The 455,859-nt window shown below is 62.1% G+C and carries 424 protein-coding genes, 2 tRNA genes and 2 riboswitches (2 of these 428 running past the window's edge); of the genes, 211 read left to right on the top strand and 215 right to left on the bottom strand.

Translation table 11 applies throughout. The features are described from left to right. Positions 1-85: the beginning of a sugar ABC transporter permease gene (locus WNZ15_RS07655; RefSeq protein WP_342892369.1), read on the bottom strand. The gene continues 836 nt to the left of window position 1, outside the view; the window shows 85 of its 921 coding nt (coding positions 1-85); its start codon is at positions 83-85; its stop codon lies beyond the left edge, outside the window. Then, a complete protein-coding gene (locus WNZ15_RS07650; RefSeq protein WP_342892368.1) occupies positions 85-1,257 on the bottom strand; it encodes an ABC transporter ATP-binding protein in 1,173 nt (390 codons plus the stop codon). Before WNZ15_RS07650 ends, WNZ15_RS07655 begins: the two co-directional genes overlap by 1 nt. A 189-nt stretch (positions 1,258-1,446) precedes the next feature. Here WNZ15_RS07650 and WNZ15_RS07645 point away from each other — a divergent pair, with 189 nt between their 5' ends. Continuing rightward, the gene (locus WNZ15_RS07645; RefSeq protein WP_342892367.1) at positions 1,447-2,343 is read left to right on the top strand and encodes a LysR family transcriptional regulator; all 897 of its coding nucleotides are present in this window, start codon (positions 1,447-1,449) and stop codon (positions 2,341-2,343) included. 65 nt (positions 2,344-2,408) lie between these two features. Here WNZ15_RS07645 and WNZ15_RS07640 read toward each other — a convergent pair whose 3' ends face one another. The 4 genes from WNZ15_RS07640 to WNZ15_RS07625 form a co-directional block, all read right to left on the bottom strand. Then, a complete protein-coding gene (locus WNZ15_RS07640) occupies positions 2,409-3,602 on the bottom strand; it encodes an MFS transporter (protein ID WP_342892366.1) in 1,194 nt (397 codons plus the stop codon). Then, a complete protein-coding gene (locus tag WNZ15_RS07635; RefSeq protein WP_342892365.1) occupies positions 3,602-4,420 on the bottom strand; it encodes a class I SAM-dependent methyltransferase in 819 nt (272 codons plus the stop codon). Before WNZ15_RS07635 ends, WNZ15_RS07640 begins: the two co-directional genes overlap by 1 nt. A gap of 19 nt (positions 4,421-4,439) precedes the next feature. Beyond that, positions 4,440-5,279 carry a hypothetical protein gene (locus WNZ15_RS07630; protein WP_342892364.1) on the bottom strand — a complete coding sequence of 280 codons (840 nt, stop codon included), beginning with the start codon at positions 5,277-5,279 and terminating at the stop codon, positions 4,440-4,442. A 362-nt stretch (positions 5,280-5,641) separates the two neighbouring features. Beyond that, positions 5,642-5,727: transfer RNA gene (locus tag WNZ15_RS07625), tRNA-Leu, on the bottom strand. 247 nt (positions 5,728-5,974) lie between these two features. Between WNZ15_RS07625 and map the strand changes: the two genes are divergently transcribed. From map to WNZ15_RS07605, 4 genes are all read left to right on the top strand, one after another. Further along, positions 5,975-6,805, top strand: coding sequence for a type I methionyl aminopeptidase (gene map, locus WNZ15_RS07620; RefSeq protein WP_342892363.1), 831 nt, complete (start codon positions 5,975-5,977; stop codon positions 6,803-6,805). A gap of 10 nt (positions 6,806-6,815) precedes the next feature. After that, complete coding sequence (gene radC / locus WNZ15_RS07615; protein ID WP_342892362.1) at positions 6,816-7,532, top strand: DNA repair protein RadC; 717 nt, start codon at positions 6,816-6,818, stop codon at positions 7,530-7,532. Between the two features lie 184 nt (positions 7,533-7,716). Continuing rightward, positions 7,717-8,406, top strand: coding sequence for a hypothetical protein (locus tag WNZ15_RS07610; RefSeq protein WP_342892361.1), 690 nt, complete (start codon positions 7,717-7,719; stop codon positions 8,404-8,406). Positions 8,407-8,412: 6 nt separating this feature from the next. Beyond that, positions 8,413-9,651, top strand: coding sequence for an AarF/UbiB family protein (locus tag WNZ15_RS07605; protein WP_342892360.1), 1,239 nt, complete (start codon positions 8,413-8,415; stop codon positions 9,649-9,651). Positions 9,652-9,716: 65 nt separating this feature from the next. On the opposite strand, the gene WNZ15_RS07600 is transcribed toward WNZ15_RS07605, so the two are convergent. After that, positions 9,717-10,580, bottom strand: coding sequence for an NAD(P)H-binding protein (locus WNZ15_RS07600; RefSeq protein ID WP_342892359.1), 864 nt, complete (start codon positions 10,578-10,580; stop codon positions 9,717-9,719). Positions 10,581-10,702: 122 nt separating this feature from the next. Here WNZ15_RS07600 and WNZ15_RS07595 point away from each other — a divergent pair, with 122 nt between their 5' ends. Together WNZ15_RS07595 and WNZ15_RS07590 are read left to right on the top strand one after the other, a co-directional pair. Then, positions 10,703-11,596: a LysR family transcriptional regulator gene (locus WNZ15_RS07595; protein ID WP_342892358.1), complete on the top strand. Its 894-nt coding sequence runs from the start codon at positions 10,703-10,705 to the stop codon at positions 11,594-11,596. Between the two features lie 387 nt (positions 11,597-11,983). After that, positions 11,984-14,263 carry a bifunctional diguanylate cyclase/phosphodiesterase gene (locus WNZ15_RS07590; RefSeq protein ID WP_342892357.1) on the top strand — a complete coding sequence of 760 codons (2,280 nt, stop codon included), beginning with the start codon at positions 11,984-11,986 and terminating at the stop codon, positions 14,261-14,263. A 70-nt stretch (positions 14,264-14,333) separates the two neighbouring features. On the opposite strand, the gene meaB (WNZ15_RS07585) is transcribed toward WNZ15_RS07590, so the two are convergent. After that, positions 14,334-15,290: a methylmalonyl Co-A mutase-associated GTPase MeaB gene (gene meaB, locus WNZ15_RS07585; protein ID WP_342892356.1), complete on the bottom strand. Its 957-nt coding sequence runs from the start codon at positions 15,288-15,290 to the stop codon at positions 14,334-14,336. A gap of 35 nt (positions 15,291-15,325) precedes the next feature. Beyond that, entirely contained in the window at positions 15,326-17,998 is a 2,673-nt protein-coding gene (ppdK, locus tag WNZ15_RS07580; RefSeq protein WP_342892355.1) for a pyruvate, phosphate dikinase, read from the bottom strand. 50 nt (positions 17,999-18,048) lie between these two features. On the opposite strand from ppdK, the gene WNZ15_RS07575 reads away from it, so the two are divergent. The 3 genes from WNZ15_RS07575 (at position 18,049) to WNZ15_RS07565 (ending at position 21,049) form a co-directional block, all read left to right on the top strand. Continuing rightward, positions 18,049-18,264: a hypothetical protein gene (locus tag WNZ15_RS07575; protein ID WP_342892354.1), complete on the top strand. Its 216-nt coding sequence runs from the start codon at positions 18,049-18,051 to the stop codon at positions 18,262-18,264. A gap of 103 nt (positions 18,265-18,367) precedes the next feature. Continuing rightward, positions 18,368-20,155: a tetratricopeptide repeat protein gene (locus WNZ15_RS07570; protein ID WP_342892353.1), complete on the top strand. Its 1,788-nt coding sequence runs from the start codon at positions 18,368-18,370 to the stop codon at positions 20,153-20,155. Between the two features lie 12 nt (positions 20,156-20,167). Beyond that, positions 20,168-21,049, top strand: coding sequence for a 4-(cytidine 5'-diphospho)-2-C-methyl-D-erythritol kinase (locus tag WNZ15_RS07565; RefSeq protein ID WP_342892352.1), 882 nt, complete (start codon positions 20,168-20,170; stop codon positions 21,047-21,049). 98 nt (positions 21,050-21,147) lie between these two features. On the opposite strand, the gene WNZ15_RS07560 is transcribed toward WNZ15_RS07565, so the two are convergent. Continuing rightward, positions 21,148-22,083: a polyprenyl synthetase family protein gene (locus tag WNZ15_RS07560; protein ID WP_342892616.1), complete on the bottom strand. Its 936-nt coding sequence runs from the start codon at positions 22,081-22,083 to the stop codon at positions 21,148-21,150. Positions 22,084-22,338: 255 nt separating this feature from the next. Between WNZ15_RS07560 and WNZ15_RS07555 the strand changes: the two genes are divergently transcribed. Next, the gene (locus tag WNZ15_RS07555) at positions 22,339-22,575 is read left to right on the top strand and encodes a DUF2007 domain-containing protein (RefSeq protein WP_342892351.1); all 237 of its coding nucleotides are present in this window, start codon (positions 22,339-22,341) and stop codon (positions 22,573-22,575) included. Between the two features lies 1 nt (position 22,576). After that, the gene (locus tag WNZ15_RS07550; protein ID WP_342892350.1) at positions 22,577-23,377 is read left to right on the top strand and encodes a methyltransferase; all 801 of its coding nucleotides are present in this window, start codon (positions 22,577-22,579) and stop codon (positions 23,375-23,377) included. A 17-nt stretch (positions 23,378-23,394) separates the two neighbouring features. Here the strand turns inward: WNZ15_RS07550 and WNZ15_RS07545 are convergent, their stop codons facing one another. After that, on the bottom strand, positions 23,395-23,667 hold the full coding sequence (locus tag WNZ15_RS07545; protein WP_342892349.1) for a Usg family protein: 273 nt from the start codon (positions 23,665-23,667) through the stop codon (positions 23,395-23,397). 149 nt (positions 23,668-23,816) lie between these two features. After that, complete coding sequence (locus WNZ15_RS07540; RefSeq protein ID WP_342892348.1) at positions 23,817-24,164, bottom strand: c-type cytochrome; 348 nt, start codon at positions 24,162-24,164, stop codon at positions 23,817-23,819. 206 nt (positions 24,165-24,370) lie between these two features. Between WNZ15_RS07540 and WNZ15_RS07535 the strand changes: the two genes are divergently transcribed. Both WNZ15_RS07535 and WNZ15_RS07530 read left to right on the top strand, forming a co-directional pair. Continuing rightward, on the top strand, positions 24,371-25,309 hold the full coding sequence (locus WNZ15_RS07535) for a MoxR family ATPase (RefSeq protein WP_342892347.1): 939 nt from the start codon (positions 24,371-24,373) through the stop codon (positions 25,307-25,309). A gap of 282 nt (positions 25,310-25,591) precedes the next feature. Next, complete coding sequence (locus WNZ15_RS07530; RefSeq protein WP_342892346.1) at positions 25,592-26,797, top strand: VWA domain-containing protein; 1,206 nt, start codon at positions 25,592-25,594, stop codon at positions 26,795-26,797. Positions 26,798-26,812: 15 nt separating this feature from the next. On the opposite strand, the gene WNZ15_RS07525 is transcribed toward WNZ15_RS07530, so the two are convergent. The 3 genes from WNZ15_RS07525 to WNZ15_RS07515 all read right to left on the bottom strand — a co-directional run bounded on the left by WNZ15_RS07525 (position 26,813) and on the right by WNZ15_RS07515 (position 28,553). Next, on the bottom strand, positions 26,813-27,118 hold the full coding sequence (locus tag WNZ15_RS07525) for a PepSY domain-containing protein (RefSeq protein ID WP_342892345.1): 306 nt from the start codon (positions 27,116-27,118) through the stop codon (positions 26,813-26,815). Continuing rightward, entirely contained in the window at positions 27,115-27,750 is a 636-nt protein-coding gene (locus WNZ15_RS07520) for a ferric reductase-like transmembrane domain-containing protein (RefSeq protein WP_342892344.1), read from the bottom strand. The genes WNZ15_RS07525 and WNZ15_RS07520 overlap by 4 nt, the downstream gene beginning before the upstream one ends. A 281-nt stretch (positions 27,751-28,031) precedes the next feature. Continuing rightward, positions 28,032-28,553 carry a L,D-transpeptidase gene (locus WNZ15_RS07515; protein WP_342892343.1) on the bottom strand — a complete coding sequence of 174 codons (522 nt, stop codon included), beginning with the start codon at positions 28,551-28,553 and terminating at the stop codon, positions 28,032-28,034. A 282-nt stretch (positions 28,554-28,835) separates the two neighbouring features. On the opposite strand from WNZ15_RS07515, the gene WNZ15_RS07510 reads away from it, so the two are divergent. Next, positions 28,836-29,450 (top strand): YceI family protein, encoded by a 615-nt coding sequence (locus tag WNZ15_RS07510; RefSeq protein ID WP_342892342.1) that lies wholly within the window; start codon positions 28,836-28,838, stop codon positions 29,448-29,450. Positions 29,451-29,554: 104 nt separating this feature from the next. On the opposite strand, the gene WNZ15_RS07505 is transcribed toward WNZ15_RS07510, so the two are convergent. Further along, the gene (locus WNZ15_RS07505; RefSeq protein ID WP_342892341.1) at positions 29,555-30,658 is read right to left on the bottom strand and encodes a branched-chain amino acid ABC transporter substrate-binding protein; all 1,104 of its coding nucleotides are present in this window, start codon (positions 30,656-30,658) and stop codon (positions 29,555-29,557) included. A gap of 245 nt (positions 30,659-30,903) precedes the next feature. Here WNZ15_RS07505 and WNZ15_RS07500 point away from each other — a divergent pair, with 245 nt between their 5' ends. Next, the gene (locus tag WNZ15_RS07500; protein ID WP_342892340.1) at positions 30,904-31,431 is read left to right on the top strand and encodes a flavin reductase; all 528 of its coding nucleotides are present in this window, start codon (positions 30,904-30,906) and stop codon (positions 31,429-31,431) included. A gap of 55 nt (positions 31,432-31,486) precedes the next feature. Then, positions 31,487-32,491, top strand: a complete 1,005-nt coding sequence (locus WNZ15_RS07495) for a P1 family peptidase (protein WP_342892615.1) — start codon at positions 31,487-31,489, stop codon at positions 32,489-32,491. Between the two features lie 31 nt (positions 32,492-32,522). Here WNZ15_RS07495 and WNZ15_RS07490 read toward each other — a convergent pair whose 3' ends face one another. After that, positions 32,523-33,104 (bottom strand): NAD(P)H-dependent oxidoreductase, encoded by a 582-nt coding sequence (locus WNZ15_RS07490; RefSeq protein WP_342892339.1) that lies wholly within the window; start codon positions 33,102-33,104, stop codon positions 32,523-32,525. A gap of 117 nt (positions 33,105-33,221) precedes the next feature. Between WNZ15_RS07490 and WNZ15_RS07485 the strand changes: the two genes are divergently transcribed. Continuing rightward, positions 33,222-33,839 (top strand): TetR/AcrR family transcriptional regulator, encoded by a 618-nt coding sequence (locus WNZ15_RS07485; protein WP_342892338.1) that lies wholly within the window; start codon positions 33,222-33,224, stop codon positions 33,837-33,839. Positions 33,840-33,857: 18 nt separating this feature from the next. Here WNZ15_RS07485 and WNZ15_RS07480 read toward each other — a convergent pair whose 3' ends face one another. Continuing rightward, positions 33,858-34,331, bottom strand: coding sequence for a YcgN family cysteine cluster protein (locus tag WNZ15_RS07480; RefSeq protein WP_342892337.1), 474 nt, complete (start codon positions 34,329-34,331; stop codon positions 33,858-33,860). A gap of 224 nt (positions 34,332-34,555) precedes the next feature. Between WNZ15_RS07480 and WNZ15_RS07475 the strand changes: the two genes are divergently transcribed. The 3 genes from WNZ15_RS07475 to WNZ15_RS07465 are packed head-to-tail and all read left to right on the top strand — an operon-like array spanning position 34,556 to position 37,988. Further along, positions 34,556-36,751: a PBP1A family penicillin-binding protein gene (locus WNZ15_RS07475; RefSeq protein ID WP_342892614.1), complete on the top strand. Its 2,196-nt coding sequence runs from the start codon at positions 34,556-34,558 to the stop codon at positions 36,749-36,751. After that, positions 36,748-37,428, top strand: coding sequence for a DUF1214 domain-containing protein (locus tag WNZ15_RS07470; protein ID WP_342892336.1), 681 nt, complete (start codon positions 36,748-36,750; stop codon positions 37,426-37,428). The genes WNZ15_RS07475 and WNZ15_RS07470 overlap by 4 nt, the downstream gene beginning before the upstream one ends. Next, positions 37,425-37,988, top strand: a complete 564-nt coding sequence (locus WNZ15_RS07465) for a hypothetical protein (RefSeq protein WP_342892335.1) — start codon at positions 37,425-37,427, stop codon at positions 37,986-37,988. The genes WNZ15_RS07470 and WNZ15_RS07465 overlap by 4 nt, the downstream gene beginning before the upstream one ends. A 56-nt stretch (positions 37,989-38,044) precedes the next feature. On the opposite strand, the gene WNZ15_RS07460 is transcribed toward WNZ15_RS07465, so the two are convergent. The 3 genes from WNZ15_RS07460 to WNZ15_RS07450 form a co-directional block, all read right to left on the bottom strand. Next, positions 38,045-39,715: a sulfotransferase gene (locus WNZ15_RS07460; protein WP_342892334.1), complete on the bottom strand. Its 1,671-nt coding sequence runs from the start codon at positions 39,713-39,715 to the stop codon at positions 38,045-38,047. A 406-nt stretch (positions 39,716-40,121) separates the two neighbouring features. After that, positions 40,122-41,039 carry a hypothetical protein gene (locus WNZ15_RS07455; protein WP_342892333.1) on the bottom strand — a complete coding sequence of 306 codons (918 nt, stop codon included), beginning with the start codon at positions 41,037-41,039 and terminating at the stop codon, positions 40,122-40,124. Between the two features lie 69 nt (positions 41,040-41,108). Beyond that, the gene (locus tag WNZ15_RS07450) at positions 41,109-41,408 is read right to left on the bottom strand and encodes a hypothetical protein (protein WP_342892332.1); all 300 of its coding nucleotides are present in this window, start codon (positions 41,406-41,408) and stop codon (positions 41,109-41,111) included. Positions 41,409-41,571: 163 nt separating this feature from the next. Here WNZ15_RS07450 and WNZ15_RS07445 point away from each other — a divergent pair, with 163 nt between their 5' ends. Then, the gene (locus WNZ15_RS07445; protein WP_342892331.1) at positions 41,572-42,648 is read left to right on the top strand and encodes a DUF2336 domain-containing protein; all 1,077 of its coding nucleotides are present in this window, start codon (positions 41,572-41,574) and stop codon (positions 42,646-42,648) included. A gap of 21 nt (positions 42,649-42,669) precedes the next feature. Here the strand turns inward: WNZ15_RS07445 and WNZ15_RS07440 are convergent, their stop codons facing one another. The 3 genes from WNZ15_RS07440 to WNZ15_RS07430 all read right to left on the bottom strand — a co-directional run bounded on the left by WNZ15_RS07440 (position 42,670) and on the right by WNZ15_RS07430 (position 45,425). Next, positions 42,670-43,047 carry a DUF1491 family protein gene (locus WNZ15_RS07440; protein WP_342892330.1) on the bottom strand — a complete coding sequence of 126 codons (378 nt, stop codon included), beginning with the start codon at positions 43,045-43,047 and terminating at the stop codon, positions 42,670-42,672. A 90-nt stretch (positions 43,048-43,137) separates the two neighbouring features. Then, a complete protein-coding gene (locus WNZ15_RS07435) occupies positions 43,138-43,836 on the bottom strand; it encodes a peptidoglycan-binding domain-containing protein (RefSeq protein WP_342892329.1) in 699 nt (232 codons plus the stop codon). A gap of 74 nt (positions 43,837-43,910) precedes the next feature. After that, a complete protein-coding gene (locus WNZ15_RS07430; RefSeq protein WP_342892328.1) occupies positions 43,911-45,425 on the bottom strand; it encodes a hypothetical protein in 1,515 nt (504 codons plus the stop codon). 485 nt (positions 45,426-45,910) lie between these two features. Between WNZ15_RS07430 and WNZ15_RS07425 the strand changes: the two genes are divergently transcribed. Both WNZ15_RS07425 and WNZ15_RS07420 read left to right on the top strand, forming a co-directional pair. Continuing rightward, entirely contained in the window at positions 45,911-46,357 is a 447-nt protein-coding gene (locus WNZ15_RS07425) for a DUF5330 domain-containing protein (protein WP_342892327.1), read from the top strand. A 303-nt stretch (positions 46,358-46,660) separates the two neighbouring features. Continuing rightward, positions 46,661-47,098 carry a SufE family protein gene (locus WNZ15_RS07420; protein ID WP_342892326.1) on the top strand — a complete coding sequence of 146 codons (438 nt, stop codon included), beginning with the start codon at positions 46,661-46,663 and terminating at the stop codon, positions 47,096-47,098. 92 nt (positions 47,099-47,190) lie between these two features. Here WNZ15_RS07420 and WNZ15_RS07415 read toward each other — a convergent pair whose 3' ends face one another. The 8 genes from WNZ15_RS07415 to WNZ15_RS07380 all read right to left on the bottom strand — a co-directional run bounded on the left by WNZ15_RS07415 (position 47,191) and on the right by WNZ15_RS07380 (position 53,858). After that, positions 47,191-47,607: a MucR family transcriptional regulator gene (locus WNZ15_RS07415; protein WP_342892325.1), complete on the bottom strand. Its 417-nt coding sequence runs from the start codon at positions 47,605-47,607 to the stop codon at positions 47,191-47,193. Between the two features lie 308 nt (positions 47,608-47,915). Continuing rightward, a complete protein-coding gene (mnhG, locus tag WNZ15_RS07410) occupies positions 47,916-48,260 on the bottom strand; it encodes a monovalent cation/H(+) antiporter subunit G (RefSeq protein WP_342892324.1) in 345 nt (114 codons plus the stop codon). After that, on the bottom strand, positions 48,257-48,613 hold the full coding sequence (locus WNZ15_RS07405) for a cation:proton antiporter (protein WP_342892323.1): 357 nt from the start codon (positions 48,611-48,613) through the stop codon (positions 48,257-48,259). Before WNZ15_RS07405 ends, mnhG begins: the two co-directional genes overlap by 4 nt. Beyond that, the gene (locus tag WNZ15_RS07400; RefSeq protein ID WP_342892322.1) at positions 48,610-49,086 is read right to left on the bottom strand and encodes a Na+/H+ antiporter subunit E; all 477 of its coding nucleotides are present in this window, start codon (positions 49,084-49,086) and stop codon (positions 48,610-48,612) included. Before WNZ15_RS07400 ends, WNZ15_RS07405 begins: the two co-directional genes overlap by 4 nt. Continuing rightward, positions 49,083-50,672, bottom strand: a complete 1,590-nt coding sequence (locus WNZ15_RS07395) for a Na+/H+ antiporter subunit D (RefSeq protein ID WP_342892321.1) — start codon at positions 50,670-50,672, stop codon at positions 49,083-49,085. The genes WNZ15_RS07400 and WNZ15_RS07395 overlap by 4 nt, the downstream gene beginning before the upstream one ends. 5 nt (positions 50,673-50,677) lie before the next feature. After that, on the bottom strand, positions 50,678-51,055 hold the full coding sequence (locus WNZ15_RS07390; RefSeq protein ID WP_342892320.1) for a Na+/H+ antiporter subunit C: 378 nt from the start codon (positions 51,053-51,055) through the stop codon (positions 50,678-50,680). Beyond that, entirely contained in the window at positions 51,055-51,474 is a 420-nt protein-coding gene (locus WNZ15_RS07385; protein WP_342892319.1) for a Na(+)/H(+) antiporter subunit B, read from the bottom strand. Before WNZ15_RS07385 ends, WNZ15_RS07390 begins: the two co-directional genes overlap by 1 nt. Then, on the bottom strand, positions 51,474-53,858 hold the full coding sequence (locus WNZ15_RS07380) for a putative monovalent cation/H+ antiporter subunit A (protein WP_342892318.1): 2,385 nt from the start codon (positions 53,856-53,858) through the stop codon (positions 51,474-51,476). The genes WNZ15_RS07385 and WNZ15_RS07380 overlap by 1 nt, the downstream gene beginning before the upstream one ends. Positions 53,859-54,294: 436 nt before the next feature. On the opposite strand from WNZ15_RS07380, the gene WNZ15_RS07375 reads away from it, so the two are divergent. From WNZ15_RS07375 to WNZ15_RS07365, 3 genes are all read left to right on the top strand, one after another. Continuing rightward, positions 54,295-55,272, top strand: coding sequence for a diguanylate cyclase (locus WNZ15_RS07375; protein ID WP_342892317.1), 978 nt, complete (start codon positions 54,295-54,297; stop codon positions 55,270-55,272). Between the two features lie 85 nt (positions 55,273-55,357). Then, positions 55,358-55,816, top strand: a complete 459-nt coding sequence (msrB, locus tag WNZ15_RS07370) for a peptide-methionine (R)-S-oxide reductase MsrB (RefSeq protein WP_342892316.1) — start codon at positions 55,358-55,360, stop codon at positions 55,814-55,816. A 158-nt stretch (positions 55,817-55,974) separates the two neighbouring features. Beyond that, the gene (locus WNZ15_RS07365; protein ID WP_342892315.1) at positions 55,975-56,715 is read left to right on the top strand and encodes a transporter substrate-binding domain-containing protein; all 741 of its coding nucleotides are present in this window, start codon (positions 55,975-55,977) and stop codon (positions 56,713-56,715) included. 21 nt (positions 56,716-56,736) lie between these two features. Here WNZ15_RS07365 and WNZ15_RS07360 read toward each other — a convergent pair whose 3' ends face one another. Further along, positions 56,737-57,123, bottom strand: coding sequence for an MAPEG family protein (locus WNZ15_RS07360; protein WP_342892314.1), 387 nt, complete (start codon positions 57,121-57,123; stop codon positions 56,737-56,739). Positions 57,124-57,221: 98 nt separating this feature from the next. Here WNZ15_RS07360 and WNZ15_RS07355 point away from each other — a divergent pair, with 98 nt between their 5' ends. Then, positions 57,222-58,013, top strand: coding sequence for a helix-turn-helix transcriptional regulator (locus WNZ15_RS07355; RefSeq protein WP_342892313.1), 792 nt, complete (start codon positions 57,222-57,224; stop codon positions 58,011-58,013). Here the strand turns inward: WNZ15_RS07355 and WNZ15_RS07350 are convergent. Next, positions 57,997-58,425: a helix-turn-helix domain-containing protein gene (locus WNZ15_RS07350; protein WP_342892312.1), complete on the bottom strand. Its 429-nt coding sequence runs from the start codon at positions 58,423-58,425 to the stop codon at positions 57,997-57,999. The genes WNZ15_RS07355 and WNZ15_RS07350 overlap by 17 nt on opposite strands. Before the next feature lie 150 nt (positions 58,426-58,575). On the opposite strand from WNZ15_RS07350, the gene WNZ15_RS07345 reads away from it, so the two are divergent. Continuing rightward, entirely contained in the window at positions 58,576-59,445 is an 870-nt protein-coding gene (locus WNZ15_RS07345) for an SDR family oxidoreductase (RefSeq protein ID WP_342892311.1), read from the top strand. Positions 59,446-59,627: 182 nt separating this feature from the next. Continuing rightward, on the top strand, positions 59,628-60,866 hold the full coding sequence (locus WNZ15_RS07340) for an MFS transporter (RefSeq protein WP_342892310.1): 1,239 nt from the start codon (positions 59,628-59,630) through the stop codon (positions 60,864-60,866). Here the strand turns inward: WNZ15_RS07340 and WNZ15_RS07335 are convergent. From WNZ15_RS07335 to WNZ15_RS07320, 4 genes are all read right to left on the bottom strand, one after another. Further along, positions 60,826-61,839, bottom strand: a complete 1,014-nt coding sequence (locus WNZ15_RS07335; RefSeq protein WP_342892309.1) for an iron ABC transporter permease — start codon at positions 61,837-61,839, stop codon at positions 60,826-60,828. The two genes, WNZ15_RS07340 and WNZ15_RS07335, sit on opposite strands and share 41 nt — an antisense overlap. A 76-nt stretch (positions 61,840-61,915) precedes the next feature. Next, positions 61,916-62,848, bottom strand: coding sequence for an ABC transporter substrate-binding protein (locus tag WNZ15_RS07330; protein WP_342892308.1), 933 nt, complete (start codon positions 62,846-62,848; stop codon positions 61,916-61,918). A 16-nt stretch (positions 62,849-62,864) separates the two neighbouring features. After that, entirely contained in the window at positions 62,865-63,638 is a 774-nt protein-coding gene (locus WNZ15_RS07325) for an ABC transporter ATP-binding protein (RefSeq protein WP_342892307.1), read from the bottom strand. Then, positions 63,635-64,039: a DUF1636 domain-containing protein gene (locus tag WNZ15_RS07320; RefSeq protein ID WP_342892306.1), complete on the bottom strand. Its 405-nt coding sequence runs from the start codon at positions 64,037-64,039 to the stop codon at positions 63,635-63,637. The genes WNZ15_RS07325 and WNZ15_RS07320 overlap by 4 nt, the downstream gene beginning before the upstream one ends. A 360-nt stretch (positions 64,040-64,399) precedes the next feature. Next, positions 64,400-64,614, bottom strand: a riboswitch (cobalamin riboswitch). Between the two features lie 126 nt (positions 64,615-64,740). On the opposite strand from WNZ15_RS07320, the gene WNZ15_RS07315 reads away from it, so the two are divergent. Together WNZ15_RS07315 and WNZ15_RS07310 are read left to right on the top strand one after the other, a co-directional pair. Then, positions 64,741-66,828 (top strand): S9 family peptidase, encoded by a 2,088-nt coding sequence (locus WNZ15_RS07315; protein ID WP_342892305.1) that lies wholly within the window; start codon positions 64,741-64,743, stop codon positions 66,826-66,828. Between the two features lie 122 nt (positions 66,829-66,950). Next, a complete protein-coding gene (locus tag WNZ15_RS07310; protein WP_342892304.1) occupies positions 66,951-68,543 on the top strand; it encodes an ABC transporter substrate-binding protein in 1,593 nt (530 codons plus the stop codon). Between the two features lie 35 nt (positions 68,544-68,578). Here the strand turns inward: WNZ15_RS07310 and WNZ15_RS07305 are convergent, their stop codons facing one another. Beyond that, the gene (locus WNZ15_RS07305) at positions 68,579-69,469 is read right to left on the bottom strand and encodes a LysR substrate-binding domain-containing protein (RefSeq protein WP_342892303.1); all 891 of its coding nucleotides are present in this window, start codon (positions 69,467-69,469) and stop codon (positions 68,579-68,581) included. A gap of 212 nt (positions 69,470-69,681) precedes the next feature. On the opposite strand from WNZ15_RS07305, the gene WNZ15_RS07300 reads away from it, so the two are divergent. Both WNZ15_RS07300 and WNZ15_RS07295 read left to right on the top strand, forming a co-directional pair. Then, positions 69,682-70,674: a phytanoyl-CoA dioxygenase family protein gene (locus WNZ15_RS07300; protein ID WP_342892302.1), complete on the top strand. Its 993-nt coding sequence runs from the start codon at positions 69,682-69,684 to the stop codon at positions 70,672-70,674. A gap of 142 nt (positions 70,675-70,816) precedes the next feature. Continuing rightward, on the top strand, positions 70,817-71,200 hold the full coding sequence (locus tag WNZ15_RS07295) for a hypothetical protein (RefSeq protein ID WP_342892301.1): 384 nt from the start codon (positions 70,817-70,819) through the stop codon (positions 71,198-71,200). 43 nt (positions 71,201-71,243) lie between these two features. Here the strand turns inward: WNZ15_RS07295 and WNZ15_RS07290 are convergent, their stop codons facing one another. Next, positions 71,244-72,161, bottom strand: coding sequence for a LysR family transcriptional regulator (locus WNZ15_RS07290; RefSeq protein WP_342892300.1), 918 nt, complete (start codon positions 72,159-72,161; stop codon positions 71,244-71,246). A 100-nt stretch (positions 72,162-72,261) separates the two neighbouring features. Between WNZ15_RS07290 and WNZ15_RS07285 the strand changes: the two genes are divergently transcribed. From WNZ15_RS07285 to WNZ15_RS07275, 3 genes are read left to right on the top strand one after another with little or no spacing between them, the layout of a single operon-like run. Further along, positions 72,262-72,564: a putative quinol monooxygenase gene (locus WNZ15_RS07285; protein ID WP_342892299.1), complete on the top strand. Its 303-nt coding sequence runs from the start codon at positions 72,262-72,264 to the stop codon at positions 72,562-72,564. A gap of 2 nt (positions 72,565-72,566) precedes the next feature. Further along, entirely contained in the window at positions 72,567-72,785 is a 219-nt protein-coding gene (locus WNZ15_RS07280) for a DUF2798 domain-containing protein (RefSeq protein ID WP_342892298.1), read from the top strand. Between the two features lie 17 nt (positions 72,786-72,802). After that, positions 72,803-73,177, top strand: coding sequence for a RidA family protein (locus tag WNZ15_RS07275; protein ID WP_342892297.1), 375 nt, complete (start codon positions 72,803-72,805; stop codon positions 73,175-73,177). Between the two features lie 92 nt (positions 73,178-73,269). Here WNZ15_RS07275 and WNZ15_RS07270 read toward each other — a convergent pair whose 3' ends face one another. From WNZ15_RS07270 to WNZ15_RS07235, 8 genes are all read right to left on the bottom strand, one after another. Then, on the bottom strand, positions 73,270-73,761 hold the full coding sequence (locus WNZ15_RS07270; protein ID WP_342892296.1) for a GNAT family N-acetyltransferase: 492 nt from the start codon (positions 73,759-73,761) through the stop codon (positions 73,270-73,272). Between the two features lie 28 nt (positions 73,762-73,789). Further along, entirely contained in the window at positions 73,790-74,722 is a 933-nt protein-coding gene (locus WNZ15_RS07265; RefSeq protein ID WP_342892295.1) for a cytochrome c, read from the bottom strand. Positions 74,723-74,766: 44 nt separating this feature from the next. Continuing rightward, positions 74,767-75,228: a cytochrome c gene (locus tag WNZ15_RS07260; protein ID WP_342892294.1), complete on the bottom strand. Its 462-nt coding sequence runs from the start codon at positions 75,226-75,228 to the stop codon at positions 74,767-74,769. Positions 75,229-75,437: 209 nt separating this feature from the next. Next, positions 75,438-76,040 (bottom strand): superoxide dismutase, encoded by a 603-nt coding sequence (locus WNZ15_RS07255; RefSeq protein WP_342892293.1) that lies wholly within the window; start codon positions 76,038-76,040, stop codon positions 75,438-75,440. Between the two features lie 224 nt (positions 76,041-76,264). Further along, complete coding sequence (ugpC, locus tag WNZ15_RS07250) at positions 76,265-77,374, bottom strand: sn-glycerol-3-phosphate ABC transporter ATP-binding protein UgpC (RefSeq protein WP_342892292.1); 1,110 nt, start codon at positions 77,372-77,374, stop codon at positions 76,265-76,267. 4 nt (positions 77,375-77,378) lie between these two features. Next, on the bottom strand, positions 77,379-78,251 hold the full coding sequence (locus tag WNZ15_RS07245) for a carbohydrate ABC transporter permease (RefSeq protein WP_342892613.1): 873 nt from the start codon (positions 78,249-78,251) through the stop codon (positions 77,379-77,381). Next, a complete protein-coding gene (locus WNZ15_RS07240; protein WP_342892291.1) occupies positions 78,251-79,156 on the bottom strand; it encodes a sugar ABC transporter permease in 906 nt (301 codons plus the stop codon). Before WNZ15_RS07240 ends, WNZ15_RS07245 begins: the two co-directional genes overlap by 1 nt. A 56-nt stretch (positions 79,157-79,212) precedes the next feature. Next, on the bottom strand, positions 79,213-80,460 hold the full coding sequence (locus WNZ15_RS07235) for an ABC transporter substrate-binding protein (protein WP_342892290.1): 1,248 nt from the start codon (positions 80,458-80,460) through the stop codon (positions 79,213-79,215). Between the two features lie 285 nt (positions 80,461-80,745). Here WNZ15_RS07235 and WNZ15_RS07230 point away from each other — a divergent pair, with 285 nt between their 5' ends. Next, the gene (locus WNZ15_RS07230) at positions 80,746-81,765 is read left to right on the top strand and encodes a LacI family DNA-binding transcriptional regulator (protein WP_342892289.1); all 1,020 of its coding nucleotides are present in this window, start codon (positions 80,746-80,748) and stop codon (positions 81,763-81,765) included. Positions 81,766-81,974: 209 nt separating this feature from the next. On the opposite strand, the gene WNZ15_RS07225 is transcribed toward WNZ15_RS07230, so the two are convergent. Then, complete coding sequence (locus WNZ15_RS07225; protein WP_342892288.1) at positions 81,975-82,910, bottom strand: phytanoyl-CoA dioxygenase family protein; 936 nt, start codon at positions 82,908-82,910, stop codon at positions 81,975-81,977. A gap of 142 nt (positions 82,911-83,052) precedes the next feature. On the opposite strand from WNZ15_RS07225, the gene WNZ15_RS07220 reads away from it, so the two are divergent. Together WNZ15_RS07220 and WNZ15_RS07215 are read left to right on the top strand one after the other, a co-directional pair. Continuing rightward, complete coding sequence (locus tag WNZ15_RS07220; protein WP_342892287.1) at positions 83,053-83,916, top strand: AraC family transcriptional regulator; 864 nt, start codon at positions 83,053-83,055, stop codon at positions 83,914-83,916. Between the two features lie 296 nt (positions 83,917-84,212). Further along, positions 84,213-85,385, top strand: coding sequence for a YbfB/YjiJ family MFS transporter (locus WNZ15_RS07215; RefSeq protein WP_342892286.1), 1,173 nt, complete (start codon positions 84,213-84,215; stop codon positions 85,383-85,385). Positions 85,386-85,426: 41 nt separating this feature from the next. Here WNZ15_RS07215 and WNZ15_RS07210 read toward each other — a convergent pair whose 3' ends face one another. Further along, positions 85,427-86,284 (bottom strand): branched-chain amino acid aminotransferase, encoded by an 858-nt coding sequence (locus WNZ15_RS07210; protein ID WP_342892285.1) that lies wholly within the window; start codon positions 86,282-86,284, stop codon positions 85,427-85,429. A 307-nt stretch (positions 86,285-86,591) separates the two neighbouring features. Between WNZ15_RS07210 and WNZ15_RS07205 the strand changes: the two genes are divergently transcribed. From WNZ15_RS07205 to WNZ15_RS07185, 5 genes are all read left to right on the top strand, one after another. Further along, a complete protein-coding gene (locus WNZ15_RS07205; RefSeq protein ID WP_342892284.1) occupies positions 86,592-87,026 on the top strand; it encodes a VOC family protein in 435 nt (144 codons plus the stop codon). Positions 87,027-87,199: 173 nt separating this feature from the next. Then, positions 87,200-87,862, top strand: a complete 663-nt coding sequence (locus WNZ15_RS07200) for a haloacid dehalogenase type II (protein WP_342892283.1) — start codon at positions 87,200-87,202, stop codon at positions 87,860-87,862. A gap of 308 nt (positions 87,863-88,170) precedes the next feature. After that, the gene (locus WNZ15_RS07195) at positions 88,171-88,749 is read left to right on the top strand and encodes a DUF2975 domain-containing protein (protein ID WP_342892282.1); all 579 of its coding nucleotides are present in this window, start codon (positions 88,171-88,173) and stop codon (positions 88,747-88,749) included. Positions 88,750-88,792: 43 nt separating this feature from the next. Beyond that, complete coding sequence (locus WNZ15_RS07190; protein ID WP_342892281.1) at positions 88,793-89,014, top strand: helix-turn-helix transcriptional regulator; 222 nt, start codon at positions 88,793-88,795, stop codon at positions 89,012-89,014. Positions 89,015-89,137: 123 nt separating this feature from the next. Next, positions 89,138-89,443 (top strand): hypothetical protein, encoded by a 306-nt coding sequence (locus WNZ15_RS07185; protein WP_342892280.1) that lies wholly within the window; start codon positions 89,138-89,140, stop codon positions 89,441-89,443. A 34-nt stretch (positions 89,444-89,477) separates the two neighbouring features. On the opposite strand, the gene WNZ15_RS07180 is transcribed toward WNZ15_RS07185, so the two are convergent. The 3 genes from WNZ15_RS07180 to WNZ15_RS07170 are packed head-to-tail and all read right to left on the bottom strand — an operon-like array spanning position 89,478 to position 94,094. After that, positions 89,478-89,897, bottom strand: a complete 420-nt coding sequence (locus WNZ15_RS07180; RefSeq protein WP_342892279.1) for a GFA family protein — start codon at positions 89,895-89,897, stop codon at positions 89,478-89,480. A 22-nt stretch (positions 89,898-89,919) separates the two neighbouring features. Next, positions 89,920-92,085 carry a methylmalonyl-CoA mutase gene (gene scpA, locus WNZ15_RS07175; protein ID WP_342892278.1) on the bottom strand — a complete coding sequence of 722 codons (2,166 nt, stop codon included), beginning with the start codon at positions 92,083-92,085 and terminating at the stop codon, positions 89,920-89,922. Then, a complete protein-coding gene (locus WNZ15_RS07170; RefSeq protein ID WP_342892277.1) occupies positions 92,082-94,094 on the bottom strand; it encodes a methylmalonyl-CoA mutase family protein in 2,013 nt (670 codons plus the stop codon). Before WNZ15_RS07170 ends, scpA begins: the two co-directional genes overlap by 4 nt. 497 nt (positions 94,095-94,591) lie before the next feature. On the opposite strand from WNZ15_RS07170, the gene WNZ15_RS07165 reads away from it, so the two are divergent. Then, positions 94,592-95,293, top strand: a complete 702-nt coding sequence (locus WNZ15_RS07165) for a helix-turn-helix transcriptional regulator (RefSeq protein WP_342892276.1) — start codon at positions 94,592-94,594, stop codon at positions 95,291-95,293. 358 nt (positions 95,294-95,651) lie between these two features. On the opposite strand, the gene WNZ15_RS07160 is transcribed toward WNZ15_RS07165, so the two are convergent. Together WNZ15_RS07160 and WNZ15_RS07155 are read right to left on the bottom strand one after the other, a co-directional pair. Next, positions 95,652-96,059, bottom strand: coding sequence for a DUF4332 domain-containing protein (locus WNZ15_RS07160; RefSeq protein ID WP_342892275.1), 408 nt, complete (start codon positions 96,057-96,059; stop codon positions 95,652-95,654). Between the two features lie 44 nt (positions 96,060-96,103). Further along, a complete protein-coding gene (locus WNZ15_RS07155; RefSeq protein ID WP_342892274.1) occupies positions 96,104-96,496 on the bottom strand; it encodes a DUF2267 domain-containing protein in 393 nt (130 codons plus the stop codon). A gap of 194 nt (positions 96,497-96,690) precedes the next feature. Here WNZ15_RS07155 and WNZ15_RS07150 point away from each other — a divergent pair, with 194 nt between their 5' ends. The 6 genes from WNZ15_RS07150 to WNZ15_RS07125 all read left to right on the top strand — a co-directional run bounded on the left by WNZ15_RS07150 (position 96,691) and on the right by WNZ15_RS07125 (position 104,175). Beyond that, positions 96,691-98,268 carry a helicase HerA-like domain-containing protein gene (locus WNZ15_RS07150; RefSeq protein ID WP_342892273.1) on the top strand — a complete coding sequence of 526 codons (1,578 nt, stop codon included), beginning with the start codon at positions 96,691-96,693 and terminating at the stop codon, positions 98,266-98,268. 9 nt (positions 98,269-98,277) lie between these two features. Beyond that, a complete protein-coding gene (locus tag WNZ15_RS07145; RefSeq protein WP_342892272.1) occupies positions 98,278-99,219 on the top strand; it encodes a cation transporter in 942 nt (313 codons plus the stop codon). Between the two features lie 84 nt (positions 99,220-99,303). After that, positions 99,304-101,250, top strand: a complete 1,947-nt coding sequence (locus tag WNZ15_RS07140) for a mechanosensitive ion channel family protein (protein ID WP_342892271.1) — start codon at positions 99,304-99,306, stop codon at positions 101,248-101,250. Positions 101,251-101,414: 164 nt separating this feature from the next. After that, positions 101,415-102,803, top strand: a complete 1,389-nt coding sequence (locus WNZ15_RS07135) for a dipeptidase (protein ID WP_342892270.1) — start codon at positions 101,415-101,417, stop codon at positions 102,801-102,803. Between the two features lie 46 nt (positions 102,804-102,849). Next, positions 102,850-103,434, top strand: a complete 585-nt coding sequence (locus tag WNZ15_RS07130) for a TIGR00730 family Rossman fold protein (RefSeq protein ID WP_342892269.1) — start codon at positions 102,850-102,852, stop codon at positions 103,432-103,434. A gap of 150 nt (positions 103,435-103,584) precedes the next feature. Continuing rightward, positions 103,585-104,175, top strand: a complete 591-nt coding sequence (locus tag WNZ15_RS07125; protein ID WP_342892268.1) for a DUF1131 family protein — start codon at positions 103,585-103,587, stop codon at positions 104,173-104,175. An 89-nt stretch (positions 104,176-104,264) separates the two neighbouring features. Here WNZ15_RS07125 and WNZ15_RS07120 read toward each other — a convergent pair whose 3' ends face one another. Continuing rightward, a complete protein-coding gene (locus tag WNZ15_RS07120; RefSeq protein WP_342892267.1) occupies positions 104,265-105,320 on the bottom strand; it encodes a phytanoyl-CoA dioxygenase family protein in 1,056 nt (351 codons plus the stop codon). Positions 105,321-105,444: 124 nt separating this feature from the next. Between WNZ15_RS07120 and meaB (WNZ15_RS07115) the strand changes: the two genes are divergently transcribed. Both meaB (WNZ15_RS07115) and WNZ15_RS07110 read left to right on the top strand, forming a co-directional pair. Further along, positions 105,445-106,443, top strand: a complete 999-nt coding sequence (gene meaB, locus WNZ15_RS07115) for a methylmalonyl Co-A mutase-associated GTPase MeaB (RefSeq protein ID WP_342892266.1) — start codon at positions 105,445-105,447, stop codon at positions 106,441-106,443. Further along, the gene (locus tag WNZ15_RS07110) at positions 106,440-107,051 is read left to right on the top strand and encodes a pyroglutamyl-peptidase I (RefSeq protein ID WP_342892265.1); all 612 of its coding nucleotides are present in this window, start codon (positions 106,440-106,442) and stop codon (positions 107,049-107,051) included. The genes meaB (WNZ15_RS07115) and WNZ15_RS07110 overlap by 4 nt, the downstream gene beginning before the upstream one ends. A 6-nt stretch (positions 107,052-107,057) precedes the next feature. On the opposite strand, the gene WNZ15_RS07105 is transcribed toward WNZ15_RS07110, so the two are convergent. After that, positions 107,058-107,639, bottom strand: a complete 582-nt coding sequence (locus tag WNZ15_RS07105) for a TetR/AcrR family transcriptional regulator (protein ID WP_342892264.1) — start codon at positions 107,637-107,639, stop codon at positions 107,058-107,060. Positions 107,640-107,847: 208 nt separating this feature from the next. Here WNZ15_RS07105 and WNZ15_RS07100 point away from each other — a divergent pair, with 208 nt between their 5' ends. The 3 genes from WNZ15_RS07100 to WNZ15_RS07090 all read left to right on the top strand — a co-directional run bounded on the left by WNZ15_RS07100 (position 107,848) and on the right by WNZ15_RS07090 (position 111,259). Continuing rightward, a complete protein-coding gene (locus WNZ15_RS07100; protein WP_342892263.1) occupies positions 107,848-108,321 on the top strand; it encodes a YHS domain-containing (seleno)protein in 474 nt (157 codons plus the stop codon). 171 nt (positions 108,322-108,492) lie between these two features. Further along, on the top strand, positions 108,493-109,875 hold the full coding sequence (locus WNZ15_RS07095; RefSeq protein ID WP_342892262.1) for a TIGR03808 family TAT-translocated repetitive protein: 1,383 nt from the start codon (positions 108,493-108,495) through the stop codon (positions 109,873-109,875). A gap of 145 nt (positions 109,876-110,020) precedes the next feature. Then, on the top strand, positions 110,021-111,259 hold the full coding sequence (locus WNZ15_RS07090) for a hypothetical protein (protein ID WP_342892261.1): 1,239 nt from the start codon (positions 110,021-110,023) through the stop codon (positions 111,257-111,259). A gap of 112 nt (positions 111,260-111,371) precedes the next feature. On the opposite strand, the gene WNZ15_RS07085 is transcribed toward WNZ15_RS07090, so the two are convergent. The 4 genes from WNZ15_RS07085 to WNZ15_RS07070 form a co-directional block, all read right to left on the bottom strand. Continuing rightward, positions 111,372-112,172 carry an arginine deiminase family protein gene (locus WNZ15_RS07085; RefSeq protein ID WP_342892260.1) on the bottom strand — a complete coding sequence of 267 codons (801 nt, stop codon included), beginning with the start codon at positions 112,170-112,172 and terminating at the stop codon, positions 111,372-111,374. Positions 112,173-112,489: 317 nt separating this feature from the next. Beyond that, positions 112,490-113,518, bottom strand: coding sequence for an asparaginase (locus WNZ15_RS07080; RefSeq protein WP_342892259.1), 1,029 nt, complete (start codon positions 113,516-113,518; stop codon positions 112,490-112,492). A gap of 8 nt (positions 113,519-113,526) precedes the next feature. After that, positions 113,527-114,732: an aminotransferase gene (locus WNZ15_RS07075; RefSeq protein ID WP_342892258.1), complete on the bottom strand. Its 1,206-nt coding sequence runs from the start codon at positions 114,730-114,732 to the stop codon at positions 113,527-113,529. Positions 114,733-115,067: 335 nt separating this feature from the next. After that, positions 115,068-117,200 (bottom strand): hypothetical protein, encoded by a 2,133-nt coding sequence (locus WNZ15_RS07070; protein WP_342892257.1) that lies wholly within the window; start codon positions 117,198-117,200, stop codon positions 115,068-115,070. Between the two features lie 424 nt (positions 117,201-117,624). On the opposite strand from WNZ15_RS07070, the gene WNZ15_RS07065 reads away from it, so the two are divergent. From WNZ15_RS07065 to WNZ15_RS07055, 3 genes are all read left to right on the top strand, one after another. After that, positions 117,625-119,208 carry a SulP family inorganic anion transporter gene (locus WNZ15_RS07065; protein WP_342892256.1) on the top strand — a complete coding sequence of 528 codons (1,584 nt, stop codon included), beginning with the start codon at positions 117,625-117,627 and terminating at the stop codon, positions 119,206-119,208. 170 nt (positions 119,209-119,378) lie between these two features. Beyond that, positions 119,379-121,193 carry an adenylate/guanylate cyclase domain-containing protein gene (locus WNZ15_RS07060; protein ID WP_342892255.1) on the top strand — a complete coding sequence of 605 codons (1,815 nt, stop codon included), beginning with the start codon at positions 119,379-119,381 and terminating at the stop codon, positions 121,191-121,193. 214 nt (positions 121,194-121,407) lie between these two features. Then, positions 121,408-121,785, top strand: coding sequence for a hypothetical protein (locus WNZ15_RS07055; RefSeq protein ID WP_342892254.1), 378 nt, complete (start codon positions 121,408-121,410; stop codon positions 121,783-121,785). A gap of 106 nt (positions 121,786-121,891) precedes the next feature. On the opposite strand, the gene WNZ15_RS07050 is transcribed toward WNZ15_RS07055, so the two are convergent. The 3 genes from WNZ15_RS07050 to WNZ15_RS07040 all read right to left on the bottom strand — a co-directional run bounded on the left by WNZ15_RS07050 (position 121,892) and on the right by WNZ15_RS07040 (position 125,952). Next, positions 121,892-123,277, bottom strand: coding sequence for a homospermidine synthase (locus WNZ15_RS07050; RefSeq protein ID WP_342892612.1), 1,386 nt, complete (start codon positions 123,275-123,277; stop codon positions 121,892-121,894). Between the two features lie 982 nt (positions 123,278-124,259). Next, positions 124,260-124,811 (bottom strand): N-acetyltransferase, encoded by a 552-nt coding sequence (locus WNZ15_RS07045; protein WP_342892253.1) that lies wholly within the window; start codon positions 124,809-124,811, stop codon positions 124,260-124,262. A gap of 10 nt (positions 124,812-124,821) precedes the next feature. After that, positions 124,822-125,952, bottom strand: a complete 1,131-nt coding sequence (locus WNZ15_RS07040) for a type III PLP-dependent enzyme (protein WP_342892252.1) — start codon at positions 125,950-125,952, stop codon at positions 124,822-124,824. A 687-nt stretch (positions 125,953-126,639) separates the two neighbouring features. Here WNZ15_RS07040 and WNZ15_RS07035 point away from each other — a divergent pair. The 3 genes from WNZ15_RS07035 (at position 126,640) to WNZ15_RS07025 (ending at position 128,091) form a co-directional block, all read left to right on the top strand. Further along, complete coding sequence (locus WNZ15_RS07035; RefSeq protein WP_342892611.1) at positions 126,640-127,011, top strand: VOC family protein; 372 nt, start codon at positions 126,640-126,642, stop codon at positions 127,009-127,011. Between the two features lie 145 nt (positions 127,012-127,156). Continuing rightward, positions 127,157-127,711: a thioredoxin family protein gene (locus WNZ15_RS07030; RefSeq protein ID WP_342892251.1), complete on the top strand. Its 555-nt coding sequence runs from the start codon at positions 127,157-127,159 to the stop codon at positions 127,709-127,711. Next, positions 127,711-128,091: a VOC family protein gene (locus WNZ15_RS07025; protein WP_342892250.1), complete on the top strand. Its 381-nt coding sequence runs from the start codon at positions 127,711-127,713 to the stop codon at positions 128,089-128,091. The genes WNZ15_RS07030 and WNZ15_RS07025 overlap by 1 nt, the downstream gene beginning before the upstream one ends. 396 nt (positions 128,092-128,487) lie before the next feature. Here WNZ15_RS07025 and WNZ15_RS07020 read toward each other — a convergent pair whose 3' ends face one another. Both WNZ15_RS07020 and WNZ15_RS07015 read right to left on the bottom strand, forming a co-directional pair. Further along, on the bottom strand, positions 128,488-130,140 hold the full coding sequence (locus tag WNZ15_RS07020) for a pyridoxamine 5'-phosphate oxidase family protein (protein ID WP_342892249.1): 1,653 nt from the start codon (positions 130,138-130,140) through the stop codon (positions 128,488-128,490). Between the two features lie 81 nt (positions 130,141-130,221). After that, positions 130,222-130,842: a glutathione S-transferase gene (locus tag WNZ15_RS07015; RefSeq protein ID WP_342892248.1), complete on the bottom strand. Its 621-nt coding sequence runs from the start codon at positions 130,840-130,842 to the stop codon at positions 130,222-130,224. Positions 130,843-131,012: 170 nt separating this feature from the next. Between WNZ15_RS07015 and WNZ15_RS07010 the strand changes: the two genes are divergently transcribed. Then, entirely contained in the window at positions 131,013-131,909 is an 897-nt protein-coding gene (locus WNZ15_RS07010) for a LysR substrate-binding domain-containing protein (RefSeq protein WP_342892247.1), read from the top strand. Here WNZ15_RS07010 and WNZ15_RS07005 read toward each other — a convergent pair. The 7 genes from WNZ15_RS07005 to WNZ15_RS06975 form a co-directional block, all read right to left on the bottom strand. After that, on the bottom strand, positions 131,887-133,491 hold the full coding sequence (locus WNZ15_RS07005; protein WP_342892246.1) for an ATP-binding protein: 1,605 nt from the start codon (positions 133,489-133,491) through the stop codon (positions 131,887-131,889). The genes WNZ15_RS07010 and WNZ15_RS07005 overlap by 23 nt on opposite strands. Before the next feature lie 8 nt (positions 133,492-133,499). Continuing rightward, positions 133,500-134,213, bottom strand: coding sequence for a response regulator transcription factor (locus tag WNZ15_RS07000; RefSeq protein ID WP_342892245.1), 714 nt, complete (start codon positions 134,211-134,213; stop codon positions 133,500-133,502). A 66-nt stretch (positions 134,214-134,279) separates the two neighbouring features. Continuing rightward, positions 134,280-136,529, bottom strand: a complete 2,250-nt coding sequence (locus WNZ15_RS06995) for a VIT and VWA domain-containing protein (protein ID WP_342892244.1) — start codon at positions 136,527-136,529, stop codon at positions 134,280-134,282. An 8-nt stretch (positions 136,530-136,537) separates the two neighbouring features. Next, positions 136,538-138,055 (bottom strand): exosortase T, encoded by a 1,518-nt coding sequence (gene xrtT / locus WNZ15_RS06990; protein WP_342892243.1) that lies wholly within the window; start codon positions 138,053-138,055, stop codon positions 136,538-136,540. Between the two features lie 67 nt (positions 138,056-138,122). Continuing rightward, positions 138,123-138,932 carry an ABC transporter ATP-binding protein gene (locus WNZ15_RS06985; protein ID WP_342892242.1) on the bottom strand — a complete coding sequence of 270 codons (810 nt, stop codon included), beginning with the start codon at positions 138,930-138,932 and terminating at the stop codon, positions 138,123-138,125. After that, positions 138,925-139,944: an iron ABC transporter permease gene (locus WNZ15_RS06980; protein ID WP_342892241.1), complete on the bottom strand. Its 1,020-nt coding sequence runs from the start codon at positions 139,942-139,944 to the stop codon at positions 138,925-138,927. Before WNZ15_RS06980 ends, WNZ15_RS06985 begins: the two co-directional genes overlap by 8 nt. Then, positions 139,941-140,933: an iron ABC transporter permease gene (locus tag WNZ15_RS06975; RefSeq protein WP_342892240.1), complete on the bottom strand. Its 993-nt coding sequence runs from the start codon at positions 140,931-140,933 to the stop codon at positions 139,941-139,943. Before WNZ15_RS06975 ends, WNZ15_RS06980 begins: the two co-directional genes overlap by 4 nt. Positions 140,934-141,027: 94 nt before the next feature. On the opposite strand from WNZ15_RS06975, the gene WNZ15_RS06970 reads away from it, so the two are divergent. Then, entirely contained in the window at positions 141,028-141,936 is a 909-nt protein-coding gene (locus WNZ15_RS06970) for an iron-siderophore ABC transporter substrate-binding protein (protein ID WP_342892239.1), read from the top strand. Between the two features lie 609 nt (positions 141,937-142,545). On the opposite strand, the gene WNZ15_RS06965 is transcribed toward WNZ15_RS06970, so the two are convergent. After that, positions 142,546-143,634 (bottom strand): calcium-binding protein, encoded by a 1,089-nt coding sequence (locus WNZ15_RS06965; RefSeq protein ID WP_342892238.1) that lies wholly within the window; start codon positions 143,632-143,634, stop codon positions 142,546-142,548. A 243-nt stretch (positions 143,635-143,877) separates the two neighbouring features. Here WNZ15_RS06965 and WNZ15_RS06960 point away from each other — a divergent pair, with 243 nt between their 5' ends. Together WNZ15_RS06960 and WNZ15_RS06955 are read left to right on the top strand one after the other, a co-directional pair. Then, complete coding sequence (locus tag WNZ15_RS06960; protein ID WP_342892237.1) at positions 143,878-144,606, top strand: response regulator; 729 nt, start codon at positions 143,878-143,880, stop codon at positions 144,604-144,606. After that, positions 144,603-146,036, top strand: coding sequence for an ATP-binding protein (locus WNZ15_RS06955; RefSeq protein WP_342892236.1), 1,434 nt, complete (start codon positions 144,603-144,605; stop codon positions 146,034-146,036). The genes WNZ15_RS06960 and WNZ15_RS06955 overlap by 4 nt, the downstream gene beginning before the upstream one ends. 27 nt (positions 146,037-146,063) lie before the next feature. Here the strand turns inward: WNZ15_RS06955 and WNZ15_RS06950 are convergent, their stop codons facing one another. The 5 genes from WNZ15_RS06950 to WNZ15_RS06930 all read right to left on the bottom strand — a co-directional run bounded on the left by WNZ15_RS06950 (position 146,064) and on the right by WNZ15_RS06930 (position 149,308). Then, entirely contained in the window at positions 146,064-147,206 is a 1,143-nt protein-coding gene (locus WNZ15_RS06950; protein WP_342892235.1) for an NAD(P)/FAD-dependent oxidoreductase, read from the bottom strand. Between the two features lie 62 nt (positions 147,207-147,268). Continuing rightward, entirely contained in the window at positions 147,269-147,691 is a 423-nt protein-coding gene (locus WNZ15_RS06945; RefSeq protein WP_342892234.1) for a cupin domain-containing protein, read from the bottom strand. Positions 147,692-147,721: 30 nt separating this feature from the next. Further along, positions 147,722-148,624, bottom strand: coding sequence for an EamA family transporter (locus tag WNZ15_RS06940; RefSeq protein ID WP_342892233.1), 903 nt, complete (start codon positions 148,622-148,624; stop codon positions 147,722-147,724). 10 nt (positions 148,625-148,634) lie between these two features. Further along, entirely contained in the window at positions 148,635-148,979 is a 345-nt protein-coding gene (locus WNZ15_RS06935; protein WP_342892232.1) for an antibiotic biosynthesis monooxygenase, read from the bottom strand. Then, positions 148,976-149,308 carry an NIPSNAP family protein gene (locus WNZ15_RS06930; RefSeq protein ID WP_342892231.1) on the bottom strand — a complete coding sequence of 111 codons (333 nt, stop codon included), beginning with the start codon at positions 149,306-149,308 and terminating at the stop codon, positions 148,976-148,978. Before WNZ15_RS06930 ends, WNZ15_RS06935 begins: the two co-directional genes overlap by 4 nt. Before the next feature lie 122 nt (positions 149,309-149,430). On the opposite strand from WNZ15_RS06930, the gene WNZ15_RS06925 reads away from it, so the two are divergent. Continuing rightward, entirely contained in the window at positions 149,431-150,126 is a 696-nt protein-coding gene (locus WNZ15_RS06925; RefSeq protein WP_342892230.1) for a winged helix-turn-helix domain-containing protein, read from the top strand. A gap of 106 nt (positions 150,127-150,232) precedes the next feature. On the opposite strand, the gene WNZ15_RS06920 is transcribed toward WNZ15_RS06925, so the two are convergent. From WNZ15_RS06920 to WNZ15_RS06880, 9 genes are all read right to left on the bottom strand, one after another. Further along, positions 150,233-151,663, bottom strand: a complete 1,431-nt coding sequence (locus WNZ15_RS06920; protein ID WP_342892229.1) for a calcium-binding protein — start codon at positions 151,661-151,663, stop codon at positions 150,233-150,235. A gap of 873 nt (positions 151,664-152,536) precedes the next feature. Next, positions 152,537-156,265 carry a methionine synthase gene (metH, locus tag WNZ15_RS06915; RefSeq protein WP_342892228.1) on the bottom strand — a complete coding sequence of 1,243 codons (3,729 nt, stop codon included), beginning with the start codon at positions 156,263-156,265 and terminating at the stop codon, positions 152,537-152,539. Positions 156,266-156,653: 388 nt separating this feature from the next. Then, entirely contained in the window at positions 156,654-157,565 is a 912-nt protein-coding gene (gene metF / locus WNZ15_RS06910; protein WP_342892227.1) for a methylenetetrahydrofolate reductase [NAD(P)H], read from the bottom strand. Between the two features lies 1 nt (position 157,566). Then, the gene (locus WNZ15_RS06905; protein ID WP_342892226.1) at positions 157,567-158,577 is read right to left on the bottom strand and encodes a metalloregulator ArsR/SmtB family transcription factor; all 1,011 of its coding nucleotides are present in this window, start codon (positions 158,575-158,577) and stop codon (positions 157,567-157,569) included. Between the two features lie 255 nt (positions 158,578-158,832). Next, positions 158,833-159,702 (bottom strand): hypothetical protein, encoded by an 870-nt coding sequence (locus WNZ15_RS06900; RefSeq protein ID WP_342892225.1) that lies wholly within the window; start codon positions 159,700-159,702, stop codon positions 158,833-158,835. Between the two features lie 8 nt (positions 159,703-159,710). After that, positions 159,711-160,760: a hypothetical protein gene (locus WNZ15_RS06895; protein WP_342892224.1), complete on the bottom strand. Its 1,050-nt coding sequence runs from the start codon at positions 160,758-160,760 to the stop codon at positions 159,711-159,713. A 107-nt stretch (positions 160,761-160,867) separates the two neighbouring features. Continuing rightward, positions 160,868-161,434: a hypothetical protein gene (locus WNZ15_RS06890; RefSeq protein WP_342892223.1), complete on the bottom strand. Its 567-nt coding sequence runs from the start codon at positions 161,432-161,434 to the stop codon at positions 160,868-160,870. A gap of 97 nt (positions 161,435-161,531) precedes the next feature. Then, complete coding sequence (locus WNZ15_RS06885; RefSeq protein ID WP_342892222.1) at positions 161,532-163,952, bottom strand: mechanosensitive ion channel family protein; 2,421 nt, start codon at positions 163,950-163,952, stop codon at positions 161,532-161,534. A 150-nt stretch (positions 163,953-164,102) separates the two neighbouring features. Beyond that, positions 164,103-165,188, bottom strand: coding sequence for a DUF2336 domain-containing protein (locus WNZ15_RS06880; RefSeq protein WP_342892221.1), 1,086 nt, complete (start codon positions 165,186-165,188; stop codon positions 164,103-164,105). Positions 165,189-165,632: 444 nt separating this feature from the next. Here WNZ15_RS06880 and WNZ15_RS06875 point away from each other — a divergent pair, with 444 nt between their 5' ends. Further along, a complete protein-coding gene (locus WNZ15_RS06875; RefSeq protein ID WP_342892220.1) occupies positions 165,633-165,947 on the top strand; it encodes a hypothetical protein in 315 nt (104 codons plus the stop codon). A gap of 3 nt (positions 165,948-165,950) precedes the next feature. Here the strand turns inward: WNZ15_RS06875 and WNZ15_RS06870 are convergent, their stop codons facing one another. Continuing rightward, positions 165,951-169,469, bottom strand: coding sequence for an indolepyruvate ferredoxin oxidoreductase family protein (locus WNZ15_RS06870; RefSeq protein WP_342892219.1), 3,519 nt, complete (start codon positions 169,467-169,469; stop codon positions 165,951-165,953). 144 nt (positions 169,470-169,613) lie between these two features. Between WNZ15_RS06870 and WNZ15_RS06865 the strand changes: the two genes are divergently transcribed. The 4 genes from WNZ15_RS06865 to WNZ15_RS06850 all read left to right on the top strand — a co-directional run bounded on the left by WNZ15_RS06865 (position 169,614) and on the right by WNZ15_RS06850 (position 172,261). Continuing rightward, complete coding sequence (locus WNZ15_RS06865; protein WP_342892218.1) at positions 169,614-170,093, top strand: Lrp/AsnC family transcriptional regulator; 480 nt, start codon at positions 169,614-169,616, stop codon at positions 170,091-170,093. A 154-nt stretch (positions 170,094-170,247) separates the two neighbouring features. Beyond that, positions 170,248-171,006: a hypothetical protein gene (locus WNZ15_RS06860; RefSeq protein ID WP_342892217.1), complete on the top strand. Its 759-nt coding sequence runs from the start codon at positions 170,248-170,250 to the stop codon at positions 171,004-171,006. A 181-nt stretch (positions 171,007-171,187) separates the two neighbouring features. Then, complete coding sequence (locus tag WNZ15_RS06855) at positions 171,188-171,496, top strand: PepSY domain-containing protein (RefSeq protein ID WP_342892216.1); 309 nt, start codon at positions 171,188-171,190, stop codon at positions 171,494-171,496. A 201-nt stretch (positions 171,497-171,697) separates the two neighbouring features. Next, entirely contained in the window at positions 171,698-172,261 is a 564-nt protein-coding gene (locus tag WNZ15_RS06850) for a helix-turn-helix transcriptional regulator (RefSeq protein ID WP_342892215.1), read from the top strand. 62 nt (positions 172,262-172,323) lie between these two features. Here WNZ15_RS06850 and WNZ15_RS06845 read toward each other — a convergent pair whose 3' ends face one another. Beyond that, a complete protein-coding gene (locus WNZ15_RS06845) occupies positions 172,324-173,595 on the bottom strand; it encodes an FAD-binding oxidoreductase (RefSeq protein WP_342892214.1) in 1,272 nt (423 codons plus the stop codon). A gap of 105 nt (positions 173,596-173,700) precedes the next feature. Here WNZ15_RS06845 and WNZ15_RS06840 point away from each other — a divergent pair, with 105 nt between their 5' ends. From WNZ15_RS06840 to rpe, 3 genes are all read left to right on the top strand, one after another. Then, a complete protein-coding gene (locus WNZ15_RS06840) occupies positions 173,701-174,675 on the top strand; it encodes a sodium:proton symporter (protein ID WP_342892213.1) in 975 nt (324 codons plus the stop codon). A gap of 58 nt (positions 174,676-174,733) precedes the next feature. Beyond that, a complete protein-coding gene (locus tag WNZ15_RS06835) occupies positions 174,734-175,504 on the top strand; it encodes a DUF2259 domain-containing protein (protein WP_342892212.1) in 771 nt (256 codons plus the stop codon). Between the two features lie 122 nt (positions 175,505-175,626). Further along, a complete protein-coding gene (gene rpe / locus WNZ15_RS06830; protein ID WP_342892211.1) occupies positions 175,627-176,298 on the top strand; it encodes a ribulose-phosphate 3-epimerase in 672 nt (223 codons plus the stop codon). 81 nt (positions 176,299-176,379) lie between these two features. On the opposite strand, the gene WNZ15_RS06825 is transcribed toward rpe, so the two are convergent. Beyond that, on the bottom strand, positions 176,380-177,117 hold the full coding sequence (locus WNZ15_RS06825) for a GntR family transcriptional regulator (protein WP_342892210.1): 738 nt from the start codon (positions 177,115-177,117) through the stop codon (positions 176,380-176,382). A gap of 130 nt (positions 177,118-177,247) precedes the next feature. On the opposite strand from WNZ15_RS06825, the gene dctP reads away from it, so the two are divergent. The 5 genes from dctP to WNZ15_RS06800 all read left to right on the top strand — a co-directional run bounded on the left by dctP (position 177,248) and on the right by WNZ15_RS06800 (position 182,946). Then, entirely contained in the window at positions 177,248-178,252 is a 1,005-nt protein-coding gene (gene dctP, locus WNZ15_RS06820) for a TRAP transporter substrate-binding protein DctP (RefSeq protein WP_342892209.1), read from the top strand. 71 nt (positions 178,253-178,323) lie between these two features. Further along, a complete protein-coding gene (locus WNZ15_RS06815) occupies positions 178,324-178,887 on the top strand; it encodes a TRAP transporter small permease subunit (RefSeq protein ID WP_342892208.1) in 564 nt (187 codons plus the stop codon). After that, entirely contained in the window at positions 178,884-180,179 is a 1,296-nt protein-coding gene (locus WNZ15_RS06810; protein WP_342892207.1) for a TRAP transporter large permease, read from the top strand. The genes WNZ15_RS06815 and WNZ15_RS06810 overlap by 4 nt, the downstream gene beginning before the upstream one ends. A gap of 26 nt (positions 180,180-180,205) precedes the next feature. Further along, a complete protein-coding gene (locus tag WNZ15_RS06805) occupies positions 180,206-181,147 on the top strand; it encodes a dihydrodipicolinate synthase family protein (RefSeq protein ID WP_342892206.1) in 942 nt (313 codons plus the stop codon). A 209-nt stretch (positions 181,148-181,356) separates the two neighbouring features. Further along, positions 181,357-182,946: an APC family permease gene (locus tag WNZ15_RS06800; RefSeq protein ID WP_342892205.1), complete on the top strand. Its 1,590-nt coding sequence runs from the start codon at positions 181,357-181,359 to the stop codon at positions 182,944-182,946. Positions 182,947-183,104: 158 nt separating this feature from the next. Here WNZ15_RS06800 and WNZ15_RS06795 read toward each other — a convergent pair whose 3' ends face one another. Further along, a complete protein-coding gene (locus WNZ15_RS06795) occupies positions 183,105-183,356 on the bottom strand; it encodes a hypothetical protein (protein WP_342892204.1) in 252 nt (83 codons plus the stop codon). Here WNZ15_RS06795 and WNZ15_RS06790 point away from each other — a divergent pair. Then, on the top strand, positions 183,355-183,525 hold the full coding sequence (locus WNZ15_RS06790; protein WP_342892203.1) for a hypothetical protein: 171 nt from the start codon (positions 183,355-183,357) through the stop codon (positions 183,523-183,525). The genes WNZ15_RS06795 and WNZ15_RS06790 overlap by 2 nt on opposite strands. Before the next feature lie 21 nt (positions 183,526-183,546). Here WNZ15_RS06790 and WNZ15_RS06785 read toward each other — a convergent pair whose 3' ends face one another. Continuing rightward, entirely contained in the window at positions 183,547-184,029 is a 483-nt protein-coding gene (locus tag WNZ15_RS06785; protein ID WP_342892202.1) for an NUDIX domain-containing protein, read from the bottom strand. A gap of 158 nt (positions 184,030-184,187) precedes the next feature. Between WNZ15_RS06785 and purB the strand changes: the two genes are divergently transcribed. From purB to WNZ15_RS06765, 4 genes are all read left to right on the top strand, one after another. Beyond that, positions 184,188-185,516 (top strand): adenylosuccinate lyase, encoded by a 1,329-nt coding sequence (gene purB / locus WNZ15_RS06780; RefSeq protein ID WP_342892201.1) that lies wholly within the window; start codon positions 184,188-184,190, stop codon positions 185,514-185,516. A 141-nt stretch (positions 185,517-185,657) separates the two neighbouring features. After that, a complete protein-coding gene (locus WNZ15_RS06775) occupies positions 185,658-186,407 on the top strand; it encodes a metallophosphoesterase family protein (RefSeq protein WP_342892200.1) in 750 nt (249 codons plus the stop codon). An 81-nt stretch (positions 186,408-186,488) separates the two neighbouring features. Further along, positions 186,489-186,986, top strand: coding sequence for a BA14K family protein (locus WNZ15_RS06770; protein ID WP_342892199.1), 498 nt, complete (start codon positions 186,489-186,491; stop codon positions 186,984-186,986). Between the two features lie 235 nt (positions 186,987-187,221). Then, positions 187,222-187,776: an alpha/beta hydrolase gene (locus WNZ15_RS06765; RefSeq protein ID WP_342892198.1), complete on the top strand. Its 555-nt coding sequence runs from the start codon at positions 187,222-187,224 to the stop codon at positions 187,774-187,776. 25 nt (positions 187,777-187,801) lie between these two features. Here WNZ15_RS06765 and WNZ15_RS06760 read toward each other — a convergent pair whose 3' ends face one another. Beyond that, a complete protein-coding gene (locus WNZ15_RS06760; RefSeq protein WP_342892197.1) occupies positions 187,802-188,593 on the bottom strand; it encodes an aldolase/citrate lyase family protein in 792 nt (263 codons plus the stop codon). 179 nt (positions 188,594-188,772) lie between these two features. Next, a complete protein-coding gene (locus WNZ15_RS06755; protein WP_342892196.1) occupies positions 188,773-189,096 on the bottom strand; it encodes a DUF1476 domain-containing protein in 324 nt (107 codons plus the stop codon). A gap of 322 nt (positions 189,097-189,418) precedes the next feature. On the opposite strand from WNZ15_RS06755, the gene purC reads away from it, so the two are divergent. The 7 genes from purC to purQ all read left to right on the top strand — a co-directional run bounded on the left by purC (position 189,419) and on the right by purQ (position 192,941). After that, positions 189,419-190,183 carry a phosphoribosylaminoimidazolesuccinocarboxamide synthase gene (gene purC, locus WNZ15_RS06750; protein WP_342892195.1) on the top strand — a complete coding sequence of 255 codons (765 nt, stop codon included), beginning with the start codon at positions 189,419-189,421 and terminating at the stop codon, positions 190,181-190,183. A 384-nt stretch (positions 190,184-190,567) separates the two neighbouring features. Next, on the top strand, positions 190,568-190,927 hold the full coding sequence (locus tag WNZ15_RS06745) for a hypothetical protein (protein WP_342892194.1): 360 nt from the start codon (positions 190,568-190,570) through the stop codon (positions 190,925-190,927). Further along, complete coding sequence (locus WNZ15_RS06740; RefSeq protein ID WP_342892193.1) at positions 190,924-191,250, top strand: helix-turn-helix transcriptional regulator; 327 nt, start codon at positions 190,924-190,926, stop codon at positions 191,248-191,250. Before WNZ15_RS06745 ends, WNZ15_RS06740 begins: the two co-directional genes overlap by 4 nt. Then, entirely contained in the window at positions 191,250-191,543 is a 294-nt protein-coding gene (locus WNZ15_RS06735; protein WP_342892192.1) for a hypothetical protein, read from the top strand. Before WNZ15_RS06740 ends, WNZ15_RS06735 begins: the two co-directional genes overlap by 1 nt. A gap of 353 nt (positions 191,544-191,896) precedes the next feature. Then, positions 191,897-192,136 carry a phosphoribosylformylglycinamidine synthase subunit PurS gene (gene purS / locus WNZ15_RS06730; RefSeq protein WP_342892191.1) on the top strand — a complete coding sequence of 80 codons (240 nt, stop codon included), beginning with the start codon at positions 191,897-191,899 and terminating at the stop codon, positions 192,134-192,136. Between the two features lie 16 nt (positions 192,137-192,152). Further along, a complete protein-coding gene (locus tag WNZ15_RS06725; protein WP_342892190.1) occupies positions 192,153-192,260 on the top strand; it encodes a phosphoribosylformylglycinamidine synthase-associated small membrane protein in 108 nt (35 codons plus the stop codon). Between the two features lie 15 nt (positions 192,261-192,275). Then, a complete protein-coding gene (gene purQ, locus WNZ15_RS06720; RefSeq protein ID WP_342892189.1) occupies positions 192,276-192,941 on the top strand; it encodes a phosphoribosylformylglycinamidine synthase subunit PurQ in 666 nt (221 codons plus the stop codon). Positions 192,942-192,960: 19 nt separating this feature from the next. On the opposite strand, the gene WNZ15_RS06715 is transcribed toward purQ, so the two are convergent. The 5 genes from WNZ15_RS06715 to WNZ15_RS06695 form a co-directional block, all read right to left on the bottom strand. Beyond that, positions 192,961-195,024, bottom strand: a complete 2,064-nt coding sequence (locus WNZ15_RS06715) for a hypothetical protein (protein WP_342892188.1) — start codon at positions 195,022-195,024, stop codon at positions 192,961-192,963. Positions 195,025-195,140: 116 nt separating this feature from the next. Next, positions 195,141-196,307: a phosphatase PAP2 family protein gene (locus WNZ15_RS06710; protein ID WP_342892187.1), complete on the bottom strand. Its 1,167-nt coding sequence runs from the start codon at positions 196,305-196,307 to the stop codon at positions 195,141-195,143. 28 nt (positions 196,308-196,335) lie between these two features. Then, positions 196,336-198,018 (bottom strand): winged helix-turn-helix domain-containing protein, encoded by a 1,683-nt coding sequence (locus WNZ15_RS06705; protein WP_342892186.1) that lies wholly within the window; start codon positions 198,016-198,018, stop codon positions 196,336-196,338. A 179-nt stretch (positions 198,019-198,197) separates the two neighbouring features. Continuing rightward, the gene (locus tag WNZ15_RS06700; RefSeq protein ID WP_342892185.1) at positions 198,198-198,731 is read right to left on the bottom strand and encodes a hypothetical protein; all 534 of its coding nucleotides are present in this window, start codon (positions 198,729-198,731) and stop codon (positions 198,198-198,200) included. 372 nt (positions 198,732-199,103) lie between these two features. Then, positions 199,104-199,493: a mannan-binding lectin gene (locus tag WNZ15_RS06695; RefSeq protein ID WP_342892184.1), complete on the bottom strand. Its 390-nt coding sequence runs from the start codon at positions 199,491-199,493 to the stop codon at positions 199,104-199,106. A 365-nt stretch (positions 199,494-199,858) separates the two neighbouring features. On the opposite strand from WNZ15_RS06695, the gene WNZ15_RS06690 reads away from it, so the two are divergent. Together WNZ15_RS06690 and WNZ15_RS06685 are read left to right on the top strand one after the other, a co-directional pair. Then, complete coding sequence (locus WNZ15_RS06690) at positions 199,859-201,235, top strand: hypothetical protein (RefSeq protein ID WP_342892183.1); 1,377 nt, start codon at positions 199,859-199,861, stop codon at positions 201,233-201,235. 199 nt (positions 201,236-201,434) lie between these two features. Beyond that, a complete protein-coding gene (locus WNZ15_RS06685; protein ID WP_342892182.1) occupies positions 201,435-201,689 on the top strand; it encodes a DUF2164 domain-containing protein in 255 nt (84 codons plus the stop codon). Positions 201,690-201,769: 80 nt separating this feature from the next. On the opposite strand, the gene WNZ15_RS06680 is transcribed toward WNZ15_RS06685, so the two are convergent. After that, positions 201,770-202,573: an AraC family transcriptional regulator gene (locus WNZ15_RS06680; protein ID WP_342892181.1), complete on the bottom strand. Its 804-nt coding sequence runs from the start codon at positions 202,571-202,573 to the stop codon at positions 201,770-201,772. A 111-nt stretch (positions 202,574-202,684) separates the two neighbouring features. On the opposite strand from WNZ15_RS06680, the gene WNZ15_RS06675 reads away from it, so the two are divergent. Continuing rightward, positions 202,685-203,221, top strand: a complete 537-nt coding sequence (locus WNZ15_RS06675) for a peroxiredoxin-like family protein (RefSeq protein WP_342892180.1) — start codon at positions 202,685-202,687, stop codon at positions 203,219-203,221. A gap of 259 nt (positions 203,222-203,480) precedes the next feature. On the opposite strand, the gene WNZ15_RS06670 is transcribed toward WNZ15_RS06675, so the two are convergent. Beyond that, positions 203,481-203,720, bottom strand: a complete 240-nt coding sequence (locus tag WNZ15_RS06670) for a DUF1127 domain-containing protein (protein WP_342892179.1) — start codon at positions 203,718-203,720, stop codon at positions 203,481-203,483. A gap of 103 nt (positions 203,721-203,823) precedes the next feature. On the opposite strand from WNZ15_RS06670, the gene WNZ15_RS06665 reads away from it, so the two are divergent. The 5 genes from WNZ15_RS06665 to grxD all read left to right on the top strand — a co-directional run bounded on the left by WNZ15_RS06665 (position 203,824) and on the right by grxD (position 209,525). Beyond that, positions 203,824-205,329, top strand: a complete 1,506-nt coding sequence (locus tag WNZ15_RS06665) for a PLP-dependent aminotransferase family protein (RefSeq protein ID WP_342892178.1) — start codon at positions 203,824-203,826, stop codon at positions 205,327-205,329. A gap of 133 nt (positions 205,330-205,462) precedes the next feature. Continuing rightward, on the top strand, positions 205,463-206,428 hold the full coding sequence (locus WNZ15_RS06660) for a calcium/sodium antiporter (protein WP_342892177.1): 966 nt from the start codon (positions 205,463-205,465) through the stop codon (positions 206,426-206,428). A gap of 129 nt (positions 206,429-206,557) precedes the next feature. Further along, positions 206,558-208,756 (top strand): phosphoribosylformylglycinamidine synthase subunit PurL, encoded by a 2,199-nt coding sequence (purL, locus tag WNZ15_RS06655; RefSeq protein WP_342892176.1) that lies wholly within the window; start codon positions 206,558-206,560, stop codon positions 208,754-208,756. Positions 208,757-208,800: 44 nt separating this feature from the next. Continuing rightward, positions 208,801-209,034 carry a BolA family transcriptional regulator gene (locus WNZ15_RS06650; protein WP_068419787.1) on the top strand — a complete coding sequence of 78 codons (234 nt, stop codon included), beginning with the start codon at positions 208,801-208,803 and terminating at the stop codon, positions 209,032-209,034. Between the two features lie 155 nt (positions 209,035-209,189). Then, a complete protein-coding gene (gene grxD, locus WNZ15_RS06645) occupies positions 209,190-209,525 on the top strand; it encodes a Grx4 family monothiol glutaredoxin (RefSeq protein WP_342892175.1) in 336 nt (111 codons plus the stop codon). 120 nt (positions 209,526-209,645) lie between these two features. Here the strand turns inward: grxD and WNZ15_RS06640 are convergent, their stop codons facing one another. Continuing rightward, positions 209,646-209,864 carry a hypothetical protein gene (locus WNZ15_RS06640; protein WP_342892174.1) on the bottom strand — a complete coding sequence of 73 codons (219 nt, stop codon included), beginning with the start codon at positions 209,862-209,864 and terminating at the stop codon, positions 209,646-209,648. 60 nt (positions 209,865-209,924) lie between these two features. Here WNZ15_RS06640 and WNZ15_RS06635 point away from each other — a divergent pair, with 60 nt between their 5' ends. Beyond that, positions 209,925-210,206 (top strand): antitermination protein, encoded by a 282-nt coding sequence (locus tag WNZ15_RS06635; RefSeq protein ID WP_342892173.1) that lies wholly within the window; start codon positions 209,925-209,927, stop codon positions 210,204-210,206. A gap of 293 nt (positions 210,207-210,499) precedes the next feature. On the opposite strand, the gene WNZ15_RS06630 is transcribed toward WNZ15_RS06635, so the two are convergent. After that, positions 210,500-211,924, bottom strand: a complete 1,425-nt coding sequence (locus WNZ15_RS06630; protein WP_342892172.1) for an aldehyde dehydrogenase family protein — start codon at positions 211,922-211,924, stop codon at positions 210,500-210,502. Beyond that, on the bottom strand, positions 211,924-212,916 hold the full coding sequence (locus tag WNZ15_RS06625) for an NAD(P)-dependent oxidoreductase (RefSeq protein WP_342892171.1): 993 nt from the start codon (positions 212,914-212,916) through the stop codon (positions 211,924-211,926). Before WNZ15_RS06625 ends, WNZ15_RS06630 begins: the two co-directional genes overlap by 1 nt. A 116-nt stretch (positions 212,917-213,032) precedes the next feature. On the opposite strand from WNZ15_RS06625, the gene WNZ15_RS06620 reads away from it, so the two are divergent. After that, complete coding sequence (locus tag WNZ15_RS06620) at positions 213,033-213,911, top strand: LysR substrate-binding domain-containing protein (protein ID WP_342892170.1); 879 nt, start codon at positions 213,033-213,035, stop codon at positions 213,909-213,911. A gap of 73 nt (positions 213,912-213,984) precedes the next feature. On the opposite strand, the gene ttcA is transcribed toward WNZ15_RS06620, so the two are convergent. Further along, positions 213,985-214,944: a tRNA 2-thiocytidine(32) synthetase TtcA gene (ttcA, locus tag WNZ15_RS06615; RefSeq protein WP_342892169.1), complete on the bottom strand. Its 960-nt coding sequence runs from the start codon at positions 214,942-214,944 to the stop codon at positions 213,985-213,987. A gap of 179 nt (positions 214,945-215,123) precedes the next feature. Between ttcA and WNZ15_RS06610 the strand changes: the two genes are divergently transcribed. The 6 genes from WNZ15_RS06610 (at position 215,124) to WNZ15_RS06585 (ending at position 223,036) form a co-directional block, all read left to right on the top strand. After that, positions 215,124-216,023: a LysR family transcriptional regulator gene (locus WNZ15_RS06610; RefSeq protein ID WP_342892168.1), complete on the top strand. Its 900-nt coding sequence runs from the start codon at positions 215,124-215,126 to the stop codon at positions 216,021-216,023. A gap of 104 nt (positions 216,024-216,127) precedes the next feature. After that, the gene (locus WNZ15_RS06605) at positions 216,128-217,771 is read left to right on the top strand and encodes a sulfatase-like hydrolase/transferase (protein ID WP_342892167.1); all 1,644 of its coding nucleotides are present in this window, start codon (positions 216,128-216,130) and stop codon (positions 217,769-217,771) included. 5 nt (positions 217,772-217,776) lie between these two features. Then, positions 217,777-219,066, top strand: coding sequence for an alkyl/aryl-sulfatase (locus WNZ15_RS06600; protein WP_342892166.1), 1,290 nt, complete (start codon positions 217,777-217,779; stop codon positions 219,064-219,066). Beyond that, positions 219,059-221,143: a TRAP transporter fused permease subunit gene (locus tag WNZ15_RS06595; RefSeq protein WP_342892165.1), complete on the top strand. Its 2,085-nt coding sequence runs from the start codon at positions 219,059-219,061 to the stop codon at positions 221,141-221,143. Before WNZ15_RS06600 ends, WNZ15_RS06595 begins: the two co-directional genes overlap by 8 nt. A 26-nt stretch (positions 221,144-221,169) precedes the next feature. Next, positions 221,170-222,147, top strand: a complete 978-nt coding sequence (locus WNZ15_RS06590) for a TAXI family TRAP transporter solute-binding subunit (RefSeq protein ID WP_342892164.1) — start codon at positions 221,170-221,172, stop codon at positions 222,145-222,147. A gap of 124 nt (positions 222,148-222,271) precedes the next feature. After that, positions 222,272-223,036, top strand: coding sequence for an SDR family oxidoreductase (locus WNZ15_RS06585; RefSeq protein WP_342892163.1), 765 nt, complete (start codon positions 222,272-222,274; stop codon positions 223,034-223,036). A 100-nt stretch (positions 223,037-223,136) separates the two neighbouring features. Here the strand turns inward: WNZ15_RS06585 and WNZ15_RS06580 are convergent, their stop codons facing one another. The 4 genes from WNZ15_RS06580 to WNZ15_RS06565 form a co-directional block, all read right to left on the bottom strand. Next, positions 223,137-224,417 (bottom strand): TRAP transporter large permease, encoded by a 1,281-nt coding sequence (locus WNZ15_RS06580; RefSeq protein WP_342892162.1) that lies wholly within the window; start codon positions 224,415-224,417, stop codon positions 223,137-223,139. Continuing rightward, positions 224,417-224,950, bottom strand: coding sequence for a TRAP transporter small permease (locus WNZ15_RS06575; protein WP_342892161.1), 534 nt, complete (start codon positions 224,948-224,950; stop codon positions 224,417-224,419). Before WNZ15_RS06575 ends, WNZ15_RS06580 begins: the two co-directional genes overlap by 1 nt. 274 nt (positions 224,951-225,224) lie before the next feature. Next, on the bottom strand, positions 225,225-226,223 hold the full coding sequence (locus WNZ15_RS06570) for a TRAP transporter substrate-binding protein (RefSeq protein ID WP_342892160.1): 999 nt from the start codon (positions 226,221-226,223) through the stop codon (positions 225,225-225,227). A 213-nt stretch (positions 226,224-226,436) separates the two neighbouring features. Next, the gene (locus WNZ15_RS06565; RefSeq protein ID WP_342892159.1) at positions 226,437-227,183 is read right to left on the bottom strand and encodes a glucose 1-dehydrogenase; all 747 of its coding nucleotides are present in this window, start codon (positions 227,181-227,183) and stop codon (positions 226,437-226,439) included. Positions 227,184-227,689: 506 nt separating this feature from the next. Between WNZ15_RS06565 and WNZ15_RS06560 the strand changes: the two genes are divergently transcribed. Both WNZ15_RS06560 and WNZ15_RS06555 read left to right on the top strand, forming a co-directional pair. Beyond that, complete coding sequence (locus WNZ15_RS06560) at positions 227,690-228,406, top strand: ribonuclease activity regulator RraA (RefSeq protein WP_342892158.1); 717 nt, start codon at positions 227,690-227,692, stop codon at positions 228,404-228,406. After that, on the top strand, positions 228,382-229,104 hold the full coding sequence (locus WNZ15_RS06555) for a FadR/GntR family transcriptional regulator (protein WP_342892157.1): 723 nt from the start codon (positions 228,382-228,384) through the stop codon (positions 229,102-229,104). Before WNZ15_RS06560 ends, WNZ15_RS06555 begins: the two co-directional genes overlap by 25 nt. Positions 229,105-229,251: 147 nt before the next feature. On the opposite strand, the gene WNZ15_RS06550 is transcribed toward WNZ15_RS06555, so the two are convergent. Beyond that, a complete protein-coding gene (locus WNZ15_RS06550) occupies positions 229,252-230,166 on the bottom strand; it encodes an MliC family protein (protein ID WP_342892156.1) in 915 nt (304 codons plus the stop codon). Positions 230,167-230,487: 321 nt separating this feature from the next. Then, on the bottom strand, positions 230,488-231,105 hold the full coding sequence (rpsD, locus tag WNZ15_RS06545) for a 30S ribosomal protein S4 (protein WP_342892155.1): 618 nt from the start codon (positions 231,103-231,105) through the stop codon (positions 230,488-230,490). Positions 231,106-231,688: 583 nt separating this feature from the next. On the opposite strand from rpsD, the gene WNZ15_RS06540 reads away from it, so the two are divergent. Further along, entirely contained in the window at positions 231,689-233,401 is a 1,713-nt protein-coding gene (locus WNZ15_RS06540) for an EAL domain-containing protein (RefSeq protein WP_342892154.1), read from the top strand. 214 nt (positions 233,402-233,615) lie between these two features. Here the strand turns inward: WNZ15_RS06540 and murI are convergent, their stop codons facing one another. Next, on the bottom strand, positions 233,616-234,413 hold the full coding sequence (gene murI / locus WNZ15_RS06535; RefSeq protein WP_342892153.1) for a glutamate racemase: 798 nt from the start codon (positions 234,411-234,413) through the stop codon (positions 233,616-233,618). 91 nt (positions 234,414-234,504) lie between these two features. After that, positions 234,505-235,317: an RNA methyltransferase gene (locus WNZ15_RS06530; protein WP_342892152.1), complete on the bottom strand. Its 813-nt coding sequence runs from the start codon at positions 235,315-235,317 to the stop codon at positions 234,505-234,507. Positions 235,318-235,637: 320 nt separating this feature from the next. Here WNZ15_RS06530 and WNZ15_RS06525 point away from each other — a divergent pair, with 320 nt between their 5' ends. From WNZ15_RS06525 to WNZ15_RS06515, 3 genes are all read left to right on the top strand, one after another. After that, positions 235,638-237,857, top strand: coding sequence for an NADP-dependent isocitrate dehydrogenase (locus WNZ15_RS06525; RefSeq protein WP_342892151.1), 2,220 nt, complete (start codon positions 235,638-235,640; stop codon positions 237,855-237,857). A gap of 407 nt (positions 237,858-238,264) precedes the next feature. Further along, positions 238,265-241,219, top strand: coding sequence for an AAA family ATPase (locus WNZ15_RS06520; protein ID WP_342892150.1), 2,955 nt, complete (start codon positions 238,265-238,267; stop codon positions 241,217-241,219). Between the two features lie 151 nt (positions 241,220-241,370). After that, a complete protein-coding gene (locus WNZ15_RS06515) occupies positions 241,371-242,606 on the top strand; it encodes a hypothetical protein (protein ID WP_342892149.1) in 1,236 nt (411 codons plus the stop codon). Here WNZ15_RS06515 and WNZ15_RS06510 read toward each other — a convergent pair. Further along, positions 242,586-244,148, bottom strand: coding sequence for an MFS transporter (locus WNZ15_RS06510; RefSeq protein ID WP_342892148.1), 1,563 nt, complete (start codon positions 244,146-244,148; stop codon positions 242,586-242,588). The two genes, WNZ15_RS06515 and WNZ15_RS06510, sit on opposite strands and share 21 nt — an antisense overlap. A gap of 134 nt (positions 244,149-244,282) precedes the next feature. Between WNZ15_RS06510 and WNZ15_RS06505 the strand changes: the two genes are divergently transcribed. The 5 genes from WNZ15_RS06505 to WNZ15_RS06485 all read left to right on the top strand — a co-directional run bounded on the left by WNZ15_RS06505 (position 244,283) and on the right by WNZ15_RS06485 (position 248,388). After that, the gene (locus tag WNZ15_RS06505) at positions 244,283-244,753 is read left to right on the top strand and encodes an Rrf2 family transcriptional regulator (RefSeq protein WP_342892147.1); all 471 of its coding nucleotides are present in this window, start codon (positions 244,283-244,285) and stop codon (positions 244,751-244,753) included. A gap of 184 nt (positions 244,754-244,937) precedes the next feature. Next, positions 244,938-246,155: an NADP-dependent isocitrate dehydrogenase gene (locus tag WNZ15_RS06500; RefSeq protein WP_342892146.1), complete on the top strand. Its 1,218-nt coding sequence runs from the start codon at positions 244,938-244,940 to the stop codon at positions 246,153-246,155. 186 nt (positions 246,156-246,341) lie between these two features. Further along, the gene (locus WNZ15_RS06495; protein ID WP_342892145.1) at positions 246,342-246,950 is read left to right on the top strand and encodes an ABC transporter ATP-binding protein; all 609 of its coding nucleotides are present in this window, start codon (positions 246,342-246,344) and stop codon (positions 246,948-246,950) included. Further along, a complete protein-coding gene (locus WNZ15_RS06490) occupies positions 246,947-247,753 on the top strand; it encodes an ABC transporter permease (protein ID WP_342892144.1) in 807 nt (268 codons plus the stop codon). The genes WNZ15_RS06495 and WNZ15_RS06490 overlap by 4 nt, the downstream gene beginning before the upstream one ends. After that, positions 247,750-248,388, top strand: coding sequence for a glutathione S-transferase family protein (locus tag WNZ15_RS06485; protein ID WP_342892143.1), 639 nt, complete (start codon positions 247,750-247,752; stop codon positions 248,386-248,388). Before WNZ15_RS06490 ends, WNZ15_RS06485 begins: the two co-directional genes overlap by 4 nt. A 13-nt stretch (positions 248,389-248,401) precedes the next feature. Here the strand turns inward: WNZ15_RS06485 and WNZ15_RS06480 are convergent, their stop codons facing one another. Then, positions 248,402-249,376, bottom strand: coding sequence for an AraC family transcriptional regulator ligand-binding domain-containing protein (locus WNZ15_RS06480; protein WP_342892142.1), 975 nt, complete (start codon positions 249,374-249,376; stop codon positions 248,402-248,404). A 117-nt stretch (positions 249,377-249,493) separates the two neighbouring features. Between WNZ15_RS06480 and WNZ15_RS06475 the strand changes: the two genes are divergently transcribed. Continuing rightward, the gene (locus WNZ15_RS06475; RefSeq protein WP_342892141.1) at positions 249,494-250,072 is read left to right on the top strand and encodes a regulator; all 579 of its coding nucleotides are present in this window, start codon (positions 249,494-249,496) and stop codon (positions 250,070-250,072) included. A 91-nt stretch (positions 250,073-250,163) separates the two neighbouring features. Here WNZ15_RS06475 and WNZ15_RS06470 read toward each other — a convergent pair whose 3' ends face one another. Further along, positions 250,164-250,859, bottom strand: a complete 696-nt coding sequence (locus tag WNZ15_RS06470; RefSeq protein WP_342892140.1) for an aspartate/glutamate racemase family protein — start codon at positions 250,857-250,859, stop codon at positions 250,164-250,166. Between the two features lie 134 nt (positions 250,860-250,993). Here WNZ15_RS06470 and WNZ15_RS06465 point away from each other — a divergent pair, with 134 nt between their 5' ends. Then, positions 250,994-251,389, top strand: coding sequence for a hypothetical protein (locus WNZ15_RS06465; RefSeq protein ID WP_342892139.1), 396 nt, complete (start codon positions 250,994-250,996; stop codon positions 251,387-251,389). Between the two features lie 29 nt (positions 251,390-251,418). On the opposite strand, the gene WNZ15_RS06460 is transcribed toward WNZ15_RS06465, so the two are convergent. The 3 genes from WNZ15_RS06460 to recA form a co-directional block, all read right to left on the bottom strand. Beyond that, positions 251,419-252,726: a cyclic nucleotide-gated ion channel gene (locus WNZ15_RS06460; protein WP_342892138.1), complete on the bottom strand. Its 1,308-nt coding sequence runs from the start codon at positions 252,724-252,726 to the stop codon at positions 251,419-251,421. A 164-nt stretch (positions 252,727-252,890) separates the two neighbouring features. Beyond that, positions 252,891-255,548 carry an alanine--tRNA ligase gene (gene alaS, locus WNZ15_RS06455; RefSeq protein ID WP_342892137.1) on the bottom strand — a complete coding sequence of 886 codons (2,658 nt, stop codon included), beginning with the start codon at positions 255,546-255,548 and terminating at the stop codon, positions 252,891-252,893. Between the two features lie 268 nt (positions 255,549-255,816). After that, the gene (recA, locus tag WNZ15_RS06450; protein WP_342892136.1) at positions 255,817-256,887 is read right to left on the bottom strand and encodes a recombinase RecA; all 1,071 of its coding nucleotides are present in this window, start codon (positions 256,885-256,887) and stop codon (positions 255,817-255,819) included. Between the two features lie 384 nt (positions 256,888-257,271). Between recA and WNZ15_RS06445 the strand changes: the two genes are divergently transcribed. From WNZ15_RS06445 to WNZ15_RS06420, 6 genes are all read left to right on the top strand, one after another. Then, positions 257,272-258,207 carry a PfkB family carbohydrate kinase gene (locus WNZ15_RS06445; RefSeq protein ID WP_342892135.1) on the top strand — a complete coding sequence of 312 codons (936 nt, stop codon included), beginning with the start codon at positions 257,272-257,274 and terminating at the stop codon, positions 258,205-258,207. A 133-nt stretch (positions 258,208-258,340) separates the two neighbouring features. Beyond that, positions 258,341-259,273 (top strand): pseudouridine-5'-phosphate glycosidase, encoded by a 933-nt coding sequence (locus tag WNZ15_RS06440; RefSeq protein ID WP_342892134.1) that lies wholly within the window; start codon positions 258,341-258,343, stop codon positions 259,271-259,273. Positions 259,274-259,535: 262 nt separating this feature from the next. Beyond that, complete coding sequence (locus WNZ15_RS06435) at positions 259,536-260,741, top strand: cell surface protein (RefSeq protein ID WP_342892133.1); 1,206 nt, start codon at positions 259,536-259,538, stop codon at positions 260,739-260,741. A gap of 80 nt (positions 260,742-260,821) precedes the next feature. After that, a complete protein-coding gene (locus tag WNZ15_RS06430) occupies positions 260,822-261,748 on the top strand; it encodes a DUF6384 family protein (protein WP_342892132.1) in 927 nt (308 codons plus the stop codon). Positions 261,749-261,788: 40 nt separating this feature from the next. Further along, the gene (locus WNZ15_RS06425; protein WP_342892131.1) at positions 261,789-263,228 is read left to right on the top strand and encodes a hypothetical protein; all 1,440 of its coding nucleotides are present in this window, start codon (positions 261,789-261,791) and stop codon (positions 263,226-263,228) included. A 183-nt stretch (positions 263,229-263,411) separates the two neighbouring features. After that, entirely contained in the window at positions 263,412-263,906 is a 495-nt protein-coding gene (locus WNZ15_RS06420) for a hypothetical protein (protein WP_342892130.1), read from the top strand. Positions 263,907-263,985: 79 nt separating this feature from the next. Here WNZ15_RS06420 and WNZ15_RS06415 read toward each other — a convergent pair whose 3' ends face one another. The 7 genes from WNZ15_RS06415 to WNZ15_RS06385 form a co-directional block, all read right to left on the bottom strand. Next, complete coding sequence (locus tag WNZ15_RS06415) at positions 263,986-264,648, bottom strand: hypothetical protein (RefSeq protein ID WP_342892129.1); 663 nt, start codon at positions 264,646-264,648, stop codon at positions 263,986-263,988. Continuing rightward, positions 264,645-266,387: an ABC transporter ATP-binding protein gene (locus tag WNZ15_RS06410; protein WP_342892128.1), complete on the bottom strand. Its 1,743-nt coding sequence runs from the start codon at positions 266,385-266,387 to the stop codon at positions 264,645-264,647. The genes WNZ15_RS06415 and WNZ15_RS06410 overlap by 4 nt, the downstream gene beginning before the upstream one ends. 208 nt (positions 266,388-266,595) lie before the next feature. Further along, positions 266,596-267,687, bottom strand: a complete 1,092-nt coding sequence (gene peaD, locus WNZ15_RS06405; RefSeq protein ID WP_342892127.1) for a quinohemoprotein amine dehydrogenase subunit beta — start codon at positions 267,685-267,687, stop codon at positions 266,596-266,598. A gap of 33 nt (positions 267,688-267,720) precedes the next feature. Next, entirely contained in the window at positions 267,721-268,053 is a 333-nt protein-coding gene (gene qhpC, locus WNZ15_RS06400; protein WP_342892126.1) for a quinohemoprotein amine dehydrogenase subunit gamma, read from the bottom strand. Continuing rightward, positions 268,050-269,486, bottom strand: a complete 1,437-nt coding sequence (gene peaB, locus WNZ15_RS06395; RefSeq protein WP_342892125.1) for a quinohemoprotein amine dehydrogenase maturation protein — start codon at positions 269,484-269,486, stop codon at positions 268,050-268,052. The genes qhpC and peaB overlap by 4 nt, the downstream gene beginning before the upstream one ends. A gap of 14 nt (positions 269,487-269,500) precedes the next feature. Beyond that, complete coding sequence (gene peaA, locus WNZ15_RS06390; RefSeq protein WP_342892124.1) at positions 269,501-271,066, bottom strand: quinohemoprotein amine dehydrogenase subunit alpha; 1,566 nt, start codon at positions 271,064-271,066, stop codon at positions 269,501-269,503. Then, a complete protein-coding gene (locus WNZ15_RS06385; RefSeq protein ID WP_342892123.1) occupies positions 271,063-272,442 on the bottom strand; it encodes an FAD-dependent monooxygenase in 1,380 nt (459 codons plus the stop codon). The genes peaA and WNZ15_RS06385 overlap by 4 nt, the downstream gene beginning before the upstream one ends. Before the next feature lie 267 nt (positions 272,443-272,709). On the opposite strand from WNZ15_RS06385, the gene WNZ15_RS06380 reads away from it, so the two are divergent. Beyond that, the gene (locus WNZ15_RS06380; protein ID WP_342892122.1) at positions 272,710-273,741 is read left to right on the top strand and encodes an AraC family transcriptional regulator ligand-binding domain-containing protein; all 1,032 of its coding nucleotides are present in this window, start codon (positions 272,710-272,712) and stop codon (positions 273,739-273,741) included. Positions 273,742-273,748: 7 nt separating this feature from the next. Here the strand turns inward: WNZ15_RS06380 and WNZ15_RS06375 are convergent, their stop codons facing one another. The 4 genes from WNZ15_RS06375 to WNZ15_RS06360 all read right to left on the bottom strand — a co-directional run bounded on the left by WNZ15_RS06375 (position 273,749) and on the right by WNZ15_RS06360 (position 277,470). Next, positions 273,749-274,768 (bottom strand): glutathione S-transferase C-terminal domain-containing protein, encoded by a 1,020-nt coding sequence (locus tag WNZ15_RS06375; protein WP_342892121.1) that lies wholly within the window; start codon positions 274,766-274,768, stop codon positions 273,749-273,751. A gap of 215 nt (positions 274,769-274,983) precedes the next feature. Next, complete coding sequence (locus WNZ15_RS06370) at positions 274,984-275,760, bottom strand: SDR family oxidoreductase (RefSeq protein WP_342892120.1); 777 nt, start codon at positions 275,758-275,760, stop codon at positions 274,984-274,986. Then, the gene (denD, locus tag WNZ15_RS06365; protein WP_342892119.1) at positions 275,757-276,737 is read right to left on the bottom strand and encodes a D-erythronate dehydrogenase; all 981 of its coding nucleotides are present in this window, start codon (positions 276,735-276,737) and stop codon (positions 275,757-275,759) included. Before denD ends, WNZ15_RS06370 begins: the two co-directional genes overlap by 4 nt. A 238-nt stretch (positions 276,738-276,975) precedes the next feature. After that, positions 276,976-277,470 carry a lactoylglutathione lyase family protein gene (locus WNZ15_RS06360; RefSeq protein WP_342892118.1) on the bottom strand — a complete coding sequence of 165 codons (495 nt, stop codon included), beginning with the start codon at positions 277,468-277,470 and terminating at the stop codon, positions 276,976-276,978. Between the two features lie 99 nt (positions 277,471-277,569). Between WNZ15_RS06360 and WNZ15_RS06355 the strand changes: the two genes are divergently transcribed. Further along, positions 277,570-278,466, top strand: coding sequence for a LysR family transcriptional regulator (locus tag WNZ15_RS06355; protein WP_342892117.1), 897 nt, complete (start codon positions 277,570-277,572; stop codon positions 278,464-278,466). A 137-nt stretch (positions 278,467-278,603) separates the two neighbouring features. On the opposite strand, the gene WNZ15_RS06350 is transcribed toward WNZ15_RS06355, so the two are convergent. From WNZ15_RS06350 to WNZ15_RS06340, 3 genes are all read right to left on the bottom strand, one after another. Then, positions 278,604-279,170 carry a hypothetical protein gene (locus WNZ15_RS06350; RefSeq protein ID WP_342892116.1) on the bottom strand — a complete coding sequence of 189 codons (567 nt, stop codon included), beginning with the start codon at positions 279,168-279,170 and terminating at the stop codon, positions 278,604-278,606. A 275-nt stretch (positions 279,171-279,445) separates the two neighbouring features. Continuing rightward, positions 279,446-279,802, bottom strand: coding sequence for a cupin domain-containing protein (locus tag WNZ15_RS06345; RefSeq protein WP_342892115.1), 357 nt, complete (start codon positions 279,800-279,802; stop codon positions 279,446-279,448). 165 nt (positions 279,803-279,967) lie between these two features. Continuing rightward, positions 279,968-280,699, bottom strand: coding sequence for a serine protease (locus WNZ15_RS06340; protein WP_342892114.1), 732 nt, complete (start codon positions 280,697-280,699; stop codon positions 279,968-279,970). 488 nt (positions 280,700-281,187) lie between these two features. On the opposite strand from WNZ15_RS06340, the gene WNZ15_RS06335 reads away from it, so the two are divergent. The 4 genes from WNZ15_RS06335 to WNZ15_RS06320 are packed head-to-tail and all read left to right on the top strand — an operon-like array spanning position 281,188 to position 283,935. Beyond that, on the top strand, positions 281,188-281,799 hold the full coding sequence (locus WNZ15_RS06335; protein WP_342892113.1) for a CDP-alcohol phosphatidyltransferase family protein: 612 nt from the start codon (positions 281,188-281,190) through the stop codon (positions 281,797-281,799). Continuing rightward, the gene (locus WNZ15_RS06330) at positions 281,796-282,722 is read left to right on the top strand and encodes a phosphatidate cytidylyltransferase (RefSeq protein ID WP_342892112.1); all 927 of its coding nucleotides are present in this window, start codon (positions 281,796-281,798) and stop codon (positions 282,720-282,722) included. The genes WNZ15_RS06335 and WNZ15_RS06330 overlap by 4 nt, the downstream gene beginning before the upstream one ends. 54 nt (positions 282,723-282,776) lie before the next feature. Next, complete coding sequence (locus WNZ15_RS06325; RefSeq protein ID WP_342892111.1) at positions 282,777-283,406, top strand: lysophospholipid acyltransferase family protein; 630 nt, start codon at positions 282,777-282,779, stop codon at positions 283,404-283,406. Then, positions 283,390-283,935: a hypothetical protein gene (locus tag WNZ15_RS06320; RefSeq protein WP_342892110.1), complete on the top strand. Its 546-nt coding sequence runs from the start codon at positions 283,390-283,392 to the stop codon at positions 283,933-283,935. Before WNZ15_RS06325 ends, WNZ15_RS06320 begins: the two co-directional genes overlap by 17 nt. A 54-nt stretch (positions 283,936-283,989) precedes the next feature. Here the strand turns inward: WNZ15_RS06320 and WNZ15_RS06315 are convergent, their stop codons facing one another. From WNZ15_RS06315 to flgB, 7 genes are all read right to left on the bottom strand, one after another. After that, positions 283,990-286,563, bottom strand: coding sequence for a response regulator (locus WNZ15_RS06315; RefSeq protein ID WP_342892109.1), 2,574 nt, complete (start codon positions 286,561-286,563; stop codon positions 283,990-283,992). Positions 286,564-286,712: 149 nt separating this feature from the next. Continuing rightward, entirely contained in the window at positions 286,713-287,795 is a 1,083-nt protein-coding gene (flhB, locus tag WNZ15_RS06310; protein WP_342892108.1) for a flagellar biosynthesis protein FlhB, read from the bottom strand. A gap of 9 nt (positions 287,796-287,804) precedes the next feature. Then, positions 287,805-288,578: a flagellar biosynthetic protein FliR gene (gene fliR / locus WNZ15_RS06305; RefSeq protein WP_342892107.1), complete on the bottom strand. Its 774-nt coding sequence runs from the start codon at positions 288,576-288,578 to the stop codon at positions 287,805-287,807. Positions 288,579-288,586: 8 nt separating this feature from the next. Continuing rightward, positions 288,587-288,853: a flagellar biosynthesis protein FliQ gene (gene fliQ / locus WNZ15_RS06300; protein WP_342892106.1), complete on the bottom strand. Its 267-nt coding sequence runs from the start codon at positions 288,851-288,853 to the stop codon at positions 288,587-288,589. A 38-nt stretch (positions 288,854-288,891) separates the two neighbouring features. After that, positions 288,892-289,206 (bottom strand): flagellar hook-basal body complex protein FliE, encoded by a 315-nt coding sequence (locus tag WNZ15_RS06295; RefSeq protein ID WP_342892105.1) that lies wholly within the window; start codon positions 289,204-289,206, stop codon positions 288,892-288,894. Between the two features lie 130 nt (positions 289,207-289,336). Continuing rightward, on the bottom strand, positions 289,337-289,747 hold the full coding sequence (gene flgC / locus WNZ15_RS06290) for a flagellar basal body rod protein FlgC (RefSeq protein ID WP_342892104.1): 411 nt from the start codon (positions 289,745-289,747) through the stop codon (positions 289,337-289,339). A 32-nt stretch (positions 289,748-289,779) separates the two neighbouring features. Next, positions 289,780-290,184, bottom strand: coding sequence for a flagellar basal body rod protein FlgB (flgB, locus tag WNZ15_RS06285; protein WP_342892103.1), 405 nt, complete (start codon positions 290,182-290,184; stop codon positions 289,780-289,782). A gap of 419 nt (positions 290,185-290,603) precedes the next feature. Between flgB and WNZ15_RS06280 the strand changes: the two genes are divergently transcribed. The 3 genes from WNZ15_RS06280 (at position 290,604) to WNZ15_RS06270 (ending at position 294,338) form a co-directional block, all read left to right on the top strand. Next, positions 290,604-292,418, top strand: coding sequence for a flagellar biosynthetic protein FliO (locus tag WNZ15_RS06280; protein ID WP_342892102.1), 1,815 nt, complete (start codon positions 290,604-290,606; stop codon positions 292,416-292,418). Then, the gene (gene fliP / locus WNZ15_RS06275) at positions 292,418-293,185 is read left to right on the top strand and encodes a flagellar type III secretion system pore protein FliP (RefSeq protein ID WP_342892101.1); all 768 of its coding nucleotides are present in this window, start codon (positions 292,418-292,420) and stop codon (positions 293,183-293,185) included. The genes WNZ15_RS06280 and fliP overlap by 1 nt, the downstream gene beginning before the upstream one ends. Before the next feature lie 97 nt (positions 293,186-293,282). Beyond that, positions 293,283-294,338: a DUF2336 domain-containing protein gene (locus WNZ15_RS06270; protein WP_342892100.1), complete on the top strand. Its 1,056-nt coding sequence runs from the start codon at positions 293,283-293,285 to the stop codon at positions 294,336-294,338. A gap of 71 nt (positions 294,339-294,409) precedes the next feature. Here the strand turns inward: WNZ15_RS06270 and WNZ15_RS06265 are convergent, their stop codons facing one another. From WNZ15_RS06265 to WNZ15_RS06245, 5 genes are all read right to left on the bottom strand, one after another. Next, positions 294,410-298,756, bottom strand: a complete 4,347-nt coding sequence (locus WNZ15_RS06265) for a hypothetical protein (RefSeq protein ID WP_342892099.1) — start codon at positions 298,754-298,756, stop codon at positions 294,410-294,412. Positions 298,757-298,924: 168 nt separating this feature from the next. Next, positions 298,925-299,653, bottom strand: coding sequence for a hypothetical protein (locus WNZ15_RS06260; protein WP_342892098.1), 729 nt, complete (start codon positions 299,651-299,653; stop codon positions 298,925-298,927). Further along, on the bottom strand, positions 299,650-300,186 hold the full coding sequence (locus WNZ15_RS06255) for a DUF6468 domain-containing protein (protein ID WP_342892097.1): 537 nt from the start codon (positions 300,184-300,186) through the stop codon (positions 299,650-299,652). The genes WNZ15_RS06260 and WNZ15_RS06255 overlap by 4 nt, the downstream gene beginning before the upstream one ends. Next, positions 300,183-301,418, bottom strand: a complete 1,236-nt coding sequence (fliM, locus tag WNZ15_RS06250; protein ID WP_342892096.1) for a flagellar motor switch protein FliM — start codon at positions 301,416-301,418, stop codon at positions 300,183-300,185. Before fliM ends, WNZ15_RS06255 begins: the two co-directional genes overlap by 4 nt. A gap of 8 nt (positions 301,419-301,426) precedes the next feature. After that, positions 301,427-301,939, bottom strand: coding sequence for a flagellar basal body-associated FliL family protein (locus tag WNZ15_RS06245; RefSeq protein WP_342892095.1), 513 nt, complete (start codon positions 301,937-301,939; stop codon positions 301,427-301,429). Positions 301,940-302,222: 283 nt separating this feature from the next. On the opposite strand from WNZ15_RS06245, the gene flgF reads away from it, so the two are divergent. From flgF to WNZ15_RS06210, 7 genes are all read left to right on the top strand, one after another. Further along, positions 302,223-302,963, top strand: a complete 741-nt coding sequence (gene flgF / locus WNZ15_RS06240) for a flagellar basal-body rod protein FlgF (RefSeq protein WP_342892094.1) — start codon at positions 302,223-302,225, stop codon at positions 302,961-302,963. A 21-nt stretch (positions 302,964-302,984) separates the two neighbouring features. Further along, positions 302,985-303,767: a flagellar basal-body rod protein FlgG gene (gene flgG / locus WNZ15_RS06235; protein ID WP_342892093.1), complete on the top strand. Its 783-nt coding sequence runs from the start codon at positions 302,985-302,987 to the stop codon at positions 303,765-303,767. Positions 303,768-303,785: 18 nt separating this feature from the next. After that, the gene (gene flgA / locus WNZ15_RS06230) at positions 303,786-304,769 is read left to right on the top strand and encodes a flagellar basal body P-ring formation chaperone FlgA (RefSeq protein WP_342892092.1); all 984 of its coding nucleotides are present in this window, start codon (positions 303,786-303,788) and stop codon (positions 304,767-304,769) included. Beyond that, positions 304,769-305,518, top strand: coding sequence for a flagellar basal body L-ring protein FlgH (gene flgH, locus WNZ15_RS06225; RefSeq protein ID WP_342892091.1), 750 nt, complete (start codon positions 304,769-304,771; stop codon positions 305,516-305,518). The genes flgA and flgH overlap by 1 nt, the downstream gene beginning before the upstream one ends. A 197-nt stretch (positions 305,519-305,715) precedes the next feature. Continuing rightward, positions 305,716-306,477, top strand: coding sequence for an NAD(P)H-dependent oxidoreductase (locus tag WNZ15_RS06220; protein ID WP_342892090.1), 762 nt, complete (start codon positions 305,716-305,718; stop codon positions 306,475-306,477). 173 nt (positions 306,478-306,650) lie between these two features. Continuing rightward, a complete protein-coding gene (locus WNZ15_RS06215) occupies positions 306,651-307,457 on the top strand; it encodes a lytic murein transglycosylase (protein ID WP_342892089.1) in 807 nt (268 codons plus the stop codon). Positions 307,458-307,632: 175 nt separating this feature from the next. After that, positions 307,633-309,615, top strand: a complete 1,983-nt coding sequence (locus WNZ15_RS06210) for a bifunctional 2',3'-cyclic-nucleotide 2'-phosphodiesterase/3'-nucleotidase (protein ID WP_342892088.1) — start codon at positions 307,633-307,635, stop codon at positions 309,613-309,615. Positions 309,616-310,029: 414 nt separating this feature from the next. On the opposite strand, the gene dksA is transcribed toward WNZ15_RS06210, so the two are convergent. Together dksA and WNZ15_RS06200 are read right to left on the bottom strand one after the other, a co-directional pair. Next, positions 310,030-310,446 carry an RNA polymerase-binding protein DksA gene (gene dksA / locus WNZ15_RS06205; protein WP_342892087.1) on the bottom strand — a complete coding sequence of 139 codons (417 nt, stop codon included), beginning with the start codon at positions 310,444-310,446 and terminating at the stop codon, positions 310,030-310,032. A gap of 165 nt (positions 310,447-310,611) precedes the next feature. Then, positions 310,612-311,034: a flagellar assembly protein FliX gene (locus WNZ15_RS06200; protein ID WP_342892086.1), complete on the bottom strand. Its 423-nt coding sequence runs from the start codon at positions 311,032-311,034 to the stop codon at positions 310,612-310,614. A gap of 313 nt (positions 311,035-311,347) precedes the next feature. Between WNZ15_RS06200 and WNZ15_RS06195 the strand changes: the two genes are divergently transcribed. From WNZ15_RS06195 to flaF, 9 genes are all read left to right on the top strand, one after another. After that, positions 311,348-312,490, top strand: coding sequence for a flagellar basal body P-ring protein FlgI (locus WNZ15_RS06195; RefSeq protein ID WP_342892085.1), 1,143 nt, complete (start codon positions 311,348-311,350; stop codon positions 312,488-312,490). After that, positions 312,490-312,813: a rod-binding protein gene (locus tag WNZ15_RS06190; RefSeq protein ID WP_342892084.1), complete on the top strand. Its 324-nt coding sequence runs from the start codon at positions 312,490-312,492 to the stop codon at positions 312,811-312,813. Before WNZ15_RS06195 ends, WNZ15_RS06190 begins: the two co-directional genes overlap by 1 nt. Next, positions 312,810-313,304 (top strand): flagellar protein FlgN, encoded by a 495-nt coding sequence (locus WNZ15_RS06185; RefSeq protein ID WP_342892083.1) that lies wholly within the window; start codon positions 312,810-312,812, stop codon positions 313,302-313,304. The genes WNZ15_RS06190 and WNZ15_RS06185 overlap by 4 nt, the downstream gene beginning before the upstream one ends. A gap of 292 nt (positions 313,305-313,596) precedes the next feature. Next, complete coding sequence (locus tag WNZ15_RS06180) at positions 313,597-313,992, top strand: flagellar protein FlaG (protein WP_342892082.1); 396 nt, start codon at positions 313,597-313,599, stop codon at positions 313,990-313,992. A gap of 716 nt (positions 313,993-314,708) precedes the next feature. Then, a complete protein-coding gene (locus WNZ15_RS06175; RefSeq protein ID WP_342892081.1) occupies positions 314,709-316,211 on the top strand; it encodes a flagellin in 1,503 nt (500 codons plus the stop codon). Between the two features lie 554 nt (positions 316,212-316,765). Continuing rightward, positions 316,766-318,268, top strand: coding sequence for a flagellin (locus tag WNZ15_RS06170; RefSeq protein ID WP_342892080.1), 1,503 nt, complete (start codon positions 316,766-316,768; stop codon positions 318,266-318,268). Between the two features lie 286 nt (positions 318,269-318,554). Then, entirely contained in the window at positions 318,555-320,048 is a 1,494-nt protein-coding gene (locus tag WNZ15_RS06165; RefSeq protein ID WP_342892079.1) for a flagellin, read from the top strand. Between the two features lie 91 nt (positions 320,049-320,139). Further along, the gene (gene flbT / locus WNZ15_RS06160; protein WP_342892078.1) at positions 320,140-320,634 is read left to right on the top strand and encodes a flagellar biosynthesis repressor FlbT; all 495 of its coding nucleotides are present in this window, start codon (positions 320,140-320,142) and stop codon (positions 320,632-320,634) included. Continuing rightward, entirely contained in the window at positions 320,516-320,890 is a 375-nt protein-coding gene (gene flaF / locus WNZ15_RS06155; protein WP_342892077.1) for a flagellar biosynthesis regulator FlaF, read from the top strand. Before flbT ends, flaF begins: the two co-directional genes overlap by 119 nt. Positions 320,891-320,992: 102 nt before the next feature. Here the strand turns inward: flaF and WNZ15_RS06150 are convergent, their stop codons facing one another. From WNZ15_RS06150 to WNZ15_RS06140, 3 genes are all read right to left on the bottom strand, one after another. Continuing rightward, entirely contained in the window at positions 320,993-322,528 is a 1,536-nt protein-coding gene (locus WNZ15_RS06150; RefSeq protein ID WP_342892076.1) for a flagellar protein, read from the bottom strand. A gap of 14 nt (positions 322,529-322,542) precedes the next feature. After that, complete coding sequence (gene flgK / locus WNZ15_RS06145) at positions 322,543-324,396, bottom strand: flagellar hook-associated protein FlgK (RefSeq protein WP_342892075.1); 1,854 nt, start codon at positions 324,394-324,396, stop codon at positions 322,543-322,545. Positions 324,397-324,466: 70 nt separating this feature from the next. Further along, complete coding sequence (locus tag WNZ15_RS06140) at positions 324,467-325,849, bottom strand: flagellar hook-basal body complex protein (protein WP_342892074.1); 1,383 nt, start codon at positions 325,847-325,849, stop codon at positions 324,467-324,469. A gap of 312 nt (positions 325,850-326,161) precedes the next feature. Between WNZ15_RS06140 and WNZ15_RS06135 the strand changes: the two genes are divergently transcribed. The 8 genes from WNZ15_RS06135 (at position 326,162) to WNZ15_RS06100 (ending at position 334,581) form a co-directional block, all read left to right on the top strand. Further along, complete coding sequence (locus tag WNZ15_RS06135) at positions 326,162-327,007, top strand: MoxR family ATPase (protein ID WP_342892073.1); 846 nt, start codon at positions 326,162-326,164, stop codon at positions 327,005-327,007. Positions 327,008-327,129: 122 nt separating this feature from the next. Continuing rightward, positions 327,130-327,672, top strand: a complete 543-nt coding sequence (locus WNZ15_RS06130) for a hypothetical protein (protein WP_342892610.1) — start codon at positions 327,130-327,132, stop codon at positions 327,670-327,672. 63 nt (positions 327,673-327,735) lie between these two features. Further along, the gene (locus tag WNZ15_RS06125; protein ID WP_342892072.1) at positions 327,736-328,260 is read left to right on the top strand and encodes a histidine phosphatase family protein; all 525 of its coding nucleotides are present in this window, start codon (positions 327,736-327,738) and stop codon (positions 328,258-328,260) included. 80 nt (positions 328,261-328,340) lie between these two features. Next, complete coding sequence (locus WNZ15_RS06120) at positions 328,341-329,855, top strand: YcjX family protein (RefSeq protein ID WP_342892071.1); 1,515 nt, start codon at positions 328,341-328,343, stop codon at positions 329,853-329,855. Then, on the top strand, positions 329,852-330,892 hold the full coding sequence (locus WNZ15_RS06115; protein WP_342892070.1) for a TIGR01620 family protein: 1,041 nt from the start codon (positions 329,852-329,854) through the stop codon (positions 330,890-330,892). Before WNZ15_RS06120 ends, WNZ15_RS06115 begins: the two co-directional genes overlap by 4 nt. 207 nt (positions 330,893-331,099) lie before the next feature. Further along, positions 331,100-332,161 (top strand): polyphosphate kinase 2, encoded by a 1,062-nt coding sequence (ppk2, locus tag WNZ15_RS06110; RefSeq protein ID WP_342892609.1) that lies wholly within the window; start codon positions 331,100-331,102, stop codon positions 332,159-332,161. Positions 332,162-332,281: 120 nt separating this feature from the next. Then, positions 332,282-333,457: a VWA domain-containing protein gene (locus WNZ15_RS06105; RefSeq protein WP_342892069.1), complete on the top strand. Its 1,176-nt coding sequence runs from the start codon at positions 332,282-332,284 to the stop codon at positions 333,455-333,457. After that, a complete protein-coding gene (locus WNZ15_RS06100) occupies positions 333,454-334,581 on the top strand; it encodes a hypothetical protein (RefSeq protein ID WP_342892068.1) in 1,128 nt (375 codons plus the stop codon). The genes WNZ15_RS06105 and WNZ15_RS06100 overlap by 4 nt, the downstream gene beginning before the upstream one ends. 7 nt (positions 334,582-334,588) lie before the next feature. On the opposite strand, the gene WNZ15_RS06095 is transcribed toward WNZ15_RS06100, so the two are convergent. After that, positions 334,589-335,017 (bottom strand): universal stress protein, encoded by a 429-nt coding sequence (locus tag WNZ15_RS06095; protein WP_342892067.1) that lies wholly within the window; start codon positions 335,015-335,017, stop codon positions 334,589-334,591. Between the two features lie 67 nt (positions 335,018-335,084). Beyond that, positions 335,085-335,873 (bottom strand): helix-turn-helix transcriptional regulator, encoded by a 789-nt coding sequence (locus WNZ15_RS06090; protein WP_342892066.1) that lies wholly within the window; start codon positions 335,871-335,873, stop codon positions 335,085-335,087. Positions 335,874-336,108: 235 nt separating this feature from the next. On the opposite strand from WNZ15_RS06090, the gene WNZ15_RS06085 reads away from it, so the two are divergent. Beyond that, a complete protein-coding gene (locus tag WNZ15_RS06085; protein ID WP_342892065.1) occupies positions 336,109-337,335 on the top strand; it encodes an MFS transporter in 1,227 nt (408 codons plus the stop codon). A gap of 24 nt (positions 337,336-337,359) precedes the next feature. On the opposite strand, the gene WNZ15_RS06080 is transcribed toward WNZ15_RS06085, so the two are convergent. From WNZ15_RS06080 to WNZ15_RS06070, 3 genes are all read right to left on the bottom strand, one after another. Beyond that, positions 337,360-337,680, bottom strand: coding sequence for a 2Fe-2S iron-sulfur cluster-binding protein (locus tag WNZ15_RS06080; RefSeq protein ID WP_342892064.1), 321 nt, complete (start codon positions 337,678-337,680; stop codon positions 337,360-337,362). A gap of 118 nt (positions 337,681-337,798) precedes the next feature. Then, positions 337,799-338,161: an Hpt domain-containing protein gene (locus WNZ15_RS06075; RefSeq protein ID WP_342892063.1), complete on the bottom strand. Its 363-nt coding sequence runs from the start codon at positions 338,159-338,161 to the stop codon at positions 337,799-337,801. A gap of 251 nt (positions 338,162-338,412) precedes the next feature. Beyond that, complete coding sequence (locus tag WNZ15_RS06070) at positions 338,413-338,727, bottom strand: hypothetical protein (protein WP_342892062.1); 315 nt, start codon at positions 338,725-338,727, stop codon at positions 338,413-338,415. Between the two features lie 280 nt (positions 338,728-339,007). Between WNZ15_RS06070 and WNZ15_RS06065 the strand changes: the two genes are divergently transcribed. Next, positions 339,008-344,383, top strand: a complete 5,376-nt coding sequence (locus WNZ15_RS06065; RefSeq protein WP_342892061.1) for an antitoxin — start codon at positions 339,008-339,010, stop codon at positions 344,381-344,383. A 439-nt stretch (positions 344,384-344,822) separates the two neighbouring features. Here WNZ15_RS06065 and WNZ15_RS06060 read toward each other — a convergent pair whose 3' ends face one another. Genes WNZ15_RS06060 through WNZ15_RS06045 form a run of 4 tightly spaced genes read right to left on the bottom strand, consistent with a single transcriptional unit; the run spans position 344,823 to position 349,427 of the window. Continuing rightward, positions 344,823-345,428, bottom strand: a complete 606-nt coding sequence (locus tag WNZ15_RS06060) for an ABC-type transport auxiliary lipoprotein family protein (protein WP_342892060.1) — start codon at positions 345,426-345,428, stop codon at positions 344,823-344,825. Between the two features lie 28 nt (positions 345,429-345,456). Beyond that, on the bottom strand, positions 345,457-347,451 hold the full coding sequence (locus WNZ15_RS06055; protein WP_342892059.1) for an MlaD family protein: 1,995 nt from the start codon (positions 347,449-347,451) through the stop codon (positions 345,457-345,459). A 10-nt stretch (positions 347,452-347,461) separates the two neighbouring features. After that, positions 347,462-348,271: an ABC transporter ATP-binding protein gene (locus tag WNZ15_RS06050; RefSeq protein ID WP_342892058.1), complete on the bottom strand. Its 810-nt coding sequence runs from the start codon at positions 348,269-348,271 to the stop codon at positions 347,462-347,464. Between the two features lie 7 nt (positions 348,272-348,278). After that, a complete protein-coding gene (locus tag WNZ15_RS06045) occupies positions 348,279-349,427 on the bottom strand; it encodes an ABC transporter permease (RefSeq protein WP_342892057.1) in 1,149 nt (382 codons plus the stop codon). 125 nt (positions 349,428-349,552) lie between these two features. Here WNZ15_RS06045 and dgcN point away from each other — a divergent pair, with 125 nt between their 5' ends. Next, complete coding sequence (dgcN, locus tag WNZ15_RS06040; RefSeq protein WP_342892056.1) at positions 349,553-350,566, top strand: N-acetyltransferase DgcN; 1,014 nt, start codon at positions 349,553-349,555, stop codon at positions 350,564-350,566. Then, complete coding sequence (dgcA, locus tag WNZ15_RS06035) at positions 350,563-351,546, top strand: N-acetyl-D-Glu racemase DgcA (RefSeq protein WP_342892055.1); 984 nt, start codon at positions 350,563-350,565, stop codon at positions 351,544-351,546. Before dgcN ends, dgcA begins: the two co-directional genes overlap by 4 nt. Before the next feature lie 342 nt (positions 351,547-351,888). Here the strand turns inward: dgcA and WNZ15_RS06030 are convergent, their stop codons facing one another. Then, complete coding sequence (locus WNZ15_RS06030; protein WP_342892054.1) at positions 351,889-352,428, bottom strand: RICIN domain-containing protein; 540 nt, start codon at positions 352,426-352,428, stop codon at positions 351,889-351,891. A gap of 22 nt (positions 352,429-352,450) precedes the next feature. Beyond that, on the bottom strand, positions 352,451-353,176 hold the full coding sequence (locus WNZ15_RS06025; RefSeq protein WP_342892053.1) for a DUF1499 domain-containing protein: 726 nt from the start codon (positions 353,174-353,176) through the stop codon (positions 352,451-352,453). 78 nt (positions 353,177-353,254) lie between these two features. Between WNZ15_RS06025 and WNZ15_RS06020 the strand changes: the two genes are divergently transcribed. Continuing rightward, entirely contained in the window at positions 353,255-353,881 is a 627-nt protein-coding gene (locus WNZ15_RS06020) for a TetR/AcrR family transcriptional regulator (RefSeq protein ID WP_342892052.1), read from the top strand. A gap of 211 nt (positions 353,882-354,092) precedes the next feature. Here WNZ15_RS06020 and WNZ15_RS06015 read toward each other — a convergent pair whose 3' ends face one another. Continuing rightward, positions 354,093-355,253: an MFS transporter gene (locus WNZ15_RS06015; RefSeq protein ID WP_342892051.1), complete on the bottom strand. Its 1,161-nt coding sequence runs from the start codon at positions 355,251-355,253 to the stop codon at positions 354,093-354,095. 120 nt (positions 355,254-355,373) lie between these two features. On the opposite strand from WNZ15_RS06015, the gene WNZ15_RS06010 reads away from it, so the two are divergent. Continuing rightward, complete coding sequence (locus WNZ15_RS06010; RefSeq protein ID WP_342892050.1) at positions 355,374-356,579, top strand: protein phosphatase CheZ; 1,206 nt, start codon at positions 355,374-355,376, stop codon at positions 356,577-356,579. 333 nt (positions 356,580-356,912) lie between these two features. Here WNZ15_RS06010 and WNZ15_RS06005 read toward each other — a convergent pair whose 3' ends face one another. The 3 genes from WNZ15_RS06005 to WNZ15_RS05995 all read right to left on the bottom strand — a co-directional run bounded on the left by WNZ15_RS06005 (position 356,913) and on the right by WNZ15_RS05995 (position 359,901). Further along, the gene (locus WNZ15_RS06005) at positions 356,913-357,908 is read right to left on the bottom strand and encodes a threonine/serine dehydratase (protein ID WP_342892049.1); all 996 of its coding nucleotides are present in this window, start codon (positions 357,906-357,908) and stop codon (positions 356,913-356,915) included. A gap of 143 nt (positions 357,909-358,051) precedes the next feature. Next, positions 358,052-359,101, bottom strand: a complete 1,050-nt coding sequence (locus WNZ15_RS06000; RefSeq protein WP_342892048.1) for a glycosyltransferase family 1 protein — start codon at positions 359,099-359,101, stop codon at positions 358,052-358,054. Beyond that, positions 359,098-359,901 (bottom strand): UDP-2,3-diacylglucosamine diphosphatase, encoded by an 804-nt coding sequence (locus WNZ15_RS05995; protein ID WP_342892047.1) that lies wholly within the window; start codon positions 359,899-359,901, stop codon positions 359,098-359,100. The genes WNZ15_RS06000 and WNZ15_RS05995 overlap by 4 nt, the downstream gene beginning before the upstream one ends. A gap of 329 nt (positions 359,902-360,230) precedes the next feature. Here WNZ15_RS05995 and WNZ15_RS05990 point away from each other — a divergent pair, with 329 nt between their 5' ends. Continuing rightward, on the top strand, positions 360,231-361,010 hold the full coding sequence (locus WNZ15_RS05990) for an SDR family oxidoreductase (RefSeq protein ID WP_342892046.1): 780 nt from the start codon (positions 360,231-360,233) through the stop codon (positions 361,008-361,010). An 80-nt stretch (positions 361,011-361,090) separates the two neighbouring features. Here WNZ15_RS05990 and WNZ15_RS05985 read toward each other — a convergent pair whose 3' ends face one another. From WNZ15_RS05985 to WNZ15_RS05970, 4 genes are all read right to left on the bottom strand, one after another. Continuing rightward, entirely contained in the window at positions 361,091-362,296 is a 1,206-nt protein-coding gene (locus WNZ15_RS05985) for an outer membrane protein transport protein (protein WP_342892045.1), read from the bottom strand. 593 nt (positions 362,297-362,889) lie between these two features. Next, on the bottom strand, positions 362,890-364,017 hold the full coding sequence (locus WNZ15_RS05980) for a TRAP transporter substrate-binding protein (RefSeq protein ID WP_342892044.1): 1,128 nt from the start codon (positions 364,015-364,017) through the stop codon (positions 362,890-362,892). 1 nt (position 364,018) lies between these two features. Then, positions 364,019-364,825: a bifunctional hydroxymethylpyrimidine kinase/phosphomethylpyrimidine kinase gene (gene thiD / locus WNZ15_RS05975; protein WP_342892043.1), complete on the bottom strand. Its 807-nt coding sequence runs from the start codon at positions 364,823-364,825 to the stop codon at positions 364,019-364,021. A gap of 32 nt (positions 364,826-364,857) precedes the next feature. Continuing rightward, positions 364,858-365,631 carry a hydroxyethylthiazole kinase gene (locus WNZ15_RS05970; RefSeq protein ID WP_342892042.1) on the bottom strand — a complete coding sequence of 258 codons (774 nt, stop codon included), beginning with the start codon at positions 365,629-365,631 and terminating at the stop codon, positions 364,858-364,860. Between the two features lie 128 nt (positions 365,632-365,759). Beyond that, positions 365,760-365,870, bottom strand: a riboswitch (TPP riboswitch). A 147-nt stretch (positions 365,871-366,017) separates the two neighbouring features. Between WNZ15_RS05970 and WNZ15_RS05965 the strand changes: the two genes are divergently transcribed. Both WNZ15_RS05965 and WNZ15_RS05960 read left to right on the top strand, forming a co-directional pair. Next, entirely contained in the window at positions 366,018-366,254 is a 237-nt protein-coding gene (locus WNZ15_RS05965; protein WP_342892608.1) for an Lrp/AsnC ligand binding domain-containing protein, read from the top strand. Positions 366,255-366,326: 72 nt separating this feature from the next. Then, positions 366,327-366,725 carry a hypothetical protein gene (locus WNZ15_RS05960; protein WP_342892041.1) on the top strand — a complete coding sequence of 133 codons (399 nt, stop codon included), beginning with the start codon at positions 366,327-366,329 and terminating at the stop codon, positions 366,723-366,725. A gap of 76 nt (positions 366,726-366,801) precedes the next feature. Here WNZ15_RS05960 and WNZ15_RS05955 read toward each other — a convergent pair whose 3' ends face one another. Continuing rightward, positions 366,802-367,803 carry a DMT family transporter gene (locus WNZ15_RS05955; RefSeq protein ID WP_342892040.1) on the bottom strand — a complete coding sequence of 334 codons (1,002 nt, stop codon included), beginning with the start codon at positions 367,801-367,803 and terminating at the stop codon, positions 366,802-366,804. A gap of 363 nt (positions 367,804-368,166) precedes the next feature. Here WNZ15_RS05955 and WNZ15_RS05950 point away from each other — a divergent pair, with 363 nt between their 5' ends. After that, positions 368,167-369,180 (top strand): putative transporter, encoded by a 1,014-nt coding sequence (locus WNZ15_RS05950; RefSeq protein ID WP_342892039.1) that lies wholly within the window; start codon positions 368,167-368,169, stop codon positions 369,178-369,180. 80 nt (positions 369,181-369,260) lie between these two features. On the opposite strand, the gene WNZ15_RS05945 is transcribed toward WNZ15_RS05950, so the two are convergent. From WNZ15_RS05945 to WNZ15_RS05925, 5 genes are all read right to left on the bottom strand, one after another. Continuing rightward, positions 369,261-371,558: a xanthine dehydrogenase family protein molybdopterin-binding subunit gene (locus WNZ15_RS05945; RefSeq protein WP_342892038.1), complete on the bottom strand. Its 2,298-nt coding sequence runs from the start codon at positions 371,556-371,558 to the stop codon at positions 369,261-369,263. Between the two features lie 153 nt (positions 371,559-371,711). Continuing rightward, positions 371,712-372,773 carry a succinylglutamate desuccinylase/aspartoacylase family protein gene (locus WNZ15_RS05940; protein WP_342892037.1) on the bottom strand — a complete coding sequence of 354 codons (1,062 nt, stop codon included), beginning with the start codon at positions 372,771-372,773 and terminating at the stop codon, positions 371,712-371,714. Then, positions 372,770-373,675: a 30S ribosomal protein S6--L-glutamate ligase gene (gene rimK / locus WNZ15_RS05935; protein WP_342892036.1), complete on the bottom strand. Its 906-nt coding sequence runs from the start codon at positions 373,673-373,675 to the stop codon at positions 372,770-372,772. The genes WNZ15_RS05940 and rimK overlap by 4 nt, the downstream gene beginning before the upstream one ends. Continuing rightward, positions 373,672-374,220 (bottom strand): RimK/LysX family protein, encoded by a 549-nt coding sequence (locus tag WNZ15_RS05930; RefSeq protein ID WP_342892035.1) that lies wholly within the window; start codon positions 374,218-374,220, stop codon positions 373,672-373,674. The genes rimK and WNZ15_RS05930 overlap by 4 nt, the downstream gene beginning before the upstream one ends. A gap of 178 nt (positions 374,221-374,398) precedes the next feature. Beyond that, positions 374,399-374,980, bottom strand: a complete 582-nt coding sequence (locus WNZ15_RS05925) for a VOC family protein (RefSeq protein ID WP_342892034.1) — start codon at positions 374,978-374,980, stop codon at positions 374,399-374,401. 185 nt (positions 374,981-375,165) lie between these two features. Between WNZ15_RS05925 and WNZ15_RS05920 the strand changes: the two genes are divergently transcribed. After that, on the top strand, positions 375,166-376,146 hold the full coding sequence (locus WNZ15_RS05920; RefSeq protein WP_342892033.1) for a DMT family transporter: 981 nt from the start codon (positions 375,166-375,168) through the stop codon (positions 376,144-376,146). 122 nt (positions 376,147-376,268) lie between these two features. On the opposite strand, the gene WNZ15_RS05915 is transcribed toward WNZ15_RS05920, so the two are convergent. From WNZ15_RS05915 to ade, 3 genes are all read right to left on the bottom strand, one after another. Further along, complete coding sequence (locus WNZ15_RS05915) at positions 376,269-377,939, bottom strand: long-chain fatty acid--CoA ligase (protein ID WP_342892032.1); 1,671 nt, start codon at positions 377,937-377,939, stop codon at positions 376,269-376,271. A gap of 305 nt (positions 377,940-378,244) precedes the next feature. Continuing rightward, positions 378,245-379,402, bottom strand: coding sequence for an AAA family ATPase (locus WNZ15_RS05910; RefSeq protein WP_342892031.1), 1,158 nt, complete (start codon positions 379,400-379,402; stop codon positions 378,245-378,247). A 15-nt stretch (positions 379,403-379,417) separates the two neighbouring features. Next, entirely contained in the window at positions 379,418-381,139 is a 1,722-nt protein-coding gene (gene ade, locus WNZ15_RS05905; RefSeq protein WP_342892030.1) for an adenine deaminase, read from the bottom strand. Between the two features lie 385 nt (positions 381,140-381,524). On the opposite strand from ade, the gene WNZ15_RS05900 reads away from it, so the two are divergent. From WNZ15_RS05900 to eda, 8 genes are all read left to right on the top strand, one after another. Then, a complete protein-coding gene (locus WNZ15_RS05900; protein ID WP_342892029.1) occupies positions 381,525-382,847 on the top strand; it encodes an ROK family transcriptional regulator in 1,323 nt (440 codons plus the stop codon). A gap of 24 nt (positions 382,848-382,871) precedes the next feature. Continuing rightward, a complete protein-coding gene (locus tag WNZ15_RS05895) occupies positions 382,872-383,888 on the top strand; it encodes a sugar ABC transporter substrate-binding protein (protein ID WP_342892028.1) in 1,017 nt (338 codons plus the stop codon). A 79-nt stretch (positions 383,889-383,967) separates the two neighbouring features. Beyond that, entirely contained in the window at positions 383,968-385,050 is a 1,083-nt protein-coding gene (locus WNZ15_RS05890) for an ABC transporter permease (RefSeq protein WP_342892027.1), read from the top strand. Further along, positions 385,050-385,823 carry an ATP-binding cassette domain-containing protein gene (locus WNZ15_RS05885; RefSeq protein WP_342892026.1) on the top strand — a complete coding sequence of 258 codons (774 nt, stop codon included), beginning with the start codon at positions 385,050-385,052 and terminating at the stop codon, positions 385,821-385,823. The genes WNZ15_RS05890 and WNZ15_RS05885 overlap by 1 nt, the downstream gene beginning before the upstream one ends. A 105-nt stretch (positions 385,824-385,928) precedes the next feature. Then, entirely contained in the window at positions 385,929-386,876 is a 948-nt protein-coding gene (locus tag WNZ15_RS05880; RefSeq protein ID WP_342892025.1) for a carbohydrate kinase, read from the top strand. A 114-nt stretch (positions 386,877-386,990) separates the two neighbouring features. Beyond that, the gene (zwf, locus tag WNZ15_RS05875; protein ID WP_342892024.1) at positions 386,991-388,466 is read left to right on the top strand and encodes a glucose-6-phosphate dehydrogenase; all 1,476 of its coding nucleotides are present in this window, start codon (positions 386,991-386,993) and stop codon (positions 388,464-388,466) included. A gap of 136 nt (positions 388,467-388,602) precedes the next feature. Then, positions 388,603-390,444 (top strand): phosphogluconate dehydratase, encoded by a 1,842-nt coding sequence (gene edd, locus WNZ15_RS05870; protein WP_342892023.1) that lies wholly within the window; start codon positions 388,603-388,605, stop codon positions 390,442-390,444. Between the two features lie 275 nt (positions 390,445-390,719). Next, on the top strand, positions 390,720-391,358 hold the full coding sequence (gene eda / locus WNZ15_RS05865) for a bifunctional 4-hydroxy-2-oxoglutarate aldolase/2-dehydro-3-deoxy-phosphogluconate aldolase (RefSeq protein ID WP_342892022.1): 639 nt from the start codon (positions 390,720-390,722) through the stop codon (positions 391,356-391,358). 71 nt (positions 391,359-391,429) lie between these two features. Here eda and WNZ15_RS05860 read toward each other — a convergent pair whose 3' ends face one another. Continuing rightward, positions 391,430-391,987: a PilZ domain-containing protein gene (locus WNZ15_RS05860; protein ID WP_342892021.1), complete on the bottom strand. Its 558-nt coding sequence runs from the start codon at positions 391,985-391,987 to the stop codon at positions 391,430-391,432. A 216-nt stretch (positions 391,988-392,203) separates the two neighbouring features. Between WNZ15_RS05860 and WNZ15_RS05855 the strand changes: the two genes are divergently transcribed. The 5 genes from WNZ15_RS05855 to WNZ15_RS05835 all read left to right on the top strand — a co-directional run bounded on the left by WNZ15_RS05855 (position 392,204) and on the right by WNZ15_RS05835 (position 395,936). Then, positions 392,204-392,992: a delta-class carbonic anhydrase gene (locus WNZ15_RS05855; protein ID WP_342892020.1), complete on the top strand. Its 789-nt coding sequence runs from the start codon at positions 392,204-392,206 to the stop codon at positions 392,990-392,992. Between the two features lie 125 nt (positions 392,993-393,117). Beyond that, positions 393,118-394,740 (top strand): glucose-6-phosphate isomerase, encoded by a 1,623-nt coding sequence (gene pgi, locus WNZ15_RS05850; RefSeq protein WP_342892019.1) that lies wholly within the window; start codon positions 393,118-393,120, stop codon positions 394,738-394,740. A gap of 234 nt (positions 394,741-394,974) precedes the next feature. Next, positions 394,975-395,244 (top strand): glycine zipper domain-containing protein, encoded by a 270-nt coding sequence (locus WNZ15_RS05845; RefSeq protein WP_023000610.1) that lies wholly within the window; start codon positions 394,975-394,977, stop codon positions 395,242-395,244. 49 nt (positions 395,245-395,293) lie between these two features. Next, on the top strand, positions 395,294-395,563 hold the full coding sequence (locus WNZ15_RS05840) for a glycine zipper domain-containing protein (protein WP_342892018.1): 270 nt from the start codon (positions 395,294-395,296) through the stop codon (positions 395,561-395,563). A 100-nt stretch (positions 395,564-395,663) separates the two neighbouring features. Next, entirely contained in the window at positions 395,664-395,936 is a 273-nt protein-coding gene (locus WNZ15_RS05835; protein ID WP_342892017.1) for a hypothetical protein, read from the top strand. A gap of 126 nt (positions 395,937-396,062) precedes the next feature. Here the strand turns inward: WNZ15_RS05835 and ald are convergent, their stop codons facing one another. Then, positions 396,063-397,202 carry an alanine dehydrogenase gene (gene ald, locus WNZ15_RS05830; protein WP_342892016.1) on the bottom strand — a complete coding sequence of 380 codons (1,140 nt, stop codon included), beginning with the start codon at positions 397,200-397,202 and terminating at the stop codon, positions 396,063-396,065. A gap of 184 nt (positions 397,203-397,386) precedes the next feature. Here ald and WNZ15_RS05825 point away from each other — a divergent pair, with 184 nt between their 5' ends. Both WNZ15_RS05825 and WNZ15_RS05820 read left to right on the top strand, forming a co-directional pair. Then, positions 397,387-397,857, top strand: a complete 471-nt coding sequence (locus WNZ15_RS05825; protein WP_342892015.1) for an Lrp/AsnC family transcriptional regulator — start codon at positions 397,387-397,389, stop codon at positions 397,855-397,857. Positions 397,858-397,941: 84 nt separating this feature from the next. After that, on the top strand, positions 397,942-398,832 hold the full coding sequence (locus tag WNZ15_RS05820) for an SMP-30/gluconolactonase/LRE family protein (RefSeq protein WP_342892014.1): 891 nt from the start codon (positions 397,942-397,944) through the stop codon (positions 398,830-398,832). 46 nt (positions 398,833-398,878) lie between these two features. Here the strand turns inward: WNZ15_RS05820 and WNZ15_RS05815 are convergent, their stop codons facing one another. The 3 genes from WNZ15_RS05815 to WNZ15_RS05805 all read right to left on the bottom strand — a co-directional run bounded on the left by WNZ15_RS05815 (position 398,879) and on the right by WNZ15_RS05805 (position 400,662). Continuing rightward, positions 398,879-399,103, bottom strand: a complete 225-nt coding sequence (locus WNZ15_RS05815) for a hypothetical protein (RefSeq protein WP_342892013.1) — start codon at positions 399,101-399,103, stop codon at positions 398,879-398,881. Between the two features lie 52 nt (positions 399,104-399,155). Then, positions 399,156-399,746: a hypothetical protein gene (locus WNZ15_RS05810; protein ID WP_342892012.1), complete on the bottom strand. Its 591-nt coding sequence runs from the start codon at positions 399,744-399,746 to the stop codon at positions 399,156-399,158. Positions 399,747-399,837: 91 nt separating this feature from the next. Beyond that, positions 399,838-400,662 (bottom strand): rhodanese-related sulfurtransferase, encoded by an 825-nt coding sequence (locus tag WNZ15_RS05805; protein ID WP_342892011.1) that lies wholly within the window; start codon positions 400,660-400,662, stop codon positions 399,838-399,840. A 280-nt stretch (positions 400,663-400,942) separates the two neighbouring features. Here WNZ15_RS05805 and WNZ15_RS05800 point away from each other — a divergent pair, with 280 nt between their 5' ends. Continuing rightward, the gene (locus WNZ15_RS05800; RefSeq protein WP_342892010.1) at positions 400,943-401,623 is read left to right on the top strand and encodes a GntR family transcriptional regulator; all 681 of its coding nucleotides are present in this window, start codon (positions 400,943-400,945) and stop codon (positions 401,621-401,623) included. Between the two features lie 155 nt (positions 401,624-401,778). Here the strand turns inward: WNZ15_RS05800 and WNZ15_RS05795 are convergent, their stop codons facing one another. From WNZ15_RS05795 to WNZ15_RS05765, 7 genes are all read right to left on the bottom strand, one after another. Beyond that, entirely contained in the window at positions 401,779-402,660 is an 882-nt protein-coding gene (locus WNZ15_RS05795; protein WP_342892009.1) for a dioxygenase, read from the bottom strand. Between the two features lie 9 nt (positions 402,661-402,669). Next, positions 402,670-403,977, bottom strand: coding sequence for a TRAP transporter large permease (locus WNZ15_RS05790; protein WP_342892008.1), 1,308 nt, complete (start codon positions 403,975-403,977; stop codon positions 402,670-402,672). Then, positions 403,974-404,585 carry a TRAP transporter small permease gene (locus WNZ15_RS05785; RefSeq protein WP_342892007.1) on the bottom strand — a complete coding sequence of 204 codons (612 nt, stop codon included), beginning with the start codon at positions 404,583-404,585 and terminating at the stop codon, positions 403,974-403,976. Before WNZ15_RS05785 ends, WNZ15_RS05790 begins: the two co-directional genes overlap by 4 nt. Before the next feature lie 81 nt (positions 404,586-404,666). Continuing rightward, positions 404,667-405,752, bottom strand: a complete 1,086-nt coding sequence (locus WNZ15_RS05780) for a C4-dicarboxylate TRAP transporter substrate-binding protein (RefSeq protein ID WP_342892006.1) — start codon at positions 405,750-405,752, stop codon at positions 404,667-404,669. A gap of 31 nt (positions 405,753-405,783) precedes the next feature. After that, positions 405,784-406,218, bottom strand: a complete 435-nt coding sequence (locus WNZ15_RS05775; protein ID WP_342892005.1) for an OsmC family protein — start codon at positions 406,216-406,218, stop codon at positions 405,784-405,786. 30 nt (positions 406,219-406,248) lie between these two features. Then, on the bottom strand, positions 406,249-406,929 hold the full coding sequence (locus WNZ15_RS05770) for a malonic semialdehyde reductase (protein ID WP_342892004.1): 681 nt from the start codon (positions 406,927-406,929) through the stop codon (positions 406,249-406,251). Continuing rightward, entirely contained in the window at positions 406,926-407,807 is an 882-nt protein-coding gene (locus tag WNZ15_RS05765; RefSeq protein WP_342892003.1) for a fumarylacetoacetate hydrolase family protein, read from the bottom strand. Before WNZ15_RS05765 ends, WNZ15_RS05770 begins: the two co-directional genes overlap by 4 nt. A gap of 586 nt (positions 407,808-408,393) precedes the next feature. On the opposite strand from WNZ15_RS05765, the gene WNZ15_RS05760 reads away from it, so the two are divergent. The 4 genes from WNZ15_RS05760 to WNZ15_RS05745 all read left to right on the top strand — a co-directional run bounded on the left by WNZ15_RS05760 (position 408,394) and on the right by WNZ15_RS05745 (position 411,159). Further along, positions 408,394-408,780, top strand: coding sequence for a YciI family protein (locus tag WNZ15_RS05760; RefSeq protein ID WP_342892002.1), 387 nt, complete (start codon positions 408,394-408,396; stop codon positions 408,778-408,780). Between the two features lie 112 nt (positions 408,781-408,892). Further along, complete coding sequence (locus WNZ15_RS05755) at positions 408,893-410,170, top strand: malonyl-CoA decarboxylase (protein WP_342892001.1); 1,278 nt, start codon at positions 408,893-408,895, stop codon at positions 410,168-410,170. A gap of 267 nt (positions 410,171-410,437) precedes the next feature. Continuing rightward, positions 410,438-410,899: a hypothetical protein gene (locus WNZ15_RS05750; protein WP_342892000.1), complete on the top strand. Its 462-nt coding sequence runs from the start codon at positions 410,438-410,440 to the stop codon at positions 410,897-410,899. Further along, complete coding sequence (locus WNZ15_RS05745) at positions 410,896-411,159, top strand: hypothetical protein (RefSeq protein WP_342891999.1); 264 nt, start codon at positions 410,896-410,898, stop codon at positions 411,157-411,159. Before WNZ15_RS05750 ends, WNZ15_RS05745 begins: the two co-directional genes overlap by 4 nt. A gap of 353 nt (positions 411,160-411,512) precedes the next feature. Here the strand turns inward: WNZ15_RS05745 and WNZ15_RS05740 are convergent, their stop codons facing one another. Then, positions 411,513-412,292 carry a hypothetical protein gene (locus WNZ15_RS05740; RefSeq protein ID WP_342891998.1) on the bottom strand — a complete coding sequence of 260 codons (780 nt, stop codon included), beginning with the start codon at positions 412,290-412,292 and terminating at the stop codon, positions 411,513-411,515. Between the two features lie 365 nt (positions 412,293-412,657). Here WNZ15_RS05740 and WNZ15_RS05735 point away from each other — a divergent pair, with 365 nt between their 5' ends. Next, positions 412,658-413,008: a hypothetical protein gene (locus tag WNZ15_RS05735; RefSeq protein ID WP_342891997.1), complete on the top strand. Its 351-nt coding sequence runs from the start codon at positions 412,658-412,660 to the stop codon at positions 413,006-413,008. A 946-nt stretch (positions 413,009-413,954) separates the two neighbouring features. Here WNZ15_RS05735 and WNZ15_RS05730 read toward each other — a convergent pair. The 7 genes from WNZ15_RS05730 to WNZ15_RS05700 all read right to left on the bottom strand — a co-directional run bounded on the left by WNZ15_RS05730 (position 413,955) and on the right by WNZ15_RS05700 (position 422,570). After that, positions 413,955-414,089, bottom strand: coding sequence for a hypothetical protein (locus tag WNZ15_RS05730; protein WP_342891996.1), 135 nt, complete (start codon positions 414,087-414,089; stop codon positions 413,955-413,957). Between the two features lie 121 nt (positions 414,090-414,210). Beyond that, entirely contained in the window at positions 414,211-415,359 is a 1,149-nt protein-coding gene (locus WNZ15_RS05725) for a hypothetical protein (protein ID WP_342891995.1), read from the bottom strand. 957 nt (positions 415,360-416,316) lie between these two features. Beyond that, a tRNA-Lys gene (locus tag WNZ15_RS05720) sits at positions 416,317-416,392 on the bottom strand. A 140-nt stretch (positions 416,393-416,532) separates the two neighbouring features. Beyond that, positions 416,533-419,742, bottom strand: coding sequence for a 4Fe-4S double cluster binding domain-containing protein (locus WNZ15_RS05715; protein ID WP_342891994.1), 3,210 nt, complete (start codon positions 419,740-419,742; stop codon positions 416,533-416,535). 4 nt (positions 419,743-419,746) lie between these two features. After that, positions 419,747-421,051 (bottom strand): TRAP transporter large permease, encoded by a 1,305-nt coding sequence (locus WNZ15_RS05710; protein WP_342891993.1) that lies wholly within the window; start codon positions 421,049-421,051, stop codon positions 419,747-419,749. Then, positions 421,051-421,572 (bottom strand): TRAP transporter small permease subunit, encoded by a 522-nt coding sequence (locus tag WNZ15_RS05705; RefSeq protein ID WP_342891992.1) that lies wholly within the window; start codon positions 421,570-421,572, stop codon positions 421,051-421,053. The genes WNZ15_RS05710 and WNZ15_RS05705 overlap by 1 nt, the downstream gene beginning before the upstream one ends. A gap of 5 nt (positions 421,573-421,577) precedes the next feature. Continuing rightward, positions 421,578-422,570, bottom strand: a complete 993-nt coding sequence (locus tag WNZ15_RS05700; RefSeq protein WP_342891991.1) for a TRAP transporter substrate-binding protein — start codon at positions 422,568-422,570, stop codon at positions 421,578-421,580. A gap of 214 nt (positions 422,571-422,784) precedes the next feature. On the opposite strand from WNZ15_RS05700, the gene WNZ15_RS05695 reads away from it, so the two are divergent. The 4 genes from WNZ15_RS05695 to WNZ15_RS05680 all read left to right on the top strand — a co-directional run bounded on the left by WNZ15_RS05695 (position 422,785) and on the right by WNZ15_RS05680 (position 427,507). Next, positions 422,785-423,501: a GntR family transcriptional regulator gene (locus WNZ15_RS05695; RefSeq protein WP_342891990.1), complete on the top strand. Its 717-nt coding sequence runs from the start codon at positions 422,785-422,787 to the stop codon at positions 423,499-423,501. A 523-nt stretch (positions 423,502-424,024) separates the two neighbouring features. Then, the gene (locus tag WNZ15_RS05690) at positions 424,025-425,800 is read left to right on the top strand and encodes an acetolactate synthase 3 large subunit (RefSeq protein ID WP_342891989.1); all 1,776 of its coding nucleotides are present in this window, start codon (positions 424,025-424,027) and stop codon (positions 425,798-425,800) included. Positions 425,801-425,829: 29 nt separating this feature from the next. Continuing rightward, complete coding sequence (gene ilvN / locus WNZ15_RS05685; protein WP_342891988.1) at positions 425,830-426,405, top strand: acetolactate synthase small subunit; 576 nt, start codon at positions 425,830-425,832, stop codon at positions 426,403-426,405. Positions 426,406-426,676: 271 nt separating this feature from the next. Beyond that, positions 426,677-427,507 carry an arylamine N-acetyltransferase gene (locus WNZ15_RS05680; RefSeq protein WP_342891987.1) on the top strand — a complete coding sequence of 277 codons (831 nt, stop codon included), beginning with the start codon at positions 426,677-426,679 and terminating at the stop codon, positions 427,505-427,507. Between the two features lie 173 nt (positions 427,508-427,680). On the opposite strand, the gene WNZ15_RS05675 is transcribed toward WNZ15_RS05680, so the two are convergent. Further along, on the bottom strand, positions 427,681-428,163 hold the full coding sequence (locus WNZ15_RS05675) for an SRPBCC family protein (protein WP_342891986.1): 483 nt from the start codon (positions 428,161-428,163) through the stop codon (positions 427,681-427,683). 28 nt (positions 428,164-428,191) lie between these two features. After that, entirely contained in the window at positions 428,192-428,611 is a 420-nt protein-coding gene (locus WNZ15_RS05670) for an SRPBCC domain-containing protein (protein ID WP_342891985.1), read from the bottom strand. Between the two features lie 45 nt (positions 428,612-428,656). Between WNZ15_RS05670 and WNZ15_RS05665 the strand changes: the two genes are divergently transcribed. Both WNZ15_RS05665 and serA read left to right on the top strand, forming a co-directional pair. Then, positions 428,657-428,989, top strand: coding sequence for a helix-turn-helix transcriptional regulator (locus tag WNZ15_RS05665; RefSeq protein ID WP_342891984.1), 333 nt, complete (start codon positions 428,657-428,659; stop codon positions 428,987-428,989). Between the two features lie 169 nt (positions 428,990-429,158). Continuing rightward, positions 429,159-430,403: a phosphoglycerate dehydrogenase gene (serA, locus tag WNZ15_RS05660; RefSeq protein WP_342891983.1), complete on the top strand. Its 1,245-nt coding sequence runs from the start codon at positions 429,159-429,161 to the stop codon at positions 430,401-430,403. A 176-nt stretch (positions 430,404-430,579) separates the two neighbouring features. Here the strand turns inward: serA and WNZ15_RS05655 are convergent, their stop codons facing one another. The 4 genes from WNZ15_RS05655 to WNZ15_RS05640 all read right to left on the bottom strand — a co-directional run bounded on the left by WNZ15_RS05655 (position 430,580) and on the right by WNZ15_RS05640 (position 434,879). Further along, positions 430,580-431,206, bottom strand: a complete 627-nt coding sequence (locus WNZ15_RS05655) for a DUF1826 domain-containing protein (protein WP_342891982.1) — start codon at positions 431,204-431,206, stop codon at positions 430,580-430,582. Further along, complete coding sequence (locus WNZ15_RS05650; protein WP_342891981.1) at positions 431,203-432,417, bottom strand: GTP-binding protein; 1,215 nt, start codon at positions 432,415-432,417, stop codon at positions 431,203-431,205. Before WNZ15_RS05650 ends, WNZ15_RS05655 begins: the two co-directional genes overlap by 4 nt. A gap of 215 nt (positions 432,418-432,632) precedes the next feature. Further along, entirely contained in the window at positions 432,633-433,892 is a 1,260-nt protein-coding gene (locus WNZ15_RS05645) for a GGDEF domain-containing protein (RefSeq protein ID WP_342891980.1), read from the bottom strand. Between the two features lie 483 nt (positions 433,893-434,375). After that, complete coding sequence (locus WNZ15_RS05640) at positions 434,376-434,879, bottom strand: isochorismatase family protein (protein WP_342891979.1); 504 nt, start codon at positions 434,877-434,879, stop codon at positions 434,376-434,378. 91 nt (positions 434,880-434,970) lie between these two features. On the opposite strand from WNZ15_RS05640, the gene WNZ15_RS05635 reads away from it, so the two are divergent. Both WNZ15_RS05635 and WNZ15_RS05630 read left to right on the top strand, forming a co-directional pair. Then, on the top strand, positions 434,971-435,906 hold the full coding sequence (locus WNZ15_RS05635) for a helix-turn-helix domain-containing protein (RefSeq protein ID WP_342891978.1): 936 nt from the start codon (positions 434,971-434,973) through the stop codon (positions 435,904-435,906). A gap of 129 nt (positions 435,907-436,035) precedes the next feature. Continuing rightward, a complete protein-coding gene (locus WNZ15_RS05630) occupies positions 436,036-436,785 on the top strand; it encodes a pyridoxine 5'-phosphate synthase (protein WP_342891977.1) in 750 nt (249 codons plus the stop codon). Between the two features lie 35 nt (positions 436,786-436,820). Here WNZ15_RS05630 and WNZ15_RS05625 read toward each other — a convergent pair whose 3' ends face one another. The 3 genes from WNZ15_RS05625 to WNZ15_RS05615 form a co-directional block, all read right to left on the bottom strand. Further along, the gene (locus WNZ15_RS05625; protein ID WP_342891976.1) at positions 436,821-437,618 is read right to left on the bottom strand and encodes a siderophore-interacting protein; all 798 of its coding nucleotides are present in this window, start codon (positions 437,616-437,618) and stop codon (positions 436,821-436,823) included. A gap of 243 nt (positions 437,619-437,861) precedes the next feature. Continuing rightward, a complete protein-coding gene (locus tag WNZ15_RS05620) occupies positions 437,862-438,356 on the bottom strand; it encodes a YHS domain-containing (seleno)protein (protein ID WP_342891975.1) in 495 nt (164 codons plus the stop codon). A 156-nt stretch (positions 438,357-438,512) separates the two neighbouring features. Beyond that, entirely contained in the window at positions 438,513-439,118 is a 606-nt protein-coding gene (locus tag WNZ15_RS05615) for a TetR/AcrR family transcriptional regulator (protein ID WP_342891974.1), read from the bottom strand. A 154-nt stretch (positions 439,119-439,272) separates the two neighbouring features. On the opposite strand from WNZ15_RS05615, the gene gatC reads away from it, so the two are divergent. The 7 genes from gatC (at position 439,273) to mdoH (ending at position 446,906) form a co-directional block, all read left to right on the top strand. Further along, positions 439,273-439,560, top strand: coding sequence for an Asp-tRNA(Asn)/Glu-tRNA(Gln) amidotransferase subunit GatC (gene gatC / locus WNZ15_RS05610; protein ID WP_342891973.1), 288 nt, complete (start codon positions 439,273-439,275; stop codon positions 439,558-439,560). Positions 439,561-439,575: 15 nt separating this feature from the next. Then, a complete protein-coding gene (locus WNZ15_RS05605) occupies positions 439,576-440,052 on the top strand; it encodes a GNAT family N-acetyltransferase (protein ID WP_342891972.1) in 477 nt (158 codons plus the stop codon). A 12-nt stretch (positions 440,053-440,064) separates the two neighbouring features. Continuing rightward, entirely contained in the window at positions 440,065-441,549 is a 1,485-nt protein-coding gene (gene gatA, locus WNZ15_RS05600) for an Asp-tRNA(Asn)/Glu-tRNA(Gln) amidotransferase subunit GatA (protein WP_342891971.1), read from the top strand. Between the two features lie 291 nt (positions 441,550-441,840). Continuing rightward, positions 441,841-442,935: an NAD(P)/FAD-dependent oxidoreductase gene (locus tag WNZ15_RS05595; protein ID WP_342891970.1), complete on the top strand. Its 1,095-nt coding sequence runs from the start codon at positions 441,841-441,843 to the stop codon at positions 442,933-442,935. A 236-nt stretch (positions 442,936-443,171) separates the two neighbouring features. Beyond that, positions 443,172-444,743 carry a glucan biosynthesis protein gene (locus WNZ15_RS05590; RefSeq protein WP_342891969.1) on the top strand — a complete coding sequence of 524 codons (1,572 nt, stop codon included), beginning with the start codon at positions 443,172-443,174 and terminating at the stop codon, positions 444,741-444,743. Further along, on the top strand, positions 444,740-445,129 hold the full coding sequence (locus tag WNZ15_RS05585) for a hypothetical protein (protein ID WP_342891968.1): 390 nt from the start codon (positions 444,740-444,742) through the stop codon (positions 445,127-445,129). The genes WNZ15_RS05590 and WNZ15_RS05585 overlap by 4 nt, the downstream gene beginning before the upstream one ends. 1 nt (position 445,130) lies before the next feature. Continuing rightward, the gene (mdoH, locus tag WNZ15_RS05580; protein WP_342891967.1) at positions 445,131-446,906 is read left to right on the top strand and encodes a glucans biosynthesis glucosyltransferase MdoH; all 1,776 of its coding nucleotides are present in this window, start codon (positions 445,131-445,133) and stop codon (positions 446,904-446,906) included. A 43-nt stretch (positions 446,907-446,949) separates the two neighbouring features. Here mdoH and WNZ15_RS05575 read toward each other — a convergent pair whose 3' ends face one another. The 5 genes from WNZ15_RS05575 to WNZ15_RS05555 form a co-directional block, all read right to left on the bottom strand. Then, on the bottom strand, positions 446,950-447,300 hold the full coding sequence (locus WNZ15_RS05575; protein WP_342891966.1) for a ribbon-helix-helix domain-containing protein: 351 nt from the start codon (positions 447,298-447,300) through the stop codon (positions 446,950-446,952). A gap of 153 nt (positions 447,301-447,453) precedes the next feature. Beyond that, on the bottom strand, positions 447,454-448,044 hold the full coding sequence (locus tag WNZ15_RS05570) for a DJ-1/PfpI family protein (protein WP_342891965.1): 591 nt from the start codon (positions 448,042-448,044) through the stop codon (positions 447,454-447,456). 180 nt (positions 448,045-448,224) lie between these two features. Beyond that, entirely contained in the window at positions 448,225-448,851 is a 627-nt protein-coding gene (locus tag WNZ15_RS05565) for a DUF998 domain-containing protein (RefSeq protein WP_342891964.1), read from the bottom strand. 31 nt (positions 448,852-448,882) lie between these two features. Further along, positions 448,883-449,650, bottom strand: a complete 768-nt coding sequence (locus tag WNZ15_RS05560; protein WP_342891963.1) for a class II aldolase/adducin family protein — start codon at positions 449,648-449,650, stop codon at positions 448,883-448,885. Next, positions 449,647-450,777 carry a TauD/TfdA family dioxygenase gene (locus tag WNZ15_RS05555; protein ID WP_342891962.1) on the bottom strand — a complete coding sequence of 377 codons (1,131 nt, stop codon included), beginning with the start codon at positions 450,775-450,777 and terminating at the stop codon, positions 449,647-449,649. The genes WNZ15_RS05560 and WNZ15_RS05555 overlap by 4 nt, the downstream gene beginning before the upstream one ends. A 168-nt stretch (positions 450,778-450,945) precedes the next feature. Here WNZ15_RS05555 and WNZ15_RS05550 point away from each other — a divergent pair, with 168 nt between their 5' ends. Further along, positions 450,946-451,878 carry a LysR substrate-binding domain-containing protein gene (locus tag WNZ15_RS05550; protein ID WP_342891961.1) on the top strand — a complete coding sequence of 311 codons (933 nt, stop codon included), beginning with the start codon at positions 450,946-450,948 and terminating at the stop codon, positions 451,876-451,878. A 109-nt stretch (positions 451,879-451,987) separates the two neighbouring features. On the opposite strand, the gene WNZ15_RS05545 is transcribed toward WNZ15_RS05550, so the two are convergent. Both WNZ15_RS05545 and WNZ15_RS05540 read right to left on the bottom strand, forming a co-directional pair. Further along, positions 451,988-452,437, bottom strand: coding sequence for a L,D-transpeptidase (locus WNZ15_RS05545; RefSeq protein WP_342891960.1), 450 nt, complete (start codon positions 452,435-452,437; stop codon positions 451,988-451,990). A 133-nt stretch (positions 452,438-452,570) separates the two neighbouring features. Next, on the bottom strand, positions 452,571-454,571 hold the full coding sequence (locus WNZ15_RS05540) for an EAL domain-containing protein (protein WP_342891959.1): 2,001 nt from the start codon (positions 454,569-454,571) through the stop codon (positions 452,571-452,573). A 376-nt stretch (positions 454,572-454,947) separates the two neighbouring features. Between WNZ15_RS05540 and WNZ15_RS05535 the strand changes: the two genes are divergently transcribed. Next, entirely contained in the window at positions 454,948-455,598 is a 651-nt protein-coding gene (locus WNZ15_RS05535) for a TetR/AcrR family transcriptional regulator (RefSeq protein ID WP_342891958.1), read from the top strand. 109 nt (positions 455,599-455,707) lie between these two features. After that, positions 455,708-455,859, top strand: the start of a protein-coding gene (gene ilvC, locus WNZ15_RS05530; protein WP_342891957.1) for a ketol-acid reductoisomerase. The gene runs 868 nt beyond the window's last position; the window shows 152 of its 1,020 coding nt (coding positions 1-152); it begins with the start codon at positions 455,708-455,710; its stop codon lies beyond the right edge, outside the window.

Here is a 455,859-nt window from a genome sequence, read left to right as displayed (position 1 = left end):
CCATCAGGATGGGCATCAGGAGAATGACCACCATCAGGAACAATGCCGGACCGACAAACCACCAATGCGCACCGCCGCTCCGCATCAGGCGACCTCGGCCACGGTGCGGCCGGCCACGCCGGAAAGACCGAGGCGATTGCCGTTCGGGCCGAACACCATGGCCTGGTCCTCGAGACGCCGGACATGCAGGGTCCGGCCAAGGGACGCGGTCCGCCCCTCCCGGGGCGTTGTCCGCACCACGATCCTGTGGGCACCGTCCTGCACCGCCAGATGCAGATAGACATCGGCGCCCAGATTCTCCTTGTGAACCACCCGGCCGCTCAGGGACTGCGGCGCGCCACTGTCGCACAGGGCCAGGTGCTCCGGCCTGAGGCCGATCGTCACCGGTCCGCTCGTCACCGGCCCTGCATCCCCGCCATCCGTGACGCGGGTCAGGACCATGTCGCCGAACCGTGCATGGCCGGCAGAATCCAGTGTTCCGGGCAACAGGTTGATCTTCGGCGCGCCGACAAATTCGGCCACCCGGATATCGACGGGATTGTTGTAGATTTCCTCCGGCGCGCCGAGCTGAAGGATCTGCCCGTCCATCATCACGGCCATGCGGTCCGACATGGTCAGCGCTTCCGCCTGATCGTGGGTGACATAGACGAATGTGCTCTTCAGGGACCGGTGCAATTCGGCAAGTTCGGCACGCATGTGAATGCGCAAGGCCGCATCCAGGTTCGACAGCGGCTCATCCATCAGGAAGGCAATGGGCTCACGCACCATGGCGCGGCCGAGCGCGGCCCGCTGGCGCTGCCCGCCGGAAAGCTGCCCCGGCTTGCGGTCCAGCAGGTGCTCTATCTTCAGTATCTGCGCGGTGTCCTCGACCCGCGCAAGGATGGACCGGTACGCCTCCCGGGCCAGCAACGGCCCGACAAGCGGCAGCCTGCCCGCAAAGGACAGGTCTCGCAATTTCAGCGGTGTCATCATGTTCTGCGCGACGCTCAGGTGTGGATAAAGCGCATAGGACTGGAACACCATGGCCAGGTTCCGGCTGGCGGGCCGGATGTCGTTGACGATCCTGCCGTCGATCTCGACGGTCCCGGAGGTCGGTGTTTCAAGTCCGGCCAGGATCCGCAGCAGCGTTGACTTGCCGCAGCCCGACGGACCGACCAGCGTCAGGAATTCTCCATCGGAGATGCTCAGATCGATGCCGTCCAGCACACGTGTGCTGCCGAAGCTCTTTTCGATTGCCTTCAAGGCGATGGCCGTCATGTCTTGCCCCCGTTTCTGAAGGCGACATTAGTCAGGCTGATTGAAACGTCTGTGACGTAATATAAGCGTCGCTAATGCGAACTAAGGTTTGGCAGCGCAATCCATACGGAAGTGTCATGAACCGACGGCACGGCGCAGCAGGCTTCCTCTTGCTTTTCTGCCCCCAAAGACGTTCGTGAGGACGATTTCATGAGTTCCCCCCCAAAGCCAAGCCCTTACCAGATCAAGGCTTTCACCTTCGCCGCCCGGGAAGGCAGCATTTCCGGCGGCGCCCTTGCACTCGGCGTCACGCAGTCCTCCGTCACCCAGCACATCGCCCGGCTTGAAACACTGATGGGCACGCAGCTCTTTGTCCGCCGCAGGAGCGGACTGGAACTGACACGGGCCGGCAAGGAACTCTTCGCCGTCTCCGACCGGCTGGCGACCATGGAACAGCTCGTTACCGAAAAGATCAGCGACTACAGCGCTCTGACGGACGGCCACATCCGCCTGATCGCCAATGCGCCGCGCCCGGCCATGCCGATCATCGTCCAATACGGCAGGCTCTTTCCCAGCGTTCAGATCGATTTCACACTCTACAACTGGACCACGGCAATGACGCTGCTGGCCGAACGCCAGGTCGACATCGCCATCATCACCGAGCCGGAAGAAAGCCCGGCGCTGTTCACCCGTGAGCTCAGGCGGAGCCCCTACAAGGTCCATATGCGCAAGGATCACCCGCTGGCAGGCCGCCGCTCCCTGTCGCTGGCCGAACTGCAATCGCAAACGCTGGTCCTGCCCGAAGACGGCTCCCTGACCCAGAAGATCGCCCACGCCAAGATCCGCGAACACGGGCTGGACTTTCCAAGGATCCTGCGCACCACCACCTTCCCGATGGTCAAGGAAGCCATCCTGCACAATCTGGGCGTCGGCCTGCTTCTGGAAAAGAGCCTCTACCCCTCCGACAAGCTCGCCGCCGTCCGCGTCGATGAAATGCCCGAGCACTACCGCGACTGTATCGCGATCCCGTCGGAAAAACGCGACCTCAGGCTGATCCGGAGTTTTCTGGATGTGGCGGTGGAGGTCAGGGCGAGCGGGGAGATCTGAGGCGACACCGCGCGCTTGTTCGCCGGCTCCTGACGGGTCCCGGTTCGCGCGTCGGATGCCGCGATTTAGTCTTGAAAATTCCTCAGGCTCAGCACGACCAGCGGAACGTAGAGCGCGACGAGAAACAACGGTAGATAAACCTCGTCCGTCGCTCCGATCAGGCTTCCGACAGCCGGCAGGCCAACGACTGTCGTCAGACCCCACGTTAGTGCCAGCAAACCGCTTCCGGTCAGAAGATCCGCACCTGTGTGCTCATCGCCCAGTTTTTTCAAGGACATGGTATATGTCCCGAAGGCCGCTCCCCCCCAGAAAAAGGCGATGATCGTCAACAGAAAAAAGTCGCTGGTCAGATAGAAGACAAAGGCCAGCGCAATCGTCGCCACGGATGCAAGACAAATGACCCTGTCGTTCGAGCTCTTGTCGGCCAGGACGCCTATCATGGGCTGAAAAACGGCGCCGCCGATGATGATCGACCCGAGGACGAGGCCAATTTTTTCCACGCCGATACCCTGGGCTTCTCCGTAAAGAGGCATCAGGGCCATCGACGCATTGTCAAGCAAGGCAATACTGGCGAAACAGAGCACCAGATACGGCGCTCTCAATGCGAAGCCGATCATGCCCTGCCCGCTGCCCGCCCGGTTTGTACCGGTTGTGAATTCAAGCGCTCTTATTGTGGTGAAATAATAAAACAGCGGCCCTGCGGCAGCCAACAGGAACAGAAGGCTTGCGGACTGGATCATCAGATCGCTGCCTGCCGAAATCGAAAGCAGGATCGGCCCGACGCCGTATCCGGCAATCAGAGCGGTCGTGTAGACACCGAGCAACCGGCCCCTCAGATCCGGTGGCGCGAGCTTGTTGATCCACGCTTCGCCGATCACGAACAGACCATTGATGAAAATGCCCAGGCACACACACAGGGGCATCAACAGGTAGAACAGGTTTTCATTGTTTGCGAAATCGAGCCACAGATACATGGAGGTGAGTAAAACGGCGGACGCGAAGATCGAAAGCAGGGCCACCGCGTAGGGTCCGTGACGCATCGCGAATTTTGGCGTGACGATGCTGCCGATGATCAGTCCGACCGGGATCATCGCGGCGTTGATGCCGATAATTGACGAGGGAAACCCGCGTGCGCTCAAGAGGATCGTCAGGTAGGGATAGACAATTCCAAGCGTAACAGTGAAGACGCTCACCGCGACAATGACAGCCAGCGCCGGGCCGAACGAGGCCCGGACAGGCGTTTCCAGATGCTCATCCATCAGCTGGTTTGCTTGACGGCAGTAAGAATGAAACTCATGGGCGGTCGTATCTCGAAGTTTTCGACTTCCCTGTATCCGATGGAATTGTCGACATCGTATTCATTGAAACGCTGGATGCTGAAGCCCGCTTTCAGTATCGCCGTGAAGATATCCGAGAGTTTGTGATGATACCAAAGCACGGATTTCTTGCCGAATATTTCGTTGGAGTAATAGTCCAGCCCGGATTGATAATCGACCGGTTCATCCATGAAGTAGGAATAGTGCATTTCGAGTCTCTCGTCACCATCCCGCTTTCGGTCCCGGTCGGGCTTGAACATCTCCAGGCACGGGTGGGTTTCCCACAGCGTCAGACAGCCACCAACTGAAAGCGTCCTGAAGGCGATGTCAAAATAGGTGTCCAGATCGGGCATCCAGCAAAGCGCGCCTGCCGTGGCAAACAGGTGATCGACCGAGTTCGCGTGCTCCGCACCGATCTTGTAGATGTCCGTCTCCACGAACTGCGTGGAAACGCCGACCTCACGTGCATAGTGAGACCCCTGTTCGACAAATTCCTTCGAAAAGTCGAAGCCGACCGCATTCTTGAATCCGAGTTGATGTGCGGAAATCGTTTCCCGGCCGTTGTTGCAGTTGAACTGGCCGACGGTGAGCGCGCCAACCGGTCTCCGCAGCAACTCCTGTTTCAGCACCGTGTCGATGAAGTAACCGGGCGTCTGGAGATTGCCGATGACTGTGTCGCGATTGATGGAAAAATGTCGTTTCGCCACTTCATTCCAGGCGTCCATGTTCTGCGTGATGACCGGATTTATCTCTTGCAACATTTCAAGATCCCTTGCGGCTCTAGGTAAACACCGAAAACACGTTTGACTTTGCCTCGCCCGAGGGCTGGCTCAGGTAGAAGTCGGCGCACATGAACTCCTCGAGAAGGAACCTTTCCTTTTCGGAGGCGGTTTCCGCTCTTTTCGACAAGATCTGCGTCACACTTGTTTTTTCGTTTTGATTCTTGAATTTGCGCTGGCGAAATTTCCGTTGATCCAGGTAGACGGAATTGTAGTTGTATCTTCGCAGAGCGTCACCGATCGGCTCGAAATCGAAAATCTGCAGAACGAACGACGCGATCCAGGGCTTTTCCAGCTTGTAGTGCTCGGCCAGCTTTCCAAGAGTAATTTCCGTAATATATCCGATGCAACCGGTGGAAACGATTATATCCACATCATCCGGCAGCTTTCCGGATTGGACAGTTTCTTCCATCTCAAGATTTACGGCCAAGCCGCTCTCGATAAAACCTGAACTTATACTGTACTCTATTGCGTTCGCGCTCGTGTCGATCCCATGGAATTCAACGTCTTTCCTGCACGGCAGGTTACGGAACCACCCGTCATCCAGACGTCCCTTATCCATGCCTTTCTGATTGTATTTGTTATACAGAACCTCGAGGTCCAGATTGAATTTGATGAGCGCAGAAAGAATTCCATAAGAACAACCAATATCCAGTATTTTAATCACATCCTTTCCGGTGCACTGCTTCTTTTCTTCAATTAGAAAATTCAAGATAGTTTTTGAGTTTTCCGGGATTTGATAGTCGAGAGATCTCATTTCTTTTAAATATTCAACCGGACTAGTCATGTTGTAGGCGTGGTCGAATTTGGTTTTTATCGCATTCTCTGCGCTATATCCCACAATCTGTCTCCAATGCAGGAGTAAAATCTAAAGATGCATATCATAAAAACACAACTATAAGGTTTGTGCAACGGTATGATGACGGCAAGCGCACCGGCACGTCCCGGGGTGCCGCTCAAGGCTCATTGCAGGCCGCGTGCCGCCAGGGCTGCACGTGCACGCTACCCGGCATCGCGGATGGATGCCTTGTCATCGGTAAGCAGAATTTGCGATTGAGGTCAGCGCCCGCGGTCGGGGCCAGTAGTCCTGTCCCGTGTTCCGGAAAGCAGCTCATCTCGGGAATGATTTGGTGCGGGTGAAAGGTTCAACCTGGAACCAAACCCGCGCTCAAGCAGCCCGAAGGGCGATAGCGCCAACAAAAGTGGTGCGGGCGACGGGACTCGAACCCGTACAGCCTAGGGCCGAGGGATTTTAAGTCCCTTGTGTCTACCAGTTCCACCACGCCCGCAGATCCTTTTCACCTAGCGGGCCTTCCGGAAAAGCGCAAGCCGCAAGCCCCGGTTCGGGCCAAAGTCGACCCGGGTTTCCACGGACGCTTCAGTTTGCTGCATCGGGTGCTGGAAATTGGCGTCCGCAGGCGGTATGTGATCAGATAACCGAAAACAAGGAACGCTCGGAACCGTCTGGCATCGCACACCATCGTCTGGCATCAGCCGACCGGAGCCGGTTCCACCAGGACAAGACACGGACACCCCATGGTCAGCTATATCGACGCCGCCGTAGCCCCCCTGAAGAACACGGGACAGGTGCGCCTTTACGGACCCGAGGATTTCGAGGGCATGCAGCGCGCCGGGCAATTGACGGCCGCCTGCCTCGACGACCTGGTCGACATCGTCAAGCCGGGCGTCACCACCCAGGAAATCGACGACTTCGTCTACCAGTACGGCCGCGATCACGATGCGCTGCCGGCCACCCTGAATTACCGCGGCTACACCAAATCCTGCTGCACCTCGATCAACCATGTGGTCTGCCACGGCATTCCGAACGACAAGCCCCTGCGCGAGGGCGACACGGTCAATATCGACGTCACCTATATTCTGGACGGCTGGCACGGCGATTCAAGCCGCATGTATCCGGTGGGCCAGTTGAAACGGGCCGCCGAACGCCTGATCGACGTGACGTATGAATCGCTCATGCGCGGCATAGAGGCGGCCAGACCGGGCAACACGACGGGCGATATCGGCGCGGCCATCCAGACCTATGTCGAGGCGCAGCGCTGTTCGGTCGTGCGGGATTTCTGCGGCCATGGCCTCGGCTTGCTGTTTCACGACACGCCGAACATCCTGCATTACGGCCGCCCGGGCGAAGGCGTCGAACTGAAGCCGGGCATGATCTTCACCATCGAACCGATGGTCAATCTGGGCCGCCCCCATGTGAAGGTCCTCAGTGACGGCTGGACGGCGGTGACACGCGACCGGTCCCTGTCGGCCCAATTCGAGCATTCCATCGGCATCACGACGGAAGGCTGCCAGATCTTCACGACCTCGCCCGGGGGCATCCACAAGCCGGGACGTCCCGCCGACTGATCAGGAGCGCATGAGCCAAGGCATTCCCGAAGACGCGGACACGGCTGCGGACAAGGACCCCGGCCACAAGGGACACCGCCAGAGACTGCGGGACCGGTTCCGTAAAACAGGCGAGCAGGATCTCGCCGACTACGAACTTCTGGAATTCCTGTTATTCTCCGCCCTGCCCCGCCAGGACACCAAACCGATCGCGAAGGCGCTCCTCAAGCGCTTCGGGTCCTTCCCGGCCGCCCTCGCCGCACCGCGGGAACGCCTGAAGGAAATTGCGGGTCTTTCCGACATCAGCATCGATGCGTTCCAGGCCGTCCACGCCGCCGTCGTCCGGTATCACCGCTCGGGCTTCAACGACAGGAAGGTCCTGGAGTCCTGGTCCGGTGTCGTCGATTACCTTCAGGCGGCCATGGGCCAGAGCGAGATCGAACAGTTCCGGGTCCTGTTTCTGGACAAGAAGAACGCCCTGATCGCCGATGAGGTCCAGCAGACCGGGACCGTCGACCACACGCCGGTCTATCCGCGCGAAGTCATCCGGCGCGCGCTGGAACTGTCCGCCACCGCGATCATCCTGGTGCACAATCACCCGTCCGGCGACCCGAGCCCGTCGGGGGCCGATATCAAGATGACCCGCAAGATCGTCGAAATCGCCGAGCCTCTTGGCATAACCGTTCACGACCACATCATCATCGGCCTGAAATCCAATGTCAGCTTTCGCGGTCTCAAGCTGATCTGAAACATCTCCACCGTCCGCATCACAAGACAGTTCCGCAATTCAGGAGAAGTCTGCAAGTTCCGGAAAACATTACGCTTTGGTGAGCCGGAGCGAGCGGTATCAGGCAAACGTTCCGCGCGAACTCTCGAGATGATGGAAGATTGCAATGCCAGAATAAGTGGTGCCTCGCAGCCAGGATTATCTCATGACGATCCGGTCCGACCAGTATATCGAACTGGCCCCGGATCTGCTCGGACCGAAGATGAAGGTGTTTTCGGAAAAAATCGCGATGATCGGCGCTCCGTTGAACCCGCCTCTGGGCAATGCCGAGGACGGCAAGACTGTCAAGAGCAGACTGGTCGCATTTGCAAATGTGAGCGCCGCTCCGATACTGCTCGATGGCGACAGTGCGCTGGCCGGCTACTACGACCTTTACGCGACCTTGTCGCCCACGCGGGATTCGCCGGGCGAGATGACCTTCCATTTCGAAACGGACACCAGCGGGTATTTCAAGAGCATCGCGGAATTCTGGCCCATGTTCGAACTGCGCCCGCTGGGCGGCGGCCGGTCGATCTTCATCGACACGGGCAAGGACAAGGTTCCCGGCTTCCCGATGAATGTCGGCCAATCCGGAGGCCGCTGGTCCTTCGAGGCACCGGTGAAGGACCCCGTCCGCGGTTTTCGCACCAGGCAGCTCTATTATGAAAACGTTGTCATGATCACCGCGGAACGCGACGGCCAGGTCACGGCCGAACGCAAGATGGAATTCGCCCCGCCCGTCCTGGCGGCTTGCGCCAAGGCACAGGCGCAATTCCTGTCCGCCGGCACCATCGGCGCCTTCGGAAGAAACAATTTCCTGGAAACCCAGCGCGGAGCGAATTTCATCGACGAGTAACCGCGCGTGAACGCCCGCGCAACGTTCCGGATCTTTTCAGTGATCGGCCATGCCGGCCTCGGGTTCGCCCATGGGCTGGTGATCGCGCGGCGACGCAAACGGCAGGACAGCCCATTCGACGGGTCCCTGCCCGTCGCCATGGCAATAGACAGGCTCGCCCGCAAGCTGGGCGGCCTGTTTCCGAAGCTCGCGCAGATCGTCAGCACCCGCCACGACCTGTTGAGCCCGGACGCCATCACCCTGTTGTCCCGGTCCTGCGACCGGCTCGACATGCAACCGGCACACAGCAGGATACGGAAAACCACCGGGCGCCATGGCGCGAGAACCATTTCGATCATCGGCTCCGGTGCGATTGCCGAAGTCTTTCTGACCGCCCCTGACAAGGGTGAAAGCGTCGTGATCAAGGTGCGGCGCCCCGCCATCGACGTTCTTCTGGCGTCCGATATTGCCGTCATGAACGCGTTTGTGGGCCTGGCCGGGCGCACCGGCCTGTTCAGGTCGCTCAATCTGACTGCGAACGCCGCGCTGTTCTCGGACCTCCTGAGCCTTCAACTGGATTTCGCCGCTGAAAGCCGAAACCTGAAGCAATTGCGATCAAATCTGGCGGGACATGCCACCGTCCCGCGCGTTTACGCGACAGGCGGCGCAGAACGCCTCTACATGCAATACCTGCCACGCGGAAACGACCTGACCGACGTGACGCCGGAGCACGGCAAGCGCCTTGCCATTGACGTCATGCTCCTGATGTATCGCATGGTGTTCATCGACGGCTTGATCCATTGCGACCTGCATGGCGGCAACATCTATCTCGGTGAAGGCGGTGACATCGTGATCGTCGACGCAGGCTTCTGCGCTCACATCGACCCTGAAGTCCGCTCGGATTTCCAGGAGTTTTTCCTGGCGATCGGATTGAAAAGGGCCGCGATCCTGGCAGAACTCATCATCCGCTATTCGACCGGGCCCCGCGCGCCGGATCTGCAACGCAGAATGACCCGGCAATGCACCGATCTTGTCGACAGGCATTCCGGGCTGAAGGCGGGCGAGTTCCGCCTGATTTCCTTTATCAAGGACCTTTACAAGATCTACGATTGCCACGGGCTCACCATGACGAGCGATTTTTTCGCGATCATCTATGCGCTTCTCGTGGTGGAGGGACTGGTGATCAGGCTGGATCCCGAACTCGACTTCCAGGCCCAGGCCTTCGACTTCATGATCGCGTGCCGCGACCAGATATTCGCCAGCTAGCCTGTCCGTTCCAGTCAGGAAATCATGGGCCTCCATTTGCCGTCGGATGCCCTTCCCGGGCGCTTTCAGCCGGAATTTGCCGCCAGGAAATCCGACATCCTTTCGGGCGCGCGTCCGAGAACCCGGGCCAGCGTGGGATCAACGCCGGCAAACTCCCCCGCCCGCGCGGCGCGGTAATACCCCAGCAGAAGCGCAATCAGCCCGTCATGCGCCCCGGCACGGCGCGCGCCCGTCTCGAAGTCTTTCTCGCTGATCACAACGCGGGAAATCTCCTTGCCAGCAAAATCGCTCATCAGCCGTGCCAGGTCCTCCAGATCGAGGGCCTCGCCACCGGTCAAGGGCGGTGTCGGACCGTCGATGACCTCGTTTCCGGCAAGCAGGGCGGCATCCAGCGCGGCAAGGTCGTCATGCGTTGTCCAGGCGACCTTGCCGTCCTGCGGTGCAGCCAGTGTTCCAGCCTCGAAGCCTCGGGCATGCATCTGTCGTGCACTTTGCGCGTAAAAACCGTGGCGCAGCGCTGTCCACGCAAGGTCTGAGTCTGCCAGCATGCGCTCGGTCGCCGCATGATCGCGAGCCGGCGGGAAGTGCGATGCCGCGGAACTGGAGATCTGGCTGGTGTAGAAAACCCGGTCAACGCCAAGCTCACGGGCCACGTTGATCGCCGTCGCATGCTGGGCGAGCGGATCGCCTCCCGCAGCGGCCGCATTCGAAGAGACCAGCAAAAGACGCCCCGCCCCCTCCCATGCATGCCGCAGGCTCCGGGCGTCGTCATAATCTCCCTGGCGCACGCGAATGCCCCGCGCTGCGAAATCGGCAACTTTCGCGGGGTCGCGAACACTCACACCGATGCGGTCCGCGGGCACATGGTGCAGCAGGTTTTCGACAATCTTGTAGCCGAGACGGCCGGAGGCACCTGTTACGATGAGCATGGATTTGTCTCCTGAAAAATGTTGACCGGCCGGGCTCCTGCAACCCTGTCCCGGCATTCAGGCGACAATGACTGTTCTTCCATTTTTTGATAATGCTTCAAAAATAGAATAGGTTGTTCTCAATGAAGAACAATCCCTCTCCCGATCAACTTTCAATTTTCCTGATGGTGCTGCGTGAAGGCGGCTTTCGCGCGGCGGCCAGGCGACTGGGCGTCGCCCCCTCGAAAGTCAGTACGACCGTCTCCCGGATCGAGGCCCAGATGGGTGTGCCGCTCATTCTGCGCACGACGCGCAGCATCAGGGCCACGAACCAGGGGAGTGCCCTCGCCGACCGGATCGCACCGCTTCTGTCAGAAATAGAGGCTGCCTGTGTGGAAACGGCGCAGACCTCGGAGCGTGTGCGGGGCAAGCTGAAGCTCAACGTGCCTGGCGCGGTCATGCCGGACATACTGCCGCCGATCCTCGGGGCGTATCGGAGCGCCTACCCGGAGGTCGAGGTCGAGATCGTGGTGGACAACGACTTTGTCGACATCATCGCGGCGGGCTGTGACGCGGGCATCCGCTATGGGTCCCGGCTGGAAAAGGACATGATTTCCATTCCGATCGGGCCCCGTGTCCAGAAGATCGCATTGGCTGCATCGCCCGCCTATCTGCAAGAGCGAGGGCATCCGCGAAAGCCTGCGGATCTGACGCGCCACGACGCGATCAGATACCGGTTGTCCGAAGGGCCCTGCCTGCCGTGGATCTTGAACGACGGGGGCAAGCGCGTCACCGTTGAGCCGGTCACCCGGCTGACGATCAGTGTGAATGCCCTGAACACCGGACTTTCCTGCGCCCGCGCCGGGCTGGGGATCATCGGCACCTTTCACAATTGGCTTGAGGACGATTTCCAAACCGGAAAACTCGTGCCGATCTTGCAGGATTGCTGGCCGACGCAGGAAGGGCCACGGCTCTATTATCCCAGCCGCTTCGCGTCAGCGCCTCTCCGGGCCTTCATCGCCATATGCAGCAGATAAATAGCCGTGTATCGCGCGCGGGAGCAGGTCAGGCACAAAGCGCATGTCAGTCAGGTCTGGGTCTGGACCTGAGTCCGAGCTCAAAGCCGCAGTTCGCCGCACGTTCCGGCACCGGCAGCGGCGGGTGGAAAGCGGGCCCGCCTGGAGGCTCGGGACCCTTTGACCTGACAGCCCGGCTTCCGCGACCATAGAAGGTCTTTGCGCGAGCTGCGGCGTGTCTTTCGTCCCTGCACATCATGGCTTCGCCTCCATGAAGGTCAGACCTGCAGGTCCCCGCCGGCGAGCCGTAAGATTCCTTCTGTCGGTTTACCCTTATTTTACTATGAGTTTGGGGCATTCCCTTAACCCGGAACGGCAATACTTCGCCCGAAGCAAACGGGCATTTGAATGTACAAGTCGACCGGAAATTCAGGCAGCCGTATAGCAAATGCGATCATTGTCCCGATGGTCGCCGTTGTTGTCATATCGCTGTCCGGAATATTTGCGCTGCTGCACTGGTCTGCCCGTGTCTCGGATGAAACCGCCGAACAGTCCCAGTACCAGCTCATTGCCGGCGCATTGCGGCTCACGCAGAATTACCTCGCCAAGCAGCAGAACGGCGTCGTCATCTGGGACGAGGCCTATCACCGGATCAATCAGCCCGAGCCCTCTCAGGGCTGGATCTACGACAACGTCATGCACTGGCTTTACAAGACCGACGGTTTCAACCGGTCGGTCCTGATCGACCGCGAGTTCAAGCTCGGATCGGTCTACGCCCAGAACCATTCAACCAAATGGCTGAACGCGAAACTGCTTGCCGATCTGAAGCCCGCCATCGCCAAGGTCCGGGCACGCTACATCGCGTCCTTCAAGCGCACACCGTCGGGCCTTTTCAGCTATACGCCGGAATTGATCAGTACGCGCCGGTCCATCGCCGAGACCGGCGTTGTTGCCCTGGAGGGCGAACCTTACCTCTTCAGCGCGGCGGCGATCATTCCGCAGATCCAGTCGGTAACACCCCGGCGCGTCCCGCCCGCCGTGCTTGTCAGCATGATGCCCTTACGCGGCGAGAAGCTGCAGGAAATTTCCGAGATGTCGCGTCTGGACGGATTTGTCCTGATGCAGCAGCAGAGCAGCGAGGCCGATCTGGGCCGCTATCCGCTGAAGTCGCCCCTGGGGGAGACCATCGGCGTCATCGCCTGGCAGACGTCGCAGCCCGGCACCCAGATGATGCGCCGGATCGATCCCTTGCTGATCCTGGCCGCGCTGATGATTGCAGCCGTGGTGGTTCTGGTCACCGTCTTCACGCGCCAGATGACCCGCAGGCTCGCCCGCAGCGAGGCCAAGGCGGTCCATACGGCACGGCATGATGCCTTGTCCGGATTGCCGAACAGAAGCCGCTTTCATGCCATGCTGAGTGACACCCTGACCGAGAACGCGGACGGCGAAACCAACACGGCCGTTGTCTATATCGACCTCGACCACTTCAAGGACATCAATGACACGCTCGGCCATTCCGCGGGTGACAAGGTCATCGTCGCGGTCGCCCAGCGCCTCAGGCGCGTCATTCCGGAAAGCGGCATCGTCGCGCGCATCAGCGGCGATGAATTCGCGATGGTCATCAGGAACTGCGAAGATGACGTCTGGCTCGATTTCATTCTGGATCAGGTCCAGGACGAGATCAGCCGCCCGATCATGATCGGACGCCGGGAGCTGTTCGCCAGCCTCTCCATGGGCGCAGCGATTGCGCCCCGCGACGGCAACGACCCGGATGAACTTCTGCGCAAGGCCGACATCGCCCTATATGACGCCAAGGCCAACGGACGCGGCCGGCGCTCCTTCTTCGAACAGAGCATGGAGCTTCAGGTCCAGTCCCGGGACAAGATGTCCCGCGAACTGCGCCTGGCGCTCAAGAACGACGAACTGGACCTGGCCTTTCAACCCCAGACCGACACCAGCGCGAAACGGATTGTCAGCGTGGAGGCCCTTGCCCGCTGGACCATGGACGACGGTACGGTCGTGCCCCCGTCCCAGTTCATTCCGGTGGCCGAGGAAACCGGCCTGATCAACGAACTCGGCATCTGGGTCCTGAACAAGGCCTGCGCCAAGGCGCATGAATGGCCGGGCATCACCATGTCGGTCAATGTCTCGCCCAATCAGTTCAAGCACCCGAGATTCGTCGAAAAGGTCATGGCCATTCTGGCCGCCAACAACCTGCCGCCCCAGCGTCTGGAGATCGAAGTGACGGAAACCGTCTTCGCCGGACGCAATGACTCGGTGCTGAAGGCTCTCCGCAGACTGAAGAATCTTGGTGTGAAAGTCGCTCTTGACGATTTTGGCTCCGGCTATTCGAGCCTCAGCTATCTGCGCCGGTTCCCGTTCGACACCCTGAAAATCGATCGGGATTTTGTCTCCGACATGAACGGCAACGCCGAAGCCGAAGCCATTCTGGTGTCGATCATTCAGCTCGGCAAGGCACTGGGCATGACCATCGTCGCCGAAGGCATCGAGACCATAGAACAGATCCGCTTCCTGCAGGCGCACGATTGCCACAGGATGCAGGGCTACTTCATCTCAAGGCCCCTGGACGCTTGTGCGCTCAGCCAGTTCCTGGAAGATTTCCAGGGTAAATACAGCGCCGGTTTCGGCATGGATCTGAGCTATCGGGGTCGGACGGCCGAAGCCTGAACGCCCTCCCCCTGCATGGCCTCCGGTCGCCGCTTGCGCTCGCTGGTAATCCTTGTCGCGACGGCCGTGCTCAGGGCTGCAGCAGGCCGGTCATTTTACCTGAAAACGATGCGAAGCTCGAAAAGGGAGCGGTCCGCGCCTCTTCCAGCCACGCCGCCGCCTGGTCTCCGCAGGCAAGCCGAAGGCCGGCAAGGCCGTATTGCGCGCGCACCATGTCCTTGAACCAGGCCGCATGCTGGGCCCGGCGCCTCGTCTCCAGCAGGCCGCCCTGCGCCAGGTGGTCCTGATGACCGCCGAGAAAAGCGACTAGCTCCGGCAGCCCCGCTCCGGTCTGGGCCGACACTTCGCAGACGGGCACCTGCCAGGTATCCGCCGCGGTGCGGCCGAGGGACAGGGCTCCCGCAACGTCGGACGCCGCGCGGCGTGCCAGCGTTCCCATGTCCGCCTTGGTGACCGCAACGATATCCGGCAGTTCCATGATGCCGGCTTTCATGAATTGAAGACTGTCACCCGAACCGGGCTGAATACACAGCACCACCGTATCCACGGCCTGTTTCAGGTCCCCTTCCGACTGGCCGATCCCGACTGTCTCGACAATCACCCGGTCGCAGACGGCCCTGAGGACAGCGATCGCGGCGACAGCCTGGTCAGACAATCCGCCAAGCCGGTCGCGCGCAGCCATGGAACGGACGAACACTTTCTCGTCCGAGGGATCGGTCTGCAACCGTGTGCGGTCGCCCAGGAGCGCGCCCCCCGTCAGTGCCGAGGACGGATCGACGGCCAGAACACCGACCCGGTGCCCCTGCGCCCGGAACGCCCGGATCAGGGCATCCGTCAGGCTTGACTTGCCCACCCCCGGAGGCCCGGTCAGTCCGAACACTAGCGCGCACGGTTCGCACGTTACCTTGTCCAGGAACGCGGCGGTCGCGGGAGCGCCGCTCTCTGCCTCCAGCCGCGAGAGCACCCGCGCGAGCGTCCGCTTGCCACCCGAGCGCAATTCTTCCAGTGACGGAAACGAGACGCTCACCTGCGCGCCTCCTCTCTCCGGCCCTGGCCCGCCATTCAGGTGCCCGACGCGCGCTTGAGGGCCGCCTGGGCTGCGGCCAGGCGCGCGATCGGCACGCGGAAAGGCGAGCACGAGACGTAGTCGAGACCGATCCCCTCGCAGAAGGCGATCGAGGACGGATCGCCGCCATGTTCGCCGCAGATACCGAGCTTGATGTCCGGCCGGGTGGACCGGCCCCGTTCGACACCGATCCGGATCAGTTCGCCGACGCCTTCCTGGTCCAGGGACACGAACGGATCCTGCTCAAGCAGACCGCGGCTCTGGTAGGTCCCGAGGAACGAGGCGGCATCGTCACGCGAGATGCCGAAAGTCGTCTGGGTCAGGTCATTGGTGCCGAAAGAGAAAAACTCTGCAGACCGGGCAATTTCGGCCGCCTTCAGCGCCGCTCTCGGCAACTCCACCATGGTTCCGATCTGGTAGTTCAGCTCCGTGCCGGTTTCGTCCGACACCGCCTTCGCCATAGTTTCGATGCTCTGGCGGACGAGGTCCAGTTCCCCCTTGAGGCCGACCAGGGGCACCATGATTTCCAGCAAGACGGGCGCGCCCGATTTCCGGGCCGCCTCGACAGCGGCCTCGAAAATCGCCCTGGCTTGCATTTCCGCGATTTCCGGATAGGAAACCAGAAGCCGGCAGCCGCGATGGCCCAGCATCGGATTGAATTCCTCGAGCGCATGGGCCCGGTCGCGCAGCAGGTCCGGATCGGCGCCCATCGCCGCGGCCACCTCGGCAAGTTCCTCAGCCGATTTCGGCAGGAATTCATGCAGGGGCGGATCCAGCAGGCGGATGGTTACCGGCAGACCGTGCATGATCTCGAAGAGGTCAGTGAAATCCTGGCGCTGCATCGGCAACAGCTTGGCGAGCGCCGCCCGCCGTCCGTCTTCCGTCTCGGCCAGGATCATCTCGCGCACGGCCACGATCCGCTCGCCCTCGAAGAACATGTGCTCAGTCCGGCAAAGGCCGATGCCCTCGGCGCCGAACTCCCGCGCGACCCTGGCGTCCTGCGGGGTTTCCGCATTGGTGCGCACGCGCATGCGGCGCACCGTGTCCGCCCAGCCCATGAGGGTTCCGAAGTCGCCGGAGAGCGTCGGTTGAAGCATGCTGATCTCGCCCAGAAGAACCTGCCCGGACGCACCGTCGATGGTGATCGTCTCGCCTTCCTTCAACTGGCGGCCGGCCACGTTGATGACGCCATTGCGATAGTCGATCCGCAACGTGCCCGCCCCGGCCACACAGGGCTTGCCCATGCCTCGTGCGACCACTGCCGCATGGCTGGTCATGCCTCCGCGGCTGGTCAGGATGCCTTCCGCCGCATGCATGCCATGAATGTCTTCCGGGCTGGTTTCGACCCGCACGAGGATCACCTTGCGGCCTTCCGCCCTGGCTTTTTCGGCCTCGTCGGACGAGAACACGATGGCACCCGACGCCGCGCCCGGCGATGCGGGCAAGCCGGTGGTGATGATGTCCCGATGGGCCTTCGGGTCGATTGTCGGGTGCAGGAGCTGGTCAAGCGACGCCGGCTCGACGCGGGCAACGGCTTCGTGTTCCGTGAGCAGGCCTTCGCCGACCATGTCCACGGCAATCTTGAGCGCGGCCTTCGCGGTCCGCTTTCCCGACCGGGTCTGCAGCATCCACAGCTTGCCCTTTTCGATCGTGAATTCGAGATCCTGCATGTCCTTGTAGTGCGCTTCCAGCCGGTCGCAATAGGACTGGAATTCGGCGAAGGCCTCCGGCATCAACGCTTCCAGCGACGGGTTGTTCGACCCGGCTTCCTGTCGCGCCTTTTCGGTGATGTCCTGCGGTGTGCGGATGCCGGCAACCACGTCCTCGCCCTGGGCATTGACCAGGAATTCGCCGAAAAGCGCCTTTTCCCCGGTCGAGGGATTGCGCGTGAAGGCCACACCGGTCGCGGAGCTGTTGCCCATGTTGCCGAACACCATGGCCTGGACATTGACCGCCGTGCCCCAGGACGACGGCAGATCGTGCAGGCGGCGGTAGGTCACCGCCCGCGGCACCATCCAGGAACTGAATACGGCCCCGATGGCGCCCCAGAGTTGCTCGTGCGCGTCTTGCGGAAACGGTTTGCCGAGTTCCTCTACCACCAGCGCCTTGAACTTGCCGATGATGCCGAGCCACGCATCCGCGTCGATTTCGGTATCAAGGCTCAGTTCGTTGCGGTCCTTGTAGTCCTCGAGAATTTCCTCGAATTCGTGATGATCCAGACCCAGCACGACGTCGGAATACATCTGGATGAAGCGCCGGTAGCTGTCATAGGCAAAACGGCGGTCGCCCGCCTCCCGGGCGATCGCCTCCACCGTCTGGTCGTTCAGTCCCAGGTTGAGAACCGTGTCCATCATGCCCGGCATGGAAACCCGGGCGCCGGATCGAACCGACACCAGCAGGGGCCGCTCGGCACCGCCGAAGCTGCGGTTCGTCGCTTCGCCGATCTTCTCCATGGCGGCAACAACCTGCTCCGAAAGCGTGTCCGGATAGGACCTGCCGTCGTCGTAATACCGGGTACAGACTTCCGTGGTGATCGTGAAGCCGGGCGGGACAGGCAGACCGAGACTGCTCATTTCAGCAAGGTTCGCACCTTTTCCGCCAAGAAGGTTGCGCATGTCCGCGCCTCCTTCGGCCGCACCGTTGCCGAAACTGTAGACCCACTTGGTCATCTGTCATTCTCCTCACCTGGGGCACCTTGCGCATGTGAGAAAGCGGCAAGGTGCACGCCCTGACCGCCGCCGGTGCACCGGCGGCGGCATGTGCTTTTGCACTTGATCCGAACGGCACGGGCTCCGAAACGCCGGTCCCGCCCGTTTTGCACCGCACATACCTGCTACGGCAGGTGCCCGCCATCAAGCCCTTTTTGGCAGAAAGCCAATTCGCCGCGCCGCTTGCTTCCGTTTTTCCAACGTTCTGCAAAATCAAATGGATTTAAACTCTCAGAAAGTTATCCCGGCTGCCTTGCCGCTCAGCCTTAAAGACGCCATTCTCAGGAGCAATAAGCAATAAATACCCGTCAAGCGACCAAAGTGCGAGGAATGATGACACAAGAGACCGGCGCCGTTGCGAAACCGGACCGCGGGCCCTTCAGGCTGATGCTCCTCGCGCTCGCCGGTGTTCTGGCGCTCGCGCCCGCTGTCGCCTCCGCGGAGACCACATCCGATTCGGTGACCTTCGGCACCCCCTCCGGTTTGCCCTTCACCCTGTCCGGAAGCTACCTGTCCGGGCGTCTGGCCGGGTTTCAGAAGGATTACGGCCAGGCGGCGGCCTTCTACGAGGAGTCCCTGTTGGCGGACCCGGCCAACACCATGCTTCTGGAACGCACATTTCTGCTGAAACTGGCCAACGGCAATGTCGATGAGGCCGTTCGCTTTGCCGAAGATCTTGAAAAGGCCGGTCTCCAGAATTTTCTCGCCCAGCTCGTGCTTGGCGCGGACAAAATGGGCCAGGGCAAATACGGCGAAGCGGAGAAGATCCTTTCCGAGAGCCGCAACGGTCCGCTGGCGCAACTGTCCATCGGCCTTTCCCGCGCCTGGGCCCTTTATGGCGATGGCCAGATCGACGAGGCGCTGAAGGTCATCGACGCTCTCAGCGGTCCGGACTGGTTCGAAGTCTTCACGGCAACCCACAAGACCCATATCCTGTTCGCCGCCGGACGCAATGCGGAGGCTCTAGAAGCCGCCGAAAGCGCCTATGCGATCGATCAGGGCGCCATTCGTGTCACGGATGCCTATGCCCGGGTTCTGGCCGCCAACGCCCGCCAGAAAGACGCCCTCGAGGTCCTCGACCGCTACGACAGCCAGTTTCGCGGTCATCCCAAGCTCGATCAGACCCGCGCGGTGATTGCCGCCGGCACGGTGGTCCCGCCCCTGGTGACGGAACCGGCCGAAGGCACGTCCGAAATTCTCTACGGTCTGGGCGCCGTGATCGGCCGGGACGGCGGCGAGGAACTGTCGACCTCCTATCTGCAGCTCGCGCTGTTCCTGGATCCCAGGGCCGAATTCGCGGCCATCGCACTCGGCAGCGTCTTTGAGCGCATGGAACAGCCCGACCGGGCCATCGAGGCCCTGATGATGGTGCCCGATGACAGTGTCCTCAAGCGCGAGGCCGAAATCCAGGTCGGCATGAACTACAACCAGCTCGACAAGCTTGCCGAAGCCCGCGACCATCTCGAGGCGCTCATCAGGGACGATCCGTCCGATCTCGAGGCGGTCATCGCGCTTGGCAACATCTTGCGGGCCCATGAGATTTACGAGGACGCGGAAGCCGTCTACAGCCAGGGCATCGACACCATTGCGGAACTTGAAAACCGGCACTGGCTGCTGCTCTATTTCCGCGGCATAGCGCGCGAGCGGCTGGGCAAGTGGGAACTGGCGGAAGCCGATTTCCGCAAGGCGCTTGAACTCAACGAGCAACAGCCGCTTGTGCTGAACTATCTCGGCTACTCCCTGGTCGACCAGGGCCTGAAGCTCGACGAGGCGCTGGAGATGATCAAGACCGCGGTGGAACTGCGGCCGACCGACGGCTACATCGTCGACAGTCTCGGCTGGGTCTATTTCCGGCTCGGTCGCTACCCGGAAGCCGTCAAGGAACTTGAACGGGCCATAGAACTGCGTCCCTCGGACCCGGTCATCAACGATCACCTCGGCGATGCCTACTGGATGGTCGACCGCCGCAACGAAGCCCGCTTCCAGTGGAACCACGCCCGCGATCTCGAACCGGACGAAAAGGACCTTCCGAAGATTCTGGACAAGATCGCGAATGGCCTTGAAGACAGTCCGGCAACCGATGCGGCCAAGGCCGATTCCGGCAACAACGGCGGCTGACGGAACACCGCCATGTCCGTTGCTTCAGCCGCCAGACCCCGGGTGGAACTCGCCCGGGCCAAGGTCAACCTGACCCTTCATGTGACGGGAAGACGCTCCGACGGTTACCACCTTCTGGATTCGCTGGTGGTTTTTCCGCAGATCGGCGACCGGATCAGCCTGCAGGAAGCAAGCGGTCTGGACTTGCGGATCGAAGGACCGTTCGCCCGCGATCTTCACACGCCGGCCGGCGACAACCTGGTGCTGAAGGCGATCACAAGTTTCTCGGCCAGCGCCCGCATTCCCCTGCCCGGCCTGCTCGTCACCCTGACCAAGCGTCTCCCGGTCGCCTCCGGTGTCGGCGGCGGCTCCAGCGATGCGGCGACCACCCTGAGGCTGCTTGAGGATTTCACCGGAACCTATCTGTCCGAGGAAGAGCTTCATGCTCTTGCCCTGTCTCTCGGCGCCGATGTCCCGGTCTGTCTCGTTCCCGAGCCGCAGGTGATGCGCGGCATCGGAGAATTGATTTCGTCCGGTCCGGAGCTTCCCGCCTGCGGCATCGTGCTGGTCAATCCGAAGGTGAGCGTATCGACCTCCGACGTCTTCAAGGCCCTGACCAGCTGTGACAATGCCCCCATGCCGCTGCTGCCGGAGGGGTTCGACACACTCGGACAACTTGCCGCCTACCTGGAAAGCTACCGCAACGATCTCCAGGCTCCCGCCGTCGGCCTCGAGCCGCAAATCGGCGCCGTGCTGTCCGCACTTCAAGAGGATCGCCGGGTGGAATTCGCCCGCATGTCGGGCTCCGGCGCCACCTGTTTCGGACTGTGCGAACTTGCCCATGCCATGGAGATCGAGCGGAGCCTGCGCGAAGCGCATCCCCAGTGGTGGATCGCTTCGGGCCCGCTCGCCTGACAAGCCGGCCGGCACCTGTTCCCCTCCAGCAACCGGGCACGGATTATCCGCGTAGCTCTAAAGGCTATTCTGTATTCTTTATCAGAAACTTACAGAATTCAGCTCACACGTGAGATGCAGAACGCCACCGCGTCGGCAAGCGCATCATTGTGCGGCCCTGACGGCAGGGTTTCCAATGCGCAAAGCGCGTTGTTGCCGTATGTCTTTGCCCGTTCGACCGTCTCGGAAAGCGCATCGTATTTCCTGAGCAGTTCAATGGCCTGCTCCAGGTCGCCGTCCTCGACATTCTCGCCTTCCAGGCACCGTTTCCAGAAGGACCGGTCCGCATCCGAGCCGCGCGCGACCGCGAGCACCACCGGCAGCGTGATCTTGCCTTCCCGGAAATCGTCGCCGATGTCCTTGCCCAGATCAGCGGAGGAACCGCCATAGTCAAGCGCGTCGTCGACAAGCTGGAATGCGTAGCCGAGTTCCATGCCGTAACCGCGGGCTGCCTGCTTCATTTTCTCCGGCTGTCCGGCGATTACCGGACCGACTTCCGCGGCTGCCGCGAACAGCGCGGCGGTCTTGGCCTCGATGACGCGCAGATAATCCGATTCCGTGGTGGTGATGTTCTTGGCGGCGCCGAGCTGCAGCACCTCGCCTTCCGCGATCACCGCGGAGGCCGACGCCAGGATGCGCAGCGCCTCCAGAGAGCCGACATCGACCATCATCTTGAAGGCCTGGCCAAGCAGATAGTCGCCGACGAGAACACTGGCCTGATTGCCCCAGAGCTTGCGGGCCGCCAGCTTGCCGCGGCGCATGTCGCTTTCGTCGACGACGTCGTCATGCAGCAGCGTGGCCGTGTGCATGAATTCGACGCTGGCCGCCAGCGTGACATGACCCTTGCCGTCATAGCCGAACATGTCGGAACAGGCGAGCGTCAGCATCGGCCGCAGCCGCTTGCCGCCCGAGGAAATCAGATGTTTGGCGATTTCCGGGATCAGATCGACATTGGAACCGGCTTTCGACAGAATCAGCTCGTTGACATCTCCCATGCCTGCGGACACAAGTTCCACGAGCGACTGTATGCTCGGACGGCGCGGTTGACTGTCGGAATAGGTTGCAACAACGGCCACTTATGGCACTCCCTGAATATTTGTGCGGACAATATGGTGGGAACGGCTCCGGGGCAAGCCGCCAATCCGTTGACAAACCGTTGAATAGCCGCGATCTGCTGGGTTTGTTGCAATCTTGGTGCGGATGGATCGACGATGCGTCTGCGCGGCCACGCTGCTAACGCGGGGAAACCAATGGAAGAACTTGTCAGAACTAACGATCCCGTCCTGATCTCGTTTCTGGAATCGATCCTGGAAGAGGCCGGTATCAAGCATTTTGTCGCAGACGGCAACATGAGCATACTGGAAGGTTCGCTGGCCATGATCCCCCGGCGCGTCCTGGTCGACAGCGACCAGGTCCGGCAGGCGCGCATGCTGCTTCGAGACGCGGGCCTGGAGCATGAGCTCCGGCCGGAAAACGGACAGACCTGAGATGTCCGCGCAGCAGGACATGACCGGAGACGATACGACCCGCGACGCGTTTCTGGGCGGCAGGATCTATGTGCACCAGCCCCGGACCGGCCGGCACCGGGCCGGTCTCGACGCGGTCTTTCTGGCCGCCGCGTTGCCGGAGACGACCCGGGGACATGTGGTCGACCTGGGCGCCGGGGTCGGGACGGCCGGGTTCTGCGCCGCCATGCGGCTCAAGGACATACGTGTCACTCTTGTTGACATGGACACCACCGTGCTGGATCTGGCCCGGCACGGCCTTCAGGATCCGGTGAACGCGGCTTTCGCCGACAGGATCTCGCTGCTGGAAGCAGACATCACTGCCAAGGGCAGCCTGCGCCACACTGCCGGGCTGACACCGTCCATGGCAGACCATGTCATCATGAACCCGCCCTATTACGAGGTGGACCGGTTCCGCGCCTCTCCCAAGTCGGCACGGGCGGGCGCGCACATGCTCGACGACCGGGGGCTGGAGCCCTGGGCGAAAACCGCCACCGACATTGTCCGGGAGAGCGGCAGCCTCACCGTCATCTTTCGCGCCGACGGATTGCAGGAGCTGTTGAACGTGCTCCAGGGCCGCTTCGGCGCGATCGATCTCATTCCCCTTCATCCGCGCCCGAACATGGCGGCCACACGGATCCTCGTGCGCGCCATCCGCGCCAGCAAGGCGCCCCTGCGGCTGCTGCCCGGCTTTGTGCTGCACGAGGAAACCGGGTCGGATTTCACGCTTCGGTCCCGCACCGTCATGCGTGATGGCGCGGGTCTCTGCCTGCCGCCCCGTTGAGCGGACCGCCAACCGGTTCAATGCAGGACGATTTCACCGTCCGCGTAGCGGAAGTCGACCGGTTCGATCAGATTCTGATGGGCGACACGCACCGAGTGGATGCGGCCTTCGATTTCCTTTTCCCAGAAATCGAGAAACCGCGTCAGTTCCGGAAACCCGGGTGCCATGTCTTCCGTCTGCAACAGAAAACTCTGCAGAAACCTCGGATGGTCGGGCAATCTGTAGACGATCTCGGCGGTGAGCAGTCCGTAGCCGAGAAGCCGCTTTTCAAAGTCAGAGCTGGTTTTCATGCCAATCCTTTCCGTCTTGCAGGAAAAGAGTGTCACGAAATTCCGGCGATCCAAACCCGGAAGAACAAGTTTTCCGTTTATAAGCAACACTTTAGCAGCAATCTTTTGCGGCTGCTACTATTTCGCCGGTGCTGGACGGCGTGCCGGCATCAGTTGGTCTGGATGGTGCTCAGATAGCCCAGAAAGGCATCGATGTCATCCGGCTCGAACGCAAATTCGGGCATGCCGTCATGGCCGGTGACGATGCCTTCCGCCAGCGGCTCTTCCAGACTGTCCAGGGGATACATCTTCGACAGATCCCGGAAGGCGGGCGCTCCCGCCTGCGCACTGACGTCGCCGGCGGCGACCGCATGGCAGGCCGCACAATGGATCTCCGCCAGCTCTCTGCCGCTGGCAAGGCTCACGGGATCGTTCGGGTAGACGCTGTCGGCGGCCAGGGCGGCCGACCCCATGATGATCAGGACCGCAGCCGCGTTCAATACAAGTTTGCCAGGCAATTCCGTCTCTCCCTCGAATCACGTGCCCCGTTATAGAAGGTTCGCGCAGCGATGCCCATTAGGGGGATCACGTGGTCCCTGACCGATCGAACGGCGCCGCCGCTGCCCGGCGACGGCGGACCGCTCGACCGAAGTGCTTATATTGCTGCACTATGAAGGCGAACTGCTCTATAAAACCGGGACACGCCTTGCCCGCTGGAGGAAACATGACCGCGCTGCCCCTGCCCGCTTCTATTGACGACACACTCGCATTGATGGACCAGGCGGGTTACGTGGCCGACCGGTCGCTGGCAACCGTGCTGCATCTGGCGCTGAAGCTGAAACGGCCCCTGTTTCTGGAGGGCGAGGCCGGCGTCGGCAAGACCGAAATCGCCAAGGTGCTGTCGGCATCGCTGGGGCGCGATCTGATCCGCCTGCAATGCTACGAGGGCCTCGACCTTGCCTCCGCGGTCTATGAATGGAACTACCCCGCCCAGATGGTCGAGATCCGGGTCGCAGAAGCCTCCGGAGACATGGACCATTCGGAGCTCTCCAAAACGATCTTCGACGAACGGTTTCTGATCAAGCGCCCGGTGCTGCAGGCGCTGCAACCCTCGCTGTCCGGCCCGCCGGTGTTCCTGATCGACGAACTGGACCGGGCCGACGAAGCGTTCGAGGCGTTTCTGCTGGAAGTGCTCGCGGACAACCAGGTGTCCATTCCCGAACTCGGCACGGTCAAGGCCGACGAACCGCCGATCGTCATCATCACCACCAACCGGACCCGGGAAATCCACGATGCGCTGAAGCGCCGCTGCCTCTATCACTGGGTCGATTATCCGGACGCCGAACGGGAACTCGAGATTGTCCGCCGCAAGGTTCCCGGCGCGGCTGCGCGGCTGGCCGCCGAAGTCGTCGCCTTTGTCCAGAAACTGCGCGCCGACGAGGACCTCTTCAAACAGCCCGGTGTCGCCGAAACGCTGGACTGGGCGACGGCTCTTTCCGAGCTCAACGAAATGGCCCTCGATCCGGACATGGCCTCCGACACCCTCGGCGTCCTGCTCAAGTACCAGGATGACATCGAACGGGTGCGCGGCTCGAAAATCCGCCAGATGATCGACGACATCCGCAAGGACGCCCCGAACCCGCAATCCATGCCGGCGGTTTGAGCAAAGGCATGGTTTTCGTTCAAGCTCCAGAGCTTGCCGCCACAGCAATGCGTTCGCTTTTGAGGAAAAAGCACCGATGCCACTGGTGCCACCCCGGGCGAGCAGCGCGAGAGCCGGGGCCCACTCGGTTCCAGAGACCCGAGTGGGATGGGGATCTTCATGCGAGACAATTTCCCACTTCGACAACCGGCAAGGCAAATGCGCCCCGGCTCTGCGCCACGCTTGTCCGGGGTGACCTTGTAGCAAGGCGCTACAAGAGCCTCGGCGTCCATGGAGAACAATATGTCCTCTCCTGAACTGCGCTCGCGCATCACAGACAACATCGTCTTTTTCGCGCGGACCCTGCGCAAGGCCGGCATGCCCGTCGGCCCGGCCTCGGTCGTGGACGCGGTCGCTGCAGTCGAGGTGTCGGGCATCGAGAGCCGGGAAGACCTCTACTGGACACTGCACGCGGTGTTCATACGCAAGCGGGAACACCGCGTCCTGTTCGACGAGGCCTTTCGGATCTACTGGCAGAACCGCGGGCTGATCGAAAAGCTTCTGGCCGTGCTGTCTCCCGTCGCGCCACCGCGTGGAGCGCCTGAAAAGCCCAGGGCCGGCCAGACCCGGGTCTCGCAGGCGTTCGAGGCGGCGAAGGAGCGGATCGCCGAGGAAACGGTCCCCCAGATCGAGATCGATGCCAAGTTCACGGTTTCCGGCAGGGAGCTTCTGCAATCCAAGGATTTCGCCCAGATGACGGCGGCTGAAATCGAGGAGGCCAGGCAGGCCCTGCGCGCGATGGCATTGCCGATGGACCGGATCCGGCTGCGGCGCCCGGCAGCCGCGGCCCGGGGACGGGTGGACCCGCGCCGGACCTTGCGCGCTTCCCTGCGGACCGGCGGCGGCATGATCGATCTGAAATTCCGCAAACCGGCTGAAAAACGGCCACCGCTGGTGGTGCTTTGTGACATTTCCGGCTCCATGAGCCAGTATTCGCGCCTGCTGCTGCATTTTCTGCACGCCGCGACAGCGGAACGGCGCGACGTGCACACGTTCCTGTTCGGCACGCGCCTCACCAATGTCACGAGGCAACTCAGGATGAAGGATCCGGACGAGGCGCTTGAAGCCTGTTCGGACGGTGTCGAGGACTGGTCCGGCGGGACGCGCATCGCCTCGGCCTTGCGTGATTTCAATCTGCACTGGTCGCGCCGGGTGCTGTCCGGCAAGCCGACAGTGCTTTTGATCACGGACGGCCTGGAACGGGACACGGACGAGGATCTGGACCGGGAGATCGACCGGCTCCACCGCTCCTGCAGGCGCCTGGTCTGGCTCAATCCCCTGCTCCGCTTCGACGGTTTCGAGGCCAAGGCCAAGGGCATCCGCGCCATACTGCCCCATGTGGATGAATTCCGCGCCGCGCATTCGCTTGACGCGGTGAAGGACCTGGTCGCGGCCCTGTCGTCGTCGGGCGCTCCCGATCCGGCCACCGACCCGCGGCGCTGGCTGTAACGGTCCTGCCCGGCGTCAGTCTTGCTTGCGGTAGAGGATCGTGCCGCGCTGGTTGATCAGCAGCACTTCGCCGGAAACGGGGTGCACATAGACCTCGACCCTGAGACCGTCCGGAGAGGTTCCATAGACCTCCCAGCAACCGCCGTCCTCTTTCATGCGGCGTATTTGCCAGCCGTCCGCCGTCAGCTTTTCACTGACTTGCACCTCACTGAGCCAGGCGGCCTTTTCAGTCGGTTCGCATTGATAGACACCAGTCGCGTAGGCCGGACAGGTGAAGATGCAGGACAGCATGGAAACCGCCGTGTGCAACGTAAGGTTCATGTGAATTCCCTCTCCTGGGGCGTGTTGACATGTCCGGCCCGTGCCCCCTTGCCGTAAATCCGGTGGAGGCGATAGACCTCCAGCCCGGCCAGTGGCAGGAAGTGGACCAGCGCCGGTCCGAAATTGTTGTGCACGAACATCCAGTGGAGCAGCGTCGCCACGGCAGCGGCATAAACCGTACGCTGAAGCGGTTTCCAGCTTCGGCCCAGCAGACGGACGGACGCATCGTTTGAGGTTACCGCCAGCGGGACGAACACCACGAATGCCAGCCATCCCGTCCAGATGCCGAGGCTCCGGAAGTCACCCAGAACAGACCGCAGAGTGCCCATGTCGACCAGATAAAGCGCAGTGTGCAGAGCCGCGTAGCCGAAGGCGGCGACCCCGAACGCACGCCGGCGGCGCCCCATCCAATGCCAGAACCGGGACTTGGGAAAGATCAGCCGGAGGGGGGAAATGATCATGGCGATGATCATGAAACGCGCGGCGAATTCACCCGTGGGATGCAGAAGGAACTCGCTCGCGGACCGGCCGTCCCCGGACACGGTGCCGCCGGCAAGCGCGGCAATCATCGGAAGGGACGGAACAGCAAGCAGGGCCCAGAGAAAAAAGCGCGATTGGAGGATGCTTTTCATGAAATCACCAGCCGGAAGGAAAGCGACCGGTCTGAACCGGCGCGTCGGTCTCTTCACAAGCTAGAAGAAAGGTGTCGCGAATCTATGGCCGGAAACCGGTGAATGTGTCGCAATGTGTAACCGTGCGACATGCGCGGAAGCAAAACCCCGCCGGCACCGTGTTGGGGCACTGGATACCGACAGGGCCTTGCAATGGGCCGCAACCGGCCCGCCCCGAAATATATATTCAACAAAGCGAAACAACATGCGGCACGCTGTCCCTGCGCCGGCCTGACCCTGCATCAGGGCAGCGCCACCACCGGGCTGCGCACGCCGACCCGCTGGAACAGGTCCTGAATGTCGTGGTTGGCCATGCGGATGCAGCCGTAGGACACCGCGCGCCCGATGGAGCCCGGCCGGTTGGTCCCGTGAATGGCATAGTTTCCGTTGGAAAGCGTCATGGCGGCGACGCCCATCGGGTTGTTCGGCGCTCCGCCCCGGATCAGGGTGGGAAGATGCGGGTGGTCCCGGCGCACTTCCGGTGACGGCGCCCAGTCAGGCCTGATGTATTTCGCGGTAATATGCGCCTGCCCCGTCCAGGATTTCCTGCGTTTTCCTACGGCCACCTTGTAGCGGATCGCCCGGTTGCCGCGCAAAACCAGGTAAAGCCGCTTTTCGGAATTCCTGATGACGATCGTCCCCGGACGGAACCGCGTGTCGGAAAAGCCGACAAGCTCGGCCGCTGCTGCGGGCGCGCCGGCCGCAAGGCCGCAGAGCAGCGCAAACGCCGGCAGAGTTCGGCGCAACAAGGTGAAAAGACGCATTACGATCCCCGTGGTCACTGCCACAGACTACCCTGCCGGGCGCCTTGACAGAACGGGGGAACGCCAGTTTCTTACCGGAAGGTTAACGGGCAAAATCACATCGAATGCATCGGCGGACGCGGCGGAAAGCCGGACTGTGTCGCCTGTCACTATGCCGGCGGCGATCAATGGGGATACTGGATCACGACCCCGCCGGCTCCAGACGCCGGAGCCTGACATCGGAAACCCGCAGTCAACAGCCGCACCCGATTGCTTCGGCAATCCCGTTCAAGGATCTTTGAAATGCCCGTTATCACGTTTCTCCCGGAAGGCACACGCAATCCCTTCTGGACGTCGTTTGCCGCTCTTGCCGGTCTTCTTGCCGTCATCGCGGCCCCGCTACCCGCCGCAGCCGGACCGCTTTCGGGCACCTATACGCTGTCTCCGGCCAACATCGACGCGGATTTCTCGGTCAAGGTGCTCGGCCGGGGTCCCGTTACCGGCGAATTCAAATCCGTCTCCGGCAGGCTGGTCCTGAACCGAAAGCAGCCGGAAAAGAGCCGGGTCAGCGTAAAGGTCGACCTCTCGAGCGTTTCCACCCGGAACGACACGGTCACCGGCTTCCTGAAAAGCTCGGCCATGTTTGATGTCGCCAATCATCCGGTCGCGACCTTTCAGAGCACCCGGGTCCGCATCACCGGTGACTACACTGCCGAAGTCGACGGCGTGCTGAGCCTGCGCGGTCAGACGAAACGCACCAGTCTGACGGTGAAGATCACTGGCACCAAGGCCAAGGGCCAGGTCGGGTTCGAAGTCAGGGGCGGCTTTTTCAGAAGCTTCTACGGCATGGCAGCCGGTCTTCCGATCTATGCCGACAAGGTCAACCTGGTGATCAGGGGAACGGGACGCCGGACCTGAAAATCACCGGAACTCGGCGAAAATCACCCGAACGGAACACCCGCGCACCGCTCCGGCCGCGGGTTTTCCGTTTTTGAACGGCACGCCTGGTCCAGGGCGGTCACTCATCTGCGCACCGGTGCACTGTTGCGCCACTCGTACCAGACATAGGCCGGCACGCCCGCATCACCCTTGTCGTCAAAGGCAACGGTTCCCAGGACGGTCTCGAACGTTCCCGCCCCGAGGGCGTCTACGACGTCCTCAAAGCCGGTGGTCTGTGCCTGCCGGGCGGCCTGTGCCCAGATCTGAACGGCAGCGTAAGTCGTCAAGGCATACCGATCGGCGGGCAATCCGGCCTCTTCCATCGCGGTGACGACCTTCGCAGCCGCCGCCATCCGGCGCGGGACCTCCGGATAGGTCAGCAGCGTGCCGTTCCCCGCCGACCCTGTCACCGACCAGTATTCGTCCGTCATCAACGCGTCGCCGGCGATCAGGATCGCATCAAGCCCCTGACGCACCATTTCCAGCTTGATCAGTCCGGCTTCCGGGTGGTAGCCACCCAGATAAACGACATCGATATTCTGAAGGACGAGATCGGAAACGAGCTCCCGATAGGCGTCCTCCCCGGCGTCATATCCGATTGACAGGCTCTCGCGTTTGCCAAGACCGTTCATCACTGTCTTGACCGCGTCGACAAGCCCCTTTCCATAGGCCGTCTTGTCATGGAGAAAGGCGATGCGCGCGTCGGCATGGTCCCGTGCCAGAAAGGCACCGGCGATGTCCGCCTGCTGGTCATCCCTTGGCGCCAGGCGGAAAACACCCGCGCCGGGACGGTCCTGCGTGAATTTCGGCAAGGTGGTGGCGGGAGACATCTGGATGATCCCCGCCTGGGCATACACCTCGCTCGCCGAAATCGACGGACCGAAGCAGAAATGACCGGCGACAAAAACCACTTCCTTGCCGATCAGCTGGTTGGCGACGGCAACCGCCTTGTCGGCGTCGCAGCCGTCGTCGACCGTCTCCAGAACCAGCGTTTCGCCGTTCACCCCGCCCGCGGCATTGATATCGGCCACCGCGCTGGCGGCCCCGCCGGCCATTTGCGCGCCGAAGGCAGCGAATTGCCCCGTCATGGGTCCGGCGACGGCAATGCGGATTTCGGCAAGGACCGGCGCCGGAACCAGGCTGATGGCGAAAAGGACCAGGCCGGCCGCAACATTCTGAAAGATCATCCGTGTCTCCGGCGCTCGATTGACGCCTGAATGTGGAATTTTATGTGTCCGCACCCTAGCGCGAGCCGAAACCGAGCTCAATCGGAGCAATCACAAAATACTGGCCGGATCCGCGTTCGGATGCCATATCCCGGAGGGCGGCCCTTTGAACTCGCATCTAGGCAGTGCCCGCCGGCGCGCATAAACTCCGGACGCATCCGGTCGCACACGTGATTCCCGTATCGTCCGCCCAAGGAGCAGGCACCATGGCCCTTTCCCCGCCAGACCCCAACGACCAGGACAGGCTGACCCTGGATACAAGGGGATTCCGCGAGGCCATGAGCCGCATCGCCGCGGCCGTTCACGTGGTGACCACGGACGGACCCGGCGGGCGTCTGGGCGCCACGGTCTCCGCAGCCTGTTCCGTCAGCGACAATCCCCCCAGCATTCTCATCTGCCTCAACCGGGACACCCGGATCCACCATGCGGTTCTGAAAAACCGCTGTTTCTGCCTCAACACCTTGAGCGACGATCATGAGGAAATCTCGGACGTCTTCGCCGGGCGCAACAGTCTCGACATGCCGGAAAGATTCGCGAAAGGGGCTTGGACCAACCTTGCCACCGGATGTCCTGCGCTCGACAGTGCCCGCCTCAGTGTCGATTGCGAGGTGTATTCGGTCACCGAGATGGGAACCCATTCGATCATTGTCGGCACTGTCGCGGACCTGCGCATGACCGATCCCGCTAAATCTCTTCTATATGTTCGGCGCGGCTATAAAAGCCTCGACACGTGACCCAGTCCCGATCAAACTTGAAAGGAGCATCGCAGCTCTGATGGAACCCACACCCATGACCGGCAAACGCAATCTCATCACCGATGTTCCCGGCCTGCAAATCGGCAACGCCACCGATCAGGACCTGAAATCGGGAGCAACCGTGCTGGTTCCCGATGAGCCGGCGGTGACCTCGGTCGCCATCCATGGCGGCGCGCCGGGAACCCGCGAGATCGCCTTGCTGGAACCCGAGCAGACCGTTGAAAAAATCGATGCCGTGGTGCTGGCCGGCGGGTCCGCCTTCGGTCTGGATGCCGGTGCCGGCGTTCAGGGCCGTCTGGCGGAACTGGGCTACGGATTTCAGATCGGACCGTTTCGCGTACCGATCGTGCCGACAGCCATATTGTTCGATCTGCTCAACGGCGGCGACAAGAGCTGGGGTCAGGCGGCTCCCTACCGCGACCTTGGACGCGCCGCTCTGGACGCAATCGGCCACGACTTCGCTCTCGGCTCCGTGGGCGCCGGGACAGGCGCAACCACGGCGAACCTGAAGGGCGGGCTTGGGTCCGCGTCCCAGGTTCTGGACAATGGTGTCACTGTCGGGGCGATTGTGGCGGTAAACGCCCTTGGCCGTGCGACCGTCGGTGACGGCGCCCATTTCTGGGCGGCGCCCTTCGAGATCGGCGAGGAATTCGGCGGTCTGGGCATGGCACACCCCCTGCCCGCTGACGCCATTTCCGTGCGCACCAAGCTGGACGGCCTGAAGGCCGGCGCCAACACGACCATCGCGGCGGTGGCCACGGATGCGATCCTCACCAAGGGCGAAGCCAAACGTCTCGCCGTGATGGCCCATGACGGTCTCGCCCGGGCCCTGTGGCCCGCGCACACGCCTCTGGACGGTGATCTTGTGTTCGCCTTGTCAACCGGTCAGCGCAGGCTGGAAAACGGTCTTGAGGACATGGTGCAACTGGGGGCGGCGGCGGCGTCCTGCCTGGCAAGGGCGATTGCAAGGGGCATCTACAATGCCTCCCCTGCCTCGGATGACCCCGTGCCGACCTGGCGGGACCGGTTCGGCCGCTGACGCATCGCCAGCCGGGCAATCCGCCTTCAGGTCAGGAGGCCCGGCGGCCGAGACGCGCCGCGCGCTCGAGCATCTTGTTGCGGTCCTTCTCGTCCGACCCGCGCAGCGGCGAAAACAGGTGGTAACCGACCGGCTTGAGACCGCAAAATCCGAGGATCTGTTTTTCGGTCTGCTTGCGCACGCCCGCCCCGTAGATCCATCGGAAATACCACCCCGGCGTATCGCAGGTGACCAGAACCTCCGACGTCCGTCCCTTGAGCAGTTTTTCCGGCATGGGCTTGCCATGGACATACTTGAAGGCCGCGCCGGGAAGAAAAACCCGGTCGAACAGCCCCTTCAGCTTGGCCGGCAGGCCGCCCCACCACAGCGGATGCGCCACCACCAGATGTTCGCACCACTGGATCTCCTTCCAGACCGCTTCAAGATCGGGTTCGAGCGGTTTGGCGTCCTTGAAACGCGACACGCCGAAGTCTGGATCGAAGTTCATCCGCGACAGCAGGCTGATGTGAACCTCGTGGCCCTTCTGGCGCGCCTGTTCGGCATATGCGTTCGCCAGAGCTCCGCAGAAGGAACCTTTGGCCGGGTGTCCGTCCAGGACGAGAATGCGTGTCATGTCTGATCCAGTCTTGTACGAGGAAATGCCAAAAAAATTGACCACGGTCATTTTTTGACATCAGCAGATGCATCGGTCAAGATATTTTTTGACCACGGTCAATTCTTATGAGGCTACATGACACGCAAACCGCAACAGCGCAGCATCGCCACACGCGCCCGTGTGCTGTCGGCCGCCCGGGACCTGAGCCATACCCACGGGCTGGAACTGATCACGGCGGACGCCGTCGCCAGGGAAGCCGGTGTCGCCAAAGGCACCGTATTTGCGCATTTCGGCGACATGGATGGCTTGTTGTCCTACATCCTGCTGGACCGGCTGAATGCCCTGCGCAGCACCGCCTCGGTAGAACCGGCCGAAATCGGGCAGATCGCCGACCCGGTCGGGCTGCTGATCCAGCGCATGATGGCGTTGATCGCGGTCATCACCGACAGCCCGACAATCCTGCGTCTGTTCATGGACAATATCGGGGTCACCAAGCCGAATTGCGCGGAAGCATTCGTCGAAACACTGGACGCGCTCGATGCGGAACTGGCGGCGTTTCTGGAAATCTGGCAGCAGTCGGACACGCTTGAGCCGCCATTGCGCCGGGACAGGTCACCGGCCGAATTGGTCGACGGGCTGATCGCCTTCATGATCCACGGGGCAATTCTTCTCAAGAGCCATCAGCTCACCGACCGGACCGTGCTCGAAGCCCGCCTCCGCCGCCATGTGGAAGCATTCCTGCTGACGTCGTGACGGCTTGGTTGCGCCTGTTCAGGCCGGGACTTCGGCCGGCCAGCTCACCACATGCTGCTCGTAGTCCTCAAGGGCCATGCCGTCTTCCGGGACCGTGCGTCCGCGAACGGAAATGCCGGCCTCGTGCACGGTTGCAGGATCGCCCGAGACCAGAGGATGCCACCAGTACAGATCCGCGCCCTCCCGGATCAGCCGATAGGCGCAGGTTGGTGGCAGCCAGGTGAGTGTCCGGACTTCTTCCGGCGTGAGCTGAATGCAGTCGGGCACGGTTTGCGCCCTGTTGGGATAGTCCCGGCAGCGGCAACTGGTGCCGTCCAGCAGCGTGCAGGCGACATCGGTCCACACAATGGCGCCGCTGTCCCAGTCTTCCAGCTTGTTCAGGCAGCAGCGGGCACAACCGTCGCACAGGGATTCCCACTGCGCGCCGCTCATGTCCTCAAGCGTTGTTGTCTTCCAGAACGGAAGCCCGCCCGCGTTTTCGTCTGCGCTCATGGAACTGAAGGTGCCTTTCGGGTGCCGGATGATCCCGGCGCGTAGCATGCCGGGCCGCGCGCGGCAATGCAAACGCAGCTTATTGCGCCTGAATACCGGACCTTCCGCTGGAAATGGTGGGTAAACCGGACCCCGGGCGCACCTTCGCACTCACAGGTTTTCCTCGCCGTCAAAACCGGCTAGTTTGCGTCCATCCAGTCTGATCCGGAGACACCGTTCGCGTGATGGACACACCGCAGTCAAATGAAACCGGCCCGGCAGACGGGCAGCCGCCGAAGAGCAAGCGCCGAATCCGCCGCTTCTTCCTCGGGCTCGATGCCTTTGTCGACACCGCGCTGTGGAGAAGCGGATCAACCATCCGCCGGATCTTCGAAAGATATGACGCGTTTCTGCGCCGTTTCCGCGCCACGGGCGTGTGGCGCTTTCTCGCCGAGCTCTCCTCCGACGGTCTGACCTACGGTCTTGCCGGTTTCATCGTCGTGCTCGCCTTCGCCCAGCCCGCGTTCGAGGCCACCCGCTACGCCGACTGGAAGACCACCGACGATTTTGCGGTCACCTTTCTGGACCGGTTCGGCAAGGAAATCGGCCGCCGTGGCATCGTTCTCAACGACAGCGTGCCGCTCGAGGAAATCCCCGACTCACTGATCAAGGCGACACTGGCCACGGAAGACCGCCGTTTCTTCAGCCATTTCGGCATCGATTTTGTCGGCACCTTCCGCGCCATGGTGGAAAACGCCCGGGCCGGCGGCGTTGTCCAGGGCGGCTCGACGCTCACCCAGCAGCTCGCCAAGAACCTGTTTCTGACCAACGAGCGCAGCCTCAGCCGCAAGGTCAAGGAGGCCTATCTTGCGCTCTGGCTGGAGGCCAATCTCACCAAGCAGGAAATCCTGAAACTCTATCTCGACCGCGCCTATATGGGCGGCGGCGTGTTCGGCGTCACCGCGGCCGCCGAATTCTATTTCAACAAGAACGTGCGCGAGCTGACGCTGGCCGAAAGCGCCATGCTGGCCGGGCTTTTCAAGGCGCCCGGAAAATATGCGCCGCACATCAACCTGCCTGCGGCGCGCGCACGCGCCAACGAGGTTCTGACCAACATGGTCCAGGCCCGCCTTCTGACCGAGGGCCAGGTCATTGGCGCCCGCCGCAACCCGGCCCTCGCGGTCGACCGCTCCCAGGAACAGTTGCCGGAGTATTTCCTCGACTGGGCCCTGGACGAGGTCAAGAAACTGGCGCGGCGCAATCCCGCGCTCGCCCGGGACCGCATCGTCACCGTGCGCACCACGCTGGACCCGGCGCTGCAGCGCCAGGCAGATCTGGCCGTCGAAACCGTTCTGCGGGAAAACGGCAAGTTGCGCGATGCCGGCGCTGCCGCGCTGGTGTCGATGATCCCCGATGGAGCGGTCGTCGCGATGGTCGGCGGCAGTTCCTACGGCGAAAGCCAGTTCAACAGGGCGGTCAACGCCCTCCGGCAGCCGGGTTCCTCCTTCAAGCCCTTCGTCTACATGACCGCCTTCATGAACGGCTATGAGCCGGACAGCATCGTGCCGGACAGGCCGGTCTGGATCGGAAACTGGTCGCCCAAGAACTACAACAGGAGCTATCGCGGCCCGGTCACCCTGAGGCTGGCGCTGACCAAATCGATCAACACCATTCCGGTCCGCCTGTCCCTGGATTTCGGCCGTGAAAAAATCATCGAGACCGCCTATGCCATGGGCCTCACCCATGAGCTGGAGAATTCGATCTCCCTGCCGATCGGCTCGTCGGAAGTCTCCGTCATCGACATGGCCTCCGCCTATTCCTCCCTGGCAAACGGCGGTTTCAAGGCGCCCGCCTACGCCATTCTGGAGGTGACGAACAGCGACGGCGAAGTGCTCTACCGGCGCGAACAGGACGCGCCCTCGCCCCAGCGCGCCTTGCCGGAGGACAAGGTCCATCAGTTGAACGAAATACTGGTCAATGTGGTTGAGGCAGGCACCGCCCGCCGCGCGCGGATCGACGGTGTTGTCGCCGCCGGCAAGACCGGCACGACCAATGCCTACCGGGATGCCTGGTTTGTCGGCTATACCGGCAACTTCTCCACGGCCGTGTGGTTCGGCAACGACGATTTCACCTCGACCCGGCGCGTCACCGGCGGCAGCCTTCCCGCCATGACCTGGCAGAAATACATGGCCTTTGCCCACAGCGGCATCGAACTGGCGCGCATGCCGGGCGTGGAGGCGGACAGTCTGCCGCGCCTGGCGCGCGCCGCGCCGTCGCGGCAGGCCGACAAGCAGGTCGATGCCGTTCAGCCGCGTGTCCTGAAACGGCGCACCCAGGATCTGCTGCTCGAGATCGGACGGGACCTGCACCGGCTGCGCGCCCAAAAGAGCGCCCGCATCACGCCCCCTGGCGAACCGGAAAAGGCCGTGACGGTGCAATGAGCGCGGCTTTCCTGAAGCCGTTCTTCGGCAAGGACGACTGGTCGGACGGCCACCTGCCGCGCGCGATCCGTCCCCATCGCGGTCATCCCATGCGGACGCTGGCGACAGTCATCCTGGTGGTCCTGCTGGCGGCGCTGCTGGGCATCAGTTCCGCCTATCTGATCATTGAGCGCGAAGAGCCGCTCAATGCCGCCACCATCGGCCCCTGGCATGCCTATCCCAAGGCGGGAACCTCGGAAGCCGATCCCTATTCGGTGGCCATCTACACACGCGGGGCCGTCATCCCGCTGGCCTCGGGCGAGGGTCTCGCCCTGACCGCGCGCGAGGACAGCGCCGGCCACCTGCTGGACCCGACCTGCATCTACCGGATTGCCGGCCAGACACCATCCGCGCGTCTGTGGACCCTGACCGCGATCGACGGTCACGGCAATCTGGTGGAGACCCTGCCGGGCCGGGTGAACCTGGCGAGCCACACCCTGCTGCGAAACCAGGACGGAACATTTGAAATCACCGCTGCAAGGCGCGCGCATCCCGGCAACTGGCTGCCGCTTGCAGCCGCCGCGAAAGCGGGCGACGGATTGCGTTTCGTGCTCAGGATCTACGATGCCCCGGTGACCACGGGCGCAGCCCTGGACGGTGTCAGCATGCCGGCAATCGAACGGCTGGGCTGCCCATGACGCTGTCCCCCCGTTTCAGCCTGACCGTTGGCGCGCTGGCGACACTCTGCCTTGCCGCGATCATCCATATTCTCGTGGTGCTCAGCATTCCGCGCAACGTCCAGCACAATGCCTACGACAAGGTCGCCGACCACGGTCCCGACCGGCAGTTCAATCTGCTGCCGGATGTCCGTCCGGGCCAGGAGGTCCTGCCCGATCTCGATCCGGCCATGAAACACGCCGCATGCCGCTTTCAGCTCGACGAAGGTCCGGTCCTGTTCGACGCCAGCATTCCGGCGCCCTTCTGGTCCATCGGCCTGTTCAACACGGCCGGTGAAGCGGTCTACAGCCTCAACAACCGCACCGCCGGCGCGGAGCGCCTGTCCATGCTGGTGCTGACCACCGAGCAGCTTTCCATCCTGCGCGAGAACCCGCCGGAAAACCTGGAGGAGCTGATCGTCATCGAGACCGCCGAACCGATCAGCGGCTTTGCCCTGCTGCGCGCCTATGTCCCCAATCCGGCGAAGGCAGGCACGATCGACGGCGCATTGCAGGCGGCGCGCTGCGGCGGCATCGGCTGACCGTCGAAGCAGGCGCCCCGGTTCATGTGTCCGGGTTTCATGTGTTCCGGACCGGGTTACTGGCCCTGCTGGAAAACCTGGTGCTGCCGGGCCACATCATTGTCTGGAAGATTGGGACGCTCCTCGTGACCGGCGAGCAGGCCTGCGGCCCCTTCCGTCATTGTCGGCGCCAGCGGTCCAAGCGCCACGAACAGATCCTTCAACAGGTCCTTGTACCGTCTCCAGCGACCGATCGAGGACCGGAACATCGGCCTGCGGACCTGCAGGTTCGAGAAGGTCGTGACAGGACTGTCGCCCTGGTAGAACTGCAGGCAGTCATCTTCCCAGTCCATACCGGTCTGCGCCAGCAGCGCCCTGCTTTCCCGTTCCTGGTTGTGCACGAGTTCCTCGTAGGAAAGCTGGTGCAGCTTCACTGGCAGGACCTTCGCCCAGTGCTCCATCAAATCCGTGTAGGTCTGGAAGTACCGGCCGAGCGTTTCCTGGGACAGACAATAGTTGTGAGAGGGCGAAAGGGAGTGTGACAGGAGCGAAATGCAGGTGTCGGCCGGGCAGCGAACACAGTGGATGAAGGCGGCCTTGGGAAACAGCAGGCTCATCATCCAGAGCATTTCGAAATTGTGCGGCATCTTGTCGGTCACCCGGTCCGCGCGCCGGTCGATCTGGTTGAGTTCGGCCAGGTAACTCCGGGCAAACCGCTGATAGTCCTTTGGCCCGAGGTTTTTCAACCGCGTTTCCAAAGCTGCGCTGGGCGCGCCCCTCAGGCCCAGATCCTGCTGCAACTGCCTGAAATAGGAGAGTTCCGCCCCGCTGGCGATCCGCGAATGCCGGCAGATGATCTGTTCCGCAAGCGTGGTCCCGGAGCGCGGCATGCCGAATATGAAGACCGGCCGCTCCGAACTGTCCTGAACCTCCTGGCGTTCCGCGAAGAATTTTTCGTTGAAGACCTCCTTCATGAAGGAGATCCGCTCCTCGTGTGCCTTCCGGTCGAAAGGCGGGTAGCGCAGTTGGCGGGCAGTCCGGAAGTGATGGACGGTTCTCTGGGTATCTCCCAGATCGTAATAGACCTTGCCCGCGGCCCAGTGCAGATTGGCCTGATCGGGAGCGGCGCGCGGAACGTCCTGCGACAGAAGGCCTTCGATGGTGTCCAGTTCGACCGGTCTTTCCTTGTAGGTTCGGGTGCCGGTAAGAAGATGCAGGGCCGTCGGCAACTCCTTTCCTCCGTCAATCGCCTGTTGAAACCAGACGACAGCCGCCTCGATGTCACCGATGGTGATTTCCAGCTGCCCCAGTCCGACCAGCGCATAACCGTTCCCCGGGTCGATCGCCAACGCCCGCTCATAACTTTGCCGGGCGAGCGCCGGTTGCCGCCTCAACCGGTAGAGATCACCGAGGTGGGAATGAAAATCGGCTTCCTTTGGCGCCAGAGCGACCGCTTTTTTCAAGGATTTCTGGGCACCGGCAAGATCTCCGGCATTCAAAAGCGCCAGTCCGAGCAGCTGATGAACTTGCGGCAGCCTCGACGCCCTGCGCTCCGCGACACGCAGCAGCTCGATGGCAACACCGAGATCGCCGTTCAGATAGGCCGCGATGCCGAGAGAAAAATTTGCCTGCGGGTTCCGGGGATCCCGCTGCAAGACCTTCTCGAACAATCCGAGTGCAACCTGGATGCGCCCTGCATGCTGATGAGCAAGGGCCTCTTTCACGATGAGATCGACGCTCGGGTTCATGGCTCACTCTCAAGTTACAAAAAGCCGACATGTAAACTACACCGTCTAGTTCTATGCCAACTGAAGGGCAAGTCACGTTTCGATGATCATGGAGTATCATGGAAAACTCAGCCGTCTTCCAGATAAGCAATTGTAATCAATTGTATCTTTGGGCCGCACAAAAATGCTGCACTGCATGAAAATAAAATTAGAGGGAACAACTTAAAAATACAACCTTAAATTTATCCCACCTTTCCACTCCCGTCTCCGGCAAACCATTGACCTGTCGGGCGGTTCGGGCAAGGCTCGGACCTGTCGTCCAGAGCCCTGGGAGACCGGTTTGAAGTACAGGTTGCAACCGTCTCGGCACCCTGCCTGAAAATTAATCATTCCCTGAAACAGGCAGAACAGGTTTTCCCCTGAAAACCTACTTCTGCACCGGCGCGCGCTCGGTGCCCCAGCCCGTGAAGATCCTGGACCGCTTCGCCGGCCTGTTATCTCCGGAATGACTTTCCGCGCCGCAGCCGGCTTCGGCGATTCGGACCTGGCCCTCCAGTTCGCGGATGGCATTGTTGACTTTCCAGACCCGGTTGCGGGTCGGCGTCTCGATTTCCAGGCCTTCCAGCGCCTTCTTGTAGGCGGTGATGCGGTAACGCAGGGCCTGACTGACCCATTTGGTCATCACCCGGTTTTCCCAGACCCGCGCCTTGGCGCCGTCATAGGTCTCTTCCGTCGTGACCTGCTTGTTCTTGAGGACGCGCAAACGTTCATCGTCGGCGGTCCTCACGCGCAGAGCCACTTCGCAGAACGGCATGACAAGTTCGGCATCACCATTAGCGTCGGCGGCGATCTTGTCATAGCGGGCATCCGACGACAGGAACCTGTCGGAACGCAGATAGATGAGATAAAGATCCGGCGGCACCCGGCCTTCCACTTCCGGAAGCACACGCGTGCGCGACAGCTCCACGATGGTGCCCCCGATCCAGTCTTTGGTCCAGGGCGGGCGGATCAGCGTCCAGCCGCGGTTGCGCAGCAGTTTCTCGTCATTGGTATAGTTGAACTTGGAAACCGGATCGCCACGCAAGCGCGCGGCTTCGTTCCCGGCGACCGGCATCACCCTGTCATGAATGACGGAAGGTCTCGCCCTGTCGAAATCTCCCGTGGGCCGGACGCAGGCGCACAGGCTGGCGCCGACCAGCAGCGCAGCAGCAAGCCGGACACCCCGTGGCGCGCCCTGTTCCCTGTCCCGAAAAAATGCGGCGGCGGAATGAACCGCGTTGCCTTTGCCCATAGGGCGTGTCTCCAGACCGCTGGTCGGATGCTCCGACACGTCTCGATCGATCACCGCGCGTGGGTCCCGGTCCCGTCCGGTTGTCCCTCGGGTGATCAGAAGCGGCTGGAGAGGCTTGGACCGTCAGTCCTTGTCGGAACCAGCAGGTCCGGCCGCTTTTCCGATGGTCGCGATTCGCGCGGCAAGATCAAGGTCATGACGCTCATAGCGCACACCTGGGAAGAGGATAACTTCACCAAAGCTGCCCGGCTCGGCCGCGTGGTGCCGGTCGGAGCGGTGTTTCAAGCGCGCGGCAGGCCGCTGTGCGGATGAAAAGTTCAACAAAGTGCCCATCGTCTCCTCCTTCGGTTCCGGTCTCCCCTGGCGGCGTATTACCGGCGGGAAACGGTCAAACGGGCGACGCATTACTTGCTGCTTGTTCATTAGGAAGCCGTCAGGGTTAACAGCATGCTAACGCTTTTAGGGCAATTTGAAGCAAGTCAGTCCCACCGGTGGTCCGGTCTTTTGTTTTGAGTAGTCGGGTCTCATGCGCCAATCCAAACGTTTCGATCATTCTGTGCCGAATTCACCTTCCACCGACACGAACATGCGCGGCAGTGGTCCGGATCGCGGCGTTCTTCTCGCGGCCACTGAACTCTTCACCCAGAGATCGCGCCACGACGTTGAAGAAAAACGGATTTTTCTTGAGCTCGCCTGCAACCTCCTGCCGTCCACTTCGCTGCAGGACCGGCGCAGGATTGCCACGCTGCTGGCCGGTCATCCTGAAATTCCGGAGGATCTTCTGGGTGCGCTTGCCGGAGACCCCGACGAGCTGACCGCCTATCCGGCACTTCGTTACAGTCCGGGGCTTTCTGTGGATCTCCTCCTGCGCACCGCGGTGGCAGGTCCCGATTCCCTCAGAAAGGCCATCGCCAACCGGCCTTCACTGCGCGAATCGGTAATCGGAGCGTTGTGCGATCATGCCGGGGCCAATGTGATCGGCATCCTGCTCGACCGCGACGACGTCACCCTGACACCGGATCACCGGGCCAGGCTGGGCAGGCGCAGCGATATTGTTGCCACGCTCGGCCTGGAACTGGCCGGTCGCGATGCCCTCAATCCGGACGGTCTGATGGGACAATTCCTGCATTTGCCCAATCAGCTCAAGGCAAGGGCCATCGCCGCGGCGGAAATGACGTCCCTGGTGAAACAGGCCCAGGCGCCGGGTTCCGGCTCCCAGGTGCGCGCCCGACCCCCGCGCCGAAAGCTCTGTGACGGCTTGCACCGCGAGGCTCTCCGTCAGGACGCGACCCGCTTCGCGGATCTCCTGAGCCAGGGTCTCGGACTGCCCCTCGAGACATGCGAGCTGCTGTTGCGGCAAGATCAGGGAGACGGGCTGACGATCGCCCTGAAAGCCCTCGGCATGAGCGCGCGACAGGTGACGGCCGTGCTGATACGGCTCTGCCCCGGACTGTCGCTGGACCACTTGCGCGGTCTCCTGCGCCTGTACCGCACGCTCGGCATGGGCGCCGCCGAAGTGCTCGTGGATCAATGGATGTTGCAGGACCAGGGCACGCAGCCCCGGCACGAGACCCAGTTTCAGGACACCGGCAGGCGCGGCGGCATTGCCTCAGCGGCAAAGCTTCCCGAAAGCGTGCCCCTTGGAAAAACGGCCGGATCCTGATCCGTTGCCGCCCCAGGCGGTTCAAAAACGGAACAGCCCCGCGCCCGGATCAGGACCCGGGTTTTCCTGTGCAAGCGGCAGCTCCACTCGGCCGTCGCGTGCCTCGATCTCGACCAGCCAGTAATCCGGGTCCATGCGGGCTTCGCCGGCAAGGCGGCTGTCCACGGCCTCTCGCGCACTCTTTTCCAGATTTTTTTCAAACAGACGCCCCAGAGGCTCGTCACCGAACATGGCCTGCGGCGCCGGGCCGTAAAAATCGAACGTTCCATCCAGCCGGTCCACGCAGACAAAGACCGCACCGGCCTCCGGCGCTCCCCGCCTGGACACCGCGGCAAAACCACCCTCCCCGAAGACACGCCGGACCAGCGCACTGACAAAGAACTCCGAGGTGACGCGCATGGCACTTCTCCGATCAACGACGATTGCTGTTACGTCACAAGATAGATTCCGGCAACCGGCCTTCCAGCAGGATACGGACCCGGGCAGGCCCTATCCGGAGAGGGACAGCCCGCTGACCATCTCGAGGCGTTCGATCACCTTCGCCCCGGGGTCGCCGGTCAGCGGCAGGCCGCGGTCGAATTCGAACCGCTTGATGGCGGCCGTGGTGTTGGCCCCCATCAGCCCGTCCGCCGTCAAGGGACCGTACCCGAGTTCGGAAAGCGCCTGCTGGATTTTCATCAGCCTGGGATCGGCGTCCACATCCGACACCGCAGCCTCTTCCCCCGGCAGGGAGACCGTGCCCGAGAACCCCGGCTTGCGCCGGGGTACGGGCGCCACGTCGTCGGCGGGAGCATCCTTGTGCATGAGGACAAGCGCCAGCAGGGCCTCACTCGCCTCACCCGTCTCCACCTGTTCCGCTTGCCGTTCGAACGCCCGGATCGCCCGCTCCGTCGCCGGCCCCTTGAGGCCGTCAAGCGGACCTTCATATAGGCCGATCTTGCGCAGGGAGATCTGGATGTCGAGCACCAGAGTGGAAATTTCCTGGATCTGAAGGCCCGGACTGCGGCCGTCCGGCTCGGGCATCTGCGTGGTATCCGGCCGCTCGCGGGTGGCAAAGAACGGAGCCGGATGACGCCCTGGCTGAAGCCCGACCGCATTGGCAACGATAAGACAGGCGGTCAGTCCCATCACGACGGTGCCGCCGGCGGCAACCGGATTGTCCAGCGCCACGTGCCCGGCTTTCGCCATCAGCGACTCCGTGTGCTTCGGCGCCTGCTTCTTTTTCTGTTTCTGCGGTCTTGATGTCCTCGCCATGCGACCGCCTATGCCGTTTTCGCCAGCCGGCCGGTGCCGGAGGTGCTCACGAGGACAGATGCGCTGAGCGGCAGATGCACGATCACGCAATCGCCCTGCCCCTGCGTTGCAAGAACCGACATGTGGGCGTCCGTGTGTTCCAGCAGCCCGGCGGCGACGTCAAATGCCAGTTTCGATCCGTCAACGCTCCAAAGTGCGCCGGACTGCCGGTTTCTGACCGAAATCAGGCAATCCAGTCTGGCGGTTTCAACAACAGCGGCAACCGTCACGACGGCGCCCTCCGCGCACGTCCCGATCATGTCCGCGAGAACGGAATAGAGCGCCTGGCGCAACAGTTTCCTGTCCATGGCCACGGCCGGCAGGTCTGCGCCTGCCGCAAGTTCCAGCAGGATTCCGCGACGTGCGGCAACCGGCATCAGCAGATCGCGGCATTGCTCCAGGCAGCCGCCAATGTCGATCGCGGGGAGACCGGGCTGACACCTGCTATCCTGCCGCGGATCAAGGTCGAGGCCTGCGTCCAGGGCCGCAACATCACGCTCTCCCGATCGCGTCAGACCGCGGGGCAGAGCACCTCCGGTCCGGCCAGTCTGGCCGGTCCCGTCCGGCTGCATGATCTCCGGCGCACGGCTGATGCACGGCAGCGCATCGCCCTCCGTGGCTTCGACGTTGATCCCGGCTGCCTGCTGCCGCTCCGCCAGATCCCGGAGCGTCATCAGCAGCGCCAACTGGCCGTCACCGGTGTTCCGCTCCGCCGGGAGCGGGCGCACGGTCACTTCAAGGAGCCGGTAGTCCGCCTGCCCTGCTTCCCCGGGGTTCGAGGTGCCGAAGCGCAGGCGCACGTCAACGACCCGGGTTTCGCCGCTGTGCCGTGCCCCTGACACATGTGTCAGGTAAAGCGGGCGATCCGCCACATGGAGCCTCGGAAACAGCCAGTCCTCGTCATGGGCAAGCGGCATGTGGCCGATGAGCTGCTTGACGGGGCCGCCCAGCACTCTCAGGGAACCGTCCGCTCCCAACTCGCAGACAACCTCGGAAATGGCGAACCCCATGTCCTTCAGCCGTGCCTCGCAGGCACCGACGATATTTCGGGCCAGCTTGCGATCGAGTGTCAGCCTCAAGGACAGGATCCCCGCGTACAACACCGCAGCCAGCGTTGTGACCGCAACCAGATTGCCGGACGGAACGGCAAGCTGCATCGGCGGCAGGGGCAACAAGGCGATGACCGCAAGCAGCCCGCCACACAGCAACGTCACCGCGACCGAGGTTTTGCGTCCGGTTGAAAAGGCCGCCTCCATGGGCGCCACGAGCAACCACGCAAGGGCAAAAGAGCTTGTCCCTCCGGTCAGAAGGCAGACGGCGGCAACCAGACAGGCGAACAGTCCGGCGGACAATCCGATGGCACGGTCAAGCGCTCCCGATCTGGACAGGAACAGCGCCAGCGGCCACTGGATCAGCATCCAGGTCAGCACAAGCAGGATGATCGCATGCGGCGGACCGGCCAGCGCGAGATGCAATGGCAGCACAATCAGAGCGGCGCCCCCGCTGACAAAGCAACTGATCAGGAAGGAACGGTGCAAGGGAGCAAGAAAAGAATCGGATGCGGCTTCGGGATGAACCATTCCGTTCACCCGGGCGGCCCAATGCCCCAGTACATTATTAAATGATTTCAGAAAGTTACGCACGCTACTCTACCATACGACAACGACGAACACAGCCGCTTGCACCCATTGTGGAGACATTGTCGTCCGCAGCACTTAAGGAACGATAAAGGATGAAATCGGCAGGTCGATTTTTTCCGAAAAAGTCCTGAAATCAGGACCTTGCCGGGCATTCATTCAAATTTGAATCAAATTCTCAGACAATTTCACTCAAATACCTGTTTTATTTTATGAAAATTGGTCTTTCCGGTTCAACCGGACATTCTCTTGTCGCTGCTATCGTTCCTTCATAACAAGCGTGCCCACGGCACAAGGGCGCGCACAGACAGAACAGACTATTGGGTAGCGACATGTTCTTTCTCTTGCGAACGGCCTTCTGGCTCACATTGGTTCTGGCCCTGATTCCATTCGGGTCCGAACAGAAAACCACTCCGACCGAAAATGTCGATCCTGTCTCCGCGTTCCTCGCCGCGCAGGCAACGGTCTCGGACCTCGGCGGTTTTTGCAGCCGCAATCCGCTTGCCTGTGAAACCGGCGGCAACGCACTCACCGTGATCGGAAGCCGGGCACGCGACGGCGCCCGCATCGTCTACGAGTACCTCGACACAAAAATTGCCGACAATTCCGGCGACGACCCTGTCGTGACCGGCTCGACCGGAAACGCGGTCGCCGGCTGGATGGAGCAGGCGCGTCCCGGCGACGCGGCCGGTCCGCGCGAACTCGAAAACGTCTCCACCGTGGAGACAGACCTTGGACCGGTGCCACGGTCCAAACCACGCTCGGGCCTGAGAACCTGAGCACCAAGACCGCCGACGAACCTATGACCTCCTGGTTCTGAAACGGTCGATTGCGCCCCGCTGACGCGGTGCCGTCCAACGGCATCGCAAAGACGGCTTCACTTCAGCGGTTCGTCCGCTGCGCCGCAGATGGATAGCTGCCCATTTCGTCTGCGGCGTATTTTTGTTTTCAGTTGCGTCCGTTCCCGATTGTCCGGTCCGCCTTCTCGTTGCAAATGTGTGAGACTGCTTTCAATGTCCCCGTTTGCACAACAGCCCTTGCGGGCTATATGAAGTCGGAAACCTCCTTCAAAGACCGGTGCCATGACAGCAAGCCTCAGTGAAATCCTTGAAACCTTTGAATTTCTCGACGACTGGGAAGATCGATACAAATATCTGATCGACCTCGGCCGGGAAATGCCAGATCTGTCCGCCGACGAAAAGACGGACGCAAACAAGGTGCGCGGCTGTGTGTCACAGGTCTGGCTGATCACCTCGATCGAGAAGGGGACGGATGGATCTCCGGTCCTGACCTTCAAGGGCGACAGCGATGCCCTGATCGTCCAGGGTCTCGTTGCAATCGTGACCGCTCTATTCAGTGGCAAGTCCGCCAGGGAAATTCTGGAGACCGATGTCGAGGAGATCTTTTCCCAGTTGGGCCTTCAGGACCACCTGACACCCCAGCGCTCCAACGGGCTGCGATCGATGGTCGGCCGCATTCGCACCGATGCGCAGCAGGCCCTCGAGGCGGCCTGCCCCTGACGGCGGTCGCCTTCGGGAAACCGGAGAGGATTCCAGACAAAAAAAGAGCTGCTCAAGGAGCAGCTCTCAGGACAGTCGGATAGCGGGCTGCGTTACTTGGAACGCTTGCGCTGCTGGCCGAGGCCCATTTTCTTCGCCAGTTCCGAACGGGCGGCTGCGTAGTTCGGTGCGACCATCGGATAGTCTGTGCCCAGGTCCCACTTCTCACGGTATTCTTCCGGAGTCATGTTGTAATGGGTCCGCAAGTGGCGCTTCAGAGACTTGAACTTCTTGCCGTCTTCCAGGCAGATGATGTAGTCCGGCATGACCGACTTCTTGATCGGCACGGCGGGCTTCAGCGGCTCAGGCTCTGGCTCGCTGGAAGCGTTCGCCGTCTTCTCCAACGCACCATATATCTCGCTGATCAGGTTTGGCAGATCTGTTGATGCAACCGTGTTGTTGCTCACATAGGCGGAGACGATGTCAGCCGTAAGATCAATCAGATTTATGTCCACCGGACTGTCAGTCATATGTCACCCGTTCTCTTCTGATTTTAAATTAAGCATTGGTGTTTACCTGCAAATCGAATGGCGCGTAAGCGGTTCTAGAATTTCCGTTACTTGGAGATCCGAAAATCAAAAACGATTCTACTTTGCAGGAAATCGTTATAGCCTTATATCGCCGACTTTCAGAAACGACAACCCCGGAAACCAAATAAAAATCGATCAGTATCAATAAAAATCAAATTATACAAATATTGACAGGAGCCTGTGCACTTTGTTTCACAATGGACCGATAGTATTGTGCATGCACCAACCATCCCCCCGGGAAACAGCCCTCAGCCTTTTGGCCGCACCGTTTCAGCCAGGGCGTCTTCCTTGGTGTCTGCGCAGGGCCGATATCCAGCGGCGTAGGCAGCTTTTGCCAACAAATGGGCCGAAATTGGGGCGGTCAGCAGGAAGAATACCACGCCGGCGACAGCCCGGGTGACAACGGCAAGGTCACCGGCATGCACGGCAAGGGCAAGCAGCATGACCCCCGAACCGAGCGTACCGGCCTTGGAGGCCGCATGCATGCGCATGTAGACGTCCTTCAGACGGATGAGCCCGATCGATGCCGCAAGCGCGAAAGACGCGCCGATGATGAGCATGATGCCGGTGACAATCTCAACGACCGCGGTCATTGTCCGGCCTCCCTGCGTGCGATGCTTTCATCCACTTCATCCATGATGGTCTTGTCGCCCGCCAACCCGCGATTGAGCACAAATCGCGCAAACGCGACGGTTGCCAGGAAACCGACCAGTCCAAGCGTGATGGCGATGTCGATATAAAGGTAGAACCCGGTGGACACGCCGATGACGGCGATGAAGCCGATACCGACGGCAACCAGCATGTCCAGCGCAACCACCCGGTCAGGCAGGCTCGGCCCCTTCACCGTCCTGTAAACGATGATCAGGAAGGAGATCGTGAGAAGAGCGAAGGCGATATGCACGCTGGCGTCGAGAAACTGGACGGCGAAGGTCTCAAACTGTGTCACCGGAACACCTCCAGAATCTTGCGCTCGAACCCGTTCTTGATGTCGTCGATCGTGGCCTGCACGTCCGGAACGTCGATGCAGTGGACGTAGAGGATCTTTCTGTCCTCGGAGACATCCACCGACAGGGTTCCCGGGGTCAGTGTGATCAGGTTGGCCAGCATCGTGATCTCGAAATCCCGGTCGACGGTCAGCGGGAATGCGATGATCCCCGGCTGCAGCTCGATTTTCGGCCGCAACACGATGATCGCAACACGCCAGGCGGACAGGACAAGTTCGTAAACGAACAGCAAGGCCAACCCGAACCCCTTGACGACGCGTTGGAAATACGCGCCCGTCCCGACCTGTTCACGGATCAGGTAAAGGGCTCCGAACCCCAGGATAAAGCCGAAGGCCAGGTTCAATTCCGAGAAACTGCCCGAGACTGCGCCCCAGGCAAGCGCCATCAGGATATTGATGAGAAAGAGACCGTTCATCCCTCACCTCCGAAAACCGAGCGCAGGTAACCGAACGGGTTGACGACACCGCTGGCTCCTTGCGTTGAAAGTTCCAGCATCCATTCCGGCTGAAGGCCGATATAGACGACAAGAGCGGTAAGTATCCCGAGCGGCAGCCACATGGCGGCTCCGGCGAGCTGCACCGGTTCTCCGGGCATGCCGGACACCGATTGACCATCCGGCGTTCCTTCCGGCCCGCCGCGCCAGAAAGCGTATATCCAGACACGGCCCATGGCCACTGTCGTCAGGAAGCCGCTCACCAGGATCGCGGCGCCCAGCCAGGCCCGTCCGTCCTGAAAGGCCGCATCGACCAGGATGACCTTCGGCCAGAAACCGGAAAAGGGCGGCAGTCCGGAGACGGCGAAGCCAAGCACCAGAAACACGCCCGCGAAGGCGGCGTTTTGCTGATAGAGACCGCCAAGCCGGCGCAGGTCGCTGGATCCGCCCATCATGCTCATGACGCCCGCGGCCATGTACAGCGCGGTCATGACGATGATCGAGTGGACGGCGTAGAAAATGGCGCCGGACATCGCCAGCACGGATCCGACGGCCACACCGGCCAGCATTGCTCCGATCCCGGCAATCACCAGGTAACCGAGAAGGCGCCGCACCTCGCTTTGCGCCAGCGCGCCGAAGGCTCCGGTCATGAGTGTCGCGATGGCCACCACGCTGATCACGTCGGCCAGGTACCCGCGCGATGCGGGCAATATCATGACAAGCACCCGGATCAGCGCATAGACGCCGACCTTGGTCAAAAGCCCGGCAAACACGGCGGAGACCACCACATTCGGCGTGTGATAGGACGCCGGCAGCCAGAAGTTGACCGGAAACGCGGCCGCTTTCATGGCAAATGCCAGGAAGTAGAGTGCGGCGACGGTCGCCAGGGTGCCGGATGCCGGGTTCTCGAGATCGGAAACCTTCATGGCGATGTCGGCCATGTTGAGCGTGCCGAAGATGCCGTAAAGCAGGCCCGTGGCGATCAGGAACAGGTTCGTGCCCACCAGATTGAGCACACCGTATTTGACGGCTCCGTCCAGCTGGATGCGGTCGTTGCCGAGCACCAGCAGGCCATAGGAGGAAATCAGCAGGACTTCGAACCAGACGTAGAGGTTGAAGACGTCGCCTGTCAGAAACGCGCCGCAGACACCCGTCATCAGCAACAACAGGAAGGGATAGAACCCGTAGCGCCGGCCCGTGTTGTCGACAGTTGCCGCCCCGTAGACGCCGGCGCAGAAGGCAACCACCGAACCGATCAGCGACAGGGTCGCCCCGAGCGTATCCACGGTGAAGGCAATTCCGAAGGGAGGCAGCCAGCTGCCCATGACCATGGTGATCATGCCCGTGTCGAGGACACGGATCAGAAGACCGACGTTGGCCAGCACCAGAAGCGCCAGGAAACCGATACCGAGTTTCGGCTGCAGATCGGTATTCTTGCGCAGCATCAGGCAGAGCGACCCGCCCAGAATGGTGATCAGCGACGGCGCGACCACCAGCCAGTCGCCCGCCGGAACCGGCAGGACGTTCATGGCCAGGGCAAGATCAACGGATTGGGAAGAACCGGCCATAAATTTTAGTACCCCTGCGGCGGAGTTTGATCGTTTTCAGGTTCGGCGAGACGCATTTCGTTGACCTCGTCCGTGCCGAGTTCCTGGTAGGCCCGGAAAGCCAGCACCAGCAAGAAGGCGAAGAAGGAAAAGGAAATCACGATAGCGGTCAGCACCAGGGCTTGAGGCAGCGGATTGGCTGTTGCCGTTGCAGGCACGTAGAGATCTTCGGGGATCAGCGGCGGCACTTCGCGTGTCAGCCTGCCGTTGGTGAAGATCAGCATGTTGACCGCGTTGCCCAGAATGGCGATGCCGAGCAGCATCCGCACGAGCTGTTTGGACAGCATCAGATAAACGGCAACGGAGAAAAACAGACCGATCAGAATTGTGACACCGGTTTCCATCAGTCGGTCTCCCTTTCCTCAAGCGCGAGCGCGATCGAACCGATCGCCCCGACAACCACCAGATAGACGCCGATATCGAAGACCAGCGGCGTCGACAGGGCCACCTCCACGTTGAACAGATCGAATATCAGCCATTGGCTGGTCATGAACGCCTGGTTCTTGAAGAACGACAGGGTCCCGGCGAGCGCGCCGATGAACAGCCCGAAACCGGCAACGCCCATCGGATGGAATACCATGGCGCGGCGGACCGAGGCCACGCCGCAGGCGATACCGAAAATCGCCAGCGCCGAGGCTGCGATCAGGCCGCCGATGAAACCGCCGCCGGGTTCGTTGTGGCCGCGCAGCAGCACGAAGATCGAAAACAGGACCATCAGCGCGGCAAGATAGGGCGCGATGGTGCGGAAGATGATTGTGCGCATCAGCGGGCCTCGGCCTGTTGGGTTTGCATGGCTTCCTGTTCGGACGCCTGTGCCGTCTTGTCCGGCCTGGTCCGCACCCGGATCAGGGCCAGCACGCACAGGCCGGCGAGCACGACCACGGCGATCTCGCCGAGCGTGTCGAAGCCGCGGAAGTCGACGATGATCACGTTGACGATGTTGCGGCCATGCGCGATCGATCTGCTGAACTGCGCGAAGAAATCGGACAGGCGCGAATCGAAGGGCTGCTGGGTGATCGCCAGCATGGTCAGCGTCAGACCGAGGCCGACGGCAATGGCCACGATGCCCGTCAGGACGGCTGCGGGCCAGGGCCGGTGATCGCTGGGCGACAGGTTCAGCCGTGTCATGACAAGAGCCAGAATGACAACCGACAGGGTTTCCACCATGAACTGCGTGAAAGACAGGTCCGGCGCGCCGAACATCATGAAGATCAGCGCCACGGCGAACCCCTGGATGCCGAGGGACACGATTGCCGTCAGACGCGTCTTGGCGACCAGAACCGCGATCAGCCCGAGAACGGCGATCAGGAAGATGCCCCACTCGTAGAACCGGTATTCCGGCATTTTCGGCATGGCCGGGTAGCTGCCGGTAAGGTATCCCGGCAGCAGCACCGCCACGGCCGTGAAACCGAAGATCAGGATCATGTAGGTCTGCATCTTGCCGTTCTGCACCAGCCGTGTCAGCCAGCCGGAGAAGCTGACGATGCCGGCGACAACCTGATCGAACCCCTTGTCCGGTCCCCACCCGATTGCCGCCAGCACGCCGGCGATCAGGCTGCGCAAGCGGTCGAGCTGCGTGAACAGGGCGATACCGAGCCCGATCGTGATCAGCGACAGGATCAGCGGCGCATTGATCTTGGTGGGCCACAGGTGGAGATCGACCTCCATGATCCGTCCGGCCACGGACGACAGGGTCGGACCGATGAAGAGCGCGCCCGTTGTGTGGGCGACCAGGGCGAGACCGAGCCCCGTGACCGAGAGAAAGACCGGCCCGGCGAACAGAAGGACAGGTCCTTCATGCGCATGTTTGGGCGTCTCCACCTTCGGACCCAGAAAGGGTTTGATGGCAACGGCAGCGGCGATGACCAGCATCAGGGCATTGCCGACGACCGCGGTCGCGGTGACGGCCAGCCCGAACCCGGGCCAGCCCCAGGTCCCGTAATAAAGCACTTCCTTGGCGACAAAGCCGATGAACGGCGGCAGCCCGGCCATGGAGAGCGCCGCGAGACAGGCGGCCGCGAACGTGATCGGCATTGCCGAACGCAAGCCGCCCAGCTTTGTGACGTCGCGGGTTCCCGCTTCGTGATCGATGGTGCCGGACACCATGAACAGCGCGCCCTTGAACAGCGAATGGGCCAGCAAGTAGAGAACCGCGCCTTCCAGCGCCTTCTCGTGACTTGTGCCCGTCAGCATGACCAGAAGGCCGAGCGAGGCGACCGTCGTATAGGCGAGCATCAGTTTCAGGTCGGTCTGGCGCACGGCAAGCAGCGTGCCCACCAGCAGTGTCACCCCCCCGAACAGCGGCAGCACCGTTGTCCACAGCACCGTATCGCCCAGCAACGGATGCATGCGCATGAGAAGATAGACACCGGCCTTCACCATCGTTGCCGAATGCAGATAGGCGGAGACGGGTGTCGGCGCTTCCATCGCGTTCGGCAGCCAGAAATGGAACGGGAACTGCGCCGACTTGGTGAAGGCGCCACCCAGAACCAGCAGGAAAATCGGCAGATACAGCGTGGTGTCCTTGATGATGTCGGGTGACGACAGCAGCACCGACATCTCGATTTCACCGGTCGCCGATATGATCAGGATGAACCCGGCCAGAAGCGCCAGGCCACCGCCGCCGGTCACCAGCAGAGCCTGCAGCGCCGCCCGCCGGGACGCCGCGCGCAGATGATCGAAACCGATCAGCAGGAAGGAGGTGATCGATGTCAGCTCCCAGAAGATGAACAGCGAGATCAGGTTGTTGCACAGCACCAGCCCGAGCATCGACCCCATGAACATGAACAGGAACGAGAAGAACCGGCCCTGCTGGGGATGTCCTTTCAGATAGCCGCCCGCATACAGGATGATGAAAGTTCCGATCCCGGAGATCAGCATCGCGAACAGGGTCGACAATCCGTCCACATAAACGGAGAAATTCACTCCGTAGCCCGGAGCCCACGCCATCGCCGCGACGAAGCTCTCCCCCCTGGACACCGGCTCGACGAAGCCGGCGAAATGAAGGAAGATCAGCGCGGGTACGATCGCGAGCGGCCAGGCGGCGTTGTGTTTGAACCAGCGTGTCAGAAACGGCGCGATCACAGCCGCAGCAAAGGGGGCGAGGACAGCATAGAGTGTGGTGTCGTCGATCATTGCTGGCGTCATTCTGATCTTTCGTCACGATAATGAGTGAAACCTCAGCACGGATCGGGTCGAATCAGCGCTGGCTCGCCGGATCATAGCGATCCGAAAGGTCTATGACATGTCTTAGGCAGTAGAAATCGCCTCTTCAAGCTCCCGAATGCCGATTTTCAGACTTTTCGAACAGCCGCTTGCGCAGTTTTACAAGGGTCCGGCATCGTACAGCCTCACTTCTGCAGATTTTCCCGAGGCCGGCAGGCCGCCGGCGAACCGCGTCAGGGGTTTTGCGGACGGTTTTGTGGGTCCCTTGCGCCGATCCGAACAACCGGCACAGGCCGGTCTCTCGCCGAACCGCCCTTGCCTCTTGATTTCGCAGCGTAAATACCGTTGACTTTGTTATGTCTTTTGACTTTCAGGTTTCGGTTCAGCCGGATTTGCCGGTGAACTGAGCGAGGCAAATATGGCGTTGGACAGCGACAGGGATCACCGGCCCGAGGCGGATTTGTTTCGCTCGTCCAGCATCGACTTCGAAAGCCTCGTCAAACTCAGCAATGATGCCCTCGCGCTCGTGACGCTTGACGGGACCCCGCTCTATATCTCGCCCGCCGCGGAAAAGCTGTTCGGCTGGAGCGTCGACAAGCTCGCGGACCGCCTCAGCGACCTTGTCTATGTCGGGTCCTTGAACGCGGACGCGGAACTGCTGCACCTGATACTTTCAGGCGGCGGCGACCCGCTTGCGCCGCTGCCTTGCGCGGAACTGCAGTTCCGGTCCGCCAACGGCACCCTGGCCTGGGCGGAAGTCACCACTCGTCTTCTGCATGATCCGGCCGGTGCGCCCTATGCATTTGCGGTCTATTTCCGCAGCATTGCCAAACGCAAGGAACTGGAATGGCTGCTGGAAGCAGCCACCCAGACAGATCCTCTGACCGGCCTGTACAACCGCAGGGCTTTCGAAGATGCCCTGAAGCGGGAATGGGCAATCGCCCTGCGCGAGAAGACCCACACCGGCCTGATCAAGGTTTCGCTCGACCGCTTCGATGCCCTGAGCGAACATTTTGGTCCGAGCGCCGCCGAGGACTGCCTCACCAAGGTCGCCAACACGCTGATGGAAACCTCCCGGCGTCCCGCCGACATCGCTGCCAGAACCGCGTCCTCGGAATTCTCGCTGCTTCTGCCCAGAACACACGAACTGGGTGTGGAAACAATCAGCGCCTATATACATGTCGCCATCCAGGATCTCGGCATCCCCAATCCGGACAACAGTGCCGGCAACGGTGTCATGACAGCGTCTGTCGGCGCGGCTTGCGCGGTCGCCGAACAGGCAGGGATTGCGGAAAGCTCCGAGTTCCTGCTGGCCGCCTCTGAAAACTGCGTCTTCAAGGCACGCCAGGAAGGGGGCAACCGGGTCAAGTCCGTGATGAATTCTCTCACACGCTAGCTGACCGGCTTCCCGTCAGGAACGGCTTGTCGCCATCCTGCATCGCGCTTATGTCTGGAGCAGACGGCAGAGAAGGATTTGTGGGATGAGCAAAGAAAACACGGACCAGGCCACCGAAGGCCCGCGTGTCAGGAAAAGCACCGCGGAATGGATGAAACAACTGTCCCCCGATCAGTTCTATGTGACCCGCCAGTCCGGCACCGAGCGCCCGTTCACCGGGCCGTACTGGAACAACACCCTGATTGGCCGGTATGACTGCGTGTGCTGCGGCGCGCCGCTGTTCATGTCGGACACGAAATTCGACGCGGGCTGCGGCTGGCCGAGCTTCTTTCAGAGCGTGGAGCCCGATGCCATCCGCGAACTGGAGGATTCGTCCCACGGCATGGTGCGCACGGAGATCCGCTGCAACAGCTGCGACGCCCATCTGGGGCATGTTTTCCCCGACGGGCCGCCGCCGACCGGCCTGCGGTACTGCATGAACGGCCATGCCATGAATTTCGTGCACGGCGGCAGAAAGCCCGCAGGGAAAAACGAGGCCGAATAACCCCGAAAAAACAACCTTTGATAGAAATTTTGACAAAACAGCCACCACACAGACTGTTTTTGCCTTTTTATTGGCATCCCGGCGTAGTGATTCAGAATTCAGTTACACTACATAAGCATTATTGCCGATAAGAATGATTTCTTCATCGGGAGATGTGCTTGTCTTTTCTACGAATATTCCGGGCACCCGCGCTGTTGCTCTGTCTGGGGTTCCTTGTCGCGAGCCCGCTTCGGGCTGAAACGGCAACGCGCCTGGTTGCCTTCACCGGCTACCTGCCGCCACTGTCCATCGACAAGCAGCACAAGGGTATTTCCGTCGAATTGATGGAACTGGTCGCCGAGGAAGCCGGGCTGGAGATCGAGGTCCGCTACGCTCCCTGGAAGCGGGCGCAGGTGCTTGCGGAGACCACGCCCGGATCGCTGCTGTTCACGGCCGCCTACTCCGCGAGCAGAAAAGAAAAATTCCGGTACATCGCCCCTCTTCTCTATACCCAAAGCTCTTTCGTGACCCTGGACCGGCCTCTGGACACGATCGAGGAGGCCATCGAGAACAACAAGGTCATCGGCGTCCATCTGGGCAGCCTCCGCAGCCACATTCTGAAACGGTCCGGACTTGGAAATCTCGAGGAGATCTCCTCGGCGGACCAGATGAGTTCGATGCTCCGTGCCGGCCGTATCGACGCCTGGTACACCATGTCCATACGGGCGCGGTACATGTTCCAGCAACAGGGGTACGATCCGGAAGACCTCGTGGTCGGCGCACCGGTCAGCCATGGCATCCAGTGGCTGGTCGCCAACCGGGACCTGGATCCGAAGATAAGCTCCCGGCTGGCCGCCGCGGTCTCGCAGGTCTGGCGCGACCCGCGCTATTGGCAGATCGTCGACCAGTATACCCGCTAGGCGGTCTTGCGCTCAATCGGCTCAGGCCGGTACCAGGGCCCAGGCCATCAGGATCGTCCCTGCCAGTGCGATGCCATAGGCAATCGACCGCGGACCCGGGATGCCGCTGAGATAAAGCGGCACATAGGCAAGACGACCGAAAAAGAAAGCCTGCGCCCCGATCACTGCGAGGTCCATGTCCGTTTCCGGCAGGACGTAGGCAAGCACCGCAGGCACCAGGAAAAACGGCAGGTTCTCCTTCATGTTGACCAGCGCCTTGTCCGAGCGGGCGGTGAATTTGCCCTTGTCGGGCAAGACATCGCGTCCGCCCGCGTGGCGGAACAGGCCCTCCGCCGGCAGATAGAGCACTGCGCTCAGATAGATCTGGCAGAAATAAAGAACAAGAACGGCAAGGATCCAGGTCGTCATAGGTCTCTCCGGGGTGTCGGTTGCGCGGGAACGGTACGGACCCTAGATAATTTCATGTCCCCGGCAATTCCCTTGCCGGGAATAACATGGACGGTCTGATGACATTCGGCAGCAATTTGAAGTCCTTGCGCCGCGAACGCGGCCTCTCTCAGGCGGGACTGGCGGACCGGCTTGGATCGACCCAGCGACATGTGTCCTTTCTGGAAACAGGGCGTGCGAGCCCAAGCCGCTACATGGTCCAGCGTGTTGAGCGCGAACTTGCCCTTCCGGTCGCGCGCGCACAGGTGCTTTACGAAGCCGCGGGCTTCGCCAGCCCCTACAGATGCCGCGCTCAGGATTCGCCCGACATCGTCGAGGCACTGGACCTGATCGAGACACGCCTGCTCGCCCATTGGCCGTTTCCCGCCTATGTGCTCGACAAGCGCTGGACGGTCCTGCGCCGCAACCAGCCCGGAAACCTCTTTCTGTCCGGGTTTCACGAAGACCGGAACGAGCCGCCGAACCTGTTCAGGATCTTCCTGTCGCAGGCTTTCCGGGACCGCATCCTCAACTGGGAGGAAGCCGCACCGATCTTCGCCGCGCGGCTCTACCGGGAGGCCGCGGAAGATCCGGAACTTGAGGAACTGCTTGAGCAGGCGCGCGAAAGCGGCCTGCTGGACGGGCTCGACGAGAGTTTCCGGGAGAATATTCCGATCTTTGTCCCCGTCGAGGTTCTGGGACCGGACGGCAGCCGTCTGAAGATCACCTCCCTGCTCGGTCAGCTCGCTTCCGTGCAGGACGCGGTGGTCGAGGGCATGACGGTGGAACTCATGGTGCCGATGGACGCCGCCAGCGAAACCTGTCTGCTGGGTGCCGGCGCGCAGGCGTCCACTCTCAAGGCTGCCGGATAGTCCCGGCACCGGCCGCTTCCGCGCGCGCCTGCGAGGCGTCTCCCCTTGCCGTCAGGATGCGGCCGATATTGACTTCGATCCAATCGGCGAAGTCCCGGACCTTGACCGCCACCTCCTGTCCGATGGGTGTCAGACTGTAGGAGACACGGGGCGGAACCACCGGATACGAATGGCGATTGACGAAGCCGTCCGCTTCCAGGGTCTGCAGTGTCTGCGCCAGCATTTTCTCGCTGACGCCGTCAACCTTCCGGCGCAGGTCGGAAAACCTGTGATCGCGCTCCAGCAGTGCCATCAGCACAAGCACGCCCCAACGACTGGTCAGATGCTTCAGGATCTCCCGCGACGGACACGCCTGACTGAACAGCGCACCGCGCCTCAACTTTTCGGACAGGGCCACACCGTCATCGGACATATCCGTTTTTTCCGTCCCGTCGTCTCTCAAGGTCTCACCTCGGCTCAAATCAAAACTAACCTTTTTGTAGGTACTAACAAAAAGAAAGCTTCTCGTCTACATCACGGATGTCCGATGGAAACATCGCAGTCGAAACCAAGGAGAAACGAGATGATCGCAGTCACCGGAGCCAACGGCCAGTTGGGCCGCCTTGTTCTGAAGCATTTGGCAAAACTGACCGACACCCCAGTGCGCGCGCTCGTGCGCACGCCGTCGAAAGCGGAAGATCTCGCGAGCAGCCGGATCAGCGTCGTGAAGGCCGACTATGACGAGCCGGCAACGCTGCGGACGGCCCTTGAAGGTGTCGACACCCTGTTGCTGATATCCGGATCGGACATCGGCAGCCGCGTCCCCCAGCATACTGCGGTCATCGAGGCCGCCGGACAGGCCGGCGTCGGGTTCATCGCCTATACCAGCATCTTGAACGTTTCCCGCTCCAGCCTCATCTTCGCGAGCGAGCACGCTGTCACGGAACAGCTTCTCGCGGACAGCGGCATTGCCCACGCCCTCCTTCGCAACGGCTGGTATCTTGAGAATTTCGCCGGCACGATTGCCGGCGCCCTTGCCCATGGCGCCGTCGTCGGAGCCAGCGGCGACGGCAGGTTCTCGGCTGCCGCACGCGAGGATTATGCGGAAGCGGCCGCCCGCGTCCTCACCGGCGAGGACCGGACCACCCGTGCCCTTGAGCTGGGTGGCCGGCCTTCCTTCACCCTTGCCGAACTCGCCGCCGAGTTGTCGTCCCGGACCGGCCGGGACATACCCTTCACAAATCTGCCGGAAACGGCCTATGCGGATGTTCTTCAGCAGGCCGGACTTCCAGAAGGCTTCGCCAGGGTGGTTGCCGATGCCGACAGGGGCGCGGCGCAGGGCGAACTCGAAACGAATTCCTCCGACCTTGAGGAGGTGATCGGCCACCCGACCCGATCTTTGAGTGCCTTCGTGACCGACACCCTGAAAGGGCTCGCCGCAACCGCCGCCTGATCCGTTCCGAGCATTCCGACCATTCGGCCCGCCCGGCCTGCCCGCCGGCGCGGGCACCCCATTCCGGGCGGTGCCGAGGTCATTCATTCCCAAAACTGTTCAATAGCTTCAAGGATATTTGTTGGTTCGGGCCGGCGGGAGCTGTTAGGCAGGACAGATCGTCATTCCCCGGAAGCAGACCGATGTCCATCGCCGCCGCGCCCGATCCATACATCCAGGACGGCCCCTATGCCTGGTTCCGCCTGGCTGTCTGCATTCTGCTGAGCACCATCGGCGGCGCGGGCATGTGGGCGGTCGTCGTGGTGTTGCCGGCGGTGCAGGCGGATTTCGGCATCGACCGGGCGGACGCCTCTCTGCCCTACACCGCCACCATGCTCGGATTTGCCGCCGGAAACTATCTGCTCGGGCGCTTCGTCGACCGGTTCGGCATCGTCCCGCCGGTCATCGGATCGGCCTTCGCCCTGAGCGCAGGCTTCGCGCTCGCCGCCCTGTCGGGCGATGTCTGGATGTTCTCGCTCGCCCAGGGCGTGCTGGTCGGTCTCGGCACGGCGGCGACCTTCGGTCCGCTGATCGCCGACATCTCCCACTGGTTCGTGAAGCGCCGGGGACTGGCGGTCGGCTGCGCCGCCTGCGGCAACTATCTCGCCGGCGTGCTCTGGCCGTCCTTCATCCAGTGGAACCTGGCAACGGCCGACTGGCGCGAGACCTATCTCGTGATCGCGGTGGCCTGTCTTGTCACGATGGTGCCACTGGCGCTGATCCTGCGCCGCCCGCCGCCGGAAGGCGCCCTGGCTGCAGGCGCCGGTGCCCGCCCGTTCGGCGCTGAAACCTCGGGACTTCCCCCGGCCGCCCTGCAATGGCTGCTGGTGCTGGCAGGGCTTGCCTGTTGTGTCGCCATGTCCATGCCCCAGGTCCATATCGTCGCCTACTGCGTCGATCTCGGGTTCGGCATCGCGCCGGGAGCGGACATGCTCGCTCTCATGACCGGCGCCGGCGTGATCAGCCGGCTGGCCTCAGGTTACGTCGCGGACAAGATCGGAGGCGTCAAGACGCTGCTGATCGGCTCCGTCCTGCAATGCGCCGCTCTCTTTCTCTATATCCCGTTCAACGGCCTGGCCTCCCTCTATCTGGTCTCTCTGATATTCGGTCTTTCCCAGGGCGGTATCGTGCCGAGCTATGCAGTGATCGTGCGCGAATACCTGCCGGCCAGGGAAGCCGGGCAGCGGGTCGGACTGGTCATCATGGCGACCATTCTCGGCATGGCCCTCGGCGGTTGGCTGTCCGGCTGGATTTACGACCTGACCGGCTCCTACGAGGCCGCGTTCCTCAACGGCATCGCCTGGAACTTCCTGAACATGGCCGTGATCGTGTTCATTCTCTTCAGCGGCCGCCGCCGGCCTTCGATCGCAGCAGGACAATGAAGAACAGCCCGCCGATCAGGCCGGTGACGATGCCGATCGGCATGTCTTCCGGCGCCATCAGCGTGCGTGCCAGAATATCGGCCCAGATCAGGAAAATGGCGCCCAGGAGCAACGAGACGACGACCACCCGCTCGTAGTTGCCACCGACAAGGTATCTGGCGATATGCGGGATCATCAGACCGACAAAGCCGATAATGCCGGAAAAGGCGACCATGACACCGGTGACCATCGCACCGACGACAAACACGGTCAGACGGAACCTGGCAACGGCGATGCCCAGTGTCGCCGCGGTCTCGTCTCCAATGGTCATGGCATTGAGATCGACGGCTTTCAGGTAGAGATACGGGGTTGCCAGGGCCAGGACTGCGGCCGGATAGAGCAGATGGCTCCACTGGGCCAGCCCCAGACCGCCCAGCATCCAGAAGACCACCGTGTGGGTTGCGCGTGGGTCGCCAAGAAAGATCAGGACGTTCGCGAACGCCATGATGACGAAGGACACCGCGACACCGGCCAGAACAAGCTTGTCGGCGCTGGTCGCCGAGGCAAAACGCGTGACGCTAAGGACCGCCAGTGTGGCCGCAAGCGCGCCTGCGAAGGCCATCAACGGCACCGTCAGCAATCCCAGGAACAATCCTGTGTGGAGCAGCGCCAGGATTGCGCCGGCGGCACCGCCCGAGGAAATGCCGAGCAGATGCGGATCGGCGAGCGGATTGCGCGTGATCGCCTGAAGCGCTGCTCCCACGACGGCAAGCCCCGCCCCGACCAGGCCGGCCAGCAGGGTCCGTGGCAGCCGGACGTCCCAGACAATCGCTTCCCGGCCGGGTGACCAGTCCACGGCCACGAGACCGGGCCAGAGCTTGTTGGCGATCACGCCGAGAACCGTCTCGGCCGAAACGGACACAGCCCCGACCGTGACACCGGCGATCACGGACGCTGCCAACAGGACAAGACCGAGCGAAACGGCGGGCGCCATCGCGCCCCGCCTCCCCTCCGCTCCCGGGCCGTTGTCGTGTCCTTGTGCCGAACCGTTGCGTTCCGTCGGCAAGGCCTCACTCACCCGCAAAGGCCTCGACAAGTTTCCGGACGGCCCCGATGTTGCGCGGGCCGGGCGTCGCCTCGACATAGTCAAGGGTGACGAAGCGGTCGTTCCTGACCGCATCGATCCCGGCAAGCGCCGGATTTGACCGCATGAAATCCCGCTTCTCTTCTGCGGTGACATTGCCGTAGTTCACGATCACCACCACTTCCGGATCGCTGTCGATGACGGTCTCCCAGTCGATCCTGGCCCAGCTCTTCTCGAAACCGTCCAGCACGTTGACCCCGCCCGCAGCCTCGATGAGCGCTGTCGGCATGGCATAGCGTCCGGCAGTGAACGGCTTGTCCTCACCGCTGTCATAGACGAAGACGCGCACCGGCTCCGCATGCTGCAGCGGGGCCGTGATCCGGTCCAGTTCGAGCTTGTAGGCGGCGACCAGATCATGGGCTGTATCCTCGACGCCGAAAATCTTCCCCAGATTGAGCAGATCCGCATACATGTCATCCATGGAGACTTTGGGTTTGCCGCCGACATGGATGCAGGATTCGGTGAGTTCGTAGACCTTGATGCCGAACGGTGCCAGCGTTTCCGGTGTCACCTCGCCGCCGACCTTCATGCCGTAGTTCCAGCCTGCGAAATAGAAATCCGCGTCCGCCCCGATGAGCACTTCCTTGCTCGGATACCGCGCCGACAACTCCGGCAGTTCGGCGATGCCCGACCGCATTTCCTCATTCAGGGTTTTCCAGCCCGAGATGCCGGTATAGCCGACCATGCGGTCGCGCAGGCCGAGAACGAGCATCATCTCGGTCAGATTGACGTCGTTTGAAACCGCGGCACGGGGCGGCGTGTCGAACGAGACCTCCCGATCGCAGCTTCTGACGGTTGTTTCAGCGTATGCAGACCCGGTAAAAAGGACGGCAGTCAGGCACAAAAGCAGTCGTTTCATGTGTTTTCTCCAAAGTTCAAAGATGAAATGTCAGATGGGCCCGGCCACCTGGATCGCAGTCCCTGCGATGGACCTTCACCGCATAGGCCTTTTCGATATGCTCTGATGTCAGGACCTCGTCCGGCCTGCCGTGGGCGACCTGAATGCCCCGGTGCAGGAGCAAGATCCGGTCGCAGACCTGCGCTGCCAGATTGAGGTCATGCAGGCTGGTGACGACTGTTATGTCAAGACCGGCAAGCAGGGCCACGATTTCGAGCTGATGACGGATGTCGAGGTGATTTGTCGGCTCATCCAGAATGAGCAGTTGCGGCTCCTGTGCGAGAGCCCGTGCAACCATCACCCTTTGCCGCTCACCGCCGGACAGGGTCCCCATGGACCGCCCCGCCAGATCGGCAAGGCCCATGCGCTCCAGAGCCCCCTCGACTATGTCGGCGTCCCGCCGCCCGCCGCGGGAAAATCCGGCGCCGTGCGGTCTGCGGCCAAGGGCCACAATTTCGCGTACCGACAGGGCGAAGTCGGTGGGCTGTTCCTGCAAAACGGCAGCAACCTTGCGCGCGGCCTCACGCGCCGACAAGGACCAGATATCGTGTCCGTCCAGACAGACGGTCCCCTCCACCGGCCTGTGAAACCGGTACAGCAGGCGCAACAGGGTCGATTTTCCCGCCCCGTTGGCGCCGGCGATCCCCAGGACTTCGCCCCTTTCGAGCTCGAAACTGACCCGGTTGAGGAGCGGATCGCCCCGACCCGGTTGCCAGCTGACACCGCGCACAGACAAATGACAGCCGCTCATGACGGGTCCGCCATCTCGGTTTCCGTCGCGATCATCGCCGCGGGAATGCGGGCAAGCGCGGTCCGGCGCAGTTTGCCGGGCCGGTCCCCGGACGTGCACCAGCCATCATCCAGGAAACGGTATTGTTCGGCGAAGGCCACGAGGTCGTCGATATCCGTCTGGGGATCGATGTCCCCGAACAGGTAGGTCGCCTTCTCGTTTGCCCGATAGGCCACCGTGCAGGGCCTTGAGCATCCGGCCATGCAGGCGATCCCGGACACTTCGAAGCCGTCCGCGACCAGAGGCGCCGCCCCCTTCAGTGCTTCCTGAAGTTTCGCGATGAGGTCATGACCGGGACGGCAATCGCCGCCCTTGTGACGGCATGATGTGCACACGAAGATCCTGTGTTTGTCGGTGGTCATCAGTCTGTGCCCCTGCCGGTTCTTCCATGACGGCCCGGCACCGGGATATCCGGCACCGCGCACCTGCGCGCCTCCGGCACACGGGTGTCCGTGGCAGAGATTCGTAATGTTATTACATTACAACTGTCATAATGCGCAAGGCCGTTGGCACCGCCGTTCGGGCACATTGCCCTGGCCGCGCGATTGCCAAGACGGCTAGCAGCCGTCGCGATTAGGGATCGGATTGAAGGATATGTCGTGTGTGTCCGGTACATGTCGCCCTCCGCGAAGATGCGGGGCGGCAGGAAACCGAATGTCAATCTGTGTCAGCGCGGGCTGATAGGCCATGTCACTCGCTCCTCCGGGACACCCCGCCCGGGTTGAAGTTGAAGATGAAATGGCAGGTCTCCTGACTTGCGGGTCGACGCTTTCCTGGTCCTTCCCGGGTCTCCCCAGTGGCGTTTCCAGGTTCGCTCACCGCTCACAGTTGCGGGGGCAGTCACGGTTTTGGTGCCTGATGGCTACGCCGCACCGTGTTCCCTTTTAATCCCGATCCGGGGACGCCGGATTCGGAAACCATGTCGATCTTTGTGGCGAATTGCCCCGTGCCTGTCAATGCGCGAGGATTGCGTTCAGGCATGTCGCCGTCGTACCGTCCGCCTGGTCCTCTTGGCAACACTGTCCTCTTGCCTTCCCGGGTCAAAACTCCTACCTGCGGAGCCATGACAAAAAACTCACTTTCCCCGCGCGCCGAAGCGCGCCCCGCCACCCTCAAGACCCACGGCATCGAGCGCCAGGACGACTACGCCTGGCTGCGCGCCGACAACTGGCAGGAGGTCATGCGCGACGGCCGCGCAGCTTTGGCCGATGACATCGAAGCCTACCTCGATGCCGAGAACGCCTATCAGGATGCGCGGATGGCGCACACGAAGGATCTGCAGGAACAGCTCTTTGCGGAGATGCGCGGCCGCATCAAGGAAGACGACAGTTCGGTGCCCTCACCGGACGGCGCCTATGCCTACGGCCTGAAATACGAGACCGGCGGCCAGCAACCGATCTTCTTCCGCACGCCCCGCGACGGCGGCAAGGAAACGCTCCTGCTGCACGGCGACAGGGAAGCCGAGGGCAAGGCCTATTTCAAGCTGGGTGGCGCCGGCCAGTCGCCCGATCACAAGCTGCTCGCCTGGGCCTATGACGACAAGGGTTCGGAATTCTATACGCTACAGGTCCGCGACATCGACACCGGCAAGGACCTGAGCGACCGCATCGAGGACACCGGCGGCGGCGGCGTCTTTTCCGCCGACAGCCGATATGTTTTCTACATCCGCCTTGATGACAATCACCGGCCGTCGAAACTGTTCCGTCACGAGATCGGCACCGACCCGTCCACGGATCAGCTGGTCTTCGAGGAACAGGACGCCGGGTTCTTCATGGGGGTCGGCAAGACCCAGTCCGGCGACACCATCGTCATCGACATTCACGACCATGAAACGTCCGAGGTCTGGACGATCCCCGCGAACGACCCGACTGCCGAGCCGGTGCAAATCGCCCCGCGCGAGACCGGCATCGAGTATTCCATCGACGATCACGGCGACACCTTCTACATCCTCACCAACGCGGACGATGCGGAAGACTTCAAGATCGTCACCGCGCCGAAGGCCAGTCCCGGACGCGACAACTGGACCGACCTCGTGCCGCACAAGCCTGGCTGCCTGGTCCTGTCCCACTGTGTCTACAAGACCTTCATGACCCGCCTGGAGCGCGAGGACGGCCTGCCCCGGATCGTGATCCGCCGGCTGGCCGACAATATCGAACACGAGATCGCCTTCGACGAGGAAGCCTATTCCCTCGGCATGGGGGGCGGCTACGAGTTCGACACCTCGACCATCCGGTTTTCCTATTCCTCGATGACGACGCCGTCTCGGACCTACGACTACAACGTCGACACCCGCGAACGGGTCTTGAAAAAGGAACAGGAAGTGCCGTCCGGCCACAAGGTCTCGGACTATGTCACCCGCCGCCTGATGGCCCCTGCCGCGGACGGGGAAACCGTGCCTGTGTCGATCCTCTATCACAAGGACACCGAGCTGGACGGGTCCGCCCCCCTGCTGCTTTACGGCTACGGCTCTTATGGCATCACGGTGCCGGCCAGCTTCAACACCAACGCCCTGTCCCTGGTCGACCGGGGTTTCGTCTATGCGATTGCCCATATCCGTGGCGGCAAGGACAAGGGCTTTCGCTGGTACAAGGACGGCCGCCGGGAGCACAAGAAGAACACCTTCACGGACTTCATTGCCGCCGCAGATCACCTTGTCGCGGAAAAGCTCTCCTCACACGACAAGATCGTCGCCCATGGCGGCTCCGCCGGCGGCATGCTGATGGGGGCCATTGCCAATCTCGCGCCGGAGAAATTCGGCGGTCTGATCGCCGAGGTTCCCTTTGTCGACGTTCTCTCCACCATGCTCGACGACACGCTGCCGCTGACACCGCCGGAATGGCCCGAATGGGGCAACCCGATCACGGACAAGGCCGCGTATGAATACATTGCGTCCTATTCGCCCTACGACAATGTGACGGCGAAAGCCTATCCCGCGATCTTTGCCGTCGCCGGCCTTACCGATCCGCGCGTGACCTACTGGGAGCCGGCAAAGTGGGTCGCAAAACTGCGCGCCACCCAGATCGGCGACAGCCTTGTGTTGCTGAAGACCAACATGGAGGCCGGACACGGCGGCGCCTCGGGCCGTTTCGACCGGCTGAAGGAAGTCGCCCTCAATCAGTCCTTCGCACTGATGGTCGCCGGCAAGGCCTGATCCGGTCGCTCACGGTGAATTGAAAACAGATCCGGGCCCGCATGCGGGTCCGGTTTTTCTTTTTCCTGCAAATGCCATAGGTTTGATTGAGACGAACAAGACCATGAACTATGGGGATATTCATGAAACAGTCCTGCCACTGGATCCAGAGCCGTACTGCGGTTGTCACACTTTCCGCGGCCCTTCTGTCATCCGTGACGCTCGCATCCGCCGCCGAATTGCGCTGGTCCTCGCCGACGGATCCGCAGACAATGGATCCCCATGCCGTCAGCTCCGCTCCGGTGCTCGGGTTTTTGAACAACGTCTATGAAGGCCTGGTCCGGCGCGACAAGGACATGGCGATCGCGCCCTCTCTGGCGGCAAGCTGGGAACCGCTCGGCGGCGACGGTTGGCGCTTTCACCTGCGCGAGGGCGTCAAGTTTCATGACGGTGCCGATTTCACCGCCGAAGACGTGTTGTTCTCCTACCAGCGCGCCTCTTCCGAAGCGTCGGACGTGAGTTCCTGGTTCGCACCGGTCAAGGAAGTCAAGGTGGTCGACGACCACACGGTCGATTTCCTGACACATGCCCCGGATCCGATCTTCCCGGACTCGATCGCCAATTTCATGATCCTGGACAAGGACTGGGCCGAGGCCAACGGTGCCGCACTGCCGGCAAAGGACACGGAAACCCACGCCACCCTCAATGCCAACGGCACCGGCCCTTTCACGCTGGCCGCGCGGGAACCGGGCGTCGAGACGGTTCTGGAAGCCTATGACGGCTGGTGGGATCAGCCGGAGCACAATCTCACCAAGGCAACGTTCCTTCCGATTGCCAACCCCGCCACCGCCGTCGCCGGCCTGTTGAGCGGTCAGGTCGACCTGATCAATCCCGTGCCGGTGCAGGATGTCGGCCGCATCCGGAACCAGGACGGTTTCGCCCTGCATCAGGGCATCGAGGCGCGCGTGATCATGCTCGGCTTCGGCCACAACCACGACGCCTTGAAGTCATCCGGCGAAACCGCCGGAACGAATCCGTTCCAGGACGTGAAGGTGCGCACCGCGGTCCAGAAGGCGATCAACGCGGAAGCACTGGTCGACAAGATCATGCGCGGCAATGCCGAGGTCGCCAGCCAGCTCGTCAGCCCGCAGATGAAGGGCTACAGCAAGGCGGCGAGCACGCGTATCGGCCACGATCCGGAAGGCGCCCGGGCGTTGCTCTCGGAAGCCGGCTATCCGGACGGGTTTTCCTTCGGACTGTCCTGCCCCAACGACCGCTACATCAATGACGAAGCCCTGTGCAAGGCCATGGCCGCCATGCTTGCGCAGGCGGGCATGAAAGCAAAACTGAACGCGATGCCGGTGCGCAACTACTGGCCGGAACTGCGGTCGGGCAATTTCGACATGTATCTTCTCGGCTGGTCGCCGGGCACGTTCGACGCCGAGCATCCGGTCCGGTTCCTGGTCACATCCAAAAACGACGAGAAGAAACTCGGCAGCTGGAATTTCGGCGGCTATTCCAATTCGAAGGTCGACGCGCTGTTGCCGCAGATCCAGCGGGAAATCGATCCGGAAAAACGCCAGGCCATGCTGGACGAGGTCGCAACGATTGTCCGTGACGACGTGGTCTATGTGCCGCTGCACATCCAGCCGCTTCTGTGGGGCTCGAAGTCGAACATCGACCTCACCCAGCGTGCGGACAACTTCCTGATGCTGCGCTGGATCACAGTCAACTGAGACCGGACTGTTGAGGAAAAGGGCGGCAACCGGCGTCAGTGCGCCGGTTGCTGCCTGACCCAGTCGACGAAGGCCTTCGCTGCCTTTTTCTTCAGCGCTCCGTGGGAGCAGGTCACGAAATAGGCCGTTCCGAAGTCATGCACGCCTTCTGGCCACGCCGCCAGGGCTCCGTCGTCGACCAGTTTTCTCGTGATCGACTGCCATCCGAGCATGACCCCTCTGCCGTCAAGCGCAGCCTGAACCGCCTGCACGTAATTGTCGAAGGTATGACCGGGCCGGCCGCTGCGCCTGATCTGTCTCTGTGCAAAATAATCGGACCAGGAATCCCACAGGTGCGGGGACCCCAGCCGGACATCGATCAGCACCGCCTCTTCCAGTTCGCCCGCCTTCCGTGCCTCGGCGAGGACATCGGGCCTTGCGACCGGGCAAGCGCGCTCGTCGAACAGTTTCCAGGTCCTGCCGTCCGTCCAGTCGCCGCGCCCGTAGCGAAAAGCGACATCGAGCCCCGTGGACAGAACGGGCTGGTCCGAGGGGGGCGCCTGCACGTTGACGGTTATGTCCGGATGACGCGCATAGAAATCGGAAAGCCTCGGCATCAACCAGTAGGTGGCGAAACCGAGCGTGCAGCACAGCGTAAGCTGATGGTCCGACACTCCGGCCGCATGACGTGTTTCGGCAATCGTATCCTCGATCAGGGCAAATCCGTTCCGCACCGCTCTTGAGATCCTCTCGCCGGCTTCCGTCGGCACGGCCGGCTTGGCGCTGCGATCCAGCAGGCACACCCCGATCTCCTGTTCGAGCGCGCGGATCGCCTGCGTGACCGCCGGCGGTGTCACATTGAGCGACTGCGCGGCCCGCTGCATCGAACCAAGCCGGCAGACCGCATCGAACGTCAACAGGAGCCGAAGGGGAGGAAGATTGGCCATAACTTAACACATGGATTAACTTGGGTTCAGCGTTTATCGCCTTTTTGCATGACCCGTTCGCCATCATCTTAAGAAGCACACAGAATCTGAAATGGCAATCGAAGCCGGATCGGAAGCGTGCTTTTCAAAGAGGTGGCGCAGGATGCGGTTACGACATGCCTGTTCCGGCACGGGAGACATTCCGCGCAAACAGACATACGGGGATTGATGACATGACGGAGCACACACTGACCGAAGACCAGTTGAGATCCTTCGAGGAAGACGGATTTCTGGCGATAGACAATCTGCTTCCCGCCGACGACCTGTCGGAGATCGAGGAAGAATACGCGCTTCTTCTGGACCGGACCGCCGAGTTCCTGCGCGCACAGGGCCGCATCCCCAGGCTCTACGCACATCTTTCGTTCGGAGACCGGTATTCCGCAATTCTCAACGACTATCCGGATCTGCACCGGCACTTCAATGTGTCTCTCCCCTTGCAGAACGAGGCGATCACACCGGAAAACTTTCTGATGCACACCGGTCCCGCAGCCTTCAGGTTGATGCGGCACCCCGCCATCCTCGATGTGGTGCAATCCGTCATCGGGCCGGAAATCACCTGCAGTCCCGTTCAGCAAATGCGCATGAAACCGCCCCAGGGCAATCTGTCGGGCGGCCTGACCGCCCACTCCAATGTCGGTGTGACGACCTGGCACCAGGATATCGTCGCCCTGCTTCCGGAAGCCGACGACACGCAGCAGGTAACGGTCTGGCTTGCCATCACCGAGGCCTCGATCGAAAACGGCTGCCTCGTCTCGGTGCCCGGCTCCCACCGCGCGGGCCCCAGGGTCCATTGCTCCAACCGAAAACTGGCGTCGGAACCCTCCGTGCCGGACCGGCTGATGCAGGAGCAGGAAGGCGTGCCCCTGCCCGTGAGCAAGGGGGGCGTGGTGCTGTTTCACAAGATGAACGTGCATAGGGCGCTGCCAAATCTGTCAGACGGCCTGCGCTGGAGCCTCGACCTGCGCTATCTTCCCACCGGACAGCCGACCGGCCGGCCCGCCTTCCCGGAGTTCGTTGCCCGCAGCCGGTCAGATCAGCACCTTGAACTGCGCGATCCCGACAGATGGGCAATGTCGTGGGATGACGCCCGTGATGCAATCCTGTCGGGACGCTACAAGGGACGGATTTTCGAAGATGCCCGATGGGCCGACCCCGCGGTGTGCTAGCGTGCGCGGCCGGCGCGCCGGTGCGGTGCCACTCCCCGGATAATGACTTGATTTTGCCCCGGTCTTCGGCTCATGTGACAGGCGTTGCAAATCAGTCTTTCGGCCGCACACAAGACGGTCATGTCAATCTCTGGAGCGAGCCATGCACCGCAGTTTCCGCAGTCTGTTCCCGGCCAGCCGGCTGAAGGCCGGCCTGAAAGCGGCGCCCGCCCTGTTGGCGGCGATTGCGCTGACGGCCTGCCAGACGGAAACCACGCAAGTGTCCGATCTGCTGTTCGCTCCGACCTTCTCCAAGAGCCGGCAATATCTTCCCAACACCTACAACACCCAATACGACTGCCGCGCCTTCACCGGCAGTGGCTGGAAGGGCATTGCCAGTGGGCGGGTGGAGTATTTCGACGAACGATACATGATCTCGCAAGCCGGCTGCTTCCGCACGAAAAACGAATGCGAGGCCTGGCTGTCCCTCATGCGCGGCTACATCGATATCCCGCGCTTCATCCGCTGCAATCCCTACAGCGCCTGAGAGCGTTTCTCTTTCATATGGAACCCTATGAATAAGACACGCCCTAGGGACCGTCTGCGCCGGGCATTACGCCTTGAAATACAGAACAGTCGTTGAGAAAAGCGGCCATGTACTCGCGCAGGCATTTTGCCCTGGCGCTGAGCAGCCGTCCGGTCGGCCAGACCGCAAAAATGTCGCGTCCCGGCCCCCTCCAGTCTGTCAGGACCCGCCGGAGGCGACCAGACCGCAGATCGCCGGAAATCTCGCTGACAGGCAAAAGCGCAAGCCCGTGGCCGTCTGCAGCGAACTGACGCGCAAGACCGATATCGTCAACGGTGACGAAGGCATTCAGATGGAGCGTTTCACGGTCTCCGGAAAGAGTGTTTTCCAGTTCCCACGATTGAAGCGCCGCAACCTTTATCAGGCTGTGACCGGCCAGGTCATCCGGAATCAACGGTGTACCTGCCGCCTTCAGATAGTCCGGCGATGCCACCACGGTCGTGGCGATGCCGCCCAGCCTTCGCTGAAAAAGACGAAGGTCGGTCTGTGGACCAATCCGTAACGCAAGGTCCACGTGGTTTTCCAGCAGGTCCTTGTTCTCGTTGTTGAGTGTCAGCGTCAGCCGGATATCGGGAAACGCCCTTATGAAACCGGACCACATCGGCTGCAGGATGCCAACGGAAATATTGGTCGGTGCCGCGACTTTCAGACCACCTTGCAGCGCATGCAGATCGGCGCTCAAGCCGCGGAAATTTGCTTCCGCTTGTCCGATCAGATCTGCAAAGGCTTCATAGAAGGCTTCACCCTCGCTCGTGAGGGCAAACTTGCGGGCGGACCTGTGCAGCAGCTTCGCACCGGTCCGTTCTTCCAGCTTGCGCAATCGCCGGGTCACAGTTGCTGCCGGAACGCCCAGATGAGCCGCCGTCCGCGCAAGACTGCCTTTTTGAACGATGTGAACAAACAGCGCGATATCGTCGAACATGATTTCATCTATGGAATTTAATTTGCCATATTTCAATATGGATTATCAGATCACAAATCAATACGTCTTCGTCAGTCACCAGACTGAAACGGAGATATTCATGACCCACTATTTCATAAGCGCCGGAATCGAGCTCCAAAAGGGGGCGGATCTCATGAAGGCCGAGGCAGGTCTTCAACGCCTTGCAAAACAAACCCGCGACGAACCGGAGTGTCACCTTTTCGAGATCCGCCAGGACCTCAAAGACCCGACCCGCTTCACCTTGTGGGAATGCTGGACTGATCGGGCCGCCCTCGCCGCCCACTACGAGATGCCCCACACAAAGGCCTATCTGGCGCAAGATCTGACAAATGTCTGTTACATCGAGGAACTTGGCGAAATCGGTACGCGGGAGACGGCCTAGCCATGAAAAGCCGTCTGATCGCAACCTTGCTGATGTCCTTCGGCCTGTCCCTGCTGATGTCTTGCTGGGTCACTTTTCTCAATCTGGGCCTGACGGATGTCTTCTTCGAAAAATGGATGGACGCCTTCCGGCTCGCCTGGCCGGCCGCTGCCGTGATTGCCTTTCTTCTCGGCCCGCCAGTCCAGAAAGCCACGGCATTTCTCACCAGCAGAACCCCCTGAAACTCTCTGGAGACACAATGACCATTGTCAGAAAAAACTCCGAAAGACTCGGTATTCCTGTTGGCCCCTATACCCACGCGGTTGTCCACGACCGAACGCTCTACACGTCCGGATTCACGGCGTTCGGCACGGAGGCACACTCGGGATCAGCCGGCGCGCAGACCCGGGCTGTGCTCGATCAGCTCGACAGTCTTGCCCGGGAATTTGGCAATTCACTGGCCGACCTTGTCAAGGTGACGGTCTTCGCGATCCGTCCTGACGACTTTGCCGAGATCCGCGACGTCTTGTCGGAACGCTATGACAATGCGGTTCCGGCAAGCTCAATGGTAATGGTCGCATCCCTGTTCGCACCTGAGCTGAGAGTTGAAATCGAAGCGATTTTCGGTCTCTAGCGCGTTGCCCGGTCATCCTTGAAACAGTCAAGTCATTGGAGGTCGGCACTTCCCGGAACCGCGAAATGTGCCAACGGGCTTCGGTGGCCCGCTCAGACTGCCAGTCTCTTGCGGAAAAACACGGTCTCCGCGATCGGCGTATCGTAGTACGCGGGCGTTTCCTCGAAGCCGGAGGCGGTGTAGAGCTTGATCGCTCCGGTCATGCGGGGCAGCGTATCGAGCAGCATCTCGCGGTAGCCGGCCTCTTCCGCCGCAGCGACGACGCGCCCGACCAATGCGGCACCGACGCCCCGGCCGCGCCCGGCCGGCAGCACGTAAAGCCGTTTCATTTCGCAGTGCCCCGCTTTGCCGAACCCGCGCAGGCCGACACAGCCCAGAACGCTGCCGTCATGGTCGCGCGCCAGGAACAGCGCCCCGGCGGGCGGCGTGTATTTTCCGGGCAGGCCCGCCAGTTCCTCGTCGAAGCCCTGATACGACAGGTCGATGCCGAGCCAGTCGACATAGGCCCGGAACAGGTTCCTGATCGCGTCCAGATCTTCCGCGCTGGTCGCGGCGACGATGGCAAAGGAATGCGCGCTTGTCATGCTGTGTCAAATCCGAGGAAATGCCGGGTCAATCCGCTGCCGGCACAACCGGCTGGATCGCTTTCAGGTAGGCCGCGATGGCGTCCCGGTCCTGGGCGGGCAGTCTGGCCATGTTTTCCTGCACATGCACCATCTCGCCGCCGACGGAATCATAGTCCGGCGTGAAACCGCTTTCCAGGTAATAGGCAATGTCGGACGCGCTCCAGCTTCCGAATTCGGACGCACCCGGCGTGATGTTGGGGATCCGCCCCTCGCCCGTCGGTGCCGGGGCACCGCCAAGCCAATCGGTCAGGATCAGCCCACCGGCAAGGTTTCGGGCGGTGTGGCATTCCCCGCAATGGCCCGGACCTTCCACGAGGTAGCGGCCGCGTTGCCACAGCTCCGGGTCGACCTCACCGTCGCCCGAAGGCGCCGCGATGACCGCAGCCGGCTTCAGAAAGAGGCGTTTCCACAGGCCCAGAGCGCGCCGGATGTTGAACGGAAAGCCGAGCTCATGCGCCGCTGCCTTGCCCGCGACCGCCGGCAGGGATTTCATGAAAGCAAACAGGTCGCCAAGATCCTCTGCGCTCATCCGCGCATAGGAGGTATAGGGAAACGCCGGATAGTAGTTGCGCCCGTCCGGCGACGTTCCATGGGTCATGGCATCGGCGAAATCGGTGAGCGTCCAGGCACCGATCCCGTCCGAAGCACTGGACGAGATGTTCGGCGCCACAAAGACACCGAAAGGCGTCTCGAGCCTGAGGCCGCCACCGAGTTTGAGCAGATCGTCCCCCTCCGCACCCTTGGCGGCATGGCAGGAGGCACAGCCTCCCGCCCAGAACACGAACTCGCCCCTGTCAGGGCTGCCCTCGGACAACAGGGCGCTGTCCACGGCACTCATGCGCGTGGGCGCGGACAGAACCCAGCCGGTCCCGGCGGCAACCAGGACCAGCGCGACCAGAACCGCCAGCGCATTCTTCATCGTGTTTCTTCCGCAATCGGTTCAGGAAAATGCCCCGAACAGGGTCAGTTCTTCTTACGGTAAGTTTCGTGACACGATTTGCAAGTGCCAAAGACCGGCCCCATGGCCGCCTTGAAGGCGTCCAGATCCGCAGGGCCGGATTTGCCCGAGGCACTCGCCGCAGTGGCGGTGGCCGCCGCGAATTTTGCCAGTTCACCGGCAAATCCGTCGGCATTCTCCCAGATCGCCGGCGCGGCTCCGGTATTGCCCTGATCCGATCCGGCAGGCAAAAAGTCGCCAAAGGTCAGCGAGGCTGCCCGCATTGTCGTGATCGCCGCCTTTCCGGCAGCCGGCGTATAGGCGATCTCGCCCTTCATCATGCCGCCGGCAAGACCTGCGGCACCGCCCACGGACGCCATGATGGCCTGCCGCGTGGCAATCGGGTCATCTGCGGCCTGCACGGATGCACCAGTCAGCCCGAGCCCTGCGACCAGACCCAGAACGGCAATTTTCAGGAAACGACCCATAACATTCTCCCTCTCTCTCGTGCCCATCTACCGATGCGGCACCTCACCGGGAGTACAGCGCATTCACCCGTTGATCACGAAATCACGCTCCCGTGATCAGGTCCGTTTTTTTGTAACAAACGGTACCGTGGCCGGATAAATCGCACGCGCGGATACAAAAAGGCCCCGGTTCTCTCGAACCGGGGCCTTCACGGGACAAGGTGGCCCGCTTATTTCGTGGCAGCTTCGTACATCTCCAGGACGTAGTCCCAGTTGATCATGCTGTCGATGAACGCTTCCAGGTACTTCGGACGCGCGTTGCGGTAGTCGATGTAGTAGGAGTGTTCCCAGACATCGCAGCCCAGGATCGGCGCAGCGCCGTGAACAAGCGGGTTTTCGCCGTTCGGTGTCTTCATGATTTCAAGCTTGCCGTCCTTGACCGCAAGCCAGGCCCAACCCGAACCGAACTGGCCGACGCCGGCCGCGATGAAATCGGCACGGAACTTGTCGAACCCGCCCAGGTCGCTGTCGATGGCCGATGCCAGGGCGCCCGGCAGTGACGAACCGCCACCGTCCTTCTTCATCCACTTCCAGAAATGGATGTGGTTGTAATGCTGGCCGGCGTTGTTGAACAGCGGCGCGTTCTTGCCGTAGCTTCCCTTGACGACCTCTTCCAGCGACTTGCCTTCAAGGCCGCTGCCGGCGAGCAGCTCATTGCCTTTGGTAACATAGGCCTGATGGTGCTTGTCATGGTGAAACTCGAGTGTTTCAGCAGACATGTAAGGGGCCAGTGCATCATATGCATAGGGCAGGTCAGGCAATTCGAAAGACATGGCTAACTCCTTGGAAAGGTCAGTGACCGGCGGTCCACACGGCACGCGCCCCGGGACCGCTTCGAGGCGCAAAATAGGATCGCGGAGCGAGGTCGGCAAGCAGGGATCGCTAAAATAAAGAAGATTTTTCTTATTTTTTTACAATCGATGCCTGCCCGCAGAAAATGTCGTGCCCTCTTGGGCAGTCGCCCCGAAGGGTACCTGGAAATGTCCCGGCCCGTGATTCAGGCGATCCGGTTCTCGCTTTGAGGATCGAAGACGACCGCCTTTTCCATGTTGAAGGCAAACGGATACACGTCACCTGCATTGACAGCGACGTCGGCCCGGAACCGGGCAGTCACGTCCTTGCCGCTGATCTGGCTGACAACAAACGTGTCCGACCCGGCGGGTTCGGTGACTTCGACAGGCGTTTCCACCACGTGGATCGCCCGGGAGTTGCGATCCGCGCCGTCCAGGTCCGTGATTGCCTCGGGCCGGATGCCGAGAATGATGTCCCGTCCAAGGCTGGAGGACAACTGATCGGAAGCAAACGGGATCGCGGCCTTGGTGCTGTCGGCAAGGGCAACTTCGGCAGCCGGCTTGCCGTTCAACGAGACCACCTTGGCGGGAAACAGGTTCATGGACGGCGAGCCCATGAAACCTGCGACGAACATGTTGGCCGGATTGTCGTAGATCTCCTTGGGCGTGCCAAGTTGCTGAACAAAGCCGCCATACATGACCGCGATCCGTGTGGACAGGGTCAATGCCTCGATCTGGTCGTGGGTCACATAGACGATGGTCGTGCCCAGCTTCTGGTGAAGCTTCTTGATCTCCGTGCGCATGTCGACGCGAAGCTTTGCATCCAGATTGGAAAGCGGCTCGTCAAACAGGAAGATGTCCGGCTCACGCACCAGGGCACGGCCCATGGCCACCCGCTGGCGTTGCCCGCCGCTGAGCTGCCCCGGCTTCCGGTCCAGCAGGTGCGTGATCTGCAACAGGTCGGCCACCTGATCGATGCGCTTTGCGCGTTCCGGCTTGGCGATGCCGTGCATTTCCATGCCGAAGGAAATATTGCCCCGCACGGTCATGTTCGGATAGAGCGCATAGGACTGGAACACCATGGCGATGTTCCGGTCAGCCGGCTTCACCCCGTTCATGCTCCTGCCGCGCACGGATATGTCGCCCGTCGTGACACCTTCCAGACCGGCGATCATGTTGAGAAGCGTCGATTTTCCGCAGCCGGAGGGGCCGACAAGCACAAGAAACTCGCCTTCCTCGATGGAAATGTTGGTTTCCTGCAAAACCTGCACGGCCCCGTAGGACTTGGTCGCCTGCTTGATGTCTAGAAAACCCATGGTGTTATCCCTTTACCGAGCCGGCCATCAGGCCGCGCACGAAGTAACGCCCCGCGACGATGTAGACGAACAACGTCGGAAGCGCGGCCATGATCGCCCCGGCGAAATGGACGTTGTATTCCTTCACGCCGGTCGAGGACTGCACGAGATTGTTGAGCGCAACCGTCATCGGTTGACTGTTGAAGTCGGAAAACGATGCTCCGAACAGGAAGTCGTTCCAGATGTTGGTGAACTGCCAGATGATGCAGACAACCGCGATCGGACCTGAGGATGGCAGCAGAATGCGCCAGAAAATCCTGAAGAACCCGGCTCCGTCGATTTGAGCCGCCCGAACAAGTTCGGTCGGAAAAGCTGCATAGTAGTTGCGGAAGTAGAGTGTCGAAAATCCGATCCCGTACACAAAATGGACGAAGATCAACCCGGGCACGGTACCGGCAATCCCGATCAGGCCGAGCATCCGGGCCATCGGAATCAGGACCATCTGGAACGGGATGAAACAACCGAACAGCAGCAACCCGAACAGAACCGTCGAACCGCGAAACGCCCATTTGGTGAGAACATACCCATTGAGGGCCCCGACAATCGTCGACAGCGCAACCGCCGGCACCACCATGATGATGGAATTGAGGAAATAGGGGCGCAGCCCCGTCGCCTGGACGCCGATCTGAGCGGTCGACCAGGCGCTGGCCCAGGGCGCCAGCGTCCACTCCTGCGGCAACGCCATCATGCCGCCCGCGGTGATCTCGGACAGCGGTTTCAGCGAATTGACCAGCATCACGTAGAGCGGAAGCAGGTAGTAGATGCAGAACACGGCCAGAATTGCATAGAGAATGACACGCGCGGCACCAGACGACCGCGATCTTGAAACGGCGGCCATCATTTTTTCTCCCGCAGTTCGGACCACAGATACGGCACGATGATCGCTGCGATCGTCATCAGCATGATTACGGCGGATGCGGCGCCGATCCCCATCTGGTTCCGGGAGAACGTATAGGAATACATGAAGGTTGCCGGCAGTTCGGTCGCCGTTCCCGGCCCCCCGCCCGTCAGCGCAATCACCAGGTCATAGGACTTGATCGCCATGTGGGCGAGGACGACGAAAGCAGACATGAAGGCCGGACGAAGCTGCGGAATCACGATCCGCCGGTAAAGCGCGAACGTCGACGCGCCGTCTATCTGGGCGGCCTTCATCATCTCTCCGTCGATGCCGCGCAAACCGGCAAGGAACATGGCCATCACGAAACCGGATGTCTGCCAGACCGCCGCGATGACGATCGTGTAGATCGCCATGTCGCTGTCCTTGATCCAGTTGAAGATAAAGGTCTCCCAGCCCCATCCGCGGACAACAGCTTCAACACCAATCCCCGGATCCAGGAACCACTTCCAGGCGACGCCGGTGACGATGAAACTCAGTGCCATGGGGTAAAGGTAGACCGTTCGGATGAACCCTTCCGCACGGATCCGTTGATCCAGCAGGATCGCCAGAAACAATCCGAGCACCGAACAGATCGCGATATAGAGAACACCGAAGACGACCAGATTGGATACGGCCTTGTCCCAGGCACGAATCCGAAACAGGTTTTCGTAATTCTGCCAACCGACCCAACCGAAAGACGGCAGGATGCGGCTGTCGGTGAACGACAAATACAAGGTGAACGCGATGAAGCCGTACACGAAGATCAACGCAATCGCGATTGTCGGGCTGAGCACCAATTTGGGTAGGGCATCGCGCAATCTGTCAACAACAGAACCACGCGGGTTCGCCGTTTCAGACAAAGACATCAGGGCCCTCCGGGCAGGCCGGGAACGGTGAGATTCCACCGTTCCCGTTACGATCGTTACTTGTTGATTTGAACCGCGGTCACGAGTTCATCAACAGCGGTTGCACTGTCGTATTCCCCGTTGAAATGCGCCGTGATCACATCATACATGGCATTCTTGATCGCCGCAGGATTGGCGTGACCATGAGCCATCGACCCGTAGAGATTGCCGCTCTCGGCAGCTTTTTTCAGGTCGGCCATTCCCTTTTTTCCGCAAGCATCAAATGCTTCGTTCGACACATCCGTACGTGCCGGCACCGAGCCTTTGACAACGTTGAATGCGGACTGGAAATTCGGAGACAGGATCGCGGTCGCAAGGGCGGCCTGTTCCTTGCCGACTTCCGAGCCCTGCGAGAACATTGCGAACTGATCGGCGTTGAAGGTGACCTGCTCCTGAGTTCCCGGGAAGCGGAAGCACAGGAAGTCCTGATCGGGCACTTTGTCGGCATTCAGGAATTCGCCCTTGGCCCAGTCGCCCATCATCTGGAATGCAGCATCCCCGTTGATGACCATGGCTGTCGCCAGGTTCCAGTCCCGTCCGGAGAAGTTGTCATCGACATGCGACCGGATCACGGCCATGCGGTCGAAGGCTTCCTTCATGGTGTCGGACCCGAGAGTGTCTTCATCAAGGTCAATGAAGGCCTTCTGGTAGAATTCCGGTCCGCCGGTTGACAATGCGACGGCATCGAACACGGTCGCATCCTGCCAGGGCTGCCCGCCATGAGCGATCGGAGTTTTGCCGGCTGCCTTCACCTTGTCCAAGGCGGCGACGAATTCGTCCCAGGTTGTCGGAACCGCGATACCAAGCTCATCCAGAACGGCCTTGTTGGCCCAGACCCAGTTTGTTGAGTGAACATTGACCGGCGCTGCGACCCATTTGCCGTCGTGCTTTGAAAATTTCTGCAAGGCTGCCGGAACGACGGTGTCCCAGTTTTCCTGTTCAGCCTGGGTGTTCAAATCCGCAAGCGCACCCTCTTCGGCCCAGTCCAGAATGTCGAAACCGAGCATCTGTACGGCGGTGGGCGGGTTTCCGGAGGTCACGCGGGCCCGCAAGACGGTCATCGCCTGGGTCCCGCCGCCACCGGCGACCGGCATGTCTTTCCAGTCGATCCCCTGGCTCTCGAGGTCCTGCTTCAGGACGTTCAGGGCAGCAGCTTCGCCACCGGACGTCCACCAGTGCAGGACCTCGACTTCCTCGGCCTGAATGCTCGTGCTTGCAGCCATTAAAGCGGCGGCAGCCGTCACCATTCTTGTCAATTTACGCATATATTCCTCCCATTAAGCGCCATTCGGCGTCCCGGATACCGTCAACGGGTATCTCGTTGCCAGACAAAATACATTGTAACGTTACAAACGAACCATCTGTCAATAAATTTTGGAAACCAGAACAGCCTTGTTTTGCGTGTCCGTTTTCACATTTTTCAATGCCTCTCCATGCTGCATTGCAAAATAGGATTTTATTGTAACGTTACAAATTCCCTGTTTAGACTGACATGAAATTCCGCCACGCGCTTCATCACCTGAACAAAACCGGGCCTCTCTCGCAAACCATTGAAAAACACGGAAGACATTGCGGCGGAAAAACCGCCTCGCCCAACCCTGCGCACCGTAGCGGCTGAATCCGGCTTCGCGGTCACGACCGTGTCACGTGCCCTGTCCGGTGACCCCCGAATAGCAGAAAACACCCGAAACAAGGTGGCCGAGGTCGCACGCCGGCAGGGTTATGTTCCCAATCGCGCGGCTCAAAGGCTGCGCACGGGAAAAACGAAGGTCATCAGCCTGATCCTCGATCCGCACCACGAAATACCGGATTTCGGCCGCTCCCTGATCGCCGGCATCAGCTTTGCCCTGAAAGGCACTGGTTACCACCTGACAATCATCCCGCATTTCCAGGAAGAATCGACGACGGACCCGGTCAACTACATCCTGGACAACCGTCTGGCCGACGGCCTGATTTTCACCCGGACCGAGGCCTTCGACGCGCGTGTCCGACTATTGCAGGAAGCGAATTTTCCGTTCGTGACGCACGGCAGGACCGACTTCACCCGGCCCCACGCCTACGTCGACTATGACAATGAGGAATTCGCGTATCAGGCTGCACGCCGGTTGATCGATCTCGGCTGTGACCAGATCGGCATTGTGCTCCCCCCCGAACGCCTGACGTTTTCGCAATATTTGCGATACGGGTTCATGCGCGCCGTCCGCGAAAGCGGGATCAAATACGACATTCCCGAAGAAGTTACGCTCGACAGTCCGGCGGAGGCCCTATGGGCGGTCTATCGCGATCGGCTGGACAGCATAGCCAGGCCTTATGGGGTCGTTTGCGCAGGCGAAACCTCTGCGCTCGCCATTTCTTCCCTGTTTATTGATCAGGGGCTTGAACCGGGAAAAGACTTCCACCTGGTCGTGAAGCGGACCTCGAACCTGTTCAAACTGCACCGACCCGTGTTCCGAAGCATTTACGAGAACATATTTGAGGCCGGAACACTGTTGGGGGATACCATTTTGAAGGTGGCTAGTGGGAGCCCTCCCGCCGAAAACCAGATCGTGCAGAAGTCGGTACCGGATTGATGCCGTTCCCGAATATCCCCGATTTTCCATAGATCCCGGCGTCAGCTGTCCCGGTTTTTTGAAGCCCTCCACCACAGTCAAGCGCGTTTGCAAAAGCAGCCGTCCCCGGCGGGCAAGGCAGTCAGCCTCGCACGTCAGGGACAAGCGATGGAGGGCACCCGGGCATCCGACGCCGGCTTTGCAGATCCAGCGTCAGCTTCCGGGATCTGTCACCAGGGGTGGAGACCCAGCAATCTTTCTCCAAGCGGGGTCAATGTCGCCGTTTCGGCGTTTTTCTTTTCCCAGTTCCGAGGATCTCCGGGGAAGTCCGGCCGATTGGGATGATCCAGCTCGCGCCACAGGCGAATGCGCTCGTTGCGTTCGGCGACATTGTCGTAATCGGACGGATACATGGAGATATATTGCGCCATGCGCACACGGTTGTCGGAATGGTTTGGCCTCACACCATGCGCCAGCAGCGAGTTGAAGATCAGAAGGTCGCCGGGCTCCATCGAGATGTTCTCGCGTTCCAGGCCGGTCATGTCCGGCAACAACGGATTGCGGTCTTCGGGCTGGGTCTTTTCCCATTCCTCGAAATGTTCAAACAGATAGGGCACGGCCTGGAATCCGCCCGTCTCGTGGTCCTGCTTCTTCAGGCTCAAAACCCCTTGAACACCAATCGGTTGCGGGCGCTGCTTCGTGTCGACATCCCAGTGGATGAAACCTTCGGGATTGCCTTTCTCCCGCTTTGGCGGATTGAGGTTGGCACGATCAATGGCAACCCAAAGATCCTCGCGATCCCAGATGTCCACGAAAGCGTCATAGACCCGCTGCTCCATGCGGTTGTCCCAGAGATACTGGTGATTGTAGATCTCGACCATGCCGGCATTGTTGAGTTCCTTGCGGACGTGCGGACGGCGTTCCGGTGCGTACCAGGTCGATGGATCATCCGGATCCTTCTCATCGAACTCCCAGAGCAGATCGGCCAACCGGTCGGCATTTTCCAGCGGTACGGCCTGCCGGACGATGACATATCCCTTGGTGATCCAGTGTTGCCAGTCGGACTGGCTCAGCACCCTGAAAGGCAGGGTTTTCTCGATGTCCTTGAGTTGGGTCGTTACCTTCTCGCTGACCGGATGGCTGATTTCGGCGGCGGTTGGCTGCATGGTCTTCCTCCTCCCTTTCCCGGCTTTCATGTCCCTGTGTCCGGGTTGATGACCGCAATTCTAGAACCGAACCGGCATCCGGTGTTGTATTCGCGTGGCCCAATTTGATACTATTCTGGCGCCAGCAGGAGAATGACGCCCGATGAAGCCCTTTCTGGAGACCTTGCCGCGCCAGCCCGACTCGTCGCTTGCCATGCTGAACCGCCGGCTGGAGACGGCAATCCCCTTCGAGTGGCACCACCATCCCGAATACGAACTGACGTTGACGCTGAATTCGCGCGGCCAGCGGTTCATCGGCGATCATGTGGGCGACTACGACGACGAGGACCTGGTGCTCGTCGGGCCGAACCTGCCGCATACCTGGGCGTCACACCAGGCGATCGACGGGACCTTGCCGCATGTCGCGCTGGTAATATGGTTTCATCCGGAGTGGGCGGGCTCCGTGGCGCGCGACTTCGTCGAATTCAGGAGCATCGGCAACCTCCTGGCCCGCGCCGGCCGAGGATTGTCCTTCCCGCCGGAGGCCGCTGCCGCCGTCCGCAGCCGGTTCGAGCTGTTTTTCGATCAATCGGCCGCCGAGCGCCTGCTCACCCTGATGAACATTCTCGATCACCTGAGCGGCGCCCCGAACCCGCAACCACTCGCAAGCGCCCCGGTCTCGCTGGACGGTGTGTTCGAAAGCCGCGAACGCATCGACCGGGTCCTGACCCATGTCCACGCGCAGTACACCAAGGCCATCACCTTGCCGGAACTCGCCGATGTCGCAGCCCTCAGCGTTTCCGGATTGCACCGGCTGTTTCGCAAGCACACGCAGGGAACGGTCAGCGATTATGTCCGGGCCCTGCGGATTGGCGACGCGGCCGCACGGCTGTCGAGCACAAACCAGCCCGTCGCTCACATCGCGGCCGCCGTCGGCTATGGCGCACTTGCCAACTTCAACCGTCAGTTCAAGGCCGCAAAAGGCATGACGCCGCGCGATTACCGGGCACATTTTCGGCAGGGGTGAGCCGTCCGCCGCCGAAAACACCGTCAGGTGCGTTTCAGAAATCAGCGGCGCTCGGCGCAAAGAACCGACATTTTTAGGAGACGGAAAAGGGGCTTGTTTGCAGCTCTGTCCAAGCCACGACCAGGAACGATACTTCCGGCAATTGTGCACCGGACAGATGCCCGCCCGAAACCTTCAGACCGGTCTCCCCTGGACCGGCATACCACAGAAATGACAAGGCCTCGGGAGTATGCAAGGTTGCGCCAGCGAGACCCGAAAACTCACGGCACGTTGCCACTCCCCCGGAACCACACCGAATGTCCTCACCTGCCCGTTCATCGGTCGCACTTGCCTTTGGCGGGTTTCTGGCTCTGGCCGCCGCCATGGGTATCGGCCGGTTCGTCTATACGCCCGTTCTGCCGTTCATGAGCGAAGCCCTGAACCTGCCGGCAGGCGATGCCGGCCTGATCGCGTCGGCGAATTTTCTCGGCTACCTTGCAGGCGCTCTCGCGGCTGCCTCCCGTTCCCTGTCCGGCAGTCCCCGTCGCTGGTTTCTCGGCGGACTGCTTGTCAGCGCGCTGACAAGCGCGGCCATGGCGGCGACAACCTCCCTGACAGTTTTTCTCCTGATCCGCTTTGCAAGCGGCATTGCCAGTGCCTTTGTGCTGGTATTCGCGACCACGCTCGTCATGGAACGGCTCACGGCCACGGGCAAAGCGGGCCTCTCCGCGCTGCACTTTGCCGGGGTCGGCTGCGGCATCGCGTTTTCCGCCCTGATGGTCGCGGTGGTGGCGGATCTGTCGGCGGATTGGCGGATGCTCTGGCTGGCCAGCGCTGCCGGAACGCTTCTGTTCCTGGTGGGAGCGGCCTATCTGGTGCCTTCTCACTCGCTGGTGCAAGTCGGCGCCAACGGCGGGACCGCCGGCACAGTTGCGGCATCGCCCGGTGCGGCGCGCAGCCGGCTACGCCTGATCCTGGCTTACGGCCTGTTCGGGTTCGGCTACGTCATCACCGCAACATTCGTCAACACCATCGCGCGCGCAGCCCCTGCCCTGCAGCCAACGGAACCGTTCGTGTGGCTGACCGTCGGACTGTGCGCGGCGCCCTCGATCTTTCTCTGGAACACGATAGCCGTCCGTCTGGGGACCCGCAGGGCGTTCGCGCTGGCCTGCCTGCTCGAAGCCGCCGGGGTCGCCCTGACCGCCCTGACCCTTCAGCCGGTCCTGTTTCTGGTTGGCGCCGGACTGCTCGGAGCAACCTTCATGGGGATCACTGCGCTCGGGCTGATGGAAGCACGACGCCAGGCGACCGCCGGTGGGCCGACGGCGGTCCGCCAGATGCTTGCGGTCCTGACCGCCAGCTTCGGCCTGGGCCAGGTCGCCGGTCCCTGGTTCGCCGGATTGCTGCACCACGCCACCGGGTCCTTTGCCGCCCCGTCGCTGGCGGCTGCCGCCGCATTGCTGGTGGCAGCTGCCCTCGTCATCCGCTGACCGGCTTTCCGAGCGCCGGCCACAATCGAAGTCCGTGACATTCAGGCGTGGGAAAAATCCCAGTAGAGCTCGCGTGCGCGCGCGGCGATCGGACCGGGTTGCAGATCCTGATCCTCGATCCGCTTGACCGGCGTCACCTTGTTGTAATTTCCCGTCGAGAAAATCTCATCGGCCTGCAGGAACTCGCCATACTCCATGGTCCGTTCAAAAACCTCATAGCCGGAGGCGCGCAACAGCTGGATCACGCGCTGGCGGGTGATCCCGTTCAGGAAGGTGCCGTTCGGCGCAGGCGTGTGCACCTTGCCGTCCCTGGCAATGAAAACGTTGGCGGACGTCAGTTCGGCCACATTGCCGAGCATGTCGCGCACCACGGCATTGTCGAAACCGCGTTCCCTGGCTTCCACCATCGCCCGCGCATTGTTGGGATAAAGGCAGCCGGCCTTGGCGTTGACCGGCATCGATTCCATGGTCGGGCGCCGGTAGGGCGACAGCGTGATGCTGATGGCCGCGTCCTTCGGCGCCATCGGCGCGTCGAACAGGCACAGGCAGAAGCGGGTGCTCTCCGGGTCACCTGTTATGACCCCCGGACCATCGTTTTCCAGCCAGTACATCGGCTTGACGTAAATCTGCTGATCGCTGCTGAATTTCTTGCAGCCTTCCCTGGTCAGCTCGGCCATCTCCTCCGCGCGCAAGGTCGGCTTCATGCCAAGTGCATAGGCTGAATCGTTGACCCGGCGGCAGTGAAGGTCGATATCCGGCATCACCCCTTCGAAAAAGCGGGCACCGTCGAAAACACTCGAACCGAGCCAGGAAGCATGGGTACGCGGTCCCATGATCGGCGGATTGCCTTCATGCCAGGTCCCGTCGATCCAGGTCCAGGTGTCACTCAATCCGCGCATGTCCGTTGCCTCTCCCGCTATGTGTCTCCGCTGAGGAGCCGACACAACACCCGCCGCCTCCCGGCGTCAACAGCTTAGCGATTTTTATGAAAAAGTTGTTGTCTTTCTTCTACCTGCACCGGACTTCAGGGATGGATTTACCCTCAAGTCGCTTGATGACGAATGATTTTTCCGGGACGCGCAACGCTTCCAGATACGGCAGCGACAATTGCAACGCCCCCGGCGCCGCCGCTTCATCGGCGAAACGGCAGTTGACTCGTTCCGCCAGATGTTCTCTTTATGTTCCCCATCATCAGGAGACCATGACATGGAACAACGCATTTCAATGATCACGCTGGTGGTCGATGACATCGCAGAGACACGACGTTTTTTCGAAGACGGCCTGGGCTGGCAGGTCAACGAAGCCCCGGCACCGGACGTGGTGTTCTTTCAGGTTATCGGAGGTGCGTTCGCGCTTTACAGCCGCGCCGCGCTGGCAGATGAAATCGGCCGGGAGGTCACCGCCCTTCCGTTCGGTGCCACGACCATCGCCTGGAACGGCCGAACGGCTGAGGAAGTCGACGAGGCCTATCAGCGGGCCATCGATGCCGGCGGAAAAGCCGTGAAAGCACCTGAAAAGGCATTCTGGGGCGGCTACACCTCCTATGTGGAGGTGCCCGGCGGCCATCTGCTTGAAATTGCCTACAATCCATTCTGGCCGGTAGGCCCGGACGGCGCCGTGACGTTACCCCCACAAAAATAACCGGGGCCTCCGGCCATGGGCCGGCGCCGCATTCGTTGTTTTCCGCCAGAGCAGCGGCAATCTCCGGATGCGGGGCTTCACTGAGACTTTTGTCGCACACGGCGGCGCTTGACGCATGATCCATCAGGCTGTTCTCTTTCGCGGTTTCCGGAACAAGGCTTGGAGGTCCCGTTATGGCGCATGCCGCCTATGTGTTTGATGCCTACGGCACATTGTTCGATGTGCATGCCGCGGTTCGCAAACACGCGTCAAAGCTCGGGCCCGACGCCCAAAGACTGTCCGCGCTCTGGCGTGAAAAACAACTGGAGTATTCCTGGGTGCGCGCCCTGATGGGCCGTTACGTGGATTTCTGGGAACTGACGCAGCAGGGACTGGACACCGCGTTCGCTCTGGTGCCGACGGCCGATAAATCCCTGCGCGATGAATTGCTGAGTGCCTACTGGGAACTGGACTGCTACCCGGAAGTCCCCCAGGTGCTCACCAACCTGAAGGCAAGCGGCGCCAAGATCGCCATCCTGTCGAACGGATCCCCTGCCATGCTGGAGGCAGCGGCAAAGGCGGCGGCGCTGACCGACCTGTTCGACGAAATCTTTTCCGTGGACCAGTTGAAGACATTCAAGACCGATCCGCAGGTCTACGAGATGGTCACCACCCAATTCCGCATCTACCCGGAAGAGGTCTCTTTCCAGTCCTCGAACCGCTGGGATGTCGCGGGCGCGGCCGCGTTCGGGTTCCGCACCGTCTGGATGAACCGGGCCGGCATGCCCGATGAGTATCCCGACCTTGCCCCCAAGGCGGTTCTTGCCGATCTGACTGGGCTGGCCGCGCTCGATTGAGACCTTTTCCGGAGCACATACCGGCCGGCATACCTGCCGGCCGGTGCCCCCCCCTGTGCCTTTTCCCCCGGGAGGGCGCACGGCACAAAAGTGCAGGATCTTGAAGGCGTGATGTCTTCCAGTCACCTGGGGCGCGTGTCTTCAGATCTTCCAAGGCCGGCGTGAGGCAACCAAAAAAACATATCATTCAGGAGACAAAATTTATTGTTTTACATTAATTTTTAAATCCAAAACGTGTTTTACCCGTTGTGCGTCCGCACCATCCGGTATAGTGTTTCGGCAATCTGATCGACCTCGTGGAGACGGCTATGAGCACCCTTGAAGGACTGGAGCGGGACACGCGGCTGAGGCGCATCCGGCGGCTCTCGAACGCGATGAAATGGTTTGTGACGGTGTTGCTGGTACTGATGAGCGTTGCCAGTGCGATTCTGGTCTTCATGCTTCTGCTGCCCGCCTTTCTCGATGTCCCGAACGGATTGCTCGATTCGGCCGGTCTGGAGCGGAAACTGGAGGAAGTGCCGGTCGCCCAGCGCCTCGGCCTCAGCGCGATGGTCGTGTTGGCCTTCTTTCTTCTGCGCAGCATTTTCTGGAACCTCCGGCGGCTCTTCGTCCAGTTCCACGACGGAGCGTTTTTCGCCCCGGCCACTCAGGCGCACATCCTGAACGCAGGTTTCTGGCTGATTGCCTATGGCCTGTTCGATATTCTGAGCGACCCGGTCAGTTCCGTTCTCCTGACCTGGGACAATGCCCCGGGTGCACGCAGGCTTGAAGTCGAACTGAGCGGAGGCGAATTCTTCTCTCTGGTTTTTGGGGCGCTCCTGCTCGTGTTCGGCTGGATCATGCGCGAGGCTGCCTCGCTCGCGGACGAAAACCGTCAATTTGTCTGACCCCTTGCGGCGCAGACCGTCCTCCGATCGATAAAGGAACCCAATGCCGATAGTCGTGGAACTGGACGTGATGCTCGCACGCCGGAAGATGCGGTCCAGGGAACTGGCGGAACGCATCGGCATCACCGAGCAGAATGTGTCCCTGCTCAAGTCGGGCAAGGTGAAAGGCATTCGTTTCGATACGCTTGAGCGGATCTGCACTGCGCTCGAGTGCCAACCCGGCGACATTCTCGTCTACCAGCCGCCCGCTGCACCGAAAGACTGATCCTCCCGGGTGATCGCCACCGGCCAACGCGAACGCCCGCCAGCCCCGCGCAAGTTTCAACCGGTACCTCCAACCCTGGAGAGTCCAACGACACACAGGTTGAGACAGGCAAGGCCCGCTGGAATGCAACAGACCCATTTTTATTCGGAAGACCGGCCCACCCCTGCGACCAGAACCCGTCTGCGGTCCGGCAAACTGTTCGATCTGGACAAGAAGCCGATCTGCGAATGCACCCTTTATGATCTGGAAGACGGCGATATCGGCATTGTCGTCGCGGAAACCGAGTTGTCCGTACCGGACCGGGTCCTCATTCAGGACGACAAGGATCTGACTTTGGCATTCACCCAGATCTGCTGGCGCATGGGCCCCTATCTCTTCGGCGCCTATCTGGAGCCGCCTATACCGCTCGGCATGACCGCGGACCGCTGACAGGATTTACTGCCGCACTCTGCTGGCCGAGCCTTTATTTTGCCTGCGGCGTCATTTCCTCGAAACAGACCAGTTCCGGATCGGCCGGGTCCCAGGAGAGCGCGCGCGACACGTAGATGGCCCGCTCCGGTGTGACGCTCTCCGGATCGTCCAGAGACGACGCCCGGACAACCACGAGCCCCTCCATGCCGCCGCGCGTATGATAGAGCGCACTACCGCAGACGGGACAGAACCGCCTGTTGATGGTCCGGCCGCTGTCGGCGGTCTTTTCGTATTCGGTAACCGTGCCCGTCAGAGAAAAGGCTTCTTGCGCAAAGACGCTGTGGGTCGCGTGCCCTGTGCCGCCGATCCTGCGGCAGTCGCCGCAATGGCATTTGACCGTGATCGTCGGCGGCGCTTCGCAGACATAGCGCACCGCCTCGCACAGGCACCCTCCGGTCAATTTTCGGGACACCGCCTTCTCCTGCGATCTTGCGCTATTCGGCCGCTTCCGCCGAACCGTAACCGAGCTGCTCGTTCAATTTGCCGATCAGCCCGATCGCCGCTTCGGCAATGACGGTACCGGGAGGGAAAATCGCCGCCGCGCCGTTGCTGTAGAGTTCGTCGTAGTCCTGGGGCGGCACGACGCCACCGACAACGATCATGATGTCTTCACGGCCCTCGTCGGCCAGTGCCTTCTTCAGGGCCGGAACCAGGGTAAGATGGCCTGCCGCCAGCGACGACACGCCGACAACGTGCACGTCGTTCTCGACGGCCTGACGGGCGGCTTCTTCCGGCGTCTGGAACAGCGGGCCGATATCGACGTCGAAGCCGAGATCGGCGAAGGCGGAGGCAATCACCTTCTGCCCCCGGTCATGACCGTCCTGGCCCATCTTGGCGACCAGAATACGCGGCCGGCGGCCATCGTTGTCCTCGAAGGCCTCGACCAGTTTCCGAACCTTTTCCATCGTTCCGGACATGGCTCCGGCCTCCCGCTTGTAGACCCCGGCAATCGACTTGATCTCGGCCTTGTGCCGGCCGAACACCTTTTCCATCGCCATCGAAATCTCGCCGACCGTGGCCTTGGCCCGCGCGGCCTTGACGGAAAGATCCAGCAGATTGCCCTCGCCGGTCTCCGCGCACACCGTCAGCGCATCGAGAGCGGCCTGCGTCTCCGCCTCGTTGCGCTCCTCGCGCAGGCGCTTCAGCTTGTCGATCTGGGCCGCGCGAACCTGGCCATTGTCGACCTTCAGCACATCGATCTGCTGTTCGCTGTCGGGCTTGTACTTGTTGACGCCGACCACGGTCTGGCTGCCGCTGTCGATGCGGGCCTGTGTCTTGGCGGCGGCTTCCTCGATACGCAGCTTCGGAATGCCCTTCTCGATGGCTTTCGCCATGCCGCCGAGTTCCTCCACCTCGCGGATATGCGCCATCGCCTTTTCGGCCAGGTCGGCGGTCAGCTTCTCGACGTAATACGACCCTCCCCAGGGGTCGATCACCTGGGTGGTGCCGCTTTCCTGCTGCAGGAACAGCTGGGTGTTGCGGGCGATGCGTGCGGAGAAATCCGTCGGCAGGGCGAGTGCCTCGTCAAGCGCATTGGTGTGCAGCGACTGGGTATGCCCCTGCGTTGCCGCCATCGCCTCGACACAGGTGCGGGTCACGTTGTTGAACACGTCCTGGGCCGTCAGCGACCAGCCGGATGTCTGCGAATGGGTCCTGAGCGACAGGGACTTCGGGTTCTGCGGCTGGAAGTTCTCTTCCATCAGCGTCGCCCAGATCAGCCGGGCCGCGCGCAGTTTGGCGACTTCCATGAAAAAGTTCATGCCGATCGCCCAGAAGAACGACAGGCGCGGCGCGAACTGGTCGATTTCCATGCCCGCGGCCACTCCGGCGCGGGCGTATTCGATCCCGTCGGCGATCGTATAGGCCAGTTCCAGATCCGCCGTCGCGCCGGCTTCCTGCATATGATAGCCGGAGATGGAGATCGAATTGAATCGCGGCATGTTCCGCGACGTGTACCTGAAAATGTCGGAGATGATCCGCATCGACTGCTTCGGCGGGTAGATATAGGTATTGCGAACCATGAACTCCTTCAGAATATCGTTCTGAATGGTGCCCGACAGGTCCTTTTGCGCGACCCCCTGCTCTTCCGCCGCCACGATGTAGAGCGCCAGCACGGGCAGGACCGCGCCGTTCATGGTCATCGACACGCTCATCTTGTCCAGCGGAATGCCGGAAAACAGCGTGCGCATGTCATAGATGCTGTCGATGGCCACACCGGCCATGCCGACATCGCCGGCAACCCGGGGATGATCGCTGTCATAGCCCCGGTGGGTGGCGAGATCAAAGGCGACCGACAGGCCTTTCTGGCCGGCCGCCAGATTGCGCCGGTAAAAGGCGTTGGAATCCTCTGCGGTCGAAAAGCCCGCATATTGGCGCACCGTCCAGGGCTGCTGAACATACATGGTCGGATAAGGCCCGCGCAGGTAGGGCGCGAGGCCGGGCCAGGTGTCCGGGTGTTTCAGTCCCTCCAGATCGGCCGCCCGGTACACCGGCGGCACCGCGATCCCTTCCGGTGTCAGCCAGGGGTCGGTGCCGGTGGATACGGCTTCCTCGGGATGGATCTGAAACGGTCTGTCCGCGTAGTTCGGGATCCGGCTCATTGTTGGACCTCCAGATTTGAAAACTCCGCGCCGTGGATCTCTTCCAGCTTCTGCTGGACGTCCCGCAGCAAGGCGAGCAGATCGCACCCGGCATGGAGATAGCCTGCGATACCGGCGCCGGAATAAGCCGCCTCGTGCGGGCCCGGCCGGCCGGCCAGGAGAAGATGCCGCGCACCGGCGCTCCTCAATGCCTGCGCCGCTGCCACCGCCTGATCGTCATAGACCTCGTCGGAAGAGACCAGACAGGCAACAACCGCTCCACTGTCCTTGAACGCCCGGACCAGATCATCAAGGCTGGCATGCACGGCAGGACCAACGGTCTTCAGTCCGCCGGTGGCAAAGGCATTGGCCGCCCAGCTCGCACGGGCGGCGAACTGCGCCGCGCTGCCGAGACTTGCCAGGAACACCTTCGGCACGATGGCTTTGCGGAGTTCAAGATCCTCCGCGCTGCTGCGCAGATCCTCAAAGGGTTCCGACAACCGTCCCCGAACGAGTTTCGGCAACCCGGTATCGCGCGGCAGCTTGTCCAGCCGCATGCCCAGATCGTGCAAGTGACCGCCCTGAAGCGCCAGCTTGCGCAGGGCGGTCAGTCGCTCCCCGTCTCCCGGGGCGGGCAGGTCCGGCGAAGACGGAGCGAATCCGGCCAGATCGGCAGGCTTCGCCGTCAGAACCGCGACCGTCTTTTCCGACAGGTCGGGAAACTCGCTCACGCCTGTGATCGGCCGTTTGCGGCGGGCAACATCGCGCGCACTTTCGTTCCGGGCGGCATCGATCCGGCGATGAACAAGCCCCTGCCGGATCGCCTCCATCAGACCGCCCGTCGCCTCGATTTCCTGAAACAGGCCCCATGCGGCCTCGCAGAACTTGTCCGTCCGGTCCTCTATCGCACCCGATCCGGCCGCGGGATCCGTGACTTTCGCGAGATTGCTCTCTTCCAGAAGGATCGACTGGGTGTTGCGTGCCAGCCTGCGCGCAAAACCGTCGGGCAATCCGACGGCAAGGGTATGCGGCAGCACACAGATGCTGTCCGCCCCGCCGACACCGGCCGCAAAGGCGGCAACCGTGTTGCGCAACAGGTTGACCCAGGGATCCCGCCGGGTGAGCATTCTGTAGGACGTGCTCATGTGCACGGGCATCGGCGTCTTCGGCAGGCCGGCGCCGTCCAGGACGTTCGACCAGAGCGCCCGGATGGCGCGGGCTTTCGCAATGGTGCCGATCTGGTCCGCATCCGCGATCACGCTCAGGGAAATGCGCTCGGACCACGCCTCGGGCGCGAGTCTGGTGCCTTCCAGCATGCGCAGATGGGCCGTCGCCGAGGACAGCACCAACGCCAGTTCCAGCGCGGCAGGCGCCCCGGCTTCATGCCAGACCCGGCCATCGGCCTTCATCATGCGCAGCGGGCTGCCAAAATCATGCGCGGAAACGATCGCATCGCGAAAATGCCTGAAGGCATCCTCCATGTCGATCAGGGCGACGCCGTTGGCCGCGATCCATCCGTAGGGGTCGAACCCCGCGGTGATGCGCACGCTCGCCGGATCCAGCTGCTTCTTTTCAAGATAGCCAAGCAACAAGGCCAGTATCTCGATGTTCTCGCGTCCCGCATCGAAACGCAGATCGATCAGGTCGAGCTGCACGTTTGCGAAAAGCGCTTCCATCCCGGCAAGGTCGTCAATCTGAATACCATTGCCATAGGCGGCAGCGGCATTTGAGAAAACCAGATCCAGGCCGGCTGCCCCGCCTTCGAGGTCTTCGAGAATCTGCCCGTTCGCAGCGCGCGCATCCGGAATGTCGATCCGCTGAACGACGGACCAGTCCTGTTGCGGCGGCCGCAAGGCGATCGCCGGGCGGTCCGTGCGCCGTCCATAAAGCGGGGCAATGTCCAGGCCGTCCCCGGTCGTAGCGAACAGTTTCTGCCGCGGCGCGCCCTTGAGCGCCTTGTCGACGGCGCCCCACCAGGCGTCTTCGTCGGCGGCATAAAAACGATCTGGACCGGAAAAGCTGTTGGGCATTGTCGTCATCTCCCTTGTCCCGTTTTAGTCCCTGCCCGCGAACCTTGGCAACTCAGCACAAAGGGTAAATTGCCTGCTCCCGGGCCGCATTTCAGGCAGGCTTTCGGCGCACGCGCAAAGAATCAAGATCGCCTTTACTTAGCCTGGCAGCTTAACAGTCGAAAGAAGCTCGAATTTGCCGCCCGCTGCAGAGCAATCGGCGACGCGGATCTATTGCCCCGCAACAGAATTCGAAGGTTCAGATGCTAAATGCCAATTTTTTGGCGGAATAAGCTAAATTTGCCAGTTTTCCCTATTGGTACGATCATCAATTGTATTGTAGCTTATAGGGGCTGACGCATGGGAAATTCTATCCCCATAACAAATGCGCGGCAACCGGCCCGGTACAGACCTGAACAGGCTTGAGACGGGGTGCGGTTCACCCATCAGCGACTGACCGGTCTTGCCGGACCAGTTGCAAAAAAGCGGCATCTAAAGCCGCACCTAGGACGTGCACAATGCTTGACCAAGCGGAACTGAAGAGCAAGCTGAGAGCAATCTCGGAAGCCAACGCAGCCCATCATGTTCTCGACATCCTGGAATCAAATCTCAGGCGTATGGGGGCAACACATATTCTCATCACCGGCCTGCCGATGCCGAACCGTCCGATCGACAACCTTGTCCAGCGGTTCCGGTGGCCCGACCAGCGCAATGACGGGATCGAAAGCACCTCGCTTTCGGCCAACGACAGCGCCCTCATGCTGGGCCTGGGATCGAACCGCGCGCGGGTCTGGACTATCTCCGCAGGTGATATGGAGCATTCCGACCTGCTGGCTTCCGCAGGTGAAGGCAGCCAGATCGTCGTGGTTCCGGTCACGGAACTCTATCCGTTCCAGGCATTTGTCTTCGCAAGCGGCCCCTCGCTCCAGGCCAACAAATACGACCTGACCAATCTGGAAGCGCTCTCGGCAGCCGCCTTTTCCCGTCTGAGGGAACTTGGCGTCATTTCCGGCCAGCGTCCGGGTGCCCTGTCGACCCGCGAGCGCAGGGTTCTGGAACTGACGGCTTACGGCAAGACCGCGGGCGAGATCGCCGAAGTGCTCGAGATCTCCCAGCGCACCGTCCACGCCCATCTGCAGAACGCCAGCGTCAAGTTGAATGCATCCAACAAGACCCACACCGTGGTCGAGGCGCTTCGCTACGGTCAGATCAGCGTCTGAAGCCTGTGAAAATCCGGCCGACACCGCAAGTCGGCAAACAAAAAGGCGCGCCCCCCGGCGCGCCTTAATCGTATGACAAACTTTCGATCGGTCATTCCGGGCAAGTGCAGCGACGCTGCGCGCTGACCCGGAACCCAGCACATCAGCCGCGCCTCAGGCGCGTCAAAAAGACACTAAATCAAACGCTTAAAGGAAATGGTGCTCGCTGCCGCTCGCACTGATCCGCTGGATCCCGGGTCGGTGCGCAGCCTTGGCTGCACTTGCCCAGGATGACGGCTCAGATGTTTGTCACCAGTCTGAGGCGCGCCCCCGGCGCGCCTTTCGCGTCTCAGAACCTGGCCTGACGCCCGGCGGGACCTCAATAGGTCATCATCGGCGGCAATTCCTTGGCCTGGTCGACCCATTTGGTCACCTGGCTTTCGCTCGGAACCTGGCGCACGAGTTTCTTGGTCTCGTTCACCTCTTTCATTTTCTCCGCCAGGTTGACCGCATTGCGGTTCCTGAGTTCCTTCACCGTGTCGACGCCGGCGGCTTCCAGGAGTTCCGAATATTCCTCGCCAACACCGCTGATCCGCATGAGATCGGCCATGTTGGCCCACTTCAGAATTCGTTTGCCTTCGATACCCGTTTCGGTTTCAAGAGCCTTGCGGCCCTTCGGGTCCTTGGCGCGCTCCAGATAAGCTTCCGTTGTCTTGATGCCGACTTCACCCAATTTGGCTGCGTAAGTCGGACCGATGCCCTCGATTTCGGCGATGGAATAAGACATCCGCACAGAACTCCCTTTAGACCGGCGATAGAACTCTGGGGCAGTCAGACGATTTGGCTCAATCCCGGAATTTTTGAAATCACTTCATCCACAACGTCTTCCCCTGCTTTTTCCTTAGCATAGGAAACGAGTTCTTTGACAACACTTTGCACGCCGTCCATATCCAGTCCGGCATTTGTCAACTCATTTAATGCCGCCATGGCGCCCATGCCACCGCCCATCATGCTGCCGAGGCCGCCCAACAGGCCGCCGCCGCCGCCGGACTGCTCGCGCGCCGCGACCAGTTCCGAAGCACCCGGCAAGGCATCGAAAATAAGCTGCATCTTGTCTTCCGGGCCTTCCTTGTTGAGGAAACCGAGAATAATGCCGATCGCATTTTTCGAAACATCTTCATCGATGCCAGCGGCCGCCATGACCCTTTTGATGAGCTCTTCCATGGAAATCTCCTGATCACAATTCCGCGCCCGATTCCCCGGCGCTCCGTTTGGCTCCTCTATACAAGCGACAGGCCGTGTCCGTCGATAATCATTTCGCACAGGTCACCAGGCCAATGCCATTTCATCGTCATCTGCGGGTGGGAGCCTAAACTGGTTCCATTGACCGCAGGATGTTCTAGTCTGCGAAAACACAGATGGATTCGGGGGAAAAGGTGACGGCACGAGACAAGATCTTCATCGGCGCGAGCGACCGGGACGAAACCCTGACGCTGAAGCTCGCCAACCGTCACGGCCTGATTGCCGGCGCGACCGGGACCGGCAAGACCGTGTCGCTGCAAATTCTGGCCGAAGGATTTTCACGGGCCGGTGTTCCCGTCTTCTGTGCCGACATCAAGGGGGACCTGTCCGGCCTGGCCACGGCCGGCGTTGCCAAGGATTTCCTGGAAAAACGCGCCAGGGAAGTCGGACTGGGCAAGACCTATACGTATGAATCCTCTCCGGCTGTATTCTGGGATCTCCTTGGCGAGCAGGGCCACCCGATCCGCACGACCGTCTCCGAAATAGGCCCTCTGCTGCTGGCCCGCCTGCTGGAGCTCAACGACACCCAGGAAGGCGTCCTGAACGTCCTGTTCGAACTGGCCGATGACGAGGGCATGCTGCTGCTCGATCTGAAGGACCTGCGCGCCATGCTGGCCCATGTGGCCGAGCGCTCTTCCGAACTCTCGACCATCTACGGCAATGTGTCCAAGGCATCGGTCGGCGCCATTCAACGCCGCCTGCTGGTTCTGGAACGGCAAGGCGGCGAGAATTTCTTCGGAGAACCGGCGCTGGATATCCGCGATCTCATCCGGACCGCTCCCGACGGGCGCGGTGTCGTCAATATCCTGGCCGCCGACAAGCTCATGACCGCGCCGCGCCTTTATGGCGTTTTTCTGCTCTGGCTTCTGTCGGAACTCTTCGAGGAACTGCCGGAAGTCGGCGATCCGGACAAGCCGCGTCTGGTCTTTTTCTTCGACGAGGCGCATCTTCTGTTTTCCGATGCGCCCAAGGCCCTGATCGAAAAAGTGGAACAGGTTGTCCGCCTGATCCGCTCGAAGGGCGTTGGCGTCTATTTCGTGACCCAGAACCCGCTCGACGTGCCTGAAACCGTGTTGTCGCAGCTCGGCAACCGCATTCAGCACGCGCTGCGTGCCTTCACCCCGCGCGACCAGAAGGCCGTGCGCGCGGCCGCCGAAACCTTTCGTCCCAATCCCGATCTCGACACCGAGCGCGTGATCACCGAGCTCGGCGTTGGCGAGGCTTTGGTCTCGACCCTCGAAGGCAAGGGCATTCCATCGGTCGTTCAGCGCACCCTGATCCGGCCGCCCTCCTCCCGCCTCGGTCCGGTGACCCAGGCCGAACGGCGGTCCCTGATCCAGTCAAGTCCCGTCTTCGGCGTCTATGACCGCACCAAGGACCGCACATCCGCCTACGAGATCCTGCTCGGCCGCGCGGAGGAAACACAGCGCCAGGAGCAGCGCCGCCAGGAAAAGGACGACAGTTTCGCACGCAAGCACGGCGAACCCCGGCGCTCGCGGACCGGCTTCCAGTTGCCCGATTTCGGACGCGACGACCGGCCGCGGCGTGAAAGCCGGAGCCAGCGCAGCAACCGGCGCAGCCGCAGGGATTCCGTTTTCGAGGCGGGTCTCAAATCCGCCGCCAGAAGCCTCGGCACCACGCTCGGCAAGGCCCTGGTCCGGGGCCTGCTCGGTTCGCTCAAACGCGGGAACTGAGCCGGGACCATGGAAAATCCGGCACCCCGCCCCCTGGAGGTGGAACGCAAGGCCCTGGCCACCGGCAAATGGGCCAACCTGTTCATGGCCATCGCCGGCCTCGTGACGGCATGGGCCTCCCGCTCCGACGCCATGCTGGTGGACGGGCTCTATTCCGCGGTGAATTTCGTCTCTGCCATGGCTGCTACCCGGATCGGCGCCCGTGTCGGCCTGCCGCCGACCCGTGCACGGCCCTGGGGACGCGATTTCGACGAAGTGCTGTATGTCACCTTTCGCAGCCTCATCCTGATCGGTGTGCTTGTCTTCGCGGCCTATGTCTCCGGAGCAAAGATCTGGACCTTCTTTTCAGGCGGAAGCGTGCCCGAACTCGTCTTCGGTCCGATCGCGGTCTATGCCGTGGTGATCGTCGCCATCTGTCTCGGCCTTGCCGCCAATTACCACCGCGCCTACCGCAAGGCAGGAAAACGCAGCACGATCCTGAAGACAGAGGCACGCGCGGCCCTCATCGACGGCGCGCTCAGTCTCGGCTCCGGCGCCGCGCTCCTGTCCCTGCCTTTCCTGGAAGGCACCGTGCTGGGCCCCTACGTTCCGATCGGAGATGCCGTGATCGTCCTGGTCCTGATTCTGGCGATCATCTGGCAGCCCCTTGCAGCCTTCCGTGAAACCCTTGCCGATCTCGCCGGTGTCAGCGCCCCCGGCAACACATACGCCAAGGTGGCGCGCAGCGCGCGCGACCTGGCCAGGGAAAACCGTTTCAGGTTCCGCCGCGCCGCTGTCCTGCAGGCCGGGCGCATGCATTTCGCCGCCGTCTATATCGATCCGGAAAGGCCCGTCACCGCCAATGACGTCGATCTGTTCCGCGACACCCTGGCAGCCCGTCTGGAAGACAGGGTCGGTCCGACCCGGGTGGAGATCATCCTGACGACGAACGATCTTCTGAAATCCTCCTGACGCAGTTGCAGTCTGCCCCTGGGTAACAAGATAGTTACCCCTTGGCATTATTGCTGTGGTCTGAACAGCAGCAGGTGGCACAGAATGAAAGCGCGGGCAATCCGGATATCTTCCCAGAACAGCGGCGCCCACCGGGACCACGCTGTTTCGCCTCCGCGCACCCTGACCGGATTCCTGATCGTTCTGGTGTTCCTGTCGGCTCTTTTCGGCGGATCCGGGGCCGCCCTGTCCCAGGCGGCAGGAGAAACAACAGGCCCGGCGGACCAGCAACAGTCGGGACCGCTCGATCAAAACCGGCTGGACCGTGCGCGGGACTATCTGAGAGACAATCCCATTTCTCCGCCCGACACCACGAGCCCCCGCGCGACTCTTGAAAGCTTCATGTTCATCATGAACGAAGTCAACGCGTTGTGGAGCGCGGTTCGTGCCTCCTATGACGACAGCAACCGCTTTTTCCTGACGGATGAGGAGCAACAAAAACAATTGCTCGTGCGCGCCCTTCTGGGCAAGGCGGCCCAGACATTCGACCTCAGCGGCATTCCCGTGACCTCGCGCGAGAACGCCAGCATCGAAATCGCGCTACAGCTTCAGGAAATCCTGGACAGGATTCCCAAACCGGTGTTCGCCGATGTGCCCGGCTCTCCGGCCGGCGGCTTCATGCACACGGACGGCAAGACGAACCTTCCCGAACTGTGGACAATCCCGGGCACCAGCATCAGCGTCCTGCGCCAGCAAACAGGCGAGTTGCGCGGACACTATCTTTTCTCGAAGGATTCCGTCGCCCGCATTCCCGAGGACTACGCCGTGGTCAGCGCCTTGCCAATTCAGGCCGACCGGGGCGAAGATCTGTTCGAATATTATATCTACACGCCCGGAAACCTGATCGCGCCCCTCTGGTACGACATCATCGAGGTCGGACCGAACTGGCTGCACTTCCATTTCGCCGATCAGGCCTATTGGCAATGGCTGGCACTGGCCACCCTGCTGGTATTGTATGCTGCGGTGTTGGGACAGTACGTCCGCTGGCGCAAATGGCGTGCGGTCTCGGTGGACGAGCGAAGGCGCATTGTCCAGTCAATCGTCAATCCGGTGCTTGTGGTCGTCGCCGTCAGTCTCTTCCGCTACCTGTGCGAGGATCAGATCAATATCACCGGAACGCCGCTGGTCGCCATCGGCACCACCACCACGGCCATTATCTGGTCAGCCACCGCCTGGCTCGTCTACCAGCTCCTTCAATTGCTGTATGTGGCGCTTGTCAGCGCCTCCAGCCCGGCTCAGGAAGGCCTGGATGCAAGCCTGCTGCGTACCGGCATCCGGGTGTTCTCCCTGGCCGTCGCACTTGTCGTGCTGGGATATGGCGCCACCCAGATCGGTATTCCGATCTACGGCGTCATTGCCGGGCTGGGCGTCGGTGGTCTGGCCATCGCCCTTGCCGCGCAGCCCACGATCGAGAATCTCATCGGCGGCATCATCCTGTATGCGGACCGCATGGTGCGCGTCGGCGAATACTGCCAGTTCGACGACCTGGCAGGCACGGTCGAATCGATCGGCATCCGCTCGACCCGGATCCGCGCGCTTGACCGGACCCTGATCACGGTTGCCAACGCCGATCTCGCTAAACGCAAGATCATCAACTTCAGCCAGCGCGACCAGTTTCACTTCCACCACCAGCTTGGCCTGCGCTACGAAACCACCCCGGCGGCGCTGAAACAGATCATGCAGGCGATCCGGTCCTACCTTCTCGGCCAGGACAAGATCCTTACCGAGACCATGCGCGTGCGCCTGATCGGCTACGACGCCAGCGCTGTAACGGTTCAGGTCTATGCCTATGTGCAGGCACCGGCCTATGCCGACTTCCTGGAACTGCAGGAACAGATGCTGTTCGACATCCGCGCGATCGTCGAGGCCAACGGGTCACAATTCGCCTTCCCCTCCTCCACCGTCTATCTGTCCCGTGATGCGGCGCCGGCCCAGGACGAATCGAACGGGGCCGGGACACTCGCGGACGCGGGCGAAACGCGGGCCGCCTGACCGATCGAACCGGGCCGGGCGTGGAAGCGCCGCAGCGTATGTATCCGCCTGCGCACCTTGGGCGACTTGAATCGCCCGTCTTGCAGTGGCTCATCTTGCGCAGCCCGTTCTGTTGTGGCCTGTTAGATCCTCTGTCATACCATCCACAGTTCCAAGGGTCCGTTATGAGTTCCATCGACAAGGTCCTGGCGCGTATCGACGCCGACCTCGACAACAGCCTCGACCGCCTGTTCGACCTTCTCAGGATCAGGAGCATCTCCACCGATCCGGCCTTCAAGGCCCCCTGCCGGGAAGCCGCGCAATGGCTCGCCAGGGAGCTGAACGACATCGGCATCGAGGCTGCAGTGCGTGACACGACCGGGCACCCGATGGTGGTCGGCCACCGCAAATCTGGCAAACCCGGCCCGCATGTTCTTTTCTACGGTCACTACGACGTCCAGCCGGTCGATCCGCTGGAGCTCTGGCACCAGGATCCGTTCGAACCTGCGATCAAGACCCGGGAGGACGGCAGCAAGATCATCGTCGCCCGTGGCGCGGCCGACGACAAGGGCCAGTTGATGACCTTCGTGGAAGCCGCCCGGGCCTTCATCGCCGAGACCGGAGACCTGCCGGTGGATGTCACGGTCCTGTTCGAGGGCGAGGAGGAATCCGGGTCACCGTCCCTGCATCCCTTTCTGGAAGCCAACCGGGAGGAACTCTCCTGCGATCTGGCTCTGGTCTGCGACACCGGCATGTGGGACGACCGGACCCCGGCCATTTCCGTCATGCTGCGCGGTATGGTCGGCGACGAGATCATCGTCAGGGCCGGCAGCCGCGACTTGCATTCGGGGCTTTACGGCGGATCAGCCCAGAACCCGAACCATATCGTTGCCGGTATCATTGCCGGTCTGCACGACGAAAACGGCAAGGTCACCCTGCCCGGTTTCTACGACGGGGTCATCGAGATACCGGCCGAGGTCAAGGCGATGTGGGACAAGCTGGGCTTTTCCGCCGAGGAATTTCTCGGCGACGTCGGCCTGAAATATCCCCGGGGCGAAAAGGACCGCATGCCGCTTGAACACATCTGGACGCGCCCGACCGTCGAGGTCAACGGCATGTGGGGCGGCTACCAGGGGGCAGGCTCCAAGACGGTGATCCCGGCCGAAGCCCACGCCAAGTTCACCTTCCGCCTGGTCGGCGATCAGGATCCGGACAAGATTCAGGACGCTTTCCGCGCCTATGTGCGTTCGAAAATTCCCGCCGATTGCTCCGTGGAATTCATTGCCAAGGAAGGAAGTCCGGCGCTCCGGCTCGATTTCACGATGCCCGTGCTGGCCAAGGGGCAGAAAGCGCTCCAGGAGGAATGGAACCGGGAAGCCGCGCTGATCGGTATGGGCGGATCCATCCCGATCGTCGGCGATTTCAAGCGCATGCTGGGCATGGATTCCCTGCTGATCGGCTTCGGGCTTGAAGACGACCAGATTCATTCGCCCAACGAGAAATACAATTTGACCAGTTTCCACAAGGGCATCCGCTCCTGGGCGCGTGTGCTGGACGAACTGGCCAAGGACTGAGCACCAGCAGGGTCCCCTGCCGCACCCAACACTTCGGAGAACACACATGAGAGCCATCTGTGTCTTTTGCGGCTCAAGCTACGGCAGCCGGGAAATCTATGCGGACGCGGCGGCCCGAACGGGCCACCTGATCGCTGAACAGGGCTACACCCTGGTCTACGGCGGGGCGAAGGTCGGCCTGATGGGCAAGGTCGCGGATGCCGCCCGGTCCGCCGGTGGCAAGGTCATCGGCGTGCTGCCCCGTGCCTTGCAGGAAAAGGAAATCGGTCACGAGGGGCTGAGCGAACTGCACCTTGTCGACTCCATGCATGAGCGCAAGGCCCTGATGGCAGATCTGTCCGATGGTTTCATCGCCCTGCCCGGCGGTGTCGGCACGCTGGAGGAAATCTTCGAAGTCTGGACCTGGGGCCAGCTCGGCTACCATGGCAAACCCTGCGGATTCCTGAATATCGGCGGCTATTTCGATGATCTGATCGCCTTTCTGGACCACCAGACTCGCGAAGGCTTCACCAGGGACGTGATGCGTGCCATGGCGCAGGTCGCCGAAACGCCCGAGGACATGATCCGCCTTTTTGAAAACTACAGCCCGCCGTCCGCTCCCAAATGGATCACCAGGGAAGAGGAAACCTGAGGGGCAGCCTTCGAAAAACTGCACGCCCCCGTGGGGCCGGCCTGCAACTGTCCACAGGCGCGCGGTCTCTCTTTGCAAACAGTGTTTTACTTGGTAAATCCCTCGAGGCTTCACCTCCCGAAGCACCAAACAATCAGTCCGAGTATCAGTATGCGTCCAAGTGCCATCGGTTTTGCGTGTCTGGCTGCTATTACAGCCGCCGCCTGTTCCCCGACGTCGGATCTCGACGGAACTTCCGGCCGTCTGGCCCGGACGTCGAACGAGACCCTGGTCCAGATCACCGAGGACCGGATCGGCGGCATCACCGGCGAGACCGTGTATGGCTCAAAGACCATCGAGGCAGCTCTGCCGGGCTTCACCACGGACGGCATTCAGACCGCAGTCGAAAACAACACCGAATGGGCGCTGGCAGCCTTCAACAGCGACGGCTTTCAGGTGCTTCAGGTCTTCAAGGGCAAGAACGGCCGGGTGCGCACCGTTCACGGCGTGACCCACCACCTGCAGGGTCCGAACGGCGAGCGCATCGGCATGACATTTTCCGAGATCGGTTCGTCGCGCGCGGATTGCCGCGTCGGCAGGAACCTCTGGCGCGGCATGGCGATCTGCGTGTCGGAAGGTCACTCCAACGTCGAACTGGTCTATGCCATCCCCGGTTATCAGGGTCCCTTCGACCGGCTGCCGGCCGAAAACGACCTGTTCGATGCCGAACTTCAGCGCATCCTGTGGACACCGAAGAGCTGACGGCCTGTCAGGCCGATCGGGCGACGCCCTGGCCGGGCCGGCGCGCCGCAGATTTATAGGGCCTCAGCCCGTTTTAACCGGCATATTGCTCAGACATGCGCCTTGGACTGCACGTCGACCTTGCCGACCGGCCGCCAGACATTCCGCATCTTCAGGGACTTCTCCGCGACATCGGCCAGATCCATCAGCATCGGCATGCCCCTGTCCTTGAGAAAGGGCAGCGACTTGAGGTCCCCGCCGGTCCAGGGCAGGAACGGGTTGCGCCGCATGTGCCAGTGGATTTCCGAGCGGACTGTCGGTTTTTCGGAGGGAGTGCGGCCGTGAAACGCAAACGTGTCGGCAACGATCAGCGTGTTTTCAGGCACTGCCATTTTCACCGGTTGCGGCAGGCCGAGGGCGGCAAGCTCATCGGCGCGGATCCGGAAGGACCCGCTGGCGTGGTGCGAGCGCGCATCCTTGGCCGCGCTCAGGGAGCACTCGTATTCCCACTCCAGCCGCTGTTTCGTCAGCTTGTGTGACCCGGGGACGAAGAAGAACGGACCGTCGTCCTCGCCGACATCCTGGAGAAACAGCCAGGCTTTCGAGGTGGCATGAAACGTGTCCGCATGTGCGTCCGACTGCGGATCCTTCTTCTTCACCTTCTGCGGCTCGACCAGCACGGTCTGAAGGAAATTGAGAGGCTGCCCGCCCTGGGACGCCGCGTAGCGAATCATGTCGAGGGCGCGCGGGTCTCGCACGGCACGGCCGAGCGCCGGATTTGCCGCAAGAACATCGGGCGGCAGCAGCGTCATGCGCGTAACGGCCTGCCCCTGTCTCATTTCCCGGGCTTCGAGCGGCTGACCGAAGACCTCTTCCCTGAGCTGCCTGTAAACGTCGTCCGGCAGGAAATCCCGCACCAGAAAATAGCCGTTTTCATCGAAAAACGCGCGCTGTTCGGGGTCCAGTAGACCGGCGAGGCTGGCACGCCGCCGCGCGGCCAGAGCGGCCGCCGTCGCGACCCGCTTCTTGTGCAGGCCCCATTCGTTGAGCCGCTCGCTGCCCAGGATCGGGTTCTTGCGCGGCGACTTGTCGGTTCCGGCAAGGCCGAGAACCCAGATGGGAGCTTTGAGATAGGACAGCGGGGACATCACAGACCATAAAATCATGTTTCGAAGTGGCTTAATCTATCGCGCCTTTTGCGGCCCGTTTCAATCTTTCAATCCGTCAGAGCCGGGACTTCACCCTTTGGCGGCAGTGACCTTTGACGATTCCTGCGCTAAAGCCTTGAGCATGACACCGAAGCCGAGAACACCCGACCCTGCGCTTTTGGCGAAGGACATCACGAACGGCAACCGCGCAGCGCTTGCCCGCGCGATCACGCTGGTGGAGTCAAAGAAGGCGGATCACCGGCGGCTTGCGCATGGTCTCATTCAGGATCTGCTGCCGCTGACCGGCAAGGCCCTGCGCGTCGGCATTACCGGCGTGCCCGGTGTCGGCAAGTCCACCACCATCGACACCCTGGGTTCCAACCTGACACAAGCCGGCCACAAGGTGGCTGTCCTGGCCGTGGACCCCTCCTCGACCCGCACCGGCGGTTCGATCCTGGGCGACAAGACCCGCATGGCAAACCTCGCCGTGGACCTGAACGCCTTCATCCGGCCCTCGCCTTCGGCAGGCACCCTGGGCGGCGTCGCGGCCAAGACGCGCGAGACCATGCTCTTGTGCGAGGCGGCGGGCTTCGACGTGATCCTCGTGGAAACCGTGGGCATCGGCCAGTCGGAAACAACCGTGGCCGACATGGTCGATTTTTTCCTGGTCCTGATGCTGCCCGGCGCCGGAGACGAGTTGCAGGGCATCAAGAAGGGCGTCCTGGAAATCGCCGACATGATCGCCGTCAACAAGGCCGAGGGCGACGGGGCGACCCGTGCCAGGTCCGCGGCGTCCGATTACCGCGCCGCGCTCCACATTCTTGCGCCGAAATCGCCCAGCTGGACACCGCCCGTCATCACCATTTCGGGCCTGGCCAATGAGGGTCTGGATCATCTCTGGCAGCAGGTCGAGGTGTTTCGGGACCGCATGCTGGCGAGCGGGGAATGGTCTGAAAAGCGCAGCCGCCAGCAGGTCGCCTGGATGTGGGACCTGCTGCAGCAGCGCATGCTGGAAGCCCTGAAATCCAATCCGCGCACCGCGGACCGGCTCAAATCGCTGGAAGGAGATGTGCGCGACGGCAGGACAGCCGTGTCGCTGGCGGTCGACGAGCTTTCCGCGCTGATGGGGCTGACGGAATGACACCTGCCCGTCGCAAGACAGTCCTGGTCACCGGCTTCTCGCCGTTTCCCGGCGCGCCTCTCAATCCGACGGAAAGGCTGATGCACCGCCTGGCGAAGCGGCTCGGGGTCCACCAGTGCGGGGTCCGGTTCGTGTTCGAGGTCCTTCCGACCACCTGGGCGGGACGGAACGAGGTGACGGCACGGCTGCGGCGCGAGATCCGGCCGGACGCGATCGTTCATTTCGGCGTCGACGGCTCCCGCCGGACGCTCAACATCGAGACCCGCGCCGTCAACCAGGCCGTCCGGGTGCGCCCAGACGCCACCGGGCAAGCGCCCCTTCGTCCCGAACTCGACCCGTCAGCCGAACGCGCAAGGACCGCGACGCTGCCCGCCGAAGCCCTGCGCCGCGCCGCGGCCGGCAGCGGCGTGCCCGTCAGGCTCTCGCGCAATGCCGGAACCTATCTGTGCAACGCAACCTTGTGGGACTCCATCGGCTCGGGCATTCCCAGCATCTTCGTCCATGTTCCGGCCTTGCCGAGGGGCCGCCGGGATACCAGACCGTCCCTGGCGCTCATCGAGGAAGCCTCCTTGCGCATTGTCAAAGAAACCGCGCGCCGCCTGCGATAGCTGGCGTCACCCGGCCCGGTCGATCAGGCGCTCCACCTGCCCGATACAGTCTGTCGCCATGTCTGCCGAAAGACCCGCGCGGCCGAGGACGCGCAGACCGAAATAGGTGGACAGGATACCCCGGGCGACGGCACGGGCTTCGTCTTCGGCCAGGCCGTCATCCTCGAGCGCCCTTCGAAAGCCGCCTTCCAGCCGCCGTGTCATCGCCTGCAGCCTGGCTTCCGCCTCGCCGCCGCCGGCCGCCTTGTCGATCATCGCATTGCACAGGAAACAGCCCAGGCGATCACCGGTTTCAAGGGCTGCCTCGGCAATCCGGCCGAACAGCCCGAGGATCCTGTCCCGGCCCGAGCCCTGCGCGCCGTCCCCGAGATAGGCAACGGTGCCGCTGACCACCTTGTCATTGTACCTGTCGAGCGCGGCAAGATAGACCGACTGCTTGTCGCGGAAGGCCTTGTAGAAGGACCCCTTGGTGATCTCCATGGCCGAGAGCAGCCCGGCCAGCGACGCTTCCTCGTAACCAACGTCCCAGAACAGCACCATGGCCTTGTCCATCGCGCGGTCGGGATCAAATTCCCTCGGTCTTGCCATCGTGTTCGCGCGCCGGCGCCCTCACATTTTCATCACCCCGGTGTCACGGGCTTGTGTTTTGTACCAATCGGTTCCTAACCGTATGTAGGACCCATCGGCGGGAGCGGAAGGGTGCGCCTGGTTAGGAACCAAATGGTACCGAAAAAGCCCGGACACTTCAATCGCTTCATGCCGGTACAGTTCAAAAACGCATTGGGAGTGCTTCGGAATGATTGCAAACATGGTACGCGGCTCCATCGCCGCCCTCGTCATCGTCACCGGCCTTGTCTCAAGCGCCTTCGGCGCGGGCTTCGATGTCAACGCCACAGTGACTGGACTGGCTTTGCGCGGCGTCGACCCGGTCAGTTACTTCACCAACGGCGCCCCTCAGGAGGGCAGCATTGCCATTACGGAAGTGCACAATGGCGCCACCTATCGCTTCGTCTCGGAAGAAAACCGCGACCTCTTCAAGCAGAACCCGGCCGGCTACCTGCCGCAATATGGCGGTTTCTGCGCATTCGGCACGGCCATGGGTGTGAAGGTCGACGGCGATCCGGACCTGTGGAAGATCGTCGACAACAAGCTTTACCTGAACCTCGCACCGTCGATCCAGGAACGCTGGGTCAAGGACATCCCGGGCTTCATCGTCAAGGCGGACGACAATTGGGCAGGTCTGGAAAACACCGACCCGGGCACGCTTTAATCGGCACGACCATTCTTTCCGGGAAATCGACGGACCGGCCGGGAGTTATCCCGGCCGGTCTTTTCTCGTCTTTGGATCTCAATGGCCACCCTTCACGCCAATCGGCACGCCTCTTGCGGTTTCCGTCTTGAAGAACGGCAACGGGTCTCATTTCGGGACACTTACAGGCGAATGGCATCGACCATGGGACGGAAACTGCAAAAACTGAACCGCCGCGCGTTTCTTGCAGGGACGGCCTTGTGCCTTTCCGGAACGCTCGCCGCCGCGCAAATGAAGGTTGCCGACCTCCGGGGATCGATCGATTCCGAGGATCTGGGCCTGTTGCCCAACGCCGCCAGCGACCAGACCGCCCAGTTTCAGAACGCGGTCAATCGCGCCGTGGAACGCGGCCGGGCCCTGTTTCTACCCGCAGGCACCTATCCGGTCGCCAATCTGCGTCTGCCGGCCGGCACCCTGATCGTCGGCGTGCCCGGGCGCACACGGCTTGTCTACCAGGGCGGCGGCGGCCAGCTGGTGCGTGCCGAGGGCGTATCCAACATCGGCCTGACCGGGATCACCTTCGATGGGGCCAACCGGTCCATCGGCGACTTCACCGAGGGGCTTCTGCATTTCATCGGCGTCGGCAATGTCGTCTTGGACAATTGCGAGATCACCGGATCGTCCAAGATGGGCCTGCTCATGGACCGCTGCTCCGGCCGCGTCGAGAACTGCCGCATTTCAGGCGCGGCGGAAGCCGGACTGCGCTCCAACGAGGCAACCGGTCTGGCCATCACCGGCAACACGGTCACCGACTGCGCCAATGGCGGCATCTGGGTGCATCGCTGGCGCGAGGGCGAGGACGGCACCATCGTTTCCGGCAACCGGGTCGAACGGATCGGGGCGCGCTACGGCGGCACCGGCCAGTTCGGCAACGGCATCAATGTTTTCCGGGCCAACAGCGTGATGGTCTCCAACAACCGCGTCGCCGACTGTGCGTTCTCCGCGATCCGCTCCAATGCCGGTTCCAACGTGCAGATCATCGGCAATTCCTGCCTGCGGTCGGGCGAGACCGCGATCTATTCCGAATTCGGTTTCCAGGGCGCGGTGATCGCCAACAACATCGTCGATGGCGGCACCATCGGCATCTCGATCGCCAACTTCATGGATGGCGGACGCATGGCGGTCTGCACCGGCAACCTGATCCGCAACATCAAGGAAGACGGCCCCTACCCGCCGGAAGTCGCCGGTTTCGGCATCGGCATTGTCGTGGAGGCCGACACGACGCTGACCGGCAATGTGGTCGAGGGCGCGCCGAAAATCGGCCTGATGCTCGGCTGGGGCCCGTACATGCGCAACATTGCCGCCTCCCAGAACATCGTCCGGGACTGCGGTACGGGCATCGCTGTCACCGTGGTCGAGGGTGCCGGCTCCGCCGTCGTGACCGGCAACATCATCCAGGGCGCCAGATCGGGCGCGATCAACGGCTACCGCTGGCTGGAAAAGACCACTGGCGAACTCGACAACACCTCCGAATTCGCCAATCTGACCATCCACGGCAACCAGATCGCCGCTTGAACAGACGATCAGACCTGAAAGAACAGTTTGTCGACGCGGAAGCACCCTGCAATCCAGGATCGTAAAACTTCTACAATCGCCTTTTAGGATATATTATAGCTTTGCGGCCTATCCGTAGTTGTACCAATTCTGACAGGGGGCAACTATGGCTGATTTCTTGGCAACCGAAAGCATCATTCAAACTGTCTCGACCGAGGCTGAATTCAACTCCGCAATCGCGCTGGTAAATTCAGGGCAGATCCAGACGATTGACGTCGTGGGTTCCTTTACCTTGAGCGCCGACACCACTCCAATTCAAAAGAACGCGGAAATCAGAAGTTCAACGGACAGTGAGATCCACGACGGCGGGTTTTCGGTCATCAGGGTTGAAAACGGCGCCCAGGTGATGTTCAGCGTCCGGGCGAAAGGGACAGGGACGAGCCACGTCGATGGACCGAACGGCACGGCGCTCATGGGTATCGCAGGTGGCTCTCTGGCGAATGTGTTTGCCAATAACGGTCTGTTTCACATCCCCCCCGGAGAGATGTTTTCCACTGAAGCTGTCTCGATTACCAACTTCGCAGAACTGAAACTCGGCGGCCGGCTTTTCAACGAAGGAGAAGTCAGTGTCTCTTCTGAATCCCTTGTCATCGTGGAAAATCGTCCGCAAGACAAGTCCGTTCGGGACAGCATGGTCGAACACTACAAGACTGCGGAACCTGCCATGGGCGCGCTGACCATGGAGTATCAGTCCGAAACCTTCATGACGATTCCGGCCGATACCGTCGTCATTGTCGGGAAGACGACCATCGACACATTGTCCAAAGTAAGTTCCGATGGAACCGGCACGGTCTGGAGCGCGGACACAATTAAGGTGAGCGGCAACAATTTTCAGGACCCGGGCGAGATCGTCGGGACCAACGTAAACAAGATCGAACTGATAAATAGCGGCCGTTTTTGCGGCAAGACCAGCGCAACCTACCCCCACGGCGTCTTTGAAGGAAATACCGCGGACACGGTCATCAACACCTCCGGCGACTTTCAAATGGGAACCATGGGCTCCTGCAGCGTCAAACACTACAAGCAGACCGGCGGTGACCTGAGGTTCGTCATTGACAACTTCAAAGGCCGCACGGCCCATTTGACGCTTTGGGAATCTGTCGACGTATCGGGCGGCACTCTCGAGATTATTGCCGGGCTCTTCTATATTCCCGACGGTACGAAATCCACGGTTTCGACCCTCATTACGGCACCAGGTTCATCCGCGGGTCTGCAAGAGCTCGCCCAACGGGTCGCGTTCAAGGGCTTTCACGAAATTGAACCCAATGAACACCTGACCCTTACACCTTCTGTCGAGGTCGCCGGCGACAGGCTCAATCTTGTCTTGACGGTCGTCGAACACTGAGTGATCCGAACCGGCGAAACTCGAAACACGTGCCGGTTCCTGTGGTTGAACAAGGTCCATCCCCTTACGGCCTTCGAAAGAGGTCCGCAAGGGGACGGGCGCCTGGGCGCTGTCAGGTCAGTGAAAATCTCAGCGACAGGCAGGACAGCCCGCCATCCACCTTTCGAGCTTCATGGGTCGGCAGAACAACCGTCCTGAACCCGGCCGCCTCGATGGCCGCAAGCGTCTCTGGATAGCCCTCGGGCACCAGAACCACATCGTTCACCCGAATGACATTGGCGGCATAGTCCTCGCCGTCCGGCACCACGACGACCTTGCGCTCTCCGAAAAAGCCGCTGCCGGCCATGACCTTCGTGGCCAGGATAACATCCTCGCCCAGCGTGGAACAGGCCGTCTTGAAATGCAGCACCCCCTCCGGTGTTTCGCAGACCCTTGCGCGGTAGCCCCATTCGGCGAGTATGCCGGCGAAGGCTTCCGCACCCTCCCTGTCCGTGCGCGCGGACAGGCCGACCAGGATGACGTCGTCCAGAAGGAGCACATCGCCCCCATCGACGTGACCCGCCCCTGGCAACTCGGCGACCTTGCCGAACCGCCGCTCCAGCGCTGCACGGATCTCCCTGCTTTCGCCTTCACGGCTGGCCGCCCCCGGTCGCAGCAGGACAGCGCCTTCCGGCAGACAGAAGGCCGGGTCCTCGACGAAGCAACTGTCCGGCCAGTCTTCCAGCGGCGGCAGCACATCCACCTCGAGGCCGGCTTCCTGCAGGGCCGTCACGTAGCGACCGTGCTCCGCGCGGAAGGCTTCTGCGTGCGGGTCACCGGCATCCACCGCCCGAAGACCGTTGGCGACACTGTCGGCGGGTGTGCGGGTGATGGCATGGGTGAAACGGAACGACAGACCGGGACGATGCGCCATGAGACAGCTCCAATAACAAGACAAGCGCCCAGCCAGCCATTTGCTGGGCCATATTGCAAGATGCGGGTGCCCTCAAGTCCTGTATCGACCGGGACTGTGCACCGCGAAAATCACCAGAGCTGCAGAAAAACCGGAGAAAGTGGATATAAAGCCGTGATAAAAAAGATCTTTGTCGCATTAGGGTTCTGAAAAAATCATGATCCGTCGTCATCCCGGCTCTCTCTCCGTTCGGCCGGAAGGACGGATGAGACGCGTGTCGTCAGCCTTAAGAGGCAAGAAGGCAGACGGTACAGCCCGTCAGCCCGATGGCCGAAACTTCACGGCAACTCCGATTTCAGCGCGCTTAGAAAGTCCCTGGTCGGCTTGATGTGGCCGGCCTGGATGCCGCGCCGGGTCAGCAGCGGCGGATTGACAAGACTGTCCAGCAGGGTGGCCTCGTCGTCGTTCAGGTCAAGAAGGGATTCCAGCACGGTGGCCATCATCACTTCCGCAGCGCGCGTGGCACCGTCGTCGCATTTCAGGGCGATGCCGAAACCAAGCTCCGGAATGGCACCGCAATAGACCCCCTCCGCACCGGTCTTGACGAAGACCCGTCCCCGGAAGGTCTCCATTACCCGGGTGCAGAACCTGTCCGTGCCGGCGACCATGAAAGGTTCGTTGATGCAGGCGTCGAAGATACGCCGGGCGGCGTCCGCGCGCAGAGGCTCAAGTCCCTCGCCCGTTCCGAACGCGGCGAAGGCCCTCGCGAAGCCTTCCAGAGGCGAGGCATAGGTCGGAATGGAGCAGCCGTCCGTGCCGCAGACATCCTCCGACAGGGTGTCGCCGGTCAGTTGTTCCATGACCAGCTTGACCTCGCGCTGGACGGGATGGCCGGGCTCGACATAGCCCTTCGTTTGGACGCCCATGACCCGCGCGAGTCCGAGGAAGCCTGCATGCTTGCCCGAACAGTTGTTGTGAAGCCCGCAGGGGGACTCGTTCGCCAGCACCAGCCTGGCGGCATCCTCCATGCGCTGCGGCCATTGCGGTCCGCATTCCAGGTCGTCCTCGGTGAGCCCTGCTTTCATCAGCATCACACGCGCCGAATTGGCGTGGACGACCTCGCCGCTGTGGGACGCGCAGGCCAGCGCCAGTTCCGCATCGCTCAGATCCAGCGCTTCCGCGGCACCGGACTCCACCAGAGGCAACGCCTGGAGGGCCTTGATCGCGGAGCGTGGAAACACCAGGCCGCCCACATTGCCGATCTCGAAAACGCTCTTTCCGGACGCATCGGCGATTGCGATGCTGCCACGGTGCAGGCTTTCGGTCACGCTGCCGCGAATGACGTCAACCAGTGCCGGATTGCTCATGTAATTTCTCATTCTGCAAGTTTACGTTGCACAAGACTATGGGGATTCGCGTGGCCCGCCGACAAAAAAGATGCCAGCCGCGCCAGCGCCTCGTCGATAACCGCCTCCTTCTTGCAGAAGCAGAAGCGAATGTAGCCGGTCGGCGCATCGTCGCCATAGAAGGCGGACACCGGCACGGCGGCGACACCGGCTTCCCGAACCAGCGTCTGACAGGCGTCGACATCCGAACTCCCCAGATCCAGCCCCTCGATGCCGCATGTCAGGAAATAGGTCGCGGCACTGGGCAGCACCGAAAAACCGAGTTCCGCCAACCCCTTTGCCATACGGTCCCGTTTCGCCATCAGGTCCTGCGTCAGGCCCGTGAAATAGCTGTCATCCTTGGCCAGACCATAGGCCACCGCGCGTTGCAGATTGGGCGCGGTGGTAAAGGTCAGCCACTGATGAGCCTTGGCGATCGGATCCAGCATCAAAGCAGGCCCCGTGACATAGCCGACCTTCCAGCCGGTCAGCGAAAAGGTCTTGCCGGCAGAGCCGATCCGGACCGTGCGCTCGCGCATGCCCTCGAAGGTCATCAGGGGGCGGTGACTGTGACCGTCGAAGACCAGATGTTCATAAACCTCGTCGCAGACCGCGTAGGCGTCATGCCGCCGGCAGAGATCCGCGATCAGTCGTAGCTCCGCCTCCGAAAACACCTTCGCTGTCGGGTTCATCGGATTGTTTAGGAGGAGAACCTTGGTCTTGTCCGAAAAGGCATTCCTCAAGGCGTCCGCATCCAGGGTCCAGTCCGGCGGGGTCACACGGACCCGCACCGGGATACCGCCAGCCTGTTTCACCAGGGGCAGATAACAGTCGTAAAGCGGTTCGATCAGCACGACCTCGTCACCGGGCGCGACCAGTGCGAAAATGCAGTCTGCAAGCGCCTCCGTGGCGCCGGAGGTCACCAGAACCTCGCTGTGCGGATCGATATCCAGCCCGTAGAAGCGCTTGTTCGAGGCTGCCACCGCCTCGCGCAATTCCGGAAGACCCAGCATCGGCGGATACTGGTTCGGGCCGTCCATCAGCGCAGTTGCAGCAACCTTGCGGATATCGTCCGGCCCGTCCACGTCCGGGAAGCCCTGACCCAGATTGACGGCATCATGGGCCATGGCAAGGCGCGACATCGTTTCGAAAACAGTCGTGTCGATGCCGGTATACACCGGATTGGTCGGTTTCATTGTTCCTCCCGGACGTCTTTTTTCCGGTTCTAATCCCCTGCCGCAGCTCCGTCGAGCCTTTTCCGTGCGGCGCCGTCGCACAAGCCGGAATTCAACAGAAGCTTCGGTTGCACCTCCCGCGCGGCGACGCCCGGATGACCGCCGCAAGGACCGCATGTCCTTCCACGGCCTTCGATGGCTTGTGTCTGTCTGCCGGACGAGGCCGCATCCCACGCAACACCAATCCGGCCAGCCTGCATGGCCGGCCCCTGGTGTTCAATTGCCCGTGGCCGATAAAACCGGTGCGGAGCAGAGGTCTTGTCTCGCCCCCTGCGATGGAGCGCGGCGCTTCGCCCTCAGAGAAGATCCTTTCGCCGCGCATCAAGGCTGACCACGAATTCAAGAGGGTAATCTTTCACCAAAGTGAGGAATTCCCGGATCTGGTGAAAAGCCCCCATGTTTTCTTGCACAGTGTCCGCAAGGTCCCTAAGCACGTCTCTACTATGAAAAAGTTCCAAAAACGCCGGATCATGTTCTCTTGCGTTATACAGCTGCGCGAAAAAGTCGTGATCCGAGGAAATCGCCACGACCGGTTCAAGGTTTGTCAGTACATCGTCCAGAGCCCTCAGGGCGGTTTCGGCCTTCTTGCTCAAGAGATCGATCATTGTGTCCAGGTTGAAACCCACGTCGTCCGGAAGGTGCTCCCAGTAGCCCTGGAGGAAAACCTGGCCAAAATGGTCTCCGGATTCGAGCAGCTCATGAACGTTCCTGCTGAAAAAGCGTTCCAGGCCGTTGAGTGCATTGATCAGCAAAACCGGTCCGGACGTCGGTTCATCCGGACCCCGAGCTCTCTGCCTTCCCGTCTCGGATGCCAGCCCTTCCAGCCCGGTCCCCTCGAACAAAGCCGTCTGCAGATCCTTCGGAGCGTCTTCAAGGCTCCGCAAGTGCCCCTTGACCGGCCCGAGCGATATCAGGCGGTCCCGTAAATTGAACAGATCGGCCCTGAAAAGCATCGAACGGGGATCAGGAAACGCCGAGATATCAAGATCCAGATCGAAGAAGTTTCCGTCTCCGGAGTCGATAAACATCGAGAAAAGCTGCGCCATTTCCCGGTTGTCCGCATCCAGCATTTTCGCCGAAGCAATGCGAGAACCGCCAAACGCCGCCAACAGGGAACTGGCTTGATCCGCAACCTCAAACACGATCTGATCTTCGGACACCTGATTCAAAACAAACTGCGCGCGATCCAGCAGTGCAAGCGCCTGCCTTTCCAAGTCGACTCTGCTGTCAGGGCCATCGCCGTTGGCGAAGACTTGACCTGCGGCATGGAAAAGCACCTCTGCAAGTGCGTGGCTCCGTCCCCGGAGACCGCAACCCGGTGCGAACTGGTTCAATTCGTTGAAGAAGCCATTGAGAGCCTCCACGACCTCAGAGGAATCAATCGCATCTTGCCCACTGATGAGATTGACCAGAGCCGCGCCGCACCCATTTGCATTCAGAGTGTCCTTGATGAGGGCGATAGATTTGAGGGATTCCTGACGCAGCCTGTCATGTTGGGCCGAGTAGCCATCCTTGAGAGCGTTGCTGAATAAAATAGATTTCACATCAAGAGGCAGAGGAGAATTTTGCAGTTCATCGAAAAAACCAAGAAGCCCCAGCGTCTGTTCCACAATCACATTGCATATTTCTCCGTGCATGCCCTGCTCGAAGAACCCAGGTTGCAAAAGCAACTCAGGTTGGCGGCCGACCATTTCGACAATGGTATTGTAAACTGCTCCATTCAGATCATTTTGGATGCTCTGTCCCAAACTGGCAAAACAACCGTCAGTACTGTAGAAAAGAAAGCCATCACCTTCTCGAAGCATAAATTCGAAAAAGTCCTGCAAGGTTCCCTCTCCAACCCGCGAACCGCCAATTGCACGCCTGATCAGTTCCGGACCGGTCCCGAACGAGTTTTCGTCATCGCGGTCGGCAAAATCATATCCCTGCACCATGCGGGCGGCGAAGGTTTCGATAATCGCGTTCCGCGTCTTGTTGTTTGGATTCCCGGTTAGAAACTCTACAAGGCCCGTGCCGGCATCACCGAAGTTGACATCGTAAAGGGCGCGACCTTGCGGGTCCGGTCCCAGGGAAAACAGTTTGCCGAGCGTTGCGAAGAACCGTATGTCGCGCACCTTGAAATTGCCGTCATCTGCAAGGCGGCTTTCGGCAAAGTCTCCATAAGCCTCGCCGAATTCATATCTCAACACATCGATAAACCGGAACCTCGCATCGGAATTCTGCTGAAAACGCTCATCCGCCGATTTGAGAACATTCAACGGGGTTTTTCTGATGTCGACTACGAAGTCATTTCCTTCCAAGGTCAGCTTCAGGACAGCAGAACCGCTGTTCCTCAACATCGAAGTGAAGTCATGGAGAGAACTGGTCGGATCGATGTCCTCAAGAACGACCTTGCTCAGTATCTTCAGCGGATTGATTCCATTCGGCATAGCGATCTCCTTGTTGCGGTATCGAGACGGCGGCCGAAGATGCTTTCGCGCCTAGCGGTCAGAGTGGATTTGCCTCGACACGGTACCGGGAACTTCGTTCGCTTTTAGAAGCCGTTCTCATGCCGGGTGGTGCTAAATGTGTCAGGCAAGGACGAATAGTTGTATTTCCGGAGGACACCTACCGTATGCGGCAAAGCCCGATGGAGAGGGCTTTCAAATACAAACGGACGCGTCTGCCTCTTCCTCCCGCCACAGGACTGCTGGCTGAAGACTTGCGCGAGCCACTGCAATCCGCCGGGCCTCCGCGCGTCACATCCGTTGCTGCAACGCAAAAAATCCTCTAGAAGCCAGCCAATCCCGGTCGCGGGCCGGTGAACCTTCCAGCTTCGACCTACCAACCCAAAAATGAAATCTGGAGCTTTTCTTGACAGAACGAGCCGGGGTCACCGCGCCCTCCCAAGCGATCAAACTCGACGCATCACGCATCAAGATAGAAATTCTCGCCGGTTTGACCGTGGCTCTGGCCTTGGTGCCCGAAGCCGTCGCTTTCGCCTTCGTTGCCGGTGTGAACCCCCTGGTCGGTCTCTATGCCGCTTTCTTTGTCGGACTGATCACTGCGTGTATCGGCGGTCGTCCCGGCATGATTTCCGGCGCCACCGGGGCGTTGGCCGTCGTGATGGTGTCTCTGGTGGCCCAGCACGGCGTCGAGTACCTGTTTGCGACCGTTGTCCTGATGGGCATCCTGCAGATCGGCGTCGGAGTGCTCCGGTGGGGCAAGTTCATCCGCATGGTGCCCCATCCCGTGATGCTCGGATTCGTCAACGGACTGGCCATCGTGATCTTTCTCGCCCAGCTCGGCCAGTTCAAGGTGCCTGACGGTGCCGGCGGGCTGACCTGGATGACCGGCTCCCAGCTCTATCTGATGCTCGGCCTGGTCGCGCTGACCATGGCTGTGGTCTGGTTCCTGCCAAGGCTCACCACCAGCTTCCCCGCCCCTCTGGCCGGGATCCTGGTGGTCTCCGCGCTTGTGCTCGGCTTCAATCTGGACACACGTTCGGTCGGCGATCTGGCGTCCATCGCCGGCGGCCTTCCGGAGTTCCACATTCCGATGGTCCCCCTGACATTCGAGACCTTGCAGATCATCCTGCCTTACGCGGTGATCCTGGCCGCCATCGGCCTGATCGAGTCGCTGCTGACCCTCAATCTCGTCGCCGACCTCACCAACACCAAGGGCGGCGCTTCCAGGGAATGCCTGGCCCAGGGCACCTCCAATATCGTCACCGGGTTCTTCGGCGGCATGGGCGGCTGCGCCATGATCGGCCAGTCGATGATCAACGTGAAGTCGGGCGCCCGCACGCGTATTGCCGGCATCGCGGCGGCCCTGTTTCTGCTGTCCTTCATCGTCGTCGCCTCACCGCTGATCGAACGGATCCCGGTGGCCGCGCTCATTGGCGTGATGTTCATGGTGGTCATCGGAACCTTCGCCTGGACGAGCTTGAAGATCATGCACAGGATCCCGGTCATCGATGCACTGGTGATGGTCGTGGTCACCTGTGTCACCGTCTATGCCGACCTGGCCGTCGCCGTCGTTGTCGGCGTGATCATCTCCGCGCTCGCCTATGCCTGGAACGCGGCCAGCCGCATTTCAGCCCGGATCGGCACCAGCAAGGAAGGCTGGAAGGTCTACCGTCTCAGCGGTCCGCTGTTCTTCGGCTCCGCGACGGGTTTCGCCGACCTGTTCGATCCGCAATCCGACCCGGAAGACGTCGTCGTCGATTTCATCGACAGCCGCGTGGTCGACCATTCCGGCCTGGAAGCGATCGACGCGCTGGCCTCCAAATACGAAGCATCCGGCAAGCGCCTTCACCTGCGCCACCTGTCCCCGGATTGCCAGAAGCTGCTTGCGAAAGCCGGAAACCTGGTGGAAGTCTCCGTGCTCGAGGACCCGGACTACGAAATCGCGGTCGATTACGGCGACACGTTCGAGCAGCCGGCAAAGCCTGCCTGATCCCGCTTGCCCCCGCCTGAGGAGAACCCGCGATCGACAGATCGCGGGTCCTTTTTTACGGAAACCGCATGCGCATTGTCCGCGGGAATGCCCCGGCCTATTGTTCCTGCCTTGATCGGACAGGATAAAACCGGACGCCCGGTTTTCAATCACACGCGCGGGACACCGTATTGGCAGGACGCAGAAAACTCTTCATCACACCGACCCTGGCAACCGTCATCGGCTCCTTCGTGCTGCTCACGGCTGCGGCGATCCTGATCATCCAGACCCTGACCTCGGCCAGGGTGGTGCGCGAACTCGGTGGTGAGCTGGTCGATATCGGCCTGGATTCGGCCGAAACCGCCTTTGTCGAGCAACTGCACGCGGTCAGGGAGACCGCGCAGTACACGCGGCTGTCCTGGGAACGCAAGGAACTCCGGTTCGACGAGCCCGATCTTCTCACCACCTATCTCTTCGGCGCCCTGGCACCGATGGAACAGGTGTCGTTCCTTGTTCTGGTCGATGAGAACGGCAACGGTGTCGATGTCGACCGCGGCGATGGCGACGGCGAGGTGCTCGGCGGCGACTTGACCCTTCCGGCCGACATTCCGATCCTGGAACCGCTCACCCAAAAGGCCGCCCAGCAGGGCAAACCGTTCTGGAGCAGCCCGCTCTACATGCCCGGACGCGAACACACCTACTATGTGTTTGTCCACCCGCTCCTTGAGGGAGACACCTATCGTGGCAGCATGCTGATCGGGATGTCGCTCGACCGGGTGTCTGAGATCACCTGGCACGTCTCGACCGACGACATGACGGTGTTCCTGATGCAGGAGGGCTCCCACAGGATCATCGGCCACCCGGACCTGCACAAGACGTTCGACGACCTCAGCGAAACGGCCCCGCTGCCTCACGTCGCCCAGATCGAAGACGGTTTCCTCGGGCGCTTCGAGGACATGCCCCGGCTGGACAACACCTCCTTCGACATATCGGAAGATCTGGATCTTCATGCCGGCCTTGATGATGACGGCGTCAAACGTTTTGTCATTCTGGAACGCAAGAACGAAAATCTTCTGGGCATGCCGGTCCGCATCGGCGTGCACTTTCCTGCGAAGTTTCTGGACCAGCCGCTCAAACAATTGCTGCTGGCGGCCCTGGTCGGCGGCGGATTGCTGTTGATTTCGCTGCTTGGCGCGGTGGTTCTGGCACAGCGCATCGCGCGCCCGATGCAGCGGGCCTCGGCGGCGGCCCGCGAAGTCGCCAGCCTCAATCTCACCGCCGTCGAACCGCTGCCCGGCAGCGTGATCCGGGAACTGGACGACCTCTCACGAGGCTTCAACGCGATGGTCGGCGGCCTGACGGCGTTCAACCGCTATGTGCCGACAACCCTGGTCGAGAAGCTCCTGAGCGAGGGCCGCGCGGACGCCCCGCCCGAAGAGCGCGAGGTCGCGGTCCTGTTCACTGACATCGCCGGTTTCACCGCCGCTTCCGAAGGCATGTCGGCAACCCAGACCGCCGCCTTCGTCAACCATCACCTATCCCTGCTTGGCGCCGAAATCACCCGCGAGGGCGGCACCATCGACAAGTACATCGGCGACAGCGTCATGGCCTTCTGGGGCGCGCCGGAGCATCTTGACAATCCGGCCGCGCCCGCCGCCCGCGCCGCCCTTGGCATGGCGGCAGCCATCCACGCGGACAACGAGGCCCGCATCGCCTCCGGCGAGGCCCCGGTCCGAATCCGCATCGGCTTGCACATGGGCCCGCTCGTCGTCGGCGACATCGGCGCTCCGGAACGGGTCAACTACACGGTCATCGGCGACACGGTGAACGCGGCCTCCCGTCTGGAGAGCCTCGGCAAGGACATCGACGGCACCGCGGAAATCATCATCCTCGCCTCGACCGAAATCACCGGCAGGCTCGGTCCGGATTTCAAGCTGCAGCCGATCGGACCTCAGCGGGTCAAGGGCAAGGCGGAGCCGCTGGAAGTGGTCCGGTTGATGCCCTGACCCGGCACGACCGGAGACCAGTGCCGGTGCCGGTGCCGGTGCCGGTGCCGTGATATCCAACTCGACGAACAGCCGGCAAATAAACTTTTCGATGCCACTGGACTATGGAACAATCCATTCCCATCTGTGATTGCGCCGCTGGCAAATATCGTTGAAACGCAAGGCCGTTCAGAAAGATCCCGGCCATACCCCAGCGCGCTTCGGGATGAGAGATATGCAGCAATTCGAATTCGCGCGGACCGCGATGACCCCTTCCACGGTGATCGACTCCACGCTCCTGCTCCTGACGACCGCCCTGTTTTTCCTGGTCGTGCTGACCTACTTCCTTGCCTCGGCCTATTTCCAGTCACACAGACGGCGCGGCAGGTTCTCCGGCGACGGCTTTGCCTTTCTCCTGTCCGGCGGTCTTCTGGTCGCCTTCACGGCAAGCTATCTCGAGATCTTCCTGATCGCGCTTCGACTGCCTCTGTCCGCTTCCCTCGACCTGGCTATCGGCGTGACCGCCGTGGCCGCCGCCATCACCGGCGCCCGCGCGCTGGCAAAGATGCTGAAACACCGCGGCACACCCAAGGCGACGCTCACACCTGGCTGAGGGCGCCGCCCGGGGGCTTTTGGCGCATGACAGGCCCGGTTTTCGAACCGGGCCTATCCTGTCGTGCCGAAGGCCATCCAGGCCCAATCAGGTCCGCTCAGTCCACTCACCGCACCAGAATGTTCCGGAACTGCCAGGGATCCTTCGTGTCGATGTCTTCCCTGTAGAAGCCCGGACGGCCCTCGAGCGGGGTCCAGTCGGTGTAGATGCCCTTGACCGGCCCCAGATACGGCGTCTGGATTTCCAGGCAGCGGCGGTAGTCCATCTCGTCGGTCTCCACGATGCCGGCGTCCGGGTTTTCCAGCGCCCAGACCATGCCAGCGATCACGGCGGAGGTGACCTGCAGGCCGGTGGCGTTCTGGTAAGGCGCGAGCTTCCGGGCATCCTCCACTGACAACTGGGAGCCGTACCAATAGGCGTTTTTCCTGTGGCCGTAGAGCAGCACGCCGAGTTCGTCGGTGCCGCCCTGAAGTTCGTCTTCCTCCAGAACATGCAGCTTGTCCTGCACCTTGCCGGCGGAGCCGAACAGTTCGTGCAGGGAGAGCACCGCCACGTTCGCGGGGTGATAGGCATAGTGGCAGGTCGGCCGGTAGCCGGCCTTCTTGCCATCGTGCACCGTGAAATAGTCGGCGATGGAAATCGCCTCGTTGTGGGTCACCAGAAAGCCGTATTGTGCGCCCGGTGTCGGACACCAGGTTCTGACGCGGGTGTTGGCGCCGGGCTGTTCCAGATAGATCGCCGCCTTGCAGCCCTTCTTGTGTTTTTTGGCGTTGGCCGGTTTCCAGGTCTCATGCGTTCCCCAGCCCAGTTCGGCCGGCTGGAAGCCTTCGGACAGAAACCCTTCCACGGACCAGGTGTTCCAGAATTCACCCGCCGGTTTGGGCGCCCTGGCAAGCTGGGTGTCGCGCTCGGCAATGTGGATGCCCTTGACGCCGGCCTTCTTCATCAGCTTGGCCCAGTCCTTGCGGGACGCCGGCTCCTTGAACTTGAGCCCGGTGTCGGTGGCAATGTCGACCAACGCCTGCTTGACGAACCAGGACACCATGCCCGGATTGGCGCCGCAGCAGGACACAGCCGTCGTGCCGCCCGGCTTTTTCTTCTTTTCCTTGCGCACGGTTTCCCTGAGCGCGTAGTTGGTGCGGTCGGCAGCCGGTGCCTTGTCGTCGAAATAAAAGCCCGGCCATGGCTCGACCACCGTGTCGATGTAAAGAACACCGAGCTTGCGGCACAGCTTCATCAGGTCGAGTGAGGACGTGTCGACGGACAGGTTGACGACAAAGCCCTGCCCTTCGCCCTCGGTGAGAAGCGGCGTCAGAATATCCTTGTAGTTCTCGGGCGTCAGCGCGACCTTCTCGAACCGGTAGCCCCGGTCCGTCACCAGACTGGCATTGGTCTCGACCGGATCGATGACGGTGAAGCGGGACTTGTCGAAATTGAAATGCCGCTCGATCAGCGGCAGCGTGCCCTTGCCGATGGAGCCAAGGCCGATCATCACCACGGGGCCGCTGATCGTGCCATGGACCTGTGGCTGCCTGGCTGCGGCAGGGCCGGCCGCCCTGGCTGCAGCCTTCGAAGCGGCAGGTTTCGTTGCGCTCGCGGCGCCGGCAACGGTCTTTGGTGCGGGGGCTGGTTTGGGTGCGGCTGTCTGAGGCTTCGTTCCGGCGGCAGCCTGTTTCGCCGGAGCCTTTGCGACAGCTTTCGCTGCGGAGCGTTTTTTGGCTGCGGGTTTGCCGACAGCCACAGCAGCCGGTTTTGCCGCGGCAGGTTTGCGCGCCGCCGATTTGGTCGTTCCCGATTTTGCCGCGGCTGATTTGTTCACGGCGGGCTTGTTCGCGGCAGGCTTGTTCGCGGCAGGCTTTGTCCCTGTTGGCTTTGTCCCGGCAGCTTTTGCTGCAACCGGCTGAGCAGCCGGGGCATTTGCAGCAGCCGGTTTCGCGGCGGTTTTTCTGCCGGCTGGTTTTCCAGCGGGCTTTGCGGCCGCGGGCTCCTGCGCGCTATTCGCCGCCACGACGGGTCTTGTGGACGCCGGGCTGGAGGAGACCCGTTTTGTGGACGCGGGCTTGGCTGCCGTCTTGCCTGCGGGTTCAGGGGCTGGTTTGCGGGCAGGTTTCGGGGTCGTCTTGTTCGCCGGTTGTTTCGGCGCGCCGCCGTTGGTGTCGTCGGTCATGTTGTTCTCTCCAATCAATTCCTGTTCCACCGCCTGACAGCTTAATTACGGGTCCGGTCCGGTGGAAAAATTTACGCGCACAAAAGTGCACTTATTGCGCCTGAGGACAGGTTTGACTGCTTTTCACCGGAATATCAAGCTTGACGTTATTTTCCCGGGAAGCCTTCGGCTGACGCCGACGAGCACTTCCTTCGCGTTGCAACACTTCAACTGCCGGATTCAGCAGATATCCGCCGCCCCGGCCTTGAGCCGGGGCCTCGCGACAGGTCCCTGCTCAAGGCCGGGACAGCACGGTGCTGGAAAGGTCTCAGGCTGATTTCGGTATGGAAAAGCCGTTCGAAAGCGGCGCGGGAGCGACGGCCGGGTCGAGACTGCCTGCAGCTGCCACCACGCCGTTCAGCTCCGCCAGGTGGCCGCGTACCATTTCCAGCCCGAGGAACCTGTCCTGATCGACCGGTCCGGGAAGCACGACCTCATCCAGCAGACCTGCGGCGAAACCGAAGCGGGCATAATACGGCAGGTCGCCGACCAGGATCACCGATCCGTGGCCATGCATGGCCGCCTGGTTGAGCGCATGGCGCATCAGCCGGTCGCCGACCCTGTTGCCCCGGCACCCGGGGTCGACGGCCAGGGGCCCGAGCAGCAGGCTTTGAAATCCGCTGCGGTCCGCAACGGACCACAGACGCACCGTCCCGACCAGCTTGCCAGTGGCGTCCAGCGCCACAAATGCGAAGACCGGCAGACGGCCTTCGCGCAGACGTTCCGAGGTCCTGGCAAGGCGCGCCTCGCCGAAGCTGAGGTCGAGCAGAGCCTCGCGGGCGCCGGCATGGGCCGGCACCTCCTCCACGATATCGATCATGGCCGACGCCTCAGATAACGAAGGATGCCAGCGGCGCGAAGCCGTTGAAGCCGACCGTCGAATAGGTGGTGGTATAGGCCCCGCAGGCCTCGATCAGCACCTTGTCGCCGATAGACAGGCTGACCGGCAGTTCGTACGGCGTCTTCTCGTAAAGAACATCGACGCTGTCGCAGGTCGGGCCGGCCAGCACGCAGGGCGTGGTCCGCTCGCCGTCGCGCGGGGTGCGGATCGGGTAGCGGATCGCCTCGTCCATGGTTTCGGCCAGACCGTTGAACATGCCGATGTCGAGATAGACCCAGCGGATTTCATCCTCGGCTGACTTTTTGGAGATCAGCACCACTTCGGCTTCGATCATGCCGGCATTGCCGACCATGCCGCGGCCCGGTTCGATGATCGTCGATGGCAGGCGGTTGCCGAAATGCTTGGTGAGTGCGTGAAAAATGGCTTCGCCATAGCTCGGCACGCCCGGAATGTCCTTGAGGTAACGGGTCGGGAAGCCGCCGCCCATGTTGACCATCTTCAGCTCGATGCCGCGCAGCGCCATTTCCCCGAACACGCCTGCCGCCATCGACAGCGCGAAATCCCAGGCCTGCAGGTTGGCCTGCTGGGAACCGACATGGAATGATACGCCGTAAGCGGTCAGACCGAGACGATGGGCGTGCTCCAGAACGTCGGGTGCCATTTCCGGATCGCAACCGAACTTGCGCGACAGCGGCCATTCCGCGCCGGCACCGTCGCACAGAACCCGGCAGAAAACCTTGGATTCCGGGGCAACGCGGGCGATTTTCTCGACTTCCTCGACACAATCCACCGCGAACAGGCGGACACCGTGCTGATAGGCCCGCGCAATGTCCTTTTCCTTCTTGATGGTGTTGCCGTAGGAAATGCGCGCGGCGTTTGCGCCGGTGGCCAGCACCATTTCGATCTCGCCGACGGAGGCGCAATCGAAGGACGAGCCGAGGCTTTCCAGAAGGGAGAGGATTTCCGGAGCCGGATTGGCTTTCACCGCGTAATAGACGGACGTGTCCGGCAGGGACTTCGCAAAGGCCTCGAAATTGTCGCGGACGATGTCGAGATCGACAACGACACAGGGGTTGTCGTCTTCGCGTCGGCGCAGGAAGTCGCGGATACGGTCGCTCATCGGGATATCCCTTTTCTCAAATCAGGCCGCAGTCGCGCATCTGGTCCGGTGGCGCGCTGCAGGTTCTCGTCGCAGGGGGCCGCGAGACTCACCGGGCCTCCCCCGGGATGGAACCGGAGGCCGGGTTGACTGCGGCGACGGTCGGGCCTTGCGGTTGCCGGACGGCAAACACAAAGCTTTCCCGCGTCGGGAATGCCGTTGATTGGATCGGGAATACCGAACCGCACGTCGGACAAGGATGTAACAAGTGCCTCTTCAGTGACACCGGGGGTTGGAGACCCCGGCCGAGACCAAAAAAGCCCTCTTACGTCGTTGCTTTAAGCCGTCCGGATCATGCTGCCCCGCCCCTTGGCGGATTGTCTGGCAGCGGCCCCTTAAGAGATGCTTGTTGAAACATCCCATGAACGACCACGGGCACGTGCGAATTTGGGCGAGGCGTATATGCCCCCAATTTCACCGGGGTGCAAGAGGAAATTTGAACATGCCGGCCTGGTGGATTGCTCATGCCCCGGCCCGACCAGGATCGTGATCGCGTGTGGGCCTCGAAATGCATTGCCGCATGGCCCGCGCAGATGTAACCATGGTGACAGGCACTGCCCTGATCTTGCGGCTCTTCCTTCAGCCGACCGGCACCGACCGGGACAGCTGAAAACCGCTTCGAAATTGTCAAAAGGACATGGCATGCCAATGAACAATGCCACCGGCCAGAAGCTCGGCCGCATTGCCGCGACGCTCGGCGTCACCGATATCGACCGCTCCTATCAGGTTTTTCATTCGGTCTTCGGATTCGAAAAGGTCTTTGAAAACGGCGATCCGGTCGGTTTCATGATCCTGAAGAAAGACGATGCGGAGCTTCATCTGAGCCTTCAGAAAGGCTACAGGGCGCCCGCCTTCAATCAGGCGCACATGCTTGTCGGCGATGCGGATGCCGCCTTGCGGGCCTGCGAAAGGCACGGCCTGAGAATCATCCGGCACATTCAGGACAAGGACTACGGATTGCGCGCCTTCGTCTTCGCCGATCCGGACGGCAACCGGATCGACGTCGGGCAGATCATCTGACGGGCTGATTGCCTGAAACCGCACCGTGCCTGCCGGGCTTGCATGAACGGGCCCGCGGGGGCAGATTTGAGCCACAAGAGTACACGAATGCCGGGCGGGGGGCTTCGCCCGCCCGGCTTTCGACACGCTACCGGGAGACTTTTCAATGGCCGCGACACCATCAGTTTGCGACTTCGGTTGGCAGGCACAGCCATTTGCCCTGCCCGCCACCGACGGCAAGACCTACACGCTGGACGATCTGAAGGACGACAACGGCCTGCTGGTCATGTTCATCTGCAATCACTGCCCCTACGTCCTTGCCGTACTCGACAAGATCGTGCGCGACGCGAGCGACTTGAAGACGCTCGGCGTCGGCGTCGCTGCGATCTGCTCCAACGACCCGCAAGCCTACCCGGCGGACAATTTCGACAACATGCGCAAGATGGCGTTAGATCACGCTTTCCCTTTCCCCTATCTGCACGACGCCGATCAGAGCGTCGCCAGAGCCTATGATGCGGCCTGCACCCCGGACTTCTTCGGCTTCAACGGCGACCTCGGGCTGCAATATCGCGGCCGTCTCGACGCGACCCGCGTGAACAGGGAAGCGCCGGATCTGCGCAGGGATCTTTATGAGGCGATGAAACAGGTCGCGGAAACCGGCAAGGGTCCGGCCGAACAGATCCCGTCAATGGGCTGTTCCATCAAGTGGAAGGCAGCGTGATGAAGATCGGCAAACTCGACCACGTCAACCTGCGCACGACGCGGCTCGACGACATGATCGCCTGGTACGATACCGTGCTCGGCATGAAGACCGGTTTCCGGCCCGATTTCCCCTTTCCCGGCGCCTGGCTCTATGCCGGCGATGCGGCCGCGGTCCACCTGGTCGGCATTGATGCAAAGGAGGCAACCGGTTCGGAACAAGAACTCAAGCTGGAACATTTCGCATTCACGGCCTCGGGCGCGCAGGACTTCGAAGCCCGGCTCAAGCAGCGCGGCGAAACCTACCGCCGCTCGGTGCAGACCGGCACGGGCACCGTCGCCTTCAACATCTGGGACCCGGACGGCAACCACATCCACGTGGATTTTGAGCCGGAAGCGTGACGCCGCGAACAGAGATCTGGTTTTCTCACCAGATCTCTGTTCGTTCCCATCTCCCCTTTGTTGGCAGGATTCGTGCAGTTGCCCCAGAAATTGCCGCTAATACTGGTGTCACCCCGTGTGAGCGAAGCGAGACCCGGGGCCTACTCATTTCCAGAGAGCAAGCGAATTGCAGAAACTCTACTGGCTAGGAAATAATCATCTCGACAAGTTGTACTGCGAGTAGGCCCCGGATCATCGCCTCACTTGTCCGGGGTGACACCGGAAGACGGCAGCCTACGCAAACCATCAGGACTGGCGTATCTGGCCATATGCGATAACCCTGCCTGTAAAGGTGAAAAGGGACGCAAGCGGGAAACAACGTCTCAGAACCGCATCACTTGAGTGCGCAGCCGTTTCTCAAAAGGTTTCGGACCGGATCCTGCTTTCCGGCACGCCCTCCCCCTCCAGCTCCGATTTCACTTCCGCCAGAAAGGCGGCGGGTCCGCACAGGAAATAGCCGGCGTCCTGCCGGTTCGCGAGCGCCGCCAGAAATCCTCCGGTGATGTGTCCGGCCGCATCGAAGTCCCGGCCCTGAATGTCCGACGCCAGCGGCCGGCTGTAGAGCGTATGCCGCCGGAAATTCGGTTTGCCTGCGATCAGCTTCGCAACCTCGTCCCGGAACGGATGGTGGTCGCCATCGCGGGCACCATGGACGAACCAGACCGGCCGCTGGCCGTCTTCGCGCGCAAGCGCATGCAGCATGCTCAGCATCGGCGTGACGCCGATCCCGGCACTGACCAGCACCAGCGGGCCGCTGGTGCCCGGCAGCACGAAGTCACCGGCCGGCATCCGGCTGTCGATGGTGGCACCAACCGCATGGGTGTCGTGCAAAAGGCGCGAGCCGAGGCCAAGCGGATCCCGCTTGACGGAAATATGGTAGCGGGCATCGTCCGGCGCACCGGAGAGCGAATAGCTGCGCTGGATCCTGCCGGCCCCGTCCGGCAGCGTCAATTCGATCGGCAGATGCTGGCCGGCTTCGAACGGCGGCAGCGCGCCGCCGTCACGCGCCTCGAACACGAAAGACGTGACATCGGAACTCTCGCGGATCTTGTCGACCAGCCTGAGCGAGCGGACCGCGTCCGCGTCCGCCTGCCAGCGCAGACGCAGCACCGACGACAGCTCGACGATCTCGTCGATGTCCAGCGTGACCAACTGGCGCGCGCCCGGAAACCGGGCCATGTCCGCGCTGTCCCAGTCGATCGTGGCCCGGCCTGTGAGTTGCAGAAGACTCCCCGTCGCATAGTCGAGAAACAGAAGACCCGTGCGCGCGTCGAGCAGAATGTTGCCGAGCGTGTTGTAATACCGGTTGCCGGCATAGTCGGGAAACCGGATTTTGGTGCCGCTCAGAACCTCGACAAAACCACGTGCGCCGCCCCGGTGTGACGCGTCCATGCCGAAAGCCGGATCATGGCCGTCGCCGCGATACCCGGTGGCCAGGAAAAACGTGTCGGCCGAGGCGATCCAGTCTTTCTGACCCTCAGTCAGAACCGTGCCTCGCGTCGCTGTCCCGTCCGGAGCCTCCGGGCTCCACCAAAACGCCCGCTCGCGGATATATTGCGGGCAGTTGCCGAAGGACTGGACAACGGCAAACCGGATCCCGCCCTCGCTGCTTTCTGTCACGGTGCCGTTGACCCGGTTCCGGCGCCGCGTTGCCAGCTCGATGCCGAGCAGGCCGATGTCCGCTCCCTCGGTGAGCGCGCCTTCCAGCGCATCGCCCGGCACCGGCCGCGCCGTGATGGTCAGACTTTCAGGATCGGGGGAGGACGCAAAACCTTCCGGGCCTTCCAGAACGCTCGCCCAGGGCCGTCCGCTGGCGTCGCGCGCGGAGACAATCAGGAAGGGCAGCGCCCCGAAGAACTGCCGGTGCTGGTCGGGCATGAAAGGCCGGATGACCCTGCTTGCCCAGGTTTCTATGTCCCGCTCGCCCAGCTTTGCCTGAACGAGCTGTTCGCCCTCGTGAAACGGCGACGCCGTCGCGGCCCCGAATGAATGCGGATCTGTGTCGTTCATGGTCTCGTTCCCTGCGGCTCGGAAGCTGGCTGCTCGGCCGGACGCTTCGCAACGGAGCGTCCGGAGGCATTCAGATGGCAATCAGGCGGCAAGGCCGACCGGTGTCGACGGCATCGCCACGAACCCCGGCAGGTCTTCGACGCGCTTCAGAAAGGCCCGGACCTGAGGATACGGCTCCAGGGAGACATTTCCTTCCGGCGCGTGGGCGGTATAGCTGTAGATCGCAACATCCGCGATCGTGGCACGGTCGCCCACAAGCCAGGTCCGGCCTGTCAGATGGCCTTCCAGCAAGTCGAAGGCATAGGTTGCGGTCGCTTTGGCCCGCTCCGCATCCAGCTCCGCCCCGAACACCGTCACAAGACGCGCGGCGGCCGGTCCGTTGGCGATTTCGTTGGCCGCGAGCGACAGGAACCGCTGCACCCGGGCTTCGCCGACCGCGTCGGCGGGCAGCCAGTCCGGCGCGTATTTGCGGGCCAGATAGACCAGAATGGCGGTCGAGTCGGCGATGACGACGTCGCCATCCTCGATCACCGGCACCTTGCCGGCCGGATTGAGCGCCAGAAACGGGTCGCGCTTGTGCTCGCCCGCCGCCAGATCGACGGGAACCAGCTCATGGCCGATGCCGGTCAGACCGGCGAAGAGCTGAACCCGGTGGCAGTGGCCGGACAGCGGGAAGCTGTGAATACGAATGGCGTTGGACATTGCAGTTTCCTCTTGAATTGAACCTCCAGCAAGGCGACGGACACAGGTCCGACCCGCTCACAGCAATATGCAGACAGCCTACCCCGGATATAATCCTCGATTTCATTCAATGATTATGTACAATTCATGGACAGTATTCTCTTTCCCGGCCGGTTCAGGAAACATCAGAAATGGACAGGATCGAAACAATGCGCGCCTTTGTTGCGGTTGCCCGGGAGCACTCCTTCACGGCGGCCGGGCGGCGGCTCGGGCTGTCGACAAAGCTGGTCAGCAAATATGTCCAGCAACTTGAAGGCACCTTGCGGACGCAGCTTTTCAACCGCACCACGCGCAATGTCTCCCTGACGGATGTCGGTGCCGCCTATCTGGAACGCTGCCGGCCGATCCTGGAACAGATCGACGAACTGGACTCCCTGGTGCGAGAACGCCAGGGCGCCCTTGCCGGTCCTGTCCGCCTGACGGCTCCGACCGGCTTCGGCAGCACACGGCTGACGGAAGCCCTGATCCCGTTCCTGCGCCGGCATCCGGAGGTCGAACTCGACATGAAGCTTACCGACAACCGGGTCGCGCTGGTCGAGGAAGGCATCGATCTGGCCATCCGCATCGGCGCCTTGCGGGACTCGACGCTGATCGCCCGCAAGCTTGCCGACATGCCGCTGGTTCTGTGCGCCTCCCCGGACTATCTGGAGCGCAACGGCCGGCCCGCGACGCCCCAGGCACTGGCCACCCATGCCTGCCTGGTCGACAACAATCAGCGCGAACGAAACGTCTGGCGTTTCAATGACGCGAGCGGCGAACATGTCGTGCGACTCAACGGGGCGGTGCAGACCAATTCACCCGGAGCGCTCGCTCGCATGGCGGCCGGCGGCCTGGGCATCGCCCTGGCGCCGCTCTACGCGATCGAGGACGCGCTCGCCAATGACCACCTGGAAAAAGTGCTGCCGGATTTCACCGCGGCCACCTTCGGCCTTTATGCGCTCTACCCGCCCAACCGGCACCTGACGCGCCGCCTGCGCGCGCTGATCGACCACCTTGCGGGCGAGTTCAGTACACGCTGGACGGTCTGACCGGAAAGACAAGCTCGAACGCGGCCCCTTCTCCCGCGCCGCCAGAGGCAAGCCGGATGGATGCCCCGTGCGCTTTCAGGAGCGCCTCGACAATCGCGAGCCCCATCCCCGTGCCGCCGCTGTCGCGGCGCGTCGTGAAAAACAGGTCGAACACCTGCGCCGCGTTGCCCTCCGAAATGCCCGTCCCATTGTCGCTGACACGCAGAGTGAGGTCCCTGCCCGCCGCATCCGCAACCACGTCGATCCGGTTGGCCCCGTGCCGTAGGGCATTGTCGACCAGATTGTCCAGAACGATCCGGGCGTTTTCCGCCGACATCGGCAGATCCGCGTCCCGGGGACACGAGATCGCCGCGCCCCGGCGCCCCGCACGGATGTCTCCCACCACATCCGCCAGCCGGCAGGTTCCGGCGATGTCGACGCTCTCGGCCCTGGCCAGGGCACGCAGCCGGTTGAGCAGAAGCGAGGCCCGCTCCGTGTCGTCCAGGATGTTCGTCAGGAACCGGGCTCGGTCCGCCTCATCGAGATCGTTGCTCCCATCCCGGAGAAGCTCGGCGGCGCCCAGGATGGCCGTGAGCGGCGTTTTCAGCTCGTGGGTGACGTGATCGGCGAAGCTGCGGATATAGTCGTTGCGATCGAACAGCTTGCGCGACATGTCCAGCATGCTTTCCGAAAGCGCGTGGATTTCCCGGTTGCCGTGAATGGCAAGCGGCTTCAGGGCATCGCGGTCACCACCGCCGATCCTTGCCGACCGGCGCGTCAGCGCCCGGATCGGGCCGGTGATCGCCCGCACGAAGATCAGCCCCACCACGAAGGTCGCCCCGAGCGTGAAGGAAACCACCCAGAAAACGGCCTCCCGCTTCAGGTACAGTTCCCTCAGGATGTTGCTCGGCGTGCGCGAGGCATAGACAACGCCCGCGACCTTGTCGCCGACGATAATCGGCAAGGCGGTAAAGACGCGCACGCTCGTTCCCCGGCTGATCGAATAGATCGGCTGCGGGTTATCGACCTCCCGCTCGCGCAGGGCGCTGGCATAAACGCCCGAAAGCGCCGCGCGGACTTCCGCGACATGGGCAAGGGATTTCCCGACATCCTCCCTCCCCGCGATGACGGTGCCGTTGAAATCCAGTAGCCGGAATCCGGCCAGGGTCAGTTTCTGGGTCTCCTGCAGGACCGGATCGAGTTGCCTGCCGGTCTTCGAATAGTCCGGAAGAACACCGGTTGTTGCCTGCACGGGCTCGGGCCGTCCCGGCAGAATGGCTGTCCTGGTGAGATCCAGCTTCGACAGGACCGGGGTCCAGTCTCCCGTCGAATTCCGTGCCCCTGGATCGCCGGAACCGGCCGCTTCCGCTCCCAGCGGCAGGCCCGGGCCGCCGTTTTCCATCAGACGCTGCGCGGTGACTGCCGCGATCGCCGCCGACTGGGCGATCAGCTCGGCTTCCGTCGTCTCGATGAGCTGGTTTTCGTACACCCGGAAAAAGGCGATACCGGCAAGCGGCACCAGCAGCATGATGGCCAGCACCAGGGCCACCACCAGGAAGAGCGGCGGCCGCCATTTGTCACGGAAGGTGCGGGAAAACAGCATCTTCAGCGCTATCCGGCCCCGGCCGAGCACGTTCCCAGCCTGAAACCGACCCCGTGAATGGTGTCGATGGCATCGCCGCAGCCGGCCGCGCCGAGCTTGGCGCGGATGTTTCGGATGTGGCTGTCGATGGTGCGGTCCGAAACATGCATGTTGTCCCGATAGGCCTGCTCCAGAATCCGCTCCCGGGTGAAGACGATCTTCGGCCGGCCGATCAGTGCGGCCAGAATGTCGAACTCGATCGCCGTCAGGGCCACCCGCGCGCCCGCGACCGAGACGTCGCGCTGCGCCTTGTTCAGGCTGAGCGCCCCCTGCCGCAACGAGCCCTCCTTCTCACTGTCCCTGTCCACGCCCGGTGCGCCGTAGCGCTTCAGGATGGCGCCGACACGGGCGGTCAGTTCTCTTGGGCTGAAGGGTTTGGTGACATAATCGTCCGCGCCGAGTTCCAGGCCGACGATCCGGTCGATTTCATCATCGCGCGCAGACAGGAACAGGATCGGCACCTCGGATGTCCGGCGCAGGTGACGGCACACATCCAGCCCGTCCATCTCGGGCAGACCGATGTCGAGCACGATCAGGGACGGGTTGCACAGGAGGGCCTTGTCGAGCGCTTCCTTGCCGTCACCGGCGGTCTCGAAGCTGTAGGAGGCTTTCTGCAGCGCGAAACAGATCACGTCCCGGATATGCGGATCGTCGTCGACTACCAGGATCGTTCTGTCGTGCAATGCGGTGTTCCTGAAGACTGGCTCCTGCGGTCGGCCGCAGGAGCGTTATCAATAGCCGAGCGGCGGTCAGGTTTCCAGCCACCAGCCGTCCCGGCGGACGGATCGGGGCAGTCTGCGGTCGGTCCCCGCCTCCGGGCGCGGCCCCGCCCCGTTCTTCAGCCTGTCAATGACAACGGTCCGGATTGAGAACAGCCCGCCGAGCCGGCGGCGGAACCGGGCGGCCAGTGCAATCAGGAGCATCATCATGCCGAACAGGCCTTCCGGTTCGGGCGCCGAACTGCCGCTCAGGTTGAGCGTTGGATAGGCGTTTGCCGAGACACCGGACACCTGAGGCAGCGGAACGGTCTTCTGCCGGGCCGATGCAGGGTCGGAGTTCAGCTTTTTTTCCGACACGGCAACGAAAGAGGTGAACCGTGACTGCAACGCATAGTCCAGTCCGAGGTCTGTGATCTCCTGTTCCAGCCGCCTGTCGCTGCTGCCGCCGATCGTATAGGCGCGGTTCTTGTCGAAGATCTGTTCGCGCGCCCACAGCAGCGGCAACGCCTTCGCCGGCGCTGCTGCGGTGCTATCCCTGGCCGCAAGATCGATGTCCAGCGGCAGGCGGGCCGCGCGCCCGTTGACCAGAGCGTCGATGTAGACCGTGTGTTTGCCGCCGGCCGGGTAACGTGCAAGCACCCGCACCGTTCCGCCTTCAAAAAGATCCGGGATCTTCGCCGGTGTCTGCTCCGTCACGACGAGCCCGTTCCAGTCGATGGAAATATCGGTCAGAAGCGGCGTCTTCAGGCTGGCGGCAAGTCCGGCAGCGACCTCATGGGCATCTTCGCCCAGCCCTGCATAGCGAACATAGCCCCGGCCTTCCCGCGCCATGGCCTCCAGCAGAAAGCGGTTGACCGCCCCGCCCACACCAAAGGCGAAGATGCGCGCGTCGCCGATGCGGCGGGCGATGGAGGAAATGACGTTCCGCTCATCGCCGATGTAGCCATCCGTGAGAAAGACCACAATCCGCGTGGTGTCCTTGCGCTGGCGCAGATCGAACGCGGTGTTGATCGCCCGGTTCATTTCAGTGCCGCCTCCCGCACGCAGTCCTGCGACAAACCGGAGCGCATCCGACTTGTTGCGTTCGGTTGCCGGGACGGCGTCGCCGGAAAATGCGGACGTGCTGTCGGAAAAGCGCAAGATGCGGAAATAGTCGTCCGGCCGCAGCCCTTCGATGGCTGCCTCCATGAAGGCCTTGCTGGCCGCGATCGGGGCGCCCGACATGGAGCCGGACGTGTCCAGAACGAACACCAGCTCCCGTTGACCGGCCATGTCCCCGGCAGGCAATTGCGGCGGCTCGATCAGGAGCGAGAGATACCCGCCGCGGTCTTCATCAAGAAAGGACGAAATCCCGGCGGCGACTTCGCGCTCGCCCGCCAGTTGGTAGCGCAGCACGAAATCACGGTTGTCGACGGCCTTTCCTTGCGCGAAACGGACGGTCCTGAACCGGCCCTCGCCGCCAACGTCAAGTTCATGGGTGTCGCTCCACAGGCCTGTGACGGACATGGGAGCCGCCAGCCGGAGATCGAGTGAAACCCGTTTCGGGTCGATGTCACCGGGCGCATCCTGGCCGATGACCGGCGGATAGGCCGGCAGCCTGTCTATGTGCCAGCCCGACACCCTATCGATCTGCTTCACCGGCGCCGGATCGTCCGCAAAGGGCTCTTGCCTTCCTTGTGGAACGCGATCCTCGCCTGCGAAGGACACCGGTTGGTCACGGGTTTCGACGCCCCTCTTTTCGTACCGCGGACCGACCACCATCGGCACGACCAGTTCGTGGGCACCGTCGATCTTGGGAACGTGCTGCACATATTCCAGGGTGATCCTGACCGTCCGGCCGGGCATGAGATGGGCAATATCCTGGGTGAACATGTTGGGCCGGCGCTGGGTCAGCAATGCGGCCGCCTTGCCTTCCGCCTTCGCCTGGTCGAAGGCCTTTCTGGCCTCTTCCTTCTTCCTGATGCGCGCGATCACCACTTCGCCGTCCAGATCCATGCGCATGGCATGAATGGCGGCTTTCCGGTTCAGGGGAAACAGATAGGTTGCGTGCAGTGGCCGGGCCGTCGGATTGACAAAGGTCTGGGTCACTTCCACGTGGGCGGCATCCCCATCGATCCTGACCGTGTAGTCCGCCTTCAGCAGCGGCAGGTGGAGGTCCATGCCGTCCACCTTCGCGACAACGCTGCCTGACAGGTCGTCCGGGTGCGGCGCAGCCGTCGCTGGCAGGACCAGGGCACCCAGCACAACCACCATCAGGGCTGCAGGGACAAGTTTCGGCATTGATACCATCAGGAATTTCCTTCTCTTCGCGTTTTCGGGGAGGACAGATCGAGGGCGGCGCCCGTTGCAGCCTCGAAAGCCGCACGGCGGTCTTCTGCGAGCGCCCAGGGCGTGATCCGCTGGACGCTGGTCCAGGTGGTGCCGGGCTGTTTCAGCCAAAGCCAGATCGCTTCAGCGATGTTGTGGGTGGTTGCCCCGGTTTCGGAAACGAAGGTGACCGCGACACGCCAGTCGCCGCCATCCCTGGATCGCGCCCTGTAAAGGGCCGTCGGCACCGGCTCGAACCGGGACCCTAGAAACGTCACCTCGAGGCCCAGGCCGCGCAGACAGTCGTCCGGTGCATGCAGATGGCGCAGCGGCGAGGATGTCCGCACCAGGGTCAGCGCAAGCTCTCCGTACCGGCGCTTGCGCGCATAACCGCCATATTGACGGAAATACCGCTCTTCAACGGGCAGCAGCTTTTCATCGACGCCGGCGACCCCGCCAAGGGACATCGGCAGCGGCTGCGGCGGGATCGCCGCCGAAACGTCCAGAGCCTGCCGTGGCAGGCTGACAATGACGAACGCGATACTCAGGAACACCAGCGCCGACAGGCAGCGCACGCCGCGCGTCATCGGCGCCAGGACCGGCAGCGGCACAAGCGCGGGTCTTGTTCTGGACCGGAAGCCGCAGAAGGTTTTGGATGTTTGAGAAGCCGGGGACCTGTAGAAGATCAGCACCGGTGCCATCGCCAGGCCGAGCGCCAGGTATCCGATTAAGTCATGCAGCGGCTGGGCCATGACGTCGGCGCCGAAGACACTCTGGGGAAAGGCGATGCCGACGGCGAGCAGGCCGATGCGCAGGGCGTTGCCCAGGAGACTGAGCGCAAGCCCGGCGGCGATCCAGGCCGCCGCGGTCAGGAAACGGGGCCGGTACAGCGCGTTCAGGATCACCACGAGGGCCAGGGACAGCATCAGTCCGGAGGTCCCCGAACAGGGCAGATCGACCAGAACGTCCCTGCCCTGAAGTCCGATACGGATGCCCGAGCAGGACAGGTCCGAAAAGACCGTGCCGAGCCCGGCACACGAGAGCTTCGCCGAGAGTTCCTGCAAGGGATAGCCGATCAGCCGCTGGGCGATGCGCTCCACGGGCAGCGTGAACAGGAACAGCACGGACAGCCAGAACGGCGAGACCGGCCGTTGCCGTTGCCCCGTCCGCAGCAAGGTGGCCAGCGCGAAGACATCGAGCGCCAGGGCCAGGCCGCCGATCACATTTATCGCCAGGAGCTGGCCGGCCAGGCGGGCCAGTGCGGACGCCAGCAGCACGAGCACCGCCATTTGCCGTTGGCCGAAGCCACCGCGTGTCACCGGACTGCTGAGCGACCATGCCAGAAGGCCGGCCAGGGCGGCCAGATAAACCACGCCGCTGGAGGCATAGGACGGATCCGTCCAGGATCCGGCCAGCCACCTCATCGGTTCACAGGCAAGAACAAGCGAGGCGAGCGCAAAGACAGCGGTGGTCGGGGAAATTCGGGCAAGCAAGGTCATGGCGGACGTTGTGCCGGAACCGCTTGCAGGGCTTTTTCAGGCTATGTGCAGATTTTGCGCATTTTGTTCAGACCACCTGTTTTCCCGGACGACCCCGTCCCCAGGATACGATGACCGGACGGTCCAATCCGTCCATCGGCATCACCCTGCAGGAAACGCCGAAGACCGAAGAAATGCTGTCCTCCGTCAGAACCTGTGCCGTCGGCCCGCTGGCCGTCACCCTACCCTTGTCGAACAACACCACATGATCCGCATAGCGCATGGCCATGTTGAGATCGTGCAGCACGATCACGAAACTGCGCTGCTCGGTCCGGCTCAGGTGGGCTACCAGGTCGAGCAGTTCGTAGGCATGGGCGATGTCGAGGTGATTGGTCGGCTCGTCGAGGAAGATGCGCGGCGCGTCCTGCGCCAGAGTCATCGCCACCCAGGCCCGCTGCATCTGTCCGCCCGAAAGCCGGGCCAGCGCCCGGTCCCGGAAATCCGTCATCCCAGTGACGGCAAGTGCCGCGTCGCAGGCTGCCTGGTCCAAAGGCGACGGACCGGCAAAGCGGCGGCGGTAGGCAAAACGTCCCATCATCGCCAGATCACCGACTGTGAGATCGGCGGGAGCCTCCGGTGATTGGGACAGCATGGCGATCTGCAGGGCAAGCTCTCGGGGGGGCCAGTCGGCCAACCGTCTGCCCGCGACAAAGACCGCCCCCTCCAGAGGTTTCAGCAGACCGCGCATCACCTTGAGCGCCGTCGACTTGCCACTTCCGTTAGGGCCGCAAAAAGCGACGATCTTTCCGTCGGGAAGATCCAGCGACACCTGGTCCAGGGCGCGCGCACCGTCATAGGCTGCACTGACACCCTCCAGGCGAGCCATGGGTTCAGGCATGATATTGCCGTCCTTTGATCAGGAGGTACAAAAACAGTGGCGCACCGACAAGGGCCGTCAGGGCCCCGGCGGGCAATTCCAGCGGCGGTGCGATCACCCGCGCCAGCGTGTCCGCGCCCAGCACCAGCAGACTGCCCGTCACTGCGGTTGCCAGCAGATACCCACTGCGGAACTGGCCGTGAAACACCCGTGCCACATGTGGGGCCACGAGACCGACAAAACCGATGGCGCCAACATGGGCGACCGCAATCGCGGTCAGGAAAACAGCGCCCCCTAACAGCGCAAACCGGGTTCTTACCAGAGGCAGTCCGGTTAACACTGCGCTTTGCGGATCGAGCGCCAATTGGCGCAGTGGCAGACTGTTCGCGATCAGCACGGGCAGGCCGAGCGCGAGGCCTGCACCGACCACCGCCACATCCTGCCAGTGGGCTGCCCCCACCGATCCGGTCAGCCATGTCAGTGCATGGCTCGCCCGGTGGACAGGACCCACGATGATCAGGAGCGTCACGGCGGCCTTGGCGAGCGCGGCAAGCGCGATGCCGTAGAGGATGAGTTTCAGCGGACTGCTGCCGCCCCGGTCGATCGATGTCAGGACCATGACCAGACCGGCGAACACGGCAGCCCCCGTCATCGCAGCAGTGGGCTGCCAGTGGATCGAGACGGTCAGCGCGTTGGCCTGGTCGGAAAAAAGCCAGAGAAACAGCATGACGCCCATGGCCGCCCCGTCGGTAATCCCCAGGACAGAGGGCGAGGCCATCGGATTGCGGACGACACGCTGAAGCAGTGCACCTGCCAGCGCCAGCGCCGCTCCGACAAGAATGGCGAGCACGACCCGGGGCAGGCGAAGCTTCCAGACGATCACCTCGTCCATGCGCGCGCCCTGACCGGCCAACGCGGCGATGACACGTTCCGGCGGCAGAAAGCTCGACCCCATCCCGGTTGCGACCACGGTCAGCAACAAGAGCAACAGAAATGCCGGCAGCAGCGTCGAGAGGCTGGGCGAGTTATTCATGAGACGGCCGGCCTTTCCCGGCGCCTCAGGACATGAATCAGCATCGGAACGCCAACCAGCGCGAGAACCGCGCTCATCGGCGCCTCCCCGGGGGCGACAATGATCCTTGCGAGAATGTCGGCGATTATGGCAAGCAAGGCCCCCGTCAGCAGCGTCAGAACAATGAGCTGCCAGGTCGGAGGCAGAGCCCTGCCCACCAGCATGCGGGCGATATGAGGCGCAGCCAGACCCAGAAACATGATCGGACCGGCCATCGCGACAGCCCCCGCGGCCAGCAACGCGGCAAACGTGAGCGCGGCCAACCGGACGCCGGCAACATTCAGCCCGACAGCATGGGCACTTGTGTCGTCGAGGCGCAATACATCCAGTGCAGTCGACAGATAGAGACTGCCAGCAACGCCCAGAATCAACATCGGAACGCCCAGACGAAGAAGCTGTAAGGGCCGGTCGGCGAAGCTGCCGGAAAGCCAGAACAACAGCGTTTCAAGGGCGGTTTCATCAATCAGTAGCAGGGTCTGCGTGAAGGAGGCCAGCAGCGCGGCGACAGTAAAACCGGCGAGCAGCGTCGTCGCCGGATTTGCGGCACCACCCGCCGAAAGAGAAATGGTGAATACGAGGCCGGTGGTCAGAAGCGCGCCGAGAACCGCTGCTGCGCCGATCCCGGCCAGGGTGGAGACACCGAAGACGGTGACACCCAGCGTCACGAACAGGGCCGCCCCCGCATTGATGCCAAGCAGTCCGGGTTCGGCCACGGGGTTGCGTGTGACCGACTGCATCAGGAGCCCGGACAAACCCAATGCCGCCCCTGCGGCGAGGCCGATCAGCGTGCGCGGCACGCGCAATGTCGTGACGATCAGTGCGTCCGCCCCCTCACCGCCCCCCAGCGCCAGCCACACCGTGGACGGCGCAAAGAAGGTCAGGCCGGCATGAAGGCTGAAGACCGCAGCCGCGCAAAGAGCAAGGCTCAGCCCGGTGACCAGCCGCGTCATCCGCGGACCTCCCTACAATTGACAATCCATCCGCCTCGTCACATACACAGGATTAATACTGGAAGCAAATATTCAACTTTTTGGAGTCGTTCTAATGAAGGCCCTTTTCCGTCTGTTGCACGCTCTGCCCCTCTGCGCGGCACTCGTGTCCACGCCCGTTTCGGCGCGCGATATCACCGATGCCATGGGGATCGTTGCGGTTCCGGACGCCCCCAAACGCGTCGTGGTACTGACGAATGAAGGCACCGAGGCTGTGCTGGCCCTTGGCGTGGTCCCGGTCGGGGCGGCCAATTCCTGGAACGGTGACCCGTGGTGGGCTCACATCACCGAAGCGATGGCCGGCGCCGAGCCGGTCGGCAAGGAGAGCGCGATCAATCTCGAACTGATCGCGGCACTCGAGCCGGACCTGATCCTTGCCAACAAGCAACGCCACGAGGAGATCCGCCCGCAGTTGACGGCAATCGCACCAACGGTCATGTCCGAAAAACTCCGGGGCAACTGGAAGATCAACTTCCGGCTCTATGCCAAAGCTCTGGGACGCGAAGCACAGGCAGAGACGGCCGTCGCGGACTATGATGCCGCCGTCGACGGCCTGCGTGAGAAACTCGGTGACCACCTTGAGGAAGAAGTCTCGGTGATCCGCTTCGTGCCGGGTCAGATCCGTATCTACCAGCTCGACAGCTTTTCCGGTGTGCTGCTCAAGGACATCGGCTTCAACCGTCCGGCCAACCAGAATGTCGAAGCTTTTGCGATCCGCACCGGCAAGGAAAGCATTCCGGACATGGATGGGGATCGCATCTTCTATTTCACCTATGAGAGCGGCGACGGCAAGGGAACATCCCTGGAAGAAGACGTTCTGGCCGATCCACTGTGGCAGTCCCTTTCCGCAGTAGAAGCGGGCAGAACCCACCAGGTCAGCGACGCCATCTGGAACACCGCCGGTGGCATCATAGCGGCAAAACTGATGCTCAAGGACATCGCCCGCCTCTACGGCCTCGACTGATCCGTGCACACAAGGAACGCTCCGGGGGGACGCTGGCTGCTTGCAGGAGGCGCCGCTTCCCCAGCCGGGCACATCGCCTGACATACTGAAACGTATGATGTTGCTTGGTGTTCCTGGAAAAATGAGTGCCACAGATGGATTGACTGGCTTGGACATGGTCGAGGCATGAAAATGAGTGAAGCTGGTACATCCGCGCGCTTGTTGTGATCGCATTGTCTGGCGGCGGGCCTGCTTTGGAGCCTCGTCGTCGCAAACCTGAACTCGGCCGCCAAACTCGTTTTCAGTATCCTGGCACGGGGAAAAACGGGCTGAACAGCCTTGGTGCCGACTTTGATCACTGCGCTGGTCTTGAACGCCGGGAGTGGAACATGGCTCACGAGAATTTCGCGAAATCAATCAGTTGGGAGAAAACAGTTTGCGTGCTTTGCGCATGCAGTGTTCGAGACTGGCTCGAAGCAGCCCTCGTTGGAGAACCGCACCGAGCGAAGGGTGCAGACAGTTTCCGGATGGTAAGGGGCCTGGGGGGACAGGCCCCTCACCTTCCCCCCGCCTCGTCCGGAAACCGGTGAGGCGGGGGAAGCTTAGGGTGTTTGCGGATCCCTGGGGGATCTAGCCGCGGTGGTGCTTGCGGCCGTGGTGACCCTTGCCGCCCTTCTTGCCACCCTTGAAGTCGGCCTTGGTGATGACGCCGTCCTTGTTGCGGTCGGCGCGTTCCATCAACCGGTCCAGGCGCTTGTCATGCTCCTCGGCGGTGATGCCGAGACTGCCGTCCGCATCGGCCTTCTGGAACATGCCGACGACCCGGTTTTCATTGACGGCCAGCCACAGCGGACCGAAATCCTCCAGTGTGAAGGACCCGCTGCCGTCCGTGTCGGCCAGAGCGTAGAGTTCGGCACGCCTTGCGTCGAAATCCTCACGGGTGACGGTGCCGTCCCCATCGGTGTCGAACAACTCAAGGAACATGCCACCCGGGCCGCCCGATCCGCCACGACCGCCCCGGGCGTGATGCTGACCCTGATGCTGGCCGCGCGGACCACCGCGTTCGCCCCGGTTCGCGTGCTGTCCGCGTTCACCCCGTTCCGGGCGCTCCGCACGTTCACCGCGCTCTCCACTCTCACCGCGTTCGGGACGCTCGGCACGTTCACCGCGTTCGGGGCGTTCACCGCCTTTACCGGCTTCCTGCCCGCGCTGGCCGCGCACCCGTTCGACGGTGCCGTTGCCATCCCGGTCGAGCCGGTCGAACATCCGGTTCGCCATCCGGTCGACATCTTCCCGGGTCACCGTGCCGTCACCGTCCCGGTCCATGAACTGGAACGCGCGCACCATGCGGTCATTCGACCGGCTCATGAACCCGGCCTTGAATTCCTCAAGGCTGATGTCACCGGATCCGTCGGTATCCGCCGCCGCGAAACCCTGCGTCCGGACATCGGCGATTTCGGCTTCCGTGATGATGCCGTCTTCATTCACGTCGAAACGTTCGAACAGGCGTTCCGCACGGCGTTCACCGCCATGACCGCGGCCCATGCCGCCACGCTTGCCCATATGGGCGAAACGCGGGTTGTCGCCTTGCTCGACTTGTTGCCCCCCGTTCCCGCTTGCAGCCGTGTCCTGGGCTGACGCAGTCAGACCGGCGGTCAGCGCGGTGCCCGCGACACTTGCCGCCAGAGCGGCCATTGCAATCTTCTTGAACGGTTTCATTCCAACAACTCCTTGGTTCGTTGATGAGCTGAAGTTAAGAACGAATTGTCGCAGGAATACCGCCCGGCAAGGTCGGAAGTGTCGCCATCTGTCCCGCAGCAGCCATTCGACACAGATTGTTACAAGTTCGGCTCGCATCAATAATTTAGGGAGACTATTTTAGCCTTGAAACAGCCCGATCGGCAGCCTTCCGGACCAGATGTCCCTGAAGGCACGAACTGATCAGCAGGAGTGGAGACATCCTTGAGCGATCCGAGCCCGCATATACTGGTGGTGGACGACCACCGCGACATCCGCGAGACTCTGGCCCGATACCTGGTCAAGAACGGCTTGCGCGCGACAACGGCGGAAAGTGCCGCCCATGCGCGCAAGGCCCTCAAGTCCGCGGCCATCGATCTCGTGGTGCTCGATATCATGATGCCGGGTGAGGACGGCTTGTCCCTGTGCCGCCATCTCGTGGAAACCGGGTCCATGCCGGTCATCTTGCTGACCGCCATGGCCGACGACACGGACCGGGTGATCGGCCTGGAAATCGGTGCGGACGATTACGTCACCAAGCCGTTCAACCCGCGCGAACTGCTGGCCCGGATCCGCGCGGTGCTGCGGCGCACGTCGCTTGCGCCAAGGGAACGCGATCCCATCGAACAGGAGCGGCTCCACTTCGACGGCTGGTCGCTCAATGTCTCCCGCCGGGAGCTGCTCGATCCGGAAGGAACGTCCGTGGCCCTGTCCAGCGGTGAATTCCAGTTGCTTTGCGCTTTCTTGAAACGTCCGAAAATGGTGCTCAACCGCGACCAGCTCATGGATCTGACCACCGGACGCACTCCGGCTGTCTTCGACCGGTCGATCGACAACCAGGTCTCGCGCCTGCGCCGCAAGATCGAGATCGACGCGAAGGACCCCCGACTGATCAAGACGGTCTGGGGCGGCGGCTACATGTTCACCGCCGATGTAAAAGACAAAACCGGATGACCCTGAGAGCTTTCGCCCGCAAGGCCCCCTCCTGGCTGTGGCCTGGCACTCTGGCCTCCCAGCTCATCGTGCTGCTTCTCCTGGCAATCGTGGTTGCCCAGGCCCTGAGCATCTGGATCTTCGCAGACGAGCGGCGCATCGCCCTGGTCGCCGCCGCCCGCGACAGCCTGTTGTCGCGCGCCGTTTCTCTGGCCGAACTCATGGAAGACACGCCGCCCGCCCTGCAGGACCGGATTCTGGAAGCCAGCAGCAGCCGTTTCGCCGTCTTCTGGCTCGGCGAATCGCCCCTTGCGCCGGAACCGGGATCCTCCGGTTTTGAAAAACGTCTGCAGGGCTACATGGCCAGAGGTCTTGAGCACGGCCAGGTCGTCCACCTCAACATTCACGCCGACGAAAAGCGCGGTCCGCGCAGATGGGATACCGACGAGCACGACCATCCGAACTTTCGCGCCGTGCCACGAAAAGAACGGCCGCAGAACCTGCGCAAGGTCATGAACAAGCCGGAAGACCTGTCCGTTTCGATCCGGATGACCGACGGCCGCTGGCTGAACACCGCGACGAGTTACCGGCCTCCGGCCAGCGCGCTGATCCCGCTTCTTGTCCAGCTCGCGCTGACCGCATTGCTGTCGATCGTCATCATCGGTGTTGCCGTGCGACGGGTCACTCGCCCGCTGAAAGACCTGGCCGCCTGCGCAGAGAGATTCGGCCGCGGCGAAGAACAGGCGCCGCTGACCCCCAGCGGACCGCGCGAGGTCCGGGCACTGACCTCCGCCTTCAACGACATGCGCGACAGGCTCACGCGGTTTGTGCGGGACCGGACCCGCATGCTGGCTGCCATCAGTCACGATCTGAGGACGCCGATCACGTCCCTGCGGCTGCGGGCGGAGTTCATCGATGACGAGGAAAACCGGGAAAAAGTCATCGAGACCCTCGACGAAATGGCCGCGATGACCGAGGCCGCGCTGCGTTTTGCCCGGGACGAGGCCCACGCGGAAAAGGCCGAAAACGCGGATCTGGGCGCCATTCTGGAAGCCCTCGCGAGCGACCAGCAGGACTTTGGCAAGGAGTGCGCGGTCGAAGTCGGCGAACGGATCGTGCTGCCCTGCCGGCCGGTCGCGCTGAAGCGGGCGTTCCGCAATCTGATCGAAAACGGAATCCGCTACGGCAAGGACGTTTCGGTCCATGTCTCCAGACAGGGGACCGAAGCGGTCATCCGGGTCTGCGACACCGGCCCCGGCATCCCTGAAGACCGGTTGAAGGACGTCTTCGAACCCTTTGTCAGGCTTGAAGAATCCCGCAGCGAGGATACGGGCGGCATTGGACTGGGCCTTGCCATCACCCGATCCATCATTCACGGCCATGGCGGCCGGATCGCGCTGAACAACCGGCCCGACGGCGGGCTCGAAGCCGAAGTCAGGCTGCCGCTGTGATGGCCGGCGCCGCCGAACCCGGATCTGTCAGGTCCCCGGCGGCACCAGGGTTCCCGAAATCAGGCGCGAGAGCAGGCGCGGCATCGGTGGAACGCGGCTTGCCGGGAAAAGCAAATGATCCCTCAGCGCCGGCAGCCATCCGCTGTCGCTCTGATAGGCGGGCGTGAACACTGCGCTGAAGGCTTGATAGATACCGACATGCCAGCGCCTTGCCCGGCCATAGGCGGGCAGCGCCAGGTCGGGCGGCAGGGTTTCCAGGGCATGCGCGAGCGCGGCCGCGTCCAGAAGCGCCATGTTGGCCCCCTGCCCGAGCTGCGGGCTGGCGCGATGAGCCGCATCGCCGATGAACACGATCCGGTCGTTCCAGACTTTCTTCAGCGTGCCGTGGCTGTAACGCGCCATGGTCATCTGGTCCGGGTCGACGATCTGCTCGATGAAGGGTCCGGCCTCCGGCCAGAGCGACAGCGCCTCGTCTTTCCAGGACCGCAAACCCGCACGCAGCCACGCCTCATGACCTCCCTGGGGCAACGACCAGAAAAAGGCCGCTTTCCGGTCGTCTCCTCCAGGCATCCGGCCGACCGGCAGCACGCCGATCATCCGATCCGCACGGCGGTAGCGCTGTGACAGGTGATCGTCCGGCAGCACTTCGGGTACCCAGTCGACCGTTCCCCAGATCGCACCGAAGGTCAGCGTACGCGCTTTCAGGGGTGAAAGAGCTGACCCGGCGCCCGACGCATCGATCACGAGATCGAACCGGCCGGATCTGGAGCCGTCGGCAAAGTGAAGTTGCCCGTCAACACAGTCTGTCACCCGGCGCCCCTGATGCCAGGCAAGGTTCAGCGCGCGCGCCCTGTCGTAGAGGGCTGCAAACAGCGCCGCCCGGTGGATACCGAGCCCCGAAACGGCACCATAGCTCACATCCAGGACCCGGCGCCCGGTTGTCGCGGAGCGGCCGAGAACCCGCGTGATCGGCGTCGCATGCGCCTGAACCGCCTCCGCGGCACCGGCAAGTCTCAACACGTCCAGCCCGACAGGCTGAATCATCAGCCCGGAGCCGACCGGAGCCGGTTCGTGGAACTGTTCGAAGACGGAAATTTCATGACCGAGGCGCTCGATCAGGATGGCGGCGGCCAGTCCGCCGATCCCGGCACCGGCAATGGCGATCTTCATGGGAAAGGTCTTTGCCTCTGCGCTCCGGTGCCGCGATGGTGTCTCAAAAACGGCAGTGCCGGCTACCGTCGCGCTTCGATGCCGCCGGCATAGGTGGCTTCCTCGACCGGCTCCAGCCAATCGGTCACCAGGCCGTCGCGTTCCTCCTGCATCGCCAGATGCACAAGACAGGTGTTGGGCCCAGCACCGTGCCAGTGCTTCACGTTCGGCGGGATCCAGATGACGTCGCCCGGCAGGATGGACAGTTTCTCCTGACCCCACACGTGGATGAACCCGGCCCCGTCCAGAACCTGCAGGGTCTGGCCGAACGGGTGGGTGTGCCAGTTGGTCCGCGCTCCCGGTTCGAACGTGACCTTCAGCGCACGAACGCTGGCGGGCGCAGGCGCCTGGATCACTGGGTCCTGCCAGACCGTTCCGGTAAAATAATCCGGATTGGCCCGTTGCGACGGCCGCGATCCGGCTTCGTAAACAGTCAGAACGCTCATGACATCTCCTTGCCTACCGATGGCGTGACTTCAAACCTTGTTTCGTTTGTGAGTCTGCTCCCTGGGCCAGTTGATCAGAACCACCCCGAAAATGGCAAGGCATATTCCGGCGAAAGTCGCCAGTTCCAGTCTCTCCGACAGGAACACGACACCCAGAACCACGCCGACACCCGAGCGCAGGTAGGCCTGGCTTGCCGTGCCCATCGGCCCGAGGGTCGACAGCAACCGGAAATAGATCAGGAAGGCAAGAGCGGTACAGACAAGCCCCAGGACAAGCGCCGAGACAAGCCCGGTCGTGTCCGGCGTGAGCTGCCAGGGGCGGTCGATCACCAGGCTCATCGGAACGAGCACCAGCGAGGAACATATCAACGTCCCTGTGGCCGTGACGATCGGCGCCATGCCGGCAAACAGCCGTCCCTGCAGAGCCGCGATGCCGTAGAGCACTGCGCCCATGAGAACCGCCAGCTGGGCAACGAGGTTCTGGCCGAGGTCCTCCAGCGCACCGACGCCCACGATCAGTACAATACCGCCAAACCCGAGCAGCGCCCCGGCAAGCTGACGCGCACCGGGACGCTGGCCGGCGCTCATCAGCACCCAGGAGAAAACGAACACCCAGAGCGGCGAGGTTGAATTGAGCACACTGGAGACAGCCGTCCCCGCGTATTGCTGCCCCCAGGCCAGCAGCAGCCACGGGCCGGTGCTGTTGACCAGAGACTGGATGAAGAACAGGCGCCAGCTGCGGCCGTCGAGCGGCATCCGGAACCCTGTGGCCAGCATGATGACCAGAAGCGCGAACGCTGCGGACAGGACACGGATGGCGATCAGCGTCGCCGGCGGGATCGTTGGCAGCGCCAGGGCAATCCAGAAATAGGACGAGCCCCACAACAGCGCGAGACAGCCCAGCAGGGCAAATTCGAGGGACCGGTTTGGCATGAAGGTTGGACTATCCGTTCACTTCGCGGCTGTCGACCGGGGCCTCGTCTCGTTCGTGCATGCCGTAGTCCCGCAAGACATGCGCCACCCGCAGACGGTAGTCCTTGAAGTAACTTGTCCGGCCCGCCTCTTGCGCCTTGCGGTGGCCGGTCAGCCTGCGCCAGTCTTCAAGCGCGGCCTCGTCGCGGAAGAAGGAGACCGACAGGAGCTTGTCCGGATCGGTCAGGCTCTGGAACCGCTCGACGGACACGAACCCGTCGATCTGCTCGACCAGGGGCCGCATTTCGGCGGCCATGTCGAGATAGGCCTGCTTCTTGTCCGCATGCGGAATGACTTCGAATATCACGGCTATCATCGCTGGTGCTCTCCCCCGGCATGCGGCGCGGACGCCAGTTTCAGGAAGGTCCGGTCTTCCCGCAAGATGAATTTTTCCGATTGCGCGAAGGCATAGTTTTCCTGTCCGAGCGGATCGGCTGCGAGCCGGGCCCTGTAGGCCTCATAGGCTGCCAGGTTTTCGATCGAATAAACCCCGTAGGCCAGGGTGGAAGACCCTTCGTGCGGCGCGAAATATCCGGTCAGGTCCGCGCCACAGCGGGGAATCGCCTGCCCCCAGTTGCGGGCGTACTGCTCAAAGGCCGCCTTTTTTGTCGGGTCGATATGGTAGCGGATGAAACAGGTGATCATGGAAACGTCCTTCCTGGCTGGCGTTGTCCGTGTCCATGTGCCATCTTTTGCGTCAACAATGCTTCGACGTGGATCGAACCATGAAAGCCAGAAGATGAAAGCCGGAAAATGAAGGCCAAAAAATGAAAGATGGTCCGGACATTGCGCGCATCGGCACGTTGATCGGCGATCCCGCGCGCGCCAACATCCTCAACGCGCTGATGAGCGGCAAGGCGCTGACGGCGACCGAGCTGGCGACGGAGGCCGGCATCACCGGCCAGACGGCCAGTTCCCATCTGAAAAAGCTGATGGAAGGCGGATTGCTGACCCAGGCCAAACAGGGGCGCCACCGCTATTTCACGCTCGCAGGACCGGAAGTCGGCACGATGCTGGAAACGGTGATGGGACTGGCCGCCCAGAAGGGTCATTTGCGCACGCGCACCGGCCCCCGTGACCCGGCGATGCGCAGCGCGCGGGTCTGCTACGATCATCTGGCCGGCGATATGGCGGTCCGTATCTTCGACAGCCTGCAGGCGCGGCAGTTCCTTGCCGTCTCGAACGACAAGGGCAGCCTCGGTCTGACAGACGAAGGCGAAGGCTTCATCACATCGCTGGGCATCGACGTCGCGCCGCTGAATGCGAGCCGCCGGCCTCTCTGCCGCGCCTGCCTCGACTGGAGTGAGCGCCGCAACCATCTCGCAGGCAGTCTCGGCGCTGCCTTCCTTCGGCACTTTCAGGATCAGGGTTGGATTTCCAGGCACGAGAACAGCCGGGTCATAACAATTTCACCGGCCGGACGAACAAATCTGAACAAGCTCTTTCCACCTCGGGAGCTATAGCGCCCGCGACTGCGTTCCCTGTGAAGATCTGTCCGCCCCCGGATCCCGCACCCAGGAAACGCCCGTTAGCCGCGCGCCCTGAAAGGGCGCTATGTGGGGCCGTCCCCTAGCTCCCCGCCTCCGGTCCGGGTGCGACTTCGTCCTTGAACCGGATGTCAGCCTCGGCGTTCGCGTCCAGTTTGAGAGTGACCGTGTCATCGGTTCCGCTGAAGGCGATCAGGATTTGACCGTCGTCCTGCGTCACGGTCATGTCCTCGCGGCTGTATCCTTCGCCGATCTCGACGGTGATGTCGCCCGTAGCGTAAACAACATCGTTTCCGCCTCCCCTGTCGAACGAAATCGTGGAGCCTGCGCCAACGGAAATCCAATCCGCTCCTGCACCACCGTCAACAACCGCCTCGGAACCGGCCGCGATCCAGTCGTCACCATCCCCGCCGGAGACTTTCGACCCCTCCTGCGTCCAGATCCGGTCGTTGCCTTCGCCGCCGGCAATGCGCGAATTGTCTCCCGAGCGGATCACGTCGTCGCCCGAACCTCCGTCGACATTGGAGAAGTTGTTTGTCTGAACGGCATCGTCTCCCGCACCGGCACGGATCACCGCATAGTTGTGGGCGTTTACGACGTCGTTGCCGGCGCCGGCCTCGACCGTCGTATTGTCATAGGCCTCAATCCTGTCATTCCCGTTGCCCGCGTAGACGCGACCGCGGTTGGAGACCCTGATAAGGTCGTCACCGTCTCCTGCGTCAACATGGGCCTTGTCATACGCGCTGATGACATCGTCACCGCGGCCCGCCTGCACATTGGCCTTGTCGGAGGCGCTGATGGTGTCGTTGCCGTCTCCGCCGGCAATCTGCGCATTGTCGTAGGCCTTGATGTAATCGTTGCCTGAACCGCCTGACACCGTCGCCCGGTCATAAGCACTGATATGGTCGTCTCCGGCGCCACCGGTCAGTTTGGCGTTGTCATAGGCGCGCAGAACGTCGATGCCTGCACCGCCGTTCAATGTCGAATTGCCGTAGGTGCTGATGTAATCGTCACCGGCACCACCACTTGCGAACGAGTTCGCGTACATCTCGATCCGGTCGTTGCCTGCCTCCCCATAGGCGGTCGAGTTGCCGTAGGTGCTGATGTGGTCGTCTCCAGCACCGCCATAGACCGTCGACGCCGCATAGGTACTGATATGATCGTCGCCGGCACCTCCCCGGACATAGGCATTGCCATAGGTCTGGATCCGGTCGTTACCGGCCCCGCCGTAGACCGTCGAATTGGCATAGGTGCTGATATAATCGTCGCCGGCACCACCCCGGACGAAGGCGTTTGCGTAGGTGCTGACGCGGTCGTTTCCGGGCCCTGCATCGACAATCGCGTGGTTCCCGGCACTGATCCGGTCATCCCCTGCGCCGGCGAAGATCACCGCGTAATCGTCGGCAGTGATGTCGTCGTCTCCGTCGGTGCCTTCGTGGACGGTGTAGCGCCCGAGATTCTTCAGAGCATCGAGCTGCGCGATCAGCCGCCTGGCGGATTCAAGATCGGCCATGGCCTTTTCGATCCGCTCCCTGACAGGATCATTGGCCTGGCTCCGACTGGTCTGAACACTCTCGGTCTCCACCGCGCCGGATTGCACAACCTTTGCGCTGGCCTGCGCCTGAGTGCTCTGAAGAGAGAATGGTTTCCGGTAGCATTCGGCAATAGAATTCAACACGTTCTCAATCCGTCAAATCGGAAAACCTCCACAACCCTGAGGCGAACAACTTAACAAACGTCTAACAATTCGGAGTCCATCCTTGCAATTATTGACAGTGGCCCAATGTGCGGATCTGCACCGGATACCGAGAGAAATTGCCCTCAAGAAGCGTATCGCAGGGCGATGATCGATACGCCGCCACACTCCCGGGTCGGGTTTGCATTGCCAAGGGCCACGCGCGCCGCCAAACAACAAAAAACCCGGCCTGAGCCGGGTCTCTTCAGTATGTCGGCGGACGCTCGGGGTTTGCGAACGTCTGCCAGGGTCTTGTTCTTGTTATTGGGGCCAACAGAACCCGGATCAGGATGCCTTGCGGGATTCCTGCCTTGCCGGAACAGCTTCTCTCCAGGTGCGGTACAAACGCGACGGCAACCACGCGAGGCGGTCCCGGTTGTAGTCCTGGCGATGCTGAACCAATAGCATTCTGGCGATTTGCACAGTCATATTGTTCTCCTTTGGCAAGCACGGAACATTCCGCCCTCACCTGATGAATCTGAATGTAGCGCACTTTGTGCACTTTTCAAGAGCGCACTATGTGCATTTCCACTTAAAAAACCCTTATTTTCCCGGATCTCTTTAATTCACGCACGAAATTAAAAGGCCTCCTGCTGGTAAACAGCAGGAGGCCTGTAGAGTTCCGGATAAACAGTCGCGTTGAAGTCGGGACTACTCTGCGGCCTCCACACGTGCCGGATCGTAATTCAGGATCGGTGCCAGCCAGCGTTCCGCGTAGGCCAGATCCCAGCCCTTGCGTGCCGCGTAGTCTTCCACCTGGTCGCGTTCGATCTTGCCGACACCGAAATAATGGCTGTCGGCATGGCTGAAATAGAGGCCGGAGACGGAAGAGCCCGGCAGCATCGCCCGGCTTTCGGTGAGCTGGATGCCGGTCAGCCGCTCTGCGTCGAGCAGTCGGAACAAGGTATCCTTCTCGGTGTGATCAGGCTGGGCCGGATATCCCGCGGCAGGACGAATGCCCTGGTATTTCTCCGCGATGATGTCCTCGGCCGACAGCGTCTCATCGGCCGCGTAGCCCCACAGGTCCTTGCGCACGATCTGGTGCAGCTTTTCGGCGAAGGCCTCGGCCAGCCGGTCCGCCAGCGCCTGGGACAGGATCTTGTTGTAGTCGTCGTTTTCGCGGGCGTATCGGGCCGCCAGTTCGTCCTCGCCATGTCCCGCCGTGACGGCGAAACCGCCGACCCAGTCATCGACACCGCTGCCCTCGGGCGCGACGAAATCGCTGAGCGCGACATTGGCGCGCCCCCCCGCCGTACGTGCCATCTGCTGGCGCAGCGTGTGAAAGGTCGCCAGTTCCTGTGACCGGCTCTCATCCATGAAGATCCGGACATCGTCACCGGCGGCATTGGCCGGCCAGATCGAGGCGACACCGCGCGCCGTCAGCAGTTTTCCCTCGACGATCTCGTCCAGCATCCGCCGGGCATCGTCATAAAGCGCCTTCGCGGCAGGGCCGTAGCGGTTGTCGGTCAGGACCGCCGGATAGCGTCCCTTGATTTCCCATGTGGCAAAGAACGGCGTCCAGTCGATCAGGGGCACCAGATCTTCCAGCGGGAAGTCATCGAACACGGAGAGCCCGGAGGTCTTCGGCGCAACCGGAGGCTTCCCGGCGAAGTCGGACCTGAACGCGTTTGCGCGCGCGGCCGCAAGGGCCGTGCGTTTCTGCCCGCCTCGTCCGGCGGCGTGCTTTGCGGCGATATCGACATATTCGCTGCGGATGTCGGAAAAATAGGGATCGCGGCCGTTTTCGCTCATCAGTTTCGAGGCAACGCCGACCGCCCGGCCGGCATCGGTGACATAGATCGCCTGGCCGCGCGCGTAATTGGGATGGATCTTCACCGCCGTATGGATCTTGGAGGTCGTGGCCCCGCCGATCAGCAGCGGCACATCCATGCCTTCGCGTTCCAGTTCGGCGGCCACGTGGCACATCTCGTCGAGTGACGGAGTGATCAGGCCGGACAGACCGATGATGTCGACCTTTTCCTGGCGCGCGGTTTCCAGGATCTTTGCAGCCGGCACCATCACGCCGAGATCGATCACTTCGAAATTGTTGCACTGGAGCACGACGCCGACGATGTTCTTGCCGATGTCATGGACATCTCCCTTCACGGTCGCCATCAGGATCTTGCCGGCGGAAGAATAGCCGGACAGCCCCTGCTCCAGCTTTTCCTTTTCCATGAACGGCATCAGATAGGCGACGGCCCGCTTCATGACGCGCGCGGATTTGACCACCTGCGGCAGGAACATCTGGCCAGAGCCGAACAGGTCGCCGACCACGTTCATTCCGTCCATCAACGGCCCTTCGATGACGTGGAGCGGCCGGTCGAAGGCCTGTCGCGCCTCTTCCGTATCCTCTTCCACGTAATCGGCGATGCCATGGACCAGAGCGTGCTCCAGGCGCTTGGCAACACCCCAGGTGCGCCAGGTGAGATCGGCTTCCCGTTTCTGACCGCCCTCGCCTTTCCAGCGCTCGGCCGCCTCCAGCATCCGGTCGGTGGCATCGTCGCGCCGGTTCAGGACCACGTCCTCGCACAGCTCGCGCAGCTCGGTGTCCAGATCGTTGTAGACCGCGAGCTGACCGGCATTGACGATGCCCATGTCCATGCCGCGCTGAATGGCATGATACAGGAATACCGAATGCATCGCCTCGCGCACGGCCTCGTTGCCGCGGAACGAGAAGCTGAGGTTCGAGACGCCGCCCGAGACATGTGCATGGGGCAGATTCTCGCGGATCCAGCCGGTCGCCTCGATGAAATCGACGCCATAATTGTTGTGTTCCTCGATACCGGTTGCCACCGCGAAGATGTTCGGATCGAAGATGATGTCTTCCGGCGGAAACCCGACCTCTTCCGTCAGCAGCTTGTAGGATCGGGCACAGATTTCGGTCTTGCGCTTGAAACTGTCGGCCTGGCCGGTCTCGTCGAACGCCATGACCACGACGGCCGCGCCATAGCGGCGAACCAGCTTCGCCTGTTCTATAAACGCCTCTTCGCCTTCCTTCATGGAGATGGAATTCACCACCCCCTTGCCCTGGATGCATTTGAGGCCCGCCTCGATCACCGTCCATTTGGAGCTGTCGATCATGATCGGCACCTTGGCGATGTCCGGTTCGGCGGCGACGAGATTGAGGAAGGTGACCATGGCTTCCTCGGAATCAAGCAGGCCCTCGTCCATGTTGATGTCGATGATCTGGGCGCCGTTTTCCACCTGCTGGCGGGCAACGTTCAGCGCGGTTCCGAAATCGCCTTCCTTGATCAGCTTGCGGAAGCGGGCAGAGCCGGTGACGTTGGTGCGCTCGCCGACATTGACGAAGTTCGTTTCCTTCGTGATCACGAAGGGCTCGAGCCCGGACAACCGCGTGTGCCGCTCGATCTGCGGAATTTCGCGCGGTGTCTTGTCCGCGACCGCCTCGGCGATCGCCCTGATATGGGCCGGCGTTGTGCCGCAGCAGCCGCCGACCATGTTGACCAGACCGGCTGAGGCGAATTCGGCGATCAGACCGGCCATGTGTTCCGGGCTCTCGTCATACTCCCCGAATTCGTTGGGCAGGCCCGCATTGGGATAGGCGCAGACGAGCGTGTCCGCCACCCGCCCGAGTTCGTCCACATGTGCCCGCATTTCCTTCGCGCCGAGAGCACAGTTCAGACCGATGGTCAGCGGATTGGTGTGCCGCACCGAGTTCCAGAAGGCTTCGGGGGTCTGGCCGGAGAGCGTGCGTCCCGACAGGTCCGTGATCGTGCCGGAAATCATCACCGGCAGAGCCTTGCCGGTCTCCTCGAACACTTCCTCGACGGCGAAGAGGGCTGCCTTTGCATTCAGCGTATCGAAGATGGTTTCCACCAGAATGATATCCGCTCCGCCGGCGATCAGCCCGCGCGTGGCCTCCGCATACGCAATGCGCAAATCATCAAAGGAGACAGCGCGGTAGCCGGGATTGTTCACGTCCGGAGAAATCGATGCGGTCCGGTTGGTCGGACCGAGCGCGCCAGCGACCAGGCGCGGGCGGGACGGATCGCGGGCGGTGACCTGGTCACAGGCTTCACGCGCCAGTTTCGCGCTTTCGAAGTTCAGCTCATAGGCCAGCTCCTGCATGCCGTAATCGGCCTGCGCGATGGTCGTGGAGGAAAACGTATTGGTCTCGACAATGTCGGCCCCCGCCTCCAGGTAGTCGACATGGATCTGGCGGATGGCGTCGGGCTGGGTCAGACTGAGCAGGTCGTTGTTGCCCTGGACGTCGCTGGACCAGTCCTTGAACCGCTCCCCGCGATAGGCCGCCTCGTCCAGCTTCAGAAGCTGGATCTCCGTGCCCATCGCGCCGTCGAGCACGAGAATGCGGGTTCTTGCAAGATCACGGAGGCGCTCGAAGGCGTCGGACTTGATCACGGGGTATTTCCTTCCAGAGTGTCTGGTTCGTTGTTCTTGGTTCGGGCGCCGGGGTATCGGAAGCGCCCTTGAATTAAATGTGTGCGGCGGGAGCCTGGCGGACGCCGCGCGCACCGGCTGCAACGATCTTGCTACGGCTTTCGCCGTTTACCCCCATCCCTCACCCTTCCCCACAAGGGGGAAGGGAATTCCGCCGAATGCGTCGCGACGCGGTGCTCAATCACCCCTTTGAAAAGAACGCCGCATCCCGGCAGTTGAGGCCTGATCCCCCTCCCCCTTGTGAGGAGGGGTTAGGGGTGGGGGTCCACACAAGAAATCAGGGGTGGGGACCCCACAAGAGTTCAGCGGCAGGTGCCCCCCACAAAGCATGCGGCGGACGTCCGGAACCTTATGCCGCCAGATCTTCCCGCACGGGCTGTCCCATGCCCAGCATGTGGCAGATGGCGTAAGTCAGATCGGCCCGGTTCATGGTGTAGAAGTGGAAATCGCTGATACCGCGGTCGACCAGATCCATGACCTGCTCGCAGGCGATCGCGACGCCGACCAGTTTGCGGGTTTCCGGGTCGTTGGCAAGGCCGGCGAACCGGCGGGCGAGCCATTGCGGGATCGAGGTGCCGCATTTTGCGGAGAACACCATGGTCTGCTCGAAATTGTGGATCGGCACGATGCCCGGAATGACCGGGATGTTGATCCCGGCAGCGGCGATCCGGTCCAGATAGGCATCGAACAGGTCATTGTCGAAAAAATACTGGGTGATGATCCGGTCCGCTCCGGCATCCACCTTGCGCTTCAGGTTGTCGATCTCGACCTGCCAGTTGCCGCTTTCCGGGTGTTTTTCCGGGTATCCCGAGACCGAAATATCGAAATCGGCGATCTTCTTGATGCCCGCGACCAGGTCGGAAGCGAAGGCATAGCCGGTCTCGTGCGGAACGTAACGCGAGCCGATGCCCTCCAGCGGATCACCGCGCAGGGCAACCAGATGGCGCACGCCCAGAGACCAGTAGTCCCTGACGATGGCATCGATTTCGTCCTGCGACGCGCCGACACAGGTCAGATGCGCCGCCGGCGCCAGGTCCGTTTCCTTCAGGATCCGGTCCACGGTCTTGTGGGTCCGCTCCCGCGTCGACCCGCCCGCGCCATAAGTCACCGACACGAAGGCTGGTTCGAGCGGCGCCAGGCGCTGCACCGTGTTCCAGAGCGTCTCGGCCATCTTGTCCGACTTGGGCGGAAAGAACTCGAACGACGCGGAGATCGGCGACGCGGCGGCCTGCTGCGAGCGGCGGTTGGAAGTGTCAGTCATGTCAGGCGACCTCTCGGGACGTGTCTCGGGCAGGCCAGTCGGTGACGATGCGTCGATCCCGCGCGAGCCATAATGTTACGGTCAGATTGGTGTCGGTGTCGTCTCCCGGAACCAGGTCGGTCACCTGTTCCAGGTCCAGGTCATGGGTTTCCAGCCAGCGCTCCATCTGGTCGCGGCCAAAGCCGAGCCGGCGATGGGCATGTTTCTCGCGCAGGAATTCCAGTTCGTGGGGGGCAAAGTCGATGATCAGCAGGCGGCCGCCGGGACGCAATGCCCGCGCGGCTTCGGACAATGCCCGTGCCGGTTCATCCAGAAAATGCAGCACCTGGTGGATCGCCACCACGTCGAAAGAACGTGGCGGCACGTTCAGGGCATAGACGTCGCCGTGGCGCACCTGCGCATTCGTCAGACCGGCCTTGGCAAGGTTCGCCCGCGCCACCGCCAGCATGTCGTGGGAGGCGTCGATACCCAATGCGGACGTGTACTGATCGGAGAACAGCTCCAGCAAGCGCCCGGTGCCTGTCCCCAGGTCAAGGAAGGACTGGAACGGCGTGTCGCCCAGGGCGGCCCGCATGCTTGCCTCGACAGCGTCTTCGGACACATGCAGGGAGCGCTCCCTGTCCCAGGTGAGCGCGCGCGCGGCGAAATAGGCCGCGGCCTCCTCCGCCTTGGCCTTGCGGATCGCCTGAAAGCGTTCCTGATCGGCCGCCAGCACGGCGTCATCGCCGGAAATGCGGGCCACAAGGTCCCGTGCCAGTTGCCCCTCGGGCCCGTCCGCCAGCCGGTAATAGACCCAGGACCCTTCCGGATACCGCCGGATCAGATCCGCTTCCGCCAGAAGCTTCAGATGCCGGGAAATGCGCGGCTGGCTCTGACCCAGGATCGCCGTGGCATCCTTGACCGTCAGCTCGCTTTCCGCAAGCAAGGCAATCAGCCTGAGGCGCGTCGTCTCGCCGACAGCTCTCAAGGCCACAAGGGTGTCTTCCACGGAAAGGGTCTGCTCTTCGGTCATGCACTCAGCCATCGATGTCGATATAAAGATATGTTTATATCAACAGAGACAGCAATGCAAGTCTCCGATCCCGCCGGTTTTACTGTCGGTGGCATGTGCCCCGAAAGCACGACACGCCGGACAAAGGGTGGACAACACTCCACCAGACGCGTGTCGCAAGGCGACGGCGTGTATCGGACAGGGCGAGCAACACGATGCGCCCGCCGGCGGGCGCACATGGGCCGCCAGTCGGGTCATAATCAACACCATTCGATACTACAGGGGCTGATCCTCAGCCGCCAGCATGTGATCGAACAGCCCGCCCTGCACGCAGGCAGGAAGGCCGGTGCGGGGCACGAGCGCGGTGCCTTCCAGCTCGCGCGCATACAGCTGCTCGATATCGCTCGTGTCGACGGTCTGGCCATGGACGACCGAGTCCAGCTTGGTGCGGAAGGCGTCGAGGCCGCCCATGGAGGAAAAATGCCAGCCGGCGTCCCGGATGATCTTCACCGGCCGGCCGATGCCGGACAGGTTGTTGTTGCGGCTGCGCAGGAAGGGTTGTGCCAGAACATCCGGCACCCAGGACTTCTTGGTCATGCGGGCCTTGGTGCGGCGCAGTTGCTGCGGCGTTGTCAGGTATCTGTTCTCGATCATGCGGGACCCGAGCAGCCAGGTCTTGTCCGGGACAATCCTGTTCAGGTGATGCTTGTGCAGGCTTTGCTCGAACACCAGCAGCCTTCCCTCGTAAAGCCGGTCTTGCAGAACACGTTCCAGAACCTCGGCGCGCACGATCTCGTCAACATCCGACAGCAGGATCAGATCATCGGGCACGCAGGCCTCCAGCGCGCGGGAAATGCAGTTGCGCTGGTAATTCTCCCGCTCCCAGTCGGCCCTGCGCCGGTTCTTGTAGACACCCAGAGCGGGCGGCAAAACATCCGGAAAGGTGATCTGCAGGTCGATGATCCTGTCTGCCCAGGGCGCGAACCGCTCCCGGTTCTCGGCGAAATAATACGGTTTGGCCCCGCCGCGCTGGGTCCGGTCGGCCTCCACCAGCACGAACCTGTCGACATGATCGCCCATCTCCCGAAGGCGGATCTCCAGAAGGTCGAACTCGTTGTGAAAGACGAAACAGTCGTAAAGCTGCATGAATTTTCCTAAAGGCTCTTCCAGAGCCTGAATTTGGCCCTGAGAGCCTTTTCCTGAACCAGACGCCTTGCCCTGAAAACCGGAGACAGCTTGAGCGGCCCGGCGGGTGCGGCGCCGGACAGGAACACCTCGTCGAACCGTTGCATCACCGGGCCGGGCAGAAAATCCGTCACCGAGGTGCGCGCCAGCTCCGCGTCCGAATGCGTGGGCGTATAGTCCGTCAGCAGGCGCAGCAGATCCCGCCGCGTGCGGTAGATCCAGTCCGGCTTCGGCGTCATGACAACATGGTTCCGGTCCATGCCTCCGGCCCAGCTGAACACCGGCTTTCCGGCCATCAGGAATTCGGCGATGGCGAGACCGAAGCTCTCGCCGATCTTCTTGGCATTGAGGCCGGCATCGCACGTCGCGATGAAACGGGACTTTTCACGGGCTTCGACAATCGGCGGCAGAAACAGCGCCCGTGGGTGGTCGATGAATTTTTCCGTGTTCACGAATAGGAAATGCAGATCGGACCGGCGTGCGAGCGCTTCCCCGGCGGCCTTCCGGGCAAAGGGAATGTTGAACTGATCATGGCCGCCATAGCGGCCGACCACAAAGGCATCGTGCGGAATGCCGAGTGTCTCGCGCAGGGTGTCATCCGACAGCGGCAGATCGACGATATGCGGCACGAATGGCGCCAGCCCGCCGCTCATCCAGTCGGCCAGCCACTCCGACACATAGGCGTAGATATCGCCATGGGGCTCGAAATGACGAAACACGGTGTGAACGCCGGAGCGTTCGGCGCTGATGCCGAGCGGAGCAACACGTCCTTCCCTGATGTAATAGCAGAAATCGAGCTTGAACGGGTCGCTGACCCGGCGGCTGTCGTCGCCCGGCTGAACCGGGACCAGTGTCACCGACTGCCCGAATTTCTCGACCACGGAAGGCGTGCTTTTCGCCGGGCTGTAAAAGACGAATGCCTCATGGCCAAGCTCGTTCTGAACACCGAGCGCATAGTCGTGAAGCGCGACACTCATGCCGCGTTCGTTGAGTGTGCCTGCCTGAAATCCGATCCGCATTCCGGTCCCGTCAAGTTATCTGCCGGGACCGATATCGGATTTCACCGCCGAGGTCCATGCGGTCACGGCCGAATTCGAACCCGGCACCGCCGTGACCGGGACAGGCGCTACTTGATGACGAAGGGCAACTGAACCCTGGCAGAGCTTCCGCTGTATTCGTCATTGATGGTCAGCACCAGCAGATAGTCGCCCGCTTCGGCCCCGCTCACGTTGAGCGTCAGGTTGGCCATATATTCGGTGTTGGGCACATGGCTCTTGAACTCGAAGCGGCCAAAGCCCTTCTGCCCGGCAAGCACCTTGCCGTCCGGCGACGTCAGATCGAAATCGACGGTCAGGAGCGAGGTGTGGAAGCCCTCCGCCTGTTTCCAGTCGAAGCCGACCGGCTCGAGATAGATCCGGAGCGGCTCGCCCTCGGCAAAAACGTTGTCTGCCCGCTCGGTGTAGATGCCGTAGCCGTCCGCCTGGGCCTCGACGAAGATCGCCGTCTCGACGGTGAGCGGCGCGGCGCGCCAGGCCTCGAACAGAGCCTCTCGCATCAACAGGACGGCCCGGGTGCCCTCTCCGGCGCTCAGCGCCGTTTCGGCCTCGTTCGCCTTGTCCAGCAAGGGACCGGCCGCGCCCGGCAGGCAAAGGCCCAGCAACACGACAAGTCCCGCAAAACCACGTTTCAGCATCTTTCCCCCCATCCGTACGGCACCCTGAAATGCGGCACCGGCACTTCCCGGCACCAAGACAGCATGACCGTCCTGTTTCAGTCCAGCCGGCGGGCCGTCAGAGCTGATCGGCGGATGCCTCGCCCGACTGCGCTCCTTCTTCATCGTCCAGCATGCGGGCGGCTGCCGCACCTGCAGCGGCAGCGGCTGCCGCATTGGTGGTGGCCGGCGCCTGATCTTCCGGTCCGTCGTTCGGGTTGGCGACGCGCACCGTCACCTGCCGGTGGGCAAACTTGATACCGTTCTTCTCGAACAGGTCCTGCAGCCCTGCATAAACGACCTTGCGCAACTCGAACTGCTTGCCCGGCTTGGTGGTGAATTTCACCCGGGCGATCATGGCGCTGTCCTCCATGGACATGATGCCCTGGGACTTGAGCGGTGCCAGGAACATCGGACCGAAATACTCGTCGTCCAGAAGCTCCTTGCCGAACGTCTTGATGATCTTGCGCATCTTCTCGACATCCGTGTCGTAGGTGACCCGGAAGGCCAGCTTCATGACGGCCCAGTCGCGCGAGAAGTTCTCCACCTGCTGGATTTCGCCGAAGGGAACCGTAGTCAGCGCACCGCGGTGGTGGCGCAGTTGCATGGAGCGAATCGAAATCTTCTCGACCACGCCCTTGGCGCTGCCGATGTCGATATATTCCCCTTTCCGGAAGGCATCGTCGATCAGGTAGAAAGCCCCGGAGAAGATGTCCCGGATGAGGGTCTGTGCGCCGAAACCGATCGCCAGACCGACAACACCGGCACCGGCAAAGAGCGGCGCGATGTTCACGCCGAGTTCCGCCAGCACCACCATCGCCGCGATGACGACAATGGTGATCAGCAGGAAATTCCGGAAGATCGGCAGCAAGGTCGCGATCCGGCTTTCACCGGCCCCGCCGACTTCCGCTTCCTCATCGGCTTCCGCCGGCGTTTCCTTGGCGATCTGCCTGTCTATGACGATCTTGACCGATTCATAGGCCATGTAGCCAAGGAACACGACGAGCAGGACCTCGATGAAGGATCCGATCAGCGATCCGCTGCCCGCGAGCGGAACGCCCCACATGCTCGCCAGAATGTCCACTGCCCCGAACAGGACGACAATGGTGGCGCCGCGGTCGAACAGATCCCGGAACGGCGACCGCATGGCCTCGCGTTCCGTCGCCTCGGCCTGCGCCTGTGCCCGCGCGCTTTCTTGATCCAGCACGCCGCCTTCGCTTTCTTCCGCACGCTGGATGTCTTCGACGATCCGCTCCCGGGCCGCCGGCGTGTCCAGCCGGGGCAGCAGGACCCGGTCGATGATCAGGATCAGCAGCCCATAGACCACCGCAGCCAGCAACAACACCTCGAGCGGCGCGGCGACCAGTCCCGTCGCATCCGGCAGATCGAGCAGGATCCGCACCGCGGAAATGCCCCAGGCAAGGACAAAATAGAAGATGGCGATATAGTGCCACGCCCCCGCGAGCACCCTGCGCCACATCGGTGCATCGCCAGTGCCCTTGATCAAACGGGCCACGGTCCGGCGGAAAGCGAACGCAATGACGCTCAAGACCACCGTCGACAGGGCGGCCGCGCCGATCAGCGCGACCTTGTGGGCGTCCCGGTTCAAGCCAAGGCGATCCATCCACAGACAAAAGGCGACCGCAAACAGGGAGATCGCGGATCCGAGCAGAAGGCTTCTGTAGAGCCCTTTCGCCTCGCCGTCTGTCAAGGCCGGCAACCGGTGACTTGCCGCGTCCGGCGCGAACAGATTGAGCCAGATTATCCGCAACGCCAGGAACACGGAGACGACACCGAACACCACCATCGCCGTCTCGTTGGCCGCTTCCAGGCCCGTGCCGATCAGAAGGTAGACAGCCACCGAGACGCCGAAAAACAGAATCACGCCGACGATCATGAGCAGCGCGCGCAGGTAGAGGTAGATGATCTTGTCAGCGCGCGAGTAGACGTCGGTGCGGAACAGGGAGGCGAACATGTGCCGGCCCCAGCGTCCCAGCATGACGGAGGCTGCAATCCCGATCGCCGCCGCAATCCCGATATCGATCAGGGCGGCACCGATCCAGCTCAATCCCCGGTCCTCGCCTTCGGCCCTGAGAGTGGTCAGAATGGTGGCGTGGATCGTCGGAATTTGCCTCACGATGGATTTCAGGACATTCCGCGCCTCGACGGCATCGTCGGCGAAATCGTCAACCGACCGGAGAAGCCCCCCTTCGCCGTCTCCGCTCTCGCCAGCCCCCTTGCCACCGCCATCGGCCTGCCCGGCTGCGCCATCGGCCTGCCCGGCTGCGTCCTCGGTTGTTCCGGCCGCGGGCTCTGTCTTTTCCCCGTCGGCTTCGGCCAGACCGGACAGGATTGCGGAGACGCCCTGCGCCATGACGGGTGCCTGCGCTGAAGACAGCAACAGCGCGCCGGCAATCACGCAGGCAACAAGGCCAATACTTCCGAGCAGGCGGGTCAGGTCCGAACGGGACGGACGAAGCGGGCAGTAGCTACGGCGCATGAGGACTCCACGTCTGCTCGTACAAGATTTCCGCGTCATTCTTGCCACGGTTCCGTTCCGATTGAAAGGAACCCGCACCGCCCATACCGAACAAAAAAACCCGGCTCATCGAGCCGGGCTTCAGGTGACAGGATGCGCCATCCTGGGATTTCAGTGCAACACTTCGTGGTTCCAATGCGCCATCTTGCGCTTGGCGTCCGCAATACTCATGCGTTCGAACATGCCCATGGCCTCGCCGCGGACCTCAGGCGTCAGACGATGGCGCCAGGGACCGATGGACAGGAGCGAGCCCGCGGTGATCGACGACAGGCCGGACGCCTTCGCAAGGATCACGAACGGCTCCGGGTCCGGACGCACCATCCAGTGGCTGACTTCCTCCACGCCGCAGCGTGCGAGCCAGGCAAAGGTCGCGACCGCCTCGGCGAACCGGTCTTCCGACGCGAACCGGCGAAGCGCGGCCTCGTTGACCATGCCGCGCTTGGCAAGCAGAAGAACCCGGCTGCGCGCGGTTTCGAAATCGTAGCGGCCCAGCCAGTACTGGTTCGACATGCGTTGCGCGGCGACCTCTGCGGCCTCCTCCACGCGCTCGGCTTCGTGTCCACGGCCGGACGCATGCAGCTTCCGGCGGACTTCCTCGCTGGCCACCGAGACCAGGCTGGCAATATGCGCCTCGGCCAGATCGGCGCGTTCGCTCAGGGAGAGCTGCAGCGTGGCGTCCGAGGCCGCGTCGCTGATCAACGCCATGATCGAGGCATTCGACAGGCTGGCGCCGTCATTTCCGGCGACCTTGCGCTTCACCTTGAGGTCGCCCCGCCGCACCAGAACGTCGGTGAGCTCCTCGGAAAGCACTTCCCTCTGGGCAATCGCGAACCGGTGCGCATCGCCCCGCTTTTCCGCGATCTTGATGAGATCGGCGTCCCGCAGGACGGTCGACCGCAGCAGGATCGGCTCGGCAACGTCGATGTCGTCGTCTGCAAGGCGGCGGATCGTTTCCTCCGGCCCCCGGCGCAAGCTGGACATCTGATCTGCCACGTAACTTCTGACTTCGCCCTCGACCATGTCGACAAGACGCAGCAAAACGGAATCGTAGATATCGACCTGTTCATCCGAACAACGGTCGGAGGTCAGGGCGAACAGTGTCGCGACATGGCGGGCCAGTTCGGCCCTCCGGGCGCTGCCAGCTTCGCCGGTCAGCTCCGAGAAGTTCACCAGTTCTGTTTTCAACGCTTCAGTCATTCTTCGATACCAATTGTCAAAATTAAGCCGATCCGGCGGTGCTATCGAAAATGAACAGGAGACTTAAAGAAGGTCGAAACACGCTTTTCGAGAATGTAATTGTGTTTGTCTAAAACTTTCGACGAATTCTCGCCTCTTCAAGATTGATCGCATCAAATAACTGAATTTTATATCCCTTTTCCAAATCATCCCTCAAACCGGAGCACCGTGCCCGGGGTGAATTAGATTGATAATTTTTGCATATGAGCGTTTTTACTCCCCGCTTTCAGGGCCTGCACGGCCGAAATTTAAGATTTTGCCGATGACATGCGGCCCGCCACATCCCGATCCAACACCTCCGGCATGAAAATGCGACGCATTTAAAAATATTTTCCTTTTTATATTGCAGATCTCCTGCGTCGCCGCACATAAAGAAAGAAATATTCTTCTTTATAGGAGACCCTCATGGACCGCCGGACCTCATCGAAGCCGTCTCTTTCCGTGTCCGTTTCGCCCGTGTCCATTCCGAAGAGCATCATTCGGCGTCTGACCGGCGCTTTCCGCCAACTCATGGGAAAGAACATCGGCAAGCGGCAGGTCCGGCAACGGCTTCCCCGGGCTCTCCTTGCCGATGTGCTCGGCGACACCGGCCTGCTGCACGCCACCCTGGACGATAGAGGCCGCCGCCCGCCACGGTTCGAAGGTCCGTGGCTGGCGTTCCACCCGACATTGCCGGGTGGAACGCCGGTCGGACCGCCCAAACGCCAGCCTGCCGACTGAGATCTACTCCGCTGCGGCCAGAAACTCCTTGGAGCTGCTCTTGTCGTCGCTGCCGTCATTGCTGCGATGCAGCCTGCTCAGCAATTGGCTGCGCTTTTCCGAAGCCTTTGCCAGAGTGCCCTCCTTTACCGGGCCGAAGCCCCGCACAAGATCGGGCACCCGGGCCAGTTCGACCAGCAGGCCGTAATCGCTGTCCGTCAGCCGGTTCAGGATTTCGGCGACATCACCCTGGTACTGTGTGGCAAGAGCCCGTTCGGCCTTGCGTTCCGCGGTGCGCCCGAACGGATCATACCAATTGCCGCGGGCGCCCTTGAACCGGGCAAGAAGACGGAACGCGCTGAAGATCCAGGGCCCAAAGGCGATTTTCTCCGGCCGACCGGTCTTTTGATCCTTGCGATGGGCAAGCATCGGCGGCGCCAGGTGCACCTTGACCTTGCCCGGATTTTCAAACCGCTGCAGCAGCTTGTCCCGGAAGGCCGGATCCGAGTAGAGCCGTGCGACTTCATATTCGTCCTTGTAGGCCATCACCTTGAAAAGCATGTCGGCCACCGTCCGGGTCAGGCGCAGCGTCCCCGGGCCGTGCGTCTCGTCGGCGGTTTTCACCCTGGCGACCAGATCGGCGTAGCGCGCCGCATAGGCCGCGTCCTGATAAGCGGTCAGTTCGCGCGTGTTGAACGCGACCTTCTCGTCAAGCGTGAAGCTCCGGGGACTGGCCTGCGCCGGCAGCGCAGCCATCAGCTTGTCCGGTGCGGCCGCCAGTACCCGGCCGGCACGGAACGCCTTGATGTTGTTGCCGACGGCGGCGCCATTGAGTTCCAGCGCAGTCTCGATGGCGTAGTCGGAGACCGGCAGAGCGCCGCTCTGATAGGCCATGCCGACCAGCAGCATGTTGGCGAAGATGGCATCGCCGAGGAGTTTCTCGGCCACATCGGCCGCGTTCAGCGGAAGATAACTGCCGGATGCCTCGCGCAGGGACTGGTCCATTCGCTTCTCGTCGAAGGACAGGGTCTGCTTGATCACAAACTCGGCTGTGGGAGCCACCTTGGTGTTGGCAACGGTCAGCGTGTGGCCGCGATGGGCCAGCGCGAGCTGGTCGGCGTTGGCGGCCACCACCATGTCGCTGGCGATCAGCAGGTCGAGGCTCGCCGCGGGAACACGCGGACCTTCGATCGACTTGTCCAGCGCGGCGAACCGCACGTGGGACGTCACCGGACCGCCCTTCTGCGCCAGGCCGGTCATGTCGAGCGTCGATGCCTGCTTTCCGTCGACGTGCGCGGCCATCGCCAGGACGGCGCTGATCGTGGTCACGCCCATGCCGCCGATCCCCGCAACCAGTGCGTTCCAGGTCCGGTCAAGCGGTGCCTGTTCCGGCAGCGGCAGACCGGCCACAAGCGCGTCGATATCGACCTCCGCCTTTTTCGGCTTCCTGAGCGCGGCGCCCTCAACCTCGACAAACGAGGGACAGAAACCCTTGATGCAGGAAAAATCCTTGTTGCAGCTGGACTGGTTGATGACCCGCTTTTCGCCGAACGGCGTCGCCAGCGGTTCGACCGACAGGCAATTGGACTGCACGGAACAGTCGCCGCAGCCTTCGCAGACCCGGTCGTTGATGAAAAGCCGCTTGTCGGGATCGGGAAACTGGCCCCGCTTGCGCCGGCGTCGCTTTTCGGCGGCGCAGGTCTGATCGTAGACGATCACGGACACGCCGGGAAACTCCTGCATCTCCCTTTGAACGTCCATCAGTTCATCGCGGTGATACACTTTGGTGCCCGGTGCGATCGGCGACCAGGAACCGTACAGGTCCGGAGTTTCGGAGACGATCGCGATGCGCTCGACCCCTTCGCCCTCGAGCTGACGCGTGATCTGCGGCACGCTCAGCTGGCCGTCCACTTTCTGTCCGCCGGTCATGGCGACCGCGTCATTATAGAGGATCTTGTAGGTAATCGGCACATTGGATGCCAGCGCCTGACGGATCGCCAGAATACCGGAATGGAAATAGGTGCCGTCGCCGACATTGGCAAACACATGGGTGTCGCCGGAAAACGGCTGCTGACCGACCCAAAGGATGCCCTCGCCGCCCATGGCGATCTGCCCTTCGGTCGTGCGCCCCGCCATTTCGGTCATCGCGTGGCAGCCGATGCCCGGCAGCGACCTTGCGCCTTCCGGCGTGCTCGTGGAGGTGGAATGCGGGCAGCCGGAGCAGAAATAGGGTATCCGCGCCGCCCGTTCCGCATGGCCCTGGGCCCACATGGCCTGTTTGTTCATCCGGTTGGCAACGGACCGCATTTCCTCGGTGACAACTTCTTCCGGCAGCCACTTCATGAGACCTTCCATCAGTTCGGCAACCGACAGTTCGAGCACGTCTGAAAGGAAGGGCGATCCATCCGGGCGGCGCTTGCCCCAGATCTCGGGCCGGCTCATTTCGGGCCAGTGATAGGAAATCTCCTTGATCTGGGTTTCCATGAACGCGCGCTTGTGCTCGACAACGAGCAGGCTCTCGACGCCGCGGGCAAACTCGCGCAGGCCGAGCGGCTCGAGCGGCCAGGTCATGGCGACCTTGTAGACGGACAGGCCCAGCGCCCGGGCCATGTCTTCGGTGACGCCCATGAGGTCGAGCGCCTGCAGCAGGTCGCGATAGGCCTTGCCCGAAGCAACGATGCCGAACTTGGCCTGCCCGCGCGCGCCGAAGGCCACCCGGTCAAGCCCGTTGGTGCGAACGTAATTCTGGGCAGCGGGGACCCGCAGGTCGCGCACCAGGCGTTCCGTCTCCAGCCGGTTGCCGAGCAGAAGATCGCGGTTCTGGCGATAGTCCTTGCGCGGATCGCCTTCGAGCGGGTGCACAAGGCGCAGCCGGTCCGGGGCAATATTGATGGTTGCGGATGCATCCATGGTGTCGGCGACACAGATCAGCGCCGTCCACAAGCTGGTGAAGCGGGACATTTCCAGCCCGTGCAGACCGTAGTCGAGAACTTCCTGGATATCCGCCGGATTGAGCACCGGCATTTCCGCGTGCTGAAAGAAGAACTCGCTCTGCGCCGGCAGGATCGAGGATTTCGCCAGATGGTCGTCGCCGGCCAGGGCCAGGACGCCGCCGTTGCGGTCCGTGCCGGAGGCGTTCGCCTGGCGCAGGGCGTCGCCGGCGCGGTCGACCCCCGGGGACTTGCCGTACCAGATGCCGAAGACGCCGTCATAGGCGGTCGGCCGGCCGACACCGCCCTCCCCGCGCAGCTTCTGGCTGCCCCAGACCGCGGTGGCGCCGAGCTCCTCGTTGACGCCCGGCTTGAACACGACATCATGGCTCTTGAGATGACCGCGGGCCCGCATCAGTTCCGTGTCGTAGCCCGCCAGCGGAGATCCCCGGTAGCCGGAAATGAAACCGCCGGTCTTCAGGCCCGCCTGCCGGTCCAGCCGCGCGCGGTCGAGAGCAAGCCGGACCAGCGCTTGTATGCCCGTCAGATAGACCCGTCCCTCCATGGCGACATATTTGTCTTCCAGGGTCACGGTTGGCATATGCACGTTCATCCGAATTCCTCCTCAACCGATGCGTTGGGGGCCGCCGCGCACGGCCCTCCCTCTCAAAGCAATATCATCCTTTTCCCGGGCAATTTCTGTGCTATCGTCACGAACATTCACCCAATGGCAGCATAAAAATTCCCAAAATGACCAATGACTGATAAATATCTTCTCGACCCGTCCGACGTGCGCGTGCTGCGCGTCCTGCAACGGGATGCCTCGCTCTCCATCGCCGAAGTCGCCAAGGAAGCCGGAATGAGCCAGACGCCCTGCTGGCGCAGGATCAAGCGTTTGAAAGAACAGGGCATCATCCGGCAAATCACCGCCATTATCGACCGCGAATCCGTCGGACTCGGGTTCGTGGCCTATTCCTTCGTCAAGCTTGCCGTTCCAAGCCGTGACAACATGGAAACTTTCGACAAGCTTGTCCACCACTGGCCGGAAGTGGTCACCTGCGAGCGTATCACCGGCGCCGTCGACTACCTGATCAAGGTGGTCACCGACGATATCAAGGCCTACGACAATTTTCTGCGTCTGAAACTGCTGGACAACACGCTCGTGTCCGATGTGCAGTCCCGCATCGTCGTCAACACGGTGAAAGATACGGTGGCCTTGCCTCTGCGCGAAAGCTGAGCAGGACCGCCCCCGCCACCGACTTCGACCCCGTTCCATCGCCGCATCGCTCGTTTCAGGTGTTCGACCGGCACCGCCTTGGGCTGTTTCTGATCCGGCCCGAACCTGTTAACACTCAGCCCTGAAGTCAGTCTGGTTGGGGGAAAGACAGCAAATGCGGGCAAATGAAGTTGTGAGACAGGGCCTCGTGGTCTCCATGATGGTCCTGTTGACCGGTCTTGTCGCGGCTTGCCAGAGTTCATCCGGGACGCAAGTGGCGCAGCAACCAAGCTATCTTTCCCAAATTCACCTTGCCCAGGTCGATGTGGATTTCTCCAACGCCGAACGGCCCCTGCTTGTCGGCGAACTCGATGCGGAAATCAGCGGCTCCGTGTCGGGTGGATCGGCGGTCGAGACCCTGGGCACGCGCGTTGGCGTCGTCAATGGTCGGGCCAAACAAGCGGCCTTGGAAAAGGCGATCGCCGCCAATGTCAGGCCCTATGTGGAAGAAGCGCTGACACCCCTGTTTACGGGCACCCGGCCCGTCCGGGCCGTCGTTACGGTCAAGTCCGTTTTCATCAGAAGCCGCATGAGCCTTTATCAGCTGACGGGCACAAAGCTGACCGTCAATGGCAAGAAGAGGCCTGACAACGCCCAGTTCATTGCCGGTCTCAAACTTTATGACCAGAGCACCGGACTTCCCTTCCAGGAGGTCGAGCCGATCACCCGGATCGACGACGGCTCGATCACGCTGGCAGGCGGCGGGCCCAAGGCGCCCCGCTACGGCAAGTCCGCCCGGCTTGACCAGTTGATCTTCGACTATGCGCGCGCCGCAGCCAACGCCTTGCAGCGGAAAGCCTCCGGCAGCAACTTCAGCATCGCCGCCGAGGAAGGCGACAAGAAGACGCTCTGGGAAAGTCGCGGGAGTTTCTGAAGCGAGGTCTGGCTTCCCAGCGACCCCAGAACACTCGGTAAACCGGCATAAACCTTGGTTGAGAAGCGGATTTATAAGCCTTTGGCGGATAGCGGGCCGGCCCCTCCGGTCGCCAGATTGGGGAAGACGGCGGCCAGTCCGTTGTCGATCTGACCTCCCAACAGTCAAAGGACTTTTTCTTATGAAACTCTCTTTCAAATCACCGGCTCTGATACTGTTTGCCGGGTCCGGTCTTCTGGCGAGCATGGGTCTTGCGCTGGCTGCCGTCAGCGTGGGCGACACGCTCGGAACAACCGAAGACGCGATCCGCTCGGCACTGACCTCTGAAGGCTACGCCGTGGAGGAAATCGAGACCGAAGACCGAGAGATCGAGGTCGAAGTCTCACTGGACGGCCAGGAGATGGAAGTTGTCGTCGATGCCATGTCCGGCAAGGTTCTGGAAATGGAACTGGAAGGCCCGGACGAGGGCAACGAAAAAGTCGACGACTGATGTCTGCCTGAGCCGCCCCCGGCCGGATCCGCCATGGTCCGCCCCGACCAACCGGCCGGGGCACTCACGAACGACTTCCATTGAAGCGCCGGCAAAGATACTGCCTTGGATTGACGGCGGAACCGGCGCATCATGGTCCCACGGTTGTCCTGTGTGCCGACCCAATGCGGACTGTCCTTGTCACGGAGATCCAAAGAGACCATGCCGCCTCTTCCAAACTGGAAAATCACCTGGCCCTGGCTGCTGTTCGGCCTTCAGGGGATCTGCATTTTCTTTCTCGTCACGGAAGAAGTGGTCGACTGGTTCTGGGGAGAAAACCCGGCCTCCGTGATCGGCAACGACATCGTGGAAAACCTGGTGGTTGCCGCGCTCGTCGTCAGTCTGGTCGCCACCGGGCTTGAGGTCAGAAAAACAATGACACGACAAAAACGCCTGGAACAGCAGATCAAGGTTGCCTCCGGCGCCTTTGCTGTCATGCTTGAGGAACATTTCGAGAGCTGGGCCCTGACCCCTTCCGAAGCCGATGTCGCTCTGCTTGCGCTGAAGGGATTTTCCATTGCCGAAATGGCGCGAATCCGCATGACCGCCGAAGGCACCGTCAAAGCCCAGTGCAACGCGATCTACCGCAAGGCCGGCGTTTCCGGCCGGCCTCAATTGCTCTCGCTGTTCATTGACGAACTGCTTTACGGATCGCTTCTTTCAGAGGATCCGTCCGGAAAGAACGTGCCCGACCCGGTCAGTCCATCAAGCCAGGTGCAAGCCTGACAAGCATTTCCGAACGACGTCCACAGACCAAATACGGCTCCCTGAGCAGAGTTTGAATAACTTCAGCTCAAGAACCGGGCCGGCGACAGGCCCGCGGGATCCAGCAGCGGCTTTGTGCCGGCGATCATCGAGGCAAGCAGCCGGCCCGTGACCGGACCGAGCGTGAACCCGTCATGGGCGTGGCCGAAATTCAACCACAGTCCGGGTGTTGCCGGTGACGGACCGACCACCGGCAACGAATCGGGCAGACAGGGTCTGCACCCCAGCCACACGTCTTCCTGCAGCGGCTGGCCCAGCGGAAACAGCTCCTCCGCACGCCGCAGGGCGCGCCGGATCACGGCCGGGTTGACTGGCGCATCGCGCGGCGCCAGCTCGACACCCGTCGTCAGCCGGATCCCGTTGTCCGTCGGCGCCAGGGCAAATCCGTTCTCCACGTCGACCACTGGCCGCGACAGCGAGGCACCGGACACCGGCCGGTAATGCATGTGGTAGCCGCGCTTGACCGCATGCGGATAGGTTTCGCCGAGCTTTTTCAGGAGATCCCCCGACCAGGCCCCAAGCGCGACCACCACTTGCCGGGCAAAGACGTCACTGCGTTCGCACGGAAGCTGCCAGGCGCCCCTTTGGCGGGTGAGCCGCTGCGCATCCCCGCGCAGGGAACATCCGCCTTCGCGGATGAACCCGCGCCAGAAGGCATCGACAACCGCCCCCGGGTTCGAGACGGAACGGCTCTCCGGCCAGTGCACGCCTTTCAGGCCTGCGGCCAGGAGCCCCGGCTCGAGACCCGCCAGATCGCCATCCGAAAGTTCCTTGTAGGCAACGCCGAAGACCCGCGCATATTGCCGCTCGGCCTCCCCGGCCCTGAAGGCGGCTTCGGACCGGTAGAGATGGAGCCAGCCGCCCTGGCGGTAGAAACGGTCCGCATTTGTCGTGCGGGCCAGTTCAAGATGCTCCGCGACGGCAAAGGCCCTGAGCGGGGCGATGACCCTGGAATAGGCTTCCGCGCCCCGGGCGGTGCTGGCCAGATGGTACTGCCGCAGCCAGGGCAGCATCCGGATCACCGTGGCCAGATCAAGCGTGACCGCACTCGAGCGGCCCAGCGCAATGCCGAGCAGCTGCAGCGAGCGGACAGGCACCGCGTGCGGCACGAAACCGTTGCGCTGGACGATGCCCGCATTGCCATAGGACGCTTCCTCACCCGGATGTCTCCGGTCGACCAGTGCAACATCCAGCCCCAGCCTGCGCAGATGCAGGGCGGTCGACACGCCGACGATCCCGGCACCGAGCACCATCACGTCGAACGACTGGGTCTGCGTCTTCTTTTTTGTTGTCATATCTGTTCCGGCCGGCCTGATATCCGGGGCTGGCATCCCCCCGTCCGATCCGATAAGAATCCCTGAAGTGCCTGCCGTAGCAGACATTTCAGGAGATGACTTTAAATGATTCGCTTGATCGGGGCAGGCTTGGCATGGATCGGGCGCCACGGAACGGCAGCGCTCGCGGTGAGTATCTTCATCGGCGTCGCCCTGCCCGCCCTCTCGTCCACCATGCGTCCCTATCTGACACTGTCCGTGTTCAGCCTGCTGACCCTCGCCTTTCTGCGCCTCGACGCGGCTGAATTCAGACAACGCCTGCGTCGGCCGGCGCTGTTGCTTGCCGCACTGGCCTGGATGATGCTCGGCACGCCCCTCCTGACCTTCGGCCTGGTCGCCGCCGCCGGGCCGGAGGCCCTCGGCCCGGACGCCGTCCTGGCCCTGTTCATCGCGACCGCCGCCCCGCCTGTGATGGCGGCCCCGGCCTTCATCTACCTGCTCGGGCTGAACGGCACGCTCAGCCTGGCGCTGTCCGTGGCGGCCCTGATCGTGACTCCGCTGACGGCGCCCCTGATCGGCGAACTGATGCTCGGGCCCTCGCTGCCCCTGAGTGTCGGCGGACTGGCAGCGCAGCTGTCATTGCTGCTCGCGGGCGCGTTCGTGATCGCGGCGGCGCTGCGCCGGCTGGCCGGGTCGGAACGCCTCGGCCGAAGCGCCCACCACATCAGCGGCCTGAATGTTGTCCTGCTGCTGATTTTCGCCATAGCGGCCATGGACGGCGTTGCGGCAAGCTTCGCAAGCAGACCGGTCTTCACTCTCGGCCTGACCGCGCTCACCTTCGTACTCGCCCTTGTGCAGATCCTGCTGACGCTGCTGCTGTTCTCACCGGCCAGCCGGGAAGACGCCTATGCCATTGCCCATACCTGCGGCACCCGCAACATGGGCCTGATGGTGGCCGCCCTTGGCGGGACCCTGCCAGAACTCACCTGGCTGTGGTTCGCGGTCGGCCAGTTCCCGATCTACCTGCTGCCGATGATCCTGAAGCCATTCGTGCGCGTTTTCTGCCGCCAGAACGTGAAACCTGTGACGCCGCCGGTGTGACGACCCGGCTGTGATATGCTTGGGTCTCTCCACGTCAACCACTGCCCGGGAGAGTGTCATGCCAATCGTCCGCTCACGTTTCCATTTTCTGGCCGGGAGGCTGCGCTTCTGCGCGGCCGCTCTTCTGGCCGCCTTCACCCTTGTCCCGGCTGCCGCCGCCGGCGACACGGCCGAGCTTCAGCTTCTCGGGTTCTCGAAGACCGGCGATGTCTTCGCCTTCGAGCAATACGGCGTCCAGGACGGCTCGGGTTTCCCCTATTCGGAGATCTTCGTGATCGATGTGATCGGCGACACCTGGGTCCCGCCCTCGCCATTCCGCCTGCGCAAGGATGTCGAGGCCGGCTCGGGCGAACCCGGCGACAGCGCCCTGTCGCAAACCCGGGCCGAAAACCGCCTCGCAGCCCAGCCGCTGCTTCAGGACACGGCGGTCGCCGGCAAGGGCCGGACGATGGGGTTCAACCCGCGTACCGAACTCACCTCCGATCCGCACAAGATGCTGGTTGCCGCCCGCGACACGGTCCAGCCAGGTGACGATCCGATTGACCTCACGTTGAGCCAATACGCTCTGCCCGACGCACAGTGTCAGGGCTATGGCGCCGAGACAAGAGGCTTCCGGCTGACCATGGTCCGGGGTGGCGTGACCAGGACACTCAACGAGGACAGCGCGGTCCCGGCAAGCCGGAACTGTCCGCTTGCCTACCGGATCGAGCGCTTCGTCACGCATTTTCCGGAACACGCCCCGCCGGTGTTCGCGGTGCTCATCCAGATGGACAGCCTTGGGTTCGAAGGGCCGGACCGCAGATACCTGGCGATAACCGGGCGGCTTTGAACGCCTAAACCGATTGAGCGCCGCGGCGCGGTCTTGCCCGGACGCAGGAGAAGTGCTAGCGCGGCGTCATCATCTGAAGCCGGTTGTCCAGACGACCGTGCCGGCCAATCCGGGAGACTGCCATGCCGCGCGAGATCAAGATCGCCCCGTCCATCCTTGCCTCCGATTTTTCCAAGCTCGGCCAGGAGGTCCGCGATGTGGTCGAGGCCGGCGCCGACTGGATCCATCTGGATGTCATGGACGGCCATTTCGTGCCCAACATCACCTTCGGTCCGGACGTGATCGCGAAACTCCGCCCGCACACGGACAAGGTGTTCGACACCCACCTGATGATCGCGCCCTGCGATCCCTATCTCGAAGCCTTCGCCAAGGCCGGCTCCGACATCATCACTGTCCATGCCGAAGCCGGCCCGCATCTGGACCGCTCGCTGCAGGCGATCCGGAACCTGGGCAAGAAAGCCGGTGTCTCGCTCAATCCGTCAACGCCGGAAAGTGTTCTGGAATATGTGCTCGACCGGCTGGACCTCATTCTGGTCATGACGGTCAACCCGGGTTTCGGCGGCCAGAAATTCATCCACTCGCAGGTGGAGAAAACCCGGCGCATCAAGGCCATGATCGGCGACCGTCCGATCGACCTGCAGATCGACGGCGGCGTCACCCCGGACACCGCGCCGCTGGTCGCCGCCGCGGGCGCCAACGTGCTGGTCGCCGGATCGGCCGTCTTCAAGGGTGGCACGGTCGAAAGCTACGCAGGCAACATTTCCGCGATCCGCAAGGTCGCGGAAGACGCCTGAGCGCACCCGGCGCCTGTCGCGCCGTCCTGGGTGCATGAACCTGAAGCACCAGGCCCCCGGGCGTGCCACTTCATGAGCCCTCTACTCGAAGGGGGCAGCCTCGCCGCCCAGCGCGATCTGGAGCGAGTTGCCGAGATGCAGCGAGAGGGCGCGCTCCGTGGCCGCCCGGTCGCGGGCGGCCAGGGCAGACAGAACCTTGAAATGCTCTCCCATGATCCGCCCGGCATTCGTTCCGGTCACCTTCAGGCGTGATTGCGCCACCATCCGTATCTTGATGGCGTTGACGCGGTAGATATTGTCGATGAGGCTATTGCCCATGGCCGCCACGAACGCGGCGTGCATGTTCCAGTCCGCCCGCTGGATGCGATCGAGCAGATCGGCCGAAACGTCCCGCCCGGCAGTCAACAGTTCCGCTTCCAGGGCCTTCTGGCCATCGATGAAACCGCGGATCGTCGCATCATCGAGATTGCGGATCATGTCCGGAACGGCGGTGTGCTCGATCATGGCGCGCACCTGGTAGGCTTCGCGAACGAATTTCACATCGAGGCCCGGCACCATGAGCCCCTTCTTGGGGACCGTCAGGAGCAGGCCTTCGGCCTCGAACCTCGGCACGGCCTCACGCACGGACCCCAGCGTTGCCCCGGTCAGGGCCACGAGCTCGCGCTGCGAGATCAACTGGCCAGGCGCCAGGCGCCCGGAATTCAGAAGATCCTCGATCCTGTCATAAGCCCGCCGACGGAGCGCGCCGTCGCCTGCGACCCGTTCGTCGTGCTCCCCCCGGCTGCGGTCCGGAGCGGGGTAGATCGGTGGCTCACTCATGGCGTTCCCATAAAAATCATTGCTAACATGTTACTGACATGTTAGTTCGATGTCCAGGTTGACGGTACAAACTGTCAGGGTTTGTGCACAACCACTCAAAAAAAGCAAAACTACCTGGGAGGAAATCGAAATGTCACTGACCCGCCGCAGCTTCTCCGCTTGCGCTCTCGCGCTGAGCCTGATGGTGTCCACCGCCCCTACCGCGCTTGCGCAGGACAAGGTCACCCTTCGCCTGTCGACACCCGCCTCCGAAACCGATCAGCGCAGTGTATCGCTGGCAGAAGTCTTCGGCCCCGCCGTGACCGATTTTGCCGTCTACGAGCCGCACTACAATGCCTCGCTCATCGCGCAGGGCGCAGAGCTGGAGTCGATCGCGACGGGCGACCTGGAAATGTCGATCGCATCGGCCCAGGAACTGGCCACGTTTTTCCCGGAGTTCTCGATCTTCACCGCCGGTTACGTTCACCAGAGCGCCGAGCACCAGGTCGCCGTCTTCAACGACGCGGTAATGGACCCCTTCAAGCAGAAGGTTGAAGACGAACTCGGCGTCAAGCTGCTGGCCGTCATGTATCTCGGCAAGCGCCATGTGAACCTGCGTTTTCCGCGCTCCGAGAAGGACGTCAAGACGCCGGAAGATCTCGCGGGTGTGAACCTGCGCATGCCGGGCAGCGATGCGTGGCAGTTCCTCGGCCGCGCACTCGGTGCCAACCCGACCCCGATGGCCTTTACCGAAGTCTACACCGCGCTGCAGACCGGATCCGTCGACGGTCAGGACAATCCGCTTCCGACTGTCGTCGATGCGAAGTTCTATGAAGTCACCAAGCAGATCGCCCTCACCCAGCATCTCGTCGACCTGAACTACATCGCCTTTTCCAAGGCGGTCTGGGACGAGCTCAGCGCCGACCAGCAGGCAATCCTGCAGAAGGCGGCGACCGATGCGGCGGAAGCAGCCCGCCAGGCGCAGCTCAAGAAAGAAGAAGACCTTGTCTCCTTCCTGAAGGAACAGGGCCTCGACATCTATGAGCCGGATCTGGCCGCCTTCCGCACCACGGTGCAGCAGGAATACCTGAACTCCGAGCTTGCCGCCGCCTGGCCCGAGGGCGCGCTGGACCGCATCAACGAACTCGGCAACTGAGCCCCTCGCACCGCGGCAATGGGCTGACCCTTGCCGCGGTGCGAACCGGCCCGTTCGGGACATGACCGGATATGCGCGATTTCCTACGTCTGCTGCGCCAATTTGGCGAAGCGGTGACCGCCCTCTTCATGCTGCTGATCTTCGCGACCTTCATCATCCAGATCGCGGTCCGCTACGGTGCGCGTATCGATGGGCTTGTCACGGTGCTGCCTTTCCTCAACCCGGATCTCTACGGCTGGACGCTTGAATTCTGCCTTGCGCTCTGGGTCTGGCTCATTTTCTGGGGCAATGCCTTTGTCGTGCGCAGACGGGACCACGTGACATTCGACATCCTGTCCGCAAGCGTGCCGCGCCCGGTCGGGCGTCTGTTCCTCGGCCTCACCGGACTGGCGGTCGGCATCGGCTTTCTCGCCTCCATCGAGCCCACCTGGGGCCGCTTCGCGATCCTGCGACTCAAGAAGAGCGCGACCTTGAGCAGCCTCCTGGGTGACTGGATCCGCATGCGCGACATCTATTCGATCTACCTCGTGTTTCTGGCCGTCGTCGGCCTGCGCGCCCTCTGGTCGACCGCCGAGGCAATCCTCGGCCGGGAACTCCCCGCCAGGGCGGACAAGACCGGAGGAGACGACGCATGACGACCGAGTTTCTTCTGTGCCTGACGGTCCTGTTTCTTCTGGCCGCCATGGGCGCACCGATCGCCCATGCCATCCTCGTCGGCTCCTTCGTCTATCTCATCGCCGACGGCAAGAGCATCGGCGTCGCCGGCAAGGTGCTGATGGACGGGCTCTACCAGAGCTTCATCCTGCTGGCCGTGCCGTTGTTCATCGTCGCGGCAAACATCATGAATGCCGGAACGATATCCGACCGTCTGCTTCAGTTCTGCGTGGCCCTTGTCGGACGGTTCCGCGGCGGGCTCGGACATGTCAACATCCTGGCCTCGCTGGTCTTTTCCGGAATGTCCGGGTCGGCGGTCGCCGATGCGGCAGGTGTCGGCAAGGTCATCATCGCCATGATGACGAAGTCGGGCCATTACACCCGCGGGTATGCGGCCGCCATCACGGCGGCTTCGGCCACGATCGGCCCGATCATTCCCCCTTCGATCCCGATGGTGCTCTACGCCCTCGTCTCCAACACCTCCATCGGCTACCTGTTCCTGGGCGGAATCCTGCCCGGCCTGCTGATGGCCGCCGTGCTGATGACAATGAACTTCTGGATTTCGCACAAACGCGGTTTTGCGGTGGAAGATCCCGTACCCCTGAGCGACTTTCCGAAGATCACCTATCAGGCGTTTCCCGCCCTGCTCATGCCCGCCATCCTGCTCTACGGCATCTATGGCGGCGTGACCACGCCGACGGAAGCGGCCGCCGTCGCCGCGCTCTACGCACTGATCCTGGCCGCCGTCTTCTACAGGTCCCTGAGCCTGCATGGTTTCTACGAGATTCTCGTCACCAGTGCACGCTCCTCCGCGGCCGTCGGCCTCGTCATCGGCGGCGCCCTGATCCTCAATTACATCGTCGCCTCGGAGAACCTGCCGAACCGGGTCGCCAGTGCCCTTGGCGGGCTTGACGTCGACCCGCTGCTGTTCCTGCTGTGTGTGAACCTGCTGATCCTGTTGCTCGGCTGCCTGCTGGATGCCTCGACGATCATCCTCGTGATCATTCCCCTGTTCATCCCGTCCTGCCGGGAACTGGGCATCGATCTTGTCCATTTCGGCGTGGTCGCCATCGTCAACTGCATGATCGGCCTGATCACTCCGCCCTACGGCATCCTGCTGTTCGTGATCAACGCGGTCACACGCATTCCCCTTGTCGAGATCATCGGGGAAATCTGGTGGTTCCTGGCAGTGCTCGTCTTCGCGCTTCTTCTTCTGATCCTGTTCCCCGGCATCACCCTGTGGCTGCCCGAACTGATGGGCTACGCCGGCTGATCCGGCCTTCAACCTTGGACTTGACCATGCAACACGTTTTCTCAGGCGTTTTTCCGGTGGTGCTGACACCGTTTCATCACGACGACCGCATCGACTGGGACGGCTATGCCAGGCTTCTGGACTGGTATGTCGAGATGGGCGCCAATGGCCTCTTCGCGGTCTGCCAGTCGTCCGAAATGCAGCACCTGAGCCTTCAGGAGCGCCGGGATCTTGCCCGCTTCACAGTCGAGCATGTCGGCGGACGTCTGCCGGTCGTCGCCTCCGGCCATATCTCCGACACTTCGGACGAGCAGAAGGCCGAACTCAAGGCGATGGCGGAGACCGGCGTCGATGCGGTCGTCTTCGTCACCAATCGGTTTGCAGGTGCTCAGGATCCCGAGGGAACGCTTCTGGAACGCATGAAAGACATGATCAGCGTGCTTCCGCCGGACCTTCCGCTGGGCCTTTACGAATGTCCGGCCCCCTACCGGCGGCTCTTGAGCGATGACGAATTGAAGTGGTGCGCGGAGACCGGCCGTTTCAGGTTCCTGAAGGACGTTTCCTGCGATCTGGAAACCGTGCGGCGCCGCATGTCGCTGACTGCCGGCAGCCCGCTCGTCATCAACAACGCGAACGCCGCAATCGCGCTGGATGCAATAGAGGCCGGCTGTCAGGGGTTTTCCGGGGTGATGAACAATTTTCACCCGGACCTCTATCGCTGGCTGCTGGATCACGGCCCCGGCGAACCGGACCTGGCCCGTGAACTGGACACGTTCCTTGTCCTGTCCGCGCTCAGCGAAGCCTTCGGCTATCCAAAGCTCGCCAAGCGGTTCCACAAGCGGCTCGGCACGTTTGCCAGCGATCACTCGCGGGCCGTGCCCTACGATGTCGCCGAAAAGCACTGGGCAATCGATGCGATCCTGGACAGGATCGCATCGGGTGCCGCCAGCATGCGCGACAAGATCCGGGCGTCAGCCGCCGAAGACTGACGGACAGCGTCAACCGAATGTGCGCCTGCCACAATGCGCGGGCGGTCTGCCGGGCCCGGAGCGGCCGGAATTCCGAACCTTGCGAAGCGCCAACCTGCCCCGCAACGACACGTCCGGACCCGCAACCGGTCCGGTGTGTCTTTCCGTCGGGCCACAGCCTCGGCTAAGCTCGTGCCTGGACAGGGATCGGGGGATTCGCTTTGGCGCATATGCAACGCAATATCGGGCTGCTGGGCCTCACCTTCATAGCCATCAGCGGCATTCTGGGGTCGGGCTGGCTGTTTGCCCCCTTGCTCGCGGCCCAGGCCGCCGGGCCGTCCGCCCTGATTGCCTGGGTGATCGGCGGCTTTGCCATGCTGCTGCTAGCGGCCACCTTTGCCGAAATCGCCTCAATTCTGCCGGTTGCCGGCGGCATCGGCCGGGTGCCGCATTTCTCCCATGGCTCGGTGGTCTCGATGGCCATGGGCTGGACCGCCTGGGTCGGCTACAACACCACGGCCACAATCGAGGTGGAAGCGGTCCTGCGCTACTCCAAAAGCCTTGCGCCCTGGCTGTACAGTGAAACAGACCATCTGACCGTGCCCGGGATTGGCGTTGCCTGCGTGCTCCTGGCGGTTTTCACGGTGTTCAATGCCTTCGGTGTAAAATTCTTCGCGCGGATCAACACGGCGCTCACCTGGATAAAGATCCTGGTGCCGGCGCTGCTGGCCGGTGTCATCCTGACGTCGGAATTCCGCATCACCAATTTCAGCGACTATGGCGGCTTCGCCCCCGAAGGCCTCAAGGGCATTCTGTCGGCCATATCCACCGGCGGTGTGATCTTCGCCCTGATCGGTTTTCGCCACGTCATCGACATGGCCGGAGAAGCCAAAAACCCCAAGATCAACGTGCCTCTGGCGCTGGTCCTCAGTCTTGTCATCTGCCTGGTGATATACGGCGCCCTGCAAATTGCCTTCCTCGGCGCGCTGGATCACGACCAGCTTCAGGGCGGCTGGCCGCAGTTGCATTTCTCCGGGGACCTCGGCCCCATGGCGGCCCTTGCGACCGCCGTCGGCGCGCTCTGGATCGTCAGCATTCTCGATACCAGCGCCCGCATTTCCAGCTTCGCCTCCGGCCTTGTCTCCGTCGGCTCCAATGCCCGGCTCGGTCTCGCCATGGCCCAGAACGGGCTGTTTCCGAAATTCATAGAAACCCTGTCGGCCCGGGGCGTGCCATTATTCGCGCTGGTCGTGAATTTCGTTGTCGCGGCCCTGTTTTTCGTGCTGCTGCCCTTCAACGAAGTGATCGCCCTCAACACCTCCTCGATCGTCATGTCCTTCATTGTCGGACCGGTCGCGGTGCTGGCCTTCCGGCGGCTGTTGCCGGAGGCACCGCGGGCGTTTGTGCTGCCGGCAGCGCCTGTCACCGGCTGCTTCGCCTTCATTGTCGCCACCTTGATCATCTACTGGAGCGGCTGGGACACGATGCTGCATCTGGGCCTCTGCCTTGCGGTTGGCTTCGCACTGATGCTTTACCGCAACTGGCTGGGCGGGTTCGACAGTCTCGACTGGCGCGAGGCTGCCTGGCTCGCACCGTTTCTCGTCGGGATCATGCTGTTCTCCTGGCTCGGGTCTTTCGGCGGCGGGTCCGGTCTCATTCCGGTCGGACCGGACATCGCGGTCGTCGCGTTGCTGGCGACAGGTGTCTATGTGTTTGCCGTCCGCCTCTGCCTGAACAAGGACAAGTTCGACCGCTACATGGCCGAGGAAAAAATGGACGAGCAGATGGAATATGGCCCGGCCGGATCCGATCCGTCTTGAAACATCGGCGCCCGACCCCAGGCACCTTGTGCGGTGGCCGCCGCACCGATGAAGCATACCACCGCCCCGGACGTCTTGCTGTGCGTCTGGTCAGGGCGGTAGGGAAAAATCGTCATTCCGGGGCCAATTGAAAAGAACCGGGCCCCGACGGGACAAAATCACGGCAACTGGGTCAGACTTTCCAGGGTCAGGACGCCCTCCAGCTCAAGGAATTTCGCCAGAATGCCCTTATCGTAAAGATCGTCGCCCTCTTCCCAGTCCGGGTCGTACTGGCAGCCGACGTAGACATGGTTCGGATTGTCCCTGTCGATATCCGGATCGAAGCTGAGAGACCAGACCGGCCTGGTGTCACAGGTCCCGAGACTGGAAATGGCGGCGCTGAGGCCGGCGGCACCGGAAGGAGAGCTCATGAATCTCTCGAAATCCACATCCGCGGCAAGAACCGGCGCCGCAGTCAGAAAAGCCGTCAACATCGCCGCACAGGAAATTGATTTAACAATCATATCATACTCCGATCAGGACCCGCCGGAACGCAGCGGGCGCGGTCATATCTGCATGGTAAAATTCAACAAAGAATGAAGCCGGTTCGGCGCGCCACGATCAACTGTAAGTGCGCCCCGGACGGCCGCCGGATTCCTGCCTTGCTAGCCGATCCTTCAGTCCGGACGGATAAAGCTCCAGCCCCCTGGTCTTAAGTTCATCCAGCAAGACCCATTTCGCCGTGCCGAGGCTGACACCGGCGTCCTCGATGGCGATGCTGTCCATCTTGTAGAACTTGTTGTCGTTGAAATGAGCGTGACACAGGAAGACGACCTCGTGACCGGTCGTTCCGTGGTGCTCGTAGATATTCTCCATGACGAAATAATTGTCGAGCAGGGTGATCCGCGCGCCGAGCTCTTCCAGGAATTCCCGTTGCAGGGCATCGCGCCAGGGTTCGCCAAACTCCACCGTGCCGCCCAGGGGACGCATTCCGGTGACCCTGCCGCTGTCATCTTGAACATCCCACAAGAGCAGGGCGTCGTCCTGCCAGATCAGGGCCATGGCCTTGACCGCAATCGACGTGGCCGGCCGCCAGATCGTCATCCGCCTCTCCTTCAAAAATGCCCCCGGGACTGCCGAGATCGATAAAATTCACATTGTGCGGCTGTCCTGCAAGCAAAATCCGCCATGCCGCATTGAAGCGACTGGCCCCCTCTGCTATTCCGCAGCCAGAATTCCTGAAAAACGAGGTCCTGCCAGCGATGATCCCGCGCTATTCCCGTCCCGACATGGTTGCCATCTGGTCGCCGGAATCGAAATTCCGCATCTGGTTCGAGATCGAGGCCCATGCCTGTGACGCCCTGGCCGAGCTCGGCGTGATCCCGAAGGAAGCCGCCAAAACGATCTGGGCCAAGGGCGGCAGCGCCACCTTCGACATCGAGCGCATCGACGCGATCGAACGCGAGACCAAGCACGACGTCATCGCCTTCCTGACCCATCTGGCCGAAATCGTCGGCGATGACGCCCGCTTCATCCACCAGGGCATGACCTCCTCGGATGTGCTGGACACCTGCTTCAGTGTTCAACTGGTCAAGGCGACCGACCTGCTGCTGGCCGACATGGACGCGCTGCTGGCCGCGCTCAAGCGCCGCGCGATGGAACACAAGGACACGGTCTGTATCGGCCGTTCCCACGGCATCCACGCCGAACCGGTCACCTTCGGCCTGAAGATGGCCGAGGCCTACGCCGAATTCGACCGCTGCAGGACACGCCTCGTGGCCGCCCGCGCGGAAATCGCCACCTGCGCCATTTCCGGCGCCGTCGGCACCTTCGCCAACATCGACCCGGCTGTCGAGGAGCATGTCGCCAAGGCCATGGGCCTTCAGGCCGAACCGGTCTCCACCCAGGTGATCCCCCGCGACCGCCACGCCATGTATTTCGCCACGCTCGGCGTGATCGCCTCGTCGATCGAGCGCGTGGCCACGGAGATCCGTCACCTGCAGCGCACCGAGGTCCTGGAAGCGGAGGAATTCTTCTCCAAGGGCCAGAAGGGCTCCTCGGCCATGCCTCACAAGCGCAACCCGGTGCTGACCGAAAACCTGACCGGCCTGGCCCGCCTTGTGCGCGGGTTCTCGATCCCGGCCATGGAAAATGTCGCGCTCTGGCACGAGCGCGACATTTCGCACTCGTCCGTCGAGCGCATGATCGGCCCGGACGCGACCGTCACCCTCGACTTCGCCCTGGTCCGGCTCACAGGGGTCATCGACAAGCTGATGGTCTATCCGGACCGGATGACCGGCAACATGGACCGCCTCGGCGGCCTGGTGCACTCCCAGCGCATCCTGCTGGCCCTGACCCAGGCAGGGTCCTCGCGCGAGGACGCTTACCGCCTGGTCCAGCGCAACGCCATGAAGGTCTGGGACAGCTACCAGGTCGCCGGCTCCGCCTCCGTCGATTTCCTGAGCGAACTGCTCGGCGATGCCGACGTGCGCAACTATCTTTCCGAAGACGAAATCCGCGACCGCTTCGACCTTGGCTATCACACCAAGAATGTCGATGTGATCTTCAAGCGGGTGTTCGGGGAAGACTGATACGCACCCGCCGGTGATCGCGCAACGCGCTCACCCTTGCCGGATCGGCCAGGCCCGGCCAGGTCGGACAAGGGCGAGAGCAAGGGCGATGAGCAGGGTCACCGGTTCATTGATGCCAATTGATATCAGCGGCGGGGTCTCATGAAAATCGCGGTCATTTCAGACATTCACGGCAACGTCTTGGCCCTGGAGGCCGTTCTTGCGGATATCCGGGCCGAGGCGCCCGACATCATCGTCAATCTGGGCGATTGCGTTTCCGGCCCGCTGTGGCCGGAGGAAACCGCCGCAATCCTCAGGGAGACAAACTGGCCGACCGTGCGCGGCAATCACGACAGGATCGTGCTCGACGACCCGGTTGAGAAGATGGGACCGACCGATGCCTTCGCCGCCGAACGCCTTTCGGCGGAAAGCCGGACGTGGCTGGCGACCACGCGACCGACCATCCGCCTGAACGCCGACATCTTCCTGTGTCACGGCACACCAGACAATGACGACCGCTACCTGACCGAGAAGGTCGAGGGCCCCAAGGGTCATCTGCCCGACGAGGACACCCTCCTGAGCGAACTGAAGGGCGAGACCGCATCCGTCGTCTGCTGCGGCCACACCCATATTCCCCGCCTGATCCGTCTTCAGGAAACCGGGCAGATCCTTCTCAATCCGGGCAGTGTCGGACTGCCGTCCTATGAAGACACCCACCCGCACCACCATATCATGGAGGCCGGCAGCCCCCATGCCCGCTACGCGTTGATGACCAGCAATGGCGGTGCCTGGAACTTTCAGGAAAAGATCCTGTCCTACGACTGGGACGCCGCGGCGCTCGAAGCGCAAAAGAACGGCCGCTCCGGCTGGGCGCGCGCCCTGAAACACGGGTTTTACGGGCCACTCTCCTGATCCGGACCACCGGTCTTTCGCCTGGGCTGCGGAACCGGCGCACGCTTACGGCGTTTTCAAGCCACAAGGATGGAGACACACATGAAATTCAAAGCACTTGTTCTCAGCGGCATCATGTCCAGCGCCTTTCTGCTCGGCGGTCCGCTTCCGGCCAACGCCGTTCCCCTGGCCCCGTTGAACCCGGCGGTCTCGCAGCACACAGACGCCGCCCCGCTCGTGCGCGCTGATCACCGTCCCGGACACCGCAGCAACGGGCACCAGGGCAATCGCGGGCCGAACTACCACAACGGCCACCGCGGGTATCGCAAGCCGCGCAAGGGCTACCGGCAGCACAATGGCTGGTGGTTCCCGCCTGCAGCCTTTTCCCTGCGCTTCGCGCCGACACATCGCAACACCGGGCCGCGATACGTTCCAGGTCACGGGCCCGATCCCAGGCATGGTCGTCGTCAAGCCCGCGGCCTGACGCCGGCCCATTATCAGTGGTGCAACCAGCGTTACAGGTCCTACCGCTCCGCCGACAATACCTTCCAGCCGTACAACGGTCCGCGGCGCGCCTGCGTCTCCCCGTACACGCGCTGACAGGACCAGACTGCCCTTGACCGCGTCTCCGCCTTCCGGGCGGTAGCCGGTTCGCCATTTTTGGCGCGCCTGACCTGTCCGGAGCGATGAGCGGTGTTTCAAACGATTTTGACCGAAGTCTGAAAGCCGGCAAACCCGCCGGCTTTCCCGCTGCCTGGAAGGAGCGGTTTGACAAGGTCCCCGGTCATCTGTCAGAGAGCGGCACAAAGTCCGAACGCAGCGAACGGGTGTCCCCATGAAGATCTCAGAGACCGATATTCTGCTCATCCCCGGATACGGCAGGACGCTCCCGGGTCACTGGCTGCTGCGCTGGCGGGACAAGATGGCGAGCGCCCGTGTCGTAAGCCAGGCCGAGCTGCACCGTCCCGGCCGGCAGGCATGGCTGGACACGCTGGTGAAGGAAGTCGACGCCGCCGGCAAACCGGTTGTCCTGGTCGCCCATTCGCTCGGCTGCATTCTTGTTGCCCATGGCGCGCATGTACTCAAGGACAAGATCCGGGGCGCGTATCTGGTTGCTCCGTCCGACTGGGACCGCGACGGCCTGGTGCCGGAATTCGACGGCGGCGATTTCAAGCCGATCCCCAGAGATCCGCTGCCCTTTCCGGCCCATCTGGTCGCCAGCCGCAACGATCCCTATTGCGATTTCGAACGTGCCCAGGACTTCGCCAAGGCCTGGGGCACGACCTTTCAGGACGCGGGCGAGGCCGGTCACATCAACCTGGAAAGCGGCCACGGCCCCTGGCCCGAAGGCATGATGTCCTTTGCCCATTTCATGAAACGGCTGGGCTGATTCTCAGGGCTTTTTCGCACCGCTCTCAGCGCGGTGAACCGGAGGTCGCCTCGTCCACTTCGCGCTGTGCCTCGTCGATGGCATCGCCGACAAACGACCGGTCGATGCCGTGTGTGATCAGGCTGAAGCCCTGGCCGATGGCCTCCCGCACCTTGCCCGCGTTCATGCAGAAGACGCCGGCAATCTTGCCTGCCTTCACCGCCTTGTCCGCGATTGCGGCGCAGACTTTCGCTGTCGCCTCACCGTTGGGATCGAGCCCGGCCCCGTTCGACAGGGACAGCGACAGGTCGCTCGGCCCGACGAACACGCCATCGAGTTCTGGAACCGACAGGATGTCGTCCAGCGCGTCAATGGCGTCCTGGGTCTCGATCATGGCGAGTGAGAGCGTTTGCGCGTTCGCGATCTGCCGGTAGGCTTCCTGGGTCTGGCCGTTGAGCATCGCCGCGCGGAACGGCGACCAGCTCCGGTCGCCGACCGGGGGATATTTGACTGCCCTGGCGAACCGGGTCGCTTCCTCTTTCGTATTGATCATCGGGGCAATCAGGCACTCGGCGCCCATGTCGGCCAGCCGGCCGGCCAGCGCGTTGTCGCCAACCGGAACTCGGGCAATCCGGTGGGCACCGCCCAGGGCCGTCGCCGCGAGCGCTTCGCAGGCCGAGGCAAAGTCGTACATGCCGTGCTGAAGGTCGATTGTCACCGCTTCATAGCCACCCCTGGCCATCATTTCAGCGATCATAGGTACACACAGCACGGACCAGCCTGTGATCACCGGCTTTCCCGACCGCAGCTTGTCCGCAAGATTGTTTTTTTCCGTCACGGGCGTCCTCCTCTTCTGGGAGAGCATCAAATCCGCCCTGACTGCTCGCCGCAAGGGCGTTTTGCAGGAAGATGTCAGGTTGGCCCTGTCTGCCGGAATTTAATGTCGGCAGGCCAGACGAAAAACGCCCACCGGGACAGGCGGGCGTTTCTGAAATTTTCAAGCGCCTTGAAGCGACGTCAGCCTTGGTTCTGCAACTGGTCGACCGCAGTCGCCATCAGCTCGTCCATGGTCCGGCGAATCTGGTGGTCGGACTGGTCGACCTTGCCATTGTCGAAGTCAGCGCGGATCTTGCGGAACACGTCTTCGTCGCCCGGCTCCTCGAAATCGGCGCGAACGACTTCCTTGGCGTATTCCTGCGCCTTGTCACCCTCGTAACCCAGGAGCTCCGCAGCCCACAAACCCAGCAGTTTGTTGCGCCGGGCGTTCGCCTTGAACCGCAGCTCCTCGTCATGCGCAAACTTGTTTTCAAATCCCTGTTCGCGCTTGTCGAATGTGCTCATACCTGTCGTCTCCTGAATTGCGCTGATGCAATTACCCACATATGGGGTTGATCTGGTCTCTTGCATATCCCTGCAAGGCCCGCAAATCAACGCAGTACCTTCACTCATGCGCCGAAAGCATAACCGCTCTGCGCATTCCTTCCCCCGCAAGCACCAAACTTAGATTGTACTTTTGTCCCGCTTCGGGTAAGTTCCGCGCCGCAAATCAGGGCATTCTGCCATCTCGTGCCTGCCGGTCGACGGCGTACGTCCCGGTGGAAAAACAGACAAGGTACACAATGGCCCTGCACGAGTTTCTCTAAATAGCAAAACGGTATAGCCAATGAACCGCCGCCGGCGCATTTATGAAGGTAAGGGCAAGATCCTTTACGAAGGACCGGAACCGGGAACCCTGGTTCAGCACTTCAAGGACGACGCGACTGCCTTCAACAACAAGAAACACGAGATTATCGACGGCAAGGGCGTGCTCAACAACCGCATCTCCGAGTTGATATTCAACAATCTGAACGCAATCGGCATTCCGACCCACTTCATCCGCCGCCTCAACATGCGCGAGCAGTTGATCCGGGAAGTGGAGATCATTCCGCTGGAAGTGGTCGTGCGCAATGTCGCCGCCGGCTCCATCGCCAAGCGGCTCGGTCTGGAGGAAGGCACCCAGCTGCCCCGCTCCATCATCGAGTTCTATTACAAGAACGATGAACTCGACGACCCGATGGTTGCCGAGGAGCACATCACCGCCTTCGGCTGGGCAACCCCGCAGGAACTGGACGACATGATGGCGCTGGCCATCCGGGTCAACGATTTCCTGTCCGGCCTGTTCCTGGGTGTCGGCATCCGGCTTGTCGATTTCAAGATCGAATGCGGCCGCCTGTTCGAAGGCGACCTGATGCGCATTGTCGTGGCCGACGAGATCTCTCCGGACAGTTGCCGTCTGTGGGACATCGAGACCAACGACAAGATGGACAAGGACCGGTTCCGCCGCGATCTGGGCGGCATGCTGGAAGCCTATCAGGAAGTCGCCAAACGCCTCGGCATCATCCTGGGCACCGAGCGTCCGATCGGCTCCGGTCCGACCCTGGTGCAGTAAACTCCGCGGATCCGGAGCAACATGCGTTCCCGTGACCGCATGTTGCTCCGGCACGCTCTCCCATATGCCGCTCACTCAAACCCGAGTGACCATCGCCACGAGATCAGGAAATTTGCCGGACCCGGAACACCCGCTTTCTTGCGTTGGTTTCCGATGAACGATCGTGGCCGCGCAATCGCCTGAACTGTCTCAACAGCCTGAACAGATTGAAATTGACCGAATTCAATCTATGATATCGGCCTTGTTGCATGGATAGATTTTTTAAAAAATCCTTTTAAAGTAATGACTTGCCTTAGCCATCCCAGGATCTGCTGCACGCCGCCAGCGGATTTCAATTGAATTTCATAGCAAATTTGCTATATTTCAAGAGGATTTCGGAAACCGATGACAACTTTCAAGGTGGAGCCCGTGCCAGGTTGCGAAGACGAGATTGTGGAAGAATTTTCCAGGCTCTCGCTCCCCTGTGCCAATGGATTTGCAAGCATGTTGGATATTCTTGAGGAAAATGATCCGAGCCTCAACGATCGATGTGGCCAACTCGCTGACCAGTTCGAACTCTATGCGGTCCCCCTTCCCGATTGCCCCAGAAGGGTGCTGATACTCTCGATCGATCAGAAAGCATCCGGTTTCCCCCGCTGGATACATGGCACCCTGCCTGTTTCCGAAAAGGCTTGCGAACGGGGCAGCCGGCTCGCAATCCGGCAATTCGGCCTTGTCGATCCGACATGGGAGAAAAGACAATGAGCAACGACAACAAGTCCTTCCGCAAACGTATGCGTGACGCGCGTCCGGATGTCGTCGAGCGGCAGGAAAAGCACGCCCGCAAGCAATCCATTGCGAAAAAGCTCCGTGCGCTTCGCGATTCGCGTGCGATGACCCAGAGCGACGTCGCAAGGAAGTCGGGCATGACCCAGTCGGTCATCGCACGAATGGAGGCCCTTACCGGCCCCGTGCCCGGGCTTGAATCGATAGAGCGCTATGTCGTGGCCTGTGACGGCCATCTGGCACTGACAATCTCTCCGGACCAGATCGAACATGGTCAGGAACAAGAGCTCGTGCTCGCCTGATGTTTTCATTCGGCTGGTGGCTGAACCTGGCGACGTTTTCCGGGATCGCGCTCCTTGCGGTTCCCGTCTGGGACCTCAATTCCCGAAAACGCCGGCTTCACCAGGTCCAGCAGGCGGACAATGAAGCCGAGAACGACAGCCAGTTTCGCGCACGCACACGCAAAATTCTCGCCGAAAAACACAGGAAAAACGTGGAAGGTTGGCGCTGGCGGGATCAGGCGTGCCTGTTGATCGGATACATACTGCTTCTCGGCGCGGCAGCCGTGCGGATAGCATGTCCTGAAAGCCTGTAATGACCGGACATTTACAAATCCACCCAGGTCAATTCCCCGAAAAACCCGGGCCGGTTCCCTGTTTTTGATAAAAACCGAGAAAACGAAGACCTGTCTTTCCGTCTGGTGCCATCCGGACCTGCGCAACACTCCCCCGGCTCATTTCGGAAGATTATCCGTTTTTTTGAACGGCCTGCCTTTCCAGACCACGCCAAGCTGGTGTAATCAGCCTTCCAACAGGCTTGATCAGCGAACCTCCGGGCGCAACCGGCTGGAGATAAAAAAGTTGATCGGTTTCAAAGCGGGCGAGCTTCTTGTCTGCGTTCAACAGAACGCGGGATGCTCCGGCCCGGCGCTGACGGAGACAGGACCCCATGAAAGCACGTGTGATCGTCACCTTGAAAAACGGTGTGCTCGATCCTCAGGGAAAAGCCATTGAGGGGGCCCTCGGCGGCCTGGGTTTTGACGACATCGGGTCTGTCCGGCAGGGCAAGATCTTCGATGTCGAGCTGACAGGGTCGGACAAGGATGCCGCCAGGACCGAGCTGACACAGATGTGCGAAAAGCTGCTCGCCAACACCGTCATCGAGAACTACGCTATCGAAATCGACTGAAGTCCGGTCAACTGCCATGGATGAAGACACCCGCAAGGCAATCACATTGCTTGCCGTCAAGGCGGCCGTTTTCATTCTGGTTCCGGCCCTGGCGGCCTTCATTGCCGTCATCGTTCTGCTCTAGGTCATGGGTTCACAAATGAAAACCGCCGTCATCGTTTTTCCGGGTTCCAACCGCGACCGAGACATGTTCCATGCCCTGGAACTGATCACCGGCACCAGGCCGCAAAGCGTCTGGCACACGGAAAGCACGCTTCCGGACGTGGACCTTGTGGTGGTCCCCGGCGGGTTTTCCTACGGCGACTATCTGCGTTCCGGCGCCATCGCCGCACGCTCCCCGATCCTCAAGGACCTGGTGGCCAAGGCCAACAGCGGCGTTTCCGTCTTTGGCGTGTGCAACGGTTTCCAGATCCTGACCGAAGCCGGCCTGTTGCCCGGTGCCCTGATGCGCAACGCGGGCCTGACCTATGTCTGCAAGGAAGTCAGGATCGAAACGGTCAATACCGCGACCCGGTTCTCCTCAAGGTTCCTCAAGGGTCAGGTCTGGCGCTGTCCAGTGTCCCACCACGACGGCAACTATTTCGCCGACGAAGACACGCTCAAACGTGTCGAGGACAATGACCAGGTGGTGTTCCGCTATGCCGAAGGCACCAATCCGAACGGTTCGATCAACGACATTGCCGGTGTCACCAACAAGGATGGCAACGTGCTTGGAATGATGCCGCACCCGGAAAACCTGATCGAGCCGCTCCATGGCGGCGTGGACGGCAGAATGCTTTTTGAAAGCCTGCTCCGCGCAGCGTAGGGCTCCTGCGAACCCGGCCTCATTCAACAGGTTCGTCAACGGCCCCGGGATGCGCGCGCCCCGGGAACAACCAACTGGTCGCAACGCCACCAGCTCCGGTGCGCGTCCTGCTCGGCTCGCCCGCAATCGGAAGCGGATGCCGCTCTGCTGCGGAGCGACACCATTGCCGGGCGGTGCCTGGGTAGTCCCCGATGGTATCGCACGCCAGCCGTGCCACCTGGGGAGACGCCACGCTGGTTCCCGACATCCGGACCCAGCTTCCGCATCTTGAGCCGGCGCTGTAGATCCCGCGAAGGACGACACTGGTATCGCTTTTCGTGACGAGGTCGGGCCCGGTCCGGTCCGGAGTGCCTTTACGCCAGCCCGGCACGACAGGCCCTGCCGACGAATACGGCGACAATTCTGCGCTTCTCATCGTCCAGGCACCGACAACAACCGGAGACTGTCCGCAGCCGAATCCGCTGAGTGTCCCGGACCGGCGCACCGGACAATCGCTGTTCGGCGGATCGACGGGAAGTGGTGCTCCGAAACGGTCATATCGTATGTACGACGGATTGCTGAAGAAGGCCTGCCTTGCACCGGTTTGAAAGCCGGGCAAGGTCTCGTCGCGGCGTACCCAGACATGAAAAGGCTCGACAGGCACGTTTTCGGTGCGGTGGATTTTGATCTTCCAGACGCCGGCGCTGGCCAGGGCACAGTTCGCCTCAAGGCTGCCCGTGGGATTGAGCAACAGGGTGACCAGCCCGCGCGACGTCGGAAAGCCCACGAACTGATAGGCCAGCCGCGCGATTTCATGTCCCGTGCCGTCGACCAGGCTGACATGCTCCCCGGGCTGGGTCTGGATGCCGGCCTCTTGCCCCCCGAACGGCGGCGTCACGGAGATCCTGGCGAAGTCGAGCTGGTGATCCCAATCGCAATTCGGCAGCCAGATCTGGAGCTGCGACAAAGTCCGGTCGTCGGGCAGCACCGTCAGGTCGAGGCAGGTGTCTTTTTCCGGCTCCTCTCCTGTATCCACCGCGTGCAGGCGCTGCAGGTTGCTGTTGCCCGCGGGAAGTGTCAGCCACGCCTTCTGGCGATCGCGGCCATCGGTGGCCTCCCCCAGGTAATATTCGAATATCTGTGCGAACGGACCTGTCCCGTCGTGAGGCCCCGCCGTATTGCCATAGGAAAAGTTGATCACCACGGGCGCCAGCGCACCGCTCTCCGTGCGAAACCGTCTGGCCTGCTTCATCAGGTCATGAAACGCCAGATAGAGCAGCGGCAGACTGTCGGACCCCGTGGTGTCCTCGACCACGAACATCGGCAGCGCGGCACAAATAATCGGCCTGGTCTCGCACTGCTCCCACATGTGATGGCCTGCCGCCAGCGCGCCCACATGCGTTCCGTGAGACCTGCGCAAGGCCACATTCGAGATCACCTGTTTCCCCGGGACGACCTGACCGGATTTTCTGTAGAACAGGTCTTCATCCAGATAGCCGCCATAATTGCAGTCTTCCAGGAGACGCTCGGTCTCCGCGCGGGCCAGGATCCGCCCCATGGAACTGTGCGATCCCTGTTCCGTCGGCAATGTTCCCATGAGCCAGGCGTGTTCGATCCTGCTTTCGCTCGCGCCGGTCCGGAACAGGTCATGGGCAATCGCGATCGAATCGTCGATGACCGCCTGGATCACCGTGTCGTCCGAGACGGTAATCTCGCTTGCGGAGGGAGAAACGGCGGACCGGTCGAGATACCGTTCCGGGATCGCCGCCCCCAGATGCACAGAGGTGACGCCAAACGGATTGCCTATCCGGTTCAGCCTCGAAATCAGCGGAGTGCGGGCGAAGATCGCGACCGGTTGACGCTTTGGTTCCGCTGCCCTGTCGGCTGCGTCATAGGCAGCCGGGATCAGAAGATCCCTTGCAAATCTCTTGGTCTTCGCCTTGAATTGATCGATGCTGGTGTCCTCCAGCTCGATCAGGACGGACCACCAGGTTTTGCGTCGGCCTTCGCTATAGAATTGGTTCTGGCGTGTCAGCCGGTAGTCGGTGACATGGTCCAGCACCGGCCACTTGCTGATTTCGGGATTCAAGGTCCAGTCTGTCATGGACTCGCCTTTCGCATGGATCGACGGATGTTCATTGTGAACCGCGTCAACATCCCGAAGTTGATCGTTCGAAGATGCCTCGGGATCGGTGGACAATCGGGTTTCGGTGCGGGGCCCTAGTCGTGAAGGTCTCTCCACTCGTCAACGGCCTTGGCCCGGAGCCACTCGAGAATTTCCGATTTCACCCGTGTTCTGGACGTGGAATGATCCTCGGACGTTGCCCAGATTTTCCCGCCAGTGGCGGATTCTCTTTTCTGGCGATCGTCGGCGGCCGAATACAGGGCGTGCCAGTCAAAATCCTCGGCGGGATCGAAACTCGGACCGTCGAACGTGGCGCTCGTCCAGGCCGGGCCGCCACTCAGTGCACTGACATGGTCCGCCATGGTCAAACCGAGCAAGGCCCCCGCGACACTGTCGACGGGAAAATGAACGCCGGCCACCGTGCGGTTGATTGCGATGCGCGCCGCGAGCCGCATCAGCATATCGCCCCAATAGGCCCTGTCGTTATACTGCGGGGTCTTGCTCTCGATCAGGATCTTCCAGAGCAGCCGTGCCATCAGAAACGCTTCCGTGGCATGGCCGCTGGGCAGCGAGCCGTGGGTCGGTGTCGGGATCATCGGCTGGATCTGCGGCGAGAACTCGATCGGGCGCTTGATGGCCAGGGCGAATTTCATGCGCTGGATCACCGGCAGTGAAAAACTCAGCGCGGCGAACAGGAATTCCAGAGTGTAGGGCGTACGCGCGCCATTGAGGAAATTGACGGATGCAAAGAAGGGCGTCGGCACACCGAGCTGCGCCACGATCTCCGCCGCGCGGTCCTGACGAATTTGCGCGTAGCCGGAAACCTGATCCAGCTGTATCCGAAACTGGTCAACTGACGGCGCCTTCAGCGACACCATCTTTTCAAAACTGACCGACCTGTCCTTGCCGGTTTCCGCACCGCGCCGCCACAGGATCGCGGTTGGCTGGCGCTTTCCCGTTCTGACGGTGATATCGACACTCGGCCCGAGGATCGACTGATAGATCGCGGCGCGCTCGCCGGCGGACAGACGCACCAGGTTTTTGACACTGTCCGGCAAGCCGGGCTCAACCGGGGAAATATCGTCAAGCCGGGTGCCTACGATCCCGTCCCTGGTGGTGAGAAGCGCCTCCGCCAGAAGCGGGCTCTCGCCGCCATTCGCGGCAAGCCCGTTTAGACCGTTCAGGCCGTTGAGACCGTTCAGACCGTTGAGGCCATTCAGACCGTTGTAGGCGCCCAGGGCACCTTCTGGAAAAAAGCTCATGTGTCCCCCTTGTTTCAATCGTTCCCGGTCAGTCGGGAATTCCTGCCAAGCGCATCAGCTCGGCAACCTTGCGGCCCATCTCGTAGTCAGCGCTAGGTGAAGCACGCAGCCACGTGCTGACCCGGATGTCGGGCTGAAGCCGCAGGAGTTCCCGGGCCGTTCGTCGGGCGCTGTCGACATCCCCTGTCCCGGCCTGTGCGACCGCCAGTGTGCGTATTGTGGAACTGTGCGACCGGTTGAGCCGCAGCGACTCCTTGGACAGGGTCACCGCGCGCGCATAATTTTCGACCGAAATATTGGCCCCTGCCGCCTGGACAAGGAAAATGAAGCGGTGCGGATCAAGCGGCGCAAGATGCAGCGCCCGTTCGGTGTCCCGCTTTGCGTCGGCACCCCGGTCGCGGAAGGCTGCGAGCATACCGCGCAGCGCTCTCGCCTGGGCGTCGTTGGGATTGGAGACAAGCGCTGCGCTGTAGCGGTCCTCGGCCTCGTCGAGCCTGAGCGCCAGGTTGACCAGCACCTGGCCTTCGCACACCAGCGCCAGTCCGTGTTCAGGTTCCAGATCCAGAGCCCGCCCGGTGTAGTGCAGTGCCGCACTCGCTTCCCTGGCAGGATCGTCGGCCCATCCCTGGACCGCGCGCAAAACGTGCCATCTGGCAAGCCAGGCCAAGGGAGCGGGATGGTTGGGCACCTGTGCGCTGACATATTCCAGATATGTTTTTGCCTGATTGAATTCCCTCGGCGTCAGCCGGTACATCAACCCGACAGCCCCTTGCAGAATGCTGAACAGCTTGAGGCTCTGCAGGGGGCGCGACTGCAGGCGGCGCAGCTCGTTCAAAGTGATCGCCTTGCGGATGCGGGTCACGATCTGATGAACGCTGTCGGTATCCTGCAGAAAGGAATCCAGTTGACGTTCGAACCGGTCAGACCAGAGGACAAACTGGGTCTCCGTTTCGCAGAACTCCACGGAAACGATGATCCTTCCGCCCCGGCACACAACATAGCCCGACAGGATGAAATCAGCCCGCAACTGGTGACCGGCGCTGCGTAGGCCACCTGTGGGACTGCCCATTGACGACGACGAGAACCAGGAAATGATATTGACGTCTTCCGCCAGGGACAGAGCCGTGGTGATGTCATTGGCAAACAACGCCCCCAGGCTTTCGTCCTGGCTGCCTGCCTGCGCCTTGAACGGCAGGATCGCCAGGGTCGGCAGCACGTCCTTGGGATCGAGCTGGGGCAGCAGGGACTCCGCCGGCCCGTTCGCACGCGGACGATCAAGCGGATGGGCTGCGCCGGCGGCAGTGGGCCCGTGTGCTCCCGTGGTCTCCGGTTCCCTGGCAGCGACCGGCAGCCGAGCTGAGCCTGTCGCCTCCGGGTCCACCCTGCCGTTGAGAATGTAGCCCCTTTTGGGAACGGTCCTGAGAAGGACCCGGTCCCTGTCCTGAAGAGCTTTGCGGATGTCGGCGATGCACTGTGTCAAGCTGTCGTCGGTGACGGCGATGTCCGCCCAGACTTCCTGCACAAGTTCATCGCGCGTCACCAGGTTGCCCAACCTGCCCGCGAGGAGTTGCAATACCTTCGCCGACTGGGAACGCAGAACTGTTTCTTGGCCATTTGCTGAAACCAGGCGCTGGGAATGGCAAAAATATTTCACGTCGCCAAACAGAATTCTTTCAGGCGCTTCGGCTATCTCCAGCAAGTGTTTCTTCATCCTTGTGGCGCTGACCTGTCGGATTGGACTTCTGGGAAAGCCTCCGTATCGAACGCTGCGCTTCGCAGTCGTCCGAAATCGCGCTGATGAACCGCCCCGAAAGCCCCTCGGGAAGATATCACCTTTCGTTTTCGCGCAATAGTCGCAATTCTCAAGGATATACATAATGAGATGAAATCCTATTCCACTTTCAGCAACAGGGCCGGGTCTCCGGCCTCGACACAAGTCAATCCCTCCAGGGTTACCGACTGCAGGGTTCGTTTGCTTTTGGCGGACACGGCGATTGCATCCGCCCCCTCGGGGAACATTGGCGGCAAGGTAGGTTTCTCGACCAGGATCCCGATCGTTTGAGGTGTTGTAACCTTCGCCATGACGAGCCATCCTCGAATACCGATCTGCACCTGGGCCAGGCCGCCCACGGCGCCGGGCATCTGCAAGATCGCCACGAGATCGAACAATTCCTCGAGCTTCACCAGAAGCCCTTCGGTTTCAGCCCCCAGCAAGGGGCTCAAAGGCGCGTAGCTGTTCAGTTTCGCCCAGTTTCGAACAACGCCGAAGTGCAGAAGCGGGCCGTTTTCGGTACAGTAAAGCCAGTGCGTATGGACGTGCGCTCCCTTCTGCGTCCGGGCAATGCAACTGTAGGTACATCCGATCTCCAGGTCGCTGATGTCACCAGCGCTGTCGAAGGCAAGGGAATGAAAGCTGTGTCCCATCAACTGACCTGACACATACGTTCCGGTGCCGTTTTGCATAACCGGCTCTACTTCGATTGGAATGCCCCGATAGAAAGGGAAAACCGAGATCTGAAGAAGATGTTGCACATTGAATGAAATCAAATTTGGCCGTTCCCAACAGAAGTTTGCCGCACCGGCGGCTTAAAGTGCTGAAGGGTCCACGATTGACCGGATCGCACGCGAAAACCTGAAATCCGTGCGAAATTTTCCTGAAATCAAACCGTTTCCAGCGCCGGCTCCCGACCTCGAGAACGAGGACGGAACGGCATCGCAAACGGCGGAAATTCGCCGGAAAAGGTCCTGTCCCGCGGGAGGCGCGCGGCCCGGTCATCGGGCCGCGCGGCAGGGCCGTCAGTTGTTCAGGTCAACCTGACACACCGACATCTGGCTCGGCACGGTGGTCCACCACTGGCCATTCCACTTGCCGGCAACGGAGAAACCCACGACCGGGCACTTCTTGTCGGCATCTTCCTGGTTCCAGATCGGGCCGGCTTCCAGGGTCTTGATCGGAATGTCGGTGACGCCGCAGACGGACATTTCACCTTCGACGGTGGTCTTCCACTGGCCATTCCATTTGCCTTCGTAGGCAGCGGCAGCAACCGGACACTTGAGTTTGGCGTCTTCATCGTTCCAGATCGGTCCTGCTTCGATGTCGCGGGCACCGGCCGCAGAGGCAAACATGACTCCGGCCAGCATCGCCAGCGCCGAACTCTTGACAACATTCTTTGCACTTACAGACATTTCCGTTCCTTTCGAGATATCGGATCTCAATGATCCAGCTTGTTCTCGTGCCGCAACCCGTTACCAGCGGCCACACCGACAACTTGCAATCCCTGACTGCGAAAATCATGAAAGCAATCTGAAGAAGTTCGGAAAAAAACTGAAATCTGTCGGGGCGAAATCTGATGCGTTCCGAAATCGAAAATTGAGCCGTTGCAACGCCACGGATCCGAAGACCCTTCCCTGGCGCGTCCCTGGCGCACGCGCCGGACGGCAGCAACCACAACTTCGGATTGATTTCAGTTTTTCCACGCGACGGCGCGATAGGCTGGAATGCAGCCCGAAGCGGCTGCACGTCACCAACGGGATCAACCAGGAAGAGCACCATGCAAAGACCCTTCAAGAAAGCCATTGCGGCGGCGGCCATGCTGTTCGCATCGTCGCTGTCCGCCGCTCATGCGGACCTGTTGAACGCCTCCTATATCAATACCCAGCCGCAGCCTTTCGGCACGCTGAGCCTGACTATGGCCAAAACCTATGGCGGCACGAAGTTCAACCGCTTCAACATCATGGGACTGACGTTCTGCGACCCGGACGCTTCCGGATGCGAGGTCTACAATCCGGTCCATTGGGGCGATCAGCCGATCATGACCTATTCCACCGGGACCGGGGGAGAAGGCAACTGGACCGCTGCCAGTCCGGATGCGGTAGCCGTCGTCAAGGCGCTCAAGGCCGGCGGCGCCAGTGTCTATGCGTCCATGGTCGGCGGCAACACGGTTCCCTACCTGAACGCCCTTGCCGACGACCAGGGCACCGCCGGCGCGGCGAATTGCGCCGAAAACGGCCCTGACGTGACCAAAAGAGCCTGTGCGGCTTTCTATCTGACCCAGGCGTTTGCAGCCTACGGCGTGGACGGGCTCGACATCGACATCGAAAGCGACTGGTCCAGTCCGCCGCAATACTCCGGCGCGGAAGCGACCGCTGCGTTCGAGATCCTGCTTTCGGGGCTGACGGACGGCGGCACGGCAGAGCCCTCCTTCGGCATGTCCTTCGCCCCATATTACGATTCCGCCGCCGATCCGGTCAGCGCGTCGACGACGGCAGGCGCCTGCGTCTACAAGAAATACGGCATTACCGGTTACATTGACGCCCGGCAGTATTATGCCGGCGGCACCAGGGGCATCACGCTCGACAGCCTCTATGACGATGTGGACACGCTTCTGTCGACATTGTCCGGCTATCCGTGTGCCCCCGACGTGTCACTCGACCTTGCCACCAGCCAGTTTGTCGTCGGCATGTCTCCCTATTCGGTTCTGGGTTTCGAGTTTCCGTTCCGCGGCGGTCCGAACAACTGCCAGTACCAATACGAAAGGGGCTACCCGAACTGTTTCGAGGAAATCGCCGACATGGTTGCGGGCTACACGTCTTCGAACGGCGCAACCAAACCGGCGCTCGGTATCGGCGGCAGCTTCGTCTGGACGATCCAGCTCATCGATCCGGTCTATTATGCCTGCGCGATGGACGTCGCGCTGAACCATCCCGCGAAGATCGGCGATCTGTCGAAACTGTGCGGGACGATTGCCGCCCCCACCTACAACGACGGCGCCTGCAGTCAGTATCCGGCAAGCGCGAGCAAGGCCAAGAACGGCGACAAATGCTGCGCACCGAACCAGAGCCTCACCTGCACGGGCTGGGTTCCCCATGCGGTCAATTCTTCGGCCGGCCTGACCTACTACGATCAATGCACCTGCGATGTCAGATAACAGACCGTGGAGCGGGCTTGAGAGACCTGCGCACCCGTGGCTCTCTCCCAGTTTGAACGGATGATATCCCATTGCCCTGCACAGGAAACGGCCGTGATGCAGCGGCCGTTTCCAATTCCGCTCACACCCTGTATTGCTTCACCTTAACGAGCGGTGAGCGGGACCGGTTCCGGCCACCCCGACCAGACAGGAGGCAGGCATGACGGAACTGAAACTCGACAAGGACAGCAGAACCCGCCTCGCCGGCCGGATCAAACGCTTCCTGGGCGACGAACTCGATGTCGAGATCGGCAACATGGACGCCGAACAGCTGATCGATTTCCTGATCCCGAGCCTCGGTGCCCGATTCTACAATCTCGGCCTGACGGATGCCCGGGCATTGCTTGCCCGCAAGGTGGACGACATCAACGACGAATTCTATGGCCTGGAGCGTCAGGTGGAGGAACGCGGCTAGCTGTGAAACCGGATGTCATTCCTCAGGCAATGACATCCGGCCGTGTCCCGGCAGTTCCACAATCGTGATTGCGGCAGGCCCTAGGCCGGCGCGGCCGAGCGCTTCTTCGGCGGATGGCCGAAACGCCGCGAATAGGCGCGGGAGAAAGCCGCCGGACTGGCGAAACCGCACAGGCCGGCTACCGATTTCACTTGCCGTCCGGCATCCAGCTCCGCCCTGGCAATATCCAGACGCCAGTTCGACAGATACCCCATCGGCGTCGCGCCGACGCGTTCGCGGAAAGTGACCGAGAACTGGGTGCGTGACATGCCAGCCGCTTCGGCAAGCTTTTCCAGGGTCCAAGCTTCGCCGGGCGCCTCGTGGATCGCGACCAGCGCGGCGGCGATGCGCGGATGCGACAAACCGTTCAGCAGCCCGGTATCCGCCTTGCCCTCTTCCATCGCGTGGCGCAGAAGCCGGATCACCACCACTTCGCACAAACGCTGAAACGCCGCCTGGCCGCCGCAACGCGGAACCGCCACCTCTTCAATCAACGGCATGACCACCGCATTCAGGTAAGGCTCCTCCGACAGGGTGATGGACAGGATCCCCGGCAACGCGCTGATCAGTTGCCTGCCGATACCGGTAATGGCGATCCGGGCCGCGACCAGCGTGGTTTCGTCCGCCGCGGGGCCCATGGCCTGACGGTCTGCGGCGCCGACTTCACGCGACGGGCAGAACACCAGGCGCAACCCCTGCCCCTCGGTCCGGTAGATCTTCAAATTGGCCGTGTGCCCGTCCGCACAGCCGGCCGGCACATTGGTGACCTGCACCCGCAAACGGTCGATCAGGGACGACAGTCGGTCCAGTTTTCCATTGAAGGAGGTGCGGTAAGGCACAGACATATTCCGTACTCCGGGACATCTTTTTGGGATGTATCTGTCACATTCGTTCGTTATCTTATGAACATCCGCAGGGAATTGTGAAGCCTTGCAACCAGAAAAAAGAGGATAAACATGCTCATACCACGCCAGCCGGTTCCCGGCCTCACGCTCGAAACCCTCGACAGCGGGTCGTTCGACCTTGCCGCTGACGGCGCCGGGTTCGCGACGCTTGTCGTGTTCTATCGCGGTCTGCACTGCCCGATCTGCGCCACCTATCTCAAGGAACTCGGACGCCTGACCCCGGATTTCGCTGAAAAAGGCGTCAAGACGATCGCAATCTCGTCCGACGGCAAGGAGCGCGCGCAGCAGATGGCGGACAAGGTCGCCCAGCCGGACCTGCGCTTCGGCTACGATCTGTCCTTGCAGGTCGCCAGGGACTGGGGGCTGTTCATCTCCACCAGCCGCGGCACCACCTCGATCGGCATCGAGGAACCGGCCCTGTTCTCCGAGCCGGGTGTGTTCCTGGTAAAAGCCGATGGCACGCTCTACTTCTCGTCGGTGCAGACCATGCCGTTCGTCCGCCCGCATTTCCAGGAAATGGTCGGCGCCCTCGATTTCGTTCAGAAGAACGACTACCCGGCACGCGGTGAATACACCGACGCTGTCTGAGCCGACTTGAAAAAGGATGCCGGACACGGGCTGCATCGTGTCCGGCATCAACAAAGACCGGCGAAGGAAAAGCCGGTCTTTGTATGACAAGCCGCATTGACCATTGCGCAAATTGCGTCGGCAGCCGCTCACGAGCGCTACCCCCGCCACGGGAACCTGCCTGACGGTTTTCCTGCCGATGACATTGTGTTTGCGGATCAGCGCACCGGGTTCTCCCCGCCGCAACTGCCGAAAACTCACATCCTGTCTGCCAGTCGCCTCAGAACCAGTCCTTGTATGGCGCATTGCTCTCCCAGAACGGGCGCATGGCTTCCGCGCGCGCGGCGGCACGGGTCAGGCCGAGGTCCTGCAGTTGGTGATCGTTCAATTCCAGCAGATGAAGGCGTGTGCGATGGCGTCTGCGCCAGAGCCGCAATTGCTTCTGCAGCTTGATCAGGACCGAACCGACACTCTGCAATCGCCGGACCGGCCGGCCCGGGATTGTTTCGATTGAACTCATATCGCACCTTCCAAAGGGTAACAATTCGCTACATAACGCCAAATTGTAGCGCTACAATCATATGAATTGACCCAGATCAGGATGCAATATATAAATTGTCACCATGACAAATTGGCACCCCCATCTCCCCGAGGGCAAGGGCCCGCTTTACATCCGTCTTGCCGACCGGATCGCCGAGGACATTGCCACCGGCGCGCTTGGCGCCGGCACCAAACTGCCACCGCAGCGGGACCTTGCCTACGACCTGGGCGTCACCGTGGGTACCGTTGGCCGCGCCTACGCGCTGATCCGCCAACGCGGGCTGGTCAGCGGCGAGGTCGGGCGCGGCACCTTCGTGCTTGGCAGCAATCCGGGCACGGGCCTGGAGGAAGACGTCAAACCGGACCTTGACCGGGACCCGCGCACCGTGACCGGGCAGGCCGGCACACCGGCCGTCTCCTGGCTGCAAGGCGCCATGACCCCACCCAGGGATACGGAATTCGCCGGCACCCGCATTTCGATTCCCGCCCCGGAATCGATCCGTTTCGACAGCACCTCCGCGCCGGAAATCGGCCAGGCCGAAGCCATCGGCCGCCTGACCGCCGACATCACCCGGGAAGCCCCGCACGAAATTGCCAGCTACACGCGGGCGGTTCCGGATAGCTGGCGCAAGGCGGGCCGGCTCTGGCTGGCACGATCCGGCTGGGAACCTTCAGAAGGCGGCATTGTCCCCACAACCGGTGCACAGGCGGCGATCATGGCGATCATCGCGGCAACAACGTCACCCGGTGACCAGATCGCCTTCGAGGACCTGACCTACAGCTCGATCGCCCGGGGCGCGGCGCTTTCCGGACGCCCTCCCGTGCAGGTCGCGCGCGATGACGAGGGCCCGTTGCCGGAGGATCTGGCGCGCGTCTGCGCCCAGAAACATCCCAGGCTCTTGTTCGTGATGCCGACCATGCACAATCCGACGCTTGGCCTGATGGGCGCGCAGCGCCGGAAGGATATTGTCTCGGTTGCACGGCAATACAATGTCTCGATCATAGAGGACGAAGTCTACGGTTCCTTGCGCAACACCGACCTGCCGCCTCTGGCCGCGCTCGCGCCGGAGCGGACATTTCATGTCAATTCCCTGTCGAAATCGGTGACGGCGGGCGTGCGCGGCGGCTGGGTCGCGAGCCCCCTCTCCCATGCCCAGAGGGTCTATACCGCCCACAAGATGCTGACCGGCGGCATCTCGTTCCTGTTGTCGGAACTTTCCGCCCGGCTGGTCCTGTCGGGCGCGGCCGATGAATTTCGTGAAAAGATCCAGTCGGAAATCGCCGCGCGACACGAACTCGTCCGCGAGCACCTTGGAACTTACGACATGAATGCTGCCCTGGACGCCCCGTTCCTATGGCTGAAACTGCCCGAACCCTGGCTTTCCGGCACCTTCAAGGCGGCGGCGGCCTCGGTGAACGTGCTGATCGACGACGAGGACGAATTCAAGTCCGGCCGCTCCGACAAGGTCTATCACCGGGTCCGCATCGGCGTCACCAATCCGATGACCCGCACGGAGACCGCCAGGGGCCTGGCCATTGTGCAGAGCCTTCTGGAAGACAATGGTGCCTGTTACGACAGTTTCGAATGAGTGGTGCGTCCGCCTTGCGGAAAACGCGCCCGCGGCATTGCGCAAACCGCGGCCGATATCACGTCCTGACGGTCCATTGCGGGGCGTGCGATGAGCCCCCATATGCCGGAAACCTGATTTCCGGATCTCTCGAATGACCCTCGTTGAAATTCTGCTCGGCCTTGTGCTTCTGGTTGCCGGCGGCGACCTTCTCGTGCGCGGCTCGGTCGGCCTGGCGCAGCGCTTCGGCATGTCCGAACTGCTGATCGGTCTGGTGCTGGTCGGGTTCGGCACCTCGACGCCGGAGCTTCTGACCAGCATTCTTGCCGCCCTGAACGGCTCGCCGGGTATTGCCGTCGGCAATGTCGCCGGCTCGAACATCGCCAACATCCTGCTCATTCTCGGTCTGACCGCCGTGATCTGTCCCCTGCGGGTCGAGCCGTCTGCCTTGCTGCGTGACGGCCCCGCCAACCTGCTGGCCGCTGCGGCCTTTGCCGGGCTTGCGCTCACCGGGCAGATCAGCCGCGAAGCGGGTCTTGCGCTGATGGGCGCCCTGGCCGTCTACCTCGTGCTCACCTACCGCATGGAAAAAGGCCGGCACACGCCATCGGCGGACCTGCACCGGAGCGAGGCCGACCTGATCAGTCCGGGCCCGCAAGCCTCCAATCTTGCCCTCAATCTGGTCATGGCCTTCGGCGGCCTCGCGATGATCCTGGGCGGGGCACATTTCCTCGTCTCGGGCGCCATCACCCTGGCAAGGGCCGCCGGTGTCAGCGACGCCGTGATCGGCGTGACCGTCGTCGCCGTTGGCACGTCCCTGCCCGAACTCGTCACCTCCGTCATTGCCGCCCTCAAACGCCAGACCGACATCGCACTCGGCAACATCCTGGGTTCGAACCTGTTCAACATTCTCGGCATTCTGGGACTGACCGCCGCGATGACGCCTCTGCGGGTTCCGCCGGAAATGATGCGGCTGGATATCTGGGTGCTGCTGGCGGCCACGGTGATTCTCCTGGTATTCGCCATGACCGGACGGCGCCTGTGCCGCTTGGAGGGCGCGCTCATGCTGCTGGCCTATGGCGGTTATACGGCAGCGATACTGGCGCTTGCCCTTGGATGACGGACAGGATTGTGGATAATCTTTTACCCGTGACTCTCCCCATTGGCGGGACAATCTGCTAAATGGCGGCATCACTGCCTGCCTGCGCCCGCGCGGACCAACCGCAGCGGCCAAGAACACTGGACCGACATGATCCCGAACGACATCAAGATCACGCCCGACCTGATCGCCTCCCACGGCCTGAAGCCGGATGAATACGAGCGCATTCTGGAGCTGATCGGCCGGGAGCCGAGTTTCACCGAGCTCGGCATATTTTCGGCCATGTGGAACGAGCACTGCTCCTACAAGTCCTCCAAGAAATGGCTGAAGACCTTGCCGACCGAGGGCCCGCGGGTGCTGCAGGGACCGGGCGAGAACGCCGGCGTGGTCGATATCGGCGACGGCCAGGCGGTGGTCTTCAAGATGGAGAGCCACAACCACCCCTCCTATATCGAGCCCTACCAGGGCGCCGCGACCGGGGTCGGCGGCATCCTGCGCGACGTCTTCACCATGGGCGCGCGTCCCGTTGCCGCCATGAATGCGCTGCGCTTCGGCGCACCGGACCACCCGCGTACCAGACACCTGGTTTCCGGCGTGGTCTCGGGTGTCGGCGGCTACGGCAATTCCTTCGGCGTCCCGACGGTCGGCGGCGAGGTCGAATTCCATCCCCGCTACAACGGCAATTGCCTGGTCAATGCTTTTGCCGCCGGTCTGGCCCGCTCGGACGCGATCTTTCTGGCCAAGGCCGAAGGCGTCGGCCTGCCGGTTGTCTATCTGGGCGCCAAGACCGGACGCGACGGCGTCGGCGGGGCGACCATGGCCTCCGCCGAATTCGACGACACCATCGAGGAAAAGCGCCCCACCGTTCAGGTCGGCGACCCCTTCACCGAAAAATGCCTGCTGGAAGCCTGCCTTGAACTGATGGAGACCGGTGCGGTCATCGCCATCCAGGACATGGGCGCCGCCGGCCTGACCTGTTCGGCCGTGGAAATGGGCGCCAGCGGCGATCTCGGCATCGAACTGGATCTCGACAAGGTGCCGGTGCGCGAGGAGCGCATGAGCGCCTATGAGATGATGCTGTCGGAAAGCCAGGAGCGCATGCTCATGGTGCTTCGCCCCGAAAAGGAGCACGAGGCCGAGGCCATCTTCAAAAAATGGGGCCTCGACTTCGCGATCGTCGGCAAGACCACCGACACCCTTCGGTTCATCGTCCGGCATCAGGGTGACATTGTCGCCGACCTGCCGATCAAGGAGCTGGGCGACGAGGCCCCCGAATATGACCGTCCCTGGATCGAACCGGCGAAGCTCCCCGTGCTCTGCGCCACGGACGTTCCCGAGCCGGAAGACTACGCACAAGCGCTGAAAACGCTGGTCGGCAGCGCCAACGGCTCCTCCCGCCGCTGGGTCTATGAGCAATACGACACGCTGATCCAGGGCAACACTGCGGCAACGCCCGGCGGCGATGCCGGGGTGATCCGGGTGGACGGCACGCGCAAGGGTCTGGCCTTTTCCGTCGACGTCACCCCGCGCTATTGCGAGGCCGATCCGTTCGAGGGCGGCAAGCAGGCGGTTGCCGAAGTCTGGCGCAATCTCACCGCCGTAGGCTCCGAACCGCTGGCGGCCACCGACAACCTCAATTTCGGCAATCCGGAAAAGCCGGAGATCATGGGGTCCTTCGTCGGCTGCATCAAGGGCATCGGCGAAGCCTGCCGGGAACTGAATTTCCCGATCGTCTCGGGCAACGTCTCGCTTTACAACGAGACCCATGGCGAGGCGATCCTGCCGACACCCGCCATTGGCGGTGTCGGCCTCCTGCCGGATGTCACCATCCGCGCGGGCGCTGCGTTCGCCGGTGAAGGCGACGCGATCCTCGTTATCGGCGGCTATGGCACCCATCTCGGCGCCAGCCAGTATCTGGCCGAAATCCTCGGCCGTGAGGAAGGCGCTCCGCCCCCGGTCGATCTGGCCGCTGAAAAGCGTCGCGGCACCCTGGTCCGCCAGTTGATCGGCGCCGCCCGCCTGACCGCCGTGCATGACATTTCGTCCGGTGGCCTGGGCGTTGCCCTTGCCGAGATGGCAATCTCCAGCGGGATCGGCGCCACCGTCAAGGTGGACGGCCCGGCCCATGCGGCCCTCTTCGGCGAGGACCAGGGCCGGTACGTCCTGACCGTGTCACCGGACCGGGTTGAAGCCGTTCTGGAAGACATTCTGGACGCGGGTATCGACGTTCAACAGATTGGCACCACGGGTGGTGCCAGATTGACTGTGGAGGGCATCCTCACCATATCCGTTGCAAACTTGAAAAAAGCACATGAAGATTGGTTCCCGAATTACATGGCAGGCGTCTGAAGCCGCTTGCCTGTCAGGAACTTGACAACAAGGACGAACGCACGATGCCGATGAACGCGAATGAGATCGAAACCCTGATCAAGGAGGCGCTGCCCGACGCTCAGGTGGAGATCCGTGATTTGGCTGGAGACGGCGATCATTATGCGGCCAATGTGGTCTCGGAAACCTTCCGGGGCAAAAGCCGCGTCCAGCAGCACCAGCTGGTCTACGAGGCACTGAAGGGCAATATGGGCGGAGCCCTGCATGCCCTTGCGCTGCAGACAAAGGCACCGGACTGATCCGAAAGGGAACCCGACATGATCTGGCTTCTGCTTGTCGCAACACTTCTCAGCCTCCTGATCATGGAATTTCGGATATGGCGAGCCATCGGCAATCTGCTATATCGCACCGCATTCACACGAGTTGCAGCGGCTAAAAACAAGGACACACGCTCATGAGCATTCAGGACTGGATCAAGAACGAAGTCGGCAGCAACGACGTGGTGCTGTTCATGAAAGGCACGCCGAATTTTCCACAATGCGGGTTTTCCGGCCAGATCGTCCAGATTCTCGACTATGTCGGCACCCCCTACAAGGGCATCAACGTTCTGGAAGACGATGACCTTCGCCAGGGCATCAAGGAATTCACCAACTGGCCGACCATCCCGCAGCTCTATGTGAAGGGTGAATTCGTCGGCGGCTGCGACATCATTCGCGAAATGTTCCAGAATAAGGAACTGCAGGACATGCTCGCCGAAAAAGGCGTCCCGACCAGCGAGAAGACCGCCTGAGTCGGCTTTCTTTGTGAACGGCCTGTTCGAAGGGGCGGATCTTCCGCCCCTTTTTACGCCATGCCCGGCGTTCTACACCGTGCGCCCCCCCGAAACAGATGCGCTGAACTGCATGCCTTGTCAGGCTTCGCGATCCCGGTTCGTCATGGGAGCTGCTTTCCGCAATGCATCACGCGGGGCCTCTCGCAGGCAAAACCGGGCAGCACTCACCTTTATCCAAAGTAAACCCGAATCGAAATCCACCGAATAAGGCGAAAACTCGGCAAAACTTGCCGAATCGTCTAAACTGAACGCAAGGTGAATGCGGATTTCAGGGAAAGTACAGGTGCGTTCCGCCATTCTTCGTCCAGACGACACGGCCTCTGGAAAAGACCGGGCCGGGAAATGGGACCGGGGACAATGAAGAAAATTGCAGTTGCGGCAACCACCACATTCGCGCTCGCGCTGGCCGGCGTCGGCTTTGCCATGTCCGGCGGTGTGAAGACCGACAGCGAACTGCGCCGGGTGGACTGCCAAGCCCTGACCATGTTCACTCCCGCCTACAGGAAAAGCGCCGAGGAGCTTTGCGCCAACTATGGCGGCATCGCCCAGAAAGACGCCGCCCCGAACAAGGAAGGCCTGGTGATCCTCGTCCGCAACCAGCCCATGGGCGGCTTCGACGGCGAACAGTCCCTGCGCTGAACGGCATTGCATTCACAGGCATTTTTAAAAGCCGGTTTCGGGTCGCTGCCCGATGCCCCGCGCCGCCCTGACTATCGGCCTGTTAAGATTGCACAGGCCGGCAGACGGGTTTCATGCATCATCTTGGTATTGACCGAACGGACCAGGATCTGATCGCCCCTTAGGGCGACCACCTCGCCGGCCAGCGGCTCCACAGGGATGCCACAGTCTGTCGAGGTCTGCTGCACGCGCAAGGTCATGGAGCATGCGATAGGCAGGCAACAGGTGCCTGTAGAGACCGGGTCACGACGAAGTCACCCGGTAATCGCCTTCAGCTCCAGGAAATCCTCCAGACCGAACTCACCGTATTCGCGGCCGTTGCCGGATTGCTTGTAGCCTCCGAAGGGCGCGTCCCAGTCCGGTGCCGCGCCATTGATATAGACACTACCGGCGCGCAGCTTCCGGGAAACGCGCTTCGCCCGCACCGGGTCGCCGGTCTGGAGATAGGCGGCAAGGCCATAGGGCGTGTCGTTGGCGATCTGGATGGCCTCTTCTTCCGTGTCGAACGGGATCATCACCAGAACCGGGCCGAAAATCTCGTTGCGGGCAATCGACATGTCGTTGCCGACATCGGCAAAGACCGTCGGCCTCACGTAGTAGCCGGTGTCGAAGCCGTCCGGCTTGCCCGGGCCGCCGGCGATCAGCCGGGCCCCCTCGGCAATGCCGCTCTCGATATGGGCCTGGATCTTGTCGTATTGCAGGCTGCTGATTACCGGGCCGATATGATCGCCCTCCTCGGCCGGATCGCCGACCTTGACCTCGCCCGCGATTTTCGCCGCCAATTCGACCGCTTCAGCGTAGACACTCCGCTCGACCAGAAGCCGGGTCGGTGCGTCGCAGGACTGGCCGGTGTTGGAAAAGCAGCTTTCGAGTGAAAACCGCAGCGCCGTTTCCAGGTCCGCGTCGGCAAAGAGCAGGTTCGGTGACTTGCCGCCGAGTTCCAGCGCGACCCGCTTCACGGTTGGCGCCGCGTTTCGCGTTACCGAGACGCCGGCGCGGGTGGAGCCGGTAAACGACATCATGTCGATGCCCGGATGGGCGGACATCACGGCGCCGACGCCCTCGCCGTCGCCATTGACCAGGTTGAACACGCCCGGCGGGCAACCGGCCTCGTCGACCATTTCGGCAAACAGCAACGCGGACAGCGGCGCGATCTCGCTCGGCTTCAGAACCATGGTGCACCCGGCTGCCAGCGCCGGCGCGACCTTGGCGGCGATCTGGTTGATCGGCCAGTTCCACGGCGTGATCAACCCGCAGACGCCGATCGGCTCGTGCCGGAGCAGACTGCCGCCGCGCGGGCTCGGCCACTCGAACCGGTGCGCTTTCAGAGCTTCCAGCGTGGCCTGCAGATGCCCGGTGCCGGCCGGTGTCTGCTGTTCGCGCGTGAAGGTTCTGGGCGCGCCCATTTCCAGGCGGATCGCTTCGTCCATTTCGCCGGCGCGGCGCTCATAGACGGCGATGATCCGCTCCAGCAGCGCCGCCCGCGTGTCCACGGACGTTTCCGACCAGGCGTCAAGAGCCTGCCGGGCGGCGGCCACCGCCTTGTCGACATCGCCTTCCGATCCAAGCGAGATCACCGCGACCGGCTTTTCCGTGGCCGGGTTGATCACGTCCAGATCATTTGGCGCGACCGGGTCGACCCAGTCACCGCCGATATAAAATTGCCGCTTTTCAATCATCAGCCTGCCGCTTCCCGCATCTCCCGAACCGCGTCATCGCCGCGTTTCGGCTTCACCTCATACCCGGCTTCTTCCGGCTCGTCGTCAACCATCTCGGCCGGAAAACCCGGTGCCAGAACGTCGAGACCGGTCACCTCTTCCAGCCGCCTGATGATGTTGGGCGAGAGTTCGCGCGGACCGAAGCGGTCGATCGCATCGGCGAAGATGCTGTTGAGCAGGGGAGACAGTTCAAGCGGCACATCGTGGGCCTCGGCAATCGACTGGAACAGCCCGATATCCTTGGCCACAAGGTCCATGGTGAAGGAAATGTCGCGGGATCCGTTCAGGATCACCTGGCTTTCCGTCTCGTGGACGAAGGAATTTCCGGAGGAAATGCGGATCGCCTCATAGGCGGTCCCCATGTCCATTCCCGCCGCCTTGCAGGTCACAAGCGCTTCGGCAACCGACACCAGATTGGCGGTCGCCAAATAATTGGTCACCACCTTCAGGACGGACGCCGAGCCGATCTCGCCGGTGTGCAGCACCCTGCGGCCCAGCACGGTCAAGAACGGCAGTGCCTTCTCGAAGGTTGGCCGCGTGCAGCCGGCGAAGATCGCGATGTTGCCGGTGGCCGCCCGGTGACAGCCGCCGGAAACCGGACACTCGATGGCTTCCGCGCCTGTCGCGATGACGCGTTCCGCCAGGCGCTTGGTCTCGCCGGCATCCGTGGTCGACATTTCCGCCCAGATCCGGCCCGGCCCGATGCCTTCCAGAATGCCGTCCGGCCCCTCGACAACCGCGGCACAGGCCGCCGGGCTCGGCAGACAGGTGATGATCACGTCGCACGTCTGCGCAAGCTCCTTCGGGCTGGAGGCGCGAACCGCCCCCCTGGCGACGAAGCCCTCTTCCAGGGCAGGATCGAGATCGAGAACGCTCAGGTCGAAACCGTTGCGCAGGACACTGCCGGCAAGCTTGCCGCCGACATTGCCAAGACCGATGAAGCCGATACGCATGAGCGCGCCTTTCTGAAGAACTGATTTCGGGAAAACTCACCCTGCATCTCGCGCAACTCAAAGAGAAACGATATAATAAGGCAACATTACCAGTATTTTTTTATGAATGGTGCGCGATGCCGTCCCTCCCCAATCTGGTCTGGATCCGAAGCTTCGAGGCCGCGAGCCGTCTGGGCAGTTTCACCGCGGCGGGCACCGAACTTGGCCTGACCCAGGCCGCCGTGAGCACCCATGTCAGCGCGTTGGAAACCCAGCTCGGCCACCAGCTTCTGGAGCGGACCACGCGCAAGGTCGACCTCACCGCCAGCGGCAAGGCCTATCTTCCGGCCGTGCGCAAGGCGCTTCAGGAACTCGCCACCTCCACCGAAGGTCTTTTCGGCAGCCGCTCGACCGGGACCGTCACCATCCGCGCACCGATCTCCGAAGCCGCGCTGATCATGGCCCCGGCCCTTGCCGATTTCCGGCGGCAGCATCCCGGGCTCGATATCCGGCTTCTGTCCGCCATCTGGGCGGACACGGTCCTGGAAACCGGCATCGACATCGAGATCCGGCTGGGCACGGGCAACTGGCCGGACAGTCCGGCGGAACCGCTCGGTCCGGAGGTCATCGTTCCGGTCTGCCATCCGGAAATGGCCGCATCCCTGAATGCCCCTGAGGACCTGCTGGCGCAGCCACGCATTCATGTGCTCGGCTTCGACGATCACTGGCCCCGCTATCTGGAGGCCTGCGATCTGCCCCGTCCGGAAAGACACGCAAGCATCACGGTCGACACGTCGCTGGCCGCCGTCGAACTGGCCGCGGCGCATGGCGGCATCGCGCTGCTGCTCGGCAAGGTCGCCGCGCGTCCCGTTGCCAACGGCCGGCTCTCGGTTCCGCTTGATATCCGTGTTCCGTCTGCCCGCACGCACCACCTGCTCAGCCGAACCCCGGCGGTCTCGCCGAAAACCGCGACACAGACGGTGGAGGCATGGATCAGGGAGCTGTTCGCGGGATAAGGTCCCGACGACTGACGGTTCACGCATCCCGGCCAAACGACACGCTGCGCCGCAGACCGGATGGAACGGCCTCTTACTCCGCCGCGAACAGCTTCGCCGTCATCGCAAGGCTTGCCCCGCAAGGCTCTTCCGCCTCAGCGCCGTCTTCGGCAGGGGACCCGTCTTCTGCAGGGGGGCTGTCCGCCGGACGCAGGTTGATGAAATCATACAGCGACCGGTCGAGCAGATGCGAGGGACGCGAATTTCCCAGCGCGCGTGCCATGATCGCCATACGGCCGGGGCTCTGCTTTTCCCAGCCCTGAAGCATGCGCTTGACTTCCTCGCGCTGGAGCCCGTCCTGGGAGCCGCACAGGTTGCAGGGAATGATCGGAAACCCCATGCCGTTCGAATAGCGGGCAATGTCGCCTTCCGCCGCATAGGCGAGCGGGCGCAGCACCAGAAGATCGCCTTCGTCATTGATCAGCTTCGGCGGCATGGAGGCCAGACGGCCGCCGTGGAACAGGTTCATGAAGAAGGTTTCAAGGATGTCGTCCCGGTGATGGCCGAGCACGATCGCCTCGCAGCCCTGTTCGCGTGCGATCCGGTACAGGATCCCCCGGCGCAGCCGCGAACACAGCGAACAATAGGTCCGGTGCGCCGGGATCTTCTCGGTGACGATGGAATAGGTGTCCTCGCGCACGATGACATGCTCGATGCAGTTGTCTTCAAGGAACTTCGGCAGGATGTCGGCGGGAAACCCCGGCTGCGCCTGATCGAGATTGCAGACGATCAGATCGACCGGCAGCAGACCGCGCCATTTCAGCTCGATCAGCACCGCCAGCAATGTGTAGCTGTCCTTGCCGCCGGACAGGCACACCAGCCACTTCGGCTTGTGACCGTCGGCCGTGGTCTCCCGAAGCATGCCGAAATCGCTGATTGCCTCACGCGCCTGCCTCAGCAAGCGCTTGCGCAGTTTCTTGAACTCGACAGTTGAAGGCGCTGCGCGCAAGAGCGCGGGCACGTCGGTGACGGAGCTGTCGGCGATGTCGTTCATGATAGCGGCTCGATACGGTGTCCGGTCTTTGCGCTGGCATAGCGGATCGCGGCGTCCGGGAAAAGGGCAAAGCGTGCGCGCACCGCGCGCGTGCCGGCGTGCAGACACCGGCACCGTCGCTCTTGCAGCGGGCGATCCGCTTCCTATGATGGCCACCGCAATGCCTTGGAGGGGCTCAGGTGAAAACGCAATATGTGGAACTGGTGGCCGCGATCGCGACCCTGGGCAGCCTTGCCGCGGCGGCAAAGGCACTGGACAAGTCCCAGCCGGCCATCACCAAGGCGCTCAAGAAGGTGGAGAGCGACCTCGGCGTGGTGCTCTTTCACAGGGTGCCGAGCGGGATCGTGCCGACGCTGGAGGGCCTGCCCGTCATAGAACGCTGCCAGCGGATCCGCCGCGACCTGGAGAAACTGACCGAGGACATCGCGCAATCGCGCGGCACCTATGTCGGGTCGATTTCCGTGGTGGTGTCCCCGTTGGCCGCGCTGAAGATCATTCCGCCGGTGATGCGGCGGTTCCAGAGCCGGTTTCCCGGGATCGAGCTGCGCATCACCGGCGGGCACGCGCCGGACGCCTTCCGCAGCCTGCGGTCTGGCGAAGCCGACTTCGTGATAGGTCCTGCCCCCGAGGACGTCTCGAGAACGGGTCTTCATGTCGAACACCTTGTGAAGACGTCGATCACCTTCCTGGCCGGCCGGCAATCGCCGCTGAAGGATCTCAGCCGCCCGGAAGATCTGCTCGGGGCCCGGTGGGCCGTCATCGGGCCGCGCAGCCGCCCGCCTCTCTTCCAGAGCTATTTCCGGCATCACGGCCTGCAGGGACCGGACCCAGCGATCAGATCCGATTCGATCCTGAGCATCCTCGCCATCCTTGAATGTTCGGACGTCCTCTGCTCGTTCCCTTCGTTGATCGCGGACGACCTCGTCGCCAGATGGGACGTGGCCGCGCTGCCGGTGGACCTGAGCATGCTCACGGTCGATATCGCCCTCACCTGGACACGGGAAAGACTGCTGACCCCAGCCGCCCTCGCCTTCGCCGACTTCATCAGGGAAGAAGGCCGGGGCCTTAGCCAGACATAACCTGAGGTTATACCCATGAGATCAGGTTAATTGAGGGATATACCCCTTGAGTGCTAGTCTGCCCGCAATGATGCCGCTCAAGCGGCACGTCGGGAGGAAAATACGTGAACATCCTGTTCATCATGTATGACCAGCTCCGGTTCGATTACCTGAGTTGCGCGGGCCATCAGCATCTGCACACGCCGAATTTCGACCGGGTCGCGGCCATGGGCGTGCGCTTTACCAATGCCTATGTGCAGTCGCCCGTGTGCGGCGCCAGCCGGATGAGCTGTTATACCGGTCGCTATGCGTCCTCCCACGGTGCCCAGTGGAACGGCTTTCCGCTGCGGGTCGGCGAACAGACGCTCGGCGATCATCTGCGCCGCGCCGGCATGGAGTGCTGGCTGCTCGGCAAGACCCACATGAAGGCGGACGTGGAAGGCATGGCCCGGCTCGGGCTCAGCCCCGACAGCCAGATCGGTGCCCGGCAGACCGAATGCGGCTTCGACGCCTGGATCCGCGACGACGGACTTTGGGGAGAAGGACCGGACGGCTTTTATGATGAGAAACGCTCGCCCTACAACGAATACCTGAAGACAAAGGGCTATCCGTCGCAAAATCCCTGGGCGGACTTCGCGAATGCAGGCGTCGAAAAAGACGGCGAGATTGCATCGGGATGGATGTTCAAGAACTGCGACAAGCCGGCCAATATCCGGGAAGATGACAGCGAAACGCCCTGGCTGACCCGTGAGGCAATCAGCTTCATCGACCAGGCACAGGACGGCTGGTGCGCGCATCTGAGTTTCATCAAGCCGCATTGGCCCTACATCGTCCCTGCCCCCTATCACGACATGTACGGCAGCAACCATGTGCCACAGGCCGTCGTCCATCCGGTCGAACGCGAGAACCCGCATCCGGTTTACGATGCCTTCATGGGCAATCGCATCGCGCAGGCCTTCCAGCGCGACGACGTCAGACAGAAGGTCATTCCGGCCTACATGGGCCTCATCAAACAATGCGACGACCAACTGGGGGTCCTTCTCGATCACCTGGAGGAAACCGGCCGCATGGAAAACACCATGATCGTGCTCACCTCCGATCATGGCGATTATCTCGGTGATCATTGGCTGGGCGAAAAGGATCTGTTCCATGATCCATCGGTGAAGGTGCCGCTGATCGTCTACGATCCGCGAACACAGGCCGACGGCACCCGGGGCACCACATGCGACGCCCTCGTCGAGGCAATCGACCTCGCCCCCACGTTCGTCGAGGCTGCCGGCGGCAAGGTTGCCGATCATATCCTGGAAGGCCTCAGCCTGACGCCGTGGTTGCACGGAGAAACCCCGGACTGGCGCAGCTTCGTAGTCAGCGAATACGACTATTCCGTCACCCCGATGTGCCAAAAGCTGGGCGTCTCCTCGCGCGATGCCCGTTTGTTCATGGTCTTTGACGGCCGCTACAAGCTGATCCATGCCGAGGGCGGCTTCCGTCCCATGCTGTTCGACCTGACATCCGACCCGCAGGAATTCCATGATCTTGCCAAGTCGGTCGGCCACCAGGCCGAGATCGACCGTCTCTACGGCCTGCTCGGGCAATGGGGGCGGCGCATGTCCCAGCGTGTCACCCGGTCCGAGGACGACATCGCCGCCATGCGCGGACGCTCGGCACGGCGCGGAATCCTGCCCTTCCTCTATGATGGCACGGAGGTGCCTGAAGAGATGACCGCCCGGTACCGGAGCCGGACGCAGACCGTTTATGCGAAGGAGTAGCCTCGATGCCGAACGAAGCGCTCCTCGCCCACGACAGAACACAGTTCAGAAAAGAGATAATCGAACTTGCGCCCGGCGTCTGGGGCGCAGTCGGCTATGCCGCGTCCTGCCAGTTCATGATCGAGGGCGGTAACAGCGTCACCATCGTCGACACATCGGAAAGCACCAGGGCGGCTGAAAACGTGCTTGCGGAATTTCGCAAGCGCTGCGCGAAACCCGTCGGGCGGATCATCTATACCCACAGTCACCGGGACCATATTTCCGGCGCCAGCGTGTTTGCGCAGGGGCGTCAGATCCCGATCCTGGCGCAGGCAGGTTTCAAGTCCGATCTGGTCGACAACGATCCCGACGAGATCTCGCCTGCCCGGGCACTCGGCCGGCGCACCCGGGCCCAGTTCGGGTTCGGCCTGTCCGCGCAGGAACGCGTTTCCATCGGCTGTGGCCCCGGCGACCGCCCCCTGGAAGGGCTTGGCGCCGGTTTCGTGCCGCCCAACCAGCTCATTTCCGAGGACTGCACGTTCGATCTGGACGGCGTGCCCGCCAGACTGCTGGCCGCGCCCGGAGAAACCGCCGACCACATGGTCGTGTGGCTGCCCGACACAAGGGTGCTGCTATGCGGAGACAACTGGTATCACGCCTTTCCGAACCTCTACGCCATAAGAGGCACGCCCTACCGGGACTTCGCTGCCTGGGCGCACAGTCTCGACCGATTGGCCGGTCTCGGCGCCCGGGTGCTCGGCCCGGGCCATACCCGGCCCGTGTTCGGCGAAGCGAAGGTCCGTGACGTCCTGACCTCGACGCGCGACGCGATCTTTCATGTGATGAGCGAAACGGCACGCATGATGGACGAAGGGCTCGGACTTGAAGAGATCGCGGCAACCATTTCACTTCCCGGCCATCTGGCTTCCAAACCCTGGCTGGGCGAGTTTTACGGCAAGGTCGGCTGGTCGGCCCGCGCATATGCGGTCGGCACGCTCGGCTGGTACGACGGCAATCCGAGCAATCTGGGCGCCATGACTGCAAAACGCCGCGCGGAACACATGGCCCGCCTCGCCGGGGGGCCGGAAGCCCTTGACCAGGCGGCCCGAGCCACCCGGGACAAACAATGGTGCCTGGAGCTTTGCGATCACCTGATGGCGCTGGGAGTGCCCGCTTTGGAAGCGTCCACCCGGGACCTCAAGGCGGCAACCCTGAGCCTGCTGGCCGAGGATGAAATAAACGTCACCGCCCGGAACACGTACCTGTGGGAAGCCAAACGGCTGCTGTCATCAGAAAAGCGAACCGCTGATGCGTGACACAGCCGAGCGCACAGTCGCAAATCTTCTGTCGGTGGCCTTTGTCTTCGTCATCCTGATCTACGCGGCATCCGGTCCTCTGACCGAATTCGTTCGCTGGTTCATTGAAACCACGACACCGGGATTTGAGGACCTGTCACGCAGGGATCAACGCGTTTTGCTGAAGGAAAACTGGCTCGGCGCAGCCTACAAGGGCTTCGAACGGTCTTTTCTGCTGCCGACCGGCCTGATCCTCGGTCTGCCCATCGTGTTTTCGTTCGCGATCAGCTTCCTGACGCTTTCAGTCCGGTTCCACTGGTTGAACTGGGGACTTGCGGCGCTGTCCACCGCCACCTTCTGCCTGTGGATTGCCAAACTCTTCGCTGTCGACGGAGGCGCGTTGCCTTCGGCCTCGCCCGTCGATTTCATCACGTTTCCCATTGCCGTGGCCCTGACGCTCTACCTCACATGGCGCCAGTTCGGCAACTTTATCGTCGGCTTCTGCCTGTTCTGGATCATCTATTTTTTCGTCCGCGGCCTGCTGCCGGAATGGACCGGCATCCTGGCGGGTTCGGAAAGCACCTTTGAGCAATCGATGCGGTCGATGGTGCTCAATTTCTGGGCGCAGACAGGCGGCATGTTCGGCCAGCCGATTCAGGTGGTTTCGGGCAACGTTCTTGTTTTCATCTGCTTCGGAGCCGTCCTGATGGTCAGCGGCGCCGGCACTCTCCTCATGAAGATTGCCAACCGTGCCACGGGCCGGTTCACCGGCGGCGCCGCGCATGCGGCCATTGCCTCGTCGGCACTGTTCGGAACCCTTTCGGGCGCCGCGATTTCAAACGTGGTTTCGACTGGCGTCATGACGATCCCGGTCATCAAGAAGTCCGGTTTCAAGCCTGCATTCGCCGCAGCCGTGGAAGCCTCGGCATCAACCGGTGGCCAGATCATGCCACCGGTCATGGGTGTGGTCGCGTTCTTTGTCGCCGGACAGATAGGGCTGGAATACCGCTATATCGTGGTTGCCGCGATCGTACCGGCGGTCTTTTTCTATCTCGGGATTTTCCTGACGGTTTATTTCGAGGCACGGCGGCAGGGTGTCGGTGCGCTTCCGGCCGAGGCGCGGCCCGGTCTGAGCCGGTCGGAAGGGGTCAAGTGCCTGGTGTTCATCCTGCCACTAGGCGTCTTGAGCTATTTCCTGTTTTCACAGCCTTCCATCCCGAAAGCCGGATTCTACGGTTTCATTTCGGCACTGGTTTGCGCACTCGTGTTTTTCCCGGAATTCCGGAGCTGGAACAGGCTCTACACGGCCTTTGTCAACGCCGGAAAAATGTCCGCCTCGATCGTGGTCATCGTCACGGCGATCGGTTTGATCGTCGGTCTCATCCAGGTGTCCGGTTTCTCCGGAAGACTGTCGCTGCTGCTGGCGCAGCTTGCGTCGGGCCCGCTGTTCACGACCTTGATCGTTGTCGCGCTGGGAGCAATTGTCCTCGGCATGGGACTTCCCCCGGGCGCGACCTATTTCATCATCGTGATCGCGCTGAGTTCCGGGATCGATGCGGTCGGAATTGCGCCGCTCACCCTGCATCTGTTCGTGGTGTTCTTCGCGGTCATTTCGACGGTCACACCGCCGGTTGCCCTCGCCGCCTTCGCAGCAGCCCCGATTGCTGGGGCCGATCCCGTCCGGACCGGTTTCGAGGCCGCCCGCCTTTCGATCGCCGGCTTTCTCATTCCGTTCGTCTTCGTCTATCACCCGTCGGTTCTTTACAAACTGCAGGTTCTTTTTGCCTGGTTTGGCGAAGAACTGCCGAAATCGAAAGCGATGATTGACGTGACCAGCGTGAGCTGGGCCGGACTCGGCTGGATCGTTCTGGCGTTCACGATATCGATGTGGCTGCTGACCTCGGCAATGGCCGGATACGAAAAGAACAGGCTGTTCCCGCTTGAACGGATCGCCCGGATCGCCGCCGGCTTTGCCATCCTCGTACCGAATTATCTCGTGGCCGGTCCGGCGTTTCTGGCCGCTGCCGCATTGCTTGTGGCGCACCGTTTCCTAAGAGGAGCCCCCTCTCCGACGGCCATTCCGAAATCCACCACGTGACACACACCTATTCAGGGAGGAATACCATGCGTTTCTTATCGGCAGTGACACTCGCGGCGTTTCTATCAACGACGCCCGCGCACGCCCAATCCACGACCTTGAAGATGGCGACAATCGCCCCGAGCCTTGGTCAGGCGATCACCATGGCAACATTCGCCAATGTGGTGACCGACAATCTGGACGATATCTCGATCGAGGTTTCCGGCGGCGGAGCGGCGACGCTCCATCAACTGGAAGTCGGCCGCGGAAACCTGGAAATGTCGATGACAAGCCCGGTTATCTACAATCTGATGGCCGGCGGCAAGGCAATGTACAAGAACGAGGCCGAAGCTCCGGAGTTGGCGAAAAACGTTCGCCTGCTGATGTGGTTCCCCTATGGCGCGTATCACTTCGCGGTCCGCGCCGACAGCGACATCCAGGTGCTCGACGACATCGAAGGCGCGTCGGTGTTTCTGGGGCCCCAGGGCGGCGGCGCCTACAACGCCGCGCGCGGCTGGATCGAAAGCTCGACCGGTCTCGTTGCCGGCGAAGACTACGACGCCATAAAAGCCAATTGGGCAACCGGCTATCAGGCCTTTCTCGACGGGAAAATCGATGTCTATGTGAACGGGTGCCTCGATCCCTGCGGCCAGTTCATCCAGTTCACGGAAACCGAGAACCTGCGCTTCATCGGACCGGAAGATGCCGAGGGCGAAGCCGTCGACAAGTGGCTCGGCAAGTGGCGCTACCGGGCGGAAACACCCGCAGGGCTTTACGCCGGACAGACGAATGACGGTCCGGTGGTCTCCTTCGACACCGCCGTCGGCATCGCCGTGCGCACCGATCTGGACGAAGACACCGTCTACCGCATCACCAAGGCGTTCTGGGACAACCTTGAAAGTGTGACCTCCGATGCGCCCTGGGCGCAGGCCCTCGATGTCAAATTCGCCGCAAGCAAGCGCGGACTGATGGAATTGCATCCCGGCGCGGAACGGTTCTATCGCGAGGCCGGCGTCCTGGATTGACCGCAGCGACGGCGCAGGAGAGCCTGCTCTCCTGCGCCGTCCTGACACCAGACGTGCCCGCCTTGACCCGGGCGCGGTGCATCATGGCGCTTGCAGGTCAGATAACCCAGGGAGGGAGGCCCCAATGCGTGCAGTCATCACGGGTGCTGCGACCGGTATCGGAGCGGCGGCGGTCGCAAAACTCAAGGCCCGCGGCTATGAAATCACTGCGTTTGATATCCGCGAGCCGGAAGACGTCGACCTTTGGGTCAAGGTCGACATGGCCGATCCTGCGGCCATCGAGACGGCAGCTGCCCGCGTGGACGGACCGTTTGACTGTCTGATCAACAATGCCGGCCTGCCGCCCCGCGAAGGTCTTTCCGGATCCATTCTGGCCGTCAATTTCCTGGGTCTGGTCAAGCTGACCCATTGCCTCGAACCCAAGCTCGCGAACGGCGCGGCCATCGTGAACACCGCCTCGCGCGCCGGTGCCGGCTGGCGCGAGAATATCGAGCAGGTAAAACGGCTGTTTGCGGTTGAAACCGTCGATGATCTGGGTCGCTTCATTGCCGATGAACGCATTGGCCATGTGGCGGCCTACAACCTGTCCAAGGAAGCGGTCATCGCCTGGGGCGTCGCCAATACGGAACGGCTGATCGCCCGCGGCCTGCGGGTCAATTCGGTAAGCCCCGCAGCGGTCAGCACCGGCATCCTGGATGATTTCGCCACCGCCTTCGGAGATCGTATGGCCAGAAACGTCGCCCGTGTCGGGCGTCCGGGCACACCGGCGGAAGTCGCCGATCTGATCCTGTTTCTGGCCTCCGAGCAAAGCAGCTGGCTGAAAGGCAACGATCTTACCATTGACGGCGGCATGTCGGCCCTTGCCGCATGTGATCAGCTCGGCCTCTGACCGGGGCCGGCGCATCTGTTCCAGGTCCCGGCACGCCGGCCCCGTGCTGCCTTCGGCAAGGCACGAGACCGGCGCATCGCCTCTGTCCTTTTGAAACGCCCTATTCGAACAGGGACGGCAGGAACATGGAGACCGCGGGCACGTAAGTGACCAGCATGAGCGCCGCGAACAGCGCCAGATAGAACGGCCAGATTGATTTCAGCGCCTGCTCGATCGGGATCTTGCCGACCGCGCACCCCACGAACAGGCAGGTTCCCACCGGCGGTGTGCACAGACCAAGCCCCAGATTGACCAGCATCATGATCCCGAACTGAACGGGATCCATGCCCAGTTCCCGCGCAATCGGCAGGAAGATCGGCGTGCAGATGAGGATGAGCGCCGCCATGTCCATGATCATCCCCAGCATGAGCAACATGACGTTGATCATCAGGAGGATGACGATCTTCTCTTCTGAAATGCCGAGCAGGAACTCGCTCAGCCGTGCCGGCACCTGATAGAGCGCCAGCAGATAGGCAAAGGAACTGGCGAAGCCGATCAGGATCATGACCATCGCGGTGGTTCGCATGGCACTGGTGACCGCCACCACGAACTTGTCCCAGTCCAGGGTGCGGTAGCAGAAGGCCGTCAGCGCGAGCGCATAGATCGCACCGAAGGCACCCGATTCCGTGACCGTGAAGACACCGGACAGGACGCCGCCGACAATGATCACCGCCGTGATCAGACCCGGCACCGCCGTGACGGCAGTCTGCGCAACGACCCGCCACCCCGGAAAGGGTTCAGACCCGTAATTATGTTTGAGCGCGACGACATAGGCGGCGACTGCCAGACACAGGCACATGAGCATGCCCGGGATCACGCCGGCGAGAAACAGTTTGGAAATCGAGATGCCGCCACCGGCCGCGACCACGAAGATGATCATGTTGTGGCTCGGCGGGATGACGATTCCGGCAACCGAGGACGTCACGGTCACGTTGACCGCATAATCCGCCCTGTAACCCTTTTCCTTCATCACCGGGATGAGCAGGGACCCCAGAGCCGAGATATCGGCGATGGCGGAGCCGGAAATACCGCCGAACAGCATGCTGGAAAAGATGTTCACGGAAGCCAGCCCACCGCGGACATGCCCGACAAGCGCGGACGCCAGCCGGACCAGGCGGACCGCGATACCGCCGTGCAGCATCAATTCGCCGGCGAAGACGAAGAACGGAATCGCGAGCAGCGAAAACGACGCGACACCCGCGATCGCCCGTTGAAAGGTCATCAGGAGGGGAAAGCCCTCGTACCAGAATGCCGCCGCGGCCGAGATGCCCATGGCGAAGGCGACAGGAATGCCGACGACGACGCTGACGCCGAAGACACCGAGCAGAATAGCAAGACCCATTATTTTTCCACCCTTTTTGTCTCGTAGATCTCGCCGTGCAGAAGGCATCTGACACGCAACAGGAGCCGCCCGCCCGCGAACAGCACCATCAACGCGCCACAGGCCACGGCGGAGGCGGTTCGCACGCTTTCGGGAATGTTCAGCATGGGAAGAAGGGTCGACCAGCCGAATTGAAACAGTTCGATACTGGCCAACAGCATGACGCCTCCGAAGATGGCCAGGCACAGGTCGGTCAACAGGAGCAGGCCCTCCCGCGCCTTTTCCGGCAGAGAGTCGCGCAGGAACGTCACGCCGAGATGGGTCTGTTCCTGAATACCGACCGCGGACCCCAGAAAGGTGATGTAGCAGATCAGCAGAAGCGCGAGCTGTTCGACCCAGGTGGGCGTCTGGTTCAGGACATAGCGGCCGAACACCAGCCAGCCGAAGGTCGCGACGAGCACCACCAGGGCGACGGACGCCAGCAGCACGCAGACACGCTTGATCCGGTCCAGGGACACTTCCAGCAAGTCCCAGAAACTTCCAATTTGCGGCATCAAGGCCTCTCCGGATTAGATTACGAACTCAGAACAGGAACAGATCGGCTCGATCGGAGCGATGTTAATCCGCGAGCGAAAACGAGGGAAGCGGTGCGCGTTTTCAATTGTTCGTGCCGCTGGAGCGTACCCCTTCCGGCGTCCGGGGACGCTCGGCCATTTTGCAAAGGGCAGCCGGAATTCGTGTATTTCAGACGTAGAAGATTGTTACGCTTTGGCGCACGCGGCCATGTGGGCCGTGCCGGAGGAAGAGTGGCACGGCCCACACAGGGCGTTACTGTGCGTTCCGGAACATGTCGACCAGTTCGGTCAGGTCCGGATTTTGCGACAGGAACGATTCGTAGACCGGCGCCATAGCAGCCTGGAACGCGGCCTTGTCCTCGATCGAGTTCACGGCAACACCGCCGGATTCCACCTTGGCCATGCTGGCCGCTTCACGGTCCTGCCACAGCTTGCGCTGCAGTTCGGTGCTGTTGCGGCCGGCGACCCGGACGATTTCCTGCTGCTCGGGCGTCAGCGCATCGAAGCTCTTCTTGCTCATGCACAGGCACTCGGGAATGACCAGGTGTTCCGTCAGCGAGTAGTATTTCGCGACTTCGAAGTGGTTGGTGGACTCATAGGACGGCGGATTGTTTTCCGCACCGTCCACCACACCGGTCTTGATCGCCTGGTAGACTTCGGCGAACGCCATCGGCGTTGCGTTGCCACCCATGGAATCAACCATGCCGACGAACAGATCGTTGTTCATGACACGGATCTTCATGCCGCCCAGATCCGCCGGTTCGGTGATCGGCTTCTTCGACGTGTAGAAAGAGCGGGCACCGGCATCGTAATAACCGAGCGCGACGAGGCCTTTCGCTTCAAGCCCCTTGCTGAGCGCTGCGCCAGGCGCACCGTCCATGAGCTCGTACATCTGCGGAACGCTCTTGAAGATGAACGGCAGCGACACGACGTTGGTTTCCGGAACGGACTGTCCCATCGGCCCGAGGCTGAAGACACCGAAATCGATCACTCCCAATCGAGTCTGTTCGATGGCATCAGGCTGCGAACCGAGCACCCCGCCGTGGTAGACCTTGCCGGTGATCTCACCGCCGGTCTTTTCGCTGACTTCCTTCACGAACGCTTCCATGCCGTGAGACACCGGATAGTCGTCGACATGGATGTTCCAGCCGCGCAGTTCGCGGGCTTGAGTTTCAAGCGAGCCGAACGCGACAGTGGCTGCCACCGCGGACGCGAGCGCCACACCCAGTTTCAAAGATTTGGCAATGGTCATTAGATCCTCCCTGTTTGACCTTCGCAGACGATACGTAAATAACAAATTTTTACAAGTTTAAAAATCGATAAAACAAATTCTCCCTGACACAGATATCAATGAATTGAAATATTTGAAGAATTCAGAATTCCTGTCCCCCGCCCACCCGGCGCCGCTTCGACAACACCGGCGAAACCGCGCAACGGTTTCGCCGGCATGCGGGCGACGGCATCGTCAGGAGAACAGCATTCCGCCATTGATATCGACGCAGGCTCCGGTGATGAACGCCGAGTTGTCACCGGCAAGGAACACGGCAAGATTTGCGACGTCCTCCGATGCCCCCTCACGTTTGAGTGGCGTCGCCTCCGCAACCTTCTTGCGAACCTCCGGCTTGGTGAAGACGTTGTGGAAGTCCGTGTCGATCATGCCCGGGCAGATCGCATTGACCCGAATCGCGGGCGCGAATTCCTTCGCCATTCCCCGGGTCATGGTCATCACAGCCCCCTTGGCCATGCCGTAGGCGAGCGCGCCCGGGCCGCCGCCGTCGCGGCCGGCCTGCGAGGCGACATTCACGACGGCGCCTCCGGCTTTCATGTGCGGCAGGGACTTCTGAATGATGAGAAACGCCGATGTGACATTGAGGTCGAACACCGTCTGCCAGTGTTCCGCGGTGATTTCAGGGACGGTCTTGCGGGCAACGAGCCCGCCCGTGACCGGCACCACGATATCAACGCCACCGAACTCCGAAACTGTCCGCTCCACCAGCGCGGTCACATCGGATGGGCGGGTCATGTCCCCCTGCATGGCAAAGGCCTTGCCCCCCGCCGCGGTAATTTCCGATACGGCGCTGTCGGCGCCCTCACCGCTGCTGAAATAGTTGACGGCAACATTGGCACCGGCTTGCGCAAGAGCCAGGACGCACGCTCGGCCGATATCGCGGCCACCCCCGGTGACAATTGCTGTTTTTCCGTTCAGTTCCATAGTCGTCCCTTCCAGTTGCGATGAACCTGCCCTGTCCGCGCCACATGCACGCACTCGGCACAAAGACGTTCCTGCCCGCACCAGAACCGGCAAGGTCCTTCCCCGGGCGACACCGCCGTTCCGAGAGACACGTTCCGCAGGCGTCTTCCTGTCTGCGCCCAACTAGCTTTGTTCAGGCCTGCAAATCAATATAAATTATTACAAATTCAAGAATCAGATGATTTTCCACGCCTCGGCAGACACCTCAGCCTGACGCGTCCCGAAACCGGAAATTCATGAAAAAACAGAAGGAGAAGGAGAATTTTATCATATTTATCAATTAGATAAAATACATGTAGACTGTTCATGTGAGGGCAAAACCCATAACCGGCTGCGCGGCCGGCAGCCATTTGAAAGCTTTCCGGCACGACCGGTGAACATTACAAATAATTGACAAATTTTTCCGACACCAATAAGCGTGTCAGTGCGCCACACCACCCCGGCACTCCAAAAGAGGCAGTTTTTCCATGGCAAGCCTGGACAGGACCACGCACGACAAGCTGATGGCGGTCAGCACCGCCACACTCACAACCGTTCTCTTCAAGCGCGGACTGAAAAACATATTCCTGCAAGGGCTGCACCGCCTGCGGCCGGGCGAGAACATGGTGGGACCGGCCTACACGCTTCGCTACATTCCGGCCCGCGAAGACCTCGATACCCTGGAATCATTCGCCGACCGCACCAACGCCCAGCGCAAGGGCGTCGAAGAATGTCCGCCCGGCGCCATCTTCATGATCGACGCCCGGGGGGATGCCTCTGCCGCCTCGGCCGGCTGCATCCTGGCAACCCGGCTCCAGGCCCGCAGCTGCCGCGGCATCGTGACCGACGGCGGGTTCCGGGACACACCCGAAATCGCCGAACTCGACATGCCCGGCTTTCACGCCCGGCCGAGCGCGCCGACCAACCTGACCAGGCATCACGCCGTTGCGGTGAATGATCCGATTGCCTGCGGCGGCGTGTCGGTTTTTCCCGGAGATATCATCGTCGGGGACAATGAGGGTGTTGTTTGTATTCCCCACCATATGGCACATGATGTAGCTGACGAAGCTGTGGAGATGACCGTCTTCGAGGACTTTGTCATGGAACTGGTGAAACAGGGCGCGTCGACATTCGGGCTTTACCCCCCGACCGATCCGTCTACGGCAAACAGGTTTAAGGCGTGGCGTCAGGAAAAAGGCAGATAGTCAAAAGGGGCGCCGCCGAGAAGGACCGGACTCTCTCCGACCGGGCTTATGAGAGCATACTTGCCAAGATCATGGATGGCGACATCCCCGTCGGCGGCAAGTTACCGACAGAACAGGTGCTTTCCGAGGAAATCGGCATTTCACGACCTGTCCTGCGCCAGGCCCTCAAGCAGTTGCGTGAGGACGACGTCATCGTCTCGCGCCAGGGGTCCGGATCCTATGTCAACCGGCGCCCGGAAGGCGCAGTCCGCGACTTCGCCCCTGTCGGATCCATCGCCGATATTCAGCGCACCTTTGAATTCAGGGCTGCGATCGAAGGCGAAGCCGCCTATCTGGCCGCGGGGCGGCGGACCGATGCCGACCTCAATGAAATGCGCCTTGCCCTGGACGAACTGGAGCGGTGCATCAAGGCCGGAGAACTGGGCGTCGCCGCGGACGAAGCCTTCCACGTGGCCATCTGCAATGCAGCGGACAACAAGTATTTCGCCGCCGCCAGGTCGTCCATGCAGTCGAACATCCTGACAGGCATGAACCTGACAAGAAATCTGTCGCTCACAAAACCCCAGCAACGCCTCAAGCTCGTTCAGTCAGAGCATTATGAAATCTTCGAGGCAATCGAACAGGCCGACAGCGACGCCGCCAGGCTGGCCATGCGCAACCACGTCGAGAATGCCCGCAAGCGTATTTTCGAAGGCTGAGCCAGTCCTCTGCGTGAGTCAGTCCTCTGCGCAAGGTAAGGCCATGGCGGGCCGGACCGCCACGACGCGGGCGGCAGCCGCCTTGCGGGCATCGAGCATGTGCCGGAGGCGACGGGAAGACCTGCCGCCTCCGCCACGGTGCGCACGTTATTCGCTGCAGGTATCGGTCCCTGCCGGACCTGTCAGAATGACACTGTTTCCCTTGCTGTGAAGGGAATGGGCGCCGTCGGTGTAAAGTGCGCCGGATCCACTGCGAACCTGTTCAAGGCGCATCTGGGGAGAGCCGTCGATAGAGAAGATCGCGTAGCCGTCACCGGTCTGTCCGTAGGTGACCACAAGCGGCAAGCCTTCGGCGCAGGTGTAATGGTGTGTGACGGATTCCGAAACCGGCGACAGGGTCCCCTGAGCCTGAACATCCGCAATGGCGTTGGTGATCGCATAAAGGGGCTGTTTGGGCTCGCTGTAGACGCCATACATGATTTGACCGCGCACCAGATCGAGCTGCAGCGACACATCGCGGGACGTATCGTAGAGAAACACGGTCCCCTCGTTGCGCCCGCGCTCCTCGAAACGGAACGCGACCTGTCCATTCTGGTTCAGTTCCTCCCACTGGCCGCCACCGGCGTTCGAGAAGCTGCCCTGCGCATGAAAGACCTGATCGACGTTGAAGCCGCTCACCCCGGGGGAAATGGCGACACCGCCGCCGCCCTGCGTGACCGGCGGCTGCACATTGCCGAGCCCGCGTGCACAGGTGGTCAAAATACCGGGATAAGCGGTTTCAGAGCAGATCAGTCCCCCCCATTGATACCCGGACTTGCCGTTTCCATAGCGGATCTGGAACCACTCGTAGCCGTTCATGAGAACGCCCGTTCCGTTCACGATCACGATGGCGGTTCCGTCTCCCAGACTGCCTATGTCGCGGTACTGCGTGCCTGGCCCTGCCCGCACATTCCCGCCATAGGATTTGCCGGACTGCGGAAAATCAACGTCCGGAGAAGCCAGAGCTGTCGAAACCGGCGCGGCGAGGACAGCCGACACCGCAAGAGCGCGTAACAAATTCATGGAAAATCCTGTTCTAGCAATTCAGATCCCGGCTCGGTCCTTTGACGGACCGAGGCCGTCCCGCCCAATTGAGAGAAAAAAGCCATCGGACGCAAGACCCGCTCAAGCCAAAACAGCTTTTCGGCGCGCTTTCGAACACGTTGCCCTTCATGGAGATATCGCGGCAGAAAAGGCCTGGCGCCTGTTTCGATGATGGACCGGTATCGATCCGCTGCCTGGCCCCGCATGGGCGATCCTGGACGAAGTTACCCTGCCCACACAGACAAAGAAAAAGGGCCCGCCGATGGCGGGCCCTTCTCTTCAATTCTTGTTCGGCGCTGGTTAGCGCGAATAGAACTCGACAACCAGGTTCGGTTCCATCTGCACCGGGTACGGCACATCGGAGAAACTCGGGATACGACCGTAGGTCGCGGTCATCTTGTTGTGGTCGGCGTCGATATAGTCCGGCACATCCCGTTCTGCGGACTGGATGGCTTCCAGTACCAGGCCGAGCTGCTTGGACTTCTCGCGAACTTCGATGACGTCGCCCGGACGCACCTGGTAGCTCGCGATGTTAACGCGCTTGCCGTTGACCTTGATGTGGCCGTGGTTGATGAACTGACGGGCAGCAAACACGGTCGGAACGAATTTGGCGCGGTAGACGATCGCGTCCAGACGGCGCTCCAAAAGGCCGATCAGGTTTTCCGAAGTATCCCCCTTCTGACGGGATGCATCGGCATAGACCTTGCGGAACTGCTTTTCGGTGATGTTGCCGTAGTAGCCTTTAAGCTTCTGCTTGGCACGCAGCTGAATACCGAAATCGGACAGCTTGCCCTTGCGGCGCTGACCGTGCTGGCCGGGGCCGTATTCGCGCTTGTTGGCCGGGCTCTTCGGACGGCCCCAGATGTTTTCGCCCATCCGGCGGTCGAGTTTGTACTTAACGCTGTGGCGCTTGGACATCGCGGTTTCCTTTGAATTCGCGTTGTTGTTCTATCAAGGAAACGCGCCCTCCTTTATCCTCACAACCCGGACTTCGGGATGATCGGATCGACAGGGATCCAGCTAGACGGCGCCGGCCGGATGCCCACGGGTGCGTGAACCCGGAAGGCAACAGCCAACCGGATTGCGCGGAGATACAGGCGGCGCCTGGATTTGTCAATGCACGCGGCCGGTGAGACACAGGATTCGCCGCTTCACCCGGCGTTTTCCCGGAGCTGTCGCCGGCCGTGTCACTGGATGGTCGCCGGTTTCGAGCTCAAAACAGGGCGGTTACCCCGCAGTTTATAAGCTATTTTCACAAAACCTCGAAATTAATGCATACATTTAGGAATTTTTAATTGCAGCTTTTCACTATGCAATCAGCATTACAACCATAGCTAATAATACCAGCATGGCGACGCTCTTACGTCCCGACACGCTTCGAAAATACACAAGCCGGACCTTGGCAATAGGATTACGCATGTCAGCGATACCTCACTCAGCAGGTCAGACCAGCCCGGGCGAATCCGGCGCCTACTTTCGAACGCGGAACGACCCGCCGGCAATGATCGATTATGTCCTGCAACCGGTCGTCGATATCGGCACCGGGGTGGTTTACGGCTATGAGGCCCAGATCCGCAATTGCGACGGGGACGACACCCGGACGGCGGACGAGCTGATCGACGAAAGCCACACACAGGGGTTCCTGCCGCAGCTCGAGGCGCGGCTCTTCACCCGGGCACTGGAGTGTTTCAGCGCTCTGAAGATCGCCCAGGGAACAAAACTCTATTTCAAGCTGGATGGCCGCGATCTGGGAGAGGCCGGCGATCCCCGGATGCGTTTCGCCGAACTGGTGACCGGAGCCGGCCTGAAGGTCGATCAGATCTGCCTGGAGTTTTCCGAACGCCATCAGCAGACCTTCACCGACGTGACCCATCACGCGATCAACGATCTGCGCCAGCTCGGTTTCATGATAGCGCTCGACGATTTCGGCCGCGGGTCCTCCGAGTTGCGGCTTCTGCACGACTTGTCCCCCGACTATGTCAAGATCGACCGCTTTTTTCTGAACGGGATCGATTGCGACGCCCGGCGCAAGCTGTTCGTCACCACCGTTGCCAATCTGGCACATGTGCTCGGTGCCAGGGTCATTGCGGAAGGCGTGGAAACCGAGCCGGAATTCAAGGCCTGCCGCGAGGCGGGATGCGATCTGATCCAGGGATATTTTGTCGCCCGGCCTTTCCGGAAAGCGACAAGTGCCCGGCTGTTTTACGATCATGTCCGCGCCCCTGGTCACGGACACAAGCGCCAGCAGGAACAGGAACGCATCCGCAACGAACTGGTCCAGTTGCCGACAATCCGGTTCGATGCGTCCATGAACGAACTGATCGACATGGTGGTACACAATCAGGACGGCAGCGTGATCCCCGTTCTGAACGCCACCTTCGAACCGCGCGGACTGATCCACGAGCGCGACCTGAAAGCCTATCTCTACACCGGCGGCGCGGACGAGGACGATGCCAAGGCCGCGCTCGACTTCCCCTTGCGCTCCTTTGTCCGGGCCTGTCCGATCGCGGACATCGACAGCAACGCCGACATGCTGCTGGTGACCTTTGCCTCGTCCATCAATTCGGACGGGATCATCATCACCGAGAACTTCCGCTATGCGGGTTTTCTGTCCGCCACCTCGCTGCTGAAGATCATTCATGAAAAACGCCTGCAGGAAGCGCAGGACCAGAACCCGCTCACCCGACTGCCGGGCAACGGCGCCATTGCCCGTTTCATCTCCGACATGGCCGGCAACTCCGGCCACGAACGGCACCTGTGTTATCTCGACTTCGACAATTTCAAGCCGTTCAACGACACCTACGGCTATCGCCAGGGCGACCGGGCGATCATCCTGTTCAGTGAACTGCTGCAACGGCATATTTCAGGGACCGGCACTTTCCGCGGTCATATCGGCGGTGACGATTTCTTCGTCGGGTTCCTGAACTGCGACCAGACGGACGTCGCCGCCCGGATGCTGGCGCTCAAGCGCGCGTTCCGGGTCGATGTGGAAAGCTTCTATGAGCACGAACACAGGGAACGCGGCTTTATCGAGGCCCAGGACCGCTTCGGCACGACGCGGCAGTTTCCCCTGCTGCAGTGTTCCGTTTCCATCCTGAGCCTGACCAAGGGCATGACCGTGTCACCCGACACGCTCAACGACGAGATCATGGGCCTCAAGCGCGCTGCCAAACGCTCCGACGACGGTCTTGCCGTGAAGTGCCTCGCGGCGTGACAGACACCGGCGAGCGATCAGGTCGACGGCCGGACGCCTGTTCGTTCAGACCGCAAGGACGGCGCGCCGCATCCTGAGGAGGGCCCGGGGCCCGTCTCGAAGGATCAGGAACCTGTCTCGGGCTCTCCTGCCCATGCTCCGCTCCGGGGCAGTGCTTCGCGGTTCTTCACGACGAGGCCAGGGGGTGGGCGATGCCCCTTGTCGCTGTCTTGTCTTATTGCCCTTCCAGCACCAGCCCGAAGCCGGCCAGCAGCCGTTCAAGCACCGGGTCCTGCGGGCGGGATGTGAACACCGCCTTGTCAGGCTGATGCGAGCGCGCCTCCGCGCGCCCCTCCCCCAGCACCCGCACAAGCTGGCGGGCGATGGCCTCGGCCGGGTCCAGCCAGTCGACCGGCCAGGGCGCGATCGCGCGGAACCGGTTGGCAAGCAAGGGATAGTGCGTGCAGGCCAGAACGACGATGTCGGTCCGCCGGCCGTCCCATTCGACAAAGCAGTCCCTGATCTCGCCAAGCAGGGCGTCATCCGCCACCGCCTCGCCGCGCAGGTGCCTTTCGGCCAGTTCGGCCAGACCGTCCGAGCCGACCAGACGCACATGGCACTGGCCGGCGAAGCTTTCGATCAGGCTTCTCGTATAGGTTCTGCGGACTGTCCCCGGTGTTGCCAGCACGGAGATCAGTCCGGAAGCCGTCCGCTCGGCGGCCGGCTTGATCGCTGGCACCGTGCCGACAAATGGCACATCCGGATGCGCTTTTCGCAAGGCGGCTCCGGCCAGCGTGAAGGCGGTGTTGCAGGCGACCACCACGGCTCTGGGCCTGTACCTTGCAACAAGATCGTCGAACAGGGACAGGATATGGGCGGTCAGATCCGCCTCGGGCCAGCGGCCGATCGGAAAAGCGGCATCGTCGGCCACATAGAGCAGCGCTTCGCAAGGCAGCAGATAGCGCGCCTCACGCAGTACCGTGAGCCCGCCGAGGCCGGAATCGAAGAACAGAACCGGTCCACTGTTTGCCATTTCGCCTTTTCCGCATCCTGATTCCACGCAAGCCCCTGTGGCATGAAAATCTCGCCGTCAGTGCGGCAGGCAAGATATCCGTCCTGACTTGCTAATCACCGGTATCCGGTGTGCCCCGGTCCTTGCGCGGCCGGGTTGCGCGTTTTTCGAGCGAGGCCACCACGCCGCGCAGCGCCCGGACTTCCTGCTCGGTCAGCTCTGCTTTCTGGAAGATGTTACGCAGCGTGCGCACCATATGCGGGCGCCGTTCCGGCGGCCGGAAAAAGTTTGCAGTGTCCAGTGCGCCCTCCAGATGTTCGAAGAAACGCACGATTTCGTCCTTTTTCGCCGGAGGATGCTCCTCCGTCGACAACAGGAACGGCAAGGCTCCGGAGACCGCCGTCTTGCGCCATTCATAGGCGCAGACCAGGACCGCCTGGGCAATGTTGAGCGACGCGAAATCCGGATCGACCGGCAGGGTGACGATCTCGTCGGCGAGTGCGATTTCCTCGTTGTTCAGCCCCCAACGTTCCCGGCCGAACAGATAGCCGGTCGCGTTTCCGCTCTCGCCAAGCGACACGGATTTCACCGCGGCTTCGTCCGGACCGCGCACAGGTTTGGACACCTCGCGCGAGCGTGCTGTCGTCGCGAACACGAATTGCAGGTCGGCGACCGCCGCCTCGACGCTGTCGAACACCTGAACCTTGTCGATGACGTGGTCCGCCCGGCTCGCGGCCGCGCGCGCCTTCTCGCTCGGCCAGCCGTCGCGCGGATTGACGATCCTGAGATCCACCAGTCCGAAATTCGCCATGGCCCGCGCCGCCGTGCCGATGTTCTCGCCGAGCTGTGGCTCGCACAGGATCACGGCCGGTGGCCGCGCGGTCACATTCCTGGATTCGTCTCTGATGTTCGCGTTCTTGCTCATGTAACCGGGATTTACCGGGTTCAGGAGAAAATGAAAAGCCGGGCCGGGCCAGATTTCACGCTCGACCGCGGCAGACGCCTGCTTGTTCATTTGACAAAGGCTGTGGCGCGATGGCCCGCACCGGGCTGACTACCGCGTTGTCCGTCCTTCCGATTGCCTTTTCCAGCGGCTTTGCTAGAACTCCCCTGAACTTTCCCCCTCCGCCGTCAGGAGGGCTTTCAATTGATTGCGTACAATTGTATACGCATTTTGAAATTCAATAGGAACGGCGTATCGCCGGTCCGCACGACACCAGTCGAACGCTGGGAAAAGGGAGTGTCATGGCCGATATCATCTACACCAAGGTCGACGAAGCACCGGAACTGGCAAGCGCCTCGTTCCTGCCGATCATCCGCTCCTTCACCAAGGCAGCCGGCCTGACCATCGGCACCAGGGACATTTCCCTTGCCGGCCGTATCCTGGCGAGTTTCCCCGAATACCTGAGCGACGACCAGAAGCAGTCGGACGACCTTGCCGAACTGGGTGAGATGGTCAAGAAGCCGGATGCCAACGTCATCAAGCTGCCGAACATTTCCGCCTCCCAGCCGCAGCTCAACGCGGCGATCAAGGAACTGCAGGCCCAGGGCTACAAACTGCCCGATTATCCGTCCGATCCCTCGAGCGACGAGGAAAAGACGGTCAAGGCGAAATACGACGCCATCAAGGGGTCTGCCGTGAACCCGGTGCTGCGCGAAGGCAATTCCGACCGCCGCGCACCGAAGGCCGTCAAGGAATATGCCCGCAAGAACCCGCACCGCATGGGCGCGTGGCAGTCCACCTCCAAGACCCATGTCGCGACCATGGGTCAGAACGACTTCCGCGCCAACGAGAAGTCGATAACCTTGTCCGCCGCACAGGCCGGCAACGCGAAGATCGAATTCGTCGCCAGGGATGGCACCACGACCACGCTCAAGGGTGACTGGCTGCTGGACGAAGGTGATGTTGTTGACGCCACCTTCCTGAGCGTCAAGGCTCTGGACGCGTTTCTGGCACAGGAAATCCGGGATGCGAAGGACCAGGGCGTCCTGTTCTCCCTGCATCTGAAGGCCACCATGATGAAGGTCTCCGACCCGATCATCTTCGGCCATTGCGTGAAAGTGTTCCTGAAGGACGTCTTCGACAAGCACGCCGCAACCTTCGCCGAACTCGGCGTCAGCCCGGATCTCGGCCTTGGCGATCTGGAGGCCAAGGTCGCGACCCTGCCGGCCGACAAGGCCGCCGAGATCCAGGCCGACGTCAAGGCCGCGCTCGACAACGGCCCGGACCTGTACATGGTGAACTCCGACAAGGGCCTCACCAACCTGCACGTCTCCTCCGACGTCATCATCGACGCCTCCATGCCGGCGCTGATCCGGGCCGGTGGCAAGGGCTGGGGCCCGGACGGCAAGGAAGCCGACGCCAAATGCGTCATCCCGGACAGTTCCTATGCCGGTGTCTATTCCGCCGTCATCGACTTCTGCCGCGAGAACGGCGCGCTGGATCCGGCGAAGATGGGCACCGTGCCGAATGTCGGCCTGATGGCCCAGAAGGCCGAGGAATACGGCTCCCACCCGCAGACCTTCAAGGCATCCGCCGACGGTACCATCCGCATTGTCGATGCTGCCGGCACCACCTTGATCGAACATGCCGTCGAAGGCGGCGACATCTGGCGCGCCTGCCGCACCAAGGACGCCCCGGTCCGCGACTGGGTCAAGCTTGGCGTCACGCGTGCGCGCCTGTCGGGCATGCCCGGTGTGTTCTGGCTGGACAAGAGCCGCGCCCATGACGCGGAACTGCTCAAGAAGGTCGACGCCTATCTGCCGGAGCACGACACCGCCGGCCTCGATCTGAAGATCATGGCCCCGACCGAGGCCGCGCGCTACACCACCGAGCGGATCGCCCGCGGCGAGGACACGATCTCCATCACCGGCAACGTGCTGCGCGACTACCTCACCGATCTCTACCCGATCCTGGAAGTCGGCACCTCGGCCAAGATGCTGTCCATCGTTCCGCTGATGAACGGCGGCGGCCTGTTCGAGACCGGAGCCGGCGGCTCGGCTCCCAAGCATGTCCAGCAGTTGCAGGAGGAAAACTACCTGCGCTGGGATTCGCTCGGCGAATTCTGCGCCCTCGGGGCCTCGCTGGAACATCTCGCCAACGCCAAGGGCAACACCAAGTCGGCGATCCTGGCGGAAACCCTCGACAGTGCCGTTGAAAAGCTGCTCGACAACGACAAGTCCCCGGCCCGCAAGGTCGGTGGTCTCGACAACCGCGGCAGTCACTTCTACGTCGCTCTCTACTGGGCCCAGGCTTTGGCCGCCCAGGACAAGGACGCGGACCTGAAGGCGCATTTCGCGCCGATCGCCGAGGCCCTTGGCGCCAACGAGAGTGCCATTCTTGCCGAACTGAACGGTGTTCAGGGCAGCCCGGCCGATACCGGCGGCTATTATCATGCCCCGCAGGCAAAGGTCGACGCTGTCATGCGTCCGAGCGCCACGCTGAACGGCGTCATCGACGGATAGGCCGAGAAGCATCCGGCGTTCGAATGAACGCCCGTGAGGATGCCCGACCACAGTGCAACCGATCGACGGCCTCCCGGGCATTCCCGCCCGGGAGGCCGTTTCTCCTGACAGGTGCGAACGGCACAGAACCTTGCGCCGCGGCGATGGCCTCCACCTTGGTATTTCCGTCGAATCTGCAGTATATCCAGCAGGCTGCCCCTAAGATATTTTTACAATGTTAGTCAGGTGGTAACTTTTTCGGTTGTTGTATAGACTTAGCAACTTTAAATTGATTCAAGGATCCTGATGCCGGAAACTGCAGGCTGACGCAGTCTGGCTAATTCTAGGTGGCTATGACTCCTTTTCTCGCCAATTTGGCTGCAAATGCCGAAGATCGGTCAGAGGCCTCCTCTGTACCGCGGGAACAAGTGTCTGAATTTCCGGACACACCCGGTGCCTATCATGCCGCGCTGACCGTGGTGGTCATCGGCTTTGGCGCCGAGGAAGCCATACAGTCGCGGGTGTCCGCTGAGGAATTCAAGTTCATCTCCGGACGGCTCGCGACGGCCTGCGCCGTCGCGGCGTCCGAATACGGCGGCAAACTGGTCGCCCGTCCTGGATGTCCGAAGGTCCTCGTCTTCGGCATTCCCGCGCTTCACGAACTTGACGCCGAGAGAGCGGTGCTTGCCGCTCAGAAGATACTGCGCACGTTCGGGCGTGAGGGATACAGCCATCCGGTGAGCTTGCGTTGCGGGATCGCAAGCGGTGAAGGCAGCATCGTGCTCGGCCAGGGCCCCAACATGGCGCCTCTTTCGGTGACCGGTTCGGCTTTTGCGACCGCGGCATGGCTTGAGAGTGAAGCCCCCGACAACGAACTGCTGATCTCGACAGATGCGCAGGCGCTCTTCCGCAGCGATTTCATGGCGCGCAAGGTCCGGCTCAGCAAGGCCGGGGACACGGCCTTCCAGGTTTCTCCGGCTGTTGCGCCGACGGCCCGGACGGATCCCGGTGAACCGGCGGGCCGGCTGGCCTCGTTCACGGGCCGGGAGGAAGAACTTCGCGCGATGCACCACCTGTGGCAGGTGGTGAAAGAGGGAACGCCGCAAACAGCGATCCTCCAGGGCGAACCGGGCATCGGCAAGTCCAGCCTGATCGAGGCGTTCCTGACCGGTGTCAGGGCAGACCACCCCCTCGTCCTCAGCTTCTTCGGTTCGGTTCACCACAAGCGCACCCCCTACTATTCGATTGCCCGGGGGCTGTACACGTTTCTCGGCCTGAAAGGTTTCCAGAGCCCCACGCTGCTCAATACGATCATCGAGCAACTGCTTGCCGATATCGGCCTGGACACCGCGCGGCACAATGCCAACCTGCGCGCGATCCTGAAGGGCGGCGGCCTGGACAGCCACCCGGTGATGCCGGATTCCGCAGTCGACGACCCGGCCGAGACATTGATCGCCTGCATCCGCAAACTCGCGGCGATCCATCCGGTCATTCTGGTCTATGAAGATGCCCACTGGATGGACATCAGCACGCTCGAGTCGATTGTGTTGCTGCAGCGCGCACTCGACACTAGCAAGGTCCTGACCCTGGTGAGCAAGCGCCCCGGCGAGATTGCGGTCAACCTGACGCCTTCGGCCGACCTGACCTGCCGGGTCGGACAGCTCTGCGAAGACAACACCCGCCAGCTTGCCGGATTGCTTCGGCCCGAAGACATGGACGATGACTATTTCGAGCAGGTCGTCAGCCGGTCCGACGGCATTCCGCTGTTCCTGGAAGAATTGATGCACAACGCCGCCGACCGCGGTGTTGCGGAGGGCGACGATCCCGCTCAGCCCCCCATACCGGCCTCCCTGCGTGAAACCCTCGCCGTCAGGCTTTCCCATCTCGGCGACAGGAAAGACATCCTGTTCATGGCCGCCGCCATCGGCAAGGATTTCGGATCGACGCTGCTGCGCGATGTCTCCGGCCTCACGCCCGGGCAACTGGCGCACCATCTGGATGCTTTCCGGCGCTCGAACCTGATCTTCCGGAAGTGGCCCGCCGAAGACGGCATCTATGAGTTCAAGCACAGCCTGGTTCAGGACCTGGCCTATCAGTCGATACCGCCTCAGGACCGGGTCCGGTATCACGGCAAGATCGCCGCGGTCCTGACCACATGGCCCGAGCGGTATCCACCGGCTGCCAGTGAGGTGATCGCGCGTCATTTCGAACGCGCCGGCAATATTCCCGCTGCGCTCGATCATCTGGAAATCGCCGGCGTCGATGCTGTCCGCGTCGCCGCGCACCGGGACGCGGGCCGGTATTTCGGCAAGGCCCTCGACCTGGCTCAGAAGCTCTCCGACACCGCCTCACGGGAACAATCGATCAGCCGCTTCCTGCTGCTGCTCGGACCGCAACTGATCACCAAACACGGCTTTGCCTCCGATCAGGTTCGGGAAGTCTATACCAAGGCGAGAACACTGACTTCGACCGACACAAGCTCGGCCGAAGTGCTGCAGATGCTGTGGGGACTGTGGGGCGCTCATATCGTCAAGGCCGATGTGTCGCTCGCGAAAGCCCTGGGCGAGGATTTCCTGCAAATCGCGCGGGCGAACGGAAATCCTCTTGAGCTTGCCGCCGGCCATTACATGAACGGGGTCGGCTCGTTTTACGTCGGCGACCTGGCTGAGGCGGAACGATCCCTCCTGTCCGCCGTCGAGGCGGCCCTCGAAGCCGACTTCGACGACATGATCACCAACTACGGTCTGGATCTGGGCATTCTGGCCCGCTCCTACCTGGCGTGGTGCTACGCGCTCATGAATTCGCAGGAGCAGTTGCGGGAGAACTGCCTGTCCCTGGAGACCGCCGCACTCCTGTCCGACCATGCCTTCTGCCAGGCCTTCAGCGGCTGTTTTCTGGCGACCGCATTCAATTTTCAGGACAACAGCCGGGAAGCCGAGCGTCATGCGGCGACGGCGGCCAGTCTCTGCCGCGAACAGGGATTTGCCCAGCAACTGGCGCAGGCGGAAATCAATCTTGGCCGGGCCCGCGCGAAAATCGGAGATCCGACCGGGCTCGCGCTGATGGAACACGGCTTGAAGGCTTACGCCTCCACAGGCGCGGTCCTCGCGCGCCCCTATGCCGAGGCCTGGATAGCCGAGGAATTGATCGCTCAGGACGCAAGGGATGCGCTCCGCCGGCTGGTCTGCGTCCGCCGTTTCACGCTCCGGTCCGGCGAACGCTACTTCGACGCGGAACTGCAGCGTCTGTCGGCGCTGGCGACCGGATCCATCAATCCGGGATCGGATCATCTGGTGCGTGCCCTCCTGACCAAGTCGGCCCGGCATGCGCGCCGAACCGGAAACATGCTTCACCTGGACAAAACCCGGGCTTTTCTGGACTGAAATCCCGAAAACCCGCCGGTTTTAGCCCGGCCGGTGACGAAATCTAAACCAATGCATGCATAAACTGCCAATGTAACTTTTCTGGTGCAAGGAGCACGGCGGCGAACGTCAGCCGACCTGGCCTGCCTTGCTGAAAAAGAGTGAGGCAGACATGACGATTCAGACACCAATCAAACACGGCCTGATGATCGAGGGCCGTCTTGTCAACGACGTCGAGAAGTTGAAATCGGATCTTGTCGATCTGGCCGGCGACGACCAGAAAGAATCGATCTACGGCCGCCTGGCCGGGCAGATCATGGTCGCCATGCAGGCCCAGACCCAGCCGTTGGAATTCCCGACCCTGCAGGACTTCTGGGAGAACCTTCTCTTCCGCCTCGGCGCGCTCGCCTCCATGGCCGCACTCACGTCCGGCGTCTATGACGGCGACTATTACGACCCCGATCTCGGCCCGAAACCGCGCCTCGGCACCACGGACAGCAGCCGTGTCTCGCAATACTGGGAATTCATCGGCCCCGGCACCCAGGATGCCGCATGGCAGCAGGCCCAGGGCGCTGACAGCCTTGCCGCGATCCGGCCTGAAAACGGCCATTCCCTGCCCTTCCGCGGCGAATGTGCCGGCGCATTTCAGCTGACGGTCTTCTGGGGCCTTCTGAATGGTCTGGGTGCAACCACATTCAGTGAGCTGGCAGCCAAGTTCGGCACCATGCTGGTCGGTCCGTGGACCGACAATCCCGCGACCGATTTCATGGCGCAAAGCGCTCCCGTCGAAGATCCCCCGATCCCAGGCGACTACATGTATTTCAAGAACAAGGACGACTATCTGACCTATGCCCCGGACGGATTCTGGCAGGGTCTGAACGCCATGTACATGGGCGAGGACATGCTCGGCACCCGGCATTATTCCGGCATGGGGGCAACCTGGCTGAGCGAGCAGAACTTGCGCGCATCCCTCGTGAACGCCTATTATCACGATTGCTACCCGCACGAGATCAAACATCCGGACGTTGATGTCCGGTTCACGATCCGCCGCCTGCTTCAGATCCCCGCAACGATCACGATGCCCGTCATGCAGCTTCGTCCTTCCAAGCCTTCCAAGGGGGCCGTTCCGACCACCGCCACGCTGCGTGAAAACGGCTACCAGGCGATCGAAAGGGACACCTACGAGAACCTGCGCACGACTGTCGAGGAATGTGCGGAGCTGTTCAAGTTCAACCCGCTCGAACTCCATCAGCACCATAGCTCGAGCCTGGAAAACCCGACCATGCGTTTCGACGCGCCGGGCGCCAGCATCGTGCTCGACTATCTCAATGCCGACGACGATCGGCACGCTCCGGACTCCCTGGTGCGTGTGATCCTCAAGCTGAAATCAGCCGTCACGGTTCGCTAGAGCCGCTGCCATGCCCTGACGCGCCCCCGCGGACATCACATGTCCGCGGGGGCATTTTTTTGCAGCCCCGGCTCCCCCCAAGCCGCGGCTGCCCGCAAACGCGCGCCACGGCGCCAGAGCGACCCCCACAGTGACCGGAAGCACCGCGAGGACGGCAATCGGATAGGCCAGCGTCATCCGCGCGGCCGGCAGATAGTCCGCGGCCTCCGGGGCATGCCCCAAAACCTGAAAGAAGATTTGTCCCTGAATCGCGACGCCCAGCGCCATGCCGACCTGCTGAAAAGCCTGCAGCACACCTGCTCCTGCCCCCGCATCTGTGCCGGAAACCCGTGACAGCACATGCTGGAACAGGGCCGGGATCAGCGTACCGGTGCCGAGACCGACGGCCAGCAACGGCAGCAGCAAGCCGACCGGAACACCTGAACTCCCCGAACCACCGGCAACCAGCCAGAAAGCGACCAGCCCGCCAAGAACGGCCAGGGTGCCGAGCGTGATCCGCAGGACCGGCAGTCGTCCGCCGAGCCGGCCCGTAGCGTAAGAGGCCAGAATGACCCCGGCCGGGTGCGCTGCAAGCATCATCCCGGCTTCGAGCGGCGTCAGGCCAAGGCCGGACTGGAGATAGATCGCCAGCATGAAGAACAGGCCCGCCAGACAGGAAAAGAACACGGACGAATAGAGCACGCCCGCAACGAAGATCCTGTCCCTCGTGAGCACCACGGGCAGCAGTTGCGCGCGGCCCGTCCGTGCATTTCGAAGCTGTTGCCGGTAGAAGAGCCCCCCGAAGACCGCCCCGAGCGCCACCAGGCCGAAACACCAGATCGGCCAGCCGAACTGCCGGCCCTCAACCAGCGGAAACACCAGCGTCAGCACGGCAAGGGCGAAAAGGACGGTCCCCCGCCGATCCGGCATGACCCTGGTCGCGCTTTTCAGGACCGGCACATACCGGAAGGCAGCGGCCATGGAAATCAGGCCGATCGGTAGATTGATCAGAAAGATCGGCCGCCAGCCCGTTCCTGCGATGTCGGCGGAGACGAGCACACCGCCGATCAACGGACCTGCGACGGCGCCGAGCGCGCCGACCGTGCCGAAAAGGCCGATCGCCCTGCCCTTTTCCCTGTCGGGAAAGAGGACATGCACGATCGCGAGCACCTGCGGCACCAGGGCCGCCGCACTCAGGCCCTGCAGCGCGCGGGCCATGATCAGGCTGGAGATGTCCGGGGCAAGACCGCAGGCAAGCGAACTCAGGCTGAACCCCGCGACGCCCCACCGGAACATGCGGTCCCGCCCGGCGACATCGCCGAACCGGCCGAACGGCAAGAGCGCGGCTGCGAAGACCAGCACATAGACGACCAGAACCCATTCCACATCGCTGTCGGAAGCGTCCAGATCGGTCCGGATGGACGGCAGCGCCAGATTGACGACGGATACGTCGAGGATGGTCATGAACATGGCCAGGTAGAGGGCCGCCAGCGCGCGCCAGCGATGACTGTATCCCCGCTCCGTCTCCCTGTTCGCGTCCCCGTCCAAATTTGCTGATGACATTCTGAAGCTTCCCTGACTGCCGGACGATCCGTTATGTAACTTTTTAAGTTACGTAATTGGGCAGGTCAATCTCTTGTGCTTTGATTTGTAACGAATGAACGGACCCGCTATGATCCTGGAAACAGGAGACCCCCATGCGCACAGACAGTCGATTGCCCCGTGTGCTTCATGTGCTGTTGCATCTGGATCAGCTCGACGAACCGGTGACCTCGGAACGGATCGGCGAGATGCTGAACACCAACCCGTCGCTGGTCCGCCGCACCATGGCCGGCCTCCGGGAAGCCGGTTTTGTGCGCGCCACCAAGGGCCATGGTGGCGGCTGGATCCTGTTGAGGAAACTGACCGAAATCACGCTCGCCGATGTGTATTCCGCCCTCGGCTCGCCGGAACTCTTCGCCGTCGGCCAGTCCGGCGACGCGCCGCACTGTCTCCTGGAAAGATCCGCCAACCAGGCGACATCCGCGGCGCTGGAGGCTGCGCGGGCGACATTCCGCGCGGAACTTGAACGGACAACCGTTGCCGACCTGGTTGCCCCGCACGCGGAGGTCATCCGGGAACATCAGAAAAAGATCACCGGTGGAAAACGACGCGAAAACGCGGGCTGAGAGGGCCTTGCGCGCCCGGCGGAAAGACCGGGCCAGGGCAACTTCCCGACGCCGTCCCATCTGTCGGCACACCTTCAAAAAAACCAATCGTATACAAGCGCACACAACCAAAACCTGCTAAAGCACGTCCGAAGAGACATGCACCTGCACCACCCATCTTCCAAATACGCGAGGCCAAGCTCCCATGGCAAAGATCAAAGTCGATAATCCGGTCGTCGAACTCGACGGTGACGAGATGACCCGGATCATCTGGTCCTTCATCAAGGACAAGCTGATTCACCCCTATCTCGACATAGACCTGCTCTATTACGATCTCTCGATCCAGAAGCGCGACGAGACCGACGACCAGATCACCGTAGATGCCGCCAACGCAATCAAGGAACATGGCGTCGGCATCAAATGCGCCACCATCACACCGGACGAGGCAAGGGTCGAGGAATTCGGCCTCAAGCGCATGTACCGGTCGCCCAACGGCACCATCCGCAACATTCTCGGCGGTGTGATCTTCCGCGAACCGATCATCATGCAGAACGTGCCCCGGCTGGTGCCGGGCTGGACCCAGCCGATCATCGTCGGCCGCCACGCCTTCGGCGACCAGTACCGCGCCACCGACTTCCGCTTTCCCGGCAAGGGCAAGCTGACCATCACCTTCACCGGTGAGGACGGCGAGGTGATCGAGCGCGAGGTCTATGACGCGCCCTCCGCCGGCGTTGCCATGGCCATGTACAATCTCGACGATTCGATCCGCGACTTCGGGCGCGCCTCGCTGAACTACGCCCTCCAGCGCAAGGTGCCCTGTTACCTGTCCACCAAGAACACCATCCTGAAAGCCTATGACGGCCGCTTCAAGGATATCTTCGAGGAGATCTACGAGGCCGAGTTCAAGGAGAAATACGCCGAAGCCGGCATCTGGTACGAGCACCGCCTGATCGACGACATGGTCGCTTCGGCGCTGAAATGGTCCGGCGGATATGTGTGGGCCTGCAAGAACTATGACGGCGATGTCCAGTCCGACACGGTGGCCCAGGGCTTCGGCTCCCTCGGCCTGATGACCTCCGTCCTGATGAGCCCGGACGGCCAGACCGTGGAAGCCGAAGCCGCCCACGGCACGGTCACCCGGCACTACCGCCAGCACCAGCAGGGCGAAAGCACGTCGACCAATTCCATCGCCTCGATCTTCGCATGGACCCGGGGCCTGGCGCACCGCGCCAAGCTCGACGGCAACGACAAGCTGGCCCGCTTTGCCAAGACCCTGGAAACCGTCTGCGTCAAGACGGTGGAATCCGGCTACATGACCAAGGATCTGGCCCTGCTCGTCGGCCCGGACCAGTCCTGGATGACCACCACCGGTTTCCTCGACAAGATCGACGAGAACCTGGCGAAGGCCATGGCGGCGCGCTGAACCGCGTCTCCTTCAAACTGCTCAGGGCACCCCGGAAGCCATTCCGGGGTGCCCTGACCGCTGCCGGACCTGAAGCCCTGCCGGCCACCTCCTCCCGGATGTGCGTTCATTCTTTTGCAAACCTCGATTGTTCCTGTCCCGCGGCCGCGCTAGTCTCCCGATAGCAAGGCCCTGGGGAGAGCGCGCGTGCTGACGATCCGAGACCTGAAGACACCTCTGATTGGCCCGTTCGATCTCGATCTTGCGCCCGGCGCCGCCACCGCCGTCTCCGGCCCTTCCGGCGCCGGCAAGTCGCTTTTCCTGCGAGCGATCGCCGATCTCGACGAGAACGCGGGTTCGGTCATGCTCAACGGCGTTTCCCGCGCGTCGCTCTCCGCTCCGGACTGGCGCCGCAAGGTTGCCTATGTGCCGGCCGAGAGCGGCTGGTGGAGCGAGCGCGTCGAAGACCATTTCCAGGACACGCCCGGGCTCGGCGCGCTTCTTGCCGCCGTCGGTCTGGAAAACGCGCTCGGCTGGGAGATCGCGCGGCTCTCGACCGGCGAACGTCAGCGCATCGCGCTGGTCAGGGCGTTGCAACTCGCCCCTCAGGTGCTGCTCCTGGACGAACCGACCTCCGCGCTCGATCCGCCCTCCGTGCAACAGGTGGAAGCGCTCCTGGCGGCAAGGCTTCAATCCGGCTGCGCGATGCTTCTGGTGACGCACGACCCCGGCCAGCCCGACCGGTTCGGCGCACGCCGCCTCCATATGGAACACGGCAGGCTCACCGACCTTGAGCCCCGGGACGCAATGTCATGACCGGCTACCTCGCCCTGTCCTACTGGGATCTTGCCGCCGCCTCGATCTTCCTGGTGCTCAACGCGGTGTTCTCTCTGCTGCTCAATCTCGGACTGACCCGCACCCTGATCGTATCCGCCCTGCGCATGACGGTGCAGTTGCTCCTGGTCGGACTTATCCTGAAGGCGATCTTTTTCGCCGGTTCGCTCTGGTGGACCCTGCTTGCCGCCGCCGTCATGAGCGTGTTCGCGGGGCGCGAAATCTGGGCCCGGCAGGACCGGCGGCTGAAAGGGCTCTGGGGCCCCGGTCTGGGCGCCGGGGCCATGCTGATCGCCGGTATGCTGGTCACCGTCTATGCGCTTGTGGGCCAGATCCGTCCGGACCCGGTCTGGGCGCCGCAATTCGCCCTGCCCCTGTTCGGCATGATCCTGGGCAACACCATGACCGGTGTCAGCCTCGGCCTCGACACGCTGCATTCGGCACTGGCCCAGGGCTCCCGCGCGGTCGAGGCCCAGTTGCTGCTCGGGCGCACGAAATGGGAGGCCACAAGGCCGCTTGTCCGCCAGGCCCTGCGCTCGGGCTTCACGCCGATCATCAATGCCATGGCGGCCACCGGCGTGGTCTCGCTGCCCGGCATGATGACCGGACAGATCCTGTCCGGTGTCGACCCGCAGGAGGCGGTCAAATACCAGCTTCTGATCATGTTCCTGCTCGGCGGCGCCACTGGCCTGGGTGTGCTCGGAGCCACCTTCGGCAGTGTCTGGCGCCTGACGGACAACAGGCACCGGCTGCGTCTCGACCGTCTCAGCGGAGGATCGGCATGATCGAACTCTTCGGTGCGGATTATTCCGTTTATGTACGCTCGGCGCGGCTGGCGCTGGCGGAAAAGGGTCTCACCTACAAACTGGTCCCGATCGACGTGTTCGCGCCCGAAGGGCCACCGGAGAGCTTTCTCGAACTCAATCCCTTCGCCAGGATCCCGGCGCTGAAACACGGGGACTTCTCGCTTTACGAGACGGTCGCGATCCTGCGCTATGTCGACGAAGCCTTCGACGGACCGCCGTTGCAGCCCGCAAGTGCCGCGGGCCGCGCAAGAATGACCCAGATTCTCTCGATCCTCGACAGCCATGCCTACCGCCCGCTTGTCTGGGACATCTTCGTCGAACGGGTCGTGAAACCCCGGGACGGGACACCGGCGGACGAGGTTAAAATCGCCTCGTCCATGGGTCCCGCCCGCACGGTTCTGGGCGCGCTGGAAACCCTGGTCGAGGCCGGACCCTATTTGCTCGGGGACAGGCTCACGCTCGCCGACTGCCACGCCCTGCCGATGCTGTCACTGCTCGTAAAGGCGGAGGAAGGCGCCACCCTCCTCAAAAGAGCACCGAAGCTGTCGGCATGGCTTGACACCATCCGGGGCCGCCCGAGTTTCAAGGCGAGCGAACCGGCGGTCTCAAGCTGATACGGCGAAGCGATCAGGAGCGGTATCGCGAGGGCGGCATTCCGGTCCAGCGCCGGAAGGCGCGGGAAAAGTGGGCGCTGTCGCTGTAGCCCAGATGCAGCGCAATGTCGGTCAGGCTGCGTTTTTGCGCAAGCAGCAGGGCAACGGCCCGGTCCTTCAACAGGCCCTCCAGGACAGTTGAAAAACTGCACCCTTCCCGGTCCAGCGCGCGCTGCAGGGACCGGCGGCTCATGTCCAGCTTGCGCGCCACCCAGTCGATCCTGGGAGAGCCTTCCAGCAACGCGATCGTCGAGAGCATCGCGACTTCCTCCCGAAGTCCGACAGGGGGTGGGATCGGCGGCTCCGCCCCGAAATCGGGCTGCTTCCTCTCCGGACCTGTTGCCGAAAGAAGAGCTGTGTCGAATTCGACGGCCGACACCGGGGCATCATGCAGGACCGGTGCCTGAAACACGTTCTCCAGCGCCGCGGCTTGCTCCGCACCGACACAGGTCGAGCGGATCAACGTCGGTGTCCAGCCGCTGCCGGCGTAGTGGCGCACGCCGTCAATCAGGTAACTGACACCCAGCAACTCGTTCTGAAATCGCCCGTCTTTGCCGGGATCGAGAAACTCGATGGACCAGCGCGCCTTCGCCTCCGAGACCTGAAACCGCAGAACCGTCGCGGTCTGCAGGAAACGATTGAGGCCCCTACCCGAGCGGTCGATTGCACCTGCGAGCGTCGGAGCCCCGCTGACCCAGGCCCCGAAGGCGCTCAGCTTCTTCATGCTCACGACCCGTCCGAGCGCAGCCCCGAAAAACGGATCGCCAATTTCCCGTCCTGCTTCACGAAGCACCTTGAATTGCTCGCGCAGCGGCAAGGGAAGGTCAGGATTGTCCAGCAAGGCCAAAGGCAGGTCCACACGGCGAAATATCCGCTCGATCGACCCGCCGCGCGTCTCAACGAATTCCGTTATCGGTCCAAGAGCGCTCGCGCGCGTATAGCCCGTCATGAAGCCGCCTCCCCGAGCCCAGCATGGCACCAAATGGCAAGATTTCAAACCGGCGCTGTGCAACCAAAAGGATGCAAAACAGTTCGGACCCGGATCCGGATCCGGAGGGAGGGAACCATGACGAAAATGAAACTCACGCGCCGCCAGGGATTGACCGGCATTGGCACGGCTGCCGCAGCCGCCGCCATCGGCACAACCGTGGCTTCAGCCACCCAGACTGCGAACACGACAGAAGGCACGACAGGAGGCATGTTCGATCAGTCCAATGTCACCTGGAACACCCTCGATGGCATCGATCATGTCTGGTACCATGTCCTGAAGGTCGATCCGGACGCAAAGGTGGTCGATCTCCTTCTCAAGTTCGCCGCCAATCAGCGGATTGTGCTGCACCGTCACCACGCGGACTACAGCACGTTCATCATCCAGGGCGAATTGCGTCTTTACGACGAGGAAGGAACGCTCACCGAAATTCGTCCGACCGCAAGCTTCGTGGAAAAACCGGGCGGCGGTGCGCCGCATACGGAAGGCGGCGGTGACGTGGATTGTATCGCCTGGTTCAGCAATCGCGGGACCGACGGGATGATCTACGAGATACTGGGGCCCGACAACGAGACACTGGCAACCCTGGGCCTGCCGGAGTTCAAGGCTCTCTGGGAAGCGCAGGTGCCGCCTGTCCAGCTCGTCATTCCGGGCTGACGTCAGGCTTCGCGGCCGAAGCACAAGACATGGCCGGAGCTTCTTGCCTCGCCGTCATGGTGCCAAGGCGCTCCTTCGAGCGATGCCGGTGCTATTGCTCCAACGCGAAATCGAGCGCGGCGGCGGCATGCAGCGCGGTCGTGTCGAAGGCGGGAACCTCAAAGTCGTCCGCCTTCACAAGAAGGCCGATCTCCGTGCAGCCGAAGATGACGCCATCCGCGCCTTTTGCGGCCTCCTTGCGGACCACTTCCAGATAAGTGTCTCTGGAGGTGGGCCGGATCTCGCCCCGGCAGAGTTCCTCATAGATGATCCGGTGTATTTCCGCCCGGTCGCCGGTCCCCGGCACGCGCACATCGACACCGTGTGCGCGCTTCAGATGGCCCTTGTAGAAATCCTGCTCCATCGTGTAAGCGGTGGCCAGCAGCAGCGGAGCCCTGCAACCGGCCCGCAGGATCGCGGGAGCTGTCGCATCGGCGATGTGAAGAAGCGGAATGCTGATCGCGGCCTGCACCTCATCGGCCATCTTGTGCATGGTGTTGGTACAGATCACCAGGCAGTCCGCCCCGCCGCGCTCCAGATTGCGCGCCGCTGCCACCATCATCCCGGTCGCCGCGTCCCAGTCGCCGGACGCCTGCGCCGCCTCGATCTCGGCAAAGTCGAACGACCACACAAGACACTTCGCCGAGTGCAGCCCGCCCAGCCTTTCGCGCGCCATCCGGTTCAGCACCTGATAATAGACGGCAGTGCTTTCCCAGCTCATTCCGCCCAGAAGGCCGATTGTTTTCATGTCAGTTTTCCGTCAGGTTGAAGGCGGCCAGAAACGAACCATGTCCAGGGTGCACCATGCTTGAATCATTTTCTCAAAAACGGATTTTTTTGTCATTATTTCAAAAGCTTGAAAGATTTCTTTTAAGCGCCGCAGTGCTCTTGACCGCAACTGTAGGCGCTTTTGCCCAGAGCGTCCACGAACCGGCACGCGGAACGGCGGAACGATCGGAGATCCTCAATGCCGTCCGCCCGATGCTCGAAGCACGGGTCGGGCCGCCGGTCGAATTCGTCGTCGATTGGATGCGCTCCGGCAACGGTTGGGCATTCGTCCACTTGTCGCCGCAACGGCCCGGTGGCGGCGCGATCGATCCGGCACGCACGACCTATGCCGCCCAGGCGGAATACATGGGTGGTCTCGACACCTATGCCCTTCTGCGCGTTCAGTACAACCGCTGGAACCTGATCGATTTCGCGGTCGGGCCGACGGATGTGTTCTGGGACGGCGACCCGCTCTATGCGTTGCTGCCGCCGGGGCTGACACCCTACTGAGCCGGAAAACCGGCTGGGAGTTTCCTTCTTCAGTCGGGCTTGTCCTTGCCGCCAGCCGGCGCATTTTCCGGAAAAAGCTCCAGCTGCCGGTCGGTCTCCTCCGCGGAGGCGAAGACACCGGCCTGCTGAAGTTCTTCTGCCGCGAATTCCCCGCGCACCTGCTTGCCTCCGGCCACCCGTTTCCTGGCTTCATTCAGGATCTTCTGCGCCAGCGCCCCATCCCGGTCCATGAGTTGCTGCAGCGCACCGGCCTCCAACACCAGGAGCTGGCAGTCGGAAAAGGCGGTGACGGTCGCTGTCCGGTGGGTGGGATTGATCAGCGCGAGCTCGCCGAAAAAATTGCCTTCGCCAAGATACACCGTTTCATGATCCAGCTTGATGGCAACCTCGCCGTCGGTAATGAAGAACATCCGGTCGGCGACATCGCCCCGTTCCGCGATCGCGGCGCCCTTGCGCACACTTTGCGCCCGGAGAAGTTTCGTGACCTCGGCAATTTCCGTTGCCTTCAGATCCTCGAACAGCGGCACCCGGGCCACCATCGACCAGGTCACCACAAAATCCCGGCTGTGCATTTCACGCGCGAACGCGGACGCGATGATGCCGACCGGCAGAGCAATCAGCCCGTAGCCCATCAGCATGACCACACTGCTCACCATCTTGCCGAGGTTGCTTGTCGGGACGACGTCGCCATACCCGACAGTGGTGACCGTCGTGATCGCCCAGTAGACGCCGTGCAGGATGCTGCGAAACTTTTCAGGCTGATTGTCGTGTTCGATCAGATACATCAGCGTTGCGGCCAGCAGAACCACCCCCGCGATGATCATGGTCGACCCGAGCAATGCCTTGCGTTCTGCCGCGACCGCGGAGATCAGCGACCTCAAGGCCGGGGAATACCGCGCCAGCTTCAGGAACCGCGTCAGTCTTAGCAGAACGACGATGGTGACCGCCTGATTGGGCAGAAACAGCACGAACAGCAACGGCAGAGCGCCGAGCAGGTCGACCATCGCGCTGGGTTGCATCGCATATCGCAGCCGCGACCAGAAGCGCCCGTATCTGCGCAGGGGCGGATGCAGATCCGCTACATACAGCCGCAGAACATATTCGACCACGAAGACAAAACCGCTGGCAAGCTGCACCAGACGCAAATGCCCGCCGACGGTTTCCCGGATCTGGGGAACCGTTTCCAGAACGGCCAGCACGATATTGACAAGGATCAGAAATACCAGGAAGTGGCGCAAGCACCGCGCGGCAAGCTTCCGCTTGCCCGTGTCCTCGAGCACCTCGTAAAGCGCCCGTTTATAGCCTTCGCCCTGCACCGCGTCTCCGCCTCTCCGCATTTTTCCGGTTTTCATGCATATCCGAAGAACGCCCGGTGACAAAGCCCTGCGAAGGGAAGCGTCCGAAACCGGGCGGATGCGGATGTCAAGAGATCACCGGTCACACGAAAAAAAGCGCGCCGACCAGCGCGCTTTCCCGTTTCCAAGATCCGTCTCGGCGCCTGTCAGAGCGACGCCAGGTGACCTTCGATGGCCGCGACGGCCTCCTCGGCCTTCGAGCCGTCCGGACCTCCGGCCTGGGCCATGTCCGGCCGGCCGCCGCCGCCACGGCCTCCGAGGGCTTCGGAACCGATGCGCACCAGATCGACCGCACTGACCTTCTCCGTCAGATCCGCGGTGACAGCCGTCACGATGGCCGCCTTGCCCTCTTCAGCAACACTGATCAGAACCACCACACCGGAACCGAGCTGCCCCTTGGCCTCATCGGCCATCCCCTTGAGGTCCTTCGGGTTGATGCCTTCCACGGTGCGGGCCATCAGCTTGAAGCCGCCCGCGTCGCGGACCGCCTCGCCCTCGCCGCCACCGCCGCCCATGGCAAGTTTCTTCCTGGCATCGGCCAGGTCCCGTTCCAGCTTGCGCCGCTCCTCGATCAATTGAGCAACTCTTGACGGAACGTCGTCGGAAGAGGTTTTCAGGATCGCAGCAACCTCGCGCATGCGCTTGTCCTGGGCATCGAGGTATGCACGTGCCTCGGCGCCGGTCAGCGCTTCCACCCGGCGTACGCCGGCTGCAACCGCGCCTTCCGAAACCAGTGTCACCAGACCGATATCGCCGGTACGCCTGACATGGGTACCGCCGCACAGTTCCAGCGAATAGGGCTTGCCCGCCTTGGCGCCGTGCAAGGCGGTGCCCATGGACACAACGCGGACTTCCTCGCCGTATTTCTCTCCGAACAGCGCCATGGCGCCCGCCTCGATGGCATCGTCCACCGCCATCAGCCGGGTATCGACCTGCGCGTTCTGCAGAACGATCTCGTTGGCGAAGGTCTCGACCGTCGCCAACTCGTCGTCGCTGACCGGCTTGGGGTGGGAGAAATCGAACCGCAGCCGGTCCGGCGATACCAGGGAGCCCTTCTGCGCCACATGCGTGCCGAGAACTTCGCGCAGGGCTTCGTGCACCAGGTGGGTTGCCGAATGGTTGGAACGGATCGCCGCGCGGCGGCTGTGATCCACCTTCAGCTCCAGGGCAAGACCCGGCACAAGGTCACCCTCCTCGACCGTGACGCTGTGAACGAACAGGCCGTCGGCCTTTTTCCGGGTGTTGGTGACCTGGGCCTTCACACCCGGGCCGGACAACTCTCCGGTATCACCGACCTGGCCGCCGCTCTCCCCGTAGAACGGTGTCTGGTTGAGAATGACAAAGCCGCTTTCGCCGGCGGAAAGTGTCCCGGTTTCCCTGTCTTCCGACGCAAGCGCGACAACGACACCCTCGGCCGTCTCTGTCTCGTAGCCCAAGAAATCCGTCGCACCGTGTTTTTCCTTCAGCGCGAACCAGACGGTCTCGGTCGCCGCACTGCCCGATCCGGACCAGGCAGCACGGGCTTCCGCCTTCTGGCGCTCCATGGCTGTGGTGAACCCGTCAAGATCGACGGAGATGTCGCGCTCACGCAGGGCATCCTGGGTCAGGTCGAGGGGAAATCCGAATGTATCGTAGAGCTTGAAAGCGGTTTCACCGTCTAGCCGCCCGCCCGCGCTCAGGTCTTCCGTGGCGCTGTCAAGCAGACCAAGACCGCGCTCGAGCGTCTTGCGGAACCGGGTTTCCTCCAGTTTCAGCGTCTCGGTGATCAGATCTTCCGCACGGCCGAGTTCCGGATAGGCCCGTCCCATCTCGCGCACCAGCGTGGGCACCAGCCTGTGCATCAGCGGATCCCGCGCGCCCAGAAGGTGGGCATGGCGCATGCCGCGGCGCATGATCCGGCGCAGCACATAGCCCCGGCCTTCGTTCGACGGCAGCACGCCGTCCGCGATCAGGAAGCTGGTGGACCGCAGATGATCGGCGATCACCCGGTGGCTGCCGAGCGCGTCTCCCTCCGCATCCACGCCCGTGGCATTTTCGGAAGCCGCGATCAGCGCCCTGAACAGGTCGATGTCGTAGTTGTTGTGCACGCCCTGCAGGATGGTCGCCAGCCGTTCCAGCCCCATGCCCGTGTCGATCGACGGCCGCGGCAGGTCGAGGCGCTCGTCCGGCGTCTGCTCATACTGCATGAACACCAGGTTCCAGATCTCGATGAAGCGGTCGCCGTCTTCCTCCGGTGAGCCCGGAGGGCCGCCCCAGATATGCTCGCCATGATCATAGAAGATTTCGGAACACGGACCGCAGGGACCGGTATCGCCCATGGTCCAGAAATTGTCGGACGTCGGAATGCGGATGATCCGGTCCTCACCGAGGCCGGCGATCTTCTTCCACAGATCGAAGGCCTGATCGTCCTCGGCGTAGACCGTAACAAGCAATTTGTCCTTCGGCAGGCCGAGTTCCTTCGTGATGAGGTTCCAGGCCAGCTCGATGGCCCTGTCCTTGAAATAGTCCCCGAAGGAGAAGTTGCCGAGCATTTCGAAAAACGTGTGGTGACGGGCGGTATACCCGACATTGTCGAGGTCATTGTGCTTGCCGCCGGCGCGCACGCATTTCTGCGACGTGACCGCCCGCGAGTAGTCCCGCTTTTCGAGACCCGTGAAGACGTTCTTGAACTGGTTCATGCCCGCGTTGGCGAACATCAGGGTCGGATCGTTGCGCGGTACCAGCGGCCCGGAGTCGACCACCTGGTGATCGTTCTTCTTGAAATAGTCCAGGAAGGCGGAGCGGATTTCATTTACGCCGGTCATTCGGATCTCGCATCGGTCCTTAGCCCGTCGCGGCGGGCCGGTTGAAAGTCGGTCACGGTCAGCATCCGCGACAGGATCCGGACCGGAACAGCCTTTTAACTTTGCACTTTTGCCCTGTCCAGCAATTGCGTCGGCCCAACGCTCTTCGGGAGCCGCAAACACCGTTGCTGCCGGCAATCAAGCAAAAGGCCCTCCCCCGGCGCGCGGGAGAAGGCCTCTGGAAGACCGGACAAGCGTCCGGAACCCGACAGCAGAAATTCGGGAGGGTCTAGTCTTCGGATTCTTCGGCCCCGCCGTCGGGATCGATGATGGCGTCCGCGATCAGACCGGCGTTCTGGCGGATGGCCAGTTCGATCTCATCGGCGATTTCCGGATTGTCCTTGAGGAACTGCTTGGAGTTCTCCCGGCCCTGGCCGAGACGCTGGCTGTTATAGGAGAACCAGGCACCCGACTTCTCGACAATATTGCCCTTCACGCCCAGATCGATCAGCTCACCGGTCTTGGAGACGCCTTCGCCATAGATGATGTCGAACTCGACCTGACGGAAAGGCGGCGCCAGCTTGTTCTTGACCACCTTGACGCGTGTCTGGTTGCCGATGACCTCGTCCCGGTCCTTGATCGCGCCGATACGGCGGATATCAAGGCGGATGGAGGCGTAGAACTTGAGCGCATTGCCGCCGGTCGTCGTTTCCGGCGACCCGAACATCACACCGATCTTCATGCGGATCTGGTTGATGAAGATCACCATGCATTTCGACTTGGAGATCGACGCGGTGAGTTTGCGCAGTGCCTGGCTCATCAGGCGCGCCTGCATGCCCGGAAGGCTGTCACCCATCTCACCCTCGAGTTCGGCCTTGGGCGTCAATGCGGCCACGGAATCGACCACCAGAACGTCGATGGCACCGGACCGCACCAGCGTGTCGACAATCTCGAGAGCCTGCTCGCCGGCATCTGGCTGAGAGATCAGAAGGTCGTCGATATTGACCCCCAGCTTGCGGGCGTAGATCGGATCCAGAGCATGCTCCGCATCGATAAAGGCGCAGATGCCACCGACCTTCTGAGCTTCGGCAACCGTATGCAGAGCCAGCGTGGTCTTGCCCGAGGACTCCGGCCCGTAGATCTCGACAATCCGGCCGCGCGGCAGACCGCCGATCCCGAGCCCGATATCAAGGCCGAGGGAACCGGTCGAGACGGATTGTATCTCGACGACCTGTCCCTGGCCCATCTTCATGATGGACCCCTTGCCGAAGGCACGTTCGATCTGGCTGAGCGCTGCATCAAGCGCTTTTGTCTTATCCATCTGGCTGCTTTCTACGAGACGAAGTGTACTTTGTGACATGGCTTACGCTCCTTATTCCACGATGGACCCGCCGTTTCAATGAGAGCCTTTGTACACTTTTTGTTCTCATTAATCAAGAACCCGGAACTGATTGGCATTAAAACGAAAATGCTCTTTTGTTTCCAATATGTTCTATTTTGAAACTTAAAAATTGACGTAACGTAAATTTAAACGGAACAACCGGTGATGAAGGTCGGGAACAGAATCACGTGACCGTTCTGACCGATGCTTGCCGCTTCGCGGTTTATCTGCTAGCCCGCGCTTTCAACACCTGTCTGCATCCGGCCGGCCCGAGAAGTCCCGGTCCCTGGCCCAGTCCCCGGCCTAGTTCTTGTTTCCATCCCCGGTCCCGGGCCGGCTGTTTCGAAGAGAAGTGCCCTGGCCGTGACGCCCGCTCATACCCGCCCGGTCATCGCGATCGGCGCCCTCCACATCGACACGATCGCCCATGCGCGCGAACCCATCCGCCCGGAAACCTCCACGCCCGCCCGCCTCGCGTCGCAACCCGGCGGTGTCGCCACCAACCTCGCCCGCGCCCTGGCGCGTCTTGACACACCGGTCCGGCTGGTGGGGACCGTTGGCGACGACAGCGCGGCCGAATTGCTCACCAGGCGGCTGACCGGCGAAGGGATCCTTCTGTCCGTGCTGCCGCGCCCCGGCTTTGCCACCGGGCAGTATCTTGCGCTGCATGATCCCTCGGGCGCCCTGGCAGCGGCCTGTGTCGACGACCGAGTGCTGGCCGAAGCCCCGGCGGACCTCTTCGACGACCTCGTCACGGGCCTGGTTTCAACACCGGCCGATGACACGATCTGGTTTGCCGACGCGAATCTGCCCGAAGCGATGCTGGTCCGCCTTGCAGGCCGGATCGGGCCGGGCCGCCTGATCGCCAGTGCGGTCTCGGAAGCCAAGTCCGCACGGCTGAAACCCGTTCTGACGGCTCTCGATTGCCTGATGTTGAACCGCGGTGAAGCCGCCGCCCTCACCGGCCTGCCGCCTGACGCAGCGGCACAGCACCTTGCCGACGCCCTTGCGCAAACCGGCCTGCACAGCTTTGTGATGACCTGCGGCGCGCAAGATGTCCACGTTCTGGAGGCCGGCACGATCCGCACGTTCGCACCGCCGAAGACAGGACCCGAGACCGGGATCATCGATGTCACCGGAGCAGGGGACGCCTTGATCGCCGGCATGATTGCAGCCCGGGCGCGCAGCCACGGTCTGTCAGACGCGGTCCCTTTCGGTCTGGCGGCCGCCGCACTCACCCTGGCCAGCACCGGCGCCCTGGCGGAAACGCTCTCGTGGGATGCCCTGCGCCACGTTTGACCAGCCGGACAAATACGGTCTTGGCGCCTGAACGCCCCGCGCCTATAAGACCCGCCAGAACCGTTTCTCCCGCTCCTATTCCCGCTCCGGCCTCGGCCCCGAGCCGGACCAGGACAAAGAAAGGCCGCTTGCCGTGACCAGCCCCGCCCCCTCCGCCGCTCTTGCAGATCTGATCGTCCACAACGACGAGGTGCGCGACGCTCTAGGGGCCGGAAAGCCGGTGGTCGCCCTCGAGTCGACCATCATCACCCATGGCATGCCGTTTCCCAGGAACGTGGAAACAGCCCGGCAGGTTGAGGCTGACATTCGCTCCGAGGGCGCCGTTCCGGCGACCATCGCGCTGATGGACGGCAAGATCATGGTCGGCCTGTCCGATCCCGACCTGGACCGCCTCGCCAACGCGGACAGCGTCATGAAGTGTTCCCGTGCGGACCTGACATTCGCGCTGGCGACCGGCTGCCATGGCGCGACAACCGTCGCGGCAACCATGATGGCGGCCCATGCCGCGGGCGTGAAGGTCTTCGCCACCGGCGGCATCGGCGGCGTGCACAGGGGCGCGGAACAGAGCTTCGACATTTCCGCCGACCTCGACGAACTCGGGCGCACACCGGTCTGTGTCGTCTCTGCCGGCGCCAAGGCGCTGCTCGACATTCCCAAGACCCTGGAAGTTCTGGAAACCAAGGGCGTGCCCGTTGTTGCCTTCGGCACGGACGAACTGCCCGCCTTCTGGTCGCGGCAAAGCGGCCTTGATGCGCCATACACGATGAACACGGCCGCCGAAATCGGATCGCTTCTCAAGATGCGCGCCAATTTCCCGGACCATGGCGGCGTATTGATCGCCAATCCGGTTCCGGAAGCCGACGAAATTGCCCGCGCGGAAATGACGGGGTTCATCGAAACCGCTCTCCAAAGGGCGACTGCGGACGGCATCAGGGGCAAGGATGTCACGCCCTATGTGCTTGGCGCCATATTCGACCTGACCGGCGGTCGCAGCCTTGAAACCAACATCGCCCTGGTGCGCAACAACGCCCGGCTCGCCGCCCGTATTGCGGCGGAGCTGGTCTGACGTTTCCGGGATATCCTGACGGATGATGCCCCCAGGGCACTGGCTTTTCTCAAAATATGCGCGCCGGAACGAAATGCCCTTGTTGCAATCGGCGCCTAAGCATGAACGGTTCGCGCAAGGCAACAGCCACTCGGGACCACCGTGTGCGCTCGTAACCCGTTGACAGAGCGGCGTAAGCCTGCCCTAACATGCACACATGTGAAGAAAACCGGACGCAGCGGCATGCCCCATCAGACGCCGCCGTCCCTTGAGGAGGTCAGACATGACGGACGCTGCAGCACCTGAAACCCCGGGAAACACGGTCGTTCCGGCCGGCGGTTTTTCCCCGCTCCAGTATCTTGACCGCGCCCTGTCGACATTGCGCGATATCGGCATCTCTCCCGAAAGCGAAACGGATGCGCCGATCAATGCGCTTCTGGAACAGATTTCGGACCTGTCTCCCGACAAGGTGCTGGTCATCACGCGGACCCTGTCCCAAACCTCCAATTTCAATGAAGTCGTGCGCTCCCAGGTCCAGCAGATGGATATCGGCGAGCGGTATGAGGAAATCACGGAAGCGTTCAACTCGATCCGGGACGACGCCAAGGCACTGGTCGACCAACTGGCGGACGGCAAGATTTCCTTCATGGAAAACATGTCCAACACGTGGCGCGACATGCGCCGCGGCACCATTTCCGACCGGTTCGACGACATCCGCAGCACCAACAAGGAAGTTGCCAGGGCGACCAAGGACCAGATCGAGCGCGAGCAGACCATCCTGGAAGCCTACCGGGATTTTCGCGGCGCGCTGAAGCAGGCCGAAGTGACCGCACTTGAAGTCCTCAACATGGCGACCGAAAAACTGGCGGCGACAAAAGCGGCGCTTGAAGCCGCGTCTGCGGAAGTGGAAGCCTATTCCGGAGACGATCCGGCCAGCAAGGCCCGTCTGGAACTGGCACGCGACGAGCGCCTGCGCGAGATGCAGGACGAGGAAAAGCGCTACCAGATCGCCAAGGATCTCTCCGACAACCTGACCATCGGTTACAACACATCGGAAGTGATCATGGCGCGGCTGATGCAGACCACCAATGCCAAGGAACGGGTCTATGCCCAGTCGGTCAGCTTCTTCTCCACCAACGAATCCGTGCTGACTGCGCTGAACGCCTCCTTCACCGGCCTGCAGGGTCTGCACGAAAGCACCGAAACGTTGAACGCCATGAAGGAAGGCATCAACAAGAGCCTCGAGACCCTGGCGGATATCGGCGATGCCGTCCAGAAGGAAGCCCTCAAGGCCGGTTACGGCCCGACGGTTGCCGCCGCTTCGGTCAAGAAGTTGGTCGATTCCGTCGTGAACTTCCAGGTCCAGTCCCGCGAGATCATCAACGAGATGCGCGACATGTCGACGAAGAACTCCGAAGAAATCCGCAACGCGGTGGAAGACGGCAAGCGGCGGCTGGCCAAGCTGACCGCTGAGGGCCAGGCCCTCTAGGCCAGCCGCCCTTCAAAACAGCCAAGGACCGGCGGACCGGGCGAACGCCCGATCCGCCCCGCTGGAGAAGAACCCCGTTCATGGCACTCAAATCAGACGCCCCGCTCGATGACCTGATGATGGCGATGGACGTTGTCGACACCCTGCGGCACGAAGCGGGTCAGGTCGCCCGGGAACTGAAGACCGACGAGCGCGATGCCGCCATGATCGAGCGGCTCCGCCAGGTCTACGCCTCCCAGGGAATCGCGGTTCCCGAACACATCCTTGAAGCCGGCGTGGAGGACCTGAAACGGGACCGTTTCGTCTACATGCCCCCGGCCGCCGGCTTCCAGCGCACGCTGGCGATGATCTATATTTCGCGGGGGGCTTGGGCCAGGTGGCTGGTTGGCGCCCTCGCCCTGCTCGTGGTCTGTGTCGCCGCCTGGTATTTCATCGTCAAGCTGCCCGCGCAACGCGCCGAAGCCGACCTGCAGGCCCGCCTTCAGGCGCTGACCGGAACCTATTCGGAACTGGTCGGCCGCATCGATCTCCTGACCGACAATCCCGATATCGAGGCCCGGGCCGCGCGTCTTGCCGATGACGGCCGTCTGGCCCTGTCGGACGGCAAGAACGCGGCAGCTTTCAAGGCGGAAGCCGACCTGAGCAAGCTCGCGGCACAGCTTCAACAGGTGTTCGAGGTACGGATCATCTCGCGTGAGGGCATTCCGACCGGCGTGTCCCGCATTCCCGAAGCAAATCCGGATACGGAGAACTATTACATCGTGGTCGAGGCCATCGATCCCGACGGCAACGTCGTCAAACGCGAGATCGTTTCCGAGGAAAACAGCGAGGCCGAACTCGTCGACAAATGGGGCCAGCGCGTTTCGGACACGATCTACAACGCGGTCCGCCGGGACAAGATGGAAGACGGCATCGTGCAGAAAGGCGTGCTCGGCCAGAAACGGCGGGGCGAGCTGGACATCAAATGGCGCAGCGGCGTTCAGGACGGAGCGGTGACAAAATGGTAGCGCCAGGCAGAACCGGACCGGGCTCTCGGGAGGCGATGAAATGCTGACGGGACGTCAGACCCTGGGCACGATCGAGCAGTCGCTGTCCGACTTGCGCCGGGAAGAAGCCGAACTGAGCAAGCGCATCGAGCGTTCCACCCGCGCCCTGACCGACCTGCAGGAACGGCAGAGCGAAGCCTATCGGGACCTTGCCCGGTTCCGGCTGGACACGGACAGTGCCGGAACGCTGAACACCCGCCTGGACAGTGCCGCTCGGGAAGCACGACGGCTGCTGGACAAGCGCAGTGCCGACTACAAGGTCTTGAGCGACCAGTTGCGCCAGAGCGAAAGCGAACGCGCCCAGTTGCAGAAAAAGCGCGCCGAGCTCGACGCGACCCGCGACGCCTCCGAAAACCAGATGAACGAGCTGATGGAGGCGGTCGACAGCCGCCTGGAGGGGGATGCCGCCTATCAGGCCCAGCGCGAGAACACCGAAACGGCGCAGGCCACGGCTGAGGCGGCCGCTTCAAAGGCAGCCACCTCCGAGCAGGACCGCCAGCAAAAGGGCAAGGCCTATGAAGCCGACCCGCTGTTCATGTATCTCTGGAAAAGGGGCTACGGCACTCCGGAGTACAAGCGCCGCGGGCTGGTGCGCTCTCTGGACCGCTGGGTTGCCGGGCTGATCCGGTTTCACGATGCCCGCGCGAATTACGCCATGTTGACCGGAATTCCGGAGCGCATGGCCAGGCATGCCGAACGCTGCGCCGAAATCGCGCTCGAGGAACAGGCAAAACTGGCTGAATTCAGCCGCAATGCGATGACCGACGCTGCCGGAACCGACCTGGTCGGCATGATCGAGGATCTCAGCGGCGACGTCGATCTGATCGATGGTCAACTGGACACCCTGGATCGGCGCATCGACACGCTGGCCGGTGCCCTGGCGGAATTTTCCGGCGGCGAAGATGCCGATTTCCAGAAGGCGGAAGAGTTTCTGTCGGTGTCGCTTCAGGCGGACGATCTTCAGGACCTGTGGCGCGCGGCGCTCGATACGCCGTCTCCGGACGATGAAAAAATCGTCCGGCGGATCGAGGACCTGAAGGAACGGGTTGAACAGATTACCCGGGAAATCCGGCAGGACAGGGAGTTGCAGCGGGACATCGGCCGGCGCCGGGCTGAACTGACCGATGTCGTGAAACGGTTCCGGTCCCAGGGCTACGGAAGCTGGGAATCCACCTTCTCCGACGACCGGCTGACGACGGTCCTTCTGGGCGAACTGGTCAAGGGAGCGATCACCGGAGCCGAATACTGGTCGCGTGCGGAACGCGCCCACAAGCGCCGCAAACCCCGTGGACGGCAGATTGCCTTTCCGAAAGGATCGGGCCTTCCCAAATCCATGGGCGGCTTCGGCGGACGCAGCAGCGGCAAGGATTTCGGCGGCGGCGGCTTCGGGCGTGGCGGCAGTTTCGGCGGCGGTGGTTTCAAGACCGGTGACAGTTTTTAGATCCGGTCTTGCAACCATGGACACGTTCAGGCGTTTCCGCCCCGTTACGGTCACAAGGCTTCGTTAGCACAGTCGTGTCAGTGTGTGGACAGACCGGACGGCGCGGTTTGCTTTGCTGTGCCACGACCCTGACTTATACTGAGACGTGCACTTTGAATGACATTTAGAACCCCGGGATTGCCAATGCGAAGACTTCTCCTCATCAGCCTGTGCGCACTTGCCCTGGCCGCCTGCCAATCCGGAACTTCACGCCGTTCGTCCGTGCAGGACCAGCCGCAACTGAACGTCCCGGCAGGTGCCCAGTCGGTCAGCATCGCCGCCTCGCCGGCAATGGTGCACGCCGCGCTCGTGTCCAGCGCCCAGGAACGCGGCACCGTGGTGATCCAGGACGAGCCAAACATGATCGTCATGGAGCGCGCGATGACCGGTGAAAACCCGGCGCTCGATACCCAGTTCGGTCCCTCCGACAACGGTCAGCGGGTCATCCGCATCCGGGTCCGGTTCACCGGCGCGCCCTGCCAGACGCTTGCGGTCCAGGATCTTGCGGTGATCAACAACGTGCGCACCGCGCTGGAACAGAGCTTCGTGCTGCCCGGCAATCCGAACACCCTGCAAAGCCTTCAGGGCCTGAAGTCCCGCGCCGAACAGAACAGCCCCTGCCCGCCGCTTTCGTCCTGAGGACGGCCTGATCGGGCACCCGGACGGCTTGGGCTGAAGACCCTGGTGACGGCGGGGCGGCGCACCGGGAGGGTGAGCATCACTCAGAGGAGCGACCCGCGTACTCGCGCTGGTCGTTTCGCCGTTCCCGGCCACGGTAGCGTATATGCGGCTCCAGCAACGCGGACGCGGATGCGCTCAGAGCCGGATCCCTGTGCGCCAGAAGTCCGGCGACATGCGCAGCCGCCGGGCTGGCACCCCGGATCCCGCAAGATCCGGCAGCCTGCGGACAGGCTCCGAACGTCGCGTGAGGCAGATCCAGTCTGGACAGTTCGCCCGGCGCGCAGCGCGCATCGCCCTGTACGGACACCACGCCGTAGAGCGCCGCAGGATAAACCGAACCTCCCTGCGCCGGTGCAGAGGCCACGATGATGGCGCCTTCCCGTTGCAGGCGGGCAATGGCGATCGCCAGGTCCGCGCTCGAGCGGGTCATGCCGAAGGCGCACAGCACGATATCCGGCGGATCTTCCGCAAGCCAGGCCAGCGCATTGCAGATGGCCTCCAGAGACGTCGACAGCCGTCCCGGGAAGACGACCGCGTTCAGCACGTCAACGGCGTTCGCCCGCGCGCGGATGGTCCGCGTCATGGCCACCGCGTGATCGCCGGAATGCGGTGCGCCGTCGGCTTCGCAGAACCAGTCTTGCCCGGCCAGATCCGGCCACGCCGGTGGCAAGGCACCGTCGACGAGGCCGATACGGGTCATCCCGCCCCCCCTGCGGAGCCGGCAAGATCCGCGTTCAGGTCGAATTCCCCGTAACGGGCCGCCGTCCCATGGGTGACGACGATCCGGGTGCGCTTCGCAAAGCGCGCATCGATCCGCGCCATGATCCGGGACACCCGGCCGCCGTCGACCTCCGACAGGCACTCGTCCATCACCAGAACCTTGAAGGGCTGCAGCAGCGCGCGGGCCAGACACAGCCGCTGGCGTTCCCCCCCGGACAGATCGAGCCCGCCCTCGCCCAACCTTGTGTCGAGCCCGTCAGCGCCGAACCTTTCCTCCAACTCGACAAGACGAAGCACGTCCCGCATCTGCGCTGCGCTCGCCTCGGGCGCTCCAAGGCGGAAATTGTCCTCCAGCGTGCCGGAAAAGACATGCCCCTTTTGGGGCACCAGGGCAACGGCACGGCGCAGATCCGCCAGCGCCAGACGGCGCAGATCGATGCCATCGAGCAGGATCGCCCCTTCTCCCGGGTCGTCGTGGCGCTGCAGAAGCGACAGGAGCGACGACTTGCCCGCCCCGGAAACACCGCCAAGGCGCAGCTTGCATCCCGCGGGAATGCTCAGGCTCAGGTCGGAAAAAAGGGACGCGGCTTCGGCCGGCGCATAGGATATTCCGGCAAGAACCAGCGCGCCGCCTCCCGGATCGAGCCGCTCGGGTGATGGCGGATCCCTGACATCGGCCTTGGTGCTCATGATCTCGTCGAGGCGATCGAGGGCCGCCTTCATGCGTGCCTGGCCGTGCCAGAGCGAGATCAGCGACTGCATCGGCCCGATCAGGAAACCGAGATAGGCGGTGAAGGCGATCAGGGACCCCAGCGGCAAGGTGCCGTCGATGACTGCAAGCCCGCCGACCAGGAACACCGCGCCGCGCAGGAGCGCCGTCAGCACGGTGGGAACGGCACGGGTCACCTCGTTCCAGATCTGCGCCGACATCAGCGCCGCGACAAGACCCTGCTGCCTGACCTCGATCCGGCCGGCGGCCCGCTCCGTGGCATTGAGCGCACGCAGCGCGCCAAGCCCGGTGATGGTTTCCGCCAACCCGGAGGCCAGGTGCCCCCGTGCCTGGCGAACCTGCCGGGCCCGGGCCAGGGTCACCGGCCGCGCCCGGGCGAAGAACACAAGCTCCACCGGTGCCAGCACCAGTGCCAGCAGGGCCAGTTGCGGCGCCAGCACGAACAGCATGACCAGCCCGCCAGCCAGCCTCAACAGGCTGCCGCCGCCGGTCACAAGCGCGGCAAAGGTGAACTGCTGCACCTCGCCCGTGTCACCGTCCAGACGGCTCATCAGCTCGCCCACTTTCTGCCGTGCCTGCCAGCGGGGCGACTGCGCCAGGATCCGGCCGACGGCCGCGCGGCGCAGATCCGCCAGAAGCCTTGCGGAAAAGCGCAGGTGAAACAGGGAATTGAAGGCCCCGAGCGCAAGTGCCACGAGGCCGACTGCGAACAGGACCGCCACATAGAAGACCAGCGCCTGCCTGTCCCCGGCCATCAGACCCCGATCGATCACCAGCTTGGTCAGATAGGGCGGCACCAGCGCGGCCATGGCCGACACGAGGGAAACCGCGAGAAGCCCGGCCAGCGGCCACCGGTACGGCTGCACCAGCGGCGCAAGCCAGACCGCCTCTCGGCGGCCCACCAGCCGGTCGAGCAGTGCGCGCAGCAGCGGTTTCCGCTCCACCGGAGCCAGTCTCGTCGCTGCCGTCAATGGCACAGCCTGCTTCATGCATCCTCTTTCATGCTGCTGCCCATGGGTCTTGTGGCCCTTTTCATGAATCATCAACACGTTGCGGAAACGCCAGTCAGATCCAGGGCGCCGTCCCGGACTGGATCCGGGACCCGTCTCCAGACCCGGCCAACGGGCCCCGGCTCGAGGCCGGGGCAGCAGATGACGACGGCATCTTCCGGATCCGGCAGGAGCAGATGTACCTTTCCTAACTCCCCGTGCTGATCACATGCAGCGTGCCGGCGGCCATGTCGCCGCCCGACGGCAGCAGGATCTCGCCGGTCCGCTCCAGGGTCTCGGCGTCGTAAATGCCGATATCGTCATTGGTGCCGCCGACATAGAGCTCCTTGCCGTCCGACGAGATGTTGATGCAGTAGTAGGTGTGTGGCAGGTCGACCCGTTTGATCAGTTCCTTCGTCTCCAGATCGTGCTTGGAAAGCTGGGTGTAGACCCCGTAGAGTTTGGACTTGTCGTTCGGATCGCGCACCGCGGAGAACATGATCACCTCGAAGCTGGTGAAATCCGCGATCTCGGCCTCCCCCGTTTCCAGGTCCACCGACTGATAGCCCCAGATGAAATCGGCGATCTCGCTCTGCGTTTCATCGGTGAACTTGGCCGCCGAATAAAGCAGCATGAATTCATCCGCCTGGGTGCCAATCGGCCAGAAAGCCAGCACATCGGGCGTGGAATAGGTCGGGCGGTCCCAGGAGGCATTGGCGATCTTGACCGTGGTGTCCCCCGTCTGCGGGTCGAAGGCATAGACCTCGTGACCGCCCGCATAGACCTCGCCGTTCTGCCCCGCCGCCATCACGGTGACGCGGCGCGGGCTTGCGAAGGAGCGCGCCGGTTCCGCATCCAGACCTGCGCCTGTGTCATAGACGGCAAATTCCGGTTCCAGGACCTCATAGCGGTCCGACAGGATCCGCACCGGGTTGCGGACCGTGTAGAGTTCGGTTCCGTCCCTGGAAACGGCCAGCGAGGCGATGCTCTTGCGCCTTATGTCGCCTTCCGACTGATGCGCGGAGAACACCATCTCGCACGTGGCAAGCTCGATGCCGAACACATCCTCCCAGCGGTTGCCGAGGATGTAGGCGACCGCATTGTCGGGCGACATGACGATCACACCCGGCATCAGGTTGAAGTCGAGCTTGCAGTCGGTCTCGATGGTGCGGGTCTTGGCATCGATCACATAGAGCCGGTCCGGTTTGGCGACCGTGACGATCATGTCCTTGGCCTGCGCCGGCAGGGCGGTCAGGCCCAGAAAAAGCGCGGCCGTGGTTGCTGCGATCAGGTTTCGCATGGGCTTTCTCCTAGATCTCCTGGCACTGGCCAGTCAGGTTTCGCTGTCGGACGGGAACACGGTGCCGAGCGAGCGCCAGTCCTTGCCGGCATTGTCCGCGTCCGCGTTCCAGTCCTTGTAGGAATTCATCGTGTCCGGCACCTGGGCCGGCCACCAGCACGGGTCGGAGCAGCCGTAAAGGTCGGCTTCCATCGGCTGGCACAGGGCGGCAACGCCGCCGAAGGGATCGACCTCCCAGCCAGGATCGAGGGTCGAGGCACAGCCGGCGACCACTGTCTGCATGGCCCGGACCTCGTCCATGTTGTCGGTTTCGACTGCCTTGACGACCCGGTCGGCCTTCTGGTTCAGGGGTTTCAGGTGTCTCATTTGCCGAATGCCCTCCGCGGCATGATGTGATCGGAAAAATAGGCCGGAGCCCCGGCGATCAGTTCGCCATAAACGCCGATGCCGAAATCGACCCAGTCGCGCATCAGGTCGCAATAGTGATAGGTCGGCTTCATCGGATCGGAAAAATGGGCGTAGCTCTCGTGGTAGCAGCCGCCTGCGCAGATGTTGCGGATGCGGCAGGTCGAGCAGCCCTTGTCAGTGCGGTCGGCCCGGTCTTCGATGAACCGCGCCAGCTTCTTCTTCTCGATGCCGCCCTCCACCGTTCCGAACGTGTCCATGTCGGACCCGGTGAAACGGTGGCACAGGTTCAGACCGCCCTCATGATCAACGGCCAGCATGCCGAGCCCCGCCCCGCAGGGCAGTGCCTTCGAGCGGCCTTCGTAAAGATCGCTCATGAGCTGATGCATGTTGGAAAAGCCGATATTGCGGCCTTCCAGCGCCGCGTCGCGATAATGGCGCCCGAGCCGCTTCATGTCCTCGAAGACAGCCACCAGTTCGTCTCCGCTCAGGTTGAACGGCGTCACAGGTCCGGACGTCACCGGCGAGAAACCGACTTCGTGAAAACCGATCTCGTTCTTCAGATGATCCCAGATGTCGTAGACGGCGGTCACGCCCCGTGTGAGCGTCACCCGGCCGCCCACGGGACGGGAGGTGTAGCGCTCCAGCAGCATCTTCGTCTTGGATGCGACGACCTCATAGGTGCCCTTGCCGCCGACGGTCTTGCGGTTGCGGTCATGGAGCGCCTTCGGACCGTCCATCGACACGGTCAGGCCGAAGCGATGGGCGTTGAGCCAGTCGATCGTGGCCTCGTTGAGCATCGTCGCGTTGGTCGTCAGCGAAAAGTCGACCTTCTTGCCCAGAGCGCCGAAACGCTCTTCCGCGAAGGCCACAACCTCGCGGATCAGCGGCAGGTTGCTCAAGGGCTCGCCGCCGAAGAACACCACATTGTAGCTGTCCCGGTCCGGGCTTTCGGCGAGCAGCAACTCGATGGAGCGTCTCGCCGTCTCGAACGCCATTCGGCGGCTTTTCGACGGGGTGTCCAGATCCTCCTTGTAACAATAGGTGCAGGACAGGTTGCAGCCCGTGTTGACGTTGAGGACAATCGTCGTCAGGGGAAAGTTCTCGATGTGGATCGGCGGCCGCTCCGCCCTTGGCGGGCCGCCGTCCGTGACGATGTCGAGATCCAGCAACGAGCGGATCCGCTCGGTCACCAGCTCCGGCGCGACCCGGCCCTCGAACCGTGACCGGATGTCGGTTTCCGAGACCCTTGAGCGGTCCTCGAAGAGATCGATCACATCGCTGTCCAGGCGGTCGATCTCGAACAGCGACGTGGTCGGTACGTGAAAGAGCAGATGCCGTCCCTCGACCTCGACCCGATGCGCGTTTTGCGGCTGAAAGAATAGATAACCCATGAAACACATCTCCTTTAGCGGATCGGGGGATCGACCCAGCGCTGGACCGTCACGATCAGTTGGCCTTCACCGGTGACTTCGCCGAGCGTCGCCAGAACCTTCAGATTGCCGGCATTGTTGGTGGAAAAGGGCCGCTCGGGATTGGGGCCGGCAACCGCCGGCATGAAAATCCCGAGGGTCCTGTCCATCTTGCCTGCATGGTCGACATCCTTGAGCTGGTCGGCTTCCTCGTTGAACGGGGCGACCGACCAGGTGGCCGGCACCACGCCGATGCGGATATCGTCCTGGGTTCCGGTCTCGCCGTCCGGTCCCTTCCAGTAACCGACCGCCTCGAAGCGGGCCGGCACCTTGCTTGCGGAACCGCCTGCCCCGCCGACACGGGCCAGCCCGAACGCCGGCTCGACCCTGAGACTGTCGACGTGACTGTAAACCGTCAGCGCGTCCTCTTTTGCCGCGCCGGCCGAGGCAACGCTCACGCCGCCATCGGATCCTGCCGCCGGGCTGACCGCGATGGCCGCGCCATAGGCATTCGCGGTTCCTCCGGAGGCCTCCAGCGCGCCTGTCAGATCAACCCCTGACAGCCCCGTGCCGACAATCTGGACGCTCGCGTCCGATCCCGCTGCAAGCGTGGACGGCACCACCCCGGCAATCGCGGGTGATGCCCCCGCCCTGACCGCGCTGAAGGCACCGCCGAGACTATCCTCGGCATGGAGAAACTGGCGTCCGGCGAGGCTGCCGCCGTCTTCGGAAATCGCCAGGATTTGCCGGTAGGCCGTGCCGCCGATGTCGAGATTGGCCCGCCACTCATAGCCGGTATAGACGTTGAGCTTGCCGGATACGGGCAGTTCTTCGCCCGCTGCCGTCACCAGCGTTCCGGAAACCGCGTAAGGCTGTGTCTCGCCGGATACCTCGAGGCTGCCATAGGCCTCGCCCTGTTCCGGCAGGCGCGTGGTGAACACCCAGGAACCTGTTGCCTCCGGCTTTTGCGCCGCGGCCCAGGCTGTCCAGGCGTCCGTTTCCAGCGGGTAGCGCTCCGCCAGAAGCGGCACCACCTCTTCGCGGGCCAGCTTGAGCCAGTCGCGGTCGCGCCCGAGGGCCTGGTATTCGAGGGTCGGGTACTGGCCGACATGGAAATCGATATGAAGATCCCATTCGTCCTGCGTTCGCCGCTGCAAGGCAACCCGCGCGGCGGAATGGCAGCGCGCGCACATTTCACCGAGAGGAGCACCGACTTCCTCGACGACTGCGGGCTCACGTTCCAGGATGTAGCGGTAGCCTTCGGTTTCGGCCGGCGCGAGGCCCTGCGTGTCGGAAAGATAGTGCACCAGCCGGCTTTGCTCGTCCGGCGTGATCTCCATGCCGTGGAAGAGGCGCATGCGCACGATGGTCATCAGCCAGCCTTCCGGCGTTTTGCGCTGCCCCTCGATGCGACTGAGCGCGCCAGTCTCATCGGCCATGTGACAGCCGCCGCAATTTTGTTCCAGCAGCGCGACGCCCTCCTGCGCGCCCGCTGCCGCCGGCATCAGCAGCATCACACCGGCAAATCTGGCGAGATACACCTTTCGCAATCGTCTGATCATGCTCTATCCCTCATTCTGGTCGCTTGTTGTGGGGGCTGATGGACATCGGAGTGATGGCGCGCGTGCCGGAACAGACCCCGGCTCTCCATCCAGTCCAGCGCGGTACGAAGCGCGGCGGACGGCGTGGCGGGAACGGGCGCGCGCCCTGCCTCCGATCCGATAAATTCCGTCAGCGCACTGATGGGTATCCCGGCCACGAAGGCCACGCCGTCCGGATCCTGCGGTGTTGTCAGGACCTCGCGTTCCACCAGCCTGTTGTTTTCAACGACGACGCGCCGGCTGAGCGACACGCCGTCCTCTCGCCGATGGGCCGGTCGATCGTCGGGCCAGGCCGCGCGCCGTACCCAGAAGGACGCCTGCATCAGGCCCTGTTCGAGGCGGTAGAAATCGCGGCCGATGCGGGCCTGACGCCAGAAAGTGTCGACCACCCGGCCGCGATGGAAGCGCCGGGCGAGATCGCGTCCCCGGTCCGGCGTCTCCAGAACGCTCAGCACGCACGGCACCGCGGCAAGGGCGGAAGACAGGGCCCAGAACAGGCCATGGCCGGACAGCGGGTCGATGGCGACCGCCGCATCGCCGACCGGGATCACCGGCAGGCAAAGCTCCGGTGCCGACAGCACCAGCCCGGCGGACCTTGCCGTGAACGTCGCGTCGAAGCCCCTGTCCCTGAAGAAGTCCCTGACCCTGAAACGCTCGTGCGCCGCCGGCTGGTTCAGGAACCGGGCCATCCGCCTTTCAAGCGCGGCCGCACCGGTCCCCTCCAGATCCTCCATATCGATGCAGATCTGCACGCAGCGTCCAAAACCTGGCGCTTCCGCGCTCCACAGCCATCCGTCCGGCGTCGATGCCACGAATGTGCCGGCCTGGTCGCCGCCTTCGGGCAGAAATCCACTGATCGCCAGCGTCTTCGGGCCCAAAAGCCGTTGCGCGGATCGGGCCTGGCGCCCGCGTGCGTCGACCATCAGCCGCGCCGAAACGGTTTCACCGGTGGACAGCCTGAGCTGTACGCCCTTTTTCGGATCGGAATACAGAGTGCGGGCAATTCGCGCCGTCCGAAGCCGGGCGCCCGCGTGTCTGGCAGCTTGTCTCAGGGCAGTGTCGAAGAGGTCGCGGCGCACCAGCCGCTCGCCGTTCGGCGTGCTTGCCAAACCGGCCCAGGCCACGGAGCGGGCCATCGGCTCGCTGGCGGCCGCCAACGGCTGTTCAAGTCCCCTGGCGCGGAGCAACTGCACGACCCGCTCGCCCAGGCCTTCCAGGCGCGGCCGGCTCGTCTCCGGATCGACCATCACAACATCAAGCCCGGCACGCGCCAGCTCACACGCTGTGAATGCACCGGCGGGACCGCCGCCGGCAACGACACAATCGTAATTGGTCACCAATACTGTTCCCTCGTCCGGCTGCCCAAGTTTTCAAGGTGCGGCACGGATTTCTCTGTACCCCCATTAAAGCGAGCGACCGTTCGGGACTTCTCGACAATTTCGGCCAATCTTTTGCCTGACAGCCGAAACCCGTCCCGCTCAATTGCAAGCGGCCGGAATATTTGGTGTAGTTGCATCTTCAGCTTGCCGGGTACTGCGGCAGGCGGACGCTGAAGAGGCTTTCGTTCGGGGCGCGGACGAGAGCGAGGGTGAGAGGCAAGGGCAATGCCGAAAACCGCTACCATCATCTCGGGCGCATTGAACGGCCTGCAGGCGATGCTGGTGCAGAACGGTCTGGAGCCGGCGGCTCTGGGCCGGCAGAGCGGTGTGCCCGTCGGCGCCTGGCAGGACTCCAGCCACGAAATTCCGCTGTTTGCCTTTGTGGAGATCTACGAGCACGGCGCGGCAATGCTCGGCCAGCCCGGCGTCGGCTGGCAGTCCGGCCCGCTTCTCGACCTCGCCGATCTGGGCGAACTGGGCGACGCCCTGCTGACCGCCGCCACTGTCGGTTCGGCGCTCAGAACATTCGAGCGCTTCATCCGCTACATCCAGAGCGAGACCGACCTGCAGCTTGCCGTCGAAGACGGTGTCGCCACCCTCACCTACCGCATTCTCAACCCGGATATCTGGCCGCGGCGCCAGGATGCGGAATTCACCCTGTCCGTTCTGACGGAGCTGATCCGCCGCGGCGCCGGCGACAACTGGCATCCGGATCTTGTCTGTTTCGAGCATTCCGCCGCACGCTCGCAGTCGAATTTCCTTTCCGCGTCCGGCAGCTTCTGTCTGTTCGACTGCGAGACCAACGCGCTGAGCTTTCCCGAAAGCGTGCTCTCAAGACCGATGCCCAGGGACGATACCGGCCGCCACCGCCGGGTCCTGAAAGTCCTCAGCCGGGAACTGGCCAGCAGGGTGCGGGCCAATTCCATTGCCGCCCGGACCCGAACCGCGATCTACGAGAGCCTGGGCACCGGCGCCTCCGACCAGGAGACCGTTGCCAGAAGGCTCGGCCTGTCGCGCCGCAGTCTCCACCGGCACCTTGGCGAAGAAGGCACCCGGTTTTCCATCCTTCTTGACGAATGCCGCTACCGAGTCGCGCGCCATGCCCTGATCGACACGCCCCACTCGCTCGCCCAGATCGCCTGCGAACTCGATTATTCGGACCAGACCGCCTTTGAGCGTGCCTTCAAGCGCCGGACCGGCATCACCCCCAGACAGTACCGCCAGACATTGTTCCGCACGCCGCGGCGCCGGGGGTAGGTTCCGGTCAGCGCCCCGCCAATTCCGGATGGTCATACGCTTCGGGATAGGGCATCGGCAGGAACGGCCCCAGCGGGACCACATTGTTCCACGACCGCCCGAAATAGCCTTGCCGGCAGTGAACCAGGGAATTGCTCCGGGCGGCGCCCGGCAGCGCGTGAACACGGCACAGCCATCGCCACAAATGCGGAAAATCGAGGATCCTGGCGCCGTTCAGCTTCATGCGCAGGTAATAGATCGGATCGTGACGGTACAGCGTCGGAAACAGCCGCAGATCCGCTTCGCTGAAACGGTCTCCGGTCAAGAACGGCCGGCCGTCCGACAGCCGGTCTTCGAGCTGTGCCAGCATGTCGAAATAGGCGGTAAAAGCAGCAGCATAGACCGATTGATCGGAGGAAAACCCGGCCTTGTAGGCGCCGTTGTTGATGTTTGCATAGATCGCCGCGTTCAGCAGATCGATCTCCCGGCGCTGCGCCGCGTTCCCCGGGTACAGGTCGACGCGCCGGCTCTCCGGGAGCGTGCTGCCGAGGGCCTCGGCGTTGGCATTCAGCATGCGGACGATCTCCGCGCTTTCGTTGCTGACGATGCGCTTCTCACGCTTGTCGTAGAGCACCGGCACGGATTTTTCCTCCGAGCCTTCCGCCCGGTAGATCTGCCTGACCAGGCGGCGAGCCTTGCCCGTCGCCGTTTCCAGGGTGCATTCGGGCAGCGGTGCGCCGGTCAGGGAAGCGATCCGGTCCGGATTGAATTCCCAAAGGTTCGGACCGTCCGGATCATCGTCGCCGGTCCGGCCCGGAAAGGCGATGTCCATCGTGACGCTGTCGCGAAACCCCAGGAGTTCTCGTGCCAGCGTGACACGGTGGCACCAGGGGCAGTTCAGCGCGACAAAGAGATGATAGCGTCCCGGTTCAGCCGGAAAGCCGGGTTCTCCGAGCACCGACCGGAACCCGCTGACACCGCGCACGAATTCCCCCCGCGCGGTCCGTTCGGCCGCGTGGGTCTGATCTTCTTCCGTCGCGGTGTCCATCGGTTGGTGTCCCAAGTCGTTTTCTGCGTCCTCAGACAGTGGCAGTCTTTGCGGACCGCAGACAAGCCGTCCCTCTTCAGGGGGATCCCGGCCAGGCAAAGCGCGCGCCGGGATGACAAGAGGCCAGGTTGACAAGGGAAACGTGTGTCGGCCAACCCGGACGGTCGCCGGCATGCAGCAGCAGGGCCAGGCGCTAAAGTGCCCGCCCGCTCGGCCTATCCCCGCCCGACCAACGGCATTTTTGTCGCCATCACCGTCAGCGTCAGCACATTGACGTCAAGCGGCAGTCCGGCCATGTAGACGACCGCGTCGGAAACATGGACCGGATCGATGGTCGGCTCGGGTGCCATCTCGCCATTCGCCTGGGGCACGCCGCCGCTCATCTTCGCGGTCATGTCGCTGGCGGCATTGCCGATATCGATCTGGCCGCAGGCGATGTCGAACGGCCGTCCGTCCAGCGCCGAAGACTTGGTCAGTCCGGTAACGGCGTGCTTGGTCGCCGTATAGGGTGCGGAGAACGGCCGCGGCGTCGTCGCCGAGATCGAGCCGTTGTTGATGATCCGCCCGCCGCGCGGCGTCTGCGCCTTCATCAGCCGGAACGCCCCTTGCGTACACAGGAACGCCCCCGTCAGATTGGCGGCGACCACATCGTTCCAGACTTCGAAGGGAATGTCCTCCAGCGGCACCGCCGCATTGGAGATGCCCGCATTGTTGACCAGAAGATCCAGCCGGCCGAAGGTCTCCTCGATCCCGTCGAAAAGCGCGCGCACGGAGACCGGATCGCCGACATCGGCGGAAATCCAGGAAACCTCGTTGCCGGTTTCCCCGCTCAGCTCGGCCGCGGCCGCTTCCAGGACCTCCTTGCGGCGACCGGTCAGGACCACCCGCCAGCCGACCGCGCTCAAGCCCCTTGCGACAGCCTTGCCGAGGCCGGTGCCGCCGCCTGTCACCAGGGCAACCCTGCCCGTTACATCGAATTTTTCAGTGCTCATGTTCCCTCCCCTTCATCCTCCAGATGGATACGGATGATTTCATCAAAGCCGGTTTCGGCCTTGAAACCCAGTTCGGCTGCCCGCCTCGCGTCGAAGTCCTGCGGCCATCCCGCGACAATCCTGTCTATCAGCGGGTCCGGCTCCCGGCGGATCAGCCGGACGGCCGCGTCTCCCGCGACCCGGCGCAGTGCCGCGATTTCCTCGGCCACCGTTGCCGACAGACCCGGCATGGTCAGGCTGCGGCGCGGACCGACCCTGCCGGTATCCAGACGCGCCGCATGCACGAAAAACCCCACCGCTGACCGGGGGCTGGCAAACCAGTGACGCACACTCTCATCGACCGGCAGCACGGCTTCCTCGCCCTTGAGCGGTTCGCGCAGGATGTTGGAAAAGAACCCGGACGCCGCCTTGTTCGGTGTTCCGGGCCGGATGCAGATCGTCGGCAGGCGCAGGCCAATGCCGTCGAGAATGCCCTTGCGCGTGTAATCGGCCAGCAGCAGTTCGGTGATCGCTTTCTGGGTGCCGTAGCTGGTCTGCGGTGCCGTCAGGAAATCGTCGTCGATCCTGTCGGGAAATGGTGCGCCGAACACCGCCAGTGAGGACGCGAAAATCACTTTGGGACAATAGGGCGCGCGCAAGGCTTCCGTGCGGATCGCCTCGAACAACCTCCGGCTGCCGTCCAGATTGACCGCATAGCCTTTCTCGAAATCCGCCTCCGCCTCGCCGGACACGATCGCCGCCAGATGAAAGATCACGTCGGGACGCGCCGAGATCAGCTTTTCGGCAGTTGCCGGTGCCGCCAGATCCACCGTCAGCGCCGTGGCAATCCCCTCAAGCGCTGCCGGCACGTCCGGCGCCAGGGCATCCGCCAGCGTCACTTCAGAAATCTCGTGGCCCAGAACATCGGGTTCCGCGGCGAGCCTCCCTGTCAGTTTCCGGCCGATCATGCCGGCGGCGCCGATGACGAGAATATGCATGGGAGCTCCCGGGAGTTCGCTGGAAGGACGATACGTCATGGTGAAATTTACGGAGATCGGGACAAAGGGCAAGGGCGGTCCGGGCGCGAGCGGTTCGGCTGCGGCCTGAAACCGCCGGATTGCCATCAGGGACCGCGGCTGCCCTGACCGGGCAGTCACGTCGTCGGCGCCGCCAGGGGACGCATTGCGCCCCCGGCGGAACAGGCTTCCCCACTCCATTGGGAGGCCGGGCGTCAGGTCAATATGCGCCGTTGGAATACGTCAGCTCATAGCTGTGGCTGTAAAGCTCGAACACGATCCCGAACGGATCCTCGACATAGACCATGCGATATGGCTTCTCGTCAGGGAAATACGAGCGAACGGGCATGCGCTGCTTGCCGCCGGCGGCAACGATCTTCTCAAGCAGATCTTCCAGGTTGGGGTCCTGGATCGCAAAGTGGAACATGCCGTGCCGCCGGAAATCGAGGTTGTTCTCGGGGGCATGGTGCCCTTCGAATTCGAACAGCTCGAAGCCGATCCTGTCGGCGGTCGCAAGGTGGGCAATGCGCATACGCCCCCAGCCTTCTCCGAAGACATCCTTGCACATCTGCCCGATATCACTGTCGTCCTCGACAATCTCGGTGGGCTGCATGATGACATAGAAACCAAGGACGTTGCCGTAAAACTCGATGGCCTTTTCCAGATCCGGAACAGACAGGCCGATGTGTGAGAATGCGCGTGGTGTCGGAGTCATTGGGCTTTCCTTTCCTGATGATCGAACCGTATGTAGCTGGACCGGACCGAAATAAAAAATTATCATATGAATTCATTTCAATAACAAAGTGAAATCATCTTGCTGAACGCGACGTGGCTGGAAACCTTTACAACCCTCTGTGAAACCGGCCATTTCACGCAAGCCGCGGACCGTCTCGGAATGACCCAGCCCGGCGTGTCGCAGCACTTGCGCAAACTGGAAGCACAGGTTGGCAAACCGCTTGTCTCGCAGAACGGAAAATCCTTTGTCGTCACGCCCGCCGGCGAGGCGCTGCTTAAGGTCGGCAAGGCGAGACGCACACAGGAACGCGACCTGCGAGACGTCATCAACCTGAACGATCCGGACATCGGAGATGTCAGTCTTGGATGCTCGGGCAGTTACGCTACGTGGATCTATCCACGTCTTCTGGAGCGGATGCGCCGTGCGCCCGACCTTGTCATTCGGGTCACGGCAGCACCAAGGACCAGCATCGTGACCGGCGTTCTGAATGGCGATCTTGATCTGGGAGTTGTCTCCGAACAGACTAGTCATCCCAGGCTGCATGCAACGCCTCTGGCCCGCGAGGAATTGTGCCTCGTGTTGCCGGCCGGCTTCGAGGCTGGCGGGCTTGATCTGCACCGTCTGAATGAACTCGGCTTCGTTGCCCATCCGGATGGCTATGCCTATGCGGACGACCTTTTGTCGCTCAACTTTCCAGAGGACTATTCAGGGTCCGACCGGCTGAGAGTGCGGACATTCGTCAATCAGATCGGCCAAATTCCTGTCCCGGTGGCGCAGGGCCTCGGGTATACGATCCTGCCGAGATCGGGGGTTGAAGCATTCCCCGACCAGTCCGGGCTGGCGATCTTTCAGCTCCCCGAAAGGCTGCATCAGACACTCTGGCTGATAGCGCGGCAGGGACGCTCCCAATTCGCGCGGATCGCGGCGATCAAAAGCCTGCTGGAACACGCAACGACGTCCCTGGCGCGGGATTGATCACCGGGGACGATGTGGTGCCAGAGGATGTCCCGCCCCTGGAAACCGCAAACACGCCATCCGGACGGACGGAGAGGCACCGCCCCTGACGATGCCCCCTGCCTGTCCGTCCGATGGTCCGGCTGAACCGCTTGCGCTCAGCCCGCCCCGGAAATGCTGTGCAGATGAACATCGTGACCGGAGTGCTTTTTAAGAATGTCCGTCGCCCGGGCCTCATCGGCCGGGGTCCATGTGCGCACCCACAGAAGCAGGCCGCCGTGCTCGAGCTGTTCGATGAGACGGTCGGCATGTTCGCTTCCGACAAGCCTGGCCAGGACACCACCGATCAGCGTGCCCGCGCCACCTGCAAGCGCCGCACCGATAATCGCGGTCGCCATGGTGCCGCCCGAAGCCAGAATAACGCCGACGGCCGCACTCGCCGCGACATAGAGCGGAGCCCCGATCAGCGCCCCTTCCGCGTCGCCAACCGTCTCGGTGGAGACATAGGAGCAGCGGGCGGCCTTGGGATCGTCCTCAAGCTCCTGCACCTTTTCGTATTTGTGGCCGAGTTTGCCCTCGACGGCCTGCTCGGCCGCGAGCAGGCTCAGTTCGGCGCGGTCGAATCCTGAATCCAGCAGATCGTCGATCGCGCCCTGAAGCGCCTCGGCGGTTTCGAAATACCCGACCGCTTCGCGAATATCGTAGGACTTGTTTGTTGAGGGCATGACCGTTTCTCCCCTGGGATTGTTCGGACGGCATGCAAAGACCGTCTGTCTGTATCCTGATTTAATATCAATGAGCGTTGCTCTCATTGACCATCATCAAGGTTGGAGACCAGCATCAAGATCCGGGCGGGATCCCGCTGCTCCGCGACGACTTTTCTCCCGCGCGGTCCCGAGGAAACCAGGCAGGCGCCCGAGCGCTCTATCAAGGCCCTCAGCGCTCTGCCATTTCAGGTACGCTCACGGCGAAAACACGATGTGTCTTCGCCCGTTTTCGTCTAGATCCGCGGTTTCAAGGCAGCGGGCCGGTCGGCGTCGCCCGAATTGGGCTCTCCCTTCGGTTCGATCAGGAGAACCTTGACTTCCTGGTCCGCGCGAGGACGGTGGACAACGCCTTTCGGGACCAAGAACAGCTCTCCGGCCTTGACCACCTGGGAAGGCTGGCCCTCGAGGTCCATGATCATCTCGCCTTCAAGGACGCAGAAGAAATCGTCCGTGTCGTCGTGCTTGTGGAAAGGGAACTCCCCCTTGAACTTCACCACCATGACATCGTTGTCATTGTAGTCGCAGACCACATGCGGATCCCAATGGGTGGAAAAACGGCCCAGCTTTTCTGCAATATTTATCGGTTTCAAGATCGGCATCCTTCTGACTGACCGGCACGTGTCTCTTTCATATTGAAGGATTGGGCCGAACGCCAAGTCCTTCGGCCCGCCTCCCGGCAATAGAGACTTATTTCTTTGTGCAGCTGCCTGGAAAAGGCCGATCGAATGCCCGGTCCGGATCACCGGACGGACTGCTCACGCTTCCGTAAGCGTCAGCAGGATATCCGCATACCAGGCGCAGTTCAGGCCCAGCGCCTCGTCGAGTTCCATGTCGCGCGTGCCGACATCGAGACGCGCGGAATGAACGCCGAGCAGGTTCCAGGGCAAGTCACCCTCCAGGGAGTCCAGCTCCGGCGCACGCATCACCACCGGTGCGCCGCTGATGCCGCGATGGGTGCGGGCGTCGGTCAGGAAGTAGCCCATGCCCTGAAAGCGGAAACCGAACGAGGAGGCAACGACGGCCTGGCGCACCACCGGCATGTGATGCAGCGTGTCGTGGAAGCCGAGAGGAAAGCCGACCACAAGGATCGACGAGCCGATTTCGACATGATCCTGCGGTTTCACCAGATGCTCGGGTCCGAAGGCACGATAGGTCAGGTTTTCCGGCAGGGAGGATTTGTCCACCTCGATCACGGCAACATCGATTTCGCCCGCCGTGTCAGTGCCCTGGCGCCAGAGGCTGACACCGTCGCGGTAAAGCGGCATCGACCACCAGATCGATTCCGCGAGATTGTCGGGATTGTTGTGCAGTTCGATCTCAAGACGCGTGGGATGGTGATCGCTCGCATCATCGATGACGACATGGCGGTTCGTCACCAGAAACAGGCGCTCTTCGCGCCGGAAGAAAAACCCGCTCGCATTGGTCAGATGCTTGTCTTCCGTGAAAGTGGCGACACGGGGCGCGGTCAGCAGAATGGGATCGATCATCGAAGCCTGTGCTCCATGGCCAAAGGGCCCCCGATTGTGCGGGAGCGTGAAAAAATAATTGTCAATCTGATCTCCTGTCGAATGGCCGGGATCCCGCCGCGGCAGGCGCCGCCGGAAGCCGGGGTTTTGTTCAAGGCAGCGGGAAATCCCGCCGGCGCGTTTTTCCCCAAGAAGGCACAACAAGCGCCGGGCACGCGGTTCGGCAAAGGGGCAACGCGGCAACAGCCCTTCGGTTCCCTTGCCCGCCCGGCCTCCAGTGCCAGGTGGTGATGGCACTGGCCAGGCGACACGCCGCGTGCCACCGCCGCCTTCCCGGCGGAGCATGACACCCGGCCTGCCGTCCACATGATTGATGTGCTTGCCGCGCAATCCGGTTTGCCGCCGTTCGCGCAACCAATATCCATTTCCTCCGCACGCCAGGCAAATTGAAGGATGCGGCGGCCGGCAGATGCCTGTATCTTTGCGCGACACTTTGGGACATGTCAAAAATGCCGACTGTTTATCAGCTCAAATCCCGGTTTCAGGACCTGTTGCGCCCGCTGTGCAAATGGCTGGCAGCCTCGGGCGTCACCGCCAATCGGGTAACGCTGGCTGCATTGGGGCTTTCCGTGCTGGAAGGTTGCGCCCTGTGGCTGTTTCCCGGCGCCGTGCTGCCGCTGGTTCTGCTGCCGGTCGTGCTGTTCGTCCGGATGGGGCTCAACGCCATCGACGGCATGCTCGCGCGTGAGCACGACCAGAAATCCGATCTCGGCGCCCTCCTCAACGAACTCGGCGATGTCCTGTCGGATGCCGCGTTGTACCTCCCCTTCGCCCTGCTGCCCTTTGTTTCAGGTCCTCTGGTGGTCGGGCTGGTGGTCCTTGCCGTGATCGGCGAAATGACCGGTGTCATCGCTGTCCAGATCGGCGCCGGGCGCCGCTATGACGGTCCCCTCGGCAAGAGCGACCGGGCGGTTCTGTTCGGCCTCAGCGGCTCTCTGATGGCGTTCGGCCTGACGGCGCCGCTCTTCTACCAGATCGTGTTCGGCGCCGGGCTTCTGCTCGCGGCCCTTACGATCGTGAACCGGGCGCGCTCCGCGCTCAAGGAACTGGAGACGGCATGACACTCGCCACCATCCACTGGGTTCTGATCGGGATCTGGGCCCTGCTCGCGGTGGCCAGCGCCATCGTCTTCACGATTTCCCGCCTGTCCGGCAAGGACATGAGCGAACTCGTCCAGCGCACGATGAGCTGGTGGGTCATGGTGGCGATCTTCACGGTCGCCTTTCTGGTCAGCAACACGATCTCGATCATCGTCTTCGCGCTGATCAGCTTCCTGGCCCTGAAAGAGTATTTTTCGATGATCCCCACCCGGCGGGCCGACCGGCGGGTGCTGTTCTGGGCGTATCTGTCGATCCCCGTCCAGTATTTCTGGGTCTATGACGGCTATTACGGCATGTTCGCCGTCTTCATCCCGGTCTACATGTTCCTGTTTTTGCCCGTCGCCAGCCTGCTGTCGCAACAGACGGAAGGCTTTCTACGCGCGGTAGGAACGCTCAACTGGGGCCTGATGCTGTGCGTCTTTTCCATCAGCCACGCGGCCTTCCTTCTGATCCTGCCGGCAACACCGGATAATGCCACCGGCGGGCCGGGGCTGCTCCTGTTCCTGATCTTCCTGACCCAGTTCAACGATGTCGCCCAATACACCTGGGGCAAACTGTTCGGCCGCCACAAGATCCTTCCCGGTGTCAGCCCGAACAAGACCTGGGAAGGCTTTCTCGGAGGTGTCGTCACCACATTCGTGCTGGCGCTCCTGACCGCGCCGCTGGTCACGCCCTTCGATCTGGTCCACGCCGCGGCCGCCGGGCTGCTGATCCCGGTCGCCGGCTTCGTCGGCGACGTCACGGTCTCCGCCCTGAAGCGCGACCTCGGCGTCAAGGACACCGGCAGCCTGATCCCCGGCCATGGCGGCATTCTCGACCGCATCGACAGCCTCACCTACACCGCGCCGCTGTTCTTCCACTTCACCCGGTATTTCTACTATTAGAAGGGTCCGGAAAATGACTGTTCTCTCCACAACACCCGTGGGGGCCATCGCCTGATGCTCCAGAAGGTGTTCTATGTCTGCGTCAGGATCACCGTCCTGTTCCTGCTCGGGCTGAACGTCAGGCGGCGGGACCTGCTGCCAGCCCGAGGCCCGGCGATCATCGTGGCCAATCACAACAGCCATCTGGACACCATGGTGCTGATGGCGCTGATGCCCCTGTCAAGGCTGAAGGACGTCAAGCCGGTTGCCGCAGCGGATTATTTCTTTTCCTCGCCGTGGAAGGCCTGGCTGTCGGACCATGTGCTGGGCATCATTCCTGTGGAACGCGGCCGCAAGGACAAGCACAGCGATCCCCTGCAGGGCTGCTACGATGCCCTGGACGCGGGCCAGGTCCTGATCCTGTTTCCCGAGGGCTCGCGCGGAGAGCCGGAAACCATGACCGAGCTGAAGAAGGGCGTGTCCCATCTCGCCGAACGTTTCCCGGATGCCCCGGTGGTGCCCGTCTTCACCCATGGACTGGGCAAGGCCCTGCCCCGGGGATCGTTCCTGCTGGTACCGTTCTTCTGCGATATTTTCGTCGGAAAACCAGTTACCTGGACCGGAGACCGGAGTCAGTTCATGAACGAACTCAAGGATCGGTTCCAGGCCCTGGCATCGGAAAAGACCTTTGCGCCCTGGGAGTAGGACATTCGCGGCCCTGTGGGGCTTCGCCGAGGCAACGCTGTTCTTCATCGTGCCCGACGTGCTGCTCTCCGGCCTTGCGCTCAAGTCCCTGAAGAAGGCGTTGCGGGCCGCCCTGATCGCAGCGCTGACGGCCACGCTTGGCGGCCTGCTGGTGTGGAGCTGCGCTGGGGCCTTTCCCGAGGCCAGCCGGGCCGTCCTGCTCCATGTTCCGGGCGTATCGGACAGAACCTTCGCGGCCGTCCGCCAGCTTCTGGAAAACGGCCTGCTCGAAGGCATGCTGCGCGGCGCCTTCGCCGGCGTGCCCTACAAGATCTTCGCTGCCGAGGCCGGATACGCCGGCGTCGGCTTCTGGCACTTTGCCCTGGTGTCGCCACTGGCCCGGCTGCCCCGGTTCATCGTGGTGTGTCTCGTTGTCCGGGGACTTTCGCACCTGGTCGGCCAACGGCTGTCGGACGGCGCAAAGCTGCGCCTGTGCCTGGGCCTGTGGACCCTGTTCTACGGAGTCTATTTCAGCCAGGTGGGCTGGTGATCCGGATCCTTCCGGGCAGCGCGCAGCTTTCGCCACATGCAGCCCGGAAAGACGTTATCCGTTCCGGGCCGGCCCTTCCCCGTTCAACACGTCCTTCACGGTCGTCGCGAGTTGCTTCAGCGTGAACGGTTTGGGAAGGAAGAAGAACTGCTCGCCTTCGGGCAGGTTTTCCTCGAAGGCGTCTTCCGCATAGCCGGACACGAAGATGATCTTCAGATCCGGCTGCGTCTTGCGCAATTCCACTAGCAGGGTCGGCCCGTCCATTTCCGGCATGACCACGTCGGACACCACCAGATCGACTTTGCCGCCGGTCTCTTCCATCACTTCCAGCGCCTCGTTGCCGGACCCCGCCTCATGGACGGTGTAACCGCGCGAGGCCAGCGCGCGGGCGGCGAAGGCACGCACGGCCTCCTCGTCTTCCACCAGCAGGATGGTCGCCGAGCCGGTGAGATCGGCGACCTTTTCCGGCTCGACCTCCCTGGGTTCCGGCTTTTTCTTTTCTTCCACCAGCGGGATGTGCCGCGGCAGGAACAGACGGAATGTGGTTCCGGCATCCACTTCCGAGGTGCAGAAGATGAACCCGCCGGTCTGCTTGACGATGCCGTAGACCGTGGACAGGCCGAGCCCGGTGCCCTTGCCGACTTCCTTGGTGGAGAAGAACGGATCGAAGATCTTGGCCATGATGTCCGCCGGCATGCCGTGGCCGGTGTCTTCCACTTCCACCAGCGTGTATTCGCCCGGCGGCATGCCACGGGTGTTGTCGAACTGGGTACTCTCGGCTTCCGCGACATTGCGGGTCCGAATGGTCAGCCGGCCGCCGTCGGACATGGCATCGCCCGCATTCACCGCCAGGTTGACGATGACCTGCTCCAGCTGGTTGAGGTCGGCCATCACCGGCCACAGATCCCTGCCATGGATCACCTTCAGCTCCACCTTCTCGCCCAGCAGACGGTCGAGCAGAATGGACAGGTCCGCCAGCACATCGTTGAGTTCCAGCCGCTGTGGCCGCAGTGTCTGGCGACGCGAGAACGCCAGAAGCTGACGCACCAGGCCGGCGGCCCGGTTGGCGTTCTGCTTGATGTTCATGATGTCCTGGAAGGACGGATCCGTCGGACGGTGGCTGGCAAGCAGCAGGTCGGAGAAGCCGATGATCGCGGTCAGGACGTTGTTGAAGTCATGGGCGACACCGCCGGCGAGCTGGCCGATGGCCTGCATCTTCTGGCTCTGGGCGAACTGTGCTTCCAGGGCGCGCTGCTGCGTGGTCTCCAGCGCATAGACGATGGCCGCCTCGCCGTCGCCTTCGCCTTCCTGAACCGCGGAAACATAGAAGGTCGCCGAGCGCGGATCGTTGCCTTCGACCAGCGGAATGTCGATCGGTGCGATCTCGCCGATCCCGTGCGCCGCCGCCTGCAGGGCCTTGGCCAGATCCACGCGCCCGTTGTCGGCGACATAGGCCTCCAGCTTGGGCGACTCGTCATCCGTGTCGACCGCCCCGAACAGTTTCAGGAACGGCGCGTTGGTGCGGAGCACCCGTCCTTCCTTGTCGAGGGAGGCAATCGCGATCGGTGTGTTGTTGAAGAACCGCGCGAAGCGCACCTCGGCGGCCCGGAGTGCTTCGGAGACCTCCTCACCGCGCGAACGATTGAGCACCAGGGTCCGGCTGTCGCCCGGCTGGCCGTTTTCTCCGAACGGCACCCGGTGCAGCAGGCGCACCGGCAGGCCGCGTCCGTTGCGCGTGACGAAGTCCAGATCGAAGGTCTCGCTCTTGACCTCGCCGGCCTGGCCCTTCAGGGAGCGGATCAGTTCCGTGCCGTCGCCGCGCACGATGCTGGACAGATCCAGATCACCTGCATCGAACTGGGCAAGATCGTAGCCCAGCCAGTCGGCCAGCGTCGCATTGAGATAGACGATGCGGCCTTCCCCGTCGCAGGAGAAGAACCCGGCCGGCGCATGATCGAGGAAATTGATGACCCGCTGGAGCTCCTGGAAGGAGTTCTCCTGTTCCGCCCGGTCGCGGGTGATGTCCGACAGTTGCCAGACGGCCATCGGCTTGCCGCCGCCGCGTTCCTTGGGAACCTGCAACGGCCGGATCGACACGCGGTACCATCTGGCGGTGCCGTCCGACCGCCCGAGCGGAAACGGCATGCGGATTTCTTCCTGTGCCCGCCGGCCGTCGCGCATGGCCTGCGACAGGCGGAAAATGGCATCGGCCGCGTCCGGGTCGGACGAGAACACCCGTTCGACCACCCGGATGTCCTCGGCGGTTTCCGCACCGGTCAGATCGGCATAGGCCTTGTTGGCATAAACGAGCCTGCCGTCCAGGTCGGTGATCAGGGCACCGTCCTCAAGCGTGTCGACAAAGGCGGACGCCAGCGGATTGCTCTCGCCGGGACGGGCCGACAGGCGCAGAAAGCCGATGGCTCCGGCGAACAGGCAGAAGACACCGACCACGGCCAGGATGCCGAGCAGCGCCAGAATGAACGGCTGGGCAACGTCCCGGTCCATCACCGCAAAGGCAGCCGCTGCTCCGACGAGCAGCAGCGCCAGGCCGACGAGCAGGCCAATGTTACCGGATCGCTCCGGACGGCTGATCATCGGTCCGGTCGGCGGTCCGTCCATGTCATTCATTCATCCAGTCTCCCCGGCCCGATTCGCATTTGAATGGACCGTTTATAAGCATTCTGCGCTTAATAGCCGATTTCAACCGGTATGCGACCAAGTCTTGTTGAAAATAACCTGTTTGCTGTGGTCTTTGTGCCAAGCATCCACCACAGGGATCACGGGTTCCGCCGCCAGGCAGCGCGCTTGCGCATGCGGAAGACGAAGCCGATGACTTCCGCCACCGCCTTGTAGTGATCTTCCGGAACGTCCTGGTCGATCTCGACCGTTGCGTAGAGTGCCCGGGCCAGCGGCGGGTTTTCGACCACCGGCACATCGTTTTCCTTGGCGACCTCACGCATCCTGAGTGCCACGGCATCGGTGCCCTTGGCAAGGCAGAGCGGCGCGCCCATGCCTTCTTCGTATTTCAGGGCCACCGCATAGTGGGTCGGGTTGGTGACGACCACGGTCGCCTGCGGCACGGCCGCCATCATGCGCTTGCGTGAACGCTCCATCCTGAGTTGGCGGATCTTGCCCTTGACCTGCGGGTCGCCCTCGGTCTGCTTGTATTCTTCCTTGATCTCGCGCAGCGACATTTTCTGTTTGTTGAACCATTTGTTCTTCTGGTAGGCGAAATCGGCCGCCGCGACGACCGTCATCACCGCCAGGATCGCGGCCAGGCATTGCAGGATCAGCACCCTGGCTTCCGGCAGGATCACGCTCGGATCCGCGAAAATCATGATGTCGGCTTCGTCGCGGTGCGGCCACACCACCGCCACCATGACCGAGCCGACTATCAGGATCTTGGCCATTCCCTTGGCGAAATTCACCAGACTGTCGGCGGAAAACAGGCGTTTGAAGCCGGACGCCGGTGACACCTTGGACAATTTCGGCTTGATTGTTTCCGCGGTCAGCAGCGGCGGGTTCTGAACCAGATTGCCCGCCACCGCCATGGCCACGAGGGCCAGAAGCGGCACGCCGACAATCAGAGCAACGGACTGGCCGGTGTCCCGCCACAAGGCCTTCAGCGCGTAGCCGTCGACGGGGATCTGGTGGGAATGTTCCAGGTAGCCCTTCATCAGATCCGCAAGGGACACCACCGTTCCCGGCGCGAAAATCGCGATGATCAGCGTGGCCCCGGCCAGGGTGAACCAGGTGCTGACTTCCTGAGATTTGGGAATGTCCCCCTTGTCATGCGCCTCCTTGAGGCGTTTTTGTGTGGGGTCCTCGGTTTTCTCCGACTGGTCGGTTTCGTCAGCCATTTGTCACCGCTACCCCACGATAAACTTGCCGAGCGCTTCCTGAAAATGATCCAGATAGAACATCATCAGGGTCGCAACCAGCGCCAGGAGGAGAAAGAACCCGATCGCGATATTCACGGGCATGGCGATAAAGAAGATCTGCATCTGCGGCATCAGCTTGTTGAGCAGGCCGAGGCCGAAATAGAACACCAGTCCGACAACGAGAAACGGCGCGCTCATGCGTATCGCGATCGAAAAGACATGGGCGACGGTTTCCACCGCGTTCTGGGAGAAATCCCCCACCGGCGGCGCCAGTCCGGGCGGAAAGATCGTGAAGCTGTCGTGAAGCGCCGCGATCACCAGATAATGGCTGTCGCTGACGAAGACCAGGGTCATGCCCAGTATCGACAGGAAGTTGCCGTAGAGCGCGCCCTGCTGGCCTTCATTGGCGATATCGGTTCCGAGGGCGAAGGCAAGCCCGGACTGGTTCGCCATAATGACGCCCGCGATCTGCAGGACGGACGTGATCATCTTGGCACACAGGCCGATGCCGAAGCCGATGGCGAGTTCGCTGAAGAGAAAGAAAGCCAGTCTCGGTGCGTTCTCCGTCAGCCCCTCGGGATATTGCGGTGCGCCGATCGGGTAGAGCACCAGGGTCAGCGCCAGCGCGATTGTCAGGCGGAAACGCGTCGGAATCGTGCTTTCCCCAAGCGCGGGCAGCAGCATGACCATTGTGCCCAGCCGCGCGAACATGAGCATGAATACGGCAGCGACCTGGGGCAGATAATCAAGCTGGATGGTCATCTTCGATCCTAACCGGTGGTCAGGATCAGCTCGGTCACCCGCGCCATGAACGCTTGCAGCAACTGGCTCATGAACGGCAGCGTGATCAGGATGGTCACGAAGATCGCCAGGATCTTCGGCACGAACACCAGTGTCATTTCCTGGATCTGGGTCAGGGCCTGGAACAAGGCGATGACAACGCCGACCAGCAGACCGACGACCATGATCGGTGCGGACACCAGGATCATGGTCCAGACGGCTTCACGGGCAAGGTCGAGAACTTCACCGCCGGTCATGTCATACTCCCCGGGGCAAGGCCCCTAAACGGTACCGATCAGATCGGCATCCTCATGATTTCCTCATAGGCGGAAATCACCCGGTCGCGCACGGCCACCATGGTTTCCAGGGCAACTTCAGTTTCCGCGATCGCCGTGACCACATCGACGACGTCGGCCTTGCCCTCGATCATGTTGACGGCCTTCTGGTCGGAGACGCGCCCGTTTTCGACAACCGCGCCGACGGCTTCCTGCACCATCTTGCCGAAATCGACAGTCTCTGCCTGCGTATCGCCGACTTCCATGGCGCGCGCCTGCTGTTGCAGCTTGGCGGCCATCTGGTAGGCGTTGTTTGCAATCGATGGGCTGGACATGGCTCCGGCTCCCTTCCCGTGTCAGGTTTTGAGCATCACGCGTGCAGTCGGCGCGCGCGCTGCGAGTTTCCGGTTTCGATCAACTTTCGCACATCGACCGGACCGCGCACGGCGCCGGCGATCCCGTGGATCAGGTGCGCAGGATGTCGATGGTCCGCTGCAGCATCTTCCGGGTCGAATCGATGACATTCAGGTTGGCTTCGTAGGTCCGCTGCGCTTCGCGCATGTCGGTGGTCTCGATCAGGGAGTTGACATTGGGATGCAGCACGTAGCCGTTCTCGTCGGCTGCCGGGTGCCCGGGTATGTGCACCGACCGGAACGCGCTCTGGTCTTCCGCGATCTTGCCGAGTTCTACGGTGTTGGCTTCCAGTTCCCTGTCGAAATGTGCCTTGAAGGTGGGCACCTTGCGTCGATAAGGCTCTTCTTCCGGGGTCTTGGCGGTCGAATTCGCGTTGGCGATGTTCTCCGCGATGATGCGCATGCGCCCATTCTGGGCCCGCAAGCCGCTCGCGGAAATGAACAGGGATTTGATCAGGTCCATTTTTTCGGTCCTTTATGTCTTCCGGCTGCGCCTCAGGCGCTCTTCGACAGGGCTTTGCGGATCAGGCCGAGGCCCTTGGTGTAAAGGGTCGTCGCGGCCTGGTAGTCCATCTGGTTCTCGGTGATCTTCATCATCTGCTCCTCCAGATTGACGCTGTTGCCGTTTGGCGTGACTTCAAACGTGTCACGCCCCTCGACCTTCGCGTCCGTCTGCCCCGCCAGTGTTCCGGTCAGATGCCCGGCATTGGTCGTGAGCGTCGACAGCCCGAAGGTCTCCCTCCCGATATGTTCCGCGAAGGTGTATTCCTTCACGTCGCGTGCGCCGTAGCCCGGCGTGTCCGCGTTGGCGATGTTTTCGGCAAGAACCCCCTGCCGGGTCTGGTGCCAGAGCATCTTCGATTTGAGTGCCTGGAAGAGCGGCACATCCGTCACGGCCATCCGATTCACCATTCGTTAACCACATCGGCAATGATTGCCGGTCAAATGGTTAACGAATGGTTAACGCCAGCCCCGCACACGCGGCGCAACCCCTTCAATAACCGGTGGAAGAGACAACATTCCTTTGCATTTCGCAAAAAGAACCCTGTCGCCGGCAGGCAAATTTTGCCTGCTTCTGTTAACTTTCATCACTAGGGAGATTCGAGGTGGATCGGCAAGCGGGCGATGCCGGTCTGGACGGTCCCGGGCGGCACCCGCCGACGGGAAAGACCAGATAACCGAAAGATTTGAGACAGCATGTCAGCGCGAAGCGTCGCACGGATTTACTGGGGATAAGAACACGCCTCCTCATTGGGGGCTAAAAATCGACGTAACCGGCAATTGCATTCAAGGCGCAGGCGGGGCGGCACGAGGGTAAGATGTACAACTGGATTGAAACGACTTTGAACGTGAGCGGGAGCGTCACCCAGATAATCGCGGTCATTCTGGCGCTCGCAGTGGTGCTGCTGCTGTTCGCGCTGTTCATATTCATCCTCAAGCGGCTGACGGGCAATCAGTCGACACAGAGCCGCAACCGTCAGCCGCGTATCGCGGTGATGGACAGCGCGACGATAGACACCCGCCGCCGGCTTGTGCTCATCCGCAGGGACAACATCGAGCACCTGATCCTGGTCGGTGGCCCGAGCGACGTCGTCGTGGAACAGAATATCGTCCGCAACACGCCCCTGAAACAGGCCATGCCACAGGCCCGGTCCGGGCAGCATCCGGGCTCCGGCATCGGCGGGACTTCTGCAATGAGGTCACCGATGGCGCCCGGCCCGGACATTCCGGCACGTCCGGATGACACGGTCGCAAACGGCGAAACCGCGCCTCCTTCTCCGGCCATGCTCGCCAGAGCTCCCGCACCCGCACCCGCCCCCGCGCCAACTCCCACACCTGTCCCCACCGCCCTCGCCGCGCCCGTTGCCGCTTCTGTTGCCGCTTCCACTCCGGAAGCGACCGCCCGGGCAGCGGACACCAGACCTCAGACCGCATCGGCCACCGGCTCCGGACCCGAAACCCAGGGCAGGACACAGGCCGCGCGTGCGCCGTTGCCCATCCGGGCAAAGACCGAAGCCGGTCGGGAGTCCGGCCAGGCGTCGGACCTCCTTAAGGCGGCGACCCGGAACGGCTTCAACAAGTCCGTGACCAAGGGGCCGGCCACGGACAACGCACCCGACAATCCGCCCCCCACCCCGCCGGCTTCACCTGCCGCGGCGGCCCCTGTCGTGCGGCCGGCTTCCCAGGCCCCGATATCAAAGTCACCGGCGGTTCCACCCGCACAGCCGGAAACCAGGGCAGGCGCAGCCCTCAAGTCCCTGGCACGACCTTTCAGCCCGCGTGACCGGCCTTCCTATGGCACGCACTCGATCACGCCGCCGGCCTCGGGTCCTGCAGCCCGCGCGAAGACGGCCCTGATGAAGCCCACCGAGCCCGAGCAGCCGGCCGATGCCGGAGGGTCGAACCTCGCCGCTTCGCCGCCGCCCCACATGAGCCAGGCCCAGGCCGGCGCCGTTCAGGCGAAAGATGCCGTGCGACTGGCCGGCGCCGCGCCCGGAGAGACTTCACCGGAACAGGCCCAGCCTGTCACGGCAGGCACCGCGTCCGATGTTCCGAAGCCGGACCCTGCTCCGGTCGTGACGGCGGAACCGGCCATGATGCCCAAGGATGCGCCCAAAGGGAGCGACGAGAGCGCGAACGGCGGCACGGACGGGGAAGAGCTTTCCCCGACACTTCTGGCCACCGCTGGAACGGCCTCCCCGAATCCGGAACGGAAACAGGATCTCGCTCACGAACCCGCCCCCGTCGTTGCAGTGCCAAAGGACATCAGACTCGATCCGGACGACCTGCTTGAAGACCTGCCGGCTGCTGTTGCCGAGGCCGCTGAAACCGGGGCCGCCGAAACCAGAGCCCCCGAAACCGGGGCCACCGAAACCGGGACCGAGGTCAAAGCGACCGCGCCGGAACAGGACCAGCACCAGTCTTCCAGCGTGAAGGCGCCGGATGGACCCGTCGGCGACGAAAGTCCTTCAAACGGCGGGACCGATCAAAAAGGAAGCACCCCACCGGTGAAGGCAGTCTCTCAACCGGCGGCAGGGCCGGCAGCGGGTGCAAAACCGGGTCTGGGCGACAAGAACCCGATTGAAGAAGAGATGGCGAAGATCCTCGACGAACTGGGTGGGCATCCGAACTGATGCAAGGACCCTCCCGAAATTCGCGCAAGGTCGGTTGGACCTGTCTTGCGGCTCTCCTGACCGCGTTTCTTGTCATCCTTGCCGGTCCGGCGGCGGCACAGGAAATCTCGGTCGGCTTCGGCGAGGATGCCACCCTGACCGAACGGGCCGTCCAGCTCGTCATACTGCTGACGGTTCTCTCGCTGGCGCCTTCGATCCTGATCATGGTCACCAGTTTCACCCGCATCGTCGTGGTGCTGTCACTGCTGCGTTCGGCCATCGGACTGCAGACGGCGCCCCCCAACATGGTGATGGTCAGTCTTGCACTGTTCCTGTCCGCCTTCATCATGATGCCGACGCTTCAGGAAGCCTATGACGCGGGGGTCCAGCCGCTCGTCGACGGCGATATCGAGATCGAGCAGGCCTATGAGCGCGCGTCCGACCCGTTCCGCTCTTTCATGCTTTCCCAGGTCCGTGAAAAGGACCTTGCCCTGTTCCAGGAACTTTCGGGCCAGGACGCCCCTGAAGGGCCCGAGGACCTGTCGATGGCCACCCTCGTTCCGGCTTTCATGATTTCCGAGCTGCGGCGCGCCTTCGAGATCGGCTTTCTGCTGTATCTGCCGTTTCTGATCATCGATCTGGTGATTGCTTCGGTGCTGATGTCCATGGGCATGATGATGCTGCCGCCTGTCGTGATCTCGCTGCCTTTCAAGCTGATTTTCTTCGTTCTGGTGGATGGCTGGAACCTGGTCGCAGGATCGCTGGTGAAAAGTTTCGGCGGCGGCTGAGGCTTCGGCCAGCCGGTAGAGAAAATTTAAGACAAACTTGTAAATATGGCGGACCGGCGTCGGGTGGTCATGTCCGGATCTTAATAGTGGCGGGTCAGTGTTACCAGAACAGCTAGAACAACTTGCAAGGCTCAAGGATCCGGAGGCGAGATCCAGGCTCATCCGTACCCTTGTCGGCGAATATGCGCGCTCGGAAGACCACGATCCGAACGAAACCGAACGGGAGCTGTTCTCCAGGATCGTCCTGTCCGTTTTTGACCAGCTGGACCGGGAAGCGCGATACGAACTGGTCGTGCGTCTTGCGAAAACCGATCGCATCATCCCGGATCTCGCGGACCGCCTGGCCCAGGAAGACTACGATCTTTCGGAGCCGGTCATCGAAAGCTCGCCGATGATCAGCCAGTCCGCTCTGATGAGCCTGGCCAAGTCCGGGGGCAACGACAAGCGGCTGTCCGTTTCGCGGCGTCCGGATCTGAGCGAGGAAATCACCGACACGCTGATCGCGCGCAGCAGCCGGGACGTGGTGCATGCCCTTCTTGACAATCTGGACGTCCCGTTTTCCGTCAAGGGAACGCTGGCCATTCTGATCTTCGCCAACACGGAAGCAACGGTGCTTGCCGCGATCGCCCGCCGCGCGATCAAGGACGAGGACTTTCTGAACACGCAGATGCATGTTCTGGAAACCAACTGTCCCCTGATCCCGCCACCGCTCAGGAAAGCTCTGGAGACGGGCGACCTGGAACGGCTCGCCGCCTCGATTGAAGAAAACAGGAGAGACGGCGACATCGAACTGGACGGCGTTCTTTTTTCGCGGCACGAGGCAAGCATCCAGATCGCCAACGGCGAATTGTCCTTCGATGCGATCCTGAGAACCCTGTTCGAACAGGAACGTCTTGACGCCGCGATCTGGCTCATCAGCCGCAAGATCAATCTCGCCGACGAAGTCGTCGCCGACACGCTGAAGTCGGACGCGGATGGCGCAATCATGCGCCTCATGCTTCAGACAGGCATTCACGACAAGACATACCGGGATTTTCTGAAGGCCCGTTGCGACTGGCTGGATCGCAGCACCAGATCCATTCCGGATCTGGTCATGCGCTACAAGGCCGAAATGAAAAAGCCGCGCCTGGCGGGCGCCCTGCCCGCACATTGAACGCCAAGCGCCGTCCGCCTGCCGGCAGACATGGCATCAGGTAAGGATCCATCGCGCTTGCCCGTGGCCGGTCAGCCTGCCGCATCTTCCGGCTCGGGAACGGCGGCAGCCTGATCGGGACTGCGATCCGGCGACATGTATTGCCGGCGGTATTCCTTCAGGAATGTTTCCAGGGAATCAATATCCGCGAGCCGGTTCGCCACTTCGAGGAACTCGACCCCCTGCGCTTCGATCGGCCGGGTCACGACATCGAAAGCCAGTGCCTCCGAGCTGTCGGACATCTTCTCCATGTATTTGGTCTGCAACCGCTCCAGGCTCAGCTGGTCGCCGGCGAGCGAGTAGGCGATGGCCGCCCTGAGGATGTCGCGCCGCTCTAGATCGTCCAGCGGAATGTTGTCCGACCAGCGCGACCCGTGCATGGCCTCGAGCTGCTCCCCGGTCTCGCGCCAGCTTTCCGCGGCCCAGAAGGTGTCGGCTCTCAGCCGATCGACATCCGAGCCGCGCATGTTGCGGACAAGTTCCAGAGCGAGGTCGGGACGTCCGCTTTCCGTCAGTGCCCGGGCCTCGACGATGTTGCGCTGGCGTTCGAGAGTGGACGGCAGGCTGGCCTGCCGTGTCCGGTTCAGTACACGCAGCGCCTGGTCGGCCTTGCGGTCCATGAGATAGATCGCCGCCAGGTCGGCCGCGATCTGCGCCCGCGCCGCGCCTTTCAGCCGGTTGTCCACCTGGTGGCGCAGCAGATCGGTCGCCTGGTCGAGCAGATCGACCTCCACCAGCCGTTTGGCGAGAAGTCGCACCATCTCGTCGCCCTGACGGCCGATCGGCGTCATTTCCCGGAAGTCGTAATAAAGCGCCAGGGCCTTGACCGGCGGCATCTCGCTGGCCTTGCCGTCAAGGAAGAGAGAATTGAACAACCCGTTCATCTCTTCCTGCAGCAGGCGTGTCGTGTCGCTGTCCGGTTCCGCCTGCACCGCCGATTTCATGGCTTCGAACGCTTCCCGGTACTGGCCACGTTCCGCGAACAGTTGCGCCAGGAAGCGCAGCGTCTTCAGCTCGATTTCGTCGCCACGCCAGGAGGTTGACAGTCCGGCCAGCCGGTCGATGGTCTCGTCGACATTCTGTTCGCCGTCCCGGTAACGGATCCTGAGGGCCCGGTATTCGGCTTCGGCCGCGCGCGGCCTGTCATCGGACCGGGTCACCAGATCGAACACTGTCAGGGCTTCCTGAGACCGTCCGGAAGCATCCGCGACCCGGCCTCTCAGGATGTCGTAACGGGCCGCCTGGGCCTGCGTGACCTCCGACGGCTCGATTTCAGCCAGAATACTGTTGGCGACGCCGAAATCATTGACCTCGACCATGGATTGTGCGGCCGCGAGTTTGAACTCGGTCTGAATGGCCGACGGATAGTTTCCGACCACGGCACGTCCGCGTGGCATGGCAATGCGCGCCGGTGTCCAGTTGCCGAGCTTGACATCGACGATGGTCTGCCAGACGGCGGCGTCCGGGCTGTTTTTCAGGTCCGGCCGGTTCAGATAGGCATAGGCCTCGTCGGGCCGCCCGGCCATGGTCTGGGCCGCGCCCATCATCAGGTTGAACGAGCTGTCCTCGGCCAGAGCCGGTTCTTCCTCGAGCGCCAGCTTCATCAGACCGAGCGCTTCCTGGGGAAACTGATGCGCCAGGTAGAATCGCGCAAGCGCCATGAGCGGTTTCCGCCGCTGGCTTTCAGGCGAGGCGGACAGATTGGCCTGCAGCTCCAGAAGTCGGGTCCGGTAGGCGCCGGGGCCTTCGGTGCTCAGGGAAACGAATTCCAGATAATTGCCGTCATCAGGATCGACGATCGTGTTCAAGGAACCGGTCCCGCCCCGCAGATGGCGGCTCGACAGCGCCAGTCCGCCTTCCTTTTCGATAAGCACATCGTCCCCGAGGATCTGCATCTTGACGTTGTCGGATTTCGTCACGATCGCAATACCCTGCGCGGAGCTCAGGGCCTTCAGGTCGACAAAGGTTTGCGGCTTCAGAAGTCCGCGCGGCGGACCGAACCCTGTGACCAGGGAGATTGAATCCCCGACGAACGGGTCTGTGACCTGACGGATGTTCTGCGGGTCCTGATAATAGACCCTGAGGACGGAGCCGCCGTCTCCCCGGACGGTTCGCTCAAGCTGCAGGGGCCGCGAAGGCTCCAGAATCATGTCTCCGATCACGAGGGACCAGGCATTCCCGTCGACCCCCACCGTCGCCAGGACAGGATCGTTCATGTCCATGCGCAGGATCTGATAGTCATCAAACTGCTGGACATCGATGGTTTCCGCCGTTTCCGCCAGCGCGGAGGCCATGCCGCGCGTGTCGATGGTCGCATCGGTATCGAAGACAAGCCAGATGCTATCGTTGCGGCGGAATACGGCACTCGAGACGGGTTCGGAAAACGGAAACACAACCCGCACGGTGTTGCCGATGCGCCTGGCTTCCGCGGAGACGAAATTGCGGACTTCCTTGGCAAAACTGTCGGGCGGCCGCTCCGGTGACGGCGGTATGCCGTCTGGATCACTTCCGGAGGAAGCACGCCAGGCCTCCGGCGCCGCGCCCTGGGGCCGATCGGGCAACTGAATGCCCGCGGGCACGCCGCTTCCCAGGGACGGTGTGGTCTGAATCTGGACCGGCGCCGTGTCGAAGGGCGCCTCCGGCTGGTCGCCGCTGCCGGGCACTTCGGCCGGCTGGATGGTCGGAATGCCGTTGTTGCCGGCTTCTTCCTGTTCCTGAGGCTGACCGATCTGCTGGGTCGAAAGATCAAGCATCGGCGCCTGTCGCACGATGTCTTCTTCCGGCAGGGTCTCGCCCAGGGGCAGCGCGCCCGGAGCTGCCTGAGCGACAACAACCGGATCCTGTGCGGCCTGCGCGGCAATGTCCAGATCTTGCGCGCCGTCGCCGATCCCGCTCACCGAACGATCCGCCGGACCCGTTGGGCCACCGGAAATGGCCGCGGTTGTGAGGACTTCATCTGCCATCTCCGCACCGGCGTCTGCCGCTGCGGGTGTTGCAGCCGCCAGCTCAGGAGCGGGAACCGTTTCGACCGCCGCTGCCGCCATTGCCAAATCGGTGGCCAGATCGGTCGCCAGATCGGTTTCCGGATCCGTCTCGCCGTCCGTTTCCGAAACCGCGACATCGCTCGTCATGAGCCCTGCCAGTATCTCCGGCTGCGGACCCGCCGCCTGCATCGGAGCTTGCGGAGCGGCCGCGACAAGGACCGGCTTGGGCCGCGGCGCCATCGCGATCCGCGGCGTCGCCGCGTCGCTCGCCGGTTCTGCATCCTGCCCGGTCGGGTGCGGTATCACAGCGGACAGATCCGGGGAGCCCTCCGGTGTCCGGTCTGTATCCGGGGCCCGGGCACCGTCACTGCCGCCGCCGCCGAGCGGAACGACGGTATAGGCCGGAGACTCGTCCGCCTTAGATTCCTTGAGCGCGCCACCGCCACTGGATGCGCCCGTGTCAGCGCGTGGAAGTCCGCGCGGATCCGTGACCTCGCGCGTGTCCCTGAGGCCGGGCGCGGTAATCATGTTCTTGCGGTTTTCATTGTCCGCGACGGACAGTTCCTTGTTGATGAGCGCATTGGCCGGATCGTTGACTTCCATGTTCTCCGGCGTGACGTCGATCACATAGGTCTGTTCCTCGCGGAACGCCCTGATGTCCACCGACGGCTCGACCCGCATCAGGAACTTCAGCTTGCCCTGGTCCAGAAACGAGGTCGCATCGATCACGCCTTGTGGCAGATGCGCCCTCAGATGGGCGATATCGAGCTGCGCCGGATGGTTGAACGTCACCTTGATAATGTCGTTTTCGCGAACGAATGCCGTATCGAACTTGATGGACCAGTCGAACACAAGGCGGGTGAACGTCGGATGTTCCCCCACATGGAGGGTCACTTCGGGACCCTCTTGTGCTTTCAGCCGCGCCTGCTCCAGTGCGCGAACCTTGCGCATGGCCTCCTCGGCCCGCTTTGCCAGTTTGCGCACGACATCGTCCGGCAGGCCGGGCGGCAACCCCTGCCAGGTCATCGGCAGGATGTCGACAAACAGCTTTTCACCAGCTTCCAGCGTGTTGATCTGGTACTGCGCCTTGAGCGCAAAACGGATGGCGCTGCCGTCGGGATCCCGCCGGGCGATCGTCACATAGTCGCCGAGATCGAGCGGCACGTTGTCCACGTTGATATCGATGGGTTCTTCGAAGGATATTCTCAGCACACCGCCGGTGATGACCGCGTCGTAGATCGGCAACAGGGTGCGGTCCTTGAAGGTCAGCACGATGCGGCCATGGCCGTTTTCCTGCGAGACGTCGACCTCGACCGGCTCCAGTTGCTGGGCCTGAACCTCGATCCCGGACACGACTGCCAGAGCCAGCAGCGCGAACCGGAGAAAAGCCGCCACGCACAGGGCCCGCCACCTCCCGGCCGCGAGACCGGTTGAGCAGATCTTCTGATATGTCAGGAACGGTCCTGGCAAGGTGTTCAGTCCTCGGATGACGCCAACGCGATATTGTTAGTCAGGTCTTGTTAACGTGCCCTTACGCCAACTTCGTAAATCCGCCGGAACCGCTCAGTTTGACGGGATTTTCGGCAGCGTGTCCTGGCCCGGCGCCCGCGCCTGCACGGGCTGAGCCGGTGCGATCGGCGCGGACGCGTTGGTGGCGATCGCGACGGTCAGCCTCTCCGCGGCCTCGGGAGACATTCTGGCCAGAACATCCGCCATCTTGCGCGGCTTCATCTGGCGGACGACTTTCAGCAGGATCGGCAGGCTCAACCTGTCGAAGATCCGCGCGGCGTCCTTCGGTTTCATGTTTTCGTACATGGTCACCAGGCCGGCGATTTCGTCTTCTTCCTGCTTCTTCTTCGCTTCGACCGCCGCCTCGATCCGTCCTTCGAGCTTCTTCAGTTCCTCGACCTGCTGCTTGATGCGCTCTTCGGTCGCCTGAAGAAGCTTTTCTCGCAGGTCGAGCTGACCTTCCTGTTGCTGCAAGGACTCGCGGCGCTTGCCGAGGCTCTGCAGCACCGCCCGCTCCGCGGCAGACCCGCCTATTTCCAGGCTGTCCGGCAAGACCGGCTGGTCCGGCAGATCACCTCCTCCCGGCGGTGGCGGCGGAGGCGGTCCCCCGGGCTCCATGGCCGGGTCCGCGGCTTCCGCGGCATCGCCGGCGGCTGTTTCCTGCGCGACCGCGCCATTGATGGAAATCTGGCTGCCATCGGGCCCGAGTGTCAGGCCCAGCAGCTTCAGGGCGAGCAGCGCGCTCGCCGAAATTCCCAGCAATGGCAAAAGTCTCAAGTTCATGCAGCAGCACCATTGCGTTTGCGGAATTGTTCCAGACGCGCGGTCGCTTCAGCGGCAGCGCTGCGAATGTCGGACGCACGCGTGGCCCGCCGGCGTTCCGGCTCCACGGCAGGCGGCTGCGGCGCGTAGTGATTCGGGTCCGCAGCAGGCTGAACCGCATAGGCGTCGCTCCGCGGCGCGGGCTCGCGAAGCGGCCCTGCCGAGCGGGCTGCCTCCGCAATCTGCGTTATTCTGGTAAAGACTTTCTCACCTTCGCCGACGTGTTCAGCAAGTTTGTGGGACATGGTTTCCGCTTGCTTAAGACGGCTGCCGAGGGTCTTGTCCACGTCCGCGGCCGTCGTCTTCAGGCCGAGGATGGCCCGCTCCGCGATTTCCGTTGCCGTCATCAGTTCGGAAATGGTTGCCCTGAGCACCTGCTCGTCCGCGCGCAACCGCTGCAGCCTGCGGTTCAGAATCCAGCAGTAGCAAATGGTGATCAGCAGCAGCACTGCGACCAGGCCTTCAATGATCATTCCGAGTGGCAGTGTGCTCATGATGAGTCCATCTCATTCTGCATGGCGCGCTCGAAGGCGGCCAGGGTCATTTTGGGCTTGCGCAGGTTCTTTGCGACACGAATGGCGATGGAATCCTCCACCTTTCCGAGCGTGCCCTCACTCAGGGGGACATTGCCGCACTTGATCAGCACGGGATCGCTCGGAGCCACGTCGAAGACGAGGGTCTGGCCGACATCCAGGCTGAGGACCCGGCCGAGCGGCAGATAGGTTTCGTGCAGCACGGCATCTATCTCGATTTCCGCGGCATGGATCTCGGACGCCAGGTGCCCTTCCCAGATCGGGTCGCGGCCGAACTTCTCGCCCATGAACATCTGCAGCAGCAGATCGCGGATCGGCTCCAGCGTCGCATAGGGCATCATGATCTCGACTGAACCGCCGCGATCTTCCATATCGATGCGCAGTTCAACGAGAATGGCCGCGTTGGCCGGACGGGAAATCGCCGCGAAACGCGGATTGGTCTCGAGACGTTCCAGATTGAAATGCACCGGCGACAGCGGCGCGAAGGCCTGCTCGGCGTCCTGAAGGATCAGCGCAACCATCTGCTGCACCAGACCGGTCTCGATGGTCGTGTAGGGGCGGCCTTCCACGCGCACGGCAGAGGTGCCGCGCCCCCCGCCCAGCAGAACGTCGATGATCGAATAGATCAGACTCGATTCAACCGTGATCAGTCCGAATCCGTCCCATTCCTCGGCCTTGAAGACACCGAGAATGGCCGGCAGGGGGATGGAATTCAGATAGTCGCCGAAACGGACCGAACTGATGGAATCCAGCGAGACTTCCACGTTGTCCGACGTGAAATTGCGCAGGGAGGTCGTCGTCAGCCGGACAAGCCGGTCGAAGACGATTTCCAGCATCGGCAGACGTTCATAGGAAACCATCGCCGAGTTGATCAGCGCGCGGATACCGCTCTGGTCGCCTGCGATCGTGTCCTCGATATTGAACCCCAGGAGGTTATCGATTTCCTCCTGGTTGAGGACGCGATCGGCGCCACGTGTCGCGTTTTCCAGATCCGGCTCGCTGTCGTCGATCATCGCGGCCCATTGAGCCGCCATATCGTCGGAACCGCCGGCGCCTTGCTCCTCCAGAGCAGCGCCCCAGGCGGCCGCGAGATCGTCGTCTTCTTCGCCGGCGGCACCCTGCTCCGCAAGGGCGGCACCCCAGGCGTCGGCCATGTCCTCTTCGGACAGATCGTCTTCTTCGGTATCAGCCATTTATCTATTCACTGAACAAGGATTTCCTTGAACAGCACCCCTTCAACCTTCGCCGGATAAACCGACAGATTGATCCGCCTGAGCAATTCTTCCTTCAGACGGAACAGACCGGCAGACCCTTCCAGGTCCGCGGGGCGCAACTCGCGCAGATAGATCTGGAACGCATCCAGAATTCTCGGCAGATACGGCTGGATCTGATCGATCATCGCGCGATTTTCGACTTCCAGCGCAATCCTGACCTTGAGGTAGGTGGTGCGCCCGTCCGTCGCCAGATTGACCGTCATTTCCGGCAGATCGTAGAACATCACCGGTTTCTGGACTTCCTGGGCCGCCTGCGGGTCCCCGGGAACCGGTGCTGGATCACCGCCGCCCATCAGGAAGAAGTAATAGACCGCCCCGCCGACAACGAGCAGAAGAACCAGCCCGATACCGCCGAACAGGATCATCTTCTTCTTGCCGCCACCGGCAGCTTTTTCCGCGTCGTCGCCGTCATCGTCGGCTGCGGCATTTTCGTCTGTCATTCGGCACTCCGCATCCAGCCAGGCGCTCGCGCGCGCCATTTGTTACTAAAGTGTTAATGGTTAACGAAAGGTTACCAGGCCATTAACGCGAGTCACCGGGCAAAAATTGCCAACCGGTTAACTTCTGCCGGAATCTCTTGCCGCACGCACCCTCCCCTTTCGCGTTTTACCCACATTTCCCAAGGATTTATAAACTGGCACGCCTCGTGCATTAACCATACCGAGCCCGTGGATCTGGGGAGATCGACCGGCTCGTCGGGGAGCATGAAGGGAACCGTTCGCCATGGAGAACGCACAACTAGTCGCCTTATCGAGGCAATCGATTTTGCGGAATCATCTGGATGTCATCGCCAACAACATGGCGAACATCAACACATCCGGCTTCAAGTCGCAGAATATGCATTTCGCGGAATACGTGATGCCGGTCGCCGACGGCACTGCTTTCGAGCAGCCAGATCGCAAGATTTCCTATGTGGACATGTTCACGACCAGGACCGACTTCACGCATGGTCCCGTGAAACTCACCAACAATGAATTCGATCTCTCGCTCAACAGCGAAGGGTTTTTCGCGGTTCAGCTGGAAGACGGCACGGAAGCTTATACGCGCAGCGGCGCCTTCCAGCTTGACTCAACCGGACAGCTCATTTCCGCCGATGGCCGCCCAGTCATGACCGAGGGGGGGCCGATCTCCTTCACCGTCGAGGACGGTCGTGTCGAGATCGCCGGCGACGGCACCATCGCCACGGAGCAGGGCATTCGCGGAAAGATCAAGGTCGTCGACTTCGAGGACGTCCGCACCCTGGAAAAAATCGGCGATACAATGTTTCGCGGAGAGAACCCCCAACCGGCCGCACAGGTGCGACTTGTGCAGGGCGCCATTGAAGGCTCCAACGTCTACGGGGTCACCGAGGTCACCCGCCTGATCGAGGTCACCCGCGCCTATGACGCGACCTCCAAGGTGGTCAAGGATCTGGACGAGCTTCGCCAGCAAGCCATCTCCACACTCGGCAAGTTTCAGGCCTAACCGGCATCAGGGAAGAATACGATGAAAGCACTCCACATTGCCGCCACGGGCATGAAAGCCCAGGAACTGAACGTCGAAGTCATTTCGAACAACGTCGCCAACATGCGCACGACGGGTTTCAAGAAGCAGCGCGCCGATTTTCAGGACCTGCTCTACCAGAACCTGAGGCGCATGGGCACGGAGACATCCGACGCGGGCACGATCGTTCCGACCGGCATCCAGATCGGCTCCGGCGTCAAGATTGCCTCGACGACCCGCATCATGTCCCAGGGGTCTCTCGAACAGACCGGCAAGAATCTCGACCTTGCCGTCCGCGGCGAGGGTTTTTTCCAGATCGACCTGCCGGACGGCAACACCGGTTACACCCGCGACGGATCGTTCGAGCGGGATGCCGACGGCCAGCTCGTGACCGTTGACGGATATGCCGTCGTTCCCGGCATCACGATCCCGGAAACCGCGCAGGATATCACGATCTCCAATACGGGCGTCGTTCAGGGTGTCGACGTGGGCGGCAACACCGTCCAGCTCGGACAGATCCAGCTGGCCCGGTTTGTGAACAAGGCAGGCCTTGAAGCGATCGGCGACAATCTTTTCCTTGAAACCGACGCCAGCGGCGCGCCTGAAAGCAGCAACCCGGGGGATGACGGTTTCGGCTCCCTGCAGCAGTATTTCCTCGAAATGGCCAATGTCGATGCCGTGACCGAGATCGCCGACCTGATCTCGGCCCAGCGCGCCTACGAGATGAATTCCCAGATCATCCAGGCCGCTGACGAGATGTACTCGACAACCACCAACCTCCGCTAAGACGGGAAGGCTGACACCATGATGAAACACCTGCTGAAAGCCGTGACCGGCCTGCTGCTGGTGGGCATCTCCGCCTCCCTGGCTCTGGCGGAAGAGCGCCCTGTGCTGCGCTCTCAGGTCATGACACTGTCCGATATCGTGACCATCGGCGATTTCTACTCCAACACGGGCCTGCTCGCCTCCAAAGCGCTGTTCAGGTCCCCGGACATGGGCACCTCCGGCAATGTCCCCGCCAATCTGGTCGCCGAACGGGCCAGGGCCGCGGGTCTGACAGCGGCAGGCACCGACGGCCTGCGGACCGTCGTTGTCTTCCGGGGCGCCACCCGGCTCAACCGCGACCAGCTCGCAGGCCTGGTGCGCACATCGCTTGCGGACCGCAACGCCGGACTGGATCCCGACAGGCTCGACATCCGGTTGCTGCAGGCCCCCGACCAGGTGCTTGCGGACCCCAAGGTGCACGACCCTATCCGGATCGACCGGATCGAATGGTCCCGGAACAGTGGCCATTTCACGCTCCACGCCACGGTCGCGGTGGAAATCGGAACCCAGCCGCTGATCCTGTCGGGTGTCGCCACGGAAATGATCGACGTGGTTGCCGTAACGCAGCCCTTGCGACGCGGCGACATTCTGAAGGAAGAGAATCTGGACGTCATCCGCATGGCCCGCAGCAAGGTGCCGGCAGGCGCGTTGACGGATCCGGACGACGTGGTCGGCAAACAGGCGCGGACGAACATTCGGGCCAATGCCCCCCTGGCGCGCAAGGACTTCCAGCGCCCCATCCTGATCCAGCGCAGTGAAAAGGTCACGGTCACATACCTGATGTCGGGAATGAAACTGACTTCCCGTGCCCAGGCCATGGATGACGGTGCCAAGGGCGACGTCATCGATGTCATGAACCTGCAGTCCCGGCGCATCGTCCCGGCGATTGTCACCTCCCGCGGCCGGGTACGCGTTCATGCCGCCAATCCAGTTGTTGCAAGCTTGAACAGCGAGACAAACTAATGCTGAGATCCGTTTCCAGAAATCTGCTGGCAAGCATCGCGCTTTCCGCCCTCGTCGCCGGTTGCGGCACCGCCGACAAACTCGCCAATGTCGGCCAGCAGCCGGCCCTGAACGCCATCCAGGACCCGACCACGACACCGGGATACCGTCCGGTCCAGATGCCCATGCCCGAACCCCAGCAGGCGCACTACAACCCCAATTCCCTGTGGCAGTCGGGCAGTCGGGCCTTCTTCAAGGACCAGCGCGCCAGCCAGGTCGGTGACATCCTGACGGTCGTCGTCACCATCGACGACCAGGCCGAATTCGAGAACGACACCGAACGCAGCCGGTCCGAAAGCAGCGGCGCGGGTGTCGGCGGAGCTCTCGGCACCGCCATCGACACGATCTTCATGCCCGCAAGCGCGGCCGCCAGCGATATCGCCAACACCAACAGCAACTCCAACTTCCAGGGATCCGGCAGCGTCGACCGAACAGAAAGCCTGCAGACCACCGTGGCCGCGGTCGTCACCCAGGTCCTGCCCAACGGCAACATGGTGATCGAGGGCCGCCAGGAAGTCCGTGTGAACTTCGAAGTCCGCGAACTGATCGTCGCCGGCATCGTCCGGCCGGAAGACATCACCGCGAACAACCGCATCGCCAGCGAACAGATCGCCGAAGCCAGGATCGGCTATGGCGGGCGCGGCCAGATCACGGATGTTCAGCAGCCGCGTGTCGGCAACCAGGTACTCGATATCCTGCTGCCGTTCTAAAAGGACAGAGCAATGCAGGTTTAAAGTCCCCCGGCCGGAACCGGTGGCATGTTCTAGAAGTCTCACCGGTTCCGGCTGATGACGGGCACGACGTCTCGCTCCCCGAGCGTCGTGCCCGTTCTCTTGTTTGGCTCTCGGTCGCAGTCGGGAGTATCCCCGGGCCTGGTGGATGCCAGGGACGCAGAAGGCGGAAAACCGTGACCACAACCCTGATCGTGCTCGTGCACCCTGCCCCGGACTCCTTCAATGCCTCCTGGGCGAAACAGACGGACACGAGCTGCAGTTCCCTGGGTGACGCAGTGCTCTGGTCCGATCTCTATGGCCAGGGCTTTGACCCCGCCGAACGGTCGTCTCATTACCCGGCAGACAGCGTGAGCACGCCATATGACGTGCTCAGGACCCAGCAGGCGGCGTCAGAAGCGGGCTGCCTGCCGGAGGCCGTGCAAGACGAAATCGACAAGGTCCGCGCCGCCGACCGGATCATTGTCCATTTCCCGGTCTGGTGGTTCGCGCCGCCGGCCATGCTCAAGGGCTGGTGCGAACGGGTTCTCGTCAACGGCGGGCTGCACGACACCGACAACCGGTTCGACACCGGCCGCTTCCGCAGCAAATCCGTCCTGTTCTGCGCGACCACGGGATCGAGACAGGCGGAAAGTGCCCACAACGGCAAGGAAGGCGATATCCAGATGCTGCTCTGGCCCCTCGCCTACACCTTTCGCTACCTCGGATTTGACGTCTTGACGCCGAGGCTCATCCACGGCGTGCATGGCTACCACAAGGGTACCGCCAGGCACGATCTGGAAACCCGGCTGAGGGCGGAACTTGCCGGCCATCACGACACCATCGCCCGTTACGACGCCCTGCCGCGCCTGAATTTCAACGCCGATGACGATTTCGACCGGGGCCGCCTGCGCTCCGATGCTCCGAGCCATTCGCGCTTCATACGGCACGAGCCGTGAGCCTTAACCAGCCAGGTGCCATCGTCGGTTTCCGGTTGCAACCTGCCGACCCGGTGTCCCCCGCCAGTATCCGGCGTGCATCCGGTCCGGAACCTTCTTTTTCCTGTCGGGATGACGACGGGCTGTTTTGAGCTAGAATGCCCAAGGGTTAATTCCGATTCAGCGAGGATTTCATGCGCGGTTCCATCTTTCTCATCTTCGGTGTCTTCCTCCTGGCCGCAACGCCGGCATGGAGCGCGAGCTGCGGCAACGGCCCGGCCGGGTTCGAGGCATGGAAACAGGCATTCATTGCCGGATCCGCGCAGCACGGCCTGAAGCAACGGGTGGTGCAGCGGGCCCTGAAGGATGTCCGCTACAATCCGAAGGTGGTCCGGCTGGACCGCAACCAGAAATCCTTCAAGCTGAGTTTCGAGCAGTTCTACGCAAAACGCGTCAACAACGCCATGATCCGGCGCGGGCAGAAGCTCGGCAAGACCTATGGCCGGATCTTCAAGAGCATCGAGCGCAAATACGGCGTTCCTGCTCCGGTAATCCTGTCGATCTGGGGCCTGGAGACCAATTACGGCAGCTTTTCCGGCAACATGCCGGTGCTTCAGTCGCTGGCCACGCTGGCCTATGACTGCCGCCGCGCCAGGTTTTTCACCAACGAGCTGGTCAACGCCCTGATCATCGTGCAGCGCCGGGACATGACGCCCGCCGAGATGAAGGGAGCCTGGGCCGGCGAAATCGGCCAGACCCAGTTTCTGGCCTCGTCCTACGTCAAATACGCTGTCGACTACGACCGCAACGGCCGCCGTGACCTGATCCGCTCCATCCCGGATGTGCTCGCCTCAACCGCAAACTACCTTGCCAAACACGGCTGGCGCCGGGGTCAGGGCTGGGCACCGGGCACCGCGAACTACAAGGTCCTGCAGAAGTGGAACAAGGCAGGCGTCTACGTGAAGGCGATCTCGGTCATGGCGGCCAAGATCGGCGGCTGAGGTGGACGTTCAGACTTGACAATATCTGCCGCTCAGGCAGCCTGATCCGTCATACGGTTGCAATCGCGGCGGCGCAAAATCCCTGCGTCAGTATGGCATGCGTCAGCAAGGCATGCGCCCTACGGGGACGCCGCCCCGCGAGAACACGCGGCCGCAGCCGAACAGGAGCACTGTCATGTCCATCTTGAAAGACGTATCCCTCTCGCGCCGCGGCCTGCTGACGGGAGCCGCCGCGACCGGCCTTGCCGCGGCCCTTCATCCTTATTCCGTGCTTGCGAGCGACGGCACCGCACACATCCGGTTGATGGAAACGACCGACCTCCACGTTCATGTGTTTCCCTACGACTACTACGGCGACCGCCCGGTCGACACGGCGGGTCTTGCCCGCACGGCCACGCTGATACGGCAGATCCGCGACGAGGCCACCAATTCGGTTCTCGTTGACAACGGCGATTTTCTGCAAGGCAATCCGATGGGCGACTTTGTCGCCTATGAGCGCGGCCTGCGCGAAGGCGACGTCCACCCGGTCATCAAGGGCATGAATGTCCTGAATTTCGACGCCGCCACCCTTGGCAACCACGAATTCAACTACGGTCTGGACTTCATGATGAAGGTCCTGTCCGGCGCCAAATTCCCGGTTGTCTGCGCAAATCTGGTCAAGGGCACCACGCTCGCCGGCAACGCCCGCCAGGATTCCCTGTTCCTGAAGCCCTACGTGATCCTCGACAGGCAGGTCACCGACGGCGCCGGCAACAGCCATCCCCTCCGGATCGGCTTCATCGGCTTCGTTCCGCCGCAGATCATGAGCTGGGACCGCCGCCACCTGGAAGGCAGCGCCAACACCCGCGACATTGTCGATGCGGCAAAGGCATTCGTGCCTGAAATGCGCGAACAGGGCTGTGATCTGGTGGTCGCGCTGTCCCATTCGGGTATCGACGCCGGCAGCGCCACCGACGGCATGGAGAATGCGTCCCTGCACCTGGCGGCGGTCGAGGGCATCGACGCGGTCTTCACCGGCCACCAGCATCTGGTGTTCCCCGGTCCGGCCTATGAAGGCCTGCCGGGCGTCGACAGCCAGAAGGGAACCTTGTTCGGCAAACCCGCCGCCATGGGCGGTTTCTGGGGCTCCCATCTCGGGGTGATCGACCTCATGGTCGAGCGCGACGGCAACGGCTGGCGCGTCGCCAACTTCATGACCGAAGCCAGGCCAATCTATGAAAAGGAAGGCCGCACGGTCACGCCGCTCGTGGACAGCCAGCAGGATGTGCTCGACGCCGTGCGGGAAGATCACGAGGCAACGCTTGCCTATGTGCGCCGTCCGGTCGGCAAGACCTCGGCACCGCTGCATTCCTATTTCGCGCTGGTCGCCGATGATCCCAGCGTCCAGATCGTCTCCAGGGCACAGATCTGGTACATCGAACAGATGCTCAAGGGCACCGAATGGGAAGGCCTGCCGGTGCTGTCCGCTGCCGCGCCTTTCAAGGCAGGTGGACGCGGCGGTCCGGACTATTACACCGACGTGCCAGTCGGAGATGTTGCCATCCGGAACGTCGCGGATCTTTATCTCTACCCCAACACGGTGCGCGCGGTCGCCATCAAGGGCAGCACCGTCAAGGACTGGCTCGAACGCTCCGCAGGCATCTTTTTGCAGGTGGAACCGGGCAAGGCCGACCAGCCGCTGATCAGTCCGGACTTCCCCAGTTACAATTTCGACGTCATCGACGGCATCACCTATGAGATCGACCTCACCCAGCCGTCCAAGTTCGACCCGAAGGGCGACCTGGTCAATCCCGAGGCCAGCCGCATCGTCAATCTGGCGTTCAACGGCGCGCCGCTCGATCCCGACCAGACCTTCGTGGTGGCCACCAACAACTACCGGGCCGGGGGCGGTGGAAATTTCCCTGGCATCACCGACGATGTCGTGGTTTTTGTCGGGCCCGACACCAACCGGGACGTTCTGGTCCGCTACATCGTGGACCAGGGCACGATCAACCCGTCCGCAGATGCCAACTGGACCTTCCGTCCTGTCACCGGCGCCACAGTGCTGTTCGAAACCGGCCCGGGCGGCGCGGAGCATGCCGCATCCGTGAAGGGCGTGCGGATCGAACCGGCCGGCGACGGCGCGGACGGCTTCGCGCAATACCGGATCACCCTTTGACCACACGGTCCCGGCAAAGGTCAGAGCTGCAGAAAACAAAAAACCTTCCCTGACAGGGAAGGCCAGACTGCTGACATACCCCTGGCGTTAGCCGGGGGTTTCAGACTGCTGACAAACTCCCAATTGGTCATTCCGGACAAGTGCAGCGAAGCTGCGCGCTGATCCGGAACCTAGCGCATCAGCGCGAGCGAAGGCGAGCACCGGAGCAATCCAAACATTTGAAGTCATTATCAAAGACGCGCCTGCGGCGCGAAGTACTCGCTGGGTTCCGGCTCTGGCCATGCAGCTGCGCTGCAGACCGGCCGGAATGACGAAATTGAGTTTGTCAGCAGTCTGAAACCTTCCCTGACAGGGAAGGTTTTGAAAGGAGTTCAGGTTCGCCGAGCAAGCGGCAAACAGGCCGTTTTCTGGAAGTCAGTCGTCCCGGTACACTTTTTCCCGGCGCTCATGCGCCTCCTGGGCTTCGATCGACAAGGTCGCGATCGGACGGGCCTCGAGGCGTCTGAGAGAGATCGGCTCACCGGTCTCTTCGCAGTACCCGTAACTTCCGTCCGCAATACGCTCCAGGGCGTCATCGATCTTGGAGATCAGCTTGCGCTGACGATCCCTGGCCCGCAACTCGATGGAGCGGTCCGTTTCTGACGACGCGCGGTCCGCGAAGTCGGGATGATTGGTGTTTTCTTCCTGAAGATTTGTGAGCGTTTCCTTGCTCTCTTTCAGGATCTCGTCTTTCCAGGCAAGCAGCTTGTTTCGAAAATATTCGCGCTGCCCGTCATTCATGAACGGCTCGTCTTCTGAGGGTCGATATTCAGACTCAATTTCAACCGACATCGATAGCTCCGGATTCCCGTTATGCCGGGCGCAATATATAGCCGGTTCCGTCAGCCTACAACGGTTCATTTATTAAAAAAGGCAGATTGGAAAACCCATATCTTTCAGAGCCTTGCGTAAATTTCAAACGATTTCACGGCAAAATTGAGCCGTTTCGCACACCTGTCAGTCCGTGAATCGGCCGAGCTTGGCCAATTCGACTTTGACCCGCAATTCGATCTCTTCCAGCACCGAATCGATCTGTTGGTCACCGCTCGGCGGACGGCTCGCAACCTGACTGGCGAGCAGTTCCAGCCGGTCCTCGGAGACCTGGCCTGCCAGCAGATCGGTCTTCACCGACTCCAGCGTGTCGAGCAGCGAGTGGCCATGCCGCGTGGCCCGGGAACGGCGTTCGGCGCGTTCATCCACTTCCTGCAGGGCCAGCAGCGCATCCATGCCCTGGATCGCCGCCCCGCCCGCGGTCTGTGACGAGTGTGCAACTTCTGCACCCATGTCCGGCGCGAACTGGTCCGCTCCCGCGGAAGCCTTCTTCTTTGCGCCTTTCCCCTGCACACCGGTAATGGGTTTGTTGCTGGTGATACGCATCATCGACCTTTCAGTAGGAATGACGGCAATCGTGACCTGATCACGGCAACGCCTGTCAGTTTCTGCCGGGAAGGGTAAATGAGTCCTTGTGACGGAGGCAATATTTGCCGGGCCACACACACAACTCTTTAACCCGTCTCAACAGTTTTGCGTGGATAGGCTGGCAATGATAGCAGCATTTGGCGCAGAATCCGGTCAGATTGTGTGAAAGAACCGTATTCACCGGAAAAGTGGCACGGCTCTCGCATTGCAAAAGCCCAGACAGGACCTCCGGCACAGCTGGCCGGACTTCAAAATGGCGGACCAGAATTAGCTAATGCGATATCTCGGTGAAAAGATTTCCGGAAAAGTCGGTCGGCGCGTGCTCGCCGCCGCAGCCCTGGCATTTGGACTGGTCGCGGTGCTGGTTCCGGCGCACGCCGCGTCACGGATCAAGGACATTGCCGATTTCGAGGGCATTCGTGAAAACCAGCTGATCGGTTACGGCCTGGTCGTCGGTCTGAACGGCACCGGCGACTCCCTGAACAACTCGCCCTTCACCCAGCAGAGCCTGCAGGCCATGCTGGAGCGACTGGGCGTCAACACCCGCAACGTCGATCTCAACACCGATACCGTTGCCGCCGTGATGGTAACGGCCAACCTGCCGCCCTTTTCCACCCAGGGCACGCGGATCGACGTGAATGTCAGTTCCCTCGGAGATTCAGAATCCCTGCAAGGCGGCACGCTGCTTGTGACCCCCCTGGTCGGTGCGGACGGTGAAGTCTACGCCATCGCGCAGGGCTCTGTTGCCATCGGCGGGTTCTCGGCCCAGGCGGATGCGGCCTCGGTCGTTCGCGGTGTGCCCACGGCCGGCCGCATCGCCAATGGCGGCCTCGTCGAGCGGGAGCTGGACTTCAAGCTCGCCTCCCTGACCACGCTGAGACTGGCCCTGCGCAATCCCGACCTGACCACCGCACGGCGCGTCGCGCTGTCCATCAACGAACTGATCGGCCTGCCGACCGCCGAGCCGCTTGATCCGGCAACCGTTCGCCTGGATCTGCCGCAGCAGTATGACGGCAACATCGTCGATCTTCTGACCGATATCGAGCAGCTCATTGTCGAGCCGGATCTCGCCGCCCGCATCGTGATTGACGAGAACTCCGGCATCATCGTGATGGGCCAGGACGTAAAAGTGTCCATGGTGGCCGTTGCCCAGGGCAACCTGACGGTGACGATCGCGGAAACCCCTCAGGTCGTGCAGCCTCTGCCGTTTGCGAACGGCGAGACCGCCGAGGTGCCGCGTTCGGAAGTCACGGTCAACGAGGACGGCACCAAACTCGCGATCGTTCCGGAGACAGTCACCCTGAAACAGCTTGTCGACGGCCTGAACGCCCTCGGGATCGGACCGCGCGACATGATTTCCATCCTGCAGGCGATCAAGGCTTCCGGCGCCCTGCAAGCCGATATCGAGGTGCTGTGATGATGCAACAGGTCTCGCCCCAGATGACAACCGCTGCGCTTCAGTCAAACCCGCAGGACGCCCTGCGCGGGGTCGACCGCAGCAACAAGTCCGCTGTCCGGGACGCGGCCGTGGAATTTGAGGCCGTGTTTCTCAACACCATGCTCCAGAGCATGTTCACCGGCCTTGACGAGGGCGGCACCTGGGGCTCCGGCCACGGAGCGGATGCCTGGCAGAGCCTGTTGATCGACGAATACGCACGTTCCATCGCCGAAACCGGCGGCATCGGCCTCGCCGACAGTGTGGAACGCGAACTGCTTGCATTGCAGGAGGGGTCACGATGACCGCACAACCGAACGCCACTACCTTTCCCTTTTCACTCGAGCGGCCCAACAGCCAGCCGGATGCGGAGAGTTTCTGTTCCGCCCTGTCCGGCACCATGGAAGCGCTGCTTTCGGTCATTGAGATGGAAACGGATCTGGTGCGGGCGGGCAAGCTCAAGGAAGCCGGCGAATTGCAGCCGGACAAGGCGCGCCTGATCCACGAATACACGCGCGGCATGATGACCGCCAAGGACCATGCGGTTGCACTCGGCAACCTGGCCCCGGCCGCGACGCAGAACCTGCGCCGCCAGCACGGCGAATTTCAGCCGGTCCTGCGCATCAATCTGGCGGTTCTTTCCACCGCGCGCGATGTCGCCGGTTCCATCGTGTCCACGGTTGCCAAGGTGGCCGGGGCCAGGAACGCAACCGCGCCGACCACCTATGGCAGCAACGGCTCGGCTCCCACAGGCCCGCAATCGGCTCGCGGAATCGCGATCAACCAGTCGCTTTAGGCAGCGCTCACGATCAGCGCGTCGAAGACGGTGCCCCCCCAACGCAGGTCGAGCGCGGGAGGCGGCCGGACAGGCCGCTGATGGGTGGCGTCTCCTGGTTTGGCCCGGCCATGTGAAAGCTGCTGATACCCTTTGAAATGGCGCCGGAGGGTACAAGACGACGTTTTGGAGCGGCTCCAGACGGATAAGCCGGGTTCGCTAAAATTCTAAGCATTCCGTGAACGGAACATTCATTCCCTTGCGTTAAGTTGGGCCTTGAACGGGTAATCGTATCAACCGCCCGGAGGGAATGATGCTGGACACGGGATTGGCCCGGCCGCCATCGCCGACCTACACGGCGATCACGCCGGCAACACGGGCTTCGGAACAGAATGAGCCGTCCTCCAAGACGGAATTGCCGGTCGAAGAAACGGTAACGCCGTCGACGGAAACGGACAACAGCCAGAGATCCGCGAACAACGAACGCGATCAACGTTCGCTTGCCGAGCAACTTGCGCCGACCGTCGAACGCCAGAACGTGATCGATCCGGACAGTGAAAGCCTCGTCTACGTCGCGACCAATACGGAAACGGGTCAGGTCGTTCGACAAATTCCGAGCGAAACACTGTTGCGCATGCGCGCCTATGCGAAAACCGTCGAAACGCAACAGACGCAGGAACCGGCTCAGCCGTTCCAGCGCGTCGTCTGACACCGCACAACACCAGCCGCGACAAACAAGACCCCGCCTGACAGTGTCTCAAGGCCCGCCCCGGCCCGCCTGACAGCTCCCGGCTGCTCGAACGGCGACATGATCTGTCCGCCAGGCCATGTCGCACCAGACCGGTTCGCGCCAGGCTGCTTCGCTCCCCCCGCCACAGGCAATCCTGAAAATCGACATCCGGCGTTCCAGTTCCTTTCGCCTGTTCGACGCCCCCCTGCCCGATTTGCCAGCCCCGTTTCGCCAGCCTCGTTTGTCTCCCCAGTTTTGCCGGCCCCGTTTTTTCCAGCCTTGCAAAGCGCCCGCGCAAGCCTGCCCGCACCAATTCGTCCGGCCGGCCGGTTTCGATCCGGCTGTCCTAAAGACCGCTGTTCTGGTGAGTGGGACCGCGAGCCGCCGAGACGCGTTAAGACCTTTGGCGCAAAGGCGCCGGTTCTGACCGGATTGCGACCGCACGCGGGGCATTTCCCCGCCCGATCGACGGGCTTGGGGCACGCTGGCAGGCAAACAGATCGAATCTTCCAGGCATCTGAAATCAAAAGCTTTTATGGAATCAACCTTCAGCTTTACTTAGGCAGTTTTACGGGCTGTTAAGGTTAACACGTGCTAACCACGTTTCTTTATAAATTGTTTCAGCAAACCACGGATAGATGAGCGCCGGATCCAGGAAGGATCCTTGTATCTTGTACTCCTAGAAAGGAAACATTGTGAGCGATATCACTCTCTCCAGCGCAGTTCGCGCAAACCTGAACACCCTTCAGTCCACCGCCGATTTCATGTCCGATGTCCAGAACAAACTGGCCACCGGTAAGAAAGTGAACTCCGCACTGGACAATCCGAACAGCTTCTTCACGGCTTCCGGCCTGACGTCCCGTGCAAACGACCTGTCCACTCTGCTGGACGACATGGGTCAGTCGGTTCAGACCCTGAAGGCTGCGGATGAAGGTATCTCCAGCATCACCAAGCTGGTTGAATCCGCCAAGGCGAAAGCCAACCAGGCGCTTCAGTCCCAGAGCCAGTACGAGCGCAAGCAGTTTGCGGGTCAGTACAACGACCTCCTCACCCAGATCGAAGACCTGGCCAAGGATTCCGGCTACAAGGGCAAGAACCTGCTTGCAGGCGACGGCAACGAACTCACAACCATCTTCAACGAAGACTCCACGTCCAAGCTGAAGATCGATGCGGTCGACTACACCGACAGTTCCCTGTCCACCGGTCTGAACCTTTCGGATCTGGAAGAAGGCCAGGGCGCGACGACTTCGTTCACCCTGCAGGGCGGCAAGTCCACCATCACCCTGACGGACGGCACCACGACGCTGAACTCCAGCTCCACGCTGTCTGATTCCAACGTGATCTCCACCACGAGCACTCTGGAATTCGTGAACGCGATCGAATCCCCGAACGCTGTCATTGCCGGTGCCGGAACGGTGACCGCCGGCGCAACGGTTCAGGACCTGGTTGACGGACTGAACGACATTGCAGGTGTTCGTGCCGAGTTTGACGACACGTCCGGTGAACTGACCATCTACAGTGATCAGGACTTCCACATCTCGGATACGGTTGACACACACTCCGCTGCCCTGTCGACCTTCGAAGTCGCAGCAACGGCACTGGCCACCTCCACGTCGCTTCTGGCCGATACCGGTTCGTTCGCAGTTGGTGACACGCTGACGCTGACCGACGGCAACGGCTTTGAACTTGGTGCTCTGGAAATCGAAGACGATACCTCCGTTGACGACCTGGAAAACTTCGTCAATGACTTCCAGGGTGTATCGGCATCGTTCAACTCCTCTTCGGGGCGTCTGGACATCACCTCCGAGGTCGACCTGTCCCTGACCAGTGACAACGATGACTTTGCAAGTGACGGCTTCACGGCCAACACCTCCGGTGTTTCGCTTTCAGCGATCTCCGACAGTGGTTTTGCAACGGATTCCGACATCAACCGCACGGTTGACCGTCTGAACACGGCGCTCAGCTCCCTGCGGACACAGGCGTCTGAATTCGGTACCAATCTCTCCATCGTGGAAAACCGTCAGGACTTCACCAAGAACCTGATCAACACTCTGGAAGAAGGTTCCGGCCTCCTGACCCTGGCAGACACCAACGAGGAAGGTGCGAACCTTCTTGCTCTGCAGACACGTCAGAGCCTGGCATCCACCTCGCTGTCCTTCGCGGCACAGGCGGATCAGAACGTTCTGCGTCTCTTCTAAGAACGAAGACGACAAAAAACACGGGAAAGCGGGCTTCGGCCCGCTTTTTCTTTTTTGGGGTCCGGCGCTGCGAACCCGTGCACAATCGCGCCGATCAGCCCGCCCCCTGCCCCGCCCGGGAACCGCGCGACATCGCGACAGCCGCAGACGCAGACGCAGATCTCGGCGCATAAACGCCTTGTGCCTCCAGTCCGCAAAAGGCGGATCCGGCAGAAGAACGAGCGCCCGTCAAAAAAATTTTCCGATTCCTCTGTCCGGAGCCGTCTCGCTTCGGCCTGCCCGTCAGATTCAGCGGAAATCCGCGCCCGCAGCAGGGACATCTGCCGGCCATCGCGGCTTTTCGGCATTTATCACAATGCGATTTCCACGATCCGCGCAGCCTCGATAAACGCAGCGTCCTTCGCGATTCCTGGCAGGTATCGGCAGCACGACAACGCTCTGCCGATCCCAAATTTCAAGCGCTTAACCATTGATTAAGGTTAACGGAGAATGATCGTCCTCAACCTGCTCAGGAAGAGCAGTCGTACATTGTGACCCAGGAAAGGGATATTCAGATGGCGGACATTACTCTGTCTGCTGCCGTAAGGCAGAACCTCCTCACTCTTCAATCCACCGCTGATTTCATGGCAGGTGTCCAGAACAAACTGGCCACCGGTTTGAAGGTCAATTCCGCGCTGGACAATCCGAACAGCTTCTTCACGGCTTCAGGCCTGAACTCCCGCGCCAGCGACCTGTCCACCCTCCTGGAAGACATGGGCCAGTCCCTGCAGACCCTGAAGGCAGCCGACAAGGGCATTCAGACCATCACGGATCTGGTCGAGACCGCCAAGGCAAAGGCCAACCAGGCCCAGCAGACCCAGAGCCAGTATGAGCGCAAGCAGTTTGCCGAGCAGTACAACGGCCTGCTCGAGCAGATCGAAGATATCGCGAAGGACAGCTCCTACAAGGGCAAGAACCTTCTCGCCGGCGAAGGCAACGACCTCACCACAATCTTCAACGAGGACTCCACGTCCAAGCTGAAGATCGACGCGGTCGACTACACCGACTCCTCTCTGTCCACCGGTCTGAACCTTTCGGATCTGGAAGAAGGCCAGGGCGCGACGACCTCGTTCACCCTGCAGGGCGGCAAGACCACCATCACCCTGACGGACGGCACCACGACGCTGAACTCCAGCTCCACTCTGTCTGATTCCAACGTGATCTCCACCACGAGCACTCTGGAATTCGTGAACGCGATCGCCTCCCCGAACGCCATCATTTCCGGTGCCGGCACGGTTACCGCCGGTGCAACGGTTCAGGACATGGTTGACAGCCTGAACGGAATTGCCGGTGTTCGCGCCGAGTTCGACGACACGTCCGGTGAACTGACCATCTACAGTGATCAGGACTTCCACATCTCCGACACTGTCGATACGCACTCCGCTGCTCTGTCGACCTTCGAAGTCGCGGCAAACGCCCTCACCGCAACAACTCAGCTTCTGAGTGATACCGGTTCGTTTGCAGTTGGTGACACGCTGGCACTGACGGACGGCAACGGGTTCGAACTCGGCTCACTGGAAATCGAGGACGACACGACGGTCGATGATCTCGAGAATTTCATCAGTGACTTCAATGGTGTTGACGCGGCCTTCAACACATCCTCGGGCCGCCTGGACATCACCTCCGAAGTCGACCTGTCCCTGACCAGTGACAACACTGATTTCGCTTCCGACGGCTTCGCAGTCAACACGAGCGGCGTCAGTTTGTCGGCAATATCCGACAGCGGGTTCGCGACCGACTCCGACATCAGCCGGGTTGTCGACCGCCTGAACACCGCTCTCGGCAACCTGCGCTCCCAGGCGTCCGAATTCGGTACCAACCTGTCCACTGTAGAGATCCGTCAAGACTACACAAAGACGATGATCAATACTTTGCAGGAAGGTGCAGGACTTCTGACCCTGGCCGATACCAACGAGGAAGGCGCGAACCTCCTGGCCCTGCAGACCCGTCAGCAGCTTGCCTCGACGTCCCTGTCCTTCGCCTCTCAGGCCGATCAGACAGTGCTATCCCTCTTCTAGGAAAGCAAGAATCAGCCGCGCGGCTGATTCACCAAAACGGCACTTGGAAACGGCGGATCATTGGTCCGCCGTTTTCGTTTTCAAACGCAAGCGTACTTTGGAAACATCGATTTTCTGCATATTTTCAATGCCTTGCAAGAAACCTTTTGGTAACTTTTATTTACAGTAAGTTAACCCGTGCATCAGTGATTAACTTTCTATTCAGATTTGCGACGAGGGCACATGGCTCGACCTTGCGGTCTTGCAAGCCACTCGTGGTGTACTGAATAGGAAACGGTGAAGTCTGATGCCTGATATTGTTCTTTCAAGTGCCGTCCGGGACAATCTCCTGTCACTTAAACAGACGGCTGACCTGCAGTCGATCACGCAGACGCGGCTGGCGACCGGCCTCAAGGTCAACACCGCGCTCGACAATCCCAACTCCTTTTTCACCGCACAGTCCCTGAATGACCGGGCCAGTGACCTGACCAAGCTGCTCGACAACATGGGACAGGGCGTCCAGACCATCCGGGCCGCGGACAAGGGCATCACGTCGATCACGAAGCTGGTCGAAACAGCCAAGGCAATGGCCAATCAGGCGCTGCAGACCTCGAGCGAATACGAGCGCAAGCAGTTCACGGCCCAGTACAACGATCTGCTCGAGCAGATCGAGGACATGGCGCGGGATTCCAGCTACAAGGGCAAGAACCTTCTGGCCGGTGCCGGCAACGAACTGGAAGTCATCTTCAATGAAGACAGCACATCCAACCTGACGGTCGATCCGGTCGATTTCACGGACACCTCGCTGGATGACGGGCTGAACCTGGACGATCTCGATCCCGGTGGCACCGGCACGTCCTCCTTCAATCTTTACGGCGGCACCACGCAGTTGACTCTCACCGGCTTGCAGGCGTCGTCGAACCTGAGCGATCTGGGCGACTGGTCTGTCGGCGACGTGGTCACGGTGACCGACTCCTCCGGGACCACCAACCTCTCGATCGGCACGACGATCACCACCGTGCAGGATTATGTCGACGCCCTGAACGAAATGAGTGGAGTTCATGCGAGCTTCGACGAAGATACCGATTCGATCACCATCGTGTCCGGCCTCGACAATCCGCTTTACGTTTCCAAGGACGCGGCCGGTGGCGGCACGGCCACCGACGGTGGTGCAACCGGCGGCACGACATCGACGCTGGCGGTCACCCCGCTGAGTTCGACCGCCACCCTGATCTCCTCCGGTGGCTTTCAGGCAGGCGACACGATCACCATTACCGACGGCAACGGCTTCGAGCCGGCCTCGCTTGAACTGGATGACGAAACGACCGTCAGCGATCTGGTCACCTTCATGGATAACGTGAAGGGTCTGGACGCCACCTTCTCCGGCGGCGGCATCAGCCTGATCGGCGAGGTCTCCTTCAGCATCTCAAGCGACAACGTCGACTTCAACCGGATGACGCTGGGCAGCGCCACGAGTACGGTGGACCTGGCGGCGGCGGCTTCCGAGTTCAAGACCGACACGGATATCAACCGGACCCTTCAGGCGATCAACGCGGCCCTGGACGAGCTCCGGTCAGCAGCCCGGCAAATGGGCACGGCGCTCTCCACGGTGGAGATCCGAACGGATTTCACCGAGAACCTGATCAATACGCTTGAAGTCGGCGCCGGTGAACTCACCATTGCCGACATGAACGAGGAAGGGGCCAACATGCTGGCCCTGCAGACACGTCAGCAGCTCTCGTCAACCGCTCTGTCGCTTGCGAACCAGGCGGACCAGAGTGTTCTCAGCCTGTTCGGTTAACATCGAGGGCTTGTATCATTAAGGTATCGAGGACACTCGTTAACTGTTTCGTTAACGTTTTACAGCGATACTCATGCGTGGAGGTCACGGAATGGCGCTCAAGGTCGAGCTGAAACCGGGCGAACGGATTATCATTGGCGACAGTGTGATCACCAATGACAATCAGCGAACCCGCCTTTTTATCGAAGGCCAGGCTCCCATTCTGCGTGAGAAGGATATTCTTACGCCGGCCACCGCCGATACACCGGCCAAACGTGTCTATCTGGCCGTTCAGCTGATGTATCTGTCAACGGACATAGAGAGAATTCAGGAGAACTACTTCACTCTTGTCAATGACATTGTAAAGGCCGCGCCGAGCACGATCCCCTATGTTACCAGGATTAGTAACGCCATTCTAACCGGCGCCTTCTATAAAGCACTGAAAGAAGCACGTAAGCTCATTGAGTATGAAGGGACGCTGATAAGCCATGTACAAACAGGCAGCGCAGGCTTACCAGAAAGCGAGCCAGGTGGCAGTGTCACCGAGGGAGCTGGAAGCAAATCTGCTGATGAAAGCCGCAGCCCGGCTTCAGTTGATCAAGGATGAATGGGACGACTCTTCCCTGGCGGAAAAAGACGACGTACTGGTCTACAACCGCAAGCTCTGGACGATCCTGGTGACTTCGGCCACCAGCGTCGAGAGTGAATTGCCTCAGGACATCAAGAACAACATAGCCTCTCTGGGCGTGTTCGTGTTCAAGCAGACCATGGCGATCATCACGTCCGACGACGTCACCAAGATCGGTGTTCTCATCAACATCAACCGGGCGATTGCCGAGGGACTGAGGTCCCGGCCGGAATAATTTGAACACACGCAATCCGATGAACAAAAGGCCGGCGCATCCGCGACCGGCCTTTTTTGTTGCCTCCGGCCCGGGCCGGGATTTCGTCAGTCACACGGACTGTCAGAGATAATCGGACAGGGTCAGGTTGAAGACGATCGACGAGGCCTGGTAGGAGACTTCGATATTTGTCTTCAATTGAAGGATCTCCGCAGCAATAAGGTCCTGATCTATCCCCTCGATTTCCGCAATGGTGCCTTCATAGGTGTTTTTCATCTGCACATGCCGGTCGCCGGTCAGCGACACGGTCCGGTGGGTGATCGCGATGTCCGTCGCGATATCGACGATCCCTGACTGGTCAACGCCCGGCGGGTGCAATGTGGTTCTCAGGTTGGTCGACAAGGCGTTGTAATATTCCTCGTCGACCTGTGTTCCGCCGGAGAAATCCGCGGCGACGAACGCCGCCAGTGACTGAACCAGCTCCCTGAGCGGGGTCTCGTTCGCGCGAACGCCGTAGTCCACGGTCAGATTGCTGTCGACCACCGCACTCTTGTCGTCACGCGGGTCCGTGGTCGTGGTGTTCCGGCCGGTATACCATTCCACCGTGGTCGCGCCGCCGGCCATCAGGGCCGTCGCCGTATCATAGGGAGGCCCGTCGATACGTTGCGGCTCTTCGCCGTTGTAGGTACTGAAGAACTCCTCCGCCGCCCATTCGTCGGAAACGGCCCGCAGCGTGGTCTGGGCCTGGTTCTCGATCTCGGCCTCCAGCAGGTCGCGCAGGTTTTGCGCGGTTTCTTCCAGATCCGCGCCGATCGCGAAGGTTCCGTCGGCTTCGTTCGTGGTCGCCGCCGTGAACTCGATCATGATCGATTCCGCATGATCGGGCGGCAGGGTCAGCTCCAGAGAAATCGTTTCCCCGAGTTCCGGCTGTCCCGTGAACTGGATATCGACACTGTCGGGATCCGCCGCCAGCGGCCCGGTGACCGTCACGTTGGACAGTGTCGAGGTGACGGCGGCAATGTCGAAGCCGAAGTCGTGGGCACCATCCTCGGAAATGGTGAACGTGGAGTCCGTCGGCACAATGCCGGCATAGTTGGTCACAAGGGCCGACGTGTCTGTCCGGCCATTGTTTCCCGCGCCGAGATTGGCCGATGCAAACTCGCTGATATAGCTGCGCAGACCGTCCAGCCCCCCTGCCCCGTCCAGGATCGTGTCCATGGTGGCGACCGGGTCATTCACCGCGTCCGTGCCGCCGAACACGTAGTAGCCGGCCACTTCCGAATTCAGAATGTTGAGCGTTTCGGTGAGCAGCAGCTCCGCCCGCGACTGGGTCTGGGTCTGACCGTCGGACTGCATCACGAAGTCATTGGTATCCAGGGCGGATTTTGCGTCCTGCCGGAGATCCTCCAGCCGGTCGAGCGCCATGTTTGCCGTTTCAAGATGCAGGTTGGCGACCGTGATGGTGTGCTCGTAGGTCTCGATCATGCTGACCTTCTGGGTCAGCTGGATGTCGAGGAGGCGGCGGTCGCCGACTTCCCCGAAGGTCGTCCCGACCTTGCCGCGGGCAAGCTGCGTGGTCTTTTCCGTCAGCTTGTCGTTCAGCTCGCCAAGCTGCTGGGTCAGATAACTCCGGGACGTGGTGATATTGGAAATGGCCATGACGCACCTAACCCTTAAACGATGTTCAGGAGCTCGTCGAAGAGCTCGTTGATGGTCTGCATGACGCGCGCATTGGCTGCGTAGGCGTTCTCAAGCTGGACCATGAAGGCAAGTTCCGCATCCAGATCAACCGCGTAGCTCTCCTCGTAGCGGATCGCCAGGTTCATCGTCAGAGCTTCCTTGGAGTCCGCATAGGTCGCCGCATCCTCGGCCTGGTTTCCCTGAAAGGCGACGGTCTGGTTGACGAAGTCGAGGACAGTGCCCTGGAACGGAGACGAGGACGTGCCGATCCCCGAACCGGGGTCGTAATAGGTCGTTGCCGTGGTCATCGCTTCTGACAGATACTTGACCCTTGCAGGATCGTTGGCGGTGTTCGCAGACGGTGTCGTCTGGTAGTTCACCAGCAGTGCGCTGTCTGCGAGAAGGTCCGGATTGACACTGATCGCATTGGCGTAACCGATCCGCTGGCCACCGTCTTCCAGCGCGTCGGTGAAGAGTTCCGGCGCGTCCCGGCTGTCGACAAAGATCGCCAGACCGAGGCCCTGATCGCTGTTCGCCGTCACCGTGACATCCGCGGTCAGGCTCTCGACGGTTGTCGGCCCGCCGGTGTCGCCAAGGACACGCAGTTCGTCCGAGCCGTTGTTGCTGACCTGAAGCCCTGTTGCGCCAAGCGCGGTGATGATATCGGCGATATAGGTTGCCGGCGTCCCGCTCGAGATATCGATCCCGAAGACGGTGTCGTCCGGATTGGGCGTCGCGGAATTGTCGAGCGGCAGCAATGCCGGATCGTCAACACCGACCAGCGTCACGGTCTGCGCCGCACCGCTGGTATCGGTATATTCGACTGTGATGGTGTTGCCGGACTGAAGCGCCGAAACATCCAGATCGAAACCGTCGTCGAGACCGACGGTCACCGCCGTGCTTTCCACCGTGACATTGGAAAAGGCCAGGGAGACCTCGGCCGCGATCGTATCCAGCTGCGCCTGGGCTTCAAGGAGAATGTCGTCCCTGAGTTCGGCGGTCGCAACTATGACACCGGAGCGCGAACCTGAAATCAGGTCGAAGGTCGTCCCCCCCGGCGTGGTCACATACACCGAGTTTCCGCTTTCGCCGGGTTGCAGCGAATGCGTTTGCGAGAAGCTCAGGGTCGAGGCCTTGTTGTCCGCGTAAAGCTGCTGGCCGTCGGCTGTCTGGATGAAGAGCGTTTCGTTCGCGCCCTTGGAGATGTCGACATCCAGATATCCGGAAAGCTGTTCCACGAGCCTGTCGCGCTCGTCTTCCATGTCCACCGTCGAAATGCCGGACTGCGCCGCATCCCGGATGGCGGCATCGATATCCTCGATGCTGCCGAGCAGACCGTTGACGCTGTCCGTCTGGCTGGCCAGCGCGTGATCGGCTTCCTGACGCAGGTCGGTAATCTGCTGGTAGGATGCATTCAATTCACGCGCGAAGGCGTCGGCCACCGCGATCACGTCGCTCTGGGCGGCGTAATTGCCCGGATCATTGACCAGAATAGACAAGGAGGAAGCCAGTTCGCCCGCCAGCGACGTCAGGTTGCTCTTGTCGTCAAGCGTCCCGAAGATGTCGTCGAGCCGGTCGGTGAAGTTCGAGATCTGCCTTGAGTAGTTGGTATCCGCCAGGGAGTTGAAATAGTCGGTCTGGATCTGCTCGTCGACAATCCGGCGGACTTCCGCGGCGTTCATGCCCGCGACATTGCCCGACCCGTCGAAAAAGACGTTGGCGGAGATGGTTTTCTTGGAATACCCGACAGTGTCAGCGTTGGCGATGTTGGTCGCGGTCACGTCCAACTGGCGCTGATTGTAGGTGATTCCGAAAACCGCCGTATTCATGGCGCTGGTCAATCCCATGGCGGCTTCTCCTTCGTGAAACGCGACTAGGCCGGAGAGACCGGCGGGTCAGGCCCGCCGGTCCGTTTTGTTACCTGACCATGTTCAGGGCATCGTCGAGCATCTCGTCCGCGGACGTGACGATCCTCGAATTCGCGGAATAGGCCTGCTGGGTGATGATCAGCTTGGAGAATTCATCCGCGATATCGGCGTTCGACAGTTCCAGGTTGTTGGACAGGATCTGTCCGCCCCCGCTCAGGTCGGCTTCGCCGGAAGAGGTCGTTGCCGAGAACGCTGCGCCATCGACGCGCTGGAGGTTCTGTTCGGCCTCGAACGTCGCCAGCGGGATTTCATAGACCGCACGTTGCTGGCTGTTGGAATAATTCGCGATCACCCGGCCCGATTCATCCACCGCAACGCTGGTCAGTTCACCGGCCGCATAGCCGTCCTGATCGAGCGAAACGGAACTGGCCGTGCCGTCCGGGTCCGAATACTGGGTCAGGGATCCGTTGGCGAACGAGAACTCGACATTGGCGGCCGTGGTGCTGCCGATCGTCAGCGAGGCGACGGTGAACCCGTCGCTGGTGCCGTTCACGGCGCCGATCACGCCCGCGGTCATTCCGCTCAGCGCACCGGTTGTATCGAATTCGACCTCGCCGACATCATACCAGGCGTTGGTCACATCGCCGCCGGACCCGATGTACATGGACCATGTGTCGGCCACGGGGCCGACGGAATCATAGTTCAGCGTCTTGGCATAGCGGACCTCGACGTTCATTGCGGTTCCGTTTTCATTGTAGATCGTGATCGACCCGCCGGAAATGGAACTGTCGAGGAAGTCCTGCTCGTCGGCAACCGCGACGTTGCCCGCACCGACAGCGGCGGCCAGCAGGGCCGTATCTTCGTCCGTGCCGTCGTAATCCTCGGTATCAGGGACACGCGGCAGGTTGGCCTGGTAATCGACCGTCGTTGTCGCAGAGGCCGCCAGAGGCTGGTTTTCGATCTGAACAACCGTCGGAGCATCACCGATCGCATTGCCCGTATCCGGATCAAGTTCGAAACCCTGCAGGTAATACCCTGCCGCGTTGATCAGGTAGCCTTCCTTGCTCCGCTCGAAATCACCGCCACGCGTATAGTAGGTTTCCTCAGCGAATGTGGTCGACCCGTCGACCACGTCCGAAGCCTTGGTGACGACGAAATAGCCTTCGCCGTTGATGGCCATGTAGGTATCGACATCAACGGACGTGATGTCGCCCTGCACCGTGTTCGTCGCGCGGGAGGTGGCGAAGGTGGTTCCGGAGACCTGCTGGGCCTGGATCGCCCCGCCTCCGGACACCATGTCGGAGAATGTCGTATCAAGCCGCTTGTAGCCACTCGTCTGCGAGTTGGCGACGTTACCTGAAATGTTCTCCAGAGCCGTGGCCTGCGCCGCCAGTCCGGAGACGGCCGAATTAATAGCCCCATAAATACCCATTTTCGGTCCTCTTTGTAGATTGGGCACTGCTGACCCGGGCATGCGCCCACAATCGGCCTGTTCACGCAAAGCCTGTGCCAACCTCAAGAGAAAGGAAGTTAATTAAACTATTTCAATAAGTTAAAAGAATATTCCCGCTAACGAGAATGCCCCATCTCCCCGGCAAGCACCGCCCTGCCGGGCAATTTCTTCCCCGCCGGATCGGCAAGTCTGTCCCTTTCGGATTGCACCGGGACCCCTGCCTTTTAATGGCTTGCGTCCCCGCGCCCGGCCTGCCACCTTGCGCCGGAATGACGAGGAATGGACGGCCACATGCGTTTTGAAGGAACTGCAGACTACATAGCGACGGAGGACCTGCGGATTGCAGTCAATGCGGCCGTCGCGCTCGAGCGCCCCCTCCTGATCAAGGGCGAGCCGGGCACCGGCAAGACGGTCCTTGCCGAACAGGTGGCAGGTGCCCTGGAGGCGCCTCTGATCGAATGGCATGTCAAATCGACCACCAAGGCCCAGCAGGGCCTTTATGAATACGATGCGGTGTCGCGCCTGCGGGACAGCCAGCTGGGTGATGAGCGTGTTCGGGACATCAACAACTACATTCGCAAGGGCAAGCTCTGGGAAGCCTTCGACGCGCCCGCGAAGCCGGTCCTGCTGATCGACGAGATCGACAAGGCGGATATCGAGTTTCCCAACGATCTGCTGCTGGAACTCGACCGGATGGAGTTTCACGTCTACGAGACCGGCGAGACCGTGCGCGCGAAACAGCGTCCGGTCGTGATCATCACGTCGAACAATGAAAAGGACCTGCCGGACGCGTTCCTGCGCCGCTGCTTCTTCCATTTCATCAAGTTCCCGGACGCCGACACCATGACGGAAATCGTGGAAGTTCATTTTCCCGGGATCAAGCAAAGGCTCCTGTCTGAAGCCCTGCGGCTGTTCTACGATGTCCGCGATGTCCCGGGTCTGAAGAAAAAGCCCTCGACATCGGAACTGATCGACTGGATCAAGCTGCTTCTGAACGAGGACGTTGACCCTGAAACGCTTCGTCAACAAGATAGTGCCAAGCTGATTCCGCCGCTGCATGGCGCGCTGCTGAAAAACGAACAGGATGTTCACCTGTTCGAACGGCTCGCGTTCATGGCACGCAGGGAAAGAAGCTAGAACGGTCCTTGTCCGCCTGGAGGCGGCCAAACTGCTCTGAAATCGAGCGTCCGCTCAACCGTCGGCTGATCCGCCGGCCTGAGCGGGCATCCGCCGTTCCGGCGACACGGGAGACCGTCTTGATGCGACTGGCCGCATTGATATCTGTTTTCGCCGCCGTCGGCCTGTTGACCGGTCCGGGCGGCTTCGCGCCCGCCCGTGCCCAGGTTCCACCCGAAAAGGATGCCGGCTGGCAGAGCGATGTCGGCGGCCTGCGCCATTTCACGGGTCTGCGCTGTCCCGACATGATCGGCTCCTACTACCGGATCAAGGTGATGGAAGGCAACGAGGTCAGCCTCGCCGGCTGCATCTATACCGGCCGCGACGGTGTCACCGCCGTGCTGCGCAAGCATATCGAGAGCAGCGGCCGGCGCGAAGCCCTCGCCTTTTCCAGAAGTTACAAGGCGGCGGGCTTCGAGCCGATCAAGCTGTCGGGCGCGGCCGCTTCCGGCATTTCCTTTCGTACGCGCAGCTGGACGCCGACCAGTCTGTGCGAGACCCTGTGGTACTTTTCGGGCGCGAAGGCGGACTTTACCCTTTGGCTGTCCTATACGCTGCCGACCCAGGAAATCGAGGTCGGTCCGGCCGTGGCCGCCTTCACTGGGGCCCTTGCCAGCCAGAACTGACCCCGGCCGGAAAAGGGCCGGGCTTCGCGTCCAGCCCGCGCAACACGAGAACTGGATACCAACATGCGGCTCCTACTGCTCAGACACGCCAAATCCGACTGGGGAGAACCTGATCTGGCAGATTTCGACCGCCCCCTGAACAACCGCGGCAAGGCCGCCGCGTTCAAGATGGCGCGTTACCTAAAGGACAACGGCCTGCTGCCCAGTCAGATCCTGTGCTCCACGTCCCTGCGGACCCGCGAAACGCTTGCCCGGCTCCTGCCCGGCTTTCCGCAGGAAGCGCAGATCCATCTTCTTTCCGATCTCTACAGCGATAGCGAGGGCGATTACCTTGGCTTCATCCGCAAACAGGGAGGACGGGCGCAAAGCCTGATGGTGATCGGCCACAACCCGGCAATGGAGAACACAGCCCTCACGCTGACGGGAACCGCAGATGCGGCAGCTGTTGCTGATCTCAGGGAGAAATATCCCACCGCCGGTCTCGCGGTGATCGATTTCGACATCGCCGACTGGTCCGAGCTGCAGCCCGGGACCGGCCATCTCGACAGGTTCATCAAGCCCCGCGACCTGAAAGACGATCCCGCTTAGGCCGCGTTGGGGAAAATCACGCATGGTTCCGGAGACAGCACTTCGGTCTTCCATTTGCACTTGGGCCGGCCCGCGCCTACATGAAGCCGCTGGAGGCGCATGTGAACCCACTGACGACACTTACCGAGGAAACCAGGCTGGCGCTGGCGAACCTGGCCGATGCGGCCACGGATCTGACGGTGCCGAGCCTCAGGCTCGGGGTGACCGGGCTTGCAAGAGCCGGCAAGACCGTTTTCCTGACCGCTCTCGTCCACAACCTCGTTCACGGGGGCAGACTGCCGCTGTTTTCAGCGGCAGCCGGGCAGCGGATGACGGGTGCCGGCCTTCAGCCGCAGCCGGACGACGCCGTGCCGCGCTTCGACTATGAAGCTCATGTGCGCGCACTCGTGGGCGAGCGGATCTGGCCCGAGTCCACACGCCAGGTGTCGGAATTGCGTCTGACCATCGACTACGAAAGCAGCTCCTATTTCTACCGCAAGCTCGGACCCGGCCGCCTGCATCTGGACCTGGTCGACTATCCCGGCGAGTGGCTGCTCGATCTGCCCTTGCTGGACAAGGACTATGCGTCCTTTTCCGCCGAGGCCCTGCAGCGGGCCCGCGCGGGCAGCCGCGCGAAAATCGCCGCGCCGTTCTTCGAGACACTCGCGCGGACCGATCCCGACGCGCCCGAGAGCGAGCCTGCGGCGCGCCAGCTGTCCGAGGACTTCAAGACCTATCTGGCGGCCTGCCGTGCAGACGCCCATGCCCTGTCGATGTTGCCGCCGGGCCGCTTCCTGATGCCCGGTGACCTGGACGGATCCCCTGCCCTGACCTTCGCACCTCTCGATATTCCCGAGGGTGCCCATGCCGCCCGGTCCGGCACCCTGCGTGCCATGATGGAGCGGCGCTATGAGGCCTACAAGTCCCACGTAGTGCGCCCGTTCTTTCGGGACCATTTCGCCCGGCTCGACCGTCAGATCGTGCTCGTCGATGTGCTCCACGCACTCAACGCCGGGCCTCATGCGGTTGCGGATCTGGAAGTGGCTCTGAGCGAAGTGCTCGGTGCATTCCGGCCGGGCAAACGCAGCTGGCTGTCCTCGATCGTGTCGCGCCGGATTGACAGGATCCTGTTCGCCGCGACAAAGGCCGACCATCTGCACCGCACGGATCACGACCGGCTGGAGGCCATCCTGAGACGGCTGGTCGCACGCGCCGAGGAACGCGCCCGGTTCAAGGGCGCGGAGGTCGATGTGCTGGCGATAGCCGCGGTGCGCGCAACGCGCGAGGCAACCGTCAAGCACCGGGGCGACGAATTGCCCGCCATTCTGGGCACCCCCTTGCCGGGAGAGCGCCTGCACGGCGACATCTATGACGGCAACTCGGAAATAGCCATGTTTCCCGGGGACTTGCCGAAGGACCCTGAATCACTTTTTGGAAAGGGTGACTCGGTTTCTGAAGGAGTTCGACCAGAGTTTCAAACCGCCCAGGCCGAGCTTCAGTTTCTGCGGTTCCGTCCGCCGGTCCTGGACACCACTGCGGAAGGTCTGACCTTGTCCCTGCCCCATATCCGCCTGGACCGGGCGCTTGAGTTCCTGATAGGAGACCGACTGGCATGACCGGATCAACGCCCCCCTCCGGACGCAAGCCGGCCGCCTTCCGCCTCGATGACAGCAAGGTCCGGATGAGCGATGGCGAAACAACGCGCGCGTCCGCGGACGAGGCCCTGGTCACCCCGACCGTTGCCGACGACGAAGAGCCCCGCCTGCCCCGCGAGGTGAGCACACCGAAGACGGCCTTCGGATTCGGCAAGTGGCTGATGATCGGCCTGTCGGGCCTTGTCTCGCTTGCCGTCGGCCTGGCCGTGGACAGCCTGATCCGCGACCTGTTCTCGCGCACCGATTGGCTCGGCTGGCTGGGAGTGGCCCTGGCCGGTGTCGCGGCCCTCGGTCTGCTCGGACTGATCGTGCGGGAAATTGCGGGACTTGTCCGTCTGGGCAAGATCGATCATCTCAGGGACAGGCTTCTGGACGCCGCCGAAACAGACGACACAAGGGCCGCCACGGAAGGGCTGCGGGAGCTGCTCGCGCTCTACCGCGACCGTCCGGAGACCGCACAGGGCCGGACGGCCCTGAACGGGCACATGCGCGAGATCATCGACGGCACGGATCTTGTCAAACTCGCCGAACGCGATCTGCTCCGGCCGCTGGATCTGGAAGCGCGCCGGATCGTGCTCAACAGCGCCAAGCGGGTGTCCATCGTCACCGCCGTGAGCCCCAGGGCTCTTGTCGATCTCCTGATGGTCCTGTTCGAGAACCTGCGGGTCATCCGGCGGGTGTCCACACTCTACGGCGGCCGGCCCGGAACGCTTGGGTTCCTGCGCCTGGCAAGACAGGTTGTTTCCCACCTGGCGATCACCGGCGGCATGGCTGCCGGCGACAGCCTCACATCGGATCTGCTCGGCCATGGCCTCGCCGCACGTCTGTCCACCCGTCTGGGCGAAGGGGTCGTCAACGGCCTCCTGACGGCACGGATCGGGATCGCCGCCATTACCGTGTGCCGGCCCGCCCCGTTCATCGACAGCCCCGGTCCCCGGGCGTCGGATTTCATGAAAGAGCTGGTGCGCACGGCAGAAAAAGACGCTCCGGAAAAATGATCCGGCAAAGCAATTTTCCGTCGCGGATCACAAGATTTGAGCGGCATCAATGCGCCAGATCAAACCAGGTGTTACCGACCCCGTATTCAGAACAAGGGGGTAAACATGCCTGTGCTCACGAGAAAAACCAATTCCGTCACTGATGCCAAATCCGCGGCAAAAAAAGCCGATGAGACAGTAACGCCAGCAGCCGCTCCCGCGGCGGCGATGGCGACCGGGACGACAAAGTCAGAAGAACTCCCGAAGACCGCCGAAAAAAAGGCATCCAGGTCTCGCAGTCCCAAAGCCTCAGGCGACGAGCCCGAGCGCCGCGAGGCTGAGGCAACGACCAGTGACATCTCACCTGCTGCCGAATCCAGGCCGCCTGGCGGAACCGCCCTGCACACGCTGGCCCAGATGCGTCATGATCCTTCGGCCATCCATCATGTGTTCGAGACCGGCGAATACCCCTACACGACCAAGCTGCGCCGCCCTGTATACGAAAAACGCAAGGCCAGGCTGCAGGCTGAACTCTTGAAGGCCCAGCGCTGGATCCAGGAATCCGGCAAGCGCGTGGTGTTGCTGTTCGAGGGGCGCGACGCGGCCGGCAAGGGCGGCACCATCAAGCGTTTCATGGAGCATCTGAACCCGCGAGGAGCCAGTGTCGTAGCTCTTCAGAAACCGACCGAGCGCGAAAAATACCAGTGGTATTTCCAGCGCTACGTGGAAAACCTGCCTTCTTCCGGTGAACTCGTCCTCTTTGACCGGTCCTGGTACAACCGTGCCGGCGTGGAACGGGTGATGAATTTCTGCACCCCGAACCAGTACCTTGAATTCATGCGCCAGGCTCCCGAGCTCGAACGCATGCTCGTGCGCGACGGGATTCTTCTTTTCAAGTACTGGTTCTCCGTCACCCGCCAGGAGCAGCTCCGTCGCTTCCAGCAACGTGAGAAGGACCCGCTGAAACAGTGGAAGCTGTCCCCGATCGACAAGGCATCTCTCGACAAATGGGATGATTACACCGAAGCCAAGGAGGCCATGTTCTTCTACACGGACACGGCCGACGCGCCCTGGACTGTCATCAAGTCCGACGACAAGAAACGCGCCCGTCTGAACTGTCTGGAACATTTTCTCAACTCCCTGCCCTACCCGGACAAGGACACAAGGATTGTCGGCAACCCCGACCCGCTCATCGTCGGCTCGAGCCAGCATGTCATCGGCCGCGACAGTCACATCCTGGGCAAGACGCTGCACCCGGACCTGAAAGGCGGCCGCTCCGGCGACAGCTGATCAGGGCAAGAAACTGCTCGGGTGGACAGGCAATCCCCGTCCGCCCGCCCCCGGTGTCCGGCCTCGCGAACACCTTTCGGCTGCTCGACAGGATCAGGTGGAAGCGGTAGGCTCCGCGCCATGTTCATCACCTTCTTCACCGAGCTCAAATCGGCTGGCATACCGGTCTCGCTCAGGGAATACCTGACGCTTATGGAGGCGCTCGACCGGGACCTGGCGGAAAAGAGCGTCGAGGATTTCTATTTTCTCGCCCGCCTGACACTGGTGAAGGACGAGAGCAACCTGGACAAGTTCGACCGGGTCTTCGGCCATGTCTTCAAGGGGCTGGATCTTCTCAGTGACGTCCCGGCGACCGGAATTCCGGAAGACTGGCTGCGCAAGCTTGCCGAAAAACACCTGAGCGATGAGGAAAAGGCTCAGATCGAGGCGCTTGGCGGCTTCGAGAAGCTGATGGAGACATTACGCGAGCGGCTGAAGGAACAGGAAAAACGCCACCAGGGCGGCAACAAGTGGATCGGCACCGCCGGCACGTCCCCATTCGGCGCCTATGGCTACAACCCGGAAGGCGTACGCATCGGCCAGCATGAAAGCCGGCACCGGCGCGCGGTCAAGGTCTGGGACAAGCGCGAATTCAAGGATCTCGACGATACCCAGCTGCTCGGCAGCCGCAATATCCAGGTCGCCCTGAAACGCCTTCGGAACTTTGCCCGCACGGGAGCGGCCGACGAGCTGGACCTGGACAACACGATCCGCGCGACCGCGCACAAGGGCCTGCTCGACATCAAGATGCGCCCGGAACGGCACAACGCGGTCAAGGTGCTTCTTTTCTTCGACATCGGCGGCTCCATGGACGACCATATCCGGGTCTGCGAGGAACTGTTTTCAGCGGCCCGGTCCGAATTCAAGGTCATGGAGCATTTCTACTTCCACAACTGCCCGTACGAATATGTCTGGAAGGAAAACCGGCGCCGCCACACCGAACGCATCGATACAATGGACGTGCTGCACAAGTACCCGGCGGACTACAAGATCATCTTTGTCGGCGACGCCTCCATGAGCCCTTACGAAATCGCCTATGCGGGCGGCTCGGTGGAACACTGGAACGAAGAATCCGGTGCCGCCTGGATGGAACGGCTGACCGGGCTCTACAGGAGCGCGGTCTGGCTCAATCCCGTGCGCCGCGAACACTGGCACTACACCCATTCCATCCAGATGCTGAACGAACTGATGGACGGCCGGATGTTCCCGATGACAGTCGAGGGCCTGAGCGAGGCCATGAAGGAACTTGCGCGATGACCGATCCAGCGGACGATCCTGCCATCTCGGCCCACAGCACCACCTCCGGAATGGTCGGCGGCGGCTTCTACAATGCAAATTCCGCGACGCAATGGAAGGCGATCGAGGCCGTTTTGCCCTTTGTGGACGAGGCGGCCAACACACTGCCGACCACTTCGTTCACGAATGGCAACGGAACGGTCTGCCTTGCCGACTTCGGTTGTTCGGAAGGCCTCAATTCGATCGCGGTAATGCAGCGGGCACTGGCGGGCTTGCTCCCGCGCACGGACCGGCCGGTCCAGACCATTCATTCCGATCTGCCGACCAACGATTTTTCCAGATTGTTTGTGAACTTGCGTCCGGGCGGGCGGCCGGTATTTGACGGCGCGCGGGTCTATTCCGCAGCGGTGGCCGGGTCAATGTATGATCAGTTGCTGCCCGATCGCTCGTTGCATCTGGCAACAACTTTCAACGCCATCGGCTTTCTGTCGCGGCGTCCGGTGGAGGTCTTGCCGGGGTACATTTGCCTGAACGGACCGAGTGCGGCGCGGGCCAACGGCTTCGTCTCGTCCGAAGACCGGCACATCTTTGCGGAACAGGCCAAACGCGACGTCGCGGACTTCCTGAAGATGCGCGCGCGCGAACTGGTACCGGGCGGCAAACTTCTGGTCCAGGTCTTCGGTGCGAACGAGGTGGCTCGAACCTGTGACGGGATCTATGACCTGCTGAATGATGCCGTGCTGGCTTTTGTGGCCACCGGCGAGATCTCAAGGGAAACTTATGACCGGTATTATCAGCCGGTCTACATGCGCGCGCTCGAAGAGCTGACCGCCCCGGTTTCACAGGAGGCTTACGGTGCCGCCGGTCTGTTCCGGATAGACGGTACAAGATCCTACGAGATCCCGGTTCCGTTCAACACCCGCTTCGACGCCGACGGCGACCTGGAACGCTATGCGACCGACTATGTCAATTTTTTCCGCGCCTTCACGCAGTCGATTCTCGAGACCGCCCTTCCGGAGGGCCCTGGCCGAAGCAGCCTCGTCGATCGGATCTACAACTGCGCGAAGGACCTTATCCGGGCGACGCCGGAGCTCTATCCCTTCCGTTACATCGCCATCGCGATGCTGCTGACACGCACCGGATAAGCCCCTCTCAATCGCCGCGCAGCACCAGCACCGAACACGGTGCATGGCGGACGATATGGGCCGCGTTCGAGCCGACGAAATACGTCGACAGACCCGGTTTGTGCGATGTCATCAGGACAAGATCGCAGGCAGCCTTTTCAGCCTCCTCGATCACCTCGTGATAGACGGACCCCATGCGCACCGTCACGTCGACCGCCCCGGCCGGCACGTCGAGACCGGCTGCGATCTTGTCGAGAATGGTGCCGGTCTCATCGAATTCACGTTCCTGCCACCCTTCCGGCAACTGGCTGGCCACGAAACTCTGGACTTCCGGACAGACCGCCAGCAAATGGATCTTTGCGCCGTAATCGCGCGCCATCTGCGATGCTTTCGCGAGCGCGTCCTCGGCAAAGCCCGTTTCGGCGGGATCGACGGGCACGAGGATTTTCTTGAACATGGCATGTCTCCCCAAAAAGATTATCCCTCTTTTTGGAACGCGGCACGCGGGGCCGCCATGAGCCAGATCAATCGGCTTCGCCACCGCCGAAATAGCGGCCCGGCGTGACACCGAAGGCTTTCCTGAAGCTCGACACGAAGGCGCTGGGGCCCTCATAGCCAAGCTTGTGGGAGACATCGGAAACGCTGCGCCCGGACGCCAGCAGTTCCAGGGCTCGGAACAGCTTCACCTGCCGGCACCATGTCCGGTAGCTCAGACCCGTTTCCGCCTTGATCCGTCGTTCGAAGGAACGCACGGACGTGGCGCATCGCTCTGCCGCCTCGGACAGCGACGGCACATGGGCCGGGCAGCGGACCACCCCTTCGCACAAGTCCCGCAACCGCTGTTCCTGCGGCATGGGCAACTGCAACGGCGCTGCGGGCAGCATCTTGAGCTGATCCAGGATCACCCCGGCGATCCTTGCCGCCGGACCGTCCGCGGTCTGGGCGCGCGGATAGGACATGAATTCGAGGATCAGGGCCCTCAGGAGCGTCGTCACCTGCATCACTTGCGGTGTCTGCGGCAGGTCCCTGGCATGCTCGAACTGCACGTAGATGTAGCGCAATTCGGTGTCCGTCAGATAGCGTGTCTGGTGCCCGAGCCTGGGCGGCAGCCAGACGGCCCGCTCGGGGGGCACGAAATAGGTGCCCATGTCGGTGTCGATGGCAATGGATCCGCGCACCACATGAAACAGCTGGGCCGCGTCATGCGCATGCCAGTCGTTGTTCTTGCCCTGCCGTTGCGTGCGCGCGTAGCCAATGATCGGCGCGGCGATCGCCTCCCGGGGAAATTCGGACAGTTCCGGATGTATGCTCATGATACCGATCGCGATCCTTGTGCCAAAAAGGGGTGATCAACCTGCTTTGGTATGACCTGGCGCCGGGTCCTCCCGGGGCCATGCTTTCAAGCCGTTCCATGATAGTGCGCAAAGCGAGGGATTTTGGCAAGTCAGCGATATTTCATGACAAAAGGGCGCTAACACGCAAGGCGGGGATCGGTTTAGAAGCGTGTCTCGATATTGTTGAACATTTTCCAGATTGCACGGCCACGGAATGACCTACTTCACGCAGAATGCGCACCCCGACGACCTCAAAGGCTGGCGCTCGCCGACCGTTCTGTTGATGATCATGGCCGGCGCCATGCAATTGTCATTCGCGGCCTGGTGGAACCTGATGAACAATTTCGCGGTTCAGGAACTGGATTTCACCGGACGTGAAATCGGGATCCAGCAATCCATCCGCGAGATCCCGGGGTTCCTCAGCTTTCTCGCCGTCTATCTGCTACTTGTCATGCGCGAGCAGACGCTGGCCTATCTGTCCCTGCTGCTGCTCGGCGTCGGCGTCGCGCTCACCGGCTATTTTCCCACGGCGATCGGCTTTTATCTGACGACGCTGCTCATGTCGGTCGGCTTCCACTACTACGAGACCATGGCCCAGTCCCTGTCCCTGCAGTGGCTGCCCAAGGCGACGGCGGCTGCCAGCATGGGCAAGATCATCTCCGTGGGTGCCTTCGCCCAGTTGATCGCCTATGGTCTGATCTTCGTCGCCTGGAAGACATTCGACCTGTCCTTCACCGCGGTCTTCGCAATCGCGGGCGGGCTGACACTGGTCGTTCTGGCTTTCCTGATAATGGCCTATCCGCACTTCCGCGAGGGCGTGCCGCAGCACAAGAAACTGATCCTGCGCAAGCGCTACTGGCTCTATTACGCCCTCACTTTCATGGCCGGTGCCCGGCGTCAGATCTTCACCGTCTTCGCCGGATTTCTGATGGTCGAGCGTTTCGGCTACGACGTCCACGAGGTCGCCGGACTGTTTTTGCTGAATGGTGCCTTCAATATGGTTCTGGCCCCCAAGATCGGCGCGCTGATCGTACGCTTCGGCGAGCGCAAGGCCCTGATCCTGGAATATGCCGGCCTGATCCTGGTCTTCGCGACCTATGCGTTCGTCACCAATGCGACCCTGGCGGCGAGCCTCTACGTGATCGATCACGCGTTTTTCGCCATCGCGATCGCGATCAAGACCTACTTCCAGAAAATCGCTGACCCGGCGGACATCGCCCCGACAGCGGGTGTCGCTTTCACGATCAACCACATCGCGGCCGTGTTCATACCGGTTCTGTTCGGATTGATCTGGCTGGTATCGCCGGCGGCCGTATTCCTGGCCGGCGCGGCCATGGCTGCGGTCAGCCTTTTCCTCGCAAGCCTGATACCCGGCAATCCGGACAAGGGCCGGGAGGTCGACTTCTGGTACCGGAAACCGCTGGCTCAGCCGGCTGAGTGAGCCGGATACCCGGAATTGCCGGTGTCAGGCCTGCCGCTCGGGCACATGGATCACGAGACCGTCCAGGTCACCGGTGACCTTGATCTGGCAGGACAGACGCGAGTTCGGCTTCACGTCATAGGCAAAGTCGAGCATGTCCTCTTCCATCGGCTCCGGAGACCCGGTCCTGTCTTTCCAGGCATCGTCGACATAAACATGACAGGTGGCGCAGGCACAGGCGCCGCCGCATTCCGCTTCGATTCCCGGAACCATGTTCTTGATGGCGTTCTCCATCACCGTGGAGCCTTCAGAGGCGTCCACGTCGGTCTGGTTTCCGTCAGCGGTTACAAATGTGATTTTCGGCATATGTCGCGTCCAAGCCCTGGAAATGAGGATCCCAGTTGACCGACATAAAGATTCCACACGAAAGGTCAAGGACCCTGCCTTGTCTGCGCGTCAATCTGACACCCGCCAGGACGGAATTTCAGCCTTCCAGAAGATCCCGGATGTAGGCATTGACCTCGTCGACCACAGCGGCGAGATCCGTCGTCGACCCGTCCATGCCGGAATGCATCCGGTTTTCCAGGGTCTCGCAAGCCAGGGCGACCCGTTCGGCGCCGATTGCCCGCGCGGAGCCTTTCAGCGTGTGCACGAGGTCGAGCCGGATGGCCGTGTCCGCTTCACCTGAGAGCCGCTCGAGCGTGTTGGTCGACTGGGATTTGAACAGATGCAGCACCTGGACCTCGAGATCACGGTTGCCCAGCGTGTTGGTGGCCAGTTGCACCAGATCGATCGGTGCCACAGAGCCGGTCTGACCGGCAATACGGGCCAGGGAAGAAGAGGCCATGCTGTGCTCCACGCTACGCGCTGCCTGCCTGACGGCACCCTGCCGCAGGCTCGTGATGTCGAACAGTGTGCGCGCGGATCCCCAAACAGCGGGTTAAGCGGGGCCTCCGATCGGGCCGATCACGGCAAAGTCCCCAAAAAACTGATTTCTTGGTTAACGTGTTTTAACGTGCCCGGCAAAAGCGGCTTAAAAAATCCTTGCATTTCCGGTCTTTTTTTGAATCGCTAAAATTTTAGACATCTGATTCGCCGTTAACTTTTTTTATGTTTTTGACTTGCGGACAAGGCCTCGATCGCGGCAGGCGTCAGTTTGCAAACGAGCCAATCGGGCTTGATTGGGTTGGAAAACCAAGGTTCTGCCCAGCCCGCGTCGATACAGGCACGGATTGTGCGCGCAGGAACTTCGCGGCCGTTTTCATCGAACAGGGGCAGTTTTCCACCCGGCTGTTCGAGCCCCTTCTGTAACCACCGCTTTTGCGGCGCGGTCAATTTGCCTGGCTTTGGTGCATCGTGCGCCGGACCGCCGCCACCGGTTTCCGCAGCGTTTTTTTTCTTCGATTCTGGCATTCGGACCGCCCTCTAAGTGACTCACGCTATTGCCGTTTCTTGTTCGTTAGGAGAGATTGTGCCATTACAGTTACTGATGCGGCAAGGTGGGGAGTGAACCGTCGAACGAAAAGTTCACGGTCGGTCAGCGGCGGCCCTCCCACACGAACAGGTTTTGCGGCGCCGGTCCCCTGCGACGGCGCGCAACGAGGACGCATCCGGTAATTAACTGTAACAGGCTGCGCCAGCAGCCTGGCTTGAATACCGGTGTGTAATGAGTACGGATGTGAGGCGACCCTAAATGGCAAATCCGACAAAGGCGAAAGATCCTGCGGAAGCAGCTCTGTCTGCGGTGGAAGAGGCCCTGAAACTCGATTTCGGCGGCCCTGAGGCCGCTGCGTCAGAGTCAGCAGCCGAAGCAAACACGGTGGCAGCCGACCCGGCGAACCGGCCCCAGGCGGAACCACGAGGCCCGACGCAACGCGAGGAGCGCCAGTCGCGCCGCCGCGGCCGCGGCGGACGTCCGCCGGCAGCCAATGACGACCGCCGCAACATCGGCAACCTCATCTATGCCTTGCAGCGCCGTCCCTCTTCCGCCCCCTTCTGGGGCGCCCTTGCCCTGAGCGCGGTCTGGGCCGCACTCGGCAGCAGCCTTTTCATGAGCGCATTTTCCGACAAGGTCGCCTCGTTCAGCGACCCTCAGGCGCTGTTGTCCTCGCCCGAGATGATCCTGGCCGCCGTCGGAATCGGTGTCCCCATCATCTTCTTTTTCGTCATGGCCATGATGATCTGGCGCGCGCAGGAAATGCGCATTGTCGCCCGCGGCATGACTGAAGTCGCCTTGCGGCTGGCCGAACCGGAAGACATGGCCAAGGAATCCATCCTGAGCGTCGGACAGGCCATCCGCCGGGAAGTCGCCGCCATGGGCGACGGCATCGAGCGCGCAATCGCCCGCGCCAGTGAACTCGAGGTCCTGGTCCACAACGAGGTGTCTTCCCTCGAACGCTCCTACAACGACAACGAACTCAAGATCCGTTCGCTGATCGACGAACTGGTCAGTCAGCGTGAATCCATCGTCATGAATGCCGAGCGCGTGCGCGAGACCATCGCCGGTGCGCACGAGAACTTCGCCTCCCAGCTTTCCAGCACCTCGGGTGAACTTGGCAGCACCGTCGACAAATCCGCTCAGCGCATGATCGACGCCGTCAACAGCCGGGTCGAGGAACTGACGGCGACCGTCGACAGCCGCATCGAGTCGCTGGGGGCCACCCTGAACGCATCGGGCAATGAACTGGTCGATTCCCTCACGGTCCGAGCCGACGACTATGTCGCCCGCCTGTCGAGCACCGGCAGCGAACTGGTCGACAGCCTGGCCGAGACCGGCGCGACCATGTGGGAAACGCTCACGGCCCGCGGCAACGACGTCAACGAACAGTTTGCAACGACAGCCGGCACATTTGTCGAGACGCTGTCCGCGCGCAGCGCCGAGATCAATCAGACACTGGCATCGTCCAGCAATTCGGTGATCACGTCCCTGAGCGACAAGGCAGACGAATTCCGCGCCACCCTGGAGACCACCGGCACAAAGGTCGGCGACATCATCACCGTCCGGGGCGAGGAGATCAACGCCAACCTGTCGCTGACATCCGGACGCCTGATCGACACAATCACCTCCCGCACCGAGGAACTGGTCGCCACCGTCGATACCCGCGTCACGACACTGGATGAATCCCTTGCCGAAACCGGCAACCGCGTTGTCGATAGCATCTCCGAAAAGGGCCAGGAAGTCACCAACACCATTTCCATTCGGGGTGCGGAAATCGTCGACACCTTGTCGAGCCGCTCCACAGAAGTTGCCGAAATTCTGCGGGGAACCGGCGAAAGCATCGTGGTCGACCTGTCCCTGCGCGGCGGCGAAATCGCGGCCAAGCTGGACGAGACAGCCGGCTCGCTCACGGAAACGATCACCGTGCGCGGCGGCGAGCTGGCCGAGAAGTTCGACACCATCTCCGAACGCATCTACACCGCCATTTCCATCAACGGCAGCGAACTGGACGAACGCCTGGCTGCCCGCAGCAGTGAAATGGCGACCATTCTCGAGCAGCAGACCTACGATTTCCGCCAGACACTGGAAAGCGTCTCGGGCCAGTTTGCCGCCGGCCTCGGCGAGCAGACCGGCGCATTGACGCTGAGACTGGCCGAGACCGGTACCCAGCTCGCCGAACTGATCGGCAGCCGCGGCGACCGGGTCACGGGCGACATCAATGAAATCAGCGGAAAGATCGCCGAAACGCTGGAAGTGCGCGGCCAGGCGCTGCAGGACGGCCTTTCAAGCCGCCTCACCGAGATGGAGACCATTGTCGGCGAACGCGGTGGACAGCTTGTCGAGGCTTTCGACGCCAAGACAACGCTCCTGTCCGAAGCGCTCGACACCCGCCTGTTCACCCTCGACACCACCTTCGCGGCCCGGATCGACACGATGGACGCTTCGCTGGGCGAACGCATCTCCACCATGGATGCATCCCTGGGCAGCCACATCAATACGCTGGATCTCACGCTTGACCAGCGCACGGCCGCCTTCGAGGCCACGCTGGAGGCCCGCACCCAGATCCTTTCGGATGCGATCGAGAACAGAACCTCCGGCATCAGCGAAGCGCTCGAGGAAAAGACCCGCAACATCTCCGACGTACTGGGCGACCGCTCCGACGCGATCACGCTCCAGCTCGGCCAGCGCATCGAAGCGGCCGGCAATACATTGGCGGAACGCGCCGAGAACATCGGCCAGTCCCTGTCCGAGCGTGTGGACGGCGCCGCGACTTCCATGGCCGAAAAGGCGGAACTGATTTCCGCCTCCATGAGCAGCGGCACCGACCGGATCGACGAGACACTCGATGCCCGTGCCCGCCAGATTTCCGAAACGCTGATTTCCCGCACCAAGGAAATCGCGAGCGCCTTTGTCGAAGGCCAGGAGGAAATGACCTCCGCCCTCGACAACCGCCTCGCGGAGGCCGGCAGTGTGCTTGGCAAGCAGAGCGAGCAGCTGACGGAATCCCTGTCCGAGCGGATTGCCGAGATCAACGTTTCGCTGGGCGCAAAGGTGTTCGAGGTCGCAGAAACCCTCGACAGCCGCGCAACCCAGCTGGAAAGCCTTCTGAACGAGCGGCTGGAAAGCATTTCCGGCACTCTCACGGGTGAAAGCGAGCGTGCCCGCGACATTCTCACGGCCGTGATTTCGGAGGCAGGTGCAACGCTTTCCACGGAGAGCACACGCCTGCGCGATGTTGTTCAGGAAGCCGTCACCGCGGCGGTTCAGACCCTTGCCGACGAGCGCACCAGAACCGTCGAGATCGTCGACGGCGCCCTCAGCCAGGCGACCGAGAAACTCTCCGGTGAAGGCGACCGCATGCGCCAGATCGTTCTGGGAACCGTCGGCGAAGCCCGCGGCGTCCTGGTCGGCGAGAGCCAGAAAGCGGCCGACGCCGTCACCTCGGCAATGCAGCAGGCAACCGGCGCCATGTCCGGCGAAAGCAGCAAGGTCCGCGAGCTTGTCCTGTCGGCCGTTGGCGAGGCAGCCCGCGCCATGGCCGCCGAGAGCGACAATGCCAGAACGCTTTATGCCGGCACCCTGGCCGAATTCACCGGCTCGCTGACCGGTGAAAGCGAGAAGGTCCGCAATGACCTGTCCGGTCTGATCGCGGAGATCTCCGGTAACCTGTCCGCGGAGAGCGAACAGGCCCGCATGACGCTGGCGAAGACCCTGGAGGAAATCCGCGGTCAGATGTCCAGCGAGGCCGGCATCGTGCGTGCCCGCGTCAACAGCGCGGTTGCGGAAGCCGCCGATCTTCTGGTCGGACGCGGCAATGAAGTCGCCAACGAGCTGCTTGAGAAGGCCACCAGCCTCAACGAGGCCTTCGGTGCCCGCTCCGGTGAACTGGCAAGGATTGTCGGCACGGACGGCAACGAGCTCATCAACGCGATCGAAACCCGCGCCAGTGACCTCACCGGACGTCTTTCCGAGGTCCACAGCGCGATCCTGGAAGCCATCACCGTCAAGGGCCGCGATGTGACCGACACGTTCGCCCACACCGGTCTGGATGCGACACGCTCCCTCGTCGAAGCCGGCGACCGGATCGTCTCCAGCATCAGCGAACGCAGCGAACAGGCAACCACCCTGCTCAGCGACACCAAGCTCCGCCTGGAAGCCGACGTGACCAACATCCTCAACAAGATCGAGGAATCCAACACCAACCTCCAGAACATCGTCTCCGTTGCCGGTGAAAACCTCAACGAGGTGGAAGGCAATCTTGCCCGCCGCGCCGGTGAATTCCGCTCCGCGGTCGACCGGGCCGTCGGGGAGACCAATTCGACCACGAACCTCATCACGGAACAGGTTTCCAACCTGCGCGATGTCACCGAGACGACGCTCGCCGATATCCAGAACCTCACCAGCCGCTTCAGCGGCCAGTCCGAGGAACTGACCAAGGCCGCGCGGCATCTGGAGGACACCAACCGCTCCGTCGAGTCCCGCGTGGCCGACCGCCGCACAGCGATCGAGGAAGTCGCCGACACGCTCCTGTCCAAGACCGAGGCTGTCGACACGCTCATGCGGTCCTTCACCCAGACATTGTCTTCAACCCTGGAAACAGCCGACGACAAGGCCCGGGACGCCGCCAACATGCTCAGCGCCGCGGCAGAAGCGGCATCCAAGCAGGTGTCGGAGCAGTTCGAATCCATGCGCCTGACCGCCGGGATGGAGGGTCAGAAGGCCCGCGACGCCATTCGCTCCGCCCAGGACGACATCATCTCCGAAATGTCGCGGACGGTCACCGATGCCTCCGAGCGCTTCAATGATGCCGCCACCCGGATGCGCGATGTCGCCCGCGAGGTTCACCATGAACTGGAGGCAACCCGCTCCGAGTTGAAGCAGGGCGTTCTCAACCTTCCGGACGAGGCCGAGGAATCCTCGGCGGCGTTGCGCAAGGTGGTCAACGAGCAGATCCGCGCGCTGACCGAGCTTTCCGAGATTGTCGCCAAACAGTCCAACGTGCTGGACATCTCCCGGCCTCAGGCCCAGGCGTCCACCGGCACCGCCCCTGCCCGGCAGCCGGCCCCGCAGCCCGCGCCCACCAGCTATACCCCGGCGGCACCGGCCACCGAGGCCCGGCAACCACAAAGCCGGCCGGCCGAACCGCGCCGCCAGCAACCGGCTCCGGCCAACGCCGGCGGGTCCGGCGGATCCGGCGGCAAGGGCTGGGTGGCCGATCTCCTGCGCCGCGCCTCCCGCGACGAGGACGATGCCGGCTCGGACACGGACATGAGCCGCACACCGCTTCAGACGGTCGAAAGCCTGAACTCCCTGTCCGTCGACATTGCCCGGGCAATCGACCACGAGACCTTCATCGATCTGTGGAACCGGTACCGGAACGGGGAGCGGCATGTGTTCACGCGACGTCTCTACACCCTGCAGGGTCAGCAGACCTTTGACGAAATCCGTCAGAAGTATGCACGCGACCCGGAGTTCCGCACCGCCGTCGAACGCTATGTCGCCGACTTCGAGCAACTGCTGGCCCAGGTATCGCGCAATGACCGGGACAACATGCTTGGTCAGACCTACCTGACATCGGACACCGGCAAGGTCTACACCATGCTGGCCCATGCCAGCGGCCGCCTCGACTGACAGATCCGGCGAAACCGGACCATGAAAAAGCCGGCCTTCGGGGCCGGCTTTTTTTGTCTGCGGACGAAGTCACGCGGTCATTCCGAACGATCTGCAGCGCAGCCTCGCTGCACGGGCATCCTGGATCGCAAGGCAAAGGTGCGGTAACCGCCGAGGTTCCCCGCACCTCGTCCGCTCACCCGTTCCAGTGGGGCGGCAAGGCTCTCAGGGAGCGCTTTCGAGATTGCAGGAAGCCATGAGCGGACTGACTGAAGACGGTTCACCGACAAGGGCGCCTGATCTCGGCACCAACCGGACGAACCTTCAAGAAAGGTCCGTCACCAGCTCGAACTCAGGAGACCAATTGCCCGGCATCTCCGCAGCCAGTCTTGCGGAGCCAGTCTTATGGGACCAGCCTTGTAGTACCGGGCGTGTGGTGTCGTGGATACGACCGGTTCGCTCAGACGTTCCGGAGCGCCCAGCCTGCCATCTCGGCGAAGACCCGGTCGGCGGAGGCATTCATTGCCTCGACCGCCTTGTCCACCGAGGTGCTGCCGCTGGGCGTCTCGGCACGGAAGACTTTCGTCGCGACCGTGCGGCCGTTGCGGTCGTTGACCACCCGTGCGGAGATTTCGACGACACCGCGATTGGCGCCTTCGATCTGAAGTTCGAACGCGCGGATCTCGGTCTGCAGCTGGTAGTCGATCAGGAGACCGTCGCCGGGAAGGCCGACGCCGCGCAGGCGGCCGGTGTTCTGCAGCGTTTCGACCAGCTTCAGCTGCACCACGTTGGGAAGGGTATCCGCCCAGGCGGAGCCCGGGAAATAGCTGTAGACCGGCCCCCTGTCGACAACGGCGATGTAACTGGTGTCGAGCGCCTTGAGCGCGCGCGGTGAGGCCACAAGCATCTGGACACGGCTGGACCGCCCGGCAAGGCTGCCGACGTCGGCGGCGCCGATGCTGTAGTAGGCAGACGGCGTGGTACTGGCGCAACCGGAGACCAGCATGCCGACCCCGAGCGCTCCCAGAACGCCGCGGCGGCTTATCTCTGTGGTTGCCTTCGTCATAAACCCCTGCCCTCGCACATTGTCACTGTCACCTGCGCCGTCCGCCGGAATAGGTCGGAACGTCCTCACCGCCGAAAATCACCCGGTTAGGACTGCGTTCGAAGCTTTCCGCCGCCCGCTGGATCGATATCAGCGTGCGGTTGACCTGCGCCAGCGCGGCCGCGAAATCGGCGGAGCCCTGTGTCGCGAACTTGGACAGGCCACCGGCGATTGAATCCGCCCGGCTTTCGAATGCCACCGCAACCTTGCGGATCGCCTCGGCGGCCAGTGTTGCCTCCTTGATCAGGCCTTCGCCGTCGCCGTCCACCATGGTCGAGACTTTCTCGACCAGGCCTTCCACGCGCACCGAGGTGGCGTTCAGCGTCGAGGTCATCTGTTTGGCATCGGTGATGATCTGATCGACATCCGGCGTGCGTTTCGAAAGGTTCGCCGTCATCTGCTCGACATTGTCCGCCGCCTTGCGGGCGGTTTCCAGGATCGCGGGAATACCGTCCTGCGGATCAGAGAGGCCGGAGGTCGCGGACTCCACGGAGCCGACGATGCTGGCGACCTTTTCCGGATCCACGGCTTCAAGCAGCTCGTTGGCCGTTTCCAGCGTCCCGGCGAAACGTTCCGCCGCGGTCTGCACATCCGTGATCAGGGCCGCGATCCGGTCGTCCTGGCCGCGCACGGTTGCCGACACGGCCTCGAAATTCTGGACCGTCGACTTGGTGGAGGCGATGATCTCGTTGATCTGACCTTGCTGGCCCTTGAAGTTGTCGATGATGCCGGTGACGTCATCCACGGCCTTGCCGACCTTCTGCGGATCGACATTCACCAGGATCTCGTCGACCCGCGCGAGAGAGCCGTTGAGGCCATCCGTGAAGGTGCTGACCGAAGCAACCACCTGTTCGATTTCGAGCGGATCGATGGCCGTTGCGATTTCGACACCGCGGCTCACGATATCGTCGACTTTCGCAACGACGTCGCGGCCGCCTTCGAGTATATCCGCGATCGCGCCTTCACGCTGCTGTATCGTACCGACGATCTCGCTGACATTGTTCATGGTCTCGCTGGTCGAGACGATCAGCTTGTTGATATCGTCGGTGCGCTCTTCAAGCACCGCGCCCAGGGCCGCTGCGCCCTTCATCACCTTTTCGACTTCTTCCGGTTTGATCGCCGCGACAATCTTGTGAACGCTGTCGAGACCGCCATTCAGGTTCTTGGTGAATGTTTCCAGTTCCTTGGCGGCGCCCTGGGCGTCCGCCATCAGCAGATCGATGTCCTTGCTGGCCTTGCCGAGGCTTTCGGAAAACTTGCTGAAATCGTCGACGATGGCGGTAACCTTGTCGGAGGGCACGGCGGCAAGCAGGCGTTCGCCCTGGTCGACCAGCTTTTCCAGCCGGCCGGACAGGCTGCCGAATGCGTCCGAGGCCTTGCCGATGCTGGCCATGAAGTCCTTCACGCCATCGGAATTGGCCGCCAGCGCCGCGGAGAACGTCTCCGCGTTGTTGACGATCTTGGTAATGGCCGGAGCGTTGTCGTGCAAAAGGTCATCGACGGTCTTCATCGTCGTGTCCGCGCGCTTCAGAACGTCCCGCGCACCGTCGACAATGTCATCGAAGAAGGACCGGTCGGCGTAGATCACCGGAACAGTGTGTTCGTTGCCGTCGAGCATGAAATCCGATTGCTGCGTGCCGCCGCTCAGATCGACATAGGCGACGCCGGTAAGCCCGGTAAAATTCAGGGTTGCCTTGGAATCCTTGCGCAAGGGCGTCGTCGGCTTGATGCCGACGGTGGCCACCACCTTGGTCGGGTCATCCGGCGCGAAATCGAGCGACTTGACGTCCCCGACCTTGATGCCGTTGAACAGCACCTGACCGCCCACCGGAAGACCGGTGACGGGGCCGGGAAAGATGATCTTCATCTCCACGTTCTGCCTGGATTCCGCCGTCACGGCAAGCCAGTATACAAAGCCGAACGCACCGATCAGGATGGCCACCATAAAAGCGCCGATCAGAATGTAGTTCGCCCTGGTATCCATTCAGTCCAACCTATATTCGACGCAACGCCCGTTCTCCCCGGAAGTAGGAAGTAATCCAGGGATCGTCATTAATCATCATGTCGTCCAGTGTTCCGATGGCCAGAACACGCTTATTCCCAAGAACAGCGATTCGATCACAGATAGAATGCAGACTATCGAGATCGTGGGTGACCATGTAAACAGTCAATCCGAGAGTCGAACTGAGATTTGCTATGAGCGAATCAAAGGCCGCCGCCCCGATCGGGTCGAGACCGGACGTCGGTTCGTCCAGAAACACCAAATCCGGATCAAGCGCAAGGGCGCGCGCAAGGCTCGCCCGCTTGATCATGCCACCGGAAAGTTCCGATGGCAGCTTGTCGGCTGCGTCCTGCGGCAACCCGACCAGCTCGAGCTTCAGTGTCGCCAGTTCGTCCATCAGCCGCGGCGACAATTTCAGGTGCTCGCGCATGGGCAACTGGATGTTCTGCTTGACGGAAAGCGACGAAAACAGCGCGCCTTGCTGAAACAGCACGCCCCAGCGGCGCTCGATCGCCTTGCGCTCCTGCCCGCTGGCCGTCGACAGGTCATGACCGAACACCGAGATGCTGCCGGAGCGCTTCGGGGTCAGCCCGAGTATGGTGCGCATGAGAACGGACTTGCCGGTTCCCGACCCGCCGACAAACCCGAGCACCTCGCCCCTGCGGACGTCCAGATCGAGGTCCTGCAGAATGATCTTGCTTCCGAAACCGACGGTGATATCGCGGACGGACAGCACGTTTTCCGAACTGTCGCCCGTCTCGGCCGGCGCATGGGAGGAGGTATCTGCGTCAGTCAACGTCATCGGCCGATCAAACTCCTATGGCGGCAAAGAATATGGCGAAGAACCCGTCCACGACGATGACGAGGAAAATCGCCTTGACCACCGACATGGTCGTATGGCGTCCGAGCGACTCGGACGAGCCCTCGACTTTCAGCCCTTCGACACAGGCGATCAGGCCGATGATCAGCGCCATGAACGGCGCCTTCACCAATCCGACTGCGACGGTTTTGGTGGTGATCGCGGCCTGCAGCTGGGTCAGAAAGGCCGCCGGCGGAATGTCCAGATAGGCCCAGGTGACCAGGCCGGACCCCAACAGGGCCGACATGTCGGAAATGAAGGTCAGGATCGGCAGCGCGATCATCAGCGCCAGGATGCGGGGCAGCACCAGCACTTCGGTTACGCTCAGTCCGATCACATGCAGGGCGTCGACCTCTTCCTGCATGCGCATCGAGCCCAGTTCCGCCGTGAAGGCCGATCCGGACCGGCCGGCCACCATGATCGCGGTCAGAATGACGCCGATCTCTCTCAGGACCAGAATGCCGGCCAGGTCGACGACGAAGATATCCGCGCCGAATTGCCGGAGATAGAACCCGCCCTGCTGCGAGATGATCGCGCCGATCAGGAAACTCATCAAGGCAACGATGGGCACCGCGCCGATGCAGCTGCGGTCGAACTGGACGGCGATGGAAATACTGCGCAGGCGCTTGGGCTGCAGCAGGACCGTCGACAGCACCAGACCGAGCGAGCCCAGAATGTGCAGCATCGCCAGGGTGTCCTGGTAAATATCGACCATATGCCGTCCGGTGGTCTCCAGAAAGCCCGCGATGGAAAATGCCTGCCGGTCCGGTTTCCAGTTCGGCGGATGGTGGCGTTCGATTTCATCGAACAGGGACTGGCGCACCTCGGACACCCCGGTCAGGCCGACCTTGCGGCCCTTGAACTCCAGACGGCCGCGGGTGCGGTGGATCAGCCAGGCCCCGCTGGTGTCCAGATGATCGATTCGCGAAACGTCGATACAGGTCAGGTGGTCCCAGGGGACAGTCAGATCCGCCAGCATCTTTTCGGCATCGCCGATGGTGCTTACGGCCCAGTCACCGACGAAAACCAGTCGGTGCCGGTCGGGACCGTCCGCTTCCAGAGCAATGGAAGGTGCCGTGTTTTTCTCCAAGAATGCCATTCCGGCTGGCTGCCCTCTTGCCGCTGGTTGATCAACACCCGTATACCTGAAGGACAAGATCAATACCAACCGTCAATGTGAACGGATCCGGTCGACCGTCCAGACGCCACCTGAAAGCTCTCCCAATGGAAATAGCCCGCCCCTACCTGTTGTTCCTCGGTGATGTTCCCGATGCGCTCGCGGCCAAGACCGCCATCGGCATTGTGGATTGGCGCAAGGACTGGTGTCTCGGCCAGGTGCGTTTGCCCGGCTGCGGCGCGGACACGGGCCTGCCCGACATGTCCGTCGCGGACGGCGCCGCCGCCGGCGCGAAGACCTTCATCATCGGAGCCGTCAATGCCGGTGGACGCCTGCCGGACCATTGGGTGGATTCCGTGGTTGCCGCGCTCGAATCCGGCATGGATGTCGCGTCCGGGCTGCATGTGCGCCTCGCCAGCGTCACCGCCATCCGCGAGGCTGCCGAGAAGAACGGCCGCCAGCTTCACGACGTGCGCCACAACACCGAGGCCTTCGCCACCGGAAAAGGCACCAAACGCCCCGGCAAGCGCATCCTGGCCGTCGGCACGGATTGCTCGGTCGGCAAGAAATACACCGCGCTTGCCATGGACAGGGCCATGACGGCGCGCGGATACACCAGCGCCTTCTGCGCGACCGGCCAGACCGGGGTGTTTATTTCGGGGCGGGGCATTTCGCTCGATGCGGTGATCGCCGATTTCATTTCCGGCGCCGCGGAATGGCTGTCGCCGGAAACCCCGGAGGATCACTGGCAGATCATCGAGGGCCAGGGATCCCTGTTCCATCCCTCGTTCGCCGGCGTCACGCTCGGTCTGCTGCACGGCTCCCAGCCCGACGGCTTCATCGTCTGCCACGAGCCGACCAGGACAAAAATGCGCGGGGTCGACACACCGCTGCCGAGCATCCAGCAGGTCATCGACATGACCATCGCCTGCGGAAAACTGACCAACCCGGATATCCGCTGCGTCGGTATCGCGGTCAACACCGCCGCGCTCGATGACGACGAGGCACTGGCCTATCTGGCCAAGGTCGGCGAGAAACACGGCCTGCCGGCAACCGACCCGGTGCGCTACGGCATGGAAGCGGTCGTCGACAAGGTGTCCGCGGAATTCGGTGCGCCATGAGCCTCGAGGTAAGCATCCGGGCGGAGCGTTTCGAAATCGCGGGCGGTTTCAGGATTTCCCGCGAGACCCGAACCCATGCCCAGGTCGTGGTCGTCACCCTGCGGGACGGCGCCCATGCCGGACACGGGGAGTGTGTTCCCTATCCCCGCTACGGCGAATCCCTGGACAGCGTGCAGGCGCAGATCGAGGCCGTCGTGCCGGATCTGAAAAACGGCCTGACCCGAGACCGGCTGCTGGGTGCCATGCCCGCCGGCGCGGCCCGCAATGCCGTGGATTGCGCCCTTTGGGACCTTGACGCCAAGCGTGCCGGCAAACGGGCGCATGAGCTCGCCGGGGCCGCCGCCCTGCACCCGGTCACGACCGCCTTCACCATCAGCGTCGACACCCCGGAGGCGATGGCTGAAAAAACGCGCGCGGCCGCGCACCGGCCGCTTCTCAAGATCAAGCTGGCCGGACCGGGAGACGACGCCCGTATCGCTGCCGTTCGTGCGGCCGCACCGGACAGCACGCTGATTGTCGACGCCAACGAAGCCTGGGATGAAAGCTGCTTTGAGACCAACATGACTGCCTGCGAAGCCGCCGGAGTCGCCCTGATCGAACAGCCGCTGCCGTCTGCCGACGACGGCCTGCTGGCCGGGCTTGAGCGCCGGGTCACGATCTGCGCCGATGAAAGCCTTCACCCGGGCAGCGGCATCGACGGCCTGAAGGCAAGATACGACGCGGTCAACATCAAGCTCGACAAGGCCGGAGGGCTGACAGCGGCGCTGGAACTGGTCAAGGCGGCCAGGGCCGCGGACCTCAAGATCATGGTCGGCTGCATGCTCGGCACGTCGCTCGCCATGGCACCCGCCGTGCTGATCGCCCAGGCAGCGGATTATGTCGACCTCGACGGGCCGTTGCTACTGGCCGAGGACCGCACACCCGGCCTGCGCTTCGAGGGCAGCACGCTGTTTCCGCCCGAGCCGGAGCTCTGGGGGTAGCCGGAGGTGCGGTGTAGGCGTATCGCGAGAGCGCCGGACCTTTGGGCTTTTTGCTTCGTCTCACACTGAATGAAGGTCTGGTTCGGGAGCGGGCGGAGGCAGTCGGCTTACGGTCGTCAACCGGTGGAAGCGGACATTCCTCTGTACTGGTTACGTTGACGCTACCGGCCCGAAGCCGTCGTTGGGGAGAGAAGCGGAGAAAGGCTGCTTTTGACCAAATAGGCGCCGCTCGCGAGAGTTCATAGCCACAGCTGAGGGCGCGCCACTCGGGGCTTGGGGGACTTTCACGTTGGAACCATGCCGACGAGATGGTACGTGGCTCCAGCGAAACGTTATCACGGATTAGTCTCGAATGACCCATTGCTTGAAGCCCGGGGCCAATTCGTCACAGGATGCGAGAATGAGGTCACGTGACTGGAATGGGCCCGCGTCGTCGATGATTGGGGAGACGGTCAGGCATTGCGTCGCATCCATGCCCAGGCGCAATTCCATGCTGGCCTCATCATAGGTGAATTTCTGGTTTGAAGCCGAGTTGTCGCAATCGATCAAACCGAACGGATTTACGGCGTTTTCTGGCGCGTTGTACGCCATGCACTTGTTCTCGTAGGTCGCGGAAGCAATCATACCGCTGTCTGGAGAATAGGAAAAAAATACGTCGTCGCCTGCGGGTTTGCAGGAGTGCGCATGAAGCTGATCAGTGAATTCGCGGCCATCGGTGTCGATACACCAGCCAAGCATGGCTTCTTCCTCCAGGTTGTCGGCGAGATAAATCACGGGCCCTACTGTCTTAATTTCAGGAGCATCGGCAAACGACGCTTGAGGGACGGTCAGGCCAATTAAAGCAGCGATCATGGTGGTGTAAATCGGAGTCGCGTTTTTCATGGGTCAATCCTTTCCGAATGGGTCATTTTTCGAATTGCTGTTGAAAGTCGCGAATACGGGCGGCGTTAACGCCTCGATCACTGCGACCGACGCGGGAAACACTGCGCATGTCAACGCGGCTACCACTTCCTAGCTCAGTCACGACAACCACAACATCATCTGCAAAGTAAAAGACGGATGTCCGTGCCGTCGCCTCGAATCGATAGTTTTCTGCGTCAGACGCGATGATTTCCCAACCCATATCCTGAGCAACCTCCAGAGCGCGGGCATAGGCAGCATCAGCCGCGAGGTCGGTTTCTAGCGGTGCGATATCAGGATAAGCAGCAGCCTGGATTTCAGCGACTTTTGCTCCGGCATATTCGAGTGAAGTGCGGGCACCCTCGCGCGTATCATCCAATACTAAGAATGCTGGTGGATTGGCCGTGTCGGTGGTGATGTCATTGATCGGCGCAGAACGCACAGGAGGATTGATTGTCGAAGTGATCATCGGCACCAGGCAGAGCACACCAATGAAAGTTGCAACGCCGCCTGAAATGGCTCTGCCTTTTTCTTTTCGAAGAACGTGAATAATCGTTGCGAGCAAGCCGACACCGGTAATCACTGCGCCCAGTGGATTGAGGAAATTTCGGTAGAGCCCCAGGCCAGTAGTCGGTTCCCAGAGACCCAATCGCGCTCCAGACAGCATAAGGGCTACGCACATAGCACCTATGATGGCGACCATAAGAGCGATCTTTCCCGCTTGTTTCATTTTCTTTCCAGCCCTTAACTTGCGTATAGACAAGTTGCTTGGTATGCATTTTTTGCAGACTATGCAAGGTTTTGATCAATGACACTTTCGTTACGACAGAAGCGGCGACAGGAAACTGCGCTTGAAATCCAGAGAGCCACTCTGGAAATAGCCATGCAAAACGGCCTTGAAAACATAACAACAGAAGACATCGCCGCCGCCTCCGGCGTCAGCACGAGAACGTTCTTCAACTATTATGCCAACAAGGAAGCCGCCGCGATCGGGCATCCCCCGGGCTTTAGTGAGGAAGACAAAGAAGTCTTGCGCCAAGGATCAGGATCGATTGCGGCAGATATCAAACAGCTTTTGGACAGGCAAATGGAAGCTCTGGCGGGAGATGAAGACATTCTTCGGATGGTGGGAAAAGTCCTCCGGTCGAATGAGAAAGCGCGCGGCATCCTTGACGGGTTTTTAACTGCCGAACGCGACGAACTCACACAGGCTCTTTGCAAGCGCACGGGTAATCGTCAAACCGCCACCGCGCTCGCAACCTTTGTTACCGACACGATAGGAAAGGCTATTTACCTTTGGGAGCACGAAGAAGACTTGTCTCTTGGTGCTGCGTTGGATGTTGTCTGGGAGGGTCTGATAGGCGCGTCACGACTTCTTCTTTCGCCCACCAATTCTAGCCTGAATGGTGACGAGGTGCCAAAATCTCTCCCTTAAGCAATCAGCCTCTTTTGTCCAATACGCGATGACGGAGAACAGTGAACGGCGGCTTGATCCCGCATTGCAGCTGTTCGGTTAAACCGCAGCGAACGGCCCCTTTCCACCCTTCCAGGACCTTCTCTGCGGGGCGCACGAAAGACGACTTTCTGGACGAAGTCTGTCCCCGCAGAACGTCCAAAACGGGAACACAAAGCAGACCCTCCCCCCCTCACGCCATCCGCCGGCGCACCAACGGTGTCAGGGCCAGCATGATGAGGGTTCCGGCAAGGGACACCACGGCCATCAGATGGAAGGGCCAGTCCGGGTTGATGTCGTAGAGCGCGCCGCACAGGCTGAGGCCGACGGCCATCTGGATGCCGATGGAAGTTGCCAGGAGGCCCTGACCGGTGCCGCCCCAGCGGCTCGGCACGACTTTCGCGAGGATGGCGACGGCCCCCAGATGGGCCGCGCCGAAGGACAAGCCGTGCAGGAGCTGCAGCGCCGCCATGGTGGCCAGGGTGTCGGCAAGCGGGAAAAGACCCCAGCGCAGCACCGCGGCAACCCCGGCGGCAATCAGAAACACCGGCGGATCGAAGCGCTGCGCGAGCTTGCCCGCCACCGTGAACAGCGCGATTTCGGCCAGGACCCCAACCGCCCACAAGCCCCCGATGACAAAATCCGGCACCGCCATGGCCTGCCAGTACAGCGTGCCGAAGCCGTAAAAGGCCGCGTGACTGGCCTGAAACAGCCCGAGCACGGCGATCACGGGCCAGAACCACACGCTGCGGAAAGGTGTTGCGACCGGCGCGGCGCCGGAAGTCTGGCCGTGACCGGCTCTCTCCTGGCGCGGCAGGGACATCGCCACGGCCCCGGTTGCCAGGGACGCGGCCACGATTGCCAGAACGATGATCCACGAGGTCCCTGCCGCGGCAAGCGCACCGCCGACCAGGTTGGCAAGGACGAAGCCCGCGGAGCCCCACAGCCGCATCCGGGCATAATCCGCGCCGGTATTGCGCTGCACGTCGAGCGCATAGGCATCGCTCAACGGCACGATCGGGGCATTCATCACCATGTAGCCGATGACCGCCACGGCCAGCAGGGAGGAGCTGCCGGGAACGAACAACAGCGTCAGGAAGAGCGCACCGGTCAGCGAATACACCAGCACGGACAGGCGCCGCTGGCCGGTCCTGTCGGACAGGTTCGACAAGGCCGGGCTTGCCGCGATGCGCAAGATCGTGCCCGCGCCGAGAATGAATCCGATCTCCGCAGCGCTCAGGCCGCGAAAACCGAGCACCACGGGAAAAAACGGCAGGAACAGACCAAAGCCGAAAAAATGGCCGGCAAACAGGCCCGAAACCCTGGCGCCGATGGAGGGGAGAGAAATTGACATGTCATTCCTGACGAGGAATCGCCTAAAAAGGATGTTAACGATTTTCGCCGTACCTTGCAGGAGGAGTTGCCCGTGTCACGGCAATAATCGACCCTCAGGCAAGTTGAGAATCGCGGCCACATGAAAGCGGAAGCAACACAGGAACAGCCGGAGCTGATCGGCGAAGCCGAATATCATACTCTTGAACAGACGCTGATGGAATCCGATCGCGGACGTCGGTTTCTGAAAGAATTCCTCAATCGGCACAAGACGCCCGAGACCACTGAAATCCTGGGAGCCATACACCGGCTCGAGAAGGTCGTGACTCGCGAGCGGAAGGTTCCGGATCTCGACAAGATCCGCCTCGATATCGGCGAAATGCACGAGGCGATCGAGCGGACCAAGGCCGAGATCTCGAATATCAAGGCCGAAGGCGAGGAAAGCAACCGGTTCGTCGATGCCTCGCACGAACTCGACCTGATCGTCACGCAGACCGAAGGCGCCACCCAGAACATTCTTGAAGCTGCCGAGCAGATTCAGGAAAAGGCTTGGGTGCTGCGCGAGAACGGTGCCGACAACGCCACCTGCGACGAAATCGACGCCAGCGCGACCGAAATCTTCATGGCCTGCAGCTTCCAGGACCTGACCGGACAGCGCACCAACAAGGTGGTGCAGGTTCTGCGGTATCTGGAAAGCCGGATCAACGCGATGATCGGCATCTGGGGCATCGAGGAGCGGGAAGCCGACGAGTCGGCCGGACCTGTCGACAGCCGCCCGGACTCGCACCTTTTGAACGGTCCTCAGCGTGAGGGCGACGGCGTCTCCCAGAACAACGTCGACGAACTGATGTCGGTGAGCGACGACGTCTTCGACGCGGCGATCAAGGCAACCGATGCCGCCTCGGACACGCCTGTCCATGCGAGCGATGCGGACGTGGATGCCATCATGGCCAGCGCTGGCGCAAGCGATGCCGGCGACGACACGTCAGGCGACGGCGAACCGATGGACGCCTCCGCGATTGACGATATGTTCGCCGCACCGGCCGCCGCGGACGCCGCCCCGGAAGAGGACGTGGCCGAAGTGGCTGCGGCCGAAGCCGAAGAAACCGGCACTGACGATGCGGACGCCACGCTTGATGAAGACGCGATTGAAATGCTGTTCGACGCCGAGGTGAACGCCGAAGCAGAAGAAGCGAAAGCGGAAACAGAAGCTGAAGCAGAGGCAGAGGCAGAGGCAGAGGCGGAAGCCGACGCAGACTGGGAACTGACCGCGGAAGCTGCCGAAGAAGACGGTGAAGATGCCCTGAAAAGCCTGACCGAGGCGGAACGCCAGGCGCTCTTCAACTAGGCAGGCAGGCGACGGAATCACGAAAGGCGCTACCGGTCCGGTGGCGCCTTTTCGCATTTCGGCAGCTCTACACCGGACGCCTCATACCAACCTCAACAAATAGGAACCCATTGGATGGCTTGTTCAGGGCTGCCGTGCGCAGATCGGCCTGGTTGGCCGGTCAAGGGGCGCAACGCAGTCCGGTGGGTCTGAACAAGCCACCGGAGGCCCTGACATGAGCGTGTTCCGCTGCGTCGCGCGTCTTGGCTGATGTCCCACATCGCCCTGCGACACGCTCCTCACGGAACACTCTCATGTCATGGTCGAATGGGTTTCTATTTATTGAGGTTGGTATCAGGCGGCAAGCGCTGTCATCAGCATCTGCGGATCAATGTTGCCGCCGGTCAGAACAACCCCCACGGTCTTGCCGGCCAGGGGCAGTTTTCCCGACAGAACGGCGGCGAGCGCCACGGCACCGCCGGGCTCCACCACGAGCTTCAGCTCAGTGAAGGCAAATGCGACCGCGGCAAGCACCTCCCTGTCCGTCACGGTCACGCCTTCCCCGGCCAGCCGACGCAGAATCGAAAACCCGATTTCGCCGGGGCTGTCTGACAGAAGCGCGTCGCAGATCGACCCGGTCTTTGCCGGGTTGGAGAGGATTTCGCCGGCTTCCAGCGACCGCTTGTAGTCGTCGAACAGGGCCGGCTCGACCGTATGAAAGCGTGTCGCCGGCGATCTGGCGGCCAGCGCAAGTGCGATGCCGCTGGACAGGCCGCCGCCGCCCGTACAGGCCAGAACATCATCCAGTTGAAGACCGAGCGCAGCCGCCTGATCGGTCAGTTCCAGCCCGACGGTCCCCTGCCCGGCAATGACCGCCGGATCGTTGTATGGATGAACGAAGGTGGCATCGGTCTCCCGGCAAAGCGCTGCGGCAATGACTTCCCGGTCCTCCGTTTCCCTGTCATAGGTCACGACCCTGGCTCCCAGGCCGCGGGTGCGCTCCAGCTTGATCGCGGGGGCATCCGCAGGCATGACGATGGTCGCCGGCATGCCGAGCAGCCGCGCGCCTGACGCCACGCCCTGGGCGTGATTTCCGGAGGAACAGGCCACCACGCCCTTCGGCCGGTCTTCGGCCGGGATCTGGCAGAGCCGGTTGAACGCACCACGAAACTTGAACGACCCGCTGCGCTGCAAGTTCTCCGGCTTGATCAGCACCCGGGCCGAAGCGCGCTCGTCCAGAAGCGGGTGCCGCAACACCGGCGTTACCAGCGCCTCATCGCCGATCCGTTCGGCCGCCGCCAGAATATCCTCAAAGGAAACCGCCAGTTCGGAAGTCTTCGGGTTTGCCATCGACAGGCTCCAGTTCCAGGAAAGAGTTACCGGCCGACAGTGATTTCACAGCACGGCACCAGGTGCCAGCGAGAAATTGTCCCGGTGTCAATTTGCCGGATCGGCATCAAAGCCGGGAGCGTGGGGCTAAGGCCCCGGCCCGATTATTCCGCAGCCTTCGCGGGGGCGGAGCGGGCATTGTAGAGATCCCGCGCCTCGATGCAGTTCTCCAGGAACTGGCGCGCACTGGCCGCCCAGGTGTAGTTCATGGCGATTTTCCGGCAATGATCCCGGGGAATGTCCAGGGCCGCTTCGCATGCTTCCCGAAGGTCCTTGGAAAGAACGCCCGAGCCCGTGTCGCCGATGACGTCCAATGGCCCCATCACCGGAAAGGCCGCCACCGGAACACCGCAGGCAAGAGCTTCCAGCATCACGTTGCCGAACGTGTCGGTCATCGAGGGAAACACGAACACATCCGCATCGGAATAATGCCGTGCGAGATCCTCGCCCACCTTCGATCCGGTAAAATGCACGCCGGTGTATTCGCGGCGCAGGCTGTCGAGCTGCGGGCCGCCGCCGACCACCACCTTGGAGCCCGGCAGATCGAGATCCAGAAACGCCTTGATGTTCTTTTCGATGGCGACCCGGCCGACATACATGAACACCGGACGCGGCAGGTCGGCGGGCAGGACAGAGCCTTCATAGGGTTTGAACAACTGCTCGTCCACACCCCGCGACCAGCGCATCAGGTTTTCAAATCCCCGCTCGCGCAGATCCTGTTCGAGAGACCGCGTCGCCACCATGCAGCCGCTGGCGGAATTGTGGAACCAGCGCAACCATTTGTAGGACCAGGTCAGCGGGACCGGCAGCCGGGCCGACACATATTCGGGAAAGCGCGTGTGGTAGCTGGTGGTAAACGGCCGGCCGGTCTTCTTGGCGACACTCGCCGCGAGCATTCCGAGCGGTCCCTCGGTCGCGATATGCAGATGCTCGCAGCCGTAGTCCTCGATCTTGCGCCGCACGATGCCGCGATGGGTCAGGGAGAGCCGGATTTCCGGATATGTCGGACAGGGAAGTGTCTTGAACTCCAGCGGCGACAGAAATTCGACGCGCACGCCGATCGCCTCGAGTTCTTCCGCCGTACGTTCCAGCGACCGGACCACACCGTTTATCTGCGGATGCCAGGCATCCGTTACAATCAGGATCGAACTCATGCGGCGACCGGTGCTTCCTTGGATTTCACCGGCGCGGCTGTCGCCTGGGTATTGTCCACCCATCGGATCACCTCAAACGTACCATCGTGGTGTTCGGCAACGGCCGTGCAGCTTTCGACCCAATCGCCTGTATTGATATAGTGGATTCCGTTCATGTCGCGGTCGGCGGCATGATGAATATGACCGCAGATCACGCCGTCCACGCCCTGCCGGCGCGCTTCGTCGGACAGGGCCTCTTCGAAACGCCCGATGAAACTCACGGCGTTTTTCACTTTCAGCTTTGCCCAGGCCGACAGCGACCAGTAGGTCAGACCGAGCCGGCGGCGTACGAAATTCACCCAGGTGTTAATGCCAAGGGCGGTCACATAGGCCTTGTCACCGAAAAAGGCCAGCCACTTGGCATGGCGGATGACCACGTCGAACTGGTCACCGTGGATCACCAAGTAGCGTTTGCCGTTGGCGGATTCGTGCACGATGCTGTCTGCGACCTCGACCCCGCCAAAATGGGTCCCGAGAAAACTGCGCAGGAACTCGTCGTGATTGCCCGGAATATAGACGATCCGCGCGCCCTTGCGGCCCTTGCGGAGGATCTTCTGGACGACGTCATTGTGTGCCTGAGGCCAGTACCAGGCGCGTTTCAGGCGCCAGCCGTCCGCGATGTCTCCGACCAGATAGAGGGTTTCTGCATCGTAGTCCTTCAGAAAGTCGAGCAACAGCTCCGCCTGGCAGCCGCGCGTACCAAGATGAACATCTGAAAGAAACAAGGCCCGATAATGTCGCGAAGCCTCAGCGGTCGACATGGCGCATCTCCAAAATCCTGTTGGGGCGCTATAGACGCGATTCAGGTATCACTATTATGACAACGCCGGGAACGGCCAGGGCCGCGTTTGTCTTCCACCGGGATGATTAGAACCTCATGCCCCTGGGGAATGGCGCAGGTCTATCGGCTGCCCGCGCGTGTGAAATCTTGTCGGGTCCGTATCGGGCTTGCGGCATGACCTTGCCTCCCCTCGCCCGCTGCCCCTGAACCGGGTCCCTCATCTGCCGCCTTGCTGCCGCGCTGCGGGTTTGACAGCTCCCGCTTCGGGGGTCACATAGGGACCCACAACCATCACAAAGGAGATCGGTCATGGAGCTTGGCCTGGAAGGCAAGAAGGCAATCGTGTGCGCATCCAGCCGCGGACTGGGCAGAGGCTGCGCCGAAGCACTGGCGGAAGCGGGCTGCTCGATCGTTCTGAACGGACGTGACGAGGCCGCTCTGGCGGCGACACGCAGCACCATCGAGGATCGATTCGGTGTTGAGGTGCGCGTCGTGGCGGCTGATGTTTCCACCCGTGCGGGACAAGAGGCTCTGCTGTCCGCCTGCCCCGAGCCCGATATCCTGATCAACAACAATGGTGGACCGCCCCGCAAGGACTATTCGGAACTTGATCGCGAAGCGCTTCTTGAAGGGGTCCTCCAGAATTTCGTGACCCCGGTCGAACTGATCCAGGCCGTCACGCCGGGGATGAAGCAACGCGGTTTCGGGCGCATCGTCAACATCACCTCCCTGTCGGTCAGGATGCCGATCGAGGGCCTTGACCTGTCCAGCGGGGCCCGGGCCGGACTGACCGCGTTTCTGGCCGGCGTCTGCCGCCAGCTCGCCCCGCACGGTATTACCGTCAACAATCTGCTGCCCGGCAAGATGGACACGGACCGCCTCAAGGGCGGTTTTGCCCGCGCCGCCGAGCAAAGCGGCCGCAGCATCGACGCGGTTCGGGCCGAACAGGCTGCCGAGATCCCCGCGCAGCGTTTCGGAACGGCGGAGGAGTTCGGACAGACCTGCGCCTTCCTGTGCTCCCGCCAGGCCGGCTACATCACCGGCCAGAACATCCTGCTGGACGGCGGGCTGTTTCCGTCGGCCTTCTGAGACCGAAAGCCGTCCATCGAAACGCGAAAGGCCGGGGAACACCCCGGCCTTCCTTGTTTTCGTGACCCTGAGGATTCGGTTCAGAACTTGTAGCGCAGCGATGCTGAGACAATGTTCACGTGGCTGTCGACATCCGCGGCGTAGGTGCCGAAGGTCGAGTTGTAGTCCTGATGGTCCGCATCGATGTTGATGCTGGTCGATTCCGGGATGATGTGGGTGTAGCCCAGATCAACGGACAGGTGCTGGTTGAAGTTGTAGCTGGCACCGGCGGACAGCCACCAGCGATTGTTGTCCGGCAGACGGGTCGAGCGGATTTCCTCGTCGATCGGGGAAATTTCATACCCCAGACCGGCGCGCAAGGTGAGCTTCTCGTTGAAGTCGTACTCGCCTCCAAGCGAGAAGAACCAGCCGTCATCATAGTTGAAATGCAGGGTGGTCAGCGTGGCGCCGGTTGCGTCGGAGATCGCCCGCGGCGATTTCAGCCGGCTCCAGTTGGTCCATTCGACGGTTCCCAGAACCCGGAACTTGTCGGTCAGCCGCTGTTTGGCGGAGATGTTGACCATATCCGGCGTCACCACGCCAAGGCCGATCGCACTTCTGGTCCCGCTGGCGAACAGGTCGCCTTCCAGATCGTGACCGACACCAGAGCGGTAGCCGATGCCGATTTCGGTGCCTTCGAAGGGACGCACGGTCAGACCGGCCGTGACACCGAAACCGATGCTGTCGCCCTTGATCTCGTTCGACCGCGGAAAGCCTGCGCCCGAGGTCGCATCGGCGGACTTCAGGGAGACGTCAAGATACTGAACCTGGACGCCGACCGCGACCGTGACCATGTCGTTGATCTGATAGGCGATGGCCGGGTTCACGTTCAGGGAAAAGACCGAGGACGACCTTGAATAAAACTGGCCGGCCCAGTTCAGATCGGGTTTGGTGGACAGACCGAAGGGCGCATTGATGCCGACACCGAAGATCAGCTTTTCGTTGAGCCGGTAGGCGGCGTAGGACGCGGGAATGAAAGCGTCGGAGGCGATATCGCCGCTGCCGACGGACGACGTTCCCAGCAGCCCCCCGGACAGGGTGCCATCGATATCCGACACCGGGAACAGGCCCGAGCTGTGCGCCTCCACGGTCAGCCCCTGCTGTGCGCCCATCAGGGACGCCGGGTTCCAGTACATCGACGAAATGCCCCCACCCGTCGTTCCGTATCCCGCAAAGGACATCCCCTGAAAATAGGCACTCTGCTCACGCAGCGCGAAGCCACCTGCATGCGCAGTTCCCGCAATCATGGATAGTGCTATCGCAGTCGATGCAAATAGAACCGAATTTTTGTTTGCGCTCTTCATAGCGTTTCCTCCCTTGTCCGCCCCACCGGGACGGGTCACGACATCCAGTGACTGATTTTTCGGAGAAAGAGCCGGGATACAACACAATAATAAAGGCGATTGCGTATGCGACAACACATGTTGCAACGCAAAATACGATGCAAGAAGACGAGCAATTTCTACCGGAGGGCTTCAGAAACTTCCCAAACAACACTTCCGGAGACTGTTCTTCATGGTATCGACACACTTTCGATCACTTGCCCAAAAAACAGGCAACAACTCCATGACCTTCCGATAACGTCAATTAGCATCGCAACGTTGCGACTTTGTCACAGGTTTCCTAAGGGAATATGTTCACTTCTTGCCATAAGTGCCTTGCAACATCTTGGTAAAAACATCGATGGCAAGTCTTCCCTCCCGGCCAGATCCGGCTCGACCCCAGGACACCGGCCTGCCCTGCCGGGGTCTCCTGGGGTGGTCTCCGGGGGTGGTCTCCGGGGGTGGTCTCCGGGGGTGGTCTCCGGGGCGATCTCCCGAATCCGCTCCGGCGGACCGGGTCAATCCCGACGCGCAGGGCGCTCGCCGTCCCGTGCCGCCATGAACCGGCGCATGGCGACATCGCTCCAGGGCGAAAGGCGGGACAGCGCAGCCTGCTGACTGTCGTGGATCCGCCTGCCGAGGGCGTCCTTGTCCGCGAAGTCCGCAAGGACCTTTGCGGAGGTCTCTCGCAGGGCCGTCATCACGTCGTCCGGATAGGGCAGCACGGTGACCCCGTCCCTTTCCTGAAGCAGACGCAGGGCCCCGGCATTTTCCCAGTCGCTTTCAGCAAGCGAGCGGCCGTTTTCCGCCCGGCAGGCTTCCAGCACGATGGCCCGGAGATCCTCCGGCAAACCTTCGAGCGCCACCTGATTGAACAGCGCTTCGCCGGTTCCGTTCGGCTCGTGGAAGCCGGGTGAGTAATACGAGCTGGCGACCTTGTGAAAGCCCATTGCCCGGTCGGACCAGGGACCCAGAAATTCCGTTGCATCCAGAACGCCGCTCTGAAGGGCCTGGAACAATTCGCCCGGCGGCAGGCTGACCGGTGTCGCGCCGAGCCGGCGCATCACTTCGCCGCCAAGACCCGGCATGCGGATCTTCAATCCCCTCAGGTCGTCGAGGCCAGTGATTTCGCGCTTGTACCAGCCCCCCATCTGCACCCCGGTGTTTCCCGCCATCACCGGTTTCAGTCCGAAAGGAGCGTAGAGTTCGTCCCAGAGCGCCTGCCCGCCACCCTGTTCGATCCAGCTGATGTGCTCATGCGGCAGCAGGCCGAAGGGGATTGCGGTGAAATAGACGGCGGCCGGGATCTTGCCCTGCCAGAAAAACGAGGCCGTGTGCGCCATCTGCGCCGTACCGGCGGAAACCGCGTCGAAGACGCCGAGCGCCGGCACCAGCTCTCCGGCCGCAAACAGCCGCACGCGCAGCCGCCCCCCGGACATCCTGCCGATGCTGTCGGCGATCCGCCGCGCGGTCACGCCGGGTCCGGGCAGGTTCTTCGGCCAGGACGTCACCATCTTCCATTCGATGGTCGCCCCGTCCTGTGCAAGCGCCGGCGCGGCCAGTGCCGCCGTGCCGGCAGCCGCGGACGCCCCCAGAAGAGCTCTCCGGTCGATCAGCCTGGTCTTGTGCGAACGTCCTTCGGACATGTCATTTGCTCCAGATTTCATGAAAATGGTGGACCGGTCCGTGCCCTGCGCCGATCGCGAGCCTGTCGGCGGCGGCAATGGCCGCGTGGACATAGGACTTGGCATCCCGGATCGCGCTGTCCAGGTCCTTGCCGAGGGCCAGTCCGGCCGCGATCGCCGAGGACAGGGTACAGCCGGTGCCATGGGTGTTGTCCGTGGCGACCCGTTTCGCCCGCAGCCAGGTCACGTTTCCCAGCGAATCCGCGAAAAGATCCGCGCTTTCGTCGGTGGTGCCGTGTCCGCCTTTCAGCAGCACCGACCGTGCACCGCGCTTCAACAGGCTGTCGGCCTGCGCGCGCATGGCCGTTTCACTGTCCGCCATCGCTGTCTCCAGCATCCGGGCGGCTTCATGAAGGTTCGGCGTGACGACATCCGCGCGCGGCACGAGCACCGACATCAGGCAGTCGACGGCGCTGTCGGCCAGCAGCGGGTCTCCGGACGCGGCCACCATGACCGGATCCAGCACCACCGGTCCCGTGTCATGCCGCGTCAGCCCCTCGGCAACCGCCTCGATCACGTCGACACGTGCCAGCATGCCGATCTTGGTCACGTTCACCTTCAGATCCGAATAGACCGCATCCATCTGCGCCAGAACGAAATCGGGCGGCACCTCGTGAAGCGCGCTCACGCCCAGCGTGTTCTGCGCGGTCAGGGCCGTCAGCACGCTGGCGCCATAGACACCCAGTGCGGAAAATGTCTTCAGGTCGGCCTGGATGCCGGCCCCACCGCCGGAATCCGAGCCTGCTATGGTCACCGCGATCGCGGTCATGGCGTCTCCTTCGTGTGTTCTGAATACATGTTTCAGGCGGCCTTGAGCCGGGCCTCGATATCGCCCAGGCTCATCGCGTAAAGCGCGTCGAGCAGTTCGGGAACCAAGGTTCCCGGCCCGCCGGCCCTGGCGGCCGCCATTTCGCCGGCGATGTTGAACACCGACAAGCCACAGGCGGCAGCCAGCGCCCGGTCGGGCTCGACGCTGGCAAAGGCGGCCAGAACCGCGCCGCCCGCGCAGCCCGTGGCGGTGACACGCGCCATCAGCGCATGTCCGTTCATGAGCCGGAAATCCCCGCCCCTGCTCTCGATCTTGTCTTCCGCGCCGGTCACCGCAAACACTGTGCCGCCCGCGATCAGCTTTTCCACGCTGTCGCGATCCGGGAACAGCGCCTCCATTTCCGGCGCGTTCAGACGCACAAGATCCGCCCCGTCCGCCAGCAGCTTCCCGGCGAAGGCGCAGCGGACGGGCGACCGGTTGACGAAGACGGGATCGAGGCAGACCGGATGCCCGGCCGCCCGCGCCGCCTGAACGGCAAGCGGGATCGCCACACGGCGGCTCGCATCGAGTGTTCCCAGATTGACCAGCAGCGCGTCCGCGCTCGCGGCAAAGCCGGCGACTTCGTCTTCGGCGACGGTCATGGAGGGCACGGCACCGAGCGCCAGCAACACATTGGCGGTGAAATTCTGGGCGACTGCGTTGGTGATCGCATGAACGCGTGGCGACTTCTGACGCACCCGCTGCAACAGATCGTGAACCGTCACAGCGGCAAGAGGCGCGGTGGATGCGGCGACACTGAGGCTCATGAGACACCTCCGGCAACGGCTGACCACATGCCGGTTACGTCTGTGCCGAGATCGCACATTCCGGTATCGCCAGCGCCAGTAGCGCCAGTTCCGGCATCGCAATGAAACTGAAACGGGCCGGTGGCCCAGAAGGTCATCATCTCAAATCCCTCCGCCGGTACAAGCCGGATCAGGTTCAAGGAGTTGGCCAGCCGCCTCTCAGCCCGATCCACGATCGCCGGGCACCCCCATGAGATATCGAACAGCTAACAAGGCTCGACCTGCATTGCAAGTCCCTGATCGCTGCGGGACATTGCCAACGGACAGCAGAAGCGATTGACTGGATTGGCGAGATGCGCGATGTCCTAGGTCATCATTTTGCACTGTCCCAGCATCCGGAGCGCCGCATGACCCCGTTTTTCGTGATGATCAAATGCCAGCTCGGCAAGACCTACCAGGTCGCCAATGCGATCGCGGACGCGGAGATTGCCTCCGAGGTCTATTCCACCAGCGGCGACTACGATCTTCTGGTCAAGGTCTACATCGAAAACGGCGCGGATATCGGCCATTTCGTCAATGAAAAGGTGCATCCGATCGATGGCATCCAGGACACCAAGACGATCATCACCTTCAAGGCCTTCTAACCATCCTGCCACCCTATGGACGCAGGCTGCCCGAACGTGTTTTCCACCGCTCCGATTGTCAGGAGAAGTCCCATGCGTATTTTGAAATCCGCCGCCCTCGTTTTCGGTCTCAGCCTCCTGCCGCTTCCGGCGACCGCCCAGGGCATGCCGCCGGAGCAGATCAAGCAGATCCTCGACGTGACCAAGGCAAACTGGGTGTCCTTCCGCGACTGGCAGGGCCAGGATCTGGTCTATTTCACGCATCTGGAAGCCTGGAAGTGCGGCATCGAATATGTGTTCTACGGTGTCAACGACGGCCCGATCGACCAGGAGTGGGCGCTGGACGATTGCAATCCGGACAATCCCAACGCGGTATTGAAGGACAAGCCCTACATCGCCCGGCCCGGCGGCTCGGTGCAGTCCGTCAGCGTTCAGTTGATCTACCCGGACGGCACGAAAAGCCCGGTCGAGCGTTTTGAATACAAGCGGTAACGGTCACGGGATTCGGGAGCTGCTGACTGGGCGGGCGGATCGGGACTGAACCCTGCCCCTGCCCGTAAAGGCAATCTCACGATCTCGACGGCGACGAGGCCCGGCGGGCCTTGGTCCGGTCGAGGCCCAGCTTGTGCTCGCGGTAGATGACGAAGATCCCGGCGGCGATCACGATCAGCGCCCCGGTCACGACTTCCGGCACGGGCACCTCGGAAAAGACCACCCAGCCGACGATGATCGCCCACAGCATGTTGACATAGTCGAACGGGGCGATGGTGGATGCATCCGCGAAACGGTAGCTCTGGGTCAGCAGGATCTGCCCGACCCCGCCGGCAAGGCCGATCAGGACCAGAAGGCCGGCGGTCGGAAGATCCGGGACGATCCACGCCTGCCCGGGCAGAACCAGCCCGAGCGGCAACGTCAGCAGCGCCAGCACGGTCGAGGATCCGGCAAACCAGGTGACGATGGTCGACGTGCGCTCCGTCTCGCAGAGTTTGCGCACGGTGATCATGGCGAGCGCGGCGAAGCCGGCCCCCACAACCCCCAGCATTGCGCCGAACTTGGACGGCCCGTCGAGATCTCCTTCGCCGAGATGCGGCGACAGCACGACCAGAATACCGATGAAGCCGACGCCGACCGCGCTCCAGCGATAGATGCGAACGGTTTCACCGAGCAGGAAGAAGGCCAGCACGACCACAAACAGCGGTGTGGCAAACCCGATGGCGGTGGCATCGGGCAGAGGCAGAAGGTAAAGCGCGGTGAACGAGCAGACCATCGCCGACAGGCCGACCGTTGCACGCGTCAGGTGCCTTCTCGGGTTGGCTGTCCGGAACGCGAGACTGAGTTCGCCCCGCATCGCCACCATCATCAGAACCGGAAACAGGCCGAAAAAATTGCGCGCGAACACCAGCTGGCCGATGGGAACCGTCTCCGCGGCAATCTTCAATGCCGTCGCCATCACGAAAAAGACCAGCGTGGAGGCCAGTTTCAGGCTGATGCCGAGCAAGGGGGCCTGCCGGGTCATGCCGGTCGGGGCCGGCGGACCCGCAGGCCCGGATTTCAGGGTCGAAGACGCCATGTCGGGGATATCCAGATGCCGGCAGAAACGCCCCCCGAAAGGAGGGTCGGGCGCACGCAGACCTGAGAAAGTCCAACGCTGCATCCGGACGAATTTCTGCGGCGGTTTTCGGGTGCCCGCCTGCCGGCGGACGACGTGAGGGACGGGTTCAGTTGGGACAGGACAGCCAGTATCTCGTGACAGCGGCCCCTTTGCAATCTGCCGAAGCAACATTTCGGCGCACCCGACCCCATGTCCACTCGGTATTTGTGCCCGGTCGCGGTCAAAACCTCTTCAAAACCGCTTCATCGGGCGCCACCGCTCTCCCTTTGCCGGAGCGGTTATCTATAATCAGCGAAACCCCGATTCGAGAGGCTCGACCACATGTTCCGTTCCTTTTTCCAAAACCGCACATGGTTCCTGTGGGCCTGGGTCGGGTCGGTGCTCATTCTGTGGGTGACCTGGTACAAGGTTCAGCTCGATGTCAGGATCAACGAGTGGTTCGGCAGTTTCTACGACATGATCCAGAAGGCACTTTCAGAACCGGGCAGCACCACCTTCGAGGCCTATATGGCGGAACTGTCGACGTTCTTCTGGATCGCCGCGCTTTACGTTGCCATCGCCGTCGTTCTGGATTTTTTCATCAAGCATTTCATCTTCCGCTGGCGCACCGCCATGAACGACTACTACATGGCCTATTGGCATGTGGTGCGCGACATCGAGGGCGCCGCCCAGCGCGTTCAGGAAGACACCATGCGCTTTGCCCGGATCATGGAGGGGCTCGGGGTCGCCTTCATGCGCTCGGTGATGACACTGATCGCCTTCCTTCCGCTTCTGTGGGAATTGTCCAAGAACGTCACGGAACTGCCCTGGATCGGGCCGGTGGACCACGCGCTTGTCTATGTCGCCCTGCTGTCCGCAGCGTCCGGCACGGTTCTGCTGGCCGCGGTCGGTTTCAAGCTGCCGGGCCTGGAATTCAACAACCAAAAAGTGGAAGCCGCCTATCGCAAGGAACTCGTCTACGGCGAGGATCACGAGGATCGTGCCAGGCCGGAAACCGTGGCCGAGCTTTATGCCGGCGTCCGCAGGAACTACTTCCGGCTGTTCTTCCACTATCTTTATTTCGATGTGGCCAAGTGGTCCTACCTGCAGGCAACCGTTCTGGTGCCTTATCTCGCCCTGGCGCCGACCATCATCGCGGGAGCGATCACCCTGGGCGTGATGCAGCAGATCGTTCGGGCCTTCAGCCGGGTCGAAAGCTCGTTCCAGTACCTGGTCAATGCCTGGACGACGATCGTGGAACTGATTTCGGTCTACAAGCGTCTGAGGGCGTTCGAGACTCATATCTGGGAGTACGAGCGCAACGGCGGCACACCCCAGCCGATGCCCGTGGAATAAGGGTCACACTCTAGGAGCCGCCCAGGCGGGCGGCTTTTGGAGTGCTGCAGGACCGTGCCGAAGCGGTGAAACGCCGGCGCCTATCTTGCCGCCTGGATCGCTTCCCAGACCCGAAGCGGCGTTGCCGGCATGTCGATCAGGTCGGTGACGCCAGCGCCTTCCCTGAGGGCCATCTGCAGCGCATTCATCACGGAGGCACAGCCGCCGATGGATCCGGCCTCCCCGGCCCCCTTGATGCCCATGGCATTGGTCGTGGAGGGAATATTGCGGGTCTCGAAACGGATTTCGGGAAGATCGCCCGCCCGGATCATCTGATAGTCCAGCAGGGACGCCGTCAGGAGCTGACCGTCGTCATCGTAGACCGTGTGTTCGCAAAGCGCCTGGCTGATCGCGGACACCGTGCCGCCATGGACCTGGCCGACCAGCAGCATCGGGTTCACCGTGACACCGAAATCATCGACGATGACATAGTTCACCACCTTGACGTCACCGGTCTCCGGATCGACTTCCACTTCGCCGATATGGGTTCCGTTCGGATAGGTGGCTTCGCTCTGCGAGACCTCTTCGCTTGCCTTCAGCGTTTCCCCCGCCGAAGCGGCGATCTCGGCCAGTGTGACCTGCTGGTCGGTTCCCACCACCCGTACGACACCGCTGTCCAGTTCAAGATCCTCGATCCCGGCTTCCAGTTTGTCGGCCGCCAGTTCCTTGACCTTCTTGACCAGCGCGATGCTGGCATCGCGCACCGACGGCAGGCCGATGGGGATCGATCGTGAGCCCCCGGTGCCGCCGCCCTTGCGCACCCGATCGGTATCGCCCTGGATGAATTCGATGTCCTCGATGGTCACGCCGAACTGCTCGGCGACGACCTGGCTGTAGGCCGTTGCGTGCCCCTGGCCGTTGGTCTGTGTGCCGATCAGCAGGGTCAGGCCGCCAGAGGCATCAAGTTCGAGTGTCGCTTCCTCACTGCCGGGAAAGGCGCAGGCCTCCACGTAGCTGCAGATGCCGATGCCGCGGTATTTGCCGTTTGCCGCACTGGCCTGCTGACGCGCCTTGAAGTCCGCCCAGCCGGCGACCTCGAGGGCCCGGTCCAGATGGCCCGCGAAATCTCCCGTGTCGTACATGCGCCCGGTGCCGGTGGTGTAGGGCAACTGCTCCGGCCGGATGAAATTCCTCCTGCGGATTTCCACCGGACCAAGCCCGGTCTCCTCGCCGGCCTTTTCAATCAGCCGCTCGATCAGATAGGCGGCTTCCGGCCGCCCCGCCCCGCGAAAGGCATCCGTCGGCACCGTGTTCATGTAGACCCCCTCCACTTTGGCGAACACGGCGGGGATGTCATAGAGACCGGAAGTCATGGACGTGCCCACATAGGGAATGAACGGTCCGAACTGGTGCAGATAGGCGCCCATGGCGGCCTTGACGTCCACCCTGAGCCCGAGGATCCTGCCGTCGCTGTCTAGCGCCAGCTCCGCATGGCTGAGATTGTCCCGGCCATGGGCATCGGTGACGAAATGATCCATCCGCTCGCCCGCCCAGCGCACCGGCCGGCCGAGTTGCTTCGCCGCGATCATGGCCAGCGGATACTCCCGGTAGCAGAACCCTTTCGTGCCGAACCCGCCACCGACTTCCGGCGTGATCACCTGCAGGTCTTCCTCCGGAAGGTCCAGTATTTCGCAGATGACGTTGCGCATGCCATGGCCGCCCTGGGTGCCCAGGGTCAGCTTGAAACGCCCGCTTTCAGGGTCGAATTCGGCCACGCAGCCGCGCAGCTCCATGTAATTGGCGACGACGCGGTTGTTGACGAGATCGACGGAGACGATCTTGTCCGCGCCGGAAAAGGCCTCTTCCGTCCGGGCCTGATCGCCCTGACCGTAGGTAAAGGCGACGTTGGTTCCGAAGTCCGGCCAGACCTTCACCGCATCCGGCGCAAGCGCGTTTTCGATCCCGACGACCACGTCCAGAGCATCGTAATCGACCTCCAGCGCTTCGGCGGCGCTGCGGGCTGTCTGAAGGTCATCGGCAACGACAAACGCGATCGCATCGCCCACATAGCGCACCTCGTCCGCGCACAGCACCGGCTGCTCCGGAACCCGAAACCGGGATCCGTCGATCTGCTTCAGCAGGGCCTTGCACGGCATGGTTCTGCCGGCCAGCTCTGCCCCGGTCAGAACCTGGCGGACCCCATCCATCGCGCGCACGTCCTCGACATTGTCGAGCCGGATCCGCGCGTGGGCCATGGCTGAACGCAGGACGTACCCGTGCAGGCATCCGTCCGGCTTGTAGTCCGCCGTATAGACACCGCGCCCGGTCAGGAGCGGTTCATCTTCCTTGCGGCGCAGCGCGGCGCCAACGCCGAATTTCGGAGTGACCATCTGGTTCATGAAACTGGACCTGCTAATTTGGGAAGGCAATCCCGAGAACGATTGAGCTTTGTTCGCGACGACCGGGTTGAACATAGCGCCCTGAGGGCACCTGGGCCAGAGGGGCTTGATGTCCGATGCACCGGCGAGAACGCTTTGTCTGTTCCGACGAAGTTATATGATTTCATCCTCGTCGAACAGGGGATCGGCTTCAAGTTGGGACGCGAGACTGTCGAGGGTCAGTTCCGCGTCGTCTTTCTCGCTGATGGCGGCAATGTGAAACAGTCCGTCGCCTTCGTTGACCACTGGCAGATGGGTCCGCCCCACGATCAGGCCGCCATAGTCCGCAATCACGTCCCGTTCGTTCTCGCCGAAGGGATCGGAGACGATCCCCAGCAGCATGCCCGGCTCGATCATGTCACCGGTCGACTTGAACGGTCGCAACAGCCCGCCCGCCGGAGCGCGCACCCAGTAACTGGACTTCGTCAGCATGGAGCGGGCCTTCGGCCGTGTGATGCCCCTGGAGCCGACCATCTTCAGCGCCCGCATCACCCTCAGGATGCCGGAGACGCCGGCACGAATGGCCATCTCGTCGAAACGCAGGCCCTCCCCCGCCTCGAATACCAGCACGTCGGTCCCCTTGGCCTGGGCGGCCGCGCGCATGGACCCCTCGCGCAGTTTCGACGTCATCATCACCGGAGCGCCAAAGGCCCGCGCCAGGGACAGGGTGTCCGGCCGCGTCGGCGAAAACCGGATCTGCGGCAGGTTGATGCGGTGGATCGCCGCCGAGTGCAGGTCGATGCCGTAATCCGCCCGGTCGACGATCTCGCGCATGAAAAGATGCGCCAGCCGTCCCGCCAGGGAACCGCGCTGGCTGCCGGGAAAGCACCGGTTGAGATCGCGGCGGTCCGGCAGATAGCGGGAATGGTTGAGAAATCCGAAGGCATTGACGATCGGCACGACCAGCACCGTACCTTTCAGTTTCTCAAGTTCAGGCGCGTCCAGTTGCGGTGCCTTGAGGATCCGCCGCGCGATTTCAACGCCGATGATCTCGTCGCCATGGACCGCCGCACTGACAAATAGAACGGGCCCCGGCTTGCGCCCGTGCAGCACATGCACCGACATGGTGACCGGGGTGTGGTCCGACAGCACGCTGACCGGCAGATCGATCGTGCGCCGGGTCCCCGGAGCGATCTTGTGATCGCCGATCTCGAAGGCCTTGACGCGCGGGCTCAACCGCGTCCCTTTGTCTTGGTCTTGCCGGCTTGCGCGGTCTTGCTGAGAAAGTCGATGATCTTGCCGGCGACGTCGATCCCCGTGGCTTTTTCGACCCCTTCGAGCCCGGGTGAGGAATTCACTTCCATGACCACCGCGCCGTGGTTGGACCGCAGCATGTCGACCCCGCAGACGTTGAGCCCCATGGTCTTGGCCGCCCTCAGCGCCGTGGAACGTTCTTCCGGCGTGATCTTGATGGAATTCGCGGTGCCGCCCCGGTGCAGATTGGACCGGAACTCGCCCTCCGCCCCCGTGCGTTTCATGGCCGCGATGACCTTGCCGCCGACAACCAGCGCGCGGATGTCCGAACCGCCCGCCTCCTTGATGAACTCCTGCACCAGAATATTCACATTGGCGCCGCGAAAGGCCTCGATGACCGACTTGGCCGACCGTTCCGTGTCCGCCAGAACGACCCCGATTCCCTGTGTGCCTTCCAGGAGCTTGATCACCACGGGGGCGCCGCCGGCGGTCGCCAGAACTTCCTCGGTCATTTTCGGATCATGGGCGAAGGTCGTGACCGGCAGACCGATCCCGTCGCGCGCCAGCAACTGCATCGAACGCAGCTTGTCGCGGGACCGGCCGATCGCAACGGATTCATTGAGCGGGAACACCCCCATCATCTCGAACTGGCGCAGCACGGCAAGACCGTAAAAGGTGATCGAGGCCCCGATTCTCGGGATCACCGCATCGAACCCGGTCAGCTTGTCACCGTTGTAATAGATCTCCGGCCGCCGCGAGGCGATGTTCATGTAACACCGCAAGGTGTTGATGATCTCGAGTTCGTGCCCGCGCTGCTCGGCGGCTTCCTTGAGGCGTCGATGCGAATAGAGCTCCGCGTTCCGCGCCATCATTGCAATCTTCATCGGTCCTCGTCCCCTGGTCTCGGTAGGGTGGCTGAGTCTTGGCGGGTAGCTGAGCGGTGGTTGGTCACCTGTCGCGTGGCACCGGCCACGTCCGGCTTGCCGGCCAGAAACGACCGGCCCGCATGCACCAGAACCTTGTGCCGCCGGATGGCCGTGCGCCCGAGGATCATGTCAAAGCCCATGTTGGTCCGGTCCGCCAGCGACACGTCGACCTGCCAGCGATGGCTGCCCAGATGCAGCAAGGTGCGTATGACAATCCGGCGCTCCGGCACGCCGCTCGTATTCTTGATGCTGCGCTCGTCGAGAACCGGTACTTCAACCCGGAAATCGCTGTGATAGCGGGACGCGGGAACGCGAAACCGCACCCAGTTCCGGCCGTCCCGGTCGAAGACTTCCTGATTCTCTGCGTGAAGCGCGGATGTCCGCGCTCCGGTATCGATCTTGGCACGCATGTCGAACACGCCCAGTTCAGGCAGACTGACGATTTCACGCCAGCCGATCACGTCGTCAGCGGCGGCGGGACGCTTCTTTTTCGCGGTTTTCATTCATTGAAGTCCTGGCGCCCCGTCACGGGATCACCGATTGGTTCACTTGCCGGGCGAGGATGGCATGGCCTGCATTGCGGCGCAATATGGGACAGCCCCGTGCCCGCGCCGCTCCTGGCCGGCAGACCGGAACAAGCCATCGAACAGGCTATTGTGTGTTGAGCTTGCCGATGTGCCTTCAATAGGGATCTTTCGGCGTCCTGTCCTCCGACAGGCTGCGCCGCCTGTCCCGGGTCAGAAGTTCGATCGCGTCCGCCAGATGCGCTTCCTGGATATTGTAGTCGCCGCGGGCGACCCGGATGCGGTGAGCTTCCAGCATGACCTCGCCCATCGGCACCCCCTGCGGTGGCACGAAGCGGTAGCTTGCCAGCTCGATCAGCAGACCGAGTGGGTCACGGAAATAGATCGAATCCATGAACCCCCGGTCTTTCGGGCCGCTGTGCTCGATGCCGCGCGCATCCAGCCGTCCGGCGATCTGGCGAAACGTCGCCTGGGACACGTCCAGCGCCAGATGATGGACGCAGCCGATGGTCTGCGGTGCCGGCTCCCGGTCCGGTGTGCGCTCCTCGCTGGTGAAAATCGTGATCAGCCGGCCATCGCCCGGGTCGAAATAAAGATGGCTCTGGTCCGCATCGTCCAGATTGGGCTGTTCGAACACGAAAGGCATGCCCAGTAGACCCTCCCAGAAATCGATGGAGGTCTGCCTGTCGGCCCCGACCAGCGTGATGTGATGAATGCCCTGTGTCTGGATCTTCTGCATGGTTTGCCGCCCCTGTTTGGAGGATTATGCCGTTCCGGAGCGAATGGGCCAACCGCAGGGCCTATCTTTCTGGACGAAACGCGCTAAGCTTGCCGCAACTGCAACGAAAAGCCCAATCCGGCACGTGCTCTTGCTCCGGCCCCCACGGCCCGCCGCATCCGCATGCCGTCCGCCCGGAAACCATTATGGACATGCAAAGCAAGCCGCCGGCGCCTCCCAGGGCCGCCGGCAATCGTTTCCATCGCAGTCTCGCCAGAAGGACGGCGCACCTGCCGTCCAACACCATCGGCGCGCTCTGGATCCTGCTGGCGGCCTTCCTGTTTTCCATCATGGTCACGCTGATCAAGTTTGTCGGCCAGGATCTGGGCGTCTTTCAGATCCTGGTCGTCCGCCAGGGTGTCATGCTGATCATCGTCGCCCCGAAGATCCTCAGCGGCCTGCCGACGTCCCTGGCAACCAGGCGGCCCGGCCTCCAGATCACCCGCATCGTCGTCGCCGCGACAGCCATGCTTTTCGGCTTCACCGCGGTCATCGAGTTGCCTCTGGCGGACGCGACCGCGATCAGTTTCTCCAAGACATTCTTCCTGACGATTTTCGCCATCTGGCTGCTCGATGAAAAAGTCGGCGTGCACCGTTGGGGGGCGACCATCGTCGGCTTCCTCGGCGTCGTGTTGATGCTGCGCCCCGATGGCGATGGCCTGTTCGATCCCTTCGCCCTGATGGCCCTCGCCGGAGCGGCCTGCGCCGGCATGGTGATGATCGTGGTGCGCATGCTCACGCGAACCGACGCACCGGTCACCATCCTGACCTATCAGGCCTTCGGCGTCGGCCTGATCATGCTGATCCCCGCGGTGCTCACCTGGCAGGCGCCGACACTGACGCAATGGGGAGTACTGATCCTGATCGGCATCGTGTCCTGGGCGGCCCAGATGGCAAACATCCAGGCGTTCAAGGCCGGCGAAGCCACCGCCATTGCCTCTCTCGACTATACCAGGCTGCTTTACGCCACCATATTCGGTGCCCTGGTCTTCAGCCAGTGGCCCCGGCTGGAAACCCTGATCGGTGCGGCAGTCATCATCGCCGCCTCGATCTACACGGTCCGGCGCGAGGCCAAACGCGGCCGCGAACTCGCCCGCGCCGCCGAGGGGCGCGGGTATAACAACTGAGGTTTGCGCGTGATCGCGAAGACCCGCAGACCTGAACGCCTGGCATCATTCCGGGCAGGTCCGGCAGATGACGGACGCCGATCCGGGGGTGTGCGTTTCCCCGCATCGGCATCGTGAAAGCCTCAGCCGCGTTGTGCCTCGGCCTGGGCCCGCTTTTCCGCCTCTTCCTCGACCAGTTCCTTTTTCGACAATTTGCCGACCATGGTCTTCGGCAGCTCGTCCCGGAATTCGAATTCCCGCGGCAGCTCGATGGTCGACAGGTGCTCCCTGAGGAAGGTCTTCAGATCCTCGCCTGTGAGGGAACAGCCGTCCTTCAGCTTTATGAACGCCTTGGGCGACTGGCCGCGGTATTCATCCGGAATCGCGATCACGATCGTCTCGTCGACCGCCTCATGCTGGTAGATCGCTTCCTCGATCACGCGCGGATAGACGTTGTAGCCGGAGCACAGGATCAGGTCCTTGATCCGGTCGACCAGATAGATGAAACCGTCCCCGTCGATATAGCCGACGTCGCCGGTATGCAGGTAGCCGTCCCCGGTGATGCTGTCGGCTGTGGCATCCGGGCGTTTCCAGTAGCCTTTCATGATCTGCGGACCATGAAGCATCAGCTCGCCCTTTTCGCCGGCCGGAACCTCGCTGACCCTGTCCTCGATACTAACGAAGCGCGCGCTTGTTCCCGGCGCGAGCCGGCCGATGGAGCCGGCCCTTCGGCTGTCGTTCAGCGGATTGACCGCGGCCACCGGCGAGGATTCGGTCAGGCCGTAGCCTTCCACAAGGACGCAGCCGGTGATCTTCTCGAAACTTTCCTTCACCTCGACCGGCAGGGGCGCCCCGCCGGACAGGCACAGATTGATGCTGGAAAGATCGTATTTCTCGGTGATCGGCGCGTTGTTGATTGCCGTGTAGATTGTGGGAACGCCCGGAAAGAGCGTCACTTTCTTGCGCACGATCGCCTCGAGCAGCGCCTTCAGTTCAAAGCGCGGCTGCAACACCATTTCCGCGCCCAGAATGATCGACAGATTCTGCGCAACCGTCATGGCGAAGACGTGAAAGAACGGCAGCACGCACAGCATGCGCTCTTCGCCCTCGCGCGCCTTTTCGAAGATGCAGCGCATCTGCTCGATATTGGCGGACAGGTTCCTGTGCGTCAGCATCGCGCCCTTGGGCACACCCGTGGTACCGCCGGTATATTGAAGCACCGCAACCGTCTCGTTGACGTCGATCTCGACCGGCGCGGGCGTGTTGCCTCTGGTCTGGAGCTCGTGAAACCGGATGTGGGCCGCGTCCCCTGGAATGTCGGCCAGTTCCTTGCGCTTGAACAGGCCGAACAGGATCTTCTTCAGCGTCGGCAGGCAAAAGCTCATCGGACAGACGATGATCGTGTCGAGGATCTTTTCGCGCCGGACCTGCTCCACCTTGTCGTAGATGATCTTCAGATCCATGGTCACCATGATGCGCACATCGGCATCGCGCGCCTGGAATGCGAGTTCGCGCTCCACATAGAGCGGATTGAAATTGACGACGGTGGCGCCGGTCTTCAGGATCGCAAAATAGAAGATCGTGTAAAAGGGCGTGTTCGGCAGACACAGGCCCACATGGTCCCCCGGCCCGACACCCATGGCCTGCAGGCCGGCGGCTGTCGTGTCGACCAGGTTTCCCAGCTCCGCATAGCTCCAGACCTTGCCCATGAAATCGGCGGCCGGCCGTGCGCCGAACCGGGACACGGTGGCATCGAGATAGTCTTGTACTGGACGGGGCTCAAACGCCGCGTTCCACTCCTCCGCAGTCGTCATAACGTTCTCCAACGCATCGTTATCGCTTCACTGCGCGGATCGGCTGCAAACCAGAAATTCCCGGAAATTCAAAGACCTCCCTGGAACTTCCTTCCTCCATTGCACCCGGGCGTCAGCAAAGTGTCACCTCTCTGGGTCTCTTCTGACATGACGCAACCTTCCGTTCACGTCAACTCGCGACGTAACGACACCCCGGTACTTTTTTGCAACCGCCCCTTCATGACAGCTAGATAAGATCTCCTGGGCGGTTGGCAATAGTTTCGGAATATCAGAAACTTATTGAACACGGTTTGATTTCTTGACGATCACCGTTTCGGCCACGCCCACCTGGGTGCATCGACACCGTCCACAACCGTCTCCCCCAGTTCCTTGCGCAATTCATACCGGACGCAGTCTTTCTCGGCGGCCAGTTCGCTGACCAGCGGCAGCGCATGCGAAACGACGATAACCTGTGTCTTTTGCGCGGCCCGGCCGATCAGGCGTGCAAGGGGTTCCAGAAGCGCCGGGTGCAGGCTGGTTTCCGGCTCGTTCAGCACGACCAGGGGCGCGGGCCTGGGCGACAGAAGCGCCGCCGTGAGCAGCAGATAGCGCAACGTACCGTCCGAAAGCTCGCTCGCCCTGAGCGGTCTCAACAGTCCCTTCTGCCGCATCAGCAATTCGAAATAGCCGTCATTGACGGAGATTTCGATACCGCCACCGGGAAAGGCGTCGTCGATGGCATCCGCGAGCCCGCGCTCGTCGCCGATCTCCAGAATGGTCTGAAGCGCCGCCGCCAGATCGCCGCCGTCGCCGCTGAGGACCGGTGTCCTTGTTCCCACCTTCGGAAATCTGGACGGCGCGTCCCGGTCGGTCCTGAGATGATCGTAAAACCGCCAGGCACGCATGCGTTCGCGCATGACCAGCAGCTCAAGCCCGTCTTTCGGATCCGCCGCATGGGTCATCATGCTGTCGAAGCGGGCAAGGTTCTGCAGGACCGGCAGTCTCTGCCCCCGCTCGTTCAGCACGCGCACGGCCGGACCGTTGCGGCCCGCGATTTCATTCGACCGCGACAAGGCCTCCCCGGCCCAAAGGGCTTCGGCCTTGATTTCGGGATCCATGGAAAACATCGAATGGCCCGCATCCGCCGGAAGCCCGAGATCTATGGCATAGCCATAGTCTTCATCGGCAAATCCCAGCTTCAGGCTGACAACGCCCTTGCGCAGAACGCCCTGCACCGGCTGTTCGCCTGTCTTCATGGCCCGGGAGAACGCCTCGGGGCCAGCCCAAAGGGTCGAATTCAGGCCTCCTTCCGCAGCCAGCGAGGCGATCGCCTGGCCCTGCGCCACCTCGGCCAGCAGGCGGATGGACCGGTAGAGGCTCGACTTGCCGCTGCCGTTCGCCCCGGTCACCAGCGTGATCCGGTCCAGCGGCAGCACAAGATCGCGCAACGAACGGTAGCCGGAGACGGCAAGGGTCAGGATCATGGCGAATGACCTTTGTCAGGATCCCTGATCGATGAGCTCGAACCTGTTCACGTCGAACATGCCGAAATCGGTGATCTTCAGATGCGGAATCACCGGCAGTGGCAGGAAGGCGACCTGGAGGAAGGGTTCCGCAAGCGTACAGCCGAGCTCCTTGGCGGCGGCGCGCAGGTGTTCCAGCTCCGTCTTCACGGTCTCGAACGATTCCAGGCTCATCAGACCGGCCAGCGGCAAGGAGAGTTCGGCCTTGACCCCGTCCTTGTCGGCAACCGCAAAACCGCCCTTCATGGCGATCACCCGGTTGACCGCATGGGCCATGGCCTCCTCATTGGCGCCGACCACGCAGATGTTGTGGCTGTCGTGCCCGACGGACGAGGCGATCGCGCCCCGCTTCATGCCGAAGCCGTTGACGAACCCGAGGCCTATATTGCCGGTGCCCTTGTGCCTTTCGACCACGGCCACCTTCAAGACGTCCTGATCGAGATCGGCGAGCGTCTTGCCGCCCGTCACCGGCAGGGTCCGCTTCAGGTGTTCGGTGATGATTTTTCCCGGTACGACACCAATGACGTCCGCTTCGCTGTTGCGGGCGGGAATTTCGAATTTCATGGCGGTGACCGGCCCCACCCTGACGCTGTCCAGGCCGACGGGCGGAACGATCTTGCGCCTCTGAAAAACTTCGTCACGAACAACAACACCGCCGCTGACGACCTGGACAACCCGGCAATCCTCGAAATCGCTCAGGAGCGCGATGTCCGCCCGCTTGCCCGGCGCGATCACGCCCCGGTCCTTCAGGCCGAACGCATTGGCGGCCGACCAGCTCGCTGCCCGGTAGACGTCAAGCGGCCTGATGCCCTTGGCGATCAGGCGGCGGATCATGCTGTCCAGATGGCCTTCCTCGGCAATGTCCAGCGGATTGCGGTCGTCCGTGCACAGCGCCACGAAGGCCGACACGTCCGGTGTCAGGATCGGCGCCAGCGCCTCCAGATCCTTCGACACCGAGCCCTCCCGTATCAGTATGGCCATGCCCTTGGCGAGTTTCTCCAGGGCCTCTTCGGCCGTGGTCGCCTCATGATCGGTGCTGATACCCGCCGCCAGATAACCGTTCAGGCCGTCCCCTCTCAACAGCGGCGCGTGGCCGTCGATATGACCGCCCTGAAACGCCGCCAGCTTGGCAAGCACCTTGGGATCGCGCGCCAGGACACCCGGAAAATTCATGAATTCGGCAAGGCCGATCACACTGGGGTGATCCCGGAACGGCAGCAGGTCGTCGATTTCCAGACAGGCTCCGGAGGTCTCGAAGGCGGTCGCCGGAACGCAGGAAGACAGGTTGACCTTGAGGTCCATGACCGTTTCTAGAGAGGATTCCAGAAAGTAGCGGATACCTTCCGCCCCCAGGACGTTGGCGATCTCGTGGGGATCGCAGATGGCCGTGGTCACCCCGTGCGGCAGCACGCAGCGATCGAATTCGAACGGCGTGACCAGGGAGGATTCCACGTGCAGATGCGTGTCGATGAACCCGGGGACGGCCGTCAGGCCGGTTCCGTCGAGTTCGACCTTGCCCGAATAGCGGCCATGGGTGCCCACGATCCTGTCGCCGGCGATGGCAATGTCTGTTTCCACCGTCGTTCCGTTGACCACGCTGAACAGATGGACGTTCCTGATCACCAGGTCGGCAGGCTCCGCGCCCATACCCGCGGCGATTGCCCGCGCCAGAAACCCTTCGTCGTGATTGACCGGCATGCGCTCTTTCTCCGATTCTCCAAGTCCAGAGACAATACGGCACTTGCGCGCATCGGCAACGGGGTCACTCAGGCGGACCGGCGATACCCACCATTGCAACCGTTCAGGCCGACCGGGCAGCAAAATGGGACGATAAACAGCGCGCTCTCTCCCGTTCCGGTCTATAAAGGTCCTTTCACGGCCCTTCGGGTCCCGGCGCGGATCTGGGTTTTCAACCTTAATTCCAGAAACTTGCCGCACCACAATGCAGAAACCTTGCGCTGCAACAGCATTTCGGAATTGACAGCGCGATCGAACGGACAAATAATTTCATCAAAATAATTTATTCTGAAGCGCCTGACCCTGTCGAGATTACGGACAGGCGCGAAACCCGGGAGCGAGAATTTTGGAGGGACCCCGCAAGAGCGGGCGCGGATCGAATTCCGCGCAATTGCGGCGCTACAACGAACGCATTGTTCTGCAAATTCTCAGACGCGCCGGAGAAGCGTCCAAGGCCGAACTTTCCAGAGCCGTGCAACTGACCAATGCCGCCATCGGCGCGATTATCCAGAACCTGATCGAGGAAGGCCTGATCGTCGAGGCGGGAAAACGCCATGACGGCGGCCGCGGCCAACCCGCCACCATGCTCCGGCTTGCCTCCGGGGGCGCCTATTCCTTTGGCGTCCGGCTGGACCGGACCAACATGGAAACGGTGCTGATGGACTTTTCCGGCCGGCTCGTCGCCCGCCGCCTTCACGACCTGATCCTGCCCGCGCCCGAACGTGCCCTGGAAATCCTGACCGAGGACCTTGCGATCCTGCGCGGCCACCTGAGCCAAGAGCAGCAAACGCGCATCACCGGGATCGGCCTGGCACAGCCGTTCAACCTCGGCGCCTGGCTGCACGAGCTTGGCCTGCCGGCTGCCCACTTCAGGGAATGGGACGACTATGACCTGGCGGAGGCGCTGCAGGGCGCGACGGGTCTACCCGTTTTCAGCGAGAATGACGGCACGGCGGCGGCCGTTGCGGAGCACTTTTACGGTCTCGGCCGCCAGAACGACGACTTTCTCTATATCTTTCTGGGACCGGCCATTGGCGGCGGCCTGATCGTGAAGGGCGACGTCCTGCGCGGTGTGACCGGAAATGCCGGGGATGTCGCCATGATCCCCGTTCCGCCGAGCCGATTGCCAACCGCCCCCAAGGCACGCCATTCCTGGGACCTGCTGATCACGCGCGCCTCCCTGGTGGCGCTGGCACGCAATCTGGCGCCGGAGGATTTCGGCGGGCTGCAAAGGACGGACCTGCAGCAAGCGGTCGATGACGATGCCCTCCCCTATCGAGAATGGATGGAGGATTGCGCCGAGGCGCTCGCGCTTGCCTTGCGCTCGGCCTATGCCCTGTTGGACATGCCGCTGGTCATTGTCGACAGCGATCTCGGCGGCACCTTTCCAGACACTTTCAAATCTCTCCTGAAGCAAGCCGTCGAGCACGCCGCACCCGAGCAACGCCAGTCTCCGGAAATCGCATTCGGCAGTTTTGGCCAGGACGCCGGTGCCATCGGCGCGGCCAGCCTGCCACAATTCTTCAATTTCTCGCCCAGGGCAGCGATCCTGACCGGTGGTCGAGACAGCGGACCTGCCGGAGCTGGCGGCTCGGAGGATAGAGCCAGCTTTCCGGCAAGGGCAGCTCGGTTGGGAACACATCTGGCCAAACCCGACCGTTCTACGTAACCAAAGGCCAGGGAGGAAACGCATATGACCCGCAAACTAATCGCGACAGCATCCGTGCTCGTTGCCATGGCGGCGGCCCCGGCAGCCGCGGCGGACATCTCCGCCTGCCTGATCACAAAGACGGACACCAACCCGTTCTTCGTCAAGATGAAGGAAGGCGCGACCGCCAAGGCGGAAGAACTCGGCATCGAGCTGAAATCCTTCGCCGGCAAGATCGACGGCGATCATGAAACCCAGGTCGCGGCCATCGAAACCTGCATCGCCGACGGCGCCAAGGGCATCTTGCTGACCGCCTCCGACACCTCGTCCATCGTCCCTGCTGTTCAGCAGGCCCGCGACGCCGGTCTGGTGGTGATCGCTCTCGATACGCCACTTGAGCCGATCGACGCGGCGGATGCGACCTTCGCAACCGACAATTTCCTGGCCGGTGAACTGATCGGCAGTTGGGCTGCGGCCAGCCTCGGCGACAAGGCCTCGGATGCAAAGATCGCCATGCTGGACCTGGCCATCAGCCAGCCGAGTGTCGGCGTGCTGCGCGATCAGGGTTTCCTGAAAGGCTTCGGCATCGACCTGGGCGATCCGAACAAATGGGGTGACGAGACCGACGCCCGCATCGTCGGCAACGACGTCACCCAGGGCAACGAGGAAGGCGGCCGCCGGGCCATGGAGAACCTTCTTGCCAAGGACCCCATGATCAACGTCGTCTACACCATCAACGAACCGGCGGCTGCCGGCGCATATGAAGCCCTGAAGTCCATCGGCCGCGAGAATGACGTTCTGATCGTGTCCGTCGACGGCGGCTGCCCGGGTGTGCAGAACGTCAAGGACGGCGTCATCGGCGCCACGTCGCAGCAGTATCCGCTGCTGATGGCCTCACTTGGCATTGAGGCGATCAAGTCCTGGGCCGACAATGGCACGAAGCCCGAGCCGACACCCGGCAAGGATTTCTTTGACACCGGCGTTGCTCTGGTTACCGACAAGCCGGTCGACGGCGTTGACTCCATCGACACCGCCAAGGGCACCGATCTCTGCTGGGGCTAGATCTCCCCGATAGCAAGACACGAAGGGGGCATGGGCGACGTTGCCCCCTTCAGGAATGGCGCAGAGAGGGAAAACAGGCATGACCTCAGACACAAAACCGGCCGATGACCAGGCCGGCTTCGAAGCCGCCGCGGCGGCCGCTCCGCAGGCCGTCGCCTCATTCGATGACCACGGCCACGGCATCGGACAGAAAATCCAGCACAGGCTGCACCAGACACCGTCGCTGGTGCCACTGATTGTCCTGGTCCTGTCTCTCGTCGTCTTCGGGCTGCTGCTGGGCTCGAAACTGTTCTCGCCGTTCGCGCTGACCCTGATCCTCCAGCAGGTGCAGATCGTCGGCATTGTCGCCGCAGCGCAGAGCATCGTCATCCTGACCGCGGGCATCGACCTGTCGGTCGGCGCGATCATGGTACTGTCCTCGGTGGTGATGGGGCAGTTCACATTCCGATATGGTCTTCCGGTCGAGGTGTCCATCGCCTGCGGCCTCGTCTGCGGCACCCTATGCGGCTATCTCAACGGCTTCCTCGTCGCCGTTGTGAAATTGCCGCCCTTCATCGTGACGCTCGGCATGTGGCAGATCGTGCTGGCAACGAATTTCCTCTATTCCGCCAATGAGACAATCCGCTCCCAGGACATCGCCGCGAACGCTCCGCTGCTGCAGTTCTTCGGCACCAAGGTCAATGTCGGCGGTGCGATCTTCACCTATGGTGTGATCTTCATGGTGGTTCTGATCCTCGTCTTGGCCTATGCCTTGCGGCAAACCGCCTGGGGCCGCCACGTCTATGCGGTCGGAGACGATCCGGAGGCGGCCAAACTGTCGGGCGTGCAGGTCAAAAAGGTGCTGATCTCCGTCTACATGGTGTCCGGCCTGATCTGTGCTTTCGCCGGCTGGGCGATGATCGGCCGCATCGGCTCGGTCTCGCCGACCACCGGTCAGCTTGCGAACATTGAATCCATCACCGCCGTCGTGATCGGTGGCATATCGCTGTTCGGCGGGCGCGGATCGGTGCTGGGCACGCTGTTCGGCGCCCTGATCGTGGGCGTGTTCACGCTCAGCCTGCGCCTGCTCGGCGCGGACGCCCAGTGGACATACCTCCTGATCGGCATTCTCATCATCGGTGCGGTCGCGATCGACCAGTGGATCAGAAAGGTGTCAGTCTGATGGAACCTGTTTTGCAGGCGCGCAAACTGGTCAAGCGCTATGGCCGTGTGGTGGCCATGGACCAAGCCGACTTCGAACTCTATCCGGACGAGATCCTGGCGGTGATCGGCGACAACGGGGCTGGCAAGTCCACCCTGATAAAGGCCCTCAGCGGCGCGGTGCTGCCCGACGGCGGCGAGATCCTCCTCGATGGCAGGCCGGTGCATTTCGGGTCGCCGATCGACGCGCGCGATGCCGGCATCGAGACGGTCTACCAGACCCTTGCCATGTCCCCGGCCCTGTCGATCACGGACAACATGTTCATGGGCCGCGAGCTGAGGAAACAGGGCTTTCGCGGCACGTGGCTGCGCCAGCTCGACCGCAGGAAGATGGAGGAGATTGCCCGCGACAAGCTGAACGAACTGGGCCTGCTGACGATCCAGAACATCAACCAGGCGGTGGAAACCCTGTCCGGTGGCCAGCGCCAGGGCGTGGCCGTCGCCAGGGCCGCGGCCTTCGGCTCCAAAGTAGTCATCATGGACGAGCCGACGGCGGCCCTCGGTGTCAAGGAAAGCCGGCGTGTCCTGGAGCTGATCAAGGATGTGAAGGCAAGAGGAATGCCGATCGTCCTGATCAGCCACAACATGCCCCATGTCTTCGAGGTCGCCGATCGCATTCACATTCACCGGCTCGGCAAGCGCGCCTGCGTGATCAGACCGTCGGACTTTTCCATGTCCGACGCGGTCGCGATCATGACAGGGGCCATGGACCCGCCCGGGAGCCTTGCGGCGTGAGGCCATGTCTGAATAGGTGGCCTGAAAAAATCGGCTGGATGCCGTCGGAATCGGCACATTGCCTGCGCATATCCCTGAAAAGAAATCGAGAGTTCTGGAAGACATATGTATCTGATTTGCGGTGAAGCGCTGTTCGATCTCTTTGGCGAAAACACGACCGGCGACAGCGTCTCCTTTGACGGGCGTATCGGCGGTTCGCCTTTCAACGTGGCCATGGGACTTGCACGGCTGGACCAGGACGCCGCCTTCTTCGGCGGCATCTCGAACGATGCGCTGGGTGAGAAACTGGTCGGAAAATTCCGCAAGGAGGGGGTCTCGGAGCGGTACATCCTGCGCACCGATCACCTGACGACGCTGAGCGTGGTGCAGAAAGACGATCGCGGATCGCCTGCCTATACGTTCTATGGCGAAAACGCCGCCGACCGCATGATCACGGAAGCCGATTTGCCGGATTTCGAAGCGCCGCCCTCGTTCGTGCATGTCGGCTCCTACACCGCACTGGTAGAACCGGTTTCCAAAGCCCTGAGAGCACTGATAGAACGGGAGAGACCCCATGCGCTGATCTCCTTCGATCCGAACATCCGCCCGACGGTTGTCGGCGACATGGACCGGTGGCGCCGCAACACGGAGGCATTGATCCCGTTGACAGACCTCGTCAAGGTAAGCGACGAGGATCTGGAGCTGATCGCGCCCGGCGAACCTGTCGCCGAGATCGCGCGCAAGTGGCTCTCCGCCGGCGCCGGCCTGGTGATCGTCACCAGGGGCGGAGACGGCGCTACGGCCTACGCGTCCGGTGTCACCGTCGACTGTCCTGGCGTCAGGGTAGAGGTCGAGGATACGGTGGGGGCCGGAGACACTTTCCAGGCGGCACTCTTGGCCGGCCTCGGACATCTGGGCGTCCTGAACCGGGAGACACTCTCGACCCTGGACGAGGCGCGCCTGAAACGCCTTTTGGAGTTCGCCGTCAAGGCAGCCGCGATCACCTGTTCCAGGCGCGGCGCCGACCTGCCGCGCAAAAGCGAACTGGAAAAAGAATGGTCCGCCTTGAATTGAGGGGCTGACAAGAGAATTAAACCGATTTAAAAACCTGACGCACAGGTGCAGTGCAACATTGACCGCGCCACCAGTGCTCCGCAGGACGGCAAAGCTGTAGAGAAGGAAAGAAGCATGGCGGTACGCGTCATTGAAGTGGATGAATTCGATCTCATCGTGTTCGGGGCCTCCGGCGATCTTGCCCACCGCAAGCTTCTGCCGGCCCTTTACCATCGCGATGCCGACGGCCAGATGCCGGAAGAGGCCCGCATCATCTGCAGCGCGCGCCGTGATTATTCCGACGACGACTACCGGGACTATGCCAGAAAAGCCCTGGAAGAGCATGTCGCCGATCTCGATGACGCACACCTGGAACAGTTCCTGAAGCGCCTGCGCTACGTCAAGATCGACATCGCCACAGGCGTGGGTTTCGAAGACCTGAAGACCATCCTCGATGACCGTCCGGACGTTATCCGGGCCTTCTACCTTGCGGTCGGACCGGATCTGTTTGGCACGATCTGTGAAAATCTTGGCCGGATCGGCGCCGTCAACGAACATTCCCGCGTCGTCATGGAAAAACCGATCGGCAAGGACGGCGCCTCCGCGAAAGCGCTCAACGACACGGTCGGCGCCGTGTTCGAGGAAGACCAGATCTTCCGTATCGATCACTATCTCGGCAAGGAAACGGTGCAGAACCTGATGGCTCTGCGGTTTGCCAACGCGCTGTTCGAGCCGCTCTGGAACGCGGCGCATATCGATCATGTGCAGATCACCGTGGCCGAGTCCCTGGGGACAGGCGGCCGCGCCGGCTACTACGACACCGCCGGGGCCCTGCGCGACATGGTCCAGAACCACATCTTGCAGTTGCTGTGCCTGGTGGCGATGGAGCCGCCGGAATCCATGAACGCCGACAGCGTCCGGGACGAAAAGCTGAAAGTGCTGAAGGCACTCGCCCCGATCAGCGAACAGAATATCGACAGGCTGACGGTGCGCGGTCAGTATCGGGCCGGAGCCTCGGCCGGCGGAGCCGTTCCCGGATATCTGGAGGAGCTCGGCAATGACGAGAGCCGCACGGAAACATTTGTCGCCCTGAAGGCCGAAATCGCCAACTGGCGGTGGGCGGGTGTGCCGTTCTATCTGCGCACCGGCAAGCGGCTTGCCCAGCGCGTGTCGGAAATCGTCGTCCAGTTCCAGCCGATCCCCCATTCCATCTTCGATGCCGAAGCCGGCGCGATCACGGCCAACCGCCTGATCATCCGCCTGCAGCCCGATGAAGGTGTCCAGATGCAGATCATGATCAAGGACCCCGGCCCGGGCGGCATGCGCCTGCGTCAGGTGCCGCTCGACATGAGCTTCGCGGAAGCCTTCAAGGTGCGCAACCCGGATGCCTATGAGCGGCTGATCATGGACGTGATCCGCGGCAACCAGACCCTGTTCATGCGCCGGGACGAAGTCGATGCCGCCTGGGCGTGGATCGACCCCATCCAGGCCGCGTGGACCGCGTCCAAGGACACGCCGAAGGGATACACCGCGGGCACCTGGGGACCTTCCGCCTCAATCGCCCTGGTGGAACGCGACGGCCGGACCTGGGCGGAGGACGACGGGGCCTGACCCCGCGGTCCGGACCACCCAGCAGCGCCTTCGTCGGTCAAATCGATTGAACGGGGTACGGGCGCGCGAGGAGCGCCCTGTCTGCCGGATTACGCAAGAGCCAGGCCGCCCGACGGCTAGCAAAGGAAACACAGGTATGACCATCCAGGATCGCATTGGCGACGTTACCGAACGGATCGTCAAACGCAGCCACGACAGCCGCTCCCTCTATCTGGACCGGATCGGCCGGGCCGCCGACAAGGGACCGCAGCGCTCGCGCCTGTCCTGCGGCAACCTGGCCCACGGCTTCGCCGCCTGCGGTGTTTCCGACAAGCAGGCCCTGTCCGGCGACGTGGTGCCCAACCTGGGCATCATCACCTCCTACAACGACATGCTGTCGGCCCATCAGCCCTATGAAACCTATCCGGCCCTGATCCGTCAGGCGGCTCATGAAGTCGGCGCGGTTGCCCAGGTCGCCGGCGGCGTCCCGGCCATGTGCGACGGCGTCACCCAGGGCCAGGACGGCATGGAACTGTCGCTGTTTTCCCGCGACGTGATCGCCATGGCGGCCGCCGTCGGCCTGTCGCACCAGATGTTCGACGCCGCCGTGTTCCTCGGCATTTGCGACAAGATCGTCCCGGGCCTGGCCATCGCGGCGCTGTCCTTCGGCCACATGCCGGCCGTGTTCGTGCCCGCCGGCCCGATGACCACCGGCATTTCCAACGACGACAAGGCCAAGGTCCGCCAGCTCTATGCCGAAGGCAAGGTCGGCCGTGACGCCCTTCTGGAAAGCGAATCCAAGGCCTATCACTCCCCGGGAACCTGCACCTTCTACGGCACGGCCAACTCCAACCAGATGCTGATGGAGATCATGGGCCTGCACATGCCGGGCGCATCCTTCGTCAATCCGGGCACGCCGCTGCGCGACGCGCTGACCCGCGAGGCCGCCAAACGGGCGCTTGCGATCTCCGCACTCGGCAACGAATTCACCCCGGCCGGCGAGATCATCGACGAGAAGGCCATCGTCAACGGTGTGGTCGGCCTGCACGCCACCGGCGGCTCCACCAATCACACCATGCACCTGGTGGCGATCGCCGCCGCCGCGGGCATCCGGCTGACGTGGGACGACATTTCCGATCTCTCCGACACGGTCCCGCTGCTTGCCCGTGTCTACCCCAACGGCAAGGCGGACGTGAACCACTTCCAGGCCGCCGGCGGGCTTGCCTTCCTGATCCGCGAACTGCTCGGCGACGGCTACCTGCACCAGGACGTCAAGACCGTTCACGGCACCGATCTGTCGGGCTATACGGTCGAAGCCAGGCTCGACGCCAACGGCAACGTGGTCCGCGAACAGGTCCCGGCGGTTTCCGGCGACGAAACGGTTCTCGCCCCTGTCTCCAAGGCCTTCCAGCCGACGGGCGGCCTGAAGATGCTGACCGGCAACATGGGCAAGGCCGTCATCAAGATCTCGGCGGTCGCCCCGGATCGCCACATCATCGAGGCGCCCGCGCGCGTGTTCCATGACCAGAACGACTTCCTGACAGCCTTCAACAACAAGGAACTGACCGGCGATGTCGCCGCCGTTGTGCGGTTCCAGGGCCCGAAAGCCTGCGGCATGCCCGAGTTGCACAAGCTGACACCTTGCCTCGGCATCCTCCAGGACCGCGGCCACAAGGTCGCCCTGATCACCGACGGACGCATGTCCGGGGCCTCCGGCAAGGTGCCGGCGGCGATCCATGTGACGCCGGAAGCCGCCGACGGCGGTCCGATTGCGCGGATCCGGGACGGCGACATGATCCGGGTGGACGCGATCAGCGGCGATTTGACGGTTCTCGTCGATGAAGCCGAGTTCAACGCCCGCCCGCTCGCCACGGCTGATCTGAGCCACCATCATTTTGGCGTCGGCCGCGATCTCTTCGCCGCCTTCCGCAGCAATGTCGGAACGGCGGACACCGGCGCGCATGTCTTCGGGGGTCAGGAGCCAGCACGTGGAAACTGACGTTGTGCCATCAGTCGACCGTCGTTTGACCGCGCGTTGCCGCATTTCACGGTCTCGCTTTTTGTTCGGCGGCGATCTTCTGCGCCCTTGTCGGCCGAGACGATCGATCGGTTAGGGTCGAAACCGGTCTCGCGAAGGGACGTCCTGTTTGACGGAAGGACACTGCGGAGCACGGGATTGCGCTCGGAAGGTTACGGGCCGCACCGATCCTTCCAACTGGAATTCAGATCTATCGGCGCGGTCAACACACACACAAAAGAATACAGGGAGGCGATATGGCCCAGGACATAGAAAAGATCGAACAGGTGATGTGCGCCGCGCCGGTGATCCCGGTGCTGGTGGTGGAAGACCCGAAAAAGGCTGTGCCCATGGCCGAGGCCCTGGTGCGCGGCGGGCTACCGTCGATTGAAATCACCTTGCGCACGCCCCTTGCCCTGGAAGCGATCAAAGCGGTCAACGAGCATGTCGAAGGCGCGATCGTCGGTGCGGGCACCGTGCTCGACGACAGGCAATATGATGCCGCCATTTCCGCAGGTGCGCGCTTTATCGTGTCTCCGGGCGCGACGGAGGCCCTTCTCGATGCCGCTGACCAGCACAGCGTCCCCCTGCTGCCGGGTGCGGCCACCGCATCGGAAGTCATGTTCCTGCTGGAGCGCGGCTATCAGCGGCTGAAGTTCTTCCCCGCGGAGCAGGCAGGCGGCGCGTCCTATCTGAAGTCCCTCTCCTCGCCGCTGGCGGCTGCGAAGTTCTGCCCGACGGGCGGCGTCAGCCTCGACAAGGCCCCGGACTACCTGAAGCTTCCGAATGTGCTGTGCGTGGGGGGATCCTGGATCGCCGATGCCAAGGCCATCGCCGCCGAGGACTGGCAAGGCATCGAGGACCGCGCGCGGGCTGCCGCGGGTCTGAAAGGCTGACAACGGCAGCGCACTCTCATGTCATGCCCGGGCGTCTCGTCCGGGCATCTCGTCCGGGCAGGGCACCGGCCTCAGGCCTTCTCGTTTTCCTCGAGCGTGCGGTCCCACAGCAGCCGCAGACCTGCGGACGCTTCATTGCGCCATGCGAATTCCGCGATGACCGGGCGGTCGAACTTCTTCATGGTGAGGACCACTTCCTCGGGCAACGCGGTCATGCCGTCCGCCATGATGCGGCATCCGTTGTTGCCCGCGTCCACGATTGTTCCCGTGATCTCGGTGATCCCCTCGAGATCCGACAACTTGGCGGCGATGTTGACGTTGTTGCGTTTCTCCCGGCGCTTGTCGCTGACTGTCTGTTCGGACTTGGCAAACACGACCACGGCGAAGTCCTTCTTGGCAGATGTCACGAGAGCCTTTACGAGCTTGTTCGACCCTTGGGCGCGGATACCGATGTTCTTGTAGAGCTCCTTGATCTCGGCCGAGGCAATACGGCATCCCCATTCGTTGACGTTGGAGATGACTGCATCGATGACCGACATCGTATCGAAATCAACAATCAGCACGTCTTCTTCCGCGTCCGGCTGATCCAGAAGATGAGAGAGATCGCCTAATTTGTCTTCCGGCTTCATTTCCAAATCATCCGAGGCTGGGACATGCGGATTTCCAATCGATAAAAATCTATTGAAAAGTACCACACGATGGAAGTTTAAGTTCCTTTAAGGTGGCTATGCAAACCGTCACGTTTCTCATTTACACATTTGGTGTCTCCGCAAATTTTCCATTCGGCGCGGAGCCCGAAAATCTGACGGACGATGCCAGCAGATGGCAAGGCAAGAGAGAAGAAAATGACCGGTATTCTTAGAATTTCCACGCTGTTCTGCGCGGTCTCGTTTCTGGCCACGTCGGCTCATGCCGCCGCCCTGTGCCAGGGCTTCGGCCCTCAGACGCCCCGGGACATTGCCGACAAGAACGGCTTGAATACGCACGCGGTGTCCATCGCCCCCGCGGCCGATCAGCTGAACCTCTGCAATATCCACACGCACACCAATGCCGAACACAAGGGTCCTGGCTTTGCGATCTTCGCCGGCGATGGCGAGTCGGGCGGCTTCAGGTGCAATGGCACCGACGACCTGACCGCGGCAGAGCTCGCCGAACCTGACAGCACCGCCTTTCACGGCGTCAGGCCGGGCGACACGATCGAGGTCCACTGGGTTTATTCCTCCTGCGACATCGAGCCGGGCAAGGGCCTTGGCTCCTGCATGTCGGAGACCTGCACCAATCCGCAGCTGCGTGTGGAGGCCCAGGCCTTTCTCGTCGTGAACGACCCTGCCGCGCTGGATTTTGGCGGATTTTCCTATGACGGCACGATGCGCGAGGGTCTGCATCAGCCCAAGGCCCTGCCCTCGGGAACCGGAGCCCCGGTCACCTTTATCGGCTCCACCACCGGACCGAGCTACACCGAGGAAGTCTGCTCGCCGCTTCAGGTGACCTGGAGCGTCCGCCCCCAATGCGCGAAACTGGATATCAACTCGTTGAACGCCTGGGCCCGGAACGGCAACGTCTTTAAGGAAGATCATTCTCACGGCGTGCGCCAGCTCGTGACCGCACCGGAACTTCTGGCCCCGATCAACTGAGCCTCGCACCGGTCCGGCGGCGGTGCCGCAATTTTCGCTCCACCTCGCAGGACCTCTGTGGTATTCGGGGCGCCGTCGGCATCGGCAGAAGACCGGCCTGTTAAATCGGTTGAAGGGGATTGTTCATGGCTCTCGACGAAGCATTTGAGGCCCTCGCGCGGCAGGCCGGACAGCTGCGCAAGACCAACCTGCGCGCGCTTTTCGCAAGCGACCCGGACCGCTTCGACAGCTTCTCCGCCAGTTTCGAAGATCTCCTGCTCGATTATTCAAAGTCGAAGATCGACGCCAGGGCCTTCGCCCTGCTGCTCGACCTGGCCAGGGCCGCCGATGTGGAAGGCCGGCGCGCGGCCATGTTTTCCGGAGAAAAAATCAACACGACAGAGAACCGCGCGGTCCTGCATACGGCTCTCAGGAACCGCTCCGACCGTCCGGTGCTGGTCGACGGCAAGGACGTGATGCCCGACGTGCATGCGGTCCTGGACGCCATGGCCGACTTTTCCGAAGCCGTCCGCTCCGGTGAGCTGACCTCCTTCACCGGCGATGCCTTCACCGATGTGGTCAATATCGGCATCGGCGGCTCCGACCTCGGCCCGGCCATGACCACCCTGGCGCTCAGGCCTTATCATGACGGCCCGGAACTCCACTATGTATCGAACGTGGACGGCGCCCATATCGCCGACACGCTGGAAAGTCTCGATCCGGCCACGACCCTGATCATCGTGGCGTCGAAGACTTTCACCACCATCGAAACCATGACCAATGCGCAGACCGCGCGCACCTGGATCGCGGACGCCCTGGGCGAGGACGCCGTCGGCGACCATTTCGCGGCCGTGTCGACCGCCCTCGACAAGGTTGCCGCCTTTGGCATCGACGAAACCCGCGTGTTCGGTTTCTGGGACTGGGTCGGTGGCCGGTATTCCATCTGGTCGGCCATCGGCCTGCCGCTGATGATCGCCATCGGCCCGGATGCCTTCACCGATTTCCTGGAAGGCGCACACGCGCTTGATACCCATTTCGCCGAAGCGCCGCTCGACAGCAACCTGCCGGTCCTGATGGCACTGATCGGGGTCTGGAACCGGGATCTGCTTGGATACGGCGCAAGGGCGGTGCTGCCTTACGACCAGCGCCTGTCGCGACTGCCGGCCTATCTGCAGCAACTCGACATGGAATCCAACGGCAAGAGCGTGCGCCTGGACGGAAGCCCGGCGGCGCAGGACACCGGTCCGCTCGTATGGGGCGAACCGGGTACCAACGGCCAGCATGCCTTCTACCAGTTGCTGCATCAGGGAACGACGGTTATTCCCTGCGAGTTCCTGATCGCCGCAAACGGGCACGAGGACGATCTCAAGCATCACCATGACCTTCTGATCGCCAACTGCCTGGCGCAGTCCGAGGCGCTGATGCTCGGCAGGACCCTTGACGAGGCCCGGGACAACCTGAGCGCTTCGGGCCTGTCCGGCGAGGACGTCGACCGTCTCGCTCCGCACAAGGTATTTCCCGGCGACCGGCCCTCGATGACGCTGGTTTACGACCAGCTGACGCCATTCGCACTTGGCCGCCTGATCGCGCTTTATGAACACCGGGTCTTTGTCGAGGGCGTGATCTGGGGGATCAATTCATTCGACCAGTGGGGCGTCGAACTGGGCAAGGAACTGGCAACCGCCCTGCTTCCCATGGTCAAGGGCGAGGCACCGGCGGCATCCAAGGATTCCTCGACAAAAGGGCTTTTGATGATACTTCGAGGCTGATCGAAGGAACTTTCTTTACTCAATGGCGTTTACACCTTGGGCGCTCTCGCCATAATTTCGCCCGACCAGAGCGGTCTGGTCCACCATGCCGGGAGCCTGAATCGACTGTCCGGCAGGACGCTGACCTGTAAGGCAATGAGAGATTGCCCGTGCCGGGAAAGCGGCTTAGTCTCGGCGAGGCTTTTATTTTGTCGGTCGCGCCGCCATCGGCGGACCCCAAGGGAGATGGTATCGATGAAAAAACTTGTTCTGCTCGCAGCAGTTGGCCTTGCTCTGGCTGGATGCCAGTCCGACAGCCAGCGTGACCGCGCCCTGGTAGGCGGCGGTCTGGGTGCTGCCACGGGCGCTGCTATCGGCGCAGCTGCAACAGGTGATGTCGGCGGAGCCCTGGTCGGCGGTGCGATCGGTGCGGCAGGCGGTGCGATCGTCGGATCCGCAACCACGCCGAAGAACTGCGTCGCCTATGACCGCTACGGCAACCCCTACAGGGTCGCCTGCCCCTGATCCCAGCAGGCACATTTCAGACTGAGATGCTAACTTACAGGTAGAATTGATGAAAAGACTTGTTCTGGTTGCCGCGGCAGCCATGTTCGTTGCGGGCTGCCAGTCCGACAGTCAGCGGGACAGAGCGCTGGTGGGCGGCGGCCTTGGCGCCGCGACCGGTGCCGTGATCGGCGCTGCCGCCGGCGGTGGCGTGGGTCCGGCTCTAGTCGGCGCGGCCATCGGCGGGGCCGGTGGTGCCATCGTCGGATCGGCGACCACTCCGAAAAACTGCGTTGCCTATGACCGCTACGGCAATCCCTACAGGGTCGCCTGTCCCTGATACCGGCATCGTAAACCGGGATAACCGGACTGATGGTAACGATCTGTTAACCATCTGACGACACCCTTGGCGGATGACTGTTTTCGCCAGGGGAATCAGGATGAAACCCATCCTTGTCGCATCCGCACTCGCGCTCTTTCTTGCCGGCTGCGCCAATACTGAAAGCCAGCGGGACAGAATGCTGATCGGCGCCGGTCTCGGTGCCGCCACGGGTGCCACAATCGGCGCCATCGCCGGATCGACCGTGAACGCCACCCTCGCCGGCGTGGCGCTCGGCGCCATCGGCGGCGGTATCGTCGGCGTGGTCACCACCCCCCGCAACTGCATCGCCCGCGACCAGGACGGCACCCCCTACAAGGTGCGGTGTCCTTGAGGCCCAAAAAGATCTCCATCTGATTTTCGCTCAAACCATCCCGAACGCGGTGGCAGAGCGCGCCAGCCCGAACAAAAGGCCGGCTCCTGAATGCCGGCCCTTGTCGTGTTTCGAAATCAACCCTGGTCAGGCCGCGGCGCTTGCCCGTGCCTGCTCCAGCGCCACCTTCGGATCGACATAGTCGTACCCCAGAGCGGTGGCGACCGCTTCGCAGGTCACCTTCCCGCCGATCACGTTGAGCCCCGGCAGAAAGTGCGGATCGTCAAGCAGCGCCTTTTTGGCGCCCTTGTCGGCCAGTGCCAGGGCAAACGGCAGCGTGGCGTTGTTGAGCGCGTGGGTCGACGTCTTCGGCACGGCTCCCGGCATGTTGGCGACGCAATAGTGCACGACATCGTCGATGATATAGGTCGGGTCGGAATGCGTTGTCGCCTTCGAGGTGGCAAAGCATCCGCCCTGATCGATGGCAACATCCACCAGAACAGACCCCGGCTTCATCCGGCTGACCAGGTCCCTGGAGACCAGCTTGGGGGCCGCCGCACCGGCCACCAGAACGGCGCCGATCACGAGGTCGGCGTCCAGCACATGCTTTTCCAGGGCCGCTTTCGTGGAATAGATCGTCGTCAGGGCCGGTCCGAAGGTCTGGGCAAGCTCTCCCAGAACCGCCGTGTTGCGATCAAGCACCGTCACATCAGCGCCCAGTCCGACCGCCATGGTGATCGCATGGGAGCCAACGACACCGCCGCCGATCACAACGACCTTTGCCGGTGCGACACCGGGAACACCGCCGATCAGGGTCCCCGAGCCGCCATGGGCCTTTTCCAGTGCCTTCGCGCCGGCAATCACCGCCAGGCGCCCCGCCACCTGGGACATGGGCACCAGCAACGGCAGGCCTCCGCGGGCATCGGTCACGGTTTCATAGGCAATGCAGGTCGCGCCGGACTTCACCAGATCGGCTGTCTGCTCCGCGTCCGGCGCCAGATGCAGGTAGGTGAACAGAATGTGGTCCGGGCGCAACATTGCGCGCTCGACCGCCTGCGGTTCCTTGACCTTGACGATCATCTGCGCGCTTTCGAACACTTCCCCGGCACTCGACAGGATCCGCGCACCGGCGGCCTCATAGTCGGTGTCGGCGGCACCGATACCGGCCCCCGCATTGGTTTCGACCACGACTTCGTGGCCGTGCGCCACCATCTCGTGGACGCTGTCCGGGGTCAGGCCGACCCGGTATTCATGATTCTTGATCTCTTTGGGAACACCGATGCGCATGACCTAGTCTCCTCTGGAAGCCGGTTTGATTGCCTCCAAGTTTACGCCCGGCTGGATCGCATGTGCTTGCGTTCGGAGGGAGGAAAGAGCGATTTTGCGCAATTTTATTGCAACAGATTGACCATTCATCAAATTTAATGCTGGATACCATCCCGATGTCAGCAATAATTGCGGTGCAGCATACATGAAGCTCGATCGTCTCGACCGGAAAATTCTCACCGTCCTGCAAAGCGACGGCCGGATTGCCAACGCGGACCTTGCAGAAAAGGTCGGCCTGTCCGCTTCCGCCTGCCTCAGGCGCATGCGCGCCCTGGAAGATGCGGGCATCATCGAGAACTACGTGGCGCTGCTGAGCCAGAAGAAACTCGGCCGGCACATGGACATCTTCGTGGAAATCTCCCTGACCGGACAATCCAGGGAAACACTGGAGAATTTCGAACGCGCCGTCGCCCGCTCGGAGGAAATCATGGAGTGTTTCCTGATGGCGGGTGACGCCGATTACATCCTGCGTCTCACGGCCGCGGATCCGATCGATTTCGAGCGCATCCACCGTGACCATCTCTCCCGGCTGCCGGGTGTGCTCAGGATGAAGTCGTCCTTCGCCATCCGGCCGATTGTCCGCAGGACGGCTATCCCGCTGGAGGCGGCCCAATAGCCGCCAGCAGCCTCGACGCAGAAGGCGCTGCCCGCTATAGTCCGCATCCGTTCAAATGCCCGGCTTTTCAAGGAACCCGCCACGGTGTCCCACACGATTACCCGTTTTATCGACACGACGTATCAACTTGCCGAATGCCCGACCTGGGATGATCGTAAAAACCGCCTGCTCTGGGCCGACATCCAGGGCCGCACCATCCAGTCGATGGACTGGGAAAGCCGCAGCATCACCACGTGGCACTTCGACAATGAAGTCGGCTCCTTCGGCCTGACCGACGATGACAGGCTGATCGTCGGCGTCTGGGACAAGGTCATCCTGTTCGATCCGGACACCGGCTCCAGGGAGGTTCTGGCGGACGTGCAGGCGCACGAGCCGCGCACCCGCCTCAACGACGGCAAGGTCGGCCCTGACGGGGCTTTCTGGGTGGGCACGATGGACACCAGTTCCCCGCGCGCGCCGATTGCCGGCCTCTACCGGATCGACGCGGCCGGCGAGGTCGCCGAGATCCGGGACGAATTGCAGTGCTCCAACGGCCTCGCCTGGACGCCGGACGGCACCTACATGTTCCATTCCGACACGTCGCCCGGTTGGATCGAGCGCTACGGCTTCGACCCTGAGACCGGTGCCCTCGGCTCGAAGATGCTCTTTTCCCAGCAGACCAATGCCACCGGCCGTCCGGACGGGGCCACAGTGGACGCAAACGGCAATTACTGGAGCGCGGGTGTCTCCGCCGGCGTGCTGAACTGCTTTGCCCCCGACGGCAATCCGCTGGAGGCGATCGGTCTTCCGGTCGCAAAACCGACCATGCCGTGCTTCTGCGGCCCGGATCTCGATCACCTGATCGTCACCAGCATCAGACAGCCGGCCGACCCGACCGCAACCGAACCGGACACGATGTCGGGCGGGCTGTTTCTGGTGGAAGGCCATGGCCGGAAGGGCTTGAAAACATACCGGTTCAGAACCGCGGCGGCCTGAGCAGCGAGCGACGCAAGACCTCCTGAGGCCTTGCCCCGACCATCTGTCAGTCTTGCTGACGCCCGCAGCTCTTCAGCGCTGCAATCACCTGTTCGGCAGTAACACCGGGCACCTGGATCTTGGTCTCGCCGAAGAGATGCACGATGGCCTGATCGCCGCTGGCGGTCTGCTCGTTGTAGATGCGCACCGACTGGTTTTCGGCAATGAGCACCGCCATCGAACCGCCTTGCACGGAGAGCAGGATCGACGACGCGACCAATGTGCAAATCATGTTTCAGCCCCGCTGATGGAGTATCCCGATCCTGTACCGGACAGATCCGGCGTCAGTACCGGCAACCACGCACCCGGACCGGCTTCCAGACCGTCTGCGCGGGCTGAACCAGGACCTGCCGGGCCACGGTCCTGTAGACGGCCGGTTTTTGCACCCGATAACTTGAGGCGGGCTGGACCACAACCTTTTCCCTGACGGTGCTGTAGATGGCGGGCTGCCGGACGGCGACCTTCGAGGCCCGCTGAACCAGGACCCGCTGATTGATTGTCTTGTAAACCGCCGGATGCTGAACCTTGCACAGGATCTTGTGCCCCTTGATCACCCGGTACTCCCAGCCGACGCTGGCCGGTTGCACCAGTGCCCGGCTCCGCTGCGTCTGGTAGACCGCCGGTGAGGTGCGGTAGCTGACCCGCTCCGGCTGCACCAGCACGCGCCGTGTCTGATAGCCGTAGACGGCGGGTTTGCGAACCAGATGGCTTGACGCCGGTTGAACCAGAACCTTCTGATGCACCGTCCGGTAGACGGCCGGCACCGTGGCCTGCTCGTAGCAGGACAATGCCCGCCCGCCGGCATGAACGGAAGAACCAAGAAACGGAATGACGGCCAGCGCAACTGCGGCGGCGCTCCAGAACCTGTGACGCATGAACTTCCCCCAGTCTGGTGCAGGCACTTTCTGTGCACGGATGACTTTAGGAAAGATTCACAGGGCGTTAAAGCGAAAAAGTTAACAAACGTTAAGATTTGGTTTCCGCCTGGGCACTTGCATCCACGCTCAGGCCCTTTTCGTAATCCGTATCCTCATTGAGAATATGGCGTGCCTCCTCGGGAACCCAGGCGCCCCAGCACGGCTGAAGCTGGTGGTCGACGGACACCCGGTCATCGAACACGAAACATTCGCCTTTCCAGAGGCTCTGGTCCTGCGGCACCTTTTCCAGGTAGTTCAGGATACCGCCTTCCAGGTGGTAGACGTCCTCAAAGCCGTTCTGCAGCATCCATGCGGTGGCCTTCTCGCAGCGGATGCCGCCGGTACAGAACATGGCCACCTTCGGTTTGGCCTTCAACGGGGCCGCGCCCTCCACCCAGTCCGGAAATTCGCGGAAGGCCTGGGTTTGCGGATTGAGCGCCCGATCGAACGTTCCGAAGGCGAATTCATAATCGTTGCGGGTGTCGATCACGACCACATCCGGATCTGAAATGAGATCGTTCCAGTCCTCCGGCTTGACATAGTGTCCGACGATTTCGGTCGGGTCGACGCCGTCGACCGCCAGTCTCACGATCTCCTGCTTGAGACGCACCTTCATCCGCTTGAAGACATGGCGATCTGTCCAGGCCTCCTTGTGGCTCAGGTCCTTCAACCGCGGGTCACTGCGCAAATGGGCCAGAACCGCGCGCACGCCCGCTTCCGGACCGCACAGGGTGCCGTTGATGCCCTCCGCCGCCAGCAGCAGGCTGCCGCGCACATCCCGGGCTTCGCAAAAGACCTTGAGCGGGTCACGCATCGCCTCGAAGTCGTCGAGTGTGGTGAACTGGTAGAGGGCTGCAACGAGAATGTCGTTCATCAGGCTTGATCTTGTGTCCGGGACATGGAGCCGGATCGGGCGGGCGCGCCTGGCGGCCTGCGTCGCGATCCGGTTTTCTGGCGCCCTCTATACAGCCCCGGAGCCTCGACTGCAAAGTCCGCATTTCCCCGGACCTAGCCGGGACCATGCCGGGCTCCTGCCTTCCGGCTGGGCCCGACCGGCGCCAGGTCCGCTCGCGCGCAAATTTCTCTTTGTGGCGACCGGTGGATCAGCGTAAATGAAACTGGTACACGCATCAAAAAATCGATATTATAGAAAAATGGCCATAAAACCGCACACTGATCCCGCTCAGGAGCCCTCCGCCACCCAGCGCGCATATCTTGCCATCAGGCGGATGATCCTGATCGGAGAACTGTCGCCCGGCGAAAAACTCAAAATCGAGAACCTGCGCAAGTTCCTGGACATGGGTGGCTCCCCGATCCGGGAGGCGCTGACCCTGCTGGTGTCGGACCTGCTGGTGGAACGGCTCGACCAAAGGGGGTTCCGGGCTGCGGAAATCAGCCCCCACAATTTCGCGGAAATCCTGAAGCTGCGCTGCCAGCTTGAGGAAATGGCGCTGCGCGAGAGCCTGAAACATGCGAGCACCGACTGGGAGGACACGCTCGTCCTCAGCCATCACCGGATGGTGCGCGAACCGCGCGAGAACATTGAGCGGTTCGAGGAATTGCACAAGGCCTTTCACATGAACCTGATCGGTGCCTGCCACTCGCCGGTGCTGCTGAAGTTCTGCAATCAGCTCTATGACCTCAACATCCGCTACCGGTACCTTGCCGGCAGGGCTTTGAATTATTCCAAACGGGACATCGGCAGGGAACACACGGACATCATGAATGCCGCGGTTGACCGCGACACCGATACCGCATGCCGGCTGCTGCTCGACCATTACCGCACCACAGGCGCCTTTCTGGAAAAACACTTCCGGGCGGAAGCCGCGGAGTAGGCCCGGCGGCGAACGACCGCTGCCTCTTCCGAAGGTCGTGGCGGAAGGTCGTCGCGGAAGATAGTGACGGTCGCATTCGATCGAACGCGAGCTCGAGCCAGCCGACTGCGGCGCCCTGTTGCGCAAGGCCCTGTTGCGCAAGGCGGGGAGAGCTGTTAGCGCTCCCCCTCCTCGCGAACCAGAACCAGGTCGAACGCGGCCTCCAGATAGGGCCCGTCGACCTTGCCGGAGAGAGCGAAGCCTTCCGCCGGGAAGGACTCGGTCGGCTGTTCCACATAGGTCATGACAAGATCGTCGCGCACACCGAAAACCGTGTCCTGGTCGAGATACGGATCGTCATCGGGGAAGATTTCCGTGACCAGCGTCTGGAAACCCGGCGCCTTCACAATGTAATGGAGATGGGACGGTCGCCAGGGATGGCGCCCGCTGGCGCGCAGGATATCGCCCACCGGACCGTCGCTCGGCACGGTGTAGCTGACCGGCTTGACGGTGGTGAAGCCATAGCGCCCGTCCTCCCCGGTGACCTGGAGCCCGTGAAAGGAATAGGTATCCTGGTCGGGGTCCTGGCTGGAATAGAGCCCGTTCGGCGCTGTCTGCCAGATGTCGAGTTCCGCGCCCGCAATGGGATTTCCGTCCGTATCGCGGACGGTTCCCACGGCCAGCAGCACCTGATCCGGAAAGTCCTTGCGCAGATCCCCGCCCAAAGGCAGCGGCGGCGACCCGGTGATGTGGAACGGCCCGAGCACGCTCGACGATGTACCTTGCGGGTGCGAATGCAGCATGTCGACGAGAGAAGACAGACCCAGTACATCCGAGAGCAGCACGAATTCATGCCGTTCGGCATCCGAGATCGTGCCGGCCCGTTCGAGAAACTCGACCCCCTTGCGCCATTCGTCATGGGTGAGGTTGGTTTCGCGAGCGAACGCATGCAGGTGTGTGACCAGGCTCTTCAGGATCTGCTTCAGTCTCGGGTCGGTCTCCGGCCCCAGATAGTTCATGAAGACGTCGGTGATGTTGTCCTTGGTGACGTGACGCATGGAACCCTCTTAGTTCAAGATGGCAAGGCTGAGCGACGGCCAGCGGATCAGCGCGATCAGGACGACCAGCATCACCAGCGCAAAGGGGAATGCGCCGATGAAGACGTCCTTTAGCGAGATCCTCGGATCGTTCAAGGTGGCCTTGATGACAAAACACGAAATGCCGAGCGGCGGGGTCAGAAGACCGATTTCGGCGCCGACGACGGTGACGATCCCGAACCAGACCAGAGACAGGCCCATCGGTTCGACCAGCGGCAGGAACAGCGGCACGACGATCAGGATGATCGAGGCCGTGTCGAGAAGCGTTCCCAGGAAGATCATCATTGCCACATAGATCAGCATGATCCAGAAGAAACTCATCTCCGTCTCGGTCAGCAGGTCGCCGAGTTCGTTCGGCAGCCCAGCCAGACCGAGCATGCGGCTGTAGATCGATGCCGCCGTGATCAGGAACAGGATGGAAGCCGTGATGTGACCGGTTTCCAGAAGTGCATTCCAGAGGCTTTGCCAGGAAAGCTGCTTGCGCTGAAGCGCGATCAGCAACCCGAACAGGGAGCCTGCCGCCCCGGCCTCGACCGGCGTCAGCCAGCCGGTATAGATACCGCCCAGAACGGCAACGATCAGGAGCAGCGTCGGCACCGTCTTGTCCGCGATCTCCCGCAGCGACATCCACTCGCTTTCCTCGACCTTCCGTCCGCCGACGAAGGCAGGCGTGAAGCGCCCCATCAGGAAAATCGCGACCACATACGCGATCGCCAGCAGGATCCCCGGAACGACGCCGGCCAGGAACATGTCGCCGACGCTCTGCTCGGCCACGAAGGAATAGATGATCAGCATGGCCGAAGGCGGGATGATCATGCCCAGCACCGACGATCCCGCAACCACGCCGACCGCGAAGCGCGGATTGTAGTCGAATGCCAGCATCTGCGGCACGGAGACCTTCGAGAACACCGAGGCCGAGGCGATCGACGAGCCCGTCACGGCGGCAAAGACAGCGTTGGCGCCGACTGTCGCCATGCCGATCCCGCCCTTCACGCGGCGAAAGCCGGTGTTCATGACCTGATAGATATCCGCCCCAAGGCCCGCCTTGGCGACGATCAGTCCCATGAAGGTGAACAGCGGTACGGTGGCGAACGTGTATTCCATGACGCTGTCGCCGATGGCGATCTTCAACAGGTTGACCGCGAGGTCGAAATTGTCGCGCATCAACAGGATCGAGACGAACGACACCAGTCCGAGGGCGATGGGAATGTAAACGCCGAGATAGACCAGAACGACGATCGCGACGACCGAAAGGATACCGATTTCGATGGGGCTCACGCGGTATCTCCAGACTTGTCGTTTTCTTCACCCAGCCGGACCGGAGCGACCGGGCGGGCGGGCGAGAGGACCTTGAGCAAAAACAGAACCGTGCACAGAACGGCACTCAGATAGATGGCGAGCTTGAGCGGCCACCAGGGTGCGGTAAACACGCCGGGCACACCGAAATAGTCCCGGGTCTCGTACATTTCGACGAATTCGGGCCAGATGGCATAGGCGACCAGCACCATGAACAGCGCCGACGCGAGATTGATCAGCCTCCGGAGCGTTCCGGCCAGTTTCGGCCGGGTCATCTGGAGGATGGTCAGGAATCCGTCGGAGCGGGTCAATCGGTCCGTGCGCACCACGTCCGGCAGCTGCAGGAAGACAATCAGGACCATGGTGAACTGCACCACCTCGACCGCGCCCCGGAACGGTGCATTGAAGAAACCGCGCGCAACCACGTCGTAGTTCACGACCATGATCAGGGCGAGCACGATCAGCGTGCCGACGGCATTGGCCGCCATGGCCACGGCGTTGGCCAGTTTGGATAGGGCGCGCACGCCATCTGCAAGGGGACGCAGCATTCCGGAGACCCCGTCGGTGCGATTGAAAGGACGAGAGATCATCGGTCTTCCGACAGAGCCGGACCACCGATGCCGGAACCATGCCGCTTGTCCAGGGTCGCGGCATGGTTCGTCTGACAGGCGTTACTGGGGCAGATCAGCCGACCAGTCGCGCACGGGTGTGAAACCGGCCGCTGCCAGCTTCGCCAGATAGGCTTTCAGCATGTCGCTGCCCGGCTCGCCCTTGCCATCCAGGTCGGTCGCCCATTCCACCGCGATGTTCGGCATGGCCGACGCCCATGCGGCACGCTGGTCAGGGTCCATTTCGACCACGGTCCCGCCGGATTCGACGTAGGCGTTCCGGCTTTCCTCCGCCCGGTCCATGGCAATCGTGGCAACATGGTCACGATAGGCAACGGCAACTTCCTCAAGCGCGCCTTTCACTTCATCCGGCAACTTGTCCCAATAGTCCTTGTTGACGGTAATGGTCTTCGAGTTCACCGCTCCGAGATCTGCTTTCAGCATGTAGGGCGCGACTTCGGCGATCTTGAAGGTCTTGGCGGCTTCCGGCCACAGCAGCGCGTTGTCGACGAGCCCGGTCTGCAGCATGTTGTAGAAGTCGGTCAGACCGCCGCGCACACCGGCAGCGCCTTCGATGCCTTCCAGGTACCGCAGGTTCATGCCCGCTCCGGCTACTTTCTGACCTTCAAGATCGGAGACCACATTGACCGGTTCCTTGGAAAACACCTGATAGGTGTCGAGCACGACGCCGGTCGCCAGATAGACCTGGTTCTGGGCCTCGAACTCCTTCTGCATGGTCGGGAATTCCTTGGCGATCTCGTCCACTGCCTTGGCGACAGCCCGCGAATCGGCCGAAACAAACGGCGTCACCGCGGCAATCGCCTGGCTCGGCAGCTTCGAGGAATGGAAGATCGTGGTGACGATGCCGATGTCACCGAGGCCGAGCTTGACGCCTTCAAGAACACCCTTCGGCTTGACGATGGAGCCGCCGTAGCTTTCCTGCCAGTCCATCTTGTAGTTGCCGGTCGCGGCAAGGCGCTTGTCGACCTCGGGGATGAAGAAGTTCGTGAACTCCTGCACCCACAGTGCCCGGGCCGGATAGCCGTCGATAACGACCGCCTTGATGGTTTCCGTTGCCTGGGACGGCAGGGACGCCGCGCTCAGGAGCGCCAGTGCCAGAGCGCTGCGCCGTGTCATTTTACCAATCATGCTATTCTCCTCCCAAAGAATACAAGACGGCTCAGGCTTTCTGCCAGTCCGTCCGGATCAAGGTACCCGCCTGCTCAAACAGCTTGGACAGAGGGCAGTATTTGGCGACGTCTGTTGCGACGTTTCGAAGATCCGCTTCCGTAAGCGGGCCGTCACAGGTCACCACCTGCCGCAATTCAACGAACGGGACGTCAATCTCTTCCCTGAGCGTGACGCCCCTGCGGTCGAAAGCGCAGGAAATTTCGATTTTCAGATGCCCGAGATCGACACCCAGCTTGCCGGCGCACTTGTGGCCGATGACGTTGGTGCAGCCCGCGAGAGCCGCCAGCGCGACCTCCGTCGGAGCGGGGCCGAGATTGGTACCGCCTCGTGCGACCGGCTCGTCGATCGAAAAGCTCAGGTCGCGAACGGTGATGTCGGCCCGCGAATGCGACAGGCCTTCACCTGCCGCCCGCAGCTTCACCACAGTTTTATCCCTCAAGGCAGCCATGGCATCTCACAGAAACCGGCAAGCCATGTCGAACGGCAGGCGCGGCAGTTTGTGAAACAGCGCCGTCTCGTCGGCATAACCAAGATTGCACAGAAAATTGGATTTCAGCGTCGTTCCGGAGAAGAACTCCTCATCGACAATCTTGTTGGAGAAGCCGGACATAGCGCCGACATCCAGCCCGAGCGCACGCGCGGCGATCATGAAATAGGCGCCCTGCAGGGTCCCGTTTCTGAATGCAGTCGCTTCGCAATGTTCGGGCTTGCCCTCGAAATGCGGCCGCCGGTCCTCGTGCGGAAACAGGTACGGCAGCTCTTTCCAGAAATCCAGGTCATGGGCGATGATCACGCTCACCGGCGCGGACATCATCTTGTCGATGTTCTTGTCCTTCAGGGACTTGGCCAACCGCTTCTTGGCCTCCGGCGTCTCGATGAAGAAAAACCGAGCCGGACAGGTATTCATGCTGGTCGGACCGGCGGCCGTGATCTCGTAGATCTGTTCAAGCAGGTCACGCGGAACCGGCTTGTCCTGCCACGCATAGTGGGACCTGGCGGTTCTCAGGATCAGATCGATGCTGTCGTCGTCGAGCCTGCCGGCACGCTCGCGCAATGCGCGAACGCTCTCCTGAGCCTCGGCGCGCAGCCTGGCCAGGGCTTCTCCGGCCGGGGCTTTCGAAGCGATGGTGGTCATTCGGCGGCCTCCGTCGCGCGGATTTCCTCCTCCGCGACAATCGGATTGGCGCAGATGCCGAGGCCCTCGATTTCGATCTCGACCGTTTCACCCGGCCTCAGCCAGCGCGGCGGTTTCTTGGCATGTCCAACGCCCGGAGGCGTGCCCATGGCAATGTAGTCGCCCGGCTCGAGCGTGGTGAATTCGGAAACGGTCGAGATCGTCCGCGCCACGCTCCACAGCATGTCCGAGGTCGATGCGCTCTGCAGGATCTCGGAGCCGACACGGGACTCGATCTTCAGGCCTTCCATCCCGGCCGGCAATTCGTCCGGAGTGACCACGACCGGCCCCACCGGGCCAGTGGCGTCGAAATTCTTTCCGGGCGTCCACTGGTGTGTCTTGCGCTGGTATTCGCGCACGGAGCCGTCATTGAAGATGGTATAGCCGAACACATGCGCGAGGGCGTCTTCCTCGCGGATATGCTTGCCGCCCTTGCCGATGATGACCATCAGCTCCGCTTCGTAGTCAAGCTGCTCGGAGCAGGATGGCCGGACCATCGGCGCACCCGCCGGGATCATCGATGTGTTGCAACGCATGAACAGCGCCGGATAGACGGGGATGTCGTAGCCGCCTTCCTTGATGTGATCGACGTAATTGAGCCCGAGGCATATGATCTTGCCGGGCTGCGCGACCGGAAGACCGGGTTTGATCGATGCGATCGGCTCGGCGTCGACCTCGCCCCGTCTCGCAAGGAGACCGTCCAGCTCGACGCCTCCCTCGATGATTGCCCGCAGGTCGGTGCCGACCCGTCCGTCGAGCGCGGTCAGGCTCCAGGCCTTGTCACCCTCCACGAGATAGACACCCTGCCCCGACACACCCGTCCCAGTCATAAATCGCATAATCGCCTCGGTGTTTCCCAATTTTTTATGACTTTGGCGACTATTTTTAATTTTGTCAAATAATATCGATTTTTTTGAAAGCGATAAACCTGCCCACCGCCGGACTGGTCCGCGCCAGTGGCAAAACGTCAAACCACTCAGGGAAATAGGCGCGTGCCTTTTTTAAAGAAACCCGGCTTCACATCACTCGGCCATGCCGAAATACCGCTCCAGTCCTTGCCAGTTGGGGACCTGCCCGCTTCGCAAGGACAGCATCAAGAAGGGGGAACGGTTCCCGGCGGCACGGACCGCAAGCAGGATCGGCTTGTTTTCCAAAACCGCCCCTGCGCAATTCGCCCCTGAAATTTCCCATCTGGGTTCCGGTGGCGTTCTCGTTCAAGTAGCCGGCGGTTCGTTCCATGAGAATGACACCACACAGGAGCTTGCGAACATCCGCGTCGTAGACCGGACGCAGCGAAGCGACGGCACACTGCCCATCGCGCGGTCACTTCAGCGCCGCCAGCCTCAGGCAGGCTTTAGCGACTATTTTTCATATTGCCAGTTAATATCGATTTTTTTATAAAACAGGGGAAACGGGAGATGCATCATGCCGAAATGGACGGACTACAAGCGCGCCGCACGCGAACGCGGCGCTCTCGCACTTGAACTTTTCGTCGTGACCTCGGTCACCGCCGGCCCCGACGCGGATATACCCGGCACGCTGCCCGACCATCTTGCCTATCAGGCGGATCTGGAAGCTGCGGGAAAGCTGGCCTTTGCCGGACCGCTCTCGGATGCCACGGGGGAGGAAATCCAGGGAGACGGTATGATCGTCTACAGGGCGGCCAGCCTTGCCGAGGCACGGGCGCTCGCCGAGGAAGACCCCATGCACAAGAGGGGCGTCAGGACATTCACACTGCGCCGCTGGCTCGTCAACGAAGGCAGCCTCACCCTGTCGGTCGGACTGTCGACCCGAAAGGTCGATCTGGCATAGGCGCCGCTCCGGCCGGAAAACCGGATTTTGCCTCCCTTGACCGGTTGGGTCTTAAGGAGAGGATGCTTATGTTCATGCCGGCACTTGGAACCCGACATTCCTGGAGAAGATCATGTCCCTATTCGGCGATCTGCTGTCGACCATATTCGAACGCCGCGCACTGACATTCTCACCGGGCAGGCGCGATCCGCGCCCGCTCGAAGAACTTGTCGGCGCCCTTGTCGGCGCCACCGGAGAAGTCTCCGGCCTTGCGGTGGCCGCCAGCATCCTGCAGCGCTACCAGGAACTGGACGACGATGCCAAACTGGCGTTTTTCCACCATCTTGCCGGCAACATGAACATCGATCCGGACCGGGTGCGCGCGACCCTCGACGCCTACCAGGCAGAGCCCGGCAAGCAGACCTACCGCGCCTTCATGTCCGCCGTGGAGCCGGATCGCCAGGAACTCCTGCGCCGGCTGAACCAGATCCCGGGCGCGACGGAGATGCTGGTGCGCATGCGGGCCGATCTGCTGCGTCTTGGCGGCAAGGATCCCGAGATCCAGGCACTCGACCAGGATTTTCGGCATCTGTTCGTGTCCTGGTTCAACAGGGGCTTCCTGGTGCTCAGGCCGATCAGCTGGGAAAGTCCGGCCCATATTCTGGAAAAGATCATCGCCTATGAAGCGGTGCATGAAATCGAGAGTTGGGAGGACCTGCGCAGGCGCCTGGTGCCCGGCGACCGGCGGTGCTTCGCCTTCTTCCACCCGGCGATGCCTGACGAACCGCTGATCTTCGTCGAAATCGCCCTGACCGCGGACATTCCAGGCTCCATCCAGGACCTGCTCGCGGAGGACCGGGAACCGCTCAGCGCGGAAAAGGCCAGGACAGCCGTCTTCTATTCGATTTCCAACTGCCAGTCGGGACTTGCCGGAATCTCCTTCGGCAATTCGCTGATCAAGCAGGTCGCCGCAGATCTGGCGAGCGAATTGCCGAACATCCGGACGTTCGTTACCCTGTCGCCGATCCCGGGCCTGACCAGATGGCTCGTCGCCGAGGACATTCCGTTCGCGGACGCGGATCCCAAACGGCTGCGCCAGCTCGCCGCCCATTATCTGCTGTCGGCAAAACGTCCGGACGGTCTGCCGGTCGATCCGGTCGCCCGTTTTCACCTGGGCAACGGCGCCCAGGTCCACGCGGTCCACACGGAGGCCGACACGTCGGAAAAAGGCCGTGTCCAGTCGGCCGGCGTGATGGTCAACTACCTTTACGACCTCGGCAAGGTCACCCAGAACCACGAACGCTACGCAGCCCAGAAGGAAATCGCCGCGTCTTCGGACATCCGCGGACTGGATGCGGCCGTCAGAAAACAGGACCTGAGGAGACCGGTGAGCGAGCAGCCAGCGGCGTAATGCGCCGGAGCAATGCGCCAGTCCGGCCCGCCTGTTCTGCCGGCTTTCCTGTCCCGCCGGCTCGTCTTACCTGCCGACCGATCTGACCGGGCAGCCGATCTTCGCGGCGCCCCGGCGCACCGCTGTCCGGCGGGCGGATGAACACCGTCACCCGCAGTGAGGCATCGTTCCTGAACGACCGGGAAACCATAAGCCGTATTCGGTGTCGATTTTGGACATGCTGCGTGCTAATCAGGAAAGCACCCCAACAGGACAGGGACGAATACCGTGTCATTTCATGCCGACCCCGAGACGCCGCCCGCCGGATCCCGGGACACCGATCAGGTCATTCATGCCTGGTTTCTGGATCTGCTCGGCACGCGCCCGGACAAGGAGATTTCCGACCTGCTGGGAATCACCAGTTCGAAACTCTGGAAGCTCAAGAAGGGCCACCAGCGCCTGCAGGCCGCCGAACTGGTGATCCTGCACCAGGGCCTGAACGCACCGCTTCCCCGCCTGGTTGCCATTGACGGCGCACCGGCAGATAACCTTGCGGCCCCTGCCGGGCCGGCCAGATCCGTCGACGACAAGGCCCTCTTCGATTTCGCCTATTCGCGGGTCTCCGACCTGGAGGCCGGGAAACCTGCCGACCAGCGGGCCAATGAATTCGAGAAACTCAAACGTGTCTTCCACATCCTGGAGACGATTCGCGACACACCCGATGCGCTGGAACTGAAGGACATTCAATGAGCAACAAGGACGAATTCACAAAGGAACAAATGAAATTCCTTGAGCTGTTTCACATCGCGGCCCTGTTCGATTGCCTTTATATTCTCGATTTCCACTGCATGAACGAATTCAACCACGACAAGGTGTCGGACCTGACCGACCAGGGCCGCTATCACCTTGCCGTTCTGGCCGAAAAAGAGATCTTCGAACACGCGATCGAGTCCGGATACCAGCCGCCACGGCCATTCAAGGGAGACGGGGACCGTGATTTCGTTTCTTGAGCAACTGCCTCTGAAACACGTCGAACACGGCGCCGCCGGCGAGGAGGCGCGGTTCCTGTTCAGCTTCTGGCGGCGCAACGAAGGCATCATGCGGCCCGACCCCGGCATGATCCACCTGTCCAGAAAACTGCTGCTGTTCAAGCCGCTGTTCATTCCCGGCGACGTGCCGCCGTCGACAATGATCGGCCAGGACACGACGTTCCGGAAATTCCTGCCCCCCACGGACAAGCCAACCTCACTGCCCCCGGCCTACCGCGAGCTGGTTGCCCCCGGCTATCACGCCTCGATAGACGGCGAGCCCTGGTTCGACATCCAGCGCACCGGCTCCATGATGGGCGAAGGCACCCCGGACCTCACTCTTGAACGCCTGATTCTGCCGTTTCGGACACCTGGAGGGTTTGTGCGGATTTTCTGTCTGCTGACGCTCTTGGAGGAACACTCACGATACGGTCGATCAGATCCAGAACGTCGTCCCGTGCGTTTCCGGCCAGAAACAGATCGTTGTCAATCGGGATGGGACCACCGGACGCCCACCGCACCGCGTTTTCATGCAACCGGGTGAACCCGCATGAGCGCAGGAAACCGTCCTTGAACACCCGTTTTTCCATCCAGCCGTAGTAGAAATCCGCGTCCCATTCGTCCAGCGCCTCGATCTGGACAATGCGGTTGAGCAGGCCGCCGAGATGCGCGTTCTGCCATTCGGGCTGAACCTGCGTTCCGCCCAGATAGACCGTGTCTCCCGTGATGGCCTGGGCGAAGCGCGGCTGCTCCGGCGCCAGAACAACCTGGCCACCGGTCTCGGCGGGAAAACAGCGGTAGAAGTGCTTGCGCCAGTAGTCGGCCAGCGACTGCGGCGGCCGGATCCGGTCCAGGCGCGCGCACACGCGGCCGACCAGGCGCCCGTTTGGTTCCGTCAGCCCCAGCCAGAATGCCTGACCGCTGGAAAATGTCTGTGTGCCCGGTGAGAAATGCGCCTCCAGCAGCTTCAGGCCGCTGTTTGCAGCCATGGCGTCGATCCGCTCGAAATCGTGTCCCCGCTGCAGCGTGAGCCCGTAGTCGCCAAACACCTTGTCGATTGCGCCCCAGGCGCGCTTCAACAGGATTGGATCGACCGCAGTTCGCAGCATGCTCATGTGTCCGCCTTTATCTGTTTTTGTATTACCTTGTCCGCAATCGAACAACGCCGCCGCGGTGTGGCGCACATCTCGTATTATCACCAAGGTTGAGGAATGGACGTTCGAGAATACCGACACAGGCATTACGGTAAATGTACCGACCATCTCAACAAAGAAAAATGTCCCGGGGCACAGGATGGCCTGTTTCAGGGAGGCCGGGAGCTTATTGGTCACAATCCGGTGGCGTGCAAGAGACTTGCTGCGATCAAAGAGACCAGCCGTGTGGACGCAAGCCATTTCAATGAGAAACCTTCGACGGGGAGCACGCCACGTGGTTCAAGGACGCTCCCGGCGCCAAAACGGCTGTGCTATGGTCATCGCCGATGACGGAAGCTGAAGAACTGATTGTAATTGCCGCGTTGATTTGGCCCATAGGCTTCATGTGGCTGGGCCGGCTGACACGCGGCAGGCGATTTCGGCGGGCGGCCTGGATGACCTCGGCTGCCTGGTGGGGCGCGGTGTTGGTTTATGCCAATGTCGACGGCAACTGTTCCGGCGGCCTGATCTTCGGCTATCGGAGCTGCGGCTGGATTGCAGACGATACCGCCGAAGCCTTGGCTTTGACTGCCGTTTTTTTGATCGGACTTGGCGTGCTCATGTGGACTGGTCTTTTTTTCTTCGGGCTTGTGCCCGCCCTATGGCACAGACTGCGCAAGGTCCGTGTTACCCGTTAAACAGGGGTCAAAAGGGAGACGCTCCGCAAGGTTGCAAAACCAGACCATTCCGGCGACGAATACGTGGCCAAGAACGATCGCTATTGGGCGTAAATTATTGAAGAGAATGGTGGGTGAGTGGGGGCTCGAACCCCAGACCCGCTGATTAAGCGTTATGATTAGGTTATTAATTTTCAATAACTTAAGGGAAGAAAACAATCAAGTCGTACGGTTTTGGGATGGCAAGGGTTGCACGATACGAAATGGCATACTTGCGGACATTTCGGACGTTGCATCAAATGATAGTTTCGGCCAGAAGCTGTCATTCGGTACCGTCTTAGTGAATGACGGCTTAGCGTCCCCATATCTGTCGTTCTTTGGATTTCGACTAGATCCGTAAAGCTGCCGTTCATTGCGGGAACTGCAAAGGTCTATAGAGGGCGGAGAGCGGTCGTTCGTTGCGGTTTGTTTGCAGGGTCCACTTAGCCAACCAACCGGTCGTTGTGTAGATCCAAATCGATGCCTGCTCTATCCGGGGGTCTGTTGAAAGCACAACTCATAGATCCAAAGGCGGCACGTCCCCGAGACGGACAATGAAGGTTGGGTCACTGTAGTCGCCGAGTTCGACATCAACTTCGATCATGAATGCATCGGCACCAGCATATGAGCCACCGTCAAACATCCTTTGCGCGCGCCTCTCCGCTTCGGCCGAAGACTTGCACTCAATCGCAGATGCTTGGACAAGCACCAGCTGCTTCGCCCCCCCCTTGCCACGTTCGACATGTCGGTATGTCTGACATATGTAGCGTTTACTGGGCGTCATCAAGCGATAGCTCCCCTCATTGCCCGCTCGGCAAAGCGTCTCTACCAGGGCATTCACACCGGCTGATGACGACATCAATTACCTCCAAGATCAGCGCGTTTGGTGCTACAAAGCGCCAATCCTGAAAAGCTAGGTCTCGTTGATTTACTTGGCCTTCTTTTCGCCGAGAACCGGCAGCCTCTTGCCTTTGTTGAAGTCTGCGGTTGCCAGCACCTTTGCCTTGACTTTCTTGGGTTTTTTGGCCTCGCGGTTTCCGCGTGTCTTATCGCCTTTGGACATCCAATTTCCTCTCTGGTGAACCAGTTCGCTCGTCGGCCGTCGGGCAGCAGGATTGTGCAGCCCACTTCGGTTGTTTATCTGAAATTCGCCGGCAAGAGCGGGCCGTTGACGGCATTGACGTTCACACGATCAGTGTTTGTCCAACCAAACCGCGCTCAGTGTGGTCAGGAGTTTCGCTTCTTGTTGCCAGGCCATTGTCAGCAATTGCCAAAATCATTGCCTCGTAAGTCATGTCGAGGTTAAGCAGACAGCAGCGATAGAAATAACCTCTGCGCAGGCCGGGCATCAGGTTCGCTTCTATGAAATTCGGCACATTTGCGTGGCTCATCTTGATGTCGATACGTCCCAACGACTTGCCGCCCAGGGCCCGGAATGCCGCCTTGGCGATGATGCCAAGCTGCAGGCGCGTCGCCGCGTCTGTCACTGGCGCGACGGCTTCGGAATCTTGCTTCTTGACATCATAGTCGAGAATACGGTCCCCGTTGCTGTTCGGCGCGGCGATGATTTCTACGGGCATCGCGCGCAGTTCACCGTTGGAGGCGTCCTCGAGTATGCCGACACTGTATTCCCGGCCAGACAGATAGGTCTCGACCAAAGCCTGGGACATTTGGTTTTCATGGATATCAGACACTTTGCGCCGGAAACCGTCAAAGTCGTGGACAACAGACTTGGCGTCAACGCCTCGGCTGTCTCCACCCGTTACGGGCTTTACAAAGAGTGGAAAGGGAAGAGGGAGGGTGCCGGCGGTCGGGTGTTCGCCCGGTGCAGTGAGGAAAAACTCAGCCGTGGCGACATTGGCAGCGCGAACCAAACTCTTGGCACGAGCCTTGTCGTGTTCGTTGTCCAGTGCAGACCTGCCCGATGCGATATAGGCGATCCCGTGCACTTCGAGAAAGTCGTTCAGCCAGAGGTCTTCACCATCAAAAGTGAAGTATTTCACCCCCGAGAATACGAGGTCGGGCCGCCGGATCGCCAGCCGTTCGAGATCGCGGCGTGTCCGGATCTGGGTGATTGTGACGAGTTGATAACGGTCGGAAAGGATCTTTTGAACCAGCGCTTCGTCGATCTCGATCCCGACATTCTTTCGATGCGCTGCTATGCCGGCGGGCTGGGGTGCGACGACGATTTCGATCGTCTCGTCGCGTTTGCTTGCGAACGCGCACCTTTCGTCGGGAGCAAGAGGCAAGCCACCCAGGCGGTACCACGCGTGCTCGGTCCGCGAATGCGCATCGTTCAGCGTATCAGTTACGTCCACAATCGAATTTCTCACTGCCGCTCCTTCATGCGCCCATAAGCACTGCAGCCCAGGAGCCGCAAAGAGCTCCGAGGCCAGCTTGTGGTGATCAGTTCGTTTAGAAGATTCGAATTGGCAACGTTGAATTTGAATTCAACTCTAACCAGAACCCTACAGATACCACACTCGATGAATGATAGATACGACTATCGTCGACGACAGAGATCATGAGTATTCTGCGACCCTCAGCAGATGCCGTACTTGATCTCCAAGACGGCTCAGCCGGTTTAAAGTGTCGGGATGTTATGGGAAGCAATCGGTGTTTCTCACGCCTGAACCAAGGCAATTAAAGAATGTGCCACCGACCGACTTCGGTCACTTTCTGTCTGACAATTTCGGCATTAAAGCGCGTTGCCACGCACCATGCAAATTGTGGCATTCGATAAAAGTGGCACGTAGTGGACCTTTGCCGTAATCGGGACCATTGTCCGCTCAGGACCGAAAGCCACATTGAGCTTGGTCTGTGTGAATGTCCGCTTCGATGAAATAGCATTCAGAAGCCGCCACTCTCCTCATGGCCCCGCTTCCTGTCGTTCGTCCAATCCGCAGCGAAAGTCCGCTTCCCGCCCAACTTTGCCGTCGACCTAGACCAATGTTTTAGCTGCTCTGTCCGCGTTGCCGCCATTAGTTCCTGGCGCCGCGAATTCACACTTTCCGCCCAAAATTCGATTTGAGAGAACTGGCGCGCAGGTCACTAACGGGCTCGCTTTGTCCTATCCGCCCCTGGTTGCTTGTTTCTAGAAGCACCCCTAGTCCCGGCTTTTCAGGTCCCGCTCCAGGCGCTGCAGCGCTTCACGGATCCAGCGCATGTCCGCGCGCATGTCAGCCACGTCCCGGGCTTCGCGGATCCGCTGGTCCTACGTTCCCGGCCTGTTCACGGCGCAAGAAATGCGCTTTTCCGGAAAAAATACAGCAATTTCAAAGAGAAGAGAATGGTGGGTGAGTGGGGGCTCGAACCCCAGACCCGCTGATTAAGAGTCAGCTGCTCTACCAACTGAGCTACACACCCATCAAGCTGCAGCGAAAGCATATCATATGCCGCAGCGAAGGTGCGCTGTATAACGGACCTGTTTCACCCGCGCAATGGGGATATGACACTTTTTTGTCGCCGGGGCCGGAGATGCCCCCCGGCGGAATGACTGCCGCGTTTCAGAGATCGACCGCGATTTCCCCGCCCGGTTCCGCCGCGCGCGACTGGCACAGGATGATGGCATGGGCCCGCTGTGCTTTCGAGAGCACGAAGTCGCGGTGCTCCACCTCGCCCGAAACGAGACCGCATTTGCACACGCCGCAGATGCCGTCGGCGCATTTGACGTCAATCGCGATGCCGTTTTCGGCCAGGACATCCGTCGCAGACCTGTCGGCGGGCACCAGCAACGACTTGCCGGATTTCACCAGTTTCAGGGTGAAGTCGTGATTCTCGTAATCCGGCACTTCCGGAACGGAGAAATATTCCAGGTGCCTGGCCTCGTCCGGGTACCCCTGCCGCTGCGCGGCTTCCACGACCGAGGCCATGAACCGGTCCGGCCCGCAGGTATAGACATGCCAGCCGTCGCGATAGCCGGCGAGCACCGTGTCGAGTTCGGCCCGGCTGCCCTCGGCGGAAACGTGCAGATGCACCCGGTCCGCCCAGGGCACGGCGGCGAGATCCGCAAGATAGCCGCCGCCGTCGCGTGACTTGATCGAATAATGCAGTTCGAAATCGCGGCCCAGGGCATGCAGGCGATGGGCCATTGCGATCATCGGGGTCACGCCGATGCCGCCGCCCATCAGCAGCGACTTCGCCGCCCCCTCCTCCAGCGGAAAATGGTTGATCGGCCGGGAGACGAAGATCTTGCGTCCTTCGGAGAAGATCCGGTGCAGCAGCTTCGAGCCGCCCCGGCCCATGTCCTCGCGTAAAACGCCGATCTGGTAGACGGACCGGTCGGCGGGATTGCCCGACATGGAGTATTGCCTCAGGAACTCGGGGGCGACGACGATATCGAGATGCGCGCCCGCCTCCCAGGCCGGCAGGTCGCCGCCATCGATGGCCCGGAATTCGTATTTGGTGACATCCCCGGTCATGTGCGCGACCTTGGAGACGACCACCCGCACGACCGGGCTTTCGCCGGCCGCCGTGTAACGGTGAATGACGCTGTCGTCGCCCGCCTCCAGCCGGCGCTTGTATTCCTCTGCCGTGACCATCGCCTGATAGGCCTCGATGCCGGCCTCCCGGTCCATCGGAAACGGATAGGGAAAGGGATGCGGTGCCAGCGGCGCCGGATAGACGGCCAGCGTCTGGTCCTCGTATTTCAGGTCGAGATCCTTTTGCAGGTCGCGCGCATTGACCGGAAGGCGCGCAGGCTTGTAGCCGCCATCCTCATGGAGCTCCAGGTCCCACCACCATTTCTTCACCGGGTTGAGTCCGCCCCGCCCGGCCATGTCGTCCAGCTTCGCAAGATACGGCGCGGCGCCCGGAAGCGTCATGGCGGCCCAGCGGAACGGCTTATCGGCAAACAGTCCCTCCAGGTTCCACGGACAGGTCTTCATGCAACGCCCGCACATGGCGCCGCCTTCGGTGGTGATCCGGTAGGTCGCGCATTTCTGGCTGTCGCTCTTCCAGATCTCGTAGCCGTTGAACATCAGTTTCGGCCCTGCGGTGATCGCCCCGCTGGGGCACTCGCGCGCGCATTTGTTGCAGGCGCCGCAGAAAGCCTGCAGGCCGAAATCGATCGGCTTGTCATGGGCCAGCGGCATGTCCGTGGTCACCACACCGGATTTCAGACGCGGCCCGAGGAACGGATTGAGGATGACTTCGCCGATACGGCTGACCTCGCCGAGCCCGGACAGCAGCAGAAGCGGTGGCTGCAGCACCTCGCCGTCGAGCACCGAATGCGCCTTGGCCTTGTAGCCGAGGCGGCGGATCTGTGCGGCGATCACACCGCCGAGCAGCGAAAACCTTAAATAAGCGCGCATCGACTGGGCGACGGAGATCCAGTCGTCTCCCGACGCGCCCTCCATCGTTTCATACCCCTGATCGATGATCATGCTGATCGCCTGATCGTGGGGCGGATCGATGGCGGCGCCCGTTGCGTCGTGGGAATACCAGGTCCAGTCCGGACAGCGGCTGATGCCGACCGCGTCGACGCCGAGGAAATAAGCCGCCGCCTTGACGTTCAACGCGTCGCGCTGCGGATCGGACACAGGGTGTCCGGTGGCGGGCGCGCCATCCTGCAACAGCACGAAGGCACCCAGCATCCGGCGCTGCGCCATGGACGGCGCCGCCTTGCGGGCGTAATAGCCGCCTTTCGCGCCGTTCTGGAGGGCCTTGCCCATGTCACCGAACTGCGCCCGTGCGAACATGTCCGTGCGTTTGGGCACCCGCGCCACATGCGCCTCATCGATATAGGTCGTCGGCGTGTCGACCCGTTTCAGTGTCTCGAACGGATGCGGTCCCATGACGAAATCGCGCTTGTCAAAAGGATCGCCGTTGAGCGCCGAGCGCCGGAAGCCCGCCCCCACCCACCAGGCGGGGCCCTTGGTCCTGAACCAGGGCTGGTCCTTCATGGCCTTCAGCGGGCCGTCCACCGCAAGATCGAACGTCGTCGTGATCGCAGCCACGCCAAACCGGTCGCCGACGTAAGGGTTGACCAGCCGGCCGTCCTCGACGCTTGCCAGTCCCGCCGCCACGGTTGCGATGTTCAGATCGATGTCCGAGCTGGTCGCCGTATGCGCCTTGGCGTCCCAGCCGAGCAGGCGGATGTAGTTGGCCAGCACGACCGCCGTCTCGCTCGCCCTGAGGCAGGCGCGATGCGCCTGGGCATCGCCGAGCCAGTCGGTCCCGGGCTCGTCCGGCCTCGGATCGCGGGTATGGTCGTAGAGAAAGACGATCGTGCGGGTATGGCCGGTGATGGTCGACGGCGGCGCCTCCATGGACTCCTTGAGGTCGGCCATGATCATGTCGATGCCGCTTGCCAGCGTCTTTGTCTGCCGGGTCTTCAGGTCGTGCGCCAGGCGGTCGATGTCGGGATTGCGGACCGGATGGTTCAGCAGCGCTTCCTCCGGCAGGGGCCCGATGCCGACCATCGCCGCATCCGAAAAATAGCCGAAGCCTTTCAGGTGCTCGGCCCGCTCTCCCGGATCGTCCGGGCAGCCGGCCCGGGCCTTGTTGACGAGGCCGTCGCGGATCGCGTCCATCATCGCCTGGTAGTCGCCCATCGCGTTGACGATGGAGGCCGGTGTCTCCGGGCGGCGGAACTCCAGCGGCCGGAACGCCGGCACAAGGGCATAGTCGGGCGTGCCCCCGCGGGCCAGCCGTTCGAGCGGAAACGGCCCGAGGTGCACCGGCCTGTTCTTGTCGGAAAAGAAGCGAATGGTCACAGCGTCACCCGAACATTGTTGTTGGCAGAACGAGGGCGATCTGGGGGAACAGGACGATCAGGAGGATGACCGCCAGCATCGCGAACCAGAACGGCCAGATGCCCTTGAAGATCGTGTTGAGCGAAACGCCTTCCGCGATGCCCTTGACGACGAACACGTTGATGCCGACCGGTGGCGAAATCAGGCCCATCTCCAGGGCGATCACCATGAGAACCCCGAACCAGATCAGGTCGACGCCCATGGACTGCAGGATCGGCTGGACCAGTGGCACCGTCAGCACCAGGATCGCAAATCCGTCCAGAAACATGCCCAGAACGATGAACACGGCCAGGATGGCGAGCACGACCTCGACCGGTGACAGGCCCAGCGTCCCGATCCACGCCGTCAGGGCGACGGTCACACCGGTGAAGCCGATGAAGGTCTTGAACACGAAGGCGCCGAACAGGATCAGGAACACGGTCCCGGTTGCCTTGAGCGTGCCCGTGGTCACGCCCTTGATGTTCTCCCAGGTGAGCGCCCCCCGGATCACGGTGACGAGGAACGCGAGGAACGCCCCGATACCGGCAGCCTCGACCGCGGAAAAGACGCCGGCATAAATGCCGCCGATGGTCAGAACAATGATCCCGACAATCCAGGACGCCCGCAACAGCGCGGAGAAGCGCTCTCCGAGCGGAACGGCCTGCGCTGCCTGCGGCGCCTTCATCGGATCGCGGAACACCACCAGCCAGATAGCCAGGATGAAGGACAGGGTCAGAAGCAGGCCGGGCAGAACCCCGGCCATGAACAGCCGCCCGATGGATTCCTCGGTCAGGATGGCATAGACGACGAAGCCCGCAGAGGGCGGGATCAGGATACCGAGCGTCCCGCCCGCCGCGATGGCGCCGGTGGCAAGGGAATTGTCGTAGGAATAGCGTTGCATCTCGGGCAGGCTGACCCGGCCCATGGTCAGGGCTGCCGCCAGCGACGAACCGGACAGCGCGGAAAAACCGGCGCAGCCGACAATGGTCGCCGAAGCCAGCCCGCCCTTCATGTGCCCGAACCAGGCGTGGGCGGCGGAATAAAGATCCCGGCTCATGCCGGAAATGCCCGCCAGGTTTCCCATCAGGATGAACAGCGGCAGGATCGTCAGCGGATAGCTGGACGCCTCGCCGAAGATTTCCGTCGCCATCACCGGCAGGCTTGCCTGCGGGCGGATCATCCAGATGCCCGCCGCGCCCACAAGCATCATCGACGTGCCGACAGGCATGCGGATGAACAGGAGTATGAACAGCAGCGCGAAGCCCGCGAGCGCCAAGGTCGTTCCGGTCATCAGTCCGCAATCTCGTTCGGGTCATCGCCTGCCCAGTGGGCAAGGCCAATACAAAGGTGAAGGACCTGGACCAGGGCGTAAAACGCCATCGCCGCGACAAGTCCGTAATAAAAGGGCTGATGCAGGAGCCCGAGATTGGAGGTCATGGCACCGCAGGCGATGCCGCAGGACCCTTTCTTGAAAAGCGCATAGGCGGCAAGACCGAGAATGCCGGTATTCAGGACCCGCGCCGCCGCATCGGTCACCCGGGTCACACGCCGCCCGGCGATCATCGCAATCACGTTCACGCTGACATGGGCGCCCTTGTGTGCGCCATAGGCGACCGCACCGGCCACGGCCACCGAAAGTGCCATGGTGCTAATGTCCTCGATCCCGAAGATCGGATCCCTGAGCACATACCGCCAGAACACCGAGACGATGGTGACCAGCGCCAGCACGAACAGGGCTGCGCCGCCAACGGCCGCGAAGAGGCCGGCGATCCGGCCGGCCCCCTGCTCCAGACGGCTGAACGGAGAAGACATTGCCTTCACCCGTCTTTTCCGGTCATCAGACGCATGATCTCGGCGCCGGTCATTCCCTGGCCGAGTTCACTCTCAAGCCACATGTCCATTGCAGGCTGAATGGCCGCGTCCCAGCGCGCCCGCTCTTCAGCGGACAGTTCGATCACCTCGACACCGTTCTGTTCGGACACCTTGATGCCCTTGGCAGCGATCGCCTTGTACATCTTCGCCGCGTCCATCGACAGGCTCTTGCCGGAAACCTCGTCGACCCAGGCCTTCTCCTGGTCGCTCAGGCTCTCCCAGACACCCTTGTTCATGAGCAGGACAAAGGCCGATCCAGCACCTGGAATATTCGTCGTCAGGTAGTTCGCGGGCTCGTGGAGCTTGAAGGACAGCGCCGCCGAGGGATCGATGGAGATGGCGTCGACGACCCCGTTCGACAGGTTCTGGTTGATGACGCTGACCGGCTGCGACACCGCCGACGCACCGAGCGCCTCCGTGAACGGAATGTCCTGCGCGGAGGTGACGCGCACAACCATGCCGTCGATGTCCTCGAGCGTGCGCACAGCCTTGTTCCTGGTGAACAGCGCCTGCGGATCGTTGGCCCAGAGAGCCAGGATCTTGGCGTCGAATTCCTTCTCGATCACATCATGGGCGCGCCACATGGCCTCGGTGCAGTCGACCGCGTCGGAACACATTCCGGGCGTGGTCACCGCGGTCGTGATCGGAAACAGCTGCGCTGTGTAACCGGGCAGGTGGAAAGCGATGTCGGCAACGCCGTCCAGAAGGATCGAATACTGCTTCGGCGGCGACGAATTCAACGCCCCGCCGGCAAATTGCGTCACCGTCAGCGCGCCCCCGGAAACCTCGGCAAGCCGGTCGGCGAACGGGGTGAAGACGGCCTTGTTGAGGGGGTGCGCCGGCCCCATGAAATAACTTAAAGCCAGGTCGCGCGCCTGCGCCCCGCCGGAAAAGACAATCGTCGCGGCCAGGGCCGCCGTGGCAAATACGGATTTCATCCCACTCCTCCCAAAGTGTTCAGGGCGTTCGGGCTGATTTCCCCGGCGCACACGCGCATATCCGTTCCGGATACTTGTGTTGCCCGCTCCCGGCAGCCAATGTGCCCGAAGCGAAAACGTCCCACAAAACGTATTCGAAGTTAAGCAAAAAATGATCTATAATCGTAATTTCGGGAAGAAAAGCCCAAATTTCGTATTCATAAAGGGATGATCCATGACCTCCAACACCGAGCAAGTGCTCGCTTTCGTGCGCGGACAGATCCTGCGCGGGGAAAGACAGCCCGGTGAGCGGATCAGCGAAGCGAGCATCGCCGGCGAAATGGGCCTTTCGCGCACCCCCGCGCGCACCGCGCTCGCCGCACTGGAAGCGGAAGGCCTCATCGGCAAACGCCAGGGCCGCGGCTACACGGTGCGCTCGATTTCGATTTCCGATATTACCAAGACCGTCGAGGTGCGGGCGATGCTGGAAGCCCTGGCGGCCCGAACCCTCGCCGGCCACGGCATGAGCACGGAAGTGGAGCAGACACTGCTCAGATCCATCGAAACCACCCAGGACCTCCTGGAACGCGACACCGACGAGGCCCGCGGCATCGACTTCATCGGCGGTTACACGGACGCGAACATCCTGTTTCACGAAACGATCATGCGGAACTGCGGCAATGAACTGATCGCGCATACCTACGAGCGCATCGCCATGCTCCCCTACGCGGCGCTCGGCACACTGGCTTTCGAACGGGCCGATTTCAAGCGTGAACGCATGCGCCTGACCGTCGGCCACTCCCAGCACGTCATCATCTTCGACGCACTCCGGCAGGGCGACGCCCAGCGCGCCGAAGCGATCATGCGCGAACACAGCAGCGCAACGCTGAACTACACGGACCTGTTCGTGAAGAAGGATTTTTCCGGCACCGGATGCGACAACCAATCCTGACCCTCCCCGTCCGCGGACTGTCGCGGGCCAAGCGTCTGCCGAAACTTTCAAAAAGAATGTGCCTTCGCGGCGCAATAAATGAAATTTGGGCTTGACCGGATTCATCCGCCTCACTAGGGTGCAGCGCATCAAGACCGGGCGGACGTGCCGGGCTTGTGTCTTTCAGGCCGGATGCAGCCGGGCGCGTGAAAAGCGGCGGCAAAGGACGGCGGAACGGGCGGGGAAACCCATCACACAGTCCGAAAGAGGCCCTGACGGCCTGTAGTTTCAAAGGACCGGGACGACATGTCGATGTCGCTCATTCTAGTTGTAGTAGGAAAGCGCGCCTCCGCCGCGGGATGATCCCGTACGGACAGGATGGCGCGCGAACAAGGCTCCCCGAGGGGCCTTTTTTTGTACCCGCCTCCTGACACCGCCTTCCCGCCACAGACCGGACCTTTGATGCTGCAAGCGGCTGGACCGAAACACAAGATGATGAGAGCCGGGCCCGGATCCTCGGGCGGCTGATGCAAGGACGAAACGAATGACACGGGAAATGACCGGCGCTGAAATGGTCATCCAGGCGCTGAAGGACCAGGGTGTCGACACCATCTTCGGCTATCCGGGCGGCGCAGTGCTTCCCATCTATGACGAGATCATCCAGCAGGAAGGTCTTGAACATATTCTCGTGCGTCACGAACAGGGCGCCGGCCACGCGGCCGAGGGCTATGCCCGGTCCACCGGCAAGCCCGGCGTTGCTCTGGTGACCTCCGGTCCCGGCGCCACCAACATGGTGACCGCCCTGACCGACGCCATGCTGGATTCGATCCCGCTGGTCTGCATCACCGGCCAGGTGCCGACACACCTGATCGGCAACGACGCCTTCCAGGAGTGCGACACGGTCGGCATCACCCGCCCCTGCACCAAGCACAACTGGCTGGTGCGCGATGTCGACGACCTGGCGCGCGTCCTGCACGAGGCGTTTTATGTCGCCACTTCCGGCCGCCCGGGTCCGGTCGTCGTCGACATTCCCAAGGATGTCCAGTTTTCCATGGGCACCTATCAGGGCCCGACGCCGAACCCGGCCGCCGCGCACAAGAGCTACCGGCCGCAACTGAAAGGCGACGCGGCAAGCATCCGCATGGCCGCCGAACTCATGGCCGCCGCAAAGAAACCGGTGCTTTATACCGGCGGCGGCGTGATCAATTCGGGTCCGCAGGCTTGCCAGCTTCTGCGCGAACTGGTGTCCCTGACCGGCTTTCCGATCACCTCCACGCTGATGGGCCTTGGTGCCTATCCGGCCTCCGGCGACAACTGGCTCGGCATGCTCGGCATGCACGGAACCTATGAAGCCAACATGGCCATGCATGACTGCGACCTGATGATCTGCATCGGCGCCCGCTTCGACGACCGCATCACCGGCCGTACCGATGCCTTTTCGCCCGGATCCCGCAAGATCCACATCGATATCGACCCGTCCTCGATCAACAAGACCATCAACGTCGATCTGCCGATCATCGGCGATGTCGCTCATATTCTGGAAGACCTCGTCCGGATCTGGCGCGCGTCGTCGATGAAGTCCGAACCGGCCGCCATGACGGACTGGTGGACGCAGATCGACGCCTGGCGGGCCCGTAACTCGCTGGCCTACAAGCCGAACAGCGATGTCATCATGCCGCAACACGCGATTCAGCGGCTCTATGAACTGACCAAGCACCGCAAGACCTTCATCTCCACTGAAGTCGGTCAGCACCAGATGTGGGCGGCCCAGTTCTACGGCTTCGAGGAACCGAACCGCTGGCTGACCTCCGGCGGCCTCGGCACCATGGGCTACGGCCTGCCGGCGGCGATCGGTGCGCAGGTCGCTCACCGGGACGCGCTCTGCGTCGACATAGCCGGCGACGCCTCGATCCTGATGAACATCCAGGAAATGTCGACCGCGGTCCAGTTCGGCCTGCCGGTGAAAGTGTTCATCCTGAACAACCAGTACATGGGCATGGTGCGCCAGTGGCAGCAGTTGCTGCACGGCAACCGCCTGTCCCACTCCTACACCGAAAGCCTGCCGGATTTCGTCAAGCTTGCCGAGGCCTATGGCGGGGTCGGCTTCCGGGTGGAAAAGCCCGCCGATCTGGACGGCGCCATCGAGGAGATGATCGCGATCGACCGGCCGGTCCTGTTCGACTGCCGTGTCGCCAACCTTGCCAATTGTTTCCCGATGATCCCGTCGGGCAAGGCCCACAATGAAATGCTGCTGCCGGACGAAGCCAACGACGAAGCGCTCGCCACCGCGATCAGCGCCGAAGGCAAGTCCCTCGTTTGAGGCGCACAAGGCAAGAGGAACTGAAGACCATGAATGCCCAACAAAACGTCGATGCGCCGTCCGCCTATTTCCTGGCGGAAGTCAGCAACGAGATCGAGACCCACACCCTGTCGCTCCTCGTGGACAACGAACCGGGCGTGCTCGCGCGCGTGATCGGCCTGTTCTCCGGACGCGGCTACAACATCGACAGCCTGACCGTATCCGAGACCGAACACGAGAAGCATCTGTCGCGGATCACCATCGTGACCACCGGCACGCCGATGATCATCGAACAGATCCGCCACCAGCTCGACCGGCTGGTGCCGGTGCACCGGGTGACCGATCTGACGGTGCGCGCCAAACGCATCAATCAGGACAAACCCCTGGAACGGGAACTGGCCCTGGTGAAAGTCACCGGCACCGGCGAGAAGCGCCTGGAGGCCCTGCGCCTGGGCGATGCCTTCCGCGCCACCGTCATCGATGCCACCACCGAGCATTTCGTCTTCGAGATCACCGGCCGGACCTCCAAGATCGAGCAGTTCATCGCCATCATGAAACCGCTCGGTCTGGTGGAAGTCTCCCGCACCGGTGTCGCCGCCGTCCAGCGAGGTCCGGAAGGGCTTTGAACGCCCTTTGACCCTGGACAATCAGGACCCGCCGCGACCCCGCGGCGGGTTTTCAATTTTTCGCCGCCCCTCATTCGGCCTCATCCTGAGGAGAGCGCAGGGTGCCGATCCTTCGAGACAGCGCTCCGCGCCGCCTCAGGATGAGCCTGGTAAGTTTCGCGGCAATCACCCGATTTCCCGACGGCCGGAGCTGATCGAAAGGCCTCAGTCTTTTAATCTCCTCGATGTCGGCCTACATGCGTCAGGTCCCTTCAGCTTGCGGATCCCCCCCATGCCCTTTGACCTTGCCGCCTATCTCCACCGCATCGGACTTCAAACCTGCACTCCCGATCTGGACGGCCTGAAGAAGCTGCAGGCGGCACAGATAAGTGCCATACCGTTTGAAAACGTGCTGCCGTTTCTCGGGCAGGTGCCGGGTCTCGATCCGGAAAGTCTCTGGCAAAAACTCGTCATGGAGCGCTGCGGCGGCTACTGTTTCGAGTTGAATGCGCTGCTGGGCGACGCCCTGGCCTCGCTCGGGTATTCCACTCGAAAAGTGCTCGCCCGTGTGCGCATGGGCGCTGGCGAAGGCGGCGCGCGAACCCACCTGGCATTCGTAGTCACGCTGGAAGGCGACGAATGGCTGGTCGATGCCGGCTTCGGCGGTCAGGCGCCGGCCGAACCGGTCCGGATCTCGGACGCCCCGCAGCCGATCCGCGACCAGAGCTACCGCATCCGTTTCGAGGAAGCCTCCGGCGAACATGTCCTGGAACGCGCCACCGGCGAAGGCTGGTTTCCGCTTTACGGTTTTGACCGGGTGGATGTGCGCCCGGCAGACATCGAGGCAGCCAATTTTCTGTGCGCGGCGTCGCCGAAACAGTCCTTTGCCGGAAGCATGAAATTCTACCGGCTGACGGACACGGGCTTCCTCAGTTTTCTGGACGGACGCGCCCGGCTGGCCGGCAATGGCGACAAGCGCGTATGGTTGATCCGGGATACCGAGGACCTTGAAGATTTCATGCGCCGGGACCTCGGTCTCGGCTATGGCGACGACACCATCCGGGCCATCGCCAAGCGGCTGGAAGACTTGAAGAAAGCGCCCATCCAGACGACCACATCCTGAGGAGGCCCGTCAGGTTCGTCTCGAAGGACGGGCGACGGGTACAAGAGAAAATTGCCCGGCCTTCGCACAGTGCTTCGCGCTTCCTGGGGATGAGGTCCTGTGGGTGTTCGCCGACAGAACCCTCTCTGTCGCCGGCCTCGATCGCGTCAGAAGAGGTAATACGAGAGACCTCGCTACCTGTAAAAACCCTCGCGCAGATTGATGCCGTGCTCGAGCCAGGCCTTGAGCGCGCAGAGCATCTGGGTCCAGCCCTCGCAATTGCCGTAGGATGCCTTCAGGGCACCGGGTGTCTCGCGCCATCCCTGCTCGCTGATCGTCACCAGCGTGCGGCCGTCGTCGAGCGCCTCGAACGTCATCGTGATCGTGGTGTCGTAGTCTGAGGGAACCGGCGTTTCGCCCGTTGAACTGACCTCCCCGCAGTCATACGCCGCCCATTTGAGGACGATCTCCCTGTCCTTTTCCACCCGCTCTACCGTCACCGGGAACCGGCCCGGAAAGTCGGCAAAGTCCCAGTAGACAATTGTTCCGGTCTCCAGCCGCCCATCGGCGCCTCCGGTTGTGAAATAGGCCGAAAGCCGGTCCGGATTGACCACCGCCTCGAACACCTCCGCAACCGGTTTTGCGATCCGTCCGGCGATTTTGAATGACAGGTTCATGGATTTCTCCGCGAGTTCCACATGCGTTTCAGGGAGCCCGCTCCGCACAGGCCACCAGATTGTCCAGATGATACGTCCAGCCTTGCCGGTGGCTGCTCAAGAGCCGGTCCTGCAGATGTTGCGGCGCGCCCTTCCAGCCGCCATGGCAAAGCAGGAGGCTGCTGCCCTCCCCCTTCTCCGCCAGTACGAAGGTGACGTGCGTATCAAAGGTCCAGTCGTCGTCGCGCCAGCTCAGAGCAAGGCGGCTGGAAGGCTCGTATGCGACCACCTTGCCGCGCGTGTTGTGCTCCCCGGCCGAGTCCCGCCAGGGTTCATGAAAGACCCCGCCGGCGCAAGGCTCAAGGCGAACTTCCTTGCCCCACCAAAGCGATGGCGTCACCAGCACTTCCCACAGACGTTCCGTGGAAACGGCGCAATCCCGGTCCAGCCGGATCTCCGGATCCCTCATGGCTTTCTCCTTGTCCGAGGCAATTTAATGTTATAATTTTATAACATGTCAAGTGAGGATGATTCGGACCTGATTTTCAAGGCATTGGCGGACGGCCGCCGGCGACGCCTGCTTGACCTCTTGAAGGATGCCCCCCAGACCACCGGCGCCCTGTGCGCGGCGTTTCCCGAACTCGACCGTTGCACGGTGATGCAGCACATGCGCGTGCTGGAAGCAGCAGACCTGATCATCGTGCAGCGCAAGGGCCGGGAGCGCTGGAACCATCTCAACGCGCTCCCGATCCGGAAAATTCACGATCGCTGGATCGGCCACTACGCGCAAAACGCGGTCACTTTGCTGGACCGGCTCAAGACTGATCTTGAAACACCCCACAATTGATGCAATTCGGCTCCGCAGACAGTGTCGTGTTTCCTTCCCGGGCAACACGCATTCCGTTGAACGCCGGCACGATGCTCTGGACGCGACACGGTTGAGCGCGTATACGACACCCGCGCTTCAGCGCCTCCCCGGCGCATTTCAAACTCATCAGACTTGAAGGCTTTCCGCCATGATACACGGTCTTTCCCGGCCGAAAAACCAGATCCGCTGGCTGCTGCTGGAAGGCATTTCGCCGACCGCGCGCGCGATCCTGAACAAGAACGGCTACACCAATGTGGAAGTGCTCCCGGGCGCGCTCGAGAAAGACGCGCTGAACGAGAAACTTCAGGGTGTCCAGATACTCGGCATCCGCTCCCGCACCCAGGTCACCGAAGAGGTGCTGGAAGCCGCCAAGTCCCTGGTTGCCGTGGGTTGTTTTTCCGTCGGCACCAATCAGGTGGACCTGACCGGCGCGCTGACCCGCGGTGTTGCCGTGTTCAACGCGCCGTTTTCCAACACACGCTCTGTCGCGGAACTGACCATCGCCGAGATCGTCATGCTGATGCGCGGCATCTTCCCGAAATCCACGGCCGCCCACGAGGGCCGCTGGTTGAAGAGCGCCGTGGGCTCGCACGAAGTACGCGGCAAGACCCTCGGCATCATCGGCTACGGCAATATCGGCACGCAATTGTCCAATCTTGCGGAGGCCATGGGCCTTCGGGTGATCTATTTCGATCTCGTCGACAAGCTGCAGCATGGCAATGTTTCCCCTGCTGACAGTCTGGACAACCTGCTGGCGCAGTCCGATGTCGTCTCCCTGCATGTCCCGGACACGCCTGGCACCCGCAACATGTTCGGCGCCGGTGAAATCGCCAAGATGAAAAAGGGCGCTTTCCTGATCAACAACGCCCGCGGCAAGGTCATCGACATCGACGCCCTGGCCGGGGCGCTGAAGTCCGGTCATCTCGCCGGCGCCGCCATCGACGTCTTCCCGGTCGAGCCGAAGTCCAACAAGGACGAGTTCGTCTCGCCCCTGCGCGGCCTCGACAATGTCATCCTGACGCCCCATGTCGGCGGTTCCACGGAAGAGGCACAGGACCGGATCGGCGAGGAAGTTTCCAAGCGGCTGGTGGAATATTCCGACGTCGGCTCGACCATCGGCGCGGTCTCCTTTCCCCAGGTGCAATTGCCCAAGGGCACGGACGCGACCCGTTTCATCCAGGTGCATCACAATGCCCCGGGTGCCATGCGCACGCTGAACGACCTGTTCACCCGGCACAATCTCAACATCTGCGCCCAGTACATGCAGTCCCATCAGGACATCGGCTACGTGGTGCTGGATGTCGACAGCGTGGTCGAGGATCCGGTCAGGATCCTGGAAGAGATCCGCGCCCTGCCGAACACCATCCGGGCCCGGTTGCTCAACCGGGTCTGACCGGAGACATCTCCTCCGTAATCCGGGTTGGCCCGCGGCATTGCCCGGGATTGTCCGGGGTTGTTTCTTGGCGATCAGGTTGTTCTGTGAAGGTTCTCCCCGGGCCTTCCACACTGCCCGAGGAGGTTTGCGACAGGCGTCCGAGCCGGACAGGACCCTGTCGGACAAGGCGGGTTTCAGTCCACCGGGTCAATGACCAGCAACAGTCTGGTGCTGTCGGCCTGATCCGGCGGGGGCGACCTGTGAAGAAGCTCCGTGCGCTCCGCGCCGGGCCAGCGGGTTCCCCGGAAGATTGCCGCAGCGCCGGTCCGCAAACGGCGAACCCGCCGCAGATCACTCTCCTGTCCCGCCGGCACATATTCCGATCCCGGCCCGCGATAGCTGCACAGCAGCCGGGCCGGAACGGCGTCTGTGTGAAATTTCGGACACATGACGCCGCTGGCGACATCGAGCCTGATCTGCACCCTGGAGACGTTCAGAAGACGTCCCAGGATCAGGGCGAGTGCGCCGGCATCTCCGGCCAGCATGATCCGCTCCCGGCTCTCCGGCAGGCCGGCCATCTCGCAAGTGGCCGAGACCGCCGCCTCGACCCGCCCGACCGGGATCACGGCCTTCATTTTCGGCAGGCTGCGGATCGGCAGGCCATCGACCCACCGCTGAAAGTCCGCGTCGGGCGACCGTGTCCAGATCGCCGCACTGATCCCGGGCGCATGGATATCGGCAAGAATATCGGCGGTCCGGCCCATGATCACGTCCCGCGCAAAGCCTTCGCGAACCGTTGTCTCCGTCTCTGCGAGGGTCATGCCGCTTCACCTGCGCGCCGGAACTGCGGGAACGGATCGGGCAGATGCCGGAACGCTGACAGGTCGTCCCCGGCCTCCGGCCCGATCAGACAGGCATCGAGCCGGGCCGTCAGCTCCGGCCAGTCGATGCCCGTGCCGATAAAGACGATTTCCTGACGGCGGTCGCCGAACGGCTCGACCCAATTCGCCTCGGCATAGGTGCGGGCGCGCTCGTCCTGCGGCCACCGGCTTGCCGGGACCGAGGCCCACCAGGTCCCGATCGGTCCCGTGCCGGACAGGGCGCCGGCAAGGGAGTATTCGATCACCCAGTCCGGCCGGCTGCCGATCCAGAAATGTCCCTTTGCCCGGATGACCCCCGCGAGCGCCGAGTTCAGGACTTCGTGGATCTTTTGCGGATGAAAGGGTCGCCGTGCCCGATAGACATATGAAACCACACCATATTCTTCCGTTTCGGGAACGTGATCGGCAAATCCGTAAAGTTCCTTGGCCCACATCGGGTGCTCGTGCGCCCTGGCAAAGTCGAACAGTCCCGTATTGAGAATGTCGTTCGGGGCCACATCGGAAAAATCGGTTTCGATAATCCTGGCATCCGCATTCAGGCTGCGAATGATCTTTCGGGCGGCGTCGACCCGTTCAGGTCCGGCTGCCGTCAACTTGTTCAACACGACCACATCGGCGAATTCGATCTGGTCGGTCAGCAGATGCACCAGCGTGCGTTCATCGTCCTCGCCCAGGGTCTCGCCGCGGTCGCGCAGAAAGTCGTGGCTCGAAAAGTCCCGCAGCAGATTTGCCGCGTCGACAACACTGACCATCGTGTCGAGCCGGGCGACATCCGACAGGCTGTTGCCGTCCTCGTCGCGAAACTCGAACGTTGCCGCAACCGGCAGCGGTTCGGAGATGCCCGTCGACTCAATCAGCAGGTGGTCGAAGCGTCCCTCTTCCGACAGGCGCCGCACCTCGTTGAGAAGATCGTCGCGCAGCGTGCAGCAAATGCAGCCGTTCGACATTTCCACCAGAGTCTCATCGGTGTGGCTGAGCTCCGCCCCGCCTGCCCGCACCAGATCCGCGTCGATGTTCACCTCGGACATGTCATTGACGATGACGGCGACCTTGAGACCGGCGCGGTTGCTGAGAACACGGTTCAGGAGCGTTGTCTTTCCGGCTCCCAGAAAGCCGGAAAGCACGGTTACGGGAAGGCGTGGATCGGACATGAATTTTACCTGCGCTGAATACGTTATGTTATTACATAACTAACGCAGAAGCCCCGGCCATGACAAGAGCTATTGCCCGCACTTGGAGACGGCAGACATCGCGCACTCAGGAAAGGTCTTCTCGAGAGCGCAGCCATCCGTCTGATTTTGCGAGAATTTCGCGTGTTGCCATACCGTCTGGGAAACCGGCACGGATGCCCCGGGCGGCGATCCGCTCAAGCGGCCGCGGCTGGCCCGATGACCCGGTCGCGCCCGGCCCCCTTGGCATCGTAGAGCCGCCGGTCGGCGACCCGGAACAGGTCGTCGATGCTCGTCCCGTCGGCAGGCGCACTGGAAACGCCGATGCTGACGGTGACCGTTTCCGGCAGGTAGACCTTGCTGAAACGCGCGATGCTCCTCCGCAGGCGCTCGGCCATGGAAACCGCCGCCTCTGCGGGCAGGCGTTCGCTCAGAATAACGAATTCCTCGCCGCCGACCCGGAAAAGGTGGTCGTCGGAGCGCAGGTTTTCCTTCAGCAGACGCCCCACAATCTTCAGCGCCTGATCGCCAACCTGATGGCCGTGACGGTCGTTCACCCGCTTGAAGTGGTCGATATCGATCACCAGCAGGGACACCTCTCGCCCCTCCTTCAGGTTCCGGGCGAGGATCTGCGGCGATCGCACCTCGTACTGGCTGCGGTCCAGCGTCCCCGTCAAATGGTCGCGAACCGAAGACTCAAGCAGTTGATGGTAGCGCTCCCGATAGGTCAGCACGTGGAAGACATCCCTGAGCGGCCGGTTCGACAGCCAGACCTTTTCGTTGTCGAAGTATTTCAGATAAACGACGAACAGGACCGTATAGACAAGCACCGCCGCCATCTTGGCGGTCCAGCCACCGAGGAAGACGTACCCCGGCGCATCGGTCACATAATGAAGCGCCAGAAAGAAACCGGCCTGGTCGAAAGTGAGCGCGAGCGCGCCGCAGATCAGGAAACGCCACCCCAGATGCCGGCCGAACCAGTTGCCGATGCGCTCGTACAGAACGATGATCAGAATTGAATCGATGAAGAGCAGTATCGAGCCCCAGATCATCAGAAGCCCGATTTCGTCGATGAAGCCGATGTCCGGAACGCGCCCGCCGGTGACGATGACGGTGTCGTGGTTCCTGAGGATCATGACCAGTGCGACGATCAGGAAATTGCCGACCAGCAGCCCGTAGATCGCCTGGCGGACGACCAGTGCGTCCTCTCGGATATAGAGCAGCAGGATCATCAGCAGCTTGCCGGAAAACAACACCGTGGAACCCGGCGATACGATCCCGAAGGGCAACTGGATGTAGAACACGCTGGCGAGATAGGTTTCCAGGAAATGCATCACGCCCAGCGCGCACATGAACACGCCGATTCCAAGCACCCTGCGCGCCCGCAAAAGGCACATCATCACGGTGAAATAGACGGCCGCCTGAGCCAGAAGAAGAAGTACGTTGAAAGTTGCCATGTTCAGGTCGGTTTCTGTCGTGGGACCAGCATATGGTCACGCGTGAGCGAGTGGGGAGAGGGCAAAAGGAAGCAGCTCGCGAGGGGGACGCCATTTTCGCCCGGATGTGAGGGGATCAATCCGGCAAAGCAGCACCATCTCCGATGGCCGCCCGCCCCGTCGCTCACAGCAGCGTCGAACAGGCTTTTCGGACATATAGCCATGCTTCGTGCCCCTCTGCTTCCCCGCCGGATGAAGCTCCTTTTCAGACTTTGTAAGGAAAACTGACAATAGTATGCCGTGATTCTTTTCACAGGCAACTGCGCTGCGGGGGCTTTCCGGCCGTCGGCCCCGTGCAAAGCAATTGCGGCCGGATTGCAATTGCCAACGGGAATACAACCACAGACTATATCACCGGAGCACCCGGAGCAGCTCCCGCGCGGCAAAGCGGACAGGCGGCCCGAAATTTTCGGGTTGCCGGCGCGTGACCACAAAATTACGGCTCTAGTGCCAGATATCGCTCGAACCCGCGACCCGCAATTTAGATCCCAGCGCATTGAGCGCAATTTTGTGCACGGCCTCGGTCGGCGCGGCGCAAAGATCACCGATGACGGTGACGTCGAACGGTTCGGCCGCCTTTGACATGGCTGTAAACACCACGCAATTCTGGGTCATCATGCCACAGATCAGCAAGCCTTCGACACCTTCGAGATGCCGGGACAAATCCGTATTCTGAAAGGCATCGGCCACCTGTTTGACCACCACCGGTGCGTTGCCCGCCGCAGCCAGAATTGATGGCCGGACGGCATTGCCGCTACCGCCGTTGGCGAACAGCCCCGTCTCTGCTCCGGAAACATGGCGCACCAGGACAATGCGGTCGCCGGCCTTTATGGCGCGGCCGATCGCGGCGACGACACGCGCCTCCACCTCCTCGGCCTGATGCAGCGGCAGGGCGCCGCCTGCGAAGTAGTCGTTCTGGATGTCGATCACGAGAAGGGCGCGGTTCATCAGTGTTTCTCCTTGTCACAGCCTCCAGGCTATCGGTTCGAAGCACTGTTTTGCAGTGGCCCGCAAGACATGTTCAGGGTAGTTTGGGCCAATGCGCATCGCGATCATCGCCTATCAGGGCGTCAGCCCCTTCATGCTCTCGACACCGCTTGCCGTGTTCGGCGAGCCGTTCCTGGCCAGCGGACACGAAGTGATGGTGTGCGGTGAAAGCAGCCGTATATCCGCTTCGGGCGGTCTCATCATCGAAACCGCTCATCCGCTGGCGGCCGCCGCCCAGGCCGATGTCGTCATCCTTCCCGGGTGGCGGGATGCCGGCGAGACGGTCTCGCCCGGCATCTTGCGGCAACTTCGCACGGCCCATGAACGCGATGCGATCGTCGTCGGCCTGTGCCTCGGCGCCTTCGGGCTGGCGGAGGCAGGACTTCTTGACGGACGTCGCGCAACCACCCACTGGGCACGCGCCGCCGAACTCCGCGCACGATACCCGGCCGTCCGGATCGATCCGGCGGCGATATATGTTGACGACGGCCAGGTGGTTACCTCGGCGGGTATCGCGGCCGGGCTCGACTGCTGCCTGCATCTGCTTGCCCGGGTGTCAGGCATCGCGGAGGCCAACCGGGTCGCCCGCCAGCTTGTCGTGGCGCCGCAACGGGGCGGCGAGCAACCGCAACTGATCGACCGGCCCGCCCCCGCCACGTCGGCGGAGCGCCGCGTCGCGGATATTCTCGAACGCCTTTGGGCCACCCCTGAACAAAACCCCTCTCTGGATGAACTGGCAGCACGCGCCGGGGTCAGCCGCCGCAGCCTGAGCAGGCATGTTCGCGCGCGCACCGGGGGCAGCCTGGGTGGCTGGCTCCGCCGCGCCAGGATCGCCCGTGCCCAGGACATCCTCCTGCGCGGCGAAAAGGGACTTGAGCGCATTGCGGTGCGCAGCGGTTTTCCCGATGCCCCGTCGCTCCGCAAAGCCTTTCGCGGCGAACTGGGCATGACCCCGACACAATGGTTGGCCAGACAAAGGGCCGGATAGAAACGGCACCGGAAACATTGTCTCTAGTGACAATTCCCTGTTTGACTTCAAGGACTTTCAAAACAATCCTGCCACGATAGCCCAACGACTTGAATCAGGTTCTCAACCTCTTCATCCGGAAATACAACAATGCCTGCCGTTTCGCGCCTGTCCGTCAACGTCAATGCCGTCGCCATGCTGCGCAACCGCCGCGACCTGCCCTGGCCGAGCGTCACCGGCCTGGCCGCGATCGCCATGGAAGCGGGCGCCAAGGGCATCACCGTGCATCCGCGCCCGGACCAGCGCCACATCCGCAGAACGGATGTTTTCGAGCTGTCCGAACTGATCGAGGATCGCTTCCCGAACAAGGAACTGTGCCTGGAGGGCTACCCCGCAGCCGACTTTCTGCAACTGGTCGAGGAGGCCCGGCCCGAACAGGTCCTGTTCGTGCCTGACGATCCGGAACAGACCACCTCCGATCACGGCTGGGATTTCGCGAAAGACACCGGCGCGCTCGAGACCGCCATCGCGGCCGCAAAGGAATGGGCGGTGACGGTGTCCCTCTTCTGCGACCCGGATCCGGCAGCGCCGGAACATGCCGCCCGGCTGGGCGCCGAACGGATCGAGATCTACACAGGTCCCTATGGTGCCTGTTACGACGATCCCGACAGGGCCACCCGGGAACTCGACAGGGTCGTCGCCACGGCGGAAGCAGCCCGGGCCTGCGGTCTTGGCGTCAATGCCGGCCACGACCTGACCGTCGACAACATCCCGGCACTGCTTGCCAGGGCGCCCTTCATCCGGGAAATGTCCATCGGCCACGGCTTTACCGCCGACGCGCTGGTCCACGGTTTCGCGGAAAGCGTCAACCGGTTCCGCAAGGCCATGGGCGAACTCTGAGGCAGGCCGCACCGGAGCGCGACTTGCCGGATGTGTCAGGCGGCTTCCGCGCGTTTCATCTGCTGGTGTTCGTCCTCGACCAGGCCGATCTTCCAGTAGCCTGAAATATACGTGTCGGCCTTCGGAAGCTTGCGCTCATTGTGGAGATAGTCCCGAAGCGCCCGGATCACGGAACTCTCTCCCGCGATGCAGGTCTGGACGGTCCCGTCCTGCCAGTCCAGCGCCCTCACGAAATCGACTTGAGCCGTCGACGGCCTGTGGACGTCCTCCTGCACAAGCCAGTGCAGATCGATCCCCTCGGGCGCGGCAATCTCGCGAATGTCGTCGGCTGAGGGAACCTCGAACACAGCGACACCGCGTGCTTCCCCGGGCAGGGCCTCGAGGGTTGCTTCGACCACCGGCATGGCGGACAGGTCTGCGGCGAACAGGTACCAGTCGGCGTGGAATTCGGTGATCTTCGGCTGGCTCGGGCCGAGAAAACCCAGAAAGGATCCGGGACCAGCGCGCTGCGCCCAGCGGGTCGCCGGACCGTTGTCCCCGTGGGCGACAAAATCGATGTCAAGCTCGAGGCTGTCGGAGCGGAAGGTGCGCACGGTGTAGGTCCGCACCGGATGGATCTTTTCCGCAGGCCCGTCCGGCTCGAAACAGGCCTCGAAATCCTGTCGGGCTTCGCCGTCGCGCGGCAACACCAGCTTGCAGTTGGCACCTTCATGACCGGTCGGGAAACCTTCCAGTTCAGGACCGGCGAAAGTGACCCGGATCAGGTTCGGGCTGAGATAGCGCGTCGACGAGACGGTCAGAAAGCGGGGACGGCGTTTCGGTCGGTTGGCCAATGGGCACCTCACAAATGATGACTATAACACTCATGATTTAGCATCGACGTCCCGGAATTTGAAGAGCCCTCCAGGCGAAAAGATTTAACCGCCTGCCGCCGTCCCCGTGACGGGGCTCCGGCGGGGTGCAACCAGGAGCCGGCGCGCACCTTGAAGATGCCCGGCGGCGGGCTTGTCAACAAGCTGGAGCCCGCCTTGCGGGCGGGCTCTTGTCTTTGGCGGCAATCGGTAGGGTGCGAGATCTCAATCTCGGATGATCGGCTCTTTCAGGTCTTCCGGCTTTTTCTCCCGGATGATTTCCCAGTTCAGGGTTGCGTTTTCGATGTGGCCGGGCACGTCCTGCTCGAACCGGTCCTGAACCTTGAGGGAATTGTTCAGGTAGAGCTTGCCGTCGACAATGGACCAGGCCTCCGGAACAACCGGAACCTTGAAGCCCATGGCGGCGCCAAAGGCACAGAACCCGCCATATTGCGGCGCATATTTGGCCGGGTCGGCCGCGAACGTATCCCGGTTTTCCGCCGAAGAGAATTTCCAGGTCACCTCGTCGTAATCGAACGTGTAGGCGTCGGAGCCGGCGACCGGTTTGCCTTCGGTGAAATAGGCTACCGGATCGGTTCCGCCAATCGCGGCACCGCCTTTGGTGAATGTGGTGATTTCATCTGCGGACGCCGTGAACGCGGTGGCGGAAAACAGGGCGGCAAGCCCCAAAAGAACGGACCTGGACGTGTAGAGCGGCATGACTTTTTCTCTCCCGGAGTTACGAGCTGGCAATCAAGGCCGGTGCAGGGGCGCACCGCTTGCAATGAAAAATGTCGCCTGACGCCCCGGATGGCCAATCACCCTTGATCACGTCGCCGATAACGGCGGGAGAGCGAAACGTGATCGGACTCGGGATTACATGCCCGGAAGGCCTTGATGCCCCTCCGGATCGCGCGGCGCGACGAGACCAAGCACCAGGTAGATGGCCGTTGCGATGTCCTCGTCCGTGATCCGGACACCGCGGACGATCAGCCGGAATGTGACCAGGCCGAGCAGGAGGTCGATCCGGGTCTCCATGTCCGCCTCGAAAGGTGTCGCAATGAAGATCTGCCGCATGAGGAGACGGCGGCCTTCCTCCGCCTCATCCAGCACGGCGGCAATTGCCGTCTTTTCCCTTTGGGGCATCAGGGCACGCAGCGCCCCACCCAGCGAGGTCTCCTGAAGGGCGCCGACCATGCCGGCAAGGCACTGTCTCAGGTCTTCCGCCACACTGCCCCGCTGCGGCGGGCCGGGGGGGGCATCAAGGAGGGCATGTGCGACGGACGCCGCGACCAGCTCTTCCTTGTTCTGGAAGCGCCTGTAGACCGCCTGCTTGCTGGTCCGTGCGTGCGCCGCGATCGCTGCAACGGTGGTTCTCTCGTAGCCGTTTTGGGACAGGACAGCGAGTGTCGCCTCCCTCAGGGCGTCGCTCACCCGCAAATCCAGCGGACGGCCGGCAGGCCCGGCTGCTGCCTGTGACATCGAAGCAAGTCCCGTTTCGGTTACAGTTGGTACCGTAATAATCCTGATTCCGGTCCGGCACAACTCCGGAAACTTGCCTTTCGGCGCGCACCGCTGCACACAGGGACAAATTCCGCGCGGCAGCCGGCCGCACGCCCCAAAAAGTGAGGACCTCATGTCTGTTGATACCGAAACGGTAAAACGTGTTGCCCACCTCGCACGGATCAAGGTGAGCGACGACGACGCCATTCGCATGACCGGCGAGCTGAACACCATTCTCGGTTTTGTCGAGCAACTCGATGAAGTCGACATCACAGGTGTCGAGCCGCTGACTTCGGTGGTCGAGCAGACCATGAAGAAACGCGCCGACGGCGTCACCGACGGCGGCAAGGCCGACGACATCGTCCAGAACGCGCCCGTTTCCGAAGACCATTTCTTCATGGTTCCGAAGGTCGTCGAATAATCGGACGCCGCCGGGATGACCGCTTCCAGTTCAACAAGCATAACCGTTGAAACGCCCCTGTCGGAGGACATGCGCGCCATGATCGGCGAGCTGAACGTCACGCTTGGCTCTTTGACGCCGGACGAGGCCAACTACAGCATGAGCGCTGAAGACATGGACGGGCCGGAGACGACGGTTTTCGTCGCCCGTGTGGACGGGCGGGCTGCGGCGTGCGGCGCGCTGCATCGGCACGCGGATGGCATCGGCGAACTCAAGCGCTTCTATTCCCGCCCGCAATTCAGAGGCCTTGGGCTGGCCCGCCGAATCCTTGAGCACGTAAGCGAACTGGCCGCCAGCGAAGGCCTTGCACGCCTGGTGCTGGAAACCGGTCACAACTACGACGCCGCTCGGCGGCTCTATGAGCAGGCCGGTTTCAAGGAATGCGGCCCGGTGCTCGACTATCCCGAAAATCCCTATTCCGTTTTTTACACACGGCCGCTCACGGCCGTCTGAGAGACCAAAATCATGACCGATCTCACCAAACTCGCCATTGCCGAGGCCCGCGACGGCCTGAAGAACAAGGACTACACGTCCCTGGAACTCACCGACGCCTTCATCGGCAACATCGAAGCGGCCAACGCTTCTCTCAATGCCTATGTGACCGTGACCGCCGACAAGGCCCGCGACATGGCGAAAGCCTCCGACGTGAAGCTCGCAAAGGGCGATGGCGGGGCGCTGGAAGGCATTCCGCTGGGCATCAAGGACCTGTTCGCCACCAAAGACGTGCATACCCAGGCCTGCAGCCATATTCTCGACGGCTTCAAACCGCCTTACGAATCCACCGTGACATCCAACCTGTGGGCGGACGGCGCCGTCATGCTCGGCAAGCTGAACATGGACGAGTTCGCCATGGGCTCCTCCAACGAAACCTCCTATTACGGCCCGGTGATCAACCCCTGGCGCAAGCAGGGCTCCAACCAGGATCTCGTTCCCGGCGGATCTTCCGGAGGATCCGCTACTGCGGTTGCGGCCCGCATGTGCATGGGGGCCACAGCGACCGACACCGGCGGTTCCATCCGCCAGCCGGCCGCCTTCACCGGCACCGTCGGCATCAAGCCGACCTATGGCCGCTGCTCGCGCTGGGGCGTTGTTGCCTTCGCTTCCTCCCTCGACCAGGCCGGACCGATCGCGCACACCGTGCGTGACAGTGCCATCCTCCTGAAATCCATGGCCTCTGTCGATCCCAAGGACACCACCTCGGTGGACATCGAGGTCCCGGATTACGAGGCCGCCATCGGCAAATCCGTGAAGGGCCTGAAGATCGGCATTCCGGCGGAATACCGCATGGACGGCATGTCCGGTGAAATCGAGGACCTGTGGCAGAAGGGCATTCAATGGCTGAAGGATGCGGGCGCGGAGATCGTCGACATCGCCATGCCGCACACGAAATACGCCCTGCCCGCCTATTACATCGTCGCCCCGGCGGAAGCCTCCTCGAATCTTGCCCGCTATGACGGTGTCCGCTACGGCCTGCGCGTGCCGGGCAAGGACATCGCCGAGATGTACGAGAACACCCGCGCCGCCGGCTTCGGCGAGGAGGTCAAGCGCCGCATCCTGATCGGCACCTACGTGCTGTCCGCCGGCTATTACGACGCCTATTACCTGAAGGCCCAGAAGGTGCGCACCCTGATCAAGCGCGATTTCGATCTGGCCTGGCAGAACGGCGTCGACGCGATCCTGACACCGGCAACGCCCTCGGCCGCCTTCGGCGTTGCCGACCAGGACCTGCATTCCGATCCGGTGAAAATGTATCTCAACGACATTTTCACCGTCACCGTGAACATGGCCGGCCTGCCGGGCATTTCCGTGCCCGCCGGCCTCGACAAGGACGGACTGCCGCTCGGCCTGCAGCTGATCGGCAAGCCTTTCGACGAAAGCACCCTGTTCCAGGTCGGCCAGGTGATCGAGGACGCCGCCGGGTCGTTCGATCCGGAAAAGTGGTGGGGCTGAAGCGGCGCCAGTCCGGTTCGGGACATGGGATCCCCCACCCCTACCCCCTCCCCACAAGGGGGAGGGGGACCATGCGCTTCATCGCCCAGGCCGAAATTGCAGGCTCAAGAGCATCTGGCGGTCACTTGTGCCAAACCATGTCCGCGGCCTTGTCCCCTTCCCCCTTGTGGGGAAGGGTTAGGGATGGGGGTAAACGGCGAAGCCGTAACTTGGCTGAACCGATGATCTCTCCAGGCCGAAAGTCTGTTCAACACCCGCCACTTCAGCAGAATTTCCGGAAAGAGCTGACGCATGCCTGACATCGAAACCATCGTAATCGGCGCCGGTGTCGTCGGCCTGGCCTGTGCCCGCGCCCTGGCGCTATCGGGGCGCGAGGTCATGGTGCTCGAGCGGCACGGCCTGATCGGATCGGAAACCAGCGCCCGCAATTCGGAAGTCATCCATGCCGGCATCTATTATCCGCCCGGCAGCCTGAAGGCAGCGCTGTGCCTCCCGGGCAAGAACCAGCTCTATCGGTTCTGCGCCGACAACGGCATCGCCCATGAGCGGATCGGCAAGCTGATCGTGGCCGCCGACGAAGCCCAGTTGCCGGAGCTGGAGCGCCTCCACAGGCAGGCCACCGACACCGGTCTGGACGATCTGGTCTTCTACGATCGCAACAAGCTGCGGGAGATCGAGCCGGAACTCGACTGTTGCGGCGCGCTCTGGTCCCCGTCGACCGGCATTATCGACAGTCACGGCTTCATGCTTGCCTTGCAGGGCGGCCTGGAGGACAAGGGCGGTCAGGTCGTGCTCAACACCCGCGTCAGCCGGATCAAACCGTGTGAGGGCGGCTACCGTCTTGAGGTCGACACCGGCGACGCCGGGACCTATTCCCTGACCTGCCGGGAGCTGATCGTTTCCGCCGGGCACGGAGCACCCGGCCTGATGCAGGATGTTGCAGGCGCGCAAGCGCCGAAAGCCTATCTGGCCAAGGGCAATTATTTCAAGCTTCAGGGCAAGGCACCGTTTTCCACACTGGTCTATCCGGTGCCGGAACCCGGCGGATCGGGTGTTCACATCACCCTGGATCTTCAGCACCAGGCCCGTTTCGGCCCGGATGTGGAGTGGGTCGAAGAGATCGACTACGAAGTCGATCCGGCGCGCGGCGACAGGTTCTATGCCGCCATCCGCAGCTACTGGCCCGGTCTGCCGGACAAGTCCCTGATCGCGGATTATTGCGGTTTCCGCCCCAAGATCACCGGACCCGGTGAACCGGCGGCCGATTTCAGGATCGACGGTCCCCGGGCACACGGCCACACCGGGCTGGTTGCGCTCTACGGCATGGAATCCCCCGGTTTGACCTCGGCCCTTGCCATTGGCGATCACGTCGCCGGGCTGCTCTGACGGCGCCGCTCCCCAACACCCGCAATTGACCTGAGCAACGCAACCAATCGCACATTCCCGCGTTTGATTGACAAGCGATCACGCGTGTCGTGCTGCAATGCACAGAAATGCCGTCATTTGGTCCGCATTTCTCCTTAAAATTGCTGCACTGCGCGTGCTCATTCAAGGAGTGACCCAAAAAGATCACTTTAAATTCAACAAGGTGGCTAATCGTCTTGATCAATCGGCGTATGTTCTTGTCAGCAACGGCCCTGTGGGCCGGTGTGCTCTCCAGCAGGGCGATTCCAGGCTATGCCGCCGGCGACGACGCCGCGCCCGCACCATCAGCCCTTCCTTCCACTGAAAGCTCGGATTTCGACTTCGAAACCCTTGTCCTCCGGATGAAGGAAAAGGCCGGCACGGCTCATGCCCAGGTGACACCCGACCTGCCGGAACTGCTGTCCGGGCTTGACTACGATCAGCACCGGGCGATCCGGTTCTCGCCCGACCGCGCAGTCTGGAAGGACAGCGAAGGCAGCTACCGGCTCCACGCCTTCCATCCGGGCTGGCTCTACAATGAGACGGTGGACCTTTACGAAATCGTCGATGGCAAAGCCCGGCCATTGGCGTTCACCGGCGCGGATTTCGACTATGGCGCCCCCCTCGATGCGGACAGGTTCCGGGATTTCGCACTGCCGGGCATTGCCGGTTTCCGGCTTCATCATCCGCTCAACACACCGGAGTTCTTCGACGAGCTGATCGTGTTCCTCGGCGCAAGTTATTTTCGCGCGCTCGGAAAGGGCAATGTCTACGGCCTGTCCGCGCGTGGCCTTGCCGTCGACACCGCTGTCGGGGGACCGGAGGAGTTTCCGCGCTTCACGCGATTTTACCTGGAACGGCCCGCCAAAGGCGCGCGTGAAATGCGCCTTTACGCGGAGCTCGACAGCGAGAGCGTCACCGGAGCCTATCAGTTCACCATAAAGCCCGGCGTCAACACCGTGGTGGAAGTGGACGCGCGCATTTTCCTGCGCAGTGATGTGGAGCGTCTGGGCATCGCGCCCCTGACCTCCATGTTCCTGTTCGGAGAAAACGACCGGCTCGGGTTCGACGACTACCGGCCGGAAGTCCACGACAATGACGGCCTGATGATCCTGCGCGGTGACGGCCAGCGCCTCTGGCGTCCGCTGCGCAATCCCGGCAGCCTCGCGCTGTCCTTCTTCAGGGAGGAGAGTCCCGCCGGGTTCGGCCTTTTGCAGCGGGACCGCGGCTTTGACCACTATCAGGACACCGAAGCCAAGTACCAGCGCCGTCCCTCGCTCTGGATCGAGCCCGTCAACGACTGGGGCAGCGGCCAAGTGATGCTTGCCGAAATTCCGGCCGACAAGGAAATTCACGACAACATCGTCGCCTTCTGGGTTCCCGAAGCCGGTGCGGTGGCCGGTTCGGAACACCGTTTCGCCTACCGCATGATCTGGGGCCAGGACCCGGAACCGGGCACCGAACTGGCGCGGGTGATTGCCACCGGCACCGGTCACGGCGGCGCGGCGGCGTCAGATCCCGACCCCGACCTCAGGAAATTCGTGGTCGAATTCGCAGGGGACACGATGTCCGGGCTCGGAGCGGATGATCCCGTCGAACCCCGGCTGTCCGTCCGCAACGGCTCCGTCAGGCACAAGCACATTCAGCGCCTCGAAGGCGGCACCTGGCGGGCGATACTCGACATTGAGCGCGAAGCCCCGGATCGCTCCGTCGAGCTGATTCTCGCGCTGCAACTGGACGGCTCCGACATCACGGAAACCTGGCTGTATCAATGGAGTGGCAACTCATGACGATGCACATGAACTCGTCCGGCAATGCCCGACTGCCCGGCCCTCACCGGGCGGATTGCGTTTTCGAGGAAATCCGCTCGGTCCTGAACAGGCCCGACCTGTCCGACGCGGTCCTTCTGGAAACCCTGGCCGAAGCACGAACCGATCAGGGCGGAGACTTGAGCGCGCGGGACCTGGTCGCCGGTCTCGGCGATGCGCAGCAGCGGGCCAGCCTGATCCGCACCCTGCTGGTGCCGCCCCCGGCGCACGGTCTCGACATGCCTCTGCACGACCTGAACCCGCCGATGAGCATCCGGCTGGCACCGCTTCTGCGCAGGTGGCGGCGCCTCCTGCCGAGCGCCCGCCCCCGGTTGAAACGGGCCGCCGTTATCGCAAGGAGCCGCTGATATGGAACCGGGCGCGCCCGCCGCCTCAATGGCCATTGGCCGGCGGCTGGCCATGCTTGTGGTGGCGAGCGCTTTCACCGCCGCGGCGTCCTACATGTTCGCCACGGTCGTCCAGGCCGACGGGTTCGACTGGCTCGACGTCATCCGGATCGCCCTGATGGCAGTTGCCGCCTTCTGGCTCGCCTGGGGCGGATGCATCGCCCTGTTCGGCATCCTGTTCCGGTTGGATCCGCCGCCGCGCGCCGCCGCCTGCCCCGACGGGCGCACGGCGATCCTGATGCCGATCTACAACGAGGCGACGGCTCCGGTCTTCGCCCGGCTGGAAGCGATCATGCGCTCGGTCGGCGCCCTGGCTGCCCGCGACCGCTTCGACTTCTTCGTCCTTTCAGACACGACACGGTCCGACGTCGCGCAAGACGAGCTGCGCGCCCATGAAAGGCTTGTGGCCAGGCTGCGCGCGGGCGGGCATCTGTTTTACCGGCGGCGACAACAGAACACCGGACGCAAGGCCGGCAACATCGCGGACTTCCTGCAAACGTCGGGAGGCGCCTATGACTACATGCTCGTTCTTGACGCCGACAGCCTGATGGATGGCGACACCATCCTTGAAATGGTGCAGCGCATGGAGGCGGATCCGCGCCTCGGGCTGTTGCAATCCCTGCCTCGGATCATCGGCCTCGACACCCTGTTCGGCAGGCTGCTTCAATTCGCCACCGGACTCTACGGCCCCTATTTCGCGCGGGGGCTTGCCACGCTCCAGGGCGACGAGGGGACGTTCTGGGGTCACAACGCCCTCATCCGCACACAGGCCTTCGCATCGGCCTGCGGCATGGCGCCCCTCACCGGCGCGCCACCTTTCGGCGGCCACATCCTCAGCCACGACACGGTCGAGGCAGCTCTACTGGCGCGCGACGGCTGGAAGGTGCGTCTCGATCCGGACCTGACCGGGTCCTATGAGGAGGCGCCCGCCAACATGGTCGATTACGCCAAGCGCGACCGGCGCTGGTGCCAGGGCAACCTGCAGCACAGCCGTATCCTGGCCGCGCCGCGGTTCCGTTTCTGGAGCCGGATCTCGATCCTCCAGGGCATTTTCGCCTATCTCGCCTCGCCGATCTGGTTCCTGTTCCTGGCCGCCAGCCTTGCGGCCCCGCTTGTCGCCGCGCAACCGGTCTACTTCGACGGCCGCTCGCTTTTCCCGGTGTTTCCATATCCGCAGACGGTGACGGCGCTGGCGCTGCTGTTCGGCCTGGTCGCCCTGCTGATCCTGCCGAAACTGCTGCTGGTCGCCCGCGCGCTTGCCGGCGGCAAGGCCGGCGATTTCGGCGGCGCGCCGAGGCTCGTCGTCAGTTTCTTCCTGGAAATCCTGCTGACCTCGATCCTCGCGCCGATCCTGATGATGTTTCACTGCCGGTCGGTGGCCCAGGTGCTGACCGGTGCCGACAGCGGCTGGCCCGCCGCCGACCGGGACGACGGCTCCCTGCCCTTTGGCGCGGCGCTCTCGGCCACATGGTGGATGAGTGTCACGGGGGCCGCAGCAGCGCTGTTTTCCAGCGTCCACGTGCCGGAGCTGTTCTACTGGCTGATGCCCGTGTCCCTGCCGCTCGTGGCCGCTCCCCTGCTGGTCTGGCTGACCTCTTCGGTGAAGCTGGGCAAGGCAGCCGGCAGGCTGGGGCTGTTCGCCATCCCCGCCGACACGGCGCCGGTCGCGATTGCCCAGGGAATGCGGCGGGCGCTCCGCCAGCAGGAAACGGACATCATCGGCGAAATCGCCGCCTGACGGCCGGCAGCCGCCCGTCAGGTGTCCGCCGCGGGCTTCTCCGTCAGTGGACCCGGCCGGTCTCCGCTTCCAGAATGCCGTCCGCATCCAGTCCGGAAATCGGCAGCCTCGTGTCCGTCGGCACGTCGCCGGACAGTTGCAGCGCGAGATAACGGCCGCAGCATACCCGCAGGAAACTGGTGAAATTGCCGAGATCGTGGCCGGCATCGATGCTTTCGTGATGCAGTCGGGTGATCAGTTGCGCGACGTTCATGCCATCGCGCGCGCCGATCTCTTCCAGCACTTTCCAGAAGAAGGCCTCCAGCCGCACGGACGTCACCATGCCGTCGATGCGCAGGGATCTGGTGCTGCTTTCCCAAAGGTTCGGGTCGGCGTCGATGAAGAGTTTGCACATGGCTTTATCCGGTCTGGGGGCACTGAAGCTTATTGCCTTTCCCGGCCCCTGAAAAGGCCCGCCCAAGGACTGCGAACAGCCTGGGGCGGGAGCCGTAGCCATCCGGCGCCTTTAGTGGGAAGGCGGCCCGGAAGGTTCGGAAGCAGGTTCTGCTCAGGCTGCGGCTCTCGTCGCATCCGCGGACAAGACCGAGTTGAACTGGGACAGCCATGCGGGATGGGCCGGCCAGGCAGGCGCGGTGACCAGGTTGCCGTCCGTGACGGCGCTGTCGATGGCGATGTCGGCGTAGGTCGCGCCGGCCATTTCCACTTCCGGGCGGCAGGCGGGATAGGCCGAGACGGTCCTGCCCTCGATCACCCTTGCGGCGGTCAGGATCTGCGCGCCATGACAGACGGCGGCAACCGGCTTGCCCGCCTCCATGAAATGTTTGACGGCGGCCAGAACATCGGCATCGAGCCTCAGATACTCCGGCGCCCGGCCGCCCGGGATCACCAGGGCGTCGTAGGACGTGGCATCGATGTCCGCGAAGGTCGCGTTCAAGGTGAAGTTGTGACCCCGTTTTTCACTGTAGGTCTGGTCGCCCTCGAAATCGTGGATGCAGGTGGCGACGCTCTCGCCGGCCTTCTTGCCCGGGCACACCGCGTCGACCGAATGGCCCATTGCAAGCAGCGTCTGGAACGGCACCATGGTCTCGTAATCTTCGGTGAAATCCCCGGTGATCATTAGGATCTTCTTCGCACTCATGCTTTTTCCTCCCACAGCAAAACAGCGATGGCACAAAGGCTAGCAGGCGAAGGGAACAAGCGGGTATTAGCAGACTACTACCGTGAAGAATACGTGGTTTGCATGCGTTTGCCACGCTTCACACCGGCTTTGCCGGCCCGTGCCAGGGTTGCGCCACATATGGTCCGGCGGGGCCGGGCCTCACGAAATGCCGGCCCTTGCCTGCATGCGCGCCAGGGCGACGCCCACCATCGTCAGCCAGAGATAGATCAGCGTTTCCAGCAATCGCTGAAACAATCCGGCGAACTCCTGGCTCTGAACGGTTCCGGCCAGCAGCACCGCTCCGCTCAGAACCAGCCCGGCACCGGCGCTTCGGGGCAGGTTTGCGATGCCCCGCCTGTTGAGGCGGAGCGTGACCAGGAACAGACCGGCCAGGGCGGCAACATAGGCGAGAAAACCGGCGCTGACATGAATGAGATGCGACCTTGAGGGCAGCTCGGGACGGCACTCGAAATCACACGGAAAATAGGCCGCCGTCAAAAGCAGGACCGCGTAGAGCCCGACGAGGGCCAGTCCCGCGATCGCCGGGCCATCTCTGCCGACCGCGCGCAGGGCCAGTGCCACGAACACCAGGATCCAGAGTTCGGCCACCGCAAATACGGCCAGGTTCACGGTGGCGCCGTGGACCGTGCCCGTCGCGCCGAGGGCGCTCATGAACCGGGAAAGATGGCTGTAGTCCGGATAGAGGCTCCCGGCCACGAGCACGCCGCAGGCAAGCCAGATGAAACTGAGCAAAGGCAACAGGACGAGGGCGTTGGGCCTGATCATCGGCAGGGACCGGCACAGCCGGCGATCACGATCAGGTCTTGTAGTCCGGCTCCGTGCGGTCCAGCTCCCGCTTCCAGTACTCGAAATGGGCATAGCCCATCCCGGCATAGGGCTCCCATTCGGCAGCCGTCTTGGCGGCCAGATTGTCGGACATGACGGCCAGGGGCTGGCCCGAGGCATAGGCTTTCAGCAGGGTTTCGGCGGCGCGTTCGAAGAAATAGAGATGCTCGAAGGCCTCCGGGATGGTCTGCGCGGCGACAGAGACACCGTGATTGCCCATGATCAGCACCGGCTTGTCGCCGAGCGTCACGGCGATGCGGTGGCCTTCCTCCGCCTCGTCGGCCATGCCGCCGAAACCGGGATCGACCGCGACCTTGCCGAAGAACCGCGCCGTGTTGAGATCGATCGGCTTCATCGATGGGTCCTGGAGGGTCGCCAGCACGGTCGCGTTGGGGGGATGGCAATGAAACAGGACCTTTGCGGCCGGGTTCATGCGGTGAACCGTGCCGTGGATGCACCAGGCGGAGGGGTCCGGCGCATCCGCGCCTGCCATCACCTGATCGTCATGGGCGTCGAGCAGCAACAGGTCGCTGGCCTTCACATCCGAAAAATGCCGCCATTTCGGGTTCATCAGGAACGTCGCACCGTCGTCGGAAACCGCCGCGCTGAAATGATTGCCGACGGATTCGTGCCAGCCCATCCGGACCGCGATCCGGAACGCCGCCGCGAGATCCTGCCTGAGGGCCTGCTCGGACTGCCGCTCCGGGGCGCCGAACGCGACATCGGTGACAATACTCATTTGAACCGTCCTTCTCCGGCCAGCACCCGGTAGGTGGAGCGCATCTCGCCCCGGTCGATGTAACAGCCCCGCAGATGCCGGTCGCCGCTGGTGGCCGAATAGGCCGCCCTGCCGTGCACGATGCGGTGATTGTCGAAAACGATACACTCACCCGCATTCAGACGGAAGCGCATCATGTATTTTTCATCGCGCATCATGCGTCCGAAACGGCAGAAGGCCGGGTAAAACCGGTTCAGGTCCTGCTGCGGCATGTCGAAGATATCCGCATGATGCTGGCTGATCGTGACGCCGGAGATGTTGCCGTATTCATCCAGTTCGATGACATGCTGGCGCGCCCGCATGTCGAACGTGTCATGCTCGCAGTAGTAAGGCACATCGACCGAGACCAGCAGTTCGAAGTCTTCCGGGTGCCGTTCACGGAAATCCGCGGCCACCGCCAGCCCGTCGACAAACAGCGAGTTGCCGCCTTCGACCGAATTCGCCCGGCAATGGAGAAACTGGACACCGGGCGCAAGGTCCTCGTCCGGCAGGTCCGTATGCAGCGGCAGCGCCTTGGACGTGAACGCCAGATTGGTCGGCTTGATGTGGGTCTTGACCTCGAAATCCTGTCCGAAATAGCTCGGCCGCACATGACCGATCAGACCGGCTGTGTCTTTCAGCGCATCGTCCGTGTCGGGCAGTCCGGTGAGCAGGGCGATCCCGTCGACGAGCATGGCCCGGCTCCAGTCGCGCACGCAGGCCTGATCGGCGATGAGATCCTGATGGGCAAAACGCGCCATTTTCGGATAGTGATCCGCAAGCCAGGGCGCGCGCGGCAGATTGGCGACATCCGCCCGCTTTTCACCGTTCGCATAGGCGGCAAGCCGGTCGAGCGGCATCCGGGTGACATGCGCCGATCCGGCCCAGGCGATTTCCAGCTCTCCACCTGAAATCGACGCGGAGACGGCCTTCGGCGCCGTGTCCTCCGCGAAGATGTCGAACACGCGTTCGCGGGTTTCAGGATCGAAGGAACTCGGACAATTGTCCCGCAGCCAGTAATAATTGAAATAGGCGGTCCGGCCGTCGGTCAACGGCACGTCGAGCCCCTCTTCCTGCAACAGCACGCCTGCGTCACCGGTTCCAAGCATGTTTCTCGTCCTTAACTTAACCGCGCGCACTTCGCCCAGCTTTCTCGAAGAAGTGGCTATAGCGGCTTAATTACAATCACTTTGATCACAAATTGCACTTGCGGAGCGGATTTGAAAAGGCGATAAAAACGCAACTTGACTTAAGCAATTGCTTAACCTGGAACAGCCATGCACCGCCTGCCCCCACTCCGGCTCCTCAGTGTTTTCGAAACCGTGCAACTGGCCGGCAGCGCCAAGGCGGCCGCAGGCGAACTCAACGTGTCGATGTCGGCGATCAGCCAGGCGCTCAAGCAGTTGGAAGACCATGTCGGGGTGGCGCTGATCGATCGCGGCACGCGGCCCGCAAGCCTGACCGAAGCCGGCAGGATCCTTCTGATGGCCGTCACCGAAAACCGCGAACGGCTGACCGGCGCTCTCGACGACATCCACGCCCTTGACGACCCGATGGGCACCACCATCACCCTCGCCTGCACCATCGGTTTTGCCACCTACTGGCTGATGCCGCGGCTGGAGGCCTTTTATCTCGATCATCCGGATCTGGCGATCCACGTCCAGACGACGTCCCGGGAAGTCCCCCGCCTCGGTCCGGGCACGGACATCGCCCTGCGCTATGGCGGCGGCCATTGGGACGACGGCGATGTGACCCTGCTGTTCCGGGAGCGTGTGGAGCCGGTCTGCGCGCCCGCCTACCTCAGCCGCATCGAGGCCGCAGCCGGCAGCCTGGCCGCGTCGTTCCTGATCCATGTGGCAACCGACGACCGGCGCTGGATCTCCTGGGCCGACTATCTTGCCCGCACCGACCAGCGCGCTGCGGGATCGGCCAAGGGCCTGCGCTTTTCCAACTACGTCCAGGCCACCCAGTCGGCCCTGTCAGGCCACGGCGTCATGCTCGGCTGGCGCTCGATCACCGGCGACCAGGTGTCCAAAGGCCTGCTCGTCCCCACCGGCCTGCCGCCCCTGCAACCCGAAAACGCCTACCACGCGGTGCTGTCGCACAGGAGCCGGAAGACGGAAACGGCGGAGGTGGTTGTCAACTGGTTCAGGGCGGCGGCGGAGGCGGATATGTACGCGCCCTCACCTTCCGCGCCGTCCCGGACCTGATCCGGGACCTTTCGGGGCGGGGGACATGTGAAAGGCCCCGGCTCAAGGCCGGGGCGGCGTGTGGGGTTCAGGTGCTGAGGTTCAACTGCGGTGCGGCTGGCAGCCCCCCTCAGCGCCTGATGACAATGCGCGTGTCGCCGTGCCCGGTCTGCCGGACCAGATTGAACAGGCGCGCGGCATGTTTGGGGGCGAGGCGGATGCAGCCGTGGGAGGCGGGCCGGCCCAGGTTCTTCAGGTCGGTGGTGCCGTGGATGGCGTAGCCGCCGAGAAAGAAGATCGAATGGGGCATCGGCGCCCAGTTGTACTTGCGCGAATGCCAGTCGGCTTCCAGCCGGGTCGGCCGGTAGCTGCCGATGGGCGTGCGGTAGCCCTTGCGCGCGGTCGACACCGGCCATTTGTTGCGCAACCGGCCGTCGACATAAAGATAGAGTTTCTGTTCGGAGATATCGATGGTGGCGGTCACCTTCTGGGCCGCGCTCGCACCGGCAAGCGTCAGGGCCAGGAAGGCCGGAACCAGGAAGACCCGGACCAGAGGGGCAACAACATGTTTCCGCAACATCAACATTACAATCCCGCCCGGTAACAACGAACACGTGAAAACACTCATCCAACCAGAATAATCACGGGCAATTTACGGGTTCAACATATTTCGACAACGGAATGTCTTGGCTGTTCGGACCCGGGATCTGCATTCAACGGAATGCCTTCCTTTCCGCACCGGAGTTCAACCGGCCGTCAGCGATCCTGCGCAGTGCAAGATGCTCGGCGACGAACGGCGCCAGATCCTGGGCGGGCATCGGCAGCCCGTAATAGAAGCCCTGGAAATGATCGCAGGACAAGTCGTTGAGGGCTTGAACCTGGGCCTCGGTCTCGATCCCCTCGACGGTCACGGTCATGTCCAGCCTGTGGCCGAGTTCGATGATCGTGTTCAGCACATGGCGTGATTTCTCGTCCTTGTCCGTCACGGAGCCGATGAAGGACCGGTCGACCTTGATCTTGTCGAAATGGTACTTCCACAGATAGCCCAGACTTGAATAGCCGGTACCGAAATCGTCCATCGCCAGGGAGACACCCATCGCGCTCAGGGCTTCCAGCTGTCCGGTGACATTTTCCTCCTGTTCGATCAGGATATTCTCCGTCACTTCCAGTTCCAGCCGATGCGCCGGCAATCCCGCCGCCTCAAGAGCCTCGTTGACGGTCCCGACAAGTTTGCCATCGCCAAACTGCTTCGCGGACAGGTTCACCGAGACAAACAGCGGCTCCGGCCAGCTCGCCGCGGTTCTGGCTGCTTCCTGAAGAACCCAGACGCCGATCTTGTTGATTTCGCCGGCATCTTCGGCGATGGAAATGAATTCGCCCGGGGCAATGAAATTGCCGTCCGCATCCTTCAGCCGAAGCAGTGCCTCGAAGCCGACGACTTCCAGAGAGGATTGCTGGATCAGCGGCTGGTAATGCACTTCGAACCGGTTCTGCGGGAAACCCGAAAGGATGCATTCCTCCACGAAACGGCGCCTGGCGATTTTCTCCTCCAGGTCCGGCGTGAACAGCACCCAGGTGTTGCGACCGGAGAGTTTCGCCTGGTAAAGGGCGATATCCGCCTTGTGCATCTGCTCCTTGAGACTCAGCTCGTGCTCCAGGTCGAAATGGACCCCGAGGCTCAAATGACCGGTCAGCGCGATGCCGTCCGTCCGCACCGGCACGCTGACGGTCTCCCTGAGACTTCCCACAAGGGATTCGATTTCGGCCATCGTCCGGTTGTGTGAAATGAAGACGAACTCGTCTCCCCCGAACCGGGCGCTCAGGTCGCCCTCCCCCAGATGGGAGGAAATCGCATTGCCCACGTGGCACAGGAACGCATCGCCAGCCTTGTGTCCGAAGGTGTCGTTGATCGTCTTGAAGTTGTCCAGATCGATGAAGATGATCGCCGCCTTCTGCAGGTCCAGGCGCCCGGACTGGCACGCTTCGTCCACCTTCTGGAAGAACGTCGCACGATTGTGCAGACCGGTGAGCTGGTCGCGCGAGGACAGCAGGCGGACTTTTTCGCCGGTTTTGACCTGTTGCCGCATCTTGATGATATAGGCGAGGAACGGCACACCGAAACTCAGAAGAACGACAAAGCCGAGCGCGGCTGCGAGACTGACAAAGTTCGTCTGGAAGAGCGCGGCGACAGGCGTCTGGTCGAGATAGACCTCGACAACACCGATACACTCGCCGGATTTGGTGAAGACCGGCACATAGGCCTCGACATAAAGATCAGGGCGGTTCTGTTTTTCCCTGCCATCCTGAACGTCGATCAATGGTTTTCCGGTGTCCAGCACGATCCGCGCATGGCCGTTGTGATCGGTTTCGGCCCCCACTTCCAGCGGCGCGCCGAGTTCGTCGGAGATCAGAACCATTTGCGCATCGGCATTGAACAGCTTGAAACGGAACACGTCCGCGACCTGGACCGCCGTTCTGATGACAGCCTGTTGATCCGCGGTTGTCTCTCCGGTGGCGATCAGTGCCGGCAGACCGGGCATGCTCTCCGACAGATACATGGCCCAGTTGATGGCCTTGCGTTCCGCATTGGCCTCGATCACGGCATCAACCGTCCGGCCGATGGCCAGTTTTCCGACAGCAAGCATGACCACAATGAAGACGATCAACATTGCAAAATTCAGCAAGCTGCGAACACCGCCGGTTTTATCAAACATGCCTGGTTCCCGCTTCTTCTCCAGGTCCATACAATACAGAGATTGACTAATAATATTATAACTATCTCATCGTTGATGACCTTGAATTTACTCGCTAAAATTGATTGAAGATCTCTTCACTGTCATTATTTACAATAAATTCCGAAAAAATAGTCAGACCCTCCAGGTCGCATTCAATCACCGTACCTGGACCCCGGCGGTCCCCGCAGGCATTGTAGCGCCGTTGCCGCGTGCCTTCCGGCTGTCTTCGCCCCCGCGTGCAAATTTCACATCCTGCCTCTTGACCTCTTTGATCGCCGGTGCCATAACCACTCCGAACCGTACCGTACGGTTCACCAAATTCACGCACTCCAGCCATCAACCGACCTGACCGACCATGACAGCAGCCGCCTTCGACATCGCCACTTCCCACCCGGACGCCGCGCCCGAATTTTCGCCGCGGCAACAAGTGGTCTTGCAGCACGCACTGACGCTTCTGGTCGATGGCGGCGAAAAGGCATTGACGACGGCAGGGCTGGCGCGGACCGCAAGCTGCTCCAAGGAGAGCCTGTACAAGTGGTTCGGTGACCGGGACGGATTGCTCGCCGCCGTGGTCGCCTATCAGGCGAGCCAGGTCCAGTTTCCCTCCGAAGCCGGTGCGACCGCCGATGCGGCGACATTCCGGGCGCATGTGACGGCCTTCGTCGAGGCGCTGCTCGAGGTTCTCTTTTCCGAAACGTCGCTGGCGCTGAACCGGCTCTCCATCGGCCAGTCCAACACCAATTCCAACCGGCTGGGCCAGCTTCTGCTGGTGCGCGGCAAACACATGATTTCAACGCGTGCCCGCGCCATGCTCGACAGCGGCCGCCGGCACGGACTGCTGAAGTTCGACGACTCGTACGACGCCTACCAGGTCCTCTACGGCCTGGCGATCCGCGACGTTCACATCCGACTTCTTCTCGGTGAGGCCGCCGGCACCGCCGAGAAGGACCTGAATTCCCAGGCCAGGACGGCGGTCGACCGCTTTTACCGGCTGTTCGGGGCCTGACCGGGCAACCGCTCGGACCGGCTCACCGGGGAACACTTCGAAAAACAACGACCGGACAGAAATCCGGCTCTTGAAACAAAGACAGACTGCAGACGGGAGAAAGGAACCCATGCGCGTTTATTACGATCGTGATGCTGATCTCAACCTGATCAAATCCAAGAAAGTCGCCATCATCGGCTACGGCTCCCAGGGCCGTGCCCATGCCATGAACCTCAAGGACTCCGGCGCACGCGACATTGTTGTCGCGCTGCGTGCGGGCTC

The sequence above is a fragment of the Roseibium sp. AS2 genome, assembly GCF_038900065.1.
Lineage (GTDB): Bacteria > Pseudomonadota > Alphaproteobacteria > Rhizobiales > Stappiaceae > Roseibium.
This window is presented reverse-complemented; position numbering and strand designations above follow the sequence as displayed.

Excerpts from the sequence above, each read along its gene's own strand:
- WNZ15_RS07650 (WP_342892368.1), bottom strand. The coding sequence starts at position 1,257 with ATGACGGCCATCGCCTTGAAGGCAATCGAAAAGAGCTTCGGCAGCACA.
- WNZ15_RS07645 (WP_342892367.1), top strand. The coding sequence starts at position 1,447 with ATGAGTTCCCCCCCAAAGCCAAGCCCTTACCAGATCAAGGCTTTCACC.
- WNZ15_RS07640 (WP_342892366.1), bottom strand. The coding sequence starts at position 3,602 with ATGGATGAGCATCTGGAAACGCCTGTCCGGGCCTCGTTCGGCCCGGCG.
- WNZ15_RS07635 (WP_342892365.1), bottom strand. The coding sequence starts at position 4,420 with ATGTTGCAAGAGATAAATCCGGTCATCACGCAGAACATGGACGCCTGG.
- map (WP_342892363.1), top strand. The coding sequence starts at position 5,975 with ATGGTCAGCTATATCGACGCCGCCGTAGCCCCCCTGAAGAACACGGGA.
- radC (WP_342892362.1), top strand. The coding sequence starts at position 6,816 with ATGAGCCAAGGCATTCCCGAAGACGCGGACACGGCTGCGGACAAGGAC.
- WNZ15_RS07610 (WP_342892361.1), top strand. The coding sequence starts at position 7,717 with ATGACGATCCGGTCCGACCAGTATATCGAACTGGCCCCGGATCTGCTC.
- WNZ15_RS07600 (WP_342892359.1), bottom strand. The coding sequence starts at position 10,580 with ATGCTCATCGTAACAGGTGCCTCCGGCCGTCTCGGCTACAAGATTGTC.
- WNZ15_RS07595 (WP_342892358.1), top strand. The coding sequence starts at position 10,703 with ATGAAGAACAATCCCTCTCCCGATCAACTTTCAATTTTCCTGATGGTG.
- WNZ15_RS07590 (WP_342892357.1), top strand. The coding sequence starts at position 11,984 with ATGTACAAGTCGACCGGAAATTCAGGCAGCCGTATAGCAAATGCGATC.
- ppdK (WP_342892355.1), bottom strand. The coding sequence starts at position 17,998 with ATGACCAAGTGGGTCTACAGTTTCGGCAACGGTGCGGCCGAAGGAGGC.
- WNZ15_RS07570 (WP_342892353.1), top strand. The coding sequence starts at position 18,368 with ATGATGACACAAGAGACCGGCGCCGTTGCGAAACCGGACCGCGGGCCC.
- WNZ15_RS07565 (WP_342892352.1), top strand. The coding sequence starts at position 20,168 with ATGTCCGTTGCTTCAGCCGCCAGACCCCGGGTGGAACTCGCCCGGGCC.
- WNZ15_RS07560 (WP_342892616.1), bottom strand. The coding sequence starts at position 22,083 with ATGGGAGATGTCAACGAGCTGATTCTGTCGAAAGCCGGTTCCAATGTC.
- WNZ15_RS07555 (WP_342892351.1), top strand. The coding sequence starts at position 22,339 with ATGGAAGAACTTGTCAGAACTAACGATCCCGTCCTGATCTCGTTTCTG.
- WNZ15_RS07550 (WP_342892350.1), top strand. The coding sequence starts at position 22,577 with ATGTCCGCGCAGCAGGACATGACCGGAGACGATACGACCCGCGACGCG.
- WNZ15_RS07545 (WP_342892349.1), bottom strand. The coding sequence starts at position 23,667 with ATGAAAACCAGCTCTGACTTTGAAAAGCGGCTTCTCGGCTACGGACTG.
- WNZ15_RS07535 (WP_342892347.1), top strand. The coding sequence starts at position 24,371 with ATGACCGCGCTGCCCCTGCCCGCTTCTATTGACGACACACTCGCATTG.
- WNZ15_RS07530 (WP_342892346.1), top strand. The coding sequence starts at position 25,592 with ATGTCCTCTCCTGAACTGCGCTCGCGCATCACAGACAACATCGTCTTT.
- WNZ15_RS07525 (WP_342892345.1), bottom strand. The coding sequence starts at position 27,118 with ATGAACCTTACGTTGCACACGGCGGTTTCCATGCTGTCCTGCATCTTC.
- WNZ15_RS07520 (WP_342892344.1), bottom strand. The coding sequence starts at position 27,750 with ATGAAAAGCATCCTCCAATCGCGCTTTTTTCTCTGGGCCCTGCTTGCT.
- WNZ15_RS07515 (WP_342892343.1), bottom strand. The coding sequence starts at position 28,553 with ATGCGTCTTTTCACCTTGTTGCGCCGAACTCTGCCGGCGTTTGCGCTG.
- WNZ15_RS07510 (WP_342892342.1), top strand. The coding sequence starts at position 28,836 with ATGCCCGTTATCACGTTTCTCCCGGAAGGCACACGCAATCCCTTCTGG.
- WNZ15_RS07505 (WP_342892341.1), bottom strand. The coding sequence starts at position 30,658 with ATGATCTTTCAGAATGTTGCGGCCGGCCTGGTCCTTTTCGCCATCAGC.
- WNZ15_RS07500 (WP_342892340.1), top strand. The coding sequence starts at position 30,904 with ATGGCCCTTTCCCCGCCAGACCCCAACGACCAGGACAGGCTGACCCTG.
- WNZ15_RS07495 (WP_342892615.1), top strand. The coding sequence starts at position 31,487 with ATGACCGGCAAACGCAATCTCATCACCGATGTTCCCGGCCTGCAAATC.
- WNZ15_RS07490 (WP_342892339.1), bottom strand. The coding sequence starts at position 33,104 with ATGACACGCATTCTCGTCCTGGACGGACACCCGGCCAAAGGTTCCTTC.
- WNZ15_RS07485 (WP_342892338.1), top strand. The coding sequence starts at position 33,222 with ATGACACGCAAACCGCAACAGCGCAGCATCGCCACACGCGCCCGTGTG.
- WNZ15_RS07480 (WP_342892337.1), bottom strand. The coding sequence starts at position 34,331 with ATGAGCGCAGACGAAAACGCGGGCGGGCTTCCGTTCTGGAAGACAACA.
- WNZ15_RS07475 (WP_342892614.1), top strand. The coding sequence starts at position 34,556 with ATGGACACACCGCAGTCAAATGAAACCGGCCCGGCAGACGGGCAGCCG.
- WNZ15_RS07470 (WP_342892336.1), top strand. The coding sequence starts at position 36,748 with ATGAGCGCGGCTTTCCTGAAGCCGTTCTTCGGCAAGGACGACTGGTCG.
- WNZ15_RS07465 (WP_342892335.1), top strand. The coding sequence starts at position 37,425 with ATGACGCTGTCCCCCCGTTTCAGCCTGACCGTTGGCGCGCTGGCGACA.
- WNZ15_RS07460 (WP_342892334.1), bottom strand. The coding sequence starts at position 39,715 with ATGAACCCGAGCGTCGATCTCATCGTGAAAGAGGCCCTTGCTCATCAG.
- WNZ15_RS07450 (WP_342892332.1), bottom strand. The coding sequence starts at position 41,408 with ATGAACAAGCAGCAAGTAATGCGTCGCCCGTTTGACCGTTTCCCGCCG.
- WNZ15_RS07445 (WP_342892331.1), top strand. The coding sequence starts at position 41,572 with ATGCGCGGCAGTGGTCCGGATCGCGGCGTTCTTCTCGCGGCCACTGAA.
- WNZ15_RS07440 (WP_342892330.1), bottom strand. The coding sequence starts at position 43,047 with ATGCGCGTCACCTCGGAGTTCTTTGTCAGTGCGCTGGTCCGGCGTGTC.
- WNZ15_RS07435 (WP_342892329.1), bottom strand. The coding sequence starts at position 43,836 with ATGGCGAAAGCCGGGCACGTGGCGCTGGACAATCCGGTTGCCGCCGGC.
- WNZ15_RS07425 (WP_342892327.1), top strand. The coding sequence starts at position 45,911 with ATGTTCTTTCTCTTGCGAACGGCCTTCTGGCTCACATTGGTTCTGGCC.
- WNZ15_RS07420 (WP_342892326.1), top strand. The coding sequence starts at position 46,661 with ATGACAGCAAGCCTCAGTGAAATCCTTGAAACCTTTGAATTTCTCGAC.
- WNZ15_RS07415 (WP_342892325.1), bottom strand. The coding sequence starts at position 47,607 with ATGACTGACAGTCCGGTGGACATAAATCTGATTGATCTTACGGCTGAC.
- mnhG (WP_342892324.1), bottom strand. The coding sequence starts at position 48,260 with ATGACCGCGGTCGTTGAGATTGTCACCGGCATCATGCTCATCATCGGC.
- WNZ15_RS07400 (WP_342892322.1), bottom strand. The coding sequence starts at position 49,086 with ATGAACGGTCTCTTTCTCATCAATATCCTGATGGCGCTTGCCTGGGGC.
- WNZ15_RS07395 (WP_342892321.1), bottom strand. The coding sequence starts at position 50,672 with ATGGCCGGTTCTTCCCAATCCGTTGATCTTGCCCTGGCCATGAACGTC.
- WNZ15_RS07390 (WP_342892320.1), bottom strand. The coding sequence starts at position 51,055 with ATGGAAACCGGTGTCACAATTCTGATCGGTCTGTTTTTCTCCGTTGCC.
- WNZ15_RS07385 (WP_342892319.1), bottom strand. The coding sequence starts at position 51,474 with ATGCGCACAATCATCTTCCGCACCATCGCGCCCTATCTTGCCGCGCTG.
- WNZ15_RS07380 (WP_342892318.1), bottom strand. The coding sequence starts at position 53,858 with ATGACGCCAGCAATGATCGACGACACCACACTCTATGCTGTCCTCGCC.
- WNZ15_RS07375 (WP_342892317.1), top strand. The coding sequence starts at position 54,295 with ATGGCGTTGGACAGCGACAGGGATCACCGGCCCGAGGCGGATTTGTTT.
- msrB (WP_342892316.1), top strand. The coding sequence starts at position 55,358 with ATGAGCAAAGAAAACACGGACCAGGCCACCGAAGGCCCGCGTGTCAGG.
- WNZ15_RS07360 (WP_342892314.1), bottom strand. The coding sequence starts at position 57,123 with ATGACGACCTGGATCCTTGCCGTTCTTGTTCTTTATTTCTGCCAGATC.
- WNZ15_RS07355 (WP_342892313.1), top strand. The coding sequence starts at position 57,222 with ATGACATTCGGCAGCAATTTGAAGTCCTTGCGCCGCGAACGCGGCCTC.
- WNZ15_RS07350 (WP_342892312.1), bottom strand. The coding sequence starts at position 58,425 with ATGTCCGATGACGGTGTGGCCCTGTCCGAAAAGTTGAGGCGCGGTGCG.
- WNZ15_RS07345 (WP_342892311.1), top strand. The coding sequence starts at position 58,576 with ATGATCGCAGTCACCGGAGCCAACGGCCAGTTGGGCCGCCTTGTTCTG.
- WNZ15_RS07340 (WP_342892310.1), top strand. The coding sequence starts at position 59,628 with ATGTCCATCGCCGCCGCGCCCGATCCATACATCCAGGACGGCCCCTAT.
- WNZ15_RS07335 (WP_342892309.1), bottom strand. The coding sequence starts at position 61,839 with ATGGCGCCCGCCGTTTCGCTCGGTCTTGTCCTGTTGGCAGCGTCCGTG.
- WNZ15_RS07330 (WP_342892308.1), bottom strand. The coding sequence starts at position 62,848 with ATGAAACGACTGCTTTTGTGCCTGACTGCCGTCCTTTTTACCGGGTCT.
- WNZ15_RS07325 (WP_342892307.1), bottom strand. The coding sequence starts at position 63,638 with ATGAGCGGCTGTCATTTGTCTGTGCGCGGTGTCAGCTGGCAACCGGGT.
- WNZ15_RS07320 (WP_342892306.1), bottom strand. The coding sequence starts at position 64,039 with ATGACCACCGACAAACACAGGATCTTCGTGTGCACATCATGCCGTCAC.
- WNZ15_RS07315 (WP_342892305.1), top strand. The coding sequence starts at position 64,741 with ATGACAAAAAACTCACTTTCCCCGCGCGCCGAAGCGCGCCCCGCCACC.
- WNZ15_RS07310 (WP_342892304.1), top strand. The coding sequence starts at position 66,951 with ATGAAACAGTCCTGCCACTGGATCCAGAGCCGTACTGCGGTTGTCACA.
- WNZ15_RS07305 (WP_342892303.1), bottom strand. The coding sequence starts at position 69,469 with ATGGCCAATCTTCCTCCCCTTCGGCTCCTGTTGACGTTCGATGCGGTC.
- WNZ15_RS07300 (WP_342892302.1), top strand. The coding sequence starts at position 69,682 with ATGACGGAGCACACACTGACCGAAGACCAGTTGAGATCCTTCGAGGAA.
- WNZ15_RS07295 (WP_342892301.1), top strand. The coding sequence starts at position 70,817 with ATGCACCGCAGTTTCCGCAGTCTGTTCCCGGCCAGCCGGCTGAAGGCC.
- WNZ15_RS07290 (WP_342892300.1), bottom strand. The coding sequence starts at position 72,161 with ATGTTCGACGATATCGCGCTGTTTGTTCACATCGTTCAAAAAGGCAGT.
- WNZ15_RS07285 (WP_342892299.1), top strand. The coding sequence starts at position 72,262 with ATGACCCACTATTTCATAAGCGCCGGAATCGAGCTCCAAAAGGGGGCG.
- WNZ15_RS07280 (WP_342892298.1), top strand. The coding sequence starts at position 72,567 with ATGAAAAGCCGTCTGATCGCAACCTTGCTGATGTCCTTCGGCCTGTCC.
- WNZ15_RS07275 (WP_342892297.1), top strand. The coding sequence starts at position 72,803 with ATGACCATTGTCAGAAAAAACTCCGAAAGACTCGGTATTCCTGTTGGC.
- WNZ15_RS07270 (WP_342892296.1), bottom strand. The coding sequence starts at position 73,761 with ATGACAAGCGCGCATTCCTTTGCCATCGTCGCCGCGACCAGCGCGGAA.
- WNZ15_RS07265 (WP_342892295.1), bottom strand. The coding sequence starts at position 74,722 with ATGAAGAATGCGCTGGCGGTTCTGGTCGCGCTGGTCCTGGTTGCCGCC.
- WNZ15_RS07260 (WP_342892294.1), bottom strand. The coding sequence starts at position 75,228 with ATGGGTCGTTTCCTGAAAATTGCCGTTCTGGGTCTGGTCGCAGGGCTC.
- WNZ15_RS07255 (WP_342892293.1), bottom strand. The coding sequence starts at position 76,040 with ATGTCTTTCGAATTGCCTGACCTGCCCTATGCATATGATGCACTGGCC.
- ugpC (WP_342892292.1), bottom strand. The coding sequence starts at position 77,374 with ATGGGTTTTCTAGACATCAAGCAGGCGACCAAGTCCTACGGGGCCGTG.
- WNZ15_RS07245 (WP_342892613.1), bottom strand. The coding sequence starts at position 78,251 with ATGGCCGCCGTTTCAAGATCGCGGTCGTCTGGTGCCGCGCGTGTCATT.
- WNZ15_RS07240 (WP_342892291.1), bottom strand. The coding sequence starts at position 79,156 with ATGTCTTTGTCTGAAACGGCGAACCCGCGTGGTTCTGTTGTTGACAGA.
- WNZ15_RS07235 (WP_342892290.1), bottom strand. The coding sequence starts at position 80,460 with ATGCGTAAATTGACAAGAATGGTGACGGCTGCCGCCGCTTTAATGGCT.
- WNZ15_RS07225 (WP_342892288.1), bottom strand. The coding sequence starts at position 82,910 with ATGCAGCCAACCGCCGCCGAAATCAGCCATCCGGTCAGCGAGAAGGTA.
- WNZ15_RS07220 (WP_342892287.1), top strand. The coding sequence starts at position 83,053 with ATGAAGCCCTTTCTGGAGACCTTGCCGCGCCAGCCCGACTCGTCGCTT.
- WNZ15_RS07215 (WP_342892286.1), top strand. The coding sequence starts at position 84,213 with ATGTCCTCACCTGCCCGTTCATCGGTCGCACTTGCCTTTGGCGGGTTT.
- WNZ15_RS07210 (WP_342892285.1), bottom strand. The coding sequence starts at position 86,284 with ATGCGCGGATTGAGTGACACCTGGACCTGGATCGACGGGACCTGGCAT.
- WNZ15_RS07205 (WP_342892284.1), top strand. The coding sequence starts at position 86,592 with ATGGAACAACGCATTTCAATGATCACGCTGGTGGTCGATGACATCGCA.
- WNZ15_RS07200 (WP_342892283.1), top strand. The coding sequence starts at position 87,200 with ATGGCGCATGCCGCCTATGTGTTTGATGCCTACGGCACATTGTTCGAT.
- WNZ15_RS07195 (WP_342892282.1), top strand. The coding sequence starts at position 88,171 with ATGAGCACCCTTGAAGGACTGGAGCGGGACACGCGGCTGAGGCGCATC.
- WNZ15_RS07190 (WP_342892281.1), top strand. The coding sequence starts at position 88,793 with ATGCCGATAGTCGTGGAACTGGACGTGATGCTCGCACGCCGGAAGATG.
- WNZ15_RS07185 (WP_342892280.1), top strand. The coding sequence starts at position 89,138 with ATGCAACAGACCCATTTTTATTCGGAAGACCGGCCCACCCCTGCGACC.
- scpA (WP_342892278.1), bottom strand. The coding sequence starts at position 92,085 with ATGAGCCGGATCCCGAACTACGCGGACAGACCGTTTCAGATCCATCCC.
- WNZ15_RS07170 (WP_342892277.1), bottom strand. The coding sequence starts at position 94,094 with ATGCCCAACAGCTTTTCCGGTCCAGATCGTTTTTATGCCGCCGACGAA.
- WNZ15_RS07165 (WP_342892276.1), top strand. The coding sequence starts at position 94,592 with ATGCTTGACCAAGCGGAACTGAAGAGCAAGCTGAGAGCAATCTCGGAA.
- WNZ15_RS07160 (WP_342892275.1), bottom strand. The coding sequence starts at position 96,059 with ATGTCTTATTCCATCGCCGAAATCGAGGGCATCGGTCCGACTTACGCA.
- WNZ15_RS07155 (WP_342892274.1), bottom strand. The coding sequence starts at position 96,496 with ATGGAAGAGCTCATCAAAAGGGTCATGGCGGCCGCTGGCATCGATGAA.
- WNZ15_RS07150 (WP_342892273.1), top strand. The coding sequence starts at position 96,691 with ATGGATTCGGGGGAAAAGGTGACGGCACGAGACAAGATCTTCATCGGC.
- WNZ15_RS07145 (WP_342892272.1), top strand. The coding sequence starts at position 98,278 with ATGGAAAATCCGGCACCCCGCCCCCTGGAGGTGGAACGCAAGGCCCTG.
- WNZ15_RS07140 (WP_342892271.1), top strand. The coding sequence starts at position 99,304 with ATGAAAGCGCGGGCAATCCGGATATCTTCCCAGAACAGCGGCGCCCAC.
- WNZ15_RS07135 (WP_342892270.1), top strand. The coding sequence starts at position 101,415 with ATGAGTTCCATCGACAAGGTCCTGGCGCGTATCGACGCCGACCTCGAC.
- WNZ15_RS07130 (WP_342892269.1), top strand. The coding sequence starts at position 102,850 with ATGAGAGCCATCTGTGTCTTTTGCGGCTCAAGCTACGGCAGCCGGGAA.
- WNZ15_RS07125 (WP_342892268.1), top strand. The coding sequence starts at position 103,585 with ATGCGTCCAAGTGCCATCGGTTTTGCGTGTCTGGCTGCTATTACAGCC.
- WNZ15_RS07120 (WP_342892267.1), bottom strand. The coding sequence starts at position 105,320 with ATGATTTTATGGTCTGTGATGTCCCCGCTGTCCTATCTCAAAGCTCCC.
- meaB (WP_342892266.1), top strand. The coding sequence starts at position 105,445 with ATGACACCGAAGCCGAGAACACCCGACCCTGCGCTTTTGGCGAAGGAC.
- WNZ15_RS07110 (WP_342892265.1), top strand. The coding sequence starts at position 106,440 with ATGACACCTGCCCGTCGCAAGACAGTCCTGGTCACCGGCTTCTCGCCG.
- WNZ15_RS07105 (WP_342892264.1), bottom strand. The coding sequence starts at position 107,639 with ATGGCAAGACCGAGGGAATTTGATCCCGACCGCGCGATGGACAAGGCC.
- WNZ15_RS07100 (WP_342892263.1), top strand. The coding sequence starts at position 107,848 with ATGATTGCAAACATGGTACGCGGCTCCATCGCCGCCCTCGTCATCGTC.
- WNZ15_RS07095 (WP_342892262.1), top strand. The coding sequence starts at position 108,493 with ATGGCATCGACCATGGGACGGAAACTGCAAAAACTGAACCGCCGCGCG.
- WNZ15_RS07090 (WP_342892261.1), top strand. The coding sequence starts at position 110,021 with ATGGCTGATTTCTTGGCAACCGAAAGCATCATTCAAACTGTCTCGACC.
- WNZ15_RS07085 (WP_342892260.1), bottom strand. The coding sequence starts at position 112,172 with ATGGCGCATCGTCCCGGTCTGTCGTTCCGTTTCACCCATGCCATCACC.
- WNZ15_RS07080 (WP_342892259.1), bottom strand. The coding sequence starts at position 113,518 with ATGAGCAATCCGGCACTGGTTGACGTCATTCGCGGCAGCGTGACCGAA.
- WNZ15_RS07075 (WP_342892258.1), bottom strand. The coding sequence starts at position 114,732 with ATGAAACCGACCAATCCGGTGTATACCGGCATCGACACGACTGTTTTC.
- WNZ15_RS07070 (WP_342892257.1), bottom strand. The coding sequence starts at position 117,200 with ATGCCGAATGGAATCAATCCGCTGAAGATACTGAGCAAGGTCGTTCTT.
- WNZ15_RS07055 (WP_342892254.1), top strand. The coding sequence starts at position 121,408 with ATGCAGCAATTCGAATTCGCGCGGACCGCGATGACCCCTTCCACGGTG.
- WNZ15_RS07050 (WP_342892612.1), bottom strand. The coding sequence starts at position 123,277 with ATGATCGGCCTTGGCTCCATCGGCAAGGGCACGCTGCCGCTGATCGAG.
- WNZ15_RS07045 (WP_342892253.1), bottom strand. The coding sequence starts at position 124,811 with ATGATCGATATCGTGGAGGAGGTGCCGGCCCATGCCGGCGCCCGCGAG.
- WNZ15_RS07040 (WP_342892252.1), bottom strand. The coding sequence starts at position 125,952 with ATGAGCGACCGTATCCGCGACTTCCTGCGCCGACGCGAAGACGACAAC.
- WNZ15_RS07035 (WP_342892611.1), top strand. The coding sequence starts at position 126,640 with ATGAACAATGCCACCGGCCAGAAGCTCGGCCGCATTGCCGCGACGCTC.
- WNZ15_RS07030 (WP_342892251.1), top strand. The coding sequence starts at position 127,157 with ATGGCCGCGACACCATCAGTTTGCGACTTCGGTTGGCAGGCACAGCCA.
- WNZ15_RS07025 (WP_342892250.1), top strand. The coding sequence starts at position 127,711 with ATGAAGATCGGCAAACTCGACCACGTCAACCTGCGCACGACGCGGCTC.
- WNZ15_RS07020 (WP_342892249.1), bottom strand. The coding sequence starts at position 130,140 with ATGAACGACACAGATCCGCATTCATTCGGGGCCGCGACGGCGTCGCCG.
- WNZ15_RS07015 (WP_342892248.1), bottom strand. The coding sequence starts at position 130,842 with ATGTCCAACGCCATTCGTATTCACAGCTTCCCGCTGTCCGGCCACTGC.
- WNZ15_RS07010 (WP_342892247.1), top strand. The coding sequence starts at position 131,013 with ATGGACAGGATCGAAACAATGCGCGCCTTTGTTGCGGTTGCCCGGGAG.
- WNZ15_RS07005 (WP_342892246.1), bottom strand. The coding sequence starts at position 133,491 with ATGCTGTTTTCCCGCACCTTCCGTGACAAATGGCGGCCGCCGCTCTTC.
- WNZ15_RS06995 (WP_342892244.1), bottom strand. The coding sequence starts at position 136,529 with ATGCCGAAACTTGTCCCTGCAGCCCTGATGGTGGTTGTGCTGGGTGCC.
- xrtT (WP_342892243.1), bottom strand. The coding sequence starts at position 138,055 with ATGACCTTGCTTGCCCGAATTTCCCCGACCACCGCTGTCTTTGCGCTC.
- WNZ15_RS06985 (WP_342892242.1), bottom strand. The coding sequence starts at position 138,932 with ATGCCTGAACCCATGGCTCGCCTGGAGGGTGTCAGTGCAGCCTATGAC.
- WNZ15_RS06980 (WP_342892241.1), bottom strand. The coding sequence starts at position 139,944 with ATGAATAACTCGCCCAGCCTCTCGACGCTGCTGCCGGCATTTCTGTTG.
- WNZ15_RS06975 (WP_342892240.1), bottom strand. The coding sequence starts at position 140,933 with ATGACGCGGCTGGTCACCGGGCTGAGCCTTGCTCTTTGCGCGGCTGCG.
- WNZ15_RS06970 (WP_342892239.1), top strand. The coding sequence starts at position 141,028 with ATGAAGGCCCTTTTCCGTCTGTTGCACGCTCTGCCCCTCTGCGCGGCA.
- WNZ15_RS06965 (WP_342892238.1), bottom strand. The coding sequence starts at position 143,634 with ATGAAACCGTTCAAGAAGATTGCAATGGCCGCTCTGGCGGCAAGTGTC.
- WNZ15_RS06955 (WP_342892236.1), top strand. The coding sequence starts at position 144,603 with ATGACCCTGAGAGCTTTCGCCCGCAAGGCCCCCTCCTGGCTGTGGCCT.
- WNZ15_RS06950 (WP_342892235.1), bottom strand. The coding sequence starts at position 147,206 with ATGAAGATCGCCATTGCCGGTGCCGGGATCGGCGGACTGGCCGCCGCC.
- WNZ15_RS06945 (WP_342892234.1), bottom strand. The coding sequence starts at position 147,691 with ATGAGCGTTCTGACTGTTTACGAAGCCGGATCGCGGCCGTCGCAACGG.
- WNZ15_RS06940 (WP_342892233.1), bottom strand. The coding sequence starts at position 148,624 with ATGCCAAACCGGTCCCTCGAATTTGCCCTGCTGGGCTGTCTCGCGCTG.
- WNZ15_RS06935 (WP_342892232.1), bottom strand. The coding sequence starts at position 148,979 with ATGATAGCCGTGATATTCGAAGTCATTCCGCATGCGGACAAGAAGCAG.
- WNZ15_RS06930 (WP_342892231.1), bottom strand. The coding sequence starts at position 149,308 with ATGATCACCTGTTTCATCCGCTACCATATCGACCCGACAAAAAAGGCG.
- WNZ15_RS06925 (WP_342892230.1), top strand. The coding sequence starts at position 149,431 with ATGAAAGATGGTCCGGACATTGCGCGCATCGGCACGTTGATCGGCGAT.
- WNZ15_RS06920 (WP_342892229.1), bottom strand. The coding sequence starts at position 151,663 with ATGGCCGATCTTGAATCCGCCAGGCGGCTGATCGCGCAGCTCGATGCT.
- metF (WP_342892227.1), bottom strand. The coding sequence starts at position 157,565 with ATGACTGACACTTCCAACCGCCGCTCGCAGCAGGCCGCCGCGTCGCCG.
- WNZ15_RS06905 (WP_342892226.1), bottom strand. The coding sequence starts at position 158,577 with ATGACCGAAGAGCAGACCCTTTCCGTGGAAGACACCCTTGTGGCCTTG.
- WNZ15_RS06900 (WP_342892225.1), bottom strand. The coding sequence starts at position 159,702 with ATGCAGCTTTACGACTGTTTCGTCTTTCACAACGAGTTCGACCTTCTG.
- WNZ15_RS06895 (WP_342892224.1), bottom strand. The coding sequence starts at position 160,760 with ATGCGGATCGGATTTCAGGCAGGCACACTCAACGAACGCGGCATGAGT.
- WNZ15_RS06890 (WP_342892223.1), bottom strand. The coding sequence starts at position 161,434 with ATGCTGAAACGTGGTTTTGCGGGACTTGTCGTGTTGCTGGGCCTTTGC.
- WNZ15_RS06885 (WP_342892222.1), bottom strand. The coding sequence starts at position 163,952 with ATGCGCCGTAGCTACTGCCCGCTTCGTCCGTCCCGTTCGGACCTGACC.
- WNZ15_RS06880 (WP_342892221.1), bottom strand. The coding sequence starts at position 165,188 with ATGACTGAAGCGTTGAAAACAGAACTGGTGAACTTCTCGGAGCTGACC.
- WNZ15_RS06875 (WP_342892220.1), top strand. The coding sequence starts at position 165,633 with ATGGACCGCCGGACCTCATCGAAGCCGTCTCTTTCCGTGTCCGTTTCG.
- WNZ15_RS06870 (WP_342892219.1), bottom strand. The coding sequence starts at position 169,469 with ATGAACGTGCATATGCCAACCGTGACCCTGGAAGACAAATATGTCGCC.
- WNZ15_RS06865 (WP_342892218.1), top strand. The coding sequence starts at position 169,614 with ATGACTGATAAATATCTTCTCGACCCGTCCGACGTGCGCGTGCTGCGC.
- WNZ15_RS06860 (WP_342892217.1), top strand. The coding sequence starts at position 170,248 with ATGCGGGCAAATGAAGTTGTGAGACAGGGCCTCGTGGTCTCCATGATG.
- WNZ15_RS06855 (WP_342892216.1), top strand. The coding sequence starts at position 171,188 with ATGAAACTCTCTTTCAAATCACCGGCTCTGATACTGTTTGCCGGGTCC.
- WNZ15_RS06850 (WP_342892215.1), top strand. The coding sequence starts at position 171,698 with ATGCCGCCTCTTCCAAACTGGAAAATCACCTGGCCCTGGCTGCTGTTC.
- WNZ15_RS06845 (WP_342892214.1), bottom strand. The coding sequence starts at position 173,595 with ATGACAACAAAAAAGAAGACGCAGACCCAGTCGTTCGACGTGATGGTG.
- WNZ15_RS06840 (WP_342892213.1), top strand. The coding sequence starts at position 173,701 with ATGATTCGCTTGATCGGGGCAGGCTTGGCATGGATCGGGCGCCACGGA.
- WNZ15_RS06835 (WP_342892212.1), top strand. The coding sequence starts at position 174,734 with ATGCCAATCGTCCGCTCACGTTTCCATTTTCTGGCCGGGAGGCTGCGC.
- rpe (WP_342892211.1), top strand. The coding sequence starts at position 175,627 with ATGCCGCGCGAGATCAAGATCGCCCCGTCCATCCTTGCCTCCGATTTT.
- WNZ15_RS06825 (WP_342892210.1), bottom strand. The coding sequence starts at position 177,117 with ATGAGTGAGCCACCGATCTACCCCGCTCCGGACCGCAGCCGGGGGGAG.
- dctP (WP_342892209.1), top strand. The coding sequence starts at position 177,248 with ATGTCACTGACCCGCCGCAGCTTCTCCGCTTGCGCTCTCGCGCTGAGC.
- WNZ15_RS06815 (WP_342892208.1), top strand. The coding sequence starts at position 178,324 with ATGCGCGATTTCCTACGTCTGCTGCGCCAATTTGGCGAAGCGGTGACC.
- WNZ15_RS06810 (WP_342892207.1), top strand. The coding sequence starts at position 178,884 with ATGACGACCGAGTTTCTTCTGTGCCTGACGGTCCTGTTTCTTCTGGCC.
- WNZ15_RS06805 (WP_342892206.1), top strand. The coding sequence starts at position 180,206 with ATGCAACACGTTTTCTCAGGCGTTTTTCCGGTGGTGCTGACACCGTTT.
- WNZ15_RS06800 (WP_342892205.1), top strand. The coding sequence starts at position 181,357 with ATGCAACGCAATATCGGGCTGCTGGGCCTCACCTTCATAGCCATCAGC.
- WNZ15_RS06790 (WP_342892203.1), top strand. The coding sequence starts at position 183,355 with ATGAATCTCTCGAAATCCACATCCGCGGCAAGAACCGGCGCCGCAGTC.
- WNZ15_RS06795 (WP_342892204.1), bottom strand. The coding sequence starts at position 183,356 with ATGAGCTCTCCTTCCGGTGCCGCCGGCCTCAGCGCCGCCATTTCCAGT.
- WNZ15_RS06785 (WP_342892202.1), bottom strand. The coding sequence starts at position 184,029 with ATGACGATCTGGCGGCCGGCCACGTCGATTGCGGTCAAGGCCATGGCC.
- purB (WP_342892201.1), top strand. The coding sequence starts at position 184,188 with ATGATCCCGCGCTATTCCCGTCCCGACATGGTTGCCATCTGGTCGCCG.
- WNZ15_RS06775 (WP_342892200.1), top strand. The coding sequence starts at position 185,658 with ATGAAAATCGCGGTCATTTCAGACATTCACGGCAACGTCTTGGCCCTG.
- WNZ15_RS06770 (WP_342892199.1), top strand. The coding sequence starts at position 186,489 with ATGAAATTCAAAGCACTTGTTCTCAGCGGCATCATGTCCAGCGCCTTT.
- WNZ15_RS06765 (WP_342892198.1), top strand. The coding sequence starts at position 187,222 with ATGAAGATCTCAGAGACCGATATTCTGCTCATCCCCGGATACGGCAGG.
- WNZ15_RS06755 (WP_342892196.1), bottom strand. The coding sequence starts at position 189,096 with ATGAGCACATTCGACAAGCGCGAACAGGGATTTGAAAACAAGTTTGCG.
- purC (WP_342892195.1), top strand. The coding sequence starts at position 189,419 with ATGAACCGCCGCCGGCGCATTTATGAAGGTAAGGGCAAGATCCTTTAC.
- WNZ15_RS06745 (WP_342892194.1), top strand. The coding sequence starts at position 190,568 with ATGACAACTTTCAAGGTGGAGCCCGTGCCAGGTTGCGAAGACGAGATT.
- WNZ15_RS06740 (WP_342892193.1), top strand. The coding sequence starts at position 190,924 with ATGAGCAACGACAACAAGTCCTTCCGCAAACGTATGCGTGACGCGCGT.
- WNZ15_RS06735 (WP_342892192.1), top strand. The coding sequence starts at position 191,250 with ATGTTTTCATTCGGCTGGTGGCTGAACCTGGCGACGTTTTCCGGGATC.
- purS (WP_342892191.1), top strand. The coding sequence starts at position 191,897 with ATGAAAGCACGTGTGATCGTCACCTTGAAAAACGGTGTGCTCGATCCT.
- WNZ15_RS06725 (WP_342892190.1), top strand. The coding sequence starts at position 192,153 with ATGGATGAAGACACCCGCAAGGCAATCACATTGCTTGCCGTCAAGGCG.
- purQ (WP_342892189.1), top strand. The coding sequence starts at position 192,276 with ATGAAAACCGCCGTCATCGTTTTTCCGGGTTCCAACCGCGACCGAGAC.
- WNZ15_RS06715 (WP_342892188.1), bottom strand. The coding sequence starts at position 195,024 with ATGACAGACTGGACCTTGAATCCCGAAATCAGCAAGTGGCCGGTGCTG.
- WNZ15_RS06710 (WP_342892187.1), bottom strand. The coding sequence starts at position 196,307 with ATGAGCTTTTTTCCAGAAGGTGCCCTGGGCGCCTACAACGGTCTGAAT.
- WNZ15_RS06705 (WP_342892186.1), bottom strand. The coding sequence starts at position 198,018 with ATGAAGAAACACTTGCTGGAGATAGCCGAAGCGCCTGAAAGAATTCTG.
- WNZ15_RS06700 (WP_342892185.1), bottom strand. The coding sequence starts at position 198,731 with ATGGGACACAGCTTTCATTCCCTTGCCTTCGACAGCGCTGGTGACATC.
- WNZ15_RS06695 (WP_342892184.1), bottom strand. The coding sequence starts at position 199,493 with ATGTCTGTAAGTGCAAAGAATGTTGTCAAGAGTTCGGCGCTGGCGATG.
- WNZ15_RS06690 (WP_342892183.1), top strand. The coding sequence starts at position 199,859 with ATGCAAAGACCCTTCAAGAAAGCCATTGCGGCGGCGGCCATGCTGTTC.
- WNZ15_RS06685 (WP_342892182.1), top strand. The coding sequence starts at position 201,435 with ATGACGGAACTGAAACTCGACAAGGACAGCAGAACCCGCCTCGCCGGC.
- WNZ15_RS06680 (WP_342892181.1), bottom strand. The coding sequence starts at position 202,573 with ATGTCTGTGCCTTACCGCACCTCCTTCAATGGAAAACTGGACCGACTG.
- WNZ15_RS06675 (WP_342892180.1), top strand. The coding sequence starts at position 202,685 with ATGCTCATACCACGCCAGCCGGTTCCCGGCCTCACGCTCGAAACCCTC.
- WNZ15_RS06670 (WP_342892179.1), bottom strand. The coding sequence starts at position 203,720 with ATGAGTTCAATCGAAACAATCCCGGGCCGGCCGGTCCGGCGATTGCAG.
- WNZ15_RS06665 (WP_342892178.1), top strand. The coding sequence starts at position 203,824 with ATGACAAATTGGCACCCCCATCTCCCCGAGGGCAAGGGCCCGCTTTAC.
- WNZ15_RS06660 (WP_342892177.1), top strand. The coding sequence starts at position 205,463 with ATGACCCTCGTTGAAATTCTGCTCGGCCTTGTGCTTCTGGTTGCCGGC.
- purL (WP_342892176.1), top strand. The coding sequence starts at position 206,558 with ATGATCCCGAACGACATCAAGATCACGCCCGACCTGATCGCCTCCCAC.
- WNZ15_RS06650 (WP_068419787.1), top strand. The coding sequence starts at position 208,801 with ATGCCGATGAACGCGAATGAGATCGAAACCCTGATCAAGGAGGCGCTG.
- grxD (WP_342892175.1), top strand. The coding sequence starts at position 209,190 with ATGAGCATTCAGGACTGGATCAAGAACGAAGTCGGCAGCAACGACGTG.
- WNZ15_RS06640 (WP_342892174.1), bottom strand. The coding sequence starts at position 209,864 with ATGGCGGAACGCACCTGTACTTTCCCTGAAATCCGCATTCACCTTGCG.
- WNZ15_RS06635 (WP_342892173.1), top strand. The coding sequence starts at position 209,925 with ATGAAGAAAATTGCAGTTGCGGCAACCACCACATTCGCGCTCGCGCTG.
- WNZ15_RS06630 (WP_342892172.1), bottom strand. The coding sequence starts at position 211,924 with ATGATTGAAAAGCGGCAATTTTATATCGGCGGTGACTGGGTCGACCCG.
- WNZ15_RS06625 (WP_342892171.1), bottom strand. The coding sequence starts at position 212,916 with ATGCGTATCGGCTTCATCGGTCTTGGCAATGTCGGCGGCAAGCTTGCC.
- WNZ15_RS06620 (WP_342892170.1), top strand. The coding sequence starts at position 213,033 with ATGCCGTCCCTCCCCAATCTGGTCTGGATCCGAAGCTTCGAGGCCGCG.
- ttcA (WP_342892169.1), bottom strand. The coding sequence starts at position 214,944 with ATGAACGACATCGCCGACAGCTCCGTCACCGACGTGCCCGCGCTCTTG.
- WNZ15_RS06600 (WP_342892166.1), top strand. The coding sequence starts at position 217,777 with ATGCCGAACGAAGCGCTCCTCGCCCACGACAGAACACAGTTCAGAAAA.
- WNZ15_RS06595 (WP_342892165.1), top strand. The coding sequence starts at position 219,059 with ATGCGTGACACAGCCGAGCGCACAGTCGCAAATCTTCTGTCGGTGGCC.
- WNZ15_RS06590 (WP_342892164.1), top strand. The coding sequence starts at position 221,170 with ATGCGTTTCTTATCGGCAGTGACACTCGCGGCGTTTCTATCAACGACG.
- WNZ15_RS06585 (WP_342892163.1), top strand. The coding sequence starts at position 222,272 with ATGCGTGCAGTCATCACGGGTGCTGCGACCGGTATCGGAGCGGCGGCG.
- WNZ15_RS06580 (WP_342892162.1), bottom strand. The coding sequence starts at position 224,417 with ATGGGTCTTGCTATTCTGCTCGGTGTCTTCGGCGTCAGCGTCGTCGTC.
- WNZ15_RS06575 (WP_342892161.1), bottom strand. The coding sequence starts at position 224,950 with ATGCCGCAAATTGGAAGTTTCTGGGACTTGCTGGAAGTGTCCCTGGAC.
- WNZ15_RS06570 (WP_342892160.1), bottom strand. The coding sequence starts at position 226,223 with ATGACCATTGCCAAATCTTTGAAACTGGGTGTGGCGCTCGCGTCCGCG.
- WNZ15_RS06565 (WP_342892159.1), bottom strand. The coding sequence starts at position 227,183 with ATGGAACTGAACGGAAAAACAGCAATTGTCACCGGGGGTGGCCGCGAT.
- WNZ15_RS06560 (WP_342892158.1), top strand. The coding sequence starts at position 227,690 with ATGGCAAGCCTGGACAGGACCACGCACGACAAGCTGATGGCGGTCAGC.
- WNZ15_RS06550 (WP_342892156.1), bottom strand. The coding sequence starts at position 230,166 with ATGAATTTGTTACGCGCTCTTGCGGTGTCGGCTGTCCTCGCCGCGCCG.
- rpsD (WP_342892155.1), bottom strand. The coding sequence starts at position 231,105 with ATGTCCAAGCGCCACAGCGTTAAGTACAAACTCGACCGCCGGATGGGC.
- WNZ15_RS06540 (WP_342892154.1), top strand. The coding sequence starts at position 231,689 with ATGATCGATTATGTCCTGCAACCGGTCGTCGATATCGGCACCGGGGTG.
- murI (WP_342892153.1), bottom strand. The coding sequence starts at position 234,413 with ATGGCAAACAGTGGACCGGTTCTGTTCTTCGATTCCGGCCTCGGCGGG.
- WNZ15_RS06530 (WP_342892152.1), bottom strand. The coding sequence starts at position 235,317 with ATGAGCAAGAACGCGAACATCAGAGACGAATCCAGGAATGTGACCGCG.
- WNZ15_RS06525 (WP_342892151.1), top strand. The coding sequence starts at position 235,638 with ATGGCCGATATCATCTACACCAAGGTCGACGAAGCACCGGAACTGGCA.
- WNZ15_RS06515 (WP_342892149.1), top strand. The coding sequence starts at position 241,371 with ATGACGATTCAGACACCAATCAAACACGGCCTGATGATCGAGGGCCGT.
- WNZ15_RS06510 (WP_342892148.1), bottom strand. The coding sequence starts at position 244,148 with ATGTCATCAGCAAATTTGGACGGGGACGCGAACAGGGAGACGGAGCGG.
- WNZ15_RS06505 (WP_342892147.1), top strand. The coding sequence starts at position 244,283 with ATGCGCACAGACAGTCGATTGCCCCGTGTGCTTCATGTGCTGTTGCAT.
- WNZ15_RS06500 (WP_342892146.1), top strand. The coding sequence starts at position 244,938 with ATGGCAAAGATCAAAGTCGATAATCCGGTCGTCGAACTCGACGGTGAC.
- WNZ15_RS06490 (WP_342892144.1), top strand. The coding sequence starts at position 246,947 with ATGACCGGCTACCTCGCCCTGTCCTACTGGGATCTTGCCGCCGCCTCG.
- WNZ15_RS06485 (WP_342892143.1), top strand. The coding sequence starts at position 247,750 with ATGATCGAACTCTTCGGTGCGGATTATTCCGTTTATGTACGCTCGGCG.
- WNZ15_RS06480 (WP_342892142.1), bottom strand. The coding sequence starts at position 249,376 with ATGACGGGCTATACGCGCGCGAGCGCTCTTGGACCGATAACGGAATTC.
- WNZ15_RS06475 (WP_342892141.1), top strand. The coding sequence starts at position 249,494 with ATGACGAAAATGAAACTCACGCGCCGCCAGGGATTGACCGGCATTGGC.
- WNZ15_RS06470 (WP_342892140.1), bottom strand. The coding sequence starts at position 250,859 with ATGAAAACAATCGGCCTTCTGGGCGGAATGAGCTGGGAAAGCACTGCC.
- WNZ15_RS06460 (WP_342892138.1), bottom strand. The coding sequence starts at position 252,726 with ATGCGGAGAGGCGGAGACGCGGTGCAGGGCGAAGGCTATAAACGGGCG.
- alaS (WP_342892137.1), bottom strand. The coding sequence starts at position 255,548 with ATGACCGGCGTAAATGAAATCCGCTCCGCCTTCCTGGACTATTTCAAG.
- recA (WP_342892136.1), bottom strand. The coding sequence starts at position 256,887 with ATGTCACAAAGTACACTTCGTCTCGTAGAAAGCAGCCAGATGGATAAG.
- WNZ15_RS06435 (WP_342892133.1), top strand. The coding sequence starts at position 259,536 with ATGACGGACGCTGCAGCACCTGAAACCCCGGGAAACACGGTCGTTCCG.
- WNZ15_RS06430 (WP_342892132.1), top strand. The coding sequence starts at position 260,822 with ATGGCACTCAAATCAGACGCCCCGCTCGATGACCTGATGATGGCGATG.
- WNZ15_RS06425 (WP_342892131.1), top strand. The coding sequence starts at position 261,789 with ATGCTGACGGGACGTCAGACCCTGGGCACGATCGAGCAGTCGCTGTCC.
- WNZ15_RS06420 (WP_342892130.1), top strand. The coding sequence starts at position 263,412 with ATGCGAAGACTTCTCCTCATCAGCCTGTGCGCACTTGCCCTGGCCGCC.
- WNZ15_RS06415 (WP_342892129.1), bottom strand. The coding sequence starts at position 264,648 with ATGACCCGTATCGGCCTCGTCGACGGTGCCTTGCCACCGGCGTGGCCG.
- WNZ15_RS06410 (WP_342892128.1), bottom strand. The coding sequence starts at position 266,387 with ATGAAGCAGGCTGTGCCATTGACGGCAGCGACGAGACTGGCTCCGGTG.
- peaD (WP_342892127.1), bottom strand. The coding sequence starts at position 267,687 with ATGCGAAACCTGATCGCAGCAACCACGGCCGCGCTTTTTCTGGGCCTG.
- qhpC (WP_342892126.1), bottom strand. The coding sequence starts at position 268,053 with ATGAGACACCTGAAACCCCTGAACCAGAAGGCCGACCGGGTCGTCAAG.
- peaB (WP_342892125.1), bottom strand. The coding sequence starts at position 269,486 with ATGGGTTATCTATTCTTTCAGCCGCAAAACGCGCATCGGGTCGAGGTC.
- peaA (WP_342892124.1), bottom strand. The coding sequence starts at position 271,066 with ATGATCAGACGATTGCGAAAGGTGTATCTCGCCAGATTTGCCGGTGTG.
- WNZ15_RS06380 (WP_342892122.1), top strand. The coding sequence starts at position 272,710 with ATGCCGAAAACCGCTACCATCATCTCGGGCGCATTGAACGGCCTGCAG.
- WNZ15_RS06375 (WP_342892121.1), bottom strand. The coding sequence starts at position 274,768 with ATGGACACCGCGACGGAAGAAGATCAGACCCACGCGGCCGAACGGACC.
- WNZ15_RS06370 (WP_342892120.1), bottom strand. The coding sequence starts at position 275,760 with ATGAGCACTGAAAAATTCGATGTAACGGGCAGGGTTGCCCTGGTGACA.
- denD (WP_342892119.1), bottom strand. The coding sequence starts at position 276,737 with ATGCATATTCTCGTCATCGGCGCCGCCGGCATGATCGGCCGGAAACTG.
- WNZ15_RS06360 (WP_342892118.1), bottom strand. The coding sequence starts at position 277,470 with ATGACTCCGACACCACGCGCATTCTCACACATCGGCCTGTCTGTTCCG.
- WNZ15_RS06350 (WP_342892116.1), bottom strand. The coding sequence starts at position 279,170 with ATGCCCTCAACAAACAAGTCCTACGATATTCGCGAAGCGGTCGGGTAT.
- WNZ15_RS06340 (WP_342892114.1), bottom strand. The coding sequence starts at position 280,699 with ATGATCGATCCCATTCTGCTGACCGCGCCCCGTGTCGCCACTTTCACG.
- WNZ15_RS06335 (WP_342892113.1), top strand. The coding sequence starts at position 281,188 with ATGCCGACTGTTTATCAGCTCAAATCCCGGTTTCAGGACCTGTTGCGC.
- WNZ15_RS06330 (WP_342892112.1), top strand. The coding sequence starts at position 281,796 with ATGACACTCGCCACCATCCACTGGGTTCTGATCGGGATCTGGGCCCTG.
- WNZ15_RS06325 (WP_342892111.1), top strand. The coding sequence starts at position 282,777 with ATGCTCCAGAAGGTGTTCTATGTCTGCGTCAGGATCACCGTCCTGTTC.
- WNZ15_RS06315 (WP_342892109.1), bottom strand. The coding sequence starts at position 286,563 with ATGAATGACATGGACGGACCGCCGACCGGACCGATGATCAGCCGTCCG.
- flhB (WP_342892108.1), bottom strand. The coding sequence starts at position 287,795 with ATGGCTGACGAAACCGACCAGTCGGAGAAAACCGAGGACCCCACACAA.
- fliR (WP_342892107.1), bottom strand. The coding sequence starts at position 288,578 with ATGACCATCCAGCTTGATTATCTGCCCCAGGTCGCTGCCGTATTCATG.
- fliQ (WP_342892106.1), bottom strand. The coding sequence starts at position 288,853 with ATGACCGGCGGTGAAGTTCTCGACCTTGCCCGTGAAGCCGTCTGGACC.
- WNZ15_RS06295 (WP_342892105.1), bottom strand. The coding sequence starts at position 289,206 with ATGTCCAGCCCATCGATTGCAAACAACGCCTACCAGATGGCCGCCAAG.
- flgC (WP_342892104.1), bottom strand. The coding sequence starts at position 289,747 with ATGGACCTGATCAAATCCCTGTTCATTTCCGCGAGCGGCTTGCGGGCC.
- flgB (WP_342892103.1), bottom strand. The coding sequence starts at position 290,184 with ATGGCCGTGACGGATGTGCCGCTCTTCCAGGCACTCAAATCGAAGATG.
- WNZ15_RS06280 (WP_342892102.1), top strand. The coding sequence starts at position 290,604 with ATGTACAACTGGATTGAAACGACTTTGAACGTGAGCGGGAGCGTCACC.
- fliP (WP_342892101.1), top strand. The coding sequence starts at position 292,418 with ATGCAAGGACCCTCCCGAAATTCGCGCAAGGTCGGTTGGACCTGTCTT.
- WNZ15_RS06260 (WP_342892098.1), bottom strand. The coding sequence starts at position 299,653 with ATGAACTTGAGACTTTTGCCATTGCTGGGAATTTCGGCGAGCGCGCTG.
- WNZ15_RS06255 (WP_342892097.1), bottom strand. The coding sequence starts at position 300,186 with ATGAGCACACTGCCACTCGGAATGATCATTGAAGGCCTGGTCGCAGTG.
- fliM (WP_342892096.1), bottom strand. The coding sequence starts at position 301,418 with ATGGCTGATACCGAAGAAGACGATCTGTCCGAAGAGGACATGGCCGAC.
- WNZ15_RS06245 (WP_342892095.1), bottom strand. The coding sequence starts at position 301,939 with ATGACAGACGAAAATGCCGCAGCCGACGATGACGGCGACGACGCGGAA.
- flgF (WP_342892094.1), top strand. The coding sequence starts at position 302,223 with ATGGAGAACGCACAACTAGTCGCCTTATCGAGGCAATCGATTTTGCGG.
- flgG (WP_342892093.1), top strand. The coding sequence starts at position 302,985 with ATGAAAGCACTCCACATTGCCGCCACGGGCATGAAAGCCCAGGAACTG.
- flgA (WP_342892092.1), top strand. The coding sequence starts at position 303,786 with ATGATGAAACACCTGCTGAAAGCCGTGACCGGCCTGCTGCTGGTGGGC.
- flgH (WP_342892091.1), top strand. The coding sequence starts at position 304,769 with ATGCTGAGATCCGTTTCCAGAAATCTGCTGGCAAGCATCGCGCTTTCC.
- WNZ15_RS06215 (WP_342892089.1), top strand. The coding sequence starts at position 306,651 with ATGCGCGGTTCCATCTTTCTCATCTTCGGTGTCTTCCTCCTGGCCGCA.
- WNZ15_RS06210 (WP_342892088.1), top strand. The coding sequence starts at position 307,633 with ATGTCCATCTTGAAAGACGTATCCCTCTCGCGCCGCGGCCTGCTGACG.
- dksA (WP_342892087.1), bottom strand. The coding sequence starts at position 310,446 with ATGTCGGTTGAAATTGAGTCTGAATATCGACCCTCAGAAGACGAGCCG.
- WNZ15_RS06200 (WP_342892086.1), bottom strand. The coding sequence starts at position 311,034 with ATGATGCGTATCACCAGCAACAAACCCATTACCGGTGTGCAGGGGAAA.
- WNZ15_RS06195 (WP_342892085.1), top strand. The coding sequence starts at position 311,348 with ATGCGATATCTCGGTGAAAAGATTTCCGGAAAAGTCGGTCGGCGCGTG.
- WNZ15_RS06190 (WP_342892084.1), top strand. The coding sequence starts at position 312,490 with ATGATGCAACAGGTCTCGCCCCAGATGACAACCGCTGCGCTTCAGTCA.
- WNZ15_RS06185 (WP_342892083.1), top strand. The coding sequence starts at position 312,810 with ATGACCGCACAACCGAACGCCACTACCTTTCCCTTTTCACTCGAGCGG.
- WNZ15_RS06180 (WP_342892082.1), top strand. The coding sequence starts at position 313,597 with ATGCTGGACACGGGATTGGCCCGGCCGCCATCGCCGACCTACACGGCG.
- WNZ15_RS06170 (WP_342892080.1), top strand. The coding sequence starts at position 316,766 with ATGGCGGACATTACTCTGTCTGCTGCCGTAAGGCAGAACCTCCTCACT.
- WNZ15_RS06165 (WP_342892079.1), top strand. The coding sequence starts at position 318,555 with ATGCCTGATATTGTTCTTTCAAGTGCCGTCCGGGACAATCTCCTGTCA.
- flbT (WP_342892078.1), top strand. The coding sequence starts at position 320,140 with ATGGCGCTCAAGGTCGAGCTGAAACCGGGCGAACGGATTATCATTGGC.
- flaF (WP_342892077.1), top strand. The coding sequence starts at position 320,516 with ATGTACAAACAGGCAGCGCAGGCTTACCAGAAAGCGAGCCAGGTGGCA.
- WNZ15_RS06150 (WP_342892076.1), bottom strand. The coding sequence starts at position 322,528 with ATGGCCATTTCCAATATCACCACGTCCCGGAGTTATCTGACCCAGCAG.
- flgK (WP_342892075.1), bottom strand. The coding sequence starts at position 324,396 with ATGGGATTGACCAGCGCCATGAATACGGCGGTTTTCGGAATCACCTAC.
- WNZ15_RS06140 (WP_342892074.1), bottom strand. The coding sequence starts at position 325,849 with ATGGGTATTTATGGGGCTATTAATTCGGCCGTCTCCGGACTGGCGGCG.
- WNZ15_RS06135 (WP_342892073.1), top strand. The coding sequence starts at position 326,162 with ATGCGTTTTGAAGGAACTGCAGACTACATAGCGACGGAGGACCTGCGG.
- WNZ15_RS06130 (WP_342892610.1), top strand. The coding sequence starts at position 327,130 with ATGCGACTGGCCGCATTGATATCTGTTTTCGCCGCCGTCGGCCTGTTG.
- WNZ15_RS06125 (WP_342892072.1), top strand. The coding sequence starts at position 327,736 with ATGCGGCTCCTACTGCTCAGACACGCCAAATCCGACTGGGGAGAACCT.
- WNZ15_RS06120 (WP_342892071.1), top strand. The coding sequence starts at position 328,341 with ATGAAGCCGCTGGAGGCGCATGTGAACCCACTGACGACACTTACCGAG.
- WNZ15_RS06115 (WP_342892070.1), top strand. The coding sequence starts at position 329,852 with ATGACCGGATCAACGCCCCCCTCCGGACGCAAGCCGGCCGCCTTCCGC.
- ppk2 (WP_342892609.1), top strand. The coding sequence starts at position 331,100 with ATGGCGACCGGGACGACAAAGTCAGAAGAACTCCCGAAGACCGCCGAA.
- WNZ15_RS06105 (WP_342892069.1), top strand. The coding sequence starts at position 332,282 with ATGTTCATCACCTTCTTCACCGAGCTCAAATCGGCTGGCATACCGGTC.
- WNZ15_RS06100 (WP_342892068.1), top strand. The coding sequence starts at position 333,454 with ATGACCGATCCAGCGGACGATCCTGCCATCTCGGCCCACAGCACCACC.
- WNZ15_RS06095 (WP_342892067.1), bottom strand. The coding sequence starts at position 335,017 with ATGTTCAAGAAAATCCTCGTGCCCGTCGATCCCGCCGAAACGGGCTTT.
- WNZ15_RS06090 (WP_342892066.1), bottom strand. The coding sequence starts at position 335,873 with ATGAGCATACATCCGGAACTGTCCGAATTTCCCCGGGAGGCGATCGCC.
- WNZ15_RS06085 (WP_342892065.1), top strand. The coding sequence starts at position 336,109 with ATGACCTACTTCACGCAGAATGCGCACCCCGACGACCTCAAAGGCTGG.
- WNZ15_RS06080 (WP_342892064.1), bottom strand. The coding sequence starts at position 337,680 with ATGCCGAAAATCACATTTGTAACCGCTGACGGAAACCAGACCGACGTG.
- WNZ15_RS06075 (WP_342892063.1), bottom strand. The coding sequence starts at position 338,161 with ATGGCCTCTTCTTCCCTGGCCCGTATTGCCGGTCAGACCGGCTCTGTG.
- WNZ15_RS06070 (WP_342892062.1), bottom strand. The coding sequence starts at position 338,727 with ATGCCAGAATCGAAGAAAAAAAACGCTGCGGAAACCGGTGGCGGCGGT.
- WNZ15_RS06065 (WP_342892061.1), top strand. The coding sequence starts at position 339,008 with ATGGCAAATCCGACAAAGGCGAAAGATCCTGCGGAAGCAGCTCTGTCT.
- WNZ15_RS06060 (WP_342892060.1), bottom strand. The coding sequence starts at position 345,428 with ATGACGAAGGCAACCACAGAGATAAGCCGCCGCGGCGTTCTGGGAGCG.
- WNZ15_RS06055 (WP_342892059.1), bottom strand. The coding sequence starts at position 347,451 with ATGGATACCAGGGCGAACTACATTCTGATCGGCGCTTTTATGGTGGCC.
- WNZ15_RS06050 (WP_342892058.1), bottom strand. The coding sequence starts at position 348,271 with ATGACGTTGACTGACGCAGATACCTCCTCCCATGCGCCGGCCGAGACG.
- WNZ15_RS06045 (WP_342892057.1), bottom strand. The coding sequence starts at position 349,427 with ATGGCATTCTTGGAGAAAAACACGGCACCTTCCATTGCTCTGGAAGCG.
- dgcN (WP_342892056.1), top strand. The coding sequence starts at position 349,553 with ATGGAAATAGCCCGCCCCTACCTGTTGTTCCTCGGTGATGTTCCCGAT.
- dgcA (WP_342892055.1), top strand. The coding sequence starts at position 350,563 with ATGAGCCTCGAGGTAAGCATCCGGGCGGAGCGTTTCGAAATCGCGGGC.
- WNZ15_RS06030 (WP_342892054.1), bottom strand. The coding sequence starts at position 352,428 with ATGAAAAACGCGACTCCGATTTACACCACCATGATCGCTGCTTTAATT.
- WNZ15_RS06025 (WP_342892053.1), bottom strand. The coding sequence starts at position 353,176 with ATGAAACAAGCGGGAAAGATCGCTCTTATGGTCGCCATCATAGGTGCT.
- WNZ15_RS06020 (WP_342892052.1), top strand. The coding sequence starts at position 353,255 with ATGACACTTTCGTTACGACAGAAGCGGCGACAGGAAACTGCGCTTGAA.
- WNZ15_RS06015 (WP_342892051.1), bottom strand. The coding sequence starts at position 355,253 with ATGTCAATTTCTCTCCCCTCCATCGGCGCCAGGGTTTCGGGCCTGTTT.
- WNZ15_RS06010 (WP_342892050.1), top strand. The coding sequence starts at position 355,374 with ATGAAAGCGGAAGCAACACAGGAACAGCCGGAGCTGATCGGCGAAGCC.
- WNZ15_RS06005 (WP_342892049.1), bottom strand. The coding sequence starts at position 357,908 with ATGGCAAACCCGAAGACTTCCGAACTGGCGGTTTCCTTTGAGGATATT.
- WNZ15_RS06000 (WP_342892048.1), bottom strand. The coding sequence starts at position 359,101 with ATGAGTTCGATCCTGATTGTAACGGATGCCTGGCATCCGCAGATAAAC.
- WNZ15_RS05995 (WP_342892047.1), bottom strand. The coding sequence starts at position 359,901 with ATGTCGACCGCTGAGGCTTCGCGACATTATCGGGCCTTGTTTCTTTCA.
- WNZ15_RS05990 (WP_342892046.1), top strand. The coding sequence starts at position 360,231 with ATGGAGCTTGGCCTGGAAGGCAAGAAGGCAATCGTGTGCGCATCCAGC.
- WNZ15_RS05985 (WP_342892045.1), bottom strand. The coding sequence starts at position 362,296 with ATGATTGCGGGAACTGCGCATGCAGGTGGCTTCGCGCTGCGTGAGCAG.
- WNZ15_RS05980 (WP_342892044.1), bottom strand. The coding sequence starts at position 364,017 with ATGTCCGAAGGACGTTCGCACAAGACCAGGCTGATCGACCGGAGAGCT.
- thiD (WP_342892043.1), bottom strand. The coding sequence starts at position 364,825 with ATGACCGCGATCGCGGTGACCATAGCAGGCTCGGATTCCGGCGGTGGG.
- WNZ15_RS05970 (WP_342892042.1), bottom strand. The coding sequence starts at position 365,631 with ATGAGCCTCAGTGTCGCCGCATCCACCGCGCCTCTTGCCGCTGTGACG.
- WNZ15_RS05965 (WP_342892608.1), top strand. The coding sequence starts at position 366,018 with ATGACCCCGTTTTTCGTGATGATCAAATGCCAGCTCGGCAAGACCTAC.
- WNZ15_RS05960 (WP_342892041.1), top strand. The coding sequence starts at position 366,327 with ATGCGTATTTTGAAATCCGCCGCCCTCGTTTTCGGTCTCAGCCTCCTG.
- WNZ15_RS05955 (WP_342892040.1), bottom strand. The coding sequence starts at position 367,803 with ATGGCGTCTTCGACCCTGAAATCCGGGCCTGCGGGTCCGCCGGCCCCG.
- WNZ15_RS05950 (WP_342892039.1), top strand. The coding sequence starts at position 368,167 with ATGTTCCGTTCCTTTTTCCAAAACCGCACATGGTTCCTGTGGGCCTGG.
- WNZ15_RS05945 (WP_342892038.1), bottom strand. The coding sequence starts at position 371,558 with ATGAACCAGATGGTCACTCCGAAATTCGGCGTTGGCGCCGCGCTGCGC.
- rimK (WP_342892036.1), bottom strand. The coding sequence starts at position 373,675 with ATGAAGATTGCAATGATGGCGCGGAACGCGGAGCTCTATTCGCATCGA.
- WNZ15_RS05930 (WP_342892035.1), bottom strand. The coding sequence starts at position 374,220 with ATGAAAACCGCGAAAAAGAAGCGTCCCGCCGCCGCTGACGACGTGATC.
- WNZ15_RS05925 (WP_342892034.1), bottom strand. The coding sequence starts at position 374,980 with ATGCAGAAGATCCAGACACAGGGCATTCATCACATCACGCTGGTCGGG.
- WNZ15_RS05920 (WP_342892033.1), top strand. The coding sequence starts at position 375,166 with ATGGACATGCAAAGCAAGCCGCCGGCGCCTCCCAGGGCCGCCGGCAAT.
- WNZ15_RS05915 (WP_342892032.1), bottom strand. The coding sequence starts at position 377,939 with ATGACGACTGCGGAGGAGTGGAACGCGGCGTTTGAGCCCCGTCCAGTA.
- WNZ15_RS05910 (WP_342892031.1), bottom strand. The coding sequence starts at position 379,402 with ATGATCCTGACCCTTGCCGTCTCCGGCTACCGTTCGTTGCGCGATCTT.
- ade (WP_342892030.1), bottom strand. The coding sequence starts at position 381,139 with ATGCCGGTCAATCACGACGAAGGGTTTCTGGCGCGGGCAATCGCCGCG.
- WNZ15_RS05895 (WP_342892028.1), top strand. The coding sequence starts at position 382,872 with ATGACCCGCAAACTAATCGCGACAGCATCCGTGCTCGTTGCCATGGCG.
- WNZ15_RS05890 (WP_342892027.1), top strand. The coding sequence starts at position 383,968 with ATGACCTCAGACACAAAACCGGCCGATGACCAGGCCGGCTTCGAAGCC.
- WNZ15_RS05885 (WP_342892026.1), top strand. The coding sequence starts at position 385,050 with ATGGAACCTGTTTTGCAGGCGCGCAAACTGGTCAAGCGCTATGGCCGT.
- WNZ15_RS05880 (WP_342892025.1), top strand. The coding sequence starts at position 385,929 with ATGTATCTGATTTGCGGTGAAGCGCTGTTCGATCTCTTTGGCGAAAAC.
- zwf (WP_342892024.1), top strand. The coding sequence starts at position 386,991 with ATGGCGGTACGCGTCATTGAAGTGGATGAATTCGATCTCATCGTGTTC.
- edd (WP_342892023.1), top strand. The coding sequence starts at position 388,603 with ATGACCATCCAGGATCGCATTGGCGACGTTACCGAACGGATCGTCAAA.
- eda (WP_342892022.1), top strand. The coding sequence starts at position 390,720 with ATGGCCCAGGACATAGAAAAGATCGAACAGGTGATGTGCGCCGCGCCG.
- WNZ15_RS05860 (WP_342892021.1), bottom strand. The coding sequence starts at position 391,987 with ATGAAGCCGGAAGACAAATTAGGCGATCTCTCTCATCTTCTGGATCAG.
- WNZ15_RS05855 (WP_342892020.1), top strand. The coding sequence starts at position 392,204 with ATGACCGGTATTCTTAGAATTTCCACGCTGTTCTGCGCGGTCTCGTTT.
- pgi (WP_342892019.1), top strand. The coding sequence starts at position 393,118 with ATGGCTCTCGACGAAGCATTTGAGGCCCTCGCGCGGCAGGCCGGACAG.
- WNZ15_RS05845 (WP_023000610.1), top strand. The coding sequence starts at position 394,975 with ATGAAAAAACTTGTTCTGCTCGCAGCAGTTGGCCTTGCTCTGGCTGGA.
- WNZ15_RS05840 (WP_342892018.1), top strand. The coding sequence starts at position 395,294 with ATGAAAAGACTTGTTCTGGTTGCCGCGGCAGCCATGTTCGTTGCGGGC.
- WNZ15_RS05835 (WP_342892017.1), top strand. The coding sequence starts at position 395,664 with ATGAAACCCATCCTTGTCGCATCCGCACTCGCGCTCTTTCTTGCCGGC.
- ald (WP_342892016.1), bottom strand. The coding sequence starts at position 397,202 with ATGCGCATCGGTGTTCCCAAAGAGATCAAGAATCATGAATACCGGGTC.
- WNZ15_RS05825 (WP_342892015.1), top strand. The coding sequence starts at position 397,387 with ATGAAGCTCGATCGTCTCGACCGGAAAATTCTCACCGTCCTGCAAAGC.
- WNZ15_RS05815 (WP_342892013.1), bottom strand. The coding sequence starts at position 399,103 with ATGATTTGCACATTGGTCGCGTCGTCGATCCTGCTCTCCGTGCAAGGC.
- WNZ15_RS05810 (WP_342892012.1), bottom strand. The coding sequence starts at position 399,746 with ATGCGTCACAGGTTCTGGAGCGCCGCCGCAGTTGCGCTGGCCGTCATT.
- WNZ15_RS05805 (WP_342892011.1), bottom strand. The coding sequence starts at position 400,662 with ATGAACGACATTCTCGTTGCAGCCCTCTACCAGTTCACCACACTCGAC.
- WNZ15_RS05800 (WP_342892010.1), top strand. The coding sequence starts at position 400,943 with ATGGCCATAAAACCGCACACTGATCCCGCTCAGGAGCCCTCCGCCACC.
- WNZ15_RS05795 (WP_342892009.1), bottom strand. The coding sequence starts at position 402,660 with ATGCGTCACGTCACCAAGGACAACATCACCGACGTCTTCATGAACTAT.
- WNZ15_RS05785 (WP_342892007.1), bottom strand. The coding sequence starts at position 404,585 with ATGATCTCTCGTCCTTTCAATCGCACCGACGGGGTCTCCGGAATGCTG.
- WNZ15_RS05780 (WP_342892006.1), bottom strand. The coding sequence starts at position 405,752 with ATGATTGGTAAAATGACACGGCGCAGCGCTCTGGCACTGGCGCTCCTG.
- WNZ15_RS05770 (WP_342892004.1), bottom strand. The coding sequence starts at position 406,929 with ATGACCACCATCGCTTCGAAAGCCCCGGCCGGAGAAGCCCTGGCCAGG.
- WNZ15_RS05765 (WP_342892003.1), bottom strand. The coding sequence starts at position 407,807 with ATGCGATTTATGACTGGGACGGGTGTGTCGGGGCAGGGTGTCTATCTC.
- WNZ15_RS05760 (WP_342892002.1), top strand. The coding sequence starts at position 408,394 with ATGCCGAAATGGACGGACTACAAGCGCGCCGCACGCGAACGCGGCGCT.
- WNZ15_RS05755 (WP_342892001.1), top strand. The coding sequence starts at position 408,893 with ATGTCCCTATTCGGCGATCTGCTGTCGACCATATTCGAACGCCGCGCA.
- WNZ15_RS05745 (WP_342891999.1), top strand. The coding sequence starts at position 410,896 with ATGAGCAACAAGGACGAATTCACAAAGGAACAAATGAAATTCCTTGAG.
- WNZ15_RS05740 (WP_342891998.1), bottom strand. The coding sequence starts at position 412,292 with ATGAGCATGCTGCGAACTGCGGTCGATCCAATCCTGTTGAAGCGCGCC.
- WNZ15_RS05735 (WP_342891997.1), top strand. The coding sequence starts at position 412,658 with ATGACGGAAGCTGAAGAACTGATTGTAATTGCCGCGTTGATTTGGCCC.
- WNZ15_RS05730 (WP_342891996.1), bottom strand. The coding sequence starts at position 414,089 with ATGTCCAAAGGCGATAAGACACGCGGAAACCGCGAGGCCAAAAAACCC.
- WNZ15_RS05710 (WP_342891993.1), bottom strand. The coding sequence starts at position 421,051 with ATGACCGGAACGACCTTGGCGCTCGCGGGCTTCGCGCTGCTGTTCATA.
- WNZ15_RS05705 (WP_342891992.1), bottom strand. The coding sequence starts at position 421,572 with ATGTCTTCTCCGTTCAGCCGTCTGGAGCAGGGGGCCGGCCGGATCGCC.
- WNZ15_RS05700 (WP_342891991.1), bottom strand. The coding sequence starts at position 422,570 with ATGAAATCCGTATTTGCCACGGCGGCCCTGGCCGCGACGATTGTCTTT.
- WNZ15_RS05695 (WP_342891990.1), top strand. The coding sequence starts at position 422,785 with ATGACCTCCAACACCGAGCAAGTGCTCGCTTTCGTGCGCGGACAGATC.
- WNZ15_RS05690 (WP_342891989.1), top strand. The coding sequence starts at position 424,025 with ATGACACGGGAAATGACCGGCGCTGAAATGGTCATCCAGGCGCTGAAG.
- ilvN (WP_342891988.1), top strand. The coding sequence starts at position 425,830 with ATGAATGCCCAACAAAACGTCGATGCGCCGTCCGCCTATTTCCTGGCG.
- WNZ15_RS05680 (WP_342891987.1), top strand. The coding sequence starts at position 426,677 with ATGCCCTTTGACCTTGCCGCCTATCTCCACCGCATCGGACTTCAAACC.
- WNZ15_RS05675 (WP_342891986.1), bottom strand. The coding sequence starts at position 428,163 with ATGAACCTGTCATTCAAAATCGCCGGACGGATCGCAAAACCGGTTGCG.
- WNZ15_RS05670 (WP_342891985.1), bottom strand. The coding sequence starts at position 428,611 with ATGAGGGATCCGGAGATCCGGCTGGACCGGGATTGCGCCGTTTCCACG.
- WNZ15_RS05665 (WP_342891984.1), top strand. The coding sequence starts at position 428,657 with ATGTCAAGTGAGGATGATTCGGACCTGATTTTCAAGGCATTGGCGGAC.
- serA (WP_342891983.1), top strand. The coding sequence starts at position 429,159 with ATGATACACGGTCTTTCCCGGCCGAAAAACCAGATCCGCTGGCTGCTG.
- WNZ15_RS05655 (WP_342891982.1), bottom strand. The coding sequence starts at position 431,206 with ATGACCCTCGCAGAGACGGAGACAACGGTTCGCGAAGGCTTTGCGCGG.
- WNZ15_RS05650 (WP_342891981.1), bottom strand. The coding sequence starts at position 432,417 with ATGTCCGATCCACGCCTTCCCGTAACCGTGCTTTCCGGCTTTCTGGGA.
- WNZ15_RS05645 (WP_342891980.1), bottom strand. The coding sequence starts at position 433,892 with ATGGCAACTTTCAACGTACTTCTTCTTCTGGCTCAGGCGGCCGTCTAT.
- WNZ15_RS05640 (WP_342891979.1), bottom strand. The coding sequence starts at position 434,879 with ATGAACCGCGCCCTTCTCGTGATCGACATCCAGAACGACTACTTCGCA.
- WNZ15_RS05635 (WP_342891978.1), top strand. The coding sequence starts at position 434,971 with ATGCGCATCGCGATCATCGCCTATCAGGGCGTCAGCCCCTTCATGCTC.
- WNZ15_RS05630 (WP_342891977.1), top strand. The coding sequence starts at position 436,036 with ATGCCTGCCGTTTCGCGCCTGTCCGTCAACGTCAATGCCGTCGCCATG.
- WNZ15_RS05620 (WP_342891975.1), bottom strand. The coding sequence starts at position 438,356 with ATGCCGCTCTACACGTCCAGGTCCGTTCTTTTGGGGCTTGCCGCCCTG.
- WNZ15_RS05615 (WP_342891974.1), bottom strand. The coding sequence starts at position 439,118 with ATGTCACAGGCAGCAGCCGGGCCTGCCGGCCGTCCGCTGGATTTGCGG.
- gatC (WP_342891973.1), top strand. The coding sequence starts at position 439,273 with ATGTCTGTTGATACCGAAACGGTAAAACGTGTTGCCCACCTCGCACGG.
- WNZ15_RS05605 (WP_342891972.1), top strand. The coding sequence starts at position 439,576 with ATGACCGCTTCCAGTTCAACAAGCATAACCGTTGAAACGCCCCTGTCG.
- gatA (WP_342891971.1), top strand. The coding sequence starts at position 440,065 with ATGACCGATCTCACCAAACTCGCCATTGCCGAGGCCCGCGACGGCCTG.
- WNZ15_RS05595 (WP_342891970.1), top strand. The coding sequence starts at position 441,841 with ATGCCTGACATCGAAACCATCGTAATCGGCGCCGGTGTCGTCGGCCTG.
- WNZ15_RS05585 (WP_342891968.1), top strand. The coding sequence starts at position 444,740 with ATGACGATGCACATGAACTCGTCCGGCAATGCCCGACTGCCCGGCCCT.
- mdoH (WP_342891967.1), top strand. The coding sequence starts at position 445,131 with ATGGAACCGGGCGCGCCCGCCGCCTCAATGGCCATTGGCCGGCGGCTG.
- WNZ15_RS05575 (WP_342891966.1), bottom strand. The coding sequence starts at position 447,300 with ATGTGCAAACTCTTCATCGACGCCGACCCGAACCTTTGGGAAAGCAGC.
- WNZ15_RS05570 (WP_342891965.1), bottom strand. The coding sequence starts at position 448,044 with ATGAGTGCGAAGAAGATCCTAATGATCACCGGGGATTTCACCGAAGAT.
- WNZ15_RS05565 (WP_342891964.1), bottom strand. The coding sequence starts at position 448,851 with ATGATCAGGCCCAACGCCCTCGTCCTGTTGCCTTTGCTCAGTTTCATC.
- WNZ15_RS05560 (WP_342891963.1), bottom strand. The coding sequence starts at position 449,650 with ATGAGTATTGTCACCGATGTCGCGTTCGGCGCCCCGGAGCGGCAGTCC.
- WNZ15_RS05555 (WP_342891962.1), bottom strand. The coding sequence starts at position 450,777 with ATGCTTGGAACCGGTGACGCAGGCGTGCTGTTGCAGGAAGAGGGGCTC.
- WNZ15_RS05550 (WP_342891961.1), top strand. The coding sequence starts at position 450,946 with ATGCACCGCCTGCCCCCACTCCGGCTCCTCAGTGTTTTCGAAACCGTG.
- WNZ15_RS05545 (WP_342891960.1), bottom strand. The coding sequence starts at position 452,437 with ATGTTGCGGAAACATGTTGTTGCCCCTCTGGTCCGGGTCTTCCTGGTT.
- WNZ15_RS05540 (WP_342891959.1), bottom strand. The coding sequence starts at position 454,571 with ATGTTTGATAAAACCGGCGGTGTTCGCAGCTTGCTGAATTTTGCAATG.
- WNZ15_RS05535 (WP_342891958.1), top strand. The coding sequence starts at position 454,948 with ATGACAGCAGCCGCCTTCGACATCGCCACTTCCCACCCGGACGCCGCG.